Origin of the sequence: Crossiella sp. S99.2, from assembly GCF_023094165.1 — a bacterium.
GTDB lineage: Bacteria > Actinomycetota > Actinomycetes > Mycobacteriales > Pseudonocardiaceae > Crossiella.
In genome coordinates this window covers 57,672-515,059 of record NZ_JALMDK010000006.1, presented here as the reverse complement: position 1 = coordinate 515,059, position 457,388 = coordinate 57,672, and the positions used below count along the sequence as shown (strand labels likewise).

The following is a 457,388-nucleotide window of genomic DNA, read 5'->3' as shown; positions in this document are numbered from 1 at the left end:
CACCGACCCGCCCACCGACCCGCCCGCCGACCCCGCCCCGGCCTACTCCACTCCCGCCCGCTCCACGCCCGCCGACCCCACGCCCGCCTACTCCGCGCCCGCCGACTCCCCGACCGCCCCCGCGGTCCTGACCGCCCTGCCCACCCCGCGCCCGGCCCCGGCCCACCCACACACCCCCGCCGCCACCCCGGCCCGCGGTCCCAGCGAGGCCGTCCGCAACGCCGCGGTCGCCGGCCGGATCGCTCTCGGCCTCCCGCTGGACGGCCCCCTCGAAGACGTCCTCGCCGAGCTGACCGACCCCGAACGGGAGGCCGTCCCCGCCGCCTGACCAGCCAGGAGCCCGCTGTCCCCGAATTGCGTCATGCGGTCGAAAACACGCGCCAAGCGGTGCCGAGTCCACCGAGAAGACGATCGTGGGTGGAGCCGTTCACCGAGAAGTCCGGACGCTCTCTGAGCGGATCCGCCCGACCGCAGTACGTGGCCCCCTGGGCACCGCTCTACGATCGCGGCCATGGCCGAGTTCATTTACACCATGAGGAAGGTCCGCAAGGCGCACGGGGACAAGGTGATCCTCGATGACGTCTCGACGGCCTTCTATCCGGGCGCGAAGATCGGCGTCGTCGGTCCCAACGGGGCGGGCAAGTCGAGCGTGCTCAAGATCATGGCGGGCCTCGACCAGCCGAACAACGGTGACGCCCAGCTCGCTGAAGGCGCCACGGTCGGGATCCTGCTGCAGGAGCCGCCCCTCAACGAAGAGAAGACCGTCCTCGGCAACGTGGAGGAGGGTGTCGGCGAGATCATGGTGAAGCTGCACCGCTTCAACGCGATCGCCGAGCAGATGGCCACCGACTACTCCGACGAGCTGATGGAGGAGATGGGCAAGCTCCAGGAGGAGCTGGACCACGCCGACGCGTGGGACATCGGCTCCCAGCTGGAGCAGGCCATGGACGCGCTGCGCTGCCCGCCGGGTGACGCGGAGGTCACCCACCTCTCCGGTGGTGAGCGCCGCCGGGTCGCGCTGTGCAAGCTGCTGCTGTCCAAGCCCGATCTGCTGCTGCTCGACGAGCCCACCAACCACCTGGACGCGGAGAGCGTGCTGTGGCTGGAACAGCACCTGGCCAACTACCCGGGCGCCGTCCTGGCGGTCACCCACGATAGGTACTTCCTGGACAACGTGGCCCAGTGGATCATGGAGCTGGACCGCGGCCGCGCCATCGGTTACGAGGGCAACTACTCCTCCTACCTGGAGAAGAAGGCCGAGCGACTGGCCGTCCAGGGCAAGAAGGACGCGAAGCTGCACAAGCGGCTCAAGGACGAGCTGGACTGGGTCCGCTCCAACGCCAAGGCCCGGCAGACCAAGTCCCGGTCCCGGCTGAGCCGGTACGAGGAGATGGCCGCCGAGGCGGAGAAGACCAGGAAGCTGGACTTCGAGGAGATCCAGATCCCGCCGGGCCCGCGTCTGGGCAACGTGGTGGTCGAGGTCGAGAGCCTGAAGAAGGGCTTCGACGACCGCGTGCTCATCGACGGGCTGTCCTTCAGCCTGCCGAAGAACGGCATCGTCGGCGTGATCGGCCCGAACGGCGTCGGCAAGACCACGCTGTTCAAGACCATCGTCGGCCTTGAGCAGCCCGACGCCGGTGTGGTCAAGGTCGGCGAGACGGTGAAGCTGTCCTACGTCGACCAGAGCCGCGGGGGCATCGACCCGAACAAGAACGTCTGGGAGGTCGTCTCGGACGGCCTGGACTACATCAAGGTCGGCCACGTCGAGATGCCCTCGCGCGCCTACGTCGGCGCGTTCGGCTTCAAGGGCGCGGACCAGCAGAAGCCGGCGGGCGTGCTCTCCGGTGGTGAGCGCAACCGGCTGAACCTGGCGTTGACGCTCAAAGAGGGCGGCAACCTGATCCTGCTCGACGAGCCCACGAACGACCTGGACGTGGAGACCCTCAGCTCACTGGAGAACGCGCTTGAGCAGTTCCCCGGCTGCGCGGTGGTCATCTCGCACGATCGCTGGTTCCTGGACCGCGTGTGCACCCACATCCTGGCGTGGGAGGGCACCGACAAGGACGAGTCGAAGTGGTTCTGGTTCGAGGGCAACTTCGAGGGCTACGAGAAGAACAAGATCGACCGGCTCGGCCCGGACGCCGCGCGTCCGCACCGGGTCACACATCGCAAGCTCACACGAGGCTGAACGGGGAACTCCGTGGCGGCCTTGGGCGCAGAGCGGGCGAAGAACGGCAAGGCTGGGACACTCGTCGTCTCGGCCTGGCAACTTCGTTGGCGTGCGCCGGAGCTGAGCAGGCTGCTCAGCGAACGGGCCGCCGAACTGGCCGTCGCCGACGGTGACGAGCACACCCGCCTCCGGGCCGAGACGCTGACGCTGTTCGCGCTCAACCGTCTCGGCCAGGGGGTGGTCGTCGCCGAACGCGCGGTGGCCTCGCTCCGGGCCGCCGAGGCCATGGACGAGACCGAACTGGCCTGGCGGCTGCGGGTCGAGCTGGCCAACGCGGCCAGGGTGGTCGGCGCGCCACTGACCGGATTCGCCGTGCTCCGCCCCGTACTGGAGGCGGGCACGGCGCCCCGGAGCCTGCGCGCGGCGGCCATGGTCCAGCTGGTGGACTGCCTGGCCCACCTGGGCAGCGTGCCGGAGCTGGCCGAGGCACTGGCCGAGGCCGACCAGCTCTACGGCGAGGACCCGGACCTGGAGCCGGACGTCGTGCTGGTGCTGCGCGGCCTGCTGCACTCGGTGGCCTCGGCCCACCACCGCCGCTGGGGCGACCTGCCCGCCGCGGTGCACGCGGCCAGGGAAGGCCTGGCCCTGCTGGACCAGCTCGCCGACCCAGCCGCGGACAGCGGGCACGCCCGCGCCCGCCTGATCCTGCAACTGGTCTGCGCCCTGCTGGACTCCAACCGTCCCGGCGAGGCGCGCTCGGCCGCGCACGACCTGCTCGACCAGCCGGTCCGCGCCCCAGTGGCCTCCAGCGCCGGCTGGATCCGGCTGGCCCTGGCTACCCGGCACTACCTGCCCTCCGGTCAACCGGACACCGCGGCCGAACTCCTCGGCGCCACCGCCGACTCAGCCCAGCGGCACGGCCTGGAACCCCTGCTGGCCGAAAGCCTCACCGCGCTCTCGCACGTGCACGAGATGGGCGGCGACTACGCGGACGCGCTGTCCTGCCTGCGCACGGCCTACGCCGCCGAACGCCGTCGGCAGCGCGCCGTGCACCGGGTCCGGGTCGCCCTGATCGAACAGATCCCGGTGCCCCAGCTTCAGGGCGAGACAGCGGCGGGCCTGCGCGAACAGGTCACCGCGATGCTCCGCAGGGGCAGGGTCCGCCGCGACACGCCGCGCGGCGCGGTCCCCATGCTGCGCCGCACCGCCGCCGAGATCGACGACCTGACCGGCCTGCTCAACCAGAGCGGCTTCCGCCGCAGACTGGACGACGTGGTCAACGGCGGCGACCCGGGCCACGCCCTGGCCCTGGTCCTGTTCGACGTCGGCAAACTCGACGACACCGCCCCCCACCACGTCAGCGAACAGCTGCTGCGCACCGTGGCCGACCGCGTCCGCGACACCGCCCCCCAGCAGGCCGCGGTGGCCAGGGTCGGCGGCGAGGAACTCGCGGTCCTGCTCCCCGGCGCCACCCAGGACCAGGCCCAGCGCTGGGCCGAGCAGCTCCGCACCGAGGTGGCCGGCCTGTCCCCGGCCCTGCCCGTCACGGTCAACACCGGCGTCGCCCAGCACCGGCCGGGCACCCGCGCCGACGTCCTCATCACCGAGGCCGACCGCGCCCTGGCCAGGGCCAAACACGCCACCACCCCACCCCGCTTCCGCGCCACGGACCTCCCGCCCCCCACCGAATCCCGGGCCGCCCGCCGCGCGAACACCACCAACGCGGACACCCCGCACCCCACCTTCGCCACCCACCCCCCAACCCCCAGCGCCGGCTTCGCCCCGCCGAACCCCAGCCAGCACGCGACGCCACCCACCGAGTTCGACCCTCCGGCCCCCACTCCCCACCGTGCGACCGCGACCGGCGAGTTCACCGCGCCCCGGCCCCCCGACTTCGAGGCCCCGGCAACCCACGCCGCCGCCCAGCCCGCACCCAGCACCACCGCCAATCACCACTCAGCAGGCACCGGCGAGTTCGAGCTGCCCAGCACACCCCCCGGTAGCCGCACCACCGAGACTGGCGAGTTCGCAACACCAGGCGCGCCCCCCGGGAGCCGCACCACCGAAACCGGCGAGTTCGCAATGCCGAGCCCGCCCTCCGCTCGCCGCACCACGGAGACCGGCGAGTTCGCGACGCCGAACCCGAACCCCGGTCGCCGCCCCGGCGAGACCGGCGAACTCCCCGCGTCGAACCCGACCCCCAGCCGCCGCACCGCTGAGAACAGCGACTTCGCCGCGTCAAACGCAGCCCCCTCCCGCCGCGCCGCCGAGACCGGCGAGTTCGCGATGCCGAGTGCGACCCCCTCCCGTCGCGCCGCAGGGACTGGCGAGTTCGAGGTGCCAAGCGCGCCCTCCGGCCGTCGCACCACCGAAACCGGCGAGTTCGCCGCGCCGAACGCGACCCCCTCCCGCCGGGCCACCGAGACCGGCGAGTTCGAGGTGCCCACCCCCGCCACCCGACGCTCGGCCGAAGCCCCCGATTTCGAGCCCTCGAACGCGACCTCCGGCCACCACCCGGCCGGACCCGCCGAGTTCGACACTCCGAGCCCGGTCACCGGCTACCCGGCCCCCGGCCCCCGGCCGAGCGCGCCCACCGACTTCACCGCCACGAACCCCGCCACCGCCAACACCCCCCACACAACCGGCGCGTTCCCCGCCCCGCCCCACCCGGCAACCGAGCAGCCCTCCGCCGAGGCCACCAGCGGTCACACCCGCTCCGAAGCCACCGGCCGCCGCGCCGCGCCCGAGCACGAAGCCCGGTTCGCCGCCCTGCCGCCGTCCGAGCCGGCGCCGCTCGGGCAGTCCGAGCAGCCGTTGTTCTTCGAGGCGCCGACCGCGCCGCAGCCGATCATCACCGACCAGACGCCCCGGCCCCCGGAACTGGACGCGGCCTCGTTAACCGGGCTGCGGCCGGTTGTCGCGGAACCGGTCGCGCCGCCCGCGGACTTCGCGTCCGTGCGGGCGGCCACCGCTGACTACCAGGCCCAGCCCGCGGTCCCCGTCGAAGAGCCGGCGTCCGCACCCGAGCCCGAACCGGCGCCCGAGCCGGTGGCCGTCGAGCCCGAGCCGGTGGCCGTGGAGCCGCCGGTCGTCGAGGAACCGGCGCCCGCTCCGGGGCCGCGGGTCCGGCGCAGGTCCTCGCTGGCGGAGGCGTTGGACTTCGACTGGTCGCAGGCGTTGCGGGACACCGAATCCGACGGCGGTTACGAGCCCGCGCTGCCCCCGCCGCCCCGGCCCGCCGAAGCCCCGGACCCCCAGCCCGTCACGCACCACACCCCAGACCACGAGCCGGTCAAGCACCACGCCTCGGACCCTGGGCCGGTGGCGCACCACGCCCCGGAGCACGAGCCGGTTTCGCACCACGCCCCGGATCACGGGCCCGTCGCGCACGACGAGCCGGATCATCAGCCGTCGGCGCATCGGGATCTGGATCACCGGCCCGTCGTGCACCAGGAGCAGGATCACCGGCCAGTGGCGCACCACGAGTCGGACCACCGACCCGCGACCCACGACGAACTGGACCACCAGCCCGTCGTGCACCACGAGTTCGCGCAGCCGGAGGCCAGGCACCCGGATCTCGCGCCGCGCGAGTCCGCCCGGCCCGAGCCTGCTCAGCCCGAGGCCGCCCAGCCGCATCCGGACCTCGCCCCCCGGGACCTCGAACCCGCCCCGCAGCCCCCGGCCTGGACCGACCTCCAGCACGCCGACGCCCAGCACGCCGACGCCCAGCACACCGAGACTCACCCAAGCGACACCCACCACACCGACCAGCTCGAACGTCGCTCCCGCGGCGACGCCAAGCTCGCCGAACTGCTCGCCGAGGCCCTCGCCGCCTACGAGACCGGCCGCCGCGAGGACCCCGGGACCGACTACGCCGACCAGAGCCCCGCACCGGCGGACACCGAGCCCCCGGCAGCCGAGCACAGCCACGGCTTCACCGTCGACGGCGTACCGGCCCCCGGCTACCAGCCGGCCACCCCGGAGCCCGCGCATCCGGCGGAACCGGGCTACTCCGCGGACCCAGCCGGCTACCCCGCATACACCGAAAACTCCGCGGATCCCGTTGAATCCGGCTACGGCCACGACCCGGCGCCCCCGGCGGAACCCCGCTACGGCCACAGCTCGGCCGAGTCCGGCTACGACCAGGACACGGCGCACCCGGCCGAGCCCGGTTATGGCACCCCGCCCGGTCCGGCCGACTTCTCCTACGACCCGGTCGTGCCCGCTCGCCCCAGCAGCCCCGCCGACCCGGTCTACCCCCCTGCGGTCGTCGTCGAGCCGATGAACCCGGCCGATCTGCTCCGCAACGAGGTGACCTTCCACCGCGCCGAACCCCGGTCCGCCGAGGTCAGCGGCTTCCACCCACCCATCCAGCCCTCGGCGGGCGCGGAGGACGACGGCCCCTTCACTGGCCGTTGCGGCCCCCAGATCACCGGGGAACCCGATCCGTTCGCGGCGCCTGATCCGGATCCGTTCGGGTATGCCAGGGCCATGGACGCGACCGCGAACGCCTCGATGCTGCCCGAGCCGCCGCGGTATCCGGATGTCGAGGACCCGACCGAACCGCAGCCGCGGGTGGTCGATGTGCCGCGGGAGCAGGCCTGGACGCCGCCGAATCGGGATCCGTCCTTCGGGTGACCCGGACGGCACCAAAGTGACGCGATCTCAGTCACACCTCACCACCAGGTGGACGCTTGATCGTTTCGGTTACCGATTCCGTTGCTGGCCAGCGCCCTTTCCGAGACTCCCTGCCCCCACGGGAAGCGAACTGGAGTCGTAGGGTGAACCTGGTCCCGGCACACCGAGGTGCCGGGGAGCTGTGGAGCAAGCCGCACCTGAAACCGACCGGAGCACCGTTGGGCGCCGCACCGTCACGTACCGAGACCACTACCCCCGCTGACCCCACCCCCGAAGTGCAGGCCAGCCCCGAACAGGTCCGCGACGAGCTGCTGGCACGCGCAGCCGCGACCGCGCCGGAGATCGGCGACCTCATCCGGCTCTACTACCGCCACGCGCCCGCGGAGGAGGTCACCGACGACGAGCCCGCCGTGCTCGCCGGGACCGTCCGCTCGCACTACGAACTCGCCGCCGCCCGGGTGCCGGGCCGGCCCGCGATCCGGGTGCTCAACCCCAGCGCCGGGGCCGACGGCTGGAGCTGCCCGGCGACCGTGGTGCAGATCGTCACCGACGACATGCCCTACCTGGTCGACTCGGTGGCCGCCGAACTGTCCCGCGGTGGCGTGCAGGCCCAGCGGGTGGTGCACCCCATCGTCGTGGTGCGCCGGGACGTCGCCGGCGGGCTGCACGAGGTGCTCACCGACGCCGATCCGGCCAACCCGCCTGCCGAGGCGCTGGCCGAATCCTGGATGTACCTGGAAGTCGACCTCATCACCGACCCGGACCGGGCCCGTGAGCTGGAGCAGCGGCTGCTCTCGGTGCTCAACGACGTCCGCGAGGTCGTCGAGGACACCGACAAGATGAGCGGCACCGCCATCCAGCTCGCCGAGGAGCTGAGCAGCACCCCGCCGCCGCTGCCGGGCACCGAGGTCGCCGACGGCGCCGCGTTGCTGCGCTGGCTGGCCGACGGCCACTTCACCTTCCTCGGCTACCGGCACTACGAGCTGGTCCGGGACACCCCCGACGGCGACCCGGCCCTGCGCGCGGTGCTCGCCTCCGGTCTCGGTGTGCTGCGCCAGGACAGCCTGGCCGCGCGCAGCCTGACTGCGGGCCCCGACTCCGCGGCGCAGGCGCTGGCGCCCGAGCTGCTGGTGCTCACCCAGGCATCGGCGCCCTCCACCGTGCACCGCTCGGTCTACCCGTACTACGTGGGCGTGAAGACCTTCGGCGCGGACGGCCAGGTCACCGGTGAGCACCGCTTCCTCGGTGTGCTGACCACCATCGCGCTGCACGACAACGTGCTGGAGATCCCGGTCATCGAGAACCGGGTGCGCGAGGTCATCCGGCGCGCCGGGTTCCCGCTGGAGTCCTACTCCGGGCAGCGGATGCTGGAGGAGATCCAGAACTACCCGCGCACCGAGCTGTTCTCCATCGACACCGACGCGCTCTACGACACCGTCACCAAGGTGCTGGCGCTGGCCGAACGCCGCAAGCTGCGGCTGTTCCTGCGCCGGGATCCCTACCGCCGCTTCTACTCCTGCCTGGTCTACCTGCCGCGCGACCGCTACACCACGACCTCGCGGCTGGCCATGCAGGAGGTGCTGCTGGCCGAGCTGTCCGGCACCTCGCTGGAGTACAGCGCGCGGATCGGCGAGTCCCAGCTGGCCAGGGTGCACTTCATGGTGCACACCGACCCTGCGGTGGACTCGGTGCCGGACACCACCCGGATCCAGCAGCAGCTCACCGACGCGGTGCGCAGCTGGGACGACCTGATGGTGGACGCGGTGCTGGCCGAACGGCAGGCTCAGTTCGAGGCCACCGGAGCGGTGGTGCAGGCGGGCTCGGAGTCGGTCAACGAGCTGGGGCAGCGCTACTCGCTGGCCTTCCCGGAGGCCTACAAGGAGGACTTCTCCGCCGAGGAGGGCCTGGCCGACCTGCGCAGGCTGCAGGGCCTGCTGGATCAGGACGGGCAGTCCGCGCTCTCCTTCTACGTGCCCGAGCACGCCGAACCGGGCGAGCGCCGGTTCAAGCTGTACCTGTGCGGCCGCCGGGTCACCCTCTCCCAGGTGCTGCCGATGCTGCAGCGGATGGGCGTGGAGGTCGTCGACGAGCGGCCGTATGAGATCCGCCGCGAGGACGGCGCCCAGTGCTGGATCTTCGACTTCGGCCTGCGGCTGGAGCCCGCGGTGCTGGAGCGGATAGCCACCGAGGACCTGGACACCGTGCGCACCCGTTTCCAGGAGGCATTCGCCGCCGCCTGGCGCGGGCAGGCCGAGGTGGACGGCTTCAACCAGCTGGTGCTGCGCGCCGGGCTGACCTGGCGGCAGGCCGCGCTGCTGCGCGCCTACGCCAAGTTCCTGCGCCAGGCCCGCACCCCCTACAGCCAGGACTACATCGAGGACGCCGTCCTGGCGCACACCGAGGTGGCCACCGCGCTGGTCCGGCTGTTCGAGGCCCGGTTCGACCCGGCCGTCTCGGAGGAGACCAGGAAGGTGCAGACGGACAACCTGCGCACCGAACTGGCCGCCCGGATCGACGAGGTCACCAGCCTGGACGCGGACCGCATCCTGCGCAGCTACCTCACCCTGATCAACGCCACCCTGCGCACCAACTACTTCTGGCGGGACGCCGAGGGCCAGCCGCGCTCCTACGTGGCCTTCAAACTGGAGCCCAGGTCCATCCCGGACCTGCCCGAACCGCGGCCGCGGTTCGAGATCTTCGTGTACTCGCCCCGGGTCGAGGGCGTGCACCTGCGCTTCGGCCCGGTGGCCCGCGGCGGTCTGCGCTGGTCCGACCGGCGGGAGGACTTCCGCACCGAGATTCTGGGCCTGGTCAAGGCGCAGGCGGTGAAGAACGCGGTGATCGTGCCGGTCGGCGCCAAGGGCGGCTTCGTGGTCAAGCAGCCGCCCAAGCCCACCGGGGACGCCGGGCTGGACCGCGAGGCGTTCTGGGCCGAGGGCATCGCCTGCTACCGGATGTTCATCTCCGGCCTGCTCGACCTGACCGACAACCTGCAGGCGGGCCCGGACGGCAGCACCGTGATCCCGGCCGACCAGGTGGTGCGGCACGACGGCGACGACACCTACCTGGTGGTCGCCGCGGACAAGGGCACCGCGACCTTCTCCGACATCGCCAACGGCGTGGCCAAGGACTACGGCTTCTGGCTGGGCGACGCCTTCGCCTCCGGCGGTTCGGTCGGCTATGACCACAAGGCCATGGGCATCACCGCCCGCGGCGCCTGGGAGAGCGTGAAGCGGTACTTCCGCGAGCTGGGGCTGGACACCCAGACCGAGGAGTTCACCGTGGTCGGCGTCGGCGACATGTCCGGCGACGTCTTCGGCAACGGCATGCTGCTCTCCGAGCACATCCGGCTGGTGGCCGCCTTCGACCACCGGCACATCTTCCTGGACCCGGCCCCGGACGCGGCCAGTGGTTTCGCCGAGCGCAGCAGGCTGTTCGCGCTGCCCCGCTCCTCCTGGGACGACTACGACCGGGCCAAGATCAGCGAGGGCGGCGGGGTCTTCCCGCGCAGCGCCAAGTCGATCCCGGTCTCCCCACAGGTGGCCGCGGCGCTGGGCCTGCCGGAGGGCATCGCGAAGCTGTCCCCGGCCGAGCTGATGAAGGCCATCCTGCTCGCCCAGGTGGACCTGCTGTGGAACGGCGGCATCGGCACCTACGTCAAGGCCTCCACCGAATCGCACGCCGAGGTCGGCGACAAGGCCAACGACGCGCTGCGGGTGGACGGCAAGGCGTTGCGGGTCAAGGTGGTCGGCGAGGGCGGCAACCTGGGCCTGACCCAGCTCGGCCGGATCGAGTTCGCCCGCGCCGGCGGCAAGGTCAACACCGACGCGCTGGACAACTCCGCCGGGGTGGACTGCTCCGACCACGAGGTCAACATCAAGATCCTGCTGGACCGGCTGGTCGCCGACGGCAGGCTGGACGGCGCACAGCGGGACGAGCTGCTGGCCGAGATGACCGACGAGGTCGCCGAGCTGGTGCTGGCGGACAACTACCGGCAGAACGCGGTGCTCGGCATCAGCCGCGCGCACGCCGCGCCGATGTTGTCCGTGCACGCCCGCCTGGTCGCCGCCCTGGAGAAGCGCACCGGGCTGGACCGCACCCTGGAGGCGCTGCCCAGCCGCGAGCAGTTCAAGGCCCTGGAATCCAGCGGCCAGGGGCTGACCTCGCCGGAACTGGCCACGCTGCTGGCACACGTCAAGCTCGCGCTCAAGGACGAGGTGCTGGCCAGCGATCTGCCCGAGTCCGGCGCGTTCGCCCGGCGGCTGCCCGAGTACTTCCCGTCCGCGCTGCGGGAACGCTTCGGCGAGGCCATCCCGAGGCACCCGCTGCACCGGGAGATCACCACCACGCTGCTGGTCAACGAGGTCGTGGACGGCGGCGGCGTGTCCTTCGCCTTCCGGCTGACCGAGGAACTCAACGCCAGCGCCACCGACGCGGTGCGCGCCTTCGCCATCGTGACCAAGGTCTTCGACCTGCCCTCGCTGTGGCGGGCCATCGACGAGCTGGACAACGTGGTGCCCACCGCGGTGGCCGACGCGATGATCCTGGAGGCCAGGCGGCTGCTGGACCGGGCCTGCCGCTGGCTGCTGTCCAACCGGCCGCAGCCACTGGCGGTGGGCGCGGAGATCGCCCGCTTCCAGGACCTGATCGGCCAGGTCGGCCCGGACACCGTCGACCTGCTGCGCGGCCGGGAACGCGAACAGGTGGTCGAGCACGCGGAGAAGCTGGTCGCCGACGGCGTGCCGGTGGAGCTGGCCAGGCGGATCGCCTCGCTGCTGCACACCTACTGCCTGCTCGATGTCACCGAGGTGGCCGAGCTGGCCGAACGGGACAACGTGGTCGGCGAGCACAGCCAGCGGGAGGCCGCCGAGCTGTACTTCGCGATGTCCGAGCACCTGGACGTGGACCGGATGCTCACCTCGGTGAGCGCGCTGGAACGCGGCAACCGCTGGCACGCGCTGGCCCGGCTGGCCCTGCGGGACGACCTCTACGCCTCGCTGCGGGAGATCACCCTGGACGTGCTGCGCACCAGCGACGTGGACGACAGCGTCGAGGAGAAGATCGAGAAGTGGGAGCAGGCCAACGTCTCCAGGCTGACCCGCGCCCGCGCCGCGCTGCAGGAGATCAAGGAGGTCGGCAAGCTGGATCTGCCGACGCTGTCGGTGGTGGCTCGCCGGGTGCGCAGTATCGTCCGCTGATGCCCGTCTACATCACGCAGGTGCGGCCGCGCTGGGCCGACATGGACGTGTTCCACCATGTCAACCACGCCGCCGTGGTCACCCTGCTGGAGGAGGCCCGAGCCGGGCTGCTGTTCGTGCAGGCAGCGCGGCTCGGGTTCGCCGAGCTGTCCAACGGTCTGGTGCTCTCCCGGCTGGAGGTCGACTACAAGGGCCAGCTGCGCTACACCGGCGGCGAGGTCTACGCCGAGGTGAGCATCGAGAACCTGCGGCACGCCAGCTTCGTGGTGCGGCACACTCTGCACACGGGCGCGACGGTGCGGGACCCGGTCGCGGTGACGGCGCGGACCACGCTGGTCCCCTTCGACGTGTCCGCACAACGACCACGACGATTGAGTGGAGCCGAGCGGGAGTTCCTCGCCGGTTACCAGGTGGGGGAGAGTGTTGGCTGAGTTGCACGTGCCCGATCCGGTGGAGCGGGACGATCTCGGCGCGTTCGTGGCCAGGGCGGTACGACTGGACCAGCAGGTGGCGGTGCGGCTGAAGGAACGCGAGGGCGGGCTGCTGGACGCCTGGGCGGGCACCCCGTTCGACGTGCTGGCCACCCGGTCCATCCAGGGCTCGATCCAGCCCTCGGACGTCACGGTGACCGGCAGCGAGCTGCTCACCGCGCTGGCCGTGGTCGGCGGCGAACGGGTCGATCCCGGGCCGCCGAAGGACATGCTGTGGCGGTCCGCGCTGCCGCCTGCCATCGGCTGGCTGCACGTGGACCTGCTGCCGGTCGCGGTGATCAGCGAGCTGGCCGACCGGGGGGTGGAGCTGGCCAAGGAGAACACCGGCCCGACCGGCACCCCGCCCGCCTCGCTGCTGGACCAGACCGTGCTGACGGTCTCCGGCAGCGGGCTGGACGTGAAGGTGCCGCTGCGCGCGCTGTTCGCCTTGTCCGGCATGGGTTTCCTCACCGGCGGCCCGGCCGACGACGTGGTGAAGGTGACCGCGACGGACGCCTGGATGCGCATCGACGCCCGCTTCGGCGCGGTGGTCCGGCGCAGGCACGCCCTGCTGCCGCTGCTGGTCTGAGTGCTCAGGCGGCGGGGGCCACCGGCTCCCGCCGCTTCTCCTTGCCCGGCAACGCGAGCAGGCCCAGCCCGGCCAGCACCAGCAGCGCGCCCAGCACCCCGCCGCCGGTGAACGCCTCGCCCAGCACCAGCACGCCCAGCAGCGCGGCCACCACCGGCTCGGCCAGGTTGAGCGTGGCCACGTTCGCCGCGGGCAGCACCCGCAGTCCGGCGCCGAAGAGCAGGTAGGCCAGCACGGTCGGCACCAGCACCAGGTAGCCGATCACCCCCAGCCCGGACAGCCAGGCCGGATCGCCGCCGTCCAGCCCGCCAGGCCAGCGCCACAGCAGCACCGGCAGCAGCGCGAGTCCGCCCGCGGCGAAGAGCAGTCCCATCGTCCCGTCCGAGCGCTGCCCGGCGGAGATCATCTTGGCCGCGCACACGGTGTAGATCGCGTAGCCCAGCCCGGCGGCCAGCGCGAGCACCGCACCCAGCACCGCGTCCGAACCGCTGCCGCCGGTGCCGGGACTGGAGAGCACCAGCGTGCCCACCCCGGCCACCGCGAGCCCGGTCGCGGCCAGCCAGGTGCCGCCGGGCCGTTGCCCGGTGACCAGCCACTGCACCAGCCCGGTCCACACGGGGCAGGAGCCGAGCGCGGTGATGGTGCCGACCGCGACCCCGGCCAGGGACACCCCGGAGAAGAACCCGACCTGGTAGACCGCCACCCCCACCGCGCCGATGACCACCAGTGGCCAGGACGCCCTCGGCACGTTCCGGAACGCGCCGCGCAGGGCGGCCAGGCCGAGCAGGACCGCCCCGGCCAGCACCACCCTGGCCGAGCCGACAGTCAGCGGGTCCAGGCCGGTGGGTCCGAGGGCCTGGGCGGTGCCGGTGGTGCCGAACAGCACCGCGGCGGCCAGTACCAGCAGGGCGGCGCGTCCAGTGTTCATCGCCGCCGATCCTGCGGCACCCGGCCGACCCACGTCGACCGGGTTTCCCACAGTTCAGACCAGCCAGGCCGCGGTGTCCGGCGGCAGGTGCTCGCCTTCCAGCGGACCGCTGCTCAGCAGCACCTCGCCGGGCGGCAGCGGGACCAGCGCGCCGGAGGTGTTGAGCGCGCAGATCAGCCCGCCGGGCTTGCGGCGGAAGGCGAAGCAGCCCGCGGGCGCGCCGTACCACTCGACCTCGTCACCGCGCAGCGCTTCGTGGCTCTTGCGCAGCTCCAGGGCCTGCCGGTACAGCGAGAGCATCGAGCCGGGGTCCTCCAGCTGGGCCTCCACCGTCAGCGTGGCCCACTCCGGCGGCATCGGCAGCCAGGTGTTGTCGCCGGGGGAGAAGCCGAACGGTGGGTGCTCGCCCTCCCAGGGCATCGGCACCCGGCAGCCGTCCCGGCCCCGTTCGGTGTGCCCGGAGCGTTCCCAGGACGGGTCCTGCAGCGCCCAGTCCGGCAGCTCCACGTTGGGCAGGCCCAGTTCCTCGCCGTTGTAGAGGTAGACCACGCCGGGCAGCGCCAGTTCGACCAGGGTCATCGCCCGCGCCCGCTTGACGCCCAGCTCGCCGCCGCCGTAGCGGGTGACGTGCCGGACGACGTCGTGGTTGGACAGCGTCCAGGTGGGCAGCGCGCCCACCTCGCGCACCGCGGCTAGCGAGTGGTCGATGGCGCCGCGGATGGCATCGGCGTCGAAGTCGGTCTCCACCAGCCGGAAGTTGAAGCCCAGGTGCAGCTCGTCCGGGCGGACGTAGCGGGACATCCGCTCGTCGTCCTGCACCCAGATCTCGCCGACGGCCATCCGGCCCGGGTACTCGTCCATCACCTTGCGGATCATGCGGTGGATGTCGTGCACGCCGTCGTTGTCGAAACGCGGATCGCGGTTGTTGTCGAAGAGCAGGTGCGGGCCGGGCATGTCCTCGGGGTTCATGTCCGGCAGCCCGGCCGGCTTGGCCATGCCGTGCGCGACGTCGATGCGGAACCCGTCCACGCCGCGGTCCAGCCAGAACCGCAGGGTCTGCTCCAGATCGGCCCAGACCTCGGGGTGCTGCCAGTTCAGGTCGGGCTGTTCCGGGGCGAACAGGTGCAGGTACCACTGGCCGTCCTCGACCCTGGTCCAGGCCGGTCCGCCGAAGATGCTCGGCCAGTTGTTCGGCGGCTCCGCGCCGTCCGGGCCGCGGCCCTCGCGGAAGATGTAGCGCTCCCGCTCCGGGCTGCCAGGGCCGGCCACCAGCGCGGCCTGGAACCAGTCGTGCTGGTCGCTGCTGTGGTTGGGCACCAGGTCGACGGTGACCTTGATGTTCTGCGCGTGCGCGTCGGCGATGAGCCGGTCGAAGGCGGCGAGGTCGCCGAAGAGCGGGTCCACATCGCGCGCGTCGGCCACGTCGTAGCCGTGGTCGGCCATGGGGGAGCGGTAGAACGGGGTCAGCCAGAGCGCGTCGACGCCGAGCAGTTCGAGGTAGCCGAGCCGGGACCGGATGCCCTCCAGATCACCCACTCCGTCGCCGTCGGAGTCCGCGAAGGACCGGACGTAGACCTGGTAGAAGACGGAGTCCCGCCACCAGGGCGGCGCGGCGGCAGGATCAACACTGCCCCCGGCGATGTCGGGGTCCACCTCGGGCGATCGTCGCACGATGGTTCATCCTGCCATCCGGGTCCGACATTCAAGGCCCGGTTGGGTGATCCGTGAGTTTCCCGACTTTCGCGGTCTGGATCACACCCAGGAGTTGACCAAGCTGTTAGCGGCCATCTCCATATAGGCCCACAGCTGGTCACGGCGTTCCTGATCCAGTCCGGCCTCGTCAACCGCGATCCGCATGCAGCGCAGCCAGGCGTCCCGTTCGATCGGCCCGATGGTGAACGGCACGTGCCGCATCCGCAGCCGCGGGTGCCCGCGCTGATCGGAGTAGGTGTGCGGGCCGCCCCAGTACTGCATCAGGAACAGCCGCAGCCGCTCCTCGGCCGGGCCGAGGTCCTGCTCCGGGTACATCGGCCGCAGCACCTCGTCCTTGGCGACCTCGGCGTAGAAGCGACCCACGATGCGGTGGAAGGTGTCCTCGCCGCCGACGAGGTCGTAGAAGGTCTCCGGAGTGCCCATGGCAGCCATTCTCCCCGTTGCCTCAGCTCTTGGGTTTCTCCGGGGCAGGCGGCGCCTCGGGTCCGTTGGGCCGCCCGTTCGGGTAAGGCGGTTCGATGCCTGCCTCGTCGTAGGCGGCCATGATCTTGGCCCGCAACGCCCGCTGCACCGCCCACTGGCGGCCGGGGCGGACCTTGACCGTCATCCGCAGGGTCACCGTGTCCGCGGTGACCTTCTCCACGCCGAGCACCTCCGGCGGCTCCAGCACGTCCTCCAGCAGCGGGGTCCTGGTCGCCGCGTCGGTGACCACCTCGGCCATCAGCTCGGTGGCCCTGGCCGCGTCCACGTTGTGCGCCACCGGGAAGTCCACCACCGCGACCGCGAAGCCCTGGCTGGAGTTGCCCACCCGCAGCACCTCGCCGTTGCGCACGTACCAGACCGTGCCGTTGACATCCCGCAGCGTGGTGACCCGCAGCCCCACCGTCTCGATGGTGCCGGTGGCCGGCCCGAGGTCGACCACGTCACCCACGCCGTACTGGTCCTCCAGCATCATGAAGATGCCGGACAGGAAGTCCTTGATCAGGTTCTGCGCGCCGAAACCGATGGCCACGCCCAGCACACCGGCCGAGGCGATGATCGGCGTGATGTCGATGGTCAGCGTTTCCAGGATCATCAGGAACGCGATGCCGAAGACCAGGATCGAGGTGATCGACTTCAGTATCGAGCCGATGGTCTTGGCCCGCTGCGCCCGCCGTTCGGACAGCAACGGCCCGGCCGCCGCCTTGATCGCCTCCGGCGCCCGCTCCTTGAGCGGCCGCAGCAGCACCGGCACCCGCCCGGCGCTGGAGTTCGTCGTCAGCTTGTCGATCATCCGCCGGAGTAGGTAGCGCAGCAGGAACGCGCCCACCATGACCAAAATGATCTTGATGGGCTTGGTGATGATCCACTGGTTGTTCGCCAGCCACTCAGCCGAGCTGAACAGCCACTCCTGTGGTTCACGCGCGGACAACTGGGCGGTCATGTCACTAACTTGGGTGACAACGTTCGGCACGGTGCCATGTTACGGAGCGGTCTCAGCGGTTGGTGACCGAGGCGGCCATCTCGGTGAGTTTCTGGGCCAGTGTGCGCCGGTCCGCCGGGGCCACGATGACCCACTGACTACCGTCCGGACCTCGCATCTTCTGCCCGAGGTAGCGCCCGTCGACGTTGTCGATGAATGTGAGCGGACTCTCGGAGCGCTTGCGCGAGCCGAGCCGGTCCCTGGCGGCCACGAACAGCTGACCGCCACCGGTGCGCGGCTTGTCCATGATCTCCTTGAGCCGCTGCGGGCTGGCCCCGCCGCTGTTGCGCGAGGACATCATGAACCCGCCCTCGTCCTCCGCGGGCCGCGAATGCCGCCCACCGCCCCGGCCGCCGCCGTCCCCGCCACCGAAGGTCTCGGCCGGGAAGTTGAACGACTGCCCGCGCGCGGCCGGCTTGTCCGGCAGCGCCGAGACCAGCGCGTCGACCAGCCCGGTCGGCCGCACCGGGGACAGCACCAGCTTCTCCTCGAGGATCTCGGCCAGCACCGCCTCGTCCCCGGAGGCGGCGGCGAGCGCGGCCCGCTGCTCGCCGCCACCGGGCACGCTGTACCAGCCGTAGAACTCCCGCTGCGGCCGCTCGAGCATGTGGAAGGTGTCCACCAGGTCGGGGTGGGCCCGCCCGCCACGGGCCAGGCCCAGCCCCTCCAGCTCCTGCCAGGCTCGCCGTTGCACGTCAAGCCGGTCCTGGTAGGTCTCCCCGTAGGAGGGGATGCCCAGGGTCGGGTGCTTGTCCTGCAGGTTCTCGCTCTCCCACACCACGTCGTAGGCGGGCAGCGAAATGGTGACTCTGGCTCTCAGCACGGCTTCTTCCTAGTTCAGCGTCAGCGGTACCCGGGCGGCGTCTCACCGATGACCGGCGGTGCGACCAGCGTGTTGTCGCCCCAGATGTCATCGGACTCGACCAGGTAGCTGGGCCGCTTGTGTTCCTTGTCCTCATCGCCCTTGGCTCCGCCGCCGCCCATACCGCCACCGGCGCCCATGCCACCCCGGCCACCAGCCCCGCCGGCGGCGCCACCGCGCCCACCACCGGGCCCGTGCCCGTCAGCACCGACTCCACCGGACCCACCAGGCCCGAATCCGCCCCCGCTGGGACCGAACCCGCCACCTCGCGGCCCAAACCCACCGGCGCCGCCACCACCACGGCCACTACCGCCACCGGGCATCCCCGGCATCCGCGGCGGCGTACCGCCGCCACCCCCAGGCCCACGACCAGGCCCGGTGTTGGGCCCCTGCCCCGGCGGCCAGCCACCAATGGGCGGCGGCATCGGCGGGTTCGGCCCAGGCGGCGGGGTAAGCGGCGGCGGCGTGAACGGCGGCGGCTTCGGCGGCTCCACCGGCGGCTTGTTCCAACTCGGGTCGAGCTGGTCGTTGCCACCGGGCGGCCGCCCGTCCGAGCCGGGCGGCGGCAGATTCGGCATGTTCGGCGTGCCGCTGCCGTTGCGATCCCCACCACCGATGCGCCCGACGTTGCTGTTCGGGTCCCGCTTGCCGGGATCAACCTCGTTCGGGTTGCCCGTGCTCGTCTCCGGGGTCACCGGCGGCGGCGGGATGAACTGCGGCATGTTCGTGGTGTTGGTCTCGCTCTGCGCCTTGTACTCCAGCAGAGCCTGCTGGTTCGCGTTGGTCTTCTCGCCCTGAACCCGCTTGGCCTCGTCGTAGTCGGTCTCCCAGAACGCGGCGCCGTTGAGCCAGGGCTCCTCACCCGGGTCCGGCGGCAGCTCGACCTTGTCCTTGACCGACCGGAAGTCACCACTCTGCGAAGCGACCTTGTAAGCGGTGTCAGTGCAGACGGTCTTCGCGGCGCCGGCCCAGGCAGCCAGCGGCGAGGCCACGAGCTGCGCCTGGTCAGCAGCCTGGCCCTCCCAGGCCACCTTGCCAGCCTTCAGTGCGTTCTCGACCATGTCGCGAACGGTGAGGTAGCGGTCGCCCAGCTTCTGCCACGCCTCGTAGTTCGGGTCCGTGGTGGCCTCGGCGCCCTTGGCATCCTTGTGGAAGAACTCGTAGATCGTCTTCCCGTCGAAAGCGTTGGGACGGGGCATGCACGAGGGATCAGGAGCCATGACTAGCTACCCCCCTTGATAGTCGAGATCACCATTTCCGCGACCTTGTCCGCCAGGCCGCACGCGTTCTTGTACTCGGCGGCCGCCTTGTCGTTGACCGTCACACCGACGCTGATCGTGACGGTGTCGCTGACGCTGGTGTAGCCGAAGCAGTCACCTTCCCCGAACGGGGTGCCGGTGTTGGCGTGCACCGAGGGGTATCCGGAGACCGTGGCGGGCTCGAAGGCCTTGTAGGTGTCGCGCTTGGCGTAGAGGTTGTTGAGACCGGCGTCGGCCTTGGTGCTCAGTGCGACGCTGAAGGAGCCGCCCACGCTGGTGTTCGGGTTCTGGGCGGTTCGCCAGGTGCACTCCTGGCCCAGCACGCTCTCACCCACCTTGCCTGGCGCGCTGACCCGGACCGTGCCGTACTGCGCCGCGGTGAGCAGGTCGCAGGGCTTACTGGCGAACGTCGCCGCCTTATCCAGCTTGGGCTGGGTGATCGGCGGTGCGAGACCGGCCGCGCTGGTGCTGGTCGCGGCGCCGCTGGTCGGCGGCTGCGCACTGGTGCTCGGGGAGTTCGACCCTCCGGAGCACCCTGCGACAAGGGCCAGACCGACGATGGCGAGCGTGCTGAGCGCGACGCGGTTCACTGGGTCTTGCCTCCGAGTTGGCGGTTCATGTCCTCAGCGTCCGCGTAGCCCTTCATGACCGCCGTCAGGTTGGCGACCATTCCCACCAGGGCCTCGCGGTACTTCTTGTTGGCAGTGGCGTGGCAGCCATCGCCGGTGATGGCGCGGTCGTTGATCTTCTCGGCAGCGACCGCGCTGTACGGATCCCGGCCAGGTCCAGCGGTCAGCCGCAGACGCTCCGCTTCCTTCGCGATCTTGTCGAGTTCAAGGATCGCGTCATTGAGGCCGTCGATGGCCTTCTGCGCGTGCGCCTTGTCGACCTTGAACTTGCCGCCAGTCTTCGCGGCCGAGTAGTCGGTCGCGTAGTGCTGGTTCAGCCTCGCCTGCCCTGGCGAGATATCCGCATCCGGATCCCGTGGCGGCATGTCACACCCTCCCAGTTACTGCGCTCGATGCCGTCTCGCATCGTATCGTTTGACGCCGACATCGCAGGGCAGGTTCCCACAGGTTCCCGACCCTCGTTTGTGGACTGTGTCCCCGATTGAACACAGTCCGTCAACGGTGGTGACGCAGCGAGATGGCAATCATGACGCGGGAGTGGAGTGGGTCACGCTCCGGAGCGGATCGTCGAGATCACCATCTCCGCGACCCGGTCGGCCAGACCACACGCGGTCTTGTACTCGGCTGCCGCCTTGTCGCTGATCTGCACCCCGACGCTGATCGTCACGGAGTCGCTTACGGCCGTGTAACCGAAGCAGTCGCCCTGACCGAAGGGGACACCGCTGTTGGCGTGTGCCGACGGGTATCCGGCAACCGTGGCCGCTTCGAAGGCCGCGTAGGTGCTCTTCTTCTCGTAGAGAGCGTTGAGGCCCGCGTCGGCCTTGGTGCTCAGTGCAACGCTGAACAGGCCGTTCAGGCTGGTGTTCGGGTTCTGCGCGGTGGTCCAGGAGCATTCCTTGCCGAGCACGCTGTCGCCCTCTTTGCCCGGTTTGCTGACCCGGACCGTGCCGTACTGCGCCGCGGTGAGCAGTTCGCAGGGCCTGCTCGCGAACTTCGCCGCGTCCAGCTTCGGCTGGGTGATCGGCGGGGCCAGGCCCGCGCTCGTGGTCGGAGCTGCGCTCGTCGGCGGCGGCGTGGTCGGCGGTGTCGTCCCGCCCGCGCACCCGGTCAGCGCCAGTGCACACCCCGCCACCGCGACCGCCAGCCGCCTCACCGATCGCCGCCGAAGGTCAGGCCCGTGGCGTTGGCCAGGAAGGACAGGGTGTCGGCGGTGAGGGTGATGGTGCGGGAGATGGAGCGGGTGCTGTGGCCCACGTCGGTCTCGCGGCGGAACAGGATCGGGTGGGTGGCCGGGTCGCCGGCGGTGGCCGATTGCAGGGCGGCGCACATCTTGCGGGCGTGGCAGGGGTCGACGCGGGAGTCGGACTCGAAGACGGTGAACAGGACCGCCGGGTAGGCCACGCCCGGGTTGACGTGGTGGTACGGGGAGTAGGCGAGCAGCCAGGCCAGTTCGTCCGCCTCGGCCGCGGTGCCGTACTCGTCCTTCCAGATCCGGCCGATCAGGAATTCCTCGTAGCGGACCATGTCCAGCAGGGGGGCGGAGCAGACCACGGCGCGGTACAGCTCGGGGCGCTGGGTGATGGCCGCGCCCATCAGCAGGCCGCCGTTGGAGCCGCCCTGGATGGCGAGTTGCGGGCTGGTGGTCCAGCCCTGGTCGATGAGGTGTTCGGCGGCGGCGTGGAAGTCGTCGAAGGTGTTCTGCTTGTTCGCCCGCATGCCGCCCTGGTGCCAGGACTCGCCTTCCTCGCCGCCGCCGCGCAGGGAGGCCAGCGCGTACACGCCGCCGGCCTCCACCCAGGCCAGCGCGGAGGCGCTGTAGGACGGGGAGTAGCTGATCGAGAAGCCGCCGTAGCCGCCGAGCAGGGTGGGGCGGGGCTGGTCCGGTTCGGCGCTGGGGGAGAGCACGAACATGTGCACGGTGGTGCCGTCGGCGGAGGTGTAGGCGAGCTGCCGGGTGTGCACCGCGGGCACCTCGACCGCGCCGGGGGCCGCCTCCAGCAGCTCGGTGACGCCGGTGGACCGGATGTGCCGGTGCACGCTGGGCGGGGTGACGAAGTCGGTCCAGCCGATCCACAGCGTGTCCGCGTCCGCCGTGGTGAGACTGTCCACAGTGGACAGTCCGTTCACGGATCCGGTGCCGGGCAACGGGATCTGGGTCAGGTGGCTGCCGTCGGCCGGATCGTGCAGGTGGATCTCGGAGACCGCGTGCCGACTGCGCAGCACCGTGAGCGTGCCGTCCAGCCAGCGGACGGTCTCCAGCACCGAACCGGGGTCCTCGGCGATCAGTTCCCGCCAGTGCTGCCGCCCCGGCTCGGTCGGATCGGCCACGCACAGCCGCCAGCGCGGGGCGTCCACCGTGGTCAGCAGGTACAGCCTGCCGTCGCGTTCGACCCAGGCGGTGCAGTAGGCGCTGTCCACCTCGTCCACGATCTGCCGCAACTTGCCGTCACCGGCCAGGTCGGCGATCCACACCGATTCCTTGGGCGCGGTGCCGGGGGTGGCGTCGACCACCAGCCAGCGGCCGTCGGCGGACAGCCGCACGCCGTAGTAGTTGGTCTTGTCCAGGCCCTCGCCGTGCACCAGTTCGTCAGCGGCCGGGTCCGCGCCCAGCCGGTGCCGCCACACCCGCCGGTGGAACAGCTCCTCGCCCTCGGGCACCTCGCCGGGCGCCAGGCGGCGGACGTAGAACAGTTCCTGGCCGCCGGGCAGCCAGGCGATCGGGGAGTTGCGGGCGCGGTCGATCGGGCCGTCCAGCAGCGCGCCGGTGGCCACGTCGACCACGTGCAGCTGGGACTCCTCGTCGCCGCCGCTGGAGAGCAGGTAGGCGAGTTTGTCGCCCTCCAGGCTGGGCACCCAGTAGTCCAGGGTGGTCAGGCCGGAGGGGTCCAGCGTGGCCACGTCGATCAGCGCGCGCTCGCCGTCGGCGTCGCGGACGTGCAGCACCGAGTGCTCCTGGCCGGGCAGGCGGCGGGTGAAGAAGGCGCGGCCGTTGCGCCAGAACGGAGCGGACACCGAACCCGACTGCAGGAGGGTGCCGATCCGGCCGGCCACCGCTTCCCGGCCGGGCAGTTCGGAGAGCACCGGGGCGACGAGTGCGTCCTGGGCGGCCGACCACTCCCGGGTGCGCGGGTCGGCGGCGTCTTCCAGCCAGCGGTAGGGGTCCGGCACCCGATGTCCGTGCAGCTCGTCGACCAGGTCGAGGCGCTCGGCGGGCGGGTAGAAACGGGGGGCGGACGAGTGCTGGCTCACGATCGGAACCCTACCGATGCGCGGTTGTCACTCCACTGGTTAGCCGCTCGTTCACCGTAGATTCGGGCGAGCCTGCCCGACACGTTACAGATCACAGGTGCGCGAACAGCGCATTATGTGGTCGACTACGTGTGATCCGGTGGAGGTGGTCGCGTGCCCGACCGACAACCGACTCCCATCGGCATAGCCGGTGGGCAGACGCCGCGGGTCCGTTCGTCCTCGAACGGTATCCCGCCGGCCTTGGCCGCGTGCGTTCCTGTACCTGCGCAGGAACGGGCGGCCCCTAGCGAGACGACCCCTGGATGGGGCCGACGCCGTGTGTTGTTGCTGAATGCCACCTTCGAGCCGCTGACGGCTCTCCCAGTGCGCCGAGCGATCGTACTTCTTGTCTGCGGCAAAGCGGAAATCGTCCACGGAGACGCCGCTGGCCTGCAGGTTCACTCCGCCAGCGAGGTCGTGGCGGTCCCGTCGGTGATCCGGTTGAGCACGTTTGTCCGGGTTCCCTACCGTGGCCGGATCCCGCTGACCCGCGCCGCGCTGATGCACCGCGACCGGTTCCGCTGCGCGTACTGCGCCGGGCGGGCCGAGACCATCGACCACGTGGTGCCGCGCAGCAAGGGCGGCCAGCACACGTGGGAGAACACCGTCGCCTGCTGCGCCCGCTGCAACCACCGCAAGGCCGACAAGCTGCTCAGTGAGCTGGGCTGGCGGCTGCGGGTGGTGCCGCGCACCCCGCGTGGGCAGCACTGGCGGTTGCTGGCCGGTGTGCCCGACGCGGACCCGCAGTGGCTGCCCTACCTCGGGGAGCCCGCGGCCTGATCAGGCCGCCAGGGCTGCCTGGGCGCTGATCCGCACCCCATCGCGAGCGCTGATGCGGACTCCGGCGTGTCCGGAGATCCGCACTCCGTGCTGCCCGCTGATCCGCACGCCGTCGCGCGCCGAGATCCGCACGCCCCGGTCGGCCCCGCTGATCCGCACCCCGCGCTCGGCCGCGCTGATCCGGACCCCGGCCTCGCCACTGATCCGGACGCTGTCCCTGGCCGAGATGCGCACGCCGTCCCGCGCGGAGATGCGCACGCCGGCTTCGCCGCTGATCCGCACACCCGCCTCGCCGCTGATGCGGACTCCGGCCTGGCCGCTGATCCGGACCCCGGCCTCGTCGCTGATGCGCACGCCTGACTTGCCGCTGATCCGGACGCCGTCGTGGGCGGAGATCCGCACGCCGCGCTCGGCCGCGCTGATCCGGACCCCGGCCTCGCCGCTGATCCGGACGCCGTCGCGCGCCGAGATCCGCACGCCCCGGTCCGCCCCGCTGATCCGTACCCCGCGATCGGCGCCGCTGATGCGTACACCGTCACGCACCGTGTCCATCGAGCTGATCCGGACACCCTGGCGCGAGCTGATTCGCACCCCTGCGTGACCGGAGGCGCAAACGTCATCAACGGCGCTGATGCGTACCCCGGTGGCGCCGCTGATCCGGACGCCATCAAAGTTGCTGATGCGCACGCCTGCATTGCGGATGAGTGACCGCTTCCCCGAAAGGGTGTGGTCGTTGCTCTGTTCGAGAGTCTTGATATCCGACATGTTGGCGTCTCCCATCGGTGGGATGCTGCTCTGCGTGGAAGAGTCTGCGTGCACAAGACCCGGATAGGTGAAAAGTAGAAGCCTGGCTCGCCGCAGACAAGCCGCCAAAGCGGCCGCCATTTGCCGCTGTTCGGATCGGGGCCGATCGGCCCAGTGGGCTCGGCCGGTCGAGTGGCATCGGGGCATCGGGGAGGTGCCGGTCACACTTCCGGGTTACCTTCCGCGGCCTCCGGCCGAAACCTGGCGAATCCCCCCAAACGGCGGCACGGGGACCACTGCCAGCGGGGCCGGCACCCACCATCTACAGTTGCCGCCGTGACCGTCCTGGAGACCATCCTCGTCTTCGCGGGGATCCCGTTGGCGTTGTACCTCGGGATCACCCTGCTGACGATGTGGCCTGACTCCAGCCGGGGCCAGCGCTACCGGCCCGGCCAGGAGTGGCCCCACGAGCCAGTGTGGTGGAGTGCCAACCCCGCAGGCCTGACCACCTCCGCCGCTCCCGCGGCGCACGACAACGAGGCGGCCGCGGCCGCCGGTACCGCTCGGGGAGGTGCCCGTGGCAACTGGTGAACTCGCGCCCCGCGTCGACCCCAAGGATCTGGCCATCGGTGAGGTCCTGATGCCGCACGGCCGGGTGTCCTCGGCCCGGCACATCAGCGACACCGGACCGAAGCTGCCGTTCAGCCCGGTCCAGCTGGCCACCCTGGACGAGGCGCTGACCCTGTCCAGCCGCAGCTCCGGCCTGGACTTCAGCATCTACCTCGGCGACCTGGGCGAGGACATCCACGCCCGCGCCCAGGAGCTGCACGGCAGCCTCGGCGCCAAGGCCGCCAACGCGGTGCTGGTCGCGGTGTCGCCAGGACAGCGCGTGGTGGAGATCGTCACCGGCGTGGAGTCCGGCCGCCGGCTGGCCGACCGCGGCTGCAAGCTCGCGGTGATGAGCATGGTCGCCTCCTTCAAGGAGGGCGACCTGGCCGGTGGACTGGTCAGCGGCCTGCGCATGCTGGCCGACCAGGCCGGTCCCAAGCACTGACCGACTGAACTGACGACAGCGGCGGCGTCACCCTCGGACTGAGGGGGACGCCGCCGCTGTCGTTCGTCAGGTCAGGAGCGGTCGAACTCGCGGGCGGCCAGCGCCCGGACGATCCCGGCCCGGCCCTCGTTCACCAGGCGCAGCAGCGCCGGCGGGTGAGTGTCCGAGGCGATCCAGGCGTCGGCGGCCTTGACCGTGGCCTGCTCCACCGCCCAGGACGGGAACAGGCCGACCACCACCGGCATGGCCCGGTCGCTGCCGCGGCGCTGCCAGACCTCGGACACCTCGGCGAAGTAGCGGCCGGTGTACCCGGCGAGCAGCTCCTTCTGGCCGGGGTGGGAGAAGCCGTTGATCAGCGACTCGTTGGTGGAGTTGGACAGCTCGTCGTCGTGCACGGCCCGCCGCCAGGTCTCCGCCTTGTTCTCCTCGGTCGGGATCAGCGCGGTGGCCAGCTCGGCCTGCCGCTGACCGGTGGCGGTGGCGTCCCGCGCCAGCTCGGCCGCGACGTCGGTCTCGTCCGCGCGGGCGTGTGCCACCAGGGCCCGCAGCACCCGCCAGCGCAGGTCCGCGTCCACGACCAGGCCGTCGAGCACGTTGGTGCCGTCGTACCAGCCCTGCAGCACGGCCAGCTCGGTCTCGCCGAGCACCGAGGAGGTCAGCGCGTTGGCGAAGGCGAGCTGGTGGTCCGAACCCGGTTCCGCGGTGGTGGCCAGGTCCAGGATGCGGGTGGAGAAGCGGGACCAGCCCTCCGGCCGCCAGGACGGGTCGGCGTAGGAGGACAGCGCGGTCTGGGCCTGGGCCAGCAGTCGCTGCACCACGCCGACCTCGGTCTCGGCGTGCACGCCGCCGAGCACCAGGGTGACGAAGTCGCGGGCCTTCAGCTCGGCCTCGCGGGTCATCTCCCAGGCCGCCGACCAGCACAGCGTGCGCGGCAGCGGCTCGGTGATGTGCGCGATCCGGTCGATCAGGGTGACCAGCGAGTCCGGGTCCAGCCGCATCGTGCAGTAGGTCAGGTCGTCGTCGTTGACCAGCACCAGCTTGCCGCGGTGCACGCCGACCAGTTCGGGCACGTCGGTGCGCTCGCCGTCCACGTCGACCTCGACCCGGTGCACCCGGACCAGCCTGCCCTCGGCGTCGTCGGCGTAGACGCCGATGGCCAGCCGGTGCGTGCGCAGCTCACCGGCGCCGGGCCGGGCGCCGCCCTGCAGCACCGCGAACTCGGTGAACCTGCCCTCGGCGTCCACCGCGAAGCGGGCGCGCAGCGAGTTCAGGCCGGTGGTCTGCAGCCACTGCGCGCTCCACCAGGACAGGTCCCGGCCGGATGCCTGCTCCAGCGCGACCAGCAGGTCGGCCAGGGTGGCGTTGTCCCAGGCGTGCTTGTCGAAGTAGACCCGCAGCCCGGCCAGGAAGTTGTCCAGCCCCACGTAGGCCACCAGCTGCTTGAGCACGCTGGCGCCCTTGGCGTAGGTGATGCCGTCGAAGTTGACCTCGACGGCCTCCAGGTCGGGCATCTCGCAGGCGACCGGGTGGGTGGAGGGCAGCTGGTCCTGGCGGTAGGCCCAGGACTTCTCGATGTTGGCGAAGGAGGTCCAGGCGTGCTTGTACTCGGTGGCCGAGGCCTGCGCGAGCACCGAGGCCCAGGTGGCGAAGGACTCGTTCAGCCACAGGTCGTCCCACCAGCGCATGGTGACCAGGTCGCCGAACCACATGTGCGCCATCTCGTGCAGCAGCGTCTCGCAGCGGCGCTCGTAGTCGTAGCGGGTGACCCTGGAGCGGAAGATGTACTCCTCGCGGAAGGTCACGCAGCCCGCGTTCTCCATCGCGCCCGCGTTGAACTCCGGCACGAAGCACTGGTCGTACTTGCCGAAGGGGTAGCGCACCCCGAAGGCGTTGTTGAAGAACTCGAAGCCCTGCTTGGTCTCGGTGAACAGCCGCTCGCTGTCGGCGAACTCGGCCAGCGAGGCGCGCACGTACAGGCCCAGCGGGATCTCGCCCTCGCTGTCGGTGTACACATCGCGCCATTCCGCGTACGGACCGGCGACCAGCGCGACCAGGTAGGTCGACATCGGCTTGGTGGTCTCGAAGACGTGCTTCGCGGCGCCGCCCTCGGTCTTCTCGCCCGAAGACCCGCTTGCGGGGTCGAGCGTTGTCACAGCCTCGGTGGCGCTGTTGGAGAGCACCTTCCAGTCCGCCGGGGCCAGCACGGTGAGCTGGTAGACCGACTTCAGGTCCGGCTGGTCGAAGCAGGCGAACATGCGCTTGGCGTCCGCGGTCTCGAACTGGGTGTACAGGTACACCCCGTCGTCCACCGGGTCGACGAAGCGGTGCACGCCCTCGCCGGTGTTCATGAACCGGCAGTCCGCCTCGATGACCAGCTCGTTGCGCTCGGCCAGGCCGGGCAGGACGATCCCGTCCTCCTCGCGGAAGGCGGAGACGTCCAGCTCCACGCCGTTGAGCACGGCCCTGCGCACCCCGGCCGCGACCAGGTCGACGAAGGTCTGGGCGCCGGTCTCACGGCTGGCGAAACGGACCGTGCTGGTCGAGCGGAAAGTGTTCTCGCCCGGCCCGCCGGAGCCGTTGGTGAGGTCCAGCTCGATCGCGTAGGACTCCACCTCCAGCAGCGCGGCACGCTGCTGTGCCTGCTCGACCGTGAGGTTCGGTGCGGCCACGGGTCACCTCGTGTTCTTGCTCTTGGGGATGCACGACGTCAGGCATCAAACCACGAACGTCGAAACGGTTTCCCGACTCCGGGAAGAGTTCGCCCCCGCGCGGGGTTGGTAGCAGGCAGGACGTGCTGCCCGTGGCCCGTCAACAGTCATAAACCGAAAGAGGCGTCATGAGCGGTGAGACCCCCCGCGTCGACTTCTACTTCGACCCGATCTGCCCGTGGGCGTGGATCAGCTCGCGGTGGATCCTGGAGGTCGAGCAGGTCCGCGACATCGACTTGCACTTCCGGGTGATGAGCCTGTCCGTGCTGAACTCCGGCCGCGATGTGCCGGAGCAGTACCAGGAGCTGCTGGACAAGGGCTGGGGGCCGGTCCGGGTGGCCATCGCCGCGGCCAAGTCGCACGGCCCGGACATCCTCCGCCCGCTCTACACCGCGCTGGGCACCCGGATCCACAACGAGGGCCGCGGCGGCGACCTGGACGGCGTGATCAAGGAGTCGCTGGCCGAGCTGGGCCTGCCGGCCGAGCTGGCCGGGGCGGCGACCTCGACCGAGTACGACGAGGAGCTGACCGCCAGCCACCACGCCGGCATGGACCCGGTGGGCATGGATGTGGGCACGCCCACCATCCACGTGGACGGGGTGGCCTTCTTCGGCCCGGTGCTGTCCAAGATCCCGCGCGGCGAGGACGCGGGCAAGGTCTTCGACGGCGCCCGGCTGCTGGCCGGCTACCCGCACTTCTTCGAGCTGAAGCGGACCCGCACCGAGGACCCCGACTTCTCCTGAGTTCAGGCGCGGACCGCCCGCCGGTGTCGCCGGTGGGCGGTCTCGTGGTCCTTGTGGACACCACCCGGTTCGCTACGCGAACACCCAGCACAACCCATGACACCCTGATCCCATGGCGAACGAACTCATCGAGGTGGTCAACCCGGCCACCGAACAGGTCATCGGCTCGGTCAAGGCCAGCACCGCCGCCGAGGTGGACACCGCGGTCCGGGCGGCGCACGCGGCCTTCCCCGGCTGGGCGGCCACCCCGCTGGCCGAACGGGCCGCGATCGGCCGCCGGATCGCCGAGGGCGTCGCGGCCCGGCGGGACGAGCTGGCCGAGCTGATCACCGCCGAGATGGGGTCGCCGATCAGCTTCTCCACCAGGGTGCAGGCCAGCCTGCCGGTGGCGGTGGCAGGCGGGATCGTGGACCTGATCGACGGCGGCTACGACTTCAGCGAGGAGATCGGCAACTCGCTGGTGCTGCGCGAGCCGATCGGCGTGGTGGGCGCGATCACCCCGTGGAACTACCCGCTGCACCAGGTGGTGGCCAAGGTGGTGCCCGCGCTGGTGGCAGGCTGCACCGTGGTGCTCAAGCCGAGTGAGGTGACCCCGCTCACCGCGGAGGTCTTCGCCGGGATCGTGCGCGAGGCCGGGGTGCCGGAGGGTGTTTTCCACCTGGTGCACGGGTTCGGGCCGACCGTGGGCGAGGCGATCGTGTCGCACCCGCTGGTGGACATGATCTCCTTCACCGGCTCCACCGCCGCCGGGCGCCGGATCTCCGCGGTGGGCGCGGAGACGGTGAAGCGGGTCTCGCTGGAGCTGGGCGGCAAGTCCGCCAACATCATCCTCGACGACGCCGACCTGGCCGCCGCGGCCAAGCAGGCCATCGCGCACTGCTTCATCAACAGCGGCCAGACCTGCACCGCGCGCACCAGGGTGCTGATCCCGGCTCAGCTGCACGACGAATTCGTGAGCCTGCTCACCGACGTCGCGGCCAAGTACACCCCCGGCGACCCCACGGACCCGGCCACCAGGGTCGGCCCGATGGTCACCAAGGCGCAGCAGGAGCGGGTCAAGGGCTACATCCAGCAGGGCATCGACGAGGGCGCCACGCTGGCCATCGGCGGCGCGGACACCCCGGCGGAGACCCCGGTCGGCTACTACGTCCGGCCGACCGTATTCGCCAACGTGCGCAACGACATGGTCATCGCCCAGGAGGAGATCTTCGGGCCGGTGCTGGCCGTGCTGCCCTACGCCGATGAGGACGAGGCGGTGGCCATCGCCAACGACTCCATCTACGGCCTGGCCGGCTCGGTCTACTCCGCCGACGCCGACCGCGCGCTGGCCATCGCCCGGCGGATGCGCACCGGCCAGGTGGACGTCAACGGCGGCGCGTTCAACCCGGTGGCGCCCTTCGGCGGCTACAAGCAGTCCGGCAACGGGCGGGAGATGGGCCTGCACGGGCTGGAGGAGTTCACCGAACTGAAAGCCATTCAGCGTTAACCAGGCCACTCAGCCCGCCATGTCACACTCGTAGGTGACCGGATGGGGCCGCCGCCCCATCCCCACTCAACGGAGCGTGGCGAGTTGGCAATCAGCGTCTTTGAGCTGTTCAAGATCGGTATCGGACCGTCCAGTTCCCACACGGTGGGGCCGATGCGGGCCGCATGCACGTTCGCCAACGGCCTGAAGGCGGACGGGCTGCTGGCCGACACGGTGACGGTGCGCTCGGAGCTGTTCGGCTCGCTTGGCGCCACCGGCCACGGGCACGGCAGCGACAAGGCGGTGCTGCTCGGCCTGGAGGGCGAGGATCCGGAGACGGTGGACACCGCCTCGGTGGAGCCGCGGGTGGCCGGCATCCGCGAACGGCGCAGGCTGCGGTTGCTGGGCAGCCACGAGATCGCCTTCGAGGAGCGGACCGACCTGGTCATGCACCGGCGCAAGTCGTTGCCGTACCACCCCAACGGCATGACCTTCGCCGCGCTGGACGCCAGTGGGCAGGTGCTGCGCTCGCGGACCTACTACTCGGTGGGCGGCGGTTTCGTGGTGGACGAGACCGCCGCCGGCGCCGACCGGATCAAGGTCGACGACACCCCGGTCCGGCACCCCTTCCGCAACGGCGTGGAACTGCTGGAACGCACCATCGAGACCGGCCTGCCGATCAGCGGCGTGATGCTGGCCAACGAGCTGTCCTGGCGCCCGGAGGCCGAGGTGCGCGGCGGCCTGCTGCACATCTGGCAGGTCATCCAGGACTGCGTGCGCAGCGGCTGCGCCCGGGAGGGCACCCTGCCCGGCGGCCTCAAGGTGCAGCGGCGGGCGGCCGGGCTGTTCCAGACCCTGTCCAATGAGCACTACACCACCGACCCGCTGCGGGTGATGGACTGGGTGACCCTGTTCGCGCTGGCGGTCAACGAGGAGAACGCCGCGGGCGGCCGGGTGGTCACCGCGCCCACCAACGGCGCGGCCGGGATCGTGCCCGCGGTGCTGCACTACTACGCCCGGTTCGTGCCCGGCGCCACCGAGGACGGCGTGGTCCGCTTCCTGCTCACCGCGGGCGCCATCGGCCAGCTGTTCAAGGAGAACGCCTCCATCTCCGGCGCCGAGGTCGGCTGCCAGGGCGAGGTGGGCTCGGCCTGCTCGATGGCCGCGGCCGGTCTCACCGAGGTGCTGGGCGGCACCCCGGAGCAGGTGGAGAACGCCGCGGAGATCGCCCTGGAGCACAACCTGGGCCTGACCTGCGACCCGATCGGCGGCCTGGTGCAGATCCCGTGCATCGAGCGCAACGCGGTCGCCTCGATCAAGGCCATCACCGCCTCCCGGATGGCGCTGCGCGGGGACGGCACGCACTTCGTCTCGCTGGACAAGGCGATCAAGACCATGCGCGAGACCGGCGCCGACATGAAGGTCAAGTACAAGGAAACCGCGCGGGGCGGCCTGGCCGTCAACGTGATTGAGTGCTGAACCCCGTCGCCGGTGACACCCGCCCCGGGTCCTGACGGCCCGCAGAAACGCTGTCAGGGCCCGGAAACCGGCCTGCCGGGCTGGACCGGGACTGCCCGTTGGCCCGGCCGAGCAGGCAGCCCGGCGCGGCCCTTCGGGTGATCGAGAAATCGTGGCCGCGCCCGGCAACTGGCTGTGCCGGGCCGGCTACGTCGGCTCTGATCACTCAACGGCCTGGTCACGCGCCCGTCGACCTGGTTCGTGGACCCCGAACGGGTGATCGGCGTCCGGTGGAACCCGCCCAGGTCATCAGGGTTCTCTTCGTGCCCACCTGTTTCCCGTCGGTGTCACCCTGTAGCGTCATGGCCGCTCGCATAGTCCACGAGGCCTGCTCGTGGGCGGCGCGGGGGTGAGACGGGTCCACTGCCATTGGTGGCCCCGCTCGCATTGACGAGGAGTTTTATGGCAACCGGCAAGGTCAAGTGGTTCAACGCGGAAAAGGGCTTCGGCTTCATTGCCCAGGACGGCGGCGGACCTGATGTGTTCGTGCACTTCTCGGCGATCCAGGGCTCGGGCTACCGCTCCCTTGAGGAGAACCAGGCAGTGGAGTTCGAGGTCGTCCAGGGTCCCAAGGGTCCCCAGGCGGACCGGGTCAGCGCTATCTGATCCCGTCTCGACGCACCGCGGGCCCGCATCCGTTGCTGGATGCGGGCCCGCGGTTTGTCCGGAGCTGGGCGGCTAGTCCCAGTCCCAGCGCACGCCGTAGATGCCGGGCGAGACGTCCAGCGAGACGAAGTGCGCGGTGTTGGAGGCGCCCACCCACAGCTCCTGCACGTCCTGTTCGGGCGCGTTGGCGAGCTGGCGGTGGTAGCGGAAGCAGCGCGCCGGGACCATGGCCGGGTCGAAGTGCACCTGGAGCACGTAGTCCCGGGCCGGGGTCCGGAAACGCCGGTCGTAGAAGTGCGCGGGAGTGGTCGACTGGCACTCCAGCTCGAACTCCATGATCGTGGTGTCCCCGGCGGAGAGCACCCGGTCGAGCACCAGCTCGGCCACCATGAAGTTGCTCTCCGGGTCGAAGCGCACCCGGCCGAGCCTGCAGTAGCGGGTCGAGGTGATCAGCGGCGCCGGCCGGTCCGGATCGTCGCCGCGGTAGTAGAGGAAGTGCCGGGAGACCTTGTCGACCTCGGCGCGCACCACCTCGCGCACCCGCAGGCTCTTCTCCGAGCGGTCCGCGCCCAGCAGGTACGTGTCGTGCACGCTGAGCCGGGTCAGCTGTGCGGTGGAGGGGACCTCCAGCCGCTCCAGCAGCTTGGTCAGGCCGTCCGGGGATTCCCAGAGGCGTTCGGTGTCCAGGCTGCCCGGGGTGTGCGAGAGCCACCGGCCGCGCGGACGGCGCGGACCGAGCAGGCTCATCAGTGAATTGGCCGGCAGGCGCAGCACTTCTTCCAGGATGTGCACGCCGCGCAGTGAGTCCGGCCGCTCCGGGCGGCTACGCCCATGCCGCCAGTAGCTCAGCGTGGTCAAGCTGACCTTCACGCCACGCTGGGCGAGCCGGTACTGAATCCGGTCCAGGCTGAGCCCGCTTGCCTCGATCGCGAGGTGCAGGGCTCTGGAGAACGGGCCCTTCTGCAACACTTCGGCCAGCTCACGGCTGGGTTCGGGCAAAGTGGGCGAGCCGTTGGCGTACACCGGCCTTTGCGCAGTCGTGGTCGGCTGCGGCTCTTGGTGCACGAGCACCTCCTCGCCACGTGGCAGGCAATCACAGGGTGTCACCTACGACGCTGACTTGACACTTGTCACACGGAGCATAGTTCAGCTCACCGAGCCAGGCGAGGTGAAGCCCGATTGAGTAGGTACTGTCGGACTTTACGCAACAGACCGCTGGCTCAGCGTCACAAGTATCCGGCGCCGTTAGGCGTAGCCAGGGTTAGACCTCACACTTTCGAGTGCATCTGCGGTGAAGTCTTCAGGGTAAGGCGATTTACGTAGCGCCGCAGCCCGGTCCAGCCGCCCCGCGCTGACCTCGGCGCACAGCTCGGCCACCCGGCTCAGCTCGGCCAGCTGCTCCCGCACGAAGGCCCGGTCCACCGGCTCGCCGTGCCCCGGCACCACCACCGCCGGTTTCAGTTCCAGAACCTGTTGCACCGCCGCGGGCCAGGCCAGCGGCCAGGATCCCTTGAAGGCGGGCGGCGCGCCCTGCTCGACGAGGTCGCCGGTGAAGACCACCTCGACCTCGGGCAACCACACCAGCAGGTCGTGGTCGGTGTGCCCGAACTCGGCGGGCAGCAGGTGCGCGACGCGTCCGCCCAGGTCCAGTTCGGCCGGCCCGCTCACCGGGTGCGTCGGCGGCACGATCCGGGCGGCCAGGATGGCCTCGGCGATCGCGGGCCGGCCCTGCTCGCGGTAGTACTCGCTCCAGGCCTTCCGATCGGCCTCGGCACCCGCGGCCAGCGCCGGTCCGCAGCGCTCGTGCGCCCAGATCTCGCACGGCTCGAACGCCTGGGCGCCGAAGCTGTGGTCGAAGTGCGCGTGCGTGAGCACCACCCGCCAGGGCAGCGGGGTAACCTCGCGGACCGCGGCGGCCAGCTCCGCGCCCTGCACCCCGTCCCCGCGGGTGTCGATCACCAGGCAGCCCGTCTCGCCGAGCACCAGCCCGGTGTTGAGATCCAGTTCGGTGTGCCTGCGCACCAGCACGCCCTCGGCGACCTCGACCCAGCGACCGTCCACCGCACGTCCTCTCCTAGGCGCCGAAGATCCCGTCCACGAGTACCGGGGCGACCGTGCTGCTGTCTACCGCACCGGCCAGTTCGACATCCGCCGACAGCCCGGCCTCGGTCAGTTCCCGCCCGGAAACGCAGTCCGCCAGCAGTTCCGGCACCCGGTGCGCCACCGCGGCGAAGGCGGTCGCGGCCAGCTCGGCCTCACCGGATCGCCCGTGCCGCAACCCGTGCGCGATCGCCCCGGCGCCCAGGTAGTCCTCCAGCGAGGGGCGCAACGGCCGCTGCGGGCTGATCCGCCAGCGCTCACCGCCCGCGATGATCCCGATCGGCCGGTCCCCGGCCAGTTCCAGTGCCTTGGCCGCCACCGCGCTCGCGTTGCGCAGACAGCCGGCCAGCACGGTCGCCCCGGCCGCGGCCGCCCGTGCGCACAGCGTGCCGCCGTTGGGGGAGGACAGCCCGAGCAGCGTGCCGGCGGGCACCCCGGTCAGCGAGGACGGCCGCAGCGACCACTTCTCCTTGGTCGCCACCGACCCGGTCGGACTGGTGTAGAGCCCCAGCCCGGCCATGATCGCGCCCCGGGCCTCCGCCGCGGCCTTGGCGGCCTCGTCGTCAACAGCGAAGGGCAGCACCCGCGCGCCCCGGCCGACCACCACGTCCACCGTGGTGGTGAACACCAGCACGTCCACCACGACCAGCACCGCGCAGTGCGGCGCCAGCGCCGCCACGCCCTCGCCGCCCCATTCCAGCCGCACCCGGTAGCCGTCCTGCTCGAAAACCGTCATGTGACCAGCCTCGCAAAGGCGACCGCCCAGGTCAGGCGAATATCGGGGCTGGCAGACTGCGTGCCCGTGCGCGTTTACCTTGGTTCCGACCACGCGGGCTTCGAGCTGAAAAATCACCTCGCCGCCCACCTGTCCGAGCACGGCCACGAGGTCGTCGACGTCGGCCCCCACACCTACGACGCCGAGGACGACTACCCGCCCTTCTGCGTGGAGGCCGCCCGCCGGGTGGTCGCCGACGAGGGCAGCCTGGGCGTGGTGATCGGCGGCTCCGGCAACGGCGAGCAGATCGCCGCGAACAAGGTCCCCGGCTGCCGCGCCGCGCTGACCTGGAGCGTGCAGACCGCCCAGCTCGCCCGCCAGCACAACAACGCGCTGGTGGCCGGGGTTGGCGCGCGGATGCACAGCACCGAGGAGGCCACCGCGATCGTCGAGGCGTTCCTGGCCGGGGAGTTCTCCACCGAGCCGCGGCACGCCCGCCGGATCGGCCTGCTCACCGAGTACGAGCGCACCGGCGAGCCGCCTGCTTTGCCGAGCGCCTGACCGGGTAAGCCAGCCGGGTGAGTCGATCTCGAACCACCTGGCTGGCCACCCCGCTGGTCGCGGTCCTGGGCACGCTCGCGGGCGTGCTGGCGCTCTACTTCGGCGAGGCGGCCCTGGTGCCCTGGCTGTCCGGGCCGGGGGATCCACCCTGCGGGCAGCCGGACTGCGTGCTCGGCGTCGGGTTGCAGATGATGGCCGCCGCCGTGCTCCTGGTGCTGGTCGCGGCGGTGGCCGGGAGCTGGCTGGGGCGTCGGCACCGGGACACCGCGGACCGGGCTTCGGCCGTGCTGCGCGGGTTCGTAGTGTGTGGCTACTGCCTGCTGGCCTACGCGATCCAGTCCGTGATCGCCTGGTGGCCGAAGTAGCCGACGAGGAGCGCCGACGTTGCCCGAGGGCCACACCCTGCACCGCTTCGCCCTGCTGCACCACCGGGAGTTCGCCGGGCACCGGGTGGCGGTCTCCAGCCCGCAGGGCCGCTTCGCCGCCGAGGCTGCCGTGCTGGACGGGCGGGTCTTCGAGTCCGCCGAGGCGCACGGCAAGCACCTGTTCCACCACTACGGCGATGTCACCGTGCACGTGCATCTGGGGCTGTACGGCACTTTCAGCGAGCGCGAGCTGCCGGTGGAGCCGCCGCAGGGCCAGGTCCGGATGCGCCTGGTCGGCCCAGGACACTGGACTGACCTGCGCGGCCCGACCGCCTGCCGCCTGCTCGGGGACACCGAACTGGACATCCTGCGCGCCCGGCTGGGCCCCGATCCGCTGCGCGCGGACGCCGAACCGGACCGGGCCTGGGCGAAGATCGGCAAGTCCCGGACCTCGATCGCCGCACTGCTGATGGATCAGTCGGTGCTGGCCGGGGTGGGCAACGTCTACCGGGCCGAAGTGCTGTTCCGGCACCACATCCCGCCGCTGCGCGCTGGGCGCGATCTCACCCGCGCCGAGTGGGAGCTGATCTGGGCGGACCTGGCGGTGCTGATGGCCGACGGCGTGCGGGTGGGCCAGATCGACACCGTGCGCCCCGAGCACCTGCCCGAGGCGACCGGCCGGGCGCCGCGGGTGGACCGGCACGGCGGCGAGGTCTACGTCTACCGCCGCGCCGGACTGCCCTGCCTGATCTGCGGCACCCCGGTGGCCATGGCCGAGCTGGTCAGCCGGAACCTCTACTGGTGTCCCGGCTGCCAGCCGGACTGATCACCAGTCGTCGCCACCGCCGCCGCCACCCCAGTCCCCGCCGAAGTCACCGAAACCGTCGGCCAGGCTGTCGCCCATATCGCTGAGGCCGTCGCCGATGCCGCCGATGACGTCCCCGGCCATGCTCGCGATCGCCACACCCGCCATGCCGGCGAACATCGCGCCGAAGAGCAGGCCCGCGCCCGAACCCCAGGAACCGGTGGCCCTGGCGGGCTTCCAGATCGGCTCGCTGTACCAGCCCTGCGGCAGCGGCCTGCCTGCCACCATGCCGCCGGGGAAGTAGTGCGGGGTGTGCGAGCTGGGCGTGCGGGACACCGCGTACTGGTGGCCCTCCACGCTGACCTCGCGGTCCTCCGACACCGTGCCCGCGCTGCGCTGGCCGTTGAGGTCGGGCAGCTCCGGTCCGGGGTCCATGTCCATCGCGATGCGCGCGGCCCGCACGTAGTACAGGCCCTCCATCGCGGTCTGCTTGGCCAGCTGGGCCTGGGCGGCCGAGGTGGCCTGCTCGATCTGCGAGCCGGCCGCGGTGTAGCTGCCGGAGGCGTCGGAGAGGGCCTGCCGGGCCGCCTCGTTGGTGCCGACCAGGTTCAGCACCTGGCCGCCCAGCCGTTCGTTCCAGCGGCGGGCCTCGGCCTTCTCGTCAGCGAGCTGCTGCTGGGCGCGCGCGGCCTTCTGCCGGGATGCGTAGAGCACCCCGCCGACCACCACCACCGCGATCAACAGCAGCACGATTGCGGTACCCAAGGGTGCCTCCCGTTCGCAGGGCGCCGCGGGTGGCCCCCGCGGTCACCCTGTCCAACGGCACCCCCGGCGCTGGGGTTCCCCACAGTGGGGTGAACCAGCGCACTCAGAAGATCTCCATCGTGTGCGGGGCGGGGTCGACCAGGAAAGCCCTGCTCAGCGCCGCCGCCGCGCCGGGCCGGTGCTCGTGGGCCTGACCGGCGGCGGCCAGGGTGCTCAGCCGGACCCCGCCGAGGAAGGCCGAGCCCAGCGCGGTGCTGCTCAGCGTCAGCTCGGGCGTGTCCTCGGTGCGGGTCAGCTCGGCCCGCCCGTCGGTGCCGATGACCAGCCGCCAGCGGCCCGCGTTCCACGGGCAGAACTCGTCGGTCAGCTCCAGCACGGTGTCCAGCGGTCCGGTGTAGGTGCGCATCGGCAGCGCGCGGTCCACGTCTACCAGGCGCACCCACAGCGAGTCATTGCGTTCGATCTTGACCGCGCGCGGATCGGCCAGCAGGTGCCGCAGCGGCTCATCCGGCGCGCAGCCCCAGTAGTTGATCGAGCTGACCAGGTCGGAGTCGAGCAGGTGCCGCCAGATCGCGGCGTGCCCGGCCGGGGTGGCGGTGACGATCTCCTGCACGTCCAGGCCGAGCCCGTCGTGCGCGGCGTTGACCCGGAACAACGCGTAGCCCTCGGGATGCACCGCGAACCGCCATGCCTGCTTGCCGCCGCGCTGCGGGGGACCGTCGAGCAGCCGGTAGTGCCAGGTGTCCTGGTCCCGTTCCAGCCAGCCGATCCGCTCCGCGGCCACCTTGGCGTGCAGCTCGCGGATCAGCGGTTCGGCCACCGTCCTGGACACCTCGCGCACCCGGTCCGCGCCGGTGTCCACGGTGGGCAGGAACCGGGCGCCCTTGGCGATCTCGACCTGGCTGGCCTCCACCGCGATCCCGTAGCCGAAACGGCCGTAGATGCCGCCCTCGGAGGCCCACAGCGCGGCGAGCGGGTCGGCGCCCTCGGCGTGCAGGTCGTGCAGCAGCGAGCGCATCAGCCCGGTGAGCGCGCCCCGGCGGCGGTGTCCCGGCGCGACCGCGACCATGGTGACCCCGGCGAAGGGCTGCGGGCCGGTGCCGGGCAGGGTGATCCGGCGCGGCCAGACACCACCGCCGCCGATCAGCTCGTCCCCGTCGAAGACGCCGCGGAAGCGGGCCGGTTCCCACAGCCGCAGTTGGGTGGCGCGAGTGGGCTCGTCGGCCTCGGCGTAGAAGGCGGTGCGGCAGATGTCGAGATGGCCGGACAGGGTCTCGGCGGTGAGCGGGCGGACCGTCAGCGGTGAGGTCATGCCGTGTTGCTACCGCAGGTCCTGGACGGGCGCGAACGGATTTGGGCAGGGTGGGGGCATGCGCCCCGAATCCCTGGCTCTCGCGTTGCGGGTGGCGGTCGGCGAGTTCCGGGCCGCCGTCACCACCGCCCCGCCGGACGCGCCGGTCCCCACCTGCCCAGGCTGGACGGTGGACCAGTTGACCGCGCACGTGGGCCAGGTGTTCACCCTGGTCGCGGACTGGATCCGGACCGGCCGCCGACGGGCGCCGACGCCGGTCCCGGCCGCCTCGCTGGACCACTTCACAGTCTCCGCCGAGACCCTGCTCGATCTGCTGGACCCGCGTCAGGCGGCCCGGCCCTGCGCGACCTGGTGCCCGTGGGACCACACGCTGGGCTTCTGGATCCGGCGGATGGCGCATGAGGCGGTGATCCACCGCGCCGATGCCGAGTCCGCGCTCGGCGCGATCAGTCCGGTCCCGGCCGAGCTGGCCGCGGACGGCGTGCACGAGCTGCTGACGCTGTGGCTGGGCACCCGCCAGCCGCCCAGAGTCACTGGCGAACACGTTGTGCGCCTTGAGGTTCCGGGCCGAACCTGGACCATCGGCCTGAACCCGTGGGTGATCGACTACCACGAGGGCGCCGAACCGGACGTGGTGTTGCGCGGCCCGGCCTCCGCGCTGGACCTGTGGCTCTGGGGACGCGGGGACGCCGCCGAGCTGACCGTCGAAGGCGATCGGTCGGCTGTGGCCGCACTCCGCGCCGCCGTCGCCGCGGTCACCTGAACCCCTGGGCCATCCAGGTGAGATTCACCCGACGGCGGCCGGAAACTGTGCCCGACTGGGGATCCGTGTGACCACCCATTCAGACGAGAAAGTCGTCACTCTCAGCTATCACCCGAGAAGGGTGTTGCGGCCAGATGGCGGCAAGATCGATGTCACTGCTTGTCACCGTTGCGGTCGGTGTTTGCCGACTACGAGGAGTACTCATGTTCTCACTCGTTCGAGAAGCGACAGCCGCGCCAATTCCCGGTTAACTATTGCCCGTGCGGCCCGCGACCCGCACAGGAAACAACGAAGAAATTTCCCCCGAGAACAGCTAGCTCGAAGGAGTGGACGTCACCGTAGGTGGCTGGGTAGCAAGGCGCCGTGCTGGTGTTCCTCCCCGTAAACGGGACACCAGCGCGGCATTCACCATTTCTGCTATTCGAACTGGCGAGCCGCGGAAACACCGCTCCGGCGGAAATCCGTGAGATCCGGGTCCTCGTTCTCGAATGCCTTCTCCAGCTGCGCCCAGCCGATACGCAGCGCTAACTCCGCCTCGCCGGTGGTGACCGGGATCAGCCAGGTCAACTGCACCGGCCGGTCCGTCACCAGCACCGTCCGGAACTCATCCGGCAGATAGACCGGTAACGCCGCGTAGAAGGCGGTCAGCCCGCCGACCGGGAAGATCTGCCCCCTTGGCCCGATCACCTGACCCCTGGCCAGCCCGCGTCCGGTGCCCAGCAGTTCGGCCCCGACCTGGTCCAGCAGCGCGGGCACGAACTCCTGCAGCTGCTCGTCCCTGGTGTGCATGACCAGCTCCTGGCACACCCACCCGCCGCCGGGCAGTTCCAGCCGGGCCGCGGACAGGCCGACGGTCGCGTGCGTGCGCACCCCGCCGAAGGGCCGGTCCGGCCCGAACTGGGCGATCCGGAACGGCATCGGCGCCCCGGTGTCGTCGGTGTCCCACTCGTGTTCGGGCGGCCCGAGGTAGTGCTCCAGGTGTCGGTTCAGCTGCACCCGGCGGAGTCTGGTCGACGCGGGGCCGGTTGTCTGTGGGTCAGTGGCGTGAACCCGGGTGAGAGGATCCCGGCATGACCAAGGCCGATCTGCTGGCCCGGCCGGACCGGCCCGAGCTGCTGCTGTTCTGGGGCCACCGGCCCGAATCCGACGGGAGCGCGGGCAAAGGCTGCCTGAGCCAGTGGTGGCCGGCGGAACTCGACGACGACGGCCTGCGCTTCCGCAGCGCCGAGCACTACATGATGTTCCACAAGGCCCTGCTGTTCGAGGACCAGGACACCGCGGCCCGCATCCTGGCCGCCGACGACCCCGGCGAAGCCAAAACCCTGGGCCGCCAGGTGAAATCCTTCGACTCGGCGACCTGGGCCGCCCGCCGCGTCGCCATCGTCACCACCGGCAACGAACTCAAGTTCACCCAGCACCCCGACCTGGCCGCCTACCTGCTCGGCACCGGCGACCGCATCCTGGTCGAGGCCAGCCCCCTGGACGCGGTCTGGGGCATCGGCCTGACCGCCGACGACCCCAGGGCCACCGACCCGGCGCGGTGGCCGGGGGAGAACCTGCTCGGCTTCGCCCTGATGACCGTGCGCGCCCGCCTCCGCGCCGCGATGTGAGTGCGCACACCACGACCCGGGAAATTGTCCGGTTGCGACCTCGGTCGTAACGACACTGTCCATCGCCGGTCATCTGAGGTCGTAGGCTCAACGAAGCGAGCGTGTCGAGGAGGTTCGGTGCTGTACAGGTTGCTCAAGCGGCTACTGGGTCGGCTGGTCCGGTTGGTGTGGCGCCCGACGGTGCTCGGACTGGAGAACCTGCCCAAGGACGGCCCGTTCATCCTGGCCGCCAACCACCTCTCCTTCGCCGACAGCCTGATGCTCCCCCTGGTCGTCCCCCGCCAGGTCGCCTTCCTGGCCAAGGCCGAGTACTTCACCGGCAAGGGCCTCAAGGGCGCCGTCCTGCGCTGGGTCTTCACCGCCCTCGGCCAGATCCCGGTCGAACGCGGCAAGGGCCGAGCCGCAGGCCAGGCCCTGGACACCGCCCTGGAAGTCCTCCAGGCAGGCGGCGCCTTCGGCATCTACCCCGAAGGCACCCGCTCCCGCGACGGTCAGCTCCACCGCGGCCACGTCGGCGTCGCCCGCCTCGCCCTCACCTCCGGCGCCCCGGTCATCCCCGTCGGCCTGATCGGCACCGACCGCCTGCAACCACTGGGCAAAAAGATCCCGCGCATCCGCCCGGTGACCATCCACTTCGGCACCCCGCTGGACTTCACCCGCTACGACGGCATGAACGAGTCGCTGCCGATCCTGCGCTCGGTGACGGACGAGATCATGTACCAGATCATGGAGCTGTCCGGGCAGGAGTACGTGGACCGCTACGAGAAGCCCCCGGCCGCCGCCTGACCCTCACCCCCGGTCGGGCGTGGCCAGCGGCACCAGCCGCCGGTCCCCGACCTTGGTCAACAGCGCCAACGGCTTCCCGGCCAAAGTCAGCAAAGCCACCACCCACCAAGGCTTCCCCAGCTCCCGCGCGATCGGCCCGCCAAACGCCGCCATCAACGCGGTAAGCCCCGGCAACGGCCGCACCGACAAGGTGATCGAGGAAATCAGCCCCGCAGAGTTCACCTCAACCCGGGCAGTCTCCTCCACCTCCTGCCCCCCAACGGTCGCCGTATGCACCAAAACCCGCACCCGCTCATCCCCAACATCCGACCGATACCGCAACCCCGTCAGCTCCCGCAGCGCCACGGTCAGCACCGCCCGAACCTCCCGCTTCCCCACAAACCGCACCCGCATCGTCAACGGCGAGTGCAAAACCACATCCTCAGCCAACGTGGCCAACACCCCCGCCAGGTCCCCAGCCTCACCAGCGGCCCGATAGCGCTCAGTCGTCGTGCTCATCGCCGTTCCCCTCAGTAGATGCGCTCAGCCCAGAAAGCCCCCGCCAAACCAAATCCGCAGTCAGCCCCTCAACCTGCTCCCGACCAACCCCCGGATTCCGCAACCACCAAGCGACCATGGCGTTCAACGTCCACTTGGTCCCCTCTGCCAACGCCTCCTCCGCCTGCTGGCGAGACATCCCAGCCGGGAGGCTCAGGTGCGGGATGCGCTGCAGCAACCCGGTCAGCGCGGTAGAGGCATCCTGCTGTCCGCGCTGATGAGCGGGGGAGAGCGCGGGATCGGTGGGCGGCTCAGCGAAGAGCAGCCGCCACCCCACCGGATTTCCTTCAATCCACCCAAAGATCAACGACAACGTATGCCGCACCAACCCCTCGGCCGACAACCCCGAGGGCGGCACCGCCCAAGCTCGATTGAGCCCAGCCGCATGCTCCTCGATCACGGCTTGGTACAACGCATCCTTGGCCGAGAAGTGGTCATACAAAACGGGAGTAGTGATCCCGGCAGCTCCCGCGACTTCCCGCATAGACGCCCCGCCGTACCCACGCAAGGCGAACACCTCCCCAGCAGCCCGCAAGATCACCTCCCGCCGCTCCCCAGGACTAAGACGCTTACGACCCGATTTACCTGACATCAGTCAGGTACGCTACAGCAAAACCTGACACCCGTCAGGTACGAAGCGAAGCGAGCCAAAGCGACGGCAAAGCCGAGCCCGAACAGGGGGTCCGGGGGCAAAGCCCGCCGGCGTGGGGGCGCGGGGGCTCGGCCCCCGCTGAAAATGCGGAACGCCCCGGGGAAGCGCCAAGGCGCGACCACGGGGCGAGCAGCGTGGAGCGGGCGACGGGAATCGAACCCGCGTAGCTAGTTTGGAAGACTAGGGCTCTACCATTGAGCTACGCCCGCGTGGGCCCGGTTGGCCGGGCTCCGGTGTGAGCTTACCGGGTCGCGCGGTATGGTCTGCACGAGACCCCGGGATGTGGCGCAGCTTGGTAGCGCATCCGCTTTGGGAGCGGAGGGTCGCAGGTTCAAATCCTGTCATCCCGATTTCCGCTCGGAGCCGAGGTGTGCCTGCTGGGAAGCGCAGGCCCCTCGGCTCCAAGTGTCTACCCGGGGGCCCGAGCCCCCGGACCCCCACGGTGCGGTTGGTGCTGAACCAGCGTGGTCTCTTGGCTGGTCCCTCACTCGTCCCACCCTCGCCGGACGCCGTAGCGGATCAGCGCTGCCCTGTCTGGGACTCCCAGTTTGGTTTGCAGTTTGGTGATGGTGTTGCGGACTGTTTTGGGGCTTACCAGTAGGTGTTCGGCGATGGTGATGGTGTCGAGGCGCCTGGCCAGCAGTCGGAGTAACTCGTGTTCTCGGTCGGTCAGGTTGTGGGTGGTTGCCGGGGCCGTGAGGGGTTCGCCGGTGCAGGCCTGGGCTATGGCGGCGCGGAGTTCTGGGGGGCCTGCTCCTTTGAGGAGGTAGCCGGCGGCTCCTGCCTTGATGGACTTGAGGATGGCTTCCTGGTCTTCCGCGACGGTGAGGACCACCACTCGGATCGAGGGGTTTCTGGCCAGGATCCGGGTGGTGGCCTCGAAGCCGTCCATGACGGGCATGGTCAGGTCCATCAGGACCAGGTGCGGTGACGTTTCGGCGGCCAGGCGGACTGCTTCCATGCCGTCGGCGGCCAGGCCGACGATGTCGTGGCCGTCGGCGGTGAGCAGGTCGCGCAGGCCGATGCGGAACAGCGGATGGTCGTCGGCGATCAGGATGCGCAGCGGCGGCGGCGACATGGGTGGGCTGCGGTCAGTGGTGGCCGGGGAGGGCGGCGAAGACGCAGCCTTCCGCGTCCGCCGGGAAGGTGTCCGCCTGCACGCCCTTGACCGGCTTGCACCACAGGTGGCGCAGGCCGAGTTTCTCCGTGCCGAACTCGGCCGAGGTGACCGCGAAGCCGTTGCCGAAGCCGAAGTCCGGGTTCTCCGTGAGCGCGCCCTCGCCGAGGCCGCGCAGCCAGAACTGCTGCAATTCCTTGATCTTGTCCGGGGTGAACAGCACCAGGCCGATCTTGGCGTGCTCGGGCACCGCGCAGGTGGCCCATTCGGCGATGAACGGCTCGTACCGCTTCGCCCGCAGCTCACCCAGGTAACCGGGTAATTCGGACTTGCTCACAGTTTTGGCGTCCGCGCAGGCCCCGGTCTTCTGCTTGACCCAGTCGATCACCTGGTTCATCGAGGTCAGCTGGGTGCCGAGGGAGGCCGAACCGGCGCGTGGACCGGTGGCCGTGGGACTGGGCGGTCCGCCGTGTCCGCCATGCGTGCCAGCGGGCTCGGTCGGTTGGCCCCCGCCGCACGCCGCCACCAGGACCAGACTGGCCAGCAAGGCCAGAAGTCCTTGCCCGCAACGATTTTTCGTCATCAACACGCCCTCTCCCACGAACGGACCGGCGGCGGGATGATCCATTGACGAGGGTAGGCAAGCGGGGAGTCGGACACAACGGCCGTGGCGACGCGGGGTCATCCGGCGATCACGCAGCGCGGCCCTTCGCGGGGGCCTTGCCGCACCCGCGACCGGTGGACTCCGCGGGTGCGCTTAGACTCGCCGGAGGACCCGGCGTCATTAGCGCTCGGGTGTCTGCACGCGCCTGTTTTTGTTCGCACGAGGAGAATACGTGAAGAGCACCGTCGAGCAGCTGAGCCCGACGCGCGTCCGGATCAACGTCGAGGTGCCGTTCGACGAGCTCAAGGCGAGCTTCGACCGGGCATACCGCAAGCTGGCCAAGCAGGTCCGGATCCCGGGCTTCCGTCCGGGCAAGGCGCCCGCGCGGGTGCTGGAGACCCGACTTGGCCGCGGCGTTGTCCTGGACGAGGTCGTCAACGAGGCCATCCCCGCGAAGTACCTCGAAGCCGTCAACGCCGGCGAGGTGAAGACGCTGGGCCGCCCGGACATCGAGGTCACCAAGATCGAGGACGGGCAGAGCCTGGAGTTCACCGCCGAGGTCGACATCCGTCCGGAGATCACCGTGCCCGCCTTCGGCGAGCTGGCTGTCTCCGTCGACGATGTCGAGGTCACCGACGAGGACGTGGTGAGCCAGCTCGATGAGCTGCGCGCCCGCTTCGGCAGCCTGGTCGGCGTCGAGCGCCCGGCCGCCACCGGTGACTTCGTCTCGGTCGACCTGTCCGCCACGGTGGACGGCAACGAGGTCGAGGACGCCCGCACCAACGGCCTGTCCTACGAGATCGGCTCCGGCCAGCTCGTGGACGGTATCGACGAGGCACTGGTCGGCGCTTCCGCCGGGGAGACCAAGTCGTTCACCACCACCCTGGTGGCCGGTGAGCACGCCGGCCGCGAGGCCGCGGTCAACGTCACCGTGCAGACCGTCAAGGAACGGCAGCTGCCCGAGCTGGACGACGAGTTCGCCCAGCTGGCCAGCGAGTTCGACACCCTGGACGAGCTGAAGGCCGACCTGCAGACCCGGCTCGGCCGGGTCAAGGCCATGCAGCAGGGCATGGAGGCGCGGGACAAGGTCCTGGAGGCGCTGCTGGAGGCCACCGAGGTCCCGATGCCGGAGACCGCGGTGGACGCCGAGATCGAGGTCCGCAAGCACGACGCGGTGCACCGCTTCGAGCACGACGAGGCCCGGTTCGCCGAGTGGCTGGCCACCCAGGACAAGACCGTCGAGGAGTTCGACGCGGAGACCCGCGCCGAGTCCGAGCGCACGGTCAAGACCCAGCTGGTGCTGGACGCGATCGCGGACGCCGAGCAGACCACCGTCTCGGACAACGAGCTGACCGAGCGCATCGTCTACCAGGCGCAGAGCTTCGGCATCAGCCCGGACGAGTACGTGCAGCGGGCCCAGCAGTCCGGCCAGCTCGGCGCGATCTACGCCGACGTGCGCCGCGGCAAGGCCCTGGCCGGGGTGGTGGCCCAGGCCACCGTCACCGACGCCTCGGGCAACAAGGTCGACCTGGATGAGCTGTTCGGCAACGTGAACAAGAAGGACGAGGCCGAGAAGGCCGAAGCCACCGCGGAGTGATCAACACCGCGCGTTGCCGAAAAGATTCCGGAACACGCTGATAGCGAACGCGGGCGGTGTCGGGAGTACGACACCGCCCGCGTTCGTTAGGGTCGTTTGTAGAGATCCTCCAGAACCGAAGGCAGGCACACGTGACGCAGTACCCGACCGTCCCGGCGCCCCAGATGCGGGCAGGCAGCGCAGGGCTGACGCTCAACGACTCGGTGTACGAGCGGCTGCTCCGTGAGCGCATCATCGTCCTGGGCTCCCAGGTCGAGGAGAACATCGCGAACCAGATCTGCGCTCAGCTGCTGCTGCTCGCGGCCGAGGACGACGAGCGCGACATCTACCTCTACATCAACTCCCCCGGTGGCTCGGTCACCGCGGGCATGGCGATCTACGACACCATGGAGCTGATCAAGCCCGACGTGGCCACCGTGGCCATGGGCCTGGCCGCCTCGATGGGTCAGTTCCTGCTCTCCGCGGGCGCCCGGGGCAAGCGGTCCGCCCTGCCGCACGCGCGGATCATGATGCACCAGCCCTCGGCCGGGCTGGGCGGCACCGCCGCGGACATCGCGATCCAGGCGGAGATGCTGATCAAGCACAAGCAGGAGATGGCCGAGCTGATCGCGACGCAGACCGGGCAGCCGGTGGAGAAGATCGTCACCGACTCCGACCGCGACCGCTGGTTCACCGCGGAGGAGGCCAAGGAGTACGGCTTCATCGATCACGTGGCCACCTCCGCCAGCCAGCTGCCGCGCGGCTGAGCGCCAGCACGAGTACGAGGAGTAAGAAGATGAGCGAGCTTTACCGCCCTCAGTCCCGTTACGTGCTGCCGTCGTTCGTGGAACGCACCAGCTACGGGGTCAAGGAGTCCAATCCGTACAACAAGCTCTTCGAGGAGCGGATCATCTTCCTCGGGGTGCAGATCGACGACGCCTCGGCGAACGACGTCATGGCGCAGTTGCTGTTCCTGGAGTCCGACGACCCGGACCGCGACATCACGATGTACATCAACTCGCCGGGTGGCTCCTTCACCTCGCTGATGGCCATCTACGACACCATGCAGTACATCCGCCCGGACATCGCGACCTTCTGCCTCGGCCAGGCCGCCTCCGCGGCCGCCGTGCTGCTGGCCGCGGGCACTCCAGGTAAGCGGGGCGCGCTGCCGAACGCGCGGATCATGATCCACCAGCCCTCCACCGAGGGCGTGTACGGTCAGGTGTCGGACCTGGAGATCCAGGCCCGGGAGATCGACCGGATCCGCCGTCAGCTCGAGACCACGCTGGCCCGGCACACCGAGCGGACCCCGGAGCAGGTCCGCCAGGACATCGACCGCGACAAGATCCTGACTGCGGCCGAAGCCAAGGACTACGGCATCGTGGACACCGTGCTGCCGTACCGGAAGCTGTCCGCCCAGTCCTGACCAACGCCGGTACCCCGTGATCCGCGACACGCCGAGCGCCGCCCAGGACTGGCGGTGCTCGGCGGGTACGGGGGAGGCTGGGGCCCTCGGAAGTATTCAGTGACAGGTCTGGATGCTTCAGAGAGCTTGTCGACCTCCCGCTGCCCGGGGTAGTGCGGGTACCGTCAACAGCGAACACGGCCAGGCGCGTCGTCAGGGCGCGCCAGAGGGGACAGAGGTCAGCGGCCATGGCACGTATCGGTGACGGCGGAGACCTGCTCAAGTGCTCTTTCTGCGGCAAGAGCCAAAAGCAGGTCAAGAAGCTCATCGCCGGCCCCGGCGTGTACATCTGCGATGAGTGCATCGACCTCTGCAACGAGATCATCGAGGAAGAACTCGCCGAGGCCGGGGACGTCAAGCTCGACGAACTCCCCAAGCCCCTGGAGATCCACGAGTTCCTCGACCAGTACGTCATTGGCCAGGACGATGCCAAGCGGACGCTCTCGGTGGCGGTCTACAACCACTACAAGCGGATTCAGGCCGGCGACCGGGGCAGGGACGGCCGGGACGACGGCATCGAGATCGCCAAGTCGAACATCCTGATGCTCGGGCCCACCGGCTGCGGCAAGACCTATCTCGCGCAGACCCTGGCGAAGCTGCTGAACGTGCCGTTCGCCATCGCGGACGCCACCGCGCTGACCGAGGCCGGGTATGTCGGCGAGGACGTCGAGAATATTCTTCTGAAGCTGATCCAGGCCGCGGACTACGACGTCAAGCGGGCCGAGACCGGCATCATCTACATCGACGAGGTGGACAAGATCGCTCGCAAGAGCGAGAACCCCTCGATCACCAGGGACGTCTCCGGCGAAGGCGTGCAGCAGGCGCTGCTGAAGATCCTGGAGGGCACCACCGCGAGCGTGCCGCCGCAGGGCGGTCGCAAGCACCCGCACCAGGAGTTCATCCAGATCGACACCACGAACGTGCTGTTCATCGTGGCCGGGGCCTTCGCGGGCCTGGAGAAGATCGTGCACGAGCGCACCGGCAAGCGCGGGGTCGGCTTCGGCGCGGAGATCCGCTCCAAGGCCGAGGTCGACGCCACCGACGTCTTCGGGCAGGTCATGCCGGAGGACCTGATCAAGTTCGGCCTGATCCCGGAGTTCATCGGCCGCCTGCCGATCGTGGCCAGCGTGATGAACCTGGACAAGGTCAGCCTGGTCAAGATCCTCTCGGAGCCGAAGAACGCGCTGGTCAAGCAGTACCAGAAGCTGTTCGAGATGGACGGCGTGGAGCTGGAGTTCACCAAGACCGCGCTGGAGGCCATCGCCGACCAGTCGGTACTGCGTGGCACCGGCGCCCGTGGGCTGCGCGCGATCATGGAGGAGGTGCTGCTGCCGGTGATGTACGACATCCCCAGCCGCACCGACGTCGCCAAGGTGGTCATCACCGAGCAGACCGTCCGCGAGAACGTGAACCCCACGATCGTCTCCCGCCAGCCGAGCCGCCGCGAACGCCGCGACAAGTCCGCCTAGCCCCACAACGGCCAACGCCCCGTACGACAACGGCCAACACGCCGGCAGGGTTTTCAACCTCCGGGAGTGTTGGCCGTTGTTGTACGTCGGGTTGGCTGTTGTGGGACGCCTGATCCGGTTGTTTTCGCCGGGTGGGGGCCGGTGGTGGGTGGCTGGGCGGTATGTCTGGATCATGCGAGCGCTGCATGTGGTTCTGCTGCACGGGTGGCGGGGTGCCGGGGCTGGGCACTGGCTGAGCTGGCTGGCCGGGCAGTTGCGTGGGCTGGGGGTGGTGGTGGACGCGCCCGTGTTGCCCGCGCCTGAGCTGAGTGGCTGGTTGCCGGTGTTGCGGGCCAGTCTGGCCGCGGCGGCGCCCTCGGCCGATCTGGTGGTGCTCGGGCATGGGCTGGGCGCGACGCTGTGGCTGCATCACGCGGCAGGGGTGGACGGGCGGGATCGGCGGGCGCACCGGGTGTTGCTGGTGGCTCCGCCGGGGCCGGGCTGGCGGCATCCCGAGGTGCGGGGGCTGAATCCGCCGCCGGTGGATCCGCGGGCGTTGCGCCGGGCGGCCAGCATCACCCGCCTGGTGGCCGGGCAGGGCGATCCGTACTGCGCCCGGCTGGACGCGTATGGGCTGGCCACGGGGCTGGGTGTGGAGCTGGACCTGGTGCCCGGCGGGGAGCATCTGGACGAGGACACCGGGTTCGGGCCGTGGCCGGAGGTGCTGGCCTGGACCCTGGGCCGGGCGCCGAGTCTGCTCAGTGGCGGCCCGGCGCGGGCGCGCACGTAGTAGAACGATCGGGTGATCCTTCGTTCCGTGTCCGGTCTGCTCGCGCTGGCGCTGCTCGCGCCGGTGACGCCGGCCGTCGCCGCCGCCGCGGACTGCGCGCCCGCGGCCTTCACCTACACCGTGCTGTTCGGCCCGCACACTCCGCGGGCCACCGTCGAACGGCAGCTGACCGCGCACTGCGGCACGCCAGTGCACTACTACCCGGAGATCGGCGTGGCCGTGGCCAGTGCCGATGCCGACTTCGACCGCCGGATCGGGGTGGACCGGGCCTTCAGCGCGGCCAAGGCCCGCGGGCCGGTCGCCGAGGCCAGCGCACTGGCCGTGGCCGAGCAGCCGGACCGCACCGGCGAGCAGTGGGACATGCGGATGCTGCGCACCGCGCAGGCGCACACCGTGACCACCGGCAGCCGGGACGTCGTGGTCGGCGTGCTGGACACCGGGGTGGACGGCAAGCACCCGGAACTGGCCGGGGCGCTCGACCCGGCGCTGTCCGCGGGCTGCGAGACCGGCAAGCCGGACACCGATCCGGCGGCCTGGGGACCCAAGCACGGGCACGGCACCGGCGTCGCGGGCGTGCTCGCCGCGGCCGCGGACGGCAAGGGCATCACCGGGGTGGCGCCCGGGGTGCGGATCGCCTCGGTGCAGCTCATGCGACCGGACGGCTATATGGACCCTGAGGGCGTCGTGTGCGGGTTCATGTGGGCCGCCCGGCACAAGTTCACCCTGACCAACGGCAGCTGGTCCAGCGGCCCGTGGGCCTTCCTGTGCTCGGACCGGCCGGGGGAGCAGGTGGCCATTGAGGCGATCACCAGGGCGGTCCGGCACGCCACCGGGCGCGGGGTGCTGCATGTGGCCTCGGCCGGGAACTTCGCCGCCGACCTGACCGACCCGAAGACCGATCCGCTGCGGCCGCCGGGCAACACCATCGACAAGAACTGCCGGCTGCTGCCCAACCAGCTGCCCGAGGTGGTCACCGTGTCCGCGGTCGGCTACGGCCGCACGCTGTCCAGCTACAGCGACTACGGCGCCGGGACCGTGCACGTGACCGCTCCCGGCGGCGACCGCGCCCAGGTGCCGCCGGCGGGGGAGGGCCCGGCCATGCCGCTGTCCACCACCCCGGACGGCGGCTACGGCTCCTTCGGCGGCACCTCGGCCGCCGCGCCCAAGGTCGCCGGCGTGCTGGCGCTGCTGGCGAGCAAGTACGGCAAGCTGCCGCCCAAGGCGCTCAAGGAACTGTTGCTGCGCACTGGGGTCCAGCCGCTGGCCTGCCCGGCCGGAGACGCTCGCTGCACCACGGACAAGCAGGGACGGACCAGCTTCTACGGCTACGGGCTCCTCGACGCGGCCAAGGCGGTGCGGGCCGGATGAGGTCCTCGCTGGCGGGCGCGGTGCTGGTGCTGCTGGCGGTGCCCGCCAGCGTGGCCGTCGCGGACGGCGACGGCGGCTACCCGCCCAGGCCGCCGAAGCCGCCGGTCGCGGTGGCCTTCGACGGGCGCCCGGCGGTGGGCGCGCTGTTCGCCCACGGCGGGGCCGGACCGCATTTCTGCACCGCGACCGTGATCACCAGTCCCGGGCGCAACCTGCTGATCACCGCCGCGCACTGCATGTTCGAGAACGAGACCGGGCCACCGCGGCGGGACACCGCCTTTGTGCCCGGCTACCGGGACGGCCGGCGGCCGCACGGCACCTGGCCGGTGCGCGAGGTGGTGGTGAGCCCGGAGTGGCGGGAGCGGGCCGATCCGGACCACGACGTGGCCATCCTGGTGCTGGACCCGGGCATCGAGGACCGGACCGGGGCGCACCGGCCGCTCCTGGACACCCGGCGGGACCAGGTGGTCGAGGTGCCCGGCTACCCGGTCCGGGACGAACGCCCGGTGACCTGCCGGAACTGGACCACCGAGTTCAGCCGGACCCAGCGCGGGTTCGACTGCCGCGGCTACCTGACCGGCACCAGCGGCGGGCCCTGGCTCACCGCGCGCGGCGAGCTGCTCGGCGTGGTCGGCGGCCACCAGTTCGGCGGCGACGAGATCCTGCACAACCACAGCCCGTACTTCGGCGCCCAGGTCCGCACGCTCTACGAGCGGGCCCAGCAGGTCAGACCGACGGCAGGTGGCGGCCGATGAAGCGGACCATGTCCGGGCTGACCCGGTCGAAGTAGGTGCTGTCGTGCCGGCCCGGTCCGGTGGAGCCCACCAGCGGCCGGGCCTGCCGGATGAACTGGCGGCTGCCGTCGATGAAGCTGTCCTCGGTGCCGCACCACAGGCCGACCCGGGCCGAGCCGAGCTTGTCGATGTGCCGCAACGGGTTCATCGACTCCCACTCGGCGTTGTCCCGGAACGCCTTGCGCTTGTGCATCTCCGGCCAGGAGGTGATCAGCGCCGGCGAGATGGCCGCGACCGCGCGCACCGGGCGGCCGCGTTCCTGACGGCGCCGGGTGTAGAGCAGCGAGCCGAACCCGCCCATGGAGATGCCGGCCACCGCGAACGGCAGGCCGTCACCGCCGCCGAGACCGCGTTCGGCCAGCCAGCCCGGCAGGTCGTCCAGCAGCATGCCCATCGGGTTGTCCCCCGGCTGGGCGTGCCAGTAGTTGTTGCCGCCGCCGTCGACCGCGACGAAGGCGAACGGCGGCACCTGGCCACGCGCGACCGCCGCGGCCAGCGCGGAGGGCAGCGCGCCCGGCGCCGCGTTGCGCGCGGTGCCGAAACGGCCGTGCAGCAGCAGGCAGACCGGCAGGCCGCTGCGGTCGGCCTGCGGTGACATGGTCACCAGGTCGACCTCGCGGTTGCGGTGCGCGGAGAAGACCCGCTCCACCCGCACCGTGCCGCCGCTGCCCGGCTTGGTGGTCGCGCCGGTTCCAGCGGCCCCCAGCGTGCGCAGCACACTCGGATCGACCTGCCCCAGTTCGTCCTGGTGACTCAGCGTGGCGCCGAATCCGGCGACCGCGGCTGCCCCGGCCAGTGCTCCCCACAGCACCGTGCGCCGGGAGACGAGCCCCCTGGCTTTGTGTTCGTGCATCCCCTGCACACCCCCTCACAGAGAGAAACCGTCCACTGCTCCGTTTGTGTTACATGACGGAGGCCTGCTTGTCAGGGCCGACCATGATGCAGACGCCATTTTCGGTCGGTTGGTTCGCCACAGGTGGGGGTGATTCAGGACACACTGTCACTGAAGGTGACTAGATAACCGCGTTCCGCCGGAGGTTGTTGATCTCTTCTGGGTGATAGCCGAGCCAGTCAAGTACCAGATCGTTGTGTTGACCCAGGTCCGGCACGGGTGCTGGGGCCCAGGCGGAGCCCGAATCGTCCACCGGCGGGCGCAGCATCCGGACCGCCGTGCCGCCGGGCACCGGCACCTGTGCCCAGCGATCCCGGACCGCCAGCTGGGGGTGTTCGGCGAGGTCGAGCACGGTGCGGGTGCGCGCGGCGGGCACGTCGGCGGCGTCCAGGGCGGCGAGCAGGTCGGCCGCGGTGGTCCGGTCGAAGGCGGGCTGTAGCTCCGCGTGCAGCTCGGCCCGGCGTGCGACCCGGTCGGCGACGGTGCCGAACCGCGGGTCCGCGGCCAGTCCGGGTTGCCCGGTGACCGCGCACAGCCGTCGCCACTGGCCCTCGTTCTGCACCGCCAGGTGCACGCTGTCCCCGTCCCCGCAGCGGAACGGCCCGTACGGCGCGATGCTCGCGTGGTGCGCGCCGGTGCGTGGCGGGACCACACCGGTGCCGGTGGCGTAGAGCATCGGCTGGTGCATCCACTCCGCGAGCGCCTCCAGGAGGGTCAGCCGCAGGGTGGCGCCCTCGCCGGTGCGGGCCTGGCGCAGTAGCGCGGCCAGCACCGCGGCGTGCAGCTGGACCCCGGCGGCGATATCGGCCACCGAGATCCCGGCCCGGCCGGTGACCTCGCCCTCGCCGGTCAACTCGATCAGCCCGGCCTCGGACTGGATCAGCGCGTCGTAGGCCTTGCGGGTCGCGTACGGGCCTTCCTCGCCGTAGCCGGAGAGTTCGCCGGCGATCAGGCCGGGGCGGTGCGCGCGCAGGGTGTCCGCGTCCAGGTCCAGGCGGCGGGCGGCGGCGGGGGAGAGGTTGCACAGCACCACGTCGACGCGGTCGAGCAGCCGGTCCAGCACGGCCCGGCCGTCGGGGTGTTTGAGGTCGAGGGTGAGTGACTCCTTGCCCAGGTTGACCCAGGCGAAGTAGCTGGACACCGGGCCGCAGGCGGTGTCGTAGCCGCGGGCGAAGTCCCCGGTGCCCGGCCGCTCGATCTTGATCACCCTGGCGCCGAGGTCGGCCAGCAGGCGGGTGGCATACGGCACGGCGACGGCCTGCTCGATGGCGAGCACGGTGGTTCCCTCAAGTGGCTGCACCGGCCCAGTCTCGCCGGTGCTACTCCGGCAGGACGATGCGCTCCGCGCCGGTGTAGACGTTCATCGACTCCCCGCGCAGGAAGCCGATCAGGGTGATGCCCTGCTCGGCGGCCAGTTCCGCCGCCAGTGAGGACGGCGCGGACACCGCGGCCAGCATCGGCAGCCCGGCCATCGCGGCCTTCTGCACCAGCTCGAAGGAGGCCCGGCCGGAGACCATCAGCACGTGCCCGCCCAGCGGCACCCGGCCTTCCAGCAGTGCCCAGCCGAGCACCTTGTCCACCGCGTTGTGCCGCCCGACGTCCTCCCGCACCGCGAGCAGCTCACCGTCCATTGTGGCCAGTCCGGCCGCGTGCAGGCCGCCGGTGGCCTCGAAGACCCGCTGCGCGGCACGCAGGGACCCGGGCAGGCCGGTGAGCACGGCCGGGGTGATCCGGGAATCGTCCGCGGCGGGGGAGAAGCGGGTCTTGAGCTTGACCGCGTCCAGCGCGGCCTTGCCGCACACCCCGCAGGAGGAGGTGGTGTAGAAGTTGCGCTCCACGCCGACATCCGGCGGGGCCACGCCCTCGGCCAGAGCCACGTCCAGCACGTTGTAGGTGTTGCGGCCCTCGTCGTCGGTGCCGTCGCAGTAGCGCGCGGTGCGCACGTCCGCCGCCTCGCCGATGACCCCTTCGGTGAGCAGGAAGCCGTGCGCCAGCTCGACATCGTGCCCTGGAGTGCGCATGGTGACCGCCAGTGCGCGGCCGTTGACCCGCAGTTCGAGCGGCTCCTCCACGGCGAGCGCGTCCGGCCTGCGCACCACTCCCTTCGGCGAGATCCGGAGCACTGGACGACGTGCTGTCACCCGTCCCATCCGAGGACCTCCAAACCCTGTACAACCTGGGACCCAGAGCCTAGGTTGCGCACTTAGGTTGTCACTTCAACTATATGCCTGGAGGTGCGCTGTGGCGCTCGGCTTCCTGGACCGCTCCCGGGTGGTCGCGCCGCCCGGCTGGAGCCGCTGGCTGATCCCCCCGGCCGCGCTGTCGGTGCACCTGGCGATCGGACAGGCCTACGCCTGGAGCGTGTTCAAGTCGCCGCTGGAAGGCGCGTTGTCGTTGTCGGGCACCGCGAGCGCGCTGCCGTTCCAGCTCGGCATCGTGATGCTCGGGCTCTCCGCGGCCTTCGGCGGCACCCTGGTGGAGCGTAACGGTCCGCGCTGGGCCATGTTCGTCTCCACCGTCTGCTTCTCCTCCGGCTTCCTCATCGCCGCGCTCGGCGTGGCCACCCGGCAGTACTGGCTGGTGGTGCTCGGCTACGGCGGCATCGGCGGGATCGGGCTCGGCATCGGCTACATCTCCCCGGTGTCCACCCTGATCAAGTGGTTCCCGGACCGGCCGGGCATGGCCACCGGGATCGCCATCATGGGCTTCGGCGGCGGCGCGCTGATCGCCTCGCCCTGGTCGGCGGCCATGCTGGACGGCTTCGGCAAGGACATCACCGGCATCGCGCAGACCTTCATCACGCACGGCCTGGTCTACGCGGTGTTCATGTCCGTGGGCGTGCTGCTGGTGCGGGTGCCCGCGCCGGACTGGAAACCCAAGGGCTGGAGCCCCAAACCGGCCGCGGCCGGCGGCATGATCACCACCGCCCAGGTCTCGGCGAACAACGCCATCCGCACCCCGCAGTTCTGGCTGCTGTGGGTGGTGCTGTGCTTCAACGTGACCGCGGGCATCGGCATCCTGGAGAAGGCCGCGCCGATGATCAGGGACTTCTTCGCCAACTCCACGCTGCCGGTCAGCGCCGCCTCGGCCGCCGGGTTCGTCGCGCTGCTCTCGCTGACCAACATGGTCGGCCGGTTCGTCTGGTCCTCCACCTCGGACCTGGTGGGGCGCAAGAACATCTACCGGCTCTACCTCGGCGTCGGCGGGCTGCTCTACCTGGCCATCGCACTGGCCGGGGACGTCTCCACACCGCTGTTCGTGGGCTGCGCCATGGTCATCCTGTCCTTCTACGGCGGTGGGTTCGCCACCATCCCGGCCTACCTGAAGGACCTCTTCGGCACCTACCAGGTAGGCGCCATCCACGGCCGCCTGCTCACCGCCTGGTCGCTGGCCGGGGTGCTCGGCCCGCTGATCATCAACGCCATCGCGGACGCGCAGAAGGCCGCGGGCAAGTCCGGCCCGGCGCTCTACACCACCTCGCTCTACATCGTGATCGGCCTGCTGGTGGTCGGCTTCATCGCCAATGAGCTGGTCCGGCCGGTGCATCCGCGATTCCACGAACCCCAGCGGCCGCAGGCCGCGCCGAGCAAGGCGGAGGCGGTCTGATGAATCCCCGGTACAAGCCGGTCATGGCCTTCGCCTGGCTGTGGGTCGGACTGCCCTTCGCCTACGGGCTCTTCGAGCTGGTGCGCAAGGTGACCCAGCTGTTCACCGGCTGAGAGCGCGATTGTCGGTGGGGCGGGACAGACTGGGCGTCCACCTCACGGAAGGAACCGACCATGCCGGAGCGGGACGGCTACACCGCGGGCACGCCGAGCTGGGTTGACGTGTCCACACCGGATCTGGACGCGGCCAAGGAGTTCTACGCCGCGCTCTTCGGCTGGACCTACACCCCTGGCGAGGAGAAGTACGGCTACTACGTCAACGCGCTGCTGCGGGACCGGATCGTGGCCGGGCTGGGCCCGGCGCAGCCCGACGCGCCGCCGATGTGGGGCAGCTACCTGCACACCGAGGACGCCGAGGGCGCGGTGGCGCGAGCGCGTTCGGCAGGCGGCACGATCGTGGTGGAGCCGATGACGGTCGGCTCGTTCGGCACCATGGCCATCGCGCTGGACCCGGCCGGCGCGCTGATCGGTTTCTGGCAGCCGGATGAGCATCACGGCGCCGGACTGGTCAACGAGCACGGCACGCTGGTCTGGAACGAGCTGCGCACCACCGCGGTGGACGCGGCGAAGTCCTTCTACGGCAGCATTTTCGACTACGACTACAGCGAGGTGCGGGGCGCGCCGGAGTACCCGGTGTTCGAGCTGGCCGGTCAGCAGGTGGCCAGCGCCGAGCCGGTGCACCGGGCGGAGGAGCGGCCGCACTGGCTGGTCTACTTCGGAACGTCCGATGTGGACGCCACCGTGGCTGCCGCGCGCGAGCTGGGCGGTGCGGTGGTCGAGGAGATCACCGAGACCGCCTACGGCCGGATGGCGGTGCTCGCCGACCCGTGGGGCGCCGTGTTCGCCGTGCTGCACCTGGGGGAATGAGACTGCTCGGGCACCGGGAGCGATCGAGTTGTCGCTCCCGGCACCCAGGGGTGTCCGCGACCCGATAGCCTGCTGCCCGGGAGGGGGCGGACATGAACGGATTCGGGCTCAACCAGGACGAGCTGCGCGCGCTGGCCCAGCGGTTGTCCTTGGCCACCAAGGACATCGAGGCCACCCGCAAGAGCTGGGACGCCGGCACCAGGGACGGCGCGACCTTCGCGACCACCGACGCGGGCAAGACCCACCTGGCCTTCCAGCAGCACCTCTTCGACACCCTGCGGGCCAGGGTGCGCGCCTTCGACACGCTGACCGGCCAGGCCAGGGACAGCCTGCAGGGCTATGCCACCGCCGATGACAAGCAGGGCCTGCGATGAGCCGCGGCGACAGCCAGGACCTGGCCCTGCGCGCCACCCGGTTGACCAACCTGGCCGAGACGCTCACCGTCGGCACCCTGGAGGACGGCATCCGGATGGGCATGACCCAGCTCGGCCCGCTCACCGGCGACGCGGACCGGCTGGCCGATCTGGCCGGGGCCTACCGGGCGGCGGCCACCGAGTTGCGGGACACCGGCGTGGAACTGCTCGCCGAGTACGCCGACACCGTGCCCTGGCAAGGAAAAGCGGCGGCCGCGGCGGCCGAGGTGATCTCGGCCGAAGGCAGGCGCCTCGGCGAGGACGCGGAGATCCTGGCCGCGGCGGCGACCTTGCTGGCCGGGCACGCGGAGCGGTTCGCCCAGGCCCGGCGGGAGCACCAGGAGCTGCACCAGCGGTTCGTGGAGCTGGGGCACAAGGTCAGCCTGCTGCTGCCGGTGCTGGCGCTCGACCCGGGCAGCGCGCTGGCCTTCACCGGGCTGGTCGCGGACGCGCTGACCGACTCGGCGGCGCTGCTGGACGCGGTGCGCTCGGATGTGGACGGGATCGCGGATGGCTTGCGGCGCATGCAGGACGGCGGCGTGACCGCGGCCAGGGAACTGACCGCGGCCACCGCCTCGGCGCGGTGAGCGCGGGCGCTCAGGCCCGGCGCGGCTCCAGCCGGATCACGATCGACTTGGACATCGGGGTGTTGGAGATCCGCGCCGTGGCATCCAGCGGCACCAGGGCGTTGGCCTCCGGGAAGTAGGCCGCCGCGCAGCCGCGGGCGGTCGGGTAGGCGATCACCCGGAACCGCTCGGCCCGGCGTTCCTTGATCTTCTGCGGATCCTGCGCCCACTCGCTGACCAGGTCGACGATGGCGCCGTCCGGGATCTCCAGCTCGGCCAGGTCCTCCGGGTTCACCAGCACCACCCGGCGGCCGTTCTGCACGCCGCGGTAGCGGTCGTCCAGGCCGTAGATGGTGGTGTTGTACTGGTCGTGGCTGCGCATGGTCTGCAACAGCAGCCTGCCCGCCGGGATCTCCGGGGCCTCGAAGGCGTTCACGGTCAGGTTGGCTCGGCCGGTGCTGGTCTCGAACCGGCGGGAGTCCCGCGGCGGGTGCGGCAGCACGAACCCGTCCGGCTGGCGGACCCGGCGGTTGAAGTCGGCGAAACCCGGTACCACGTGCGCGATCCGGTTCCGGATCTTGTCGTAGTCGCGCTCGAACTCCGCCCACGGCACCGGATGCCCGTCGCCCAGGGTCGCCCTGGCCGCCCGGCAGATGATCGCGATCTCGGACAGCAGCGCGGGCGAGGAGGGCTTGAGCCTGCCGCGGGAGCGGTGCACCACCGACATCGAGTCCTCGACCGTGACGAACTGGTCCTTGCCCGCCTGCTGGTCCCGGTCGGTGCGGCCCAGGGTGGGGAAGATCAGCGCGGCGCGGCCGGGCACCACGTGCGAGCGGTTCAGCTTGGTGGAGACCTGCACGGTCAGCGCGCAGTTGCGCAGCGCGGCCTCGCTGACCTCGGTGTCCGGGGTGGCCGCGGCGAAGTTGCCGCCCATGGCCAGGAACACCCTGGCCTGCCCGTCCCGCATGGCGCGCAACGATTCCACCGTGTCAAAGCCGTGCCTGCGCGGCACGGTGATGTGGAACTCGTGCTCCAGCGCGGCCAGAAACTCCTCCGGCATCTTCTCCCACACCCCCATGGTGCGGTCGCCTTGCACGTTGGAGTGGCCGCGAACCGGGCACACGCCAGCACCCGGCTTGCCGATCATGCCGCGGGTCAGCAGGACGTTCATGACCTCCTGGATGGTGGGCACCGAGTGCCGGTGCTGGGTGAGCCCCATGGCCCAGCAGATCACCGTGCGCTCGGAGTCCATCAGCATCCGGCTGAACCGGGCGATCTCCTTGCGGGACAACCCGGTCGCCCGGTCCACCTCGGACCAGTCCAGCTTCTGCAGGTGCTCGGCGTAAGCCTCGAAACCGTGTGTGTGCGCCTGCACGAAGTCCCAGTCGACCACGGTGCCCGGCGCGGCCCGCTCGGCCAGCAGCAGCAGGTGCCCGACCGCTTGGAACAGCGCCAGGTCGCCGCCCAGCTTGATCTGCAGGAACAGATCCGCCAGCGGGGTGCCCCGGCCGATCAGGCCCCGCACGTTCTGCGGGTTCTTGAACCGCATCAGCCCGGCCTCGGGCAGCGGGTTCACCGCGACCACCTTCGCGCCGCGTGACTTGGCCTGCTCCAGCGAGGACAGCATGCGCGGGTGGTTGGTGCCCGGGTTCTGGCCCACCACCACGATCAGGTCCGCCGACTCCAGATCGGCCAGGCTCACCGAGCCCTTGCCGATGCCGATGGTCTCCTTCAACGCCGCGCCGGAGGACTCGTGGCACATGTTGGAGCAGTCCGGCAGGTTGTTCGTGCCCAGGCTGCGGGCGAACAGCTGCCACAGGAAGGCGGCCTCGTTGCTGGTGCGGCCGGAGGTGTAGAAGACCGCGTCATCCGGCGAGGGCAGCCCGCGCAGTTCCTCGGCCAGCAGCTCGAAGGCGTTGTCCCAGGAGATCGGCTCGTAGTGGCTGCCGCCGGGCCGCAGCACCATCGGCTCGGTCAGCCTGCCCTGCTGCCCCAGCCAGTAGTCGGTTTTGCCCGCGAGTTCGGCCACCGGGTGCGCGGCGAAGAACTCCCGCCCCACGGTGCGCTTGGTCGCCTCCTCGGCCACCGCCTTGGCGCCGTTCTCGCAGAACTCGGCCAGCTTGCGGTGTCCCTGTGCCTCCGGCCAGGCGCAGCCGGGGCAGTCGTAGCCCTCGCGCTGGTTCAGCAGCCGCAAGGTGCGGGCCGTGCGGAAGGCCCCCATCTGTTCGACGCCGTGCTGCAACGACACCAGGACACCGGGGATCCCGGCGGCCCAGGTCTTCGGCCGGGAGACCGTCAGGCCGGTCTCGTCGACATCGTGTTCGGGTGCCTCACGCGCCATGTCCACATCCTGCGCCGGGGTGCCCGCAAACCACCAATCGGGTGCCCCCCAAATGTCACCCGAGCGGGTGGGTCAACCAGTCACGCAGGGTGGCCGCATCCCGGAGGAAGATCGCCGGCGAGTCCTCGGGCACGAACTCCACCAGCGCGAACCGGTCCCGGCCGTCCGCGGCGAGTTCGGCCAGCACCGGCTGCCAGAGGTCTGCCCGTTCGGCCAGCGGCAGCCGATCCTTCCCACCACCTGGACCCCAGCTGAACACGTGCGTGGTCACCAGCTCCGGCAGCAACGCCCGCACCTCGGTCAGCGCCACCGCCCCCGGCTGGCCCCCGGCGGGTTGCCAGTAGGGCACCACCTCTGCCCGGTCCACCTCGGCGAACAGCGCGGTGGCCGAGGCGAGGGTGTCGGTGAGGGTGTTCCGGTGATATTCCAGCGCGATCCGCATGCCGTGCCCCGCCGCCGCCTCGCCCGCCCGCCGCAACGCCTGCACGGTGCAGGCCCGCTGCGCCGGAGTCGCCTCGGCCGAGCCGAGCATGCCAGCCCAGACCCGGATCAACGGCGCGCCCAGCGCGGCCGCGGTGCGCACCACCGGGTCCAGGTCGGCCGGATCGCTGTGCCCCGCGCGGTAGTAGGAGCCGTAGGCGGCCACGGTCAGCCCGGCCGCGGCGGTCAGCTCCCGGGCGGTCTCGGCGGCGGCGAGATCCCCGGCCGGGACATGCACATCGCCACCCCACTCGATCGCTTCCAGGCCCGCCGCGGCGGTCAACCGCACCACCTCGGGCACACCGAGTTGCCGGAAGGTCACCGAAACCAGACCAGGAACGATCAACGGATCTCCTTGCGGCCACGGACGGAATGCGCTTTCCCGGCATCGTACGTGCCCAAACCCACCACGAGAAGGCCGCTGGCCAGGACCGGAGAAGACAAGGCGCGCAGCAGGACCACGCGCTCACTTGCTGCGAAACAGGCGTGGCGCGTAGCGACACGGCGGGCTCTTCCCCAGCGGCGGGGTACCGATTTTTCGCGTTGCCTTGTCGTGCGTCCGACGCATCCGAAGCTTGCTTCGCGTGCGGCGGATGCACGACGAGGCGACTCAGAGCGAAAAATCCAGCGTGCGGAGCACGCCAATCAGATACAGCCGCTACTTCTTGCAGCCGTCCTCATCGCCCACCGGCGAGTTCGGGTCGAAGTAGTGCTTGCGGTCGTGCTTGGCCGTGGGCTCCGGACCGTTCGTGCGCCGCTGCTGGTTCTCCCGGAAGGTCGGGGCGAGCAGTTCCTTCTCCGAGGCCGAGCAGCTCATCAGGTAGTCATAGCCGTTGAACTTCTCGCCCCACCACAGGCCGTGCTGGCTCTTGCGGATCTGTTTGTTGTCCTCCAGGAACCACTCCGCCTCGCGGCGCTGGATGGCGATCAGCTCGTGCGGGTCGGTGATCTTCTCCGGCTGGTCCGGCTTGAAGGCGTAGGCCATCACGTAGTTGGTGGTCGCGGTCAGCTTGCCCTTGGCGTCCAGGAACACCTTCAGCTCGCCCTTGACCTTGGGTTCGACCTCCAGCAGCGGGTAGCCGGGGGCGATCCGGGTGTAGAGGAACGAGCCGCCGTCCACCGGCAGCTTCTCCTTCTCCCGGTGCTCGTCGTACTGCTCCCGCGCCTCGGGCGCCATCAGCGCGAAGACGTGCTCGGTCTTGCCCTCCACGATCACCCTGCGGTCCAGCCGGGCGGTGATCAGCACCTTGCGCACCTGTTCGGCGAAGGCCCGGACCTGCTCCGCGCTGTACTTGCCGAGCTTGCCGGTCTCCGGCAGCGTGATCCCGGCCGCGCCGTCGGCCCACAGCCCGGCCTCGGTGCCCAGGAACGGGGTGGTCAGGTTGACCTTGGGGGTGCTGCTGGTGGGGTTCGCGCCGCCGATGCCCTCGGGCGCCAGGCCGTTGAGCAGGCCGGTCCGGTAGAGCACGGCCCCGGTCACGCCGAGGGCGATGACCAGGCCGATTCCGAGGAAGCGGCCGCCGTTGCGGCGCCAGAACGCACGGCGCTTGATCTCGCGCACCTGTGGGTCCTCGGTCATGCCAACCCCCCGAATGAGTGAAAACGTGCCGAGGTTAGCAGCGGCCGCCGCGGGGCCGGGAGTCTTGTCGCTGGTCGGGGTCGGTGCGACCAGCGGGAATTCCGGTTTCGAGGCCCCCGTAGAATCGACTGCTGTGACCGAGACCCTTCCGCAGCAGGCCCGCACCGAACTCCCCGCCCAGTTCGCTCCGGCGGAGGTAGAGGGCGAGCTGTACCAGCGGTGGGTCGAGCGCGGTTACTTCACCCCTGACGCGGGCAGCGACAAGCCGCCGTTCACCATCGTCATCCCACCGCCGAACGTCACCGGCAGCCTGCACATCGGGCACGCCTTCGAGCACACGCTGATCGACCTGATCATCCGGCGCAAGCGGATGCAGGGCTTCGAGACGCTGTGGCTGCCGGGCATGGACCACGCCTCCATCGCGGTGCACGCGCTGGTGGAGAAACAGCTCGCGGCCGAGGGCACCAGCCGCCGGGAGCTGGGCCGGGAGGCGTTCATCGAGCGCACCTGGGAGTGGAAGGCCGAGTACGGCGGCAAGATCCTGGCCCAGATGCGCCGCCTCGGCGAGAGCGTGGACTGGACCCGCGAGCGGTTCACCATGGACGAGAAGTCCAACCGCGCGGTGCTGACCATCTTCAAGAAGCTCTACGACGAGGGCCTGATCTACCGGGCCGAGCGGCTGGTCAACTGGTCGCCCACGCTGCGCTCGGTGCTGTCGGACGCCGAGGTCGACCACGAGGAGGTCGAGGGCGAACTCGTCTCCATGCGCTACGGCGACGGGGACGCCTCGATCGTGGTGGCCACCACCCGGGTCGAGACCATGCTCGGCGACACCGCGGTCGCGGTGCACCCGGATGACGAGCGGTACAAGCACCTGGTCGGCACGCTGATCGAGCTGCCGCTGACCGGGCGCAAGATCCCGGTCGTGGCCGACGCGCACGTCGACCCGGAGTTCGGCACCGGCGCGGTCAAGGTGACCCCGGCGCACGACCCGAACGACTTCGAGATCGGCAAGCGGCACGAGCTGCCGATGCCGACGATCATGGACGAGCAGGGCCGGATCGCGCACACCGGCACCGAATTCGACGGCCTGGACCGGTTCGAGGCGCGGGTCGCGGTCCGCGAGGCGCTGCGCGCGCAGGGCCGGATCGTCGCGGAGAAGCGGCCGTACCTGCACAGCGTCGGGCACAGCTCGCGCTCCAAGGAGCCGATCGAGCCGCGGCTCTCGCTCCAGTGGTTCGTCAAGGTCGCCCCGCTGGCCAAGGCCGCCGGGGACGCGGTCCGCGAGGGCAAGGTCGCGGTCAACCCGCCGGAGATGACCAAGCGCTACTTCGACTGGGTCGACAACTTGCACGACTGGTGCATCTCGCGCCAGCTGTGGTGGGGCCACCGGATCCCGGTCTGGTACGGCCCCAACGGCGAGCAGGTCTGCCTGGGCCCGGACGAGCAGCCGCCGGCGGGCGAGGGCTGGCGCCAGGACGAGGACGTGCTGGACACCTGGTTCTCCTCCGGCCTGTGGCCCTTCTCCACCCTGGGCTGGCCGGAGAAGACCGACGACCTGGCCAAGTTCTATCCGACCAGCGTGCTGGTCACCGGCTACGACATCCTGTTCTTCTGGGTCGTCCGGATGATGATGTTCGGCATCTACGCGATGGACGGCGTGCCGCCGTTCCACACCATCGCGCTGCACGGCATGGTCCGGGACCAGTACGGCAAGAAGATGTCCAAGACCGTCGGCAACGTGGTCGACCCGCTGGACTGGATGGACCGCTTCGGCACCGACGCGCTGCGCTTCACCATGGCCCGCGGCGCCAACCCCGGCACCGACGTGCCGATCAGCGAGGAGTGGGTGGCCGGCTCCCGCAACTTCGGCACGAAGCTGTGGAACGCCACCAGGTTCGCCATGATGAACGGCGCCACCGTCGCCGAGCCGGTGCCCGCGCGGGACTCGCTCACCGACGCCGACCGGTGGATCCTGGACGGCCTGGACGCGCTGGTGTCCGAAGTGGACGGTCTGCTGGACGACTACCAGTTCGCCAAGTCCACCGAGGCGCTCTACCACTTCGTCTGGGACGAGTTCTGCGACTGGTACCTGGAACTGGCCAAGGTCCAGCTCAACGACGAGAACCGGGCTGGCGCCACCCGCGCGGTGCTCGGCCACGTCCTCGACGTGGTGCTGCGCCTGCTGCACCCGGTTTCCCCCTACCTCACCGAAACGCTGTGGACCGCGCTCACCGGCGAGGAGTCGCTGGTCATCGCGGCCTGGCCGACGGTCTCCGGTGCGACGGCCGATCCCGTTGCGGCGGACCGGATCGCGGCGGTCCAGCAGCTGGTCACCGAGATCCGCCGGTTCCGCTCGGACCAGGGCATCAAGCCCGGTCAGCGGGTGGCCACCCGGCTCTCCGGGATGGACGCCGCCGGGCTGACCGCGCTGACCGCCTCGGTGCGCGCGCTGGTGAAGCTGGACGAACCGGGCGCGGAGTTCGCCGCCACGGCCGATTTCGAGCTGAACCTGCCCACCGGCGCGGTCACCATCGAGCTGGACACCTCCGGCACCATCGACGTGGCGGCCGAGCGCAAGCGGCTGGCCAAGGACCTGGCGGTCAACGAGAAGGAACTCGCCGGCTGCGTGGCCAAGCTGGGCAACCCGGCGTTCACCGACAAGGCGCCCGCCGCGGTGGTGGAGAAGATCACCGAGCGCAAGGCGGCGGCCGAGGCGGAGATCGAACGCATCACAGCGAGGTTGGCTTCGCTGCCCGAAGCCTGATTAGCTGGCCACCCGCGCCAGGAACCGGTGAGGGGGTGAGTGCGTGACCGAAGTACCCGCCAGGGTCGAACGCGTCCTGGACCAGGTGCTCTCCTCGGTGGCGCCACCCCAGCCGTTCCAGGTCGGCGAGTTCTGCCGCAGGCTGGGCGAGCAGCGCGGGCATCCGATCGAGCTGATGCCGCTGAGCCAGGTGCTGGGCGGGCGGGTCGCGCCGTTCGACGGGCTGCTGGTCTCGGCCTACGACGCCGACTACGTCTTCTACGACGACACCACCTCGGCGCTGCACCAGCAGAACACGGTCCTGCACGAGATCGGCCACCTGGTCCTGGAGCACCGCAGCATCGGTGACAGTGGACAGCCCCGGCTGCCGATGCTGCGGCTGCTGTTCCCGCATTTCGACGAGGCGCGGCGGACAGAGCTGCTGGGCAAGGCGCTGTGCCGGGCCGGGTTCCAGGACCTGCAGGAGCGGGAGGCGGAGAGCTTCGCCACCCAGTTCTCCGCCCGGCTGCTCGACGCCGCCGGCGGCCGGGTGCTGGGTCGCAAGGCCAAACGATTGCCCCCGCACGAGGCCCAGGTGATCGACCGGCTCGCGCACGGACTGGGCCCCACCCAGCAGTGAGCGCCGCAGGCCTACTCGTGTTGGCCGTGGTGCTGGCCACCCTCGCCACCGTGCTGACCCGGCTGCGCCAGCTGATCGGCCGGGCGGGCAACCCGGCGGTGCGCTCGCTGCTGCTGGGCTGCCTCGCGCTGGCCCTGGCGCTGTCGGTGCAGCTCCCGGTGGTCTACCCGGTGATCAACCAGGTCGGCTTCAACCTGGCCTGGCCGGTGCAGCACGTGCTGGTGCTGGGCACCGCGTACCTGATCCAGGTCTTCTTCCTGTACTCCATCGAGGACCCGCCCCAGGCCGCCAGCCGGGCCGCCCGGCAGGCGCTGGTGTTGTTCGCGGTGACCGCGGTGATGCTGCTGCTCTTCGCCGCCGCGCCGCGGGCCAGGGACTTCCTGCACGGTCCAGCCGGGCGCAACGAGGCAGGCGGGCCGGGTGATCCGGTGGCCGCGCTGGCCTTCGCCACCTTCAGCCTGTACCTGGGCTGGGCGGCGCTGAACCTGATGCGGCTGGCCTGGCAGTGGTCCACCAAGGCCAGGGACGTGTGGTGGCTGTTCATCGGGCTGCGGCTGCAGGTGCTGGCGCACGTGTTCACGCTGGCCTTCTGCGCGCACAAACTGGGCTTCCAGCTCGCGGTGCTGTTCCGGGTGACCCCTGGCTGGACCGCGGACTCGGTGGAGGGCTGGCTGATGCCCGCGGCCTGCGCCCTGGCCACGCTGGGCGTGACCGCGTGCGCGCTGGGCGAGACCGTGGCCAGGTGGGTGCGGCGGCACTGCGCGCCGCTGGTCCGGCTGGCCGGGGCGACCGCGGCCTGGTGGCGGTTCCTGCGCGCGCACCACGCGCTCTACCCGCTGTGGGCCCGCTTCGCCGAGGTGCTGCCGGAGATCACCCTGGACCCGCCGAAGTCCCGCCGCGCCGACCTGTTCGACCTGAGTGCGGGCCGGCGCAGGCTCTACCGCAGGCTGATCGAGCTGGAGGACGGCGGCAAGCAGCTCCGCCCGGCCATCCCGCCCGAGGTGCAAGCCAGGGTCCAGGAGCTGACCAGCGGCCGGCCGCCCGAGCTGGTGGCCGCGGTGAGCGCCGCCGCCGGGTACGCGGTCGCGCTGCGCCGCCGCGAACTGGGCATCCCCGACGTGACGAACAACCCCCTCGGCAGCGCCGCCGGCGCGGAGGACCTGGCCGAACTGGTGCACCGGTGGCGCGCGATCACTCGCGCGTTCCGCCGGGACCCGGTGGTCAGACAGGTGCTCGCCGAGACCACCAGCACGGGCGCGGCCGCCATCGCCACGCCGGAGGAAGCCGGACGATGAAACGACGACTCGTGCACCTGGCGCGCATCCAGGAGCTGGACCCCGAACGCGACTACGCGGAGATCTACCGCCTGACCGCGCTGTACGAGTTCAGCTTCGACGTCAGCATCGCCCTGCAACTGGCCTTCTACCGCACCTACGCGGTGCCCTCGATCTCCGGCCTGCTCGCGCACACCGGCCACATCGAGCACGACCCGGTCAAACGCGCCGAGGACACCGGCCTGCTGATCTTCGAGATGGTCGAGCACGGCTTCGACCATCCGAGGGCCCGCGGCGCGCTGCGGATCACCAACGGCGCGCACCGCCCGTGGACGATCAGCAACGACGATTACCTGTACGTGCTGGGCACCTTCATGTTCGTGCCCTTCCGCTGGCTGGACCGCTACGGCTGGCGCCGCCCGGTGGAGGCCGAGCGGATCGCCGCCTACCACTTCTATCGCGAGCTGGGCTCCCGGATGGGCATCACGGACATCCCGGCGAGCTGGGAGAAGTACGAGCACTGGTTCGACACCTATGAACGCGAGCACTTCGCGCACACCCCGGCCAACACCCGCCTGCTGCGCGCCTCCCAGCAACTCATCGCCGACCGCTTCCCACCCCGCGCCCGTCCCCTGGGCAGACTGCTGGGCCTGGCCCTGCTGGACGTGATCGACGACGAGCCGCTGCGCCGGGCGCTGGGCGTGCCGCGCACCCCGTGGGCACTGCGCACCACGGTGAAGCTGGGCTTCCGGCTGCGGGCCCGGATCCAGCGCCTGCTCAAGCCGAGGACCAGCAGCGCCTTTACCCCGGGCGGACAGATGAAGGCTTATCCCGATGGATATCAGCTCTCGGATCTGGGGCCGGCCACGCCGCGCGCGCCCAGCCAGTAGTAGGTGCGCCGGGGGCTCTTGGTCGCTCCGTGCACCTCCACCTGGCCTGCCGCGATCAGCGCGTTGAGCCGGTCGGCGACGGTGGGCCGGGACAGGCCGGTCGCCTGGACGATGTCACTGCTGCGCGCGGAGCCGAGTGCGCGGAGGGCGGCGGCGACCGCGTCCAGTGCCTTGCCGCCACCAGCTGTCGCGCGTCGCCGTGTCGCGCGGCGGAACTCGACCTCGAACCTGTTGGGGAAGTTGCGGAACACCGGTGCGGCCAGGCCCGATCGTTGGAGGTCGCGGATCATCGCCGGAATCCCCGAGGCGCGGTTCTCCGCGACCAGTCGATCACTGCCTGGCAGGAAGACATCGGTCAGCAGCGAGGCGAGGAAGCCGTTGCGGGAGGAGGACACGCCCTCCTTGCCCAGGTCGCCGCGTCTGGTTGTGCCGTAGAGGCTGCCAGGGCTGCGTATCTCAAGGCGGTCGGCGTACAGGTCGAGTTGCACCTGGGTGCCGCGAGTGATCGGGCTGTAGTCCCGATGCAGCAGCGCATTGACCACAGCTTCACAGACTGCCGCCAGCACCGAACCTAGCCGATCCGAGCGTCTGTCGGTGTTGCCGGAGCCCCAGCTGGTCATGTGATGACGCAAGATCGCGATGGTGTCCGCAACCAGATCCGGGATGGCGCCGCGGATGCCGCGACTATCGATGAACCGAGAAGCTGGTTCAGTTGGCTCGGTCGCTGGGTGCACCGCGACGGAGATCATCAATTGTGGGAAGAACTGTTGCGGGCACACGCCAAAGGTCAGCAGGCCGCCCAGCGAGGGGACGAGGGCGTCCCGGTCGTCGCGGACCAGCACCCGCAGGCGCTCCAGCGTGGTCAGTTCGTCGATGTCCAGGAAGGCCCTGGAAGTCTGTCTGACCCGCTGGATGGTGCGCAGCAGGGCGGTCCGGTCCAGGTCCTCGAGCGTGGCCTGGCCGACTGGTTCGCGGTCGAAGGCGGGCTGTTCCCGGTTGGCGAAGGCGAGGCCGATCTCCGCCTGGGTCATCCGGCGGTCGCCGTCGCCGACCCGCACGTAGGAGCCGGTACTGATGCCCTTGGCGCTGACGTAGCAGGGACGGACGCTGGACGGGAGCGGGCTGATCTCGGCGGTGACGAGTAGGTGGTCCTCGAACTCGACAATGTCGGTGGCGACGGGCAACCGTGGTTCCAGGTCGGCACATGCCTGGGAGGCGAGGTCGTCGCGCAGCTTGACGGGCTCGGCCAGCTTGACCGGGGCGAAGCCGTGCTGCTCGTCGAGACCGAGGATGACCAGGCCGCCGTTGGTGTTGGCGAAGGCGGACAGGGTGGGCAGGATGCTCTTGGGCAGGCCACCCGCGGCCGACTTGACCTCGACCTCGCTCGGCTCACCGCCGAGGCGGCGCAGGCGGTCGATGACCGAGGTCAGGACCTTCGCGTCCACTACTCGAAACCTACTCTCTACTGTTAACTTACAAGTTAACAGTAGAGCTTACAGTAGCTAGCAGTGGTGGCACGAATCCGCTCAGTGGTCAGTTCGAGGTGGGTTCAGCGGCAGGCGGAGCAGGAACGTGGTGCGGCCAGGGGTGCTGGCGAGTTCGACCGTGCCGCCGTGCGCGGTGACCAGCGAGCGGACCACGGCCAGGCCCAGGCCGCTGCCGCCCTTGTTCCGGGAGCGGGAGTCGTCGACGCGGTAGAAGCGGTCGAAGATGCGTTCCTGGTCGGCGGCCGGGATGCCGGGGCCGTTGTCGTTGATCCGGATCAGGGCGTGCTCGTCGGCGGCCCAGATGGCGAGTTCGACCTCGGTGCCGGGCGGGGTGTGCACGGCGGCGTTGGTCAGCAGGTTGTCCAGGACCTGGCGCAGCCGCATCGGGTCGGCGCGCAGGGCCAGCTGGTCCTGGGCCAGCACCACGGTGAGCGGGTGGCCGGGGCGGGCGGCGCGGAAGGCGTCGGCGGCGGCGTTGGCCAGTGCGACCAGGTCGATGTCCTCCGGGCGAAGTGGTTCCTCGACCTCGGCGGCATCCAGGCGGGCCAGCAGCAGCAGGTCGTCCAGCAGCACCGTCATCCGGGCCGCCTCCTCGCGGATGCGGGCCAGGTGCCGGTCGCGTTCGGCCGGTTCGTTGGCGGCGGCGTACTTGAACAGGTCGGCGTAGCCGCGGATGGAGGTCAGCGGGGTGCGCAGCTCATGCGAGGCGTCCGCGACGAACCGGCGCAGCCGCTGCTCGGCGGCGGTGCGCGCGGCCAGTGAGGAGTCGATGTGCTCCAGCATCAGGTTGAACGCGCTGCGCAGCTCCTCCACCTCGACCCCGCCGCCGCCGTCGCCGGTGGCACGCACCGGGAGCTGGGCGGAGTCGGTGAGGTCGTGCGAGCGGATATCGTGCGCGGTCCCGGCCATCTGGGCCAGCGGGCGCAGGCCGCGGCGCAGCACCAGCCTGCCGGAGACCACCAGGACCAGCAGCGCCACCAGGAACATGGCCACGCAGACGGTGATGAACCAGTTGACCGTGCCGTCCAGGTCGTCCCTGGGCGCTGCGCTGACCAGCACCTCGTTACCGCTGATGGTGCAGGCCCGGACCCGGAAGGTGCCGTCCTTCCCGTACAGGTTCAGCGTGGTGTAGATGTCCTCGTCCTGGCCGTGCACCTCCTGGGCGACCTTGGCCAGCTTGTCGATGTTCTGCTGGATGGCGCCGCTGGTGGCCTTGACCATCTTCGGCTTGCCCTCGCGCATGTCGAAGAGCACCGACTGCCAGGACCAGGGCGGCTGCGGGGCGCCCTTCTCCCGCCAGGCCGCGGTCTGCTCGATCTGGCTCTTCTTCATCTGCTCGTCCAGCCGGGCGGCCAGGTAGTCCTCCATGCTGGTCACCATCACGGTGCCCACCACGGCGAAGACCACCAGCGACAACGCGCCCAGCGCCAGGGACAGCCTGGTGCCCAGCCGGGTCCGCCGCCAGGCCGCCCGCCAGCGGCCGCCTCGGCTCACTGGACGGCCTGGCGCAGCGCGTAGCCGACTCCGCGCATGGTGTGGATCAGCGGTTCATGGCCGTTGTCGACCTTGCGGCGCAAATGCGAGATGACCAGTTCGACCACGTTGGAGCGACCGCCGAAGTCGTACTCCCACACGTGGTCCAGGATCTGCGCCTTGGTCAGCACCGCGGGGGAGCGGCGCATCAGGTAGCGCAGCAGCTCGTACTCGGTGGGGGTGAGCGTGGCCAGCTTCCCGGCCCGGCGGACCTCCCTGGTGTCCTCGTCCAGGGTCAGGTCGGCCACCTGGAGCACCGAGCGCGCCTGCGGGGTCCAGGCCTGGGCGGTGCTGCGCCGGAGCACCGCGCGCAGCCGGGCCATCAGCTCCTCCACCGAGAAGGGTTTGACCAGGTAGTCATCGCCGCCGCGGGTCAGGCCGACGATCCGGTCGGCGGTGCCGTCCTTGGCGGTGAGGAAGACCACCGGGACCAGTGAGCCGCTCTCCCGCAGCCGGTCCAGCACGCTGAACCCGTCCAGGTCCGGCAGCATCAGGTCGAGCACCACGATGTCCGGGTTGAACGCGGCGGCCTGCCGCAGCGCCTCCGCGCCGGTGCCGGCCGTCGCCGCCCGCCAGCCCTCGTAGCGAGCCACGGTGGCGACGAGGTCGGCGATGTGCGGTTCGTCGTCCACCACCAGCAGACGGACCTGGCTGTCGTTGCTCACCTGCACATGGTGCGTCAGTCCGGGCCCCGCGGCGAGGCCGTAGGCGGCCATGCGGGCACGAGACAGCAAGTCGACAGCTTCGGGACAGCGTGCACACAGCTTCGTTGGCGAGGCTCACAACCGAAGCCCCCAGCGCTGCCGCAGACCCGAGCAGGAGCAGACCAGTGACCACGCTTGAAGCCCCCGCACCGCCGACGCCGCCCACCCCGACCCCGTCCCTGCGCCCGAAGGCGGTGGCCCGCACCGGGCTGTACGCGCTGCTGGCGGCGAACGCGGCCGTGGTGGCCGGACTGTTCGCCGCGGCCGGGTTCGACGCCAACGCGCTGATCCTGCTGGGCAGGCTGACCGGCCTGTACGGCGCGCTGATCATGGCCTTCCAGCTGGTGCTGGTGGCCCGGCTGCCCTGGCTGGACCGCCGGATCGGGATGGACCGGCTGACCTCCTGGCACCGCTGGACCGGCTTCGGTCTGCTGTGGACACTGCTGGCGCACGCGGTGTTCATCACCTACGGCTACGCGCAGGCGGAGAACCTGCCGGTGCTGACCCAGTTCGCCGAGCTGGCGACCACTGTGGACGGTGTGCTGCGGGCCATCGTGGCGCTGCTGCTGATCATGATGGTCGGCGCGGTGTCGGTGCGCGCGGCCCGGCGCAGGCTCGCCTACGAGACCTGGCACTTCATCCACCTCTACACCTATCTCGCGGTGCTGCTGGCCTTCGGTCACCAGCTCGCGGCCGGGCGCACCTTCGCAGGGTCGCCCTTCGCCCGCGCCTACTGGTGGACGCTGTGGGGCCTGGCGCTGGGATCGGTGGTGCTGGGCCGATTCCTGCTGCCGCTGTGGCGCAACCTGCGGCACCGGTTCCGGGTGACCGCGGTGGTGCCGGAGTCCGACACCGTGGTCTCGGTCTACATCACCGGCCGCCACCTGGACCGCCTGCCCGCCCGCGCCGGCCAGTTCTTCCTGTGGCGCTTCCTGGCCAAGGACCGCTGGTGGCAGGCCAATCCGTTCTCGCTCTCGGCGGCTCCGGACGGCCGCTCGCTGCGGCTGACCGCCAAGGCCCTCGGCCCCGGCAGCGCGGGTCTGCGCCACATCCAGCCGGGCACCAGGGTCTTCGCCGAGGGGCCGTATGGCGCGTTCACCACCATGCACCAGCGCACCCCGAACGCGGTGCTGGTCGCCGGTGGCGTGGGCGTCACGCCGGTGCGGGCGCTGCTGGAGGACATGGCCGGGCACGTGGTGGTGCTCTACCGGGTGCGCGCGCACGGCGACGCGGTGCTCTTCGGCGAACTGGCCCAGCTGGCCCACGCCAGGGGCGCGGTGCTGCACCTGCTGACCGGCCCGAACGACGCGCTGAGCGAGCACGGCCCGCTGCTGGGCGCGGCCAACCTGGCGGCCCTGGTGCCCGACATCCGGTCCAGGGACGTCTTCGTCTGCGGCCCGCCCCCGATGACCGACGCGGTGCTGCGCGGCCTGCGCGAACTGGACGTGCCCCGCGACCAGATCCACGCCGAACGCTTCAGCCTGGCGAGCTGACCCCCCACTCCCGAGTCCGGAAAGGACCCTCCCATGCGCCGGGTCATCCCCGTCCTGCTGCTCACCGTCGCCGGGCTCATCCCGTTGTGGCGCTTCGAGGCCACCCCGCACGAGAGCACCGCCGTGCTCGCCGAGCCCGCTCCCGCCGAGACCAGTCCCGCCGTCCCCGGCACCAGCGGCGCGGCGCCGCCCGCCGGCGGTTCCGGCCAGCCGGCCAGCACCAGCACCACCGGGTCCAGCGAGTCCACCAACTACGGCTCGGTGCAGGTCCAGGTCACCTTCACCGGGGACCGGATCACCGAGGTCCGCGCGCTGCGGGCGCCCACCCGCACCCGCACCCAGGGCGCGTTGCCGCGGCTTCGGCAGTCCGCGCTGACCGCGCAGAGCGCCGACATCGACACCGTCTCCGGCGCCACCCAGACCAGCCAGGCCTACGCGAAGTCGCTGCAGGCCGCGATCGACGCGAAGGGACGCTGATGTCCGCGGTGGGCACGGTGCGCAGGGTCGAGCAGGTGATGGGCCTGCCGGTGTCGGTGGACCTGCGGGACGAGCGGATCGGTGAGCAGCCGGTGCGGCGGGTTTTCGACTGGCTGCACGAGGTCGACGCCCGGTTCAGCCCGTTCCGGCTGGACAGCGAGGTCAGCCTGTTCAGCCGGGGTGAGCTGGCCGAGTCCGAGCTGAGCACCGACCTGCGGTACGTGCTGCAGGTCTGCGTGGACTACCAGCAGCGCACCGGTGGCGCGTTCCGCGCCTGGCTGCCGGGCCGGGCGCTGGACCCGTGCGCGGTGGTCAAGGGCTGGGCGGTGCAGCGCGCCGCCGGGTTGCTGCGCCGGGCCGGGGCACGCAACTTCTGCCTCAACGCCGGTGGCGACGTCCTCACCCAGGGCGTGCCGGAGCCGGGCAAGCGGTGGCGGGTCGGCATCCGGCACCCGGACCAGGCCGATCAGCTCTGCGGCGTGCTGGAGGTCGGCTCGGCGGCGGTGGCCACCTCGGCCGCCTACGAGCGCGGCGCGCACATCGTGGACGGCCGCACCGGCCTGCCGCCGCGTCGCGCGCTGCTCAGCATGACGGTGCTCGCCGCCGACCTGACCGTCGCGGACACCACCGCCACCGCCGCCTTCGCCCTCGGCGAGGACGGCATCGCCTGGGCCGCCGCCGAGCCGGGCTGCTCGGTGTTCGCGGTGCGCGCGGACCGGACGGTGTTCAGCTCACCGGGCCTGCCGCTGGTCTGATCGGCGGGTACGTAGACTCGGACGACGTGACAGACAGTCAGACCGAGGCGGTGCAGTCGCTGGCCGCACTGCGCGCGGTCGAGGCGGAGCTGGACACCCGCTGGCCGGAAACGAAGATCGAGCCCTCGCTGGACCGGATCCGCCTGCTGACCGAGCTGCTCGGCGACCCCCAGCACTCTTACCCGGTCGTGCACATCGCGGGCACCAACGCCAAGACCTCGACCTCCCGCATGATCGATGCCCTGTTCACCAGGATCGGTCTGCGCACCGGCCGCTACACCAGCCCGCACCTGCAGCTCGTGACCGAGCGGATCAGCGTCGACGGCGCCCCGATCAGCCCCGAGCGCTACATCGAGGTCTACCGGGACGTCGAGCCGTACATCTCCCTCGTGGACGGCCGCCAGCCGGTGCCGATGAGCAAGTTCGAGGTGCTCACCGGCATGGCCTTCGCCGCCTTCGCCGACGCCCCGGTGGATGTGGCCGTGGTCGAGGTCGGCCTCGGCGGCAGCTGGGACGCCACCAACGTGGCCGACGGCCGGGTCGCGGTGATCTGCCCGATCGCCATCGACCACGTCGACTTCCTCGGCGGCGACCTGGCGGGCATCGCCAAGGAGAAGGCCGGGATCATCAAGCCCGGCTGCACCGTGGTCATGGCCGAGCAGCCCGCCGAGGCCGCCACCGAGGTGCTGCGCCGGATCGCCGAGACCGACGCCGTGGTGGCCCGGCAGGGCGCCGAGTTCGGCGTGCTGGAGCGCGAGGTCGCCGTCGGCGGCCAGCTGCTGCGGCTGCAGGGACTCGGCGGGGTGTACGAGGACGTGTTCCTGCCCCTGCACGGCGCGCACCAGGCCGACAACGCCGCGCTCGCGCTGGCCGCGGTCGAGGCGTTCTTCGGCGCCGGACCGGACCGCCAGCTCGACATCGAGGCCATCCGCGAGGCCTTCGCCACGGTCAGCTCGCCGGGCAGGCTGGAGCGCCTGCGCACCGCGCCGACGGTGCTCATCGACGCCGCGCACAACCCGCACGGGGCCAAGGCGCTGGCCGCCGCGCTGGAGGCCGAGTTCGGCTTCCGCAAGCTGGTCGCCGTGGTCGGGGTGATGGGCGACAAGGACGCCACCGGCATCCTCACCGAGCTGGAGTCCGTGGCGCACGAGATCGTGCTGACCCAGAACTCCTCGCCCCGCGCCATGGACGTGGACGACCTGGTCGTGCTGGCCCTGCCGATCTTCGGCGAGGACCGGGTCCTGGTCGAACCCCACCTCCCGGACGCCCTGGAAGCCGCGATCCGGCTGGCCGAGGAGACCGACAACCCGGACGAGCCCGTCTACGGCGGCGGCGTCGTGGTCACCGGCTCCGTGGTCACCGCGGGCGAGACCCGCGCCCTGCTGGGGAAGGCACCCGCATGAGCCACGGCGCACCCAAGCCGATGAAGAACCCGGCCAAGGCCCTCCGCGGCATCATGATGGGCACCCTGATCATGGAAGCGATCGTGGTGGCCCTGGCGCTACCGGTGGTCGCCAAGCTCGGCGGCGGCATCGGCACCACCGGCGGCGTCCTGGTCGCCGTGCTGGCCGTGGCGATGCTGCTGAGTTCCGGGCTGATCCGCTTCCCGTGGGGCGTGTGGGTCGCGGTGGCACTTCAGGTGGCGATGATCGCGGCGGGTTTCGTCGTGTTCACCCTGGGCGTGCTCGGCGTCATCTTCGCGTTGATCTGGGCGTACCTCCTCTGGCTCCGACGGGAACTGGCCCGCAGCCTGGCTGCCGCGGCAGCGGCCGAACAGGGCTGATGCGCCGCGCCTGTCCGACTGCGACAATCGGTTCATGCTGACCACACCTGTGAGGCATGGCTCGTAGATCGCCGAGCCAGGTCCGGACGGACCCGCCACGGCGGGCACACCGCGCGGTCCGACCCGAGTACGCCACCCCGCCCGCCCTCGCGCGGCTGTCACCACGAGGCCGGGTGAGCCTGGCCAGGCTGGAGCGCACCAAGCTCTGGCCGGTCACGGCCAATGAGGTCCTGCTGTCCTGGCAGCGGTTCCTCCGTGACCCGATCCATCGCCTGTGGGACACCAGCACCTCGTGCGGCGTGCTGATGTGCTGCCCCGACCCGGACGAGCTACGTCGCATGCTGAGCCTGATCGCGGCGCAGTTGCCCACCAAGGACGCCAGGATGTTCCGCCAACACCTGGCGCGCCTCGACGAACTCTGGTGAGTTCTGGAGCCGGGGGTCCCACTCCAGGACCATGACACGGTCGACTGGAGTGGGACCAGGGGGAGCGTGGCTGGCTGTGGATAACTCCCCGGTTGTGGACAAATGCCCGGTTCCGGGGAGCCCCGGCTTGCACAGTCAGCCGGCGACTAGTAGATGCGGCAGCTCCAGGACCGCGTCGACGACCTCGGCGACCGAACCGCTGATGTGCCAGGTCACCCGGCCGTCGATCATCCGTTTCGCCTCGGCCTCCTCGGGCCCGAGCACGAGGACCGCGTCCGCGATGGCGCCGAGTCTGCGCACGTAGAGCAGGGCGTCCGGATCGCGGGCGTCGCCGAGTGGGGTGCCGGACCAGCCGGCGGCCACCAGGAAACGGAGGGCGGTCATGTGTTTCTCCATGCGCTACCCCTTCTCGCCGGGCCCCCGACAAGCCCGTCACATACCTAGACGACAAAGCGCCCAATCGGGTTGCGTGGCTTCATTCGGTCGGAGGACAGGTTCACCTTCTGTCTGCCTCCGCGTTGGACTGTGGTCGCCCCTGGCGACTACAACCCGGGGGTGCCCGAAACCCCAGCCCTGAACCGACGCTCCCTGCTGCGTTACGGCGCAGCGGGTGCCGGGGCGATCGCCACCGGCCTGCTCCTGCCCACCACCGCCGCCGCGTCCACCACCGCCTCGGCCGCCCCGCTTCTGCCCAGCACCCGCCCGAAACTGAGCCACGGCATCCAGTTCGGCGAGGTCGACGCGGACAGCGCCGTCGTCTGGGCCCGCGCCGACCGGCCGTCCCGGCTGCTGGTCGAGGTGGCCAGGGACGAGAGCTTCCGGCATGCCCGCAAGTTCTGGGGCCCGGTGCTCACCCCGGAGACCGACGGCACCGGCGAACTCCGGGTCGCCGGGCTCACCGCCGGCCGGGATTACCACGTCCGGGTGACCGCGCATGAACTACACGGCCGCACCGGCAGTGAACCCGTGCTCGGCTCCTTCCACACCGCCCCGCGCGGCCGCCAGGACGTCAACTTCCTGTGGTCCGGCGACATCGTCGGCCAGGGCTGGGGCATCAATCCCGATCTCGGCGGCATGTCCATCTACTCCCGGATGGCCGCGCTGCGCCCGGACTTCTTCCTGTGCAGCGGCGACACCATCTACGCCGACGGCCCGCTCAGCGAGACCGTGGTCCTGCCGGACGGCCGCACCTGGCGCAACCTGGTCACCCCGGCCAAGACCAAGGTCGCCGAGACCCTGGACGAGTACCGCGGCCAGTTCGCCTACAACCTGCTCGACGAGCACGTGCGCCGGTTCAACGCCAGCGTGCCGCAGCTCAACCAGTGGGACGACCACGAGGTCACCAACAACTGGTACCCCGGCGAGATCCTGGACGACGCCCGCTACACCGAGAAGCGGGTGGATGTGCTGGCCCAGCGGGCCTTCCAGGCATTCCACGAGTGGCTGCCGGTGCGCAAGGCCGACGCGGTGGACGGCCGGGTGTACCGCAAGGTCTCCTACGGTCCGCACCTGGACGTCTTCGTGCTGGACATGCGCACCTACAAGGGCCCCAACACTCCGGGCACCGCGCCATTCGAGCCGATCCTGGGCGCTGCCCAGACCCGCTGGCTGACCAGGGAACTGGACCGCTCGCGGGCCACCTGGAAGATCATCGCCGCGGACCTGCCGATCGGCCTGATCGTGCCGGACGGGGCCAACATCGAGGGCGTGGCCAATGGTCGGCCGGGCGCCCCGGCGGGCCGGGAGGCCGAACTCGCCATCGTGCTGCGGGAAATCCACCGCCGCCGGGTCCGCAACGTGGTGTGGCTGACCGCGGACGTGCACTACACCGCCGCGCACCACTACTCGCCGGAGCGGGCCGCCTTCACCGAGTTCAGCCCGTTCTGGGAGTTCGTCTCCGGCCCGCTGCACGCCGGCGCGTTCGGCCCGAACAAGCTGGACCCGACCTTCGGGCCGCAGGCGGTGTTCGTCAACGCCCCGCCCGCGCCGAACACCTCGCCGATGGCCGGGTTCCAGCACTTCGGCCAGGTCCAGATCGACGGGCCCAGCGGACGCCTGACCGTGCATCTGCGCGATCAGGATGCCCGCTCGCTCTGGTCCACCACCCTGGAACCCGAGCGCCGCTGAATCAGGTCAACGGCAGGGTGATCCGGAAGGTCGTCCCGCCTGATGGTCCACTATGGACGGTCGCCGTGCCGCCGTGCCCGGCGACCACCGAGTCCACAATGGACAGTCCGAGGCCCGCGCCGTCCTGTTCGGCGCGGGCGGTCTCGCCACGGTAGAACCGCTCGAACACCTTGGCCTGGGCCGCTTTACTCAGGCCCGGCCCGGTGTCGGCGACGGTCAGCACCGCCTGCCCGGCCTCGGTCGCGACCCGTACGGTCGCGGTCGTGCCGGGCGGGGTGTGCCTGCGCACGTTGTCCAGCAGGTTGCCCAGCACCTGCCGCAGCCGGGTCGCGTCACCGGTGACCACCACCGGACTCGCCGCGTCCAGCCGGAAGTCGTGGCCGGACACCGTGTTCGCGTCGGCGACCGCGTCCGCGGCGAGTGCGGTCAGGTCCACCGGCTCCCGTTCCAGTGGACGCCCTTGGTCCAGCCGCGCCAGCAACAGCAACTCATCCACCAGCACGCCCATCCGCTCGGCCTCGGACTCGATCCGCCGCATGGCCAGGGCCAGATCATCCGGCCGGCTCGCCGCGCCGCGCCGGAACAGCTCGGCATAGCCCCGGATCGTCGCGATCGGCGTGCGCAGCTCATGCGAGGCGTCCCCGACGAAGCGCCGCAACCGTTCCGTCGCGGCGCCGCGCTGGGCGAAGGCCGTCTCCAGCTGGGCGAGCATCGCGTTCAGCGCGGTCCCGAGCCTGCCGACCTCGGTGCGCGCGCCCGCGCCCGCCACCCGCCGGCTCAGATCGCCGGACCCGATCGCCGCCGCGGTCGCCGAGATCGCGGTCAGCGGCCGCAACCCGCGCCGCACCGCGTGCGCGGACAGCAGCGCCACCAGCGCCAGCGCGACCAGACTGGAGATCACGGCCACGTTGCGCACCCGGTCGAGCAGCTCCTCGGTCGCCGCGGTGCGCATGGCCACCAGCAGAATCGGCCCGCCCTCGGTCAGCCGCGAGGAGTGCACCAGCCAGCCCGGCACGGTCGCCAGCCGCTCGCCGTCGCCGGGCCACAAGGTGGTCGGCAGCGGATCGGGCAGCTCCGGCGCGCCGCCGTAGGCGATGGTGTCGATGACCGCGCCGTCCGGGCCGCGGATCTGGAAGAACGAGGGCAGCTCGCCGCGTTGCGCCCCGGCCCGCCACAACCCGGTCACCGTGCCCGGATCGCCACCGGGCCGCAGCCGGGGCGCCCCGCCGCGCGCCAGCAGCTCGGCCCGGAAGTCCTTGCCCACCGCGGACAGCACGTCGTCGTTGGCGTCCCCGGACCAGTCCTGCAAGGCGCCGAAGATCGCGCCGACCGAGCTGCCCAGCCCGATCACCAGCAGCCCGAGCACGGTCAGCACCAGGCGTGTGCGCAGTGACATCAGGCGTTCCCGGCTTCCCTGGGCAGCCGCAGCACGTAGCCGACCCGCGGCACGGTGTGGATGAGCTGCGGCTGCCGCTGATCGATTTTTCGCCGCAGGTAGGAGATGTAGGTCTGCACCACCGCGGCGTCGCCGTTGAAGTCGTACTGCCACACGTGATCGAGGATCTGTTGTTTGGACAGCACCCGGCCCGCGTTGGCCAGCAGGTAGCGCAGCAGCTTGAACTCGGTCGGGGTCAGGTCGACCTCCGCGCCGTGCCTGCGCACCAGATAGGCGTCCTCGTCCAGCTCCAGATCGGCCAGCGAGAGCACCTCCGCCGCCCTGCTGCGTCCGCGGCGCAGCACCGTGCGGACGCGTACGGTCAGCTCCTCCAGGCTGAACGGCTTGGTCAGGTAGTCGTCGCCGCCCGCGGTCAACCCGGTGATCTTGTCCTCGGTGGCGTCCTTCGCGGTCAGGAACACCACCGGCACGTCCCGCCCGTCCCGGCGCAGCGCGCGGCAGAAGTCCACGCCGGAGGTGTCCGGCAGCATGACGTCCAGGACGATCAGGTCCGGGGCGAAGCTCGTGGTCAGTTCGCGCGCCTGCTGCCCGGTGCCGGCTACGGCGGTCTCGAACCCGTCGTAGCGCAACGCCATGGCCACCAGGTCGGCCAGATATCGCTCGTCGTCGACGACGAGCACGCGGATCGGCGGTCGGCTCACCGGCCCAGTGTCGGACAGCCGGACTGCGCGGACACCCGGTTTGCCCGATTGACAGAGAACTCTCAGAACGGGCGCAGAACGGCCGAAGATCTGCCTGTTGACCTGGAAACATGGAAGCTCTCTCCCGCTGGGTGCTGGCCAGGCGACGGCTCGTCGGCCTGCTCACCCTGACCCTGCTGCTGGCCGGTGGCGCGGCGATCGCGCTGTTGCTGCCCCAGGTCTCCGAGCGCAACGCCTACCCCGGACTGCCCGGTTTCGAGGCGAACCAGCGCATCACCGCCACCTATGGCACCGGCGGCTACGAACGCCCGGTCGTGCCGGTGGTGACCCTGCCCGAAGGCAGTACCGTCGACTCCGCCCGCGCGGCCCTGCGCAGCGCGTTCGCCGCGGTGACCAGCGCGACCGGCGCCAGGGTCGCCGGCTACGCCGACACCGGAGACCGCGGTTTTGTCGGCGCGGACGGGCGAACCACCTTCGGTCTGGTCTTCGGCGGCCCGGTCGAACAGGGCGGCCTGCCGGGCAGCGCGCTGGGCGAGGGCGCCGGACTGGAACCCGCCATCGCCGCCGCGATGCGCCCGCACCTGCCTGCCGGGGCCGAGCTGCGGATCACCGGGCTGGACGCGCTGGCCACCGCCGCGGACACCGGCGGACTGAACGTGGGAGTCAAACTGCTGATCACGATCGGGGCCGCGATCCTGGTGCTGGCCTGGGTGTTCCGCTCCGCGCTGGCCCTGGTGCCGCTGCTGACCGCGGTGATCGCGATCCCGGTGTCCTTCCTCGGTCTGCTCGCGGCGAGCCTGGTGATCGAGGTGCACGAGACCACGCTGATCATGTTGCCGCTGTTCGGCATCGGGATCGGCATCGACTACGCGCTGATCCTGGTCAGTCGCTGGCGCGAGGAACGCGGCAACGGGTTGTCCGGGGACGAGGCAGTGCACCGGGCGATGGCCACCGCCGGGCATGCGGTGCTGTTCAGCGCGGGCGCGGTGGCGATCGGGCTGCTGACCATGGTGGTGCTGCCGATCCCGTTGCTGCGCAGCCTCGGGGTCGGCGGCATGCTGGTCACCCTGACCAGCGCGGCGGTGTCGCTGACCGTGCTGCCCCTGCTGCTCGCCCGCGCCAGGCCTGGCACCCCGCGGCCGGTGGGCCGGACCTGGTTCTCCTGGGCCCGACTGGTCGTCCGCTACCGCGCGGTGGCGGCGGTGCTGGCCGCCGGGGTGCTGCTCGCGCTGTCCGCGGCCGCGCTGGATCTCAACCTGCGGGTGCCCACCACCGACCACCTTGCCACCGAAGGGCCGGGCCGCGAAGGGCTCACCGCGTTGCAGCGCAACGGAATCCCGTCCGGCGTGCTCACCGCCTTCGACGTGTACCTGCCGCCGGGGCAGGCGCCGGAACCTCTCCGCGCCACCCTCGCCGGACTGCCCGGCGTGCACGCGGTCACCGCACCCGTGCACCGCGACGGGGCCGCGCTGCTCACCGTGCTGCCGGTCGCCGAGGGCGGTTCGGCGGTGGGGGAGGACACGATCAACCGGGTGATCGGGGCCGCACCCGGTGCGCTGGTCGGCGGCAACGTGCGACAGCAGATGGACTATGTGACCGCCACCTACACCGCGTTCCCGTGGATGCTGGCCGTGCTCGCCCTGCTCAGTTACGTGTTGCTGGCCAGGGCCTTCCGCTCGCTGCTGCTGCCGCTCAAGGCGATCCTGCTCAACCTGCTGTCCCTGGGCGCGGTGCTCGGCGCGATGGTGCTGCTGTGGCAGTGGGGCTGGGGCACCGAGGAACTGCTCGGACTGCGGCCGGACGGGGCCATCGGCACCTTCGTGCCGGTCACCATCTTCGCCTTCCTGTACGGGCTGACCATGGACTACGAGGTGTTCCTGATCGCCCGCATGCGCGAGGAACACGACCGCACCGGGGACACCGAACACGCGGTGGTCGAGGGCATCGGGCGGACCGGCCGACTGATCACCAGCGCGGCGCTGATCCTGTTCTGCTCCTTCGCCGCGATGGCCACCGGCGGCGAGCTGGACGTGGCGATCTTCGCCTCCGGGGTCGCGCTGGGCATCCTGCTCGACGCCACGCTCATCCGGTCGGTGCTGGTGCCCGCGACCGTGGCCATGCTGGGCCGCTGGAACTGGTGGCTGCCGGCCTGGGCGGCCCGGCTGCTCCGGCTACCCGCTGAAAATTCTTGCAGGTAAATGGAGTATTGCCATTGCGTGAGCCGCGTGGTTTTCTGCCGACCCGCCCGTATGGGTTTGCAAAAACTTGCGACAAGGAGGTCGCCGTGCGGCAGCGCAGGTGGATCCGGCGAACCGGTGGAGCCCTGCTGGGCGCGGCGCTGGTGGTGACCGCACTGCCCGCGCTGGCCGCGACCGCGACCGCGCTGCCACCCGCGGCGCCACTGGCCGTCGGTGCGGTCACGGACCTGCCCGCGGGTGTGCGCGACGGCGATCGGCGACTCGGCCGGGACGCGCTGCGCGAGGACCTCGCCGGGCAACGGTTCTACTTCCTGCTGCCGGACCGGTTCGCCAACGGCGACCCGCGCAACGACACCGCGGGCAGTCCCGGTGACCGGTCCCGGCACGGCTTCGACCCGGCGGACAAGGGCTACTACCACGGCGGCGACCTGGCCGGACTGCGGTCCAAACTGGACTACCTGCGCGGCATGGGCACCACCGCGGTGTGGCTGACGCCGATGTTCCGCAACCGCTGGGTACAGGGCTCGGGCAGCACCGCCTCGGCCGGGTACCACGGTTACTGGACCACCGACTACACCTCGCTCGACCCGCATTTCGGGACGGTGCCGGAAATGCGTGCGCTGATCAAGGACGCGCACGGCCGCGGGATGAAGGTCTTCTTCGACATCGTGGCCAACCACACCGCCGACGTCATCGACTACGCCGGTGGCAAGCACGACTACCGCGGCATCGGCGCGCAGCCCTACCTGGACGCCGACGGACGGCCGATCGACCTGGCCGCGCTGGCCGGTGGCAAGGACTTCCCGAAGCTGGACGCCCGCCGCTCCTTCGCCTATGAGCCGGTGCTGCGCGCCGGGGACGCCGAGGCGAAGAAACCGAAGTGGCTCAACGATGTCACGCTCTACCACAACCGCGGCAACTCGACCTTTGCCGGGGAATCCTCCACGCACGGCGACTTCGACGGGCTCGACGACCTGATGACCGAGCATCCCAGGGTGGTCGACGGGATGACCGGCATCTTCACCAGCTGGATCGACGAGCTGGACATCGACGGCTACCGGGTGGACACGGTCAAGCACGTCAACCTGGAGTTCTGGCGGGCGCTGGCGCCCAGGGTCCGGGAACACGCTCGGCGAAAGGGAAAGAAGGACTTCTTCGTCTTCGGCGAGGTCTACGACGGCGATCCGGCGATCACCTCGAAGTACACCACCGGCGGCCGGTTGCAGTCGGTGCTGGACTTTCCGTTCCAGGGCGGGGCGCGCGGGTTCGCCGCCGGTCAGGGTGCGGACCGGCTGGCCCAGGTGCTGCTCGCGGACGACCGCTACACCGACGCCGACTCCAACGCCAACGCGCTGCCCACCTTCCTGGGCAACCACGACATGGGCCGCATCGCCACCATGCTGCGCCAGGACCGCCCGGGGATGTCCGATGCGGAGACCCTGGAACGGCTGCGGCTGGCGCACAGCCTGATGTACTTCTGGCGCGGCAACCCGGTCGTCTACTCCGGCGACGAACAGGGCTTCGCCGGCACCGGCGGGGACAAGGACGCGCGGCAGGACATGTTCCCCAGCAAGGTGCCGGAATGGCTGGCACAGGACCAGATCGGCACCGACGCCACCCCCGCCGCGGACAACTTCGATCCGAAGCACCCGCTGTACCGGCACCTCGGCCAACTGTCGTCCTTTGTGGACGGTGACCCGGTGTGGCGGCGCGGCAACCAGGTGCTGCGGCTGGCCGAGCGGGATGTGCTGGCCTTCAGCCGGATCGACCGGGACACCCAGGTCGAGCACGTGGTGGTGGCCAACGGCGGGACCGCCCCTGCCGGGGCCCGGGTGCCGGTTTCCGCGCCAGGACTGGGTTTCCGCACGGTCTGGGGCGGTGACGCGGCGCTCACCAGCGGCGTGGACGGCGCGGTGCGGGTGAGCGTGCCGCCGCTGTCCGCGGTGGTGCTGCGCTCGACCGGCCGGATTCCATTGCAGGCTGGCGGTTCCGGGCAACCCGCGCTGGTCGCGCCGCCCGCGGGCACCGGACTGGGTGACCGGGTGGAACTGCGCGCGGACAACGTGACCGCGCCGTTCGCCCAGGCCACCTTCGCCGCCAGGGTGGCGGGGGAACGGGACTGGACCGTGCTCGGCACCGACGACGCCGCGCCGTACCGGGTGTACGCCGACCTCGCCGCGCTGCCCGGGGCCAAGGCGGGCGCGCGGATCGAGCTGCGGACCGTGGTCAAGGACGCCGCCGGACGGCTCACCGCGGACGGCGCCGAGGTCGCGCTGGTGGCCGCGCCCGGCGGCGGCACCGGCGCGCAGCCGAGCCCGGACTGGCTGGTGGTGCATTACAACCGGCCTGCCGGGGACTATGACGGCTGGGGCCTGCACGTGTGGGGCGAGGTCGCCGAACCCACCGCGTGGGAACGGCCGCTGCCCTTCGCCGGGGAGACCGGGTACGGGCGGTTCGCCTGGGTGAAACTCAAGCCGGGCACGAAACAGGTCGGCTTCCTCGTGCACAAGGGCGAGGAGAAAGACGTTGCCGGAGACCGGTTCGTCGATCCCTCGATCACGCCGCAGGTGTGGCTGAAACAAGGTCAGGCGCCGGTGTTCCCGAGTCAGAGCGCGGCCACCGGGGCGGTCGAGATCCGGTACCACCGGCCCGGCGGCGACTACGGCGGCCTGCGCTTGCGGGTGGGCGGCGGCATCGCGGCCGACCAGCCCACCGAACTGCCCCTGGAAGCCAGGGACGACTACGGCGTCCGGGCGAGCGTGCGGGTCAACGGCAGTGGCGCGCCGGTCGAACTGACCGTGCTCAAGGACGGCACGGCCGACGTCACCGGGCGGATCGAACCCATCCGCGGGGCCGAAGCCTGGCTGCGTCAAGGAGATCAGGCCATGCACGCCAGCCGGGCCGCGGCCGAGCGACGGATCGTGCTGCACTACCACCGGCCCGCCGGTGACTACGCCGACTGGACGCTCTACCACTGGGGCGGATCGGCCACGCCGAGCCCGTCCTGGAACGAATCCCAGCGACCCGACCGGCCGGACGGGTTCGGGCTGACCTGGTCGGTGCCCCTGGCCGAGGGCGCGACCGGACTGAGCTACCTGCTGCATCGCGGCGATACCAAGGATCCGGGGCCGGACCAGCGGATCCAGCTCGGCGCGACCGGCTACGAAGTCTGGTATGCCAGCGGATCCACCCGGCCGGACGGCTCGGTGTCCTACGTGCTGCCGCCCTCGGCCGCGGCCCCGGCGGACGCGGATCTGAGCAAGGCCAAGGCGATCTGGGTCAGCAAGGACCGGGTCGTGTGGGATGTGCCCGCGGCCGAGTCCGACGGCTACGAACTGCGGCACGACCCGGACGGCCGGATCGCTGTGGTGGCCGGGCAGGTCCAGGGCGGCCGGGTGCTGCGACTCGCGCCCGACCCCGGCGGGCTGCCCGCGGAACTGGCGGCGAAATTCCTGCACCTGCGCGGAAAACCGGTCTACCGGCTGCGATCGTCCGATGTGGACAGTGGTCGGGACGCGGTGCGCGGCCAGGTTGTCGCCGTGCACCGGGACGCCGGCGGCGCGCTCCGGCACGCCACCGGGGTGCAGCTCGCCGGGGTGCTCGACGCGCACTACGCCCCGGCCGCGGCGAGCCTGGTCCTCGGTCCGCTGGCGCAACCGGCCGGCGTCCGGCTGTGGGCGCCCACCGCGAAGTTGGTGCGACTCAGGCTGTTCGAGCGCACCCCGCCGGAGGCGACCACGGCGCCCAGCCAAACCCTGTCCCTGCAACGTGATCCGGCCTCCGGGGCATGGAGCGGGTTCGGCGACTGGCTGGGCCGCTACTACCAGTTCGAGGTCACCGCCTGGCAGCCGCGCACCGGCAAGGTCGAGACCGCTGTGGTCACCGACCCGTACTCGCTCGCGCTGACCGTCGACTCCACCCACTCCCAGCTCACCGACCTGCGCGAGGCCCCGCCCGGCTGGGATCGCGAGGTCGCCAAGGGCCTCGGCCCGAACCCGGCCCGGCACGCCATCACCGAACTGCACGTCCGCGACTTCTCCATCGGCGACACCAGCGTGCCGGCAGCCGACCGCGGCACCTACAAGGCGTTCACCCACCGTGACTCCACCGGCATGCGACACCTGCGCGCGCTGGCCGAAGCGGGCATGGACACCGTGCACCTGCTGCCCACCTTCGACATCGCCACCATCCCCGAACGCCGGGCCGACCAGCAGAAACCCGCCTGCGACCTGCCCGCGCTGCCCGCGGACTCCGAACAGCAGCAGGAGTGCGTGACCCGCGCCGCGGCCAAGGACGGATTCAACTGGGGCTACGACCCGTGGCACTACGACGTGCCCGAGGGCTCCTACGCCACCCCGGACGCCCAGTCCGGCCAGGCCCGCGCCCGCCAGTACCGCGAGATGGTGCAAGCCTTGCACGCCAACGGGAACCGGGTGGTCGTCGACGTCGTCTACAACCACACCGCCGCCGCGGGCAACGACCCCAAGTCGGTGCTGGACCGGGTCGTGCCCGGCTACTACCAGCGGCTCACCGAGGACGGCTCGGTGGCCAACTCCACCTGCTGCGCCAACACCGCCACCGAGAACGCCATGATGGGCAAGCTGGTGGTCGACTCGGTGCTGCGCTGGGCCCGGCTGTACAAGGTGGACGGCTTCCGGTTCGACCTGATGGGCCACCACCCCAAGGCCAACATCCTGGCCGTGCGCGCCGCGCTGGACGGGCTGACCGTGGCCAGGGACGGGGTGGACGGCCGCAACATCCGGCTCTACGGCGAGGGCTGGGACTTCGGCGAGGTCGGCGGCAACGCCCGGTTCGAGCAGGCCACCCAGGCGAACATGGCGGGCACCGGCATCGGCACCTTCAACGACCGGCTACGCGACGGCGTCCGCGGCGGCGGCCCCTTCGACGCCGACCCGCGCGTCCAGGGCCTGGGCTCCGGCCTGGCGGGCGCGCCCAACGGCAGCCCCGCCAACGGCACTCCCGCCGAACAACTGGCCCGCCTGACCAACTACACCGACCTGGTCAAACTCGGCCTGGCGGGAAATGCGGCGGACTTCCGCTTCCGCGCCACCAACGGCGCCGAGACCACCGGCCGTGAGGTCCGCTACAACGGCGCCCGCGCCGGGTACACCGCGGGCCCAGCCGAGTCGATCACCTACGTCGACGCCCACGACAACGAGTCCCTCTACGACGCCCTGGCCTACAAACTCCCGCCAGGCACCCCCATGTCCGACCGCATCCGGATGCAGACCCTCGCCCTGGCCCCGGCGTTGCTCGGCCAAGGCCAGCCGCTGGTGCACGCGGGCACCGAGTTCCTGCGCTCCAAGTCCCTGGACCGCAACAGCTTTGACTCCGGCGACTGGTTCAACCGCTACGACCCGTCCCTGCGCACCTCGGCCTTCGGCGCCGGCCTGCCCCCCGCCCCCGACAACCGCGACAAGTGGCCCTACGCCAAACCCCTGCTCGCCAACCCAGCCCTCAAACCCGTCCCGGCCGACCTCCGCACCGCCCTGGACCGCACCCTGGACCTGTTGCGGCTGCGGCAGTCCTCCCCGCTGTTCACGCTGTCCGACCAGGCCCTGGTCCAGCAGAAACTCACCTTCCCCGACCCCGGTCCCCAAGCCGCTCCCGGCACGGTGCTCGCGCACCTGGACGACACGGCCGGACCGGAGGTGGACCCGGCGCGGCGGGGCGTGCTGGTGGTGATCAACCCGGATCCGGGGGCGCGCGAGGTGGCGCTGCCCGCGGGCGGCGGGTGGCGGTTGCACGAGCTGCAGGCCGGTGGCGGTGATCCGGTGGTGCGGGAGACGAGCGTGGCGGGGGATCGGGCGCGGGTGCCGGGGCGGACGGTGGCCGTGCTGGTGCGGTGAACGCCCGCCGGGACCACGGCCCGGCCTGGCTGGGCCGCTCGGCCGTGCACCGGCTCGGCGGGGTGGCGGCCTGACCAGCCTGGTGATTGCCGCGAGGCGGCCGAGATTGCCGCAGCGGGGCAGCGGCTTGGCCGAGCGGGGGCGCGCGGTGGATCCATGGCGCAGCCGGGCTGAATCCCGCCCTGGGGACAGCGGCTCGGCTGCTTGGGTGGCGCGCCGGGCCGCCGTAGGCTCGACTGGTGGTGCGCGCGGCGCGCGTCCCGGTCTCGGTCGGGCGGTGTTTCGCCCAACCGGTGAATCGAGTGGTCGCTGCGGGTAGCCGAAATACCTGGGGAGAACCCGCGCTGGAAGGCAGGCACCACGATGAGCGAAGCCCAGACCCCCGACGGCTCCGGCCAGCACACCGGCGAGCACCAGCGCCCCGACCCCGGCTCCGGCCAGCGCACTGATCCGCGCGCCGCCCGCCGCCGCGCGAACGAACGCGCCGCCCAGCCCGGCGCCGCGCAACCGGGGCGCAACCGCCTCGGCGGCCTGTGGAGTGTGTTCGTGGTGGCGGCCGTGGTGCTGCTGCTGTTGCTGGTGTTCATCCTGGAGAACAGCCAGGACGTGCAGATCTCCTACTTCGGCATCGCCGGCACGTTGCCGCTGGGCGTGGCGCTGCTGCTGTCGGCGATCCTGGGTGTGCTGCTGGTGGCGGTGCCCGGGTACGCGCGCATCATCCAGCTCCGCCGGAGCGCGAGGCGGGGGAGCGGACGGGGCTGAGCGGCCCGCCAGGTAACCTGCGCGCGAGCATCCCGAGCCGGTACCCCGAACAAGGAGAACGTACGTCGTGAGCGAGCGCACCCTGGTCCTGGTCAAGCCCGACGGCGTTGCCCGCGGCCTGGTCGGTGAGGTCATCTCCCGCATCGAGCGCAAGGGCCTGAAGCTGGTCGCGCTGGAGCTGCGCAACGTCGAGCGCGGCGTTGCCGAGCAGCACTACGCCGAGCACGACGGCAAGCCCTTCTTCGGCAGCCTGCTGGACTTCATCACCTCCGGCCCGCTGGTGGCCGTCGTGGTCGAGGGCACCCGCGCCATCCCGGCGTTCCGCCAGCTGGCCGGTGGCACCGACCCGGTCGAGAAGGCCACCCCCGGCACCATCCGCGGCGACTTCGCCCTGGAGACCCAGTTCAACCTCGTGCACGGCTCCGACTCGCCCGAGTCCGCCGCCCGCGAGATCAAGCTCTGGTTCCCCAACCTCGCCGGCTGAGCCGGATACAACAGCAGTTCCGAAGGCGTCTCCGCAGGTCAGCGGGGACGCCTTCGGTGTGTGTCCTGGAAAAACACGTTCAGTTCTGTCGGTGCCCTCGGCTACGGTCGCCTGCGTGAACGGCGACGATTGGCTGGTCGAGGCGAACGGGCTCTCCAAACGTTTCGGCGACTTCGAGGCGGTCCGCGGCATCGATGTGAAGGTCCGCGCCGGTGAGGCGTACGGCTTCCTCGGGCCCAACGGCGCGGGCAAGTCCTCCACCATGCGGATGATCGCCTGCGTGTCCCCGCGCAGCGGCGGCGAGCTGTCCGTGCTCGGCCTGGACCCGGACGTGCAGGGCCCGCGGATCCGCGCCCGCATCGGCGTGGTCCCGCAGCAGGACAACCTGGACACCGAGCTGACCGTCCGGCAGAACCTCCAGCTCTACGGCCGCTACTTCGGCCTCTCCCGCGCGCACGTCAAGGCCAAGGCCACCGAGCTGATGGACTTCGCCCAGCTCGCCGACCGCGCCGACGCCGAGGTCGACTCGCTCTCCGGCGGTATGAAGCGCAGACTGACCATCGCCCGCTCGCTGGTCAACGACCCCGAGCTGCTGCTGCTCGACGAGCCGACCACCGGCCTGGACCCGCAGGCCCGCCACCTGCTGTGGGACCGGCTGTTCCGGCTCAAGCAGGCAGGCGTCACCCTGATCATCACCACCCACTACATGGACGAGGCCGAACAGCTCTGCGACCGCCTGGTGGTGATGGACAACGGCCGCATCGTCGCCGAGGGCTCACCCGCCGACCTGATCGCCGCCCACTCCACCCGCGAGGTCCTCGAACTCCGCTTCGCCCCCGGCCACCAGACCGAGGCCGCGCCCACAGTCGCCGACCTGGCCGAACGCGTCGAGATCCTGCCCGACCGCCTGCTGCTCTACACCGCCGACGGCGAGTCCGCGCTGGCCGCCGCCCTCGAGCGCGGCATCCGCCCGATCACCAGCCTGGTCCGCCGCAGCTCGCTGGAGGACGTCTTCCTCCGGCTCACCGGCCGAACCCTGGTGGACTGATGACCAGCGACCAGACCGAAGACCGCGCCGAGCCTGGGCACCGGCGCGCCACCGGCAGCCCGGTAGGCGCGTTGCGGGCCGCTTTCCTTGTGGTGGAAGGAAAGTGGACCTGGTACCGGCGTAACTGGCGAGCCACCTTCTTCTCCAGCGTCGGCCAGCCCCTGCTGTTCCTGCTCGCCCTCGGACTGGGCATCGGCTCCCAGGTCAAACCAGGGGCCGTGCCCGGCGGCGTGTCCTATCTGGAGTACCTGGCGCCGGCGTTGCTGGTCGTCTCGGCCGTGCAGAACGCGACCGGGGAGTCGACCTTCCCGGTGCTGTCCTCGTTCAAGTGGCAACGGGTCTACTGGGGCATCAACGCCTCACCCATCACCCCCCATCAGATCGTCGGTGGACAACTGCTGTGGACGGCGGCCCGGCTGCTGCTCTCCGGCGCCATCTACCTGGTGGTGGCCGCGTTCTTCGGCGGAGTCCGCAGCCCGCTGGTGCTCATCTCACTGCTGTTCGCCACGCTGGCCGGGATGGCCTTCGCCGCCCCGCTGACCGCCTACGTCGCCACCGTCGACGACGAGGGCCAGACCCTCGGCAACATTTTCCGCTTCGTGCTGATGCCGATGACCCTGTTCGCGGGCACCTTCTTCCCACTGGACCGCCTGCCCGACTTCGTCCAGCCGATCGCCTGGCTCACCCCGCTCTGGCACGGCACCGAACTGGCCCGCGGCACGGTGCTCGGCGGCCTGCAGCTGTGGCCGGCCCTGGGCCACGTCGCCTACCTGCTCGCCCTGCTGGCCGGTGGCGCCGCGCTGGCTGCCCGTAACTTCCGGCGAAGGCTGGCGAACTGACATGACCAACGACGACCGGATGACCAGTGACCGGATGACCAGTGACCGCGTGCTCGGCGGTGACGTGGCCGGTGGCCGGGTGGCTCAGGCCGGGCGCCGGTCCGGTGGGCCGCTGCTGCGCATCCTGCCCGCCGGGCTGTACGCCGGCCGGGGCCGGATGCTGGTGGAGCGCGCGTTCCTGGTGAACCGCAGGTCCTGGCTGAACCTGGTGTCGGGCATCCTCGAACCGCTGTTCTTCCTCCTCTCCCTCGGGATCGGCTTCGGCAGCATGGTCGGCCAGGTCGCCGGGCCCGACGGTCAGCCGATGGACTACGCGATGTTCCTCGCGCCCGCGCTGCTGGCCTCCTCCGCGATGAACGGCGCCATCAACGACGCCACCTACAACGTCTTCTTCAAACTCAAGTACGCCAAGCTCTACGACGCGATCCTGGCCACCTCCCTCGGCCCACTGGACGTCGCCGTCGGCGAGATCACCTGGGCGGTGATCCGCGGCGGCCTGTACTCCAGCGGCTTCCTGCTGGTGATGTTCGGCATGGACCTCATCGCCTCACCCTGGGCGTTGCTGGTGCTGCCCGCCGCGCTGTTCGTGGCCTTCGCCTTCGCCGCCGCCGGCATGGCCTGCACCACGTTCATGCGCTCCTGGCAGGACTTCGACCTGATCCAGCTCGCGATCCTGCCGATGTTCCTGTTCTGCAGCACCTTCTATCCGCTGTCGGTGTACCCGCGACCGCTCCAGTGGATCGTGGAGTGGCTGCCGCTGTACCGGGCGGTCGAGCTGATGCGGGGACTCACCACAGGGCACGTCGGGGTCGGGATGCTGGGGCATCTCGCGTACTTCGTGGTGATCGCGGCAGTCGGGATGTGGGTGACCACCCGACGACTGGACAAGCTGCTGCTGCGGTGAGCCGGGCTCGCGCGGGATTTGTTGGCCGGCTTGGGAAAGGTGCTGCACGGACGGGTGAAGGTGGGCGGGTTTTGCCTGGGGGCGTGGCTAAGATCGGGACGGGCCTGCGCGCCTGACGTCCCCTCCCCCCTGGACTTGTCGCGCAGGCCCTCTTTTCTGGGCTCTGTCGGCTCGGTCAGGCGTTCGCGGATCCCGGCGGTGAAGCGGGGCGGGGTGCTGGTGGGCATGAGGCGAGCTTGGACCGGTGATGGCTGACGGCGCCAGCGGGTGCAGGCCGGGGCTGTGGATAACTCGCTATTGTGGATAACTCGCGATCTTGGAGTTGGCCGGGCAGAGGTATCGGCCAAGGGGCGTTACCCTGGTCGCGTGAGTGTGCAGTCTGTCTTCCCCCAGCTTGAACCGCTGCTTCCGCAGGTGTCCAAGCCCGTCCAGTACGTCGGCGGGGAGCTGAACGCCACCGTCAAGCCCTGGGAAGAGGCCGTTGTCCGGTGGTGCCTGATGTACCCGGACGCCTATGAGGTCGGCCTGCCCAACCAGGGCGTCATGATCCTGTACGAGATCCTCAACGAGCTGCCCGACGTGCTCGCCGAGCGCACCTACGCCATCTGGCCTGACCTGGCCAAACTGATGCGCGAGAACGGCGTCCCGCAGTTCACCGTGGACGGGCACCGCCCGGTGGGCGCCTTCGACGTGCTCGGCGTCAGCTTCGCCACCGAGCTGGGCTACACCAACCTGCTCAACGCGCTGGACCTGGCCGGGATCCCGATCCACGCCAAGGACCGCACCGAGGATCACCCGATCGTGCTGGCCGGTGGCCACGCGGCGTTCAACCCGGAGCCGATCTCGGACTTCCTGGACGCCGCAGTGCTCGGCGACGGCGAAGAGGCCGTCCTTGAGGTCACCGACATCATCCGGACCTGGAAGGCCGAGGGCTGCCCCGGCGGCCGGGACGAGGTGCTGACCAGGCTCGCCGAGACCGGCGGGGTGTACATCCCGCGGTTCTACGACGTGGAGTACCTGCCCGACGGCCGCATCCAGCGGGTCGTGCCCAACCGCGACCGGGTGCCCTACCGGGTGTTCAAGCGGACCACCATGGAACTCGACGACTGGCCGTACCCGAAGCAGCCGCTGGTCCCGCTGGCCGAGAGCGTGCACGAGCGGATGAGCGTGGAGATCTTCCGCGGCTGCACCCGCGGCTGCCGGTTCTGCCAGGCGGGCATGATCACCCGGCCGGTGCGGGAACGCTCGATCGAGGGCGTCGGCGCGATGGTGCAGCGCGGGCTGGCCAACACCGGCTTCGAGGAGGTCGGCCTGCTCTCGCTCTCCAGCGCCGACCACTCCGAGATCGCCGAGATCACCAAGGGCCTGGCCGACCGCTACGAGGGCACCAAGACCGGGCTGAGCCTGCCCAGCACCCGGGTGGACGCCTTCAACGTGGACCTGGCCAACGAGCTGTCCCGCAACGGCCGCCGCTCCGGGCTCACCTTCGCCCCCGAGGGCGGCAGCGAACGGCTGCGCAAGGTGATCAACAAGATGGTGTCGGAGGAGGACCTGATCCGCACCGTCAGCACCGCCTACGCCAACGGCTGGCGGCAGGTGAAGCTGTACTTCATGTGCGGTCTGCCCACCGAGACCGACGAGGACGTGCTGCAGATCGCCCGGATGGCCAAGGAGGTCATCAAGGCCGGGCGGGCCGCCTCCGGGCGCAAGGACATCCGCTGCACCATCTCCATCGGCGGGTTCGTGCCCAAGCCGCACACCCCGTTCCAGTGGGCAGCCCAGTGCGATCCGGACACCGTGGACGACCGGCTGCGCAAGCTCCGCGACGAGATCAACACCGACCGGTCCATCGGCCGCAACATCGGCATGCGCTACCACGACGGCAAGCCCGCGCTGATCGAGGGACTGCTCTCCCGAGGAGACCGCAGGCTCGGCCGGGTGATCGAGCGGGTGTGGCGTGAGGGCGGTCAGTTCGACGGCTGGGGCGAGCACTTCTCCTACGACCGCTGGGTGCAGTGCGCCGAGATCGAGCTGGCGCAGGTCGGCGTCGACCTCGCCTGGTACACCACCAGGGAACGCGAGGAGCTGGAGGTCCTGCCCTGGGACCACCTGGACTCGGGCCTGGACAAGGAATGGCTGTGGTCGGACTGGCAGGACGCGCTGGACGAGCGTGAACTGGACGACTGCCGCTGGACCCCGTGCTTCGACTGCGGTGTGTGCCCGGCGATGAACACCGACATCCAGGTCGGCCCGACCGGCCGCGTGCTGCTGCCGATCACCCCGGTCGGCACCGGCAGCCCGGTCAGCAACCCGGCGTTCAGCCAGGGCTGAGCCCAACGCGAAGGCCCCCGGTTTCCCTTGACGCACAAGGAAAACCGGGGGCCTTTGGCGTATTTAGCTGACCGCCTTGAGCGCGTTCACCAGACCCTTGCCGAAGAAGGCGTTGTCCCTGGCCGGGCCGGTGCACCGGGCGTCACCGGCCGGGCAGGGCAGCTCGTCCGCCTGATGCCCCAGCAGCCAGGCCAGCGCCTGCGGCGGCGCGCCCCGGTACTTCGAGGCCAGCAGCGCGGCCACCCCGGCCGCGTGCGGCGAGGCCATCGAGGTGCCGCAGGCGGTGCCGTAGCGGCCGCCCGGCAGCGTGGACAGCGGGCAGCCCGAGCCCTCACCGGCAGGCGGCGGCTGCGCGCCGTCGCCACCGGGCGCGGTCACGTCCACCACGCCCTTGCCGTAGCTGGAGTAACCCGACAGCTTCTTCGCGTACCCGGTGGCCGACACCCCGACCACACCGGCGAACTCGGCTGGCGCCTCATCGCAGTTCTCGTTCACCGGGTGCGGCTTGGCCGGGTCCTTGGTGGTGTTGGCCAGGTCGATCGCGCTGTTGCCGACCGCGGCCACGTTCAGCGCGCCGTTGCGCACCGAGTAGGAGATCGCCCGCCGGACCGCCTCGTGCCCGACCTTCTCACCCGGCTTGTCCTTGCACCAGAACATCCACGGGTCCATGAACCAGCTGCTGTTGGTGACCTGGAAACCCTTGGCGCCGGACCACATGAACCCGCACACCGCGGACTCCGGGTAGATCATGCCCTCGTCGTTGACCACCTTCACCGAGGCCAGCCGCACGCCCGGCGCGACGCCGGTGATGCCCTGACCGTCCTTGGCCGCGGCGATGGTGCCGGCCACATGCGTGCCGTGCGAGGAGTTGCTCGGCATCCAGGCCGGCTTGTCCTGGACCGGGTGCCCGGTGGTGCAGCCCGCGGACAGCGCCGGGTCCACCGCGGCCTTCAGGTCCGGGTGATCGGCGTCCACGCCGGAGTCGAGCACCCCGACCACCACCCGCCGGGAGCCGACGTTGATCTTGTTGGCCTCATCGGCCTTGATCTGGCGCATGTCCCAGGACCGCGGCGAGAGGTCCTCGGTCACGCCCCGCGCGCTGACCTCGGCGGTCGGCGCGACCAGCCGGGAGGTCGCGGCCAGGGCCTTGGCGGCCTTCTCCGCGCTGTAGGCGCGTTCCAGGGTGAACCGGGACTCGAAGGTGGGATCGGCCGAGGTGGCCACCGCCACGCCGATCTCCCGGTAATAGCTGTCGGTCTTGCCGCACTTGCGGCTGACCTCCCTGGTCGCCGCCCATTCCGGCGTGCCTGGGGTGAACAGCACGACGTGCCGGTAGGCGGTCCCGCTGGGGTCACAGGGCGCCGCGGCCGGTTCGGCGGCGGCCGGGGCTGCCCCCAGCGCGCCGCCGATCAAGGCCGTCGCCGCCAGCGCGGTGCTCCATCGACGTGTTGCCGACACACTGCCTCCCCAACTAGGTGACACTTCCGGTGAAGGAACCTAGAAGGGCGAGGCGGTGCGGCACAGCGGCCGGATGGCTTAGCGCACCGCGCGCAGCGCGTTGACCTGCCCGGATCCGAAGAACGAGTTGTTCAGCTTCGAGCCGGTGCAGCGCTCGTCGCCACCGGGGCACGCTTTCGGATCGGCCTGCGCCGCCAGCAGGAACCGCAGGTGGGCGGCCGAGCGGTAGGGCAGCCCGGAGGCGATCAGCGCGGCCACCCCGGCGGCGTGCGGGGAGGCCATCGAGGTCCCGCACATCGACCCGTACTGGCCGTCCGGGATGGTGGACAGCGGGCAGCCGGGGCCCTGGCCGGGCGGCGGCTCGGTGAAGTCACCGCCGGGCGCGCTCACCGTGATCGCGCCGCGGCCGTAGTCGCTGAAGCTGGACAGCGAGCCGTCGAAGCCGGTCGAGGACACCGACACCACGCCGGGCAGGCCGCCGGGCAGCAGCTTGCACTTCTTGTCCACCGGGTGCTCGGCGGCCGGGTCGTGGGTCGGATCGGTCAGGTCCAGCGCGAAGTTGCCCGCGGCGGCCACCGTCAGCACCTCGGCGCGGTGGGCGTAGGCGAGGGCGCGGCGGATGGCCTCGAAACCGACCCGCTCACCCGGCTTGTCCTGGCACCAGAAGAAGAACGGGTCGGCGAACCAGCTGTTGTTGGTCAGGGTGAACTTCTTCGCCGCCGACCACATGAACCCGCACACCGCGGACTCCGGGTAGATCATGCCCTCGTCGTTGATCACCCGGACCGAGGCGATCCGCACGCCGGGCGCGATGCCGGTGATGCCCTTGCCGTCCTTGGCCGCGGCGATGGTGCCCGCCACGTGCGTGCCGTGCGCGGAGCCCAGCGGGGACCAGGCCGCGACCTCGTTGACCGGCTTGCCGGTCTCACAGCCCGCGGACAGCTTCGGGTCCAGTGCCTTGACCAGGTCCGGGTGTTTGGGGTCCACGCCGGAGTCGAGCACGCCGACCACCACGTCCCGCGAACCCGGGTTGATCTTGTTCGCTTTGTCCGCGCCGATCGCGCGCATGTCCCAGGACTGCCCGGACAGGTCCTCATCACCCGCGACGACGGCCTGCACCGACTCCAGTTTCGCGGTGTGGTTGCGGCCCAGGCCGGTCACCGCGTCCTTGGCCTTCTTCGCGCTGTAGGCCTTGTCCAGCCCGACCCGCCGGTCGAAGGAGGGGTCCACCGAGGTGGCCACCGCGACGCCGATCTCCGGGTAGTAGTGGTCGAACTTCCCGCAGTTGCCGGTGATCTCCTGGCGCACCTCGCGTTCCCGCGTGTGCGGCCGGACCACCACCACGTACTGGTAGGACGTGCCCTCGGTGGCGCACGGCGTGCCGGCCGGCGCCGCTCCCGCGGCCGGTGCGCCGCTCAGCAGCACCACCCCGGTCGTCATGGCCAGCGTCGCCGCCCCCAGGCGGCCGAGCTTCGACATCCGATCCTCCTCGCCAGCGTGGAAAACGGGCACAGTCGATCACGGAAGCACCCGGTTTTCCCAGAGCCACGGGGAAATTCGAACCGTTCGGGGGTCAGTCCCGGACCGCGGCGAGCGCGTCCACCATGCCGTGGCCGTAGAAGCCGTTGTAGCCGGCGTAGCCGTTGCAGGTGGCGTCCTGCGCGCCGTCGGAGTTCAGGTCGTAGTCGGCCGGGCAGTCCAGCGACACGGCCTGCTGGCCGAGCAGCCGGGTGAGCTGGGCCGGGCTCGCCGAGCGGTAGCGGGAGGCCAGCAGCGCGGCCACCCCGGTCACGTGCGGGGTCGCCATCGAGGTGCCGCACAGGTAGCCGTAGCCGCCGTGCGGGACGGTGGAGAGCACGCAGCCGTTGTCCAGCCCCGGCGGGGTCTGCCGGTGGTCGCCACCGGGCGCGGTGAGTTGCGCCACACCCAGACCGTAGGAGCTGTAGCTGGCCTTGACCCCCTCGGCACCGACCGAGGACACCGCGACCACCCCGCGTAACTCGGCGGGCAGCGCCTCGCACCGGTTGTCCACCCGGCCGCCGGGCAGCCCGAGTTTGGCCGCGGTCGCACCGGGATTGGCCAGGTCGACCGCGTCATTGCCGACCGCGGCCACCGCGAGCACGCCGCGGCCGACCGCGTAGCGCACCGCGCGGCTGACCGCCTCGTGCACCACCCGCTGGCCGGCCCGGTCCCGGCAGGTCAGCACCCACGGGTCGACCAGGAAGCTGTTGTTGACCACCCGCATGCCCTTGGCCGCGGCCCACATGAACCCGCAGACCACCGACTCGGGGTAGACGTAGCCGTCGTCGTCGACCACCTTCACCGAGGCCAGCCGCACCCCGGGCGCCACGCCGGTGATCCCGCGACCGTCCTTGGCCGCGGCGATGGTGCCTGCCACGTGCGTGCCGTGCGGGGACTCGGTGGGCAGCCAGGCGCTCCGCCGCTGGTCGGCGCGGCCGGTGACACAGCCCGCCGAGGCGGCCGGGTCGACCGCGGCGGCCAGGTCCGGGTGCCCGGCGTCCACCCCGGAGTCGAGCACGCCGACCAGCACGTCCCTGCTGCCCACGGTGACCTGGTTGGCCTGGTCGGCGCGGATCGCGGCCATGTCCCACTGCTCGTCGGTGCGGTCCGTGCCCGCCGGGCGCCGGTCCGGAGCGAGTCGGGGACCCGCGGGTCCACGGCCTGCCGACTTCTTGCGCGCGGCCCTGATCTGGGCCTCCGCGCTGACCACCCGGTCCGCGCCGAGCCTGCTGACGAAGTCGGGATCGGCCGCACCGGCCACCGCGACGCCGATCTCCGGGTAGTACGCGGTGGTGGCGCCGCAGTTGGCCTTGACCTGCGACTCCGCCTCGGCCGCCGTCGTGCCGGCCGGGAAGAGCACCAGGTAGCGCAGGGGCAGCCCAGTCCGGCAGGGCGCGACCGACTCGCCGGTCCGCTCGGGCGCCTCGGGGTTGGCGCCAGCGGGCACGGCGAGCAGCCCTGCCCCGGTCAGCGCGGCCAGCAGGGTCGCGCCGATCCGGACACGGAAGGGCAGAGGCACGGGGGGACCTCCGTCATCGTGTACATCGGCTCGGTAATACGGACGTCTCGGGGTTGTCCGCGTACCGATTCCGCCCGGACGGTAGCCATGGTGGCCCGGCCAGACAAGCGTGTCGACCGGGTCATGCCGGTAGCCTCTTCGACCAGTCAGACCGGAACAGCCCGCCCGAGGAGCAGACCTGTCGACTCAGCACCAGCCCAACCCCTCCGCGTCCGCGGTGCAGAAACTGCGCCTGCGTTACGCCAAACGGGGCAGGCTGCGTTTCACCTCACACCGTGACGTCGCTCGCGCCTTCGAGCGCGCGTTGCGGCGGGCCGGCGTGCCGATGGCCTACTCGCAGGGCTTCAGCCCGCACCCGAAGGTCTCCTGGATCGGCGCCGCGCCGACCGGGGTGGCCAGCGAGGCGGAGTACGTGGAGATCCAGCTCGTGCACCGGGTCGACCCGGAGATCCTGCGGGTCGAGCTGGACACGGCGCTGCCGCCGGGGCTGGACGTCCTGGAAGCGGTCGAGGCTGGTCCGGGCACGTTGCCGGAGCGGATCGAGGCCAGCCGGTGGCGGATCGAACTGCCGGGGGTGGACCCGGCCGAGCTGGCCAAGGCGGTCGAGGAGCTGCTGGCCAGGGAGGTCGTCGAGGTCGAACGACTGCTCAAGGACGGCCGCCGGATGATCGACGCCAGGGCGGCCGTGGTCGATCTCCGGGTGGATTCGGAAGTTGAGACGACAACCACCCATGTGGGTGATGGGCCGCAACCCGGCCTCCGGTGTGGGATACTCACAGCGGTCGTACGGCAGACAACACCTACCGTCCGGCCGGATGACGTGCTGAGCGCGCTCCGCGTCGTCGCCGATCTCGTGCCACCGGTACCCGCGAAAGCGAGCCGACTGGCTCAAGGACGGCTTGACGACAGTGGTGACCTCACTGATCCGCTCGCCCCTGACCGGGAGGCAACCCCGCCGGTGCTCGACGCACCGCGGTAGGTCGGTGGTAGACGGCGCAGAACGTCGTCAAATGACCTGACCGTCTGGCGCCCGGACCCATGTCCGGGGACACAGGGGGTTGTGGAGGATTCCTGCCGGGCTGCTCAAGCGGTGCGGCGGTGACTGGAACAGAAAGGCCCCTGCGCGGCCGCGTCCGAGTTGGACGCGCCCGGGGGCGGAGGAGCTGCATGTCGAACATGGAAAGCCCTGCCGGCAACACCGGCGGGGATAGCACCGCATCCGGGGAGCTGGCGAGCCTGCCCCCCAAGCTGCGGGTACACGCGCTGGCCAAGCTGCTCGGCGCCAGCTCTCGGGACGTCATGACGACGCTCGAGCAGCTCGGTGAGACCGTGCGCAGTGCGCAGTCCAGCATCAGCCGGGATGTGGCCGAACGGGTCGCCGAGGCGTTGCTGCCTGCCGAGGACCAGGTGGATCTCGACGACACGACGCTGGACGCGCCGGTCGCCGAGGCCGAGCCGGAGCCGGTAGCGGCCCCGTTCGCACCGGTCTTCGCCGCACCGCAGCCGCTGTTCATGGCGCCTTCCCAGCCTGCCCCGGCCCCGGCCCGCAAGCGCGCGCCGGAGCCGGTCGCCGCGCCGGTGGAGGAGCCGGAGGCCGAGGACGAGGACCAGCACGACGAGCACGCCGAGGGCGGTCTGGACGACGACGAGGACGCGGGCAACCGCCGCCGTCGCCGCCGGGGCCGTCGCGGGCGTGGCCGTGGTCGCGGCGCGGCCGAGGACGGCGAAGAGGGTGAGGACGGGCTCGACGAGACCGAGCAGTCCGCGCCCGCCGCCGCCGAGGAGCCGGTCGCCGAGGACGATGACGAGGACGACGAGGCCGGGGGCACCCGCCGCCGTCGCCGCCGTCGCCGGCGCAAGGGCGGTGCGGACGACGAGTCCTCGCCGCGCGCCGACGACCCGCCGAACACCGTGGTGCACGTCCGCGAGGTGCGGGAGAACCGCCAGGACGCCCCGCCCGGACCGCTGTCCTCCGACGACGAGGTCCGCAGCGTCAAGGGCTCGACCCGCCTTGAGGCCAAGCGGCAGCGCCGCCGGGACGGCCGCGAGGCCGGTCGCCGCCGCGCGCCGATCCTGTCCGAGGCCGAGTTCCTCGCCCGCCGCGAGGCGGTGGACCGCAAGATGGTGGTCCGCGAGCGCGAGGACCGGATCCAGATCGCGGTGCTGGAGGACGGGGTGCTCGTGGAGCACTTCGTGACCTCCTCCGGCAGCGGCTCGCTGGTCGGCAACGTCTACCTCGGCCGGGTGCAGAACGTGCTGCCCAGCATGGAGGCCGCCTTCGTCGACATCGGCAAGGGCCGCAACGCGGTGCTCTACGCCGGTGAGGTCGACTGGGACGCCGCCGGGCTGGAGGGCAAGGCCCGCAAGATCGAGCAGGCACTGTCCACAGGCGACAGCGTGCTGGTCCAGGTCACCAAGGACCCGGTGGGGCACAAGGGCGCCCGGCTGACCACCCAGATCAGCCTGCCGGGCCGCTTCCTGGTCTACGTGCCCGGTGGCGGCGCCACCGGCATCAGCCGCAAGCTCCCGGACACCGAGCGCAAGCGCCTCAAGGACATCCTCAAGCGGATCGTGCCCGAGGACGCCGGCGTGATCATCCGGACTGCCTCCGAGGGCATCAGCGAGGACGCCCTCGGCCGCGACGTCAGCAGGCTGCGCGCGCAGTGGGAGATCATCAAGGAGAAGGCGGACGTGCCCAAGGCACAGGCTCCGCAGCTGCTCTACGAGGAGCCGGACCTGCTGATCAAGGTCATCCGCGACCTGTTCACCGAGGACTTCTCCGGGTTGATCGTGCAGGGCGCCCAGGCCGGCGAGGTGATCGAGAACTACGTGCAGCACGTGGCTCCCGACCTGGCTTCCCGGATGCGCAAGCACGTCGGCGCCAACGACGTCTTCACCGAGCACCGGATCACCGAGCAGATCACCAAGGCGCTGGACCGCAAGGTCTGGCTGCCCTCCGGTGGTTACCTGGTCATCGACCGCACCGAGGCGATGACCGTGATCGACGTGAACACCGGCAAGTTCACCGGGTCGGGCGGCAATCTCGAGGAGACGGTCACCCGGAACAACCTGGAGGCGGCCGAGGAGATCGTCCGCCAGCTCCGGCTGCGGGACGTGGGCGGCATCATCGTGGTCGACTTCATCGACATGGTGCTGGAGTCCAACCGCGACCTGGTGCTGCGCAGGCTCACCGAGTGCCTCGGGCGCGACCGCACCCGGCACCAGGTGGCCGAGGTGACCTCGCTGGGCCTGGTGCAGATGACCCGCAAGCGGGTCGGCACCGGTCTGCTGGAGGCGTTCAGCGCCACCTGTGAGCACTGCCGCGGACGTGGCCTGGTGGTCTCCACCGAGCCGATGCACTCCCACGGCGGCGGCAACGGCGGGGCCAAGAACGGCAACGGCAAGAGCGGCAACGGCCAGAACGGCAATGGCAACGGGAACGGTTCCTCGGCGGGTGCTCCCGCCGCGGCCGGTGCGGGCTCGGGTGCGGGCTCGGCTGGCAAGGAGGGGCGCCGGTCCCGTCAGCGCAACCGCGGTGGCGGCCAGGAGCAGCCCGCTGCCGAGGCGGCGACCGAGGTCGCGCAGGCCGAGCCGGTCGAGGTCGCTCAGCCCGAGCAGGCCCCGGTCGAGACCGCGCCGGTGACCGTCCAGGCCGAGGTGGTCACGCCCGAGCAGCCCGCCACTGGGCGGACCCGGGTGCGGCGCTCGCGGGCCCAGGCCGCGCCGGAGCCCGTCGAGCAGCCCGTGGCGGCCGAACAGCCCGCCGCGGTCACGCCCGAGCCCGTGGCGGCCGAGCCGGCCGGTGCGGCGCTCAACGGCCACGGTGGCCAGCACGAGGAGGAGCGGGAGCCGGCGACGGTCCCCGCGGCCGCCCGCAGGCGTCAGCCGCGCCGGGCCGTCCGTCGGGCCGCAGGCCCGCCGGTGGCCGGTATCAAAGAAGGCTGACAAGCGAGAACGTGCTGGGCGCCACCCCGGTTTGACCCAGTTGACGGCGGGGCCGTAACCTGATGTACGGCCCGCCGTCAGGCGGGCTGAATCATGGCCTTCGGTCATGAAGCGCAGCCCGCCCAGGTGCAATACCCAGGGCGTAAGGCGCGCCCGATCAGTCAGGATCAGGACCTACGGGTCCGGTGCTGACTGCGAGGAAATACCGACACCGAGTAGCAGGAGACTTCCGGACCTATGTACGCGATTGTCAAGACCGGCGGCAAGCAGTACAAGGTGGCTGTCGGCGACGTCGTCGAGGTCGAGAAGCTGACCGGCGAGCCGGGCGCTGAGGTCTCGTTCCCCGCGCTGCTCGTCGTGGACGGCAACGACGTCATCACCGACGCGAACGCCCTGGGCAAGATCGCCGTGACCGGCAAGGTCGTGGAGCACTCCAAGGGCCCCAAGATCCGCATTCACAAGTTCAAGAACAAGACCGGCTACCACAAGCGCCAGGGTCACCGCCAGCGGCTGACCAAGGTCGAGGTCACCGGCATCGCGAAGTAAGGGATCTGACTAGCCATGGCACATAAAAAGGGCGCATCCAGCTCCCGTAACGGCCGCGATTCCAACCCCCAGTACCTGGGTGTGAAGCGTTTCGGTGGCCAGGTCGTCAAGGCCGGGGAGATCCTGATCCGTCAGCGCGGCACGAAGTTCCACCCGGGTGTGGACGTCGGCCGCGGCAAGGACGACACGCTGTTCGCGCTGTCCGCCGGTGCGGTGAAGTTCGGCATCAAGCGTGGTCGCAAGACCGTGAACATCGTCCCGGTCGAGGCCTGAGGCTTCGTTCCGAGACACTGCACGACCTTGGCGAGGGGCGCGGCCGGAGGAATATCCGGCCCGCCCCTCGCGTCGTGTATTCGCAGAGTGAAAATGTTGGAGGAGCAGTGTCTCGGTTCGTCGACCGCGTTGTGATCAACGCGGCGGCCGGCAACGGCGGCAACGGGTGTGCCTCGGTGCACCGGGAGAAGTTCAAGCCGCTCGGCGGACCGGACGGTGGCAACGGCGGCCGTGGTGGCGACGTCGTGCTGGTGGTGGACGGCAACGTGCACACGCTGCTGGACTTCCACTTCCGCCCCAACGCCCGCGCGGGCAACGGCAAGTTCGGCAAGGGCTCGCACCAGGACGGCGCGGTCGGCGAGGACCTGGAACTGCGCGTCCCGGACGGCACCGTGGTGCTGGGCGAGGACGGCGAGGTGATCGCGGACCTGGTCGGCGAGGGCACCCGGCTGATCGCGGCCCAGGGCGGCCGCGGCGGACTGGGCAACGCCTCCCTGGCCAGCCGGGCCCGCAAGGCGCCCGGATTCGCGCTGCTGGGTGAGCCCGGTGAGACGCGCAGCCTGGTGCTGGAACTCAAGTCGGTGGCCGACGCCGGTCTGGTGGGCTTCCCCTCGGCGGGCAAGTCCTCGCTGATCGCGGTGATGTCCGCGGCCCGGCCCAAGATCGCCGACTACCCGTTCACCACGCTGGTGCCCAACCTGGGCGTGGTCACCGCGGGCGAGATCGTCTACACCGTGGCCGACGTGCCCGGCCTGATCCCCGGCGCCAGTGAGGGCCGCGGCCTCGGCCTGGACTTCCTGCGGCACATCGAGCGCTGCGCGGTGCTGGTGCACGTGGTGGACTGCGCCACCTTCGAGCCCGGCCGCGATCCGGTGTCCGATGTGGACGCGCTGGAGCTGGAGCTGGCCCGCTACACCCCGTCGCTGGGCACCAAGCTCGAGGACCGGCCGCGGATCGTGGTGCTGAACAAGATCGACGTGCCGGACGCCCGCGAGCTGGCCGAGATGGTCACCGCGGAGTTCGAGTCCCGTGGGCTCAAGGTGTTCCCGGTCTCCACCGCCACCCGCGAGGGCCTGCGTGAGCTGAGCTACGCGCTGGCCGCCGAGGTCGAGGCGTACCGGGCCGCTCAGCCCAAGCAGGAGGCCACCCGGATCGTGCTGCGGCCCAGGGCGGTCGACGAGCAGGACTTCACCGTGGTGGCGGACCCGGAGCGGGAGGGCGGGTTCATCGTGCGCGGTGAGCGGCCCGAGCGCTGGGTGCGCCAGACCAACTTCGACAACAACGAGGCCATCGGCTACCTCGCGGACCGGCTGAACCGGCTGGGTGTCGAGGTGACCATCGCCAGGATGGGCGCGGTGCCGGGCTGCCCGGTCACCATCGGCGACATGACCTTCGACTGGGAGCCCTCCACCCCGGCGGGCGTGGCCGCGATGGGTCCGACCAGCGGCCGGGGCACGGACACCCGGCTGGAGCCCAACGACCGGATCGGCGCGTCCGAGCGCAAGCACGCCAAGCGGGTGCGGCGCGGGCTGGTCGAGGTCGAGGACTTCGGCGACGAGGAAACCAAGAACGACAAGGAGTGACCACCCCGGTGGCAACGCTGTCGCAGGCGCGGAGCCGGATCGCCGCCGCCCGGCGGATCGTGGTGAAGGTGGGCTCGTCCTCGCTGACCACGGCCGCGGGCGGGCTGGACCCGGCGCGGCTGGACGCCCTGGTGGACGCGCTGGCCGCGCGCAGGCACGCGGGCAGTCAGGTCGTGCTGGTCTCCTCCGGCGCGATCGCCGCGGGCCTGGCGCCGCTGAACCTGCGGCGGCGGCCCCGGGACCTGGCCAGCCAGCAGGCCGCGGCCAGCGTCGGCCAGCTTCAGCTCGCGCACGCCTACACCGCTTCCTTCGCCCGCTTCGGCCTGGTGGTCGGGCAGGTGCTGCTGACCGCGGACGATGTGGTGCGGCGGGCGCACTACCGCAACGCGCAGCGCACCTTCGACCGGCTGCTCGCCCTGGGCGCGGTGCCGGTGGTGAACGAGAACGACACGGTGGCCACCGACGAGATCCGCTTCGGCGACAACGACCGGCTGGCCGCCCTGGTGGCGCACCTGGTCGGCGCCGACGCGCTGGTTTTACTGTCCGATGTGGACGGTGTGTACGACCGGAATCCCCAGGAACCGGGCGCGACACTCATCGCCGAGGTCGGTGACTCCGCCGATGTGGACGATGTGGATGTGACCGCGGCGGGTTCGGGGCTGGGCACCGGGGGCATGGCCTCCAAGCTGGCCGCCGCCCGGCTGGCCTCGGCCGCGGGCATCCCGGTGCTGCTGACCGCGGCCGCCGACGCGGCAGCCGCGCTTGGCCCGGCCGAGGTGGGCACCGCGTTCGCGGTCACCGGTCCCCGGTTGTCCGCACGCCGGTTCTGGCTCGGGCACGCGGCGGGCGCGGCCGGCCGGTTGCACCTGGACGACGGCGCGGTGGCCGCGGTGGTCGGCAGGCGCCGGTCCTTGCTGGCCGCCGGGATCACCGGCGTGGACGGCGATTTCGAGGCCGGGGACGTGGTGGAGCTGCTCGACCTGCGTGGTCAGGTGGTGGCCAGGGGCGTGGCCGGGTTCGACGCGGTCGAGCTGCCGGGGCTGATCGGCCGGTCCAGCCACGAACTGCCGGCTGAACAGCGTCGCGAGGTCGTGCACGCGGATGATCTGGTGCCGTTTTAGGCCGTGCTTGGTGGGTATTGGTCGCGGCCAAGGTCCACCAAACACGGCCTAGCCTTGGATGTGCCGCACGATCCGGGTCAGCTGCTCGGCGTAGCGCGTGGTGAACTCCGGGGAGGACGGGTCCTCGCCGCTGATCATCTGGGCCACCCTGGGCAGGGTGAGGCTGGCGCTGGCGGCCGCCATCAGGGCCAGTAGCAGGCAGTCCGGATCCAGATCGGCCGGAATCTCGCCCTCCTCCTGGCGGCGGCGCATCTCGGCGACCCGGGCCTGGAAGAACTCACGCTGGTTCGGATCGTCCGGGAAATCCTCGGACAGGTTCTCCCACACCATGATCCGGCCGTAGTCGCGGTTGCGCGCGCTGTGCCGGACGAACCCGGCGGCGACCTCGGCCAGTGGCAGACCCGGGGCGGCCAGCGGCCTGCTCTCGGTGTCCCAGCTCCGGTTGACCTCCAGGTAGAGGCCCTCCTTGCCGCCGAAGTAGTAGGAAATCAGCTGCTTGTTCACCCCGGCGCGGTCGGCGATCTCACTGACCCTGGCGGCGGCGTAGCCCTTCGCGGCGAACTCGGTGATGGCCGCGGCCACGATTTTCGCCTTGGTGCGCTCGGCGTCGCGTTGCCGCTCACCCGCCGCCGGGGAGCGGCGTGACCTGCGCTGGGGCTGTTGCGGATCTGCCACCGGGCCACGGTATCCGATCGACTCGGCGAACTTAGTCACCCGCTTGGTTGACTTAATCATCCAACTGGTTGATTATCGGACGCACTGGAGTCGACGAGCGGGGAGTGGTCATGGCGTTTCGAGTGGCGGTGGTCGGTGGCGGAACCGGCGGGTTGGCTCTGGCCCAGAGCCTGCACCAGGCCGGGGTGGAGGTGGCGGTGTACGAGCGGTCGCCCTCGCGCACCGAACGGTTGCAGGGCTACCGGGTGCACATCCACCCGGAGGGCGCGCGGGCGCTGCACGGCTGCCTGCCGCCGGAGATCTGGCAGACGTTCCTGGACACCGCGGGCCGTGACGGCGGCGGCTTCGGTTTCCTCACCCAGGGGCTGGAACCGTTGCTGTTGCTGGACGGTCCGGCCGAACCGCCGGCGCCGAGGGACGCGCACCACTCGGTCAGCCGGATCACCCTGCACCAGGTGCTCTCCGCCGGACTGGACGGGATCATCCGGCACGGCAAGGTGTTCGAGCGCTACGAGCGCGCGCCGGACGGGGAGATCACCTGCCACTTCGCCGACGGCAGCACCGCCACCGCCGATCTGCTGGTGGGCGCGGACGGCGGGAACTCCCGGGTGCGCCGCCAGTTCCTGCCGCACGCCCAGCGAGTGGACACCGGCGTGCGCGGGGTCGTGGGCAAACTGCCGCTGACCCCGGAGAACCGGGCCTGGCTGCCTGATCTCCTGCTCGCCGGGCCCAAACTGGTGACCGCGGCCAAGGATCACGGCATGTTCCTCGCGCCGCACGAACTCGACGGCGACCAGGCCATCGGCATCGGCGGCAACGACGAGACCTACGCGGTGGACACGGCGCTGTTCGACAACACCAGCAGCTACCTGATGTGGGCCTTGGCCACCAAGGAATCCGGGCTGGCCGCACTGGATCCCGCCGGGCTGCGCGCGCGGGCGGGCGAGCTGATCGGCGACTGGCATCCGCTGCTGCGGCGGCTGGTCGCCGAGACCGACCCGGCGGTGGTGTCCCTGATGACGATCCGCACCTCGGTGCCGGTGGATCCCTGGCCCAGCACCAACATCACCCTGCTCGGCGACGCCATCCACAGCATGACGCCGTTCCGCGGCATCGGCGCCAACATCGCGCTGCGGGACGCGCATGTGCTGGGCCACAACCTGATCGCCGCGCACCGGGGTGAGCGCGGGCTGCTGGACGCGGTCGGCGACTACGAGCGGCAGATGCGCGACTACGGCTTCCAGGCCGTGCGCGACTCACTGCGCGCGGCTGGGCAGTTCGTCTCCGGCAACCGGTTCGGCCGCCTGGTGTTCCGCACCGCGCTGCGCACCGCGGCCGCCGTGCCGCCGCTCAAACGCCTGCTCGCACGCTGATCAGCTGGTGCTGGCCAGCACGAACGGCAGCACTCCCTTCGCACCGGCCCGGCGCACCAGCCGGGCGGCCACCGTCATGGTCCAGCCGGAATCGGTGAAATCGTCGATCAGCAGCACCGGACCGTCCACAGTGGACAGGTTGGCGGCCAGGTCCTCGGGCAGCCGCAGCGCGGCGGTGAGTCCGGCCACCCGGTGCGCGCTGTTCGCGCCGGAGCGGCGCACCCCGGCGTCCACCGCGACCCGGCCCAGCAACGGCAGTCTGCCGATGGCGGCCAGGCGTTTGGTCAGGCTGGCCACCAGCTGCGGGCGGCTGCGGGACTCGATCGCGACCACCCCGACCGGGCGGGCCGACCAGTGGTTCTTCCAGTCGGCCAGCACCGTGACGCAGGCGTTGAACACCTCGTCGCTGATCGGCTCGTCCGGCGCGCCCGCGGCGAACATGCCGCGCAGCCGGTTGCCCCAGCCGATGTCGGTGAGCCTGCCCAGCGCCCGCCCGGTCTCCGCGGACTCCTCGCCGGGGATCCGCCCGCTCAGCTCGATGCCCATGGTCGACATGCCGGTCGGCCACTGCTTGCGCGGGGCCAGTTCGACCCCGGGCCGCCGCAGCCGGGCACCCGCCTCGGCCACGGCTTCCGCGGGCACCTCGGCGGACCAGTTCTGCCCGGTGCAGTTGTCGCACCGGCCGCAGGGCGCGGCGCCCGGGTCGTCGAGCTGGCGGAGCAGGAACTCCATCCGGCAGCCGGTGGTCGACTGGTAGTCCAGCATCGCCTGCTGCTCGGCGTCCCTGGCCTTGGCCACCCTGGCGTACCGGTCGGCCTCGTAGGTCCAGTCCTCGCCGGTGGCCTCCCAGCCACCGCGCACCCGGCGCACCGCGCCGTCCACGTCGAGCACCTTGAGCACGACTTCGAGCCGGCCGCGGCTCAGCTCCACCCGTGGCTCCAGGGCCGCGGTGGACATCGCGCCGCTGGCGCCGCGCAGCGTGTCCAGGAGCTGGCGCACCACGGTCTCCGGCGGGAAGGCCAGCGAGGCGAAGTAGTTCCAGATATCGCGATCCTCGGCGCCCGGCAACAGGATCACCTCGGCCCGCCGCACGCCACGGCCGGCCCGGCCGATCTGCTGGTAGTAGGCGATCGGCGACTGCGGCGCGCCCAGGTGCACCACGAAACCGAGGTCCGGCTTGTCGAAACCCATGCCCAGCGCGGAGGTGGCCACCAGGGCCTTGACCTTGTTGCCCAGCAGGTCCTCCTCGGCCTGCTGCCGCTCGGCCGGATCGGTCTGGCCGGAGTAGGCGGCCACGGTGTGCCCGTGCTCGCGCAGGAAGGCGGACACCTCGGTCGCGGCGGCCACGGTGAGGGTGTAGACGATGCCCGAACCGGGCAGCTCGTGCAGGGTCTTGGCCAGCCAGGCCAGTCGCTGCGCCGCGTTGGGCTGGCGGACCACGGCCAGCCGCAGGCTCTCCCGGTCCAGTGGGCCGCGCAGCACCAGGGCCTGCTGGTCGCCGAGGCCGAGCTGTTCGGCGACGTCGTGCACCACCCGGTCGTTGGCGGTGGCGGTGGTGGCCAGCACCGGGATGTCCGCGGGCAGCTCGCCGATGAGCGTGCGCAGCCTGCGGTAGTCCGGACGGAAGTCGTGGCCCCAGTCGGAGATGCAGTGCGCCTCGTCGACCACCAGCAAACCGGTGTCCTGCACCAGTTCCGGCAGCACCGAGTCGCGGAAGTCCGGGTTGTTCAGCCGTTCGGGGCTCACCAGCAGCACGTCGACCTCGCCCATGGCGACGGCCTCCTGCACGGTCTCCCACTCCTGCGCGTTGGCCGAGTTGATGGTGGCCGCCTGCACCCCGGCCCTGGCCGCCGCGGCGACCTGGTTGCGCATCAGCGCCAGCAGCGGCGAGACGATCACCGTGGGGCCCTCGCCGAGTTCCCGCAGCAACGCGGTGGCCACGAAGTACACCGCCGACTTGCCCCACCCGGTGCGCTGCACCACCAGCGTGCGCCTGCGGTCGACCACGAGCGCGCGGATCGCCGCCCACTGGTCCTCGCGCAGCCGGGCCTCCGGGCCCGCCAGTGCTCGAAGGCGTTCCTCGGCCAGTTCGCGCAAGACCTGTTCGTCCACGGCCCCCACCATGCCGCATCGCCCTGACAGTCCTCCGGCGGCCCCGTGAACTCGGTTGATACCGCCCCGTAGGCTTGACCGGGTGAGCAGCAGCACCGAGCAGGAAGTCGTGCCCGCCACCGACGAGCTGCGCGAGCAGGTGCTAGGCGCCGCCCGCCGGGCCAGGGCCGCCGCGGGCGCGCTCGCCGTGGCCACCCGCGCGGTCAAGGACGCCACCCTGCACGCCATGGCCGAGGCCCTGACCATCCGCGCCGAGGAGGTGCTCGCCGCCAACGCCGCCGATCTCGACGCGGGCCGGACGGCGGGACTCACCCAGTCGCTGCTGGACCGCCTCGCCCTCACCCCGGCCCGGATCGAGGACATCGCGGACGGCCTGCGCACCGTGGCCGGGCTGCCGGACCCGATCGGCGAGGTGCTGCGCGGCGGCATCCTGGCCAACGGCCTGGAAACCCGCCAGGTCCGGGTGCCACTGGGCGTGCTCGGCATGGTCTACGAGGCCCGCCCGAACGTCACCGTGGACGCCGCCGGACTCGCGCTGAAATCCGGCAACGCCGTGCTGCTGCGCGGATCCTCCACCGCCGAACGCTCCAACACCGCCCTGGTCGCCATCCTGCGCGACGCGCTGACCGGGCAGGATCTGCCCGCCGACGCGGTGCAGCTGCTGCCCTGCCAGGACCGCGCCTCGGTGCGGCACCTGATCACCGCGCGCGGCCTGGTCGACGTGGTCATCCCGCGCGGGGGCGCCGGCCTGATCTCCGCGGTGGTCACCGAGGCCACCGTGCCCACCCTGGAGACCGGGGTCGGCAACTGCCACGTCTACGTCGACGCCGCCGCGGACGCGGACATGGCCACCCGGATCGTGCTCAACGCCAAGACCCGCCGGGTCAGCGTGTGCAACGCGGCGGAATCGCTGCTGGTGCACAGCGCGATCGCGGACACGCTGGTGCCGCAGCTGGCCAGGGAGCTGTCCAGCAACGGGGTCACCCTGCACGCCGACGAGCGCTTCGCCGTGCTGGCCGGGGTCCCGACGGTGCCCGCGACCGAGCAGGACTGGGACACCGAGTTCCTCAGCCTGGACCTCGCGGCCAAGGTGGTCGACTCCCTGGAGGAGGCCATCGCGCACATCAACGAACACGGCTCCGGACACACCGAGGCCATCGTCACCGGCGACGTGCGCGCCGCCAGGGAGTTCACCGCCAGGGTGGACGCGGCCGCGGTGATGGTCAACGCCTCCACCGCCTTCACCGACGGCGCCGAGCTGGGCATGGGCGCGGAGATCGGCATCTCCACCCAGAAGCTGCACGCCCGCGGCCCGATGGGGCTGGCCGAGCTGACCTCCTCGAAGTGGGTGGTCTGGGGCGACGGGCACGTGCGCGGGGTGTCCTGACCCTGCCGAGCAGGAAAGATTGCACCTTTTTTGCAGCTCGGTCACTCAGAATGTCGGGGTGACCGAGCCCGCGAAGCCACGCCGCCGTGATGCCGCCGCGACCCGCGCCGCGCTGTTGACCGCCGGCGCCGAGCTGTTCGCCGAACGCGGGTTCGAGCGCACCACGGTCCGCGATATCGCAGCCCTGGCCGGGGCGAACCAGGCGCTGTTGTTCCGCTACTTCGGTTCGAAGGAAGAGTTGTTCCGTGAAGTAGTCGCCGGAAGTTCGCGGGAACTGCTGGCCGGACCGGCCAAGGACATCCCGGTCCGGATGCTGCGCCAGCTCCTGGACAAGGAGGTCGACGCCGAGGCGCGGGCCTTCGCCGCGTTGCTCCGTTCGGCCGGTCACGACGAGGCGGCCGCGTTCCTGCGCCGGGAGGTCGGCGACCGGTACCTCTCCGCGCTGTCCGGGCTGACAGAGGGCCCGGACGCGGAGTTGCGGGCCGCCCTGGTGCTGTCCTGGCTGATGGGTATCGGCCTGGCCCGCTCGGTGCTCCAGTCGGACCAGTTCGCCGCCGCCGATCCGGAGGTGGTCGAGCGCTATGTCCGGCTCGGCGTGGCCGCGCTGCTGGAGAAAACCGCCGACTGAGCCGCGCGTATACCACCAGAACGAACCAGTGGGCAGGCATAACGGGAACTCCGAATCGGTCGGATGTCTGCATTGACCAGTCAGTCAGCAGATACCTAACTTCCAGCCATGGCACGGACTTACCCATTCGGGGAAACCGTTCGACTGGATCTTCATCCGATGTATGCCCGGCTCCAGGACGAGGAGCCGATGAGTCGCATCCGGTTGCCCTTCGGCGGCCGGGACGGTCAGCCCGCCGAGGCGTGGCTGGCCACCCGGCACGCCGACGTGCGGCAGGTGCTCGGCGACCACCGGTTCAGCATGGCGCGGGCCATGGATCCGGCGACCCCCCGGGTCGAGCCGCTGCCGCTGCGCCCCGGCCCGCTGCTGACCATGGATCCGCCCGAGCACACCAGGATCCGGCGGCTGGTGGCCAAGGAGTTCACCATGCGCCGGGTGGAGAAACTCCGCCCGCACACGGAAAAACACGTGGCGCAGTTCCTGGACGCGATGGCCGTGCACGGCCAGCCCGCCGACCTGGTGCAGCACCTGTCGCTGCCGCTGCCGATCACCATGATCTGCGAGCTGCTCGGGGTTCCGTACACCGAACGGCACCGCTTCCGCACCTTCTCCGACGTGCTCACCGCGACCACCGCGCACACCCCGGCGGAGATCAACCACGCCTGGGGCGAGCTGGAGGGCTACCTCGGCGAGCTGATCGCCCAGCGCCGGGCCGACCCCACCGACGACCTGCTGGGCGCGCTGGTGCTGGCCCGCGACGAGGGCGACCGGCTCACCGAGGACGAGCTGGTCCGGGTCGGGCTCAACCTGCTCATCGCCGGGCACGAGACCACCGCCAGCCAGATCGGCAACTTCAGCTACACCCTGCTGTCCCAGCGCGAGCTGTACGAACAGCTGGTCGCCGATCCGGCGCTGGTGCCCACCGCGGTGGAGGAGCTGCTGCGGATCATCCCGCTGCGCTCGGTGGGCAGCTTCCCTCGGGTGGCCAAGGCGGACATCGAGGTCGGCGGGGTGCTGGTGCGCGAGGGCGAGGCGGTGCTGATCAACGTGGGTCAGGCCAACCGCGATCCGAGCGTGTTCGAGCAGCCGGAGCTGCGCGACCTCTCCCGTGAGCACAACCCGCACCTGGCCTTCGGGCACGGGGTGCACCACTGCCTGGGCGCGCTGCTGGCCCGGATGGAACTTCAGCTCGTGCTCGCCGCCCTGGTCAGCCGGTTCCCCGGCCTGCGCCTGGCGGTGCCGGCCGCGGAGATCCCGTGGAAGCCCGGACTGCTGGCCCGGCAGCCGCTGTCGCTGCCGGTGGCCTGGTGAGGAGGGGGACATGACCGTGGAACCGCAGACCTGCCCCGCTTACCCGTTCGGGGAGGCGGTCAAGCTCGACCTGTACCCGGAATACGCTGTGCTGCAACGGGATGAGCCGGTGGCCAAGGTGCGCCTGCCCTACGGCGGGCGGGACGGCGAACCGGCCGAGGCCTGGCTGGTGACCGGGTACGCCGAGGTCAAACAAGTCTTGGTGGACCTGCGTTTCAGCGGGGACGCGGCCACCGCGCCGGACACCCCTCGGGTAACCCCGTGGCCGTTGCGGCGCGGCATGATGCTGACCATGGACCCGCCGGAGCACACCCGGCTGCGGCGGCTGGTGGCCAAGGAGTTCACCATGCGCCGGGTGGAGAAACTCCGCCCGGACACCGAGCGGATCGTCAGCGGCCTGCTCGACGACATGGTCGCGCACGGCTCGCCCGCGGACTTCGTGCAGCACGTGGCGTTGCCGTTGCCGATCACGGTGATCTCGCACCTGCTGGGCGTGCCGAAGGAAGACGAGCACCACTTCCGGGCCTTCACCGAGGTGATGGGCGCGACCACCAAGTACACCGCGGCGCAGGTCAACCAGGCTCGGGACCAGCTGGAGGACTACCTGCGGGCGCTGATCGAACGGCGGCGCGCCGAACCCAGCGACGACCTGCTCGGCGCGCTGGTGCAGGCCAGGGACGAGGAGGACCGGCTCAGTGAGGAGGAGCTGGTCCGGGTCGGGGTGAACCTGCTGATCGCCGGGTATGAGACCACCGCGAGCCAGATCGCCAACTTCGCCTACGTGCTGCTGCAGCGGCCGGAGCTGTTCGCCCAGCTGCGGGACGACCTGGACCTGGTGCCCAGCGCGGTGGAGGAGTTGCTGCGGGCCACCCCGTTGCGCACCTCGGGCAGCTTCCCCCGGGTGGCCACCGAGGACGTGCGGATCGGCGAGGTGCTGATCCGCGAGGGCGAGACCGTGCTCATCCAGCTCGCGGTGGCCAACCGGGACCCGAAGGTCTTCACCGACCCCGATGTGGTGAAACTGGACCGCGAGCACAACCCGCACCTGGGCTTCGGGCACGGCGTGCACCACTGCCTGGGCGCGCTGCTGGCCAAGATGGAGTTGCGCCTGGTGCTGCGGCACCTTGCCGAGCGCTTTCCGGACCTGCGGCTCGCCGTCCCCGTCGAAGCGATACCGTGGAAGGCCGGGCTGCTCGCACGCGGCCCGTTGTCCCTGCCGATCGCCTGGTGACGGGAGCACGTGGTGAGCACTGATCGTTGGCACGTCGAGGTTTCGCACGACTGCATCGGGTCCGGGATGTGCGCGGGCGCGGCGCCCGAGTTCTTCCGGCTGGTCGACGGTTACGCCGAACCGGTCCACACCGAGATCGACCCGGCCGAGGTCGTGACCGACGCGGCCGACCAGTGCCCGGCCGAGGCGATCTCGGTGGTCGACGTGGCCTCCGGCAAGACGCTGGCGCCGGTCGACTAGCTCGGGAAACCGGGTCAGACCCGGACCAGCACCTGGTCCATGGTCTTGCGCACCAGGTCGGGTACCTGCGCCTGCTTGGCCGGGTACCCGACCGGGATCACCGCGAACGCCTTCTCGTTGCGCGGCCGCCCGAGCACCTCGCCGAGGAAACGCATCGGGCTGGGGGTGTGGGTGAGCGCGGCGAGCCCGGACAGGTGCAGGGCGGTCAGCAGCATGCCGACCGCGATGCCCACCGACTCGTCGCCGTAGTAGTGCTTGTAGGAGCTGCCGTCCTCCCGCAGTCCGAAGCGCTGCTGGAACACCACGATCAGGTAAGGCGCGTCGGTCAGGTGCGGCTTGTGCGCGTCCGTGCCCAGCGGGCGCAACGCGGACAGCCACTCCTCGCCCAGCCTGCCGTCGTAGGAGACCTGTTCCTCGGCCTCCGCGGCCGCCCGGATGCGCGCCCGCACCTCGGGGTCCTCCACCAGCACGAAGGTCCACGGCTGCTGGTGCGCGCCCGAGGGCGCGGTGTTGGCCACCGCGATCGCGTTGAGCACCAGCTCCTCGGGCACCGGGTCGGGGGCGAAACTGCGCACCGTGCGCCGCTGGTCCATCCGGGCGCGCAGCTCCGCGGAGATCCGCAACGCCTCCTGGTCCGGGATCCGCGCGGGGGAGTACGGAACCGGTTGGTAGGGCTCGCCGTGCAACGGGGTCCATGTCCTCATGGCGGACAGTATTGTCCCGACTTTCGGACGTAAGCAGGGCCGAACGAGTGAACAGGAAACTTCGGCGAAATCTGCGTCACATGTCACCCGATCGAGCGTCCCTGTGTTGCGGGCTCCCGCGGGGGAGCAGCCCGCGAACCCGGCGGCCGGGACCCCCAGCCACCGTCGCCGGTTCGCGCGGAGGACCGCCGGTCGGGGAGAGCGACCGGCGGGCCTCCTGCGGGCGGCGTGTGGCCCGGCTCTCCCGATCTGCCTTTTGTCACCCGCGCCAACTACGCTGACCTGTTATGTCCGGGCGTCGACTTGGCGTGATGGGCGGCACCTTCGATCCCGTGCATCACGGGCACCTGGTGGCCGCCAGTGAGGTGCAGGCGCGGTTCGGCCTGGACGAAGTGATCTTCGTGCCGACCGGGCGGCCGTGGCAGAAGGAGCACCACGTGGTCTCCTCGCCGGAGGACCGCTACCTGATGACGGTGATCGCCACCGCGTCCAACCCCCGGTTCTCGGTGAGCCGGGTGGACGTGGACCGCACCGGTCCCACCTACACCATCGACACCCTGTCTGACCTGCACAGACAGCATCCAAACGATCAGCTGTTCTTCATCACCGGCGCGGACGCGCTGGAGCAGATCCTGGGCTGGTGGCGGGCGGACGAGCTGTTCGAGCTGGCCCACTTCGTCGGGGTCACCCGGCCGGGCTACCAGCTGGACGACGACCACCTGCCGCGCGGCGCGGTCAGCCTGGTGGACGTGCCCGCGATGGCGATCTCCTCCACCGACTGCCGGGAGCGCGTGGCCAAGGACATGCCGGTCTGGTACCTCGTGCCCGATGGTGTGGTGCAGTACATCTCCAAGCGGAACCTCTACCGCGACCCGGCGCCCTGACCGCCCGGTACCCTGAGTGACCTGTGCGGACCCCCGAAGGTCGCACGGGGAGGAGCAACGTGTCAGCGACCGAGGAGTCCCGCCGGCTGGCCCATGTCGCCGCACTCGCGGCGGCCGACAAGAAGGCCCACGACATCGTGGTGCTGGATGTGTCGACCCAGCTGGTGATCACCGACGTCTTCGTGATCGCCTCAGCGCCCAACGAGCGCCAGGTGCAGGCGATCGTGGACAGCGTCGAGGAGAAGATGCGCGAGGCCGGCAGCAAGCCGGTGCGCCGGGAAGGCGCCCGCGAGGGACGCTGGGTGCTGCTGGACTTCGTGGACCTCGTGGTGCACATCCAGCACACCGAGGAGCGCTCGTTCTACGGCCTGGAGCGGCTGTGGAAGGACTGCCCGCGGATCGAGTTCGAGGACGTCGTGGTGCACCAGCCCGAGGACGAGGACGTCCAGGCGTGACCCTGTCCGGGCTGATTCTGTGGCGGCACGGTCAGACCGGCCACAACGCCTCCGGCCGGCTGCAGGGCCAGCTCGACGTCGAGTTGAACGACATCGGACTGGACCAGGCCCGGCGGGCCGCCCCCCTGGTGGCGGCGCTGGAACCCGATCTGCTGGTCACCTCTGACTTACGCCGCGCGGCGGACACCGCGGCCACGTTCACCGCGGTCACCGGGATGGCGCCGCGGGTGGACAAGCGGCTGCGGGAGACCGACGTCGGCCAGTGGATGGGCATGTCCGGCGCGGAGGTCGAGGCAGGCTGGCCGGGCGCGCTGGCGAACTGGCGGGCCGATCCGGCCTTCGCCCCACCCGGCGGCGAGACCCGGCTGGAGGTGGCCGCGCGCGCGGTCGAGGTGGTCTCCGAACTGGACCTCGCCCAGGACGGCACCGCCCTGCTGTGCGCGCACGGAGGTCTCATCACCGGCCTGATCGGGCGGTTGCTGGGGCTGCCGGTGGAGCTGTGGCCGTCGCTGGGCGGTCTGAGCAACTGCCACTGGACCGTGCTGGCCAGGCGGGCCGACGACGTCAGGTGGCGGTTGCTCAGCCACAACGTGGGGGCGACTGGTTGAGCCGGGGACGCCTGCTGGTCCTCGGCGACTCGCTGGCCTTCCACGGTCCGGAGTACGCCCTGCCCGCCGACGATCCCCGGCTGTGGCCCAACATCGCCGCGGCCGGGCTGGACCGCGAGGCCGAACTGGTCGCCGGGTTCGGCTGGACCGCCCGGCACGGCTGGTGGGCCCTCACCGGGGACCCGAGGGTGTGGTCGCTGCTGCCACGCACCGACGCCCTGGTGCTGGCCCTGGGCAGCATGGACACCCTGCCCAGCCCGCTGCCGACCTACCTGCGCGAGGGCCTGCGCCACCTGCGCCCCACGCCGGTCCGGCGCTTCGCCCGCGCCCGCTACCAGGCCGCGCAACCACACCTGGCCCGCTTCCTGCGTGGCCGCCCGGTGGCGCTGCCACCCCACCTCACCGTGTCTTACCTGGACCGTTGCCTGCAGGCGGTGCGCACCATCCGGCCGGGTCTGCCGGTGATCGGCATGCTCCCGTCAGTGCACAACTCCCCCGAGTACGGCCACATCCACACCGGCCACACCCGCGCTGTGGCCGCCCTGCGCACCTGGTCGGCCCGCACCCGGGTGCCACTGCTGGACCTGCCCGCCCTGGTCCGCGCGCACATCTTCGACGGCGACGGCAATCCCGACGGCATGCACTGGGGATTTTCCGCACACGCCGAGGTCGGCACAGCGGTAGCCGACCTGCTCCGCCCGATGCTTCCGTAGGCTGCGTCCCCGTGTCCGTCGCCGTGTTCACCGACTCCACCGCGTACCTGCCGGAGGGTTTCGCGACCCGCCACGGCATCCACGAGGTGCCCCTGCACGTCACGGTGGACGGCGCCAGCGGCCTGGACGGCAAGGACATCGGCCCCAGCGAGCTGGCCGCGGCCCTGGCCGAACGCCGCACCGTCACCACCTCCCGCCCCACCCCAGCCGAGTTCGCCACCGCCTACCGCCAGGCCCTGTCCGCCGGCGCCACCGCGGTCGTCTCCATCCACCTGTCCCGCGAACTCTCCGGCACCTGGGACGCCGCCCGCCTGGCCGCCCTGGAGGTCGGCCCGGACCGGGTCCGCGTGGTCGACTCCCGCTCCACCGCCATGGGCCTGGGCTTCGCCGTCCTGGCCGCGGCCCAAGCCGCCACCCAGCACGCCACCCCCGCCGAAGTCGAAGCGGTGGCCACCCACACCGCCACCCACACCAGAACCTTCTTCTGCCTGGAAACCCTCGAACACCTCCGCCGAGGCGGCCGGATAACCCCCACCGCGGCGCTACTGGGCACCGCCCTGTCGGTAAAACCCTTGCTACACGTGGAAAACGGCCGAATCCTCCCGCTGGAGAAGGTGCGCACCACCAGCCGAGCCGTAGCCCGCCTGGTCGACCTGGCCACCGCAGCCGCGGGCCAAGGCCCGGTAGAGGTGGCGGTCCACCACCTGGGCTCCCCCCAGCGCGCGGCCGAACTGGCTGGCCGCCTGGACGAACGCCTACCCGGCTGCGACGGCTGCGTCATCTCCGAGGTCGGCGCGGTAGTAGGCGCCCACACCGGCCCCGGCGTCCTGGGCGTCGTCGTTCTCCCACACCGCCCCCGCTAACCCGCTCGCGCACACTCGCCCCGGCCCCCGGCCCCCGGCCCCCGGCCCCCGGCCCCCGGCCCCCGGCCCCCGGCCCCCGGCTGCACCGGCGCTGCGCCCTGCCCTGAGCCGCTCCGCACCCGCCCGTCTCGATCCCAGTCGCGCACCCCCGCGCGCCAAGTCTCGCCGTCGCTTGCCCCTGCACTCTCAGCAGCCCAGCCCTGCCGCCAGCCTCCCGGCTACCCCGTCGCCTTCGCCTTCGCCTTCGCCTTCGCCCTCGCCCTCGCCCTCGCCCTCGCCCTCGCCCTCGCCCTCGCCCTCGCCCCAACCGAGCGCGGCACCCTACACCACCCAGCCCCCACCACCCCACCCATCAACCCCCACAACCAGCACTTATCCACAACACCCCACCTATCCACAGCCGCCCCCGCCACAGCTACCCCACACCCCCGCCCGCCCCTAGCGTCGATCCCATGTGGCGCTTCCTCACCGCGGCAACCAACACCCGACGCGATCTCGCCCGGACCCGGTTGTCCGAACTGGCCGCCGCCGCACGCGCAAGACCCGGCCCTGACCCGCCCCCCGAACTGGATGGCCTCAAAGTCATCCAGCTCGACGAGTCAGGCCAGCAACTGCCGGCCCGGCCGTTGTCCCGCACCCCGAAGTGGCTCTCCCGGCTCCTGCCAAGGGGTCCGCGGGGAGTCAGGTGGGACCCCGGCCGGCTGGCGGCACTGGCAGTCGCGGTCGTCGCAGTCCTGGCTGTCGCGACGACCGCGCTGCTGGTGTGGCAGGACCGGCCGACCAGGGAGATGGCTCCGGAGCTTTCCCCGTCGGCCGGTCCCGCCGCCCCTCCGACCACCAAAACCCCAACCACCACCGGCGCCGGCGCCACCCTGGTGGTCAGCGTGGTCGGGAGGGTGACCAAACCCGGGCTGGTCACCCTCACCGAAGGGGCCCGCGTCGCCGACGCCGTCCAGGCGGCAGGCGGCGCACACCCGAACGTCGACCTCAACGGCCTGAACCTGGCCCGCCGGTTGGCCGACGGGGAGCAAGTGCACGTCGGTATACCGCCGCCACCGGAGCAGCCCCAGGACACCCTGGGAATGCCACCCGGCGGCACCACCAAGGTCAGCCTGAACAACGCGACCCCCGCCGCCCTGGACGCACTGCCAGGAGTGGGTCCGGTGACGGCGCAACGCATTGTCCAGTGGCGGACCAAGCACGGCCGTTTCACCTCGGTCGATCAGTTACGAGAGATCGAGGGCATCGGAGAGTCCCGCCTCGCCCGGCTCCGCGAGCTGGTGAGCCTCTGACCCAGCGCGCCCGGATCCGAGCGCGCTGGGACAGAGCCATCGAGGCAAGGGGCGCACATGCGGAGAACAAGTCGTCCGACGCGGCAGCTCGCCGTGGCCGACGCACGAGAAAGGGGAAAGCGTGCACCTGTATCCACGGCGACAAGGCGCGGAAAGGAGGGAAGCGACAACAGCGCACCGCGCGAACGACTTGTTCTCCGCGAGCCACCCGAACCACCGGACTCCGAGCCGACCACACCTTCCGGCCCGGATCTCCGCCTGGTCCCCGCCGCCCTGGCCACCTGGGCGGTAACCCTGCTCGGCCTCCACACAGGCTGGCTCCCCGCCACCCTGGCCGCCGCGTTGCTCACCGCAACCGCGGCCACTGCCGCATGCCTCCTGCTCCGCCCCCACCCCAAACCCAGCCACCCAACACCCACCCCACCCCGGCCGGCCCACTCATCGAAACCCCCTGCACCCCAACCACTTTCCTCCTTACCGCCGCAAACCTCCCCACCCGAAACGTGTCCACCGCAAGCCCCCGCTCCCGAAACCCCCGCTCCCCAACCGTCTCCACCGCAAACCTCCACACCTCGACTCTCCTCAACCGACACGCCCGCCCCACAGACCTCCACATCCCCAAAGCCCACACCGCAAACCTCCCCTCCCCAAACCCCACCCCCTCCTCACCAACGCCCCCGTCCCAGTCCCCATCCCCGCCAACGTCCCCGACACCACCGCCTCGCCGCAGCAGTCCTCACCGCCTGTGCCCTGTCCGGAGCCGCGGCCATCGGCATCGCCCTCAAAACCCACGCCGCCACAACACATCCCCTGCACACCCCCGCCGAACGAGGCGTCACCGCAACCCTCACCGGAGTGGTCACCGGCGACCCCCGCCCCATGCGCACCCCGGCCTACGGTGGCCGCCCCGCCAACAGCAACGGCACCGTCCTCACTATCGCCCTCGACACCGCCCACACCACCGGCGACACCCTCTCCGTCGGCGGAACGGTCCTCCTGCTCGCCATGCACGAGTCCTGGTCCGACATCTCACCCGGCCAACGCCTTCGCACCACTGGAAAGCTCGCCCCAGCCCACCCCGGCGACCTGACCGCCGCCGCCCTCCGCGTCCACAACGCACCCGAACTCCTTGGCACACCACCGTTCTGGCAACGTGCCGCCACCCACATCCGCGCCGGTCTCCGCCAAGCCAGCTCAGTCCTCCCCGCCGACCAAGCCGGGCTGTTGCCCTCCCTAGTGGTCGGTGACACCACCACCTTGGCTCCCCGCGTCATCGCCGACTTCCGCACCGCGGGCCTGGCACACCTACTGGCCGTCAGCGGCACCAACCTGGCGATCGTCTGCGGCGCGGTCCTCCTGCTGTGCCGGGCACTCCGCACCGGCCCGCGCACCGCGACCGCGGTGGCTGCCTTGGCGCTGCTGGGTTTCGTCATCCTGGCCCGGCCGCAACCGAGCGTCCTGCGTGCGGCGGTCATGGCCGCGATCGCCCTGTACGCCTTGACCACCGGCCGTGACCGAGCCGCGATCCCCGCCCTGGCCGGCACCGTGACGATCCTGCTGCTCGCCGATCCGGAACTGGCCGGAGACCTGGGTTTCCTCCTGTCCGTGCTGGCCACCGCGGCCCTGGTGCTTCTGGCCCCACGCTGGTCCGACGCCCTGCGCCGCCGTCACGTCCCCAGTGGCCTGGCCGAGGCCCTGGCCATCCCCGCCGCCGCGCACCTGTTCACCGCCCCCGTGGTGGTCGGCATGACCGGCGAACTCAGCCTCACCGCCATCCTGGCCAATCTGCTCGCCGCGCCGGTGGTCGCCCTGGCCACGGTGCTCGGCGTGCTGGCGGCCGCCCTGTCGGTGATCCACCCCGGTGCGGCCGAACTGCTGGTCCACCTCACCGGCCCGGCGATGTGGTGGCTGGTCACGGTCGCGCACCAGGCCGCCGCCATCCCGATGGCCACCCTGCCCTGGCCCAGCGGCCTCGGCGGAGCCTTCCTGCTCATCGGCGTCCTGATCGTCCTCGCCCTGGTCCTACGCCAACGCCGGTTCCGCGTCCTGCTCATCGCGGCGGCCCTGCTCGCGCTCCTGGTCCTGGTCCCCATCCGAGCGCTGCGGCCCGGCTGGCCACTACCCGACTGGGCCGTGGTCGCCTGCGATGTCGACCAAGGTGACGCCATCGTCCTGGCCACCGCCGAACCCGGTCGCGCGGTCCTCGTCGACACCGGCCCGGACCCGATCGCCATCACGAACTGCCTCCGCGACCTGGACATCGACCGGATCCCGCTACTCGTCCTCACCCACCTGCACGCCGATCACATCGGCGGCCTGTCCGAGGTCCTCGCCGGGCACCAGGTCGGCGCGGTGGCGATCAGCCCCGTCCAGCAACCACCCTGGGCCATCAAGGAAATCCGCCGTGCCACCGAGTCCGCGGGCGTCCCCCTGACCGAACTCCGACCAGGCACCAGCACCAGCTGGCCCGGCCTGACCATCGACATCCTCGGCCCCCGCAGCCCGGCAGCCCTGGGCGCCACTGGTGACCGCGTCGGCGGCACGGCCCTGAACGACGCCTCTGTCGTCCTCCGGGCCCACACCACCGCGGGCCGGGTCCTGCTCACCGGCGACATCGAACTGGCCGGCCAAGCAGACCTGTTGGCGGACAAGGGATCCGAGCTAGCCGCCGACATCCTCAAGGTCCCCCACCACGGATCCCGCTACAGCCTGCCCAGATTCCTGGCCACCGTCCGCCCCCGGATCGCCCTGATCAGCGTCGGCGCCGACAACGACTACGGCCACCCCAGCCCCCTGATCCTGGAAACCCTCCGCACCCAGGGAACCCACATCCTCCGCACCGACCAGGACGGCGACCTGGCCATCGCCCCCAGCCCCCAGGGCCCAGTGATCTCCCGCCACGGCAAACAAGAATCCCGAACACCACGATGACACCCAGAACCCCGCCCGCCCCAGGTCCCATCACCCGCCACAAACACGTCCGGCGTGCCCCCCGGTCGCACAAGACCAGGTGACACGCCGGACGGCGGAGCTTGGGGTCAGAGGCCGAGGGCCTCGCGGACCGCGGCGGCCGACGGGGGAACGGTGGCGCGCGGGCCGATCCGGTCCTGCACCGCGTCCAGGGTCTTGAGGCCGTCGCCGGTGATCAGCAGGACGGTTTCGGCGTCCGGGTCGAGCTGGCCGGTCTCGATGAGCTTCTTTGCCGTCGCGACGGTCACGCCGCCCGCGGTCTCGGCGAAGATGCCCTCGGTGCGGGCGAGCAGCCGGATGCCCTCGACCACCTCTTCATCGGAGACGTTCTCGATGGCGCCGTTGGTGCGGCGGACGGTGTCGAGCACGTACGGGCCGTCGGCGGGGGCGCCGATGGCCAGGGAACGGGCGATGGTGTCCGGCTTGACCGGGGTCACCACATCGTGGCCTGCCTTGAAGGCGGCGGCGACGGGGGAGCAGCCGGTGGCCTGGGCGCCGAAGACGCGGTACGGGGTCTGCTCGACCAGGCCCAGTTCGCCCAGTTCGCGGAAGCCCTTGTCGACCTTGGTGAGCTGGGAGCCGGAGGCGATTGGCACCACGATCTGGTCGGGCAGTCGCCAGCCGAGCTGTTCGGCGACCTCGTAGCCCAGGGTCTTGGAGCCCTCGGCGTAGTAGGGCCGGACGTTGACGTTGACGAACGCCCAGTCCTCGTGGTCCGCGGCCAGTTCGGTGGCCAGGCGGTTCACGTCGTCGTAGTTGCCGTCGACGGCGATCAGGGCGCCGTCGTACACGGCGGTGGTGAGGATCTTGGCCCGTTCCAGCGAGGACGGGATCAGCACGACCGACTCCCAGCCGGCGCGGGCCGCGGCCGCGGCGACGGCGTTGGCCAGGTTGCCAGTGGAGGGGCAGGCCAGGACCTTGAAGCCCAGTTCACGGGCGGCGGCCAGGGCGACCGCGACCACGCGGTCCTTGAACGAGTGGGTGGGGTTGCCGGTGTCGTCTTTCACCCAGATCCGGCGGACGCCCAGTGCCTTGGCGAGGCGGTCCGCGCGGACCAGCCTGGTACAGCCGGGGTCGGTGTTCGGGTGGGCGTCCACAGTGGACGGCACGGGGAGCAGGTTGCGGTAGCGCCAGATCGACTGCGGGCCGGCCTCGATGTCCTCCCGGCGGACGGTCCCGAAGTCGTAACCGACCTCAAGGGGACCGAAACACTCGGAACAGGCGAACTCGGCGGCGAGTGGGACCTGGTGGCCGCACTCCCGGCAGACCAGGCTGCGCGCCGGGCCGAGGTCAAGGGTCTGCTGGGCGCTGTTGGGCGCCTCGATGGTCGTCATCGCGAGGTCTCTCCTCATCTTTCCCGCTGTCGCGGGGCGGATTTGGCACCGTGTTCACCTGCTCCCTCGCGGAATACGCGTCGAGCCTGTGCCGGTTGCCGGGGTGTCGTAGGGCCGATCCCTCTACCCCTCTGGATGAGCTGTATTCAGTTATCTGGCACTCACCGTACGGCACGGTCGCCACTGAGAGCTACCGCCAGCCCAGCATGCGGGAGCCCGCAGGGCTGTCAGACCCCCGTGAAAGGATTGCCGGTGTGAGCGCCCCAGCCGTCACCCCGGAGCCGCTGCATCTGGTGATCGGGGAAGAGGAACTGCTGGTCGAGCGGGCCGTCAAGGCGTCTCTGGACGCGGCGCGGCTGGCCGATCCGCAGACCGAGCTGAGCAAGGTCCGGGTGACCGACCTCACCCCGCCGGAGCTGATCGAACTGGTCAGTCCGTCCCTGTTCGCCGAGGGCCGGGTCATCGTGCTGGAGGCCGCCCAGGAGGCGGGCAAGGAGATCGCGGAGGCGATCGGCGCCTACTGCAAGGCGCCCAGCGAGGGTGTCGTGCTGGTGGTCGTGCACAGCGGCGGCGGCCGGGGCAAGCTCGCCAAGGAACTGCCGGACGCGCTGCGCAAGGCCGGCGCCAAGGTCACCACCTGCGGGAAGCTGAGCAAAGGCGGCGAGCGCGAGGCCTTCGTCAAGGAGGAGTTCCGCCGGGCCGGCGGCCGGGTCGACCCGGCAGGTTTGGCCGCGCTGATCGAGACCGTGGGCTCGGACCTGCGAGAACTGGCCGCCGCCGCCTCGCAGCTGGTGGCTGACACCGGCGGCCAGGTCGACGAGCAGGCAGTGCGCCGCTACCACCGCGGCCGGGCCGAGGTGACCGGGTTCGTGGTCGCGGAGAAGGCGGTGACCGGCGACCGGGCCGGAGCACTGGAGGCATTGCGGTGGGCCCTGCAGACCGGGGTGCCGCATGTGTTGATCGCGGACGCCCTGGCCGACGCGGTCCGCACCATCGCCAGGGTGACCGCAGGCGGCCGGGCCGACCCGTTCGCACTGGCCGGTCAGCTGGGCATGCCACCGTGGAAGGTCAAGAAGGCCCTGGCCCAGTCCCGCGGCTGGGAACCCGAGGGACTCGCCGAGGCCATGAACCTGGTGGCCGGGCTGAACGCGGATGTGAAGGGCGTCGCCGCCGACGGCGGTTACGCACTGGAACGAGCGGTGCTGAGGTTGATCCTGGTTCGGCGAGGTCGCTGAGCCGGAGATGAGGCCAAGACCCGGACCCGGCCCGGATCCGGCGCTGGTGTGGTCGCGGTCTTGAGGCCGACTCGACTGCCGGGTCTGGACCCGGACCCGGTTGAGCCGCTCGGGCGGCCGCGACGGCCCACGGGCCTGACCGGTTGAGCCGATCCGCGCGGATCGTGCTGATCGCGCGGTCCGGCCGGAGGTGGTGCTGGCGAGGTTCCTCGGCCAGCGGCGTGCCGAGGAACCTCGCCGGGGCCTGCCGACTGGCAGGCCGACCAGGGGTGGGGGCGGGCCGAGCCGGGATTTGGCCGGCCGCCGACCTGGAGATACCTAGGTAACTTGTGGGTGGGCTGGGTTGGGGTTGGGTTGTTGGGGTCGGTGGTGGGTGGGTGTTGATGCCGGAGGTATGGCACTTCGGTACCACGGGTTTTGTCTGTTGGGGGTCGTGGGGAAGTGTTTGTCACCGTGTGTACCGGCTTTGTTTGTCTTTGTTCTGCCGCTTGGGTGAGTGATGTGCGGAGAGTGGTGGCGCAAATTGCGAGCCGTAGATTGCCGGTGGTTGTGCCTGGCAATCGGTTGCTTGCGTCGAAAGGTCATCGGCTCGGTGTTGCGCTCGGTTTTCGTATTTCTGTCAATACGGCGACCGGGTGATACCCGGGGGCCTGATCAGAAACGGAAGAGTGGGCCCTTTTCCTGGTACAGCACGCAATCGTTGGGGAACGTTTCCTGATAGGTGACGGGGCGGCCGTTCCACATGCCGCGGGCGGTGACGGTGATGGGTGCGTAGATCAGGTAGCACGGTTCCTGGGGGCCGACATTCACCTGGTGGAAGTCGCCTCCCGCCTTCTTCAGCTCGTGGCAGGACCAGGCCGGCTGCGGGTGGGCGCCGGCGGCCGGTTCGCAGGTCAGCGTGCGTGAGCGGGCGTCCCTGGTCGGGGCCTCGCCGGGGTTGCTGGTCAGCACCAGCCAGCTGGCTGCTCGCGGAGTCGCCGTCGTGGCCGTCGCGGTGGGCGCGGTGACCACGGCAAGGGGCAGCAGGGTCGCTGCCAGCCCGAGTGCCAACGGCAGAAGTCGCTTGCGAGACATTGTTCGCCTTTCAAGGAATGAGTCTGTTTGCGGCAGCCTGTTCCGGCCGCCATGATGAATACGAATACAGTGATTGCGGCGCACGGTGACTGTGGTCACATGACTCCCGGGTAACACCCTTTCCTGTCCCACGAACGGCGGTACGCAACAGTGCCGAAACATACGAAGCTTGTCCTCGAAAGCAACCATGCTTGCCAACGCGCCGGTTCTGCGGTGTCATCAGGACGTAACGCACTTCCGGATGACCGCCCTCGGACGGGACGCGCCTCGAAAGGAATTACCGGTGATTACCCCAGGATCTACCGGGTTGATTTCTCACGGGGCGAAGGGGCAGTTGGTGAAGAACAAAGGTGGTCTGGATGGTGAGACGTCTGCCGTGGGCACGCGGCAGAACTTCTGGCGGGAGTGCCTGCGGCTGCGACCGGCGCTGATCCGGGTGGCCCGGCGGCAGGGTGTGAGCCCGGCCGAAGCGGAGGATGTCGTGCACGATGCGTTCCTCCGCGCCGCACAGTACGCGCAGCTCGACCACGGACGGCTGATGCCGTTCCTGGTCGCGGTGGTGAAACGGCTGGGTGTGGACGAGTTGCGGCGGCGGGCATCAGCACAGCAAGTGTGCACCCACCCCAGACTGTTGCCCATGCAGGTGATCGATCCCGCCGATGTGGTGACGGATCGGCATGAGGCTCGCTGGTTGCTGGCCAGGTGTGGGAAATTGAGTCAGCGCGAATGGCTCGTCCTGCTGTGGCTTGACCAGGGACTTCCTCATGAGGAGATCTCGCGTCTGCTCGGCACCACGCGCAGGGCGACCGAGTGCATCGCGAGCAGGGCGCGATGCCGGGTTCGCCGGTGGATGGCTCGTCGGCTCCGCTCAGCAGGGGAGCGAGCCGGCTACTAAATAGGGACCCCGGTGCGGTGTGCAGGGCACCGCACCGGGGACCCGATACGACGAAGGCGCCGCCTCACCTTCCGGTGGGGCGGCGCCTTCGTCGTTCAGCGTTCCGTGCCCTGCGCGCTCCGTGCGGAGCGGCGGACTCAGATCTTGTTGGCGCGCAGCGCGAGGGCCGACTTCTTGTTCGCGGCCTGGTTGGCGTGGATCACGCCCTTGCTGGCCGCCTTGTCCAACTTGCGGTTGGCCACGCGGAGCAGCTCAAGAGCCTTGTCCTTGTCCCCGGCCTCGGCGGCCTCGCGGAACTTGCGGACGGCGGTCTTGACCTCCGACTTGACGGACTTGTTGCGCAGGCGCGCCTTCTCGTTGGTCAGGATGCGCTTCATCTGCGACTTGATGTTGGCCATGGTGCTACCTCGGTCTCATCTGATCGGAAGTCGTGCCGCGCTGTAGTGGCGCTACGCGGAACGCGCAGCCTTCCTCCAGGGCGGAAATGCCGCACGGCACGGCTGGAGATGCTATCAGCCGTGCCGTGCGGGATCCCAATCGAGGCTGGTCAGCGAGTAGCGGACGGCTTGATCAGCGCAGGGTCAGCGGGGCCGTCTTGCCGCCGGCCTCCACCAGGTAGGCGCCCCTGGCGACCTCGCGGCGACCCGCGCCGTCCACATCGCCCACGGTCAGCGCGAGCTGGTCGGTGTCGAAGGTCACCTCCAGCGTCTTCTGCTCACCGGGGTTCAGCGTGGCCCTGGCGAATCCGACCAGTCGCCGCTCCGGCACCTGCACCGCGCTCACCGGCTGCTGGATGTAGACCGGCACGATCTCGGTGCCCGCCCGCGAGCCGGTGTTGCGCACGGTGAAGGACACCTTCACCTCCTCCCGTGCCTTGGCCACGCTCGGCGTGGTCGGCGCCCCCACCTCGAAGCTGGTGTAGGACAGCCCGTATCCGAACGGGTAGGCCGGGTCGTACTTGGAACTCGGGCCGCTGTTGGCGCCAGGCAGCTGGTCGTAGGACATCGGCTGGTCGCCCACGGTCTTGGGCCAGGACACCGACAGCTTGCCGCTGGGGTTGGCCTTGCCGAAGAGCACGTCCGCCACCGCGTGCCCGCCCTCGGTGCCGGGCAGCCAGCCCGAGAGCAGCGCGTCCGCGTCGGCGACCGAACCCAGCACCCGGCCGCGGCCGGTCAGCAGCACCACCACGACCGGCTTGCCGGTGGCCTGCACCGCGTCCACCAGCTGTTGCTGCGCCGGGCTCAGCGACGGGTCCTCGGTGTCGCCGGGGCCCTCCGCGCCCTCCTTCTCACCCAGCACCACCACGACCGCGTCCGCCGATTTGGCTTCGGCGACCGCGCTGGCCTGGTCCTTGGCGTGGCTGATCTCGGTCTGCGGCGCGGCGGCCTTCAGTCCCTCCAGCACCGTGGTGGTCTCCGGGAACGGGCCCTCCGCTGGCACGCCCTGCCATTCCACGGTCCAGCCGCCGAGCTGCCGCCGCGCGTCGTCCGCGGTGTCCCCGGCGACCACCAGTTTCTTGACCGAAGTGGACAGTGGCAGCGTGGACTTCTCGTTGCGCAGCAACACCATTGACTCGGTCGCGGCCTTGCGTGCGATGTCTGCGCCGTTGCCGATCACGGCCCGCTCGGCCGCGGCCGGGTCCACGAACGGCCGCTCGAAGAGCCCCAGCTCGAACTTGAGCTTGAGGATCCGGCGCACCGCCTCGTCGATCCGGCGCTGGCTGACCCGCCCGTCGCGGACCACGGTGAGCAGGCCCTGGGTGAACTCCGCGGCGTTGGACGGCTCCATCGCCATGTCCACGCCCGCGTTCACCGAGATCGCGATCGCGGCCGGGTAGTCCGCGGCGACCTTGTGGTGGGTCACCAGTTTCCGCAGGTCCTCCCAGTCGCTGACGGCCACGCCCTGGAAGCCCATCCGCTCCCGGAGCTGCTCGACCAGCATGTACCGCGAGGCGTGCACCGGGATGCCGTTGATCGCCCCCGAGTTGATCATCACGGTCTGCACGCCCGCGTCGAACTGCGCCTGGAACGGCGGCAGCACGGTGTCCTGCAACTGCCGCACCGGGATGAACGCGGTGCTGCGGTCGTGACCGTTCTTCGGTTCGGAGTACCCGGCGAAGTGCTTGGCCGTCGCGGTGAGCTGCGCGGTGTCCTTGGCCGGGGTCTGCATGCCCTTGACCGCGGCCGCGGCCAGCGAACCGGCCAGGAACGGGTCCTCGCTGTAGGCCTCGTAGTAGCGGCCCCACCGGGTGTCCCGCGCGATGTCGGAGACCGGGGCGAAGTTCCAGAACACCCCGGTGGCCCGCATGGCCTCGCCGGTGGCCTTGCCCGCCTGCTGGATCAGCTCCGGGTTCCAGGTTGCGCCGAGGCCGATCTGGTGCGGGAACATCACCGCGGCCGGCAGGTTGCTGTGCCCGTGCACGCCGTCCGCGCCGTAGATCACCGGGATCTTGAGCCGATTGTTGTCCAGCGCGTACTTCTGGATCTGGTTGGTCATCTCGGCCCAGGCTTTCGGGCCGGGGTCCGGGGCCGGGTTGTCACCGCCGCCGGAGAGGATCGAGCCGACCTTGGCATCGCCCAGCACGGTCTTCATACAGGACTCGACCAGTGGTCCCGGCACGTTGTTGCAGTCCCCGCGCAGCTTGCCCACGCGGATCTGGGCCATCTGCCCGACCTTCTCCTCCAGCGTCATCCGCCGGAGCAGGTCGCTGACCCGTCGCTCCACCGGCGCGGCGGCGTCCTGGTAGGCCGCCGGCCCCTGCTCCGCACCGGGTTCCTGGGCGGTACTGGCATGGGCGGATGCCAGCATCAAGGCCGCGGCGGCCGTCAACGCGAGTGTGGGACGTGTCCGCAGCACAATGCCTCCAGTGGCGTGAGAGCGGTGTCAGGGACCGACCCTGCTGCCCGGCGCCGGCCACGTCCATCGGCTGAACGGCGGAATGTGAGAGCGCTTTCAGGTAGATGAAGTACGCCCATTATTTTTGGCTTGAATTAAGGTGCTTTGTGCTCAACCGCAAGGGCGGAACCGCGGGTCGGCCAGGCCGCCGCGACCCAGTGCGTTCAGCACCCACTTGATGGTGGCCGAGGAGTGCGGGATGTAGAGGTGCTCGCTCAGGTTGGCCGGGCATGCCTCCTGCAGCACCACGTTGGTCACCCGGTTCGCCGGACCGGAAAGGTGTTGGCTGGCAAAGGGAGTGACCACCTCGTCGTAGCGGGTGGTGATCGTCGTGTACTTCACCGCGCCCGCCAGGTCGCCGCCCTCGTTGAGTCGCCGGATGAAGGCCGAGTTCGACGCCTGGTCCCCGCAGGCCGGGCAGAATGTGGCGCCCAGCAGCTTGGCCAGCGGCTGGCTGGTGCCATGGTTGGACGGGGCGATGCCGATCAGCGCGTTGACCTTGGCCGCGCCGCCGAGGAACTTCAGGTAGTGCCGCGGCATCATCCCGCCCTGGCTGTACCCGACGATGTCCACAGTGGACCACCCGCTGCTCGCCCTGACCTGGTCCACGTACCTGGCCAGCTCGGCGGCGGAGTCGGCGACCGGGTTCAGTCCGCCGTTGCCGTAGTCCAGCGTGTAGCTGCAATAACCGTTGCGGGACAGCTCGGGCGCGAGTCCGCCCCAGCTCCAGCCGGACTTCTTGAACGTCCCGTGCAGCAGCACCACCGGCCGCTTGGCCGACTGGCAGCCCGCGACGTCGGCCAACGATTGCGCGGGCGCGGCCACGGCCGGGAGCTGGCAGGCGAGCAGGGCGAAGATCGCGGTGCCCAGCAGGGCGAGCGTCCGGCGCATGGCGTCCTCCGTTATTACCTGGCGGTAACCTGGGAGACACCAATGTAAGGTGCGTCACAGTGGAGGTCACTCCGCTGAACGGTCGCCCTGCTGATCTTCCGTTTGGTCCTCTGCGGCGGGCTTGCGTGGGCGGCCCCGCTTGGCCGGTCGCCCGGCCTCGCTGGGCATTCGCCCCTGCTCGCTCAATGCCCGGCGCAACAGGAACTCGATCTGCGCGTTGACGCTGCGCAGTTCGTCCCCGGCCCACCTGGTCAGCGCGTCGTGCACGGCCGGGTCCAGGCGGAGCAGGAAGCTTTTGCGGTCAGCCACGGTGGCCCGCTAGTGGTACAGCGAACCCGCGTTGACGACCGGCTGGGTCGCACGATCCCCGCACAGCACCACCAGGAGGTTGCTCACCATGGCCGCCTTCCGCTCCTCGTCCAGTTCCACCACGTCGTGCTCGGCCAGCCGGGCCAGTGCCAGTTCGACCATGCCGACCGCACCCTCCACGATCCGCTGCCGGGCCGCGACCATCGCGCCTGCCTGCTGCCGCTGCAACATGGCGTGCGCGATCTCCTGGGCGTAAGCCAGGTGGGTGATCCTGGATTCGATCACGTGCACCCCGGCCAAGGTGATCCGGGCCGAGATCTCCGCGCTGAGCTTCTCGGTGATCTCATCGGCGTTCTCGCGCAGGGACAGCCCGGTCTCGCCGTGGTTGTCATAGGCGTAGCTGGTGGCGATGTGCCGGACCGCGGTCTCGGTCTGGATGCCGACGAAGCCGACGAAGTTGTCCACGTCGAAGACGGCCTTGGCGGTGTCGGCGACCTGCCAGACCACCACCGCGGCGATCTCGATCGGGTTGCCGTCGGCGTCGTTGACCTTGAGCACCGCGGACTCGTGGTTGCGGATCCTGGTGGACACGGTGGTGCGCTCGGTGAACGGGTTCACCCAGCTCAGGCCGTCCTGGCGGAGCGTGCCGCTGTACCGGCCGAGGAACTGCAGCACCCGCGCCTCGCCGGGGGAGACCATGATCAGTCCGCGAGCCAGGGTCAGCACGGTCACCAGCACCACCGCGCTCACCACGATGACGGCGGGCCCGGCGGAGAACACGCCCAGCGCGATCCCGCCCAGGCTGGCCAGCCCGAAGAAGAGCAGGGCCGCCGCCGAGGCAATCCCCGGCAAGGTGAAGGCCACCCGTTCTTGCACGCCCGCCACGGGCGCTTTGACAAGCGTCGATGCAGTCATCTCTGGTCCACTCTCCCCATGCGCCGCTGGTCGCGGTGCCTAGCAAAGTGATATCACTTTATGTCGGAACCGGCAACGCGCCGGGGGAAGGGGAAGCCGGTGGAGATCGAGACCGACGGACCGGCACTGCGGTTGTCCGGCCTGTGCAAGCGCTTCGGCGAGACGATCGCGGTGGACCGGGTGGACCTCGCCGTGCCGCGCGGGTCCTTCTTCGGGCTGGTCGGGCCGAACGGCGCGGGCAAGACGACCGCGCTGTCCATGGCGGTCGGCCTGCTGCGGCCGGACGCGGGCACCGCGCGGATCTTCGGGGTGGAGGTGTGGGAGGACCCGGTGCGGGCCAAGGCATTGGTCGGCGTGCTGCCGGACGGATTGTCCCTGCCGGAGCGGCTCACCGGGCGGGAACTGCTGACCTACATGGGTTTGCTGCGCGGCATCGATGAGGTCACGGTCGCCGCGCGGGTGGCCGAACTGCTCGGCGTGCTGGAGCTGACCGGGGCCGAGCGCACCCTGGTGGTGGACTACTCGGCCGGGATGCGCAAGAAGATCGCGCTGGCCACCGCGTTGCTGCACGGGCCGCGGCTGCTGGTGCTGGACGAGCCGTTCGAGGCGGTGGATCCGGTCTCGGCCAGCACTATCCGGGTGATCCTGCAGCGCTTCGTCGCGGGCGGTGGCGCGGTGGTGCTCTCCAGCCACGTGATGGACCTGGTGGAGCGGCTCTGCGACCACGTCGCGGTGATCGCCGGCGGCCGGGTGGTCGTGGCCGGTCCGCTGGCGCAGGTGCGCGGTGAGGGCAGCCTGGAGGAGCGGTTCGTGCACCTGGTCGGCGGTCGCACCGGCGGTGGGGAGGGACTGTCGTGGTTGGCGTCCTGATCCGGATGAAGCTGCGCCTGCTCAGCCATGGGCTGCATGGCACGGCGCGGGCCCTGACGCTGATCTTCGGCGTGCTGGGCGGGCTGGCCGCGGCCGGGTTCTCGGTGTTCCTGATGAACATCGACACCCTGGGCGCGCCGGTGCCTGGCTACGACCTGACCGCGGGGATTTTCGCCGGGTGGACCCTCGGCTGGGTGCTCGGGCCGATTTTCGTGGCGGGCAGTGATGAAACCCTGCAACCCGAGCATTTCCGGCTGTTGCCGGTGAGTCCGCGCAAGCTGGCCGCCGGACTGCTGGCCGCCGCGGTGGTCGGCGTGCCCGCGGTGGTCAGCCTGCTCGCCTTCGGTGGGCTGGTGCTGCGGGCCTCGGCGGACGGCCTGGCGCCGGCGCTGGTCGCGATCGTCGGCGTGCTCGCGCAGTTGGCGTTCGTGCTGACGCTGTCCAGGGTGGTGGTCGGGGCGCTCGGCGATGTGCTGCGTTCGCGGCGCGGGCAGGACCTGGGGGTGCTGCTCGCGGCGGGTGTCGGGTTGCTGGTGCTGCCGTTCCAGTACGTGCTGAACACGGTCTCCGCCGGGCTGCTGCTGGGTTTTCCGCCGGAGCTGGGCGAGGTGCTGCGGTGGCTGCCCCCTGGCTGGGCGCCTGCCGCGGTCGCCGCCTCGGTGCGGGGTGACTGGCTGACGGTGGTGGCGGGGCTGGGCGGGCTGGTGGCGCTGACCCTGGTGCTCGCGCAGGTGTGGGCGATCCTGTTGCGGCGCAGGCTGACCAGGCCCAGTGTCGGGTTGCGCGGCGCGGACGTGCGGGCCGGGAACGGCCTGCTGCAACGGTTCCTGCCCGCCGGGCCGGTCGGTGCGGTGGCCGCCAAGGAGGTGCGCACCTGGTGGCGTGATCCGCGGCGGCGGGCGGTGTTGTTGCCCGCCTTGGTGATCGGGCTGGTGCTGCCGTTGGTGCTCTCTGGCGTCAACCCGATGGCGGGTGGGGTCGCACCGGTCGGCGGACTGCTCGTGGTCGGCTTCGCCGCGCTCAACGCGGGCAACCTGTACGGCTTCGACGGCACCGCGCTGTGGCACATCCTGGTGCAGCCCGACGCCGCCCGGGCCGACATCCGCGGCAGACAGCTCGGCTGGCTGGTCTACGTGGCGCCGGTGGCCCTGCTCGCGGTGCTGGTGCTGCCCGCGGTGACCGGGCGGCCGCAGACCTATCCCTACGTGCTCGCGCTGCTGCCCGCGCTGCTCGGCGGCGGGGCCGGGCTGCTGGTGATCCTCTCGGTGTTCGCGCCGTTCCCGGTGGCCGCCCAGCGCGGCAATCCCTTCGCCGGTTCCGGGAACCCGGGCTGCGCGAAAGCGTTGCTGCAACTGGTGATGGGGCTGCTGCTCCTGGTCGCCGCGGCGCCGCCGGGACTGCTGCTGCTCGGTGGCGCGCTGTCCGGCAACGCGGTGCTGACCTGGCTGGCGCTGCCGGCCGGAATCGGCTCGGGGGTGTTGTTCGGCTGGTGGTGGGGCGCGCTCGCGGTCCGGCGGCTGGCCGAACGCGGCCCCGAACTGCTGGCCGCCGTCCGAACTTGACGCGTAGGAGATTTCCTACCTATTCTCCTCCGCATGGATGTGTTCGCCGCGTTGGCCAATCCGACCCGTCGGGAGTTGCTGGGGTTGCTCCTGCGCGGGCCGCGGCCGGTGCAGTCCCTCGCGGAGCATTTCGACATGAGCCGCCCGAGCGTGTCCGAGCACCTGCGGGTGCTCAAGGACGCGGGGCTGGTCGCGGAAGCCAGGCGCGGCCGGGAACGGCACTACCAGCTCGAACCCGAGCCCCTGCAGGAGCTTCGGGACTGGCTCACACCGTATGAGCGGTTCTGGCGGGAGCGGTTGTCCGCGCTGTCCGACCTGCTCGACGAGGAGGAAGAAGAGGAATGACCAACGCCGCCGACATCAGGGTGGACCAGTTCCTGGCCCACCCGCCCGCCAAGGTCTGGCGGGCGCTCACCGACCCGGCCCGGCTGGCCCGTTGGCTGATGCCCAACGATTTCCAGCCCGTCCTGGGCCACCGCTTCACCTTCAATCGCGGCGAACCGCTGCCCGCGGTCCGCACCGACGGCATCGCGCACTGCGAGGTGCTGGCGATCGAGCCGGAACGCCTGCTGCGCATCAGTTTCGACGACAGCGGTCCGGACAACGGCATGCGGACCACCATCACCTGGACCCTGGAACCCGAGGGTCGCGGCACCCGATTGTTCCTGGCGCACACCGGATTCGACCCGGACAACGAGTTCCAGCAGCTCTCCCGCAAGTTCATGGGCAGTGGCTGGAGTTCGGGTGTGGCCGCGGCACTGGCGCGGTTACTGGACGAGGAGACCGAATGACGGTGTCCGCCGCGCTCTCCTGCGCGAGCTGAACGACCCGCGGTCCGGCCGCGCTGGCCATGAGCCACTACTCGGTGATACGTTGTACCGGTACTCGGTGCCACTGAGTACTTCGAGATCGAAGAGGGCTCACGATGGACGACCTGACGGAGATGCTGAAAGGCACGCTTGAGGGTTGCGTGCTGGAAATCATCGGCAGTGAGGAGACCTACGGGTATGCCATCACGCGTCGGCTGAACGAACTCGGCTTCACCGATGTCGTCGAGGGCACGGTGTACACCATTCTGCTGCGGCTGGAGAAGAACGGGCTCGTCCTGGTGACGAAACGACCGTCCGGGCAGGGTCCACCGCGGAAGTTCTACGCGCTCAATGACGTAGGGCGCGCGGAACTCGCGAAGTTCTGGGCGAAATGGGAGTACATGACATCGCGGATCGACAAGCTCAAGGAGGGTGGGAGATGAATTTCTGGGAGACGATCACGGGCAGCGATCTCACCAGGGATTTCAAGGCGTTCGAGGCTCGGGCCGCGGCATTGCCGACGGACTACCGGGCGGTGTGGGAAGAGATCAAAGGGCAGCTGATGCCCTACTCGGACTTCACCGGCCGGAACCTGATGCCGATTCTTGACGGCGCCCTGGGGTTGCTCGAAGAAACGGCGGCCGATGGGCAGAGCATTCAAGAGGTGCTGGGCGAGGACATCAAGGGCTTCTGCGCGGCGCTGGCCGGCGAGGAAAGAGGCCGGAGCTATCGCGACCGGTGGCGTGAGCAGTTGAACCGGAATGTCGCCAGGAAATTGGGCCGGCTGGGAGGCTGATGTGGGCATCCAGGACATCATCGAGGGCAAGAAGCAGTGGCGGGCCCATATGGCGCGGGTCAAGGCGCTCCCGCCGGACTATCGGATCGTCTACAAGGAGATGCAGCGGTACTTCTTCAAGGTCGGGCCGGTCGACCTGCTGGAGGGGACGCTGCTCTCCGGGATCGTCGACTTCTTCGAGGAGGGCGTCGCGAGCGGCAAGGGAGTGCTGGAACTCATCGGCGAGGACGTCGCCGCCTTCTGCGACGACCTGATCAAGGACTCGCGCACCAACGCGGACGTCTATCAGGAGTCCATCAGCGGGAAGTCCGGCGCGGCCGAGAAGTAACTCCCGCTGAACCAAGGCACCGCAGGGTGCCTTGGCCCGTGCTCGGGAACGACGTGGCTAGCGTGGGTCGCTGTCGATCTTCAGGCCGCCGCCGGAGCGGATCACCCGGATCGTGCGCTGCTCGGACCGGTTGGGGTAGACCACGGTGAGGGTGACGTCCACGGCGTTGTCCGAGGTCTTCTTGCCGGTCGCCTTCTGGCTGTACACCAGCTTGTACTGCGACCAGTACTGGGTGAACCCGGATTCGCCGCCGATGAGGCCCTTGGCGTTGTCGGTGAGCATGTCGAAGGCCTGGCCGCGGTCGGCCGCCCGGCCGGCGGCGCCGTAGTAGTCGACCACGTACTGGCCTGCCTCGCGGAAACCGATCGGCGCGGAGTCATCCGGCGGGGTCGGCTTGTCCGCGGCGGAGGTCGGCGGCGGGGGCGTGCTGGAGTTGCTGGTCTGGCCGCCCGCGGAGTTCTGGGGCGTGCCGCGGAGTCCGTAGTAGGCGCCGCCAATGCCTGCCACCAGGGCGATCGCCGCCGCGATCGCGATCACCAGGCCGCGCCGGGACTTCTTGCGCGGTGGCGAGGCGGGGTCGCGGACGTAAGCCGCCGGGCGCGGGCGCGGCGTGGACATGGTCGGGTTCGGCGTCGGCCGGTTCAGCTGCGGCTGGGTCGGCGGCCGGTAGGGCGGCGGCGGGGTGTTCCCGCCGAGTACCCGGGTGCTCGGCGCGGGGCGCAGCGGCGTGGGCTGGGCGTTGGCCAGGTTCGGGTCGTTGGCCAGGGAGCTGAGCGTGGCGGCGGCCTGGGACATGCTGGGCCGGTCGGCGGGCTCCTCGCGGAGCAGGCTCATCAGCACCGCGGTCATCGGGCCCGCCTGCCGGGGCGGCTCGACCTTGCCCGCGGCGACCAGGTGCAGCAGGGCCAGCGGGTTGGGGTTGTTGCCGAAGGGCGGCTTGCCCTCGATCGCGGTGTAGAGCGTCGCGCCGAGGGAGAAGACGTCCGAGGGCGGGGCCGGGTCGTGGCCCTTGGCGATCTCCGGCGAGAGGTAGGCCGGGGTGCCGGCCATCATGCCGGTCTGGGTGACGGTGACGTCGCCCGCGGCCCGGGAGATGCCGAAGTCGGTGATCTTGGCCAGGCCGGACTCGCTGACCAGGATGTTGGCCGGCTTGATGTCCCGGTGCACGATCCCGGCCTGATGCGCGGCGGCCAGCGCGCCCGCGACCTGGCCGCCGATCGCGGCGACCTCGCGGATGGGCAGCGTGCCGCGTTCGTCGAGCAGGTCGGCCAGGCTGCGCGAGCGCAGGAACTCCATGACCAGGCAGGGGTCCCCGTTGTGCTGCACCACGTCGAAGATGGTGATCGCGTTGGGGTGGGACAGCCGGGCGGCGATCCGGGCCTCCCGCATCGCCCTGCGCCGCGCGTCCAAGGTCTGATCCTCGGACTGGCCCGGCTGCAGCAGGAGCTGCTTGATGGCGACGGGGCGCTGGAGGCGCTCGTCGTATGCCTGCCACACCGCGCCCATGCCGCCGCTGCCGATGTGTTCGACCAGCCGGTAGTTCCCGGCGATCACCTGGCCCCTGTCGATGGCCGATCGCTCCTCGTCCTGATGAGTGGTGACGGCCCAACGCCGTCTGCCAGACGCGTCCACCCTAATTGACGCGCTGGAGGGGGTTGGTGAGCGTTAGGTCGGCGAAAATAGTGCCTAGGGCCTCATCGGTACTGCGCCGAATGGAGTAATTCCGGCAACTTTCAGGCGCAAGTAGTCCGGCCTTGACCACGTTCGGTGTCGGGGCGCTGCCGGAGGGGCAGGTCCTGGCCCCGGGCTCCTGCCCAGCCCAGGGCCGGGGACGGCCGGTGCGCCGTCGTCGCCCGCGGTGTGGTTGTGGTGGCTGGCGGTGTTGGATGCCTGGTCAGCGGATCGCGGCGGGGCGGGGCAGGCGGGCGCGGGATAACGATCCGGTAGGCGTGGCGTTGGTCACGCTGTCGGCGATCCGGCGGCGCGCGGGCCCCGCGCACGGCGGGAGGCGCCGTGCGCGGGGACGCGAGGGTGCGGGGACGGTGGCGCCCAAGGCCCAAGGCCCAAGGCCCAAGGCCGGAGTCCCGAGGCCGAGGCCCGAGGCCCAAGGCCCGAGGCCCGAGGCCCAAGGCCCAAGGCCCAAGGCCGGAGTCCCGAGGCCGAGGCCCGAGACCGGAGTCCCGAGACCGGAGCCCGAGGCCCGGAGTCCCGAGGCGCCGGATGTCAGGCGCGGAGTAGCTGTTCCAGCGCGGCGCGGAGCTGGTCGTGTGGGTCGGCGTCGGACTCGGTGCGCCAGGCGAGGTAGCCGTCCGGGCGGAGCAGCACCGCGCCCTCGGGCAGGGCGTAGCGGGCAGGCCACTGGTGTTCCGGGTCGAGCAGGTCGGCGCCGATCCGGTGGGCGGTCAGTGGGACGCCGAACTGTTCGGCCAGTTCGGTCGCGGCCTGGCGCCAGCCATCGCCCTGGGGGCCGGTGAGCAGGAGCAGGCCGGTGCAGACCAGGTCGTGCAGGGCCAGGCGGTCGCCGTTGTGGTCCAGCCACAGGTGGGGGGCGCGGTGGCCGGGTTCGGGGACGGGGAGGTGGTCGGGGGTGAAGGCCGACTCGTAGGACCGGCCCAGGATGGCGGGGGAGGTGTAGCGCTGGCCGAACATCCAGCGGATATCGGAGTTGGCCTCCTCCTCCGGGTTGCTGCCGGCGCGGCTTTCCTGGCGGTTGATGGTGATGTCCACGAACTCCTGAGCCAGTGGGCGGCGTTCGGGTTCGTAGCTGTCCAGCAGGGCGGGGGTGGCCCAGCCCTTGAGCACCGCGGCCAGTTTCCAGGCCAGGTTGTGCGCGTCCTGGACGCCGGTGTTCGCGCCGTAGCCACCCGCCGGCGGCCACACGTGCGCGCTGTCCCCGGCCAGGAACACCCGGCCCTGGCGGAACCGCTCGGCCACCGCGGCCACCTGTTGCCACGGGGTCACGTCGACCACCTCGACCGGGATGTCGTCCCGCCCCAGCAGCTCGTGCAGCATCGGGGTCAGGCGTTGCGCGGTGAAGTCCGCCGGGGTGTCCACCGCGGCGTCGTAGCTGAACGCGGCGGCCCAGCGGCCGGGGTGCGCGGTGGTGGTCAGGAAGCCGGGCGGGCTGCCGGGCTTGACCACGAACCACATCACCGCGCGTTCCGGGATCAGCTCGGACAGGTCCGCCTCGAAGAGCACGCCGAGGAAGTCGCCCAGGATGCCGGGGCCGTCGCGGCGGATGCCCAGCTGCTCGCGGATGGTGCCGCGGTTGCCGTCGGCGGCGATCAGGTAGTCCGCGTGGATCCGGTACTCCTCGCCGGTGGCGCGGTCCTTGGTCACCGCGTGCACGCCGTCGGCGGTCTCGGTGAAGGACACCAGCTCGGTGTTGAACCGCTGTTCCGCGCCGCGGGCCTGGGCCGCCGCGCTCAGCACCGGCTCCACCGTGCTCTGGTCGGCCAGGCACAACCGGCCCGCGCTGTACTCGTCGTAGCCCGCGGTGGCGCCCAGGCGGAACAGCCAGCGCCATTCGCCGGCCAGCGAGGCGCAGTGCACGCCGCCCTTGTCGTTCTCGAACGGCTTGCCCGCCTCGTACACCTGTTCGGCGATGCCGAAGGCGCGATAGATCTCCATGGTCCGCACGTTGATCCCGCGGGCCCGGCCCTGCGGGGACGGGCCGGGATGCTTGTCCACCAGGATCGACTCGACCCCATGGGAGGACAGGAAAAGCGAGGCGGTCAGGCCGGCCAGGCCGCCGCCGGTGATGAGCACCGGCACTCGTTCCTCGTTGCCGTTCATGACGATTCCCCCTCGTCGGTTGGTGTGCTGAGGCTGTCCCCGACCGCGCGCAGCCACTCCTGGTCCCAGGTGATCCGGCCGTCGCCGAGTTCGGCCACCGTCGCGCGCACCCAGTCGAGCTGGGCGATCAGCGTGGCCCGCTGGTACTCCTCCTCCAGCAGGAACAGCCGGGGCACGCCCGCGGCCAGCGCCTCGGCCGTCACGGTGTCGGTCTCGGCGACCAGTTCGGCGAGTTTGGTCGCGCGCACCTCCAGTAGCGCGCGGATCTCGCCCGGTTCGAGCAGCGGCATGAACGCCACCGCGGCCGGGAACTCCGGGAACTCGGTGCCGGTCGCGGTGAACATCTCGCGCAGCCAGGCGCGCGCCGTGGCCAGCCCTTCCTGGCCGATCTCGTAGATGGTCCGCTCCGGCCGGTTGTCGGCCCGTTCGGTCTCCTTGACCTTGATCAGTCCGGCCTTCAGCAGACGCTCGATGGTCTGGTAGACGCTGGCCCGCTGCCGGACGTTGACCACCCGGTCCTTGCCGCGTTCCTTGATCAGCTGCTGAATCCGGTACGCGTGCACCGGGGCCTCGATCATCAGGCACAACACGGTCAGTGCCAGCGGTGAACGACGGATCGGGGTTGCCATAGTCATAAACCTACTAGTGAGGATATGACTATGACAACCCCGAGGTGAACTCAGGGGAAGCGGTCAGCGGTTCTCCGGGCGGCTGGCGCGCAGTTCGTAGCTGGGACCGAGCAGGCCGCGGCGGTCGTTGAGCCGCAGCAGCACCCGGGTGAACCCGGCGCACTCCACATCCAGCCGCAGCGTGGCCGGACTGCCTTCCAGCAGCATCCGGTGCGCCGACAGGATCAGCCGCCCGCCCGGCCGCAGCACCCGGTACAGCTCGGACAGGGCCCTGGTCCGGTCCGGCCACAGGTGCAGCGTGTTCACCGTGAGCAGCACGTCGACGCTGCCGTCGGGCTGCCCGGTGTCCTCCGCGTCGCCCCGGTGCAGCCGCACGTGTCCGGTTCTGGCCTGGTCGGCGCAGCGTTCCCGGGACCGGCGCAGCATCTCCTCGGCCGGATCCACCCCGATCACCCGTCCGGCGGAAGCCGCCGCGGCCGCCGCGGCCAGCCCGACTCCGGGGCCGGCACCGAGCACCAGCACCGTGTCGGTGTGCCGTAATCCCGCCTCAGCCACCAGTTCCCGCTCGGTGGCGGCGTTGGCGCGCGCCATGATCGCCCCGCCGATCCGGCCGGTGAGGCCGCGGGGATGACCGAACGCGGAGTCCACGATCCGCGGGAGGGAAGTAGCCATGCCTCCAGCACAGCTCGCATCCGCGCTGCTCGCATCGGGGACTTCCCTGAAATTCCTTCACTCGGAGGTAGTGCGCAAAGATCGTCCCTCGGGTGAGGATGACTGAATGAGCCCCGCCGTGACCCGCGCGCGCCGCACCCGCACCCCGCGCAGCCCGCTGTTCGAGGGCTACCAGGATCCGGACAGCCCGTACGCGGGCGTGCACGACGAGATGTTCGCCGAGGACGGCCAGGTCCGGCAGGCCTACCGCAGGCTGTACGAGTCGATCGCGCCCTCGGAGGTCGCCGATCTGGCCGCGCGGGCCGAGGCGCTCGGCCGCGCCTTCGTCGACCAGGGCATCACCTTCTCCCTCTCCGGTCAGGAGCGGCCGTTCCCGCTGGACCTGATCCCCCGGGTGATCGGCGCCACCGAGTGGACCCGGCTGGAACGCGGCATCGTGCAACGGGTCCGCGCGCTGGAGGCGTTCCTGGCCGACATCTACGGCGACGCGCAGATCCTGCGGGACCGGGTGCTGCCCCGGCGGCTGATCACCTCCTGCGCGCACTTCCACCGCGAGGCCGCCGGCATCTCCCCGGCCAACGGGGTGCGCATCCACGTCGCCGGGATCGACCTGGTCCGCGACGGCGAGGGCGTCTTCCGGGTGCTGGAGGACAACCTGCGCTGCCCGTCCGGGGTGTCCTACGTGATGGAGAACCGGCGCACCATGGCCAGGGTCTTCCCCGATCTGTTCGCCCGGCACCGGGTGCGCGCGGTCGGCGACTACGCGGGCCACCTGCTGCGCGCGCTGCGTGCCTCGGCCGCGCCCAACGCCGCCGATCCCACCGTGGTGGTGCTCACCCCCGGCGTGCACAACTCCGCCTACTTCGAGCATTCGCTGCTGGCCAGGCAGATGGGCGTGGAGCTGGTCGAGGGCCGGGACCTGTTCTGCCGGGACAACGCGGTCTACATCCGCACCACCGAGGGCGAACGCCGGGTCGATGTCATCTACCGGCGCATCGACGACGAGTTCCTGGACCCGCTGCACTTCCGCCCCAGCTCGGTGCTGGGCGTGGCCGGCATGGTCAACGCGGCCCGCGCGGGCAACGTGGTGATCGCCAACGCGGTGGGCAACGGGGTGGGCGATGACAAGCTCGTCTACACCTACGTGCCCGAGATGGTCCAGTACTACCTCGGCGAGAAACCGTTGCTGCCCAACGTGGACACCTTCCGCTGCTGGCTGGACGAGGAGCGCGAGCAGGTGCTGGACCGGCTGGACGAGCTGGTGATCAAACCGGTGGAGGGCTCCGGCGGCTACGGCATCGTCTTCGGTCCGGACGCCAGCGCGCGCGAGCTGGCCTCGGTGCGCAAACGGGTCCGCAGCGATCCGCGCGGCTGGATCGCCCAGCCCGTGGTGCAGCTCTCCACCGTGCCCACCAAGATCGGCAACCGGCTGGCGCCGCGGCACGTGGACCTGCGGCCGTTCGCGGTCAACGACGGCGAGAACGTCTTCGTGCTGCCCGGCGGGCTGACCAGGGTGGCGCTGCGCGAGGGCAGCCTGCTGGTCAACTCCTCCCAGGGCGGCGGCTCCAAGGACACCTGGGTGCTGGCCCCTCGATCGTCCACAGTGGAGAGTGAACTGGCCGAGCCGGGACTGGCCGGGGCGGTGACCGACGGACAGGCCGCCGAGCACGGCCCCGAGCTGACCACGAGTCAGCAGCAACAGCAGCAACAGCAGTGACATGTCACGGAAACACGGACGGCAGAGGGTGGTGTCATGCTGGCCCGCAACGCAGAGTCGCTGTACTGGATCGGCCGCTACGTGGAACGGGCCGACGACACGGCGCGCATCCTCGACGTCTCCGTCCACCAGCTGCTGGAGGACGCCACCGTCGACCCGGACTCGGCGAGCCGGGCGCTGCTGCACGTGCTGGGCATCGAAGCGCCCGACGGCCGTGAGCTGGACGCCTGGTCGCTGACCGAGCTGGTCGCCTACGCCCCGGCCAACTCCGGCTCCATCGTGGCCTCGCTGACCAGCGCGCGGGAGAACACCAGGGGCGCCCGCGAGGTGGTCTCCACCGAGATGTGGGAATGCCTCAACGCCACCTGGAATGCGCTTCCCGAACGCCAGCGCTATGCCCGGCAGATGGGCCCGCACGCCTTCTTCTCCTTCGTGGAGGAGCGCGCGGCCATGTTCGCCGGACTGGCCGACTCGACCATGAGCCGCGACGACGGCTGGCGGTTCCTGCTGCTGGGCCGTTCGGTGGAACGGGTGGACATGGTGGTGCGGCTGCTGCTGTCCCGGGTCGGGGACAAGGCGTCCTCGCCGGGCTGGGTCACCGTGCTGCGCTCGGCAGGCGCGCACGACACCTACCTGCGCACCTACCGCGGCGCCATGGACGCCGGGCGGGTGGTGCAGTTCCTGTTGCTGGACCGGCTGTTCCCGCGGTCGGTCTTCCACGCCCTGCGCAACGCCGAGGCCTGCCTGGAACAGCTGGACCACCGGCCCAGCGTGCGCATCGGCGCCAAGGCCGAGGCGCTGCGGCTGCTCGGCAGGGCCCGCAGCGAGCTGGAGTTCCTGCGCCCGGCCGACCTGCTGGAGGACCTGCCCAGGCGGCTCAGTTCGCTGCAGGGCACCATTCGGGAGGTCGGCGAGGCGGTGTCGTTGCAGTACTTCCACGCCGCGCCCTGGGTGGCCTGGACCAACGCGGAGGTGACCTCGTGAGCTGGCGGGTACGCATCGTGCACACCACCGGCTACCGCTACGACGAGCCGGTGATCCAGTCCTACAACGAGGCCAGGCTCACCCCGCGCGGCGACGGCAGGCAGAACCTGGTGGTCAACCGGGTGGAGACCACCCCGGCCACCCGCGCCTACAAGTACACCGACTACTGGGGCACCGCGGTCACCTCCTTCGACCTGCACGCCCCGCACACCGAGATGAAGGTGGTCGCCTCCTCGGTGGTGGAGACCGCGGACGAGGACAAGCCGGTCCGGGTCACCGAGTGGTCCGGGCTGGCCTCCGCGGACGTGCTGGACCGCTTCGGCGAACTGCTGGAGCCCAGCTCCTATGTGCCGACCAACCGCGAGCTGGCCGCGGTGGCCCGCAAGCTGCAGCGCGGCCTGGAACCGGCGGACGCGGTGCTCGCGGTGTGCGCCTGGGTGCACGAGCAGCTCACCTACCGGCCCGGCACCACCGGCGTGCACAGTTCGGCCATCGACGCCTGGCGGGCCCGCGAGGGCGTCTGCCAGGACTACGCGCACCTGACCCTGCTGTTGCTGCGCGCGATCGGCGTCCCGGCCCGCTACGTCTCCGGCTACCTGCACACCCAGCCCGATGCCCGCCTCGGCCAGACCGTGCGCGGGGAGAGTCACGCCTGGATCGAGGCCTGGACCGGCGGCTGGTGGGGCTACGACCCGACCAACGACGTGCCGATCGGCTCCCGGCACGTGCGGGTGGCGCTGGGCCGGGACTACGCCGACGTCGCCCCGCTCAAGGGCATCTACTCCGGTGGCGGGTCCTCCGCGCTGGAGGTGACGGTGGACATCACCCGGCTGGCCTGAACGCGACGGCCGTTTCCCGCCGGAGTCCGGCCACGGCGGTTGGTTGGCTGGGCCGGTGAGTGAGACGTTGACAATCCTGGACCGCTTCTACGCCGCCGAGCTGGCCTACCTCTCCGGCGAAACCGGGTTCGAGCCGGTGGCGGAGTTCCTGGACCCGGAGATCGTGCTGCACCAGGCCGAGGGCCTGCCCTACGGCGGGCAATGGCGCGGGCCGGACGGGCTGGCAAGGTTCCTGGCGGTGATGGCGCGGACCTGGGCCTCCTTCGAGATCCTGGCCCAGGAGACCCTGGTCGACGGTGACCGGGTGAGCGTGCTGAGCCAGGTCAGGGCGCGCGGGCGGGCCACCGGGACCGAGCTGGAGTTCCCGATCCTGCAACTGATCCGGCTCCGGGACGGGCGGCTGGCCGAGGTGCGGCCGTTCTACTGGGACACCGCGGCGGTGGCGGCGGTCTGCACCGGCGCGGGCCGGTAGCGGAAGCCGGTCGAGACGCAGATCACCGGGACTTGTGCGGGGCACTCCCTCCGGCATGGGACGATAGGTCGTCACCCGTCCGTTTCAGCGAGGGAATCAGTGGCCACGTTCGCCGACAAGACCTTCACGCCGCCGGAGCGCATCCGGAACTTCTGCATCATCGCCCACATCGACCACGGCAAGTCCACGCTGGCCGACCGGGTGTTGCAGCTCACCGGCGTCGTCGACGACCGTTCCATGCGCGCGCAGTACCTCGACCGGATGGACATCGAGCGCGAACGCGGCATCACCATCAAGGCGCAGAACGTGCGCCTGCCGTGGGTGCACGAGGGCACCGAGTACGTGCTGCACCTGATCGACACCCCGGGGCACGTCGACTTCACCTATGAGGTCTCCCGGGCGCTGGAGGCGTGCGAGGGCGCGATCCTGCTGGTCGACGCGGCGCAGGGGATCGAGGCCCAGACGCTGGCCAACCTGTACCTGGCCATGGAGAACAACCTCACGGTCATCCCGGTGCTGAACAAGATCGACCTGCCAGCCGCGGACCCGGACCGCTACGCCGCGGAGATCGCGCACATCATCGGCTGCGAGGCCGACGAGGTGCTGCGGGTCTCGGCCAAGACCGGTGTGGGCATCAAGGAGCTGCTGGACAAGGTCGTGCGGACCATCCCGGCCCCGGTCGGCGATTCCGACGCCCCCGCCCGCGCGATGATCTTCGACTCGGTCTATGACATCTACCGCGGCGTGGTCACCTACATCCGCGTGGTGGACGGCAAGATCACCCCGCGCGAGCGGATCCGGATGATGTCCACCGGCGCCACCCACGAGCTGCTCGAGGTGGGCATCATCTCGCCAGAGCCCAAGGTCTCGGTCGGGCTGGGCGTCGGCGAGGTGGGCTACCTGATCACCGGCGTGAAGGACGTCCGCCAGTCCAAGGTCGGCGACACCATCACCTCCGAGCGCAAGGGCGCCACCGAGGCGCTCTCCGGCTACCGCGAACCGCAGCCCATGGTCTACGCCGGGCTGTACCCGCTGGACGGCTCGGACTACCCGGCGCTGCGCGAGGCGCTGGACAAGCTGCAGCTCAACGACGCCGCGCTGACCTACGAGCCAGAGACCTCCGCGGCGCTGGGCTTCGGCTTCCGCTGCGGCTTCCTCGGCCTGCTGCACCTGGAGATCACCCGGGACCGGCTGGAGCGCGAGTTCGGCCTCGAACTCATCTCCACCGCGCCCAACGTGGTCAACCGGGTGGTCATGGAGGACGGTGTCGAGCACATCGTCACCAACCCCTCGGACTGGCCGGGCGGCAAGATCCGCGACATCTACGAGCCGATCACCAAGTGCACGGTCATCGCGCCCGCGGAGTTCGTCGGCACGATCATGGAGCTGTGCCAGGCCCGGCGCGGTCAGCTCGGCGGCATGGACTACATCTCCGAGACCCGGGTCGAGCTGCGCTACACCATGCCGCTGGCCGAGATCATCTACGACTTCTTCGACTCGCTGAAGTCGCGCACCCGCGGTTACGCCTCCCTGGACTACGAGGAGGCGGGCGAGCAGGCATCCGACCTGGTCAAGGTGGACATCCTGCTGCAGGGCGAGCCGGTGGACGCCTTCAGCGCGATCGTGCACAAGGACGCCGCCTACGCCTACGGCACCCGGATGGCCAGCAAGCTGCGCGAGCTGATCCCGCGGCAGCAGTTCGAGGTGCCGATCCAGGCCGCGGTCGGGTCCAGGGTGATCGCCCGGGAGACCATTCGCGCCATCCGCAAGGACGTGCTGGCCAAGTGCTACGGCGGTGACATCACCCGTAAGCGCAAGCTGCTGGAGAAGCAGAAGGAAGGCAAGAAGCGGATGAAGATGGTCGGCCGCGTCGAGGTGCCGCAGGAGGCATTCGTGGCCGCGCTGTCCACCGACGAGGCCGGGGACAAGAAGAAGAAGTAGCCGTGCGGTGACCGGGTCTGCCGGCCCGGTCACCGGAATCGGCGTGCTGGTGACCGACTGGCCGGTCCCTGTGGAAACGGGGGTGCGGGTGGTGGGTGGTGGGGGTACGCTGGGGGTATGGGGAAGCGCAAGGAGTATGGGCTGCTGGTGAGTGGGCCTCCTGCCGCGGTGACCATCCAGGTCCCGGTGGGCACCTTGCTGCACGACTGGCCCAGCGTGCTCGGCCGGATCACCGACGGCGAGCGGGTTCAGGTCACCCGCAACGGCAAGGTTGTCGCCGTGCTCACCGCGCCCGACCCGAACGAGGTCGCGCTGGACGAGTTGGCCGCCTCGGGTCAGGTCGCCGCCGACTGGCGGGAACGCCAGAGCACCCTGCGCGGTCTGCTCCGCACCCTGCCCGCCCGCACCGCCAAGCCCGGCGACGACCGCGGTAGCGCCGCGGTGCTCGCCGACCGCGAGGACAGCGATCGGTGATCTACCTCGACAGCTGCGCGCTGATCAAACTGATCGTGCCGGAACCCCTGTCCGAGGACCTGTTCGGCTACCTGGACTCCCGTACTGAGCCGCTGGTCAGCTCCGAGCTGATCGTGGTCGAGGTGCACCGCGCGCTCACCCGCATCGAGGCGGACAAGGCCGCCCGCACCCAGGCCGACCAGCTGCTGGACAACATCACCCAGCTCCCGCTGGCCCCGGTGGTCCGCGCCGCGGCCGCCCTGCCCGACCGCTACCTGCGCAGCCTGGACGCCCTGCACCTGGCCACCGCGCTGCGGGTGCCGACGACCCGGTTCGTGAGTTATGACCGGCGGCTCAACGAGGCGGCGGCCAAGGCGGGGCTGACCGTGCGCGCGCCGGGCGCGGCCCGCACCTGAGCGCTCAGCCGGAGCCGCCCGCCGATCGCGTCCGCCCGGCTTCCTTGCACAGCTCCGCCCGGCGATAGCCGACCACGTACGCCGCGATGCGACGACGAGCGTCGGCGCGGGCGGCGTCGACATCCCGGCCGGCGGCGCGATCGAGCTTCTCCTTGTCCGCCTTGACGTCTTTCCAGGATCGGCTCACTTCGGGTCCTTCCCTGCCAGGTGCTCGTCGTACCATCTCGCCCCGGCCGAACCGGGACGCAGCTCCTTCAGGTTGTGGTGACGCGAACCCGTGACACGGTCGACCAAGGGTAACTGTCTGTCGTCAGTCACTGCTTGTGCGTAGCGGCGAGCAGATCAGCCAGAGCGCGGCCAGTACCGCTCCCGCCGTGGCCACCCACAGCGCGCCGCGCAACCCGATCACCTCGCCCAACACCCCGCCGAACAGGCTGCCCAGCGGGATCGCGCCCCAGATCAGGAACAGCATGGTGGCGTTCATCCGGCCCAGCAGGGTGGGTGGGCAGAGTGCCTGTTGGCGGCTGGCCATGGACACGGTGAGCACGATCAGGCTGAAGGCGGTGCCGAAGGCGGCCACCGCCCACCAGATCAGGCCGTAGCCGGGGGTGGTCAGCGGGAAGCCGAGGAAGAGCAGGCCGGCGGCGGTGCCGGAGAGCAGGATGGCGCGGTCCTGGCCCAGGTGGTCGGCGAGGCGGCGGGCCAGCAGGGCGGCGGCCAGGGCGCCGGTCAGGCCGAGGCTGCTGAGCAGGCCGATGGCGCCGGGGGAGAGGGTGATCTCGCGGAGCAGGAACAGCACGCCCAGGGCGACCTGGATGGACTGGAAGAAGGCGAGGGTGGCGCCGTGCAGGCCGAAGGCGCGCAGCAGTGGGTGGCCGAAGACCAGGCGCAGGCCCTCGATGATCTCCCGGCCCAGATGGCGCCGGTCGGGGGCCGGGGGCCGGGGCTCGCGGTGGCGGATGCCGCGTAGCCACAGCGCGGACCACAGGTAGCCGGCGGCGTTGACCAGCACCGTGGCCGGGGCGCCGAACCACTGGAAGAACAGGCCCGCGATGGTGGGGGCGGCGGTGGCGGCGACGGCGAGGTTGCCGCGGAGTTTGGCGTTGGCCTCGATCAGGTCCTCGGCGGGGACCAGGCGGGGCAGGTAGGTCTGGTAGGCGACCTCGAAGAAGACCGTGAAGACCCCGACGACCAGCACCACCACGTACACCTGGGTCAGGGTCAGCGCGCCGAAGGCCGCGGCCACCGGGATCGAGCAGAACGCCACCGCGCGGGCCAGGTCGGCCAGCACCAGCACCGGCCGCGAGCGCAGGCGGTCGCACCAGGCGCCGACCAGCAGGCCGAGCACCAGGAAGGCCGCGGTCTGCAGGGTGCGGATCGCGGAGACCTCGAAAGCGCTGGCGTGCAGGGTCTCGGCGGCGAGCAACGGCAGGGCCAGGTGGCTGACCCGGGTGCCGAGCTGGCTGAGCACATCGGCCGCCCACAGGTGCCGGAAGTCCCGATGCCGGAGCAGCCCACCGGGCCGCCGGGCGGTGTCCTTGGTCACCCGGGCACTGTGGCAGCTTGAGCGTGACCGGCGCAAGTAGATTGAGTCGATAAGGCTCAGGGTTTGGATTTGTCCTGGTCAGTGCGGTACTCGGCGAGCAGGGACAGGGCTTTGGCGTACTTGGCGCGCAGCCGGTCCTGGGTCGCGGGGTCCAGCCTGCCCATCCGGTCCGGGCCGCTGTTGTCGGCGATGTCGGCGTGTTTGACCACGATCGCGATCTCGTCCGCGGCGGCCCGGCGCAGGTAGCTTTCCATCGGCTCGCCGGGCTGTTTGCTCAGTGCCAGCACCGCCGTCACCACCCGCTCCGGGCAACCCGCCGCGCGCAGGTCGGCCGCGGTGACCTCGGTGTCCTCGATGACGTCGTGCAGCACCGCGGCCATCTTGGGCCACTCGCCACGCACGCTGTCCATCACCCGCATCGGGTGCCGGATGTAGGGCAGTCCGGCCTTGTCCACCTGGCCCTCGTGCGCCCGCGTGGCGATCTCCACCGCACGCGCGAGCGAGAAGCTGTCAGAGCTGCTCGGCATGGCTAGATTCGAGCACATGATCGCTACCTCGCGCGTGCCGCTGATCGTCGCGCCCATGGCGGGCGGACCGTCCACCCCGGAACTGCTCGCCGCGGCCGGTTCGGCCGGGGCGTTCGGGTTCCTCGGCGCCGGTTATCTCAGCGTCGAGGCCCTGGACGGCCAGATCGAGCGGACCAGGGCGCTGGGTGTGGACGCCTTCGGGGTCAACCTGTTCGTGCCCGGCGCCGACACGGGAGCGCCGGTCGAGGAGTACGCCGGGCGGCTGGCGGCGGAGGCGCGGCGGTACGGGGTCACTCTGGGGCAGCCACGCTGGGAGGACGACGACTACCCGGCCAAGGCCGAACTGCTGCTGCGCAGGCGGGTGCCGGTGGTGTCCTTCACCTTTGGTCACCCCACGCCGGAACTGGTCACCAGATTCAAGGCGGTGGGCACCGAGGTGTGGGTCACGGTCACCACGCCGGAAGAGGCCCGGATCGCCGCCGAGGTCGGCGCGGATGTGCTGGTGGTGCAAGGGATGGAGGCCGGTGGGCACCGGGGAACCTTCGCCAACGACCCCGGCCGGCCTGGCGCCGCGCCGCTGTACGGGCTGCTGGCCGCGCTGCGGCTGATCGGCGCGGTCACCGAGCTGCCCCTGGTCGCCACCGGCGGGCTGGTGCACGGCGCGGACATCGCCGCGGTGCTCACCGCGGGCGCGGTGGCCGCGCAGCTGGGCACCGCGTTCCTGCGCTGCCCGGAGGCGGGCACCCAGCCCGCGCAACGGGCCGCGCTGGCCGCCGCGGACCGGGAGACCGCGCTGACCCGCGCCTTCACCGGCCGCCCGGCACGCGGGCTGGTCAACCGGGTGCTCACCGAGCACAGCGCGGACGCTCCCGCCGCCTATCCGCAGCTGCACCACCTGACCAGGCCGGTGCGCGCGGCCGCGGCCAAGGCGGGCGATCCCGAGGCGATGTCGCTGTGGGCAGGGCAGACCTACCCACTGGCCCCCGCACTGCCCGCCGCCGAACTGGTGGAGCTGCTCATGACACAGGCCCGGGACGCGTGGTCCCGGGCCTGTGGTCGCTGGCTCGATCAGTCCTGAGCGGACTGCTCGGCAGGCTGGTTGAGCTTGGACTTGCGGTAGGAGTAGGTGAAGTAGACGACCAGGCCGATCGCGAACCAGATCGCGAAGCGCAGCCAGGTCTCCGGCTGCAGGAAGGTGATCAGCCAGATCGAGAACACCACGCCGATGATCGGCACCACCGGCATGCCGGGGGTGCGGAAGGTGCGCGGCAGGTCCGGCTGCTTGTAGCGCAGCACGATCACCGCGATGCACACCACCACGAAGGCCAGCAGGATGCCGATGTTGGTCAGCTCGGCCGCCTCGTTGATGTTGAGGAACCCGGCGATGAAGGCCGAGCAGACACCGACGATCCAGGTGATCCGGCTGGGCACCTTGCGCTTGGCGCTGGTCTTGGCCAGGAACTGGGGCAGCAGGCCGTCCCGGCTCATCGCGTAGCCGACCCGGGTCACGCCCATCATGAAGGTGAACATCACGGTGAGGATGCCCAGGATCGCGCCCACCGAGATGATCATGCCGAGCACCGGCAGGCCGACGTCGGCGAAGGCGCTGGCGAAGGCCGCCTCACCGTTGATCTTGGTGTAGTGCACCATGCCGGTCAGCACCAGGCAGGCCAGCACGTAGAGCACCATCGAGATGGCCAGCGAGTAGATGATCGCCTTGGGCATGTGCCGCTGGGAGTCCTTGGACTCCTCGGCCGCGGTGCTCATCGCGTCGTAGCCGAACACCGCGAAGAACACGGTGGCCGCGCCGGTGACCGCGCCGCCGAAGCCGAACGGGAAGAAGTTGCTGTAGTTGCCGGTGTTGATGTGGAAGACGCCGACCACGATGACCAGCACCACCACGCCGACCTTGAGCCAGACCAGCGCGCTCTCGAACCGGGCCGCGCTCTTCATGCCCAGGTTGAGCACATAGGCGATGAGCAGGCAGAGCAGCGCGGCGAACAGGTTCACGCTGTAGCTGCCCGCGGCCACGCCCTCGGGTTCGGTGCCCGGTGCGCCGAGCATCCAGGCCGGGAGTTGCAGGTCCAGCAGCCCGAGCAGGTTGTTGAAGTAGCCCGAGATGCCGATGGCGACCACCGCCACGATCGCGGTGTACTCCAGCAACAGGTCCCAGCCGATCAACCAGCCCGCGAGTTCCCCGAGCACCACGTAGCCGTAGGTGTAGGCCGACCCGGCCTTGGGGATCAGCCCGGCGAACTCGGCGTAGGAGAAGGCCGCCGCCGCGCTGGCGATGCCGGCGATCAGGAAGGAGATCAGCACCGCCGGACCGGCGGTCTTGTTGGCCACCGCGCCGGCCAGCGAGAAGATGCCGGCGCCGATGATGCCGCCGACGCCGATCGCGGTCAGTTGCCACAGCCCGAGCGACTTGACCAGCCCACTCTCGGACTCCGCGCTCACCTGCTCGATCGGTTTGCGCCGGAACACACTCCGGCCGCCGGACGGACTCTGCGCCCTTGTCATCTGCTGCTCCCTCCACCCGGGCACCCCGCTGTGCCGCGCACACCGTAGACGACCGGCCATACTCACGGCAGCGTCAGTACCTCGTCCAAGACCAGAAAATCGCCAGGCTGTGTCCATCCGCGCCAACTAGATTGGGGGCATGGGTGCAGGGAGTGTCGTTTCAGTGAACGTCGGCGCCATCCAGGCCGCGGACTGGGCCGGGCGCAAGGGCAAGAGCGGTATCGACAAGCGACCGGTCGAGTCGGCCCGGATCGAGCCGCTCGGCCTAGCCGGGGACGAGATCAGCGATCTGGAGCACCACGGCGGCGAGTTCCAGGCCGTCTACGCCTACGCGGTGGAGGACCTCGCGTTCTGGTCCGCCGAACTGGGCCGCACGCTGGCGCCCGGCAACGCGGGGGAGAACCTGTCGCTGTCCGGAGTGGACACCCAGGCCCTGGTGATCGGCCAGCGGCTGCGGATCGGCACGGCGGTGCTGCGGGTGACCGCGCCGCGCATCCCCTGCCAGGTCTTCGCCGGCTTCTGGGACGTGCGTGGGCTGGTGAAGCGATTCACCGTGGCCGGGCGCACCGGCGCCTACTTCGCGGTGGAGACCCCCGGCGAGGTGCGGGCGGGCGACGTAGTCGAGACGCTGTCCACGCCGGAGCACGGGGTGGACATCGCGACCGTGTTCGACTTCGTGGGCCGCAACAACCGGGACCGGGTGCCGGAACTGCTGCCCGCGGTGGCCGACTTCCCACCGAAGGTGCGCGGCTGGGTGCGGGACCACGCGGCGGTCTGAAGCGGCGCGGGGACCGCCTGGGCAGTCCCCGCGCATCCGGCTCAGTGGGTGAAGACGATCTTCCCTGCGGTCTCGCCGCCGAGCATGGCCCGGAAGCCCTCCTCGGCCTTCTCCATCGGCAGCTCCAGGCCCACCTGCGGGCGCAGGCCGGTCAGGTCCAGGAAGGTGACCAGGTCGGCCAGTTCGTCCCTGGTGCCCATCATCGAGCCGACCACGTGCAGCTGGAAGAAGAACAGGCGCTGCAACTCGGCCGGCGGGTTGCCGCCGGTGGTGGCGCCGGAGCAGACGATCACGCCGCCGGGCTTGAGCGCGCGCATGGAATGCGACCAGCTGGCCTCGCCGACGGTCTCGAACACCGCGTCGACCTTCCCGGGCAGCCGGGCGCCGGGCTCGAAGACCCCGTGCGCGCCCAGCCGTTCGGCCAGCGCGCGCTTGTCCTCAGACCGGCCGGTGGCCCACACCCGCAGGCCGGCCGCCTTGCCCAGCTGCACCAGCGCGGTGGCCACGCCACCGGAGGCGCCCTGCACCAGGATGGTCTGCCCCGGCCGGGCGGCGGCCTTGGTGAACAGCATCCGGTAGGCGGTCAGCCAGGCGGTGCCCAGGCAGGCGGCGTCGGTGAAGGACAGGCCGGCCGGCTTGGCCAGCACATTGCGCTTGGGCAGCACGATGGTGTCGGCGAAGGAGCCCTGCAGCTTTTCGGTGAGCAGCGTGCGCTTGGGGTCCATGGTCTCGTCCCCGCGCCAGTCCTCGTCGTTGATCACCCCGTGGATGACCACCTCGGACCCGTCGGCCAGGGTGCCGGCGCCGTCGCAGCCCAGCACCATCGGGAACTGCTCGGCCTTGATGCCGACCCCGCGCAGCGTCCACAGGTCGTGCATGTTGAGGCTGGCGGCCTTGACGTTGACCGCGACCCAGCCTGCCGGGACCTCCGGCTCGGGGCGCTCGCCGACCACCAGGCCGGCCAGGGGATCCTCGGGATTCGGCTTGTCGGCGTATACGGCGAACATGGCTGAAAACCTATCGCCTGACCCGGACACCCGCCCGTGATGCCGGTCACTGCGACGGTCCCGCGTAGGCTCAGGGCCGTGCAGTGGTTGGCGGACTCCTGGGACGCGGTCGGGCTGTGGCTTGCCCAGCAGTGGTTCCCGTTCCAGTTCCTGCTGGTGATGGCCGTGCTGCTGCCGTTGTGCTGGGCGGTTGCCTGGGGGATCGACCGTGCGGTCGACCAGGTCTCCGCGGGACTGTCGAGGATCCGGGGCCGCAACAGTGACCTCTCGTAAGCGCATCACCCTGGCCCTGGCCGGACTGATCGGGCTGGTGCTCGTCGGCTGGTTCGCCCGCGGCCTGCTCGGCGGGGACACCGGCGCGCCGCCGTCGAAGACCACCGTGGTCAGCTCCGCGCAGGCCGGTGGCGCGACCAGCTCCGGCAAGGCGACCCGCTCCGGCGGGGAGGTCACCGAGGCGCTGTCCAAGCTGCCAGCCGAGGCGGCCAAGACCTGGAAACTGATCCAGAGCAACGGGCCCTTCCCGCACCCGGACCGGGACGGGGTGGAGTTCGGCAACCGGGAGAAGCGGCTGCCCAGTCAGGGCAAGGGCTACTACCGCGAGTACACCGTGCCCACGCCGGGGGAACGCACCCGCGGCGCGCGGCGGCTGGTCACCGGCGGCGCCAACAAGGAGCTGTACTACACCGCCGACCACTACGAGAGCTTCGTGAAGGTGGATCCGAACCGATGACGCCGGTGGAGCACGTGGTCGACGGCAGCACGCTGCGCACCAGGCGGGCCGCGCTGGCCGCCTTCGCCGAGGCGCTGTCCTTCCCGGACTACTTCGGCGGCAACCTGGACGCGCTCTATGACTGCCTGACCGACCTGTCCTGGCTGCCCGCGGTCGAGCACCACGTGCACTGGCTCCACGCCGAGGTGTTGCGGCGCAACGATCCGGACGGCTTCGCCGGGATCAGCGAGGTGCTCGCCGACGCGGTCGCGGCCAATCCGCTGCTGACCGTGCGGGTCACCGCCTAGGGTCTGTCCGCGGAGCCGCGTGGGCGAGAGTCGTGATCGAGGTGGTTCCTGGCGGTGCGGACGGGCCGCCCTCATACCGGGCGTATTCGGGTGGTCCGGCCGTGCCGCCAGGGGCCGCCTCGGCGCGGCTATCGCGGGCGCGGCTTTGCGGACAGACCCTAGACCAGGCCGGAACGCTGCCTGGCGCGTAAGTAGGCGCGCAGGAAGTCCGCGCGCAGGTAGGACCAGGGATACCGGTCGGCGTGCCCGCGGGTGGCCTCGAAATGCGGCCGGGCCAGCTCCGGCTCACCGCACAGCGAGTGCCAGAACGCGACCAGGTTGTGCCCGCTGATCCGGGCCCTGGGGTCCACGCCGTGCGGGTGCAGCCAGCGGTCCACCGCCTGCTGGGCGTGCGCGCGCACCTCGGGGCGCTCCAGTAACCGGCGTTGCGCGCCGGGGGAGCACTCCACCCATTCCTCGACGTATCCGCGCAGCACCACCAGGTTCAGCGCGGAGCCGACCGGCGCGGTGGCCGCCGCGGCGGTGACGAACTCGGTCATCACCCGCGGCGGATGCCCCCATTTCGGGGACAGCGAGATGAGCATCTGCTCGTGCCCGCGCAGGTGCTGCGGGGCCAGCGCCCGCAGCCGCGCCCAGCGTTCGCGCAGGTCCGCCGGGTCGCCGCGCTGGCCGCGGGACAGGTGCACCAGCCACACCCACGGCGTCGGATCGGCCGGGTCGAGTTGGGCGGCGCGGGCGCACATCACCTCGGCCGCGTCCAGCATCCGCGGGAAGCCGGGCCCCGGTTCGCGGACCCGGTGGTAGCCGCGGATCTCCCAGGCGCGCAACACCTCCACCGCTCCGCGCAGAGTCCACCCGATCGGGTCACCGGGTTCGCCGGTGACCCAGTCCAGCAGCCAGCGCGGCACGGTGCCGCCGTGCCCGGCCACCACCGTGGTCGCCGCGACCAGCACGGTGTCGGAGCGGTCGTCGGAATCCTGTGCGCAGGCGATCAGCGCGGCCACCGCGATCCGGTCCCCGGCGCGGGCGGCCGCCCGGACCGCCTCCAGCTCGGGGCTGCCGTAGGTCAGGCCCTCGCGGGCCTCGGGCAGGGTGCTGGACCGCAGCCACGGGAAGATCTTCGGCACGGAGATCGAGCCTATGGTGTGTGGCGTGGATCTGCTCCGCCAGATGGAGGCCAATCTGGCCCGGCACGCGAGCCTGCTGCACGATCCGGCGCGGGTCACCCAGGCGCCGGATGTGTTCCACGCGGACAGCGGACTGGCCGACGACACCTTCAACATCGTGGCCGGGGCCCGCTTCACCGAGGCCACCGCGGATCGCCGGATCGCCGAGACGGTGACCGCCCTGCGCGGCACCGGCCGCCCGTTCTCCTGGTGGGTCGGCCCGGCCGCCACCCCGGCTGACCTGTCCGCGCGGCTGAGCGCGGCCGGACTGCCCGCCACCGAGTCCGAGACCGCGATGTGGGCGAGCCTGGACGAGCTGCCCGCACCACGCCGGGCCGAGGGCCTGGACCTGGTGGTGGCCGGCACCGAGGCGCAGCTGGCCGACTACGCCGCGGTGCTCGCCGCGCTCTGGGACCCGCCCTCGCCCACCGTGCCCGCCTACTACGACCGGCCGGGCGCCCTGGACTGCCCGGCGCGGTTCCTGGTGGGCTACGCCGAGGGCGAACCGGTGTGCACCGCCGAGGTGACCCTGCACGCCGGGGTGGCCGGGCTCTACAACATCTGCACCGCGAACACCCACCGCCGCCGTGGTTTCGGCGGCGCGGTCACCGACGCGGCACTGCGGGTGGCCAGGGAAGCCGGGTACCGGACCGCGGTGTTGCAGGCGTCGGCGGAAGGCGAACCGGTCTACCTGCGGCTGGGGTTCCAGGCCTGCGGAACCTTCACCGAGCACGCACTGCCCGCGGCGGCACCCGGGATGTACGAAGGTGCACCCGGTCTGGTGGTGACTCCGCCGCCCTAGCAGGATGAGTCGGCATGCGAGGAATGACACCGGCTGTGCTGGCCGCGGTGGCGATGCTCGGCCTCACGGCCTGCTCGTCCGGCGGAACCGGGTCCACCGGCACCCAGACCCCCACCAGCAGCAGCGCTCCGGCCCCGTTAGCCGCGGCGACCTTCGCCCCGCCCGCCGCCTCCGGCGCCCAGCCGCCTGGCGTGGTGCACAACACCGAACTGGTGCCCGCGGGCGCCGCGGCCACGGTCACGGCCGGCGCCGCGGGCGGCGGCACCACGGTGACCCTGGCCGTCACCGGGTTGCGCCCCAACCGCAAGTACGGCTCGCACGTGCACACCAAGGTGTGCGGGCCGAAGCCGCTGGACTCCGGCCCGCACTACCAGGACAAGCTGGACCCGGTGCAGCCCTCGGTCGACCCGGCCTTCGCCAACCCCAAGAACGAGGTCTGGCTGGACCTGGAGACCGACGCCAGTGGCGCGGGCAAGGCCAGTGCCACCGTGGCCTGGAAGTGGCGGCCGAACGAGGCCAACTCGGTGGTGCTGCACATCGACCACACCAACCACCACGACCCGGGCAAGGCCGGCACCGCAGGCGAACGCCTGGCCTGCCTGACCACCCCGTTCAAGTAGCCTGACCGCCGCCTGCCGGGCTCACCCGGCGGGCGGCACCCAGGAGGCCGGGCGCTTCTCGGCGAAGGCGCGGATGCCCTCCTGGCCCTCGGCGCCGGCGAAGTGCTCGGCGGAGAGTTCCAGCATGTCCGCGAAGTCCTCGCCCAGGCTGGACGCGGGGGAGCGGCGCAGCATGGCCTTGGTGGCCGCCAGCGCGGTCGGACCGCCCAGGGCGAGCATGTCGGTGTAGCGGCGGACCTCGGCGTCCAGGGCGTCCGCGGCGACCGCGGCGTTGATCAGGCCGATGGCCGCGGCGCGGGCGGCGTCGAACTTCTCGCCGGTGAGGAACAACTCGTGCGCGGCGCGCGGCAGCAGCCGGGGCAGCACGGTGACCGAGATGACCGCCGGGACCACGCCGATGCGGACCTCGGTGAAGGCGAAGCTGGACTCGTGGGTGGCCACCGCGATGTCACAGGCGGCGATGATGCCCACCCCACCGGCCCGCGCGGGCCCGGCGACCTTGGCCACCACCGGCTTGGGGCTGGTCCAGATCTCCTCCAGGATCGCCGGGAACTCGTTGACGCCCTGGGCGTCCGCACCCGCGCCGCGGGACTCCTTGAGGTCCATGCCGGAGCAGAACACGGTGCCGGTGTGGCCCAGCACGATCACCCGGACCGCCTGGTCGGCGATGGCGCTGCTCAGGTGGGCGCGCAGTTCGCGGCGGAGCTGGGCGGAGAGGGCGTTGCGGTTGTGCGGGGAGTCGAGGGTGATCTCGGCGATCCCGCGGTCGACCGCGTAGTGGACGAGTTCGTCAGCCATGGGAAGACCATAAACATAAAAGTGACCGCATCGGGGAGACGGGCGGTTCTCCCCGATGCGGTCGGGAACGGCTGAAAGGAGGCAGTTCAGCCGATCGTCGTGGTGGTCAACGCCGGGTTGGGATTGGGGTAGCACTTGGTGGGGGCGTCGACCGGGAACCCGAGCGCGACCGCGGTGGCGATGAAGGTCAGGCCGGGGTCGGCGAAACTGGAGCCGCCGAGTTTGGTCTCGATGGTGCCGCTGGCACCGGCGGTCAGCTTCACCGTGATGGTCGGGATCTCGAAGTCCGCGCCGCCCTTGAGCGCCGCGCTCAGCTTGACCTCAAGGTTGTTGCCGACCTTGGTGATCGTCGGTGTGCCCACTCCGGACCCGCCGGAGAGGGTGGCCGAGACGTAGGTGGAGTTGGCCGGAACGGGGACGGTGAGCACGAAGTTCTTGATCTCGCGCAGCGTGTAGTTGCCGACCTTGTCCGGCACCTTGTTCGGTGCAGGGTCGAACACCGCGCTGACCTCGCCGCCGGGCGCGACGGTGGCCGGCGCGGTGGCGGTCAGGTCCTGGCTGAAGGTGGCGTCAACGGGACCGAGCGGACTGCTTGCCTGGCAGGCGAAGTTCACCGCGGCCGCAGGGGAGGCCACGGCCGGACCGGCCAGGACGAGCAGGGGAGCGACAACAGCGGTCGCGGCTAACAACAGTCGAGCGGTGGAGCGTCGTGCAGGGGACATATCCCACCTCGCTGTAGAAAATTCCTCCCGACACGGCGGCGGTTGAGGTGAGTCTCACACGACGATCATTCTGTTGTTAACCCACTAAAGTCGTGATGTTGCGCCGTTCGGCGGCACACGCCTCGGCATAGCGATGCAGCACCAGCTCGGCCACCTCGGGGTCGTCACCGAGCGGTTGGGCCACTACGGTGTCCAGCCCACTGGCCAGCGCCGCGGTGGTCACCCGGTCCGGCAGCAGGCCGGGGGCCAGGAACCAGGAGGCCAGCGCGATCCGTTGCGCGCCACGGGCTTTGAGCCGTTCGACGGCGGTGGGCACGTCCGGTTGCGCGCTGGCCGCGAAGGCCGCTTCCACGCCGGCCCAGCCCGCGCCGAAGGACCAGCGGTGGGCGAGCTGGTGCACGGCGGCGTTGGCCGGGGCGTGCGAGGAGCCCGCACCGGCCAGCACCACACCGAGTTTTCCGTCCCCTGGCAGGGCTCCGGCCGCGGCCAGCCTGCGCAGCGCGGCCGATTCCAGCCGGGGGTCGGGGCCGAGCACGTCGGCGATGCGCACCGACAGCCGGGGCAGCCGGGTCACCGTCTCGGCCACCGCGCCGGGCACGTCCACCTTGGCGTGGTAGGCCCGGCCGAGCAGCAGCGGCGCCACCACGACCTCGCGGTGGCCCTCGTTGTGCAGCCCGGTCAGCACATCGCCCAGCCGCGGCGCGGACAGGTCCAGGAAGGCCACCCGCACGTCCAGGCCGGGCCGCAGCGCGCGGACCACGGTGACCAGCTCGTGCACGGTGGCCGCCGAACGCGGGTCGCGACTGCCGTGCGCGAGGGCCACCAACGGGATCCGGGTGTTCATCACACCGCCGCCGCCAGGCCGCGGGCACGCAGCACGGCGCGCTCCAGTGGACGGAAGAACAGCAGTTCCACCCCGATGCCGACGGCCAGGATGAGCAGGATCGCCGCGATGACCAGGGACATGTCGGTGAGCTGGCGGCCCTCCTCCAGCATCTGTCCGAGGCCGATGCCCAGGTCGGGGGAGCGGGCGATGATCTCCGCGGCCATCAGCGACCGCCAGGAGAACGCCCAGCCCTGCTTGAGCCCGGCCAGGTAACCGGGCAGCGCGGCGGGCAGCAGCACGTGCCGGGCGGACTGCAACCGGCCGGCGCCGAGCACCGTGCCCACCCGCAGCAACAGCGGTGGCACCTGGTCGATCCCGGCGACCAGGCCGTTGGCGATGGAGGGCACCGCGCCCAGCAGCACCACGGCGTAGATCATCGAGTCGTTCAGGCCCAGCCACAGCAGCGCGGCGGGCACCCAGGCCACCGAGGGCAGGCTCTGCAATCCGCTCAGCAGTGGCCCGATCGCCGCGCGCACCAAGGGAATCCGGGCCACCAGCAGACCCAGCGGGGTGCCGATGGCGACCGCGGCGAGGAAACCGAGCACCGCGCGGTGGGTGGAGACCCACAGCGTTTCCCAGGCCCGGCCGTCCAGCAGCCGTTCCCACAGCACGCCGGCCACGGTGAGCGGGGAGGGCAGCTTGTACTCGGGCTCGATCGCCGAGGCCCACAACACCTGCCACACCAGGATGATCAGCGCGAGCGCGACCAGCGGGGGCAGTGCGGTGCTCGCGAACCGCCGCCACCCCCCGGTCGAGCGCGGTGGTGGCGGCGCGTCCAGCGCGTCCAGGCCCGCTTCGAGCGCGGCCAGGTCCGCACCGGACTTCGCTTCAGGCACGGCCATGGCTGGAGATCACCTCCCGCAGGTGGCCGGTGATCTCCTCGGTGAGCTTCTCGTTGTCCTGCCCGGTGATCTGCCACTCGCGCACCACCCGGCCGGGCCGGGAGGACAGCAGCACCACCCGCTGACCCAGCCGCACCGCCTCGCGCACGTCGTGGGTGACGAACAGCACCGCGGTGCCGGTCTGCGACCAGATCCGGCGCAGCTCGCCCTGCAGGGCGTCCCTGGTGATCGCGTCCAGCGCGGCGAAGGGCTCGTCCATGAGCAGCAACGGATTGCCGCCCTCGGCCTCGTCCAGGGTGGTGGCCAGCGCGCGGGCCAGCGCGACCCGCTGGCGCATGCCGCCGGAGAGTTCGTGCGGGCGCTTGCGGCCGACCTCGGCCAGCCGCACCAGGTCCAGCAGCCTGGTCGCGGCGGCGGCGCGTTCGGTGCGGCCCAGTCCGCGCAGCCGCAGCGGCAGTTCCACGTTGCGGGCGGCGGTGAGCCACGGCATCAGCGCGGGCTCCTGGAACACCACCGCGGGTCGTCCACTGTGCACGGACACGGTGCCGGTGCTCGGCTTGTCCAGGCCGGCCACCAGGTTGAGCAGGGTGGACTTGCCGCAGCCGGAGGCGCCGAGCAGGCAGACGAACTCGCCGGGGCGCACGGTCAGGTCGACCCCGTCCAGCGCGGTCACCGCGTTCGCGCCGCGGCCGAAGGATTTGCTGACGTTGTCCAGGTGCACCACCGCGTCCCCGACGTGGCCGGACGGGCGGGTGTGTTCCAGAGTCGCGGTCATGGCCGTGCCCTCACTTTCCGTCGAGTCCGGACGCGTCCACCCCGGGCAGCCCCGCGGCCTTGAGCGCCTCGTTGAGCGCGGCCAGGTCCACCAGGCCCTTGAGGTCGAACTCCTGCTTGGCGACACCGGCGGCGACGGCGTCCTTGGACAGCTTCGGGAAGGTGGCCGCGGCCGGGTCGGTGGTGAAGGAGATCTGGCTGAACGCCCGCTCCAGCACCGGTTCCGGCAGCGGCTTGCCCGCGTACTTGCCCAGTGCGGCGTTGACCGTCTTCTTGGCCTGCGCCGGGCTGTCGTTGAGGTACTTGGTCGCGGCGACGTGTCCACGCAGCAACGCCTGCACGGTGGCCGGGTGCTTCTGCGCGAACTCGGTGCGCACGATCAGCACCGTGGTCGGGAACTTTCCGCCCGGCCACAGGTCCCGCTCGTCCACCAGCACCTTGCCGCCGGCCTCCAGCACCAGGCGGGAGGACCAGGGCTCGGGCAGCCAGCCGCCGTCGAGCTGTCCGGTGCGGAAGGCGTCGAAGGTCTGCGGGTTCTCCGTGTTGGCGATCTTGACGTCCTTGCCGCCGGTGGTCTCCACCTTCAGCCCGTGCCCGGCCAGCCAGGCCCGCAGCGCCACGTCCTGGGTGCCGCCCAGCTGCGGGGTGGCGATGCTCTTGTCCTTGAGGTCCTGTGGACCGTTGATCTCCTTGCGCACCACCAGTTGCGCGCCGCCGGTGGCCGCGCCCGCGATCAGCTTGACCGCCTTGCCGTTGGACTTGGTGAAGGCGTTGATGGTCGGGTTGGGCCCGATGAAGGCCGCGTCCAGCGACCCGGCCAGCAGCGCCTCCACCGCGGAGGGGCCGGCGTTGAACGCCTGGGTGCTCAGCTTGGTGCCGCCGAGTTCCTTGGCGATGAACTTCTTGTCCTCGTCGATGCCGACCAGGGCCGGGGCGTGCGTGACGTTCGGGAAGAACCCGAGCCGCAGTTCCGCCGCCGGGCCGGAATCACTGGCCGCGGCGGTGGATTCGGCTGCCCTGGAGCAGCCGCTGACCGCGGCGATCAGCGCGGTGACGGCGAGCACGGCGGGCAGGACGCGATGGCGGCGTCGCGGGGTGCGCACGGGGATCCTCCTGGAAGCAAAGGGAAAAGGACTAGGGGCCGGGCGAGACGAGGGCTCGGTCGTCGGCGGTCGCGCCGCCGAGTCCGCTGTCCTCGTTGACATCCGGGATGGGCAGTGGAGCGCCGATGAGACCGGCGGCCAGGGTGCCGCCGTCGTTCGGGTCGATCACGAGGAAGGACCCGGTGCGCCGGCTGCTGGTGTACTCATCAACCGGCAGCGGCTCTGCTGTCCGGATGAGTACTCGGCCAATCTCGTTGAGCTGCAACGAATCCGGAGTATCCACAGTGGACAGGCGCTGTTCGTCGAAGCGGTCGGCCAACTCGGTGACGATGGCCGGGACGGTGCGGGTGCCGTGTTTGATCAGGACACGGGCGTTGGGTAGCAACGGTTTCTCGGCCAGCCAGCAGACGGTGGCGTTGAGTTCGTCACTCACTGCTGGATATTGTTCCGCGCCCGCGATCAGATCGCCACGGGAGATGTCCAAATCGTTGTCCAGCAACAGGGTCACCGATTGACCGGCGCCCGCTTCGGACAGTTCGCCGTCCGCGGTGTCGATCCGGACCACGGTGCTGCGCAGGCCGGCGGGCAGCACGATGATCTCATCGCCCGGCCGCACCACCCCGGCCGCCACCTGGCCGGCGTAGCCGCGGTAGTCGGGGTACTCCGGGGTGCGCGGCCGGATCACGTACTGCACCGGGAACCGGAACGGCACGTCGTGTGGATCTGGTTGCACCGGAACGGTTTCCAGGTGTTCCAGCAGGGTCGGACCGGTGTACCAGGGGGTGCGTTCGGAGCGGTCCACCACGTTGTCGCCGACCAGCGCGGACACCGGCACGGACACTACCGACTGCTCGGGATATCCCAGGGCGTTGGCGTGCGCCAGGAACTCCTTGGCGATGAGCCCGAACCGGTTCTCGTCGTAGTCGATCAGGTCGATCTTGTTGACCGCGAGGACGAGTTGCGGCACGCCGAGCATGGCCAGCACGGCGGCATGCCGTCTGGTCTGCTCGATCACGCCTTTCCTGGCGTCCACCAACAGGATGGCCAGCTGCGCGGTGGAGGCGCCGGTGACCGTGTTGCGGGTGTACTGGACGTGCCCTGGGGTGTCGGCGAGCACGTAACTGCGTCGCGGGGTGGCGAAGTAGCGGTAGGCCACGTCGATGGTGATGCCCTGCTCGCGTTCCGAGCGCAGGCCGTCGACCAGCAGGGACAGGTCCGGTGTGGACAGTCCCCGGTCGACGCTGGCCCGCTGCACGGCTTCGAGCTGGTCGGCCAGCACGGATTTGGTGTCGTACAACAGGCGGCCGACCAGGGTCGACTTCCCGTCGTCGACGGATCCGGCGGTGGCCAGCCTCAGCAGGTCGGTCATCAGAAGTAGCCCTCTCGCTTCCGGTCTTCCATGGCCGCTTCGCTGAGCCGGTCGTCGGCGCGGGTGGCGCCGCGTTCGGTGAGCCGGGAGGCGGAGACCTCGGCGATCACCGCGGCCAGATCGCGTGCGTCGGACTCGACGGCGCCGGTGCAAGACCCGTCGCCGACCGTGCGGTAGCGGATCACCTTGCGCTGCACCGTTTCCCCGGGCTTCGGACCACCCCACGGACCCTCGGTGAGCCACATGCCGTCCCGCAGGTAGACATCGCGTTCGTGGGAGTAGTAGATCGAGGGCAGCTCGATGTTCTCCCGGTCGATGTAGCGCCAGATGTCCAGTTCGGTCCAGTTGGACAGCGGGAAGACCCGGACGTGCTCGCCGGGGCGGTGCCGTCCGTTGTAGAGGTTCCACAGTTCGGGCCGCTGCCGTTTGGGTTCCCACTGGCCGAAGGCGTTGCGCAGGCTGAAGATGCGCTCCTTGGCCCTGGCCCGTTCCTCGTCCCGCCGCCCGCCGCCGAAGACCGCGTCGAACTTGTGCGCGGTGATCGAGTCGAGCAACGGCACGGTCTGCAACGGGTTTCGGGTGCCGTCGGGTCGTTCGGTGAGCCGTCCGTCGTCGATCCAGTCCTGCACGTGCGCGACCTCCAGCCGCAGCCCGTGCCGGGCGATGAGGTCGTCCCGGAAGGAGATGACCTCCTCGAAGTTGTGCCCGGTGTCCACGTGCAGCAGGGTGAAGGGCACCGGCGCGGGCCAGAAGGCCTTGAGCGCCAGGTGCACCAGCACTGTGGAGTCCTTGCCGCCGGAGAACAGGATCACCGGCCGGTCGAACTCCCCGGCCACCTCGCGGAAGATGTGGATGGCTTCGGATTCCAGCGCGGTCAGGTTGTCCTGGGCCGGCCGCAGTGTGCTCGTCATTCCCCCGCCTTCATCCGTGCAGTCCGCACTCGGTCTTGTTCTGGCCTGCCCAGCGGCCGCTGCGCGGGTCGGCGCCCGGCAACGGTTTCGCCGTGCAGGGCGCACAGCCGATGGACGGATATCCCGCGCCTACTAGGGGGTTCTCCAGGATGGAGTGCTCGGTGATGTAGGCGTTGAACTCCTCGTCGGTCCAGGCGGCGATCGGGTTGACCTTGATCAGCCCGTTGCGCTCGTCCCAGCCGACGATCGGCGTGTTCGCCCTGGTCGGCGCGTCCACCCGGCGCACGCCGGTGACCCACGCGTCGTAGCGGGACAGCGTGCGCTGCAACGGGATCACCTTGCGCAGCGCGCAGCAGCGATCCGGCGCCCGCTCGAACAGGTTCGGCCCGTGCTCGGCGTCCTGCTCGGGCACGGTCTTCTCGGGCAGCGCGTTGACGATGCTCAACGGGTACACCGACTCCACCGCGTCCCTGGTGCCGATGGTCTCGGCGAAGTGGTACCCGGTCTCCAGGAACAGCACGTCGAACCCGCTGACCACCTTGGCCGCCAGGTCGATCAGCACCGCGTCCTGCATGTTCGAGGCCAGGATCCACCGGTTGAGCGGAAAGGTCTCGGCCACCCAGGTCAGCGATTCGAGCGCGGTGGCCTCGGCGAGTTCGTCCGCGGCCTGCTCGGCCAGTGACTTCAGGTCGGTCACGGCGCTCACCGGATCACCTCCACCGGGCGTTGCAGGCCGACGAACTTCAGCGAGAACACCCGCTGGCAGCCGGTGCAGCCCCACGCCCCGTGCGGTTCCTCCTGCGGGCGCAGGTCCTCGTCCCCGCAGTAGGGGCAGTAGAACGGCGTCGCTCGTTCGCTCATCGCAGATCCGCCTCCTCCGCGCGGGCCGCCCACTGGGCGAACCGCTCGCCGTCGGTGCGCTGGGCCACGAAGTTGCGCGCCACCCGCTCCACGTAGTCGCCGAGTTCGGCGCTGGTCACCTTGTGCCCACGCAGTTTCCGGCCGAACCCGGCGTCCAGGCCGAGTCCGCCGCCGAGGTGCACCTGGTAGCCCTCGACCTGCTGCCCCTCGCTGTTGGTGACGATCTGGCCCTTGAGCCCGATGTCCGCGGTCTGGATCCGCGCGCAGGAGTTGGGGCAGCCGTTGATGTGCACGCTGATCGCGGCCTCGGCCAGGGTGTGCTGGACGTCGGCGAGCTGCTTCTCCAGCTCCTCCACCAGTCGCGCGGCCCTGGCCTTGGTCTCCACGATGGCGAGCTTGCAGAACTCGATCCCGGTGCAGGCCATGGTGCTGCGCCGCCACGGCGAGGGCCGGGCGTGCAGGCCGAGGCCGGCCAGCTCGTCCACCAGAGTGTCCACTTCGGACTCTTCGACGTCGAGGACGACCAGTTTCTGTTGCGCGGTCAGGCGAACCCGGCGGGACCCGGCCCGTTCCACCGCCTTGGCCACCTCGACCAGGATCGAGCCGGAGACCCGCCCGGCGATCGGCGCGACCCCGATGTAGAACTTGCCGTCCTTCTGCGGGTGCACGCCCACGTGGTCGATCGGCCCGGAGGCCGGCGGCGCGACCCCGTCGAGCAGCTTGCGCTGGAGGAACTCGGTTTCCAGCACCTCGCGGAACTTCTCCACACCCCAGTCGGCGATGAGGAACTTGATCCGGGCCCGGTGCCGCAGCCGCCGGTAGCCGTAGTCGCGGAAGAGGCTGATCACGCCCTCCCACACGTCCGGCACCTCATCCCGGGGCACCCACACGCCGAGTCGCTTGGCGATCATCGGGTTGGTGGACAGCCCGCCGCCGACCCACAGGTCGAAGCCGGGCCCGTGCTCGGGGTGGTCCACGCCGACGAAGGAGATGTCGTTGACCTCGTGCGCCACGTCCTGCACACCGGAGATGGCGCTCTTGAACTTGCGGGGCAGGTTCGAGTAGGCCGGGTCGCCGATGTAACGCTTGACGATCTCGTGGATGGCCGGGGTGCCGTCGATGATCTCGTCCGCGGAGATCCCGGCCACCGGCGAGCCCAGCACCACTCGCGGGCTGTCCCCGCAGGCCTCGGTGGTAGACAGGCCGACGCCCTCGATCTTCTCCCAGATCGTGGGCACGTCCTCGATCTGGATCCAGTGGTACTGGATGTTCTGGCGGTCGGTGATGTCGGCGGTGTCCCGGCCGTAGGTCTGGGAGATCTCGCCCAGCACCCGCAACTGCTCGGTGCTCAGCGCGCCGCCGTCGACCCGGACGCGCAGCATGAAGTACTCGTCGTCCAGCTCCTCCGGTTCCAGCACGGCGGTCCGCCCGCCGTCGATGCCGGGTTTGCGCTGGGTGTAGAGGCCATACCAGCGAAAGCGCCCACGCAGATCAGCCGGGTCGATCGAGGCGAAGCCACCGTGGGCGTAGATGTTCTCGATCCGGGCCCGCACGTTCAGCGGGTTGTCGTCCTTCTTCGAGCGCTCGTTCGGGTTCAGCGGCTCGCGGTAACCCAGCGCCCACTGCCCTTCGCCGCGGCGCGCTTTCACGGCCCGCGCCGGGGTAGAGGTTGGGGGGACCATGGTCCGACCTCCGGGATTCGAGGCGGCCGTGCGCACCGTCGAAGCCCCAGGGTTCACATGGTGGGAAGGGGATCTTCAGCCGGGACGCCCGTCGCCGGCTGGCAAAGAGAAATGCAGCGGCCGACTAGACGTACCGTCGGCAGAGCGCGCTGGAGACGCGCAGGTAGTCCACGTGGCGGCGAGCCACGAGGACAACACGGCGTCCAGGCGAGGTCATGTGGACCAGCGTGCCACGCGTCCCCCGATGGGTCTACCGCCATCCGCATAGTGGGATAGCGAGACGGATTGAGACACTGCTGTTATGCCCTCTGCACTTCCCGACGGCGATCCGGCGCCGCAGGACGGCGCGCTGCCCGCCGCCGCCCTGACCGGTCTGGGCGCGCGCCCGTTCGGGCTGTACGTCCACGTGCCGTTCTGCGCCACCCGCTGCGGCTACTGCGACTTCAACACCTACACCCCCGGTGAGCTGGGCAGTTCCGCCTCCCCGCAGTCCTGGCTGGCCGGGGTGCGGCGGGAGCTGGAGCTGGGCGCGCGGGTGCTGGGCAGCCCGCCCGCCGCGGACACCGTGTTCATCGGCGGCGGCACCCCGTCCCTGCTCGGCGCGGACGGCCTGGCCGCGGTGCTGGGCGCGATCCGGGACACCTTCGGCCTGGCCCCCGGCGCCGAGGTGACCACCGAGTCCAACCCGGAGTCCACCTCCCCGGAGTTCTTCGCCGGCATCCTGGCCGCCGGCTACACCCGGGTCTCCCTGGGCATGCAGTCCGCCGCCCCGCACGTGCTCCAGATCCTGGACCGCACGCACACGCCAGGGCGGGCGCGCGCGGCGGCCAAGGAAGCACGTGCCGCCGGGTTCGAGCACGTGAACCTCGACCTCATCTACGGCACCCCCGGCGAACGCCCCCAGGACCTGGCCGAATCCCTGGACGTGGTCCTGGACGGCGGCGTGGACCACGTCTCGGCGTATGCGTTGATCGTCGAGGAGGGCACCGCCCTGGCCCGCCGGATCACCCGCGGCGAGCTGGCCAGCCCGGATGACGACGTGCTCGCCGAACGCTACGAACAGGTCGACCAGACCCTCCAGCGCGCGGGTCTGACCTGGTACGAGGTCTCCAACTGGGCCACCGGCGATGCCGCCCGCTGCCGGCACAACCTGGGCTACTGGCTCGGCGGCGACTGGTGGGGCGCGGGCCCTGGCGCGCACAGCCACGTGGGCGGGGTGCGCTGGTGGAACGTCAAACACCCGAGCCGCTACGCCGCGCTGCTCGCCGAGGGTCATTCACCCGCGGCCGGCCGGGAGACGCTGACCGCCGCGGACCGGGACGTCGAACGCATCCTGCTGGAGTTGCGCCTGGTCGAGGGGCTTCCGGTGACGGTGCTGGACGAGTCCGGCCGGCGCGAGGCCAGGGTCGCCGCGGCGGACGGCCTGCTCGATCCGGCCAGTCTGGACGGCGGGCGGTGCGTGCTCACCGACCAGGGCAGGCTGCTGGCCGACGCGGTGGTCCGGCGGCTGGTGCCGTGAGTTGGCGGTCAGGCGAGTTTTAAAGTAGTTTGCAGGTATGGCCATCAGTGCTCCGCAGGTCAACTTCTCGGACCTCTCGAACAAGCCCGTCGACACCGTGCGCAAGCTGCAGGAGTCGCCGAGCCGGTCGGTGCGCGTGCACCGCAGGGGCGATGACGAGGACCTGGTGCTGGTCACGGCCAGCCGGGCCGCCGAGGTGCGCGAGGTCGTCTCCACCACCACGGCGCTGTTCGTCGCGCTCATGCAGCACAGCGCCGAGGTCAGGGACCTGGTCACCGACGTGATGCCGACCGCGTTCCCCTGGGTGCGGTTCCTGCCCAGGGAGGACGTGCGGGCGTTCGTGGTCGAGCTGGTGGAGATCCTGGAAGCGGCGAACTCGCTCGGCAATCCCGCCCCGGTCGTCCAGCTGATCACCGAGTGGCGGCACACCGCCGAGATCCACGCCGATCCCGAACTGCTGGCCATCCTGCGCAAGGACGGCGAGGACCTGGGCGAGGTCCCCGCACCGGAGGCGTCCCAGGCGTGAGTCCGAAGAAGGGCGATCCGGTCGCACCCCCGGCGATCGGCGCGGAGTGGCAGGTCCGGTTCAGCACCACCGAGGCGGTCAAGGGCTGGCAGGAACTGGAGAACCTCGCCCCGGGCAACCTGCGCCGGGCCTGGGAGACGATGCGCGCCGACCCCGGTCCCGGACCGGGCAAGCCCACCCCCCGGCACCACCAGCTCCGGCGCCTGCTGGCCACCGGAACCCACCGCGGCCGGACCCTGCCGCAATGGCAGATCGAGGTCACCGGTGGTGGCCGGATCTGGTACCTGCTGGACGAGGACCGGCACACGGTCTGGGTCCAGGCCGCCTGCGTCGGGCACCCGAAGGGCACCGAGCCCTGATGCGGCGACCTACCCCAGCGCCAGCACCCGGACGTGGATGAAGTTGCGTTGCTGCAGCGCCGCCCGCACCGCCCGGTGCAGCCCGTCCTCCAGGAACATCTCCCCGCGCCACTGCACCGCGTGGGCGAACAGGTCGCCGAAGAAAGTGGAGTCGGAACTGAGCAGGCGGTCCAGCTCCAGGACCTTCTTCGTGGTCACCAATTCGTCCAGCCGGACCGGGCGGGGCGGGATCTTCGCCCACTCCCTGGTACTCAGCCCGTGGTCCGGGTACGGCCGCCCGTCCCGGACGTCCTTGAAGATCACCCCGGCCTCCCTGCCAGCACTCGCGCCGTGCACCCCACCCCAGACCCTAGACTTGGTGCCGACAGGGAGGTGACGCGCGGTGAACACAGGGTCGCCGGAGGACCGGCGCTTCGAGGTGTTGCGGGCGATCGTCGCCGACTACGTCAACACCCAGGAGCCGGTCGGGTCCAAGGCGCTGGTCGATCGGCACAACCTCGGGGTGTCCAGCGCGACCGTGCGCAACGACATGGCCGTGCTGGAAGAGGACGGCTACATCACCCAGCCGCACACCAGCGCGGGCCGGGTGCCCACCGACAAGGGCTACCGGGTCTTCGTGGACCGGCTCTCCGAGGTCAAACCGCTGTCCACGGCCGAGCGCCGGGCCATCCAGGCCTTCCTGGACGGGGCGATGGACCTGGACGACGTGCTCCGGCGCAGCGTCCGGTTGCTCGCCCAGCTGACCCGGCAGGTCGCGGTGGTGCAGTACCCGACCCTGACCAGGTCCTCGGTCCGGCACATCGAGGTGGTGCCGATCACCGCGGCCCGGCTGATGCTGGTCACCATCACCGACACCGGCCGGGTCGAGCAGCGCATGGTCGACCTCGGCGATGTGATCAGCCCGGACGATGTGGCCCGGGTGCGGTCGGTGCTCAACTCGACCCTGGTCGGGCGCAGGCTCAGCGACGCCTCCGCGCGGGTCGCCGAGCTGCCCGAGGCCGCCCCGACCGAACTGCGCGACATCATGATCCGGGTGTGCACCGCGCTGATCGAATCGCTGGTGGAGCACCCGGAGGAGCGGTTGCTGCTGGGCGGCACCGCCAACCTGACCCGCAACGTGGCCGACTTCCCCAACTCCCTGCGTAATGTGCTGGAGGCGCTGGAGGAACAGGTCGTCGTGCTGAAGCTGCTGCAGGCGGCGCACGACCAGTCGACGATCACGGTGCGGATCGGTGAGGAGAACGAGGCCGAGGGGATGCGCAGCACCTCCGTGGTCTCCATCGGTTACGGCTCCTCCGCCGGCACCGTGCTGGGCGGCATGGGTGTGGTCGGGCCGACAAGAATGGACTATCCGGGAACGATGGCGGCCGTCCGCGCCGTTGCCGCATACGTGGGAGACATCCTGGCCGGTCGCTGAGCGGCGCCGGCTGTGGGGAAGTAGGGACTGGGAGACGGTGGCAAGGGACTACTACGGCACTCTGGGCGTGCGTTCGGACGCATCGCAGGAGGAGATCAAGCGGGCTTATCGCAAGCTCGCCCGCGAGCTGCACCCGGATGTGAACCCGGAGGAGAGTGCCCAGCAGCGTTTCCGTGAGGTCACCGCGGTCTACGAGGTGCTCTCCGACCCGGAGAAGCGCAAGATCGTCGACCTCGGCGGTGACCCGCTCTCGCCCGGCGGCGGTGGCGGCGGACGCGGTGGCGGCGGCATGGGCGACCCGTTCGCCGGGTTCGGCCTCGGCGACATCATGGACGCCTTCTTCGGCGGCGGACCGGCCAGCCGGGGACCGCGCAGCCGGACCCAGCCCGGTTCGGACGCGCTGATCCGCCTGGAAGCCAGCCTGGAGGAGTGCGCCACCGGCATCACCCGCGAGCTGACCGTGGACACCGCGGTCCTGTGCACCCTGTGCGAGGGCTCCGGCTGCGCCGAGGGCAGCTCCCCGACCCGCTGCGACACCTGCGGCGGGCGCGGCGAGGTCCAGTCCGTGCAGCGCTCCTTCCTCGGCCAGGTCGTCACCGCGCGGCCCTGCCCGGTCTGCCGCGGCTTCGGCGAGGTCATCCCCGACCCGTGCCAGCAGTGCGCAGGCGAGGGCCGGGTGCGCTCGCGGCGCACCATCAACGTCAAGATCCCGCCGGGCGTGGCCGACGGCATGCGGGTCCGGCTGGCCAGCCAGGGCGAGGTCGGCCCCGGCGGCGGACCGGCAGGCGACCTCTACGTCGAGGTCGAGGAACTGCCGCACGACACCTTCACCAGGGACGGCACCGAGCTGCACTGCACGATCCGGGTGCCGATGACCGCGGCCGCGCTGGGCGCGACCATCCCGATGCAGACCCTGGACGGCGTGCAGGAACTGCCGCTGGACCCGGGCACCCAGCCGGAGACCGAGCTGGTGCTGCCCGGCAAGGGCATGCCCCGGCTGCGCTCCTCCGGCCGGGTCGACGGCCGCGGCGACCTGCACGTGCACGTCGAGGTCGTGGTGCCGACCAAGCTGGACGAGGAACAGACCGCGCTGCTGCGCCAGCTCGCCGAACTCCGCGGCGAGGAGGCCTCCGAACTGGCCACCAACGCCAACGGGCGCAACGGCGGCGGGCTGTTCTCCCGGCTGCGGCACTCCTTCGGACAGCGTTGATCCACGGCATCCCGGTCTTCCACACCGAGAGCCTGCCGCCTGGCGAGCAGGCCCGGCTGGACGGACCGGAGGGCAGGCACGCGGCCACCGTGCTGCGCACGCGCGTCGGGGAGCAGCTGGTGCTCTCCGACGGCGCGGGCGGCCTGGCCCGGTGCGCGGTGACCGCGGTCGGCAAGGACTTCCTCGACCTGGACGTGCTGGCGCGCTGGGCCGAGCCGGCGCCCAGCCCCCGGGTGGTGCTGGTGCAGGCGCTGATCAAAGGCGACCGCGGCGAGCTGGCGGTCGAACTGGCCACCGAGGCCGGGGTGGACGCCGTGCACCCGTGGCGTGCGGCCCGCTGTGTGGCCCGCTGGGAGGACGGACCACGCGGGGCCAAGGCGCTGGGCCGGTGGCGCGCTACCGCGCTCCAGGCGGCCAAACAGGCCCGCCGCGCCTGGGTGCCCGAGGTCGGTGAGCCACTGGGCACCGGTCAGCTCGCCCAGCTCGTCCAGGCCAGTGCCGTCACCCTGGTGCTGCACGAGGCGGCCGAGGTGGTGCTGGGCGAGGTCGAGCTGCCCGCCGAGGGCGATCTGCTCATCGTGGTCGGTCCGGAGGGCGGTATCACGGAGAGCGAGGTCTCGCGACTCGTCGAAGCCGGGGCCACCCCCGTCCGGCTCGGCCCGACCGTGCTGCGCGCCTCCACCGCCGCGGCCGTCGCGCTGGGCGCCATCGGGGTGCTGACCAGGCGTTGGCAACCCACCGGAGGCACTGGCGAAGTTGCTCGTTAGCAACGACTTCCGCGCAGTTCTGCTAGTGCGTCCACGGGAAATGGCGACCGGCCCAGCGATCGATCGCCAAACGGCAGCTTTGGCGCGCCAAGCGGCGTGATCCATTCGGTCCAGGTGTAGCGCGAGGGGCCGGAAAGGAGCTACGCTCTGTCGCCGACGGGCAAGAAAGTTCTGGGGCAGCCTTCGTCGGCCCACCTCAGAGCACTTGCCAAACGCTGGCCTCGGGTGACGGGCACCCGAAGGATCGCCGGACACCTCCCCCCTCGGTCCGGCGCGGTTGCGTCGCGACGGAGTGACCCCCAGGCTCCGTCGCGACGCAACCACCCCCATCACCCACCCTGTGGCAAGTCCGGGGTTCGAACGATCTGTGTCGAGATTTGTGTCCACTCTGCCGGTGGAATCGCGGGTGGATTTTTTATAACACGGCTGTGCTAGAAAAGTACAGTGCCCAAACTCGTCGACCACGAGGCCCGTCGCCGGGAACTCGCCCAGGCCGTGTGGCGGGTGGTCCAGCGCGACGGCGTCGAACGCGCCTCGGTGCGCGCGGTGGCCGCCGAGTCCGGCTGGTCGGCAGGCGCGCTCCGGCACTACTTCCCCACCCAGGACGCGTTGCTGCACTTCGCGATGGACCTGGCCGCGGAGAAGTTCACCGAACGGGCCCGCGCCCTCGACGAACACGGCGTGCCGCCGCAGGAACACTCCGCGCCCTGGCGGGTCCGCCGCCTGCTGACCACGCTGCTGCCGCTGGACGCCGACAGCAAGGTCTCCGCCGAGGTGTGGATGGCCTTCGTCACCAGGGCCAGGGTCGACCCGGTGCTGCGCGCCGCCGGCCGCAAGGGCGACGAGGTGATCGCCGACTGGCTCCTCGAACGCCTGCGCGACGCCGCCGACGAAGGCATCCTGCGGGCAGGCGCGGACCCGGTGCGCGAGGCGCTGCGGCTGCTCGCGCTCACCGACGGCCTGGTCCTGCACGGCCTGATCACCCCGGAGGCGATGCCGCCGGAACTGATGGTCCAACTGCTGGAGGACCACATCCGCGAGGTGTTCCCGGGAAGCGACCTGAGCACGTGAACGGTTGTGTGTTCTGTCGGATCGTGGCTGGTGAGCTGCCCGCCAGGGTGCGCGCCGGCAGCGAACACGCGCTGGCCTTCGACGACCTCGCGCCACAGGCCCCGGTGCACGTGCTGATCGTGCCCAAGGCGCACCACCGCGACGTGCCCGGCATGACCGCCGCCGACCCCGGACTGGCCGCCGAGCTGATCGGCCTGGCCGCCGAGGTGGCCGCGGCCACCGGCATCGCCGAACCCGGCTACCGGCTCATCGCCAACACCGGCCCCGGCGGCGGCCAGACCGTCTTCCACGCCCACCTGCACCTGCTCGGCGGCACCCGCCTGGGCTGGCCCGGTTAGGGTGTGTCCGCCGGGTGGCACACGCGATCGCCGGGCCCAGCCCGCCCCTGGTGGCACCGCCGGAACAGCCACGTACAACCCGGTACGAGGCTGCTCCTGCGACACCACCAGGAACGACCTGGACTCCGGCGCTCACGCACGCCACCCGGCGGACACACCCTGGGCACGAGCGCTATTGCGGTGGGGACGCGTCAGGGCCTGGCGTTAGCATCTGAGGCGACAGTCCACATCCGTCGTCCAGTCCAGTCGTCCGCAGAAAGCAGGCCCGAGGCCACGTGGCCGGTACCGCACCTGGTGAAGCGACCCAGCCCGGGTCGAAGATCTCCCTGCCCGACACCGCAGTCCTGGCGTTGCTGGGTTCCAGCGATGAGAACCTGCGCCTGCTTGAGGAGTTGCTCACCGCCGACGTGCACGTCCGCGGCAACGAGCTGACCCTGACCGGTGAGCCTGCCGACGTCGCCTTCGCCGAACGAGTCTTCGCCGAACTCATCACCCTGGCCGGCAAGGGCCAGCCGGTGGGCCAGGACGCGGTGCGCCGCACGGTGGCCATGCTCAGCGCGGGCACCGAGGAATCCCCGGCCGAGGTGCTCAGCCTCAACATCATCTCCCGGCGCGGGCGCACCATCCGGCCCAAGACGCTGAACCAGAAGCACTACGTGGACGCCATCGACGCGAACACCGTGGTCTTCGGCATCGGCCCGGCCGGCACCGGCAAGACCTACCTGGCCATGGCCAAGGCCGTGCAGGCGTTGCAGGCCAAGCAGGTCAGCCGGATCATCCTGACCAGGCCCGCGGTCGAGGCGGGGGAGCGGCTGGGCTACCTGCCCGGCACCCTCTACGACAAGATCGACCCGTACCTGCGGCCGCTCTACGACGCGCTGCACGACATGGTCGACCCGGAGTCGATCCCCCGGCTCACCCAGGCCGGGACCATCGAGGTCGCCCCGCTGGCCTACATGCGCGGCCGCACCCTCAACGACGCCTTCATCATCCTGGACGAGGCGCAGAACACCACGCCCGAGCAGATGAAGATGTTCCTCACCCGGCTCGGCTTCGGCTCCAAGATCGTGGTCACCGGTGACATCACCCAGATCGACCTGCCCGGCGGGCAGCGCAGCGGTCTCAAGGTGGTCCGGGACATCCTCGAAGGCGTGGACGATGTGCATTTCTCCATCCTGACCAGCCAGGACGTTGTGCGGCACCGCCTGGTCGGGGAGATCGTGGACGCCTACGACCGCTGGCAGGTCGTGCAGGACAACGCAGAGAACGGCGCTGCCGGGCAGCGCGCCCACACCCGAAAGGCAAGGCGTTGAGCATCGAGATCGCCAACGAGTCCGGGGTCGGGGTCGAGGAGACCTCGATCGTCGACGCGGCGAGGTTCGCGCTGGACCGCATGGGTGTCAGCCCTCTAGCAGAGCTGTCCGTGCTGCTGGTCGAGCTGGACGTGATGTCCGACCTGCACGAGCGGTGGATGGACCTGCCCGGTCCCACCGACGTGATGGCCTTCCCGATGGACGAGCTGGATTCCGCGCGCCGCCCCGACGCGGCCGGGGTCGGGCCCGCGCTGCTCGGCGACATCGTGCTCTGCCCGGCCTTCGCCAAGGACCAGGCCCGCAAGGCCGGACACAGCCTCACCGACGAACTGCACCTGCTCACCGTGCACGGCGTGCTGCACCTGCTCGGCTACGACCACGCCGAGCCGGAGGAGGAGCGGGAGATGTTCTCCCTGCAGAACCGCATCCTCGCCGACTTCCGCGGCGCGCGGGCGCAGGAACAGCAGCGCGCCGCCGACGACAAGGTGCTCGGCGCGGTCGGCCTGCACGAGGGGGAGACCGGGGAACCCGTCGAACCCGCGGCCGGATCCGAGGCCGAGGCGCCCGCCGTGGCGGCGGAGCCGGAGCGGCGCGCGGACTCCGACTCCGCGAACTGAGGCGGCCGCGGCGATGTCCGACCCCGTCTCGCTCGTGGTCATCGCGGTCCTGCTGGTGCTCGCCGCCGGATTGTTCGGCGCCGCCGACGCCGCGCTCGGCACGGTCTCCAGGGCCAGGGTGGACGCCCTGGTCCGGCAGGGCCGGGCCGGGGCCCGCCAGCTCGCGCTGGTGGTCGCCGACCGGCCCCGGCACATCAACCTGCTGCTGTTGCTGCGACTGGGCTGCGAACTCGCCGCGACCGTGCTGGTCACCCTGGCCTGCCTGTTCTGGTTCCAGCCGGAATGGCTGGCCGCGCTGGTGGCCATGCTGAGCATGCTGGTGGCCAGCTACGTGCTGGTCGGCGTCGGCCCGCGCACCATCGGCCGCCAGCACCCCTACAGCGTGGGCATCCTGGTCGCCGGACCGGTGCGCGCCCTGGTCTCGGTGCTCGGCCCGCTGGCCCGGCTGCTGATCCTGATCGGCAACGCGATCACCCCCGGCCGCGGCTTCCGGGAAGGCCCGTTCTCCTCCGAGGTCGAACTGCGCGAACTGGTCGACCTGGCCCAGGAACGCGGCGTGGTCGCCGCCGGCGAGCGCGAGATGATCCACTCGGTGTTCGAGCTGCGCGCCACCATCGCCCGCGAGGTCATGGTGCCGCGCACCGAGATCGTCTGGATCGAACAGGACAAGTCGGTCCGCCAAGCCCTCGCACTCTGTCTGCGCACCGGGTTCTCCCGGATCCCGGTGATCGGGGAGAGCGTGGACGACGTGGTCGGCGTGGTGAACCTCAAGGACCTGGTGCGCTCCTCGGTGGAGGGCGTGGCCGAGGCCGACCGCACGGTCGGGGTGCGCGAGCTGATGCGCCCGGCCAGCTTCGTGCCCGACTCCAAACGGCTGGCCGAACTGCTCAAGGAAATGCAGCTCTCCCGCAACCACCTGGCCATCGCGGTGGACGAGTACGGCGGCACCGCCGGGCTGCTCAGCATCGAGGACATCATCGAGGAGATCGTCGGCGAGATCACCGACGAGCACGACGCCGACGAACGCCCGCCGATCGAAGTGCTCGGCGATGGCACCCCCGCGATCCGGGTCTCCTCCCGGCTGCCGGTGGAGGACCTGGGCGCCTACTTCGGCGTGGAACTGGACGCCTCCGAGGTGGAGACGGTCGGCGGCCTGCTCGCCCAGCGGCTGGGCCGGGTCCCGCTGCCCGGCGCGGAGGCGGAGATCGAGGGCCTGCGGCTGCGTGCCGAGGGCGGCAAGGACAACCGCGGCCGGATGCGGATCACCACTGTGCTGGTGACCCCGGCCGGGGCGCTGACCCCGGCCGCCGTGGCCGAGACCGACGGAAAGGACAGCCGTGCCTGAGCTGGATCCCGAAGACACCAAACTCGTCGTGCTGGCCCGCGCCTCGCGTGCCCGCACCGGCGCGGCCGAGGGCGCCGCGGTCCGCGACACCGACGGCCGGACCTACGCCGCCACCACGGTCGCGCTGCCCTCGCTGAAACTGACCGCGTTGCAGGCCGCGGTGGCCGCCGCGGTGGCCAGCGGGGTGGACGGGCTGGAAGCCGCGGCCGTGGTCACCGCCGCCGCGACCGCGGACGAGGACTCGCTGGCCGCGGTGCGCGACCTGGCCCCGAAGGCCCCGGTGCACGTGGCCGACAGCAACGGCAACGCCCACACCACCCACTGACCAAGCGCCCGGTTTGCCCAACTCGTACAGCCAGTTGGGCAAACCGGGCGTACGAGTTGGGCCAAGTCGGCGCGGGGGTCAGCCGGTCTGGCGGAAGGTGCGGCGGTAGCTGCTGGGCGCGGTGCCGAGCTGGCTGCGCAGGTGCGCGCGCAGGGAGGCCGAGGTGCCGAAGCCGGCCTGGCGGGCGATCCGGTCCACCGGGAGGTCGGTTTCCTCCAGCAGCCGGCGGGCCAGTTCCACCCGCTGCCGCACCAGCCACTGGCCGGGGCTGAGACCGGTCTCCTCGCGGAAACGGCGGGTGAAGGTGCGCACGCTCATCCGCGCCCGCCCGGCCAGTTCCCGCAGTTCGAGGGGCTGTTCCAGGTTGCCCAGCATCCACTCGCGGACCTCGGTGGTGCCCGAATCCGGCTCCACCGGCAGCGGGCGCTCGATGAACTGGGCCTGCCCGCCGTCCCGCCACGGCGCCACCACGCACCGCCGGGCACTGCGGTTGGCCACCGAACTGCCGTGGTCCAGGCGCACCACGTGCAGGCACAGATCCAGGCCCGCGGCCACCCCGGCCGAGGTCAGCACCTGGCCGTCGTCCACGAAGAGCACCTCCTGGTTCAGCCGCACCTCGGGGAACAGCCGGCGGAACCGGTTCACCCACCACCAGTGCGTGGTCGCCGGCCGCCCGTCCAGCAAACCCGCCGCGGCCAGCGCGAACGCCCCGGTGCAGATCGACATCACCCGCTTCCCGGCCGCCACCGCCGCCCGGAACGCCTCGCCGACCCCCTCGGGCAGCACGCCCTCGCTGACAATCGGCCCGTCGTGCACCCCGCAGGCCACCACCGTGTCCGCCCACTCGAACGCCTCCAGCCCGTGCTGGGGATGCACCTGGTACCCGGCCGTGGCCCAGACCGGGCCGCCGTCCGGGGTGCACACCCGCACCTCGTAGAGCCGCCTGCCGTCCTCGTCCCGCGCGGTGCCGAAGACCTGCGGCGGCACCCCGAGATCCACCCCGGCGGCGTGGTCGAAGGTCAGCACGGCGACACGATGCGGACGGGCCATGGCCCGATCCTTGCACAGGATGGCCTTCGGGCCACTCGTGTCCGGCCCGGCGCTGACCGAGGCTGACTCGGTGACCCAGACCCAGCTCACCCGTCCCCGGCTGCACCGGGCCTGGGTGGTGGCCGCCGTCGCCTTCGTCGCGCTGGTCGGCGCCGCCGGGTTCCGCGCCACCCCCGGCGTGCTGATCAACCCGCTGCAACAGGAGTTCGGCTGGCCGCTGGGCACCATCTCCCTCGCCGTCTCGATCAACCTGCTGCTGTTCGGGCTGACCTCGCCGTTCGCCGCCGCGCTGATGGAACGCTTCGGCATCCGCAAGGTGGTGGCCTGCGCGCTGGCGCTGGTCGCCGCGGGCAGCGGGCTGACCGTGTTCATGACCGCCTCCTGGCAGCTGGTGCTGCTGTGGGGCGTGTTCGTCGGACTGGGCACCGGGTCGATGGCGCTGGCCTTCGTCGCCACCGTCACCACCCGCTGGTTCGTCAAGCACCGCGGCATCGTCACCGGCGTGCTCACCGCGGGCAGCGCCGCCGGTCAGCTGGTGTTCCTGCCGGTGCAGGCCCTGCTGGTGGAGTCCTACGGCTGGCGCTGGGCCTCGCTCGTGGTCGCCCTCGGCGCGCTCGCGGTGGCCCCGCTGGTGCTGTGGCTGCTGCGCGACCACCCGGCTGAGGTCGGCCTGACCGCCTACGGCGCCACCGGCGAACCGCAGGCCCCGGCCCGGCCTGCCGGCGGCGCGGCCCGGCGGGCGCTCACCGCGCTGGCCGCCGCCGCCCGGGTCAAGACGTTCTGGTTTCTGGTCATCGGTTTCGCCATCTGCGGGATGAGCACCAACGGCCTGGTCGGCACGCACTTCATCCCGGCCGCGCACGACCACGGCATGCCGACCACCACCGCCGCCGGACTGCTCGCCCTGGTCGGCATCTTCGACATCGTCGGCACCGTCTTCTCCGGCTGGCTCACCGACCGGGTCGACTCCCGGCTGCTGCTGGGCGCCTACTACCTGCTGCGCGGGGTGTCCCTGTTCGTGCTGCCCAGCCTGTTCGACGCCAGGACCGGGCCCAGCATGCTGGTCTTCATCATCTTCTACGGCCTGGACTGGGTGGCCACCGTGCCGCCCACGGTCGCGCTCTGCCGGGAGCACTTCGGCGCCGACGGACCGGTCGTCTTCGGCTGGGTCTTCGCCTCGCACCAGATCGGCGCGGCCATCGCGGCCACCGGCGCCGGCCTGCTGCGCGAGCACCTGGGCACCTACACCGTCTCCTGGTACCTGGCGGCCGGACTCTGCATGATCGCCGCGGTCTGCTCCATGATGATCGCCACCTCACGCTCCCGGCGCTCGGTTTCGGTACCGGTGGCCCCGTAGCGTGGACGCCTGTGCGTCTGACCGTGTGCCGTGACTGCTGCTGCGGGACCATCCGCAAGCACCCCGAGATCGACCACGACGAGCAGCTGCGCCAGTTGCGCGAGATCGCCGCGGCGCACGGCGCCAAGGTGACCGTGTCGGACTGCCTGGACGTGTGCGCCCAGTCCAACGTGGTCGTGGTGCAGCGGCCCGGCGGCGGCAAACCGGTGTGGCTGGGCCTGATCCTGGGCGAGGCGGTGCTCGGCGACCTGGACCGCTGGCTGGCCGCGGGCGGACCCGGCCGGGCGCCGCTGCCGGACACCCTGGAACTGCACCGGATCAGCCCGCCGGTCCGGGAAGGATCCCGGTAGACCAGGGCTACAACACGGCCTATGCCGAAGTTTCTGCGGATCACCCAGGTCGTGGTGATCATCCAGGTCCTGCTCAACCTCGGGCTCAACGGCTTCGTGCTGGTCCTGCTCAGCCAGGAGAGCGACCGCGCCTGGGCCAGGAACAATCTGGCCCTGCAGGCCCTGATCCTGGTGGCCTCGATGCTGATCATGGTGCTGCTGCTGGTGAGCGCCCTCCGGTTCGGCCGCGGCGAGCCGTGGGCGCGCACCACCGCGCTGGCGGTGGAGTGGATCGTGGTCGGCGGGGCGCTGCTCAACCTGGCCGGCGGAGCGCTGCTCGGCCAGTTCACCCCACAGGCGCTGGTCCCGTTGGTCTTCGCGGTGCTGGTGCTGCAGGCCCTGCTCAAGCCGGAGGCCAGGGAGTCCTTCGCCAGGGAGCTGCGAGAATGGACGGGTGACCAGCGTCAGTGACACCCACCGCTCCGGCTTCGCCTGCTTCGTCGGCAGGCCCAACGCCGGCAAGTCCACCCTCACCAACGCACTGGTCGGCACCAAGGTCGCCATCACCTCCAGCCGCCCGCAGACCACCCGGCACACCATCCGCGGTGTGGTGCACCGGCCGGACGCGCAGCTGGTCATCGTGGACACCCCCGGCCTGCACCGCCCGCGCACCCTGCTCGGCCAGCGGCTCAACGACCTGGTCCGGGAGACCTGGTCGGAGGTCGACGTGGTCGGGCTGTGCGTGCCTGCCGACCAGCCGGTCGGGCCGGGTGACAAGTTCATCGCCGCCGAGCTGAAGAAGATCTCCAAGAACACCCCGGTGATCGGCATCGTCACCAAGACCGACCTGGTCAGCCAGGACATGGTGGGCCAGCAGCTGCTCGCGCTGCAGGAGATCATGGAGTTCACCGACCTGATCCCGGTCTCCGCGGTGGACGGCTTCCAGGTCGAGACGCTGACCCAGCTGCTGGTGGACCGCCTGCCGCGCGGCCCGCAGCTCTACCCCGACGGCGAGCTGACCGACGAGCCGGAGGCCACCCTGGTCGCCGAGCTGATCCGGGAGGCCGCCCTGGAAGGCGTGCGGGACGAGCTGCCGCACTCGATCGCGGTCACCGTCGAGGAGATGGTGCCGCACCCGGGCCGCACCGACATGATCGACGTGCACGCCGTGGTCTACCTGGAGCGGGACAGCCAGAAGGGGATCATGATCGGGCACAAGGGGGCCCGGTTGAAGCAGGTCGGCTCGACCGCGCGCAAGCACATCGAGAGCCTGCTCGGCACCAAGGTCTACCTGGACCTGCACGTCAAGATCGCCAAGGACTGGCAGCGGGACCCCAAGCAGCTCCGCCGCCTGGGATTCTGAGCTTGACACCCGGGCATGGGACGATGACCGGGTGAGCCTCTACCGCGACACCGGCGTGGTGCTGCGGGTGCAGAAGCTGGGCGAGGCGGACCGCATCGTCACGCTGCTGTCCCGCAGGCACGGCAAGGTGCGCGCGGTGGCCAAGGGCGTGCGCCGGATGACCTCCCGCTTCGGCGCCAGGGTGGAACCGTTCTGCCACATCGACGTGCAGCTCTACACCGGCCGCACGCTGGATGTGATCACCCAGGTGCAGACCCTGGACGCCTTCGGCGCCCCCATCGTCGGCGACTACCCGCGCTACACCGCGGGCTGCGCGGTGCTGGAGACCGCCGACCGGCTCACCGCCGAGGAGAACGCGCCGGCGCTGCGGCTGTATATGCTGGTGGTCGGCGCGTTGCGGGCACTGGCCGACAACAGCCGGGACGCGCCGCTGGTGCTGGATGCCTTCCTGTTGCGGGCCATGGGGTACGCCGGGTGGGCGCCCGCGCTCAGCGAGTGCGCGCGCTGCGGGGTGCCGGGTCCGCATCAGTCCTTCAGCGTGCAGGCCGGGGGCGCGGTGTGCCACCGCTGCCGCCCACCGGGGTCGACCAAACCGACCCAGGAGACCATCGGCCTGCTGGAGGCACTGCTGCACGGCGACTGGCCGGTCGCCGAGCAGGCCAGTCACTCCGCGCGGCGGGAGGGCAGCGGCCTGGTGGCCGCGCACCTCCAGTGGCATCTGGAGCGCCAGCTGCGTTCGCTACCGTTGGTGGAACGGAAGCGCTCGGCCGTGGTGCCCGAGCCACAGATCTAGTTGTTCTCACGATGAGGAGGAAGCCGACGATGCTGCGACGGCGGGTTGGACGCGCCGACACGAGCGTCCGGCCACCGGATCCGCATCCCTCCGGCGCGCGCCCGCCGGCGATCCCCGCCGACCTGGTGCCCAAGCACATCGCCGTGGTGATGGACGGCAACGGCCGCTGGGCCAAGGAGCGCGGGCTGCCGCGCACCGAGGGGCACAAGCGCGGCGAAGCGGTCGTGGTCGAGGTGGTCAAGGGCGCGATCGAGCTGGGTGTGAAATGGATCTCGCTGTACACCTTCTCCACCGAGAACTGGAAGCGCACCCCGGATGAGGTGCGGTTCCTGATGGGCTTCAGCCGGGACGTGATCCGCGACCGCACCGATGAGCTGGACGAGCTGGGTGTGCGCATCCGCTGGGCAGGCCGCCGCCCCAAGCTGTGGCGCAGCGTGATCAAGGAGCTGGAGGTCGCGCAGGAGCGCACCAAGGACAACTCCGTGATCAACCTGGCCATGTGCCTGAACTACGGCGGCCGCGCCGAGGTCGGCGACGCCGCCCGCGAGATCGCCCGCCTGGTCGCCGCCGGGAAGATCAACCCGGACAAGGTCGACGAGAAGATGCTGGCCCGGCACATGTACCAGCCGGAGATGCCGGACGTGGACCTGTTCATCCGCCCCAGCGGCGAGCAACGCACCAGCAACTTCCTGCTCTGGCAGTCCGCCTACGCCGAACTGGTCTTCCAGGACATCCTGTGGCCGGACTTCGACCGCCGCGACCTGTGGCGGGCCTGCGAGCAGTTCGCCATGCGCGACCGCCGGTACGGAGGGGCGCTGCCCAACCCCGTCACGGCAAAACCCGAGGAGTTCTCCCTGGAACACATCGACCCCATCCAGGCCGTGGGCATCGAACCCGTGACCGGAGGCACCCGGTGACCGAAGCGCTGACCACCGCGACCCTGCTGACCGCGGCCAGGGAAGCCCTGGAGATGTTCCACGACGTGCACGTCGACGACGACGGCGCGCTGACCTTCCGGCACGGCGAGGTCCCCTGCGCGGTGCAGGCCATGCAACTCTCCGAGGGCCTGACCGTGCTGAGCCTGACCTGCGTGGTCGCCTGGGACCTGCCCGACGACGAGAAACTGGCCGCCTCAGCCGCCGAACGCGCAGGCCAGGGCCTCTTCGGCACTCTGGGCGTGATCCGCACCGGCACCGGCATGGACGTCACCCTGCGCTACGCCTTCCCCGCCGAAGGCATGGGCGCCGCCCCCCTGAGCACCCTGCTCATGCTGGTCGTCTCCACCGCGTCCCAACTCCGCACCGAGTTGCTCGACGCCGCAGCCCAAACCAACCCCTAACCCCCGTCCCACAACGGCCAACACCCGGTACAAGAACGGCCAACACTCCGAACAGGTCTAACCCCTCCGCGAGTGTTGGCCGTTATGGACGGTGTGTTGGCCGTTGTTGTACGCCGCGTTGGCTGTTGTGGTCAGGGCAAGGTGAGTTCGCCGAACTCGGTGATCCATCGATGGTCGCCGTCCGGGCCATGTGCCTCGCCGGGACGCCGGACGCCGACCGCCTGCCAGCCCGCCTCGACCGCCGCGTCCAGTTCCGCGGTCACGTCGGAGAGGAACAGCGTGGCCGCCGCCGGCACGCCCAGTGCCTCGGTGATCCGCCGGTAGGAGGCGGCCTCGCGTTTGGGGCCCGCGGTGGTCAGGTCGAAGTGGCCGCTGAGGTGGCCGGACAGGTCGCCGTGGTCGCTGTGCCGGAACCAGTCCTGTTGCGCGGCCACCGAACCGGAGGAGTAGATGTGCAGGCCCAGCCCGGCTGCCTGCCAGCTCTTCAACGCCACCGGCACATCCGGGTAGACCTGTCCGCGCAGGTCACCGGCCTGGAAGCCGCTGTGCCAGATCAGGCCCTGGAGTTGTTTGAGCGGGCGGGCCTTCACGTCCTCGTCGATCCAGCCCACCAGGGTCGCGACCACCTCGGCTTCGGTCGCCTGGGGCCTGCCGAGTTCCGCGCGCACGCCCTCGACGACCTCGATCGCCTCGGGCGTGTCCCGGTGCCCGGCCAGCCAGTCGGCCACCCGGGCCCGCGCGTACGGGAAGAGCTGGTCGTGCACGGCGGCCAGTGGACTCGTGGTGCCCTCGATATCCAGGACCACCGCCTGCGCTGTGCTCACGCGGGTTCCGCCACCAGTTCGTCCAGGCGGGGGAACCTGGCCGCGATGGGGTCGCCGGTGAAGTCGCCCACCCAGCCGTCCTCCTCCTCGAAGAAGCGGATGGCCACGAAGTCGGGGGTGGGGCCCATGTCGAACCAGTGCGTGGTCCCGGCGGGCACCGACAACAGGTCGCCCGCCTCGCACACCACGGCGTACACCCGCTCGTTCAGGTGCAGGTAGAAGCAGCCCTGGCCGGCGACGAAGAAGCGGACCTCGTTCTCGGCGTGCCGGTGCTCGTCCAGGAAGGTGCCGCGGGCCTTGGCCGCGCGGGCCGGATAGGTTTCGTCCGCGGGATCGGGGCGCAGCGCGGCCACGTCGACCAGCCGGAACCCGCCCTTGGCCTTGAGGTCCTCGACCTCGGTGGCGTAGGCGGCCAGCACGGTGTCCTGATCGGCCTTGGCCGGCAGGTCCCTGGTCGCCCAGTTCTCGTACTCCACCCCCAGCTCGGCCAGCGTGGCCGCGATCTTCTCGCTGTCCCTGGTGCGCAACTCGACGGTGGTGGGCTCGGTTTCCGGCATGACCTGCAAGAGCGTCATGAGAACGCACGTCCTTTCAACAACAGCGACAACTGGCAGAGGGACTCCACGCATTCCATCCGGTTGCGGGCCTGCGCGTAGTCCGCACCCCAGGTGGTGAGCCCATGATGTTCGATCAGCAGCACCGGCGGCGCGTCCGGGTGCCCGATCAGGTACCGCTCCACCTCGGCGGCGATCCGCGGCACGTCGGCGTGGTTGGGGAACACCGGGATCGAGGTCGCGCTGGGATCGCGCAATCCCAGGCCCTTCAACAGTTCGAAGTCCCGGAAGTCCACTGTGGACAGTTCGGTGCGGTGACCGGCCAGGGTGGCCACCGCGGTGGCGTAGGGGGAGTGGGTGTGCACCACGGCCTCGGCCTTGGTGGCCCGGTAGATCGCGGTGTGGATGGTCGTCTCGGCCGAGGGCTTGGGCGCGTCGGCACGCACCGCGGCGGAGGTGTCCACCGCGACCAGCACCGTGTCGGACTCGGTCAGCGCGCCCTTGTCCCGTCCGCTGGCGGTGATCAGCGCGGTCTCCGCGGTCAGCCGCACCGAGATGTTGCCCGAGGTGCCGGGCAGCCAGCCCCGCTGGTACAGCTCGCGGGCGGCCGCGGCCAGCACCGCCCCGGGGCTCATCCGGACACCTCGGCGAGCGCGACCACCTTGTGCGGGGCCAGTTTCTCCGCATCGCCGGACCCGGACTCCACCAGCAGCACGCCGAACCCGGCCACCGTGCCGCCGCTGCCCCACACCAGTTCGGCGGCATCGCCGAGCCGGTCGCCGAGCACCTCGTCCACCACCAGCACCCTGGTGCCCGGCGCGACCGGGTTGCCCGGCAGCACCAGCGGCACCTCGGCGTGCCGGGCCAGCGCCGCACCCAGCAGCAACCCGCCGGAGGCCAGGCCGAGCACCGCGTCGAAGGAGCCGCGGAACTCCTCGGCCAGCGCGCCCGCGGTCGCCCCGAACAGCGCCGGGTCGGTGTACACGCCGGAGAGGTCCAAGCCCTCGCCGAGGGCCTCGGTGATCCGCCCGGCCAGCGCCGCGCCGTGATTGGGCCGCCACACCCGCCGCTCGGTGACCACCGCGCTGACCAGCTCGGCCGGGGTCACGTCGAAGGCCGGGTTGAACACGGCCACCCCGGCCGGGGCCACCGGCGTGCCACCGAAGGCGGTGACCTCCGCGGCGGCGCGCTCCTCGACCACGATCTCCGAGCCGTGCGCCAGCGTGTTGTCCACGGTGGACTCCGGCGCGACCACGATGAACGGGATCCGGTGCCGGGCCGCGGAGACCGCCAGCCCGTAGGTGCCGATCTTGTTGGCCACATCGCCGCGGGCGGTGATCCGGTCCGCGCCGACCAGCACCACATCGACCTGGCCCAGCGACATCGCCGCGGCGGCGGCCGAGTCGACCAGCAACCGGTGCGGGATGCCCTGTTCGGCCAGCTCCCACGCGGTCAGCCGGGCGCCCTGCAACAGCGGGCGGGTCTCGTCAACTAGGACCTCCTCGATCAGGCCGCGCCCGGCCAGATCGCTGATCGCGCCCAGCGCGGTGCCCCAGGCCGCGGTGGCCAGCCTGCCGGTGTTGCAGTGCGTGAGCACCCGCAGCGGCCGGTCCGGGGTCAGCGAGAGCACCAGGTCGGCGGCCAGCCGGGCGGCGGTGCGGTTGGCCGCCTCGTCCTCGGCCAGCATCATCGACGCCTCGGCCAGCACCGCCGGCGCGCCCTGCTCCAGCTTGGCCAGCGCCCGTCGCACGCCCCAGGCCAGGTTCACCGCGGTCGGCCGGGCCTTGGCCAGCCGCTCCGCGTCGGCGCGCACCACCGCCGGGTCGGTGTGCAGGTGCGCGGACAGCGCCACCCCGAACGCCCCGGCCAGGCCGATCGCGGGCGCCCCGCGCACGGCCAGCGTGGTGATCGCCTCGATCACCTCCTCGACCGTGGCCAGCCGCAACCACCGCAGCTCGTGCGGCAGCACCCGCTGGTCGATGGCCACGACCACGCCGTCGTCCCAGCCGAGTGTGTAGGTCATCCGCCACCCCAATCGATTCGCCGTGGTCCGGCTCGATCCCCCACGGTATTCACCCGCGCCAGACCCCAGGGAGACCGTCCCAGCACCTGGGCCCCGATGGGCGCAACGCGGTAGCCCGGATGGCTGCCTCTCGGCAACGGTTATCAATTCGCCCAATCGCATGGCAGCATGACTCCCGTGAGCACCGTTGCGACTGAGACGGCCGAGCCCACCGGGCACAAGCCACGGGGCCGGGGCATCACCTCGCTGGAAATCCTCTGCGGGGTCCTGCTGCTGGCCATCGTGTTCCAGGGGCAGATCGCCGCCCTGCTGACCGACGAGCGGATCCGCACCGCCTCCACGGTGTTCATCTCCGTCTGCATCCAGGCCATGCCGTTCCTGGTGCTGGGGGTGCTGATCAGCGGCGCGATCGCGGCCTTCGTCTCCCCGGAGCGGCTGCGCAGGCTGCTGCCCGGCAACCAGGCGCTCGCGGTGCCGGTGGCCGGACTGGCCGGGGTGGCGCTGCCCGGCTGCGAGTGCAGTGCGGTGCCGGTCTCCGGCAGGCTGATGCAGCAGGGCGTGCGGCCCGCGGTCGCGCTGACCTTCCTGCTGGCCGCGCCCGCGGTGAACCCGATCGTGCTCGGCTCCACCGCCGTCGCCTTCCAGGGCGAACCGCTGATGGTGGTGGCCCGCTTCGTCGGCTCGCTGGCCACCGCGCTGGTCATGGGCTGGCTGTGGGTGCGCATCGGCAAGACCGAGTGGATCGCCGAACGCGCGCTGCGCCGCTACGAACGCCCGGCCGGGACCTCCCGCTGGGGCGTCTTCGCCGAGACCGCCCGGCACGACCTGGTCGAAGCCGGTGGCTTCCTGGTCATCGGCGGCATCATCGCCGCGGTGCTCAAGGTCACCGCGGCCGACTTCTTCAACTCGCTCTCCGGCCAGATCGTGCTCGGCGTGCTGGTGATGGCGGTGGCCGCGGTGGTCATGGCGCTGTGCAGCGAGGCCGACGCGCTGGTCGCGGCCAGCATGTCCGCGCTGCCGCTGCTGCCCAGGCTGGTGTTCCTGGTGGTCGGGCCCGCGGTCGACGTCAAGCTGATCGCGCTGCAGGCCGGTACCTTCGGTCGCAAGTTCGTCGTGCGGTTCGCGCCGCTGACCTTCCTGGTGGCGATCCTGTGCGGGGTCGGCGCCTTCCTGCTCGTCTTCGGTGAGGTGCGCTGATGCGACGCGAGACGCAGAACGTCCTGCTGGTGCTGCTCGGCGGCGCCCTGCTGAAGATCGCGCTCAACGGCCAGTACCTGCGCTACGTCAAACCCTCGTTCCTGCCGTTCCTGATCGCCGCCGCGGTGGTCATGCTGGGCCTGGCCTTCGTGGCCATCGCCCAGGACATCATCCGCATGCGGCACAAGGACAAGCCGGTGCCGGTGCCGGTCCCGGTCTGTGCCGAGGGCGCTGAACCCGCGGCGGCCGACCACGATCACGGGCACGATCACGGCAAATCACGCAGTCCCTGGTTCCTGCTGCTGCCGGTGCTGACCATCTTCCTGATCGCCCCGCCCGCCCTCGGCGCGGCCTCGGTCAATCCGAACGACACCCGCACCGTCACCGAACCCGCCAAACGCAACGGCAGCGCCAACTTCGAGCCGCTGCCCGCGGGCCCGGTGATCCCGATGAAGATGACCGACTTCCTCACCAGGGTGGTGTGGGACGACTCGGGCACGCTCAACGGGCGCGAGGTCCGGCTCACCGGGTTCATGTACCGGGACAAGGGCGTCAGCTACCTGACCCGGATGGTGATCGGCTGCTGCGCGGCCGACGCCCAGCCGATGAAGGTCCGCCTGGACGGCCCGCGCGCGGGCGAGGTCAAGGAGATCCCGATGGACTCCTGGCTGGAGCTGACCGGCAAGGTGCAACCCGGCACGGCCACCGAGGCCAACGCCTACACCCCCGCTTTCGACGTGAGCGAGATCAAGCCGATCCCCGCCCCCGCCGAACAGTACGAATCCTGACCTGAAAGGACCCCGCATGCGGGTGACCCTGCGCCGTTCGGCGGCCATCGCCGCTGTGCTGGCCCTCGTTGTCGTGGCCAGCCCGGCCGCGACCGCCGCGCCCGCCCCCGAGACCCCCGGCGGCGTCGCCGGGGTGACCGTGCCCAGCCTGAGCTGGCAGGACTGCGGCACCGGCGACGGTTTCCAGTGCGCCACCGCCCAGGTGCCACTGGACTACCGCAACCTCTCCGCCGGCACCCTGTCCCTCGCCCTGGCGCGCCGCCCGGCGAGCAAGCCGGACCAGCGGATCGGTTCGCTGCTGGTCAACCCCGGCGGCCCCGGCGGCTCGGGGGTCGACTTCGCCCGCGGCGTGGTCGGGGAGCTGCCCGCGGCGGTGGCCGAACGCTTCGACGTGGTCGGCTTCGACCCGCGCGGTGTCGGCCGCAGCTCCGCGCTGGCCTGCCTGGACCCCGAGCAGACCCGCGCGGCCTTCGCCCGGATGACCGCCACCCGCCGCCCAGGCGACTTCGAGCGCGGTCAGGCCTTCGCCGCCGAGTTCCACGCCGGCTGCCAGGCCCGCAGTGGGGCGCTGCTGCCGTACGTGGGCACCGAGTACGTGGCCCGCGACATCGACGTGCTGCGTGCCGCCCTGGGCGATGCCAAGCTCAACTACTACGGCGTCTCCTTCGGCACCTACATCGGCACCGTCTACGCCAACCTGTTCCCGAAGAACTTCCGGGTGCTGGCCCTGGACGGCGGCTACGACCCGGAGTCCTACGCCAACGACCCGTACCGCTACGACCTGGGTCAGTACCGCGCCACCGAGGCCGCCTTCAACCGCTTCCTGGACTGGTGCGCGAACACCCCGGACAAGTGCAAGTTCGGCAACGGAAATCCCGGCCAGGCCTTCGACAAACTGGTCGCCGACCTGGACCGTGAACCGGTCAAGGACGCCGACGGCAAGGTGACCGCCAACGGCGCCAGCCTGGCCTACCGGATCATCTTCGCGGTCAACGGCGGCAGCCCCAGCTGGCCCGCACTGGGCGCCCAGCTCGCCGAGGCGCAGACCCGCACCGGCAGACTGGTGCGCCCCATCGCCGCCAACGCCGCGTTCTTCGCCGCCAACACCGCGGTGGAATGCGCCGACCGCGTCTACCCCAAGAGCACCCACCAGCTGCGCGCCCGCCTGGCCATCGCCGCCGCGGTCGCTCCGCGGCTGGGCCCGGTCGCCGCCTACGGCACCCCCGGTTACGACCATTCACACGCCGCGGTCTGCCAGCAGTGGCCGGCCAAGCAGGCCAGCCGCTACGCCGGTCCGTGGTCGGCGAAGGGTTCGGACCCGATCCTGGTCATCGGCACCACCGGCGACCCGGACACCCCGTACCAGGACTCGGTGGCGCTGTCCCGGACGCTGCGCAACGCGCGCCTGCTCACCTTCGTCGGCGAGGGCCACAGCGGCCTGAGCAACAGCGCCTGCGCCCGGCAGGCCACCGCGGACTACCTGGTGAGCAAGACCCTCCCGGCCCGCGGCGCCCGCTGCGAGGACGACCCGAAGCCCGCCTAGTCAGCAGATCGGGCCGTGCCCGGGACAGCACAGTCCCGGGCACGGCCCGCCTGGTCAGCACGCTCGGCCTGGCACAACGCCCGGCCCGTCGATCCCCTGGCCCGGGGTGGGCGAGTCAGCCCCTGGTGCAGTCGGCGCAGGTGCCGAAGATCTCCACGGTGTGGCTGACCTCGCCGAACCCGTGTTCGGCCGCCACCCGCTCGGTCCACTTCTCCACATCCGGCCCCTCCACCTCCACTGTGCGGCCGCAGCGGCGGCACACCAGGTGGTGATGGTGGTGCTGGGAACAACGCCGGTAGATCGCCTCGCCCGAGTCGGTGCGCAGCACGTCCAGCTCGCCGACCTCGGCCAGGCTCTGCAACGTGCGGTAGACCGTGGTCAGCCCGATGCCCTCACCGCGCCGCCGCAGCTCCTCGTGGATCTCCTGGGCCGACCGGAACTCATCCACCTGGTCCAGCAGCTTCGACACCGCGGCCCGCTGCCGGGTCGAGCGCAGTCCGGGCACCGCGGCCGGTCGTTCGCTCACTGTCACTGCCCCTCCTCGACGTGCGCGACCGCGTCCACCACGATGTGCGAGAGATGCTCGTCCACCAGGCGGTACACCACTTCCCGGCCGTGCCGCTCGCCACGTACGACCCCGGCGGACTTGAGCACCCGCAGGTGCTGACTGATCAACGGCTGGGCCACGCCCAGAGCGTCGACCAGCTCGTGCACACACCGTTCCGAGGCCCGCAGCTGCAACACGATGGCGATCCGGACCGGCGCGGCCAGCGCGCGCAGCAGGTCACCGGCCATGGCCAGCACGTCACCCGAACGTTGCGGGGCGGGCGGCACCGGCGCACGGTCGGGGGAGTGCACATGGTCATCGGCCAGCGGCGCGATCTCCCTGTTCACGATGTGCGCTCCTCTCACCGCCCGGCGCCGGGGCACGCAGCTACGTGCCCGTGAACGACCGAGGCTACCCGTCATCCTAGGCAACCCGGTTACCGATCAGTTCGCCACACCTAGCGGAAAAGCGAAACGATCACCCCAACCAGGATGGCCAGCACCACGATCCGCAACACCCGATCCGGCGTCCGCAACCGGGGCCAGGTGCTGACCACCATGGCCAGCACGAACAACCCCAGCGCGGCCAGCAACACCGCCCCGAGCACCCCGCCGACGATGACTCCCGCCGCGAACACCGCCGCCGCCACCAGGAACACCACTGGCGGCGGCACGGACCTACGCGGCCGGGATTCGCCCGGCGCCGACCTGTGCGGCCCGGCGCCGGAGGACCGGCCAGGCTGAGACTGCGACCCGCTCACAGTTCTTTCCTACACCCAGCCCGCCGGCGGCTCACCGGCGGCGTCTACGGTCCCTGGTGTGCTGCTCGTCTGCCGGTTCGCCGTGCCCGAGGCCGAGGTCGAGGACTTCCTGGCCAGGGCCAGACATGCCCTGGAACTGCTCACCGCGGGCCCGCACTGCCGCCGCGGCAGGCTGAGCCGGGCCACCGACGAAGCGGACCGCTGGGTGCTGATCGCCGAATTCGACTCGGTCCCCGCCTACCGCAAGGCACTGTCCCCGTTCGAGGTCCGCGAACACGTCATCCCCCTGCTCTCCCAGGCGTTGGCGGACGAACCAGCGGCCTACGAGGAGCTGTGGGACGTCACCGGCGGCATCGCGCAACGCCGCGACAGCCTGGTCGCCAAGGACGCCGGCACAGTCCGCCTGGGCGAGGCAGGCGGCCCGGCAACCCCCCGCCACTAACCCCGCCTCGCCCTGGCCCGCCGCTGGACCCCGCCCACCCCCTCTGCGCGGCCGCGGCTCAGGCCGCGTGGTCGCAGGTCGCGCAGGAGCAGTCCGCGCACGTGCAGTTGGCGCAGGCGTCCGAACAACCCGCGCAGTCGCACCGGGCGTGGTTGCAGGTCGCGCAGCTGCAGTCGGCGCACTGGCACAGCGCGCAGGAGTCCGTGCAGTTCGCGCACTGGCACCGCGCGCACTCGTCGTAGTGCACCCCGTCCTCGGTCCGGTGCTCCCGGTGCACGTGCCCGTCGTGCAGGTAGTCGACGTGGTCGCCGTGCACCACCGCGTCGTGCCCGCAACCGGGACCGTGGGTGTGCCGGTGCGTTTCGGCGGGCCGGTGCTCAAGGGTGCTGGTCATGGTGTGTCGCCTTTCTGGACTCGATGACCAACCGATACTCATATGCGCACCTGTGCATTGCTCGCTCAGTGGTCGGCTCTGCCCTGAAAGGGTGAACTTGCCCCTTTTTTCACAAGCCCTTCCTTAGTGCTGAGCACCTCTGGCACAGTGCTCAACACACCTCTGATGGGTGATTCTCATGGGGGAGCGCGCATGCCCGTCCGACCGCCCTGCCCAGGGACCCGCCCGGTCATCAGCCACGCCGCCACCGGCGTCGCCATGCTCGTGACCGCCACCGCGCTGCTGCTGGCCACTCCCGGCGCCGCCCTCGCGGACCCGGTTGACGAACACACCGGCCCCCTCGCGCACGCCCTGGTCCTGGCCGGACAGGGCGCGGCCCTCACCCCGTCCCCGTCGCTGAGCAAGCTGCTGCGCTCCCCGCTCAACCCCGGCGACACCGTCGAGGCCGGCGACCGCCTCAGCCTGCCGGACCCCCAGACCGAGGGCCGCTTCCGCCTGGGCGCGGGCACCGCCGCCGCGCACAAGGACACCCCGCCACCAGGCGTGCCAGCGGGCCAGGCCCGCTACCGCGCCGAAGCCACCCTCCGCGCCAACCACGCCCCCACCGCCAAGATCACCGGCGACCTGGGCGTCACCGCCACCGACCACGGCCAGCTGGTCTACCTGCAGAACGCCGTCACCGAGGCGAGCTGCGCCACCCCGACCACCCTGACCAGCACCACCACCGCCGACGGCCTGTGGCTGCGCTACGCCGACGGCCAGCTCCGCAAAGTCAACCTCCCCACCGGCGCCGAGCCTCTCACCAGCCCCAACGTGCCCACCGGCCGCAGCACCGACGGGGGCGAGATCGTCTCCGACATCACCATCCGCCGCGTCACCAAGCTCAGCGACCTGGTCACCCAGACCGCCCTCGCCAGCCGGGGCGTGGAGGCCGTCGCGGGCTGGCGGGTCGACGTCCTCGACTACCGCGCCCCAGACGGCAAACTCCCCACTGACGGCACTGACGGCACCGGCGGTGGCAGCGTGCCCAGCGGCAACGCCTCCTCCGGCAACGCCTCCTCCGGTGGCAACACCCCCGGCGACGGCAAGGGCGCCCCCGGCAGCACCCCCGGCGACGGCAAGGGCGCCCATGGCGGCGACCCCGCGGACGGCAAGGGCCCCGTCCTGGCCGACCACACCTTCGTTCTGGGCGCCGCCCTGTGCACCACCGCCAAGGACTTCACCCCCAAGCCCGACCCCACCGCGACCACCACCAGCACCCCCACCGTCCCGGTCAAGATCCCGGCAGGCCCCCAGGCCAACCCCGCCGACCACCCCGGCCAGCACCCCCAGGCCAGCCCCGGCGCCACCACCAGCACCGGCCCGGACACCCTCCCCCTGGCTCTACTCGGCCTGGCTCTGCTCACCACCACCGGCGCCGCCGTGATCCTGCGCCGCCGCGCCACCCCCGCTCTCGCCCGCCGCCAACACGCCACCAGCGTCCGCCGCGGCCACGAGGACTGACCCAGATGTGGTCGGGATCGGACCCCGAGCCGGGCCTCCCCCCGACCCACCCGCCAGGCGAGGAGAAGCCCACCCCGCCAACTCAAGCCGCCACTTCGCCCTCGACGACCAGCGCATCAGCGACCACCAGCACGTCGGCGACCGGCACATCAGCGACGACCAACACGTCGGCGGCCGGCACGTCAGCGACCACCAGCCAGCCAGCGACGACCGGCGCGTCAGCGACCAGCAACACGTCGTTGAACGTCGCCCCGGCAGACGCCGCACCGGCCACCCCGGTGGCGCCCGCCACGAACCTCGAGCCCGCCAACGGGGAGAAGTCGCGGCCTCCTCGCAGGCGACTCGTGATCGGTGCGGTCGTGCTCACGGCACTCGCCGTGGGCGCGACCGTCGCCTTCGCCGCCGCCTTCAGGGGGCCCACCCCCCACCCCCTCCCCACCGCCCCCGCTCCGGATCTTGTGCTGCCGCTGGCGACGTCGCGGAGCAGCACACCGCCGGGGACCGCCAGCAGCGCGCCGATGACGGTCACCACGCCGCCGCCGGGGCAACGGCCGGGCACCATCCGGCTCGCCGCCGGCGGCAGCGCGCGGCTGGTGCGCCGGGAGATCACTCCCGACGGCACCCTGCCCATCCCGGACAGCCTCGACGAGGCCGCCTGGTGGGGCGTCGGCCTGGGCGCGCCGAACGGGGCCGCGGTGCTGTCCGGCCACGTCAACTGGCGTGGCCGCACCGGACCATTCGACGAGCTGTGGCGCGCCGAGCGCGGTCAGCCGGTGACGATCGCCGACGCCGCGGGCCTGCGCTGGACCTACCGCGTCACCGAGATCCTCACCCTGCACAAGGACGAACTGCCCCGGCACGCCGAACGGCTGTTCAACGCGCGCGGACCGCACCGGGTCGTGCTCGTCACCTGTGGCGGGGACTTCGTCGGCGGCACCGACGGCTACCGCGACAATCGCATCGTGGTGGCCGAACCCGTGTCGCCACAGGCACACCTCAACTGAGCCGGCAGCCACCGGCCGGAAAGCCGAGACGTCCATGAGCGTGGCCCAACCCGCGACGGCGACCCAGCCCGACCAGGCCGCTGCTCCGCCCCCGGCCTGGCTGGCCGAGCTGGAACAACGCGCCACCCACTGGTCCGGTGACCTCACCGTCGACCCGGCCGCCCGCGAGGCCGCGGCCACCGACGCGGGCAACCTCGACCACCGGCGCCCCGCCGCGGTGTTCCGCGCCGGAACCGCCGAGGCCGTGGCGGAACTGTTGCGGCACACCGGTGCGCGTGGCATCCCGGTCGCGGTCCGTGGCGCGGGCCACTGCCTGTCCGGGCACGCCCTCACCGACGGCGTGGTGCTCACCCTCGTCGGCGGCCTCGGCCGGATCGGCGAGGTCGACGCCGAGGGCGTCATCCAGGTCGGCGCCGCGGCCATGCTCGCCGACCTCGACGCCGCGGCCTTCGCCGCGGGCCACCGCCCGGCCGCCGGCCTGCCCGACTACCACGGGCTGACCGTCGGCGGCGTGCTCGCGGTCGGCGGCATCTCCGCGTGGTGGCGCGAAGGCACCCTGGCCGACCGGGTCCGCCGCCTCCGGGTGGTCACCGGCCGCGGCGAGATCCTGCTCGCCTCGGCCACCGAACACCGCGACCTGTTCGAGGCCGCGCTGGCCGGACTCGGCGCCGTCGGCGTGATCACCGACGCCTGGCTCGAACTGACCCCGGCCCAGCCGCGCGTGCAACTGGACCTGCTGGACTACGCCGACGCCGCGACCGCCTTCGCCGCCATGGACTGCCTCATGGACAACGAGGCCGCCGACGAGGTCTACCTGTGGGTCCAACGACCCGGCACCGGCGGCAGGCCCGGCGCGACCTTCCAGGTGCACGCCTACCAGCACACCGACCGCCACGAGACACAGCCGCTGCCGGTGGAACCGGAACCGGAACATCGCCTGACGCAGTTGGTGACCTACCCCGAACGCAGCCGGATGATCACCGAGATGTTCGACAGTTTCCGCACCTCACTTTCCTGGGACGACACCACAAAACTCTGGGACGACGTGCTGCTGTCCGGCCAGCACGCCGAGCACTACCTGACCCGCCGGGTCGCCGCGTTCACCCCGGCGGACTGGGCCACCGAGATCCCGCAGTTCGTGCTCGCCTTCCCACACCGCAGGTCCGCCTTCACCCGCCCGGCATTCGCCGTGCCCGCCGGGGACAGCGACCGGATCGTGCTGGTCGACACCCTCCGCGACCGCGGCCTGCCCGGCGCCGACCCGTCCTGGACCGCCACCGTGCGCGGCAGCAGGCGGGGCGCGCATGAACAAGCGCGCGCCGACGGGGGCGTGGCCTACCCGATCTGGGGTTGCTGGGACGGGGTGTGGCCGCATGCGGCGCGGCTCGGCGAGCACTGGCGGGACTTTGCGGAGACGGTCGCGCGGTACAACCCGCACCTGCAGCTCAACCAGGGGACTGGGCTGCCCGCGGCGATCCGAGCCGAACTGGGGCGTTGAGGCGGACCGCGGCTGTCGCGGCGGCGGACGAGCGGGAGGAGACAGGGGGCCGCGGACGTAGAAGTACGGCTGGCGTGTGGGAGCGAAGGAAGAGCCGGGTCTGGGGATGGACTTGGCGAGCGGGAGCAGGCCGAGAGCGGGGCCTTGCCGGGTGAGTTGGGCGGGCGAGTTGGGTCGGTGCGGTCAGGGGTCGTCGGGGTGAGGCGGCCAGGCGGACCTGGCCGGTTGGTGGGCGGATGGGTGTCGGGGGTGGGGGTTAGCGTGCGCGCCAGTCGGAACTGGCGTGGGGAGTGGTTATGGGGCATGGGTTTCGGGTTGGGATCGGGGTCCGGGCTTATGAGCTGGACTCGTTGGGGCACGTGAACGGGGCGGTGTACTTGCAGTACGCCGAGCACGTGCGGTGGGAATGTTTGCGGGCGGCGGGGATCGGCCTGGAAGCGTTGCGGGAGTTGGGGGTCGCGCCGGTGCGGATCGAGGAGACCATTCGGTATCACCGGGAACTGCGGGCGGGCGACCAGGTTGAGTTGGACTGCGTGTTCGAGTGGGGCCAGGGGAAGGTTTTCCGGGTGCGGCAGGAGGTTCGGCGCGGAGAGGAACTCGTTGCCGAGGTGCTGAATGTGGGTGGGGTGCTGGATCTGGGGACCCGGCGACTGGTGGCGGATCCGGAGGCGGTGTTCCGAGGGCTGGCTGCGCGGCCGGAGTTGGTTGGGCTGTAAGGGATTCGGGGGTGTTCGGGGGCTGGCCTTCGTGGAGGGGTGGAGGCTGGGGGCGTTCGCTGGGGTTGGGCTCTGGTGACGTGGTTGGTTGAAGGGCTGGCTGGGGTGGTCGGCCTTCGGCTGAGGCAGGGCTGACGCGGGCGCTCGGCTTGGGGCTTTTGTGGCTGTGCGGGGGCCTTGGTGCCGGGTGGTCCCGGTGTGGCGGGGAGCGGGTGGGCGGGAGCGGTCTTGGGTTTGGGGTGGTTTGGGGGAGGGGGAGGTTGGCCCGGGAGGAACAGGCGCGGTCGCGGGGTTGGGGGCTGGGGATTTTGTGAGCCGGAGCCGGGACCGGGCTGGCCGGGGGAGTTGGTGGCCCGCGCCAGAGACCGGGGCTGTGGGCAAGCCAGGGCCAGGGAGCTGAGCTGGGTGAGGGCTCTTGGCGTGGCGGGGTGGAACGGGCCGAAGGTATGGCGGGGCTGGGGCGGAGGGCTTGGCGGGATTGGGGCGGAGGGCGTGGCGGGGGGAGAGGCTGGGGATGACCGTGGGTTTGCGGGCTGTGTTGTGGGGGTGAGGACTGGGCTTGGTGGGTGTGCCGTGGTGGTGCGGGGCCGGCGGGGTGGGGCTGAAGTTGTGAGGGTGGGGGGTTTGGTGGAAGAGGGTGGCCTTGAGTTGGGGGCGTGGCGGGTTGGGGGATGGCGTGGGGTGGCGGGGGTGGGTTTGGTGGGGTGAGGGGGGCTGGGGTGGGGTGGAAATGGGGGGTGGTGGAACGCGGTTGTCGGGGGCGAAAAGGCGGTCGCTACCCTTGCAGCCTCCCGCTGAATGCCTATGACCTGCTCTGGAGTGTCCGTGTCGGCCGATCGGATTGATACCGTCGTCAACCTCTGCAAGCGCCGAGGGTTCGTCTACCCCTGCGGGGAGATCTACGGCGGTACCAGGTCGGCCTGGGACTACGGGCCGCTCGGCGTGGAGTTGAAGGACAACATCAAGCGCCAGTGGTGGAAGTTCATGGTGCAGGGGCGGGAGGATGTCGTCGGGCTTGACTCCTCGGTGATCCTTCCCCGTGAGGTGTGGAAGGCATCCGGGCACGTCAACGCCTTCCACGACCCGTTGGTGGAGTGCACCTCCTGCCACAAGCGGTTCCGGGCGGACCAGCTTGCCGAGGAGTACGCCGAGCGCACCGGCAAGCCCACCACCGAGGACGACATCACCGACGTCCCGTGCCCGAACTGCGGCACCCGCGGCCAGTACACCGCGCCCCGCGAGTTCAACATGATGCTCAAGACCCACCTCGGCCCCGTGGAGACCGAGGAAGGCCTGCACTACCTGCGCCCGGAGACCGCGCAGGGCATCTTCATCAACTTCCTCAACGTGCAGACCACCTCGCGCAAGAAGCCGCCGTTCGGCATCGGCCAGATCGGCAAGTCCTTCCGCAACGAGATCACGCCCGGCAACTTCATCTTCCGGACCCGTGAGTTCGAGCAGATGGAGATGGAGTTCTTCGTCGAGCCCGGCACCGACGAGGAATGGCACCAGTACTGGATCGACGAGCGCACCCGCTGGTACACCGAGCTGGGCATCGCCAAGGACAACCTGCGGATCTACGACCACCCGCAGGAGAAGCTGTCCCACTACTCCAAGCGCACCGCCGACATCGAGTACCGGTTCCAGTTCGCCGGTCAGGAGTGGGGCGAGCTGGAGGGCATCGCCAACCGCACCGACTTCGACCTGGGCACCCACAGCAACCACTCGGGCGTGGACCTGTCCTACTTCGACCAGGCCACCAACTCCCGCTACCGGCCGTTCGTGATCGAGCCCGCCGCCGGTGTCGGCCGCCCGATGATGGCCTTCCTGCTGGAGGCCTACCACGAGGACGAGGCCCCCAACGCCAAGGGCGGCGTGGACAAGCGGGTCGTGCTCAAGCTGGACCGCAGGCTCGCGCCGGTCAAGGCCGCCGTGCTGCCGCTGTCCCGCAACGCCGACCTCTCGCCCAAGGCCCGTGACCTGGCCACCGCGCTGCGCCGGAACTGGAACATCGACTTCGACGACGCGGGCGCCATCGGCCGCCGCTACCGCCGCCAGGACGAGATCGGCACCCCGTTCTGCGTCACCGTCGACTTCGACACCCTCACCGACCACGCGGTGACCGTGCGCGAGCGCGACACCATGAGCCAGGAGCGGATCTCGATCGACCAGATCGAGTCCTACCTGGCCGCGCGGCTCATCGGCTGCTGAGGTCACGACTCCCACTCCTTCCCGGCTCAGCTCGCGATCACACCCGGTCGCGGGCTGAGCCGCGCCAGGGAATACGCCATCCGCAGTTCCTCGGCCACCGTGTCAGGCGCCTCGGCCAACTGCTCCACCGGCGTGCGCACCACGTGCACACCCGCGTTCGCCAACGGATCAGGGCCGTCCGGGCGCCGGTTCTTCAGCCAGAGCCAGGCCAAGCCCACCTCGTTCCACCAGGCATTGGCCGTGCCGAGCAGCTGACGGCCGTCTGAAGTGATCCGTCTGTCCCAGGTCGGCCGCGGCAACTCGGCTAGCGCCAGGATCCGCTGTGCCCGTGCCTGCTGGATGTCCACCACGTTGAGCGGCAGCTTGTTCAGCGCCTCGCGCACCGCCGGGCGGCCCCGCTGTGGCGACTCGTCCAGCTCCGTCAACAGCTCGGCAGTGGACACCCCGCCCTGGGCGCAGGCCAGGCGCAGCAGCGTGGCCAACTCGGTCGGGCCCCGGGTTCGGCGGGCCGCGTCCAAGGTCGCCCTGGCCACCGAGGCCACCGGGAAACCCCGGGACATCGTCCATTTCGGCAGCACCCGCAGCCGGTCCACGTGCAACGACCGGACAGGGGTGAGCCGGGGGTTCGCGAACGGGACCAGCAGGTGGACCGTGCCATCCAGCCCCGGTATCGGAATGCCGTGCAGCTGCAAGGCGTCATAGCCGGTGATCACGGCGTTCGGTTCGGCATAGCGCAAGGCCGCGCGCAGGAAACCGGCCCTGGTGGGGCGATTGCCGGTGAGCAGCACGACACCCGGCAACGCCTCCCGCCAGGAACTCACCAGCTTGCCGGGCACGCCCAGCCGGTACAGCTCGGAGGTGCGGGCCACCTGGTGCGGGAACATCGCGGCCAGGCGGTCAAGGCGGACCGGGACGAGGGTTGTGGTCATGGGGCCAGCCTGCTCCGGCGGCTGGGCGGGGGCCAGCGGCGCCGGAGCGGGCTGTGGACAAGTGGTCGATTGTGGATAGGTCGCGATCTTGAAGGGGCGGTGCGGCCGGAGATGTGGTAGTGGGGGTCAGAGGCGGCGGACGTCCAGGGCGTGCTCCACCGCCGTGCCCTCGTCCTCGCGTCGCACCAGGTAGACACCGGCGTTCTTGCGTTCGGCGAGCGCCTCGACCGGTTCGGTGCCGTGGTAGAGCAATCCGGTCCCGTCATCGGTGCAATAGGTGTCCGGGATGACCCCGTTGGCCACCGCACCCAGCACCGCGGGCCGCCGCGCCGCCTCGGAGTCGAAGTGCACCCCGTTGCCATAGGGCAGGAAACCCAGCCCGTCGGTGACGATCCGCAGCTCCGGCCCGAAGGAATCGGTCGGCCCGCCCACATGCCAGCACAGCGAGCCCGCGCTCACCCCGGTCAGCACCACCCCGCGCAGCCACGCCTCCCGCAGCACCGAATCCAACCCGTGCACCCGCCACACCGCGAGCAGGTTCGCCACCGAACCCCCGCCCACCCACACCACATCGCAGGACAGCACGTAGTCGAGCAGATCCGCCGTCGGCGGCATCGGGAACAGGTTCAGGTGCACCACCTCGACCCCGGCGATCTCCCCGGCCTCGGCGAAGGTCGCGTTGAACCCCCGCTGATCACCCAGCGCCGTGCCGATATGACACAACTTCGGGCGCCTGCCCTCAACCCCGGCCAGCTCCACCGCGTAGGTCAACAGCGGCGCGAACTCCAGATCGGTGCGGTGGCCACGGCGCAGACCACCCGAGGTGGCCAGGATCGTCGGTTGCTCAGCAGGCATGGTTCGATCGTGCCATCCCCGCTGACGGTTAGGGTCCGGACATGAACGAGCCCCGCTGGCTGTCCGAGGCCGAGCTGCGGATGTGGATCACGTTTGTCGAGGCCACCCATCTCCTGGAACGCAGGCTGGAACACCAGCTCCAGACCGACGGCGGGCTCTCCCACGCCCAGTACGACGTGCTCTCCACCTTGTCCGCGGCCCCCGGCCGGCGCATGCGGATGACCGAACTGGCCGGCCGCACCGTGGTCTCCAAAAGCGGTCTCACCTACCAGGTCAGCCGCCTGGAGAAGACCGGGCTGGTGCGCCGGGAATCCTGTGCCACCGACGAACGCGGCGTCGTCGCCGTGCTCACCGACGCCGGGCAACGCCTGCTCGACAAGATCGCCCCCGGCCACGTCGACACCGTCCGGGACTACCTCATCGACCTCATGACCCCCGAACAACGGGCCGTGGTCGATCAGGTCATGACCGCTGTGCGCGAACGCGTCCGCAAGGACGAGCACCCCTGACAGATGTCATGGCCGGGCCGTGACGAGCGGCCTGCGTCCCGGACCCGCGCGGACGGCACCGTAGTGGCATGTCCACACCGACCCTGCCCGGCGCCGACCGAGAGATCGCCGCCGGCGCCGCGATCAGCCTCCGCGGCCTGCGCAAACACTTCGGACCGGTCCGCGCCGTGGACGGCGTCGACCTGACCGTGGCCCCCGGCGAGGTGCTCGCCCTGCTCGGCCCCAACGGTGCCGGCAAGTCCACCACCGTCGACCTGGTCCTCGGCCTGACCCGCCCCGACGCCGGCCAGGTGCACGTCTTCGGCAAGCGCCCCGACCAGGCCGTCCGCGACGGCGTCATCGGCGCCATGCTCCAGGGCGGCGCGCTGATCGAGGACGCCACCGTCGGCGAACTCGTCCGCATGGTCGCCGCCCTGCACCGCCGCCCTCAGGCCGCCGCCATCGCACTCGCCAAAGCCGGTGTCGCCGACCTGGTCAAACGCCGCTGCAAGAAGCTCTCCGGCGGCCAGCGGCAACGCGTCCGCTTCGCCATCGCCCTGGTCAGCGACCCCGACCTGCTGATCCTGGACGAACCCACCGCGGCCATGGACGTGGAGACCCGGCGGCACTTCTGGCACAACATCCGCGAACTCACCGCCACCGGCAAAACCGTCCTGTTCGCCACCCACTACCTCGAAGAGGCCGAGAGCTACGCCGACCGGGTCGTGCTGATGCGCGCCGGAGCGGTCGTCGCCGACGGCACCGTCGCCCAGATCCGGGCCACCGCCGCCGGGCGGACCCTGCGCGCCGTGCTCCCTGGGAGTGATCACGGCTCGCTCGTGCTGCTGCCCGGCGTCACCCACGCCGACCTGCGTGGCGAGCACGCCACCCTCGCGTCCAGGGACTCCGACGCCACCCTGCGGGCCGTGCTCGACCGCTACCCCGGTGCCCGCGACATCGAGATCACCACCGTCGGCCTGGAAGATGCCTTCCTCGCGCTGACCAGCCAGGAGGACAAGTGAACCCGACCTACCTCTTCATCGAGGTCAAGCTCATCGTCCGGCAGTTCGCCTTCCTCTTCTTCACCATCGTGGTGCCCACCGCGATGTTCCTGATCTTCTCCGGCATCTACGGCGGCGGCACCGCCACCTTCCGCAACGGCACCCCGGTCACCGCCGCCACCATGGTCAGCATGGCCAGCTTCGCCGCCATGTCCGCCGCCCTGGTCACCGGCGGCCGGATCGCGCTGGAACGCCAGATCGCCTGGCACCGGCAACTCCGGCTCACCCCGCTCAGCGGCGGCGGCTACCTGCTGGCCAAGGGACTCATCGCGGTCCTGGTCGCCATCCCGGCGATGCTCGGCGTGCTCGCGGTCGGGGTCATCGTGCGCCAGATCGACCTCAGCCTGGCGCAGTGGGCCATGCTGATCGCCGGACTCGTCCTCGGCTCGGTGCCGTTCGCGCTGCTGGGCATGGCCATCGGCCAGCTCGCCAGCGCCGAATCCGCCCAGGCCGTCACGCCCGCGGTGATGATGGCGCTGGCCATGGTCGGCGGACTCATGGTGCCGGTGGAGATCATGCCCGACTGGGTCGGCGACATCGCCCGTGCGCTGCCCAGCTTCTGGTTCCGGGAGAACGGGATCCGGGTGATCGCCGAAGGCACGGTCAGCCTGCCCGCGATCGCCGTGCTCAGCGGCGTGACCCTGGTCCTCGGCCTGTTCGTGGCCAGGCGATACCGGCTCAGCGCCGGCCGCTGACCTTGCCTACGGTGAACGCCATGACCACCAGAGCCGGACCCAGGATGCGTTCCTGGGAGCTGTTCGCCGGCTTCTTCCTGCTGTTCCTGCTCTTCCCGGTCTACTACCTGCTCGCCGCCGGTCACCCGGTGCTGTGGAAGATCGCCGGACTGGCCGGGATCGGGATCATCGGCGTCACCTACCTGGTGGTGCCGCCCCGGTTGTTCGAGGCGCCGATGTGGCAGCGAATCGCGCTCGTGATCGGCCAGGCCGCGCTGATCACGCTGATCACGCTGGCCTTCGGGGTGGAGTTCCTCAGCCTGTTCGTCTACCTCGCCGCCACCGCGGCGATCCTGCTGCCGGTCTGGCTGGCCGTGCTGGTGCCGGTCGTGCCCAGCATCGTCGCAGTGCGTGCCGTGCTCGACGGCGGGCCGTTCTGGCTGGCCTGGATCATCCTGGCCATGCTGCTGAGCACCTTCAGCGTGCTCGGCGTGGCCGAGCTGATCCGCGGCAACATCAAGCTGTACCGCGAACAGGAACAGGCCGCACTGCTCGCCGTCGCCGAGGAACGCGCCCGGCTCGCCCGCGATCTGCACGACGTGCTCGGGCACAGCCTGACCACCATCACCCTCAAGGCGGGGCTGGCCAGACGACTGCTGGAAGCCGGACAGCGGGAGGCGGCGATCACCGAGGTCAGCGATGTCGAAGCGCTGTCCAGGGCCGCGCTCACCGACGTCCGCGCCACCGTCTCCGGCTACCGGGAAACCTCACTGGCCGCGGAACTGGCCGGGGCGCGGGTGGCGTTGCAGGCCGCCGGGATCACCGCCGACCTGCCGCACGCCGTGGACAACGTCGCGCCGCGGCACCAGCCGGTCTTCGCCTACGTGCTGCGCGAGGCGGTCACCAACGTGCTCCGGCACAGCGGCGCGACCCGCTGCGAGGTGCGATTCGGGTTGTCCTGGCTGGAGGTCGCCGACGACGGCGCGCCCCAGGACAACACCGGCCGCACCGGCACCGGACTCACCGGCCTGACCGAACGACTCGCCGCCGTCGGCGGCACCCTGACGGCCGGGCCACTGCCCGCCGGCGGATTCCGGCTGCGCGCGGAGATCGGGGACGACGAGTGATCCGGGTACTGCTCGCCGACGACCAGGCCCTGGTCCGCGGGGCACTGGCCGCGCTGCTCGGGCTGGAGGCCGACATCCAGGTCGTCGCGCAGGTCGGCTCGGGCGAGGAGGTGCTCGCCGCGGCCCTCGAACACCGGCCGGACGTGGCGTTGCTGGACGTGCAGATGCCAGGCAAGGACGGACTGGCCGCGGCGGCCGAACTGCGCGACGCCCTGCCGGGATGCCGGGTGCTGATCCTGACCACCTTCGGCAGGCCGGGATATCTGGCCAGGGCGATGAGCGCGGGCGCGGCCGGGTTCGTGGTCAAGGACGCCCCGCCGGAACAGCTCGTCGACGCGGTGCGGCGGGTGCACGCGGGATTGCGTGTGGTCGATCCGGGGCTGGCCGCGGAATCGCTGTCCAGCGGGGCCAGTCCGTTGAGCGGGCGGGAACGGGAGGTGCTGGCGGCCGCGCGGGACGGCGGCACCGTGGCCGACCTGGCCAGGGCGGTGCACCTGTCGGAGGGGACCGTGCGCAATCACCTGTCGGCGGCGATGGGCAAGACCGGCGCGCGCACCAGGGCTGAGGCCGTGCGCATCGCCGACGACCGCGGCTGGCTGTGACCTGCGCGGTGGCCGGGATCAGGTGACCGGTCGCCGCGAGGGCTGATCAGCGGTGGTGAGCGGTGCCGGTCGAGGCGGTCTTGCCCGATGTTCGGGGCTCCGGCTCGGTTTGATCGGTGCCGACCGCGAGTCGTTGATCATGCTCATGCCGGTACCGCCGGCACGAACCCAATCCCAGGTCCCCTCGACCGGGTATTCCACGCCCCCGCCACACCCGGCCAACCGGCCCGGCACACAACGCGCGCGCGGGGAAACCCCCCGATTTCTATTTTACCGGTGGGGGCCGACAAAACGGGAATTCGGCGGTGACCGGAACTCGATCTTGGCCGAGTTCGTGACAGCATTGCGGCATGACTGGACACGCACCCACCACCGGCCGGCGGGCTACGGCACGGCTGTTGCGGCGCGTGCTGGCCGGGATTGTGCTGCTGCCCTTGCTGATCGTCGGTGGCACTGCCTTCCGGGTGTGGCAGGTCGCCCGGCTGGACGACCGGTCCACCGCGGACATCGCCGTGGTGCTGGGCGCCGCGCAGTACGGCGGGCGGCCCTCCGATGTGCTGGAGGCGCGGCTGGCGCACGCCCAGCAGCTCTTCGAGCGCGGGGTGGCCAAGACCGTGGTGACCGTGGGCGGGCGCGGGCTTGGCGACACCTACACCGAGGCCGAGGCGGGGCAGCGGTGGCTGGTGGGCGATGAGACCAAGTCCGGCACGGCGAAGAAGGCCATTCCCAAGGACAAGGTGGTCGCGGTCAACGAGGGCGCCGACACCCTCGGCAGCCTGCAGGCCGTGGCCAGGGAGGCGGAGAAACGCGGCTGGCACAGCGCGGTCATCGTCAGCGATCCCTGGCACTCGCTGCGGGCCCGCACCATGGCCGGGGACACCGGGCTCGCCGCCTGGGCCTCGCCGACCCGGCGTGGACCCATCGTGCAGACCAGGGAAACCCAGCTGCGCTACATCCTGCGGGAGACCGCGGGCGTGCTCTACTACCGGCTCACCCACACCTCCACCCACATGGCTGACAATGGTCTCGGCTGAACCGCACGGCTACTCCGCGCACGACACCGCGCGGCTGCTGCCCGAACCCGCCAAGCACGGCGCACTGGCCGAAGCCGAGACCGAAGCCCGCACGCCCTTCGCCCGGGACCGGGCCCGGGTGCTGCACTCGGCCGCACTGCGCCGCCTGGCCGGCAAGACCCAGGTGGTCGGGCCAGGGGAGGGGGATGTGCCGCGCACCCGGCTCACCCACTCCCTGGAGGTCGCCCAGATCGGGCGGGGCATCGGCGGGGAACTGGGCTGTGATCCCGACATCGTCGACCTGGCCGGGTTGGCCCACGACATCGGCCACCCGCCGTTCGGGCACAACGGCGAACGCGCCCTCAACGCGCTGGCCGGGCCCTGCGGCGGGTTCGAGGGCAACGCGCAGACCCTGCGCATCCTCACCCGGCTCGAACCCAAGGCGCTCGGACCGGACGGGCGCCAGTACGGGCTCAACCTGACCAGGGCCGCGCTGGACGCCGCGACCAAATACCCGTGGCCGCGGCGGGCAGGCACCGTCAAGTTCGGGGTCTACGCCGACGACCTCCCGGTCTTCGGCTGGCTCCGGCAGGGCGCCCCAGCCGACGCGCGATGCCTGGAAGCCCAGGTGATGGACTGGTCCGACGACGTCGCCTACTCGGTGCACGACGTGGAGGACGGGGTGCTCGCCGGACGCATCTCGCTGCGCGCGCTGGGCAGCCCGGCCGAACGGCACGTCATCGCCGCGCTGGCCGCCGCGCACTTCAGCCACGAACCGGTGGAGGCGATCGAGGCCGCCGCCGACGGACTGCTGCGGCTCCCCGCGGTGGCCCTGCTCGCCCGGCACGACTACGACGGCACCCTGGCCGACCAGGTCGCGCTGAAACAGCTCACCAGCGAACTGGTCGGGCGCTTCGCCTCCGCCGCGGTCACCGGCACCCGCAAGGCCCACGGCGCCGGGCCACTGCGCCGCTACGAGGCCGACCTGGTCGTGCTGCCGCCGGTCGCCGCCGAGGTCGCCCTGCTCAAGGCGGTCGCGCTGCGGTACGTGATGAGCGACCAGGAACGGCTGGCCGTGCAGATCCGGCAACGGGAGCTGATCACCCAGCTCACTGAGGCGTTGTGCCTGCGCGCGCCGGAGGCACTCGACCCCGCGTTCCGGCCCGCGTGGTCGGCCGCCGGGGACGATGCGGAGCGGCTGCGGGTGGTCATCGACCAGGTCGCGCTGCTCACCGACGCGCAGGCGGTGAGCTGGCACCGGCGGCTGACCACCTGAACGGCGTCAACCTACGTTGACGATTTCTGGTTTACTCGAGGTCATGGGACTTCGAGAGGTAGTGCGTGCGGTGTTCCGGCCATTACGGCGCAAGGTGCCCGCCGGCGCCCCGCCCCGGCGGCGGGACGATCCGGGTGGCGCCGGGGTGCGCGAGCCCCGGCGGCCGCATCCGCCCGGCCCGCTCAGCGGGGCCGCCGCGGCTGAGCCGCCCGCGCCCGCGCAGCACGTGACGCTGCCCGATCCGCGGCGCTGACCAGTGGCGGGCCGCCGCTGACTAGCGGCTTGTCACAGTCGGCGCGGGGTGCTCGTCCACCGTGGGTCAGCGTCACCGACCCACGGGGAGATCGCCGTGCCACGCATTCCCGCCCGCACCGTCGACCAGGCCGGCTGGCTCATCCGGCGCATGTACGGCTACGCGAAGAGGCGCTTCGGCGCGGTGCCCGAGCCGTTCGCGGTCCTGGCCCACCACCGGGGCCTGATGATCGCGGCCGCGCTCGCCGAGACCGCGGTGGAACGCGCCGCCAAGCACCTGCCGGACCACCTGGCCGACCTGGTGGTCTACCGGGTCGCCACCGAACTCGGCTGCTCCTGGTGCGTGGACTTCGGCACCATGCTGCAGCGGCACAAGGGCCTGGACATCGAGCGGCTCCAGGAGATCCACGCCTACGCCGACTCGCCGCGGTTCACCGAGACCGAGAAACTCGCCATCGGCTACGCCGACGCGATCACCGCCACGCCGGTGCGGGTCACCGACGAGCAGGTTGCCGAACTCCGGGAACGCCTGGGGGACAAGGGATTGGTCGAACTCACCTACCTGATCACGGTGGAGAACCAGCGAGCCCGGTTCAACGACGCGCTCGGGATCGTCGACCAGGGCTTCACCTCCGGCGACGCCTGCCGGGTGCCGCTGCCGGTCGCCCCGGCCGAGGTCGCCGCGACCGAGATCACCAGGGAACGTTCGTGAGCTTCTCCGGGTTCACCACGTCGTAGATCGCCACGATCCGCCCGTCCCGGACCGCCAGCGTGACCACGCGGCGGTCCACCGGGCGGTGCTCGTCGTCGCCGTCGGTCTGGGCCAGGAAGCCCAGATCGCCGTTGACCAGCATCGGGGTCATGCCGGTGAACACCGAGTCCGCCCCGTACTTGTTCAGCAGGCCGATGGCGAAGCGGGCGACCTTGTGCACACCGAACACCGGCCGCCGCGCGGTGCTCGCCTTGCCGCCGGAATCGCCGATGACCACCACGTCCGGGTGCAGCACCTTCAGCAACTCGTCCATATCGCCGCTGGCCAGCGCCGCGGTGAACCGTTCGAGCACCGCCCGCTGCTCGGCCAGTTCGATCCGCGGCGGCGCGTCCGCCTCACTCACCGCACGCCGTGCCCGGGACGCCAGCTGCCGGGCCGCCGCCGGGGTCGTGCCCAGCACGGTGGCGATCTCCGGGAACGGCACCCCGCACGCGTCGTGCAGCACGAACGCCACCCGCTGCTCCGGGCTCAGCTCGTGTAGCACCACCATGGCCGCCATCCGCACGCCGTCCTCGCGCACCGCGACGTCGAGGGGATCCTCACTCGGCTGGGTGGTCAGCGGCCGCACCACCGGCTCCGGCAGCCAGGAGCCGACGTAGCGCTCCCGCTGGGCGCTGGCCGACTTGAGCCGGTCCAGGCAGATCCGCCCCACCACCGTGGTCAGCCAGCCCCGCAGATCGCGGATCTCCGCGCGGGCCGCGGTGCTCTGCCCGGCCAGTCGCAGCCAGGCGTCCTGCACCGCGTCCTCGGCGTCGGCCCTGGTCCCGGTGATGCGGTAGGCGACCCCGATGAGGTGCCCGCGGTGCTCGCTGAACACCGTGGCCAGGGTCTCGTCGCTGACGGTCACACGTCCATCCTGACGTACTCCTAGACTTGCCCTCGTGGCAGGACGAATCCGGGACAGCGACATAGCCGAGGTCCGTGATCGCTGCCGGATCGACATCGTGGTCGGCGAGTACGTCAACCTGGGCCGAGCCGGTGGTGGCACGCTGAAAGGGCTGTGCCCATTTCACGATGAGAAGACCGCGTCATTCAACGTGCGGCCCAGCAAGGGCACCTTCCACTGCTTCGGCTGCGGCGTCGGCGGCGACGTCATCCAGTTCATCCAGCAGTACGAGCACATCGGCTTCGTCGAGGCGGTGGAGCGGCTGGCCGACGGCATCGGCTACCGGCTCACCTACACCGGCGGCGGCGCGACCGTGCAGCGCGACCGGGGCACCAAGACCCGGATGCTGGAGGCGCACAAGGCCGCCGCCCAGTTCTACATGGAACAGCTGCACACCCCGGATGCGGTCAAGGCGCGCGAGTTCCTCGCCGAACGCGGCTTCGACCAGGCCGCCGCGGACCGCTTCGGCTGCGGCTTCGCCCCCGCGGGCTGGGACCGGCTGACCAAACACCTCATCGGCCGCGGCTTCGAGATGGACGAGCTGTACAAGTCCGGACTGGCCAAGGAAGGCCGGCAGGGCCCGATCGACCGGTTCCACCGCAGGCTGCTGTGGCCGCTGAAGGACCTGGGCGGCGAGGTCGTCGGCTTCGGCGCGCGCCGGATCTTCCCGGACGACCCGATCGAGGCCAAGTACGTCAACACCAGTGAGACCCCGATCTTCAAGAAGTCGCACGTGCTCTTCGGCATCGACCTGGCCAAACGGGAGATCGCCCGCCGCCGCCAGGTGGTGGTGGTCGAGGGCTACACCGACGTGATGGCCATGCACCTGTCCGAGGTGCCCACCGCGGTCGCCTCCTGCGGCACCGCCTTCGGCGCCGACCACATCTCGGTGCTGCGCAGGCTGCTGATGGACGACGACGCCTTCCGCGGCGAGGTGATCTTCACCTTCGACGGCGACGCGGCCGGGCAGAAGGCCGCGCTCAAGGCCTTCGACGACGAGCAGAAGTTCGCCGCGCAGACCTTCATCGCGATCGCCCCGGACGGCACGGACCCCTGCGAACTCCGCCAGGACAAGGGCGATGTGGCCGTGCGGGACCTGGTCGCCCGGCGGCAGCCGCTGTTCGCCTTCGCCATCCGCACCCTGCTCGCCGAACACGACCTGGACACCGCCGAGGGCCGGGTGGAGGCCTTGCGCCGCACGGTGCCGCTGGTCGCCCAGATCAAGGAGGAATCCCTCCGGGACGAGTACGGGCGGCAACTGGCCGGCTGGGTCGGCTGGGACGACACCCCCGGGGTGCTGCGCCGGATCCGGGAGATCTCGGGCGGCAAGGTCGCCCCGGAGAAGCCGCTGCGCCGCCGCCCGGTGGACCCGAACCAGAGCGCGCTGGCGGTGGAGGTGGACGGGCCGAGCAGGCCGTCCCCGAAGGACCCGCAGTTGCACTCGCAGCGCGAGGTGCTCAAGGCGGCGATCCAACTGCCCGGCATCGCGGGCCCGGCCTACGACTCGATCTCCGAGGACGCCTTCACCCACCCCGCCTACCTGGAGCTGCACCAGTCCATCCTGGCCGCCGGTGGGACCTCCTGCGGACTCTCCGGCGCGACGTTCGTGGACGCGGTCGGGCAGCGGTGCAAGCACTCGGTGGTGCGCTCGCTGGTGACCGAACTGGCGGTGGAGCCGCTGCGCACCAGGTCGGCCGAGGACCGCTACGTGCTCGGCCTGATCGCCAACATGCAGGCCAGTCTGGTGGCCAGGCAGATCGCCGACATCAAGTCCAGGCTGCAACGGATCTCCCCGGTCACCGAGGGGGACGAGTACCGCGCGCTCTTCGGCGACCTGGTGGCCATGGAGCAGTACCACAAGGGACTTCGGGAACAGGCGGGTGGCGTGTAGATGAGCTGGTGGCGGCGCTTCACCGAGAAGATCACCGGCGGCGTCCGGCTGCCCGAGGGCGTGCAGGTGCCGCTCACCGGGGAGGAACGGATCATGGCCGTGGCCGAACTGGCCGGCGGCGGGCACCTGGTGGCGACCTCCTACGCGCTGGTCGTGGCCGAGGACGAGGAGCAGCGGCGGATCTCCTGGCACCTGGTCAGCAAGGCGGTGTGGGGCAACGACGTGCTGGTGGTCACCGAGGCCGCCGAGCAGGGCGAGGCGGGCGAGGCGGTGCTGCTGGCCGACCTGCCGCCGCGGCGCTACCCGCTGGCCCAGCCGGCCAAGCTGCCCGATGTGGTGCACGCCAGGGTCACCGGCTCGATCCGGTCCACGCACCGGCACGAGCTGCCCGGCGGCGGCGCCTGGTTCGTCCAGCGCAAGATCCCCGGCCGCGACGGCGTGCTGCTCCAGGTGCGCGCCGACCCCGGCACGGACGAGGCGGCGGTGCGCGCACTGGCCGCGGACGTGGCCCGCAAACTCCGCGAGGCCCAGGCCAACGCCTTCTAGAACAACGCCTGCCGGAACACGCCCACACCCTCTTCCGACCACGCCACTCGCGCTATAAAGTACGTACGTACGGTTTGCTAAGCGTGCTGGAGGTTGCCGCATGTGGGATCCGACCACCTACCTGGCCTTCGCCGGCCACCGCGAACGCCCGTTCCACGACCTGCTCGCCCGGGTCGGCGCCACCGACCCCCGCCAGGTCGTCGACCTGGGCTGCGGCCCCGGCCAGCTGACCCCGGTGCTGTCCCACCGCTGGCCCGCGGCCAAGATCACCGCGCTGGACTCCTCCGCCGAGATGGTCGAGGCCGCCAGGGTCGCCGGGATCGACGCCGCGCTCACCGACGTGCGGGACTGGCAACCCGATCCGGACACCGACGTGGTGATCTGCAACGCCGTGCTGCAGTGGGTCAACGGCCACCTCGACCTGCTGCCCGCCTGGCTGGACCGCCTACCCGCCGGCGCCTGGTTCGCCTTCCAGGTGCCGGGCAACTTCGCCGAGCCCAGCCACACCATCCCGCGCGGCATCGCCGAAAGCCCGGCTTGGCGGGACACCCTGGGCGGCACGTTCCGCCCGGTGGACGCGGTGCCCCGGCCCGAGGTGTACGCGGGTGTGCTCGCCGCGGCCGGCTTCGCCGCCGACGTGTGGGAGACCACCTACCTGCACGAGTTGCGCGGCGCAGACCCGGTGCTGAACTGGATCAGCGGCACTGCCCTGCGCCCGGTCCGCGCCGCCCTGGACGAGACCCGCTGGCCGGAGTTCACCGCCGAACTGGCACCCCGGCTGCGCGCCGCCTACCCCGCGCACGGCGAGGACGTCACCTGGTTCCCGATGCGCCGGATCTTCGCCGTGGGCCACAAGAAATGACCCTCGGACGGGTGGTCGCGCTGGCCCGCTACCCGGTCAAGTCGCTGCGCGGCGAACAACTCGACCGGCTGGAGTTTGACGACCGCGGCGTGACCGGGGACCGCTGGTGGGCGGTGCGCACCGCGGCAGGCAAGTTCGGTTCCGGCAAGAACACCCGCCGGTTCACCCGGCTGCCTCACCTGCTCGAGCTGTCCGCCCGGCTGCACGGCCTGGCCGAACCGATCGTCACCCTGCCCGACGGCGCCGAACACAAGGCAGGCGACCCCGCCCTGGACGCGGCCATGTCCAGGCTGGTCGGCGAGCCGGTCACGGTGACCCCGGAGGCGGACATCCCCCACCTGGACGCCGGCGCCGTGCACCTGGTGACCACCGCGAGCCTGCGCTGGCTGGCCACCCGCCTGGACCGCCCCGACCTGGCCTGGACCCGAACCCGGGCGAACATCGTGCTCGACACCCCCGGCGACGGACGTCCCGAGGACGACTGGTCCGGTCGCCGGCTCCGCATCGGCGGCACCACCCTGGAGGTGCTGGGCGGCGCCGTCCGGTGCGTCATGGTCGGTCAGGCACAAGGGAATCTGCCCGAGATCCCCCGGCTGCTGCCCACCCTCGCCGGGCACGACCTGACCTTCGGCGTCTACGCCCGCGTCGTCGAGGCCGGCGTCGTAACCGAGGGAGACCCGGTGCTGGCCCGCTGACGATCCACCTCAGTCACGAGCTTGTCACCCTGCCCTGCCTGCACGGTCCCCTCATCCCGCACTCCGGCCCGCGGACTCGTCCGCCCCAGCCGCTCGTCGATCTTGGCCCGAACCGCCCCCGCCGCGCCTTGCACAGCCGGGTGACCCACCAACCGGTGGTACATCCGGACCAGATCGTCGTACCGCTCCCGTCCCGCCCGAGCCCCCAGCACGTACCCCACAGCAACCCCAAGTGCGAACCGGATCATGGCTCCTCCTTGTCTGACCTGCGCGAACACCCAGGTTCGCGGGGCGAAGATCCCTGGGATGGGGGGTGGTGAAAACCGCTCCGCGGGGTGCGCTAAGGTATTACCCGTCAGGCACCGCCGGACACATGCCAGTCCTCCGTAGCTCAACTGGCAGAGCATGCGACTGTTAATCGCAGGGTTGTTGGTTCGAGTCCAACCGGAGGAGCTGGGGCCCAGGTCAGAGACCTGGGCCCTCAGTCGTTCAAGATCGCGTTCAGGTTTTATTCCGGTTTTTCCTCTTCGACTGGTTCTGGAGTCGCGACGGCTTCCATGACCTCGGCCGCTCCGGTGTTGACCTGCTTACGGCCGAAGTAGTTGTCTTGGGTCATGGACACCTTGGCGTGTCCGAGCTGATCCGCCGCCTGTCGGGCTGTGCACCCTGCCTCATCCATCAGTGTCGCCACCGTTTTCCGGTATACGTGACTGGTCACCCACTCGAACCCAGCCGCCTTGAAGATCACCCGAAGGTCGGCCTGGGTGTTGCTCGGATCGCGCAGTCCGCCCTTGGGCGAGGTGAACACCACACCCCACTCGTTAGGCTCGGCGACCGCCTTGCGTGCCTTGAGCATGATCACCGCCCAGCGGGACAACTCGAGCGTGCGGTACCCGCTCTTGGTCTTGAGCTTGGGTTTGATGATCAGACCACCACCCTTGATCCGCACCACTGTGGCCTGTACCTCCACGGTTCCCGCGTTGAGGTCGAGGGCGGTCCACCTGATCGCGGCGGTTTCCCCGATGCGCAGGCCGGTGGCCAACATCGTGTCGGTGAAGTCCACCAAATCCCAGTCCTGGGCCTTTTCACTGGCGTGAATCTTGCCGCGCAGTTCTCGGGCTTCGTCCAGCTCTAGCGACCGAGCGGAGCCCTTCTCAGTCTCGATCGTGCTGACGTCCCGGACGGGGTTGCTGCCGATGGCGTCATGTCGGACAGCCAAGCCCATCATGCCGCTCAGGATGGTGCGGGTCGTCTTGGCCGCTGCGGCGCCATGATGTTCTTCCACGTCAGTGATGAAGCGATCAAGCCTGCCGGTACTGGCTTCCCGGATCGAGAGCTCACCGACGCCAGGCTTAATGTGTCGTTCGAACCGAAAGCGGTATTGATCAAGCGTGGTCGGTGATCGCCTGCCTTTCTTGACCTCCTTCGCGAACTTGGCGAGGAACAACTCGCCGAGCTGAGTCAGCTTGGTATCTGGGGTGATCTCACCATCACGGGCGGCCTTACCTCGGTCCCGAAGGGCCACTTTGAGCCGCCGTATCGCGTCAGTCTTGCTGGCTCCTGCGCGGAGTACTTCGCGATTGACACCGTCGTAGTCTCGAACTTCGGCGACCGCGTAGTAGACACCCTTCCGTGCCTGTCTAACCCGGATCTTGCCGTGTGTTCCGATATCCAGCCGAGGCCGTGCCATTACGCTGTTCCTTCCGGGGGTTGATTGTCGACCCAGGCGTGGACGTCTTCCGGGTGGTAGCGGACATACTTGCCGATCCGTCGACCAGTAGGCCCGTATCCCTTGGCGCGCCACTGATAGAGGGTGTTGACCGGGATGCCCAGGAACTCGGAGAGGTCCTCAACACTCCACAGCTTGTCCATGGCCCTGCCCCTTCCTGTCCGGTCGTGGCTGTCTGTCGTGGTTGACGTATTCGGCGATGCTCGCGACGAATTCGCGCTCGGCTTCGGTGCGAGAGAACTTGGCCAGGACATCCCAGCGGTTGACCGTGGTGACCTCATCGGCGGTCACGGTGTGTGTCCACTGTGGATCCATCACACGGCGTGTGGTCATGGCGGTACTCCCAGGCTGTCCAAGGCCGAGCGTCAAACCGAGGTCGATGTGACCCCGGCGCCACCATAGGAAGGTGTGCCCAGCCGGTTGGTTGTGTGGTCGCCCTGGGAGGTAACGCGGCATGTGGGCTGTGGTTGTTTCTGGGCTGCGGACGGACTCGATTGAGCTCGTCAGTCATGGCATGGTCGAGCACGATCTCGGGCAGCTTCCAGCCTGGTCGCGATCGTCCCTACTGGATTCTGTTCAACACCAATCGCCCCGCCCCGCCGTGGTCACTGTCGTCACCCCGCTTGGCCGGTCTCCGTCGGCAGGAACGCTTGCGCGGTGGGATCCCAGTACAGCTTGTGCGCGGACTCCCACAGCGGCGGGAGGGACATGACTTCCCGGATCTCCGGCCGGGCGAACACGTCGCTCGGGTCGCAGTACTGGCCGTCGCTTTGGTCGATGTAGTAGCCGGTTTCTCTCTGGGTGAGCCGTTGTGAGGGGGCCCAGCCAGGTGTGCCGACCACGATTGTGGTGATCGAACCGACAGGGAGCAGGAGCCCGGGGGCACCCTGCGGGAGCGGGATGCGCCACTCCCGTTCGTGTAGCCAGTCCGACCGGTTGCCGGGTGTGGTGTCGAAGCGGGTGGCCCAGCGGATCTGGTCGGGCCGGAGCATGCCGTACTGCTCTTGCCGGGCGTGCCAGACCGGGCCGCCGCCGAGGTTGTAGACAGTCTGCCGAGGGAAGATCAGTCCCCAGGGCGGCCAGGCACGGGTCTTGATCAGCCAGTGCAGGTGGTCCGGCGGGCTCTCCGACAGGCAGATCATGCGCTGGTCTTCCGCGGCGCCGAACGGAGCGAACCCGTGAAGCATCTGCCCCCAGAGGATGCTGTCCAGCCGCTGCTCAGGCGACATGGCAGCTACAGCGTCATCAACGAATGGGGTCAGCGAGGTGCCCGCCGGCCGGCCGGTGAAGTGGATGAGCAGATCGAAATGGGCGGACTCAGCCTGCTGCAATGGGAACGACGGTGTCATCGCCTGCCCCGATTCACTCGCTGGTGCCAGGGCCGAACCGTAGGAGGGGAACGTTGTAGAGGTCGGGCTGGCGTTCGCGGCGCATGACCGGGTTGGTGACCTCGATGACCAGCATCTCGGTGAGGAACAGGACCTCTGCCCGCAGGAGGTGGCTGGTGTAGCCGGTGGCGGCTTGTTCCTTCAGACCGACGGCGACGTGGATGTGCGGGAGGACCTGGTCGGTGTCGGGGTTATAGGCGAGTGTGCCGCCGCCGAAGGCCTCCACGTTGTTCAGGTGGACCTTGGTCCAGACAGGCGCGGCCGGGTCGTCGAGTTTGTCGCATGTGCCGACGATGTCGACCTCGGCGAACCCGGCGATGAACGAGGGGATGTAGCCGTGGCGGACGTTGTTGGTGCGGCAGAATTCGGCCAGTGCGGTGAAGAAGTCCTCGCCGTGGTCGAAGGTGACGCCAAAGGTGCGTCCCAATGTGAGGTCATGGCTGCGCACGGGTCAGGGCTCCTGGCGGGGTTCGGGGGTGGTCCAAGGCCAGGTGCTGGGGTGGGCGTGGCCGCCTGCGGCGTCGAATGCGGCCTCGATGGTGGCGCGGTCGGCATCGGCGGTGAGCAGGGCGTGCAGGAGGATGCGGGCCTTGAACGGGTCGAGGAACCCGGCGCCGATGAGGCCGTGGTCGAGTAGGTCGTGCTCACTGCCAGGAAACGCGTACGTCGAGCGGAGCGTGGACCCGGATCCGGTGCGGGAGGCGAGCACCACGGGGATTCGGTCGGCGACCTTCGCGAGCAGCGGCACGAGTTCTGCGGGGACGTGGCCGACGCCGAACGCGGCCACAACGAGTCCATCGAGCCGGTCGGCGGCGGCGTCGATGAGGGTGCCGTCGTCGCCGAGGGAGATGGTGGCCAGCGCGACACGGCGGCCTGGCCGTCGTTGTCCGGTGGAGAGGGTGGTCCGGTCAGTGAGTCGGTTGTGTAGCCGGGGCTTGCCTTCCAGGACCGCGCCGAGCGGGCCGCCGTTGGGTGATTGGAAGGTGGCGCCGCTGGTGGCGTGGGTCTTGCGGACACGGCGAGCGGCGTGGATCTCGTCGGCGAGCACGACCAGGCAGCCCTGCCCGCACAGCTCGGGACTGGCGGCGGCCTGGATGGCAGCGAGGATGTTCGCCGGGCCGTCCGCCCCGGCCAGCGTCGGGTTGCGCATCGCGCCGGTCACCACCAGCGGCTGCTCGCCTTGGTAGAGCAGGTCGAGAAGGTAGCCGGTTTCCTCGATCGTGTCCGTCCCCTGGGTGACCACCGCGCCGTCCAGATCGCCCTCGGCGAACCGGATGGTGATCGCCTCGGCCAACTCGGCCAGGTCGTCGAAGGTCAGCGACGCGCCCGGCTTGCGGCGGAAGTCGACGACATCAACGACGATGCCGGTGTCGGCGAGACCGGGAACGGCAGCGACGAGTTGTTCGGCAGACAGGGCGGGGACGACTCCGCCGGTATCGTTGCTGGTCATGGCGATGGTGCCGCCAAGGCCGAACACGACGACACGGCGGCTGGCTTGCTGGGCATCAGGCACCCGGGCTCCCTCGGACCACGTACGGACAGTGATCGGCAGCCTACTGTGCCGTGTGCCGTGTGCCGAGACCGCCGAGGAACCTGCAGGCGCTGTCCAGCCCGGTGGTGGAGAGCAGCCGGCTGCGTGGTTGGGCCAGGCCCGCGGTGCCGTAGTCGCCGAGGTCGGCGCAGCGGCGGGTGAGCCAGGCCCAGTCCAGGTCGAGGTAGTCGGCCAGCGCACGCAGCCGGGCTGACGGGGTCGGGCCGGCGATCACGGAGTGAGCCTCTGCGTAGCCGCAGGCGTCGGCGAACTCGCGCAGCGTCGGGCGGTCATCGGTGACGTCGACCTGCCAGATGCCGTCGTGGCCGACCCAGTTCGCCACGATCGCGCGGCGGCCCTGCTCGAGTGCGAACCCGGTGACGGAGCTGTACTCGGGTTCAGCGCACACCTGCACGGCGATGTCGAAGGACTCCATCAGCGCGACCGCGAGCACCAGCAGGATCCGCTCATGCCGCGGGGAGTCGGTTACGGTCTCGGGTGGAACGCAGAAGGTGCGAGTGGGCTTCGCGCCGGTGGTGGCGAAGATGGCCGCAGTGCGGGCCAGGTAGTTGTGCTTGTGGGCGAACAACATCCACGTGCTGGACTCCTCGCCGCGCTGCTCGCGGGTCCAGAACGCCGGCACCTCGTGGAGGGCATCGGCGTGGCGCAGGATGTGGCGGGCGCAGAAGTCCGAACCCAACCACATCCGTGACACGGCGGTGAGATCGGCGGCGAGGTCGCGGCCACCGGTGGAACGGGCGGTGCTGTCGAACCCGCGCAGGTGCTCCTCGGCGGCGGCCAGGGCGCTGTCATCGTCGAGCAAGGCGTCGTCGAGGTTGGCCACCGACCACAACACGCCCAGGGTGAGGTCGTCGAGCTCATAGGCGCCCGGTATCAGCAGCGGAGCACCGTCCACGGCCTTGGCCAGCCGGGTGCGGGCTACGCGGTTGTCCAGCCCGAACAGTCGCGGCCCGGCCGGTCCGTCGGCAGCCCCGATGACCAAGCTGCGGCCGGGGCGGCGCAGCGTCAGGTCGTCGGCGAGGCCAGTGGGCACGCGCACGACGACCCGGCCGTCCTCGACTGCCGGGTAGCTGGTCGCGGGGATCGTCGATCCAGCGAAGAACCGGCCCGCCGGTGTCGAGATCCCGAATTGGCTCCCATCTACCCGGTCCACGGGTGGAAAGGCAAGGGGGAACGGGGAGGCAAATTCCGGCAGTTGCGCCGAAGCTGTGGCGGCTGGCAGGGAGTGCCGTAGCGCCCGTTGGTCGGCTCGCGCCTGCTCGCGCAGGGCGAGCAGGCCCCCGCCCGCGTCGAGCCGGGTGTCCAGGGCCAAGGTCAGCTCCAACGAGGGGAGGTTGCCTCCGACGCGTTCGGCCAGCGAGACGTACTGGCGGGTGTAGCCGACCTGCGCGGCCAGCTGCTTCTGGCTGAGCCCGGCGTGGTTGCGTAGCCGCCGGATCTCGGCAGCCAGCGCGACGGCAGCGCCGTCGGGGAGATCTCTGTCGGTGGGGTAGTGCTCGGTCACGGTGGCTCCCGCTCACCTCGTGGCTGCAGAACGGGCAGGGTGGCAAATACGGGGTGTAGCCGACTTGCCTCGTTCCGCGATCGTAGCTGGTCCTGGTCCTCTGATCACGGGAAACACCGTCCCGCTCACGATCGGGAGGCTCCGTGACAACAACGGCGGACGAACTGGCCGCGACACTGTCCTCGTTTGGCCCGACCAGGCGGCAGCTGCCGCTGTTGCCTCTGGCCCAGAGGGGCAAGGTCCGGCCGGAGCTGCTGGATGTGATCGAGTACCGCAAGTCTGGGCTGAGTATGAACTGGATCATCGGCTGCCCGCTGGACTGCGGCTACTGCGTGCGACACCTGTTCGACAACTTCGAGATGAAGATCCCCCGGGCGCTGCTGCGCGAGGACCAGGCGGCGCAACTGCTGACCGGGCACCAGTACTTCGTGCCGCACGTGACCCCGATCCAGCTGCTGAATCGGGCCACCGACCCCATGCTGCCCCAGGTCAAGCCACACACCTTCGCGATGCTGCGCGAACTCGACGACCGTGGCCTGACCAACCACGTCCTAGTGATCACCCGCTGGCGGATCGAGCCCGAGGACTGCGCGGTCCTGAACTCCTTCACCAACATCAAACTCACGATCCTCATCACGCACTCCGGCATCGACGATGCCCGGATCGAGCCGGTCGACTCTACGATCGCCGCCGCCTCACTGCGCACCGCCCACGAACTCGCCGAGAATTACCGGGTGGTCCTGTACTGGCGGCCGATCGTTCCCGGCCTCAACGACACCGACGAGCACATCGCCCGCGCGATCGAGCTTAGCCACCATGCCCACGCCACCGTGTTCACCGGCCTGTTCTTCAAAGATCAGATCCGCGACTACTACCAGGCCCACGGCCTGCCCGAACCTTATGAGGACAGCGCCCGCCGCAAGTTCTTCCCCCGGGACCTAGAGCAGCGGATCCTCGCCGCAGCCGGTGCGCGCGCGGCGGGGTCGCCGCTGTTTCGCAAGACTTCCTGCGGGGTCGCCTACGCCCACCGGGTCCCCGACTACAACGGCCACGTCGGCATCCGCGAGCTGTGCGACATCTGCCCAGCCCGTCAGGTGCTGCGCTGTCAGCAGGCGTGGACCCGGCCAGATGAGCGGCGGGTCGCCGAGATGACTGAACGTCTGGGCGGCACTCTGGTCGAGGTTAACGACCGCGCCGTCGTGGTCGCCGGCCTGGACGAGCAGCCCCGCTACCTCATCCAGCACGGCCTGGGCTACCAGGTCCACGACGTCGACAAGCCGCACCACTGCAACCAGCATGGCCGCGCCGAGATCGGTTGGCCCGCCGCCACCATGAACCCGGAGGAGGCCCGATGACCCCGGCCCCGACCACCGCTGCACTGCCCGGCGCCCTGCACGGCCAGCGCCTGATCGTGGCGGACGTCGAAGGCAACGGCCAGCAGCCGCCGGAGATCATCGAATTTGCAGCGCTGCCCATCGACACCGACCATCGCGGCGCCGAGGCGGACATGCGGACCTGGCTGATCCGGCCGCAGAAGCCGATCACCGCGATGGTCACCCGCAAGGTCCACGGTATCCGCGACGCCGACGTAGCCGACAGCCCTGCCTGGCCGGAGGTCGCCGAGGAGATCGGCGCACTGCTGGACGGCCGGATCCTGGTGGCGCACAACGCCTCCGTCGAACACCGGGTGATCGGCGCGCATCTGCCGGACTGGAAGCCGCCGATGGTGCTCGACACCCTGCGCCTGGCCAAGTACGTGTGGCTGGACTTGCCCGGCTACGGCCTAGACAAGCTCGTCGCACACGCCGGGATCGACCCGGCAGGCTTTGCCGAGACTGGCCATCACCGAGCCGACTACGACACCTGGTGCGCATGGAAACTGTTGCTGCGCTTGGTCGAGGACGGCGAACTGGACTGGATGGGGTTGGTCAAAGTCGCCGCACTGCCTGGCCTGGCCGCCCCGGAGGAACCGGAGGGCGGGCTGTGGTGACCGCCCCAGCACACCCGGTCGAGCAGCCGGTCACCGTGGCCGTGCTCGGCACTCACTCCACCGGCAAGAGCACTTTCCTCGCCCGCCTCGCTCACGACCTGCGCCGCCGGCACATCTCCGTGGGCACCGTCGCTGACCTCGGTGAGCAGGCTAAACGGATCGGACTGCCGATCCTGTTCAACCACACCTGGGCCTCCACCCTATGGATCATGACCCGCGGCATTAGCGACGAGTTGGAAGCCTGGCTGCACTCCGATGTCGTGCTCATCGACCGCCCCGTTCCGGACGCTCTCGGCTACTACAGGGCCGCCCTGGAATACCGCCGTGAGATGGCCGATCCGGTCCAGATCGCCAAGCTCGAAGAGATCGCCCGTGGCCACAGTAACCGCTACGACCTGACCTTCCGTACCACGCTGGATCCCACGATCCCGTTGGGTGACAACAAGATCCGCGACAGCGACACCGAGTTCCGCATGCTCGCCGACAGACACGTCGACGAAGTCCTACGAGATCTCGAACTGCCCCACGAACTGCTGCCTGCCGACGGCCACGACGCCGCTCTCGACCAGGCGATCACCTTCGTCACCAACCGGCTCACCAGATAGCCGACCTTCATCAACAGGCGGCAGGCCGCGCATGTCGGCACCCGACCACCGTGGCACCGCCGCCCTTGAACTTCACATCCGTATCTATTTGCTATCGCAATAAGGAGTGATGGTTGATGGCCGCCGCACTGCTCCCCGCCCACCCGACAGCATCACCCAGCGCACTGATCATTTCGCCAGGTGACTCGGTCACACTGACCATGGAGGGCCTGCTCTCTTTCGTGAACGCGGCGGCCGAACACGTCCTGACGACGCGGCCAGCCCCCAAGCCTCGGGCTGGTGCCCGATGACCTGGCCGATCAAGCAGGCCGTCCGGGGGGAATTGGCCACCTTGCTGGCGATCTTCCAGGACGGCGACGACGAGACCGTGCGCGTCGCGGCGCGGTTCGAGGGACGTTTGGCAACCGTGGCCCTGCTGCAACTGCTGGACCGACACCAACCGGACGAGGACGGGAAGTGTGACGACTGCTTCGCCGCCCGCCCGCTCCTCACACGCCTGATCACCAGGCCTGGCCTCTGCACGGTATACCGGCAGGTCCGGGCTGCGCAGCAGGACGAGGACGCGGCGGACCGACGCCATCGGCTCGTTCAGCGGTCCACCAGCACCCCTGTCCCGGCCCGGTGAGGTCACCCCGCGACTGACCAACCGGGTCGACTGGGTGGTGCCGCTCGCGCCAGTACCCCGACCCTGCCGGGGGCGGCACCGCCCAGGTCCAACGTGCACCGAATTCGTTGCGGCACAACGAAACAAGTCAGATCCGGCGCAAGGGGGACGGTATGACCGGCTGGCTCAACCCGGGCTCCGAGTACAGCGCCGCAGCGTCGAAAGAGATTGTGCTCGGCGGCGTGTTCCTACTGCTCGGCCTGGTCATCGTGCTCGTGGCAGCCACGGTGTTTTTCGAGAGGACCGAGGTGAGCGAGAACCAGGGTGCCGACCCCGAGGTGTTCTGGTGGAAATCGTTGAAGGACCGGCAAGTGCACGCCTTCCCGACCAGTCACCTGGACCCGGACCACTGGCCGGACAACCTCACCGCGTTGTGCGGCCACAGCACCGACCAGGTGCAGAACTTCAGCGCGGGCATGCCCTGCGTGCTCTGCATCGCCAAAGCCCCGATTGATGAGTCCGCCTAGCCACACCACGTTGCCGCACAACCGAATGGAGTCACCATGTCTCGCGAGGGTGCCTGCCCGAACAACCCCAACGGGCACAACTTCACCTGGAATACCGGGCGCACCGAGCGGGTCTGCTCGTGCGGCCGGACCATGCCCACCTAGCCCCCAGCGGCATCGACGGAACGACTCCCCGGTCTACGGCGCTCGACCTCCCACGCCTGTGGAGCAGCCGGACCGGGACATGGGGCGCAGGCAATGGTGCGCGGTTGCCTGCGCCCCCGACGACGGGAAGGACGACGACATGCAGTCCACCAGCGGGCACCTCGCAAAGGGCCGGGTGATCGAACAGGTTCTGCGCCTGGTGCCGGACCTGTTCGCCCGAGAGCAGATGGGCACCTCGGATGCGGACAGGCTGCTCCGCAGCAACGAGCATCTCGTGAACGCGCTGCTCGCCCACCCGATCAGCATCGACCGGCTCGCCGAGCAGCCCGCCGCCCGGCGGCGGCTCTACCGAACCCGGTTCGTCCTCACCTGCCTGCGATGGTGGGAGCTGGCCCGGGTGGGCATCCCGGTACAGCGCATCGCGCAGCGCGACGCCTACAAGGTTTCCGTGGTGGAGGAGCGGCTGTGCTACGCGGCTCGCTATCCCACCGAGGTCATGCAGCTCGACCCCATCAGCCCCCGGCCGACCCTCGCCCTGCTGGCCGGCCGAGCCGCCTCCACCGCCCCGCCGCCGTCGGCCACCCCCGACTACCAGGACTTGAGCCGCATCCTTGCCGCGCTCAAGCGCTGAAGGTTCACCGCCACCACCTCACCCCGGAGCACATGATGAGCACGCCCGACCTACCCGGCCTCCCGCTGGACCACCTCGACGACGTTGCCCGCCAGGCAGTGTCCTACCTGCCGCTGGACCGGCTGGGCGAGCTGCACAGTGGGCTGGCACTGGCCTACGCCCACCTCGACCACCTCGCAGATGAATTCCCCGGGGAACACATCCTGGACGTCCGGGCCACCCTCAACGATCTCCGCGAGAACGCCGACTCCCTCACGACCGCGGTAAACAAGCTGGTGCTGACGATCCCGCGCGCGCTGGAGAAGGACCGTATGGCCGCAGCCGGGGAGACCCGCCCAGCCGAGAGTGAGCAATGAGCAGCGCGCTGAAGAGCTACCGGTTAGGGGGCCGCAGCTCCTACCAAAAGCCCCACGAAGGGCCTGCCGCCGGGCGGCAGCATGTCAGGTTCGCCTGTCCCGCAGGGCATGAGATCGAGGTGCGGTTCAGCGACGATCCGGACGTCGAGGTGCCGACCGGGTGGGAGTGCTCCGCCCACAGCCTCATCGCCGCGCACGTTGGCCAGGAACAGCCGCAGAAGAAGGTCAAGCCGCCGCGCACGCACTGGGACATGTTGCTGGAGCGGCGCACCATCTCCGAACTGGAGGAGATCCTGGAGTGGGCGCTGGAACGGCACAGGACGGGGACGACCTCGTGACCGGCGACCCGTCGGCGACCTGTGGCGCGCCGTCATGAGTCGCCAGCCCACCGCGGGGAGCCTCTCGGCGATCAGGAAGGCCACCCGGCAGGCCCCGAACACCGTGGAGCAGCTCGGCAAGATCGTGGGCAACGTCCTGGCCATCTGGAACAACCTTGACGTGTTCCTGGCCGCCGACGCCGAGGTTGAAGAAGTGTTCGACCTGTGGGCGAGCGGCCAGGAACTGCTCGGCCACCTCCAACGCGCCTACCCCGAAGCGGTGGAAGTGACGATCCGGGCGCGGCGGCTGCTGGATGAGTTGGAGGGCCGCGAGCTGACCGGACTCCGCGCCGGGGGTGAGCACCCGGTGGAGTCGGCGGAGTTCCAGCGGCGGCGCGACCAGGTCGCCGACGCCCTCGAACAGATGGTGACGTTCCTGCGCGACCCGAAGTCGGCAGGGAAGGGCTGCACGGCCGCCTGGCCGACCGGTGCCACGGCTCCGGCCGAGCGCGCCGCCTTCACCGAGGCGCTGCTCTGCGCCGACCGCTCGTTGTGGAACAGCGAGGAGGCCAAGAGGTTGTCCGCGGCCGAAGCCGAGTTTGTCCACGCCATGGCCGAGGTGAAGTGTCTGCGGGCCAAGCTGGTGCCGACGGTCACGACGACCGGGGACGAGTTCGCCGCCGCGCACGAGCGCTACGCCAAGGCAGTCGAGGAGTTGGCCGCCGACCAGCGGGCGCACCGGCAGGTCCTCACCCGCAACGCCCGGCTCGGGATGGTCGAGCCCAGTGCGGCGTCACCGAGCGGGGCCAGGCTCCGCCTGGTCTCTGCCGGACCCGACCACTAGCAGGGAAGTCCGATCCACCCCGTGAACCGCCAGCCCTGCACCAGCGGTTCCGGCCTGCACGCGGAGCGTACTGCCGCAGCCCCGAACCTCGACAGGAAGGAAAACAGCGACGAGTAGCCGATGATCGGACCGGAGGGACCGGGCCGCGTCCTCGTTCGCCGGAAGGACCGGTCCGGTCCCACCCGATGGCGGCTGTCGGTCCGCAGCCGACCCGTGGCACGGGAGGCACACCCCGAGCCACGGGGCACCACCGTCGCCGAGCTCCTGCACGAGGTGCAGCAGGAGAACGAACCCACTGGGCCGATCGAGCTTGTGGCGGACTACGAAGGCCACGACGGAGCCGACTGACGACCGGCGCTGCCTCTCGCCGAGGCTCCCGGTGAGTTGATCACCCTCCGAAGGAGACATCCTTGCCATGTCAGAAACCACGCACACCCACACCGCTGACGTCGTGACGCTGTGGGTCAACGGACGAGACGCCCGCGACGGCTCTGCGACCCTGACTCAGATCGTGGATGCGACCGGTGGCCACGCCGTCCACATCGTCACGATCGACGAGCGTGCCGCCGAGTGCTACGGCATTCGCCAGCCCGTCAGCGTCGTCGGTGGCCTCGTCCGAATTCGCGGCCGGTGGTCAACCACTGCTTACCGCGACCGCGCTCACCTCCTCGATGGCGGGGGCCTCGTCTACTTCCTGCCCAACGCCGCGAGCCGAGTCCGCGCGGTCCGGGCGTTGCTGCGCTGGTGGTGGGAGGTCACCTGGCGTGCCTGTGAGGGTGCCGATCCACGCCACCTCGACCCGTGCCAGGAGTCGCCTACGTTTCGCCGCCGGCTGCTGGCCTAACCACATCACCCTGCCTCGTGCCGCCGCCGCGACGGTCGACCATGCTGTGATTCGGTCTGGCGTGTACGTCGGCCCTACTGGGCGACTCGACCGTTCGGCCTCTGCTGCAACACCTTCGGCTAGAAAAGGCCGACATCGCCGTGGCTACCTTCTCGACCGCCTCGATGGCGGCCACACCGCCACCCCGAACCCCAGCGACATCGGAACTGGCCACACGATCGCCCCAGACACCGGTGCTACGAGCTGCACCCGTACTCGAACGAACAAGAACAGGTCGCGCTGACCTTCGCGAACACGTTCGTCGTCTACGTCTGCACCGACGGCGACGCGCTGACCACCTGGCCCGGTGTGCACCTCGCCACGATCGACCCGGCCGATACCTGCCAGTCCGGCCAGCGTACCTACACCCTGTCTGGCGGGGTGTGGACCCGCTACCTCTGGCACGTCACCGACCTCGACAGACAGGAATTGCGCGCGTGGGCACAGGATCGCGGCCATGGTCGACAGCGCTTGTTACCTGGTCCCACGTTCACGGCCGTGGTCGTGAACGTGCACTCGGACAGCTCCATAGCGTGCCCAGCGATCCAGCCGGCCTGCGCGTGACCGCAGCTCCTCGCCAGGGAGCCCCACGATGTTGATGAAGGTGGTGGAGTCCCTGGCGGCCGTGCGGATGCGGCCTCATGGCCGCCACCGATGTGGCCCTGGCGCGCCAGGGTGATGATGAACAGTGCTGACAATGACGCGGAACTGCACCAGGCGGCAGAGCAGGGACTTGGCCTGTCGTACCTGTGCCGATGGCTTAGCGGCGAGCAAAGGCAGGAACTGAGACAGCAGATGACGGTCGAGAGTTTTGGCCCGGACCAACGGATCTTCGCCGAAGGCGACCATGAGTACCGGCTCCATGTTCTTGGTGCGGGCAAGGTGAAGATCGGCCGAGCGCTCGATAGTCGTCCTTGCCGCCTGCTTGATGTTCTCGGGCCCGGCGACCTGGTCGACGGGTTTCCCACGCTCACTCCGCGGCCGAAAAGGGTGACCGCTGTCGCGATGACCGAGGTGATCACGCTCAGCCTGCACTACTTGACGTTGCAAAACCTGGCCAGGCGATGGCCGGAGATCGGATTCGGATTCGCCGATGAACTCGACATCCGGTTGCGTGTTGCCGAACAGCGACGGATCGACCAGACGAGACTGGATATCCCAGGTCGGCTGGCAGTGCTGTTTGTCAGGTTGGCGCGGCGGTACGGCGTGAGACAGGGGGAGTCGGTCACGTTCCAGCACCACATGGACCAGATCGAGTTGGCGGACCTGATCGGCGCCAGCCGGGAAGGTGTCAACAAGGCGATAGCCGAGTTCGTCGCGCGTGGCTGGATCCAGTCGATCCCGAAGGGCGTCTGCCTGCTCAGGCCGGCGGCACTGGCACGCAGAGCGCGTTGAGTGCTTGGGGCACCGGGTCGCATACCGCGGCTCCGGTGTCCCTCCCCACGCCGGGCTTTCTCGTGGCGAGGGGGTGTTGCCGAGTGCGAGGCCGCGACTCGGCAACACCCGTGGTGGCATTGCTGTTCCACACGTTTCCCGATCACCGTGACAAGGTCACAGACCGCACCTCCTCCTCGATGAGACGGCTGAGCAGTAGGGGCAGCTGCCGAGTCTGATCCGCCGGCAGCACGATGGCGGACGGAGTCAACCTGCGCAGATTTGTGGCATCGACGTCACCGAGTCCGATGAGGACAGTGAGGATGTCGGCTGGCGCCTGGGCGAGCCTGCGCACCGTGTTGTCGCGGTCGTGCTCGCGCAGGTCGTCGTCGGTGAGCACGATCAGCACTCGGCGGTGGGACTCTCCGAGTTCGGTGTTGCCCAGTTGCGCAAGACCCCAGGCGACGGCTGGTTCCAGGATGGTGCCGCCGCTGAGCGCTTGTGCCTGAGCCAGGAGTTGCTCGGCCTCATCGTGGCTGATCGAGTCGGCGAAGCCGCGGATCGTTCGTACCTCCCCGGTGAACCCGGCCAGCGCGAGATCCGTGCGCCCGCCGAGATCGCTGATGGCCGCGAGCAGGCTCGCGGCCGCGACGTGGCAGGCCGAGGCCGGCGCGGGCTTGCCGTAGAGCATGGAGCCCGAACAGTCCACGACCAGGGCGACTGAGAGCCGGGTTTCCCCGCGCTGCCGGTGGTGGTCGTCGATCCAGATCGGAGGATCCTGCTCACACCCGTGGGTTGCCTGCAGGTGAATGCGACCGGCCTGGCGGCGCAGGTCCAGTCGCGATCCTCGACGTTGAGCCTTCGGCCGGCGAATGGGGCCCTCCAACAACGGCCGGAGCACCGTGCTGAGGTGGGCGGCCAGCGGTGCGATGAGGTGCACTTCCGACCGCACCCGCTCCAGATTGGTGTCGTCAGCTGGGGAATCCGACCATTCATCGGGGAGCAGTTCCTTCCTAGCCAACGAATCATCGGTGAGTGCGGCTGCGGGATGAGCGCGACGAGCCCGCTCGGCGGCCTCCTTCTGGTCGGCGTCCTCGCGCTCTCTGTGTTCTTCCCACGCCGTGACTGCCTGTTCATGCAAGGGCGAGGCCGTGATCTCCTGGATGGCATCCTGCGTCGTCCAGGAGGTCGGCTCCGCCGGTTGTGTTCCGTCCCTGGAATCGGGTCGGGCACACCCGTGTTCGCCGTGGGCCTCGGTGAACGCCTCGTGCAACTGACGCTCGAACTCGGCCTGTCCGTCGACGTCCTCATCGCCGACGGGTGGCTCGTCCTGCCAGAAGAAGGGATTCTGCGATCCAGAAGCCATTGACGGCTCGACGGCGTCGTTGTCGACGATCGCCGCTTCCGCCGGATCGGCATCCGCGGTGTGTTCTCCACGCCGGTGTTGTTCAGAACGGGTCCAGGCCCGGATGAGTTTGAGGAGCTCCTCAACCAGGGCGGGTTCGGCGTGACGGTCTCGGCGCAGGGCCTCGTACATGATGTCGAGTACGCGTGGCCACAACTGCGCATAGACCGGATGGGTGGGCCCCTGCACCACGGTGCCGTCAGTGAGACGGAGATGGCCGCAGCGCAGGACCGCCAGCCCCCAGGTGAGGACTCGGAGGGCGTCGGCGTGCGGAGAGTCCTCGGGGTCGAGGTCGGCTGCTGGGATGAGCGGTTCCACGAGGACGCGGTAGGCGATGTCCCGGTTGGTTGGCCAGTGCGCCAGCGTGCGCAGGATCGGCAGGTGGTCACCGCGGATGTCGGCCAGGATGTTGGCCACGGCGCCCCGCAGCGTGTTGCCGGGGTGCACCTGGTAGCCGCGAACGATCTCCCAAGCATGCATGGCTTCGTGACCGGATAGGTAGGAGACCAGCTGATACCGCAGGGCAGCGTCCAAAGTGGACCACGATGGGCCGAAGAACTCCTCGGCCAGCGCGTCCGTCACGGGAAAGCGCACGTGCAGTCCGACTGGGCTGTGGCCGGTCGCTGGTTGCGGCGATGGGGTGATCAGGACCGTGTGGCCAGGGACGATGGCACGGAACACACGGCGGACGATGTCGTCGTAGCGACTCATTCGTAGTCTCCATGGTGTTCGGGGAAGGACTGCGCGAGTTGTTCGGCGGTCAGGCATTCTCGGAAGGGCAAGTCGGAGATTCTGGGTTGTCCCCACCCTTCGTGGGCGTGGACGGTCGCCAGCGCGCGCAGGGCCAGGGTCGGGTCGCGGAGCAGCTTGCCCGCGAATACCGCCGCGGCGATCTCGTTGGGTTTGTGCCCGAGTACCCTGCGCGCGACGGCTTCTCTGGCGGAGCGGGTGCCCCACGTGTGGCGTGCGGCCAGGAGCGGATCACTGTTGAGCACGGCGATCGCTTGGGTCACCAGGTGGGCGAAGTTGCTGATCTCGCCCAGCGCCCTGGCTCGGTCGGCCTGGGCAACGGCGCCGCTGTCGATCAACTTGTCCAGGGTGGCGGTCCCAGCCTGGATGATGTCCTGAAGCTGTTTGGTCGAGTCGAACTGACCGAAGGGAATGGTGCTCCAGCGATCGATCCACTTCTCACCGAAGTCGATGCTGGGCCGGTTCGTGGTCACCGCGATCAACGCGGAGGGGTGGATGGGCACGTCGATGGTGCCGTGTTCGATCGGGTAGTACGCCTGCAACCGGGTAGTTCTGGGGTTGAGCAGTGGTTCGATCGCATCGAGGGCGTCCATGTGATCCTGCCACCGGTGCAGGTCGACAAGTTCGACCACACACGGCTGTTGGATGGCCTGGACGAGCAGGCTGTGTTCGAGCTTGGTTTTGCCCTTGGCGAGGCCGACCCGGAACAGTTCGAGTTGATCAGGACTGTAGAGGGGCAGGTAGGGCACTTTGTGCTCGCCGGCGATCCGGGCCAGGCTGGCCGATTTCCCGGTGCCGGGTGGCCCGGCGAGCAGGAACACCGCACGGCCCAACCGGGTGAGGTCGTCGATCTGCTGGCAGGCCCGGTCACTGGTCACCGCTCCCGCGAGATCTGCCAGGTCAGGGATCAACGCGGCCAGTTCCGGCGCCCAGGTCGTGTGTGCGGCGGTGATGACACGACGTGTGAGCGGTTTGAGCACCGGTCGCGCTTGGTGCCAGGACTCCTTTTCAACCGAGAAGTAGTAGGTCTTCCCGACTCCTGGTGTGGCCGGGAGTTCGTCTGCGGCGACGATGTCCTCATCGGACATGGCGACCGTTTTGCGCAGCAGGCCACCCGCCTCGTTGGGCAGCATTGTTCCAGCCTCGATGAGCGAGCGATGGTGCCCACAAGGCACCTTGCCGCACACCGCGCAGGGGGTACTTCTGCCGTCTGCCTGCGTCATGTGGATGGCCTTGGCAGTGTGGAAGCCGCCCGAAGTGCACGACACTTCGAGGCAGACCTTCGTGGGGGTGGGGGCGATGCCGTCCTGGCAGAAGTCGGCGGTCAAAGTGACCACCAGACTGTCCTTGCCGTTCAGCACCTGTGCGGACGCCTCGTCCAGGTTGGCCCAGAACGTGTGCGCGAGTTGTCGGCGTTTCTGCGATGTGTGTCCAGCCACGTTGTTCCCTGACACGCCAGATACCCGAAGGGGCCGCCAGGGAGTTGCCACCACCTTCGGTGTGCGGGTGGGCGCCCCCTGGCGAGGGGCGTGATGATCGGGTTGCGCTGTGGAACTCTCAAGGAGCGTGCCCGCGGCTGGGCCGCGGGCACCCAGGGAGGTAACGCGCTTTGCCCGCCATGGCCGCGGTGGAGGCTGGGATGCCGACTATCAATAAATATGAGGTACAGGAGAACCGCTGCCCACGATCCCCACCACCAACTGCTCGACTACATCAGCCAGCTCGACGCCGGCTGGAGGCAGCGGGTCAGCGCGGTGATGCGCTCGACGCTGCCAGGTTCCCGAGCGACGGGCTATTGGCTGCGCACCGCCACAGTCGAACACGAAAAGGCCGGTACCGCGGGCACACTGGATCTGGTCGTGGCCACCGAGAACGGACTGACACACTTCCAGTTCCTGGCGCTGCCGGACGGTGAGCGGTGGCGACTGGTCACCCGGACCCAGACCTGGGCGTTGGCTCTTCTCGCGTCGGTGGCCACCGAGACCTTGCCCGCCGGTGCCGGCGGACAGGACGGACTGCTGGTGCAGATCGCGCCGTTGGGCGCCACACAGGAGATCGAGCTGACGCCAACCGGAGAACCGCGACCGGGAGAGAGCGCGGCGTTACTGGGGGCGGCCCGTTCAGAGGTGTTGCGGATCGTGGTGGAGCCAGTAGACGCCGGGGCAGACGAGGACGAGCTGGACCGCCAGCGTGCCGAACGCAGACTACTAATCACCCTGGCCGAGGCCGTCCATCGTGGATTGGCGGCGGGCTAAGCCGCGATCCGCCGATGGTGTTGGTTCCGGTCATTTCGGTGGTCGGTACCTCACCGGTGTGATCGTGGGCGTCGTATAGCCGCTGGTCTGACCAGCCTTTCCACTGTTGTTTCCCGGCGTAGGGACAGGGACGGCATCCAGCTAGGGCTGCTGGGGGCGAGGATGGGGTTGATGGCCTGCCAGAGGCGTTTCCAGGCCGTTGGCCGTGGCCCAGGGCCAGCAAGAGAGCGGGCGCTGCATGTTTCTGCCGGTTGATCTCGGCCCCGGCTGTCCGTGTTCATCGGGCCCCAGCGCGGGAATGGCGATGATCTTTCTGCGCAGGGGCGCCCCGCGAGCTTTGCCCAGTCGCGGGTCAGCGAGCCTGCCGGCGGTCCGCAGCAGGTTGTGGGCGATCGCCGCGCACAGCACCCAGGAGGAGTTCGCGCTGAACTGGCCCTGATGGCATGTGCGCGAGCGGTCCGTCGATCAGACCGGCGAACTCCGTCTCGATGACAGCGTGGCCGCGGTGGGCGATATTGGCCGCGGCCGCTGGTTCGGTGGAGTCGGTGAAGAACGGATGACACCGCCACACCGGGCACAGGTCGTCCTGTGCATCAGCCGCCCGTCAAGGGCACGATCAGGTCGCCGAGCTTCTTGGTGACCTGCTGCTGCCCGTAGAACTGGACCAATGAGGCTCGTAGTTGATCTGCCGCATTGAACTCGACGAGAGTCAACTCGTTGCTGAGCAACGCGAGGTTGAGGCCGAATCGTTCGGCTTCACCGGACTCGTTGGCTGCGGTCGGAACAAGATCAGGTAGAAGATGATCGATCCGTGTCAACTCGAATGCGCTCCACAGCGATCGAACATCCACGCCCCCGTCCTGGCTGGACGGGTCGTACTGCCTCATCCTGGCTGCGACATCTTGTCGAGCGATCTCGCAACGCGGATCTTCCAGCGGAGTCTTCAGCAGCCGTCCGAGAGCCGCGTGTGAGTCCAACCGGTACGTCGCTGATGGCGCCTTTTCGAAGCGCCTGAGCGATGGATGTGGGAACTGCCGAGCGACGTGGACCAAAGCGTCCTTCTTGTCATCTTCGACAGCGCGGAACAAGTCTCTAAGGTAGTTGCGTGCGACTGTCTGAACAGGACTGACCTTGTCTGCGAACTCGGCAAGGATGATTGCGCCTGCCAGCAGTGACCAATCCCCTCCATGTACCGCTCGCCGCAGCGTAGGCATGATCATTTCCCCAAGTTCAGGGTCGCGAGCGAGCATGGGATGAAGCGTGGTGGCCAGCTTCTCCGTGTACTGGTTGGGAGGCTGATTGATCAGTGCCAGGGCCCGTTTGACGACCGTGCGTTGGATGCCTCGTGCACGAGCAGAGGTGTCGTCATCGAGCATGTCGAGAGCGAGACGGCTGCCTGGAGCGATGATCATCGCTAGCGGCGATTCGGTGTCGATCTCGTCCAGAATGGCGACCAGACCAAGGCGCAGATGTTCGCTGTGCCTAAAGATTCGCCCTCCAGCTAGCAACCATGTGTTGCGCCAGTGAGCGGACGGGGCAAGCGCCTTCATGCGGCGGAGCACCTCGTCGTCTGGTCCGGTGGCGATGGCTTGAGCCGCCATAAATTCCTGCAGACTCCGAACATCGAAGCCCACGTGATCTTGCGCGATCGGTGCGAGTAGTACGAGGCGGCGTGTCGCAGCGGCGACCAGTTGCGCCGCCAGGCGTTGAGATTCCTCGTCTCCGATTCCCTCTCCGTGCAGCCGAATGCGGGTCAGGGCGTCGAGTTCTGCCAGCGAAACAAGCGAGTCGCGATCCGGGTGCTGCTCGGCTCGAGAGTGTAGGAGCAGTGCCACCTGTTGATGGACAGCGTTGATGTCGTTGCGGTGCTGCTCCAGGAGACTCGCGGTGGGGCCTCCTTTGGACACTTCGCGGGTGTAGATCGTGTGGTAGTAGGACTCAAACAGGCTGTAGCGACTGTCGGGGACACGTGCTTGTCGTTCGAGCAGGAGGGTCATGATCGTCACCTGCAGCGGCGTTCGCATCAGCCGCGCGGTGAAGTGCTCCTGTGCAGCCTGGCCTAGGCGCGATGCCACCTGCTCCGCCAGGTCGGGGTCGTCCCGATGCCGTACTTCTGACAGATGGAGGCCATAGTCGATAGCCTCCGCGACCTCCAAGGGCCGGAGTGTCACATGCTCGAACTGATCCACCGGGAACTCATCGTTGTAGCCCTGTGGTCTGGTTGTCCCGACGGCAAACAGGTCAGCATCAACGTCCGCGGCGGTGATGAGGAACTCGTTGATGCGCTGCTCGACGGCCTCTCGGGCGGATGGCGCAGCGACCTCATCAAGTCCGTCCAGGATCAACAGCCAGGGCCATGATCCGAGCCATGAGCGCATGTGATGCGGACCGACATAGTGATCCAGTCGCTTGCTGACTTGCTGAGCAATAAAACCGAGAAGGCTCAACTCGCGATCACGTGATACAGCTTCGCCGTAGTCGTTGAGGTTCACGGCAATCGGCCAGCGGCGGCTACGGGGTTCTGGCAGTCCTAGTTCGCGGAGCCTGTCGCGGACAGCGGCTAGCACGGAGGCTGATGGACCAAGGCGATGCGCTGGACGGTCCGCCAGCAAGGCTGCGCGATACGCTTGGGCTAGTAGCTGGGTTAGCGTTGACTTCCCTTGTCCAGGGCCTCCGACCCACACTAGATGCGACGTATCACCTCGGCGGGCAGTCGGGCGCATTATCGAGTCGCCTCGGCTGATCGCGTCACGAACGACCAGCACATCGCGGCCGGCGGCCACTCCGGGCAGGTCTGCGCCAATTTCAGATAGTTTGAGCTTTTCATTTTCTGGGCTGCCAGCTTGATTAAGGCGAATCCACTGGCTTGCAAAGAGCTCGGAGCACGCGTGGCGGCCGGCCGCCACACTAACCTCAACGATCTCCTCGGGCAAGAGGTGATGGAGACGTTCCAGTACATCACCGGGTGTAGTGAAACCTCCAAACGCCTGGCGAATCTCTGCAAAATTATCCAGATATCGGCAGATCTGATCACCACCCCAAATCGCCCAGTCTTGCAGTCCGAGTGCGTCGGCGAACGACTCGATCAGAGCGTTGGCGGCGTCGATTCCTCCAGACTCGGGTACGCTGGAGATCCAGACGTTGGTTGTGAACATGACATAACTTGGAACACGATTCTTTGACCTGTTAGATGACGGGGCCTTCCACTTTTCGAGCTCTTTCTTGATTTGCCTCACTATCCATTTGTTGTCCTCGGTAGTGTCGGTCAGCCGCTCCTTGAACTTGGCCTGTACGACACCGAACCCATTCCAAGTGCCTGTCGTAGAGGGGCTGGGGTAGTCGACAGGGCCGTCAAACGTGGCCTCGCGACCTCCGTCCGGGCCGCTGCCGAACACCGTCACGCCAGGGCCGAGCACGCGGATCGCAAGCGCTTGCGATAGATGCTCGAACTCTCGGTTGCCCAGGCGTGACAAGTCGTAGTCCACGAACCTATGGTGCCGTACCACTTCGGGCGGCTCGCGCAGCGACGGTGGCCAGCCATGCTCCCGTGTCGGCCTTGTGGCTTCAGCTGGCCTTGCGGCTCCGACTAGCTCACCATTCCGGTGATCAGCCGCCTGATCGATCTGACGGGTATCAAACTCGCCATGGCGCCCGGATCGAACGGCCCTCGGCAGACGGGAACAGGCGCCCACGCTCGTGCTGGCCCAGGCCCGTGAGGTCCAGCGACACGTACTTGGTCCGAGCGCTTGTCACGTATCTAGGGATGTGTTCTTGATGGGGAGCTGAAATACTGTGCCAGTGACATCTCTGGTTGGCCCGCCGGCCCCACGGCCCTGCGAGAGCTGCCCGTACCGGTGCGATGTCGCTCCTGGCATCTGGGCCCAGGAGGAATACGACAAGCTCCGCCGCTACGACGCTCCCACGGCTGAGCAGCCCAGACGGCTGTTCTTGTGCCACCAGAACGACGCGGGGAGCGATACCCGACGGCCGTGCGCCGGGTGGGTCGGGTGCCACAGCAGCGACAACCTCTTGGCACCGCGCATCGCCCTGCTCGAAGGCCGCATCACGCCGGAGACCTTCCAGGCGATCATCGACTACGAGTCACCGGTCCCGCTTGCGGCATCGGGTGCTGAAGCCGCCGAACACGGCGAGTCCGGTATCGCACGACCAGGGACCGAGACCCAGCGGCTCATCGACAAGATCGCACGAGTCCGCAGTGACCTGATCAGCTGAGCACCCACAGGATGGCGATCCGCCGAGACCTACGCGAGTCCCAAGGGCGCCGGCGCGTTGCTACCTCACTTCGAGGCTCGACTTGAGCGTGGCCACTGCCTCGGCGTACCGGTTGTTGACGATGTCAGTGGCGCGGATCAGGGTGCCTTCCTCCCTGCGGTAGGCGCGGTCTGGCCCACCGCAGTAGGCCAACCAGTCGAAGCTGCTGTTGATCCAGGTGTCATCGAAGATCAAGCAGCCGGGCACGGCCTCACGGAGCCGGACCAGAGTGAGGTTGGGGTAGCGCTCGGCGAGCTTGCGGAGGCGGTTGATCGCCTCGCTGTCGTGCTCGCGGGCGGGGTGGCCGAGGCCGTAGGCGATGTGCGCGAGGAATCCTCGGCGGCGGAGAAGGACTTCCAGATCGGCGATCAGGTCCTGGTCTACGACCGCGTCTCGGACAAACGGGGTGATCAGCAGGAATCGGCGACGGGCATCGCGCAGCGCGTGGGCGAGTAGTTCGCGGTGCTCGAAGGTGGGCACGCTGCGCACGGTGAGCGCGGCCAGTTCCGCGCGCGCCGTCACGCTGTCGTCGGCCGCGGCGTCCCCGGGTGCCGTGCAGGAGGCTCCGGGGCGGGTGTTGTCGGCTCGCTTCTGCAGGCCCCGCACGGTCTCATAGGACACGCGCAGCTCCCGCAGGTGCGCGGGCAGTTCAGGCTCGCCCACGGGCTCGGCCACCGTGATGCCCAACTTGTCGGCGCCGCCGGCCTGCAGCAGGAGGTCGCTGTGCCGGTCGCTGGCCAGGTCGTCGACTACGACGCTGAGCCGTACCTCGTCGAACTCCAGGGCGGAGAACACCAGCAGCACGACCGGCAGGTAGCGGCGTGGCTGGCGGGTGACCGCCTCCACCGCCAAGACGTCCAGCTGGACCGAGGCACTCAGGCGGCGGGATGGTGCGGGGTCAACGTCCTTGTCGGTGTTGGCGAACAGCGTGTTGAGGGTGCGGGGTGTCACGTCCTGGGCGGTCACCTCGTGGGTGCGACTGGAGGGCAGGAACACCATGCCGCTGGCCTTGGCCTGATCGCGGGTGATCAGCTCGGACTTGCTGTACTCGGCAGGGACCCACTGCAGGCGGTCAAAGGCGTTGGTCTGCTCGACCCGCTGCGGTGTGGTGGTCTCCAGCTCCGTCACCGCCTTGACACCGGCGGGAGTCAGGCGGAGCGTGCGCACGCCTGGCCCTTCCGGTTGGCGGACCATTCGGTAGTCGAGGGTCTCAGCGGAGAGCTGTCCTGCCACAGCGGTCTGGACTACGTCGTTGTCCACACCGAGCACCGCGGCGATGTCGGGGATGGTGTTCACGCCCTGCTGGCACAGCCGCAGGGTGAACTCCTCCACCACCGGCAAGGGCTTGCGTTGCAGGGCCACCAGGTCGAGGGTGAGCCAGGAGACGGGGAGCGCGGCCTCGACCGCGGCCACGAGCTGGAAGCCGGAGTGCAGGTCGCTGTAGAGCCGCGCGGCGGCTGCGGTGGGGTCGGTCATGCCTGGGCCGTCCTGATCCGGCAGGTGTCGGGGTGTTTGCGCATGTGGGTCACCACGTCGCGCAAGGGGCCGGGATGGATTTCGCAGAACGGCACGTCGCCCACGATGACCAGGCCGTGGCGGGCCCTGGACAGGGCCACGTTGATCCGCCGCCAGTGCGCGGGGCCGAGGAAGCCGAGCCTGTTCTGGGTGTTGCTGCGCACGACGGAGTAGAACGTGACGTCACTTTCTCGGCCCTGGACGGCGTCGATGGTGTTGACCTCGATCTCCAGCAGCGGTGAGGCCGGCCCGGCCACGGCACGGCGCAGCTCCTCCATCTGCTTGCGGTAACCGGTCAGCACGAGCACCTGCAGGGGGCCGCCGTTCGCGGTGCGCACGGTACCCTCGGTCAGGGCCGTGCGCAGCTCGGCCAGCGCCTTCTTGATCACCTTGACCTCGTGGTGGTTGAACACGCTGGTGCCGCTGAGGGTTTCCCGGCGCCGCTCCGACCGGGCGGTGTCCAGCCAGGTGACCGGCTTGTACAGGCGTTCCCAGCCGGGCAGCTCGGGGTTGGCCACCGACTGCAGAACCCCTTGGTAGAAGCAGGCCGAGACCAGGTCTCCGATGCCGGGGTGCATCCGATACTGGTGGGTGAGCTGGTGGCGGGCAAGTTCGGGGGCCAGATCCAGCAGTTCCCGGAACAGGCTGCGCTCCACCTCGGCGTGTTGGAGGTTGTGGCGCTGCATGAGGGCCGGGCTGTCCAGGACCTCCTCCTGCATCGGGGGAAGCTGGTTCGGATCCCCCACGAGCACCCAGCGGCGGGAACGGGACAGCGGCACGAGGGTCTCGGTGGCGGTGGCCTTGGAGGCCTCGTCCAGGATGCACAGGTCGAATTCCAGCTCCCGCACCGCCGGGTGGGAGAGGAAGCCGAGGCAGGTCCCGGCCACGACCCGGGCCCGCTGCAGCAGAACTGCTTCCAGATCCTGGCTGGACTCCAGCCGCTGGAGCCATTCCGCCTGCAACCGCAAGATGCCGACCAGCTTCTCCAGCCCAGAGTCTTCGCCGATGACGGCCTCGAAGGCCGCCCGTGCCGCCTCGACCGAAAGCTTCTGTCCCGCGGGCATCAGCGTGTCCAGCCTGGCCGCGCCGAGCAGGTCGGTGGCGTGTGCTCGCCGATTCTGGACCCGTTCGGCGGTCTGCTCCACCAGCTTGGTCAGTGCCACGATCTCGGAGAGGATCGCCTCCTCATCGGGGGAGACCACCTCCGCTTCTGGTGCCGGGCGTGTGGAGGCTCGCTTCTTCCCTCGCGCGGGTGTCCCGCCGAGAGCCCGCAGTCTGGCCTCCGCCGTGGCCTGGTCCTCCAGCGCGGCGATGCACTCCAGCAGGGCGGCCGCACCTTGGAGGTGGGTAAGCTCCACCTGCTTCTCGGCGGCCTGTTTCCGCAGATGGCTGTCCGCGCGGGCACGGATCTCCTGCACCCAGGCCGGCATCCGCTCCTCCAGCAGATGCCGCCGTGCCTGAGCCGCGATCCGCTCGTCGCCGGAGCGGCCGAGCCGGACCAGGTTCTCCAGGCCCTCCTCGGCGAGCCGTACCAGGGCGTTGTCGACCGCGACGTGAGTCTGGCTGACCAGCAGGATCCGGGCAGCGGGATTGCGGTGCAGTTCCTGGCGGACCAGCTCGGTGATGAAGCGGGTCTTGCCGGTGCCGGGCGGGCCTTCCAACAGGAAGAAGTCCTTGCTGCCCAGTGCCCTGCCGAGTGCGGTCTGCTTGTCGGAGTCCAAGCGCGTGTCGAACCACTCGGTAGTGACGGGGATGGCCTGCTCGCCGATACGAGTGGGGTCCAGCAGCAACTCGCGCAGCAACGGACGGACCGCGATCCCGGAACGCACGCTGACCACGGCATCGCGCTGCCGCGCCAGCGCTGCTCGCGCCGGCCCGATGTCGAGAACGAGTTCACCCGCAGTGGGCAGGTTCCGCGGTTCCCGCTGGTAGCCGAGGGTGAGCACGTCCTCGTCCTGGGCGATGACCACACCGGCGCCCCCGACGATGCGGTCCCGGCCGGAGCCGTCAGTGGTCGCCACGCGGCAGACCCGTTCCTCGCCCAGCACGTCGACATCCGGCGCCGTGGCCAGCTGGAAACGCACCCGCTTGCCCCTGACCTCGGTCGAGGTGTAGCGCAGGGCACCGGTGCGGGTGCGTTCCAGCTCCTCCTTGGCATCGAGCAGGCTCATCCACTTGTCGAACATGCGGTTCTCATCGCGCTGCCGCTGTTCGTCGTTGAGACGCAGGTAGTGCTCATCGAGGGCGGCCAGCACCATGTCCCTGGTCTGCCGGGCTTCCGCGGGGGGCTGGCGCTTGCTGGTCCAGGTGATCTCATCGGCGACCCGCCAGCCGCGGTTCCGCATGGCGTCCAAGGCGGCCTCGCTGTCGTCGTTTACCCGGTTGACGACAAACGTCGGCTGCTCCGGCAGGCTGACCAGGCGCAGGCGCGCTCGCTCGCCCACCAGATCGAGCGTGTCTGGCATCGGCATCCCGGTAGCGCGGTCGGTGACCCTGAGTAGGTGGGTGCCCCGGGCGATCTCGGCTTGCAGTGCCCGCTCGACGACCTCGGGGTCACGGTCGTGGGGCGGGGCGACCAGCCTCCGCACGGCGTGGTCCTTGAAGTCCAGCTGGGCCAGACGGGGCTGGAGCCATTTGCGGTTGCGGCGGGTCTGGATCTCCTGGAGCCGGTTGCGTAGTGCCATGGCATCGCGCGGGCGGGCTGCTGGGTCGCGACTGGTGCACTGCCGCAGCAGCGCCTCGACCTCCCGGGGCACGTCGAGCTCGTCGAAGGCGGCATCCAGGTGCGGATAGTCGGTGAGGGTCAGGCCGGTCAGGCATCCCACCGCCGTGGCGGCGAAGCCCCACAGGTCCCGGCTGGCACTGCCCATCCCGTCCAACTCGGGCGGGGAGTAGGGGCGGGAGACGAACTCCGCGACGGTCGCCTCGGTGAGGTGGCTGCGGATCTTGCTGATGCCGAAGTCGGCCAGCAACGGCGTCTGATCCTCGCTGATGAGGATGTTGCCGGGCTTGACGTCGCGGTGCACGACGTCACGTTCGTGGGCGTAGGCCAGCGCGTTGAGCAGCGGCAGGCCGAAGGTGTTGGCGAAATCGTCCCACCCGAAGTCCTGCTCTGGTGGCGGGAGGACCTCCCTCAGCCGCTTTTCTACCCAAGGGAACACCAAGTAGAAGGTGTCCTCGGCCTCGTCCTCCCCGTGGTCGAGCAGCGAGACGATGTTCGGATGGGTCAACCTGCCCAACGCCGCGACCTCACGCTGGAAGAACACGCGGTGCGTGTCATCGGTGTCGGCCCGCGGGATCAGCTTGACCGCCACCACGTGACCGTTCTGCGTGTCGATGGCCTTGACGACTGTGGAAGCGCCACCTTCGCGATGCTCTCCGGCGATGGTGGGCACGCTGGCACCAGGCTGCTGCTCCTTCGGCATGACCACGTACCGGTGTGCCACCGCACGCATCACGATCTCCCCTTCGTAGACGCGAGTACAGAACCCTACAGTGTTCGGCTCGGCCGCAGCCGCCAACAACACGCTCCCTGTGTAGGTGGCTCACATCCGCGTGACGATCGGCAGGCCGAAGGCCGAACTTTCCCACGAATCAGCAGGTCCGGAGCAGGATTCACCGACGGGCCGTTCTGCTCCGGTTACAGCTACTGCTGGTGAGTTCCGCCCACCTGGTCGGTGGTCTGAGCAGCGGCGATGATCTCGGCGAGGTCGGCGGCAGACGGCTCTCCCCGCCTATCACGTAGCGAGCTACCTTGTCCTGCCACGATGGTCGCGATGGCGCTGATGCCCATCATCGCCACCACTGCCAGGGCTACGACTGCGAGGTTGGGATCCATCATCGCGGCGCTCAATGGTCAAACCGGTCGTAGGGTGCGGTGTAGGTGCTGATCGTCAGTGTGGATTCGCCGAGGCGGACCTGGACTGCCTGCTCGCCGAGCCAGGTGGCCGTGGCGTCGGCGACGCCGATGGCCGGCTAAGTAAGTGCCAGGGCGACATCCTGAGCCGGGATGGGACCGTTGAAGTGCAAGATCCACTCGTTGTGGCGGCAACACCGTGCGGCTCAAGGAGATCCTCGCCCGCTGCCCCGAACTCGACGCGGTAGCGGGGCACGTGCGCGAGTTCGCCGTCATGATGCGCCACCTGCGCGGCCACCGGCTCGAGGACTAGATGAGCCGAGTCCAAGACGACGATCTGCCTGCTCTGCATTCCCTGGTCACCGGCCTTAAGCGCGACCAAGCCGCCGTCGTCGCCGGGCTCACCCTGCCCTGGAACAGCGGCGCCGTCGAAGGCCAAGTCTGCAAGATCAAATTAGCCAAGCGGGTTGGCACGGCCGCGCGAAGCTTGCCCTCCTCCGCCGACGCGTCATCCACGCGATCTAAGGAAGTCGCTCTCCGCGAACGGTTCACGCTTCCAGGGCCAGAGCCGATTTTCGTGAGCGCCTACAGTGGTGGGGCTACTCGCCCCACTGCGGGTTACGCCAGGGTGGTGCGCCGATCAGTGGCACCCAGCCTGGCCAGTCGGACGTGGCGACGCTGTGGCCGTCCAGGTTGGCCTCTTCCCAGGCGTGGAGCTCGGCCCGTTGCTGATCGGTCAGACGTTGCTCGTATGCCTGGCGCATTGCCTCGAACCAGTCCATGAACGTTTGCCGTTGCGCAGCTCGACGTGCGATGTGGCCGGAGCAGGGACCGGACGTGCTGCACTCGATCAGTGCGGTGGGGTCCAGCGTGCGGGCCTGTTCCTCGATGTCGGCGAGCACTGTGGGTAGTTGCGCCAGACCTTCCTTCGTGGCCGGCACCTCATGGTGGACGACGCGATGCGCTTCGCAGCCCTTCCAGTTCCCGGCCGTGTCGACCACGATCAACTCGCCTCTGTCGTCGTTCTGCTCAAAGGAGAACCGACATAGGGGAACGTGGGGTGCGGCGTCCTCGTCGTCACTGTCGAGGTCCTGACCTTGGTCGACGTTCTGGTCGAGTTGCCAAGCGGTGTAGGCCGCTGGGTATTCCCACGTAGCTTCCGGACTGATCACACATCCCTGCTCATCGAGCATGTCCTCGTCGTCGGTGCTCAGCACCCAGCCGCGGGCTTCCAACAGCCGCTGGAGCTCGTGGAGTTGCTCCTCGAAAATCCAGACCTCGGCCGGATCGGCAACCGCAGCCTGCATCGGTGCGGTTCGATCATGGGAGGCGAGCTGCCGTCGGGCGCGGGTATAGCGCTGCCCGGATCGGGTGGCGAAGTTCCGGTTCGCCTTCTTGCGTCCGTTGTTCTTGGTCACCACGGGTCCTCACCGGCCAAGCCCCACGCACCCGCCGTGCACTCGTGACGACAGAAGCCTGCGCGATCCCGGTGGACCTTGTCCCAATTCGAGGGCCGCGTCCGGCGTGGGCGTGCGCGGCAGGGAGTCAGGCGTCGCAGTGACGCCAAGGCACTATCTTACAGCCCGGTCGCGCGGCAGTGGCGGACCGGCACGCGGTGTATCAGCAACGGCGGCAGGACGCGCGGCCCGTGTGCTCGGCCACCGGGCTTCCACCATGGACGGGACCCATCAATCAGCGAGAACCTGTCGGCGGTCGTGACCTGGTTCCTGCGCGAGCCGCGATCGACGTCCGGCGGGTCAAGGGCGGGCCGATTTCATCATCGGCCCCTCCCCCGGAGGGTGGGGGTCGGGGCGGGTCGAGGTTGACGGTGATCCCGTCTGGCTACTTGCCAACGCGGTCATGACCTTGAGCGGCACTATCTCGCGCGTCACGGCCACCGGCGCGCCCTCCACCGTTAGCAATGCCTCGACCACCAGGCCCGCGTCGGGTTCAGTGCCGCCGTGGACACCGATGCGGAGGGTGTGCCGCCGTACGCGTCGGGGCCTGAGCACAATGCCGAGCGCGGCCCCCTCACCTAGTTGCTGCTCCTCGTCGGGGGACAGTCGAGACAGCGCCACCGTGGCCGTGACCCGGGCGAGCATGTGTCGACCACTCGGGTCGTCGGGCGAGTGCTCCCGGAGTTCGCCGGTCCGTATCTGGAGGCGCTCGGCGCCCCTCAAGTGCAGAAGTTCCGCCGTGGCCGTAGTGACCTCGGTCGCTGGCCGGTTCAACGCTGAGAATCCGACGTAGACCACCTGCGACTCAGCCATGTGCTCCATGACCGCCATGAACGAGTCGCGGTTGTACAACTGGGTGATCCACGTCCACATCGCCTGTTCAACCGAATACCGCTCCGATGCCATGGCCATCACGCCCGCATGAAGAAGCGTGGCGAACCCAAGGCCATCGAGAAGCTCTCCGACGCCGACAGGCTCGTGGTCGTGCAGGGAGAGGCAAGCAGTACGTGGATCCGTCCGTCCGAAAGGGACGAGAGTCGCCCCTCCCTCAGTGTGTTGGCCCGCTCGGGGGCCTTGTCGGTCTGCTCGTAGACCGACTTGTAGGGTGCCGCAGTCGCCGGATCCCGCTGTCGGACCGAGGTGTTCCGCATGACTGTCCGACAAGGCCCCTCGCCCTCGGCTGCCCAGCTTTCCCCATCGTGGAGTCCGGCCATCGCTCTCATGTGCGCTGAGGTAACGCACAGAACCAGGACTGGCTCTCCGGTCGAGCAGACGTGCCGAACTGCAAGCAGTAGTTCCGGGTGACGTTTCTACGTCGGCAAGACTGCTGTCGCACGGTGTGGAGACGCGCAACCAGGGTCAGCCCGAGGAAGAACCCCACAGCGAGGGCGCGGTCATCTGGTCGGACTGGTGGTGCGCCGCCCGGCCGTGGCCATCCGTGCACAAGCCAAGTTCGGACAACGCTGCGTCGACCCTTGCCGCCAGGGCTGCCGCTCTGCCGTCGGGCAAGGCGTAGGTGAGGCTGATAAGGCGGCTAATCTGGTCGGTCCAGTCCGACCGGGTGGCGGCGATGGTGCCAGGCGTGCTCTGTGTCCGGCCACGGGCGTGCAGGTCGTCCAGGGCACGCTGGCTGCGCCGAGAGCGGGCTTCCTCGACGACCGAGGCGGGGAGCGGTCGGCGTTCGGTGCCGCGCAGGTGAGCGACCAGCGCAATGAGCTGGATCTCGATCCGTTCGATCTCGGCGGCGGTCAGGTCGAAGCCGGTCGCCAGGTGGTGAACCAGGATCGTGACCAGCGCCTCGTGCACCGGGTAGTCCCCCGCCGCGGGTGCGGGGTGGCGGTCATCGAACATGGTCGCCAGCGTAGCCAGGTGGGAGGGGCTCGCCACCTGCCTGCCATTGGCGGCGGGTGGCGAGCCCAGGGAAGGGCTGGTCACAGCAGTGACGTCTGCCCCGAGGGCGGACATCCGGGTGGAGACCATCCCTTCTGTGTGGGATCCGCTGGTACGTACCGGTCCTGGCTGGGTACCAGGGAGCCATCCGGCCCAGTGTTCGCCGGCGGTGCCAGTACGTAGGCAGGTATTGCCCACACCCGCTCGTGCAACGTTGGCTCCGGCTCGGCGGCCACCGTCGGTTTCGGCACCGGGCGGCGCTCGTCTGACTGACGTGCCGACTCTGACTGACGTGCCGACGACGGTGCGTCACCGAGCACCTCGAAGACCCCTCCGCCGAAACGCAGCGGGATTTCACAACTGGCCACCGATCGGCCCGAGACCCGTAGAACCGCCTGTTCCGGCGGGTGCACCCGACCGTCTGGGTCACGCGCCAGCATGAGGTACACCGTGGCCGTCTCGAAGGTCGAGCGGGCACCGTTGATCTCCGTCGGGGACGGCGGATCCAGCGGCGGCCGGTGCGTCTTGCCGGTGCGCGGATCTACCGTGACTCGCGCTGGCGGTTCCCGGCGGGCGTTGACCTGTTCACACACCAGGACCGTGCAGTGCAGTCCGGCCAGGTCCGCGAATCGTGCGGAGTCCAGGCCGAGCCAGCCGGGGTCGAATACCCGCAACGAGGTATCCACGCCGCGGACGAACTCTTCGCACGTGGCGAAGTCGTTGCCAGAGGACAGCATCGAGGTCAGGTAGTCGATGATGATCCCGGCGAACCAGCAGTCGGCCGCCACCAGGTCATGGCGCTGCGCCCACCGCAGGTTGGCCGCGGCGAAGCGCCGCAGTTCGGTCTTCACCGCACGCAACCGCGCCTGTGGATCACCGCCGATACGGGCGAAGAACTCCTTACCGAACAACAGCATCCGCGGACGCCCACCAGGTGTCGGATCGAACAGCAGATGCCCGTCCGGACAGTAGCCCTGCACCAGCGCCACCAGCTCCGCGCGGGTCAGCTCCGTGCAGAAGAACATCACCTGGGCCTCGGGGCAGGTCCGCTCCGCGGAGTCGGCGATCCGGCTTGCCCACCAACCGGCCAGCCTGGTCTTGCCGACCTTGGTCTTGGCGCCCAACAGCACCAGTTCACCGAGCCAGTCGGTGCGGTGATGCAGCAGGGCGTCCAGTCGCGGATGCACTGCCAGACCCCGACCGGTGGCCTGGTGGGCCAGGTCGGCGATCAGGGCGTCCCCCGTGTGCTCGGCGTAGGGATCGACCTCCTCCCACGCCTCTCCGCTGGTGCGCACCATCTCCCGCAGTTCCGCGGCCAGCTCACCGGCGCCGTCATGGTCACCAGAGGCATAGCGGTGCTGCACCTCGGCGGCGACGGAGGCGATCTGGCGCTTCCGCCAACGCCGGTTGACCGCCGAGGCCGCCATCTCCACCTCATCGGCGACCGCGGGCAACCGCGGGTGCGTCTGGTTGGCTTCCTGGTCCCACCACGCCAGAGCCCGATCCAGCACGGCATGCAGGTCCGGTTCCAGGTTGTATCGGATGCCGACACCGGTCAGCTGTGGGTGTGTCTCCCGAATGGCACGCAGCCGATCGAACAGCTGCCCGAGCTCGGCGTCGGTGAACTCCTCAGCGGCGCACGCCACTGGGGCCGTGCGACCGGCGGCCAGGCCAGGCTCACGTACCAAGCAGGCGACCAGGGTCGTCTCGTCGTGAAGTGCGTTGGGATCGTCCACGTCCTACCTCCAGGGTCGCTGCGCAACCGGACACTCGCGAGTCTCAGCACTCGCCCCCGATGAGGTAACGCGGCCAGGGGCCTGTTGGCAGCCACAAGGGGCGGTAGTGCGTTACCTACACCGCCGTCCCGATATCTCCTGATGAGAGAGGAGCCATGGTGATGGTGCGTGGCATTCCATCCTGGGCACATCCAGGAATCATCATCGGCGCCGATTCCCGGCCCGATAACCGATCTCACGGCCACTTCTGGCTGGACAAGACCCCGTCTGGGAGCTGGTGCTGGATCGGTTGCAACCCGGTGCACGGCACCTACCACTTCGAGGCCCACTGGGCCGTCCCGGTCGGCGAACTTCCACCCACCCAGCAGGTGATCAGTCGGCTGCATGCCTTCGTGCTGCTGTGGGGACTACCGCACCTCCGCGCCGGCGAACCCGTCTCCCGCGAGGACAGCATTACCGTAGAGACCGCGCTGGCCGCGCTGGCCCAGCATCCGCAGGCACAGTTGGATCCGAACGACCGACGCCGGGTACCGGTCATGGACGTCTACTTCCGGGCCCAGTCCGGCGGAATGCACTCCTGGGTGTCGGCGCGTCACGGCGACTTGCTGCATACCGGTATCCGTCAATCCCGCGAGCTGGACCGATTGCGCGATCGGCTCGCATCAGCGCAGATGTTGGCAACCTGGGCACACCCGGACGGTGTCGCCTGGGGGCGTCCCGCAACCCATCTTCCTATGCCACAACAGATCACACTGCCGGAGAACACGCCATGACCACACCATCCACAATGGACCTGTTTGGCAACGCGGTGGAACAGGCTCACGAGCTGTCCGTCCACCTGGACGGGGTGTCGAACGTGATCCGCGTTCGTCGGAGCGAGCTGTTGTGCTGCCTAGAGAAAGACATGATGCAGCTGAATCAGCTCACCACCTCGCTCCACGAAGCCATTCGCCAGCATCGGCTGGCCGAGGAACCTGCCGATGACCTCCTGCGGGGAAGGGATCTGGCTGCCCGGCGACTACACATCGAGATGAGCACGACGATGGCCGTGCTCAATCAACTGCACACTGTGGTCAGACACGACCCGTGCATGCAAGAGGTCCTCGGCTCAGCCGCAGCAGCCCACCTGGTCCTGCACGGCAGACTCGGTTCCGCCACGACCAAAACGGATACCTTCATAGGCTCTCGGCTCGGCCTGCCGGAGGAGGTGTCGGTCTGCTTCGCCACGCTGGTCATTCAGCGCGAAGCGGTGGCCAACCTGCTTGCCGGGTACCGACGAGGCCCGGATCGGCGCACGGCCTTCACCACGGACGTCGAGCGACTCAGACAGTGGACACGCCATACATCGCAGTTGCGCGCGCCGGATCAACTGGACGCCGATCCGACCGGACCTGGCGGCCTTCGCCAGGTCCGGCGGGTGGCCAGGCCGGCCACACCGCGGCTGACCGAGCATGTCGCATCACCATGTGACTACGAGACTCTCAGCGCCGAGCAGCTTTCGGTGATGCACTCAGTGCTCCGAGCGGGAGAGGGCCCGGAGACGGCTGCACAGCGGATCAGCGGGCCCGCCCGGGAACTAGGGCCGGCGGACATGGTGCAATCCGCCGCGCGATTTGGTATCTGGGCGCAGCAGTCGCTGCTGTCTGGCGATCTGCGGCAGAGGACCGCCGCGACTCTGGGACTGCGGCCGGAACAGCACCTGAGTCCTGCGCAACTACGAAAGCTCGTCCGCAACCAGGTCAACACCGGCGCCGAATACGGGGACCTACCCGGTGCGGATCACTCGGGGCTGATTCGGATCGCCTCCGGTTGGCTCAACCCGGCCTGGGGTGATCTCGCCGACCCGGTATGCGTGTTCGCCGTCCTCTACACCCCGGCGGTGGGAGCGTGGTACCAGATCGTGCGTGGCGACATACACGATCTGCTCGGCTACACCCCGATGCGGCAGGTGCACTACACCGCGCTGATCAGCCATGTCGCCGCTGGTGGCACATTGTCGGAGTACGCCGCATTGCAAGGCCGACGCTACCTGGATGTACTCACCGCCTGGGAGGACATGCTCGCCCACGCCGAGCGCACGCACGCCGGGGCCGCCCACGCGATCACGGCGACCACGCTGCTCCCCGAACGACCCGAATCCACCAACACGTCACAGATCCTCGAGACGATGCGTGCACTGCTGCGGGAGCTGGAGGAACTTGGTGACCCCGAGCCTGCTCTGGCCACGGCGGTTAACGCCTTCGCGGACGCGGCGGCAGACCCGGCCGCCACACAGGTGGACCGTACGCACCGCCACATGCGTACCCGTCTGGATTGGGTGCGAGGACGGCTACTGAGTAGCCGGCTGCCACGCGATCCCGCACAGTGGAAACCGGCGGACATCAGCGATTTCTACGCCCACCGGCCCGCTCTCACCATGACCGACCAGGAGGGACCAACACCACGCGCACAGGGCATCGCAGTCATTCGCGCCGAGACAACTCGCCTGCTCGACCAGGCGCCCGAAGGCGCGCCGTGCACCGAGTTGGAACTGCTGACCGAACTCCACCACGAGTTGGGCCGAGCCCTCCGGAACCAGGCCAGCCCACGCTTGCCTGAGTACTGGCGGCTCGACCTGGAACCCGGCGGGGCACACCACCATGTCTGGCGAACATTCCAAGACTGGCCAGACATCGTCACCGTGATGGCCACCGCCAAGGAGTTGGCCGACTGAACCAACCACAGCTGAACCACATCAGAGAACAGCCTTGAGGGGAGCCGCGGCCACCGCGGCTCCCCTCCCTCCATGGCCGGGGACAGCCGCAGGGGCGCAGGGATTTCCTGCAACCGGTCGCGGTCGACCTCGGTCAGGTCGGCCTTGGTGTGGCCGCAGTGTGCGGTGACTGTGGTGATGATCAGGTGCGGGGGGACAGGTGCCATGCCACCTGTCCGGTGAAGCGCACCGACCAGCGGCGGTCGAGAGGTGTGGTCGGCGGCGTCTCGGCCAAGGCGGCCTTGCCGCGTTACCTCCACGGTCGCCCCGCACCGTATGGACAGGAGCTGACCACCATGAACCCCACTCGTCTGGCGCCGACCGCCGAGGATCCCTTCTCGATTGACTTCCAGTTCGCTGTCCCGACCTGGCGCGTCGTGCGCGCCAGCGCCCGCATCCAGGACGCAGTGGCGCACATGGACTTGGACGAAGCCATCCTGACCCTGCACGTGGGCCTGGACGTGCTGATCACGGTCACCCTGCCCTGCGGGACCATCGGCGAGGCACTACGCGGAGGACCGAAGATGGAGGAAGTCTTGCGGGCCGCGAGCAGATTCGTGGAGGCGACCTACGACCTAGAACCGGTGTTCGTAGTCGGCCCACCAGATCGTGGCACGTTGGTCGACGCTCGGTTGCTTACCGTCGGACGTACCCAGATCCTGCGAGTGGTCTACCACGACACCGCCGAAGTGAACCGGCACTGCGGATGAGCACCATGCAGCAACCGTGGTGGGAGATCGCTCCGCTTGGACCAACCGGCTGCCGTGCTCTGTCCCAGCTGCCCGCCGCCGCACTCCAGCGACTCATCGACGACAGCCAGGCCCTTGCCCGGCATGCGATTCGCAAGCAGCTCCGCGCTTTACAAGGCCTGCTCGGCGATGCAGAGGACCTCGACCAGCAAATCACCATCTGGATCCTGGAAGCCGCGACCAACTACGATCCGGCGCTCGGTCGGTGGGAAGTCCACCTGGTACATCGGGTGCGTCAGCTGGCGGTCAATCAGTGGCGAACCAGCGTCGGGCGGACCGCGATCCAGACCCTCAAACGTCTGCGCGAGAACGGGTTCACCGCCCTGGCCCCTACAGAACAGTTGCACGCCAACCGGATCAGGTCACTGTTGCCCGGCGGTCAGCAGTGCCTCGATCCGCACGCCGACCTCCCGCACGATCCTGATGAGGATCTGGTCGGGATCGAGGAACGCTCAGTACACACCCAGGTCACCGCAGCCTTGGTGAACGCCGGTTCCGCGGATGATGCTGGGCACCCGCGTCGGCGACGAGCACTGGCCGCCTACCTTCTGTGCCATCTGCATGGGCACCCACGGCGGCGCGTCGCCGCCTGCGGTATCCACCACCGGACAATCACCGCACTGGAGAACGAGCTGCTCGGTCATGTTCGCCAACTCCTCCAACCGGCACCGTGACCAGGTGAGGGAGTTGGGACCGGCACGATGGCCGGCCCCAACCAGGTCAGGACTCAGTGACCGAACGCTTGCTGGCCACAGCCCAGTTCCGCCCGTGGCCCACGGCCAGTGGCCAGGACACTTGGCTCGCGCCGAGTACCTTGGTGACCGCGGTGCGCACAATGTGGGGCAGCGCTTCCACAATCTCCCGGACCTCCTCGCGAGCTGCCTCGACCAGGAACTCGTCATGGCAGAACAGGACCAGGTCCGCATCCCGGGAGTGCAGCGTCCGTCTCAACTCCGCCAGGACCGCCGCCGCCAGCTCCGCGGCGGCACCCTGGATGACGAAGTTGCGGCTCTGTCTGCCTCGCCGGGCCAGTGCCTTGCGGTGCTCCATCGTGCGATGGCGCTGCGGTGTGTTCAGCGCCTCCAGGACCAGTTCGTCTCGTAGCGGACTCGTCCGGCCCAGGCCAGTGCGGACCACGCCACCACGGCGGCCATGGTCCGTCGCGCGATCGAGGTAGCGCACAGCCGCAGGGAACCGTGCACGCAGCAACGCAGCGGCCGGGCGGCTGCGAGCCGCGCCGTCGTCGTAGAGTGCGGCCAGGAACGCCTGCTTGGCCTCTGCCCGTGCCATCCTCAGCTGGTCGCCGGCGGCCTGGTAAAGATCACCTTGAGTGCATGCCGCCACCAGGTCGGGATCGCCGGACAGGTGCGCCCACATTCGCGGTTCGACCTGTGAGAGATCCGCCGAAATGAGCATCCGCCCCGCCCGGACTGCCACACACGGCCGCAGTAGCCGAGGTAGCTGTAACGCGCCCCCTGCACCGGACCAGCGGCCGGACACAGTCCCGGCCGGATGGAACAACGGCCACCACCGGCCGTCGTGTACCCACCGCTCCGCCCATTCGTAGCCGTGTCGGGTAGCCAACGTATCCAGCTCCCGCCACCGAAGCACCGACGGAACTACCGGGTGATCGATGACCTCCAGCTCGGATCGCTGAGAACTGGTCAGCTCGATCCCTTCGCCGTCGAACGCATCCGACAGCTCACGCCACCAGTCGAACCTGGCGCCACCGAACATCGTGCTGATGTGCCGATCCAACTTCGTCCGCCGCGGGTAGAGGTCATCCGCCTGCGGTTTGAGCATGATCCGTGTCATCAGCCGGCGGTATGTTGCTTCGTCCCACGGCACCCCGTGCACGTTGATCCCGCTGGCGACCAAAGCACCAGCGGAGTCAAGCTCGATGAGTGTGCCGATCGGACAGACGGCTTCGGCAGAGCTGATCCGTTGGCGCACACGGTCATACCGCTCTGCGAATGTCCCGTTTGCCGCCGCATCGGTCGGGGCAACGTCGTCGAAGGCGTCCAGAGCTTGTTCCGCCAGGTGCAGACACAGACCTTCCCGAAGTTCGATCTTGGCTTCGGTCAGGTGGGCGCTGGTGGCCAGCAGGTCGTAGGCCACCCAGCGAACGTTGGGTGTTTGGTCGATCACTGCCGGGATTCCCCGACCTTGGACCAGTTCGGTCACCGGCTGTGCCGGAGTCAGTTCGGGGCTCAACGGCGTGATCGTGAGGCGCAGCTCTCCGTTCGTCCGGACCGTCTCCAGCCCCAGCGCGGCGCCGGACCGGTTCGCCGCGTTCACAAGCTCGAACAGTCGGTGAGTCCACTCAGGACTGTTCGTAGTCAGGTGATCCGTCATGGCGATGCACATCCCCTTTCGTCACGGACAGGCCAGCACTGCGAGCACGCACTCGCCGTGCTGTCGCGCGAGGTGAGGTAACGCGGCCTGGAGCAGTTGCATGGAGAAAGAGCCACGACGGTCAGCGCGCGTTACCTCCCCTACCGGCCTGCCCGTAGCCGCGGGCAGCAGGCTCGTGTCTCAGCCAGGGAGCACGCAGTCGGCATTGGGGAAGGTGGTGACACCTCTGGCGGCCCGTGCGCGGGACCTGGAACGCCAGATGACGATGAGACAGCAACCCAACCAGAGCACACTCATGACCGAGACGGGGGCGCTGGACCATGTTTGACGACGAACGAGAGATCAACGAACTCGGTATCAGCGAGCTTGTCGTGAGCGTTCCCTACATGCTCGGGTTCTTCCCACAGGACGTGGTGATCGTGATCCCGTGCCGCGAGTCCTATCCGCTGCATCTCAACCTGGCTGTCCGCATGGATCTCAGCGACTTGCTCAGCGCAGCGGTGCGGCCCGAGCAACTGCTGTCGGCAGTCACCGGCCGTGGGTGGGACCTGGTGGTGCTGCTGGTCGTTGGCGGCGGATGCCGTCCGGACCGCGACGGTCTGCCGCATCGTTCGCTGGTGGCACGATTCTCCGAGCTGCTGGTACAGCGTGGCATCGCGGTCGCGTGTTCGCTGTGGGTACCCGAGATCCGGGAGGGCATCGAGTGGATCCGATACTGCGACATCCCGGTGGCAACGGGGCGGCTGGGCGATCCTCGTGTGTGCCAGATGGCGGCGCTGGCCGTGACTGAGGGGAGAGTGACCTACGACCGCGTCCAGGACTTCCTGGATGCGTTCAAGCCGGACGACGAGGTAGCGCTTGACCGCCGCCTCGCACTCCTGGCACACCTCGACATGCCCCGCCAGGCCAGCACTGACCCAAGCACCGAGGCGTTCTACGCCAGCATGGACCTGGTCGACAACGCGGTGCAGGCCGCAGGGCAGGGAACCTTGCCCAACGACGACCCGGACATCGTAGGACTGGCCACCGCGCTGGCCGATCCCTTGGTGTGGACCACCAGCGTCCGCTTCGCCTACACCAAGGACTGGCTCGCAGCCGTACAGCTATGGCTGCACCTGACCCGGTCCCTGCCGGATCGGCACCGTGTCGAATCCGCGGCACTGCTCGCGATCACAGCGGGCTTGAACGGCGAGACCGAACTGGCCAGACTCGCTGCCAGGCACGCGACCGAAGCCGACTCTGACCGCGAAATCGTCACCTGCTTCGTCGACCCCCTGCAGTACGGGGTGTTTCCGTCCTGGATGAGTGGCGTCCTGCGATATTTGGCAAAGAAGGCCATCAAACATGTCCTCGAGTCAGTCGGCGAACTGACGGACTGATCGAGAAACATCGGGGTGTTGCCGAACCAGTCGGCAACACCCCGTCTCCGTTCTGAAAGGGGAGGGTGGAGCGCGCCGGGGGGCGTGGCGCGCCCCACCCTCTAGGGTGGCCAGATCCGTTGTCTCAGGGGAACGGATCTGGCAGGGCCACCGGTGTGGGCAACCGCCCGGACGGGATCGTGCGACTGTGCGGCGCGCAAGTAGTCGCACACATCCACATCCGGAGGCAGCGGTAGGCGTTGCGGCACGACCCGGAACGGCCGCAGACGCTCGCGCCAGAGCTGCGCACCCAGGTCACCGGCGCCGTCGCCGTCGTGGGCGAGCACGACGCGCCGGCCGGTGAGCAGACGAAGCCACATGTTGGCGATCGCCTGCGCCCCTGGCACCCCGATCGTGGTCCAGCCGCGGCTGGCCAACGCCAGCCAGTCGGTCGAACCCTCAGCTACCAGTACCATCTCGTCCAGCCCGGCCTGCCCCAGCTGATCCAAGCCGAGTGGCCACGGGCGGATCCCGCTCAACGACCGCCAACGCCCTTCCTTGGCGACCCCGTGGCGAGTCGACCTGCCTTGCAACCAGACGGTGTGGCCGTCTCGCCGGGCAGGGAAGAGCAGCCGATGACAGCGCAGGGTGAACAGGCCTCGGGCATCTACCAGCCCGGCATCCACCGCTGCTCCTTTCGGGAGCGTCTCCATCAGTGCCTGGACGCGACCGAGCGCGGCGTTGGAAAGCCACCGCACACCCAGCCGGTGCGCGGCCGCGGGGTCGATGCCGCGCGAGGTGAGGTAGGTCGCACCAGCAGTGCCAGGCAATGACGGGCAGCAGGCCAGCACCTCGTCGTAGAGCGGCACGAAGTCCAGCCCGTTACGCATGGGCCGCCGTAGCTTGACGGACTCGACCACGCCGACATAGGCGCCGCCCCGCTGCGCCTCGAAGAACAAGGCATCCCAGGCGGTCCGGAAGTCACAACCGCGTACCTGCTGCCACACCGCGAAGGCATCACCGTGAAAGCCGCACGCGAAGCAGTGCACGCTATCGGGATAGACCACGCATGACGGCCGGCTGTCCCCTCGACGATGCGCCTGCCAGTTCAGACATCGTATTGCCCGTCCAAGGGTCGGGATTCCCAGATGTGTCAACACGACTGGCAGCGGCATTGCTGCTCGGAGCGCCTGACGCTCCCACGACGTCCAACGCTCGGCCTCGGCAATCAGCAAGGACCGCGCCTGGGCGAAGGACAGTCCAGTTTCGCGAAGGTAGTCCACGACATCACCGCCACGGCCGCAGCCATCGCATCGCCAGTGCCGTCCCCAACCCGCAGACAACCCCTGGGGGCATCCTGGGCATCGGGCGTGCATGGGCGGCGAGAACCGCCCGCTGTGGTGAGCCGCCGGAGCGATGGTCAGGCGATAGAGCGCGTGCTTCAGTTCCGAGTCGGTCATGCCCGTCGCCTCCTCTCTTCGGACGTAGGCGGGGCCATAGGTAACGCGGTTGCGGCCTGCTGGTCGGCCGATGCGAGATCTGTCGCTGAAACCAACTACGTTGTTGTCCCTCGTGAGTCGGGTCCGGCGCAGCGGTCCTCGGGCACTGTGCCCGTACGCCTGTGGAGCGAATCGTGGCGAGCTGCGGCGCGATCTGCTGCTGGAGGTAACGCGGCCACCGCGATCTGGTCGCGTCGCGGTCGTGCGTGGTTCCGATGTCTACACAGGACTGGTGCCGCTGGTGATCACGGCAATCTGGCTCTGGGGACGGGGCGGCAGCCGAGATCAACTACTATAGTTACTTCAGTGTGGAGTGAATTTATGCGGTTCGCCGATGTAACTCAGTCGACATCAGCACTCATCCCGGCTTTGTCGAAGAGCGCCTAAACAGAACGCCCACTCCGGTTGTTGATCTTCAGTGATGTCGCCTGGGTCCGTGTCGTCCGAGGTCAGCCATCGTGATCCGGAAGGTCGGCGCGAACCGTGGTGAAGGGCCGACGAGGCCGTCCAGGGCCACGAAGAGCTGGCCCCTGCCGACTGTTGTAGGTATGGCCACAAACTCCGACCTGGTCGTCACGGGACCGCTCGTGCTCGCCGCCCCACTCGTTGTCTCCTTGCGCAGCGTCGTGCTGGGGAAAGCGGAGCATGAGCCTGGCTTTGGGGCACGGCATCACGGCGGTACAGGAGCAGTCATGAATCAAGGGCACCAGCCATGACCGCGGAGCCGGGTCAGGAACCCCGTGGCCAACATGGGCACGGGAACACGGCATCGTGTTGGTTGCCGGTGCCCACACTCGACGAGCTATACCGGTACTGCGCCACACGGTCGTCGTCACCGACCACCGTGCATCCGGAATGGGGCGGCCTCTGGACACAGATCAACCTCGCCTGGACGCAGAGCCGGCGAGATGCGGCTGCCGGTGCCAGTCAAGCTGAGGCTGAGTTGCGGCTCACCGACGCTCAGCTAACGCTTCTGCACACACTGCAAGGAGTGCTGCCCGATCTGCGCGGGATCCGGATCGTGGACAGCTGATCAGAGCGGGCGCAGATCCGCCGGTCCTCCGGCGGCGCGGTGACACCGCTAGGGAGCTGTTCGGAAGCCGGTGCCCCGACTCTGGTGTCCGTGTCCAGCCAATCGAACGAGATCCAGATGGGCTTGGCCCGTCGAGGCGGTCACGGGGTACCAGGGGGCCGGTAGGTGCGGTTTGCCTCGGCGATGCGCAGGGCGTGGTAGCGGACGCTGACGTTGACCGTGCGCGCGTCGGGTGGGAGGACGGCGGCCTGCCGGTTCACCCGTTCCCGGGTGGTGTCGCGGAAGTCCTCGCGCACCAGGCCGAGTAGTTCGTTGGTGGTGTGGGCGGCGCCGAGCACCCGTAGCCCGCCCGAGCGGTCCTGTAGCCCGTTGATCTCCCTGGCGGGTCCGGTGATCGGGTCGAGTGCGAACTCGCCGAGCAGGTCGCGGGCGGCCCCGGGATAGTCGATGGCCTTGCCGATGGAGTACACGATCTTGTCGAAGACCTCGGTGCTGTTGTCCGGATAGGTGACCTGCAGGCGGTTGTCAGCGGTGTAGGCGATATCGGTCGGCAGCTGGTTGGACCGGCGGGTGCGCGGCCAGACCTCGGGGGAGTACGCGCCGAGTCCGGGGATGGTGTTTCGCCGGTAGTAGCCCGCGGCGAAACTGAGGTCGGTGGCCAGTTCGGCCCGGCGCGCGGGCTGGGTCGCGGGGGAGTGGTACTCGGCGCACCAGGAGCGCGGGTCCACGGTGGGCAGTCCGCGCGGGTATTCCGCGCACTCCGCCGCGACCGCGCGGCCGCGGGCGGTCCAGCTGATCGGCTGGCGGCTGGCGCGGGCGATCTGCTCCACGTCCCAGGCCCCGGCGGAGGCGGCGCCGACCACCAGTACCCGGTCGTCGGGGCCGTAGTCGCGGCTGAACCGGGAGGCGTTGAAGTACACCACCGCGCTGCCCTTGATCCGCTGGTTGGTGGGACGCCCACTGGTGTCGACCAGGAACGGCGGTGTGCGCACGATCACCGCTCCCCGCTGGTCCACCTCCACCCCGAGCAGCCAGCTCACCGACGAGGGCAGCGGGCCCGCGGTGACCTGGGCACCCGCGGCGTTGTGGACCTCGGCGGTGGTCGCGCTGGTGAACCGGACGCGGTGGCCGGTGGCCGGATCGGTGAACTCACGACCGGCCAGCTGCCGGGGTTCGGCCTGTGGCAGCCGTTGCGGTCCCAGCCCGGTCGCGAGGTCCAGCGCGGCGGCGTACACCTGGCGCTGGGAGCCCAGGACGACGCGGTAGCGGGCACCACCCGGCCAGCTGTTGCCGTCCGCGGCCGCGGCGCGCTCCTCGATCCTGGCCACCGTGGCGTGCACGGTGGGCATCGCGGCCCAGGCCCTGGCCACCCCGACCGCGCGGCCGAAGTCGTCGCTGCGCTGGAAGTCGGTGACGTCCCTGGCGAAGTCCCGTGGCTGGAACGGCGCACCGGGTAGTTGCAGGTCCATCGCGGACTGGCTGAGGTAGGTCTCGTCCAGGTTGTTGACCGTGCCGCTGTCGGGCGCCAGGGCCATGATCTGCGGCAGCTGCCCCGGCGCGTGGGCGGGCGCGTTGAGGGTGAGGTAGTCCTCGGTGGCCGCCCAGCCGGAGCCCACGATCAGCAGCGGGAAGACCGGCAGCTGGGCGGTGTCGTTGAACTTCCCGGTCAGTTCCGCATCGGACTGTCGCCGCTGGGCGATCAGAGCTTCGGCGCCGCGGCGCAGCAGGTCCCGGTTCCGCTCGCGCAGCAGGTGCACCCAGTCGAACCAGGCGCTGTCCACCGGGGGACGTTGCCGGTAGCCGTCCAGGAAGCCGCCCAGTTCGGGGAAGTGCTGCTTGATCGAGTCCAGTCTGATCCGCACCGCGTCAGCGCCCGCCCGCGGCGTGTTGTCCGGGATCTGCCAAGGGTTCCGGTACCAGCGGTCGTCGTAGAGACCGAGGGCGATCATCTCGCCGACCGCGTGGGCCTGGAGTTCGGGGTCGGGCCTGGCCCACAACTCGTGCCAGTAGGCCCGCAGCAGCATGAGCCTGCCGATGTCCTGCGGGCTGAGCGGCATCCGCCCCGGCGCCGTTCCGGCGTGTCCTTCGGTGGTGAGGATGCCTTCGGTGAGCCCGTTGGCGAGGTCCGGCCGCCGGTTGGCGGCGCGGTCGGAGCGGATCTGGTCCACCTCGTACGCCCTGGCGATCAGCGCCGCGCGGATGTGCCGGGCACTGGCCCGGTTGGACACGCGGACCACGACCAGATCCGGGCCGTGGAACCGGTAGGTCGCCACCGGCGCGAACGGCAGCGGGTCCTCGGCCGGCTGGGGCTGGAAGATCATCCGGAACCGTCCGAAGACCAGCTCTCGCCCGGCCACCGACCAGCTGGAAGGCCGCGGCCCTCGGCGCAGGTAGTCGTCGATGGCCGCCCAGACCCGGTCGGGGTCCGGAGTGGCGAGCTTGCCCCCGAAGTCGATACCGGCCGCGGCAGGTTCCTCGAACGCGGCAGGCCCGGCCGACGCGCCACCCACGCTGATACCGCCCAGCAGCACCGCGGTGATCGTCCCGACCGCCACCACCCGGCGCGCGAATCCGGCAGCCCTGCCCATGGCGGTTCCCTCCCCGTAACGGAACAAGCCAGATCAACGTATGGCGCAGGACCGGGGCGGGCGCCGCGCTGACCGGACAATCGCTCAATGCAGTGAACGCCGCTGTCCTGCGGTGACGGTTGGGGTTGTGCAGATCCAGTCGCCGGTCCTGCGGCGGACTCCGGCCGTGCGCGCGTCCTCGCCCGGCTGGCCGTCCCGATCGCAGCCTCGGTACTCGTTGGCCCCAAGGCTCGGTTCGAGCGCGGAGCACAGCGCGAGCGGCCGGTGACGAGCATCGGGCTGGGGCGAATGAGGCGGATCTGGCCAACCTGCGACGGCTGGCCGCCGAGCACGGCGTGGCGCCCTCCACTGGGTCCGCGGTTACGAGCGTGACATCGCGGCGGCGCTGAAGATGATCTACAGGTGCCCACTTGACGGCCGCGGTTTGTTCGGGTGATCGGATCATTCACGGTGTATCGCGGGGCGCCAATGCGCGGTGTCGGAGGGCGGCATACGCCGCTGCCGTGCCAGCAGGGGTGAGGGCGTGCGGGTCGCCGAGGCGCCGTTGCTCGGTGAGACGCAGGAGGTCGAGGCGGCGGGCCAGTTCGCCGAGTAACCAGCCGATCTGGTCGGGCTCGATCGGGCCGCCTGTGCTCTGGCTGCGCCAACCCTCGCCGGCCAGAGCATCGGCGACCTGCCGGTTGCGCTGGTCGTAGCCGTGCCGGTTGCCGGTGAGCGTCAGCAGCAGGGCGATCTCGGCGGCAGCGGCTTCGGCCGGAGGTTTCGGCAGCAACGTGGGCATGACCGCCTGCCATAGCGCGGGAGTGCCGTCAGTCAGCAGCCGGCGCCCGGCAGGTGTCAGGAGGAGGCGACGTCCGCGGCGGCGCACCGCACCGATCTCCACCGCGAGCGTGCGCAGGGTCCAGGCTTCGGGCAGGTCGGACTCGGAGCGAGGTTGTTTACCGAAGGTCAGCCAGTCGAACCGACGGGCCCCCTCGCCGACCACGGCACGGGCAAGGGTGCCGGTCGCGGTCAACGGAACGCCCTCGGCGGCGGCGAGTTCCAGCAGCCAGCGCACTGGGGCCAGGTGGTGGTCGGCGTCGGCGGGCACCTCGATGGGGGTGATTAGCCGGTTGGTGATCTTGCTCGTGAGCGTGGCGCGCACCGTGGAGCGGGAATCGGCCCAGCGGCCGAGCCGTTCGGTCTGGATGCGGTCCAGCCACGCCCCACCCGCGAAATCCACCGGGTCGGCGGTGAGGAACTCGGCGGTGATCCGCTGCGCCGTGCTCCGCCACCCTCGGGCACCGGGTGTGAACTCCCCCGCAGTGAGGGCGAGTTCCAGCCGCTCGGTCACCGCCCAATAGGCCGCCGCCTCCTCAGTGCCCAGCATCGTGCCCCACACCAGCAGGCCGGGAATCTCCGGCGGTTGCACGCCGCTGGCCGCCAACGCCCGCTGATAGGCGGCCAGGCCCGCCGACTCGCCCTGCTGGTCGTAGGTGTCCAGGATCGTGGCTGTCAGAGGTGCGGCACAGATCGTGGCATAGCGGGGCAGGCCGACCTGCTCGAACACCTGGCCCAGTGCGGCGGCGACCCTCCGTTTCTCCTCGGCTTCGCTCATCCACTTGACGGGCAACCGGTACCAGAGGAAATCGGCCACGCCGTGCAGGCTGAGTACCTCCAAGCCCTGTCCCCAGGTCAGCGATTCCAGCGCGGCCCGCGCATCCTCGGCCGCGGTGGGGTCGGTGGCGGCGAGTTCGGCCAGCGCGGCGTCGATTGCCGTGTCCCCGGTGGGGCCATCCGCGTCCATGGCTCAGCCCCGCGCGGTGATGGGACGGGCGCAGCAGGCCTTGTACTTGCGGCCGGAACCGCACCAGCAGGACTGGTTACGTTCCGGCGGCCACGCGATCAGGTCCGGGTCGCCGCGGCGAGCCAGATCGGCGGCGTAGGCGGAGCGGGCTGACGCACTGGCCGGATCCTCACCACGCTCATTCGCCCATGCCACCAGTGCGGTGATCTGGATCGGGGCGATCCAGATGTTGGTCAGGCCGCTGCGAGCCGCCTCTTCGAGTTTGGCCTGCATCATCCGGCAGTAGGCAGCGTGGTCGTGCCCGGTCGGCAGGCCCCACAGATCGACCAGCTCCGGCCACTGCCGCAGTGCCTGCTCGTACTCCCCGGCCGGGAACCACGACCACGCGACCGCCACCGGTGCCCCGGAGCCGACGATGGGCGCACGCGATTCTGGCCCCGTCTCACGCATCTCGGGCCGCCCAGCGGCCCGGTCCCAGAACGCCACACCGGCCACCGTAGCCGCCCCGGGATAGGCGCCCGGCGCGGGTCCTGGGCACTACGTTGAATGTGGGCAAGGCGAGCCAGACACAGGTGGCACCGCGCTGCTGGCTACCGCACAGGGTCTGGGTGCAGGCTGCTGCTCGATGTGGTCGGGATTGTTCTCGCTGATCCATCGGGCGAAGGAGAACAACATCGTCTCAACACTGCTGATCATGTAGTCGCGTAGCGCATCCAGGTCGGTGTGGGTGTTGCCGAGCACGGAGTCGGCGCGCAGGAGTCGCCATTACCGCTGTACTTCGGTCCCAACGCCGATGCGGCGCAGCGCTCACGTCCAGCGAACGATTCCGTCCTCGGCCCCGCCTACCGCGAAGGCAACTCGTGTCTGGCTGTGTCACCACCACCTGTGAACGTGAGGTCCATGCCTTGTCGCCGTGCCTGTTGAGGCCCACGAGTCCCTCGTCTCGGCCAACCCGACCGCAGTAGCCGGCACAGACACTCACAGCCGGGGGATCGGCCCAGTGTCATCGAACGGAGCGAGCCGAATCGGCGACTTCCGGAGAATCACCAACACCGTACGGATGTCGCCGGCCTGGAACTCCGAGACCGGTCCGCCGTTCTCGGTCGCGGAAGTGATGCCCAGAAGCCATTCTTGTTGGCCACCAACAGGATCTGCGTGCAGACGTATCCGGGCGTGTCGGCGAAAGACCGCCAGAGCAGCGGCCAATCGCTTATGATCCAGCACCATCCTGCGGTTGAGCGGTGCCGACATGACCACCGGGAACTCCCCGGAGTAGATCTCCGCGGCGGCGGTCTCCGTAGTGGATTCGTCGGTGAGGTGCACCAGCAGCATCTGTTGTCCGCCGCGGTCGTAGAAGTCGAGCACAGCGCGCGGATGCCGCAGGGCACCGGTGGATTCGTGACAGACCTGGCTGATCAGCCCGTCTTCGCCGTCGACCTCGACGCTAACCGTCGTGTTGCTGGCCAGGCAGTGCCGCAGATGGTGGATCTTGAGGGGTACGCCCTCGTCAATATCCTCGGCCAACGGCAGGACGAACTCGTAGGGATCAGCCCGCAGGAGCAAACACTGTCGTTCGACTGTGTTGGACAGCATCGTGCGGATCTCCATGACACCCGAGACCTTATCGATCACTTTCCCGATGCGCGCGACAGCACGTCCCAGCAGGACACCGAGGCACTCGCTGACTTGCTCGGTCGCAACAGGTGCCACGGTCAGCGGGAAGTCCACAGCGGTCGCTTCGCCATCGCTGATCCATGCCTCCAGCCGGACCTGGGTATCCTCCAGCGTTAGCCAGACTGTGCGCGGCCGGTCACCGATAAACGTATCGTGCTGGCGTACCTGCCCGGCGAGACTGGTGACCAGATCTGGTGTCAACGGGGTGGAGAACACCGCGTCGCGGGGTGCCGGTGTGATTGACCGCAAGGCGTTGTCCTCGGTCACCGCCATCGCCGACGCCTGCCGGACACGGATCGTCTGGCCGCCCGCGGCACGAAAGATTACCTGCACGCGGCCTCTGGTCGGGTCGGCGGTTACCTCCAGCTCCGCGGCAGCCGCCGGTCGTTTGGTCAGCAGGTCAGCCAGTGGGAGCGTGGCGATCCACACCTGCCCCGGCGTATCCACATCTGCGGCGACCGCAACATGGGCCAGGAGATAGGGCTCGTTCTCCGCGGCTCGCAGGATGAATCGGCCGTCGGCGGCTGACACACAGACAAAGCCGCCGCGTGCCGGACAGGCCGGATCCTGCACCGTTCGTCCCGCCATTGTTTCCACGTCCCCAATGCAACTGGCCACCAGACTGGCCTGCACCGAGGTCAACGTCACCTTCATCGCCTCTCCTTGACGGTCTAGCCGTCCGCGCCGATCCGCTGCCAGGCCACCGACGGCGGCCTGGCGCCGTCGGTGGACACGGACAGATGGAGGAATGGATCTCGAGAAATGGAGTTCTCAGTAGGAGTGCCTTCACTGTCCAGTTGTGTGCCGGGTGAGTGATGAACGACCTCACCGAGGCAAGCAGGTAGGTAACACCGAATGGGCAGTGTGGCTGCCGCCAACCGGCCTTCCGCCGCGTTACCTCTGCACGAGTTGCAGCTCCCGGGAAGTTCGGCGCCCGCCGCCGACGGGGGAGCGGACCGGGACGGTTCGGAATGGACAGTCCTGAACCGACGATCCCCGTCACAGTCGAGGAAGGGAACATCCAGCATGGCCACGTCTGCTTCGCGCTCGCGGCGCTACCTCACGCGATCGCGGGTCTCGTTGCCTCCCCTTGGTCACTGGATCGAGGAGGCCGCCTGCGCACCCTGGCGACGTCCGCGTGATCTGGAACCGGGGGACTGGCAGCCGGACGAGGTCGGGTCCCGGACCCGTCGGGCTCGCGAGGTCTGCCGCGGCTGCCCGGTGCGGCCTAGCTGTCTGCGCCACGCCGAACTGAGCGGCGAACCAGCGGGGATCTGGGGCGGCCTCGATCCCGAACAACGTCAGCGGCACCACCGCCGCGTTACCTAGCCGCCGCCGGCTTCCGCCGTTCCGGATCAGCGAGGGAGTGCGCATGCCTACCACGAGCCCAACCCGCCAGCTCGCCCGGTCACCCCGGCGAGCACTGCTCATCGACCTCGACACCCTCTCCCGCGACAGAGGGCACCACCTCGACACCGCGCAACTCCGCCAACGCCTGGAGACCGTGCTGGCCTGTGCTGGCGAAATCGACCACATCCTGGCCGCTGCAGCTCCACACACCGTGGCGCGATACCTGGCCGAGTTGGTCTCCCTCCGCCTGCCGGTGGCCACAGCCGTGGCGAGACACCGTACGGCGCCCCGGGTGCTGTTCGAGCGGGCGGAGCACTTGATCAGCGTCGGCTACACCGAGATCGTGCTGGCTGCCGGCCACCGCAGTCTCGGTGTCCTGTGCAGACACCCCAAGGTGGCCACCATCGTCTGCGCGCCCGCCAAGTCGCTGTCTCACCATCTGAGGTCCTGCGCCACACAGGTCATCACCTTGTGCTGACCGCCCAGCAACGGCAACCCGACCACACCGGGCTGAGCGCGTTACCTAACCCCGCTCGCTACATGGAGGACAGAACATGCGCGGCGATATCGTGATCACCGTGGCTGGCGACGCCACCGCCGACCACCAACCCCGTGCCCCGTATGACTGGCACACCAGCCCGCAACGTCACCAGCTCCGAGCCGCGCCGCCGACGCGGCGCCGGCCCACCATCCTGATCCGCCTGCGTTGCACGCTGTTGCGAGCCCAGACTGAGGACTTCTGCGTAGCCTTCCCCGCAGACCGCCGGGGTCCGTGCCTGATCTGCCGCGGTGCCATCACTGCCAGGGACCTCCTGCACGCCGATCGCGTCGCCCACATCGACGGGCAGCACGGACGCCGGGACGGCCTCTGCTTCCTATGTGCAGTAACCCTGTTCGGCACGGCTGCGGGGTGACGTTCCGATGGGCTTTCGACCGGTGACCGTGTGGATGGTCCAGTGCGATGGGGAACTGCCGCATGGGCTGTGTCGCGAGCGGTATCACTGCTACGACGAGCAGGGACAGCGAATCCGTGTGCTGCTGGATGATCCTCACCTGTCCGTCACGGAGATTCGGTGCCTCAACGCAGCGGGGTGGATGCACCTGCCCGACGGTCGGTTCCTATGCCCCGGACATGTCGCCGCAGCCGAGTACATCATGCGCACAGCCATCGACGGACTGCCGTTGGAGGACGAATCGTCGTGAGCTGAGCACGGCAGAACCGCAACCAGGCTTCACACTCGCGCTCCAGCGGACCTGTGCTCGGTGCCGCCCGTCCCACCCTGTTGGGGAACGACAGCAGACGAGCCGTGGTTGCGGAACTGGAGGCACTGGCCCCGAACGGTGAATGCCAACCGAGCGGGGCCAGTGCCACGGTGAGCAACGTCCTGGAAGACCGTGCCCGCGCTGAACTGACACCCCACCACGATCCTGGCACAGACGTGTACCAGCACACGAACCCTCCGCACCCGCCAGCCGTGGGTAGGTAGCAGCCACACCGCCAGCAACGGGCCGGCCCGAGAACGCCAACGTTGTCCACAAGATCCAATCAACTGGAACAACATGGTGATGGTTCTGGTCAACTGCCCGGCCACTGCGCCCGAACCGCGTTACCTCTCCAGCCGGTCCGCTGACAGCACCGAATCGGACCCAGGTCTCAACCAGGTAGACCGCGACCGGCATCCCGGAAGGTGGTGACACCTCTGGCGCCCCACCGGCCACGAACCGGGAGCGATCCCGCCGGTGGGACCTGGTGCGCCAGGACAAGATGCGACAACGACATGACACAAACGGCAACGGCGTGAAGGTGGCTCAACAGCATGCTTGACCAAGAGCACACCCTAGGCGACGACGCCCTGACCGAACTCATCGTCAGCGTTCCCTACGTACTGAGGTTCTTCCCACAGGACTCGTTGATCCTGCTGCCCGTCCCCTCGACGAAGCCAGGCTGTTTCGGGGCGATCCGAGTGAACCTCACCGACCCGGTCGGTGGGGTACTTCCGTTTTATGGGCTCGGCTCCAGTCTGACCTGCCAAGGCTGGGACCGGGTTGTCGTCCTCGTGGTCGGAGGCGAAAGCCCCGTGGCGGTGGACGTGCCGCCCTACCAGCGACTTGTCGATCAGATCGAAACCACGCTGCACCACAACAACGTGAAGGTCGAATCCTCGGCCTGGGTGCCCGAAATCCGACAGGGTGCCCGGTGGATGCGATACACCGAACAGCAGGCGAACACGGGAACACTGAGCGATCCGCATTCCTGCGACGCAGCGGCGCAAGCTGCTTCAGCTAGGGAGGTGACCTACGGCAGTCTCCAGGACCTGGTGAACTCAGTGACATCGGAAGACGCCGACGTGCTTGTGCGCCGTCGCTGGCAACTGTCGCTCCTGGAGTGTCACGGCGCTGCGGCACCCTACGAGAGTGTCACGAGCCTGGCCCGGAAGGTGCGGCGTATCGATGAGGCGGTGCTGGCCGCGGACAAGGGCACACTTCCCCATGACGACAGGCAGATCGTGCTTCTCGGGCGGGCGCTGAGCCACGCGCTCGTGTGGGAAAGTTGTCTCGGCTACAACTTCACCGACCATGCGCATGCTGCCCACCGGCTGTGGTGGCACTTGACCCGTTGCCTGCCTGACCGGCATGCGGTGGAGCCGGCGGCGTTGCTGTCCTTGTCCTCGTCCATGATGGGGCATACCGAACTGGCCAAGGTCGCTGCGCGCACCGCGGCAGCCGCCGATCCGGGCCGCCACAACATGGCCGAGTTCGCCAAGCTCAATCTGTACGGAGTCCTGCCGCCCGTGGCGATCGATTTCCTAGCCGCCACGGCGGCCACCGCTTGTCAGCAGATCAACAACATCCTCGGCATTACGTCGGGCTGACTGGCGGACCGCGGGGTGTTGCCGACCTGCTCGGCAACACCCCATCCCTCCAAGTGCGCCGTGCCTTGACCGCAGGACAACGCCGTGCGTCGTGCGCTGGTGAATGCGTTCCGGCGTCGAGCCTGCCGGACGCTGCAGCCACGACCGTCGCTGGACGCTGGATCTGAGCTCGGTGTCGCCGTACGTTCGCCGCCCGCCGACTGCGACCTCGTTCACGCCGCATGGGCCGCGTGGCCTGATCCTCTGACGCCTCGGGGCCAACCTGGTAGACGTGCAGGCTGAGACTGCACCGATCCTCGCCTGCGCGACCCCTGCAGCTGACCGCCATGCGTGTTGGCAACCAGAGGCGAGCAGAACTCAGGCCGCGGGGCGGCAGCGTCGCGTCACCACCGGGCACCTGCTGCTGGCACGGGCGTGGTGTAAAGAGTGCCGTCTGCGGTGTCCAGCTCGGCGAGCTGTTGCCCGGTGAGTACCGAGATCACCAGCTCGCGCACCGCCTCGGCGTAGTTCGGCGCCTCTCGCCCTACGCCGGTCAGCACGGCGTTGATGCGGCGGCCGTTAGTGGGTTGCGCCGTACCGTCCACGTCATCACCTTGCGCCGAACAGGGAGCACAGGGGAGCGGCACGACCACGAGCACCACGCAGGCTGTTCTTGGCCGAGCCAGACACTGCGAAAGGACCAGTGCGACATGACCACTGTCCACATCCGTGCCGCACGCCCGCAGCGACCCGTGCCGTTGCTGCCCACCCGCATCGCCCGTTCGGCCTGGCTGGACGAACGGCGGCGCGGCATCGGCGGCTCCGACGCCCTGGCCGTGATGGGCCTGCACCACTCCGTGAGCGCTTACGAGGTCTGGGCCGACAAGCTGAACCTGTTGCCGCCCAAAGCCGAAACCGCGCCGATGGTCTGGGGACGACTGCTTGAGCCGGTCATCGCCAGCTACTTTGCCGCCGCCCGGAACATCCGTATCCGCCGCGCCGGCCTGTTCGCCCACCCCGAACACAACTGGATGCGTTACACCCCCGACCGGCTCACCGGCGATGGTGGCATCCTGGAAGTCAAGACCACCTCGGTCTTCAACACCGAGGACTGGGCACACGGGGCCATCCCCGAGGCCGCCGAAGCCCAGGCCCGCCACGGCATGGCGGTACTGGACCGCGACCACGCCTGGATCATCGCCCTGATCGGCGGCCAGCGTCCCGTCATCCGCCGCATCACTCGCGACAGGGACCTCGAAGCCAACCTGATCGCCATCGAGCACTCCTTCTGGCACCAGCACGTCCTGACCCGACACCCACCCCACCCGGACGGTTCATCCTCCTGCGCCCACACGCTCTACGAGCTCTACCGCGACGTCCAGACCGGTCTCAACGTTGAGCTGAACGACCACGACCTGGGAGTGCTCGATGAGCTTTCCGCCCTCAAGGAACAGGCCAAGGGGCTGCGGATGTCCATCGCCGAGTTGGAGAACTGGATCAAGCACCGGCTTGAGCATGCCGAGACCGGCACCCATCGCGGTCGCCCTGTCGTGACATGGCGGGAGTGTCACCGCGCCGAATACACCGTGGCGGCCACCCGCTACCGGCAGCTACGCGTCCTGCAACGGGAGAAGTGAGATGAGCAAACCAACCCAGGCACTCGGCGACAAAATTGCCCAGGTCGCCGCCGAGTTGCCCGCCGCACCCGCAACACAGGAGGCCAAGGCGCGGACACGCCATGTAGCGCAATGGCTGGAGGACAAGGCCGAGCTGTTCGCCTTGGCCTCCAGCGAAGACTTCGCCCGCCACCTCATCCGTGACGCCATCACCAGCCTGCGCGCCACCCGCAATCTGGCCAAGGCCGAGCCGTACTCAGTACTCGGCGCGGTGATGACCTGCGCCCAGCTACGCCTGCGGCCGCTCAACGGCCGCGCCTGGATCCTGCCATTCTGGGACTCCACCGCCGGAGTGCACCGCGCCACCGTCATCGTCGGCTACCGCGGCCTCATCGACCTGGCCTTCCGCTCCGGGTTCGTCCGCACCATCTGCGCCCGCGCCGTGCACGAGGGCGAGACCTTCGACATCGACTACGGCACCGGCGCCGTCGTGCACAAGCCGGTCCATCGCGGCCGCCCCGGCCCCGCCTACGGCTACTACGCCACAGTTGAGTACGTCACCGGCGGCCGCTACCCGCTGTTCATGACCAGGGAACAGGTCGAGGACCACCGCGACCGGCATGCCCGCGCCCGCGACGAGAACAACCAGCCGATCGGACCGTGGCGCACAGACTTCGACGCCATGGCCCGCAAGACCCCGCTGCGCCTGCTACTCGGGGACGTTCCGGCTGAACCCACCAGCCAGCCGCTGGCTACCGCCTTGGCCGTCGACGGCCGACTTCGCGTCGACCTCACCCCGGAAGCCGACCCCGCCGCCGTCTCCCACCGCGCAGACGGCATCACTATCGAGGACGCTGGCTGACACAGGTCCAACCAGATTGGTCCGAGCGCGTTACCTACCGCCGCTCCAGCACACGCGGAGGTCCAACATGCTCGGCGACACCATGATCACCCTGATCGGCGAACTCGTAGCCGACCCCGAACTCCGAAAAACCAGCACAGGAACCCCGGTCTGCAACTTCACCGTCACCTCGCCCCGCCGCAGGTACGACCGAGACGCTGGCTGTTGGCAAGCTGCCCTCCCGCTCATCCTGCGCTGCACGATCTGGCGCGGACAGGCGGAGAACTTCGTCGCCTCCCTGCGGGAGGGTGACCGCCTGATCGTGCACGGACGTCTCCGTCCCCGCACCTTCACTACCAGCGATGGCGCCAGCCGAACCGCCCTGGAACTCGAGATCGCCGAGTGCGGGCCCTCGTTGCTGCACTCCACGGCGGTCCCCGCACCCAGCCACGTCCACGACGAGCAGGACATCGACGTTGACGACGACACACAGGGACACCGGTGAGAGCTGATGCGACACCGCGCTGACGATCTTCGACCTCTCCACCAGGACGGCGGCATCCCACGCTCCACACTGGACGAATCTGCGGGTTCTTGCCTGCCGGCTGAATGGTGGCGCGCGTTCGCTCAGATCGAACTGGACGAGGACCAAGTGCGCCACCTCGTACTTGCTCTCGCTGACCGCTACGGGATAGCCCTGTCCCACTGGACCCGCCACGACATCCAGACCCGGCTCCGCACCGAGCGCGTCCTCACCACGGAGGAATGGGATCGTGTGATCCACACCGACGCGTGGGGGATGCTGCCGGTGCTCGCCGAGGACGCCGTCGCGGATAGCGGCCAGCTTCACCTGGCAATCCGCCAGGCTGGCCTCGAATGCCACAACTGTGGCCTCGCCCTGCCTGCAACCAGTTCCGTTGCGGACACGTGGTCTCTGTGCCACACCTGCCGTGCGGGCACCACCGCACAAGACATCCTGCACACGAGCTGCGTAGGCCACATCGACGGTGAACACCAGCGCCGTGACGGCCACTGCCACCGATGCGGTGTCCCCATGCCCTTACCGAACGTTGAAGAGGGGTCCGAATGAGCTTCCGACCAGAGACCAAATGGTGGGTGCAGTGCGACGGCCTCCAGCACCATGGTTCGTGCACCGAACGTCTCGGCTGGCACAACGAGGACGACTTCGAGATCCGCATCGTGTTGAACGAGCCGGGGCTGACCCCGCTCCAGCTCCACTGGCTCAACGCCGCAGGCTGGATGGTCCTGCCCGATGGTCGGCACCAGTGCCCCAATCATGTGGCCCTGGCAGAGCAAATGGTGCGTGCGGCTCTGGCCAGCCCGCCCTCCGCTGACGAGCCACCGCACTGACCGCACAGGGGAGCGGACGCGACCTCTCCTCACTCCAGAGTTCTTGGCGGACAACGAAGCCCGTCTGTCCGTTGTGGACTCCAAGGAGTAGCAATGATCACCGACGTCACCATCGTCCAGCTGCAACCCACCGAGCTGCTGCAACACCCTGCCAACCGCGCCGTCACCGATGAGCGCCTGGCCGAACTCCAGGCCAGCATGAGCACCGATCTCAAGCTCCTACAACCGCCCGTGGTCGTGCCCACCGAGGACGGCGGCCACCGCATCATCGTCGGGCAGAGCAGGGTGAAGGCCGCCGAGGCGCTGGGCTGGCCAACCCTGCCCTGCATCCTCCGCGAGGACCTCACCGACGCCAAGGCGCTGCTCGCGCTGTGGGAGGACAACGAGACCCACGCGCACTTCACCACCGCCGAACGCGCCGCCATCGACGCCGAACTCGCCCTGTTCCCCGAGTTCGACACCCCCACCAAACTGGCAAGAGCCACCAGGCGCAAGACCCACCACGTTGAAGGCTCCCTGGCGGTGCACCGGCTCGGCCCCGCCGCGGCCCACGCCATCGACACACAGCAACTCACCCTTGATGACGCCGTAGAACTCAGCGAACTCAACGAATCCGACCCGGACACTGCGCAAGTCATCCTCGCCAGTGGCAGAAGCCAGCAGATCCGCTACATGCTGGCCAAGGTCCACCGCAAGAGAAACCGGGCACGGTTGCTTGAGGAGGCCCACCGGAAGCTCAGCGCCGAGGGCGTCGCTGTCGTTCCCGCGCCCCGCGGATTCCCTCACAGCAGCGAGGCGGCGCCGCTGGACAACCTGCGCACCGCCGACGGCGAGGAGATCGACGCCGAGTTGGTCCGGACCCAGGAAGGTTTCGGTGCCGTGGTCGACTTCGTCCATCCGATCACCTCCGCGCGCATAACCTACGTATGTCTGCACCCCGAGGCCATGGGGTTCACCCGAGCCACCGGCTCGTACCGCACACCGGAACAACTCCAGGCCATTGAGGAGGAACGCGCTTACCTAAACGAGCAACGCGAACAGCTGGAGACCGCCGCCGAGGTCCGCGCCAAATGGCTGGTCCGCAACCTCTCTACCCAGACCAAAGCCGCAGCCTGGCTCGACGACACCCTGCGCATCCTCGCAACCCACCTGGTTGACCTAGAGGGCTCTGACCTGGCCGACCGCCTATGCGGGGCCCCTCCCGCTGTCGGCACCGCCTCAGCCCGCAAAGCCGCACACCGAGTGATCGCTCTGACCGTGGCCGCCCTGCACCAGACCGCCAGCCAGCCGGAGTCCAGGGACGATGCCGCGATCATCGACACCTTCTACCGGCTGCTCTGGTCTCACGGTTACGTCCTTACCGAGGCCGAGGACGAACACCACCAACGCTGCCACCATCTGCTCAGCCCTCGCCCAGCCAGCGGACCCGGAGCAAACCCAGCGGACGGAACCGAACCCGCCGAAGAACACCTCGCCTGACTATCACCGGGCCCGCCCAGGCCGCCACGTTGTCACCAGGACGGGCGGGCCCGGCCTCGGCGACGTCCCCGTCGGTCAAACCATTACGCAGCCATGGCCATGGCTGCATTCGTAGCCGCAGCGGGTTGGCCGGGGTGAAGGCGAACGTGGACCCGATCTTCGACATCGAAGGCCCGCCACGCCGGCCGAGAAGGTCTGCTGCAACAGGCCAACCGTCGCTCTGACCGAGCGTGACTGTCCTGCCGCTGCGCCCTGACCATCAACCTCGGCACGTGGCGAATGGCAGGCTCTGCCTACCGCTCAGGGGAAGCTGGCTCGTCCTTACCGGACCCACCTCTGGGAACGACCTTCGCGGCAACGTGCTGGTGGCAGAGGTCGACGTACAACTGTACGGCAGCTAGCAGTTCTCCAGCCCGGTCCACATCGGCGCCGGTGATGGTGGTTGTCACAGCGGGACGAAAGCGGCACTGCGCGACTGCGGTGGAGATCACCAGTGTCGGAACCTCATTGACCACCTCGACGTCGACGGCTGTATCCGCCGTCAGCGGGAAGGTGAAGATGCCAGCGGGTTCAAAGTCGTGAGGCATGGCGGTTCAGTCTCCTTGGAAGCGGCGGCAGGTGGATCGGGTGAGGTCGCGGACACGGAAGCTCCGGCTGCCCTTGGTTCGAGGTAGGGAGGTCGGGGCGGTCCAGTGTGCTGAACTCACCGCGGTGGCTACCGGCCCCGGACCAGCGCGGTACGTCCGACCCTCTACCTGGACACACTGTGGGTGAAACTGACCGAGGCCGTCTCGGAGGCCACCGCCACCGCGACGGAGCACTGTGCTTGTGAGAGTCCTTCCAGCATTACGCCGCCACCGCTGGCCACGTAGATGGGCGAAATGGGCTTTGTTGATCACGTGATCTCCCTGGTAGGCAAGGGCGCGGCGCGGATGGAGTCGGAGCGGGAGCTGGTGTCCTGTGGACGGGCGGTGATGGTCTCGGCCGGCTAGGAAGTGGCCTGGCGCGGCCGAGTCGGGGTCTGCCAGCAGTCGCTCTCTGCGGACAGAGCCGGTGCCTGGGCGGCCCGTTCCGCAACGGCCTGCTGGCTCCGGCCGCGGCCATACGCCGGGGTATCCGGGGACGTGGCGTGTTCAATACCAGCGACTGCGGCCCAGGCCGACAGTTCCTCGGGGGATGCCCAGAGTGGGGGGAACGGATCGGGGTGGTGGCGGAGTGCCTCGGCGCGTTGAGCTTCGCTGTACTGGGAGAGATCCAGGCGGAGGAGGTCGCGGATTGTCCACCGCGCCCGGCCGGTCTGCGCGGCGATCTTCGTGATACTCATGCCGTACCGGTCGCGCTGGTTCTGCGCCTCGATGGCTGCGGCGATCCTCTCGAGGTCAGTGAAGCGGGACGCGAACCGGCGGCGGTGCGGCACTCCCGCTTGCTTGAGCAGCCTGTACAACTCGTTGCAGGCGATGCCGCATTCGTCGAAGATTTTTCGTACTGGCGCGCCTGCGACGTAAAGCCTGATGGCGGCCGCGGCGTTGGGACTATCAGGTTGATCGCCTTGAAGAGACCGTGACACGCTAGGCGCCGAGCGTGCGGGGTCGGGCGCAGGAGTGCACATCGGCGCGGCTGTCGAGGCGCCACGCGAAGTGTCGCCGCTGGGCACATTGTTAGAGGTGGATGACACGATCACTTCGCCTTCCGTGGTGCGTTCATGTTCGCTAGCAACGACAATCAGGATTACGAGTCCTCTGTGGACCGTTGTGGGATCAACTCTCTGGCCGGGCCGGACGCGCTGGCCTGGTTGGCGGAGGTTGCGGGCCGACACAGGGAACTTCCTGCGTGGCCCGCCCGACAGGATGAGCAGGCCACAGAACCGGGCACCGGCCACATCCACTAGGGAGATCCCGTGGGGGCGATCACCGAGTCGCCGGTCTGCCGATGCCGACTCCACCGTGGACTGCGCGGAGGATGCGGGTGGCGGTGCACATGCGGGAGTACACGCGGTCGGCGGCGAGGCACAGGCCGGCACTGTCCAGACCGAGAACACGGTGTGGCGCACCGTGGCGCTGCCCCACCGCGGGCGGCTCAACCACCGGCCTGCTGCCGCTGGCAGGCAGTTCGTGGCCGAGGTCCAGGCGCTCACGGTGATGCGTCCGGTGTGGACGGAGCGCCGCCAGTGCTGCCGGTTGCATAGCTGGCCTGGAGGTCGGCCAGTGTTGCCCGGATCGGATCGGTTTCGGCTGGGACGCTGCGTTCACAGACGTGCAGAGCGTGCACCAGGTGGCTGTGGGCGGCTTGGACATCCCCGGCTTCCAGGGCCAGGTTGGCGAGCCACCAGTAGGCCATGGTCAGCTCTCGCGAGGGGCCGGCGGCCTGCAACGCGATGACCGCCGCCGCCAGGTACGCGCGGGCCTGCTCGGGCTGGCCCAGGAGCTGACAGGCGCGGCCGCGGGTCAACTCGGCCCGTCCTCGGTTGTGCAGATCCAGGGGGCGTGCAGCCAGCATCAGGTCACGGGCCCGGCCAGCTCGCACAGCGGCGTCGCCGAACTGCTCGGTGGCAAGGTCGATTTCAGCCAAGTCGAGCAGGACCAGTGCCAGGGTCCAGCCGTCCTCACCGTTGACCAGGTGCGGCATTTGCTGCGCCTGGACTAGTCGCTGGCGGGCGCGGGCGAGGTCGCCGGAATCCCTGTCGATGCGGGCGAGCAGCCGGATCGCGGAGACGAGCTTGGGAACATCCCCCCTCTCCTGCGCCAATGTCTCCGCCGCGGCGGCGCACTCGATTGCCTCGGTGTGCTGACCGTGGCGTTGGAGGCTGTATCCGAGGCGGACCAGCGCGCTGATCTCCCCGGCGGGTTCGTGTAGTTCCCGGGCCGCGCGCAGTTCGGCCTCGCTGATCTCCACCCCGGCAGAGCCGTCCTTGAGACGCAACCCGAAGGAGCGCAACGCCCTGGACATCACCCAGACCGTGCTCCACATCCCGGCGGCCTGGGCCTGGCGCAGTACGGCCAACAGGATCTCGCGGTGCTCGTGCAACCACTCCAGGGCGCATCTGGGGCCGAGCAGAAGGGCGGGAAGCACGGGCTCGGGGGCAGGCCCATCCGGCCACGGTGGAAGTTCGCTCGCCCGGTACAGCGTGGCGCAGCTACGGCGGGCAGCGGCGGCAAACCAGGTCACCTCCGCCGTTGTCGCCTCGGCGATTCGGGTCTCCTCCAGCTCGGCGCCGGCGCGCTCCGCCGCGTCGGCGTGCACCTGGGGCGAGGTGAAGGCATAGGCCGGGCTGTCAGCTCCGGCTGGGTGTTCCGCGAGCAGCATCGCGGTGAGCAGCGGCTCCAGACGCCCGGCGACCTCATCGGCCGGGCAGCACAGGAGCGCGGCCACCAGCCCGGTGTGCAGTGGCACCGGGGAGGCCAGGCCGAGGGTGGCGTAGTCCGCGTGGGCGAGCGCGGGCAGGCTGGTGACGCTCTGGTGCAGGGTCTCGGCTACGGGAAGTCCTTGTCTGGCACGGTTTTCGCCGGTGACGGCTGGAGAGGTGACCGCCGTGGTGGGTGTGGCGCCCAGGTGAGCGCGGGCGGCGGAGAGGATCAGCGCGAGCGGGTTGCCGCGGCAGCTGGTGAGGGCGTGGAGATCGGCGGCGCTCGGCGTTGTGGGCGCGGGGGAACCCGCGCGGCAGCTGACCGCGATGTAGAGCGCCTGGCTGGCCTCGAGGTCCAGGGGTGGAAGGCCCACATGGCCTGTGCAGGTCGCGAACCACTGCGGGGTGATGGTTCGGGTGGTGACCAGCACGACGCTGCCAGGGCCGACCGGGATCAGCGGGGTGAGACAGCGAGGATCGGGTGCGTGGTCGAGCAGGACGGCGATTCCTCCGGCGGCGGTCATCGTCCGGTATAGCCCGATCACCTCGGCCGGGTTGGTGGGTATCGCGGTGGCGGCTACGCCCAGCGCCCGGGTGAAGGCAGCTGCCTTGGCCACCGGGTCGGTTCCGCACCCGTGGATCGGGGCCAGGTCGGCGTAGAGCAGGCCGCGCGGGAACCGGTCCGCGCGGGTGTGCAGGAAGTACCGGGCCAGGGAACTGGTGCCGATCCCGGGCTCCCCGGAGAGCACGATCACCGGGGTTCCGGTTCCGGGCGCGTCCAGCACCGCGTTGAGGTGGGCCAGTTCGCGGCGGCGGTTGACGAACTCCGTGGTGGGCGGGATCTGGCGCGGGACGGGCCAGGGCGCAACGGGCTGGCCGTACAGGTGCACGTCGCCGAGGATGGTCCCGGCCTGCACGCACGGACCCGTGGTGGCGCCCAGGTTGTTGGCCACGGCCGCGGCGCCAGAGGGCGGCGGCTCCGGAGGGTGGGCGGCGGTCATGCCGGCCTCCGGGTGGCCATCAGTTCCCGCCCCGTTGCGCGATCAGGTTGCCCATGACCATCTCAGCCACCGTCACCGCGCGCTGGCACAGCTCGACCGGGGTCAGCAAAACCGGGTGGGTGTCATGGGAGTACTGGATTCCCAGCCGTTGCCCGTCGGCCACACTGACGTCGATGAAGCAGCCACGACCGTCGGCTCGCCGCCGGTTCTGCACCGCGGGGAATCTGGCCACGATGATCTGCTTTACCTCGAGGTTGGTCTCGCCTGGCCGCAGCCAGACATCGGCGCCTTCCTGCGGTACCGGGGTTACCTGGTACGCGTAGCGCGGCAGTTTCAGCGACCGGGAGAACCCGCAGCCCCGGTTCTTGTAGCGGTCACCCGCCTCGGCGGGTCTGATGTAGTCCAGGCCGAGTGCATCTTGCTGCGCGGCGGTGAGCAGCGCACACACCTGTTCCCTGGTGACCCCGTCCACGCGGATCTCCCGCGGCCGGTGGGCGAGCAGTGCGCGGGCTTGGCTGCGGCCGGTGTCCTCATCGACCCCGGCCGCGGACCCGGATACCGAGACCGTGCATCCGGCCACCAGCACCAGCGCCGCGACCAGACTCAGGGCACGGAGGGGCGCTCGGGGCGAGCCGGTGCGCACGGGGACACCGCTACGGCGGCAGGAGCGAACCCTGGCGGGGCACCCGCCGGTGTTGGAGTCCCTACGCCGCAACGCAATCACCGAGGAGAACACGTGTGGCCGGAGTGGACGTGGCTGGTTGTCGGGGGCGGTCATGGCGTTGCCGTGTTCTCGGCGCAGCCCGAAGTGCCGGGGAGCGCGTAGAGGATGGGGCCGTCGGGGGTGTGGTGCACCAGCATTCCGGCGGCGGCCGGGTTGTCGGAGACAGCGCCGAGCATCACCGGCCGGGTGGCGGCGCTGACGATCTGGTCATCGCGCGCGATGTGGGGCCCGGTGGCGGCTGTCGGCACGGCGTCGGGGATGGGCCACCATCGCCGCAGGCTGCGGATCCACAGTCGGCGTTCCCACCGGATCAGCAAGCCCGAGCGGGGGCCGCCGGAGGCCAGGTAGTCCTTCAATTCGATCTCGCGTTGGGCGATGGCGGTGGCGTGGTCGCAGTCGGCGTGGCGCAGGGCCCCCGCCGCGCGCAGAGTGGCGGCCAGGCTCACGGCGGTGCAGATCAACCCGGTCGCCTGAGCCGCCTTGCGGATGCGCGAGCCGGGTCCGGATGGGGCTCGGCCTGTCGGCGCGGTCCATGGCCGGAGCAGGGCGGTGCCGATCAGGGTGAGGGTCAGGATTGCCTGGTGGCGGCGCAGGCGTACCCGTGTGCGGGTCACCTGCAGCACGGTCGTGTACGGGTTCATCCAGGGCACGGGCCGCGCTGTGGGTGGGGCGTCGGCGGCGGGGCGGATGGTGGGTGGTTCCGGCAGGGGAATCCGGGCGGTACGGGTGTGGGTCATGGTGATCCTTCTCGGCGGTGACGGGCTGGTCCGCGGAGCGGGCGGCGATGAGCAGCGGGTGGGCGCCACCGCCACAGGACGGCGATATCGCGGGTGGCCTGCACAGCTGCAGGCCAGGTGAAGCACAGCGCGGCGACCGTGGCTGTCACGGCCAGCAGCGCGGTGGGCCAGAACCAGCCCCGCACCAGCAGCCCGCCCCAGGCCAGGGCCGAGGGCGCGGCCACGACCAGGGCCAGCCAGCCGGGTCGCCGCCTGAACCGGCGCAGAGCCAGAGCACACACGACGGCTCCGATCAGCACGGCTTCCCCGGTCAGTACCCAGGCCCGGACGGGAAGCTGGTGCAGCAGAAGCCAGACATTCCACACCAGCCCGACACCGGCGGTGGCGGTCAGCGCGAACGGCAGAAACGCGCACCAGGTCTTGGCTATCAGGACGTGGTAGGCGCGGCGCACGTGACCCCGGGCGATGGTCTCGGCGTGGCGCTGCCACCGTGCTCCCGATGCCGGTTCCGGGTGGGGGGTCACCGTGCGCACCCTGACGAGGCGGATCCCAGGGTGAGGTGGAGGCTGCGGACGAAATCGTCGTACTGGAGCAGACACCGCCGCGCTGATTCCTTGGCCACGGCCACAGGTCTTCCGCCGCGGGTCAGCATCGCCGCGGAGTTCAACACCGGGTGGTGCCAGAGCACCGCCGCGATGTCCGGGTCACGGCGGTGCAGGGGGTAGGTGAAGTGCAGGGTGTGGCGGCGCATCGTGGCGCCGTGGGTGAGCGCTTGCCCCAGCGGAACGCCCTCCCTCAACGACTGCTGCACGTCTGGGGGCAGGGCGGAGGTCAGCACCCAGGAGGACAGCTCGGCCAGCACCACACGCTGCCCGAACACCTCGGTCACCAGGACACCCGTCCGACACTGGAGCACGGTCCCCTTGCGGACTTCCAGGCTCGCGGCCAGGGCGGTCTTGGCTTTGACCGGTCTGCTGGTCTCCAGCTCGAACCGCACGCCCAGAGCGAATCGGAGCCAGGCGCGAACGAACGCGATGAACTGATCATGGTCGCGCAGGCGCTGGGCGAACTGCTCGACCAGGGCGTCTAGATCCTCGATGGTCACGGGCGCTCCTGCTGGTGAGCCGCCTCGCCGACCTCGACGCACTGGCGCAGGTGCTGCGCCAGTGCGGGATCGCCTGCGGTCTCACATGCCTGGATCGCCTCCGGCAGCAGCTCGCGGGCGATGTCGGGGGCATGCGCGGAGTAGGCGGTGAGGAGTTCGGCGTAGGCATCGGCGAGTTGGCGGGGCGAGCCGCTGTGGCGCAGCGTGTCCACCGCCGACTGGGCGGTGTCGGCTGCGGTCTCGCGACCGAGCAGGCGCTGGCAGCGTGCGGACTGGACCTGTGCCAGGGCGACGCCGAGGGTGTCGCCCTGTTCTTCCCGCAGGTGAATCACCAGGCGCAGTTCCTGGGCGGCGGGATCGTGCTGGCCGAGGGCGGCCAGGACGTCTGCGCGCGCGGCACGGCAAGCCGTGATGGTTTGGATGCACCAGGATCGCTCGGCCAGCCCGAAGGCCTGGGTGCAGCTCATGAGGGCGGCGGCCAGATCGCCGGTGGCCTGCTGGACTCGGGCCAGAGCCAGATGCGCTCGTGCCTGGGCCGCCCGCTGGGGGAGGCGGTCGAAGGGGGCGGGCCTCTCGGCGAGCAACTCGACCGCGTGGCTCGCCTGCTGCTGGGCTTGTTCAGTCCGGCCCAAGGCCAGGTGCGCGTGCGCCGCGCCGCCGGCGAACTCCGCGCACCGCTGGCGGTGCCCGCGTTCCAGGGCCCGCACGCCCTGGGCACAGACGTCGGCCTGAACCTGGTGGTGGCCCAGGTGAGCGGCCAGATGCCAGGTGGCCTCGGCCAGCTCGGCAGCTAGGTCGTGCATGCCGTGCAGCAGCGCGACCTCGATCAGGTAAGTCAGGCGGTCCTCGTTGGCGGTGTACCAGGCCGAGGCCCCCGCGGGAGTGTCGTACCCGACGCAGGTCTGGGCGTAGCGGGCCGACTGCCGGGGGTGGGAGGGGTGGAGGGTCTGGTCGGCCCAGATCGCGTGATCCAGGTAGTCGGTGACGGCCCAGTCCAGCTCCTGCACCGGTTGCGATGACCATGTGGAGCGTGCCGTGCGGTACACCTCGAAGCGGACGAGCCTGATCTGCGCGGCCTCTTCTGCGCCGATGTGGTGAGCGTGGGGGCGGAATCGTGCCGGGCCGGGGTGCCGGGCGAACTCGGCGGCCTCCAGCTCGGTCAGCACCAGCAGCGCGGTTTCCACCGAGCGGTCCGGAAGGTTGTCGGCCAGTTCTCCAAGACTGATCTCCACCGGTTGTCCCGGCGGCGGATCTGCGGTGACGGTGATGATGGCCAAGGTCTGACTGGCCAGGCAGGTGAGGTGGTCATCGCTCATCGGCAGTCCCGTTCAGCGTGGTGGTGGTGGTGGTGGGCTGGGAGGTACTGGCGCGACAGCTCGTGCTGGGCAGCCGGCGCGCCCCGTCGGGGTGCTGGTGTGCCGCTGCGGTATCCGCCCCACTGCGCCCGGCCAGGCCGGGGGCTCTGGCCTGCGATCCGCCTCCAGCCGGTGCGGCCCCTCGGCTCCGCCCGGACACCGGTCCCTGTCGGTCCGGTCCAGGACCCGGGTACGGGCGGCCAGGGGCGAATCCGGGCGTCATGCTCGCCTCCAGGACTCGGGGACCGAGACGAGGACCGGGCGCGCCAGGTGTTCCTCGGCGGGGGTGCCGATGGCGGCCAGCACCGCGGCCAGCTCCCCGCCCGGACGAGGCAGGATGTGGCCCCGGCGCAGGCGCCGCCCTGGGGTGGGCGGACGCACTCCGGCACCACGGAGGCGTTCCCGGCCCGGCCGGCCCAGGTTGGTCCTGCTGCGGGGGCCGGGGTGCTCCAGGATCGTGAGGACCTCGACCCGGTCCAGGCTGCCTCGGCGGGTCAGCTCCACGGCCTGTGCGGCCCGATGGTGGGCCTTCTCGGCCTGGTACGCGTTCACGCTGGACCAGGCCAGCGCGTGCGCGGTGCCGTGCGGGGAACCGAGTTGCCGAAGCCACGCCACCGCGGCCTCAGTCCGGTGCAGCGACCCGAGAGAAGACGCCTCCTCCGGTGGCAGGCAGGCCGCGGCCGCGCTCAGGGCGAGGCCGGCGTGGGCCCCGGCCTCGAGGTCATCCAGCGCTCCGAAAATCAACTCCGGCAGGTACAGCAGGAGCGCGGCACCCACGGCGTTTCCGGCGAGGCGGGAGAAGGTCCCGGCCAGCATGGTGTGCCGGGCCAGTCCGTGCAGGTCGCCGAGACGCTGGTCCAGGACCAGGGCTTGGTTGAGGCGCTGCCAGGCCATCCGGTGGTGACCGGCGCGCCAGGCTGTGCGGGCCAGCATGTCCAGCGCGGCTGTGCGGGCCCGCTCGTCCCCGGCGCGGCGGGCCGCGGTCAGGGCAGCGCGGGCGTGGGTGTGCGCGGCGCGGGTGTACCGCGCCTGAGTGCTCTGCCGCAGGACGGCGGCGGCCTGCTCCGCGAGCAGGTGCGCCTGGGCCGTGTGGTGGCCGCAGGCCAGGGCTGCCCGCGCACCCAGTTCAGCGACCCGAGCCCAGTCATCCACGCGACCGCGGCGGGCGCAGACCCCGACGGTGGTCTCGGCCAGTTGCCAGACCAGCTCGTGCTCACCGGCCCGCGCCGCCTCGGTCATGGCGCGCAGCAGCGGGCCGCACAGGGTGTCCATGGTGGTCAGCGCGAGGGCCCGCTCGGCCGGTTCCGGGATCGCTGTAGTGGCCCAGCGGGTCTGGCCGAGGGTGAACACGCGGGCCAGCGCAGCGGTGAAGGCCGGGACCTGCCAGCCGAAACTGCCGGCGGCACCGGCGAGCATCCTGATCCGGGTCAGGATCGTGCGGTGCGAGGCCGACGGTGACGTGTGTGAGGCCGCGAGCGGGGACAGCCTGCGGCGGAAAGGATCCAGCACCACATCGACCCGCACGGCGGCCTCCAGCAGGGCGGCCCGCGCGGTGCTGGCGGTACGGCTGTCCCGGGCCATCGCCGGCGGCGCTACCCTGCTGGAGGCCGGGCCGGCGGGGCTCATCGGGCCTCCTCCGCACTGGTGCGTGCCCGGCGCCGCCGCAGGGCGCGCACCGACAGGGGCGGCAGCGGGCGCCGGACACGCAGGTGCTCGCTGAAGGTCGCCGCGTCAACCCCGCCCTCGAGCAGGCGCTGCCACAGTTCTCCGGTCGGGCGCGGTACCCGCATTGCCACGCCCTCCCTGATGCCGGGAGTGACCGGGCGCCCGGCACCGCGCAGGCGCGCACGGTCGTCCCGGTCCTGGTCGCGGTTGGCCGCTCGCGGGCGGGGACCGCGCTGGGCCAGGATGCCCAGGACCTCCCGATGGTCCGGGGTGCCCTCGGGTGCCAGGTCCAGGGCTTCCTGACGCCACTGGCGTTCCTGGATGGGCAAGCCGTGCTGGCGGGCGCTGACCGCGGACCACGCCAGCGCCTGCGCGGTGCCGTGCGGAGAACCCAGCGGCCGGAGCTTGCCCACGGCATCCTGCGCCCAGCGATGCCCGGTGTCGAAGGTGCTGGTGTGGGGATGGCGGATGGCGCCGATGGCCAGCTCCAGGTAGGCGCTGGCCACCGCTTCGTCATCACCGAGCGCGGCACCCAGCACCCGCGCTTCGTTGAGGTTGAGCGCCGCCGCGACCGGGTTGGCGGCCACGGCGAATCCCGCCAGGCGCACGGTGCGGCTGGCCAGACCATGCAGGTCGGGCAGGCGCCGGTCCAGCGCGGCCGCGGTGTGCAGATGCCGCCAGGCGACGCGGCGGTGCCCCAGGTTCCAGGACGCGGTGGCCATCAGCTCCCTCGCGGCGGCCACTGCGTGGCCATCACCCACCGCGCGGGCGGCACGCGCCGCGGCCCGGCCGTGGCCGCGGGCGGCGCGGGCATGCCGCGCCTGGGGACCGTGGCGCAGCAGCGCGGTGCCCAGACTGATCCGCATCCACGCCTGCGCGCCGAAATCTCCGCACGCCCACGCCGCCCGCACGCCACCTTCAGCGGCCCGCTGCCACTGGGTAAGCAACCCGCGCCGGGCACACACCCCCTGGATGACCTCGGCGATCCACCAGACACGGTCGTGCTCGCCGCGCTTCTCCGCGCTGGCCTGCTCGGCGAGCAGGGGGCCGAGAAGGGATTCCAGCTGTTCCAGGGCATCCGCGCGGGCTGCCGGGGACTGCGGGGTGATCACCCAATCGCAGTTCCCTGCGGCGAACACCGCGCTGAGCGCGGCCACCAGTCCGGGATGGTGATGGCCCAGGAACCAGGTGTAGTCGACCAGTTCCGTGACGACCTTGACGACCTGGGCGGGAGAAGCACTGGCACCGGAGGCCACCCCGATGGCCAGGGGGGACACGCGGCGGCGAAACGGATCCAGGACGAAGTCCAGTTCGATCGCCTCGCGCACCAGCGCGGAACCGGCAGGGACTGCTCTCATGGCTACTCCAAGACGACAGCGGGCAGGTGGGCGGGGTGAGCTGGTCAGGTGGTGGGTCTGGCCGCGGTCAGCGAGCCGGGCCGGTGTCCTCAGTCCCGCCAGCCACCAGGCGTGGCACGGACCCGGGTGGCGGGCGCTCATCCGGGACTCCGCTCTGCCACGGACAACTCCACGTCCCGGGCCAGGCCGGGCCGACCGGCCTCGTGACAGAGCCGGAGCGCCCGGGGCAGCAACTCGCGGGCCAACTCGGGGGCAGGACCGACCGCCGCACAGACGAACTCGGCCAGGGCAGCGGCGTGGTGGCCGGTGTCGCCCTGGTCCTGCAGCGTCCCCAGGGCGGTGCCCGCGGCGGCCAGCGCAGCGGTGGTGCACCCGCGCAGGCGATGCAGGCGGGCAAGCTGGATCCGCGCCAGCGCAGCACCGACCGCGTCGCCGGTCATCTCCACCGGCGCCCTGCCCGGACTGGGTTCCTCGCCGCTGGCCAGCAGGGGCACCGCGTACTCCAGCTCAGCAGTGGCTTCGGCCAGGCGGCCGTGATCGGCGAGGGTGAGCGCGCGAGCGGCGCGGCACGTGGCCAGGGTGGCCGGCTGCCCGGCACGCTCCGCGAGCGCGACGGCGCGGGTGTGGGCAGCCAGGGCGGCGGCCAGGTCACCGGCGGCGCGCTGAGCGTGGCCGTGAGCAGCCAGGGCGCGCGCACCAGCAGCCTGCCTGTCACCGCCGCGAAGCCCGGCAGGCTCGTCTGGGTCCAGCGGGCCGGTGTCGAGGAGCGCGGTGAATTCCGCGGCGGTGACTGAGCCCAGGGCCAGCAGCGCCGCCGTGGTGAACTCGGTGAATTCGGTGTCGTCGCGCCAACGCCGGTCCGGCAGGGGGCTGGTGAGGCAGGCCGCTTCCAGCAGCCGATGGTGCCGCCCGAACAGGGCAGCCAATCCCTCGGCCGCCGCGCCGATCGCACTGGCCGGGCCGTACATGCCCACGTTCCAGGCGACCGTGGCCAGGTGGTGCAGTCGGTCCTCGTTCGCGGCGAACCACGTGGCTGCGTCGGTGGCGGCGGTGGGCTGCTGCTGGTGGTGGAGGGCCGTCTCCAGTTGCCCCACGACCTTCTGGTAGCCGGTGAGCTTGTCCCGTAGCGCTGGTCCCGGCAGCACCAGCGGGTCAGGAGATGACATCGGCACGGTGGACAGGCGGTGGCGGATCATCGGCTGCTCGGTGCCCCCGTCTGGATCTCCCGGGAGATCCGGGTAGACCGGTGCGGCGAATCCAGTGGCCTCCAGTTCGGCCAGGACCAGTTCGGCCGTGGTCTCGGAGCGGTCGGGGACATAGGGGGCGAACCGCGCGTAGGTCAGTTCCACCGTCTCGCCCGGCCGGGCGGATGAGGCGGTGGCGGTGGTGGCCGAGATCAGGCTGTGGTGGGCCAGCGCGGTGATGCTGCTGCTGTGCATGGAGCGGGATCCGTTTCCAAGGTGGCGATGGCCGCCGCGGATGGCAGGCATGCTGGGCGGGGCCGGGGTGCGGGTCATCGCGGACTCCCGGCGAACCGATAGTCGTGGCGGTCGGCACCGGAATCTGGTGCAGGGCACCAGGTGTGTCCCGCGAGGTCGTGGTGGTCCGGCTCTGGGGGGAGCAGAGCCGGACAACCGGCGAACACCGGCCTGCCGGGGCGCTCGGGTTCGCCACGCCGGTGTGCTGGAAGTGCGGACCGGTCCGCACGGCGGCAGCCCGAACGGCACTGCACCACAGGGTTCTGTCCACTATGGACACTGTGGTTTCGTGGTCGGCGCTGAGGCTCGGGTGAGGTGTTCCCCGGCCGCTCGTGGGGGTCCGTGCCGGCAACAGCAGGCCCCTGCGCGGCGGCCCGCCCCGGCCCGAGGGTGTGCGGTGGTGGGGTCGGTTGCTGGGAACCGGGCACGCGGCGACCGGCCGGCGGTGTCATCGGGCACCTGCCGGGGCGAGCACAGCGACGGTGACCTGTGTTCTCCTCACCGTGTCCAGCAACCCCGGCCGAGCCAGGACCTCGTGGGGGTGGCGCAGAGCCGGGCTGGACCAGGTGTCGGCGTCAAGCGGGGTCCAGCGTGACCCCGCGATCGCGGCATGCTCGGCCGGGGTCAGCACAGTGCAGGGAAGGTCGTGCTGGCGGTAGGCCTCGACAAGAGGCGGTTCCAGGCGATGGGCCGCAAGGACAAACACGCTGCCGATGGGTAGCAGGGACGCGGCCTCGGCCGTGACGTCGCGCAGTTCTCGTGCGTGCAGGCCCGGCAGGGTCAGCACCAGCGCGGCCGGTCCAGTTCGGTCGAGAAGCCCGATGGCTGAGATCAGGTTGTTCAGCACCTCGTCGGTGGCAGCGCCGAGGGGCTGCACCAAGGTCGTCACGGCGGGCCGGTCGCCGGGGTCGGCGTCGTGGTCCTCGGGCCGCAGCAACGCGCCAGTGGATTCGTCGTCGCACAACACGATCCGCCTCCGCCACAGAGGTTGGCTCCCCGGGGCGCTGTGCCAGCTCAGCGCGACGTGCGGGCCGACCTCCACCAGTTGCCGCAACGCGCAGTGGCGGTGGGCGTAGCGGAGAGCGAACGACGCGCACAAGGTCATCGCGGTCACCCGGCGAGGCAGGGACGGGCGTGCCAGGGCGATCGAGTCGGCCGCGTCGCGGTCGATGGGGGTGCTGTGCTCGCCGCCGAGCAGCCAGTCGTGGACCCGCGCCACATCAGCTGGCCCGGTACCGGGGGTGCTGGTCGTCATGACCTGCGCTCCCGTCCACCAGCGGCCTTCAGCCGTCCCCGCGGTGAGGCGGGGACGAGTTCGGCGAGGGTGACCTGACGCAGGGCCTCATCGCGCACCACCGGCTCCAGCCCGCGCCGCAACCACGCAGTCCACTCCGCGTGGGGGATGGGCTGCCACCGCTCGCCCAGGACCTGCGCATGGTCTTCGGGTGCCATGGCGACGTAGTCCAGGCCGCGTTCGGCGTAGGCGGCCGCGGCAGCGGGGTCCGGGATGTGCGTAGCCAGGATCAGCAGGCTGCCCGCCGGAGCGAGCCCGGCGATCGAGGCGCACACGCTCCCCAATTCGGCCACGGGCACGGTCGGCAGGACCAGAGTGAGCACCGTCGGCGCCTGGCTGCACAGACCGCTGGCGGCGCTGGCCAGGTTCGCCAGCAGCGCCTCGACGTCCTCGCCACGATCCAGGACGCGGGCACGGTTCGGCCGGGTCTTGCGCCCGTTGGCCAGCAATGCCCTGTTGAAAAGGTTGTCGGCACAGCAGGTTCTCTCCAGTAGTGCCAGCGGCGCGGTAGTGGCGGTGACCGGCAGGTCCAGCAGGAGGTGGGGTCCGATCTCCAGCCACCGGAGCACACCGCGGGTGCCGGCGTGCAGCAGCGCGACCTGCACCCACCAGTGCAGCCCGCTGATCCTCCAGCCGAGAGCCGGGCTCGCCCTGCCGATCGTGCGCGCCGCAAAGCGATCGACCTCCCAGTGGAGCCCACCGCCGCGCAGCGCATCGTGCACGCGGGCAGGATCGGCCTGGGCCACGCCCAGTCCCACGGTCTGCAAGATCCGGCTCATGCCGCCTCGCCGGGAGCCCAGATCAGATCCTCGTAACGCAAGGAGGACAAGGCGTTCAAGACCGCGGCGTCGGGAGCCAGCAGTGCAGCTACGGCGAGCTGGATCTCCGGCAGGGACGGCGCGCGATCGGTGGCGGACGGGGCTTGGCAGCGCACGCGGTAGCCGCCGCAGCCCCGGTCGTAACAGACCGCTACCTCCACGCCGACAGTCGGCCGGAATCGGGCGGCCAGCACGCTGGCTAGCCGCCGGGCGGCCCGAGCCCGCGCGCTCACCGTTGCTCTCCCGGCGATCTACTGGCCAGTCCTGTCTGCGTGCACGCGGCGTTGAAGGGCACCCGGCAGGCGGGCAGGCTGCACACGCGGTCCGGGGTGAGTCTGGTGAAGACCTCGGCTTCGGTCAGAGCGAGGGCGCGCGGGCGCAGGATCGCGCTGACGCGACAGGCGGCCTCGCGGTCCGCGGTGATCGCGTGCATCGAGGGCGGCGAGCAACGGCTGAGGCGGCGGATGATCCAGAAAAACCCGGCCAGGCGCCCGTTGCTGCCGATGCGCAACGGAGCGAAGTGCCTGCCGTAGAACGTGTTTGGTGTGATGCATGTACACATTGGACAGTCCACTGGTCGGTACCTGGCTCATCTTTCAGCGGTGCGGGCGAAGGTAAGCCGGTGAGCGGTCCCGATCCGGGCCGCCTTTCGGATGGTTTCAGTGACACAGCGGCAGTCCTCGCGCGTCAGGCTCGGCCACCGGAGCCGCGCCCGGAGAGCTTCGGGGCTACGCGCACGGACTACTGGACTAGTTGTCGACTGCCACGATGTGAAGGCGGCAGCCAGGTCATCCTGAGCACTGCGGCGGAATCGGCGGCACTTGTGACACCGCGGAGCGCGACTGGCCTCTGAAGCTGCTTGACAGGGATCATGATTGATTCTCCAGATCGTCTGGTACTCAACGGAATGCGACGTTCACAGGTTCCTGATCAAGCAAGACGAGAGCACCGTGAGCACCACGGCGAACTGGCCGACGACGGCGGCGGCGATACGCGGTTGAACAATCGGCGGACGACTGGGCACAGGACCAGAGTTGGCGAATGCCGCAGCGGTGGCCGCAGTGGTTACGGCGCCTCCGATACCAGCCGCTGCCAGCAGGGTCATGGCGTCCCAGGGGCCGGGGTGCAACACCAGGGTGGGAACAAGCGCGGCGACGGCACCCAGCCCAGAGACCACGAACCCGGTCTTGGTGCCGTACCGCGTGGCCTCACGGCGGTGATAGCTTTCATGATCCGGCACAGGGATCTCCTTGGTAGTACGCCACATCGAGGGCTGATCCCACTTCAGATCGGGAGGCGTGGAAGCGGGGCCGTGTAGCGGGGGATACCGCCGAGCGGTGACCGGTGGGTTGGCCGCCATCTGCAGAGTCATCGAGGGTTCTCCGGGGTCCGGCCCATTCGGCCAGCAGCGCGTCGTCGTGGAGGTGGCCGGACAGCGCCCACTCCAGCGCAAGCCGCTGTGGCACCCGGTACCGCCAGAGGACCTGTTCACCTGTTGACAGGCCGGTCCACAGAGTGTTGAACCTGACGACAGTGCTGTCACCGAATGGCGGCAAGGTGATCATGACTAGACCCGTGCCGTCGATAGCACTGCTGATTGAGCGTTCCTCCGCGCCGGGCACCTGAACCTGCATGGCCCGATTCCACTTGCGATTGCAGGTCAGCAGCACCAGTAGCCACTGCTCGACCGTGACCGGCGGCCCCTCGGGGGCGATCGAGATCCTCATACAGTCGGCACAGGGGCGCGGGCCGAGGCCTGGGCAGATATCGATCTCACGCCGCCACATCGGGCCCAGCCCGCACAAGGTGCGGAGGTCTCGGTCGGGAAGATCGGGCAACGAGTTGTCGGGTTGCTCGACGAAATGCACCCGTGGATCCGTCCGGTTCAGGCCAGGCAGGATCCGGACGTAGGTGAAGAGCAGATCTTCCGGCCGGAGCGAGGACGCGATCATGCGCTCACCGCCGTTGCGTCCAACTGCTGGCGCCGCGCTTGGGCGATACCCGATCGCAGGGCCCTGCGGAGTCGGCCGACGCACAGCGGCTCCAGAACCAGCACAGTGTCATCGGGACGACTCGTGGTGGGCGCGATCAGGGCTACCTGCAGGCGCTCGGCCTGCACTGTCAGATGGCGGATGCTTCCTGTGCGATCGGCGTACCGGAGGTCCACGGACACCCCGGTGGGGCCACATAGCGCGCGCTGGGCAATGTCACGGAGCACCTCACGCAACAGGACGGCCGCTGGCACGGGCAGAACTACGGAGTCCGAGCCCGGGAGCAGCAGAGCGATGTCGTTGTACGGCGTGACGCCTACGGCAGCGGCTCTCCGGCGGCCGCGGCCATCCCGGCACGGAATCTCAGCGGATGTCGCAGCGATCTTGGCGAGAACGCTCATCACCACTCCCGGTCGCTGGCCTGGAGGTGACGAAGCTGCCCCGGAGGGAAGCAGGTCAGCTTCGCCACTCGCGTCGAGCCGGCAGGGGCTGATGAACGTTGGGGGTGGTATCGCCCCGCTACCAGGTCGACTACGGTTCTCCCGCGAACCGCAGTCCTATAGTAGCTTTTGTAGTAGCTAATACAGTAGCCCTACTGGGTGGTGTGTGGTGCCTGCACACCCAGTGACCGTGCACACTGATGTCACGCTGAGTACAGGCGCGACGGAAGGTGGCTCGGTGACGGTTCGCGACGACGTCCTCGCCCGCAAGTGGCTGGTTGGGGTCGAGCTGACCAACTACCGCGCGGTGACCAAGGTGACGCAGGCAGCGGTAGCCAAGGCTCTGGGCATCTCACAAAGCATGGTCAGCCAGTACGAGAAGGGCCTGCATTTCCCGGAAGACGAGCAGATCGCCACCATGCTCGACTTCTACGGACAGCCCTCCGACGTCGCGCGTCGCCTCATCGATCTGGCGAGCTGGCCACCACCGGAAACCGACTGGCTGGCCAAGTGGAGCAGGCTCATCCCGGAACGGAACAGGATCTTCATCGGCTGCGAAGGCTTCGCGAGTGCGGTGTTCAGATACCAGCCGCTACTCATCCCGGCGATGCTGCAGACGGAGGACTACTCCCACGGCATGACCGCAGGGTCTGCGCGGGTACGCCCAGCAGATGCGAAACGACTTGTCGAACTCCGCATGGCCCGCCGAGAGCGCGTACTCGACGGCGACCTCCACTTCACCACGGTGATCGAGGAGCACGTCCTTGATCGTCCCGCAGGCCCACCGGCGGTCATGGCCGAGCAGTTGCGGTTCCTGATCACCATGGCCGAACGCCCCAACGTCGATGTTCTGATCCTGCCGACATCTGTCGGAGGACACGACGCGCTCGATGGCCGGTTCGCCACGCTGTCGTTCAACACCAGCAACGGCCAGCGCTCGGCCGGGCCGGTGGTCTTCATCGAGATGCTCGGCGACGCCAAGTACGTCACGGATCATGCTCGAGTCCAGCCTTACACTGACGTAGAACAGCAGATCAGAGCCATCGCACTGTCCCAGAAAGCCTCCATTGAGGCGATTGCCGCACGCCTGGCTGCATGAGATCGAATCGGAGGAACCCCCCTCATGGTCCCCGCGACAAGTGGTGGTTGGCGAACGTCAAGCTTCAGCAAGGATGGTGACGAGTGCTTCGCCGTGGCGCCGGCACCCCTAGGCATTCAGTTCCGCCACAGCCGCCAGCCTGACGGGCCGATCTTCCAGTTCACAACCGAGCAGTGGCTGATGTTTCTCGCGGAGGTGATTTCGGATCAGATCACCAACACCAACGGTGCCGTGCACGTCTCCGCTGATGCCGACGGCTGGACGCTGTGCGAGTTGACGACTGGCAAGCTGCTGAGCTTCACTCGCGGCGAGGTCCGGGCATTCCAACAGGGGGCTCAGGCGGGGGAGTTCGCCTCGGCGAACCTGGTCAACGTGGTGCAACAAGCTGACTGAGGGGGCAGGCCCAGCGCCAGAGCGGGACATGGACCGAACTCACCTTCGCTCCGATCGGCTGAGGCGGCTCCTGCCTCCGTCACCGCGCCCGACGGGGTGGCGGTGCGCGGAGTTCTTCGCTGCGCACCCCTGGCGACGGCAAGATCGCCGAACTCGACTAGGCCTACGCCCTGATCGCCGAAAGGCTCCGCGACACCTACGTCTCGATTCGGGCCGCTCGGTAGCATCGGGGCTTCGCGGCCTGGCGCTGGCGTGCCATAGCCGCAGGCCGGAGGCCGGTGCCACCGCGGACACGTTCACCAGCGCCCAGCAACGGCTGCGGGGCAGCGGCCGGAGGTCGCCCCGGTGGACTGGTACACCCTGGAGGAACTGGCCGCGCTAGTCCAGGATCGGATCAAGCCACTGCTGGTGGCGCGGCTGCATGCGGCGGGGTGGGCCGCCGAGCACGGCCAGGTGGCTCAGTGCAAGAGGGCCACCGGATCGGTCCGGTATGAGCGCCCTCGGCGACTACGCCACTTTCGCAGGCGCGCTGGTAGCGGCGGTGGCGGTGGGTGTCGCCAGTTGGGCGGCGTACTCGGCGAAGAATCAGGCCAAGTACGCCCAGCGGCATGCTGAGGCTGCGGAGGCGCAGATCGCGCTGATGCGGCAAGACCGTCAGGACCGGCGGACCCTGCAGTTCGCCCTGACTGCGGTCCACGCTGCCGGCGAGATCGGGTCATGGGCCGCCCGGCTAGCCTTGACCATGGTCAGCGGACCACCACTGGAAACGGTGGTTCTGACGGCGTCCGGCCCCTGATCACCGGCATCCACGATCCGCAGCGCTGGCAGCGCGGCGAGGCCGACAGCCGGGCTGATGTGCTCACCGGGCTCCGGTCCGGCCACACCGCCACGATCTACCTCGCCTGCGAGGACGGATACGCCGACAGCTCCAGCATGCTGGAGCTGGTGTGCCGGGAGCAGGGTGGCGACGGCGACTCCTGGACGCCGAGCCTCGGGTTCGTCATCGCCCCCGCCCCGCCGCCGGTCAGTCCACCGTGGGTGTGGCGCGGCTGAGCCGTCCGGGTCACCGCCGCACACCGGCCTGACCGAGGTGATGGCGGCCTAGACGGCGATGCAGCTCGTCGCCGTGGCCGTCGGCGCGCAGCAGCCAGGCGATGTCCCGCTGTGCCTTGGCTACGGGATGGCCGGCCTGATAGACCTCTGCGCCGCAGAGGAGCCCGGACTGCTCGGCGACCTGGTGGGCCAGGGCAACGGCGTGGGCCTTGATACCGCAGCTGAATACCTCGGCGTCCGAGTGCCCGGTCTCGGCGTACACGGCGGCGGTCGCCGCGCCAAGCAGCGCGGTGTGGAGTTGGGCGCGGGCGGTGCCGAGCGTGCACAGCGCAGTGCCACCATGCTGGAGAGAATGCCACCCCGGCCCGGCGGCGGAGCGGGACCGGATACGGGTCTGGCCCCGGAGTTGCCCCATGTAGGCGGTTTCCGGGGCCAGAACCGATAAGCGCAGCCTCACTGGCGCGAGGACGGTCGGCCAGCTAGCCGTCTGCCGGGTGCACCGGTACCGGACCAACCCTGCAAGATGCAGGGACAACGTTCCGAGGGGACGCAGGTCAGCCGGTTGCCCGGTAGTTGTTCTCCACGAGGTGTGGAGGGGACAATCCTGTCGCGGTCGTGCGCATGTCGCCACACGGTCGCCGGAACACCTCCGCTGGCGCGGAGCAAGGATTGCCATAGGTAGTGTAGCGCGGCTGGCTGGCAGTAGCCTGCGACGACCTCCGACGGCGGAGGAGTTCTCCGCGGATGACGGAGAAGCAGCATTCGAGGCGGCTGACTGTGCTAGCTGTGGCCACTCGGTTGGCGGGCTCAGCTCGAGCGAGGTCCGTGCTGAGCTTCGCGGCAGTCCGGGCATCGGCACTGGCCGTGCCGCCAGGCTCCGGCGGTGCCGTGGATCAGCCCGGGGTCACGCCCGGCCCTCAGCGCCTCATCCAGGTCGTCTCGCCACTGCTCATCGACTCGTCCCTGGCCGTGGAGGGCTTGCTGGGTCAGGCCGTATTCAGCGGCGACAGAGGTGATGCGGCCGCCAGCGGCGATGTCAGCCAGTATCGCCTCCCGCATCTCCTCCGGGATCCGGGCGCGGTCCCGCCGCCAGATCCGCGTGTCGTCGGTGTGGGCCTGGGTGCAGTCCGGGCAGTCGCATCCGGCACGCCAGCCTGACGGTGTGCCGCAGGCGGCCACCGGCGCGGGCCGCGGACTGCGCTTACGCAGCCAGTCCCGGATCGTGGAAGCCTTCCACCGTGGACTCCCTCCCACGATGCGATCCGGCACCGGGATCCGGGACTGGGTGATATAGCGGACGACGGTCTTTTCGGCCAGACCGGAGCGCTCGGCGGCCTCGGCGACGGTGAGGTAGCGGGTCATCGTGGGCCGGCCAAGGCAGGCCAGGCGCGCTGGCAGCGGTGGGGCATAGTCGTCCTCCGGGACGCGCGAGGGTGGCGGTGCCACCCCGCGAGTGCGGGGACAACTCGGTCACGGCCGAGGCCGTTCCGGATCTGGTCGGGAAACATCCCCACTGGCGTGGGGCGAGCCCACTGTGGTGGGCGCTGCAGACCAGTACGGCCGCGCACCATAGGCGACCGCACTAGGCACTCTACCGGTGTGGTGGGGCCAGGGCTCGTACTTCATCTTCAACGTTCTGCAGCTGAGGAAGGCCCTCTCGGGTCGGCGTAGCGGTGGGGCATCGCACGGGCATGGTGTTGCACGCCACCGAGGTGTGTCCGTCAAACCCAACCTGTCCCGCACTGGTGCCTGTCCCGGGTTTCCTCGGTCGCCGCGTGGCTGCCCGGCCCGAGTGCGCGCTGCCGCGCTGGCTGGTCCCAGTCTATGTCGGCAGGCGGATCGAGCAGGTCTGTGTCATGGGTCCTTGTTTCGTGGTCGGGTTCGTCCTGGTCGCTGCGCCCGTTGGGCGCCGTTGCCGCGGCGTTGAGGTTCGGAAATCCGAGTCAGGATCCGGCCCGAGCCCGCGCGGGACCAGGGTCAGGTCCGTGTTTGCGACCCGCGCTCTTCTGGTGCTCGCGGGCGGAGTACTCGCTGGGGCACCAGGTTCCGGATCTCTAGCGGTGGTATCGCGCTGCCCTGGCCCGATTCGACGAGGTAGGACACCAGGCCGGCCCAGTATCCGTCGCTGGTACGGAGCCAAGCGTGCAGGTGAGCGGGAACGCGCCTGGTGAGCACAAGGCCGTGTCGTCGGACAAGCATTACGTGCGAAGGCGAGTCGTTGAGGAAACCGTGCCAGTACAGTTCTGCCAGGTCAGCCCACACCGGTACCGCGGGGCCACGAATCCGGGCCAGTTCGGGGTTCACCTGCACCTTGAAATCGAATATGTGTTCGATTTTGGGTGGTGTGAAGATCGTTCGCAAGTCCGGCGGCGTGCTGTTCGAGCCAGCCGGCCCCGGCTCGGCCGCGATCTCACCGAGCAACTGGGCTCAGCGGGCGCTCCGGTGCGCAGGACAATGCTGCCGACCGCGGCCGAAGTCAGGGAAACGTCTACTGATCAGGTCCTATCGGACCATGCTTGAAAGTCTCCGAGTCACCGGGCAAACCTCACGTCGAGCGGAGGTCGCCTGGGTGGTGCCGTTGTTGCGGCCCCTTGGGGCACGATACTCAAGTCAGCCGGATGCGGGGTTCCAACTACTCGAGTTCGGGTAGGCGGGCTCCTGCCTGACAACAACCCGGCGTCCCGAGGTCGGCGTGTCGCGCACTCTCGCCCGGCTGGGGCGAGGCAGATCACGTTGACCAGCGATCTCCAGCAGCGTTGCTCGCCTCGCCCGGCGTACCGCGGGCGGGTGCGGCATTAGGCCGCACCCGAGGGAAAGGCGGCCCAACAGGCCGCCCAAAGTATGGGCCTTACCGGCCCATACAAGCATGACAGCCTTCATGCTTTTCGCCCTCCTTTGTGCAGGTCAGGGCCGCGTTCGCCCGATTGGTCGCCGGGAATTTCCCACACTATTTCTGGACGCTTAGCAGACCCCGCGCGGCCTGGTTCGGTGTCTCAATCCGGCGGTGCGAACACCGTGGACTCCGGTTGCACGCCCTGGTTCGCTAGCCGGTTAGGCAGCGCAGCCACAGTCGTGGCCACCGTGGTCAACAGGATTCCCGGGTAGCTGGAGACCGCGGTCTCGAGTGCCTCAGCTAGCACTGCCTGCCGTCCGGCCGTCACTCTGGCCGTCACCACGGCCACGAAGATCCGGCACCACGGCCACTGGTGCGCGAGCTGGCCGTAGTTGGCGATGTGACGGGTGAGGTTCGGGTAACGACTACGACGTTCGATCTCTAGGGCCACTACCAGCAGGCCGGCTTCGGTACCGAAGCCGACCAGGCCGTCCGGCAGGATCCAAGGTGACTCCGCACCGGCCAGTTGAGTACGACGGGCGAGCCGGATCACGCCAACGACGTTCGGGCAGAGATCGGCGATCTGTAGCACCGAGCGGAGCAGCATGTGGTCGTGGTCCTGATCCGCACGTTTTGGGTAGCGGGGGAGGTGCTCACCGGCCGCCCTGGCCACTGATCGAAGGGCGCGGTGGCCCAACTCGGTGCACAGCCACCGACCTGACGCTGGGCGAACAAACCGGACCAGGCGGTCGCGACGCCATTGGAGAAGCACCATGCGGACATCGCGCTCGTGCACCACTCGGCCCCACCGCGCGCCGGTAGCGAGAACCTCCTCTACCGCCTCCACGGCGATCACCGGACCTGCTGCCTGGCGGAAGACCGCGGCCAACGCTCGGCGCGCGACCTCCCGTGCCGACGTGGTCCAGTTTGGCGAGTGGGGTGGAAAGCACTCCATTACCTCCCGCCCGCGCGCTGTGAGCGCAAGCGGGCGCCGTGGACGCCCGCGTCCCTGCTCGCTGGTCAGCCAGCCCACCTCGTACAGCCTGCGAAGCTGCCGACGGACCTCTTCTGCGTCCTGCACCGGCTGGCTGCGGCCAAGTCGGCCAACGAGATCGTCATCAACCCAGCCGACCTCGGAGATCGCCCACCACAGCGGCCGCCAGTCTGCGGCGATGACCGGCCGAGATCGTGGCAGAAGCAGGCCGACCGCGCGGGCGGTCTGCAGAGCCTGACCGGGGTACAGATCGGCGTCCATGACAAAGACAGTCGGCAGGGCCACGCTCAGCGCGGCCCTGCCGACTGTCACAGATGAGAGGTAGTCCAACCGCGAAGCGAGTGCTCATGCTCATCCTGGTCACCAAGTTCAAGGGCGGCGTCGGCGCCACCCACGTCGCCGCACTGCTCACCCACGGCCTGGCCCAGCACGCGCCGACCCTGCTCGCCGACTACGAACCACAGGGTGACGGCGCCCAGATCCTGGCCGTGCCCATCCAACCCGGCCACGGCACCGTGCGGCACTTCCTTGACGGCACCCGGCCACCGAGCCAGACCCTCCACGAGATCACCACCGCTCCGCACGGCTACTACCTCGCCCCAGACCGCCTGCTGACCCGGCCGACCGGGCAGCCGCTGTGCGACCCGGACCGGGTCCGCGCCGCCGCTGAGGAAGCCGGCCTGGCCTGGATCGTCATCGACACCGTGAAGTTGCCCGCGCCCTGCGCGTTGGCCTTCGTCGAAAGCGCCGACCTCGTCCTGCACGTGGTAGCCAACGCCTTCGGCCTGCGCACCCTGACCCACGCCCACCGGCAGCTGACCCGCCACGCCCGCGGCCAGGTGCACACCGTGCTCAACCGGATCCGCAAGGACCCCAGCGAATCGGCACTCCTGGACGAGCTCACCGCGACCGCCGACCCACGCGAGCTCCGGCTGTGCCCAGTACAGGTCAGCCACGACGGCTGGGTCACCAACGCCCTGCGCCACGGCCGATCCCCCTTCAGCGTGGGCAACGCCCGAACCACCCACCAGACCTCCGCCGCCCTGGCCACCTGGGTCCACGAGCAACTCCCCCCATCGAAGCGGGAGCACGAGAACCGGTGAACAAGCCCGTCGAGGATGTCGTCGACTCCGACCGCACGTCGGTGCTCGGCGACCTCGGCGACGGCACCGGCGACCGCACCGCTATCCCCATCCCGATCACCGCCATAACCCGATGCATCCAGGTCTGTGGCGTCGATGCCGACGAGGAGACCATCGCCGGCCTAGCCGACAACATCGACACCTTCGGCCTGACCCACCCCGTGGAAGTAGTGCCCAACAGCGACGACACCTGGACCCTGGTCAAGGGCAATGGCCGACTGCTGGCCCACCGCAGGCTCGGGTTGCCCACCATCCTCGCCTTCGTCGATCCCCGGCCGCTCACCGAAACCATCCTCGCCGAGGTCATCCAGACCCAGGCGTCGGAGAATGCCCACCGCAAACACCTGAGCATCTTGGAAACCCTCAACACCATCGACCGGCTGGCTACTCCGCCCTGCAACCGCGGCCGCAACGCCATCGGCCGGATCATGCACCTGCCCGAAACCACCCTCAAGCGGTACTGGCGGATCTACCGCGCCGTCCGCGACCGCCGGCCGCATTGGCACCCCGCAGTAGCTGCCTGGCTCAACACCGCCGACGCAACCTGGGCACAGGCGACTGCCTTCGCCGCCGACCCCGACAGCCAGAACACCTTCGCTGCCACCGGAACCCTGCCGGACACCACAACGACCACCACCGCCGAACCCGCCGTCGCTCCGCTGGCATCCCCATCTGCCGACCAACACGCACCCGCGCGCCCTTCGCCCGGATCGCCACCACGCCCCATGCCGCAGGGCTCCGCCCCGAAGGACGCGCTTGCCGTGGGAGGGGGGCCAATTGGCCCCCCTCCCACGCAGACCCCCTCGCGCGTGAGGGAGTTCGACCGGCTGTGGGATCAGCTCGTCACTGTGCTCAGCGACCTTGAGCGGCTCCGCAATCAGCTGCCCGCGTCCTCGGGTTCCCGGCTTTACGCCCTGTTGACCGCGGAGGCGCAGCGCTGGCGGGATGAGCAGAGGGAGCACACCACATGAGCCTGCGCACCGTCCTCTTCGGACTTCTGCTCGGCCTGCTCATCCCTGGCGGAGCCCAGTGGCACGCACAGAGGTTCCTCGCTGGGGCGCACTTCCTCGCGTGCGCCCTGTGTCTTGGCGTCTTCGCCTATCCACGCTTCGGCTGGATCACACTCATGATCATCCCCGTGCTGGCCCTGATCGAACAGGTTTTGTGGTGGCACACCGCACGGGCCCAGCCAAGAGCTTGACGGCGCGTTACCAACCTCCGCGTTCGCCTGTGGGCGGACTCGCACGTTGACTCGTTCACAGCGCACAACCGTCCATAACAGACGCTCCAAGCCAGGGAGCCGCGCTCCACATCGAAGGTGGTGGTCATCCCTGGCGGCCCATCCGGGTTCTGGCGCGCCAGGAAAACTATGCACGCAACATACGGAACATCAGGACTGTCCACTTCAGACCAGCTTGCCGGCCTGCAGGCCTGGGCGGTGAGTCGGTGGAAGAGTTGATTGTGTGCGCCCGCTGCAAAGCTGGCTGGGACATCGCCTATCTCCGCAATCAATCTGTCTCCCATCTCAAAATCAACGCGGACAGCGTGATCCGGCAGCTCGACATCATCGAGGACAGTCGGCCGAACAGCTCGGACCGGACCGTCAGCCAGGCCGGACGGGTGTACCCGTGGTCCACCAGCCTGACGCCTATCACCGATGCGTTCAGGTACTGGTGGCTTTGCGACTACGCCAACGAGGACGAAGTGGCCCAGGCAGCGGCACGCCTGGTGCAGGACGCCGCGTACCAGGCGACCTGTGAGGGCAAGGGCTGCCTGGACTGCGGCTTCACACCGTAGAAGCACGCGGTGCTCCTCTTGCCGTAGTTGATGAATCCGCTTTAGGCACGGTCATGCTCCCCACGCCAGGGGAACCACCCTCGACATCTCGAAAGGCGGTGCGACCCCTGGCGGCTCTCGCTCGGTGCCGTGGCCGTCGAGGCCACGGCACCGAGCGGAAGTCCTGGTGTGCCAGGGCATGCCATGCAATCAGATGCATTTCAACGGATGCTCACGCGGTGTCCGATCTTCGCCGACGCGCCCGCGCCTGCGGCGAGGACTCTCGCGGTCAACCTGGAACGCAGGAACTACGGTCGCGGCAAGCTCGTGTACGCCGAGGGAAAACGTTCCGACCGCATGTACATCATCATTTCGGGTCAGGTGATGCTCACCAGGGCCGCTTGCGACGTCAACGGTCACCGCCTTCTTGCCATTCGGCGCCCGACCGAGACCTTCGGCGAGATCGACTTCCTGGGGCACACAGTTCGGGCGACTTCAGCGGTGGCTCGGACTGACCTGTTCGTCCTTGCCATTGGTCGTCGCAGACTGCATGGCTGGATCCGTAGGCATCCGGAGGTCGGTTACGCGATGCTGCGGGAGTTATCCCGGGAACAACGCCGATCCTACCGCGAACTATGTCACCTGCGATGTGCTGACCTGCCCGGCCGCCTGGCGAAGCTGCTCTTGCAGTGCTGGAAAGACTACGGTGAAGTCCAAGATGACGTGTGCACCGTAAAGCTGGGAATGACTCACCGCGAACTCGCCGATCAGGTCGGTGCGTGTAGAGACCAGGTGCGAAGCGTGCTGGCGCGGTTTCGCCAACAGGGCTGGATCCGCGTGGACAACGGTGTCCTGTACATCCAGGAACCGGAGAAGCTGACCCGATACGTCACTGAACGTTAGGGCTCGCATCGGCACGTGGTGATCCATGTGCGCCGGGCGATCGTCCGCAACAGGCGCTCCACACCAGGGAGCCTCGATCCACACCGAAGGTGGTGGTCATCCCTGGCGGCCCATCCGGGTACTGGTGCGCCAGGAACACCATGAACGAACGTTACGAACTGGCGGTGCGGCAAACGTGACCGCGTTAACATGTTACCGATGCGGCAAGGTCTGGGACAGCAACTATCTCCGCACTCGCGGGATTCGCCATGTCTCGCCTGAGAATGTTCACATTATCCAATCGCTCAACGACATCGCCAAGGCGCTGTTGATTACCGAGCCTGTCATGCATACCAACGACTCGGTCTATCCGTGGGCTACTCATAATGCGCCGATCACGGTTGCGTTCAACTTTTGGTGGCAGAACGAAGCTGGGACTGGGGCTGAACTGCGCGCCGCCGCTGAACGGCTGGTCAGCAGCGCGATGCACTCCGGGCTCTGCGGCGGGCTTGGTTGTCCGAAGTGCGGATTCCAGTAACAGCAGTGTGATCCAGAGCTGTGCTGTTTCGCGACGGGCACCGGGTCCGGACCCCAGACGGTGAGATGCGCTGCGAACAGATCAGCTGCCGGGTGTTGCCGGACCCGTGATGGTCCGGCAACACCCAACCCCCAACTTCCGCGTTACCTACCCCACGGTGACAAGCCACGACCTTCCACGGCCCGCACCCGCCGGCCCGCCACCCGAGAGCGACCGCACCGGGACCGCAACAGACCGTCGGCCGCGCCGACGGCACACCTTCGCACGCGCCTGCCTGTTCGCGGCGGCACTGGCCGCGGCGATCGGGTCCGTCGTTACCCGCGATCTCCAGGGTGTCCCGCTCCGACTCGACGCACCGCAAGCCCAAGCACTGGACTACGTCACCAGAATCGACGCCTTGACCGGCCAGATCATGGACAACGACGTAGCGATGCGGGCAGTGCTCACTCACAACGCCCGCAACCTCAACACCGAACCGGTCCACCGCTCCCTGGGCACGCTGCGACAACTCCTACAGGCCGGAGTCACCGAACTGCGCACCGTAGGGGAAAACAAGAAGATCCCCGCCCAGTTCGGCGACAGCCACACCCGGTTGCTAGCCATGGCCACCCTGCTCGCTCAGCACTACGAGGCATTGCAGAAGGCGATTACCGCCAAGAACACGCAGGACCAGCACCAGGCACTGCTGGCGGCACAAACCCTGGACACCCAGTACGCCCAATCCCTGGTGGCCTACCTCAAGTCCTATCAGGACGGACTACGCCGGGCCGGCTTCACCCTCACCGAGGAACACCGATGAACCGACCCGCCGAACCAGGTCGCCATCACTGGCGACTTGACCCTGCCTTCGGCAGGCCAAACGCCGACAGGGCCTCACCTACCCCATCCGGCATCGAGCCGTTGGGCGACCCAGCCGCCAGCGCAGTCCAGGCCGGTGCCGACACGGGATTCAGCACAGGGACAGGCCAGAGGCCGGCAACCCGGCGACATAACCAGCACTGCCAGGGTTGCCGTGACTACGCCCTGATACTGGCCAGAGAACAGCAAGCACGCATCGCCTACTACGAAACAGGTCTCACCGACTCTGACAACCTGCAAGACCTCCGACGGCGAGTAGTGGACCACCTCAAGGCGAGGCATCCGTTACGCACCGAGAAGCTCAAACAGCTCGGGCATCCGCTGAACGCGTACACCGACAACGCCACCCTGCTCAACGCGTTGTCGCAGTGGGAGGCCATGAAAGACGCCGAGATCCGCACCACCGTCGCGAGTTCGGTGGAGACGGAACTGGCCACCCTCCGCCAGCGCAACGCCGAGTTGGAAACGCAGGCAGCTCAGCACGCCGAACGCCACCAGCGTGACGACCAAAGCAACCTCGACCGAGTCCGTGCACTGCGGGAGCAGGTCGAGAAGGAAACCGAAGCCCGTACTCAGGCCGAGCACGATCGCCGTGAACTGTCCCGTGGAGTAGATCGGCTCTGCGACCACATCACCACCCGCAGCCAGGCACTACCCACGCTGTCACGCCCCTACGAGTGGTACCGCCAATGGGCCGAGCACGACCGGACATCCCCTCCGCCAGCAACCCAGAACCGTTGGCAGGCGGTAGCCAAGCACTACCAACCCCAATGGGGACAACAACTCCTGCAACGACTGTGGTCCGGTGCAGCCTGGACACGTCCGCAACTGCTCGGCGCGGCACCGACGCCGCGCGCCCGGTCGTTGCTCCAGGAGTTCATCGAGCACGGCCTGGTGGCTCTGCACGACCCAGAGGGCGCCGCCCTGCTAACCGTGGAGGACAGCCTCCGCGACTTCGCCGACCATGTCGGCGCCGCACTGGGTCCACGCAAACCATCACCCGTGACCGCGGCCCTGTCCGCCGTTGAGCACGTACCTGTCACCACCGGGCGGCAGCTGCTTCGTATCCTCGCCACTGCGGCACGAGACCATCAGGTCACCGTTGCCAACCGCAAAGCCGGAGCGCTGCCACTGTTCCGCCTGCGCAACAGGAACGGACCGACCATGCCGGCCCGTTGGCTCCTGCCGTGGCTACCCGAGCAGGAACCCCTCCTGCGTGAACTCCTCACGCGGGCCCGTAACCGGGATGCCGCCACGGGACTCGCTGTCGCCGGACTCCGCCCGCATGAGGGCGCCGATGACCGTGACTGGGGCCCGCTGGTTCAGGCAGCCGGCTATGAACCACAACTGGTCAAGCGGATCTGGATGGACGAGCCCAGTACGCCGCCACCGGAGCACCCGCGCGTTACCTGACCTCTCTCCACCCACCCGATGAGGAGAGACGACCATGCGCCTGCTCGCCCTGACCGCCGTACTCATGGCCAACGGGTTGCACACCCTGGCCCTCGCGCTGCTGAACGGCATACACCTGCTCGCCCTCGTGCTCGCCTGCGCCATCCTGGCCGGCCAGGAACTGCGCGCGGCCCGCCGCTCCGCGGCGAAGGTCCGCACCTTCCGGGTATAGCCATGTCCACCACCTCAACGGACCTCACCCCACGACACACCGACCACCGGCCCGAACACGAACCCACCGTCGACACCCCGGCCGTGCTCGGCAAACACGCCGTCCTCGCCGTAACAGTGTGGGCAGTCTCGGCCTACACACACTCCCCGGCGATCCTCTACGTCGCGCTGTACCTGCTCATCACCGGCATCGCCGCGTCAGCGTTGCTGCCCAACGTCGCCGCCGAGATCCGGCACGAGACCCGCTGCTGGATCGCCGTGCTCTGCGCCGGCACCCTCGCCGTCCGCCTCACCCTGACCCTGTTCTCCGGGGCGGGGAAACGCGGCGTCAGCGATGCCTTCGGCGCGGAATTCTCCGCCACCGCGCAAAGCCTCCTCGGCGGCCACCTGCCCAGCCTGTTCGTCTACGCGATCATCTCCGTCCCCTTCGCCTGGACGCTCTGGCTCACCCAGCGGTGGCGGCTGCACGGTCGGACCCAGCGCTACGACCACATCGTCCGCCACGCCCGCAGACAGGATCGATTCCAGCCATGAACTTCATCAACCGCCTCATCGGCCCCGGCACCAGCCGCGGCCTGCGCGCCATCACCGGCACCCCGCTGGCCGAATACCAGGACCTGCTCGTCGATTCGGTCGGCATCACCCCGGATCCGACCAACCGCAGCGAGATCCGGCACCTCGCCTACCGCTTGCGCGTACGTGACCACGGCCAGACCGAGTGGATGACCCGCATCAAGGTCGTGCGCTTCCTGCGGATCGTGCGGATGCCGGTGGATGTCAGTATTCGCAAGCGCTCCAGCGAATACGACGACCAGCGTGACCTGGTGCGAGCGCTCTGGATGCAGAAGATCCACTATGTGTGCGTGCTCGGCGACACCGGTGCCGCAGGTCACGGCGTGCTGCACCTCATGGGCGTGCAAGGCGTAGGGGAGACTCTGGCCGAAGCCCAGACACAAGCCGACCGGCACTACGCATCCCTGTCGAGTCAGCTCACCGGCACCTATCCACAAATCCGCTTCCGCGCTCTGCGCCCACCAGAGGCAGACTGGCTTCTGCACACCCAGCAGCAGTGGTCCCACGTACTTCCCATCCGCGGCATCCCGATGCCGCGCCGCGACGCCGGACAGGACCTGCGCACCTCGGTCACCAGCACCACCCCGGCTACCCCCGACATCGAAGAGGGCGTGGAGGAACTGATCCGCGGCATGCTCGGCGGCCCCGGCTACCTCCTGGTGCTCATGGCCAGCCCGGTCACTCTCAGCCAGATCACCGACCGGCTCTCCGCCGCGGCCGAGCAACTGTCCACAGTGGCCTCTCAGGTGCACGGGCAGCGCTCGATCAGCGCGGGTGTGGGTCTGCCGATGATGTTCTCCACCGCCACCGGTGATGCCCACGGGACTGGACACAGCTTCGGTGTCAACGACGGTGCCAGCGACAGCCAGTCCGCCACCCAGGGCACCTCCCGCACCGCCACCGACGGCGTCTCCGAAGCCACCACCCACACCACCGGGCGAACACGCACAGACGGTGTCGGCATCACTGATACCCAAGGCGCACAACAGGGCTGGAGTCACAGCGAAGGCCTTACCGGCGGCCGCAACACCACCGATGGGGCCTCCCGCCAAGACACCCAAGGCATCAGCCAGGGCACCAGCAGCGGCACCAACGACGCGATCAACCAAAGCGTCAACCAGAGCACTGGCCACAACCAGAATGTCACGGTCGGCAAATCCGGCGGGATATCAGGCGGCACCACTGACACCGTTTCCCACGGGACCAGCGACACACGTGGAGAGAACTCCTCCCGCGGCATCAGCGGCGGCGAGACCCGCGGTGAGAACTGGTCGGAAGGAACGAGCCGCTCGGCCGGTTCCAGCATGTCGGCCGTCCACGGCGAGAACTCCGGCCGCAATCTCGGCGGATCCCTGGGCGTCAGCCTCAACACCAGTTCGGGCACCAGCGACCAGATCGGCTACACCGCCCAGCACGGCGCCAGCTCCAGCACCAGCGTGGGCGGTAACCATGGGATCACCGCCTCGCAATCCCAGACCGAGGGCACATCCAACTCGCACGGCGTCAACTCCAGCTACGCCAACGGCGTCTCCCGCTCGGCAAATCAAGGGTGGAGCACAACCGGCTCGGAGGGGACCAGCCAGCAGAGCGGCTCGAGTATCGGCCGCACCCAGGGAGTGACCAGCGGCACCAGCCTCACTGGCACCGAGTCCACCAGCCTGGGCACCACCAACTCCGTCGGCAACAACCGCGGCTGGACCGAAGGCGTCGGAGAGAACAACGGAATCCAGCAGTCCACCGCGAACTCCCGCACCCACAGCGTGGCCCAGCAGGAGTCGGTATCCCAGCAGAACGGCCGCTCCCGCAGCATGGCCGACGGTGTCACCAACAGCCTCGGACACAGCCTCGGCGACACCTACGGCCGCTCCGATGCCCTGTCTCAGTCCTTCGCCCGCAACTCCCAAACCGCGGGGTCGCTGTCGTTCGTCCCCACCCTCGGCATGGGCGCTTCCCGACAGACTCTGGACGCCATGGCCGACCAGGTCACCAAGATCCTCACCGCCCAAGTCAACCGCCTGGCGCTGGGTCATGAGGAAGGCATGTGGCTCTCCCAGGGCTACATGCTCGTCCCCGATGCCGACACCGCGGCCTCCGCCGCCGGCCTGCTCACATCGTCATTCTGGGCACCAGGACAGAAAACCCCAGTCCCGCAACCGTTCTGCGTCGCCGACAACCTCACCCACACCCAGTCCGAACACCTCGTCGAGCACGCCCGCGTCTTTAGTCCCTGCGCCCACGCCGACCTCCGCCCCGAGGTCATGGAACCGCACTACTACGCCACCGCCCTGCTCTCCCACGAAGTCGCCGTCCTGACCACCCCACCCCGCATCGACGTCCCCGGTATCGCCGCCGCAGCCGCCATGCGCGTCCCAGTGCTGGTCTTCCCCCAAACCGGGAACACAGAGATCCACCTCGGCCACGTCGTGGACACCCAGCGCGCCGTGGTCTCCACCGAACGCTTCGGCCTCACCGTCACCGACCACCACAACGGCCTTCTCCACCCCCTGATCACCGGCTCCACCGGCCGAGGCAAAACCGAAACCGGCATCCGACTGGCCCACGAATGGCTGCACACCACCCAAACCCTCACCACCATCAACCCCGACACCGGCCTCCCCACTCCACACCAGGTCTCCCGCGGCGTGCTCGCCCTGGACCGCAAGTCGGACTGGCGCCGCCTGTACCACTCACTGCCCGCCGATCAGCGTCATCGATTCCGCTTCTACGATCTCTCCCGCGAGCACCCGGCTGGCTACCAGCCGACCACCGGCATCCCCAACCCGTACCTGCGCTACAACCTCTTGCGCATCCCACCAGGGGTCGCACCGAATGTGTTCCGGGACGCCATCTGCGACACCATGGCCAAGGTCGGCCAGCTCGGCCACCGCGGCCGCGGCATTCTCTGGCAAGCCCTCAACGCCCTCTGGTCCCAATCACGCCCGGACCCGGATCGCGGCGACACGGCCACTGTCTACGAACGCCCCACACTGTCCCGCTTCGTCGGCATGGCGGACATGGCCGAGTGGATCGACAAGCACCTGGAGAGCATCAGCCGCCGCGCTACTACCAGCAAAGACCTGGTCACCGGCTACAACGTCATCCAGAACCGCTTGCAATTCTTCCAACGTGGGGTATTCGGCGCGGGGATCTTCCTGCCTGATCCACCAGGGACACCCGCCAGCGAAACCCTGGAGATCGCCGAGCTGGTCGGCCGCGGCGACTGCGTCATCTTCGAGGCCGCGCACCTGGACGCCCAGATGGGCGCCTTCGTCCTGGCCGCGATCTTCACCGCCGTCTTCGCCTTCGCCCGCGACAACCCCGGCCGCCTATCAGAAACGATGGTGGTGCTGGAGGAGGCCAACGACTACCTCCCACACGAACGCGACCCCGACGTCAGCGGCGTTCAGCAGACAGTGTTCGACCAGTGCCTGTCGATGGGGCGCAGCCTCGGCCTGGCCTTGATGCTGGTGGTGCAAAGCCCTGAAAACCTGTCCCAGCAAGCCATCAACTGTGCCGGCCTGGTCGCCGTGCACTCCGCCGACAGCTACGAGTCAAAACAACGTGTCATGGCCAAGCTGGGCAAAGACGGCCGCTACGACCACCGCGATCTCCAGCAGTTCCTTTCCGAGATCCCCACTGGCTGGGCCGTGATCAAACGCCGCCCCACGAGGGACTGGATCGAGGGAGCGCCGGTGCTGGTGGCCATCGACGCCGTCGACTTCCCTCGCCCCACCGACGCCGATCTTGGACTTGTCGGCTGATCTCGTGGTCGATGACCAACGGCGCTTCGTCGCTTGCCTGTAGTGGTCTGCATGGGACCAACGCCGCATCCCTGCCGGGCAACTGAAGCCAGACGTCGAGCGGAAGACCCGCTGCTGCACGTGGAATCCACTGTCGAGTAACGACGCGTGTTCGGCACTAGGTCGGTCCAGCAGGACGGCAAGCCGGCCGCCGAGTTCCAGGCCGCTGACATCTGATGTCTGCTGGCGCCGATACGGACAACCACCAGGTGGCTGCCAGTCCATGACCAGAGCGAGTCATCTCGCTCCTGTAGGTGCTTCTGGTTCGGGGCCGAAAGTTTTCTTGTACAGCCTCGGATTCACCCGACCAGATCGAGTGCTCCGCGTTACCTCGCCGGTTGAGCCGCAATCACACCGCGGCTCCCGGGAAGCCAATCGATCTGTGGTGACGGCTTGCGGGTCCTCCGCCCGTCGCCGCCTGAGACACCTAGGAATGTCAAGTGCCACAACGTCTTTCTCTTCGTACATTGATCACCCCGTTCGTCATCGCCGCGGTCATGCTGGCTGGCGCCGTTACTGCTGGCGCCGCGACCGCGAAGGGGCCGGACCAGCTCCTCGTCTGCGAGTACGTGGTCCAGGAGCCCGGCACCGGCGGATGGGACCATTCACAGTTCTACGGCGGAGTGTCGAACACCTACTACTGGCCGCACGTCCGAGTGTGGGGCTTGCCAGGGACCACCTGGAACAAGAATGCTGGTGTCAACGTCAAGCAGCTCTGGGAACGCGGCAACTACTGGGTCTATGCCGACAAGCTGCGTCGGACCTCGGCGAGGTGCCTTCCGCTGTAATCGCCAAGTGATAGTCGTCAGCTGAGACCGTGCCGCCCAGCAGCGTGACCCGTTGCTGGGCGGCGCGGTGCGCGGCCGTTCATGATGTGTAGGGCAGTCGCGGCGGCGAGTAGGTTCCGCCGCATTCTCGCGGATCAGTCGCGATCTGCCGCTGGCCGGCGGCCAGGTACATCGGGTCCCTCGGCCGTCATATCGCCGACACCGAGGCTCACATAGTGACCCGACCAAGATGTGCGTTGACAGCATTGGCCACGGCGAGCCAACTGGTGTCGAAGCCGAGCCAGGTCGCGTCTGCGGATATCGGCCTGCCGAGCGCGTACTCCGCGCCAGGGTGTGTAACGGACCCCGGTGTCGACGCAGACGTCGGCGATGGCGACCCCGCGGATTCGCAGTGCAAAGGATCCCGAGCAGGTCGACGACATCAGCCGCCTGTTCGCGGATGCCGCTTCCTGCCCGGAGCAAACTGGCCTCGAACCCGGCCATACATCCTCCAGTGTCTGCCTCAGCCTCGGCGCGAGGAACAAGAGGAAAGGGGGACCGCGGTGAAGATCAGCGTCCGGCCGAGCACCGTCTGATGGCGGCCGGATCGGGTACCAAGTCGAGCTGACAGCAGCCGAACTCGGCGACGGCACGGCGGAGCCGACACCTATCAACAGAGACAGAAAAGTAGTCGGTGGTGGCCAGTTCGGCTGTGCCGCCCGAGAAGTAAACGGCCGAGCTCACGGCTGGTCTACGTAGTCAGGAACATAGGGGTCATGCGGTAGACCTGCGGAGCGCAAGGCGAAGAAGTACCGCCCAGTGAGGAACAGCAAGGCATTCGGCGGAAGCTCATAGGCATGCCTGGTGAGGGTCAGCAGCACATCGACCCAGGCGACTATGTTCGCCGTCGCGGACGTGTCCGCCGTGGGCTGGTTGGCAGCGACCAGGTCGTCGAGCTCGGCCTCCATCCTGTCGGTCGTAGCCTCAGCCACAACGTCCGGTGGAAGCTGTGTGCGCACATAGTCGGAAAGTGGGACCAGCGCGGCGTAGAACCGCGCCTCCAGCGGATCAATCTTGTGGGGGCGCAGGTCCAGCCCCGTGGTTACGCGGTGGGTGAGCATGGTGGCCAGGACCTGCGCCACGTCATCGGGATTCACGGAACGCCTCACCTTCATACTCGGCGCCGCTGAGTACCAACGGCTTCATGGTCGGTTGGTGGTGATGCAGGAGAACCATTGCGAGGCGCGCGGACTCCAGATGATGGCCGAGTGCCCTGTTCGAGTACGGCCCGGCAGCGGCCGGACTTTCGCAAGGGCTCCAGCTGGAAAAGATCGATCATCAGCACACCTCCTCAGCTCGCTCTCCCTAGGACGTAGGTAACGCACCTCTCACGTACGTGGCTGTGCGGAAGCCGCGCACGATGAGTCGGAATGGTCACTTGGCCACGACGACCAGCCCGCCAGTCGTGCGTTACCTGCGGTGTGTCGGACCACTCCGCCAGCCATGCCGCGAACACGAGGACGAACTCATGAACCCCATGTACCCACCGCAGTCACTGGATTCGGTGTTCCACAGCATGATCACGTTGACTCTCGGCCTGGGAATGCTGATCCTCCTGGCCCTGTGCATTCGTAAGATCATCCCCCCCAAAGTTGTGCGCAAGTTGTGGGAAGGGCTCGACCTGCACGCCGCTCGCACCGGCTACACCCGCGGCCTGCACGATGCCGACGTCCACGTTGAGCATCAGGACGCGCTCAACAAACTGGGCAACGTCATCACCGAGTTCACCACCCAACTGGACACCCTGCGTGCGCAGTTGGCCGACAAAGCGAGTCCTCTCCAGGCAAAGCCCGAAGCTCCGCGCAGGACGCCGCGGACACCAGCGATGCCACGCCGGTCCCCACGACCCATAGTTCCCGACCTGTACGCGATTCCCTTCGTCAGTACCCGAAAGCTGGGCCTGGCTAGCGTCGCGCCACGGAGTTGAGACCGCAGAGGGGTGCTCCGGCTGCAGCAGCCGGAGCACCCCTCCACCCAGGCAGGCGACCAACGGCTCGTCCGCGCGTTACCTACCAGGCATGACCACATCGCCCTCGCGGACTCGGTACCGACCGCGGCTCGTCTTGTCGCTCCTAGCGCTCCTGCTGTTGGCCGTTGGCTGCACCAGCGCACAACCCCCACACACCAGCAGCATCCGGCCGACCGCAACGGCCGCTCCGAACAGGACGAGCACGACCGTCAACAACCAGATCGAGCAACTGGAACCGGAGATCCTGCAGGAATACCCGCATGACCGGCAGGCCCACACCCAGGGCGTGGAGATGCTCAACGGCGTCATGCTGGAAAGCACTGGCCTGGTCGGCCAGTCCTCCCTACGCGCTGTCGAGATGACTACTGGGCGTGTGCTGCGTCAGATTTCAGTGCAGGAACCGCTGTATGCGATGGGAATCGCCACGGTGCCCGGAGTGGGGATCTGGCAGCTCACCTGGAAAGACGGCGTCGCCATCCTGCGCAACCCAGACAGCTTTGCCGAGATTCGCCGAGTGCGCTTCGCCGGACAGGGCTGGGGCGCCTGCTACGACGGGACCAGGCTGATCACCTCCGATGGCATGGACCGACTCATCTTCCGCAACCCCAACACCTTCGAACGTACCGGCGAGGCACACATCACCCGATCCGACGGCCGGTCCATCGGCGAACTCAACGAGCTGGAGTGCGTCGACGGTGCTGTGTGGGCCAACGAATGGCACCGAGACCACCTCCTGCGCATCAACCCCGCCACCGGAAAGGTCACCGGCATGGCCGACCTCAAACGAGTACGCCTCATCGAGCGGCCAGTCGGCGCCGAGGACGTTCTCAACGGCATCGCCGCGATTCCTGGCACGAACGAGTTCCTGGTTACCGGCAAGCACTTCGGCCAGACCTACCACGTCCGCTGGAAGACCAAGGAGAGCTGATGTCAAGCCATCGCCGAACCAACAGATCCTCGATCATCTGTATCACCCTGGCAGCAGCGACACTGGCCGCCGGATGCGGTGGGACGCAATGGGGAAGCAGACCGCCTACACCGCCAATGGCGCACGCGCGAGAACTCTCCGACGGTGTTGTCGCCCTGACCTCCATCGAAGCACAGCTGGTGGCCGCGGCAGCCAACGAACCCCGCCGCCCCGGCGGCAACCCCGACGGATCCAACTACTTCACCACCCTCGCCACACTGGCCGGACACGGCCGCGCCCGAGCCGCCCAGCTGAGCCAGGCGACCGCCGTCGGCGCCACCACCTACGACGCGACGAAGACCGCCGCGATCGTGGGGAAGCTGAACGACCTCGCCCGCCACTACGCCGCACTCGAAGGCGCCTGCCACCAACAGAATGTCACCGCGGTCCGCCAGGCCCGCCAAGCCATCACAACCGTGATGGTCGCCCTGCACACCATGACTCCACACCTGTCCGGAGGTTGACCATGCTCGCCCGCAACCCCATCCGCCATGCGCTGCTAGTCCTCACGATCCTGGGGATCGCTATGGCAGGCACCGCATCCAGCTCGGCGGCACCACCTCCGCCGCCAGCCACGCCGCTGCCCGGTGACCTCCCGATCCCGCCGCAGCAACACGCCCCACTCACCTCGTTGCCCACCCGCCCGGCAGGACCCACACCCGCCTCACCAGGGTTCACCATCGCCGGGCCATTCCAGGCTGCCGGTACCTTCAGCACCCGACAACAGGCCTACCTCGACATGCTCACCGCCCGCGCGGACCTGACCAGTATCGGCGGGAACAGCGCCCCATTGGGCAGATCCCTTGCCGGCTTCCAAGCGCAGCGCGACGCCATGGAACGGGCGAACCTGGTCGGCATGACCGACAGCCTGCCCGCCCTGCAACAACGCCTTCGCGCTTTGGCCGGTCCAGCTCGGGACACGTGGGCGGACCTGTCCCGCGGCGTCCCGGGTGTCGGGCTACTCACCAACTCTCCGCTGGCCCCGCCGCTCGATGCAGGTTCGCGGACAGCTCCACGAACTCCGCTGGCCGCGAACCTACTGGCGATGCCCAGCCTCGACGAAGTCTCCGGCGGTAAGGCCGTGGACCCCACGGCCTTCGTCGCCGGCCGCGCCGGGAACGTCGACTCCTGCCGGACCGTGATCACCAACCGGATCCAGGACACCGCCACAACCGGTGGCCGACCTGGCGAGCCCGGCCGCTGCATGGACACCCCGGTCGGCTTGGCCTACCGGGAAGGCCCGGCCTTCGACCCTGACCGCTTTCGCCGTGCACTCGGGGAGTTGCCGGCTCGACCGCCGGAAGTGCTGACCCAGAAGCACAAGGACAACCAGACCCGTGCGCAGTCACCGCCGCCGCCTCCTCAGCTACCCGAGGAACTGACCCGATCGAACTCCGGCTGCCGTCGGTTCGACAACACGCTCGACGAGGGTGCCAGCTGGTTTCCACCGCTCGGACCTGTCTCGAACGCGCTGGAGCACCTCTGCCTGCTCGCGTTCAAGTAGGCATGCGAACGTGCGGATGTCATGCCGAGGTGTCGACAAGGAACCCGAGCCTTGCCGTGCTGGATTTCAGCGTGCTGTCGTGAACTTCAGGCACCTGGCGTGCGCTGTTCCGTGGCCGCAGCGCCGAATCTGAGGCTATCCCGCCGAGGGGTTGTTGAGGTTCCCAGAGGGGAGGGCCCGGGTGAGCGTCCATAGTGGACGCTCACCCGGACTGGTCACTGCTCGTGCAGTGGGTTCGAGTGGCAGGGGGACGGCTGGCGATCTTCCCACAATTGCCGTACCCGGGGGATGACGACTGTGTGAGCGATGTTCAGAGCGACGAGAATCTCGAACAGGTACGGCGAAGGAAGTGAGTAGGGGTGGCTTTCGGGAAGGGCCGCCACTGACAGGCGCGCATCACGCTCGTCAACGGGTGATCCCGTCTGGTCGAAGACCACTCCGCGATGCCGGATCGACCACCGGTGCCCGTCAATCTCGTCGTAGCCTTCCCACCGCACCACAACGCTGTAGGCCGTTTGCTCCTCGATCGACCGTTCTGGCGGCAGCGGCGGCAGCCAGAACTCACGACTACAGTCGATCAGGTGCAGTGCCACGTTGTGCCGCACATCGGTGCATTCGGGTGATGCAGTTTGTCGTGCCCAGCGAGTGATCACGAGAAACAGCACGATACTGATCACGGCCAGTGTGCACAGGATCGCTTGCGCCTCTACGGACATGCGAGGTCCTTTCCGTTGCCATTCCGGGTGACGCGGGCAGACTCCTGCCGCGCGGCATGCCAGCAATGCCAGGGAGGTAACGCGCTCGGCGCGGTTTGGCTGTGCGGGCCGGTGGCCGCCGGAGCCGCTGACAGGGGGAGGTTGGGACCGGCGAACGAGCCGGTCCCAACCGGCAACCGAAACGAGCCGGCTGCTACTTCTTGCCTGCCTCAGCCCAAGCTCGGCCGTGTCCGACGGTGATCGGCCAGCAGACCCCGCTGTCCCCGAGCACCCGCACCGCGGCATTGTTCACTAGCTTGCGCAGCGAGTACTCGACAGCCGTGACGTTGTCCGGAGTCGTCTCGATCACAAACTCCGCCTGATCGAACAGGATCAGCCGCGTGTCCTTGTCCGAAGTTGTCAGCTCGTCCCTGACCTCCGCTGCCAGGGCACAGGTCAGCTCGGCGATCGCTGCCTGGATCGGGAAGGCACGGGCAAGTTTGCCGCGCTCCTCCATCACCTTGTGTGCCTCAAGACTGCGTTCGTTCCACGGCCGGTCCAACGCGGCAGTGAACGACACATCCGGTGCCGGGCAGGTTCTGCCCAACCCGCTACGGACCAGCTCACCGCGGAGCCCTTGCGCTGTTAGGGCGGACAGGTACCGCATCGCCTCGGGGAACCATGTACGCGACATCACCAAGGCACGTTTCCCGATGGATGATCGGTCATCGTTGATGGCCGCCAGCAGGCACTCCTTGACGATCTGGCGTTCCAGGCCCAGCTGACGCCCTAGCTGTGCGTACAGGTCGTCGGCACCACAGGCGGCAATCAACTGGCTGTCGCGAGAGAGGTGTGCCCACATCCTCGGCCCGGGTTGGGACAGCCTGGCCCACACCAGAACACGGTCGGGCGCAGCGGTCACACAGGGCCGCAGCAGACTCGGAAGTCCCATGGCGCCGCCATCGCTGGACCAACGGCCCGACGGAGTGCCATAGGGCTGAAACACGGGCCACCACCGGTCCTCGCGTACCCACTGTTCGGCCCACTCGTACCCATAGCGCGACACGAGCAGCTTGAGCTTCCGCCACCTCGCGACCAATCCATGAGCGGGATGCTCGCCGTCGAACAGCGTTGCCGCGTAAGAGGTGAACGCCTCCACACCCTCGCCGTCGAAAATCCCTTTCAACTTCCGCCACTGGCTGACTTGACGGGTGTTGAGCGCCTTCACGATGTCGCGGTCAACCCTGGCCAGCCGTGGGTACGGATCGCCCTTTCTCGGCTTGAGTGCCTGCCGCACCAGCAGTTGCCGGTGCACGGCCGTGTTCCAGCCAATACCGCCGGCATTCATCTCCGCCGCCAGCAGGGCGTTGGCCGAGTCCAGACGCGTCAGCAGCATCACGCCTTCCGCTTCCTCGATCTCCCTGAGCCGTTGGTACGCCAAGGTGTACCGCTGGGGAAGAAGAGTGGTCTGCGAGGTGTCTGGGACCATGCCGTGGTAAGCATCCAACATGCGCTCGGTCAGTAGCAGACACATCGCCTGACGGAGTTGGACTCCATCCGCGGCCAACGCGGTGGCCGAGGTGACGAGGTCGGCCGCAACCCACCGAATCCTGCGTGATCGCGCGAGTAGATCGAGAGCCGCTGTTGATGCGCCCGCGACTGTGATGGTCTTCGGTTCGGGCATGCTGGGGTCCAGCGCTGTGATCGTGATTGCCAGGCGACTGTGCTGCCTGGCGGCGTGAATTCCTAGTGGAACAACGAGATCTCTGGCCGTGGCCCACCTGTCCGCAGCAGTCAGAAAGCTGAACAGTCCATTGTGGTCAGTCAAGGTCGGATTCTTCGACAGTGGTGTGGCCGTCATGACGGCGTACCCCTCCTTGTAATCGGATCAGGACGGGGTGGGAGGTAACGCGGGGATCGCCGAGTGGCTGGCGGCCACCGCGGCCGCAGCGCGTTACCTCCCAGCGAGCCTGCCGTCGGTACCGGCGCAGGCGCAGGTCTTGACCAGGGAGACCTCGACCGTGGTTCGGAAGGTGGTGACACCACTGGTGACCGCCGATCACGGGAGACCGGGACTGGCCAAGCAGACCTGGAACGCCAGAGGAAAGAGACGACCCCATGTGTGATCACAGACTCGACATTGACTGCGCGGGCCTCCATGAACTCATCAGCGGAGTGCCTTACATGCTGGGCTTCTACCCCCAGGACTGCCTGCTGGTGTTGCCCTTCTACCAAGAGGAAAGGACGTATTTCCCGTGCGTCATTCGAGAGGATCTGGTCAACCTGACCAGCGAAACGGTTCAACCCGAACGGCTGCTGGCCACGATGGCCGGCCGAGGGTGGCAAGCAGCGAGCCTGATGGTCATCGCCGGCGGCACGCGCGCCGGTAGCGATCACCCACCCCATGCCGACCTGGTTGGTGAGCTCGACGGGGCGTTTCGGCGGAACGGAATCCATGTCCCGTTCTCGCTCTGGGTGCCCCGGATCGAGCAGGGAGCTCTCTGGCTCCGGTACTGCGAGCACTCACCCCAAAGCGGCAGGCAGAAGGACCCACGGGACTGCCCTACCGCCGCGACAGCAACGGCCATGGGCAAGGTGATCTATGAGCGTGTCGAGGATTTCACGGACTCACTCACACCGGACAAGGAGGCCGCACGTCGTGAACGCCGGATGCTCTACACCCTCCTGGAACGTAGCCAGGACACGGAAATCAGCCAGAACGGCAAGATCCTATCCAGGAAGGTGCACCGCGTACTTGAGGCTGTGGAGGCGGCCGAGCACGAGAAGTTCCCCACTACGGACAGGGAACTCGTATCTCTGGCCTGGGCGCTGGAGGACCCGCTGATCCGCGACAGCTCCTACAGATTTGCCTTCATCGAACCTGCACACGCAGCCATTCGACTGTGGCAACACCTGACCCGTGCACTGCCCGGCAAACACCGGGCCGATGCCGCGACCCTCCTCGCAGTGACTGCCGCGCTCCGCGGCAACACCGAACTGGCCAGGCTCGCAGCGCAAACGGCAGTGACGGCCGATCCCGACCGCGCCTCGGAGCCCGAACTGGCCGAGATCCTGCCGTATGGCGTGATCTCGTCGACACGCATGGCCACTGTGGGCTTCGCGACCACCATGGCAGTTGCGAAGATCGGGTTGAGCGTGGCAGACACGAGACGCTGAGTAGAAACACAAGGGGTGTTGCCGACCAGGTCGGCAACACCCCTTCCCCAGAGACTCCAACGATACTGCCTCTCACTGTGCTTGGGCTGCCCTGTGCAAGACTCGATGTTCCGGTCGACGGCAAGGGCAAGCTGGCTGCGAATGCCAGGAGCGGTGGGGCCCAAGGGCATCTGGGACCGCGCTTCCACCATCGGCCGCAAGCCATGCCGGATCTATCGGGACCACCTGGAGGGGTTGCCCTGGGTGCCATGCCCACGTGATCGTTGAAGCAAGCGCTCCACCCCGCCGACGCCTCCCACTGACCGTGGAGGCAGTCCGTGCTTACGGCTCGTTCGGGTAGATCGCTGCCATTCGCACCTACGCATCACGAGACCAGGTAGGGACTCTGGAGAAGGTTCTCGACCGTCGTAATGGATTCCCCTTGGCAGCGAAGGACAATCGCCGCACAGATGCCCCTGGCGATTGTGGGCAGTGGCCGCTGGTGCCCGCGCCGCTGCCAGCGGTCGTGATCTGCCCGGCACCCTCGGCCTCGATCACCCAGCTTGCCGAGGTCGGCCACGGCGTCGATGGACGCCCCATCGGCCTACTGCTGAGTCGCCAAGTCGATCTGGTCGGGCGACAGGTTCAGGTCAGAGGATCGGCGGGCCGCAGACTGCGGCTAACGTCGTCAAGGGTGCGCTTACAGCCTCGGCACGCTCTCGGGTCTAGACAGGCCAGAGGCTCGCTGACCTGGTCGCATGATCGCCGGGCCATCTCCCTTGCATTACGCACCAGCGGGTGGTTGAGCGCGCCAGCAAGCGCGCACAGTGACCGTGCTTCAGCATCCAGGTCGACGCTGCCGCGCTCGCGTTCTGCTGAGCCGGTGCGCACCGGGAGCGCCGGCGTGTCCTGAGCGGACTCGGGCTTGTGGCCGACCCGCGCGGCATCCATGGCCACGGCGACTTCGGCCGCCTCGGACAAACACGCCGCGGTCTGCTTCGACAGCCCGCGGGCGAGTGCCTGCTCTGCCACGTAGTCGGCCACCACCGCCGGAGCGAAGTGCCGTAGGGCCAGCTGAGCGTCGCGAATCTGGATGATGATCGCGTAGAGCTGGTCGACTGGATCGTTGGTGCAGGCGGGGAAGCGGACTTGTGGGGCGGCATCGGTCAGGGTCTGCCACAGAGGGGTCAAGCGCCATACGGCGCGGCGCACACGCAGAAGGATCCACCGTCGTGCCGCCTTCGCTGCCCACAGCGAGGCGGCCGCGCCTAGGGCGATGGAGATGAGGGACAGTGCGGCCAGCAGCGCGGTCAGCTCGTGCACGGCGAGCTTGTGAGCCAGGTCGAGGGCGGTGACCGCGACCGTGAAGCTGCCGCATAGCACCCAGGTCAGCCCGAGCCCAGCTGAGAGCAAGTCCAGACGGACCGCTAATCGCAGCGGGGCGCCCAGGGCACGGCGGCCGGCGCGGCGCACCAGCAGGCCGAAGCGCGCGAACGCCGCGGCCATCACCACGGTGAACAGGGCCTGGTATGCCTGCATGGTCAGCGGATGGGCATAGCCGACGGTGAACTCGTCGGTGGTGGGCAGCGTGGTGGACACCAGCAGTGTGCACATCGCGGCGATCACCACCAGGAGCACTGCGGCCTGGCCAACCAGGCGACGCCTGGAGGGGTGCCGGGGATGCTGGTAGTGGTCGAGCATGACGTGCACGCTGCTGGCCCCGGCCACGGCAAGGCAGTCTGAGAGCAGGCGTGCCAGGTTGCTCGGGGCCGTGGAGTGGGCAACCAGGAGCTGGTGCAGGCCGGGGTCGGCCAGCACCATCGACGCCGCCCACAGCAGCAGCGCCGTGCCCCACCACCACCGGCCGCGTGCCGAGTGGGCGGTGGTGAGGGTGGCGATCCCGGTGATCGTGGCCAGAACGATGGCCAGCCAGGACAGTACGGAGGTCACCGGAGCTCATGCGTCGGGGCCGGGTGTAGCGCGCCGAGCAAGCCGGTCATGGTGTCTGGGCAGGCACGGGGCGCGGCCGGGCCGGGGGCCGGCGCGATTCTGCTGGAGAGCGAGTAGGCGAAGTACTCGGCTTCGGCTTCGGCGATCGTGTCGAAGCCGGATTCACTCGGGCCGCTGGCCGGATGGATGGTGCGGCCGAGGATCCGGGTCAGCAGAATGGGAGAAACGTTGGGCAGCAGTTGTCGGACCACGGGCTGGTGCGAGAGCGGGGTCGGCGTGAGGCCCGCGGCGTTGTCCCAGCCGTCGCCCCCGCTCGTGCGGCCGTGACCCAGCAGCAGGTGCCCGATTTCGTGGAAAATTATGTGCCGGGCGTGTAGGGCCGTGGTGCCGGCAGCATGGACGATGAGGTGCATCGTGCGGGTGCACACCAGCAGTCCGCAGGGCAGGATCGAGCCGTCCAGCTCCGCAGCCTGCACCACGATGCGCCGCTGCAGCCGTGCTTCCAGGTTGTCCAGGAAGCCCCGCAGGGTGAACGGGACGGGCAGCAGGAGGCTGTCCACGATCTCGGCGATCCGCCTCGTACGGTTGCTGTGCAGGGTGCTCATTTTTCCCCCTTGCGGTTGCCCACGCCGGGTCGGCGCGGCCGCGCCGGAACCGGATCGGCGTGGGGGTGTGCTTCAGCGGTGCGGATTGTTCCGGACCGTGCTGCTGTCAGCACACGGTGGAACACCGCGTGCTGATTTCCCCGACGTCTGTAGCGCCTGTGGCCACGGCGTGCGACGGACACTAGGTGATCGATCATTCGCTCGCCAGCAGCATAACAAGTTGTACACATTCGGAGTATGGCAGGCGGGCAGATTTTGCGCAGAAAGACTGTGCTGAACGTTGAACGGATCACATTATGCGACCAGGTTGTTGGCTATCCTGAGCAGGGTCACGGGCGACCGGTAGGCCATGTTTGTGCAGTTCAGTGCGCCAGGGAGGGTCAGGGTCGGCGGGACATCCCAGATCACGCCTGATGTACGGAAAGTGATATCGATAGCTGGTCTGGTGTGACTACTGAGAATCGCTCCCATTCGCCTTCGTAGTGCCACGTACTTCGACTGAACCCGTAGTAAGTACTGTACTTACGGTCCCCCTTGCGGTGTCAGTACTGTACTGATGCGCTAATCCACCGGTTTCCCTTACGGTTCACCTGGTGCGTTATGGCGAAGCGGGGAATGCCGTCACGGTCCAGGGAATGGAACAACGAGGAACGAAACGGGAGTTTGAGATGAGCCTGCGCGGAACGACGAGCAAAGGCATGGCGGAGGTTGCCGGACCACATTGGTTGCCGGAGCTGAGGGAGGTGGCGACGAGGGAGGGGTGGGACGGACGGGTCAGCGTGGTGGAGTCGATGCTGCGGCGCATGTCGCGAGGAGCGAGCAACCTGCAGGAGTGGGTGCCTGGCGCGGTGTACGTGCCACGAACCGCCGAGGGCGTTCGTCAACTGATTGCCTGGGCCGGCCCGCGTGGTGTCGAAGTGGCTGTGCGGGGAGCTGGGCACTCCATGTCTTCCCACGCCCTGACCAAAGGCGGGGTGGTGATCGCGATGGCAGACGGAGACGGTGAGCTGACCGAGGTCGGGCCAGTCAGGGTGATCGAGCCTGGCCAGCGCGCGGTGGTCACTGTCGGTGCCGGGGCCACGCTCGTGGCGCTGGAGGAGACGGCCATGCGAGAGGGCTACCGCCCGGCGGCGGGCCTGCCGGATTACCACGGCCTCACTCTCGGAGGGGTGCTGTCTGTGGGCGGCCTCTCCGCGTTCCCGCGGAAGGGTGCGGTGATCGATGAGATCAGCGCGCTGACCCTGGTCACAGGGGACGGCACGGTGATGCGTGCGACTCCACAGCACCACGCCGAAGTCTTCCACGCCGCGCTCGGCGGGCTCGGGGTGATCGGGGTGATCACCTCGGCAGACGTCGAACTGGTGCCGGTGGCCGGGCGAGTGCAGATGGAGCGGCTGCGCTACGCCGGACTCGGCACCGCCCTCGCCGCGATGGAAACCCTGCTCGCCGACGACGCCTGTCACGAGCTCTACCTGTGGGTGCAGCGACCGGACAAGCCGGGCGAAGATCCAGTGTGTGAGGTACACGCCTACGTCCACACCCACGAGGCCGACCCGGAACCGGTGAAACTCCCGGAGCACCTGCGTCCCCGGCAGTCGAACAGGGAGGTGGTGTCCTACGCCGACCGCTCCCGGATGATCACCGATCTCTTCACGCACCTGCAGGAGCGGGCCAACTGGAACTTCACCCTCAAGATGTGGGATGACGTGCTGCTGGACTGGCCCAGTGCCGAGCCCTACCTCGCCAGCCGGATCGCCGACCTGACTGAACAGGACTGGGACACCACCATCCCGCAGTTCGTGCTTGCCTTCCCACACCGCAGGTCCGCCTTCACCCGCCCGGCATTCGCCCTGCCGACAGGCAGCCACGAGTACGTGGTGAGTACAGGTGTGCTCCGAGACCTCGATCAGGTCAGCACCGGTGCTGACGTGGCTGACCGTGTGGCCAGCATCGGCAGTGCCCGGGAGAGGGCGCTGGCCACGGTCTGGGAGGAGGGGGGTGTGGCCTATCCGTACTGGGACTTCTGGAAGACCGGCCGACCCTGGCCGGAGCAATTCGGGCCGCGGTGGGAGTGGTTCTCCCGGACGGTGGAGGAGCACTCCCCGTATCTCAACCTCAACGCTGGCACCGGGCTGCCCTCGGCGATCCGGGCTACGCGAAAACGGTGAACGCGCGGTGCACAGGCAGCGGGCCCGGCCGTGCACCGCTCCGCTGGCCGGGCTCGGGGAGTCAGCTGGGTTGACGGAAACGCCTGTGGCGCCGCGTGGCGTCGCCGCTGGTGCCGCAGCCGCCCGGAACACAACTCGTGGATCTGACCAGGCAGTTTGCGAAATGTATTACCGTTCCTGAGCACTGGGGATTGTCGGGGAGGGGACACGATGGAGGATGCAGAACCGACGGGACCGCCGGGCCGCGACCAGCTACGGTCGGTGACCGAGCAGCCGCGTCAGCCGCGACGGTCGCCTCGGCTGTTCGGTCGCGGTGACGAGCTGGAGGCTGTCGAGCAAGGCTTGACGACCGACCGGCTGGTGGTGCTGGTCGGGGTAGGGGGCATAGGCAAGACACGCCTCGCTGACGAGGTGGTCAAACAGATGACCGCGGCTCAGTGCTATCCGCCCCAAGGGATCAGGTACGCCGCACTGGACCAGGTGAATGAGGCTGTTGGCCTTGCAGTGGCCGTGGCTCATGCCGTCGGCGTGCATAGCCAGGCTGTGACCCCGGTGGCCCAGCTGCTGCGGGAGCGCCTGGCGAACCAGCGAATGTTGATCGTGCTCGACAACGCCGAGCACCTCATCAACCCAGCGACTGGCCGAAACGCGGTCGGAGAGCTGGCTGCCGACTTGCTGGCCCACTGTCCGAGGCTGCACTTCCTGGTCACCAGCCGTACCCGTTTGGACGTAGTCGACGAACTGGTGATTGAACTCAGCCCGCTCAAGACTCCACATCCCCAGGCGAGCCACGAGCAGATGCTGGCCAGTCAAGCGATGGCGATGCTGGCCGAGTACACCCGGCGACAGCGGGCCGGCCTTGTGCTCGCCGAACTCGGCACGGGGGAGATCGCTGCCGCAGCCTCGTTGTGCCGCAAGGGTGGGGGCATCCCGCTGTACCTGGTGCACCTGGCGGTCAACCGTGCCAGCCGGACGTTCCAGCAGATCCTTGCGGACCTTCTCAACCAGGAGGAGGCCGGAGATCTGGGGATCGCCACGCTGGATATCCCGACCGTGCGCTCGGTGTCCCAGGATCGGCACCGCAGCATGGTGTCGATCCTGGACTACACCTACTCCTTGCTCCCGGAAGCCCAGCAGGTGTTGTGGGCGCGGCTGTCGATCTTCGCTGGCCCATTCGATCTGGACGCCGCGCGCGGCGTTTGCGCCGGGGGAGTCGCTCAAGCGAGACAGGAGCTGACAACACAGGGCACCTGGCCGCGGCGCAGCGTGCTCACCGGGATCGACCTGCCGGCGCAGGAAATCCTGCCGCACCTCACGGACCTGGTCGACCAGTTCTTGTTGCAGATGGACCACCGCACCGGCCGCTACCGGATGATGGTGCCGCTGCGCGAGTACGGCCTGCTGCGCCTGCGCGAGGCGGGGCAGGAGGAACTGCTGCGGGATCGGCACTGGGCCTTCTACTACAGCGTTGTGGCACACAACGCCGACTCGTGGGCCTGTCCCGACGAGGTCGAGATCGTCGTCGGCACCGACGTGATGATGCCGCAGATCCGCGCCGCGCTGAGCTGGTGCGCGAGTGCGCCTGAACGTGCTCTGCAAGGCCTGTGGACGGTGGTGCAGCTGGCCCGGACGCGCTGGCCCTTCCGCTGCGCCGGGCTCCCCGAAACGATCGACTGGATCCGCCGGTTTGTCGACGCCGCGCACGACGCCGACATCGAGATGAGACTGGCAGCGATGGCGGTCACGATCTGGATGATGCAGTGCCAGGGACGTGACGAAGAAGCGGTGGAGTGGCTCAACCGGGCCGGCGACATAGCCGAGGAGGCCTACCGCAGTCGAAACCACCCGAAGCTGCGGTTTGTCACCGCCACCAGCTGGACTCACACGGCCCCGGAGCCGGCGCAGGTCGAGACGATGCTGAAGTGGCTGAGGGAGTCCTACCTCGAATTCGCCGCTGCGGACAACCCCACCGATGCGACCATGGCCTGGTTGATGCTCGCCATCAGCGCGGCACTGCACGCCCCCTACGAGACCGCCAAGGTGATCTGCGCCGAGCACCTGGCCGGTGTCGAGCGCATGGGAGCTCCCTGGTCGCTGTCCTGGGCACAGTGGGCCACCGCCATCGCCGAGATGGGAGCGGGCCACCACACGGAGGCCGATCTGTTGCTGCGCAAGGCAATCGTCACCGCGCAGACCGGGGAGAAACTTGGTGAGGACTGGTGGGGTTTGCCCTGGCTGCTGGAGGCCAAGGCCTGGGTGGAGGCTCTGAACGGCAGATACCTGCGAGCAGCGGAGCTACTGGCCGGGTCCTTGCGGCTACTGGAGTACACCGGTGTCGACATCCACGGTCTCCCGCCGTACAGCGCACGGCGCCGCCGCGCCGAGGAACTGTGCACCGCGAACCTGCCTGCGAAGGTCCACGCCGATGCATGGGCTCGCGGCGAGTCGATGTCCAGGGCAGAGATCCTGGCCCTTGCCGCGCAACCGCCGGCCGGCGATGCCGCAGAGGGGAAGGGCCTGACTCCCAGGGAAATTGAGGTCCTGGATCTGCTGGAGCAGGGGCTCTCCTATGGCCAGATCGCCGAGAAGCTGAGTGTGGGCCGCCGCACGGTCGAAACCCACGTGTACAGACTGACGGGCAAGCTCGGCGTGAGTAGCAGGGAGGACGCCGCGCAATGGCGACGGGAGCACCCGACGCATTAGGCATCCCGGCTCCTCCGGGAGCACCACGAGGCAACGAAAGCGAATGCTTCAGCGAGTGGACATTGGCAGGCAGCACCACACCGAGCCTGCCGATGTCCGGATCCTGAGGGAGAGGAGCTGCTGATGGGGTGGATCGAGACCACCGACGAAGGCCGGGAAGTCGAGCATGACTGGCTGCTCGTTGCCGGCTCCCGCGTCGTTCCCGGCGAAGCTCTGGACTCGTGGCTGCTGTCCAGCAAGGGCGGTGCTGCGATACGCAGCGGCTGCACCTGTGGGTGGCGTTCCACTGCGACGGGGCCGTTGTTGCCGCAGTTTTCCCGGGTGCGCCCTCGCCGAGTCTTACCGTGGCTGGTGAACGCGCTGCGTACCGTCCTCTACACACTGGCCGCGGTGTCGAAGCCCACGGTGCGCGTCGTCCCTCCGAACCTGCCCGCGCCGGTGCGGGCCTGGAGCGACTACCACTTCCGCGTCTGGCAAACCCACCTGGCTGCGGTGGTGCCCAACACCACCGCCGATGAGCCGTACGTTGTCGCGGAGCGTGCCACCTTCGCCCTTCTCCACCACGTTGAACAGTTCAACCAGGCACTGCCCACGCTGAGTTATCTGCGCCGGGTCGAAGAGGCCGTCGAGGCCGCCCGCCTTCTGGCCGTGTCCGCAGCCGAGCGCGAAGGGCACGACCGCGTGACCATCAACTTCGTCTCGGGCGTCCACCGGCGACCGCAACCGCCTGCTCTGGCAACGCAGCCGAGAAGGAGAAGCGGGTCGGCAGGACAGTCTCGCTAGCCCGACTCGCATCACCTCGTCGAGCGTTCTCAGGCCCTCGCCCTGGACGGTGTGGTCAGCCCACCGAGCCGGGCACGGCAACCCGTAGCGGACGCGGGTAGCCGGCGGACATCCCCCCGTCGACGGCCACAGTGCTACCGGTGATGTAGGAGGCCTTGTCAGAACACAGAAAGGCTGCGACTGCGGCGATCTCCTGGGGAGTGCCCAGGCGCCGCATAGGGATCATGTCCCTCGCCGCCTCCTCGGACCCGGCCCCCTGCTGTTGGGTGTGCTCCACCAGCGGTGTCGCTACTCCACCGGGGCAGAGCGCGTTGACGCGGATTCCACGGGCCGCGAACTCCAGGGCTGCGGCCTTGGTCAAGCCCACCACAGCATGTTTGGAAGCCACGTAGGGCGCGATGCCGACGTCCACCCCCATCAGACCCACTGCGGACGAGGTGTTCACGATGGCTCCACCGCCGCCCTGGCTGCGCATCTGCCTGACCTCGTACCGCATGCAGCGCGCCACACCGTGGAGATTGACATCGATGACCTGGCCCCAGTCCTGCTCAGTGTGTTGGTCAAGATCGCAGGCAACACCATCGATGCCGGCGTTGTTGAACGCCAAGTCCAGCCGCCCCCACTCGGCGACCGCAGCCTGCACCGCGGCCTCGACGTCGGAATCCCGGGTCACGTCGGTCCGCAGGAACAGAGCCTGGCCGCCGTGCCCCCGCACCGACTGTGCGACGGCCTCACCGGCGTCAACATCGATGTCGGCCAAGAGCACGAAAGCCCCTTCCGCAGCGAACTCCCGGGCCGCGGCCGCGCCAATCCCAGACGCCGCACCGGTGATGATCGCGACCTTGCCGTCGAGCAGCCCCATGATTGTTCCTCCTGAAGTGGATCTCCGAGCCGCGACGATAGGACACTGATCGACATTCTCACTTCACTAGGTGACTCAGGCTGAAGTTGGCCAGCCCCCTGGCCTGGTGGGCGGCAACCTAGGCGCGCCGCATCCCGGCGAGTCGCACCCCGTCGAGAGAATGATCATCGTGTCGCTGATGCGTTGGTGGTGCGGGCGGCTCGGGCCAATAAACGCGGAGAAAGACGGCGGAGCAGTAGGTGCACCGTCGCCCGACGGCAGGTTGGCGGCTCACTCGGCCGCATTCCGCTGCGACTCGGCGGATTTCGGTGCCGCTCTCCCCGCCGCAGGGCCGGTGTTACGACACTCCGCCTGGGGGAACAACTCGCCGGTCTCCCCTTCGGTCGGAAGCGTCCGGAGTGGACTGTTGGGCCACAGCACCTTGGGGCAGTCGTGGCAGGACCCGCCCTGGTCGGACGTGGTCGGCAGTCGCGGTGGTATCAGTCCGCATACAGATCCTCGTAGCACAGCGGTCTGGCATTGCTGGAGAGCACGATGGTGAGGGCGCCCCACAGGGACTGGTTGCCGGCCGCTGCGGGCACCCTGAACCCAGGATCGGTGGGCACCGCCACGACCGGATCAGGTCGCAGGAGCGTCACCGGATGAATGCCGTGCCCGCCACATCGCGCCAGCCTCGTGCCGGGTCGCCACATCCAGCGTTTTCAAGATCGCGGCGACATGGTTGTTGATCGTGCTAGGGGCACTGTTCAGCCTCTCGGCGATCTCAGGGGTCGTAAGCCCGTCGGCCACCAACGCCAGCACCTTGCCCTGCGCCCCACTCAGCCGGTTCACGGGGTGTACGTAGGCGCCAGATACCTCGCCGGTGACCTCCTCGATAGCGGCGAGCACCTTCGCCCGTCCACGCTCGGTGAGATTGCCCAGGCCCCGGGCTTGAATGTCGGTCACTCCGGCCGCCCGCAGCGACTGGGCAAACTCCAGATCGCGCTGGATCTCGGCGGAGACCGCGTCATCGAAGAAGTAACCCACGGGGACGCCAAAAGCGTGCGCGAGTCCGTGGATGACCTTGAACGTGGGGTTGTCGCGTTCGCCGGAGCGAAGGTGACGGATGTAGCCCGCGCTCACGGGTTCGCCGCAGTGCTGGGCGGCACGCTCGGCGAGGTCTTCGTAGCGCACCATGTTGCCACCTCTGTCCTTGGTCAGCTCAAACAGCCTGTCGAGCTTCTGGGCCAAAGTGGAACCTTCCGCCACGGTGCGGTCCCCCTCATCGTCTCCTGCCCCAGCCGGATGCGCCGCACATGAGGCAGTCATGATCAAGTGTACTGAAGCTTGACAAATAACTAGTTATGCCTATGCTTTCCTCTTGGGAGCGTAACTGGATGCTACGGTCAAGGGAAGTGGTCTCGCGATCGGAAGGTCGTCCGGCGAGGGCTCTCGTGCTGTTCGCGCTGCCTGCTGTCAGGCGCGGCCTTGCCTGTTCGCACATGCCATCAGGGGGTGGGATAGACATCGAGTACCGCACCGCGACGGCGGGTACCCATCCGCATCACGGTCCGCCCTGTCGCCTGGCCTCATCCGGCAACCGGGAGGGGCGATGGCTCAGTATCGCCACTCCGTGCCCGCGGGTGGTCTTGGCGCCGCTCGAGGTCAGGGTCGAGTCGAATTGTGCTCAGGCCTGCGTTCGGTCTTGCCTCTGGTTCTAATCGGGATCTCGCGGTAGTGCTGTGCCGTTCCGATGGGGAGGGATCGTGGCGGACAACGATGACGGCTGGCCACATATGGCAGAAATCAGCCGGAAGCTGGCCGGTGAATGGGTGGTGCCCGTTCTGGCGGTGCTATCTAAAGGTCCCCTGCGGTACACCAGGCTTGCGTCTCGCATTCGTCATGCGGGTCCGGAATCGGGCCGGCCCGAAGGAGAACGCGTTCTTCATGATCGAACACTGACCAATACGCTCAGGTCGATGGAGGCTCGTGGCCTGGTCAGGAGGCATGAGATCGACAGTTCAGTGCCCCCAGTGGTCGTCTACGAGTTGACCGATGCGGCGCGGAGCCTTATCGCGACGATGAGATCCATCGGCAAGTAGAACAGAAGTTACGGGCGCTCCGCCGAATGGCCGGCGGAGCGCCCGTTGCTGCGTTTGATGAGCGAACTCATGGGTTGCTGACGAATTCTTTCGGAGAAAATGCTCGTACGTACCTTGAGGTGCGTGGGGGTCTTCGGTGTAGAACCGGACAACACCGAACTGGCCGGACAAGATCTCAAGGACGAGTGACATGAACTCCAATCGCGGCTTATCACTTCAGCCCCCCGGCGTCTCGACAACCTGGACCCACCCTCGCGTCCCCGGTCCTCCACACCGGTCCCGAGGGTCTCAACCATCGGAGACCGCAGCAGGTCGCCAGCGGTGCCACGCCTGCGGACGTCTGCCGGCTGAACCGCGGGTCGATCGGCTGACTGGATTGCTTGACCGGGACGGATGGGAGGAGATGGTGGTGGAGGTACACGGTCAGGTGCGGCGACGAGCAGCCACGTTGGCACTGCTCATCATCGATCTCGACTGGTTCAAGAGGATCAACGACCAGTTCGGACATCCCGCGGGCGATACCGTCCTCCAGTCCGTAGCCGCAGTGCTCCAGGAGTGCACCCGCTCGGTCGACGTGGTCGGCAGGTACGGCGGACACGGAGGCGACGAGTTCCTGATCCTGGCCCCCGACACCGATCTGGCTGGGGCCCGTACGTTGGCTCGTCGGATCTGCGCCGGTATCACCACCGTCGTCGCCAACGCCCGCAGCGTTCATGGCGCGCCGGTCACCATCACCGGATTGACCGCCTCGGTGGGCATCGCGGTGCCATGCCCGGATGACAACCACGGGCCGGGGGAGTTGATCCGCTTCGCCGATGCCGCGCTGTTGCATGCCAAGCAGTCTGGACGCGGCCTCATCCGCATCGCCACCGTGCCCGCAGCCTCCGCACGAGAGTCCTGAAACAGGTCGTCGAGATCGAAGGGGATGGCCAGATGGAGCACGACCCCAGCCAGGTGCACCTCATTGTGTGCGGCCTGCCCAGCGAGCTGGTCGTCACGGCGGCCCGAGGCGCCGGCCTCGGGTGGTACCTCGAACCGGTCGCTGAGGACCTCCACCAGTTGGCGTGGTTCCTGAGTACGGACCCGCCGCTCATCCGGGGCGGCAGGCACAACGTGGTCGTCTTCACCGAGCACGCGGGCCCGCCAGCGGATCTGGCCCACTGGCTGGCGGCACTGGCCGGAGCGCCGGCCCACGAGCTCACCCTCGTCCTTCTCCGCAACGAACCTCAGCCGAATGAGCCGCCACTCCCGGCCGCGGTGTTGGCCGCACACCCCGAACTGCATCCGGCGACAACCACCTTGCCACCCGGTCGGATCCTGGTCGCCGTCCCTGTGTCGCACGGCCATGCCGCGAGCACCTGGATCACAGCGCTCGTCGCGGCACTGCCCGCTGGACTCGCCGTCGGCCGAGCCACACCGATCGACGAGGCCCAGGCCCAGGTCTGGCGCTATCCGCTGACACTCACCCGGGCACCAGACCCCGTCGATTCGGACAGCGGTCTCGGAGCGCACGTGGTGGTGGTGCTCTCGGCCAGGGACGGCGTCGGAACGACGAGCATCGCCCTGGCCGTGGCGACCTATGTCGCTGCCCAGCACCGCGCCGAGCCGCCACCGCGGGTCTGTGTCGCCGATTTCGACCTCCGGGAGCCGACACTGTCCACTCTCACCATGGCGGCGGAAAGCTCCACACAGGATAGTGGCGCGTTAGCAGGCCGAGTTCAGCGCCTTGCCGCGGTTCCGTTGGACGTGTTCACCCCCGCGAACCCACCAGCTCCCGCCCGCACATCGGCCACCGTGGACATCGGCTCGATCCTGCGAGTCCTGTGCCACAGCTACGACATCGTCCTCATCGATACCCATGCCGTCGACGAGGACAGCCATGAACGGCTGCGCCCACTGATCGAAGCCGCCAGTCAGATCCTGCTCGTCACCGATCCAACGCGGACCTCGGTGCGCGCTCTGGACTCGCTACTCACCACACTGGGCGCCCCGGAGGGACACGCCCTGCCCCTGCGGTACTTGGGGCTGGTGTGGAACCGTATCTATCCCGGTCTCGTCCCGCCTGTCGAGGACCTCCGGCACCACAAGGACCTCCGGCATCTCCAGTACCTGCCCGACACCGGCGTACACCACACCCGCGCAGTCAATCGCGGCACCTACCTCCGGCTCCTGTGGGACTGCCCGGAATGGGCGGCCAGGGTCCATCTGCTTACCGAGGCCCTCTTCGGACCCGACCGCGTCACCCCCATCACCAAGGCAGTCGCCCGGTTGCTGCCGCATCTGCACCGAGACGGTCGCCCGCGTACGGCCTATCGCCTGCGGCGCACCCTAGTCGGCCGGTACCGCCTCCAGCGCGACGCCTGACCCGCCGAACGAGACGAGACGGAGAGACCATTGCGGGCCCAGCAACCGCCGACGACCACACCGCCCTCGGTGTACGCGGTCCGGGCCCTGTGTCGCAGCCACCCAAACCTGGACTCGCTGGCGCTGGCCAAACTCGCCCCGATCGCCGCCGCCGGTCACACCGCGCACCTGGTCCTGTTCATCGCCGACAACACGGACAGGTGGATCGCCGGACAGGAAGAGCCGCCACAGTTCGTGATCCGGTCACGGCTGGCCACGACAATGAGCTGGACCCAGATCCAGGAGCACGTCGCCGACCCGGCCGTGCGGCGGCTGCTGGCGGGACACCACCGCGCCGGACAGATCGTCACCGCACACCTGGTCGGCCTGGCCGAGGGCATGATCCGGCGCATCGTCCGGCAGGTGCGCACACGCGAGTTCGCCAGAACCGTCGTGGCGGACCTCAGCGACATGCTCAACACCGGCCGGGCCGCGGTCGCCCAAGGCATCTGGGCCTACGACCCCGCCCGGCCCAGCGGGGCGCACTACCTGCGCGCCTGGATTGAGGAACACGTCAAACGTGACCTGACTGGCCTGACCTACCAGGTCTCAGTACCCGCTCGCACCCACGCCCGGTTCCTCCGCATGGCGGGGATGCGGGCCACACTCGCCGAGCAGTTGGGGCGCGAGCCAACGGACACGGAGTTGCTGGCTCAACCCGATGCGGTTTTCACCCAGGCCGACATCGACGACGAGCGTCGAACCCGCATGCGGCGGCGTCACACCGGCCTGGGAATGCCATCCCTGATGCGCGGCGTGCGTTCCTCCGAAGTCGGTGCCAGTGAAGTACTGCTGCTCCGGCCCGCGTTCCACGACCGCTCGGACACCCGGAGCGAGGACTGGGAGGAAGAAGCGCTCCAGCGGGTCGACGACCGCGGTGGTGTTGCCACCTCCGGCTGGCGTGTCCTCCTGGACAGCCTCCAACTGGGACCAGCCCAGCGGGACATCATCGCCCGCTCGCTGGGTCTGCCACCGCACGAACACCTGCCCGAGAGCGAGCGAACCGAACGCGCGATCGGCGCGCAGTTCGGGCTCGGGCGCGGTGTCGTGCACAACATCCTCACCACACTGCGCAACGAGATGAGTCAACCCGGCGGGCGGATACACCACCTTGTGGCCGGGCTCAATGACGAGGACCTAGAAGGACTAGGTCTTCAACCTTTCGCCCGGCTCCTCGGGCCGCTGCAGGAGGCAGAGTCCCCACCACGACCGATCCCCGTCATGCTGACCAAGCCCTTGCGACACAACAGATCCGTCACCCCGACTCGCCGGCGTGGACTTCTCGTGCGTTACGAGTGTCACGGCCCTTGCGGTTGGGCGGGCTACGAACGTGCGTCAGGTCCACGCTTCGTCCTCCCGAAAGTGCCTTGTCCAGACTGCGGCAACGGCGCCGTGGCGGTGCAGCACAGAAAAGTAGGCCAATCCATCGGAAGAGAAGCCGGATGACTGTCCACAATAGACAAAAATCTCCATTTTCCGCCCACAGCAACCGTCGGACACCACATCCGATTCGCAGCCTCGGCGCCGCCCTGGACCGAAGAATTCCCTATCACCTGCGAGCCCTGGCCCGGCAGGCATACACACAGAGCCACACCCTCCACGATCTGCCCGATGAAGTATTGGCCGAGCGCTACCAAGAGATCCGCCGCCACCGCCCACGTTCACGGTCCTGGCGCCGGCACATCGGCACGCAGCGCGCGGTCTTCGCAATGACAGCACAGACAATCCGACGGAGTCTTGGCGTCCAGCTCCATCCCGAGCAGTTCCTCGGCGCAGCAGCCCTGGCCTACGGCTACGCCGCGGAGATGCGCACCGGGGAGGGCAAGACCCTCACCGTCGCACTCGCAGCGGCCTATCACGCCCTACCCGGCGCCGGCGTCCACGTAATGACGGCCAACGACTACCTCGCCAACCGCGACGCTGGCCAGCTCGCTCCCCTCTTCGCCACGCTGGGATTGACCACCGCGGCCATCACCGCCACCACCGCAGCACACCATCGGCGAACCGCTTACCGAGCCGACATCACCTACGGCACCGTCAGCGAGTTCGGCTTCGACCACCTTCGCGACAACATGGTCACCGCGGCCCGCGACCGCCTGCAGCGCCGCCCGCACGTCGCACTCCTCGATGAAGCGGACGCGGTGCTCATCGACGACGCCGACACCCCCTTGATCATCACCGGCGACCCCGAACCGGCCTCGCACAACTGGCCGACCCTCATCGCACCGCTCATCCCCACGCTCCAGCCAGTGCGTCACTACGACGGCCTGCTCGCCGACCGGCAACTCGACTTCACCGACGACGGCTGGGCGACCCTCCACCGCGCGCTTGACCTCGACGACCGGAGCTGGCGCGACCCTGAGTTCCTGGCCGCCGCCCAGAACGCGCTACGCGCCGAACTCCTCCACCAGAACGAACGCGACTACCTCGTCGTCGACGACCGCGTCGTGCTCCTGGACCCCCACACCGGACGGGCACTCCCAGATCGGCGCCTCAGCGACGGTCTGCACCAAGCGCTGGAAGCCAAGGAGGGACTACCCGTCCGAGCCGAGCCCCGCACCCTCGCGGCAATCAGCATCCAACGCTACCTACGCCGCTACACTCTCATCGGCGGCCTCAGCGGAACACTTCGCAGGGAAGCGGCCGAACTCCACCGCATCTACCGCCTCCCAGTGCTGTGCATCCCCACCCACACACCCTCAGCACGTACCGACCTGCCCGACCAGCTCTACGCCAGCCACACCGGCCGCACGACCGCGCTGGTCGAGCGCATCGCCGACGCACATCGCGTTGGCCGCCCGGTCCTCGTCGGCATCGCGACCATCCAGGACTGCGAAGCCCTCTCTCGAAACCTGGACCAACTCGGCATCCCCCATGCCGTGCTCACCGCCCGCGACAACGCCCATGAAGCCGCCGTCATCGCCGGAGCTGGTCGACTCGGTGCGGTCACCATCGCCACCGCGGTCGCCGGGCGAGGGACCGACATCCGCCTGGGCGGCGACCCACCCGAAGACCTGGACAAAGTCCGTGCCCTCGGTGGATTACTCGTCCTGAGCGGAGGGCGCGGCAGCACCCGCCGCACCGATGACCAACTCGCTGGCCGCGCAGCCAGGCAAGGCGACCCGGGCACCACCCAGTTCCTCCTCTCCGCCGAGGACGACCTGCTACTGGACAACGCCACCGAGGCTATGCGAGCCCTGGAACCTGAACTGGCCACCACTGGCGGTGAGCCGATCACTGGCCCACATGTGCAGCGCCTCGTCGAGAAGGCGCAAGCCCTGGCAGACACCCGCCGGTACCTGAGTCGCAAGCACCTACTTCGCTACGACGAGATCATCGGCCACCAGCAGGACGCCCTGCACCACCAGCGCAACGAGATCCTGGCGACCCCATTACCTGTGCTCCTGCACCACTTCGCGAACGCCGCCGCCACGACCCTGTGGCTCGACGACGAGAACGCCCTCGCGGCCAGGCTCGTGGCCATCCTCCCGGACAAGTGGCCCAGCAGCAGTCGCTTGAACCCAGATGGCCTCGCAGTTGCTGTGCACGATCTTCTGCTCGCCGCCACGAGCGACCAACCTCCCGAGCACGCCTGTAAGCGCATTCTCACCGCGCTTGACCACGCCTCGGCCCAGCTTCTCGACACCCTGTTGACGTTGCGGGAGGCCAGCCACACCGCGACCTGGACCCGCACCGACCCGGTCGAGGAATTCCGCCACCTCGCCGTCCGCGCCTATCGCGCCGCTCGGCATACCTTCCAACTCGGTCTGCTCCGAGAACTTCTTTTCGACTCACCACAGTGGGCGCTGCCGACCAAACCGGCCAGCCCGCGTTACCTCCCTTGACCCATCCTTCACATCGACCAGCACTCGTCAAGGAGATCGACATGGCAGCCGCACCCGCTGACCCCTGGCACGGCCTCAACGCCTCCGAGGCAGCCTCCGAAACCGCCGCAACAACCGAACACCTCAGTACCACGATCCCCCTGGCCGCACGCCTGCGCGAGCTCCGCCGCACCCCCAACCGGCGCACGGCCGGATACGCCGCGGGCGGGCTCGCCGCCGTGGCCGCGGTCGTGATCACCGGAACCCAGTTCGGCACCCCACCCATAGACGCCACCCTGCGCACTGACGCAGGACCAAGTCAGCTGGAGGGCCCCAGCTCCGTTCCGCCAGCACCCGATGCAAACCCACAACCCCCGACACCACCCGCACCACCGCCGGCCTCTCCACCTGAACCGTCCCCGAAGCCGACCACGACCACACCCAAACCCACGCAGCAACCGCCAGCGGATCCGGAACAAGCCGTCCGGCAAACCCAGACCGAAGCCACCACCAAGCAAGACCGCGGCCAGGCAAGCGCGGCTGAGCACACCCAGTCCGCAGGTGGTGCCACCACCGACATTCGACCTGCAGCAGGCCAAGTCTCCCCGGGGCAAACCAGCACAGCCGGGGCCGCCCCGGATCGCCTGCGTCGGCTGCTCAGCGCAGCAGCCTCCGCCACGCGGCAGACACCGACGCCCAGCACCCCAACGCCCACAACATCGCCACCTCCGACCACACACCCCGCGAGCACAGCCACCAGCCAGCCCGCCCAAACGCAAGCCCCGCAACAACGTGACGTCCAGCCACACCCGCCCGCCTCCCCTCCCACAACCCCCGCAGCCAAGCAGGAGAAGGAGGTGGCACCGCCACCTGCCCACCGACGACCGGACTACCACACGGTGCGCACAGGTCAGACGCTGAGCCAGATCGCCACAACCGCCCGAACCGACGTCGGCGAACTGAAGACCCTCAACCGGCTGACCAACGACCGCATCCACCCCGGCGACAAGCTCCGGCTACACGGCGCCGTTCCCGTCGAACTCCACCGGCCTACCGCACCCTCGATCCGGACACCACGACCGACCCCGGCCAGGCCAGCACAACTCCAGCCGAAGCCGACCCCGCCGGTGCGACCCGCCGCCAAGCTTCCGTCCCTGCTCAACGACCTACTTGGCGCCCAGTCGGGGGATCGCTGTCTCGTACCGCTTCCCGGCACTGCCGCATGCAATCCCGAACAGCGCGGAACCCGTTGACCCAGCAGCGACTCCACCCTGCACCCACAACACGAGGAGAACGGCAGTGCGCCGCGACTTCTACCACCTCAGCCCCGACATGGCTGGCAGCGAACAGCAGTCCACTGACGCCGCAAACGGTGGAAACCTCGCTACGTCAGCGCTGCGAGTACTGCGCGGCCATCCCGCCGCCCGCCCCGCCGCGATCGGCGTCGCGCTGGCCGGCAGCATCGCCGCCCTGGCAGCGGCCTCACCGATCAGCGCGATGCTCGATCCAACCGCCGAGGCAACACCGCCACAGCAGACATCCAGCGCGCCAACGACGTCGGTCACCACACCCAGCCGCCCGACCTCACCGTCGGAGCAACCCTCGTTGCTGATGGCAGAACTCGACCGGGCAAAAACCGCGTTGGCCTGGGCTGGCCGCATCATCCAGACCGCCGAGCAGTCGATGACCACGATCCGCCACAAGTCCGAACCGACTGCGGCGCTCAACCAGCTCCGGCCGCACGGGGCGACTATCACCAAGGCCAAGGCCGACCTGGTTCGCACCACGGAAACCCTGCAAAGCCTCCGAGCCTCCGCGGACCGCGCCGCACCCGCTGTCCAAGCACTGATACCGGAGGCTGTCGCCGAAGCCGGAAACCTGCTCCGCCGAGCCGATAGCCTGCACCAGACCCACTCCAGGATGCTTGCCGAAACTCAGCAGGCAGCCGCTGATCTCACCGCCGAGCGTGCACTGCGTCAAGCCAACGGCCCGGTCCACGAAGCCGAAGCAGTCGCCCAGCGAATCGTCACTGCGGCGACCTCGGTGGACAAGTTCCTCACCGACAATCAGAGCGGCGCCGCGACATCCCGCGCCCTGGAGGAACTGACCAGCACCCTGGGAGCCGCAGCCGGACCGGTGGCCGGTGGAACCGCCGCGGCCAAGTCCGCAGTCGAAGCAAGCAAGTCCGCCTCGCAACAACTGCGCAGCACTGGCCAGGGCCTGCTTGAACGAGCGACCAGGGCCCGCGTGACCATTGACAGGGCGCGCGAGCGACTACCCGATCTCCAGATCAAGTTGGTCAGGCTCCAGAACAACGAGGCCGCCCTGTCCACAATGGAGAGTGCCTTCGCCGCGCACACCGCTACAGGAAGTGCGGAACAGGCTCTGGCCGCGGCTCGCCAGACCCATGAGGACGTCGCCCGCCTGCTCGCGGCAGGAGAGGCAGTCCTAGCCCTCCACCGCGCGCAAGACACCAAGAACGCTCTGGCCACGACAACCGACCGGCTGCGAATCACGGCCGAGGCCATCCAGGATGTCCAACGTCAGCTTGCCGCAGCGCCGACCCCTGACGATCCAGTCAGACACGCCGCCCTGGCCTTGTTGTCCACCACTCAGGAGTCCAACCGCCGGCACACCGAAGAACTCGACAAGCTGACGACGAGCACCCGCGCTCAAGTCGAGCAGGCGACAGCGAAACGAAACGGCCCCGAGCCAACAGAGGCTCCGCAGGGCCAAGCCAGCTCCACCCCCACTGTCTCCACCCGCCCAAGCCACGCCGCAGCCAGCAGAACACCGGTGTCACCCGCCGTCTCAGGCCGCGGATCCGTCGCCGCCCGCGCCGCCCTGACCCAGCTCGGAGTTTCGTACCGCTGGGGCGGCACCAGCCCAGGCAAGGGCTTCGATTGTTCCGGCCTGACCCAATGGGCCTACCGCCAGGCAGGCGTCCACATCCCACGCACCTCCGGTGCCCAGGCCACTGGCACACGCCTTGCCCGAGAGCAGCTCCGCCCCGGTGACTTGATCGTCTGGCAGGGGCACGTGGCGATGTTCATCGGGGAGGGCCGGATGGTGGAGGCGGGCGATCCGGTACAGGTAAGGAAATTGCGCACTACCAACCTGAATATGAAGTTCCTCGGATTTTACCGGCCGAGCGGGTGACTCCGGATGTGGACAGCGCAGGCTCAACAGCACGCCGATGCATCAACCGCACCGACAGTAGTCGACACCAGTCCCAGCGACAGCTGGATGATCGAGGCCTGCCAACACGGGACCGGAACGCGCTACCCACCCGTCCTGGTTGCCACCACGCCTTCGGAAGTAACGATACCCGGCGATCCTGTCACCACCCTGGCCACCGACCTCATGACCGACTCACGCACGGCCGTCTCCGGCCGCGGATCATCCGCAACGGCGCCAGTTCCATACGCACCACACTGGAGCGGAAGATCCCGGAATGCGGGGCCGTCCCTGCTTCCTGCGACGGCGGTCCCACACCGATCGACACTGCCGACCAGTCCGAAGTAGACGTCAAGCTGACTCGAATCACCGATATGGAGCCACATCATGACCATTCCACCGCCCAATGAGATCGGTCTGTTCAAGCCTTCGGCGTGGCCGCCGGCGTGGCGTTTCGTCCTGAGTAACGTCGAGCTGACCGAGAATCAGGCTGCGGACCTCATTGAGGAGTTGGCTTGTAGGTTCGGTTTCGGGCTGGCGCTCTGGACCCGGCGGCACCTCCAAGCGATGCTCGTCCCTGCCACCGATCCACATCCCCGTGCAGTCACCGACGCCGAATGGCATCGGGTGACGGAAACCCTGGCGTGGGCTGAGCTTGGTTCCCTTGCCGAGGACCCCGACGTGTGCGGAGCTGACCTGCTGCTGGCGATCAGGCAGGCCGGTCTGTTGTGCTACAGCTGTGGTCTGGCCCTGCCTGCTGACAGCGCGATCGCCGAGACCTGGGGGCTCTGCCTGGCCTGCCGTGCGGCCACCACCAGTGAGGACATCCTGCGCGCCGGTTGCGTCAGCGACCGCGCAGGGATCCATGAACATGACGACGGTCACTGCGTCCGATGCGGGGTCCCCATGCCCGACCCGACGACGAGATGAGGTTCCGGTGGCAGTCTGTCGCCGGCCAGCCAGGAGTTCCCCTCGTGCGCCCAACTCGACCCCAGAGGGGTCACACTCAGTAACCTCAGTGCCGATACCAACCCCGAAGAAGCAATCGCCTCAATACTTGCTGCACTCGGCGCAGGAACCGTACACAGCCAGCGAGTCGCTCGGCACAGCCCCGCTGGAATCACTGCGGAACTCGACGCCGACAGCCCCGCATGTGCGCGATCATAAGTCAGGTGAGCTCTGCGATCGCCGCGGCCACGTTCGGGAGCCGTAGGTAGGCCGCTGCTCGGTGGAAGTCCAGGCGGTGGATCGATGCTTCAATGTCGGCGTTCACTCCGTCGAACTTCCGGGCCAACCACCGGGGGATCGCGACAATGTCACCGGGGTCCGCGATGTTGACCCAGCGCCGGACTCCGGGCGGTCGGTGTGCGCGGCCGAGGCGAGGCGCGGGGAGCAACCGTTCGAAGATGATGTTGGGCAGGCCGAGTGGCGACCCGAGGGTGATCAGTAAGTCGACGTCGATGTCGGGCATGGCCCAAAGGGCTTCGTAGGCGATCACCGAGCCGAGCGAATGCGCGATGACTACGTCCGGTTGATGCTCGACGAGCGCATCAATCACCGTGGCGCGGGTGGCGGCTCGGCCGGGGCTGTTCGGCCGCTGGAGGTAGGCATGGACTTCGCGACAGAAGACTGCGACGAAGGCGGACATCATGGACTCGGCTACGCCGCGACGGGCAGCGAGCAGGGCGATGGCCTGCCTCAGCGGCAGCGTTAGCCGACCCTGACTCACGTGGACAGTGTCGATGTCAGCGACCAGAGCGGCCAGCACGTCCAATTCGCCCATGGAAAGGGTCGTCGGATCGGTGTCGGGTCCTTGTCGATGGCGTCGGTGCAGGTTAGGGGCCCAGTACGCCACGCGCACTGCTGCGGGCTCGGCAAGTACGCCGCCGCCGGCGAGCTGTGTTCGCCAAGTGCTCGTGAGACGCTCGGCGGCCAGCTCGGCGGGTCGGTGCCGGTCGAGGTTGCCGATGCCGTGCACGCCGAGGATGCGGGTCACAAGTCACCACCGATTTCCAATGCGCCCATGTCCAGTACGGCGACCTCTCTTCCGTATCCGATGGCCACGAGTCCGTCGTCGTCAACGGCGAGACAGTGGATCCATCCGCCGGGAACCACGGTGTCCATGATGCGCTCGCCGGTGCGCAGGTCGTGCACGCCAAGATGCCCGGTCTGCGTGCCGACCACGGCTACGGCGCGACCGCCGACGGTTGTGCACGCGAGCGCGGTCTGATATCGCTGGTCGTCGGTGTTGACGACGCGGCTGACGAGTGCGCCGGTTCGGGCCTCCCACACCGCGAGGGTGCCCTCGAAGTCGGCGAACACCAGGAGTGGAGTCTCGTCCTGGTCATGCACGGCCAGCGACTGCCGAGCGTTGTATCCCTCGAAGGCGTCGATCGTGACGTCACGCCGGGTCAGAGTCGAAAGGTCGTACTGAAGGACGTGACCGATGGTGACGTCCGATGCGTAAGGCGCGCGCAAGCCGACGAGCACGGGGGCTCCGTCCAGCAGTATGGCGCGCCATACTGCTCTGTGATCGTCATCGGGAACGATCCAGCGCAGCAGCAGTTCCCCGGTGCGTACATCCCACATCCAGACCCGGCCTTCATCACCCGCTCCGACAATGACCGGCCCGCGTTCTGGCCACAGCAGGTCAACGCTGTGTACCCATGCCTTCTCCGCGCCCGGCTCGGGGTAGTCCGTGAGGGGCAGACCTGAGGCGAGGTCGTGTAACCGAACGCCAGCTTGAGGACTGCCGGTCACCGCGACCGTGCGGCCGCCGAGGGTGCCGACCGCGATGTCGGTGATCCGCAGGTCACCATGACGCAGCAGAGACACCCGGCCTCCGGCACGGGCGTCACGGCGGTACAGGTCACCTGTCAGACCACCGCTGAGGACGACCGGGTGGCCGTCCACTCGGGCCAGGGCGACCGACTCCACTCCTATCTCGTGACCCGGTGACACGTCGGTAGGCCCCGATTTCGACTGCACCATGTCGGCCACTCGGACGACGCCGTCGTCACATGCGGCAACGATTAGGGTGCGCCCGGCCGTCCTCACGGTCTTGAGGTCTGTCGCGTAACCACGCGCGACAGGAAGCCGCATCAGCTCACGCGGGTCGTGGGCACCGCCCAACTCCCGGACAGTTACGGCGCCGTCCCCGCTGGCGATCACCAGTGCGGCGCGACCGTCCAGCACCGTCGCGGCGAGCGCGGTCACCCCCTCGTATTGTGACCAGGCCGGAAACCGATCTTCGCCGGTAAACACGTCGCGAATCTGCACCATCGGCTGCTCCCGGGTGCCATGCTTTGTGGTGTGCACGTGCCGGGGGCCTGTCACAATGACGGGGCGGCCGTCGAGCTGGGCCAGGCGAGCCGTGAGCGATCCGGAGCGCGGTGGGCACTGGTGCACGGGTCCGATCCGGGTGCCACGCTGGAGGTCGACGACCCAGCAGGTGCCGCCGGGGTCGTTGTCCCCATACATCATGGTGCTGGCGACAGCGCCGACGAGTATGGGATGGTCACCGATCTCGGCGATCTCGAGGGAGCAGATCTCGCCGGCAGGCGCATCGATCACGGGAATGATCGCGACCCCGGAGTGAAGGTCACGCACTAGCACTCCCGGGTCTTCGTCGACTGCGACTACGGCGCGCCCAGCCAGCACCCCTGTGGCGAGGCAGCCTCCGTTGCTCACCGGATGCACGCGAACCACCTCTCCGGTGGCTGCGGACCGCACCACAAGGCTGTCGCGGCTGCGCATCACAACGACCGCCGCGCCGTCGACCTCGGCCGCCGCGAGCAGGTCCTGGTGCCACGGTCGCGCGCCGACCTCACGGTGCTCGTCCACCAACCTGATAGACGGCACCGTGAGCTCGCCCGAGTGCAGGTCGCGAAACCGGATGATCGTGTCGTACCCGTCTCGGTCGGTGCAAGTGCTCACCACGACATGCCGATCGGCCACCCGCGTCACGACCACGGCATGCACGCGGAAGTCCCCGTCGTCGAACACCGCGCGTACGGCCGGCATGATCTGGGAGCCGGTCGAGAACAGCGGCGCCAGCGGAAGCGGCGTCCCGGCCGGTCGGCTGAGCCGGTGCGCCAACACCGTGGCACCGAGCCGAGCACTGTTCATGGCTAGGTATTGGCGGCGCCGCTCGGGAGTCGCGGACAGCACGTCCTCAATGGCTATGCGGTAGACGGTGGCCGCAGTGACCGCTGCGGGCTGTGAGGCGCCGGGCAGCGCGGGAACTAGCGTTGCGGGGTCGGCGTAGACGAGGAACTCTGCATCGGTGAGCAACTCGTCGATCCGCCCGCCGTCGACCGCGTGCTGCACGGCGTGGCGCAGCAGGTATGGGTCAGCTTCCGCCCAGCGGCGCGACCCATCAGGCGCGCGGCCGATCTGACTGAGCAGGATGTCGGCGAGCTTGGCGAGGTTATCCGGGCCCATGCCGCTCATCGTGGATGTTCCCGGAGGTACTCAGCGAGGCCTTGGTGAAACAGCCGGAAGATACTCGTGCCGGTGATGTCGGCCGACTGGCGGAGGTAGAACCGGCCGTCCGCGAGAGCCTGGCGCACATCACTTGCCGAAGGCGACCGCGCGTCCGCCGGCGCGAATAGAGGCGCGATCGCCTGGATGACCGCGGGGGGCATGCCGTCGCCCCGCGCGTGCGCCAACGCGGCGAGGACCGGTCGCATCCAGGGCGAGACTCCGCTCTGGCGAAGGGCGGTCTCGAGCACCTCGGGCAAGGTCGACGGGACATGCGCGATAAGGCGTTCGACCCCGGCCCTGTCGGCGACCGGCGGCAAAGTGTGCGCGACGTACTCGGCAAACAGTCGCGCGATGAGGAACCCACCCCATCGCGGGCGGTCGCCGTCCGGCTCGCTGGTCAGGGCCGTGGCGATCCCGTCGGCGATCGGGCCCACGAACCGGTGTCCCTCGACCGAGCCGTACCCAGGGCTGGCCTGCAGGACACGCTCGACGTACACACGCAGGCTGTCAGCCAGCTCCGCCGCCGGGACCGCGTCGAGGTCGAGGATCTCGCCTCCACCGTCGAGCACGGCCTGGCGCAGCGGAGCGAACTCCTCCCAGGGACGCATACCGATGATCAGGCGACACACCGGGGAACCGTCCGCACGTCGTGTGCGCGCCAACGGAACGACCACCCGCGTGCTCAAGTCGGCCGCCTCGGCCGCCTCGTCCAAGGAGTCGATCACGATGACCGGAGCGTCGGCACGCTCGGCGAGCACTTCGATCAGGTCCGCGACTGAGGACGCCGCCGTCTCCGGCACGAGTTGGCTCAGCAGCGACGCAGTGACGGCTTCGGCGGTCTGCTGACGGGCGTGCACGGCGGCGAGGTGCGGCGTCGCGGCGGGCGCGGGCAGATGTCCCCAAACCTCCTCGGTTGGGCCGCGCAAGGTCGGGTGCGCGGCGCACACCACGACACCCAGCAGCGCTGACTTCCCCACACCAGGGCTGCCGGTGACGATGCGCGGCGACCCGTCGCCGTCCCCGGTCACCCAGGCCGACAATGCGCGCAACTCACGCTCTCGTCCCTGGAAGAGCCCAGGTCGGCGACCGGCGTCCCAGCGCGCCGCCGCGCGGTCGCGGAAGTGGCGCGGATCGGCCAGGTGGTCGATCTCGCGAGCGAACTCGGCCAGCCGGTCCGGCACGTCGGCCAGGTCGCTATTGGCGATAGCGCGCCGGTAGTCCGGATTCGGAAAAAATGGTAGGTCCAACCGCGCGGCGACCATCGTGTCGATCGGCGTCCCTGTGGGTTCTTGGATCGGCAGCACCCGGTCCTCTCCGTGAGCGGCCACGAGGTCGCGGATTCGCGCCGACACCGCGAGGTACCCGACGGCGGGCCGGGCCGGGTGGGCGAAGAAGTTCCCCGCGCGAACTTCCTCGAGCGCGGCGACCACCGCACGGCTGAAACCGCAGTCGAAGGCATCCGTGTCGGGCGCGCACGCCGCAAGAACCCAGGCTCGGTTGGACATCTGGAAGGGTCGGCGGTGCCACCTGGGTACGGCGACCACACCAGAACGGCAGAAGTCGAGCAGGAACAGGGTTTGCGGACGGGCAGTTCCGCCCGCAACCACCGCTCTGACCCACGAATCGACATCGCACGCCTCGTCGCGGCACCCGTCAGCCCCGATCGCGTAGGCGATGTCGAGATCGAGCGGCTGGTACCCATGAGTGATCACGTGAACGATCACGACATCGTCCGGATCGGACTCCGTGATGATCCGGATCACTGCGGCACCCAGGTCGGCTGCGTTTGGGGCCGCCGTACCCACGAGCAGGGTCACGTGGTAACCGAGGTCGTCAAGCACTGCGGCCAACCGACCGGCCCAGTCATCTGCTCCCGGCAAGGGTGGCCAGCTCGCCGACCACCCCGGCTCTTGCTCGTCGTATGACAACTCATCGCCGCGGCCGTTGGCGAACGCCGCGATCCCCACCACGAGAGCCCGGCGCACGGCCAACCGCTCACCACCCAATTCGGCCCAGTCTCGGTGCAGACTTTACCGAACGAACCGGCACAGCCGGTGATGAGGAACACCCCCGCTACGGCTCCCGCGAGCGCGACACGATGGTGGCGTAAGGACGTCTCACGCCTCTGCGCGAGAGTTGTTCTCATCGCTATTGTTGTCCACACCATGACTCCTACCCCAAAGCGAGGGTAGAGGTCAGGCTCGCCGGCATCGGCTGAGGCTGCGGTCAGCCGGTTCGACCAACTTAAGCTCGACAACGACAAACTGCGGCGGGACAACCGCGAACTCACCGAGCACCTTGAACTGGCCGTCGCGAACATCCAGCGGCTCACCTTGGAAAACCACCGGCTACGTCAGCAAGTGGAGACCGCCACCAAGATCACTCGGATCGCCCCGAAGCACCAGCCATACTGACCAGAAGCCAGACTTGCCGGAACTCTAGTTTCCACCCCACGGCCGCGTCCTCGATCATCCTGACGCGACGGTCAACGAGCAGGAACAAACCCTCCCTACAACACGTCGAGATCAAGGTCGTCGCGACCATGATCGCCACCGGGCGGAGGGAGGTCGAGCTGGCGATCAACAACGTGCCGTGCGGCATCGAGGTGCAGAAGTACTGGAACGACGTCTGCGACAAGGTCCTGGCCCGTTTCCTCCCCGAGGGGTTCGCGTTGACCGTCTACGGCACCACCCGGGACAATCAGCCCTGGACGAAGACCTACACCGGCAGGAGACGTACGTGAACGGCACGGCCCTGCTCGCCCTGGTGGACGACGGCGGTGCCGACGTCCACGGCCTCGACCCCGCGGCGGTCATCGAGATCCTGTCCTCGACCGCGCAGGCCGGACCCAACCAGGCCTGGGCGCTGTTCGCCGATCCGGTCGATTACGCCGAAGCGCGACGGCTGACCGTTGGTTTGAGCGAGGACGGGCAACACGGCTGGCTGTCCTGGTGGGACGGATACCGACGCTGGGAACCCATCTCAGTCCAGCCGACGGGACGCTGGGTGGACTACTGGAATGCCGATCAGCACCTCCAGGTCGATGAAGGCCAGCACATGGCCGCCGCGACCATCGTGGCGGTAGTCCGAGAGTACCTGCAGACGCTGGACCGCCCGGCCTCGCTGGAGTGGCGCCCGACCGCCTGAACTGCGGGCCACACGCCGCCTGCTCGAACTCGTGGCGTGGTGATCGTGGCACTCACCGTCAACGGGTTGGTCCAGGGCGGTTGCCGCCGTCCCCGCCTGGTGATCAGGACGCTGTGCAGGTGTCGAGTATCGAGACCAGCGCGAGCCGTTCCGGCGAGGTGACGGTCGGCGCGTAGCGGTGCTTGACGTGAGTCCAGGCCCTGACATGGAGGCACCAGCTTCCCTCGCGAGGGGTTTCCACCGCGACGGGCATGATCATCCTTGGTTGGAGGCTGCGGAGACCGCGATCAGCTGTGGGTTGGCCAGGTCGTTGGCGAACTGGCGGCGGCTGCCGTCCCACGCCCAGACGCCGGAACGCGACCCTGCGGCCAACGGAACCATGTGATCAACGTCCATCTGGGACGTCGAGAACAAGATCCTTTTCTGGACTAAAGACCGTCCGACCTGGCCATTCACTACAAGTCTCATCGGCGCAACGAACCCTCGCGTTTCTGCCCAGCGCCCAGTAGTCATCAGGAAACGGATCGGCCCAGTGCGGTCACTCTGTGTCAAGGACAAGGTCGCCACGGCACTGCTACCCGCCGTGTGGTGAGGATCAGAGCTGCGGGAGGTAATGCGCTCAGAGTTGAACGGTCGTGAACCACATGGGCCGCCCCGCGTTACCTCCCTACGCGCCCCCCGGTGATTGCGGTACGGGCGCGGATCTCAACCAGGGAGATCTCGGCCACGGTTCGGAAGGTGGTGACACCACTGACGCCGGCCGATTCCTCAACGACTCGGCGGACCTGGTGCGTCAGGCGAGATGAGACGACCCCATGTGTGATCACGAACAGAACTTCGACGAGTCAACATTCAATGAGCTCATCGGTGGCGTTCCCTATATGCTCGGCTTCTACCCGCAGGACTGCCTGCTGGTACTCCCGTACATCCAGCTCGAACAGGCGCTCTTTTGCTGTGCGATCCGTGAGGAGATCTCCAATCTGATCAGCGGCGCTATCCAGCCCGACCAGCTCGCAGATGTCCTGCGTAGCAGGAACTGGGATTCAGCTGTACTGATGGTCATTGGCGGTGGAACCCATGCTGACGGTGGAGTGCCACCGCACTCCGGCCGACTTGCCGAGCTCGACAAGGCGTTGTGGTACGAAGGAATTCAAATACAATTCTCGTTCTGGGTTCCGCGGATCAAACAAGGAGAACGCTGGATCAGGTACTGTGAGGAAACGCCCCAATTCGGCGTGCAGAAGGACCCGCGAGTCTGTAGCACTGCTGTGAGAGCAGTGAGCAGGGGCAAGGTGATCTACGACTGCTTCGAGGAATTTGCAGACACGCTCAAACCGGGTAAAGATGCCAACCGTCGTAGCCGCCGATTGCACTCCGCGCTCCTGCAACCCAACAGTGACAACGAAAAAATTCGCGGAGGAATGGAGCTGTCCCGGAGTCTACGCGATGTGAACCAAGCGGTGCATGCAGCCGAGAACGACGAGTACCCAAGGAAGGATAAGGATCTGGTGTTGCTGGCCCACGCGCTGGGTGACTCATTGATCTGGAGCAGCTCGCTGAGATTCGCTTTCACGGAACACCGCCAGGCTGCCATTCGGCTGTGGCGGCACCTGACCCGAGAGCTGTCCGGCGGATATCGGGCCAACGCCGCGGTTCTGCTCGCTGTGACTGCCGGGGTCGACTGCAACACCGAACTGGTCAAGCTCGCTTTGAACATCGCTGCAGAGGAGGATCCCGTCCGAGCGGCGGAAGTGGAACTGATCGAGGGCATGCCCTACGGCGTGCTGCCAGCCGTAGGGCTCACCTCTTTGAGCTGCCAAGCCGCGATGGCGGCGGCGGAGATCGCCTTGATCATGGCCGACACGACCAACTGAACAAGGATCACCGGGTGTTGCCGGCCATGTCGGCAACACCCCCCGGTCAAACTGTCGCGGGCTGGCTACACGCCACCCCACAGCGGTGCTGCACGCTCGAGTTGTCTCGAAGGCGTTTCGTGGGCCGACGGCACTCCGGTGAGCAAGATCAGTTCCCGCTTTATTCCGGGAGATCAACGGCAAGTATCCACTGTGAACGGTCTGCAATGCATAGGTCGGCTCGGTTGTATGCGCTGGTCGTGGCAGGTAACGGCAGCGGTTGGTGACTGACGGCAGTTGTGGATCTTGTTTCGCAGGGTTGTTGGTTCGAGTCCAACCGGAGGAGCTTCACCCCAGGTCATCGGCCTGGGGTTGTTTGCTTTCTAGATCAAACCCGCACTTTACCCACACACTATTTTTGGTCCGCCCCAGCCGTGACCACGCCTTCCAGCACCGCCTTTGCCCCGGTTGAGGCCCGCCGCCGCCCGAAGTAGTTGTCCTGGGTCATGGACACCTTGGCGTGCCCGAGCTGATCCGCCGCCTGCCGCGCGGACAGCCCCGCCTCATCCATCAGCGTCGCCACCGTCTTCCAGTAGACGTGACTGGTCACCCACTCGAACCCAGCCGCCGTACAGTCATTCTTGTTCACTTCCTGAGGTTGTGGACGGCACGAGAGCGGTGAGGTTCCTAGGCCGGTAACCGCTCTTGTGTCCTTCTCTTCCTTGCGCCGCAACAAGACATGCGGCATCGCCACGGTACCCGAAGGTCCGAATCAGTCCTTTGTGGATAGTCCTAAGTAGACGATTCGGTCGCTACTCGCTCCGCTTGGGCTGCTGTAGCTCGTGGCGGTTCAGCGCCGCCTCCCGCTGCTGCTGTTGCTGGGTTTGCGCGAGGTGTGCCGAGGCGACGTGCCGGGCGTAGCGTTCTGTCAGCGCCGCGAACTCCCCGGCCATGCGCACCAGTTCCCGCGCGACCAGCACGGCCTGTGCCGCCCCGTCCGGGGTCTCGCGCACGGTGAAGGTCACGCCGCAGTGGCTGTCCGCGATCGCCAACATGGGCTGACCGGCCGAAAGCGTCAGCAGGGACACCGTGGTGCCCTCATCCGGCACCACCGACACGTGGACGCTCATCCGCACTCACCCGCCACTGCCGCCGGAGCGACCTCGCCGCTGGCCACGGGCGTCATCTGCTCGTACAGCCGCTGGAAGTCGTCGCGGTCGAGCACGATGACGATCTTCTGCACCGGCCCGCCGAAGACGAGCAACAGGTTCTCGTCGTCCCACGGCGCGACCCGAATCGAGGTGTCGTCGTAGATGGAGATGGTCATGTCCATCCCCAGTTCATCCCGCGTGATGGGCATCGTCAGGCCGCCTTACCGCCGTCGGTGCCCTTGGCCGCGCTCGGCCGGGACGCCGAGGTCACCGCGGACTTGAACCCGGTCGCCCGGAACAGCCAGCCCTGGTACTTGAACTCCCCGTTGCCGGACACGCGCGGCTCCACGGTCAGGCCGTCCAACTCGATCGGCCGCATGCCGGGCAGTACCTCCGGTGCGGGCGGCACCGGCTGCACGTCAGCGAGAAAGGTGATCTGGAACGAAGCCCGCTTGGCCTTCGTCTCGTCCGGGTCAGTCACGGTGCCGACCCACTGCCGCTTACCGGTCACCGGGTCGACCTTCTGCCGGGGCGGCTTGCTCTTGTTCTCCTGGTACTCGAAGTCGGGCGCGATCTCGCCCACCAGGACGAGGCCCTTGCCGAACGCCTCATCAAACTCGATGAGGAACCGGTGCCCCCGCTGGATCGCCATGTCCGAGACCTCCCTGTTCGTTGGCCGTCTTGTCGGCCCTGTACCGCCAGGTCAGCGGCACATATCCAGGTTCGGCCCGGGTTCGTCCCGTCAAGATCGCGTCGTGCTCTCGTCTGCGACTTCTGCCTCTCGCTTTGTCTCGTCTATGTCTCATGCCGGTGGTAGCCTCGTCGCGTCTCGTCTGCTCAGGAGGCTGACATGACGCCACATCCGACGTTGCTGAAGTACCTGCTCCGCCAGCGCCACTTGCAGGGCTACCGCGCCTTCTGCAAGGAGTACGACCGGGTGGCCAAGAAGGTCGACCCGGACCTGCGCGGCAAGTACCCGAGCAAGGCGCAGTTCTACCGCTGGCTCTCGGGCGAGCTGATCGGCCTTCCGTACCCGGACCACTGCCGCATCCTGGAAGCGATGCTGCCCGGCCACGGCATCGAGGCCCTGCTGTCACCCCACGCCCCGGACGCCGCCTCACCCGTCCCGCAGGCCCCGCCGGCCGTTCTCCCCGCCGCTGGCGCGGGCACCTCCCCGGTGATCCGCCCCGCAACGACCGAGGTCGGCGAGATTATCTCCACCTACCCGCACCGCAACGCCATCCCGCCCGAGCTGTGGGACCGGCTGACCGCGAACGCGACCGAGCACGTGGAGGTGCTGGTCCACGCCGCGCTGTTCCTCACCGAGCGCCCCACCTTCGTACGCAGCCTGGCAACCAAGGCCGCCGAGGGTGCCAAGATCCGCCTGTTGTTCGGCGACCCGGCCAGCCCGGAAGTCGCCCTGCGCAGCGAGCAAGAGCGCTTGGGCGCGGAGACTCTAGGTGGCCGCATCCGCAACGCGCTGGCCTTCTACCGGCCGCTGCAAGGAGTAGACGGTGTGGAGATCCGATTCCATCGGACCACCCTCTACAACTCGATCTTCCGTTTCGACAACGAGATGATCGTCAACACCCATGTGTATGGGTTCCAAGGAGCACACGCGCCAGCGCTGCACCTGCGGAGCCAACCCACGCAGGGCCTGTTCGACATCTACACCGAAAGCTTCGAGACCGTCTGGAACCTGTCCACGCCCGCAGACTTCTGAAGGGGACACCAGTGGCACGCGTCGACTACTTCCACGACCCCAACGCCCCGAAAGCCAACAGCATTGCTGTCGCCGTCAGCGCCTTCGTTCAAGACGAAGCCGGGCGGTTGCTCATGATCCGCCGCGCCGACAACGACCTCTACTCGATCCCCGGAGGACAACTTGAACTAGGAGAGACTCTGACCGAGGCCGTGGTCCGGGAGCTGGTCGAGGAAACCGGGATCACCGTCGAGGTCACCGACGTGATCGGCATCTACTCGAACCCCAACCACGTGATCGCCTACGACGACGGCGAAGTTCGGCAGGAATTCTCTATCTGCTTCCGTGCCCGCCCCATGGGCGGCGAACTGCGGACGAGCAGTGAATCGAAGGAAGTCCAATGGGTCGAGCAGACGAGTCTGGACCAACTCAACATCCACCCATCCACCATGCTTCGAATTGGTCACGGCTTCGAGTATCGAGCTAACCCGTACTACACATAGCCGAGCCGTCGCCGCCTACGGCCCACCTTGGTTAAGGGTTCCACATGGGATCGTCTAGCCGACAGGTCGAAGATAGCTGTCCGGACGTCACAGAAACGTGACCGCACAGCAACCCGAATGACGAAACGTTCCGCCCTCTCCTTGCGACATAGATTCCACCAGTCCGGAACTTTCTAGCGGCAACGGGAGCCCCACCATGCTAGGTGACATAACAAGACAAGCTGCGTACAGTAGTTCGGAAGAAATTCCCGACGGTCAGGTTGATGAATATGATCTGACCTCTGCTCCTAACGACTTTAATGTCCTGACAATCATAAACTTCATCGACTCTGGTGTAGTTAAGATACCGGGATTCCAGCGAAACTATGTTTGGGACATAAAGCGAGCCTCGAAGCTGATTGAGTCTCTGATCATCGGGCTGCCGGTTCCGCAGATTTTCCACTACGAACGAGCTCGAAACAACTTCTTGGTCATTGATGGTCAGCAGCGTTTGATGACCATCTACTATTTCGTAAAGGGTCGCTTCCCTAATAAAGATAAACGTGCAGAGATTCGACAGATCTTCGATCGACATGGAGCTATGCCAGAAGACGTACTCCAGGATGATCGATACTTCAAGCCCTTTGCGCTGCAACTTTCCAGTACTCCGGAAGGAAAGCCTAACAAATTCACTGGGCGGAAGTATGCAACGCTAGGAGAGTATCAAACTCAATTCGATTTGCGGACGATTCGAAATGTTATCATCAAGCAGGTGAAGCCTAAGGATGACGACTCATCGATCTATGAGATCTTCAACCGGCTGAATTCAAGTGGGATGTCGTTGACACCCCAAGAGATTCGTCTTAGTCTCTACCATTCGAAGTTTTTCGACATGCTGTATCGGGTCAATTTGGAGCCTAGTTGGAGGCAGCTTATTAGCGCTCCTGAACCCGATATTCACATGCGAGATATCGAGATCCTGCTGCGGGCCGTTGCTGTCTGGATGGAACACGACAGCTACTCGGGATCAATGGTTCGATTTCTCAACAAGTTCTCAAGAATGGCTCAAGATTTCGACGAAGATAGGGTATTGAAGATTGAAGAATCAATTCATTGGTTCATTAAAGAGGCTACAAAATCAGTAAATCCTTCATCGCTTAGAAGTAGTCACTCTAGGTTGGGGATCACGCTCTTTGAAGGTTTGTTCACTGCAACTCTGCGGCTGCTTGATGCAGGATATTCGCCGATTCTCACAACGGATGTAGTTCGAAAGATTGGAGGCGACAAAGATTTCCAATCATATTCTCAGCAAAATACGACCGATACAGCTAATGTGCTAGGTAGGATCGCGCGAGCAGAGCAAATTCTCCGAGCTTCCCTGGTCTCGCCATGAGTGCATTCGAGGTCATTCAGAAGGTTTATGAGGAGCAGGCGGACCTTGCGTCTTATCTTAGAGAAAAGAACGAGATTTCATTCCTGAGTGCTCTTGAGTCATACTTTCCAAAGGTCACTCTTCTCGGAGCTGCAAGTGACCTTGAAGCGCGCACTGTTGAGTTGATAGTTAGTTACTTCTCTACGTGTACCAACTCTAATAAGCTGGCGGTAAACTTTGTGAAAAATAAAGCAGTGAACCGCCAGTACCACACATACTTCGATTGGGACAAGAAGTTGGCGGCCAACAAGTTCTTTAGCCTCTTTGGTCCAGAGTGCAAGCGTCACGTGCAGAATAGATGCAAAAGCGATGAAACCTTAAGGTTGTCGATTGACTCCTTCTGTGAAATTGGAGCTCTCAGAAATCAGCTCGTGCATAACAATTACGCCACCTTCTCCGTTAATCTAACTACGGAGGAGATATTCTCGAAGTATCAATCGGCTTTGCATTTTCTGGAAGTTTTCCCCGGTATACTCGACGAAATCCTCGCTATTCCAGAGGAGTTGTTTGTCGATTCCTCGGCGGAGCAGCTCTAAGTGAAGCAGTTGTTGATTCGTGCGCTTGCCGAATTTGGCTCTATGGGATCAAGGCGCGCCGCCGAGCGGCGCGCGGCGGGTGGTCGCGCTGGGTGCGCCGGGCGCACCCATGCGGGCACGGCCGCCATCCGCTCCGCTGCGGCGACCGGCCCGCCGCTGCGCCCGGCGAACCGCGGACTGCCCCCGGTGCCGGTAGCCGCGCGCCGCCCCACGAGCTGATCTGCGAGGGCCACCAGGCCGTGACGATCGCCTGCCTGGTCGCTCTGCTTGACTGCTTCCGGCGATCGCTGCCGCACCGACGCAAGCGCCGGCTTGCCATCGGGCCACGTGGTCACCCTGACTCGCAGGGCAAGATCATCACCATGCTTTACCCACACAAAACGACGAAAAACGTCCACAGTCAACCGTCGACTGTGGACGTTCCCATTCGCTATCTCCCCTGGTGGTGCGTGGTGCTGCGTGACAACGCGAGGCACCCAGCAGAGTTGATCTCGAATCGCAGGGTTGTTGGTTCGAGTCCAACCGGAGGAGCTTCACCCCAGGCCAGTGGCCTGGGGTTGTTTGCTTTCTTGGGGCGGGTCGGTTGGGGATGGCCGACAGGAGCCCTCTTGGTCGACCTCGACGGTCCGGGGTCCGTCTGTGTCACCTCGCCGTTCGTGGCTCTGAGTGCGCCCGGGTTTCCCCTGTGGTGGTCCGGAAACTGGGATGCCGGGTTGCGGGCTGGGTTCGTAGGTTGCGGCCATGGCGACACAGGTGATTGTGCTCAATGGTGGGTCGAGTTCGGGGAAGTCCGGGATCGGGCGGTGTTTGCAGGCCGTGTTGCCGGAGCCCTGGTTGCTGGTGGGGGTGGATACGTTCATCGAGCTGTTGCCGGGGTCGTTGCGGGGGGCCTCGGGTGGGGTGGAGTTCGGGGCGGATGGCCGGGTTGTGGTGGGGGCGGAGTTCCGGGCGTTGGAGGAGGCCTGGGCGGTGGGGATCGCGGCCATGGTGCGGGCGGGGGCTCGGGTGATCATCGACGAGGTGTTGCTCGGGGGTGGGGACGGGCAGCGGCGCTGGGGGGCCGTGTTGGCGGGGCTTGAGGTGTTGTGGGTGGGGGTGCGGTGTTCGGCTGAGGTGGCCGCGGGGCGGGAGATGGCTCGGGGGGATCGGATCGCCGGGATGGCGGCGGCGCAGGCCGAGCTGGTGCACCGGGGAGTGGGGTACGACCTTGAGGTGGACACCGTGGGGGTGGAGTCGGTGGCGTGTGCGCGGGTTATCGCGGCTCGGGTTCGGCGTTGAGGGTGGGGTTGTTTTTTGAGGTGGGCGTGGGGGGAAATGGGGGTTGACACGGGGGTTGTCGGGGTGATTTTTGGGGGCAATCTTCGGGCGGGGAAGTTTGCAGAGGAAAATGGGGCTGGGGGGCGCTGAGGGGCCGGGATTGTCGGGGGGCGCCGATAGGGTTAGCAGTAGTTCGACAGGCACGGAAGATGCAGGTCAGAGCTACTGGAGGTGGTGGATGACGGCAGCGGAGACCGAGGTTCCCCAGGTGAAGCTTGGGGCGATCATCGACTTCGTGGTCAGTGGTCCGGGGTTGCAGACCAGGACGGTGGAGAATCTTCGGCGGATGTATCTCGACGAGGCTGCTCGGCCGTGGTTCTACTACGAGCCGATGGTCAACGGGATAAAGCGCGCGCTGGCCAGTGAAGAGCCGGGGGAAGTGCTGGATTCAGTGGTGCACCGGATTGACGATCCGGCTAAGTCGGCGCATTTCCAAGAACTACGAGGGGGATTTCTGACATGGTTAGCGAAGGCACGGCCCGCGCTGGTTCCGGTCGGCGGCTCGGTGTGGCGGGGCAGCGACGGCGAGGTTGGGATCAGTCCGCACCTCGGGCTCACGCTCGGGGCTGATCCGCGGCCGCACGCGGTCATGCTCTACCTGAAGAAGCCCGAGCTGACCCAGGCCGCGGCCAACATTCCACTGTGGATGGTCGAGCGGCAGCTCGCGGAGATCCTGCCCGGTGGGCGGGCGGCCATCCTGGACGTGCGCCGGGGCAAGCTGTTCCGGTTGCGCGCCAACGCCTCCCCGAAGCGACTGGACGCCTCGGTGGCGGGGGCGCTGGCCAACTTCAGCACCATCTGGCAGGCCATCGCCTAGCCGGTTCGCGGCGACGGGGTCCTCCGCCGAGTCCGCCCCAGGGGGCTCGGCGGACCCGCCGCACCCCGGGTGCCGCGGCAAAAATCGCGTACCCCTACGGATGTTCCCCCGGATTGTCCGGCGACCTCGCTCGCCCGGAAGGTGCTGGCAGCGGCCGATTTCCCTGCCGGCCGCCACCACCTCGCGGGAGGAACACCGTGAACATCACCCGGAGGGCGAGCTTGATCGCCCTGACGGTCACCGCGCTCGCCGTGCCCCTGCTACCCGGCCTCGCGCTGGCGGAGCAGGAGCCCGGCGGGCGCGCTGTGGCGCCGACCGATCTCGCCCAGCTACCCCCGGCCGGACCCGGCACGCTGTCCATCGGCGGGCAGCGGGCCTCGGTCAAGGACTACCCGTTCATCATCGGCGGACTGCGTGAAGGCGGGCCCCGGCCACAGGGGCAGACCTGCACCGGCTCGGTGATCGCCGCGCGCAAGATCCTCTCCGCGGCGCACTGCGCGGACGCCGCGGGCGAGAAGTCCTTCCTGTACGGGCTGGACGACCTCAACGCCAGTGGCGGGTTCCGTACCAAGGTGCTGGAGTACAAGAAGCACCCCAAATACGTGAACTTCGACCAGGGCTACGACGTCGCGGTGGTCACCGTCGCCGACGACATCCCGGTGCCCGGCGGCGCCTACGCCAAGGTCGCCACCTCCGCCGACACCGGCCTGCACGCCCCCGGCAAGACCGGGCTGGGCCTGGGCTACGGCAAGAAGGACCACAACGACAACACCCGCAACGTCGAGCTGCACAAGTTCGAGCTGCCCATCGTCGAGGGCAGCAACTGCAACGGAGTCGGCGCCGGGTTCCGCGAGGCCACCATGATCTGCTCCGGCTACCCGGACGGCAAGATCACCATCCTGCAGGGCGACAGCGGCGGACCGCTGACCGTGGACGGCAAGGTGGTCGGCGTCGCCTCCTGGAGCCGCAGCGACTTCCGCTGGTACTCCGTCTACGGCCGGCTCAACAACGACATGGGCGACTGGGTCAAGCTGCAGCTCGAAGGCGGCCAGGAACCTCCGCCAGGGGACATCAAGCTCGCGCTCTCCCCGGAGAGCGGCAGCGCCCGGCCCGGCGGCTTCCTGCAGACCAAGATCACCGTCACCGGTGGCGGCCAGACCACGCTGACCGCCAGTGGTGCGCCCGCCGGGACCAGCGTGTTCTTCTCCCCGGCCACGGTCAGCTCCGGCGGCAGCTCCACCGCCTTCATCTGGACCGGCTTCAACACCCCGGCCGGCAGCTACCCGCTCAAGATCACCGGCACCTCCAACGGCAAGACCGGCAGCGCCGAGTTCGCCCTCACGGTCACCCGGTAGTCGGCGTTCTGCCAGGTGGGACGGGGTTGCGGCCCCGTCCCACCACTTTTTATTCAACGCCTGTTGACTTACCGTCCGGCTCCGCGCTACCGTTGCGCCAGTGCATTAGTTGCGTGCACGCAAGGGTTTGGAGGATGTCATCAGCGCGACGGAGCGGGATCGGCTGGTCGAGGAGCTGGGGGTGGTCCGGCGGGAGCTGATCGGTGAGATGCTGATCAACCTGAGCCGGAGCACCGGCGGCGCCGACCTCCAGCTGGTGCAGATCGCCACGCTGTTCACGCTCGATCGGGGGAGCGAGCCGACAGTGCGCGAGCTGGCCGAACGCATCGGCCGCTCGGTCTCGGCGACCAGCAGGCTGCTCGACCAGCTCGACCAGCGCGGGCTGATCCACCGGCGCGAGGACGAGAGCGACCGGCGCGCCAAGCGGATCGGCCTGACCGAGGCGGGCGCGGAGTTCCTGCTCGGCGTCGCCCGGAGCCGGGCCGAGGGCCAGTTGCGGCTGATGACCTACCTCTCCGAAACAGAGCAGCGCACCGTCCGCGAGGCGATGACGCTGCTGGCCGATGCGGCGAGGAGGCACGGGGATGAACACAGGTGAGCCGGTTGTCCTTGACCTGAGCGAGGTCAGGGCCGGCGCGGGGGAACTGGTCGGCGGCAAGGCGGCCAACCTGGGGGAGATGATCGGCGCGGACCTGCCGGTGCCGCCGGGGTTCGTGCTCACCACGCACGCCTACCGGGCGGTGGCCGACCCGCTGGAACTGAGCACCGCGGCGCTGGACCCGGCCGCGGCGCGGGAACTGATCCGCACCGCGCCGGTGCCGGCCGGACTGGTCGGGCTGATCACCGACGCCTACGCCCGGCTCGGCCGGGACGAACCGGTCGCGGTCCGCTCCTCGGCCACCGCCGAGGACCTGCCCTTCGCCAGTTTCGCCGGGCAGCAGGACACCTACCTCAACGTGGTCGGCGCGGACGCGCTGCTGGACGCGGTCCGCCGCTGCTGGGCCTCGCTGTGGACCGACCGCGCGGTCAGCTACCGGGAGACCAACGAGATCGAGCACGCCACCGTGCGGCTGGCCGTGGTGGTGCAGCGGATGGTGGCCGCCGAGGTCGCCGGGGTCATGTTCACCGCCAACCCGGTCACCGGCCACCGCGAGGAGATCGTGGTCGACGCCAGTCCAGGGCTGGGCGAGGCCGTGGTGTCCGGTTCGGTCAACCCGGACCACTTCGTGCTCGACGGGCACACCGGCGCGATCAAGCAGAGCCGCCTCGGCGACAAGCTCCTGGTCATCCGCGGCAAGGCCGGTGGCGGCACCGAGCACAGCACCCGCGCCGCGGCCGACGGCGAACCCTGCCTGACCCCGGCCCAGCTCCGCGATCTGGCCATGCTGGGCCGCCGGGTGCAGCAGCACTACGGGGCACCGCAGGACACCGAGTGGGCCATCGACGGCCACGGCACGCTGTGGCTGACCCAGTCCCGGCCGATCACCACGCTGTTCCCGTTGCCGCACACCGACAAACCGGGCCTGCGGGTGTTCTTCAACGGCAGTGTCGCCCAGGGCGTGTACCGGCCGATCACCCCGGCCGGGGTGGCCGGGCTGCGGCTGGCCACCGGCGGGATCAGCGCCGCGGTCGGCCTGCGGGTGCCCGATCCGGTGGCCGGGCCGCCGCTGCTGGCCGTCTCCGCCGGGCGGTTGTTCTTCGACATCACCCCGATCGTGCGCAGCCGGGTCGGCCGCGCGATCGCGCCCAGAATGCTCGACCTGATGGAGGCGAGGTCAGCCCAGGTGCTCCGGGATCTGTTCCACGACGAGCGGCTCAGCATCACCCAGAAGTCGCCGTGGCCGTTCCTGCGCACCATCGCCAGGTTCGCCCGCCGCACGCACGCCCCGGTCACCGTGCTCGGCGCGTTGCGCGATCCGGCCCGAGCGCGGAACAAGGCAGACCGCATCACCGCCGAGATCGACCGCCTGCTCACCGTCTCCGACGGGCTCACCCACACCCAGCGGCTGGCCTTCGTCGAAGCGGCCATGCCGGAGGTCACCGGCCCCCGGGTCGCCCGGATCATGCCGCTGGTGCCCGCCGGGTTCCTGCTGCTCGCCCTGGCCGGGAAACTGCTCGGCAAGGACGGCGGCCCGGAGGAACTGCGGATGGTGCTCAGCGGCATCCCGTACAACCCGACCACCGAGATGGACCTGGAGTTATGGCGGCTGGCCACCGCCATCCGCGCCGACGAGGCGGCCGCCCGCGAACTGCTGGACACGCCCAAGGAAGACCTGCTCATCCGCTTCCGGGCCGGTCTGCTGCCCGCGACCATCCACAGTGGACTGACCGATTTCCTGGCCAGGTACGGACATCGGGCGGTGGCCGAGATCGACCTCGGGGTGCCGCGCTGGTCGGAGGATCCCACGCACGTGCTCGGCGTGCTGGCCAACTACCTGCGGGCCGAGCACCCCGACCTGGCCGCGGACGCCCAGTTCGCCCGCGCTGCCACCGAGGCGCAGGCCAAGGCCGCCGAACTCGTCGCCAAGGTGCGCAAGCGCAGCCGGTTGCGCGGGAGGCTGCTGCGGTTCGCGCTGGACCGGGTGCGCGGCATCGCCGGACTGCGCGAGCTGCCCAAGTACCTGCTGGTGCTGACCCTGGCCCGGATGCGTGCCCAGTTGCGGCTGCTCGGCGCGGAACTCGCCGCACGTGGCCTGCTCACCACGGCCGAGGACGTGTTCTTCCTGGACACCAAGGAGGTCAGGGCCGCACTCGAGGGCGCCGACCACCGTGAGCTGATCACGCACCGGCAGGCCGAGCACCAGCGGGAACTGCGGCGCAAGCACCTGCCGCGGATCCTGCTCTCCGACGGCGCCGAGCCCGAGGCCGAGGCACTGGCCGGCACCGAGCAGATCGAGGGCGCGCTCACCGGCACCGCAGCCTCCGCCGGGTCGGTCACCGGCATCGCCAGGGTGGTCATGGACCCCACCGGCGCGCACCTGGAACCCGGCGAGATCCTCATCGCCCCCTCCACCGACCCCGGCTGGACCCCGCTGTTCCTCACCGCGGGCGGCCTGGTGATGGAGATGGGCGGGCCCAACTCGCACGGCGCGGTGGTCGCCCGCGAGTACGGCATCCCGGCCGTGGTCGGGGTGTCCGGGGCGACCGAACGGATCAGCACCGGACAGCGGGTCACGGTCAACGGCTCCAGCGGCCAGGTCACCGTCGAGGAAGTGTGATCTGGACCTCACCGGAGAACCGATCGGTGCCTGGAGACGAACTCCCGGTACCCGATGACACCCCCGGTTCAGGTGAGGTCCGATGCCCCGAACTCCGCGCCTGCGGGAATGGCCAGTCCCGGCGCCCCGCGCGCTGGTGGTCCTGTTGCACGGCGGCCGTGAGCACAGCCACGGCCGCCCGCACCGGGGCCGCCTGACCTACCTGCGAATGCTGCCCTTCGCCAAGGAACTGCACCGCGCGGGCCGGCGGCACGGCCTGCTGGTCTGGCTGCTGCGCTACCGCTTCCGCGGCTGGAACGCCCCCGACCTCGACCCGGTCCAGGACGCCCGCTGGGCCCTGGACCAGGTCAAACGTCACCATCCCGGGGTGCCGGTGGTGCTGGTCGGCCACTCCATGGGCGGACGGGCCGCGCTCCGGGTGGCCGGGGATGAGACGGTCCGCGGGGTCGCCGCGCTCGCGCCCTGGCTGCCCGCCGGCGAGCCGGTCGGGCAGCTCGCCGGGACCACCGTGCTCATCGCGCACGGCGACCGGGAACGCTGGACCGACCCCGGGCTCTCCTACCGCTACGCCGTGCACGCCCGCCAGGTCGCCGACCGGGTCTGCCGCTTCGCCGTGCACGGCGACAACCACGCCATGCTGCGCCGGGCCGCCGAGTGGACCGCGCTGGTCCGCCGGTTCGTCTTCGGGGTGCTCGGCATCGGGCCCTGGGACAGCGAACTGGCCAGGGCCTTCGCCCTGCCCGCGCCCGACGGGCTGCGGGTGCCGCTGGCGGGGGTGCGGGCGTGAACCGGCCCAAGGTCGCCGTGATCGGCGCAGGCGTGGCCGGACTCACCGCCGCCTACCTGCTGCAACGCCGCTACGAGGTCACCCTGTTCGAGCAGGAGAACCGGCTCGGCGGGCACGCGCACACCCACGACGTGCTCACCCCGGACGGCAGGCTGGCCGCCATCGACAGCGGGTTCATCGTGCACAACGAGCACACCTACCCGTACCTGCTCAAGCTCTTCGGCGAACTCGAGGTGGCCACCCAGGCCGCGGAGATGTCGATGAGCGTGGCCTGCGAGGGCTGCGGGCTGGAGTACGCCGGCGCCCGGCGGCTGCCCGGTTTGTTCGCCCAGCCCGGCAACCTCGGCAACCCGCGTTACCTGCGGTTGCTCGGCGAGGTCACCCGCTTCCACCGGCACGCCCGGCGGCTGCTGGCCGATCCGGACACCTGGGACGTCACCCTGGGCGCGTTCCTGGCCATCGGCGGCTACTCGCGCTACTTCACCGACCACTTCATGCTGCCGGTGGTCTCCGCGGTGTGGTCGGCCGGACCGGAGCTGAGCCGCCAGTACCCGGCGCGCTACCTGTTCGAGTTCCTGCGCAACCACGGCCTGTTGTCGGTCGGCGGCAGTCACCAGTGGCGCACCGTCACCGGCGGCTCCCGGTCCTATGTGGAGCGTGCGGCGAAGAACCTGGCCGCCGTGCACACCGCCACCCCGGTGCGCGCGGTGCACCGCGGCGCGGACGGCGTGCTGGTCCGCGGCGAGGACGACGAGCTGCACGCGGTGGACAAGGTCGTGCTGGCCGCCCACGCCGATCAGGCCCTGGCGCTGCTGGCCGAGCCGACCCCGGCCGAACAGGCCGTGCTGGGCGCGTTCCGCTACTCCCGCAACGAGACCTGGCTGCACACCGACCCCGCGGTGCTGCCGCGCGCGGCCGGGGCCAGGGCCGCCTGGAACTACCGCAAACCCGCCTGCTCGCCCGAAGGCGGCCCGGTGCTGGTCAGCTATCACATGAACCGGCTGATGCGGCTGGCCGAACCACTGGACTACGTGGTCACCCTCAACGCCACCGACCGGATCCCGGCGCACGCGGTGCTGGCCAAGATGGTCTACGAACACCCGGTGTACACGCCGGAGTCCGTTGCCGCGCAACAACGTTTGCCCGAGCTGAACACCGAGGTCACCGCGTTCGCCGGGGCCTACCACGGCTGGGGCTTCCACGAGGACGGCTGCGCCGCGGGGGTGCGGGCCGCGCGGGCGCTGGGCGTGGCCTGGTGAACGCCGCGCTGTACGAGGCCGAGGTGACGCACGTGCGCCGGGAACGGGTGCGCCGGGTGTTGCGGCACAAGGTGTACCTGTGGCTGGTCGACCTGGACGAGCTGCCCCGGCTGCCCTGGTGGCTGCGGCCCTTCGCCCGGTTCGAGGCCCGCGACCACCTGGGCTCACCCGAGCGAACGATCCGGGCCAATGTGGCGCACTTCCTGGCCAGGCGCGGAATAGACCTGCGCGGAGGCCGGGTTGTGATGATGGCGAACGCTCGCCTGCTCGGGCACGTGTTCAACCCGATCAGCGTCTTCTGGTGCCACCGCCCGGACGGTGGACTGGAATGCGTGCTGGCCGAGGTGCACAACACCTACGGCGAACGACACTGCTACGTGCTGCACCCCGACGAGGACGGACGGGTCCAGGTGGACAAGGAGTTCTACGTGTCCCCGTTCCTGGCCATGGGCGGCCGCTACCAGATGCGGATCAGCCCGCCGGGGGAACGCGTGGCGGTGACGATCACGTTGCGCCAGCAGGACAAACCCCCGTTCGTGGCATCCCTGCGCGGTCGACGGCGACCGGTCACCCCCGGTGTGCTGGCGAGCCTGCTGCTGCGGCGCCCGTTGCTCACCTATCGGGTGAGCGCGCTGATCCGGTTGCACGGCATAGCGTTGTGGCTACGCCGGGTACCCGTGGTCCGCCGACTCGCGCACGTTCCTCAGGAGGGCATCCAGTGACGACACTATCCGCTGGTCCTGCCGCGACGGCCGGACGTGAACTACCGCGCCCGGCCGAGCAACGCTGGCCCGGCCTGGCCACCGCGCCCGACTCGCCGGTGCGCGCGTGGGTGGCCGAACGCCTGTTCCGGCACGCGGTGCGCGATCTGCCGGTGCGGGTGCTGCTGGCCGGCGGCGAACGCCTCGGCGCGGGCGGACCGGACACCCCGGTCATGCGCGTGCTGCGGCCGCGCGACTTCTTCCACCGGCTCGGCGCGGACGCCAAGATCGGCTTCGGCGAGTCCTACATGGTCGGCGACTGGACCGCCTCCGAGCTGGCCGACCTGCTCACCCCGTTCGCCGCCCGGATGTCCCGGCTGATCCCGAAACCACTGCAGGCGTTGCGACGCTGGGTGGAACGCACCCAGCCCGTGGCGGAGAAGAACACCGTGCCCGGCGCGCGGGAGAATATTCATCGGCACTACGACCTGTCGAACGAGCTGTTCGGCCTGTTCCTGGACCCCAGCCTGACCTACTCCGCGGCCTGGTTCGCCGCCGACGGCACGGACCTGGAACAGGCCCAGCTACGCAAGATCGACGGCATCCTGGATTATGCCGGAGTCGGTCCGGGCACCCGGTTGCTGGAGATCGGCACCGGCTGGGGCGCGCTGGCGATCCGGGCCGCCGAGCGCGGCGCGCAGGTCACCTCGCTGACCATCTCACCGGAGCAGAAGCGGCTCGCCGAGCAGCGGATCGCCGCGGCCGGGCTGAGCGAGCGGATCACCGTGCGGCTACAGGACTACCGGGAGGCCGAGGGCGGCTACGACGCGGTGGTCAGCGTGGAGATGATCGAGGCGGTCGGCCGGGAGTTCTGGCCGGTCTACTTCAGCACGCTGAACCGGCTGACCCGGCCCGGCGGGCGGGTGGCGATCCAGGCGATCACCATGCCGCACGACCGGATGCTGGCCACCGCGGACAGTTACAGCTGGATCCACAAGTACATCTTCCCCGGCGGCATCTGCCCGTCGCTGGAGTCGATCGGGCGCAACGTGCGCGAGGACACCGAGCTGACCGGCGCGGGCCGCAGGCCGCTGGGTCCGCACTACGCGCAGACCCTGCGGCTGTGGCGGGAACGGTTCCTGGCGAACTGGCCCCGCGTCGAACAGCTCGGCTTCGACCGCACGTTCCGCCGGATGTGGGAGTTCTACCTGGCCTACTCCGAGGCCGGGTTCCGCTCCGGCTACCTCAACGTGTGGCAGATCGCCTTGTCCCGCAAGGGATAGCTCAGGACTGGGCGTGCGCGCGGAGGGCGGCCAGAGCGTCGTCCGCGTGCACGCTCATCCGCAGCTCGCTCTTGATCACGGCGATGATCCGGCGGTCCTGGCCGATCACGAAGGTGTGCCGCTTGACCGCGAGCGGGCCGAATCGCCTTGCCACGTCGAACTTCTTGGCCACCGTCCGGTCCACATCGGACAGCAGCGGGTAGTCGAAGGAGTTGGTCTCGGCGAACTGGCGCTGCTTGTCCACCGGGTCCGCGCTGATGCCCACCCGCTGCGCGCCGACCGCGGCGAACTCCGCGGCCAGGTCCCGGAAGTGGCAGCTCTCCGCGGTGCAGCCGGAGGTCATCGCGGCCGGGTAGAAGAACAGCACCACCGGACCGTCGGCGAGCAGTCCGCTGAGCGTGCGGGGCTTGCCGTCCTGGTCGGGCAGCTCGAACTCGTCGACGAGGTCTCCGACGCGCATGACGTTCCTTCCTCAGATCTTCTTGGGCGGCAACGGGAAGAACCCGCTGGTCCGCCGCACGTACTCGCGGTATCCCGGCCGGGAGACCAGCAGGTGGCGCTCCAGCAGCGCCTTGCCCGTGCGCTGGGTGAGAACGTAGGTCATCAGCACCGGGGACAGCACGGTGGCCGCCCCGAGCCAGCTCTGGCAGGCCAGCAGGTACAGACCCCACCAGAGCGCGGCGTCGCCGAAGTAGTTGGGGTGCCGGGTGTAGCGCCACAGCCCCGAGTCCATGATCTGGCCCTGGTTGGCCGGATCGGCCTTGAACCGCTTGAGCTGGGCGTCCCCGACCGCCTCGAAGGCGAACCCGACCGCCCACACCAGGACGCCGAGCACGGTCAGCAGGGTGCTGACGGGCTCGGCGTACTGTCCGATCTGGACCGGCAGCGAGACGAACCACAGCACCGCGCCCTGCAGCAGGTAGACCCGCTTCACCAGGTGCGCCAACGGGTTCCCCTTGGCCGCCGCCATCAGTTCGACGTAGCGCTTGTCCTCGGGCTGACCGTGGTTGCGCCGCAGAATGTGCCAGGCCAGCCGCAACCCCCACAGCACGGTCAGCGCGGTGATCAGCGCCCGTTGCCACAGCATCCCGTGCCCGGCGGAGAGTCCGAAGCTGACCAGCGCCACCGCGGCGAACCCGGCGCCCCAGAAGCCGTCGATGATGTCGTAGCGCCGCCGGGTCACCGAGATCAGGAAGGTCGCGGCCAGCAGCACCAGCAGGGTGCCCAGGCAGACCAGCAGGTTGAGCAGCACCGGGTTCATCCGGGCATCCTCGCGCTCAGCAGGTGCTCCCGGGTATCGGGCATTCCGCTGACCCCCGAGGCGGTGGGCCGCACCGCGAGGATCTGGTCCACCCCCATCCGGTTCTCCGCGAAGGCCAGCGCCCCGCCGGCCAGGTAGAGCCGCCACACCCGCGCCTGCCCGACCCCGGCCAGTTGCGTGAACTCGTCCCAGTGTTGTGCCAGGGTGTCGGCCCAGGCGAGCACCGAACGGACGTAGTGCTCCCGCAACGCGTGCACGTCCCGCACCTCGAACCCGGCCTGCTCCAGCGCGTCCACGGTCTGCCCGACCGGCCGCATGGTCATGTCCGGCGCCACATAGCCCTCGATGAACGCGCCACCGCCCGGCGCCACCGCGCCGCGGGACATCTGTTGCAGCAACAACCGTCCTTCGGCCTTGGTCATCCGGAACAGGGTGGCGGTGTAGACCGGGTAGTTCGCCGCGCCCACGTGCTCCCCCATCTCGATCGAGGCCACCGCGTCGAACGGCTCCCCGGCCAGCTCCCGGTAGTCCTGCACCCGGACCTCGACCAGGTCGCCCAGCCCACGCTCGGCGATCCGCCGCCGCACGAACTCACCCTGCCGCGCCGACAGGGTGATCCCGGTGGCCCGCACCCCGTAGTGCTCGGCCGCGAACAGGATCAGCGACCCCCACCCGCACCCCACGTCCAGAAACCGCATTCCGGGCCGCAGCCCCAGTTTCCGGCAGACCAGGTCGAGCTTGTCCCGCTGCGCGTCGGTGTGCGTGTAGTCCGCCTCGCCCGAGGTCCAGTACCCGCAGGAGTAGGCCATGTGCGGTTCCAGCAACGCCTCGTAGAACTCGTTCCCCAGGTCGTAGTGATGCGCGATCGCCGCCCGATCCCGCCCCCGCGTGTGCACCCGCCCCCGCAACCGCGCCTCCTCCGCGGGCGCCGCCGGCCGCCACCCCAGCACCCCCAGCCGGGCCGCCACCCGCACCGCCCGAACCCGCTGCCGCCACCCCACCCGAGGCCGCCCCCGCTCCCGCGCGAACGCCCACACCCGCCGCAACGCCTCGTAGAGATCGCCCTCCACCTCGATCTCCCCGGCCACAAAAGCCCGCGCGAACCCCAACTCGCTCGGGTCCCACACCAACCGCCGCACCCCGACCGGCGACCGCAACACCACCACCGGCCCACCGGACGGCCCCACCTCACTCCCGTCCCACCCCCGGACCCGCACCGGCAACCCCGCTCCCAGCACGTCCTCCACCAGCCTGCCCAGCGTTGCGGCCACCTCCGGCATGCCGTTCCACCTCCGCTCATGGCCCCGCGGCGGGACCGGGGGGACTGCAGGGGGTTCGTGCGTGGCGGGGGTTCGGATCGGGGTGCGCGGTGTGGCGTGGGTCACTTGCCAGGGGTGGGCGGAGTGTGCCGGGTTCGCGACGGGGGGCGGGGGCGGCGTTGGTAGGGTGATCCGCATCCCATCCCGGGTGCGGCGGACGTCGCTGGGGGCAGTAGCTCAGCTGGTCAGAGCAGCAGACTCATAATCTGTCAGGTCGTGGGTTCGAGCCCCACCTGCCCCACAAAAAGGCAGGTAACGGGGTGGCGTGGTGGAGGGGCTAGGCCACCACCACGCTTTTCCCACGTTGATCTCATGGTTCTGGTGAACCCGTCGTGACTTCCGAGGGGGCAGTGGCCCTGCGGTTGAGTGTTCACCGGTCTGGGTGGAGGTCCGGTGCTGTGTTTGTCGAGTTCGCTCACGGTGTTCCCAAGCCGTTTCGCGTGGACGTACAACTTCCCCATCACTGACTAGGAGAGCACCGCCGTGCCCGACGCACTGCCCCAGGACATCCTTGAAGACGTCCGGATCTTGTGGGACTACAACCGGATCGACGACCAGCCTCGCCGCTGTGACGTCGGAATCGGCCTGGGCAGCCACGATCTCGGCGTCGCCGACCACGCGGCCGAGCTGTACCACGCTGGCTACCTCCCGCTGATCGTGTTCACCGGGGCCAATGCCCCCACCACCGTCGACCGCTTTCCGCGTGGCGAGGCCGTGCACTACCGGGAGCGCGCCATCGAACTCGGCGTGCCCGACGAGGCGATCCTGGTGGAGCCCAAGGCCCGGTACACCGGCGAGAACTTCGAGCTGTCCCGGGCGCTGCTGGAGTCACACGGGATCGAGGTGGCGTCCGTGATGATCGTCTGCCGCCCGTACCAGCAGCGCCGGGCGTACGCGCTCTGCCGGAAGATGTGGCCCGAAGTCGACGTGCTGTGTTCGGCGCAGCAGGTCGAGCTTGTCGACTACCTCCGCAGCATCGGCGACGACACCCGGGTGATCAACACCATTACGGCCGACACGCAGCGCATCGTGTTGCACGGCGAACAGGGTGTTGCCCTGCCGCAGGAGATGCCCACCGAGGTCTGGGCCGCCTACGAGCGCCTGGTGGCCGCTGGCTACGACAAGCGCGTCATTAAGGACCCTGCCTGAGCCCCCCTGCCGAGCAGGTGTTCAAAGTTTCTTCTCTTGTTCAAGGCGGCCCCTGCGAGGCTGCACGGGGCCGTGCTGTCACCCGAGGGCACGGCGGCCGGCACTCCGCAGGGTTGTGCGGAGCGCCCAAGCGGACCTGCCGCCCGTGGGCGCTCCGCCGAGGTAGGGGAGTGCCGGCCGCCGCACCCACGGGAACGACCCCGCGCAGCCCCACAGGAACCGCAGAACACGAGATCGGACGGGCAGGTCTCCAGGAGGACGGGGAGCCGTCGAACGCCGCGGTGAGGTGGGTGGTCCGGGGTTCGCGTCCTCCCGTCGACCTCCGCGAGGGCAACCACACGCATCAAGGGGGCGTTCCCAGCCTGGCGCCCATGTCAAGGGGAGATGCCCCCTTGACCCGCGTGGTCGGGGCGAGCCAGGTCGAGGGGAGGACGCGAGCTCCCTTCCTTGGGGGAGGGGAAGAACCCGGTGCCAAGGGCGGTACGCGGGTACGAGCGCCGGGCGGCTGGTTGACCGAGTGGGTGGGGCGCTCGGCTGCCGCGCCCATGGACAGCTAGACGCCTGACGGCATCGACCAGCCCACAGGCTTGCCAATGGGGTGATGTCGGCGGCATGTCTCAGAAGTGTGATGGCAGTAACAGGCCGCCGGAGGCGGCGATACAGGTACCACCGCCACTAAGGAGACGCGAATGCCCTTGGATAGCTGGTCGTGCGACGCCTGCGGCAAGCCCATCACAAGCGCCCCGAATGACGGGATCGTCGTTTGGCGGACGCGCGAGACTGACGGTCGATACCTGGACCACGACTTCAAGATCGTCCACAAGACGATCGAGCCAGATCCGGTGCCACATCGGTGCGACCCTGGCAATGCGGGTGGCTACGACGCGCACATCGATTTGACGGTGCTCCTAGGGGCTGATGGTCTTGCCTGGCTGCTTAGCTGGCTGAGCGCTGGGCCGTTCCTTGGCGGCGGTCACCTTCAGGTGGCCGACTTGGATGAGTACGTCAACCTCGTGCGACGCCTTCAGACCCCGTACTACGAACAGGCCCGACAGAACTTCAACGACGAAGCCGTCCGTGACATTCTGTGCGACGCCAGCGAGGTGGCTCCGTACTTGCCCGACACATTGCACCGGATCGCGGCCGGAACCCTGGGGAAGTAAACCGTCCACGGGTTCGTGCTGTTCACGTGCCGTTAGCACTGGTCAACAGCGGTTAACCAGGACCGCACCTCAGCGCAGGTCAGCGGTCTACCTGGTGTGCCGTAACGGGTTCCCAAGTTGTAGAGGCACGTGTTGGGGTTACGTCGCAGCCGCATTAGCGTACTGCGGTGCGTTCCGGACGATGTATGGATGGTCGGCGCAGTTCTAGTGCGGGCTCGTGCTACTGCCGTTTTCCGCGGTTGGGGAACGCCTTGAAGTGAGCTGCTCATCTCGTCTCACGAACGGCAAGACGCTGCAGAGGAGGAGAACAAGACGTTGAGCAGGGGCGTCTTGTTCGCTGAAGAGCACTCTGCTGATGATGGAGCCAACGACGACAAGGACAACAAGTACGACGCTGATGGTGGCGACGACAGCAAGTGCGATGACGGTGATAGTGGTCTGATTGGAAAGCGCGAAGATGGCCAAGCCGGCCGCAGGCGCAGCAAGAAAGACTTTGCTGACGAGCTGTCCCAGGGGGAGACGCGGTCGGGGTTCGACTTCGTTGGGCATGCTTGGAGTCCTCTGGTGGTATGCAGGGGGGATCCTGCTCCTAGAAGACTCCGGGGAGTATCTGGAGTGTCGGGGAGCACTGGCCAAGGGCGGTTGCTCCCAAACGTGCGCGAGCCAGGTTGGCCGACGCGGCGTGAACAGTAGTGCCTAGGATCTACTCCCGTCAACGCGGTCATCCAGCCTGTCCGTGCGACCGCTGCCCGCCCGCCGACAGTTCGTCGAGAGGGTCGCCAGGGGTGTCAGGATACGACCGTGGCCCACGTTTTACCCTCGGAGAACGATGACAGACGATCACGGATAGCCGTCCACAGCGGCCAGTTGTTCTCAGCGTCATCCGAGGTGGCGGCGGGCGACGCGAGTTGTCGACAAACGACGGCTGACACCATCTCTAATCTGTCAGGTCGTGGGTTCGAGCCCCACCTGCCCCACAAAAAGGCAGGTTGTCGAGCTGGAACAGGGTGCGCGCGGGCCAGGTTCCGCCGTACGTTCGGTCGCACAGCGTCCGGCATTCGTAGGCTTTCCGCCGTGGCAGCGGAGCGCGGAGCGTGGCAGACCTACGGTGAGCGGCTGGTCTATGACAACCGGTGGGTGCGGGTTGGCCTGGTCGAGGTGGAGGCGCCCAATGGTGCGCGCTGGGAGCACCACGTCGTTCACCTGGGGCGGATCGCGATCGCGCTGATCGTTGACGGCCAGGACCGGGTGTTGATGTTGTGGCGGTATCGGTTCGCCACTGGGCAGTGGGGTTATGAGCTGCTGGGCGGGCTGGTTGAGGAAGGGGAGGACGCCGCGGCGACGGCTGCGCGGGAAGCGGTCGAGGAAAGCGGCTGGCGGCCGGTTGGCGAAGCCGAGCACCTGATCAGCTTTGAGCCGTTGCCGGGGCAGGTCACGGCTCCCGTTGAGGTGTTCCTGTGGCGTGCGGCTGAGCGTGTCGGGGAGCCGACGGACACCGAGGAAGCGGGGCGGGTCGAGTGGGTGGAGCTGGGGCGGGTGGGGGATTTGGCTCAGCGCAACGAACTTCTTGGATCCGGGACGCTGGTTGCGTTGCTGTACTACCTCAGCTCGCGTGCAACTGGTCGATGATCGTGGCGAGCAGTTCGTAGGACCGGCGGCGGTCTGCGTGGCGATACACCGGAGTGGTCACCATGATTTCGGTGGCGCCGGTGGTGTCCAGGATCGCTTGCAGGTCTGCGGTCAGTTTTTCCGGGCTGCCGACCAGGAGTTTGGCGGAGTGGGTGGCCAGGTGGGTGTGGTCGGCTGCGGTGTAGGGATGGATGGCGGCTTCTTCCGGGGTGGGGAGTTGGATTCGGGTGCCGTGGTGGCGGCTGAGGACTTTCCGGCGGATGGAGCCGGCCAGGTATTCGGCTTGGGGGTCGGTTTCCGCGGCTATCGCGGCGAGGCTGACCAGGGTTGTCGGGGCTGGGGTTTGGGGGGTGGGGCGGAAGTGGGTTCGGTAGGTGTGCAGGGCTTCCGCTGCCGCGGTGGGGTTCAGGTGGTGGGCGTAGGCGTAGGGGAGGCCCAGGGTGGCGGCGAGTGTGGCGCTGGTGGGGGAGGAGCCGAGCAGCCAGAGGGGTGGTGGGGTGCCGTTGATGGCGGGGATTGCTTTGATGGGCGCGTTTTCCGGGGGGTTGAGGTAGGTCTGGAGTTCGGTTAGCTGGTGGGGGAAGGGTTTTGCGGTTCGGGTGGCGGCGGGGCGGATTTCGTTGATCACTTGTTGGCGGCCGCCGGGGGCTTTGCCGATGCCGAGGTCTATTCGGCCGGGGTGTAGGGCGGTCAGGGTGGCGAATTGTTCGGCGATCACCAGGGGGGCGTGGTTGGGGAGTAGGACGCCGCCTGCGCCCAGGCGGAGGGTTGTGGTGGTGTTGGCCAGGTGGGCGATGAGGACCGCGGGGGACGTGCTGGCCACGCCGCGCATGCCGTGGTGTTCGGGGACCCAGTAGCGGTGGTAGCCCAGGGAGTCGGCCAGGGTGGCCAGGTCGACTGTGTTGCGCAGGGCTTGTTGGGGAGTGGCGCCTTGGACGATGGGGGAGGTGTCCAGGACGGACAGGCGGATGGGGTCGCTCATGGGGGTCCTTTGTGGGGCTGCGGTTACCGGGATTCTCGCTGGTGGCTCAGTAGGGTGGGGTGGTGCGTGCGATTTCGGTGATTACCGCCGTGTACCAGCCTCGGGTTGAGCATTTGCTGGCCGCTTGGGAATCGTTGTGGGGGCAGGAGTTGCCCGCGGGGTGGCGGTGGGAATGGCTGGTTCAGGAGGATGGGCGGACCGGGGTCGCGGCGGAGGTGTTGCCCGCGGACGAGCGGATCCGGTTTGGCGACGGGCGGCCGGGTGGGGTGGCGATCACCCGGAATCTGGCGCTGGCGCGGGCCTCGGGCGAGCTGGTGAAGAACCTGGATCAGGATGATGTGCTGACGCCGGGGGTGCTGGCGCGGGACATCGCCGCGGTCACTGGGCAGGACGGGGTGGGGTGGAGCACCTCGCGGGCGTTGGATTTGTTGCCTGATGGGGAATTGGTGGGGTTCGAGGGGGATCCGGCGGCGGGGTGGCTGGAGCCGGGGTTGGTGCTGGATTTGTGGCGGGAGAACGGGTTTCGGTTGCCGGTGCATCCGACGACCTTGTGCATCCGGCGGGAGCTGGCGGTGTTGCTGGGTGGGTGGATGGCGGTTCCGGGGAGCGATGACACCGGGTTGTTGCTGGCGGCGAGTGTGGTGACGGGCGGGTTTTTCGAGTCCGCGGTGGGGTTGCACTACCGGAAGTGGCCGGGGCAGGGGTCGGCGGCGGGGAGCGCGCACTACGAGGCGGTGGAGTGGGCGGCGCGGATGAAGCTCATCGGGGAGCGGGCCGACGCGTTGCGGGAATTGGGGATGAGGTTGGGGGACTAGGTGGACTTTGTGAGGGTGGCCAGGAGTGTGGTGGCGGAGGCTTGCCAGTCCATGGTTGCGGTGGTGGCCTGAGCGGCGGTGGTCAGGTGGGTGCGCAGGGTTTCGTTGCGGAGTAGGCGGATGATGGCCTCTGCCATGGCGGTGGGGTCGCCTACGTTGACCAGCAGGGCGGTTTTGTTGTGGTGGCAGAAGTCCTCCACGCCGCCGTTGCGGGTGCTGACCACGGCGGCGCCGCAGGCCATCGCCTCGGCGGCGGGGAAACCCCAGCCTTCGGTGCTGGAGCTGCACAGGTAGATGGCGCTTTGGCGGTAGACGCGGTCGGCGAGGGCCTTGCCGGTCAGGCCCTGGGTGTAGTGGATCCAGGGTGGTAGGTGGTGGGGTTGGGGGATGACGCCGAAGGCCCTGACCTGGAGGCCGGGGTACTTGGCGTGCACCTGGCGCAGGGCGGCCAGGGCGGTGGGGGAGTCCTTGGCGGTGCTGTCGCTGAGCAGAACGGCGACGCCGGCGCGGGGCTGGGAGCGCGGGGGCGGGTGGTAGGTGGTGTGGTCCAGGCCGTTGGGGATGGTGGTTATCTGTCCACTGTGGACGCCCAGGTCGGTGAGCACGCGGGTGAGGTGGGTGGAGACGGTGATTTTGGGGATGGGGAGCAGCAGGGCTTCGTTGACGGGGGCGGGGTTGGGGACGTTCCAGGTTTCGTAGCCCTGGACGAGGTGGTGGGGGGCGCCGTGGGCGGGGGTGAGGCGGGGGAGCAGGGTGGCGGTTTTCCAGTGGGTGGCCACGACCACGTCGGCGGGTGGGATGTGCTCGGGGGTGAGGGTGGGCACGATCAGCAGGCGGACCTGGGGATCTACCTGGAACCAGGGGATCGCTCGGTGCGGGGCGCGGGTGTTGCGGTGGTCGCGGGCCTGTTCGCGCAGGTGGCGGAGGGGGTGTCGGCGGCCTTCGCGCCAGCGTTCGTGCACGACGGTGACCTGGCAGCCCAGGGCGGTGAGGCGGTTGGCGTACTCGTAGACCACCCGGAAGCCGCCGATGGGGGTCCGGGGGAACACCGGCAGGATGAAGGTCACGCGCAACGCCATGCCTCCAGTTCTACCCGGCGGTGCTGAGCCAGCTCACCCGGTGGGCCTCGGTGGGGTCGGGGGTTTCCCAGCGGTGCAGCAGGCGGTCGATCACCGCTGCCGGCACCGGCGCCGGCCGGGACCGGTTGCGGGCGCGCAGGATCGCGGGCGGGGCCTCCAGGGAGACCAGGTCGATGCGGGCGTGGTAGGCGGCGGCCAGGCCGATGCAGCGGTCGCGGAGCTGGCGGGAGATGTTGGTGGCGTTCCAGACGAAACTCCGGCCGGCCCGCAGGTGTTCGCGGGCGGCCTGGTGCGCGGCGGCGGCCACCGGGCGCTGGTCGCCGTCGGGGGCGATGCGGAGTTCCGCGCGCAGGGCGTCCAGGCTGACCACCGGGATTCCCGGGCGGTGCCGGGCGATCCAGTGGTCCTTGCCCACGCCGGGGAGTCCACTGAGGACGGTGGCGGTGAGGCGGGTGTCGTCGTGCGCGGCGTAGTCCGGATCGCGGCCGGGGGTGCGGAAGTAGGTGAAGCGGGCGTGCTCGGAGGGGAACTCGCGGGGGCGGTCCAGACAGCGGGCTTCGGCGCAGTACTGCTGGTACAGCGCGATGTTGTCCAGCACCTCGGCGGTGTCCGCGCAGCTCCGGCCGAGGATGTCGGCGGTGGCCAGCAGGACCAGGTCGGCGTTGCTCGCCAGCAGGCTGGCGCGGAAGGCGATGCGGTCCAGGTCCGGGCGTTCCAGGGCCCAGAACGGGACCTGGTGGTGCCGGATCAGGCAGCAGACGTGCTCGCGCCAGGCAATGGGCGCGTCCAGCTCCCACAGGATGCGGCGGGCCATGATCTCGCCGCGGCGGGAGTGGCCGCGGGCGGTGATCCGGCCCTCCTGATCCACCTGGGTGCACACCGGTTTGGCCACGTCGTGCAGCAGGACCGTGGCGAACAGGCGGACCCGCTCCGCGGCCGGGCGGGACCGCCATTCAGGCAGCGCGGCCAGGGCCTCGCAGGCCATCCGGGTGTGCGTCCAGACATCGCCCTCGGCGTGGTGCACCGGATCCTGGGCCACGCCGCGCAGCCTGCGCACCCAGTCGAACGCCTCGGTGATCTCCGTCCACGGCACCGTCCACTGTGGACCGGTCGGGCAGAGCCGCTCAAAGACCCGCATACAGCGCCTCCGGGTCGGCGAGCCGGTTGGGCGTGATCGGACGGTCCAGCCAGTGACCGCCGGAATCGAGCACCTCGGTCAGGAAGCTCGGGCGCACCCACTTGTACCGGCCGACGGTCTCCGCGCCCTGCTCGACCTTGATGTAGAGCCCTTCCATCTGCTCCGGTCCGCAGGTGGACGGGCCGAGCAGCGCGGTCAGTTCGGCCACAGTGGACAGTGGGCCGGTGTGCAGCACCGGCACCGGGCACACCGGCAGCCCGTCGAGCAGTGCGCGCCGGGCCGCGGTGGACAGGAAGACCCCGGTGTGCCGGTCCAGGGCGTCGAACTCGCAGAAGTAGTGCGGCAGCCGGTCGTAGCAGACGGTGTGCTTGGCGTAGAGCCATTCCCCGTACAGCACGTACCGGTCGGACAGCCGCGGCCACAGCAGGTGCGCGGCCGCGGCGGCCCAGGACTTGAACTGGTCGAACTGGCGTTCCCGCGGGCCGCCGGTGAGGTAGTGGCCGCGGCTCTGCAACCGCAGCTCGCCCTCGGCGGTGAAACTGATCGCGGCGTTCGCGCCGTCCAGCTTCTCCGCCACCACCAGGTAGCGTCCGGCGATCTCGGCGTACCCGACCGCGGCGAGGTCGTGGTCACCGGGTTGCCGCCGGGACCCCTCCAGATGCGGCGTGCGCGGGTACTTGCGAAGCATGGCTGTTGTTCTACCTGCCCGTTCAACCCCCCGGCGAACGGATTTCGCGCTGGCTCAGGCCTTCTGGCGGCGGTTGCGGAAGATGATCACACCGGCGGCCACGGCGGCCAGGCCACCCGCGGCGAAGCCACCCACGGACATCCAGTCCAGGCTCTCGCCGAGGCCCTGCTGGGCCAGCGCGCCGCCACCGGTCTCGGCCGCGCCCTTGGGCTTGACCTTGACCTGCTCGTTGGCCTTGGTCTCCACCGGCTTGCGCGGGGTGGCGCCGGGACGGCGCTTGCCGGGCAGCACCTCGAAGCTGCCGGTGATGGTCTTGCCGGCGCAGACGAAGGACAGGGTGTGCGTGCCGGGCTTGGTCTCCGGCTTGATCCGGCCGTCGGAGGTGTAGGACTGGCCGGGCTTGCCGGTCAGCGGCGGCGCGTCCAGCACCGCGGAGGTGATCTTCGAGCCGGTGAACTTCGGGTCCTTGCAGTAGGCCCGGACCAGGACCTCCTGGCCGGCCCTGATCGACTTGTCCTGGACCCCGATGGCGCCGATCACCTCGTCCGCGGCGAACGCGACCGGTGCGGCCAGAAATGCGGTGGCGATGGCAGCCGCGGTAATTCCGGTGAATGCGAGACGAGTACCCATTTCCTTTATCCCCCTTGGTGGATTGCCGCCCTCGGTAATTGGGGCGGTCTTGGTGGCTCCGTGAAGAAGACGCCTCCTGGGGTCCAGGGGTTGCCACCAGGTCCACCGGGTATATCGAGTCGTTATATTTGCTGGTGACGTAGGTCGTAGGCAACCTTTGGCCGGCTCGTGCGTCGGGCTACCCTCAGGCCACCATCGAATGAACGTGGCAACGATGATCTTGGTTCGCCGTGCGTGCCCCCAGGAGTCACCGACATACTTCCGGGTATGCGTATCGCTCGATCACTCACCGTTTTCGCTTTCGCGGTGACCGCATTCTCCGGCAGTGCGGTCGCCCTCGCGTCCCCGTCGGCTGAACAGGCGCCGTGTGGATTCTTCGTGGAGAACAACTACGCCAAGTACAACCACTGCGGCGCCGCGGACCGGATCACCATCCGGGTGCGCTGGTACGGCGGTCTCGGCGGCACCGCGGACCGGTGCGTCGGCAAGGGCGTGACGAACCTGGAACGCCAGGGCAGCACGGGTGACCGGTTCATCTCCAACGCCTATTACCTCCGCGACGGCTGCTGATCACCCAGCGGGACCGGGATGCGCTGAGAGCGAACCCGGTCCCGCGTCCCGGCCGCCCGGTCTACCGTCGAGCACAGACAACGACCAGGGAGGCGGAACGTGGCTCGGGACAACGGCACGGAATGGGGCGGGGAGTTGCGGATGCGCGCGGGGGCCGGGCTCAGCCTCAGCGACTCGGTGTTCGACCGGCTGCTGAGTGAACGCATCGTGTTCCTCGGGTCCGAAGTGGACGATGAGAGCGCGAACCGGATCAGCGCCCAGATGTTGCTGCTGGCCGCCGAGGACCCGGAACGGGACATCGTCTTCTACATCAACTCCCCCGGCGGCTCGGTCAACGCGGGCCTGGCCATCTACGACACCATGCAACTGATCGCCCCGGACGTCTCCACCTGGGCGATGGGCATGGCCGCCTCGATGGGCCAGTTCCTGCTCTCCTCCGGCACACCGGGCAAGCGGTACGTGCTGCCGCGCACCAGGGTGCTGATGCACCAGCCGCACGCCGGGCTCTCCGGCACCGCCTCGGACATCGCCATCCGCGCCGCGGAGTTCGCCAAGCTCAAGCTGCTGGTCGCGGAGATCACCGCGGCGCAGACCGGCAAAACGGTGGAGCAGATCACCGCCGACGCCGACCGCGACCGGTGGTTCAGCGCGCCGGAGGCGGTGGCGTACGGACTGGCGGATGAGGTGGTCAGCCGGCCGGGTGTGGTGGGCTGAGCCGGTCAGCGACGGCGGCGGTCGCCGAAGTGCACGCCGCCGTGGATCTCACCGGCCTGGACGCCGTTCATCTCGCCGTTGACCGTGTTGTTCACCGCGCTGCTGGCCGCGACCCGGCGGGTCGCCTCGCCGGGCTTGTCCTCGGGCTTGGTCACCGGTTCGGGTAGTGGCTGGGGTTCGGCGAAGGCGGTGAGGCGTTCGGCGGCGAAGCCGGGGACGCGGATCCAGGCGGTGTTCTCGGTTTCCTTGTGCTGGAAGGTGATCCGGCTGAAGTCGGATTGCTTGACCAGGTCGGTGTAGGGGCCACCGAAGACGTCCTCGTAAGCCTTGGCGGAGAGGATCAGGCCGGTGTTGAACTCCGCCGGGCCGGCCTGGGCGCACTGGCGGAGGACGGTGCGGAAGACCGGGGCGTCCAGCATCCGGGCGCAGTCGATGTTGGTGCGGTGCAGGCCCTCGTGGGTGGGCAGCGGGCCGATGCCGAGACAGATGCGCAGGCGGACGTCGGGCTTGTGCCAGCGGTTGTGCTCGGCGGCCAGTTCGTCGAGCAGCTGGGTGGCGTCGACCAGGTTGCCGAGCATTTCCTGGGGGAAGGCCGCCAGCAGGCCGTCGCCGGTGTGCTGCCAGTCCACGGCGTCGGCCTTGGCTATCTCGCGGCCGGCCAGGGCCGTCTCGGTGAATTCGCGCATTTTCTGGGCCGCCACGTCCAGGTGGTAGCCGGGGTTGCTGCCGGAGTCGATCAGGTCGATGCCGAGCACGGTCCGGTTTACAGGCATGAGGGCCACGCACTACCTCCACACGGGTGACAGACGGATAGGCCACGTCATGGGCGGGAGTGTGCTGCGAATGGCCGATGAGTTCTCCCGCGTCCCAGGGAGAACGGGCCGACTGGACTCAGACCTGTTCGGCCAGGCGGCGTGGGTCGGGCAGCAGGTAACGCAGGCGGCTGGTGCGCACCAGGCCCTGGGCGCGGAACCGCTTGAGCGCGGCGTCCACCGTCTTGGCCGAGGCGCCCACGGACTGGGCCAGTTCCTTCTGGCTCATGCCGCGGATGGCCACCCCGTGCTCGGTCTGCTCGCCGCGGTCATCGGCCCAGCTCAGCAGCTGTTTGGCCACCCTGGTCGGCACGTCCTGGAAGGCCACGGACAGGCCGCGGTGGTCGGCGTTGCGCAGGCGGCGCTGCAGGGTGGAGTTCACCAGCAGCAGCACGTCCTGGTTGGTGCGCATCAGGCTCAGGAACACCGCCCTGGGCACGTGCACGGCGCTGCCCGCGGTGTGCGCGATGACCGTGGCGCTGCGCGGCACCTCCTCGATCACGCCCAGTTCGCCGATCAGCTCGCCTGCCCCGTAGAAACCGGCGATCAGCTCGGTGCCGTTGCCGCCGGAGAGCAGCACCTTGACCAGGCCCTGCTCGATGAGCAGGACCTCGTCGCTCTCGGCGCCTTCGGACAGCAGGGTCTGTTGTCGGTGGAAGTCCCTGGACCTGCCGTAGCGGCGCAGCACTGCGCGGACCGCGTCCTCCCTCGCCATCACCGCATCATCTCCAACCGGCCAGCTCGCCAGGGAGGGACCGACCGGGTGAACGGTGGCTGCTCCGGTCACCCGATCGATGCAAGTCGGCGCTGGGTGTCCTCGGTGGCAAGAATGAAAGCCTCCATCGCCGCGTCCACCGCCGCCCGGTCGCCGGTGGCCAGCAGGTCCAGCAGCAGGCCGCGGGTGACCGCCAGGCCGAGGCGGGCCTGGGCCTGGGCGGCCGCGTCCGGGAAACCGTTGGCCCGCAGCCAGTCCGCCATCGGTTCGGTCCAGGAGGTGACGATGCCGTCCAGGAACCCGGTGGTGCCGGGGCGACCCTGCAGGGCCTGGCCGTACAGCTCGAAGAACAGCCGGATCAGCGGGGCCAGTTCCGGATCGGTGAGCCTGCGCCAGAACTCCCGCGGCGCGGTGGCGGGGGAGGCGCCGGTGCGGTCCAGTTCGGCGAAGGCGGCGCGCTGGCGGCGTTCGACCTCGCGGACCACCTCGACCAGCAGGCCCGCTTTGGACTCGAAGTGGTAGATCAGCATCCGGTGACTGGTGCCCAGCGCGGTCGCCAGCTGCCGCAGGCTCAGCTCGCCGACACCGTGCTCCGCGCACCAGGCCACCGCCGCGGCCAGCAGTTTCTCCTTCGCCGCCGACACCGGCACCGCCTTCCGTCTGAGTGAACCATATGGTACATGTACCAACTGGTACACGAAGGAGGGATCTCATGGCGGTGCAGCGGATCGAGGTTCGGGTGCGGTCCACAGCCGCGCCCGCGGCGGTCTACGCGCTGGTGCGCAGTGGGCCGAGCTGGCCGGGGTGGGCGCCGTTCACCGGGTTCGAGCTGGAGCGCGCCGGCGAGTCGGGCGGGGAGAGCGTGGGCGCGATCCGGCTGTTCCGCCGGGGTAAGCGGACCACCCGGGAGCAGGTGGTGGAGCTGGTGCCGGACCGCAGGCTGGGCTACACGCTGCTGGGCGGGCTGCCGCTGCGGGAGTACCGGGCCAACATCGACCTCGAACCCGCCGGGACCGGCACCGAGATCCACTGGCATTCCAGCTTCCGGCCGCGGGTGCCCGGCACCGGCTGGCTGTACCGGTGGGCGCTGACCACGTTCATCCGCCGCTGCGCGCTGGGCCTGGCCGAGCACGCCAACCACCGCTGAGCCCGGCGCGCACTGCGGTTTCCCGCATTCTTTTCCTGCGGTGCGCCCACCCGGATCCGATGGTCTGCCTCAGGGTGTTCTCAGGCCGGAATTCCTAGCGTTGACACCATGTTCGACGGAATCATCACCTGGGTCACCGACCTCATGACCACCCTCGGCGCGCCGGGCGCCGGTCTGGCCATCGCGCTGGAGAACCTGTTCCCGCCACTGCCCAGCGAGGTGTTCCTGCCACTGGCCGGGTTCACCGCCAGCCGCGGCGGGATGAGCCTGCTGGCCGCGATCATCTGGACCACCGCGGGCTCGGTGGTCGGCGCGGTCGCGCTGTACTACCTGGGCGCGCTGCTCGGCCGGGACCGCACCCGGGCCATCGCCGCCAAGCTGCCGCTGGTCAAGGTGTCCGACCTGGACCGTACCGAGGCCTGGTTCGCCAAGCACGGAGTCAAGGCGGTCTTCTTCGGCCGGATGATCCCGATCTTCCGCAGCCTGGTGTCGGTGCCCGCTGGCGTGGAGCGGATGCGGCTGGGAGTGTTCCTGCTGTTCACCGCGCTGGGCAGCCTGATCTGGAACACCGCGTTCGTGCTCGCCGGGTACTTCCTCGGCGAGAACTGGACGCTGGTGGAGACCTACGCCGGGTTCCTGTCCAAGGCGGTGCTGGCCGTGGTCGGCATCGCGGTGATCGCCTTCGTGGTGTCCCGGGTGCGCCGCCGGAGCAAGCAGCGCGTCTAACTGCCCAGGTAACGCAAAATTGCCAGCACCCGGCGGCTGTAGCCGGTGGTGTGCGACAGATCGAGTTTGTCGAAGATCGCGTTCACGTGCTTCTCCACCGCGCTCTGCGAGATGTGCAGCGCGGTGGAGATGCTCGCGTTGGTGTGGCCCTGGGCCATGTGCCGCAACACTTCCCGCTCCCGTTCGGTGAGCCGGGCGAGTGGATCGGTGTGCGTGGTGCGGGCCAGCAGCTGGCGCACCACCTCCGGGTCGAAGGCGGCCCGGCCGGAGCCGACCCGGTCCAGCGCGTCCAGGAACTCCCCGACCTGGGCCACCCGGTCCTTGAGCAGGTAGCCGACCCGGGCGCTCTCCCCGGTGAGCAACTCGGTGGCGTAGCGCTTCTCCACGTACTGGGACAGCATCAGCACGCCGACCTCGGGCCAGCGGGCCCGGATCTCCAGCGCGGCCTGCAAGCCCTCAGCCGTGTGCGTGGGCGGCATCCGGACATCGATCACGCACACGTCCGGCTGCTCCTGGGTCACCGCGGCCAGCAGGGCGGCGCCGTCGCCGACCGCGGCGAGCACTTGGTGGCCCTCCTCCACGAGCAGGCGCACCAGGCCTTCGCGCAGCAGGATGGAATCGTCGGCGAGGATCAGGCGCATGGCAGGCTGGCTCCGATGACTGTGCCGCCGCCCTGGGGTGAGCGCACCTGGAACTCGCCGTCCATGGCCGCCACCCGCTGGGCGAGGCCGGAGAGTCCGCCGCCGGCCGGATCGGCGCCGCCGACCCCGTCGTCGGCGATCTCCACCAGCAGCCGGGCCGGTGCGTCGAGGCAGGTGAGCCGTACGGCCAGGGTGGTGGCGTTGGCGTGTTTGGTGGCGTTGGTGACGGCTTCGCACACGATGAAGTACGCGGCGGCCTCGACCTGCGCGGGCGGCCGCTGGGGCGGCAGCTCGCAGGTGACCGTGGTGTGCAGCGGGGAACCCTCGACCACCCGGGCGATCGCCTCGGGCAGGCCCAGGTTGTCCAGCGCGGTGGGGTAGACCCGCCAGGCGACCTCGCGCAGATCGCTGAGGATCTCCTGGCATTCCTGGTGCGCCTGGGCCAGCAGTGCCTCGGACCTGGCCGGGTCGGCGCCGCGGCGGGCCCGGCCGATCAGCAGGCCGAGCGCGACCAGGCGCTGTTGCACGCCGTCGTGCAGATCGCGTTCGATCCGGCGGCGTTCGGCGTCCACCGCCTCGACCACGCCCGCGCGGGTGAGCGTGAGGTCCTCGATCCGCCGGCGCAGCTCGGCGGGGCTGCGGCCGAGGAACTCGCGGACCAGTCGACGCTCCACAGTGGACAGTGCGTACAGCCCTTGCAGGGCAAGGTAGAGCAGCACCAGGCCGGGCAGGCTGAGCGCGAGGATGGTCTCGGTGGTGATCCGGCCGGCCGGATTGCCGGTGAAGATGCTGCCGCCGGTGAACCAGGCGCCGAAGCTGGCCACCACCGTGAGCAGGCCGTAGCCCAGCAGGAACAGGATGACGCCGCCGCCGAGGCCGACCGGCGTGCGCAGCAGCAGGTACATCCAGGGGCGGCTCTGCGCTTCGGCCTCGCCGCCGCCGAAGTACCTGGCCACCCGGCGGGCGTCCCGGCGGGCCAGCCGGCGCGCGCCGCGGAGCAGCAGTTCGCCCAGCCGCTGCCGGGCCGACGGCCAGGGCAGCAGCAACCCCAGCAGCAGACCGGAGATGACCAGGTAGCCGAGTTCGGCCAGGGCGGCCAGCGCGCCCAGGGTCAGTCCGGCCCCGATACGCGCGGCGGCGGTGAGCAGGGGCAGCGGACGCACAGCGTGCAGGCTAGCGGGCAGGGCCGTTCGGGGGACTGTGGAAAACCGTACGAGTGGCGGGGGAAACCCGCAGCGTGGCTGACCTCATTGGACGATTGACCGGCGCGCGCGGGCGAACCTAGCGTCAGTCCGTCATGGTGTGGCCGGGCTCACAGCGAGGTGTGGCATGTCGGTAGGCATCGCAGGTCGGCTGACGACCATCGGGGCGGTGGCGGTCGCTGCGGCCGCGTTGTTCGCCTCCGGGGCGGAGGCGGCGGTCCGCCAGGTGCGGCACTACGTGGCGCTGGGCGACTCGTTCACCTCGGGCCCGCTGATCCCGCTGCCGCGGCTGAACCCGTTGGGCTGCGCGCGCTCCACCGAGAACTACCCGAGTCTGCTGAACCGGCGGATCCGGCCCGCCCGGTTCACCGACATCAGCTGCGGGGCCGCGGACACCACGAACATGACCCAGCCGCAGTCGGTGCCGCTGGGCCGCAACCCCGCCCAGTTCTCCGCGCTGACCAAGGACACCGACCTGGTGTCGGTGAGCATCGGCGGCAACGACTTCAGCGTGTTCGGCGAGACCATCTCCACCTGCGCGAGCCTGCGGGCCAGTGATCCGGGCGGCGCGCCGTGCGCGAAGAAGTTCGGCGACGAGCTGAGCAAGCGGATCGGCCAGACCGAGGGCCGGGTTGTGGCGGTGCTGCGCGGGATCCGGGAACGCGCGCCCAAGGCCAGGGTGCTGGTGGTGGGCTATCCGCGGATCGCCCCGCCCAGCGGCACCTGCCCGAACACGCTGCCCTTCGCCACCGGCGACTACCCGTTCCTGGACGGGGTGGAGCAGCAGCTCAACGCGGCGCTGCGGCGCGCGGCCGGGGCCACCGGCGACACCTATGTGGACACCTACGGCCCGTCGCTGGGTCACGACGCCTGCCAGCGGCGCGGGGTGGCCTGGGTGAACGGACAGCACACCGATCTGCTCGCGGCCGCCAGCTACCACCCGTTCCGCACCGGCATGGTCGGCATGGCCGACGCGGTGCAGCGGGCGCTGACCACCCGGATCCGGACCTAACCCACCCCCGGCGCGTCGAGTTGGCCAAACCGGTACGCCCGGTTGGGCCAACTTGGCGTACCAGTTGGCCCAACTCGGCGGGTCAGGGCTTGGTGAAGGCGAGGCCCATGCGGAGGGCGGCGGCGGCTTCCAGGACGGCGTCGCGGCCGGTGTGGCCGATGCCGAGCACGTTGGCGAAGCCGTGGATCAGGCCGCGGCGGCGGCGCAGGAACACCGGCACGCCTGCCTTGGTGAGCTTGTCCGCGTACTCCTCGCCCTCATCGCGCAGCGGGTCGAAGCCGGCGGTGACCAGGTAGGTCGGCGGCAGCCCGGAGAGGTCCTCGGTGAGCAGCGGCGAGGCGCGCGGGTCGAGCACCTCGTCGGTGGAGTTGAGGTACTGCTCCTGGTACCAGTCCATCTTGTCCGAGGTCAGCACGAAGCCCTCGCCGAAGAGACGGCGGGACTCCCGGCGCACGGAGAAGTCGACCGCCGGGTAGATCAGCAGCTGGAAGGCGGGCACCGGGTCCCCGGCGGCCTTGGCCAGCTGGGCGGTGACCGCGGCCAGGTTGCCGCCCGCGCTGTCCCCGCCAACCGCGATCTGGCCAGGGTGCAGGCCGAGGGAGTCGGCGTTCTCCAGGGCGTAGCGGTAGACCGCGGTGGCGTCCTCGGTGGCGGCCGGGAACTTGTGCTCGGGGGCCAGCCGGTAGTCCGCGGAGAGCACCACGACGCCGGCGTGCACGGCCAGGAACCGGCACAGGTTGTCGTGGGTCTCCAGGTCGCCGACCACCCAGCCGCCGCCGTGGTAGAAGACCAGCGCCGGGGCCGGGCTGGGCAGTCCGGCCGGGAGGTAGACCCGGGTGCGGATCGGGCCGCCGGGGCCGGGCACGCTCAGTTCGCGCACCTCGGCCACCTCCAGCGCGGTGCCGCCGATGATGGCCGCGGTCTTGCGCAGGCCGCGCCGCGCCTCCACGACCGAACCCGCGCTGAGCGGATTCTCCTTGGCCAGGCTCATCAGTTTGAGCATGGACTGCACCTCGGGGTGCAGTTCCTGACCGTCGATGACGGTGGTGCGGCCGCCGATCGCGCGCTGCGCCGGAGCGGGCAGCGCGCCGACCGCGGTGGCCAGCGAGCGTTCGACCAACTCACGCAGTGCCGGACGAGGAGGGGTCATGGCCCCGATGCTACCCACGGGTAGTGCGCTTGGCAGCCGCGCGGATCCGCTGGCTCAGGGCGCGGTCAGGCCGGTGCGGTAGGCGTAGCGGGTGGCATCGGCCCGGTTGCGCGCGCCGATCTTGGCGAAGGCGTTGTTGATGTGGGTCTTCACCGTGGCCTCGCTGATGAACAGGGCCGTGGCGATCTCCGGGTTGCTGCGCCCGCCCGCGATCAGGGTCAGCACCTCGGCCTCGCGGGCGGTCAGGCCGTCCGGCGGGCGGTGCGGTTTTGGCGGTTCCTGGCGGGTCAGCGCGGCGACCAGGCGCTGGGAGACCGCGGGGGCGAAGGTGGACTGGCCGGCCGCGGCGGCGCGCAGGGCGGCGGCGATCTCGGCCCGGCCGGCCTCCTTGGTCAGGTAGCCGCGGGCGCCGGCGCGCAGCGCGTCGGCGATGGACTCGTCGTCGGCGTAGGTGGTCAGCACCAGCACCCCGACCCCGGGGAAGCGTTCGGTGATCCGGCGGGTGGCCTCGACCCCGTCCAGCACCGGCATCCGCAGGTCCATCAGCACCAGGTCCACCTCGTGCTCGGCCAGCAGCGCCAGGGCCTGCTCGCCGTCCCCGGCGTCGGCGACCACCTCGATGTCCTCGACCAGGCCGAGCAGCGCGACCAGGCCCTCGCGCATGATCTGCTGGTCGTCGACGACCAGGACCCTGATGGTCATTCCGGCACCTCCGCGCGCACCAGCCAGCCGTCCCCGTCCGGGCCCGCGGTGAGTGTGCCACCCAGCAACGCCAGCCGCTCCCGCATCCCGGTCAACCCGAATCCGCCACCGGGCAACTCGGTGCGCGGGGTGCCCGCCGCGTTGCGCACCGACAGCCGGACCGCTCCGTCCACATAGGACAGATCGACCTCGATCGGCGCGCCCGCGGCGTGTTTGCCCGCGTTGGTCAGCGCCTCGCGGGCGGTGCGCAGCAGGGAGACCTCGGCGGCGGGGGAGAGCGTGCGGGTCTCGCCCTCGGTGCTCAGCCGGACCGGGGACTGGTGATCCCGTTGGTGCGCCTGGGTCAGCTCGGCCAGCGCGGTGGGCAGCGGCGGCACGTCCGAGCGCAGCGCGGCCACCGCGGCCCGCGCCTCGGTCAGCCCGTCCACGGCCAGCCGCCGGGACCGCCGCACCCTGGCCAGCGCGGCGTCCGGATCCCGGCCGTCGCTGAGCAGCGCCTCGGCCACCTCCAGCTGCACCGCCAGCGCGCCAAGGGAATGCGCCAGCACGTCGTGCAGTTCCCTGGCGATCCGGGTCCGCTCGGTCTCGGCGAGCAGCCGGGCGGCCTGCGCGGTCTGCTGCCGGTGCTGCCGCTGGACCAGGCCGAGCAGGGTGAGCAGCGCGAAGATGCCCAGGTTGCTCAGGATGACGCCGGTGCCGCGTTCCCAGAGCAGGCCGCTGACGGTGACCAGGGTGACGTCCGCGGCGGTCAGCGCGAAGCCGAGGCCCAGGCTGGGCACCGGGTGCGAGATGAACACCATCAGCCCGACCGCGGCCATGGTGGTGGCCGAGGCCTCCGGCGCGCCGACGATGGCCGAGGCCAGCAGCGAGCAGGCGGCCAGCGCGCTCAGCGCCACCCGCGGCGCGCGCCGGGTCAGGGCCAGGAACACCAGCCAGCCCAGGAAGGCCGGGCCGAGCACCAGCCAGGCCCACCGCGGCGTGCCCGGCGAGCTGAGCAGCGCGTACACCAGCAGCGCGGTGACCAGGACGTGCATGGCCCGGCGGTCGTTCACCGACGGCGTGGGGTGCATGGGGGCAGTCTGCGGGTGCCGGGGGTTCAGTGCCGCACCGGATGCCCTGCCCGGGTGGCCAGCACCAGCGACTGGACCAGCAGGCTGGCCCCCAGGGTCAGCATGATCGCGCCGCCGCCGCTGGTCAGGGTCGCGCCCATGGCGTGGCCGAGGAAGCCGAGCAGCACCCGCAGCCCGATGAAGCCGATCCACACGCCGATGGCCGGACCGCGCATCCGGGTGAAGATCCGGCCTTCCCGTAGTTGCACCTCGCTGGTCCGGCCCAGGCCGACCCCGGCGCCTGCCGCCAGCAGCAGGCCCAGCACCAGGAAGGTCAGGTCGACCGGCGGGATGTGGTAGTCCGCGCCCAGCTTGTTCTTGAGCTGGAACAGGCCGATCACCGCGATCACCGCCGGGCCCACCCACACGTCCTCGCCGCGTTTGGTCAGCTCGTGCCAGTTCATCCGGCGGATGATCACGAAGACCACCACGGCGATGGCGATGGCCCCGTTGAACAGCGTGCTCATGGTCATGGGAGCACGGTAGGAAGATCAGGGGGTGGAGTTCGTGGGCTCAGGGGTGGAGCCGGGGGTGGAGATCGAGCCGGGCGGGGGCCACTCGTCCTCGGGCACGCCGGGGAAGAGCCGCCGCAGGTAGTAGTCGGCGGTGGCCATCGCCTCCTCCGGGGTGCTGTTGTCGAGCAGGATGTCCGAGCCGAGGGAATCGGCGATGCACCACAGCATCATCGATTCCTTGTCCGGGTCGATGCCCGGCGCGGTCACCCCGCGCTCTCGTGCCGCGCGGATCATGTCGGCGAAGAAGTTGAACAGTTTCGGCTGGCCCTGCAGGTAGATCCGGCGCAGCGAGGGCTCGTTCAGCGCGCGGATGAAGTAGGCGATGCCGACCAGGCGGCCGGTACGGGTGTGCTCGTCGATGGGCAGCGTCTCGACCATGCAGGCGCGCAGCACCGCCCACGGCGGCGGGTCGCCGGCCAGATCGCGGGCCAGCCGGGCGCGCACCCGGTCGCCGGTCTTCACGCTGCTGAACTCCAGCGCGAACTCCAGCATGTGGTCCTTGGTCTTGAAGTAGTGCTGGACCGAGCCCATCGAGACGCCTGCCTCGGCGGCCACATCCCGCAGGCTCACCGCCTCCATGCCGTGCTTGGCGACGATCCGCCACAGCGCCTCGGCGATGTGCCGCCGACGTTCCTCGTGGTCAACCTGCTTCGGCACCGACAGCCACACTTTCTTCATGCGGACGCATTGCAACGGCTCCCATGTCATGGTTACCATGCACCTGCATTGTAACCGGTCGGGAGCTGGTTACCAGGGGATCAACTGGGGGAGTCGTGACGCAAGTCCAGGTCAGCGGGCAAGGAGTGCAGACGCGGGCGCTGCCGCCGTTCGCCAGTGTGCCGGTGCTGGCGGTCGCCGGGGTGATCGGCGTACTGCTGGTGGCCCTCGCCGATCGGTACGGGTGGTTCGGGGACGAGCTGTACTTCATCGCCGCCGGACAGCGGCTGGACTGGGGATATGCCGATCAGGGGCCGCTGGCGCCGTTGCTGGCGCTGGCGATGGAGTCGGTGTTCCCCGGCTCGCTGACCGCGCTGCGCCTGCCGTCGGTGCTGATGGTGCTGGCCACCGTGGCGGTGACCGCGCTGATCGCCCGCGAACTGGGCGGCGCCCGGCGGGCGCAGACCCTGGCCGCGCTGGTCACCGCGGGTTCGCCGTTCTTCCTCGGCAACGGGCACCTGCTCACCACCAACTCGCCGGACGTGCTGATGTGGGCGCTGGCCTGCTGGCTGCTGGTGCGCTGGGTGCGCACCCGGCGGGACGCGGTGCTGCCCTGGCTGGGCGTGGTCACCGCGATCGCGGTGCAGAGCAAGTTCCTCATCGCCGGGTTCTGGATGGTGCTCGCGCTGGCCGTGCTGGTGGCCGGGCCGAGGGAGCTGCTGCGCAGGCCGATGTTGTGGCTGGGCGCGGGAATCACCCTGCTGGCCACGCTGCCCAGCCTGCTGTGGCAGGCCGAGCACGGCTGGCCGCAGCTGGGCATGACCGGGCAGATCGCCACCGAGGGCCAGCTGATGCACGGCGGGCTGCTCGGGTTCGTGCCGATGATGCTGTTCCTGGCCGGGCTGATCAGCGGGCTGGTGGTGCTGCTCTACGGGACCTGGCGGCTGCTGCGCTCGGCCGAGCTGCGCCCGTACGCCTTCCTGGGCTGGACCTTCCTCGGCGTGGCCGCGCTGTTCCTGATCGCCGGCGGCAGGCCGTACTACGTGGCCGGGATGTTCCCGGTGGTGTGGGCGGCGGGCGCGGTGGAGCTGTCCCGCAACCGGGTGGCCGGCTGGTGGCGCTGGTCGGCCAGCCTGCCGGTGGCGGTGGTCTCCACGCTGGCCATGTCCTTCTTCGGGCTGCCGCTGGAACCGGTGGCGAGCCGGGCCGGGGCCGGGTCGGTGGACTTCATCAGCACGCACAGCGTGGGCTGGGCCGAGCTGGCCGACCAGGTGGCCGCCGAGTACCGCAAGCTCCCGCCGGAGCAGCGGGCCCGGACCGCGGTGCTGACCAACGGCTACTGGACGGCCAGCGCGCTGGCCTGGTTCGGGCCGGACCGCGGACTGCCCGCGCCGCAGAGCGGGTCCAGGGGCTACTGGTACTTCGGCGCGCCGCCGGAGTCCGCGGACGCGGTGCTCTTCGTCGGCCGCCCGCAGCCGGTGCTGGCCGAGTCCTTCCGCACGGTGACCCAGCTGCGGGTGCTGGAGACGAACTTGAAGGCCAACAAGGCCGTGGACGGCGCGCCGTTGCTGCTGGCGACGGGGCGCACGCAGAGCTGGGCCGAGCTGTGGCCCCGATTCCGGAAGCTGGGGTGACCCCATGACCACGCTGAACTCCGCCGCGCCCCGCCTGCGCCCGCCGCGCTACCGGGTGGATCCGAGCGCGCGCCGCTGGTGGACCGTGCAGGCGCTGCTCACCGTGACCGGGCCGGCGTTCCTGGTCGCGCTGACCATGACCACGCTGTCCCTGCTGTTCTTCCCCGGCGCGCTGCGCTGGCTCGGCCCGCTGCTGCTCGGCGTGCTGGTGCTGCCCGGCCTGGGCTACCTGCTGGTCATGCCGCCCTGGCGATACCGGGTGCACGCCTGGGAACTGGGCGAGCACGCGGTCTACTCGGCCAGCGGCTGGTTCTGGCAGCGGCGGCGGATCACCCCGCTGACCAAGGTGCAGACCGTGGACACCGTGATCGGCCCGATCCAGCGTGGTTTCGGCCTGGCCACGGTGATCGTGACCACCGCCTCCACCGCCGGGGACGTGCGGATCTCCGGACTGGCCCTGGACGAGGCGAACGAGCTGGCCCGGCGGATCGGCGAGGCCGCCGCGGTCGGGGAGGCGTGATGGACTGGCGCAGGCTCGACCCGCGCATGATCGCAGTGCACGTGAGCTGGCTGGCCCCGCCCGCGGCCTCCTTCCTGCTCGCTCTGCTGATCTCCGGCGGCCGGCTGGACCTGCGGTCCTGGCTCACCCTGGCCGGGGTGACGCTGGGCTTCCTGACCTTCACCACGATCGGGATCGCCACCTGGGCCAAGACCCGGTACCGGGTCACCGCCGACGCGGTGGAGGTGCGCACCGGGATGTTCATCAAGACCCTGCGCACGGTGCGGCTCAACCGGATCCGCAACGTCGACCTCACCGCCAGCCCGGTGCACCGGATCTTCGGGGTGACCACGCTGCGGATCGGCACCGCCGGGTCCAACGACACCGGCAGCGAGATCAAGCTGGACGCGCTGTCCAGGGTGGACGCCCAGGCCCTGCGCGCCGAACTGCTCGCGCACGTCACCCGCTCCGCCGCCCAGGATCCCGTGGTCTCGGCGATGAACCTGCGCTGGCTGCGGTACGCGCCGCTGACCTTCTGGGTCTTCGGCGGGGTGGTCCTGGTGCTCGGGCTCGGTTACCGGGCGCTGGAGGCGATCGGCATCGAGGCATGGCGGCTGCCGGTGGTGCAACAGCTGGCGGTGGAGTTCGGCTCCAGCGCGCTGTGGCTGACCATCCCGCTGGTGCTGCTCGCCTCCACCCTGCTCGGGGTGGTCGGCGCGCTCGGGCTGTACCTGGAGAACTGGTGGCGGTACCGGCTGGAATGGGTCAGCGACCACCTGCTGCGGGTGCGCCGCGGGCTGCTCACCACCCGCTCGGTCTCCATCGAGCGCAACCGCCTCTTCGGCGTGCTGCTGCGCGAACCCCTGCTGCTGCGGGCAGGCGGCGGCGCCACGGTGAAGGTGGTGGCCGGTGGGCTGGGCAACGAGGAGCAGGACAGCGCGCGCAGTGCCGTGCTGCCGCCGGCGCCGCTGACCGAGGCGCTGCGGGTGACCGCGGGCGTGTTGCGCGAACCCGTTGGCCCACTGGTGGATCCGGTGCTGGCCGGGCATCCGCGGGTGGCGCTGCGGCGGCGGATCGTGCGCGGACTGCTGTTCGTGACCGCGCCTTTGCTGCTGGTGCAGGGAATTCTGGGCTGGCTGCTCACGGATGTGTTGCTGCACCTGGCCTGGAGCACCGCGCTGGCCAGCCTGCCGTTCGTGCTGTTCTTCGCCAGGGACGCCTACCGCAACCTGGGCCACGGCCTGTCCGGCTCCTACCTGCTGGCGCGTTCGGGCACGTTCAGCCGGGACACCGCGGCGCTGCGCCGGAGTGACGTGCTGTCCTGGACCTTCACCGACAGCCCGTTCGCCCGCCGCGCCGGGGTGGTCACGCTGACCGCCGCGGTGGCCACCGCCGCAGGCGGCTACCGGGTGCCGGACATGGCCGCGGCGGACTCGGCCGGGTTCGCCGACCGGGCCGCGCCGGGGATCCTGACCGAATTCCTAGACCGCGGCGGCGAGAGGGAACAGCTCCTGGCGGAGTTCACGCACTGCGGTGCGGGCGGCCCGGTTGGCGCCGATGGTGCTCGCTGACGGCCCGTAACCCACCAGGTGCAGCCGCGGCTCGGCGGCGGGATGCCCACCGGCCATCACGATCCCGCCGCCGGGCGCGCGCAGCTTCAACGGGGCCAGATGGTTGAGCGCGGCCCGGAACCCGGTGGCCCAGATGATCGTGTCGACCCGTTCGTGGCTGCCGTCGGCCCAGGTCACGCCGTCCGGGGTGATCCGCTCGAACATCGGGCGGCGGCGCAGCACCCCGCGCGCGGTCAGGTCCTTGATCAGCGGGGTGAGCGCGAGCCCGGTGTTCCAGACCACGCTGCGCGGCGGTTTCCCGGCCCGCACCGACTCCTCCACCCTGGCGATGATCGCCCGGCCGCGTTCGGGGGTGAACTCGGCGTCGCTGAACTCCGGTTCCCGCCGGGTCACCCAGATCGTCTCCGCGATCGGGGACAGCTCGTCCAGGAACCGCAGCGCGGAGGCCCCACCGCCGACCACCACCACCCGCTGCCCGGCGAACCCGGCCGGTCCGCGGTAGTGCGCGGTGTGCAGCGCAGTGCCGAGGAACTCCCGCGCGCCCGGGTAGTGCGGCCACAGCGGATGGCTCCACGAGCCGGTCGCGTTGATCACGCCCCGGGCCCGCCAGCTGCCTTCTGCGGCCTCCACCAGGAAGTCCGGGCCGTCGTGCCGGACCGAACGCACCTGGACCGGGCGGATCACCGGCAGGTCGAAGCGCTGCTCGTACTCGGTGAAGTAGGCCGAGAGCACCTCGGCGGCGGGCCGCTGCGGATCGGGCACGATCAGCGGCAGGTCCTGCAGGGCGTGGAAACCGTGCACGTCGGCGTAGCGCAGCGAGGGCCAGTAGTGCTGCCAGGCGCCACCGGCGTGCGGGGCCGAGTCCAGCAGCACGTGCCCGATCCCGGCCCGGCGCAGGAAGTACGAGCTGGACAGACCGGCCTGGCCGGCCCCGATCACCACCACGTCCGTGTCCACGTCCGCTGAACGTCCGTGGGCGGCGGGGACATTCCCCGGTGGGGGAAGGTCACACCGGCACTCAGCTCATGCCGAAGCCGGGATGCCCGGCCAGCCAGTCGGTGTAGCGCGGGCTGCGGGCCAGCACGTCGGCGTAGGCGGACAGCGCGTGCCCGGCCAGCCTGGCCACCTCGTCCGGGCTCTGGCAGCCGCTGTGCCAGCCGATGAACTGCCGCCAGCGCAACGGGATCCCGGCGATCGGCACCGGGATGACACCCGGCATCTCGCGGAAGGTCGGCTGGCACAGTGCGATCGCGTCCCCGGAGCGGACCAGGTCCACGCAGCTGACCACATCGGTCTCGTACAGGTCCCGTGGCGCGAACCCGGCGCGGGCGCAGGCGGCGGCGAAGCAGTCCCCGAAACAGCCGTCGCCCGGGGTGGCCGACCAGCGGGCCTCGGCCAGATCGCTCAGCTCCACCTCGTCCTTGTCCGCCAGGGGGTGATCCTCGGGCAGCAGCACGAACACCGGGTCCACCGCGAGCAACCGCCACCGCACGCCCGCCGCGACCGGCGGCGCGGACTCCCCGCACACCCCGACCAGCGCGTAGTCCAGCCGGCCCGCGGCGACCAGCTCGGTCAGCTCATCGGCCGACCAGGAGCTTTGCGGGGAGATCCGGGCCTGCGGCCGGGCCGCGCCCAGGTGGTGCATCAGCCCGCCCAGCATCGGTCCGTTGGTCGCGCCGATCCGGTAGTGCGCGGTGCCCTCGCCCGCCGAGTTGGCCAGCCGCGCGGCCTCCTCGCGCAGTTCGCTCACCGCGGGCAACAACATCCGGGCCCTGGCCAGCACCAGCTCGCCGAGCGGGGTGGGCCGGGAACCGCGCCGGTCCCGCTCGAACAGGGTGCCGCCGAGCGCGCGTTCGATCCGGTTGAGCTGGGCGGTCAGCGCCGGTTGGGCGAGTCCGAGCCGGGCCGCCGCTTTGGTCACGCTGCCGGTGTCCGCGACAGTGCAGATGACCCGCAGATGCCGCAGCTCCAGTTCCATACCTCGACGCTAAATCCCTTGCGGCTCAGGCGGAAGGGTTTGCCTCCAGCGGCGGGAACCGGTGCTCGTTGCGGTCGATCTTGGCGTGCGCCTCGGCCGGGAGGTCCAGACCACACACATCGGCGAAACGCACCAGGTAGAGCAGCACGTCGGCGACCTCGTCCGCCACCCGGTCGCGCAACGCGCCGTCGGTCAGCTGCGCGCGGATCTCCTTGTCGCTCAACCATTGCAGTTCCGCGACGAGTTCGCCGACCTCGCCGGAGAGCGCCATGGCCAGGTTCCGCGGGGTGTGGAACGGCTCCCACTCCCGCGCCGCCGCGAACGCCCGCAACCGGGGGACAAGCTCGTCAAATCCAGACATGCCCGCAACCCTAGGACTTGCTCAGCTCCCGCTTGAGCAGGGTCAGCTCCCGCCGCCGCCGGATCGCCCTGGTCAGCACCACCGCCGCCAGCGCCACCAGCGACCCGCCCAGCGCGAGCGCCACCGGCAGCCCGCCGCGCTGCGCGGTGACCACGGTCAGCCCGGCCGCGGTGCCGGTGGCGAAGGTCAGCGCCAGCCAGCCCGCGACCACGCTGTCCCTGGCCAGCAACGGCCCGCGCCGGGTCAGCGCCCACACCGCGAAGGCGGCCCAGGTCGCCCCGACCAGCGTCAGCAACCCGAACGCCACCTGGGTGGCCGGCGGCAGGGCCGGTTCGGTCAGCCACAGCGCGCCGGTCAGCAGCGCCCCGGCCAGTCCGGCCAGCCCGACCAGCACGTGGCGCAGCCGCGAGGGCGCGAGCGTGGCCAGGATGTCCTCCGCGGAGCGCGCGGGAACGTCGAAACGGTCATCCGTCATGGCGGAACCCCTTCTCCAGCAGGCGTTCGCGGAGCAGCCCGCGAGCGCGGGACAACCGGGACTTGACCGTGCCCACCGGCACCCCGAGCACCTCGGCGCAGTCCCGCAGGGACAGATCGGCGAGGTGGAAGAGCACCAGCACCTCACGTTCGGGCAACGGCACCCCGGCCAGTCCCGCCCGCAGTTCGAGCACATCCAGCACGGCCTCGGCCGAGGACTCCGCCACTGGATCAGGTGGCGGCTCGGGCCGGTACCGCTCGCGCAGCCGGTCCAGCAGGGTCCGCCGCGCGATGGTGAACACCCAGGGCGCGAACCGCCCTGGCTCCCGCAACCGCGGCAAGGCGCCCAGCACCGCCAGCCAGGTCTCCTGCACGAGGTCCTCGGCGGTCTGCGGGGTGCTCATCCGGCGCAGGTAGGTCCACAGCGGCGGGTGCCAGGCCCGCACCAGCTCGGCCAGCGCCGCGGGCTCCCCGAGCTGGCACCGCACCACCAGCAACGCCGTGTCCCGGTCCTCGGTCACGCGCTCACCTCCCAGTCGGTCACCGGCTCAGTCGGCCCGGCCCCCGGAAAGGTTCGCGCCCCGCCACAACCCACCCTGGGTAACGACCCGATCAGCCCCCGTGACCCGGCTTGCTGTCGATCTACCTAGTCATCCAGACTCGCACACGTGTTCGACCGAACGGTGCAACTCGCTCCCTCCCTCGGCCGGGTCTACGACCGCAGCAAACCGGTCTGGGTGGACCTCAACGAGCTGTACCGGCACGGCTTCCTGGGCGACCGCACCGCCGCCAGCCTGCTCATCCGCCAACAGGGCCTGGTGCTCACCGGCCGGGTCCCCGGCACCCTGCACGCCTGGCTGCGGACCGAGGAGGGGTACTGGGCGGGGCTGGTGTCCTACTACGTGGCGGCGCGGCCGGGCGGGGCGGTGCCGCCGCTGGAGATCAAGAACCTGGTGCCGAGGGGGGCGTTGCGGCCGCGGGCGCCGGAGGACCGGGATCGGGAGTCGCGGTTCTAGCCCCGGTAGTGCCCCGGCCAGTCCTGGTGCCGGATCCGGGTCGTCTCCAGCACCTCGCCCACCGTCCCCCACTCGTCCCGCCCCAGCCGCGCCAGTGGCTTCAGCCGCTCGATGCCCGGCAGGTCGTCGGTGAACATCTCCTCGGCCACCGCCGCGTGCACCACCCGCCCGAACACCACCGTCGAATCGCCCAGCCGCACCGTGCTGTGCAGCACGCACTCCAGCGCCGCCGGACTGCTGGCCACCCGGAACGGTTTGACCTTGCTGCTGGGTTCCCTGGCCAGGCCGACCGCGTCGAACTCGCTGGTGGCCGGGGGGAAGTCGGTGCCGGTGGCGTTGATCTGGGCGAAGTTGTCCTGGTTGGCCAGGTTGACCACGAACTCGCCGGTGGCCTCGACGTTGGTCAGGGTGTCCTTGCGGCCGACCGAGGTGAACTGGACGATCGGCGGGGCGACGCAGGCCACGGTGAAGAAGGAGTGCGGGGCGAGGTTGTCCACGCCCTCGGCGGAGACCGTGGACACCCAGGCGATCGGGCGCGGCACCACCACGGCGGTGAGCAGCCGGTAGAACCGGCCGATGCCCGTGGTGTCCGGGTCGAAGTCCAGGCGCATGGCCTGATTCTCACTCAGCGGTGTCGGCGCAACAGCTCCGCCTCCCACTGGCCGCGGACCATCTCGGTCAGCGTGGACTGCTGCGGTGACCAGCCCAGACGTTGTCTGATCAGCGTGGTGTCGCCGACCGAGCGCTGGGTTTCGCCGGGGTTGGCGGGGCGGTGGGTGACCCGGATCTCCCGGCCGGTCACCGCGCGCACGGTGTCCACGATCTCGGTGACGCTGGCCGGGACGGCGCCCACGTTGTAGACGTCGAACCGGCCCGGCGTGGCGTCCTCCAGCGCGTGCACCATGGCCCTGGCCACGTCGTTGACGTGCACGAAGTCCCGGATCGCCGATCCGTCCCCGTTGATCTCCACCGAGGGCAGGTGGCCGGCGGCCACACCCACCGCCCTGGTGATGATCCGGGTGTCGTCGTAGTCGCCCAGCTCGCCGACCGCGCCGGCGATGTTGAAGATCCGCAGCACCGCCGCGCCCAGGCCGCCGGTGGCCACCTGCCAGCGGATGGCCTCCTCGGCGGCGACCTTGGAGGCGGCGTAGGGGTTCTCCGGGGCCACCGGGGTGGTCTCGTCGATGGGCTGCCGCGCCGGGGTGCCGTAGACGCTGGCGGTGGAGGCCATCACCAGCCGTGGTTTGACCCCGGTGACCTCGGCCTGCCTGGCCAGCGCCTCCAGCACGTGCAGGGTGCCGCCCAGGTTGACTCGGTAGTACAGCGTGGGGTGCGCGAAAGCCTCTCTGATCCTGGTCAGCGAGACCAGGTGCACCGCGGCATGCACCCCGTCCGCGGCCGCGAGCAGGCCCTCGCCGTCCAGCACGTCGCCCCTGCGCAGCTCCACCCCCTCGGGCACATTGACCACTGAGCGGTGGACCAATGCCACGACATCGTGGCCGGTCTGGGAAAGTTGGCGTACGACGGCCTGTCCGACATAGCCGCTCGCGCCGGTGACGAGGACTCGCATACCACCATCTCACCAGAAGGAAATGGGTGTACCGGCAAGTTTTGTGGCCTTCACACGGAGGTCGGGATTACCTTACTCCGGTAGGGAGAAACGCTGTGACAGGGAGTTGTTCGCATTGGGCCGTTCGGGGCATTATCTGCTGGCTATCGGGTGAGTAGTGGACCTTTCCCCTCCATATTCCCTGGCGTCAACGTCGACCCTTCAACTATGAGCGTGGAAGGGCTCGGGGCGGCCAGCCGGGTTTTACTGGCCGACGTCGGGCGTCGTCGCAGCGTGCGCCGGGGCACGGTGCTGTTCAGGCAGGACAACGAGTCCGACTCGGTCCTGCTGGTCGAGCACGGTCTGCTGCGCATCTCGGTGGTGAGCCAGGACGGCACCGACAGCGTGCTCGCGCTGCGCGGCAGCGGCGAGCTGGTCGGCGAGTTCGGCGCCATAACAGCACGTCGGCGCTCGGCCACCGTGGTCGCGCTGACCGACTCGACGGTCGTGGTGATCGCCTCGGCCCGGTTCCGCTCGCTGCTGCGCCAGTTCTCCGGACTCGCCTGCGACGTGCTGTCTTTACTCGTCACCCGGGTGGATGAATCTGACCGGCGGCGGCTGGAGGTCGGCACCTGCACGGTGTCCCAGCGACTGGCCCGCTTCCTCGGCGAGCTGGCCGCCACGCACGGCACCGAGCGGGCCGACGGCGGGGTGGAGATCGCCGCGCAGCTCACCCAGGAGGAGCTGGGCAGCGCGATCGGCGCCACCAGGGAGTCGGTCTCCCGCGCGCTGGCCGAACTGCGCGACGACGGTCTGCTCAGCACCGCACGCAGGCGGATCACGATTCTGGCTCCCACCCGACTGGACTCCTACCTTGGGACGTAAGACTGAATCACACCTCGAAAGTGCGTTGGATCACAGATTGACCTGCGGTTTTAGGGTAAACACACGCTGATGCAATACCACCCGGTGCATTTCTCGATCGTGGTCGTGGACATCGCGAAGTTCGGCACCCGAGATGACCGGTTCCAGCTGCTGCTGCGCAGCGGACTGGCGGCTGTCCTCAAGCAGGCGTTCGAGGAGTCCGGCATCGACTGGGACGAACTCGCGATCGAGGACCGAGGGGACGGCAAGTGCCTGCTCATCCCGGCCTCGGTGTCCAAGGTCCGGTTGCTGGACCCGCTCATCAGCAGGCTCGCGGTGGCGCTGCGCCAGCACAACCAGTTCACCAGCGAGCAGGGCCAGATCCGGCTGCGCATGTCGGTGCACGCCGGTGAGGTGCACCGGGACCGGGACGGCTGGTCCGGCACCGACCTGAACTTCGCCTTCCGCCTGGTCGGCAGCGAGGCGCTCTACGAGGTGCTGGCCGCGGTGCCCGAGGCCGAGCTGGTGGTGATCGTCTCCGAGGCCATCCACAACGCGGTGGTGCGGCACGGCTACGGCGCGGTCGACCCGGCCTCCTTCCACCAGATCGAGGTGCAGCGCAAGGAGGTCAGCGCCGAGGCGTGGGTGCACGTGCCGGGCATCCTGGCCCCGCTGGCCCGGCTGGAGCTGGACAGCGGCGGCAGCGGCCCGCCCGCGATCACCGTGCGCGGCAACGTCAACGGTGACGTGGTCGGCCGGGACAAGCATGTCGGCGGGCCATGGTGAGTGCCGACCGCGTCGGAGGACTGGCCGAGCCACTGCCGGATCGGGCACACCACGGGGTCGACCACACCGGCCGCGCGGGCAGCGGCGGGCCGGGCGCGGCCGAGGGCGAGGGCGGCCCGCACCGGGAGGCCGCCAGGGCGCTGACCATCGACAAGATCAAGGAACAGCTCAGCAATCCGGCCCGGCTGCTCGACTCGGTCTCGCTGGTGGAGGAGATCCACCGCCAGGTCAGCACGCTGCGCCCGGCCGGGGGCGGCGGGCAAGCGGCCGCGCCGATCGTGATCATGGGTGATGTCACCGGGGACGTGGTCGGCCGGGACTCCTTCGTCGGCCGCCGCGGCGGCGGGGTGGACACCGCCGAGCCGGTGGCCCGCCGGGTGGCCGCGCCGGTGCTGGCCGGTTTCCGCGGCGCCTTCGTCGAACCCGGCAGCGCAGGGGCGATCCGGGACCGGCTGGCCCGGCCGGGGCTGGTGCTGCTGGCCGGGCCCAGGGGCTGGGGCAAGACCGCGCTGGGCATGGTGCTGCTGGCCGAGCGCTGCCAGGGCGAGGTGTATGAGTTCGAGCCGATCGAGGACCTGCTGCGGCTGCCCACCGGCGCGCTCAAGGCCGGGCGCGGCTACCTGGTCACCGACCTGCCGCCGCATGTGCTGACCGCGGCCCGCGGCGCGGACCTGCACCGGCTGGACGAGGAGGTCACCGCCAGGGGCGCCCGGCTGGTGCTCACCGTGGCCGGGGCGGGCGCGGCGGCCAAGCCCTGCCAGCTCCCGGTCGCCGACCACCCCGAGCCCAAGGCGCTGCTGCTGGCCCACCTGGGCAGGCTGCTGGCCGCCGAGCGGGTGGCCGAGCTGACCGGGCAGCACGCGGTGGCCGAGCTGATCGAGGGCAGCTGCCAGGAGCCGTTCGAGGCCGCCGCGCTGGTCCGGCTGGCCGAGGAGCTGGCCCGGCTGGACCGCGGCGCCGAGGTCACCGAACTGGCCCAGCGGCTCACCGTGCGTTCCAAGGAGGAGCTGCGGGCCTGGCTGGACGAGGTGTCCTCGCCGGACCGGGCCTTCCTGCTGTGCGTGGCCATGTTCGACGGCCTGGCCTACGGCACCGTGGTGGACCTGGCCGAACGGCTGGACCGGCTGACCACCGGCCGGGCCGCGGCCAGGGTGGACGGGCCGCCGCACGGCCGCCAGGCGCGCTGCGAGCGCACCCGCACCGAGATCCTGCGGGCCTGGAGCCACACGCCGTACGGCCGGGTGCCCACCGAGATCGTCCGGCTGCGCCAGGCCGACCACCGGCCGTGGATCGTGGACCAGCTCTGGTGCGCCGGCTACTACGGCCGCCCGGCGCTGCTGCGCTGGCTGCGCGAGCTGGGCACGCACCACGCCCGGCCGGTGCGCGGCGGGGCCGGTGCGGCGGTGGGGCTGCTGATGTCCCGGGAGTTCGAGACCTTCCGCCGGGCGGTGCTGGAGCCCTGGGCCGCGGGCGAGGATCCGGCGGGCCGGGAGGCCGCGCTGGTGGCCCTGGGCGTGGCCGCCGGGGACTTCCAGCTCACCGGCGCGGTGGTGCGGCTGGCGCACAGCTGGTCCCGCTCCGGCGAGTGGCAGCTGCGGCGCACCGCGGCCCGCGCCTTCGGCGAGTCACTGGGGCACCTGGTGCCGGACACCGCCTTCGAGGTGCTCGGCGAGCTGGCCGGGCAGTCCGATCCGGGCGGGGTGTTCGCGATCTCGCAGAGCCTGGTGGAGCTGGCCCGCTCCGCCGACGACGCGCTGCTGGCCACCGTGGTGGCCACGGTGGAGAGCTGGGCGACCTCGCACCGGGCACACCGCAGGCACGTGGGGGTCTACGGTTTCCTGCAGCTCTGCGCGGACCTGTGCCGGCCCGGCGAGCACAGCGCGCCGCGCCTGTTGCAGTGGGCTGACCAGGGCGCGGAGCCGACCATGGCGCTGGCCGGGCTGTGGCGGCGGGCGCTGATCGACCCGCTGGTCAATCGCCCGGCCAGGTGGGTGCTGCGCTGGTGGGCCCAGTCCTGCGAAGGTGATACCGCCGCCACCACGGCCCTGGCCAGGCTGGCCCGCTCCGTCGCGCGACTGCCGAGGGAGGTTGAGATTCTGCGTCGCGCCGCGCTCACCTGGCCGGACGCCGACCCGCCAGCCACCGCGGCCGCGGCCGCGGTGCTCGACGCGCTGTCGTCACCAGTCCGAGGAGCACGGCCTTGACCGCACCCCATGACGAGCACCACACGGCGGAACCCCACCTCACCGCCGACCTCCGCAGCCCCATCCGCAGTGAGATCGAACTGCCTGCCCGCAGGCTGCTGGCCAATCGTCCGGCGCCCCGCCCGCACACCACGTTCGTGCTGTCCACGGTGGACGGCAACGCCTACGTGCCGACCCGGATGCCCAGTGCGCGGGAGTGGCGCTCCACCGGGGTGCGCTGGCTCTACGAGGTGGACCTAGCCGACCACTGGGCGCTGACCACCGTCCTGCTGCCCTGCCACGGCGACCTGTTCCAGTTCCACACCGAGCTGGAGTTCGGCTGGCGGGTGCACGATCCGGTGCAGGTGGTGCGCAACCGGCTCACCGACGCGGTGGAGCTGTGCCGCAGGCACCTGCTGGCCCAGCTCCGGCAGGAGTCCCGCCGGTTCGACCCGGCGGCCACCGCGCTGGCCGAGACCGCGCTCAACCAGCTGCCCGCGCTCTCCCCGGCGGCGCTGCCGGAGGGCGTGACGTTGTTCCGCTGCCACGTGCGGATCACCCAGGACCACCGGCTGCGCGAGCACCGGCTGGCCATGCTGGCCGACCAGCAGCAGGGCGAGCTGATCGTGACCAGGGCGCAGCGGCTGCGCAGGCTGGTCGAGGACGGGCACTACGCGGTGCTGGCCCTGCACCTGGCCGAGCATCCCGGCGACACCGCGAAGGTGGTGCAGCTGCTGGCCGAGCAGGAGAAGCTGAGCCTGGACACCAGCCGGGGCATCGTGCAGTCGCTGCTGGACTCCGGGTTCGCCCAGGACGTGGACATCGACCAGCTCGGTGGCGAGGCGCTGCGCCGGGTGCTGGCGCACCTGCAGGCCGGTCCGGGGCGGGCGTTGCGGGAGTTCGCGGCCAATCGCAACCAGCTGCCGGAGATGCCGGACTACCCGGCCGCCTCCCGGTTCCCGCCGGACCCGCGCAACGGCCAGGGGTCACTCTGACTCCCGACTGGTGGAGGATTGTCCTGAAGTAAGACATGTGCGAAAAAGTTTGACATGTTCGCGCGTGCGGTTCGACGGGCAGCGCTCGCCCTGGCAGTGACGACCCTGGCGCTGGTGAGCACGGCCGCTCCGGCCGTGGCCTTCCCCGGCGCGTTCCTCCCCGCGCTGGGCGCGGGCAACCGGGGCGCCGATGTGCTGGCGCTCCAGCAGTTGCTGCGTCAGCAGGCCCAGACCCCGCCCGCTGACGGCGTATTCGGCGCGAGCACCACCACCGCGGTCCGGGCCTTCCAACAGGCCAAGGGGCTGGCGGTGGACGGCATCGCGGGTCCGGCGACCTGGGGCGCGCTGCTGGTCACCCGCCGCCAAGGAGACAGTGGTCCCGCGGTCTCCGCGTTGCAGGCCCAGCTCAGCGCCAAACGCCGGATCACCCTGCCGGTCACCGGCAACTTCGACGCGGCCACCCGGTCCGCGGTGCTGGCTTTCCAGCAGCACGCCGGGATCGGCGCCGACGGCGTCGCCGGTCCGGACACCTGGCGAAACCTGTTGTGGCACTACGACTATCCCGACTTGACCGCCCTGTGTGACCAGGACCCGGACGGCAACGGCACCGCCAACTGGGGCACCGGGTCGGCCATCGGCCAGCTGGAAGCCGCGGCCCGGAGTTTCGCCGCCACCGGCCAGGGCAAGGTGCCACTGGGCGATGTCAGCAAGGAACACGGCGGCGACATCGGCGGCCACGCCAGCCACGAGGCCGGCCTGGACGCCGACCTGTGGCCGATCCGCACCGACAACGCCCAGTGCACCGCCGGCCGGATCACCTGGCAGTCCGCCACCTACGACCGGGCCGCCACCAAGGCTCTGGTGCAGGCCCTGCGCGCGGCCGCCCCCGGCCGGGTGAAACTGATCTTCTTCAACGACCCCGAGCTGATCAGGGCGGGCCTGACCACCCGATACGACAACCACGACAACCACCTGCACATCCGGTACTGCGCGCCGGTGCATCCGAACCCGCTCTACGCCTGTTGATCTCCGCCGGTCTGTGGTCTGCTTCCCAGGTGAGCGAACAGCTGAGCTGGCTGACCGGCCGGATCATCACCAGTGACATGCCGCGCTACGCCGAGGTGTGCACCGGGTGGAACAGCCGGATCCGGCATCGCCCGGAGGTCGTGGTCACCCCAGGTGACGCCGCCGACGTGCAGGCCGCCGTCCGCTTCGCCGCCGAACTGAGCCTGCCGGTCCGGGTCCAGTCCACCGGCCACGGCGCGCTGGCCGCCGCCGAGGGCGGGCTGCTGCTGGACACCAGCGCGCTCACCGGCATCCGCCTGGACCCGGTGGCCCGCACCGCCGAGGTGGGCGCGGGCATCCGCTGGCAGGAACTCCTGGAGGCCGCGCACCCCTACGGCCTGGCCGGGCTGTCCGGCTCCTCCGGCAACCTGGGCGTCACCGGCTACGCCCTCGGCGGCGGCTCCGGCTGGCTGGCCCGCAAGCACGGGCTCTGCTCGGACAGCATCCTGGCCGCGGAGATCGTCACCGCCAACGGCAGACTGCGCTGGGTCGACACCGACCGCGAACCCGAGCTGTGGCAGGCCGTCCGCGGCGGCGGCCCCAACGTCGGCGTGATCACCAAGCTCCGCCTCGGCCTGGTCACCGTCCCGCAGGTCTTCGCCGGGGCTGTCTACTGGCCGATCGAGGACGCCGCCGAGGTCTTCGCGCTGTACCGGGACTGGGTCGCGGGCACGCCCCTGGAACTGACCTCCGCGCTGACCTTCCTGCAGTACCCGGAGAGCCCCGCGCTGCCGGAACCCTTGCGCGGCCGCACCTTGGTCGCGCTGCGCGGGGTCTACGCCGGGCCCGAGTCGGCGGCGGCGGAAGTGTTGCACCCCTTGCGTTCCCGGCCGGGCGCGGTGCTGGACACCTTCCGCGAGATGGCCTACCGGGAGATCGACACGGTGACCAACGACCCGGTGAAACCCTTGCCGCGCACCGGATACTCCACCGCCGTGACCGAGCTGCCCGCCGGCCTGGTCGAGCTGGCCAAGCCGGGGGAGTCCTTCGTCTCGGTGGAGGCCCGGCACGTCGCGGGCGAGGGCGCGCGCCTGGGCGCGGCGGGCGCGGAGTTCCTGGTGTTCACCATGGCGGTGACGCCGGATGAGACCAGCGTGGCCGAGGCCGGGGAGTTCGGCCGGAAGGTGGCGCAGGTGTGCGCGCCGTACCGGACCGGGCACAACCTGATGAGCTTCCTGCTGGCGCCGCCGGAGGCCGGTGGACTGCCGGAGCAGGTGGCCGCGGCGTTCCCGGCGGAGTACCGGGAGCAGCTGGCCGCGGTCAAGGCGCACTACGACCCGGCCGGGCTGTTCGGCGGGGACCGCAAGCTGATCCAGCCCTAGCCGGGCGCGGGCAAGAAGACGACCACCCGGCTCAGCAGGTGGTCATCCCCCCAGAAAAGCCCTGATCAGGCGGCAGGCTGGCCGTCGGCGGCCTGCGGCTTGCGGTTGAGCATGAACGCGATGGTGATCAGCGCGCCGACGGCCGCGACGCCGATGCCGGCCCAGGGCTGGTAGTCCTCGATGAGGCTCATCAGGCTGAACTGGAAGCCGATCATGGGCAGGACGAAGGAACCGACGCCCAGGACGAGAAGCAGGATGCCGAACTGCACGGTGTACTCCTTGGAACGGTGAGACGAGCGGTGGACTTTAACCCGTTCGGGGTCGCTCCGGAGGAGGTTTTGGCCAACCTGTTGCCGGGGCCGCGCTCAGCTGTGCGCGGCGTGACTGGTTCGGTCCCAGCGGCGTTCGCGCAGCGTGGTGTGGTCGGCGATCATGCGGCGGGCCAGCCGGTCGACCGCGGCGGTCAGCTCGGCCTCGCGCCCGGGGTCCTCGCTGGTCAGCAGCTCGGTGAGCCATTCCCGCCACACCCCGGCCAGCCGCACCACCGCCGCTTCGCCCTCGGCGGTGAAGCTCAGCCAGTCACCGTCCCTGGCCAGCAGACCGCGCCGGATGAGGTCCTCGGCGGTGGGGGCCAGGATGCCCGGCGGCAGGTCCAGTGGGTCGGCGATCTCGGCCAGGGTGGTGCGGCCCTCCTGCTTGCTGTTGCGGTAGATCTGGGCCAGCAGCCAGGCGTCGGTCTCGTCCATGCAGTGCCGCAGGCGTTCCCGCAGCACCGGGCGCAGCTCCTTGCGGCGGCGCTGCCAGACCGCGGCCACCGACTTCTCCAGCTCCTGTTCGCTGGTGTGCGATTCGGGCATGCCGAAGGCGTCGCCCAGGTCGCCGGACTTGTCCCGGACCGAGTCGCGCAGCTTGACCTCGGGCAGCAGCCAGGCGATGGCGAAGGCCAGCAGCGCCACCGGCAGGGCCCAGAGGAAGACCGTCTGCAGGCTGTCCTGGTAGGCGGTGGACAGCGGGCCGAGCAGTTCGGCCGGCAGGTGCCGGATCATCTCCGGGTTGGCCGCCGCGCCAGGGTCGAAGCCCGGCGGCAGGTTGGCGCCGGCCAGGTTGGCGGTGAGCTGGGCGGAGAAGATCGCGCCGAAGACCGCCACGCCGAAGGAGCTGCCCAGGGTGCGCAGGAAGGTGACGCCGCTGGTGGCCGCGCCCAGATCGGCGTAGTCGCAGGTGTTCTGCACCGCGATCACCAGCACCTGCATGCCCAGCCCGATGCCCAGGCCGAGCACGATCATGTACAGCGAGGCGGTGACCAGGGTGGTCTCCCGGTCCAGGTGCGACATCAGCCACAGGCCGACCGCGGTGATGCCGGTGCCGATGATCGGGAAGTGCCGGTACCGGCCGGTGCGGCCGACCATGTTGCCGCTGAAGATCGAGGCCGCCATCAGCCCGGCCACCATCGGCAGCATCCGCAGCCCGGACTCGGTGGCCGAATGGCCCTGCACCACCTGCAGGAAGATCGGCAGGTAGGTGATGCCGCCGAACATGGCGAAGCCGATCACGAAGCTGAGCACGCCGGAGACGGAGAACACCCGGCCGCGGAACAACCGCATCGGCAGCACCGGTTCGGTCGCGCGCAGCTCCACCCAGACGAACAGCGCCACCGCCACCAGCGAGGCCGCGCCCAGCCAGAGGATCTCCGCGGAGTCCCAGGCGTAGGTGGTGCCGCCCCAGCTGGTCACCAGGGTCAGCCCGCCCGCGCCCAGGGCCAGCAGCAGGATGCCCAGGTAGTCGATCACCGGCCGGGAGCCGGTGGGCACCTTCGGCATCACCGCGCCCGCCACCAGCAGCACCAGCAGGCCCAGCGGCACGTTGATGTAGAAGGCCCACCGCCAGCTGAGCTGGTCCACGAACAGCCCGCCCAGCAGCGGCCCGGCCACCGTGACCACGCCGAAGACCGAGCCCATCAGGCCCTGGTACTTGCCGCGTTCGCGCAACGGGATCAGGTCGGCCACCAGCGCCATCGAGGTCACCATCAGCCCGCCCGCGCCGAAGCCCTGCAGGGCCCGCGCCGCGACCAGCCCGAACATGCCGGTGGCCATCCCGCAGAACAGCGAGCCCGCGGTGAACAGCGCCACCGAGATCTGGAAGACCACCTTGCGCCCGAACAGGTCGCCGAACTTGCCGAACAGCGGGGTGGCGATGGTCTCGGCCAGCATGTAGCCGGTGACCACCCAGGACAGGTGGTTCGCCCCGCCCAGCTCGCTGACGATGGTGGGCAGCGCGGTGGCCACGATGGTCTGGTCCAGGGCCGCCAGCAGCAGGCCGAGCACCATCGCGCCGAACACCAGGTTCGTCCTCGAACCGCTCTCGACCTCTACGGCAGCCGTCATACCTCGGAACCTAGGGCGCGGCCCCGGGGGTCTGCTGGGCGGCGGAGATCGCTCGTTCGGTGGAAAGCGGGGCGATCAATCCGTCGGCCACCCGATCGATGAGCGCGTCGTCCGGTGGCACCCCGCGCACCAGCAACTGGAACAGGTACAGCGCGCCCACCAGGTCGCGGAGTATCTCCGGGTCCACGCCAGGAGCCAGTTCGCCGCGGGCCTCGGCGCGGCGGACCACCAGGTCGGCCAGGTCCGGGCCGGACTGTTGCATGCGTTCCAGGTACAGCCGGGCCAGTTCCTCGTCCCGGCGGCTGCCCTCCAGCAGGCCGATCACCAGGCCGCGGGTGTCGGCGTTGCTCTGCGCGACGGCCAGCCGGCCCAGCACCCGGAAGTCCTCCACCAGCGAGCCGGTGTCCGGGCATTCCGGGCGGGCCCGGTAGGTGTGGATGGCGTCGATGATCAGCGCGGCCTTGGACGGCCAGCGCTGGTACAGGGTGGCCTTGCTGGCCTGCACGCGGCGGGCGACCAGGTCCATGTTGAAGCGTTCGTAGCCGACCTCGGCCAGTACCGAGCGGGCCGCGGACAGCACCTCCCGGTACCGGTCCGGATCGCTGAGCGGGACCTTCTTCCGCGAGCCTGTCACTGCTCCTCCTCGCCGCTCAGCACTCGCGGGTGGCGCGCGGGTGCCCGCCGGGGAACCGGTGTTGCTCCAGGTCCTGCGCGCCGGCCAGCTTGGTCAGCAGCTCGTGCAGCCGGGTCCGCTCGTCCTCGGTCAGCGGGGCGGTGACCTCCGCGTCGTGGGTGGCGGCCTCCGCCAGGGCGGTCTCCAGCAGTTCGCGGCCGCGGTCGGTCAGGTGCAGGGCGTAGGCGCGGCGGTCGGCCGGGTTGCGCCTGCGCTGCACCAGGCCGCGGTGTTCCAGGTCGTCGACGAAGGCGACCATCCGGCTGGGCGCGATCCGCATCCGCTCGCCGATGGCCTGCTGGGACTGGCCTTCGGCCCCGGCGACCATCCGCAGCAGCCCCACGTGCCGGGGTTCCAGGTCCAGCGGGGCCAGCCGCTCGGCGAAGCGCCGGGCCGCGGCGAACCCGAGCTGCGCCAGCAGGAACGCCGAGCTGCCGCCCTGGGGATAGCCGCCGTGGTGCATGGGGGCACTCTACTGCCGGGGCAACAATTCCCCGGTTGAACGATTTTCCACCGACCGCGCTCTGTCGTGGGTTGCTCACCGAACGCGAGCGCACCAGGATCGATCCGTGGCTGCTGTGGTGTGGTCGAGGTGGCGTGAACTCCCCGGTGCCTGGGCGGCGGCGGTCACCCGGCCGCGCTGGCAGCTGGTGCTGGCCTTCCCCATCTCGCTGTGGGTGCTGGTCTGGGTCGGCGCCCAGTTCACCACCACCGGCGCGGTGTTCACCCCCCTGGACGCGCCCCGGGCGGTGCTGGCCCGCTTCGGTCCGGGCGCCACCGACTGGCTGGACGTGGTCGGCGCCTGGCTGCGCGATCCGGCGCACACCGGCGTGCTCACCGCGGCGGCCTGGGTGGCCGGACTGCTCTGGGCGGCCACCACCGAACGCGCCCAGCTGCCCGCGCTGGCCGGCTGGCTGGTGGTGATGGCCGCGGCCGAAGGACTGGGCTACCAGCCGGCCATCTCCAGAGCGGTGGGCGTGCTCGCCGGATTCATCGCGCTGCTCGCGCTGTGCGCCCTGCCCAACCGCGGCAAGCTGGTCGACCGGCGGCCCCGGCTGCTGCCCCTGGACGTGCTGACCGCCGGCGCCGTCGCGGCTGCCCTTTCGGGCATGGTTCCGTTGCTGGCGCCCGGTTTGGCGCTCACCCGGCTGTTGCGGCCCTACCTGACCAAGCCCGCCCGGCCCGACCCGTCCCGGCCCACCATCCCGGCGGCCCGCCCGCCGACCGACTTGAGGCCGCAGCCGAGTGTCCCTCGGGCGGGTGAAATGAGGTCACCGAGTCGTAACGAGTCCGCTGTGGCCGATGTCTCCGAGTGATCTCAGAGGGGCCAAACGGAAGCTAGGTAAATAGGCCATTAGGCGTCATTCTCTAGACCAAATGGAGTAAAAGCTGACTACCGGTCAGTTGCGTCCCCCGTTCGGACGATTTTTGTCTGTTTTTGCCGTCGACTACCTTCCGTTCGGGACGGGGGAGTTTCACGCAGCGCGGAATCTACGGTGACAGAAGCTTCAGCCTGGGCGCGGCCAGGCGGCTTTCGGTAAGTCTCCGACAGGCAGGCGTTGACCGTTACCTGGTCACGGGGGATTAGGTAACAATCGTGGCTCTCCTATGCCCAAAAAACGGTGGCGTTACCGCGAGGTGAATAAGTGCGAGCCGCTTTGTGGCAAACGGGAGAGAAGAAATTATCGGCAACCGAGGCCCCCGCGTTACAGGCCCGGAAGGTTTTCGCAGGGTGGGAGCTGCGTTACCAACTGGCTGTCGTGGTGGGAGACCTGCTGACCATCGTTTGCGCGGTGGTGGCGGTCGGCGTGTTCAAGACAACCGAGGCGGCCGGCAGTGGCCGCCTGGCCCTGATGCTGGGACTGGCCACCGGGGCGACGGCGCTGCTGGCGCTGCCGCTGAGCCGGGCCTGGGATCCACGGGTGCTGGGACAGGGCCCCGAGGAGTTCCGCCGGGTCGGGCGCGCCGCGCTCACCGGTATGGTCGCCCTGGCGCTGGTCGCGCTGGCGACCGACATCCAGGGACTGCGTGGCTGGGTCTTCGCCGCGCTGCCCGCCTTCGCCGGGATCGCCATCCCGGTGCGTTACCTGCTGCGCCGGGTGCTGCACCGGCGCCGCCGGATCGGCAGCTGCCTGCTGCCGGTGCTGGCCGCCGGTAGTCCGGAGGCAGTGCGCGACCTGATCGAACGCACCCGCAAGGACTCACACCTGGGCTGGCGGGTGGAAGCCGTCTGCACCCCGCACGGGGCGGGCTACGGCCGCCGGGTGCCAGGGGAGATCGCCGGCGTGCCGGTGGTCGGCGACCTGGACGACCTGGTCGACCGGGTCCGGCTGGGCGGCTACCGGATGGTGGCCGTGGCCGGGTCCACCGACTGGACCCCGGCCCGGTTGCAGCGACTGGCCTGGGAACTGGAGGGCAGCACGGCCGAACTGGTCGTGGCGCCCTCGCTGGTGGAGATCGCCGGACCGCGGCTGCACGTGGCCCCGGTGTTCGGGCTGACCATGCTCTGGGTCAGCGCGCCCACCTTCAGCGGAGCGGGCTGGCTGGTCAAGGCGGTGGTGGACCGGTTGTCCGCGCTGCTGCTGGCCGTGCTGCTCAGCCCGGCGTTCCTGGTCATCGCGCTGGCGATCAAGACCACCAGCCGCGGCCCTGTCCTCTACCGGCAGTCGCGGGTGGGCCGGGACGGGCGGATGTTCACCATGCTCAAGTTCCGGTCCATGGTGCCGGACGCGCACCACCGCAAGGCCGAACTGGCCGGGGCCAACCAGGCCGCCGGACCGCTGTTCAAAATGCGCCGCGACCCCAGGGTGACCAGGGTCGGCGCGGTGCTGCGGCGTTACTCGATGGACGAGCTGCCGCAGATCTTCAACGTGCTCGCCGGCTCGATGTCCCTGGTCGGTCCGCGCCCGCCGCTGCCGGAGGAGGTCGCCCGCTACGGCCCCGACGCGCGCAGGCGCCTGCTCGTCAAACCGGGACTCACCGGGTTGTGGCAGGTCAGCGGGCGCAGCGACCTGTCATGGGAGGAGTCGGTGCGGCTTGACCTGCGTTATGTGGAGAGTTGGTCGTTGTTCATGGACCTGGTGATCCTGTGGAAGACCGCCTCGGCGGTCGTCGGTGGGCGGGGTGCTTACTGATGACCTGCCGACTGTGCGGCTCCGCCGCGCTGCACAGCGTGGTCGATCTGGGCGCGAGCCCGCCGTGTGAGCACTTCCTCACCGCCGCGGAACTCGATCTGCCCGAGCAGACCTATCCGCTGCACCTGCGGGTGTGCGCGGACTGCCTGCTCGCGCAGCTGCCGCCGCTGATCACGCCGGAGGAGACCTTCACCGAGTACGCCTACTTCTCCTCTTTCTCCACCTCCTGGGTGGCGCACGCGGAGAAGTTCGTGACCGAGGCGGCCCAGCGCCTCGGACTCGGCGGTGACTCCTTCGTGGTGGAGGTGGCCAGCAACGATGGCTACCTGCTGCAACACGTTGTGGCCCAAGGCATCCGTTGCCTGGGCGTGGAGCCCTCGGTGAACGTGGGCGAGGCGGCCAGGGCCAAGGGCGTGCCCACCGTGACCGAGTTCCTCTCCCCGGAGACCGGGGCGAAGGTGCGCGCCGAACACGGGCCGGCCGACCTGGTGGTGGCCAACAACGTCTACGCACACATCCCGGACGTGCTCGGCTTCAGCCAGGGCCTGCGGGCGCTGGTGGCCGAGGACGGCTGGGTCTCCATCGAGGTCCAGCACCTGCTCACGCTGGTCCAGCTCACCCAGTACGACACGATCTACCACGAGCACTTCCAGTACTACACCGTCGCCTCGGCCCAGCGCGCGCTGGCCGGCGGCGGGCTGACCCTGGTCGACGTCGAGCTGCTGCCCACCCACGGCGGGTCCATCCGGCTGTGGGCGCGGCCCAGCGAGATCGCCGGGGAACCCGGCCCCCGGGTCGCCGCGATCCTCGACGAAGAGGCCGCGGCGGGGCTGCACACCGTGGCCGGGTACGGCGAGTTCGCCAGGCAGGTCGGGCGGGTGCGCCGCGATCTGCTGCGCTTCCTGCTCGACGCGGCCGAGGCGGGCAAGACCGTGGTCGGCTACGGCGCGCCCGGCAAGGGCAACACCTTGCTCAACCACTGCGGCATCCGGCCCGATCTGCTCCGCTACACCGTGGACCGCAACCCGTACAAGCACGGGCGATTCACCCCCGGCACCCGGATCCCGGTGCTGCCGGTGGAGCGCATCGAGGCGGACCGGCCGGACTACGTGCTGGTGCTGCCGTGGAACCTGCGCGCCGAGTTGACCGAACAACTCCGCGGTGTGGCGGAATGGGGCGGTCGTCTCGTTTTTCCCATTCCGCGACTCTCGATAGTCGATCCCGCCGCAGGCACGACCGACGGACACAATGAGGTGAACCCATGAAGGTAGTGCTGTTCTGCGGTGGTTACGGCATGCGCATGCGCAACGGTTCTGCCGACGATCTGCCCAAGCCGATGCACCCGGTTGGCCCAAGGCCGTTGCTCTGGCATGTGATGCGGTACTACGCGCATTTCGGGCACAAGGACTTCATTCTGTGCCTGGGATACGGCGCGCAGTACATCAAGGATTTCTTCCTGAACTACGCCGAAACCACGTCCAACGATTTTGTGCTGCGCAACGGCAAGGTCGAGCTGCTCTCCACCGACATCAGCGACTGGACCATCACCTTCGCCCAGACCGGCCAGAACTCGCCGATTGGCGAGCGGCTCCGGCGGGTACACCACCTGGTCGAGGGCGAGGAGATGTTCCTGGCCAACTACGCCGACGTGCTCACCGACGCCCCGCTGGACGAGATGGTCCGCCGGTTCAGCGTCAGCGGCGCCTCGGCCTCGATGATGGTGGTGCCGCCGCAGTCCTCCTTCCACTGCGTGGACCTGGGCGAGAACGGCAAGGTCGCCGGGATCACCCCGGTGAGCAGCCTGCCGCTGTGGGAGAACGGCGGCTTCTTCGTGCTCCGCCCGGAGGTTTTCGAGCACATCCCGGAAAACGGGGACCTGGTCGAGGACGGCTGCGGCGCGCTGGCCAAACAGGGCAAGTTGCTGGCCTACCCGTACCGCGGTTTCTGGCAGCCCGCCGACACGGTCAAGGAACGGGTCGCACTCGAACAGGGGTACCAGGCCGGTGACCGGCCGTGGATGTTGTGGGAACAGGAGTCCGCGGCCGCCGTGGACTCCGCGCCCGTGGCCAAGGTGCTCCGGCTAAGCGGGGTGTGAGGTGCTCTCGTTGTCCCCGGCCGGATCCGCGCCCGTGGTGGTGCTCGGCGCGCACTGCGACGACATCGCCATCGGCTGCGGCGGCACGCTGCTGTCGCTGTGCGCGGCCCGGCCGGGGCAACGAGTGCGCGCGCTCGTGCTCACCGGCGCGGGCAGCAAACGCGAGGACGAGGAACGCGCCGCGCTGGCCGCGTTCTGCCCCGGCGCCGACCTAGAGGTGACCGTGCTCGACCTGCCGGACGGCCGGGTGCCCCAGCACTGGGGCCGGGCCAAGGACGAGCTGGCCGCCTTCCGGGACCGGGTCGAGGCCCAGCTGGTCTTCGCCCCGGCCCCGCACGATGTGCACCAGGACCACCGGGCCCTGGCCGAGCTGGTTCCCCAGGTCTTCCGGGACCAGCTCCGCCTGGGCTACGAGATCCTCAAGTGGGAGAGCGACCTCGCCCAGCCCACCGTCTTCCAGCCACTCGAACCCGACGTCGCGCAGGCGAAAGCCGCGCTGCTGGACGAGCACTACCCGTCGCAGCGGGCGAAGGACTGGTTCGACCGGGAGACCTTCCTCGGCCTCGCCCGGATCCGCGGCGTGCAGACCCGCGCCCGGTACGCGGAGGCCTTCCACACGGACAAGATCCAGCTCCGGCTGGACACAGAAGGGTGAGATCCATGCGGGTGCTGCTCACCGGGCATCAGGGCTACCTGGGCAGTGTCATGGCCCCGGCGCTGATCGCGGCCGGGCACCAGGTGCACGGCCTGGACTCCGGTCTGTTCGCCGACTGCGTGCTCGGCCCCGAGCCCGCCGATCCGGACGGCCACCTCGTCGACCTGCGCGATGTCACCGCCGACCACGTCGCAGGCTTCGACGCGGTGATCCACCTGGCCGCGTTGTCCAACGACCCGCTCGGCTCGCTGGACCCCGGCCTGACCTACGACATCAACCACGCCGCCTCGGTGCGACTGGCCCGGCTGGCCAAGGACGCCGGGGTCAGCCGGTTCCTCTACGCCTCCACCTGCTCGGTCTACGGCGCGGCCGGGGAGGAGCTGGTCGGGGAGAACGCGCCGCTGCGGCCGGTCACCCCGTACGCGGAGAGCAAGGTGCGGGTGGAGGACGACCTGGTCAACCTGGCCGGGTCCGGGTTCAGCCCGGTGTTCCTGCGCAACGCCACCGCCTTCGGCTTCTCGCCGCGGCTGCGCGCGGACATCGTGCTCAACAACCTGGTCGGGCACGCCATCCTCACCGGCCAGGTCCGGGTGCTTTCCGACGGCACGCCCTGGCGGCCGCTGGTGCACGCCGCCGACATCGCCGCGGCCTTCCTGGCCGCCCTGCACGCGCCCGCCGAGACCGTGCACTGCCAGGCGTTCAACGTGGGCATGGTGGAGAACAACCTCACCGTGGCCCAGATCGCCGAATCGGTGGTGGCCGCGGTGCCCGGCGCGGAACTGCTGATCACCGGCGAGGCCGGCAACGACCCGCGCTCCTACCGGGTCGACTTCGCCAAGATCACCGAGGCGCTGCCCGAGTACCGTCCACAGTGGACTGTGCTGGGCGGGGCGGCGGAACTGGCGGACGCCTACCGGAAATTCGGCCTCACCCAGGAGAGCTTCCAGCGCACCTTCACCCGCCTCCCCCGCCTCTCCGACCGGATGGCGGCAGGCACCCTGGCCGAGGACCTCCGCCCAGTCTGGGAGCCGGTCCCGTGACCGCCCCCATCCCCCCGCGCGTTGGCCGTTGTCGTACGCCACGTTGGCCGTTGTCGTACGCCGCCGGTGGCGAGTTGGGCCAACCGGTACGCCGGTTTTGCCCAAGCGGGCGTACCGGTTGGCCCAAGTGGTACGAGTCAGCGCAGGGTGTCGCGCAGCGCCGACCAGGGGCCGGCGGCGGCGTCGCGGGGGCTGATCAGGGTGACCGGGTGTGGCCACGGGATGGCCAGGTCCGGATCGTCGTAGCGCACCGCGACGTCCTCGGCCGGGTCGTGCGGGCGGTCGATCCGGTAGCACACGTCAGCCGTCTCGCTCAGTACCTGGAAGCCGTGCAGGAAGCCCGGCGGGACATAGAGGCAGGCGAAGGTCTCGTCGTCGAGCCGGAAGGCCTGGTGCCGGCCGAAGGTGGGCGAGCCGGGGCGGATGTCGACCAGCACGTCGTGCACGGCGCCGCGGGCGCAGCGGACCAGCTTGGCCTCGCCGCGGCCGATCCGGCCGTGCATGCCGCGCAGCACCCCAGCCCTGGAGCGGGACTGGGAGTCCTGCCGGAAGGAGTCGGGGTCCAGGCCGTGCGCGGCGGCGATGTCGGCGTCGAAGGTGCGGGTGAACAGGCCCCGGTCGTCGTGGTGCGGGGCGGGCACGAACAGCAGGACGTCGGCGAGGTCGGTGCGGCGAATCTCCACCCGGGCATCCTGCCCCAGCGAGGCACCGATGCACACTGACCAGAAGAGTGCCGTTGCGGCACAAGGAAAACCCGCCACCGGCCCGCGGCACGCCTGCCGGTTCTGCCGCGGTGGCCAGGGCCTGGTGGTGCTGGACCTGCACACCCAGCCCGCCTGCGACCACTTCCCGCCGGCCACCGACCCGGGACCAGATCCGGCCTACCCACTGCAACTGTGGCTGTGCGACAACTGCGGACTGGCCCAGCTGCTCGACGATCCGACCGTGCCCGAGGAGCCCAGGGCCACCGAACCGGCCGCGCTGGCCGAGCAGGCCGCCGACGCCGTGCACCGGGTGGCCGCCGCCGGACTGCTGCCGGAAGGGGCCACCGTCGCCGAGTACGGCAGCCCGCACGGCGGCTCCTGGCTGCCCCGGCTCACCGAACGCGGCCTGCACCCGGTCGCCGAGGGCGAGACCGCCCAGGTGGTGCTGGACTGCTTCGGGCTGATGCACCACGCCGACCAGGCCGCCGCGCTCAAGGAACGGGTGGACCGCCTCGAACCCGGTGGCGTGCTGCTGGTCCAGTTCCACTCGCTGGCCACCATCCTCCGATGTGGACAGTGGAACGCGCTGCGGCACGGCCACTACGCCTACTACTCCACCCCGGCACTGGCCCGGATGCTCACCGTGGCCGGGCTCAGCCCGCGCGCGGCCTGGGTGTTCGACCTCTACGGCGGCACCGTGCTGCTGGCCGCGGTCAAGGGACCGGCCGCGCCCGAACCCGGCCTGTCCGCGCTGCTGATCGGCGAGAACTCCCTAGGAGTGACCGATCCGGCGGTGCTGGCCACGTTGCAGCGCCAGGTCAGCGTGAGCGCCAAGGCCCTGCACGGCTACCTGACCCAGCGGCGGGCCGCCGGGAAACGGGTGCTCGGCTACGGGGCCGCGTCCAGGGCCGTCGCGCTGCTGTGCGCGGCCGGGATCGGACCTGAACTACTGCCCGCGGTGGCCGACGCCTCCCCTGGCAAGCACGGACGGCGGATGCCGGGCAGCGGGGTGCCCGTGGTCGCGCCGACCGAGCTGATCGCGGCCGCGCCGGATGAGGTGCTGCTGTTCCTGCCGGACCTGCTCACCGAGGTCCGGGCCGCCTACCCGGAGATCACCGGCTGGGTCATCGCCGAACCCGAGCCACGAGCCGCGCAGCCGCCGAGCCGAGAGGAACCCCCGATGAGCGCCCCGACCGACGACCGACCCGCCAGTGCCCCGCGCCCGGCGCCCGCGCTCATCGGCAAGGCCCCCGCGCCCATCGCGATCGGCTTCCCGGTGCGCAACGGCAAGCCGTACCTGCAGGGCGCGCTGGACTCGCTGCTGGCCCAGCGCGGGGTGGACTTCGAGCTGCACATCGCGGACAACTGCTCCGACGACGGCACCGAGGACATCTGCCGCGAACTGGCCGCCAAGGACGAACGCGTGCACTACCAGCGCCGGGCGGAGAACGTGGGCGTCACCGCCAACCACAACCTGCTGGTGCGCGAGGTCACCAGCCCCTACTTCCTGTGGGCGGCCTCCGACGACGCCTCGCACCCGGACCGGTTACGGCTGCTGCTGGAGGCACTGGAGCGGGACCCGTTCGCGGTGCTGTCCTTCAGCGCCGCCCGGCAGATCGACAGCAACGGCAACACCCTGGAGATCTGGCGCAACCCGTGCCGGACCAACCACCTGGACCCGGTGGCGCGGCTGCGCGACCTGATCGGGCTGGAACACGAGAACTACCACTGCTACGGCCTGATGAAGCGGGACGTGCTGCTGCGTACGCTGTTGTTGCCGCCGGTGAAGAACAACGACCGCATCCTGGTCGCCGAACTGGCGCTGCACGGACCCTTCGCCGAGGTGGAACAGGACCTGCTGTTCCACCGGCTGCACGAGCGCAGGCTGACCCAGAGCGTCTCCCAGCGGGACTGGTACCGGCAGCAGCGCACCGACGGGCGCAAGCTGGTGCTGCCCAACGTCGAGGAGGCCGGCTGGTACCTCAAGGCGGTGCGCAACTCACCACTGCGGGGCGCGGAACTCGGCCGGGCGCTGTGGGCGCTGCGACCCTGGTTCCAGGCCAACGCGGTGCCGATGGCGCGCAACCTGGCGCGGGCAGCGGTGGACGGAGCGAGAATGATCACCGGGCCGGGACGCCCGGACGATCGGTGATCGGGAGAGAGCACGTGGACGCACTGGATGTCTTTCGGGTGCTGCGGCGACGGTGGAAGCTCACCGCCCTGCTGCTCGCCGGCCTGGTCCTGCTACTGGGCGCGGTCGCCTTCGCGGTGCCGCAGCAGTACCGGGCGACCAGCCTCACCATGGTGCTGCGCCAGTACGGTGGCCAGGACCGCAACCCCTTCGCCGCGGTGGATCGCGCGCAGGGCCAGGCCGCGGTCGTGGTGATCGCGGTGCTCAACTCGCAGCAGACCCGCAGGGAGCTGGCCGCCCAGGGCGGCACCGCGGCCCTGGAGGTCTCCAACGAGGGCGGCGGAGTGTCCACAACGGACAGTCCGTTCATCACCGTGATCGCCACCGGGGTCAACGAGGCCGCGGTGCGCAAGACCGGGCAGCTGGCCATGCAGCGGATCAAGGACGAACTCAAGCGACGGCAGGACACCCTGCTGGTGCCGGTCGAGCAACAGCTCACCCTGAACGAGGTGCTCTCGCCGAACGAGGTCAGCACCACCAGGGCCGGGCAGCTGCGCGCGCTGGGCATCACCGGCGGCATCGGCCTGATCATCGTGGTGCTCACCGTGATCCTGGTCGACCGCCGCGGCAACCGGACCAAGCCACCCGCGCCGGAACCCGAGTCAAAACCCTCGCCGCGCAAGCGGTTGCAGGACTCCGACGCGGAGGTCACCGAGCACATCAAGCTCGCGGAGGTGGCCGAAGTCCGCCCCCAGGAACGCCAGTGAACGTGCGCGTGGCGGCCGTCCCGGTCGCCCCGGCACGGCGGCTGCCACCGCACCGGATGCTGGTGGCGGCCGCGCTGCTGTTCGCGCTGCCGCAGAACCTGGTGATCTCCGGGGTCGGCGGCTCGCTCACCCCCGGCAGGCTGCTGGGCGCGCTGTGCCTGCTGTGGTGGCTGGTGGCCCGCTTCGGCGGCGGCCTCGGGCTGAAACCCGCGCCCAACCCGGTGCGGGCCACGCTCTTCGGCGCGCTGCTGGTCTTCGCCGCGGCCAACGCGCTCGCGCTGTTCCTGGGCGTGCCGGACGACCGGCTCGGCTCGGCGGACCGGAACACCTTGCTGCTGGCGGTGTGCACCGGGGTCGCGCTGCTGGCCTGCGACGGCCTGAACCGGCCCGCCATGCTGCGCGCGGTCTTCGGCGCGGTGGTGCTCGGCGCCGCGGTGTCCGCCTTCGCCGCGGGCGTGCACTTCGCGCTCAAGATCGACCTGCGCGGTTATCTCAGCTTCCCCGGCCTGACCGCCCAGGGCCTGGGCACGGTGGACCTGGCCCGCGGCGGCCTGGAACGCGCGCTGGGCTTCGCCAACCACCCGATTGAACTGGCCGCGGTCTGCGCCACCGCGGTGCCACTGGCCCTGCACCTGGTGCGGCACGGCCGGTATCCGCTGCTGTGGTGGGCCTGCGTGGCCGTGCTCGGCGGCGGGATCGTGGTCAGCATCTCCCGCACCGGCCTGCTCGGTCTGGTGCTGGTGCTGCTGCTGAGCCTGCCCAGGATCGGCGGCCTGCGCTGGGTCACCGGCGTGCTGGCGCTGGGCAGCGTGGTCGCGGTGGCCGCGGTGGCGGTGCCCAGGCTGGCCGAGGTGCTGGGCAACTCGATCCTGGGCGCGCGCACCGACAACAGCCTCACCGGCCGGCTGGACGACTACAGCTATGTGGCCGAGAAACTGGCCGCCGCGCCGTTGAGCGGTCAGGGATTCGGCACCTACACCGCGCCACCGCAGCCTTACCTGGACAACCAGTACCTGCTCACCGCGGTCGAATCCGGCCTGCCCGGCGTGCTCGCCCTGGCCGCCCTGCTGCTGATCCCGGCCTGGCTGGCCTGGCGGATCTTCCGGCGGCCTGGCAGCATCGCGCCCGAGCTTCGCGACGCGGCGTGGGCGGTGGCCGTGGGACTCCTGGTGTGCGCGGTCTGCTTCGCCACCTTCGACGCGTTGTCCTTCCCCCAGTTCCAGGCGCTGACCTTCCTGATGATCGGGATGTCGGGCGCGATCGTGACCCAAGCCGGAGGAGAACGATGAGCCCGCGAGTGCCCGCTGTGGTGCTGGCCGTGGTGACCTACAACTCCGCGGCCGACCTGCCCGCCTTCCTGGACGCCCTGCCCGCCGCCCTGGACGGGGTGCCGGAATGGCGGCTGGTGGTGGCGGACAACGCCTCCAGCGACGGCAGCGCCGACCTCCTCGCCGAACTCGCGCCCAAGGCCACCGTGCTGCACACCGGCGGCAACCTGGGCTACGCGGCCGGGATCAACGCCTGCCTGGAACTGGCCGGGCCGGAGGAGGCCGTGCTGGTGCTCAACCCGGACGTGCGGCTGGAATCCGGCGCGGTGCGCGAACTCCTGGAGGTCTGCGCCGATCCCGCGGTGGGCATCGCGGTGCCGCTGGTGCGCCACCCGGACGGCCACCCCGAGTCCACCCTGCGCCGCCGCCCCACCCCGCTGCGGGTGCTGGCCGAGGCGCTGCTGGGCGGGCGCGCCGGGTCCTACGGCGAGCAGCTGCCGCCCGGCCCGGCCCGGGAGCGGATCGACTGGGCCAACGGGGCCGCGCTGATGCTCGCGCCCGGCGTCGCGCACCGGGTCGGCCGCTGGCGCGCCGAACTGTTCCTCTACTCCGAGGAGACCGACTACTGCCGCCGGGTCACCGACGCCGGCTGGCGGATCCGCCAGGCCCCGCGCGCGCACGCGCTGCACCGCGGCGGCGAGTTCGGCGTCTCGCCCGCGCTGTGGGCGCAACTGATCACCAACAAGGTCGTGCACCTGGCCACCTGGGAGTCCCGCCGCGCCGCCGTGGCCGGCTGGCTCGCCCTGGTGTTCAGCCAGGCACTGCGACTCCCGCTGCGCCGCGGCACGCACCGCCGCGCGCTGCGGGAACTGCTGACCGGACGTGCCCGGCTGCTCGCCGGGTTCCCGACCAACCCGGCCGCCACCGCCGAGGTCGCAGCGCTGCTCGCGGAAGGGTGAGGATGGGCAACCGGGACTACGGGCTGCTGCCCGACGGGGTGAAACAGGCGTTGCGCCGCACCGTCGGGCGTTATGTGGTGGCCGAGGGCTGGTGGCGGCTGAAGTTCGCCGCCGAGCGGCGCGCGGCGCGCCAGGCCGAGGACAGCGAGATCGCCCGCCTGGCACCGACATTGCCGGTGCGGCCGACCGCGCTGGTCACCGTGGCCGTGCCCACCTATCGGCGACCGGAGGCGCTGGGCCGGGCGGTGCGCAGCGCGCTCGCGCAGACCGTCACCGACCTGTCGGTGGTGGTCGTCGACGACGGCGGCGGCGAACTCGGCGAGCTGCCCGCCGACCCTCGGCTGACCGTGTTGTCCTTGGGGCGCAACCACCACAGCCCCGGACTGGCCCGCAACATCGCCATCCGGCTGACCCGCTCGCCGTTCGTGGCCTTCCTCGACGACGACAACACCTGGCGCCCGCAGCACCTGGCCACCGTGCTGCCCGCGCTGCGCCGCGGCGCCGGGCTGGTCTACACCGACCTGCACCGCGCCCGCGCCGACGGGTCCACAGTGGACGTTCTCGGCCGGGACTTCGACCGGCGGGCGCACGCCGACACCGCCTGGGTGGACGTCAACGCGCTGGCCGTGCGCCGTTTTCCCGGCCTGCGCTTCGATCCCTGGGCGCGGCCGGGCTGGGTACACCCCCGAGAGGACTGGGAACTGGTGCATCGGCTCTCCGCGCGACTCCGCGTCGAGCACCTGCCGGAGGTGACCGTGGACTACGCGGTGCACGCCGGCAGCTACTTCAGCGAGTGGACCACCGAGGCGCTCGGAGCGAGCCGGTGACCGCCGACGGAGCCGTGCAGCAGGCCGAACTCGGCGGCCGGTTCCGCCGCGGGCTGGGCCTGAGCCTGCTCAACACGCTGCTGTCCCGGCTGGGCACCTTCCTGCTCGGCGTGCTGCTGGCCCGGCTGCTAGCGCCGGAGGAGTTCGGCCTCTACGCCACCGCGCTGGTGGTGCAGATGCTGTTGCTGACCTTCAACGACCTCGGCGCGGCCGCCTCGGTGGTGCGGCATTCCGGCGATGTGCGGCCACTGCTGCCCACCGCGTGGACGGTCGCGGTCTGCGGCGGCACCGCGGCCTTCGGGCTGTGCCTGGTGCTCGCGCCCGCGCTGGCCACCGGACTGGGCAGCCCGGCGGCCACCGACATCGTGCGGTTGCTGGCCGCCAACGTGTTCCTGGACGGTTTCGCCGCCGTGCCGGGCGCGCTGCTGACCAGGGAACTGCGCCAGGCCAGCAGGATGGTGGCCGACCTGTCCGGGGTGGTGGTCAACCTGGCGCTGACCGGCGCGCTGGCGCTGGCCGGCTTCGGCGCCTGGGCGCTGGCCATCGGGCACGTCTCCGGCACCCTGGTGGTCGTGGTGGTGCTGCTGTGCGTGAGCAAGCAGTTGCCGCGCTTCGGTTTCGACCGCGAGCACTTCGGCGAGGTCGGCCGGTACGGGATCACCGTGGTGGCCTCCGGCATCGTGATCGTGCTGTCCAACGCGGTGCCCCAGGTGGTCACCGGCAGCGTGCTCGGCGCCACCGCTCTAGGTTTCCTGTACCTGGCCAACAACGTCGCCAACTGGCCGGTGTCGATCGTGTCCACCACCCTGGACCGCATCGCGCTGGCCACCTTTTCCCGCGCCAGGGACCGCGGTGTCGATCTCAACCTGGCCGCGGGCGAGGTGGTCGGCATGGTCGGCATCGCGGTGCTGCCGGGCGGACTGGCGCTGGCGATCCTGTCCGGGCCGATCGTCGAGGTGATCTACGGTTCGGCCTGGGCGCCTGCCGCGCACGTGCTCAGCGCGCTGGCCATCGCCGCGATCGCCAGGGTGCTCACCGATCTCGCCTTCCAGCTGCTGCTGGCCGTGGGCGCCCCGCTGTCCTCGGCCCTGGTGAACGTGTCCTGGCTGGTCGCGCTGGTACCGGCGACCATTGTCGCGGCGATGACGTGGGGGCTGGTCGGGGTCGGCTGGGCGCAGGCGGTGGTGGCCTTCGCCGTCGCCGTGCCGGTGCACGCCTGGCGGTTGCACCGCGCCGGGATCTCCCTCGGCGCGCTGGCCAAGGGACTGGGCTACCCCGCGCTGGCCGGGCTGCTCGCGGTCACCGGACTGCTGGCCATCCGCGCCTTCGCCGACTCACCGCTGCTGGACGTGGCGCTCGGCGGCGCCCTCACCGCCGCCATCGTCGGCGTGGGCTGGTACGCCCGACGGCACCACATCGAACGTGCGCTGAACGGCGCATCACCCCAACGACCAGTCGCGACCTTCAGGGAAGGGTCCTAGTCTCACAGGTTCTGGCACCCCCAGCAGGGGAAAACAAACCCACACGGGAGCAAAGCTGATGGGATCGAACACAGCGCGCCGACGGGGGTTGGCGGCGACCGGGATCACGCTGCTCTTAGCCGTGGCCGCGTGCTCAACTCCGGAGCCCGCGGCCGCCCCCGCCAGCTCGGCCGAACCCCCGGCCCTGGCCGAGTCGACCTCGGTGCCCGAGCTGCCGTCCGGCTCGATACCGGCCCCGGCGCCCTCGGGGAACCCGCCCACGAGCAAACCGGGCAACCAGCCCCGCCCGCCGGCCGGACCCGCCGCGCCCAGCCCCATCGCGGAGACCAGGGGGCTGTTCGTGGACTCGGAGAGCAACGCCGCCCGCTGGGTGCGCGCCAACAAGGGCGACGGCCGGGCACACCTGATCAACGAACGCATCGCCGCCCAGCCGATGGCCCGCTGGATCGGCGGTGAGGGCGACATCCGGAGCTGGCTGGGCTCCTACGTGCAGGCCGCCGCCCGCGAGGACCAGCTCCCCGTCGTGGTGCCGTACAACATCCCCAACCGCGACTGCGGCAACCATTCCGCGGGCGGCGCCGGTTCGGTGGACAAGTACCGCCAGTGGGTGGAGACGGTGGCCGACGCCATCGGCAAGACCCCCGCGCTGGTGGTGCTCGAACCCGACGCGCTGATCCACCTGTCCTGCCTGGACCCCACCGGCAAACAAGACCGGCTGCGGATGCTCGCCGAGGCGGTCGCGACGCTGAGTCAGCGCGCCCCGAACGCCTGGACCTACCTCGACGGCGGCGACGGCCGGTACAACCCGCCCGGCACACTCGCCCAGCGGCTCATCGACGCCGGGGTGAGCGGCGCCCGCGGCTTCGCGGTCAACGTGTCCAACTTCAACACCACCAACGAAGCCATCTCCTACGGCCGCCTGGTGCAGGCCGCGATCGCCGCCCGCGGCGGCGGCAAACACGGGTTCGTCATCGACGTGAGCCGCAACGGCAACGGCTCCAACGGCGAGTGGTGCAACCCGCCCGGCCGCAAGATCGGCCAGTCGCCCTCGGTGGACGGCTCCTCACCCCAGGTCCCCGACGCACTGCTCTGGATCAAGCAACCCGGCGCCTCCGACGGCGACTGCGGCACCGGCAAGGGCACCGACTCCGGCGCCTTCGTCCCCGAACTAGCCATGAGCCTGCTCAACGGCCTCTAACCCCACCCGAGTGTTGGCCGAACTCGTACGCCGAGTTGGCCAAAGTGGTACGGGTAGTTGGGCCAACTCGTACGCCGAGTTGGCCCAAGTCGGTCACCGCCGGTCCACAACGGCCAACACCCCGTACCAGTTCGGCCAACACTCGGCGGCAGCTTGAACGCACCCACTAGCCTGGCCCCCATGAACGACCTCCCCGAGATGCGGGTCAGCGACGCCGAACGCGACCTGATCGCCCAGCGCCTCAACCAGGCGGTCGGCGAGGGGCGAATCACCCTGACCGAGTACAACGAGCGGGTCGGGCTGGCCTACGCCGCGCTCACCCGCGGTGAGCTGGACCGGGTGGTCGCCGACCTGCCGGTGCTCGCCGCGCCCGCGCCGACCCCGGTGCCGATCCGGCACAGCCCGGTGGGGGAGAAGACCAAGTGGGTGGTCTCCTTCATGTCCGGCGCGGTGCGCAAGGGTCGCTGGCGGGTCACCCGCAAGACCGCGGCGATCGCGGTCATGGGCGGCACCGAGATCGACCTGCGCCGGGCCGAGTTCAGCGCGCCGGAGATCACCGTGGTCGCGGTGGCCTTCATGGGCGGGGTGGAGATCACCGTGCCGCCAGGGGTGCGGGTGGAGGTCGGCGGGTTCAGCTTCATGGGCGGCAAGGAGGTCAAGGTGGACGACGAGGACCTGCCGCCGAACGCGCCCGTGGTGCACGTCAAGGGCTTCGCCTTCATGGGCGGCATCGACATCCGGACCAAGCCCGCGCGCAAGGCGATCTCCCGCGGGGATGACGACTGAGGTGCCGTTATCCGGCGAGGTGCGCGACCGGTGCCGCGGGTTCCTGCCCGCGGGCGCCGAACTGCGCTACCTGTTCCCGGCGATCACCCTCAACCCGGGCATGGCCCCGGTGCTGGTCGCCGTCACCAGTCGCACGGTGACCATCCTGACCTGCAGTTTCCTCCGCCGGAACCGGCCGAACGGGGTGCTCGCGCACTACCCGAGGACCAGCAGGCTGGGCCCGGTGGACATCCGCACCACCGCGACCATCGAGATCGGCAGCACCATGCTGGAGATCGAGGACGAGTACATCCCGGTGGTGCGCTGCGCGGACGCGGAGATCGACGAGACCACCTTCCTGCCCCCGGACCCGCTGCCGGACCTGTAGCGCCGCCGACACGCCCGCCGGGCCGCTACAGCGCGGCCAGCAGCGCCTGCCCGGTCTCCGTCCCGTCGTGCGCGGTCGTCCAGCCCGGCACGTCCACCGTCGTCTCGCCCAGGTGCCAGCGCCGGATGGCCGCGGCGGTCTGTTCCGGGCCGTCGGCGATCAGCCAGGGACCGGCCGGGTCCACCGCCTCGGCCAGTTGCGGCGGCACCACCGAGGGCAGCCCGTACTCGGCGGCCTCCAGCATCTTCACGCTGATCCCGGTGCTCGCGCCGAAGCGCGGCACCACCACCAGGCCGACCTGCCGGTAGAACTCGGCCTCGGCGGCCACCCGGCCCAGCGCGGTGGTGCGCGGATGTCCTTGGTGCACCTCGGTTCCCGACCCCGCCAGCACGAACTTCACATCGGTGCCCAGCCGGGTCAGCTCCTCGTGCACCGGCCCGAGCAGGCTCTCCAGGGCGCGCTCGTTGGGCGGCCAGCTGGCCTTGCCGATGAAGCCGACCGCCTGCGCCGCAACGGGATCCGGCACCGGTCGCACGGTCAGCGGCAGTGGCACGGTCGGCGCGGCCCAGCGGGTGAGGAACTCCGCGTCGGTGCGGGAGAGCGCGAAGACGGTGCGCGGCAAGGAGAGCAGCCGTCGTTCCGCCTTCGGCAGCCGCCAGGTCTCGCCCAGCAGGCGCAGTGGCCGCGGCGCATGCTCCAGCGCGATGGTGCTCTCCACGTTGTGCGCGATGTGCGCGGCCACCGGCACCCCGGCCGCCTCGGCCAGCAGCAGGCCCGGCCAGCCGCTGGTGATCACCTTCCGGCCGGCCGCGCGCTCGTGCAGCAGCCTGGCCGCCGCCCGCCAGCCGGGGAAGGCGGTGAACTTGCGGGACAGGTAAGGCTGTTCGGTCACCGCCATGCCGGCCGCGACCCGCAGCAGCTTGGCCCGGTCGCCGCGGATCTCCAGTGGGACATCGCCCGCGGCGTGGCAGACCACCTCCTGCTCGGCCCACTGGCCGGGCGGGCCGGTGACGCACACCACCTCGACCTCGACGCCGGTCGAGCGCAGCACGGCGACCAGCCTGCGGTCCACCCAGCCGCTGCCGCCGAGTTCGGCCCGGCCCAGCGGGTAGGTGGTCACGAAGCACACCCGGGAAGTCGTCACGGCCTCGATTTGTACCCGCTCCCGGTCACCTTTTCGTGAAGACCCGCTCGGCCAGCACCCTGGCCAGGAACAGCGGGTTGCCCAGCACGTAGCGGGCGAACAGCCTGCGCGGCTCCAGTCCGAGCCGGTACACCCACTCGATCCCGGCCTTGCGCATCCATTCCGGCGCCCGGGAAACCTTGCCCGCGGCGAAGTCCAGGAAGGCGCCAACGGCCACCCCCAGCCGGGCGCCGGTATCGGCCAGATGGCGGTCCAGCCACAGCTCCTGTCGCGGATTTCCCATGGCCACCACCAGGATCCGCGCCCCGGACGCCTTGATCGCGGCGATCACCTCGGGCTGCTCGGCCTCGGTGAAGAAGCCGTTCCTGGTGCCCGCAACCCGCAACCCGGGGATCTTGGTGGTGAGGTTTCTCGCAGCGGTCTCCGCGATGCCCTCTTCGCCGCCGAGGAAGTACACCGGGGCGTCACGCTCCGCCGCCACCCGCAGGATCTCCGGGGTCAGATCGGTGCCGTTGAGGTTGTCCGGAAAGCTTTTTCCTTGCAGTCTCGCGGCGATCGCCAGGCCGGAACCGTCGTTGAGCACCAGCGCCGCGTCGTCCAGTACCCGCCGGTAGGCGGCGTTGCGGACGGCCAGGTTGAGCGAGTGCGCGTTGGCGTAGGCGAGCAGTTGCGGGGCGGCCGAGTCGAGCAGTTCGCCGACTACGGAGAGCACCTGCTTCCGGGGCAGGCAAACCACCCGAATGCCGAGCACGGTCACTGTCGGGACGTTCGAGCGCATGTCAGTATTCTGCCGTCGAATGGCTGTGAGGAGTGGAATTTCATGCGCAGCGGCGTATTTCTGGCCGCGGTGACCCGGCGGCTGCGGCCACACCACCCGGGCTGGCCCGCGGTGCTCGGCCCCCTGTCCGGACACGACCGCGCGGTCACCCTGCGTCCACCCAGACCAGCCGACGCACCCGATTGGTGCGAGGCGGTGCGTACGGACCGCAAGTGGCTGGAACCCTGGTGGCCGACCAGCGCCGCCTCCTGGGACAACCGGTCCTGCCAGCAGGTCTGGCGGGCCCGCTGCGACAACTTCCTGCGCGCGGCCCGGCGCGGCGGCATGATCCCGATGGTGGTCGAGGTGGACGGCCGCTTCGCCGGGGAGATGATGCTGGACCGGATCGACCGCGACCAGGGCCTGGCCGAACTCGGCGGCTGGGTCTACTCCGCCTTCCACGGCACCGCGGTGGCCGCCACCGCCATGCGCGAGCTGATCCGGCACGGCTTCGGCCCGGTCGGCCTGCGCAGGCTCACCGCGCCGGTCGGGGTGGGCAACCGGGCGGCGGGCATCCTGGTGGCGCGCAACGGCTTCCGCAAGGAGGGCGTGCTGCGCGCGCACATGCATGTCGGCGGCAAACTGCTCGACCATCAGCTCTGGGGCCTGTTGCCGGAGGACGCGGAATGGCTGCGGGGCCCGGCGAATATTGTGGGGTAATGAGCTTCCACCGGTCCGCCCAGCTGCAGGCACGGTTGCACGAGCTGGTGCCGGGAGGTGCGCACACCTACGCCAGGGGCGCCGACCAGTACCCCGAATTCATGACCCCGGTACTGGTGAAGGGCGCGGGCGCCCGGGTCACCGACGCCGACGGCAATGAGTTCGTCGAGTACGGCATGGGCCTGCGCGCGGTGACCCTGGGCCACGGCTTCACCCCGGTGGTCGACGCGGTGCGCGCGGTGCTGGCCGACGGCCTCAACTTCACCCGCCCGACCACCCTGGAACTGGCCGCCGCCGAGGACTTCCTGGCCGCGGTGCCCGGCGCGGACATGGTCAAGTTCGCCAAGAACGGCTCGGATGTGACCACCGCCGCGGTCCGGCTGGCCAGGGCCGCCACCGGCCGCGACCTGGTCGCCATCTGCGCCGACCAGCCGTTCTTCTCCACCGACGACTGGTTCATCGGCACCGTGCCGATGTCCGCGGGCATCCCGGCGGCGGTCCGCGCGCTGACCGTGGCCTTCCGCTACAACGACCTGGACTCGCTTCGGTCCGTTGTGGACGTCCACAGTGGACGGATCGCCTGCGTGGTCATGGAGGCGGCCACCGCGCTGGCCGAACCCGAGCCCGGTTTCCTGGCCGGTGTGCGGGAGATCTGCGACCGGCACGGCATCGTGCTCATCTTCGACGAGATGATCACGGGTTTCCGCTGGTCCGCCGGTGGCGCGCAGCAGGTGTACGGGGTGCGCCCCGATCTGTCCTGCTGGGGCAAGGCGATGGGCAACGGCTTCCCGATCGCCGCGCTGGCCGGCCGCCGGGAGCTGATGGAGCTGGGCGGACTGGCCACCGACGCGGACCGGGTGTTCCTGCTCTCCACCACGCACGGCGCGGAATCGGTGTCGCTGGCCGCGTTCCGCGCGGTGGCCGCGGTGTACCGGGAGTCCGATCCGGTGGCGGTGATGGAACGCCAGGGCACATCACTTGCGGGCGCGGTCAACCAGCTGGCCAGGGAGTACGGCGTGCAGGACGCGGTGGCCGCGCTGGGCCGCCCGTCCTGCCTGGTCTTCACCACCAGGGACGCCCAGGGCCGCCCGTCCCAGGCCTACCGCACGCTGTTCCTGCAGGAGCTGCTCAGCCGGGGCGTGCTCGGCCAGTCCTTCGTCATCTCCGCCGCGCACACCGACGCCGACCTGGCGCACACCGCCGAGGCGGTGCAGGGCGCGCTCGGGGTGTACCGCAAGGCCCTGGAGGCAGGCTCGGTCGAGGGCCTGCTCCAGGGCCGCCCGGTCGCCCCCGCGTTGCGGAGCCGGGCCGAACCGCGGCGACTATGACGCTGAGGAGGAGGGAGCCCGCTCGGCAGCGCGCAACAGCACCGCGCCCACCCCCAGTGCGAGCACCCCGCGCCATGACCCCGCGGCGTCCTGCGCGGCCAGGTCAAGGCCGTGCAGGAAGATCTCGTGCAACCCGAAGGCCGCGCACACCGTGCCGAGCACGATCAGCGGCGCGGACACCGGCCCGCTCCGCCGGTTCTCCCGTTCGCCGGTCTCGAAGTGCCGCAACCACTTCACCAGCGCGAACAGCACCAGCCCACAGGCCAGCAGCCACATCGGCCGGGAGGACCACCAGGCCGCGCCCGGCTGCGGCAGCAGCAGTTCCGGCGCGAGCAGGCAGACCCCGGCCACCAGCAGTGCGGCCGGGATGTGCCACAGGTACACCGTCATCAGGGTGGAGTTCCCGCGCTGCAACACCTTCCGGGTCCGCGCCCCGTCCAGCCTGCGCTCCAGCCACGGAGTGAACCGGGCCAGCAGCGCCACCTGCGCGATGCCCAGCAGCACCATCAGCACCGTGGGCGGGGCCAGGTTGGACACCGGCACGTCCGGCAGCCCGATCGGCGCCGGCGGGTACGGCCCGAACACGATCAGCGCCACGATCCCGGCCACCGCGACCCCGGCGACCCCCAGCAGCCCCCGGTCGCCGAAGCGGGCCAGGCCACCGCGGGCCAGCACGATGCCCAGCTGGTGCACGGTCACCCACACCAGCACCAGGCTGACATCGCCGAGCATCCCGGCCGACCCGGCCAGCCCCACGGTGGCGAACCGGTAGGTGTCCACCGCGGCCACGGCCAGGGTCAGCACCGCGGGCACGGCCAGGCCGAACCGGTCGTGCAGCCGCACCATCAGCGGGGCCAGCGCGACCACCACCAGGTAGACCGCCAGGAACCACAGCGGGTTCGCCGCCTGGTCGCCCACGATGGCGATCGCGGGCTGACCCAGCAGCGAACCCGCGGTGGCCAGCGCCGCGCAGATCCCGACCAGTGGCAGGGTCGGGGTCACCAGGCGGCGAGCCCGGCGGGCCAGGAAGGTCACCGCGGACTGGCCCTTGCGGACCGTCGCGTCCACCCCCGCGGTGTTGACGAACCCGCCCGCGATGAACACCAGCGGCATCACCTGCAGGAACCAGGTCGCCACCCAGGTCACCGGCCCCGAGAACGCGATCCCCGCCTTCACCGCGCCATTGGTCACGGTGATCACCGGACTGATCCAGTGCAGCAGCACGACCATGCCCACCGCGGTCAACCGGACCAGATCCACCACCGCGTTGCGATTGCCGGTGCCGACCGGCGTAGCCCCGCGGACCCCCATGCTGCTCATGGGAAAAAGCCTCGCGGGCCGGGCCCGCCGCGGCCATGGGGTGGACTCCCGAGTCGACTCAGGGGCAGCTCCCCCAAAGGTAGGGGGGCTGACACCACCTTTGGTCGGTCCGCCGCGCGCCGATACGGTGTCAGACGATGAGCCAGCCGCAGCCCGACCAGCCGGAAACCCAGTCCGCCGCACGCCCGGCCTGGCAGCTCGCGCTGCCCGCGATCGTCGTGGTGGCCGGGGTGCTGCTCGCCTACCTAGCCCTGGGCCGCACCGGCGGCGACACCCCGACGGCCGACGCGCCAGCGCCCACCGCCTCCGACACCGCCGCGCCGCAGACGCCCAACCAAAGTCAGATGGACGCAGCCGCCCGGCAACTTGACTCCCGGTTCACCCGCCGCCGCGAGGGCGACCCGTATGCCAAGGGCCGGGTGGACGCGCCGGTGGTCATGGTGGAGTACGCCGACTACCGCTGCCCGTACTGCGCCAAGTTCAGCACCGACACCCGCCCCGAACTCGTGCGCCGCTACGTAGACCAGGGCCTGCTCCGGATCGAGTGGCGGGACCTGCCGATGTTCGGCGCGGAGTCCGAGGCCGCCGCGGTGGCCGCCCGCGCCGCCGCCCGGCAGGGCAGGTTCTGGCCGTTCCACGAACTGGCCTTCGCCGAGGCCCCGCGCTCCGGGCACGCCGAGTTCGGCCCGGACCGGCTGCGTGACCTGGCCCGCCGCTCCGGCGTGGCCGATATGGCCAAGTTCGAGCGCGACCTGGCCGATCCGGTGCTGCGCCAGGAAATCCGCACCGACGCCGCGGAGAGCCAGGAGATGGGCCTGACCAGCACACCGGCCTTCCTGATCAACGGCCGCGCGGTGGTCGGCGCCCAGCCACTGGAGACCTTCGTCCGGCTGATCGAGCAGGCCGCCAAGAAGTGACCGGCCAGCTCGGCTACCTGGGCGCGCTGCTCGGCGGCGCGCTCGCGCTGGCCAGCCCCTGCTCGGCGTTGCTGCTGCCCGCCTTCTTCGCCTACGCCTTCGGCCGCCCGGCCCGGCTGCTGGCCCGCACCGGCGTGTTCTACCTCGGCCTGGCCACCACCCTGGTGCCCCTCGGTGCGGCCGCGGCCAGCCTCGGCGGCCTGCTCACCGCGCACCGGCAGACGGTGATCACGGTGGCCGCGGTGCTGCTGATCGGTTTCGGCCTGGCCCAGCTCGTCGGCCGCGGCTTCGGCTCCGGGCTGTCCCAGCGCTTCGCGGCCACCACCAGGATCTCCTCGGCCGCCTCGGTGTTCGTCCTCGGCGCGACCTACGGCCTGGCCGGGTTCTGCTCCGGCCCGATCCTCGGCGGCGTGCTCACCATGGCCGCAGCCGGTGGCGATCCCGGCTACGGCGCGGCCCTGCTCGCGGTCTACGGCCTGGGCATGGTGCTGCCGCTGTTCGCACTGGCCGCGCTGTGGGACCGGTTCAAACTGGGCGAGCGGACCTGGTTGCGTGGCCGGGAGATCAGCCTCGGCCGCCTCCGCCTGCACTCGCTGAACCTGGTGGCCGGACTGCTGTTCATCGGCATCGGCGTGCTGTTCCTGGTCACCGACGGCACCGCCGCGCTGCCCGGGATCGTCAGCGTGGACACCGAATCCGCGCTGGCCGAACGCGCTGGCGAGTTCGCCGCCGGGGTGCCGGACCTGCTGGTGCTGGCCCCGGTGCTGGCGGTGGCCTCCTTCGTGCTGATCCGCCGCCTGCGCCGCTGACCCGCGTCGTTAACCGGGCAGCGGCAGCCGCAGCGCGCGCTCGGCGATGCCCTGCAGCACCACATCGGTCTGCTTGGTCTCCTGGCCCACCCACACCGCGCGCACGATCCGCACCCTGGTGCCATCGCGCGAGGTGGAGGCCACCGCGGGCGCGAACGAACTCGGCCCGCCCGGCCAGCTCCGGCCCTCGCGCAGCAGCTCGTTCACCCCGCCGCTCTGCTCGTCATCGGCCAGTACCTGGAAGCGCTGCGCCTGCACCGCGTCGGCGAAACTGACCACCACCACCGACACCGCGGCCTTGCGCTCCTCGTTGACCTCGAACAGGCTGCGCACCAGCGCGGTGCACGGGTTCTCCCGCAGCCACTGCTGCAACTGGCCGTAGGCCCTCGGCCCGCAGTCGGCCTCCCGGGAGGAGCCGCGCGGCACGAAGTCCAGACCGTCCACAGTGGACTCCGGTGGCTCCGCGCTGCGCAACGAGGACACCGCGCCGCCGCCCTCGGGCCTGGCCGGTTCACCGCTACAGGACTGGGCCACGGTGGCGATCAGCAACACCAGCGCCAGCCCGGCCAGGGCTAGCCCCGCCAGCGGCAGCCACGGCTGGCGCTTCTTCGGGCGGGGCGTGGCGGGGCGCGGCGGCGCTGGGCGGCCGTCGGCGGTGAAGCGGGGGATGAGCATGGTGCTGGCACTGGCCAGATCCGGACTCACCGAATCGGCGAAACCCTCCGCGACCAGCTCACCGGCGGTCAGCGTGGCGGTGCGCCGGTCCACACTGGACAGCAGCCGCCGGGCGGCCTCGGCGGTGCACGGACGTTCGTAGGTGGACAACTCCTTGACCGCGGCCAGCATCGCGGTCGGCGCCGGGTGCAGCACCCGGACCCCGCGGTGCAGGTCCCCGGTGGGCTGCAACACCTGGGCGACATACGGTCCGACCGCCACGATGGTGGACACGGGTAACGGCTCGATCCGCTCCGCCTGCAGGCGCTGGGTCAGCGCGGAGGCCGCGGTCAGCGCCTCCACCGCCGGGTTGAGCAGCCCGTCGTCCCGGATCAGCGGCCAGCCGTCGACCTTCCACTGCCCCTGCAACGGGGCTTCCAGCTTCATCGCCGGACCGGGCAGGTCGACCCCGACCACCACGATCACCCCGCGGGGCAGCACGATCACCGCGTCCAGCGGCCGCAGACTGCCCGGCGGTGTGCAGTCCAGCAGCGCGATCCCGCCGGCCAGGTCGGTCCCGGCGCCCCAGGTCGACAGCGCGGCGCGCATATCGGCTTCCACGCCCTCCACCCGGGCGGAGGGATCGTCACCGAGCCGCACCAACCGCACGCCCAACACCTCCGCGCGTGACTCGTCCCGTCCCGGTTGCTCCGGTCGGCTCAAACCGTAGCGGGAGTCCCCCCGTGGGTTACGGGCAACCACCCAATTCGCGGTCAGTAGCCGAACACACTGGGTGAACGCCCCCGGCTGGGTGACACTGATCGGGGTGTCGGTTGGTTCTTCTGGCGCATTGGCGGTCGCGCAGGGCAGAATGACCGCACGGGTGATCGCCGGAAAGTCACGACGCACCGTCCGTTGCACAAGACGAGGAACGCGGGGAAGACGTCCCTCGTCGAGTAGCGGAGGTCAGCAGTGAGCGCACGGGGATGCACCGGTGGCGTTGTCTACGTCCACTCGTCGCCGTCTGCGGTCTGTCCGCACGTCGAGTGGGCGATCTCGGGCACCCTTGGTGGCCGGGCCGATCTGAAATGGACCGCCCAGCCGGCGGCGCCAGGACAGCTGCGCGCCGAATGCGCCTGGACCGGCGATGCCGGCACCGGCGCGTCGCTGGTGTCCGCGCTGCGGGCCTGGCCAATGCTGCGCTTCGAGGTCACCGAGGAACCCAGTGCGGGCGTGGACGGCGAGCGGTTCTGCCACGTCCCTGGCCTGGGCCTGTGGCGAGCCCGCACCAGCGCCAACGGCGACATCATGGTCACCGAGGACCAGCTGCGCACCCTGATGGCGGCCAACCGCGCCGCCGAGGCCATGACCCACCGCCTGGGCGAGCTGCTCGGCGCGGCCTGGGACGACGCGCTGGAGCCGTTCCGCCGGGCAGGCGACGGCGCGCCGGTGACCTGGCTGCACCGGGTGGGCTGAACAGCTCACTTGGTATGGCACCCTGGTGGGGTGAGTGGGCTGCGGCGGTTCTGGCCGCTGTTTCTCGTCGGGCTGGTGCTGCTCGGCGCGGTGTCGATCGGGCTGACCCTGCGTCAGGCCTACCCCACCGCGGGTGCCGACCCCGAGGTGCGCGCGGTCATCGACAGCACTTCGGCGCGGCCACGGGAGCAGGAACCCGGACCGTCCACAGTGGAGTTCACCCCGGACGCCAGCGCGCACCCGGACGCCCCGGCCATCAAGAGCCTGCTCACCGGCTACTTCGAGGCGATCAACAGCCGCAACTTCGACCAGTGGCGCGCACACGTCACCGCCAAGGTCTCCCAGGAGACCCAGCGCGCGGTCTGGAACGCCGACTACGCCACCACCAAGGACGGCAGCATCCTGGTCCGCCGGGTGATCAACTCACCCGGCGGCACCCTGCGGATCATGCTGACCTTCACCAGCACCCAGGACCCGGCCAAGTCCCCGCCGGACGCCCGCTCGGACTGCAACCGGTGGCGGGCCACCTACCAGCTCGCCGTCGAGGGCCGCACGCTGCGCATCGACAAGGGCTCGCCGCTGAGCACCATCGTCTCGGCCTGCTGAACACGCACTACAGCGGGATGTTGCCGTGCGCGCCGCGCCCGGCCACCGCCCTCGCCAGCGCCTCGGCCAGCCTCCGCCGGGTGTGCCGGGGCTCGATCACCTCGTCCACCACCCCCAGCTCCACCGCGCGCGCCACCCCGCCCGCGACCCGCTCGTGCTCCCGCGCCAGCTCCGCCCGCAGCTCCGCCCGCTCCGCCTCCGGGACGGCCGCCAGCCGACGCCGGTGCAGCACGTCCACCGCGGCCGTGGCGCCCATCACCGCGACCTCGGCCGTCGGCCAGGCGAAGACGGCGGTGGCGCCCAGGGCACGGGAGTTCATCGCGATGTAGGCGCCGCCGTAGGCCTTGCGGGTGATCAGGGTGACCCGGGGGATGACGGCCTCGGCGAAGGCGTGCAACAGTTTCGCGCCGCGGCGGACCACGCCCTCCCACTCCTGGCTCACCCCCGGCAGGTAGCCGGGCACGTCCACCAGCACCAGCAGCGGCACCCCGAAGGCGTCGCAGAGCCGGACGAAGCGGGCCGCCTTCTCCGCACCGGCCGAGTCCAGGCAGCCGCCCATCCGGATCGGGTTGTTCGCCAGCACGCCGACAGTGCGGCCGCCGAGCCTGCCCAGGCCGGTCACCACATTGGCCGCCCACCTGGGCTGGAGTTCCTCGACGCTGTCCAACAGCTCACGCACCAGCGGGCGCACGTCGTAGGCGCGTTGCGGCCGCTCGGGCAGCAGCGCGGCCAGGTCCTGCTCGGCGCGCACCGCGTGCGGGTCGAACAGGCCGGGCCGGGCGAACAAGGCGGTGATCCGCCGGGCGCGGGCGCAGGCGTCGGCTTCGTCGGTGGCCACGATGTGCGCCACGCCGGACTTCTCGCCGTGCGCTTCGGGACCGCCGAGCGCGGCCATCTCGATCCGCTCGCCGGTGACGCTGCGCACCACCTCCGGGCCGGTCACGAACACCCGGCCGGCCTCGGCCATGATCACCACGTCGGTGAGCGCGGGACCGTAGGCAGCGCCGCCGGCCGCCGGGCCGAGCACCACCGAGATCTGCGGGACCTTGCCGGAGGCGCGGACGATGGCCGCGAAGACCTGGCCGACCGCGTCCAGCGCGGCCACTCCCTCGGCCAGCCGCGCGCCGCCGGAGTGCCACAGGCCGATGATCGGGATCCGTTCGCGCAGCGCGGTGTCGATGGCCGTCACCAGGTGCGCGCAGCCCGCGGTGCCCATCGCGCCGCCCAGCCGCGCGGCGTCGGTGCAGAAGGCGATCACCGTGGCGCCCTCGACCCGGCCGCGCACGGTGTGCACGCCGCTGTCGTCGGGCGGGTGCAGCGCCGTCATGGCGCCGTCGTCGAGCAGGCGGCTCAGCCGTAGCTCGGGAGAACGGGGATCGAGCCCCGTGTGGTCGATGGGTTGGTCAGTCCTGGTCGCCAATGCCGTCATCAAACGCTCCTCGAGAGGTGCGGGACAGGCAGGAGGAGGCTGACGCCCCGGTCTGAGGGCGCCCCGGCACAACACCGGGGCGAAGACTCAGACCGAGGCGAAAGCCAGTGCGACGTTGTGCCCGCCGAAACCGAACGAGTCGTTCACGGCGGCCTGCAGCCGGACGTGCCGGGGTCCACCCGTCACCACGTCCAACCCGACCGCGGGGTCGAGGTTGTCCAGGTTCAGCGTCGGCGGGATCACGCCGTCGCGGACCGCGAGCACGGTGGCGATCGCCTCCACCGCACCGGAACCACCCAGCAGGTGACCCAGTGCGGACTTCGGCGCGGTGACCACGGCGTGGGTGCCGATGGCGGAGCGGATGGCCGCCGCCTCGGCCACGTCGCCGACCGGGGTCGACGTCGCGTGCGCGTTCACATGTCCCACATCCGCGGGGGTGAGCCCGCCGGTGCGCAGTGCGGCCGTGATGGCCCGGCTGGCGCCCTTGCCCTCCGGTTCCGGGGCGGTGATGTGGTAGGCGTCCGCGCTGGTGCCGATCCCGGCCAGCTGCCCGTACACCCTCGCCCCGCGCGCCGCGGCGTACTCGGCCCGTTCCAGCACCATGATCCCGGCGCCTTCCCCGAGCACGAACCCGTCGCGGGCGGTGTCGAACGGGCGGGAGGCCCGTTCGGGTTCGTCATTGCGCGTGCTCATCGCCCGCATCTGGGAGAACCCGGCCACCGGCAGCGCGCAGATGCTCGCCTCGGCGCCGCCGCAGACCACGATGTCGCACTCGCCCGCCTTGAGCATCCGCCACGCCCAGGCGATGGCCTCGGCGCCGGAAGCGCAGGCGGAGACGGGAGCGTGCACCCCGGCCCTGGACCCCAGCTCCAGCCCGACCACGGCCGCGGGGCCGTTGGGCATGAGCATCGGGACGGTCAGGGGCGAGACCTTGCGCTTCCCGTAGGTCTCCAGGATGTCGTCCTGACCGAGGATGGTCAGGGCGCCCCCGATGCCGGTGCCCACCACGACGGCCAGCCGCTCGGGCTCGACCTCGGGTGCGCCGGCATCGGCCCACGCTTGCCGCGCGGCGATCAGGGCGACCTGCTCCGACCGGTCGAGGCGGCGAGCCTCGACCCTGGTCAGCACCTCGGTGGGTTCGACAGCGAGCTGGGCGGCGATGCGCACGTCCAGATCGAACCTGTCCACCCAGTCGGCCTTCAGCTCGCCGACCCCGCTGCGCCCGGCGAGCATCGCGTCCCAGGTGGACGCGACGTCGCCGCCGAGCGGAGTCGTCGCACCGAGACCGGTGACGACAACGTCAGGAGATGTCATTGGTTCTTCGAGATGTAGTTCACCGCGTCGCCGACGGTCTTCAGGTTGACCAGCTCGTCGTCCGGGATCTTCACGCCGAACTTGTCCTCGGCCTGCACCGCGACCTCGACCATGGACAGCGAGTCGATGTCCAGGTCGTCCACGAAGGACTTGTCGGCGGAGACGTCGGCCTGGTCCACACCGGCGACCTCTTCGATGATCTCGGCGAGACCTTCGAGAATTTCTTCGTTCGAAGCCATTGAGCTTGTTCCTTTCGAGTTACCCACCGACCAGAGCGGCAACGGCCGCCCCGGAGTCTTGTTGAGTTGCCGCCCCCGTGCTCAGGGGCAGATGACCACCTGTCCGGCGGACACCAGGCCGGCGCCGAAACCAATGAGCAGCAACACATCGCCACTCTTGATCTCACCGGCCGCACGCATGTGGTCCAGGGCGATCGGGATCGAGGCCGAGGAGGTGTTGCCGCTGGTGACGATGTCCCTGGCGACCACCAGGTCCTCCCGGGCGCCGCGACCGCGCAGTTCCTTGGCGATGGACTCCACGATCCGCAGGTTCGCCTGGTGCGGCACCAGCGCGTCGATGTCGGAGAGCTTGAGCCCGGCCAGTTCCACCGCGCGCTCGGCCACCGGCCAGTTCTCCGTGGTGGCCCAGCGGAAGACCGACTGGCCCTCCTGGTAGAGGTAGCGCTGCGGGGTCACCCCGATCACCTCGGCCATGCCGCCCGCGCTCTCCCAGGCCACCGGCCCGATGGCGGGTTCGTCCGAGGGTCCGACCACCACGGCACCGGCGCCGTCGGCGAAGATGATGCAGGTGGAGCGGTCCGTCCAGTCCACCCAGTCGGTGAAGCGCTCGGCGCCGATCACCAGCACGTACCGGGAGGAGCCGCCGCGGACCAGGTCCGAGGCGGTGGCCATGGCGTAGCAGAAGCCGGCACAGGCCGCGTTCACGTCGAAGGCGCCCGCCTTGACGATCCCGATCCGCGCGGCCACCTGGGCCGCGGCGTTGGGGATGGTGGTGGGCATGGTGCAGGTGGCGATGATGACGGTGTCGATCTCGGTCGGGTCCAGCCCGGAGTCCGCGACGGCCTTCTTGCCCGCCTCGACCGCCATGTCGGTCAGCGACTGGTCCTCGCGGGCGAGCCTGCGGGTCTTGATGCCCACCCGGCTCTGGATCCACTCGTCGGAGGTGTCGACCAGCTTGGCGAGGTCGTGGTTGGTCACCACGCGGTCGCCCTGGTGACTGCCTAGTCCGATGATCTTCGTGCCGACCGGGCCGGGGGCCAGCTGCATGGTTGGTCGCTCCTCGTTGCTCACGCCGCACCACCGGCGAACAGGTCGACCGCCTTGTCCAGGTCGGCCGGGGACTTCAGGGGGAGCCGCGCAACGTCGGGCAGCTCGCGCTTGACCAGGCCACTCAGGGTCCCGGCCGGAGGCAGCTCGACGACCGCGGTCACACCCTGAGCAGCGAGGGTGGTCATGCAGGCGTCCCAACGCACCGGCGAGGTCACCTGGGTGACCAGCCGGCCAAGCACTTCGGCGCCGCCGGTGCCCACAGGGAGCACAGCGCCTTCGGCGTTGGACAACAAGGGGCGCGTGACGTTGTTCACCGTCACCTGGGCGGCGCGGGCACGCAGCGCCTCGGCCGCCGGGGCCATGTATCCGGTGTGGAAGGCGCCGGCCACCGGCAGCGCCTTGACCCGTGCGCGCTCGGGCGGGTTCGCCAGCAGCTTGTCCAGCCCGGCCAGGCTGCCCGCGGCCACGATCTGGCCCGCGCCGTTGCGGTTGGCGGGGATCAGGCCGAACTCCTCGATCCGGGCGAGGACCTCCTCCGGCACCCCGCCCATCACGGCGATCATGCCGGTCGGTTCGAGCGCGCAGGCGGCGGCCATCTCGGCGCCGCGCACCGCGGCCAGCGCGACGGCGTCGTCGGCGGTGAGCACGCCACCCAGAACAGCGGCGGCGAGCTCACCGACCGAGTGGCCGGCGACCGGGACGTCGGTGGGCAACTCGACCCGGCGGGCCAACTCTTCGTACGCCAGCAACGCCAGGGCCACCACCAGTGGCTGGGTCACCGACGTGTCCTTGATCTCCTCCGCGGTCGCCGTGGTGCCGAGGCGGACCAGGTCCAGCCCGGTCAGCTCGGACCAGTGGGACAGCCGCTGCGCAGTGCCGGGCAGCTCAAGCCAGGGCTCGAACATGCCGGGGGACTGCGAGCCCTGTCCGGGAGCGAGGAGAGCGATCACGTCGGTAACTGAACACGCTCAAGGGGGTCTGGAGGCATGCCGCCGGGGACTAAGTTCGGCGGCTGGTTTTGTGGAGTGTCTACAAGCAGTAATAGAAAACGGGGCCAGATATGTCAGTTTCATTGTGGCGACCGCTAGAAGTCCGGCTCACGCGTTAGGCCGAATGGGTGAGCATTGAGACGGAGGTCACCAGAGTCCGCGGGCCCTGGCCAGCCGACCCACCGCGAGGGCCACCCGGAGCACCAGCGCGTCCCGCGGATCGGTGGCGGTGTGCCCGGTGATCTCGGCCACCCGGCGCAGCCGGTACCGCACGGTGTTGGAGTGCACGAACAGGGTGCGCGCGCAGCTTTCCAGCACGCCGCCTGCCTCCAGATAGGCCTCCACGGTCTCCAGCAGGGATCCGCCGGCCTCCACCAGCGGCCGCACCACCCGCTCCACCAGCTGCCGTTCGGCCTCGGGGTCACCGGCCAGCGCGCGCTCGGGCAGCAGTTCGCCGGAGCGCACCGGGCGCGGCGCGGCGGGCCAGCCGACCACGGCACGCAGACCGGAGATGGCGTCGGCGGCGCTGTGGTGCGCCTCGGCCAGGCTGGGCACGGTCGGCCCGGCCACCACCGGCCCGTCGCCGAAGGCCTCGGACATCTTGGCCAGCACGTCGTGCCCGGTGGAGCCGGCGACCGGCCCGCCGAGCACCACCACCAGGCGGGAGCCCTGCACGCCGAGCAGCACCGCGCGGCCGGTGCGGGCGGCCCGGCTGCGCACGTCGAAGACCACCGCGGGCGGGTCGTCGCTGGCCGGGTTGCCGACCAGCACGGTGGCCTCGGCGGCCAGGTCCCAGCCCAGCGCGGCGGCCCGGGACAGCAGCGACTCCTCGGCGTCGCCACGCACGATGCCGTCCACCATCAGCGCTTCCAGCCGGGCGTCCCAGGCGCCGCGGGCCTCGGCCGCGGCGGCGTAGGAGGTGGCCGCGGCGAAGGCGATCTCCCGGCCGTAGCGCAGCACGGCCTCGGTGAGCCAGGCGCGTTCGGCGGTGTCCCTGCCCAGTATCGGCAGCTGCTGCTCCAGCATGTCGATCGCTATCCGGACCAATTCCACGGTCTGGCGCAGGCTGACCCAGCGGGAGATGTCCCTGGGCGCGGCGCGGAATGCCTCGGCGGTGAGCCGGATGGCCTGGCGTGGGTCGCGCAGCCATTCCACGAAGTTGGCCGCGCCGGTCTGGATCACCAGCAGCACGCTGGCCCGCTGGTCGGCGGGCATCCGGCGGAACCAGGGCAGCTGGGAGTCCATCGCGGAGATGCTGGCCGCGGCCAGGTCCCCGGAGGCGCGCTCCAGTCCCCGCAGGGTCGCCGCGGACAACTCCGGCGGCGGGTGGGGCTGTGGCACGACCTCGGCACTCATGTCTCCCAGAGTCCCACGCCGTGGCATCGCTGAAGCTCACCCAGGGCGTTACCTCTGTCGAGTGACCGCCTATACGGGGAAAATCCCAGAATAATGTGCCGCCAGTCTGCCCTGTTTTCGCTGTTCACCCGCAGGTAGGAACGTTCTGCTCGCCCGAAAGGGGCACAGGCGATGCAGGAGGTCTCACCGTGCGTAGAACAACCGCCGCCCGTGGCAGGTGGCCGAGAGCAGCCGCGCTGACACTCGGTCTGCTCGGACTGCTCGGCAGCCAGGTCGTGACCGCGACCCAGCCCGCCGAAGCAGCCGAAACGGCCAACCCGGCCGCGCTCAAGGAGTTCTACAGCCAGGTTCCGAACTGGCAGCCGTGCAAGTTCAACAGCGCGCTGGACTGCGCCACCCTGGTGGTGCCGATGGACTACGGCAAGCCCAAGCAGGAGCGGATCGCGCTCTCGGTCAGCAGGCTCAAGGCCAGCGACCCGGCCAAGCGCCGCGGCATCCTGCTGTCCAACCCGGGCGGTCCCGGCGGCAGCGGCCTGGCCCTGCCGACCTACTTCTACGGCACCCCGCTGACCGAGGTCTACGACCTGATCGGCTTCGACCCGCGCGGGGTCAACGAGTCCACCCTGCTCAGCTGCGAGGTCACCACCGACCTGCACAAGCTCAGCTCGCGGCCGGAGGACAAGGACTTCGCGGCCTGGACGGCCAGCGCCCGGCAGAGCGAGGAAGCCTGCCGCAAGGCCGGTGGCGCGCTGCGCAAGCACGTCAACACACCCAACACCGCCCGCGATATGGACGTCATCCGCGGTGTGCTGGGAGAGAAGAAGCTCAGCTACGTGGGCTACTCCTACGGCACCTACCTGGGCGCGGTCTACGGCAGCCTGTTCCCCAAGCAGCTCGACCGCAGCGTGCTGGACTCCTCGGTGCACCCGGAGTGGATCTGGCGGCACCAGTTCAAGCAGCAGTCGGTGGCCTTCCGGGAGAACGTGGACCTGTGGGCGGAATGGGCCGGGCAGCGCAACAACCGCTTCGGCATCGGCAAGACCAAGGCCGAGGTGCTGGCCACCGTCGAGCAGGTCGCGGCCAAGCTGCACGCCACCCCGGCTGACGGCTTCGACCGCACCCAGTTCGACGCCGGGGTCGGCGGCGGCGCGCGCTACCGGTTCAACTGGGAGTTCCTCGCCGAGGACGTGAAGTACTTCCGCGACTTCCAGCCCGGCTCGGCCGAGTTCGCCGAGGCGGCCAAGGCGGGCAAGGAACTCGCCGCGCTGGGCCTGGCCCAGCTGCGCGCGGGCGTGTTCGACACGGTGACCTGCGAGGCGGACTGGCCGCGCGATCTCAACAGCTACTACCAGGACATGCGCGAGTTCCGGGACCGCTACCCCTACGGCCTCGGCGTGACCAGGGCCGCGCCGCGCACCTGCACCTTCCGCTCGTTCACCCCGCCGGAGAAGCCGGTCAAGCTCAAGCGCAAGGGCTACCAGACCGGCGTGGTGATCCAGGCCGACGGCGACACCCAGACCCACTACGACGGCGGCCCGGCCATGGCCGAACGCCTGGAGGACCACCTGATCTCGGTGGCCGACGAGGGCAGGCACGGCCTGTACGCACTGGGCGGCAACACCTGCGTGGACGAGCACGTCAACCGGTACCTGGTCGACGGCGTGCTGCCGCCGAGCCGGGTGATCTGCGCGGGCACCCCGCGGCCGGACGTGCCCACCGACGCCGAGTCGGCCTCGTCCCGGTCCCGCAGGCTCGCGCCGACTCCGCCGAGCGGGCTCGCGGAGAAGGTGCGGCAGGCCGCGGCGGCCAACAAGGTGACCAACCTGCCGTTCTGATTTAGGCGCTGAGACAACGAAAACGGGAGAAGGCCCGGCGCGAGCGCCGGGCCTTCTCATCCCTCCGGTCCCCACCGGTGGTTCTACTGTGGACGGTCAAGGGCCGTTGGGGCTAGTGCATTACTCCTATCGGGTCTGTGTTGCGCCTTGCTGGTTTAGTCCATCCGGCCCACGATCAACTCCGTAGCGACAAGCTGTCGCGGATATGAGGAGGAAGTCGTGGGAGGCGAACTACGCCGGGGACTCGCGGACGCGTGGTCCATGGTGGCCACATTCGTGCCGAAGCTCTTCGGCTTCTTGCTGATCCTGTTGGTCGGCTGGCTGATCGCCAAGGCGCTGGCCAAGGTGGTCTCGTTGCTGCTGCGCAAGACCGGCTTCAACAAGCTGGCCGACAAGGCAGGCGTCGGCACCCTGCTGGCCAGCCAGCGGGTGGACGCCGCCGAGATCATCGTCAAACTCGTCTACTACTTCGTCCTGCTGATCGCGCTGCAACTGGCCTTCGGCGTCTTCGGCGCGGGCAACGCGGTGAGCCAGCTGCTCACCGACATCATCGGCTACCTGCCGCGGATCATCGTGGCCATCGTGCTGCTGCTGGTGGCCGCGGCCATCGCCCGGATTGCCAGGGACCTGGTCGGCACCGCCATCGGCGCCCGCCCGTTCACCGCGCTGCTGCGCGGCATCACCTACGCCTTCATCCTGGCCCTGGGCGTGATCGCCGCGCTGAACCAGCTCGGCATCGCCACCACGGTCACCACCCCGGTGCTGATCGCGGTGCTGGCCACCGTCGGCGGCATCCTGGTGGTCGGTGTCGGCGGCGGCCTGATCCGGCCCATGCAGGACCGCTGGGGCCGCTGGCTGAACCGGATCGAGAGCGAGGCCGCGGCCACCCGCAGCCCTGCTCCCGCACCCGGCACCTCCAACCCGCCCGGTCCGCCGCCGAACGAGACCCCGACCCCGCCCGCGGGGACGCCCATCCCACCGACGCAGTAACTCACCGCTCCAGGGAAGCGAGCACGTCCTTCCAGCTCAGGTAGGCGAAACCGGTGGTCTCCAGCTCCTTGCCAGAGGGGTCGGTGGCCGCCGGTTTCCGTTCTCCGTCGTGCACCGCGAGCAGTCCGGCCGGGTAGCCGGGCAGCGGGGTGGTCACCACCGCCGCGCCGTCGGAGTGCTCCACCGAGTCCCGGCCGTGTCCTTCGCGCACCCGGAAGGTGCCCAGCACCGTGCCCGGCTTTTCCCGGTCGTAGACCACGAACCGGGAATCGCCCTGGCTGGAGGCGACCAGCTGCCCGCGGCCGTGCCCGGCGTCGGCGATGGTCAGGCCCTCCGCGTCCGCGGTCAGCCACTTCCCGCCGAAGCCCGGGTCCGCGCCGGTCGGCACGCACTCCTCGGTCTGCTCGTCGTACTTGGCGGGCACGCCGAACTCGCGCACCCGGTCGATCAGCTCGGGCTGGCCAAAGCCCTTGGCGGACAACGGGATCCGCCAGATGCCGACATCCTCCTGGGCCGCGTAGAGCACCCCGTGCCGGGAGTCGATCACCATGCCCTCGACCTGCGGGCCCTCACCCGGCTCGCCGCAGGGCGCCCAGGTCTTGCCGTCGGGCAGCCGGAAACTGGCCGGGAGGTCCACAGTGGACAGTTGCCGGACGGTGACGCCCTCGGCGGTGCGCACCGGGGTCAGCAGGGCCAGCCGGGTCTCGTGGCGGCGGCTGGCCACCACCAGCGGGGTGCCCCGGTCGGCGCCCACGGCCAGGCCGTAGGCGGTGCGCTGCTCGTCCACCTCGGCCTCGCTCTGGCTGAACACCCGCGGGGTCGCCGCCGCGGTCACGTCCTTGAGCACGGCCTTCCCAGCCGCCGCGCCGCGCGGGTCGACCCGGTACACCCGCACCCGGTCCCGGCCCCGGTCGCTGACAAAAGCCAGGTCGCCCAGCAGGTCCACGTTGTTGAACCGCCCCGGCGCGGCCCCGGCTGCCGGCGGCGGCGGGGCGGCCACCAGTTGCAGCAGCCTGCCCGCGAGGTCGAAGGCGGCCAGCCCGCCCTCCTTGAGCGTGCCCAGCACGACGCTGTCACCGCGCCGGGACGGGTGCACCCAGATCGCCGGATCGTCCGCGTTGGCCTTGGGCGGCGTGCCCGAGGCGTCGTCGACGAAGGCCGGGGTCTGGGCGGTGGGGATGACGATGCCGGGCCGGGCGTCGGCGACACCGGGCAGGCCGAGCGCGAGCAGCGCGGTGCTCGACACAACGGCGACAAGGGGGACCAGCAGGTTGCGCATGGATCAACCTTGGCCGCCGCAGGTGAACGCGGACAGTCTTTCAGGTCACTATCCCCTGGGCGGAATAGCGGCGGGGGAGCAGAGTGTTGGCCAGAACAGAAGTGTCGTGCGCTCCGGGGTCGGTGAAAATCCGAACCGGCGGTGACAGCCCGCGACCCGCCGGCAGCCAGCCGGCGGTTGACACGGTGGAATTCCGTGGCCGACGGTGAAAGTCCGGATGGGAGGTTGCGCACGCGCGCCCGCGTGCGTCGACTCACGTCCGCACGCTGGTGTCGCGTCGCCATTCCCGAAAACAGCCCTGGTGCCTGGGCTGTGGGGAGAGGCAGATGCGGTTCCTGATGGAACACGGGTTCGAGTTCTTCGGCCAGCGGGTCGCCTATGCCGAGCTGATCGGCCAGCTAGGCGCGCTAGCCGTGGTGTTCCTGGCCCAGCGCCGCACCCTGTGGACCTGGCCGGTGCAGATCGTCACCGCCGTGCTGCTCTTCAGCGTCTACCTCTCCGCCCAGCTCGGCGGCCTGGCCACCCGGCAGGTCGCGGTGCTGGCCATCGCGGTCTACGGCTGGTGGGCCTGGACCCGCCGCCGCGACCCGGTCTTCGGCGTCGCCGTGCGCGCGGCCAGCACCACCGAACGCCTGGTGATCCTCGGCCTGATGCTCGTCGGCACCACCGGGTTCGCCCTGCTGCTGGAGGCCCTGGACGCCTCCTGGGCGCCCTGGCCGGACGCCTGGATCTTCGTCGGCACCCTGGTCGCCTACGGCGCGCAGGCGGCCGGTCTGGTCGAGTTCTGGCTGGTGTGGCTGGCCGTGGACGCGGTCGGCGTGCCCTTGCAGCTGATGTCCGGCCTGTGGTTCTCCGCGCTGGTCTACATCGTGTTCGCGGTGCTGGTGGTGCGCGGCTGGCTGGACTGGAACCGCACCGCGGCCGCCGCCCGCAACAGAATGACGGTTGACACGATCGGGTGAGGCTGATGGGTTCAGGCGGGGCTCACGGGGGGCCCTGCCCGAACTCATCGAGGAGTCACGTGCGTCGACTCATCGCCCTGTCCGCGCTGACCGCGGCCGCGCTGGGCCTGGTGGCCCCGGTCGCCACCGCCGCGCCCGCCCCGCCGCGCACCGGCTTCGAGCAGTCCAACGGGGCCCGCTGGACCGGCCTGGACGAAGAACAGCGCTTCCTGGCCGCGGTAGACAAGGCCAGCAGGCACACCACGGTCAGCCGCATCGGCAGCACCGTGCAGGGCCGCCCGCTGAACCTGGTCCGGATCGGCCCCGCGCACGCCACCAGCACGGTGCTGTTCATCTGCTCCCAGCACGGTGACGAGCCCTCCGGCCGGGACGCCTGCCTGACCAAGCTGCGCGATCTGGCCTTCCAGCGGGAGAACCCGCGGGTGAAGTACCTGTTCGTGCCCACGGCCAATCCGGACGGCCGGGCCGCGGACACCCGCACCAACGCCAACGGCGTGGACATCAACCGGGACCACCTGCTGCTGGTCTCACCCGAGGCCAAGGCCCTGGCCGCGGTCATCCGCGAGCACCGCCCCGCGGTCATCCACGACCTGCACGAGTACGGCGCCACGCCCAAGTTCTACGACAAGGACGTGCTGTACCTGTGGTCCCGCAACCTCAACGTGGCCGACCATCTGCACGACGAGTCGGTCACCTTGTCCAAGGACTACGCCAAACCGCACGTCGAACAGGCCGGGCACTCCAGCGGTGAATACGGCATCTGGACCGACCCGGTGACCGGCCAGCCGATCCGCCAGGTCGCCGGCGACGGCCAGGAACGGATCCTGCGCAACACCGCGGGCCTCAAGCACGCGGTCGGCATCCTGCTGGAGACCAAGGTCGACCCCAAGGACGCCGCCGAGGCCGCCGATCCCGCGCTCAACCAGCGCCGCCGGGTGCACTCCCAGCTCGCCGCGGTCGCGGGCACCGTCAAGCTGGTGGCCGACCGCTGGGCGCCGATCGCGCTGGCCACCGCCAAGAGCCGCCTCGGCGCGGTGCTCGGCCAGGGCCCGGTCTACTTCGGCGGTGCGGACAACGAGCCCGCCAAGCCCGAGGACACCGAGAAAAACCCGGCCTGCGGGTACAAGCTGACCGCCGAGCAGTTCGCCGCCCACCGCGAAGTCCTCGGCCTGCACGGCATCTTCTCGGTGCCGGTGCCCGGCGGCCGCCTGGTGCCGCGCAACCAGGAAGCGGGCCGCCTGATCCCGCTGCTGCTGGACGCCCGCGCCGACTACGGCCTGGTCAAGGCCACCGCCGCGCCGCACTGCTTCTGAACATGACGATGGGGCTCCCCAACTTTCAGGGGAGCCCCATCGCTGCGTGCCGCAACGATCAGGCGGAGCCGGAGTCCGAGGTCTGCGGACCGGCGGCCTGGACGTCGTCGATGCGGTACTTGCGGGCCGCCTCGGCGACCACCGACTGCTCGACCTCACCGCGCTTGGCCAGTGCGGCCAGCGTGGCCACCGTGATCGACTCGGCGTCGACCAGGAAGTGGCGGCGGGCGGCCGGGCGGGTGTCGGAGAAGCCGAACCCGTCCGTGCCCAGGGTGAGCATGTCGGTGGGCACCCACGGCCGGATCAGGTCCGGGACCGCGCGCATCCAGTCCGACACCGCCACCACCGGGCCCTGGCCCTGGGACAGCGCCTGGGTGATGTAGGGCACCCGCTGGCCCTGCTCGGGGTGCAGCAGGTTCTCCCGGTCGATCGCCACCGCCTCGCGGCGCAGCTGCGACCAGGAGGTGGCCGACCACACATCCGCGTGCACGCCCCAGTCCTGGGCGAGCAGTTCCTGCGCGCGCACCGCCCACGGCAGCGCCACACCGGAGGCCAGCACCTGGGCCCGCAGCGGGCCCTCGCCCGGCGCCGCCTTGACCCGGTGCAGACCGCGCAGCAGCCCGTCCACGTCCAGGTCAGCCGGTTCGGCTGGCTGGACGTACGGGTCGTTGTAGACGGTCAGGTAGTAGAAGATGTCCTCGGCGTTCTCGCCGTACATCCGGCGCAGACCGTCCTTGACGATGTGCGCGACCTCATACCCGTAGGCCGGGTCGTAGGCCACCACGGCCGGGTTGGTGTAGGCCAGCAGCTGCGAGTGCCCGTCGTTGTGCTGCAGGCCCTCACCGGTCAGCGTGGTGCGACCGGCGGTGGCGCCGATGACGAAGCCGCGGGCCATCTGGTCCGCCGCCGCCCACAGGCTGTCGCCGGTGCGCTGGAACCCGAACATCGAGTAGAAGATGTAGATCGGGATCATCGGCTCGCCGTGCGTGGAGTACGAGGTGCCCGCGGCGGTGAACGAGGCGGTCGACCCGGCCTCGTTGATGCCCTCGTGCAGGATCTGGCCCCGCTCGCTCTCCTTGTAGGCGAGCATCAGCTTGGCGTCCACCGAGGTGTACAGCTGACCGTGCGGGTTGTAGATCTTCTGCGTCGGGAACATGGAGTCCATGCCGAAGGTGCGCGCCTCGTCCGGGATGATCGGGACGAGCCGCGGGCCGATCTCCGGGTCCTTCGCCAGGTCCTTGACCAGCCGGACGAAGGCCATGGTGGTGGCCACCTCCTGCTTGCCGGACCCGCGCTGGATGACCTCGTAGACCTTGTCCGCGGGCAGTGCCAGCGGCTTGTGCTTCACCCGGCGGGCCGGCGCCGAGCCACCGAGCTGGCGGCGGCGGTCCTGCAGGTACTGGATCTCCGCGGAGTCCTGGCCGGGGTGGTAGTACGGCGGCAGGTACGGGTCGCGCTCCAGCTCGGCGTCGGTGATCGGGATCCGCTGGGTGTCCCGGAACCGCTTCAGGTCCTCGAGGGTGAGCTTCTTCATCTGGTGCGTGGCGTTGCGCGCCTCGAACTGCGGGCCCAGGCCGTAACCCTTGATCGTCTTGGCCAGGATGACCGTGGGCTGGCCGTGGTGCTCGGTGGCCGCCTTGTAGGCCGCGTAAACCTTGCGGTAGTCGTGCCCGCCGCGCTTGAGGTTCCAGATGTCCTGGTCGCTGTACGGCGTGACCAGCTCCTTCGTCCGCGGGTCGCGGCCGAAGAAGTGCTCCCGCACGTAGGCGCCGTCATTGGCCTTGTAGGTCTGGAAGTCGCCGTCCGGCGTGGTGTTCATCAGGTTGATCAGCGCGCCGTCGCGGTCGGCGTGCAGCAGGGAGTCCCACTCCCGGCCCCACACGACCTTGATCACGTTCCAGCCCGCGCCGCGGAAGAACGACTCCAGCTCCTGGATGATCTTGCCGTTGCCGCGCACCGGCCCGTCCAGGCGCTGCAGGTTGCAGTTGATCACGAAGGTCAGGTTGTCCAGGCCCTCGTGCGCCGCGACGTGAATCAGGCCACGCGACTCCGGCTCGTCCATCTCGCCGTCGCCGAGAAAGGCCCAGACCCGCTGCTGCGAGGTGTCGGCCATGCCGCGGTCGTGCAAGTACCGGTTGAATCGGGCCTGGTAGATGGCGTTCATCGGGCCGAGGCCCATGGACACCGTGGGGAACTCCCAGAAGTCCGGCATCAGCCGGGGGTGCGGGTAGGACGGCAGGCCGCCGCCCGCTCCGGCGTGCGACAACTCCTGCCGGAAGCCGTCGAGCTGCTCCGCGGAGAGGCGGCCTTCCAGGAAGGCGCGCGCGTAGATGCCGGGCGAGGCGTGACCCTGGATGAAGAGCTGGTCGCCGCCGCCGGGGTGATCCTTGCCGCGGAAGAACCAGTTGAAGCCGACCTCGTAGAGCGCGGCCGAGGAGGCGTAGGTGGAGATGTGCCCACCGACGCCGACGCCGGGACGCTGCGCGCGGTGCACCATGACCGCGGCGTTCCAGCGGATGAACGCCCGGTAGCGGCGCTCGGTCTCCTCATCGCCGGGGAACCAGGGCTCCCGCTCGGTGGGGATGGTGTTCACGTAGTCCGTGCTGGTCAGCGCGGGTACGCCAACGTGGCTCTCGCGAGCCCGCTCCAGCAGTCGGAGCATCAGGTACCGGGCGCGCTGCTGACCGGCTCCGGCGAGGACGGCGTCGAAGGACTCCAGCCACTCGGCGGTCTCCTCCGGATCGATGTCCGGCAGGTGGGCGGCCAGCCCGTCACGGATGACCCGCACCCGCTCAGGGGTGCCGGCGCCGGTGTTCTGCGGGGCCAAGGGTTCTCCTCGCCATGCTTCGTCGTCAGTTTCGGGGCAGCCTTTCTCGGCCACGCGGTGTCAGTGGAGCATCCCACGCGTTGGCGCTGCCGTGTCATCGTCCCCCATCCTTACGCGTGCGCGCACGCGCGTCACCGCTACCGGCCGGTAACTGTCAATAGTCCGATAGAGGGCAGCCGGATGCCGCCGGTTGGGAAGCGATTCCGGCGTGTCCCGGGGCGTGCAGTTGCGCAGGTGGGCACTCGCAGTGTTCGCTAGCCGGGATCGGTTGGACACACCAGTGCGGCGGCCGTACGGCCAGCCGCACTCGCGTAGTTGGAGGAGTGACACTCGTGGTCGCCGCGGAAGGCGCTGAAAAGGTCGGCGTCGCCGAGAGGCTCGGTATTGAGCCGGACATGGTGGTCCAGGAACTCGGCTGGGACGAGGATGTTGATGACGACATCCGCGCCGCCGTGGAGGAGCGCTGTGGAGGCGAACTCCTCGACGAGGACGCACAGGAAGTCATCGACGTCGTGCTGTATTGGTGGCGAGAGGGTGACGGTGATCTCACCGACGACCTTGTCGACGCCATCACACCACTCGCCGACGAGGGCGTGATCTGGCTGCTGACGCCAAAGACGGGCAAGCCGGGCTACGTGGAGCCGAGTGACATCGGCGACGCGTCAAGCACCGCCGGGCTGTCGGTCACCTCGACACTGTCGGTGTCGGAGGGCTGGACAGCGACTCGTCTGGTGGGAGCGCGGGCTGGCAAGCCCAAGCGCTGAGACCAAGTCTGTGGGTAGTCCCTGAGGGTCTAGGCTGGCTCGCTGGAAGCCAGCCAGACTCCCAGGAGAGTGCTCGATGACGATCGAGGTCGGTACGCAGGCCCCGGATTTCACGCTGCCGGACAGCAACAAGGAGAAGGTGACCCTCTCCTCGTTCCGCGGTGAGAAGCACGTCCTGCTCGTGTTCTACCCGTTCGCGTTCAGCGGCATCTGCACGGGCGAGCTGTGCCAGGTCCGCGACGAGATCGGGGACTACCAGAACGACGCGGTACAGGTGCTCGGCGTGTCCGTGGACACCCCGTTCAGCCTGAAGGCCTGGGCGGAGCAGGAGGGTTACACCTTCCCGCTGCTCTCGGACTTCTGGCCGCACGGCGAGGTCGCCAAGACCTACGGCGTCTTCAACGACACCGCGGGCTTCGCCCTGCGCGGCACCTTCCTGATCGACAAGGAAGGCACCGTCCGCTTCGCCGAGACCAACGCCCCCGGCGAGGCACGCGACCAGTCCGCGTGGAAGAAGGCGCTGGCCGAGGTCATCGGCTGAATCGCATGATCTTGCAGAGCCCCGGGCGGTAGGCTCGGGGCTGCTGCGAGGGCGCATAGCTCAGCGGGAGAGCACTCGCCTTACAAGCGAGGGGTCGTTGGTTCGAACCCAACTGTGCCCACAGGCAACACCACTCGGCAGCCGGACCGGCCCGGGTCAGGTGACTTCAGTCGTCACCTGACCCGGGCCGGTTTTGTTGTCTCCGGTCCATGGCCGGAATCCCGGTCGATTCATCCGCCAGTTCGCGTTGACCTATTGGTTATCGGTCGTCCAACTATCAACTAATGCGGCGATCGTCCTCTCGCCGGCCGATCTGCCGCTCGTCGTGCCACAGCGGCAACTCGGCGCAGCACAGCTGGTATCCCGGGTCCGGTGCTGAACATCCCTGCACGTTCGCCGTTGTTCATTCTGCTCGCGGGCTGCTTGACCTGCGAAAACACCCGATCCAGTGATGCTGGCGGGTGCTGGTGTGGCTACCGTGTTTGGTATCCGGCATTCGGGTGGTGTTCTTGCGTGAGCCGCAAGAAATGACCGGTATTGGCTGGCACAACCCCGGAATTCGGCCATGATGACGACAACTGCGAGACCCCGGAGCGCGAGGTGCCTGCTCCCGAGAGCGCGCCCCGGGGAAGCGGTTCCCGAGACACGCATTGCCGTCGGTAATGCGTACAGCGCATGTTGCATGCGCCGGAAAGGAGCAATTCGATCATGATCCCGTCACTGCCCGTCCCGTGGCACGCCCCGATGCCGCCGCTGGGCCTGCTGGCCTGGGTGATCGCCCTGGCCGGCACCTCGGTGTTGTCCGCGCTGGGCGCCACGCCGCTCACCGCGGCGACCATCGTGATCGCCCTCGGCGGGCTGTGCGCCGAGCTGGCGCAGCGGTTCGGTCCCGGTCCGGCCGCGCTGTCCGGCCGGCGCTGACCAGCACAGGAAGATCCGAACACGAATGACTGACAACGCCACCCCGAATGGCGGGCAGGCGCCACCCTTCGGCTCCCAGGAGCTGGGGTTGCTGCTGCAACGAGTGCGTCGCCGGGCCCAGGTCGGCACCGACGTGGTCGCCGATTTCGCGGACACCCCGGTCCAGCTCATCGACGAGATCGAGTTCGGCGTGTCCGCGCCGACCTGGCGGGTGCTGGAGGCCTACTTCGACCTGGTGCCGGATGAGGACGAACTCCGGCGGCAGGTCGGTGAACTGTTCCGCGGCGGCGCGGAGCGGACCACCGTGCGTGCAGCGGCCGAGATCGCCCTGCCGACGGCCGAGGCCGAGTTCGAGGCCCAGTACCTGCGCGACTACCGGAAGGACATCGAGCACCCGGACAACTTCAGCGCGCCGGCGCCCCGCCCAGACCCCGAGATCGAACAGGCCGAGGCGATCCGCTCCAGGGTCGCCGAGGTGCGCAGGCTCAGCGGCCGGATCGCACCGCCGATGGAACCCAGGGTCAACGTCGCCACCTGGCCGCGACCCGAATCCGTGCGCAGCATCGCCCAGTTCCGCGCGGCCATGATGGCGATCAAGAAGGCGGTCGGCGTGAGCTTCCGGGACCTGGAACTGCGGGCCGCGGTCGCCGGCTACCCCGTGGCCTTCACCACCATCCGCAGCCACTGCGTCCCGGCGAAATCCCCCAAGGAACTCCGGCTGCCCAAGGATCAGCACCCCATGGGCATGCTGACCGCCTTCGGCGCCCCACAACCACTGATCGACGACTGGATCACACTCCGCCAGACCCTGTCCCAGCTGCCACCCGCCGAGGTCGTGGCAGCGGAACCGGAGGAAACCGACCCGGCCCCGCCCTGCCTGCCGCCCGCACCCCGGCAACCACCGGAGGCCCTCGACCCGGCTGCCGGCAACCCACTGCCGCCGGTCGACCCGACCGCCACCGCCCCACCAACACCCACCGGTGCCTCCGCTCGGCTGCCCGTACTGCTGTCGGGCCTGCTCCCACTCCATCCCCGGCCCACCCGCGCCAACCTGTGCTGGGGCCTGCGCGGCCTGGTGGCCGGGATCCTGCTCGCCGTGGTGGTGCTGTCGATGGTGTGGTGACGGGTGGGGACCGGGTGGGGACCGGCTCCGTGCGGGCCGGTCCCCACCCGGCGACTCCGCGAAATCGACACCACCGCGCCCACCACTGCCCGTAGTCACGTTTTCGCTGGCTACGGGCTTTTTTTGAGTTCGGTCAGTGTTACTACTTAGGGGGCCAGCCGCCATTCGGGTGATGTGATCGCGAATACGTGTGGATTGGTCACGAACCGGTCGTGACGCCGTCGTGATCGCGTTACTGTCCGTTGGGGAGATTTTCCAGGGGATGGGGGGATTTGCCATGGCTCCACGGGAGACCAAGGTGTCGATCGACTTCGGCGGGGGTTCGAAGTTCACGGTCGACGTGGCACAACTGGACAACCTGATCGCCGGGCTGAAGTCGGTCCGGGCCAAGATCGATGAGATCAACACCCTGGCGATGGAGACCAACGCCATGGCGAATCCGCCCAGCGAGGAGGACTTCAGCCGGGGTGCCGTGCGCCAGATCATCGAGCGCACGATTCAGGAGAAGGACGGCACGCACACTCTGGCCAATCGTGCCTATGGCGAGGCCGTCGATACGCTGGTTCAGAAGCTGACGGCCGCCCGTGACCAGTACGCCGGGACCGAAGGCGCAAACCAGACCAACTTCAAGCCCAAGGGATGACTGTGACTCGCCTGGGAACAAGTGTGATGGCCGCGTTCGGACTGCTTGCCGGAGTTGCGC

Annotated in this window: 440 protein-coding genes, 5 tRNA genes, 4 pseudogenes and 2 riboswitches (2 of these 451 cut by a window edge); of the genes and pseudogenes, 262 read left to right on the top strand and 187 right to left on the bottom strand. The window is 69.8% G+C overall.

Annotation, left to right across the window (positions count from 1 at the left end; translation table 11 throughout):
• The 6 genes from MZC64_RS48010 to MZC64_RS25500 form a co-directional block, all read left to right on the top strand.
• Positions 1-328, top strand: the 3' portion of a protein-coding gene (locus MZC64_RS48010) for a single-stranded DNA-binding protein (RefSeq protein WP_282105814.1). The gene continues 434 nt to the left of window position 1, outside the view; only the last 328 of its 762 coding nucleotides appear in the window; its start codon lies off the left edge, out of view; the stop codon is at positions 326-328.
• 183 nt (positions 329-511) lie between these two features.
• Positions 512-2,188, top strand: coding sequence for an energy-dependent translational throttle protein EttA (gene ettA / locus MZC64_RS25520; RefSeq protein WP_247759157.1), 1,677 nt, complete (start codon positions 512-514; stop codon positions 2,186-2,188).
• A 12-nt stretch (positions 2,189-2,200) separates the two neighbouring features.
• Positions 2,201-6,808 (top strand): GGDEF domain-containing protein, encoded by a 4,608-nt coding sequence (locus MZC64_RS25515; RefSeq protein ID WP_247759158.1) that lies wholly within the window; start codon positions 2,201-2,203, stop codon positions 6,806-6,808.
• A 275-nt stretch (positions 6,809-7,083) separates the two neighbouring features.
• Entirely contained in the window at positions 7,084-12,006 is a 4,923-nt protein-coding gene (locus tag MZC64_RS25510; RefSeq protein WP_247759899.1) for an NAD-glutamate dehydrogenase, read from the top strand.
• On the top strand, positions 12,006-12,437 hold the full coding sequence (locus tag MZC64_RS25505; protein ID WP_247759159.1) for a thioesterase family protein: 432 nt from the start codon (positions 12,006-12,008) through the stop codon (positions 12,435-12,437). Before MZC64_RS25510 ends, MZC64_RS25505 begins: the two co-directional genes overlap by 1 nt.
• Entirely contained in the window at positions 12,430-13,065 is a 636-nt protein-coding gene (locus MZC64_RS25500) for a hypothetical protein (RefSeq protein ID WP_247759900.1), read from the top strand. Before MZC64_RS25505 ends, MZC64_RS25500 begins: the two co-directional genes overlap by 8 nt.
• Before the next feature lie 4 nt (positions 13,066-13,069).
• On the opposite strand, the gene MZC64_RS25495 is transcribed toward MZC64_RS25500, so the two are convergent.
• The 10 genes from MZC64_RS25495 to MZC64_RS25445 form a co-directional block, all read right to left on the bottom strand.
• Complete coding sequence (locus tag MZC64_RS25495; RefSeq protein WP_247759160.1) at positions 13,070-13,993, bottom strand: DMT family transporter; 924 nt, start codon at positions 13,991-13,993, stop codon at positions 13,070-13,072.
• 54 nt (positions 13,994-14,047) lie between these two features.
• Entirely contained in the window at positions 14,048-15,646 is a 1,599-nt protein-coding gene (locus MZC64_RS25490; protein WP_374205798.1) for a glycoside hydrolase family 13 protein, read from the bottom strand.
• 99 nt (positions 15,647-15,745) lie between these two features.
• Positions 15,746-16,129, bottom strand: a complete 384-nt coding sequence (locus MZC64_RS25485) for a globin (protein ID WP_247759161.1) — start codon at positions 16,127-16,129, stop codon at positions 15,746-15,748.
• Between the two features lie 22 nt (positions 16,130-16,151).
• The gene (locus MZC64_RS25480) at positions 16,152-17,129 is read right to left on the bottom strand and encodes a mechanosensitive ion channel family protein (protein WP_247759162.1); all 978 of its coding nucleotides are present in this window, start codon (positions 17,127-17,129) and stop codon (positions 16,152-16,154) included.
• A 52-nt stretch (positions 17,130-17,181) separates the two neighbouring features.
• The gene (locus MZC64_RS25475) at positions 17,182-17,991 is read right to left on the bottom strand and encodes an ESX secretion-associated protein EspG (RefSeq protein WP_247759163.1); all 810 of its coding nucleotides are present in this window, start codon (positions 17,989-17,991) and stop codon (positions 17,182-17,184) included.
• A 20-nt stretch (positions 17,992-18,011) separates the two neighbouring features.
• Positions 18,012-19,229, bottom strand: coding sequence for a hypothetical protein (locus MZC64_RS48005; protein WP_282105812.1), 1,218 nt, complete (start codon positions 19,227-19,229; stop codon positions 18,012-18,014).
• A 23-nt stretch (positions 19,230-19,252) separates the two neighbouring features.
• The gene (locus tag MZC64_RS25460) at positions 19,253-19,879 is read right to left on the bottom strand and encodes a DUF3558 domain-containing protein (protein ID WP_247759165.1); all 627 of its coding nucleotides are present in this window, start codon (positions 19,877-19,879) and stop codon (positions 19,253-19,255) included.
• Complete coding sequence (locus tag MZC64_RS25455; RefSeq protein WP_247759166.1) at positions 19,876-20,283, bottom strand: hypothetical protein; 408 nt, start codon at positions 20,281-20,283, stop codon at positions 19,876-19,878. Before MZC64_RS25455 ends, MZC64_RS25460 begins: the two co-directional genes overlap by 4 nt.
• 182 nt (positions 20,284-20,465) lie before the next feature.
• Positions 20,466-21,071 (bottom strand): DUF3558 family protein, encoded by a 606-nt coding sequence (locus tag MZC64_RS25450; RefSeq protein ID WP_247759167.1) that lies wholly within the window; start codon positions 21,069-21,071, stop codon positions 20,466-20,468.
• Positions 21,068-23,167: a prolyl oligopeptidase family serine peptidase gene (locus MZC64_RS25445; RefSeq protein WP_247759168.1), complete on the bottom strand. Its 2,100-nt coding sequence runs from the start codon at positions 23,165-23,167 to the stop codon at positions 21,068-21,070. The genes MZC64_RS25450 and MZC64_RS25445 overlap by 4 nt, the downstream gene beginning before the upstream one ends.
• A 153-nt stretch (positions 23,168-23,320) precedes the next feature.
• On the opposite strand from MZC64_RS25445, the gene MZC64_RS25440 reads away from it, so the two are divergent.
• Positions 23,321-23,986 carry an HNH endonuclease gene (locus MZC64_RS25440; protein WP_374205791.1) on the top strand — a complete coding sequence of 222 codons (666 nt, stop codon included), beginning with the start codon at positions 23,321-23,323 and terminating at the stop codon, positions 23,984-23,986.
• Here the strand turns inward: MZC64_RS25440 and MZC64_RS25435 are convergent, their stop codons facing one another.
• Positions 23,987-24,538 (bottom strand): autotransporter outer membrane beta-barrel domain-containing protein, encoded by a 552-nt coding sequence (locus tag MZC64_RS25435; RefSeq protein WP_247759170.1) that lies wholly within the window; start codon positions 24,536-24,538, stop codon positions 23,987-23,989. It abuts the gene before it with no gap.
• A gap of 528 nt (positions 24,539-25,066) precedes the next feature.
• Between MZC64_RS25435 and MZC64_RS25430 the strand changes: the two genes are divergently transcribed.
• Both MZC64_RS25430 and MZC64_RS25425 read left to right on the top strand, forming a co-directional pair.
• Positions 25,067-25,321 (top strand): hypothetical protein, encoded by a 255-nt coding sequence (locus tag MZC64_RS25430; protein WP_185002102.1) that lies wholly within the window; start codon positions 25,067-25,069, stop codon positions 25,319-25,321.
• Positions 25,308-25,784 carry a DUF5130 family protein gene (locus MZC64_RS25425; protein WP_247759171.1) on the top strand — a complete coding sequence of 159 codons (477 nt, stop codon included), beginning with the start codon at positions 25,308-25,310 and terminating at the stop codon, positions 25,782-25,784. The genes MZC64_RS25430 and MZC64_RS25425 overlap by 14 nt, the downstream gene beginning before the upstream one ends.
• Positions 25,785-25,855: 71 nt before the next feature.
• On the opposite strand, the gene pepN is transcribed toward MZC64_RS25425, so the two are convergent.
• Positions 25,856-28,453 (bottom strand): aminopeptidase N, encoded by a 2,598-nt coding sequence (gene pepN / locus MZC64_RS25420; RefSeq protein WP_247759172.1) that lies wholly within the window; start codon positions 28,451-28,453, stop codon positions 25,856-25,858.
• Between the two features lie 167 nt (positions 28,454-28,620).
• Here pepN and MZC64_RS25415 point away from each other — a divergent pair, with 167 nt between their 5' ends.
• The 4 genes from MZC64_RS25415 to MZC64_RS25400 all read left to right on the top strand — a co-directional run bounded on the left by MZC64_RS25415 (position 28,621) and on the right by MZC64_RS25400 (position 32,824).
• Complete coding sequence (locus tag MZC64_RS25415; RefSeq protein WP_247759173.1) at positions 28,621-29,235, top strand: DsbA family protein; 615 nt, start codon at positions 28,621-28,623, stop codon at positions 29,233-29,235.
• Positions 29,236-29,347: 112 nt separating this feature from the next.
• A complete protein-coding gene (locus MZC64_RS25410) occupies positions 29,348-30,721 on the top strand; it encodes an aldehyde dehydrogenase family protein (RefSeq protein WP_247759174.1) in 1,374 nt (457 codons plus the stop codon).
• 84 nt (positions 30,722-30,805) lie between these two features.
• Positions 30,806-32,179 carry an L-serine ammonia-lyase gene (locus MZC64_RS25405; RefSeq protein ID WP_247759176.1) on the top strand — a complete coding sequence of 458 codons (1,374 nt, stop codon included), beginning with the start codon at positions 30,806-30,808 and terminating at the stop codon, positions 32,177-32,179.
• Between the two features lie 441 nt (positions 32,180-32,620).
• The gene (locus MZC64_RS25400) at positions 32,621-32,824 is read left to right on the top strand and encodes a cold-shock protein (RefSeq protein ID WP_185002108.1); all 204 of its coding nucleotides are present in this window, start codon (positions 32,621-32,623) and stop codon (positions 32,822-32,824) included.
• Between the two features lie 72 nt (positions 32,825-32,896).
• On the opposite strand, the gene MZC64_RS25395 is transcribed toward MZC64_RS25400, so the two are convergent.
• The 3 genes from MZC64_RS25395 to MZC64_RS25385 all read right to left on the bottom strand — a co-directional run bounded on the left by MZC64_RS25395 (position 32,897) and on the right by MZC64_RS25385 (position 35,660).
• Entirely contained in the window at positions 32,897-33,889 is a 993-nt protein-coding gene (locus tag MZC64_RS25395; RefSeq protein WP_221489858.1) for a hypothetical protein, read from the bottom strand.
• Between the two features lie 180 nt (positions 33,890-34,069).
• On the bottom strand, positions 34,070-34,885 hold the full coding sequence (locus tag MZC64_RS25390) for an MBL fold metallo-hydrolase (RefSeq protein ID WP_247759180.1): 816 nt from the start codon (positions 34,883-34,885) through the stop codon (positions 34,070-34,072).
• A gap of 13 nt (positions 34,886-34,898) precedes the next feature.
• On the bottom strand, positions 34,899-35,660 hold the full coding sequence (locus MZC64_RS25385; RefSeq protein ID WP_247759184.1) for a 2-phosphosulfolactate phosphatase: 762 nt from the start codon (positions 35,658-35,660) through the stop codon (positions 34,899-34,901).
• A gap of 66 nt (positions 35,661-35,726) precedes the next feature.
• Between MZC64_RS25385 and MZC64_RS25380 the strand changes: the two genes are divergently transcribed.
• The 3 genes from MZC64_RS25380 to MZC64_RS25370 are packed head-to-tail and all read left to right on the top strand — an operon-like array spanning position 35,727 to position 37,391.
• Complete coding sequence (locus tag MZC64_RS25380) at positions 35,727-36,200, top strand: ribose-5-phosphate isomerase (protein ID WP_247759185.1); 474 nt, start codon at positions 35,727-35,729, stop codon at positions 36,198-36,200.
• A 17-nt stretch (positions 36,201-36,217) separates the two neighbouring features.
• A complete protein-coding gene (locus tag MZC64_RS25375) occupies positions 36,218-36,565 on the top strand; it encodes a hypothetical protein (protein ID WP_247759186.1) in 348 nt (115 codons plus the stop codon).
• 19 nt (positions 36,566-36,584) lie between these two features.
• Positions 36,585-37,391, top strand: coding sequence for an Fpg/Nei family DNA glycosylase (locus tag MZC64_RS25370; RefSeq protein WP_247759188.1), 807 nt, complete (start codon positions 36,585-36,587; stop codon positions 37,389-37,391).
• Here the strand turns inward: MZC64_RS25370 and MZC64_RS25365 are convergent, their stop codons facing one another.
• On the bottom strand, positions 37,392-38,135 hold the full coding sequence (locus MZC64_RS25365) for a hypothetical protein (RefSeq protein WP_247759191.1): 744 nt from the start codon (positions 38,133-38,135) through the stop codon (positions 37,392-37,394). It abuts the gene before it with no gap.
• Between the two features lie 103 nt (positions 38,136-38,238).
• Positions 38,239-39,447, bottom strand: a complete 1,209-nt coding sequence (locus tag MZC64_RS25360; RefSeq protein ID WP_247759192.1) for a GNAT family N-acetyltransferase — start codon at positions 39,445-39,447, stop codon at positions 38,239-38,241.
• 58 nt (positions 39,448-39,505) lie between these two features.
• On the opposite strand from MZC64_RS25360, the gene MZC64_RS25355 reads away from it, so the two are divergent.
• The gene (locus tag MZC64_RS25355) at positions 39,506-40,210 is read left to right on the top strand and encodes a maleylpyruvate isomerase family mycothiol-dependent enzyme (protein WP_247759194.1); all 705 of its coding nucleotides are present in this window, start codon (positions 39,506-39,508) and stop codon (positions 40,208-40,210) included.
• A gap of 417 nt (positions 40,211-40,627) precedes the next feature.
• Here MZC64_RS25355 and MZC64_RS25350 read toward each other — a convergent pair whose 3' ends face one another.
• Positions 40,628-41,206: a suppressor of fused domain protein gene (locus MZC64_RS25350; protein WP_247759196.1), complete on the bottom strand. Its 579-nt coding sequence runs from the start codon at positions 41,204-41,206 to the stop codon at positions 40,628-40,630.
• A 74-nt stretch (positions 41,207-41,280) separates the two neighbouring features.
• Here MZC64_RS25350 and MZC64_RS25345 point away from each other — a divergent pair, with 74 nt between their 5' ends.
• Positions 41,281-41,820: an NADAR family protein gene (locus MZC64_RS25345; protein WP_247759202.1), complete on the top strand. Its 540-nt coding sequence runs from the start codon at positions 41,281-41,283 to the stop codon at positions 41,818-41,820.
• A gap of 117 nt (positions 41,821-41,937) precedes the next feature.
• The gene (locus tag MZC64_RS25340; RefSeq protein ID WP_247759204.1) at positions 41,938-42,606 is read left to right on the top strand and encodes a lysophospholipid acyltransferase family protein; all 669 of its coding nucleotides are present in this window, start codon (positions 41,938-41,940) and stop codon (positions 42,604-42,606) included.
• 3 nt (positions 42,607-42,609) lie between these two features.
• Here the strand turns inward: MZC64_RS25340 and MZC64_RS25335 are convergent, their stop codons facing one another.
• From MZC64_RS25335 to MZC64_RS25325, 3 genes are all read right to left on the bottom strand, one after another.
• On the bottom strand, positions 42,610-43,104 hold the full coding sequence (locus MZC64_RS25335; RefSeq protein ID WP_247759215.1) for a nuclear transport factor 2 family protein: 495 nt from the start codon (positions 43,102-43,104) through the stop codon (positions 42,610-42,612).
• Positions 43,088-43,735 (bottom strand): TetR/AcrR family transcriptional regulator, encoded by a 648-nt coding sequence (locus tag MZC64_RS25330; RefSeq protein ID WP_282105811.1) that lies wholly within the window; start codon positions 43,733-43,735, stop codon positions 43,088-43,090. Before MZC64_RS25330 ends, MZC64_RS25335 begins: the two co-directional genes overlap by 17 nt.
• Before the next feature lie 195 nt (positions 43,736-43,930).
• Positions 43,931-44,004, bottom strand: a tRNA-Gly gene (locus tag MZC64_RS25325).
• A 67-nt stretch (positions 44,005-44,071) separates the two neighbouring features.
• Between MZC64_RS25325 and MZC64_RS25320 the strand changes: the two genes are divergently transcribed.
• A tRNA-Pro gene (locus MZC64_RS25320) sits at positions 44,072-44,145 on the top strand.
• A 134-nt stretch (positions 44,146-44,279) separates the two neighbouring features.
• Here the strand turns inward: MZC64_RS25320 and MZC64_RS25315 are convergent.
• Both MZC64_RS25315 and MZC64_RS25310 read right to left on the bottom strand, forming a co-directional pair.
• Positions 44,280-44,873 carry a response regulator transcription factor gene (locus MZC64_RS25315; protein ID WP_247759219.1) on the bottom strand — a complete coding sequence of 198 codons (594 nt, stop codon included), beginning with the start codon at positions 44,871-44,873 and terminating at the stop codon, positions 44,280-44,282.
• A gap of 13 nt (positions 44,874-44,886) precedes the next feature.
• Entirely contained in the window at positions 44,887-45,495 is a 609-nt protein-coding gene (locus tag MZC64_RS25310) for a hypothetical protein (RefSeq protein WP_247759220.1), read from the bottom strand.
• 253 nt (positions 45,496-45,748) lie between these two features.
• Between MZC64_RS25310 and tig the strand changes: the two genes are divergently transcribed.
• The 7 genes from tig to MZC64_RS25275 all read left to right on the top strand — a co-directional run bounded on the left by tig (position 45,749) and on the right by MZC64_RS25275 (position 52,918).
• On the top strand, positions 45,749-47,113 hold the full coding sequence (tig, locus tag MZC64_RS25305) for a trigger factor (protein ID WP_247759223.1): 1,365 nt from the start codon (positions 45,749-45,751) through the stop codon (positions 47,111-47,113).
• A gap of 164 nt (positions 47,114-47,277) precedes the next feature.
• Positions 47,278-47,859 (top strand): ATP-dependent Clp protease proteolytic subunit, encoded by a 582-nt coding sequence (locus MZC64_RS25300; protein ID WP_247759902.1) that lies wholly within the window; start codon positions 47,278-47,280, stop codon positions 47,857-47,859.
• A 29-nt stretch (positions 47,860-47,888) separates the two neighbouring features.
• The gene (locus MZC64_RS25295; protein ID WP_247759224.1) at positions 47,889-48,518 is read left to right on the top strand and encodes an ATP-dependent Clp protease proteolytic subunit; all 630 of its coding nucleotides are present in this window, start codon (positions 47,889-47,891) and stop codon (positions 48,516-48,518) included.
• Positions 48,519-48,745: 227 nt separating this feature from the next.
• Positions 48,746-50,026, top strand: coding sequence for an ATP-dependent Clp protease ATP-binding subunit ClpX (clpX, locus tag MZC64_RS25290; RefSeq protein WP_185002126.1), 1,281 nt, complete (start codon positions 48,746-48,748; stop codon positions 50,024-50,026).
• A gap of 172 nt (positions 50,027-50,198) precedes the next feature.
• Positions 50,199-50,795, top strand: a complete 597-nt coding sequence (locus MZC64_RS25285; protein ID WP_247759227.1) for an alpha/beta hydrolase — start codon at positions 50,199-50,201, stop codon at positions 50,793-50,795.
• 12 nt (positions 50,796-50,807) lie between these two features.
• Complete coding sequence (locus MZC64_RS25280) at positions 50,808-52,163, top strand: S8 family serine peptidase (protein WP_247759229.1); 1,356 nt, start codon at positions 50,808-50,810, stop codon at positions 52,161-52,163.
• Positions 52,160-52,918 (top strand): serine protease, encoded by a 759-nt coding sequence (locus MZC64_RS25275; protein ID WP_247759230.1) that lies wholly within the window; start codon positions 52,160-52,162, stop codon positions 52,916-52,918. Before MZC64_RS25280 ends, MZC64_RS25275 begins: the two co-directional genes overlap by 4 nt.
• Here MZC64_RS25275 and MZC64_RS25270 read toward each other — a convergent pair.
• The 3 genes from MZC64_RS25270 to fdhD all read right to left on the bottom strand — a co-directional run bounded on the left by MZC64_RS25270 (position 52,890) and on the right by fdhD (position 55,999).
• Positions 52,890-53,810 carry an alpha/beta hydrolase family protein gene (locus MZC64_RS25270; protein ID WP_247759231.1) on the bottom strand — a complete coding sequence of 307 codons (921 nt, stop codon included), beginning with the start codon at positions 53,808-53,810 and terminating at the stop codon, positions 52,890-52,892. The two genes, MZC64_RS25275 and MZC64_RS25270, sit on opposite strands and share 29 nt — an antisense overlap.
• 160 nt (positions 53,811-53,970) lie before the next feature.
• Positions 53,971-55,149, bottom strand: coding sequence for a CaiB/BaiF CoA-transferase family protein (locus tag MZC64_RS25265; RefSeq protein ID WP_247759232.1), 1,179 nt, complete (start codon positions 55,147-55,149; stop codon positions 53,971-53,973).
• Between the two features lie 19 nt (positions 55,150-55,168).
• Positions 55,169-55,999, bottom strand: coding sequence for a formate dehydrogenase accessory sulfurtransferase FdhD (fdhD, locus tag MZC64_RS25260; RefSeq protein WP_247759233.1), 831 nt, complete (start codon positions 55,997-55,999; stop codon positions 55,169-55,171).
• 91 nt (positions 56,000-56,090) lie between these two features.
• On the opposite strand from fdhD, the gene MZC64_RS25255 reads away from it, so the two are divergent.
• The 4 genes from MZC64_RS25255 to MZC64_RS25240 all read left to right on the top strand — a co-directional run bounded on the left by MZC64_RS25255 (position 56,091) and on the right by MZC64_RS25240 (position 59,381).
• A complete protein-coding gene (locus MZC64_RS25255; protein ID WP_247759234.1) occupies positions 56,091-57,455 on the top strand; it encodes an OFA family MFS transporter in 1,365 nt (454 codons plus the stop codon).
• 173 nt (positions 57,456-57,628) lie between these two features.
• On the top strand, positions 57,629-58,381 hold the full coding sequence (locus MZC64_RS25250; protein ID WP_247759236.1) for a VOC family protein: 753 nt from the start codon (positions 57,629-57,631) through the stop codon (positions 58,379-58,381).
• Between the two features lie 92 nt (positions 58,382-58,473).
• Positions 58,474-58,755: a hypothetical protein gene (locus tag MZC64_RS25245; protein WP_247759237.1), complete on the top strand. Its 282-nt coding sequence runs from the start codon at positions 58,474-58,476 to the stop codon at positions 58,753-58,755.
• The gene (locus MZC64_RS25240) at positions 58,752-59,381 is read left to right on the top strand and encodes a hypothetical protein (protein ID WP_247759239.1); all 630 of its coding nucleotides are present in this window, start codon (positions 58,752-58,754) and stop codon (positions 59,379-59,381) included. Before MZC64_RS25245 ends, MZC64_RS25240 begins: the two co-directional genes overlap by 4 nt.
• A gap of 10 nt (positions 59,382-59,391) precedes the next feature.
• Here the strand turns inward: MZC64_RS25240 and MZC64_RS25235 are convergent, their stop codons facing one another.
• The 3 genes from MZC64_RS25235 to MZC64_RS25225 all read right to left on the bottom strand — a co-directional run bounded on the left by MZC64_RS25235 (position 59,392) and on the right by MZC64_RS25225 (position 63,760).
• Positions 59,392-61,701 (bottom strand): FdhF/YdeP family oxidoreductase, encoded by a 2,310-nt coding sequence (locus MZC64_RS25235; protein ID WP_247759240.1) that lies wholly within the window; start codon positions 61,699-61,701, stop codon positions 59,392-59,394.
• 55 nt (positions 61,702-61,756) lie between these two features.
• Entirely contained in the window at positions 61,757-62,527 is a 771-nt protein-coding gene (locus MZC64_RS25230) for a sugar phosphate isomerase/epimerase (protein WP_247759241.1), read from the bottom strand.
• A gap of 312 nt (positions 62,528-62,839) precedes the next feature.
• Positions 62,840-63,760 carry a hypothetical protein gene (locus MZC64_RS25225; RefSeq protein ID WP_247759242.1) on the bottom strand — a complete coding sequence of 307 codons (921 nt, stop codon included), beginning with the start codon at positions 63,758-63,760 and terminating at the stop codon, positions 62,840-62,842.
• Positions 63,761-63,893: 133 nt separating this feature from the next.
• Between MZC64_RS25225 and MZC64_RS25220 the strand changes: the two genes are divergently transcribed.
• Genes MZC64_RS25220 through MZC64_RS25205 form a run of 4 tightly spaced genes read left to right on the top strand, consistent with a single transcriptional unit; the run spans position 63,894 to position 69,310 of the window.
• Positions 63,894-66,527, top strand: coding sequence for a valine--tRNA ligase (locus tag MZC64_RS25220; protein ID WP_247759243.1), 2,634 nt, complete (start codon positions 63,894-63,896; stop codon positions 66,525-66,527).
• Positions 66,528-66,570: 43 nt separating this feature from the next.
• Complete coding sequence (locus MZC64_RS25215) at positions 66,571-67,146, top strand: ImmA/IrrE family metallo-endopeptidase (protein ID WP_247759244.1); 576 nt, start codon at positions 66,571-66,573, stop codon at positions 67,144-67,146.
• A complete protein-coding gene (locus tag MZC64_RS25210) occupies positions 67,143-68,441 on the top strand; it encodes an MAB_1171c family putative transporter (RefSeq protein ID WP_247759245.1) in 1,299 nt (432 codons plus the stop codon). Before MZC64_RS25215 ends, MZC64_RS25210 begins: the two co-directional genes overlap by 4 nt.
• The gene (locus MZC64_RS25205) at positions 68,438-69,310 is read left to right on the top strand and encodes an oxygenase MpaB family protein (RefSeq protein WP_247759246.1); all 873 of its coding nucleotides are present in this window, start codon (positions 68,438-68,440) and stop codon (positions 69,308-69,310) included. Before MZC64_RS25210 ends, MZC64_RS25205 begins: the two co-directional genes overlap by 4 nt.
• Here MZC64_RS25205 and MZC64_RS25200 read toward each other — a convergent pair.
• The 3 genes from MZC64_RS25200 to MZC64_RS25190 form a co-directional block, all read right to left on the bottom strand.
• Positions 69,262-70,755, bottom strand: a complete 1,494-nt coding sequence (locus tag MZC64_RS25200) for an ATP-binding protein (protein WP_247759247.1) — start codon at positions 70,753-70,755, stop codon at positions 69,262-69,264. The two genes, MZC64_RS25205 and MZC64_RS25200, sit on opposite strands and share 49 nt — an antisense overlap.
• Before the next feature lie 81 nt (positions 70,756-70,836).
• Entirely contained in the window at positions 70,837-72,291 is a 1,455-nt protein-coding gene (locus MZC64_RS25195; RefSeq protein WP_247759248.1) for a HAMP domain-containing sensor histidine kinase, read from the bottom strand.
• Positions 72,288-72,995, bottom strand: a complete 708-nt coding sequence (locus MZC64_RS25190; protein WP_308301070.1) for a response regulator transcription factor — start codon at positions 72,993-72,995, stop codon at positions 72,288-72,290. Before MZC64_RS25190 ends, MZC64_RS25195 begins: the two co-directional genes overlap by 4 nt.
• 164 nt (positions 72,996-73,159) lie before the next feature.
• Here MZC64_RS25190 and MZC64_RS25185 point away from each other — a divergent pair, with 164 nt between their 5' ends.
• The 6 genes from MZC64_RS25185 to MZC64_RS25160 are packed head-to-tail and all read left to right on the top strand — an operon-like array spanning position 73,160 to position 77,967.
• Positions 73,160-74,527: a ferredoxin reductase family protein gene (locus MZC64_RS25185; protein ID WP_247759249.1), complete on the top strand. Its 1,368-nt coding sequence runs from the start codon at positions 73,160-73,162 to the stop codon at positions 74,525-74,527.
• Between the two features lie 33 nt (positions 74,528-74,560).
• Positions 74,561-75,004 carry an FMN-binding protein gene (locus tag MZC64_RS25180; RefSeq protein ID WP_247759251.1) on the top strand — a complete coding sequence of 148 codons (444 nt, stop codon included), beginning with the start codon at positions 74,561-74,563 and terminating at the stop codon, positions 75,002-75,004.
• The gene (locus MZC64_RS25175) at positions 75,004-75,759 is read left to right on the top strand and encodes an FAD:protein FMN transferase (protein ID WP_247759252.1); all 756 of its coding nucleotides are present in this window, start codon (positions 75,004-75,006) and stop codon (positions 75,757-75,759) included. The genes MZC64_RS25180 and MZC64_RS25175 overlap by 1 nt, the downstream gene beginning before the upstream one ends.
• A 50-nt stretch (positions 75,760-75,809) precedes the next feature.
• Positions 75,810-77,162: a folylpolyglutamate synthase/dihydrofolate synthase family protein gene (locus MZC64_RS25170; RefSeq protein ID WP_374205797.1), complete on the top strand. Its 1,353-nt coding sequence runs from the start codon at positions 75,810-75,812 to the stop codon at positions 77,160-77,162.
• The gene (locus MZC64_RS25165) at positions 77,159-77,542 is read left to right on the top strand and encodes a DUF4233 domain-containing protein (protein ID WP_247759255.1); all 384 of its coding nucleotides are present in this window, start codon (positions 77,159-77,161) and stop codon (positions 77,540-77,542) included. Before MZC64_RS25170 ends, MZC64_RS25165 begins: the two co-directional genes overlap by 4 nt.
• A gap of 56 nt (positions 77,543-77,598) precedes the next feature.
• Positions 77,599-77,967 (top strand): hypothetical protein, encoded by a 369-nt coding sequence (locus MZC64_RS25160; RefSeq protein ID WP_247759256.1) that lies wholly within the window; start codon positions 77,599-77,601, stop codon positions 77,965-77,967.
• Positions 77,968-78,102: 135 nt separating this feature from the next.
• Here the strand turns inward: MZC64_RS25160 and MZC64_RS25155 are convergent, their stop codons facing one another.
• Positions 78,103-78,351, bottom strand: coding sequence for a hypothetical protein (locus MZC64_RS25155; protein ID WP_247759258.1), 249 nt, complete (start codon positions 78,349-78,351; stop codon positions 78,103-78,105).
• Between the two features lie 171 nt (positions 78,352-78,522).
• Between MZC64_RS25155 and MZC64_RS25150 the strand changes: the two genes are divergently transcribed.
• Positions 78,523-80,094: an alkaline phosphatase gene (locus MZC64_RS25150; protein WP_247759260.1), complete on the top strand. Its 1,572-nt coding sequence runs from the start codon at positions 78,523-78,525 to the stop codon at positions 80,092-80,094.
• Position 80,095: 1 nt separating this feature from the next.
• On the opposite strand, the gene MZC64_RS25145 is transcribed toward MZC64_RS25150, so the two are convergent.
• Both MZC64_RS25145 and MZC64_RS25140 read right to left on the bottom strand, forming a co-directional pair.
• A complete protein-coding gene (locus MZC64_RS25145) occupies positions 80,096-81,490 on the bottom strand; it encodes a cell wall metabolism sensor histidine kinase WalK (protein ID WP_247759262.1) in 1,395 nt (464 codons plus the stop codon).
• A complete protein-coding gene (locus tag MZC64_RS25140) occupies positions 81,490-82,191 on the bottom strand; it encodes a response regulator transcription factor (protein WP_308301069.1) in 702 nt (233 codons plus the stop codon). The genes MZC64_RS25145 and MZC64_RS25140 overlap by 1 nt, the downstream gene beginning before the upstream one ends.
• 110 nt (positions 82,192-82,301) lie before the next feature.
• Between MZC64_RS25140 and MZC64_RS25135 the strand changes: the two genes are divergently transcribed.
• The 8 genes from MZC64_RS25135 (at position 82,302) to MZC64_RS25100 (ending at position 96,627) form a co-directional block, all read left to right on the top strand.
• Complete coding sequence (locus MZC64_RS25135; RefSeq protein WP_247759264.1) at positions 82,302-84,389, top strand: MMPL family transporter; 2,088 nt, start codon at positions 82,302-82,304, stop codon at positions 84,387-84,389.
• A gap of 86 nt (positions 84,390-84,475) precedes the next feature.
• Positions 84,476-90,259, top strand: coding sequence for a pullulanase-type alpha-1,6-glucosidase (pulA, locus tag MZC64_RS25130; RefSeq protein WP_308301068.1), 5,784 nt, complete (start codon positions 84,476-84,478; stop codon positions 90,257-90,259).
• Positions 90,260-90,622: 363 nt separating this feature from the next.
• Positions 90,623-91,021: a lipopolysaccharide assembly protein LapA domain-containing protein gene (locus tag MZC64_RS25125; RefSeq protein ID WP_247759266.1), complete on the top strand. Its 399-nt coding sequence runs from the start codon at positions 90,623-90,625 to the stop codon at positions 91,019-91,021.
• A gap of 67 nt (positions 91,022-91,088) precedes the next feature.
• The gene (gene ndk / locus MZC64_RS25120) at positions 91,089-91,505 is read left to right on the top strand and encodes a nucleoside-diphosphate kinase (protein ID WP_247759268.1); all 417 of its coding nucleotides are present in this window, start codon (positions 91,089-91,091) and stop codon (positions 91,503-91,505) included.
• A gap of 115 nt (positions 91,506-91,620) precedes the next feature.
• Complete coding sequence (locus MZC64_RS25115) at positions 91,621-92,553, top strand: ABC transporter ATP-binding protein (RefSeq protein WP_247759269.1); 933 nt, start codon at positions 91,621-91,623, stop codon at positions 92,551-92,553.
• Positions 92,553-93,392, top strand: a complete 840-nt coding sequence (locus MZC64_RS25110; RefSeq protein ID WP_247759270.1) for an ABC transporter permease — start codon at positions 92,553-92,555, stop codon at positions 93,390-93,392. Before MZC64_RS25115 ends, MZC64_RS25110 begins: the two co-directional genes overlap by 1 nt.
• A gap of 1 nt (position 93,393) precedes the next feature.
• On the top strand, positions 93,394-94,296 hold the full coding sequence (locus MZC64_RS25105) for an ABC transporter permease (protein WP_247759271.1): 903 nt from the start codon (positions 93,394-93,396) through the stop codon (positions 94,294-94,296).
• Positions 94,297-94,662: 366 nt separating this feature from the next.
• On the top strand, positions 94,663-96,627 hold the full coding sequence (locus MZC64_RS25100) for a TIGR03960 family B12-binding radical SAM protein (protein ID WP_247759279.1): 1,965 nt from the start codon (positions 94,663-94,665) through the stop codon (positions 96,625-96,627).
• A gap of 63 nt (positions 96,628-96,690) precedes the next feature.
• Here MZC64_RS25100 and MZC64_RS25095 read toward each other — a convergent pair whose 3' ends face one another.
• The 3 genes from MZC64_RS25095 to MZC64_RS25085 form a co-directional block, all read right to left on the bottom strand.
• Positions 96,691-98,085 (bottom strand): S8 family serine peptidase, encoded by a 1,395-nt coding sequence (locus MZC64_RS25095; RefSeq protein WP_247759281.1) that lies wholly within the window; start codon positions 98,083-98,085, stop codon positions 96,691-96,693.
• A gap of 78 nt (positions 98,086-98,163) precedes the next feature.
• Positions 98,164-99,564 (bottom strand): S8 family serine peptidase, encoded by a 1,401-nt coding sequence (locus MZC64_RS25090; protein ID WP_247759283.1) that lies wholly within the window; start codon positions 99,562-99,564, stop codon positions 98,164-98,166.
• Positions 99,565-99,658: 94 nt separating this feature from the next.
• Complete coding sequence (locus tag MZC64_RS25085) at positions 99,659-101,125, bottom strand: S8 family serine peptidase (protein ID WP_247759285.1); 1,467 nt, start codon at positions 101,123-101,125, stop codon at positions 99,659-99,661.
• Between the two features lie 217 nt (positions 101,126-101,342).
• Between MZC64_RS25085 and MZC64_RS25080 the strand changes: the two genes are divergently transcribed.
• The 6 genes from MZC64_RS25080 (at position 101,343) to proB (ending at position 108,593) form a co-directional block, all read left to right on the top strand.
• Positions 101,343-102,104, top strand: coding sequence for a TIGR03936 family radical SAM-associated protein (locus tag MZC64_RS25080; RefSeq protein WP_247759286.1), 762 nt, complete (start codon positions 101,343-101,345; stop codon positions 102,102-102,104).
• A 188-nt stretch (positions 102,105-102,292) separates the two neighbouring features.
• On the top strand, positions 102,293-105,070 hold the full coding sequence (locus MZC64_RS25075) for a translation initiation factor IF-2 N-terminal domain-containing protein (protein WP_247759288.1): 2,778 nt from the start codon (positions 102,293-102,295) through the stop codon (positions 105,068-105,070).
• Between the two features lie 237 nt (positions 105,071-105,307).
• Positions 105,308-105,616 carry a 50S ribosomal protein L21 gene (rplU, locus tag MZC64_RS25070; protein ID WP_185002164.1) on the top strand — a complete coding sequence of 103 codons (309 nt, stop codon included), beginning with the start codon at positions 105,308-105,310 and terminating at the stop codon, positions 105,614-105,616.
• 15 nt (positions 105,617-105,631) lie between these two features.
• Positions 105,632-105,889, top strand: a complete 258-nt coding sequence (gene rpmA, locus MZC64_RS25065) for a 50S ribosomal protein L27 (protein ID WP_185002165.1) — start codon at positions 105,632-105,634, stop codon at positions 105,887-105,889.
• 107 nt (positions 105,890-105,996) lie between these two features.
• Positions 105,997-107,472 (top strand): GTPase ObgE, encoded by a 1,476-nt coding sequence (obgE, locus tag MZC64_RS25060; RefSeq protein WP_247759292.1) that lies wholly within the window; start codon positions 105,997-105,999, stop codon positions 107,470-107,472.
• A 17-nt stretch (positions 107,473-107,489) separates the two neighbouring features.
• Complete coding sequence (gene proB, locus MZC64_RS25055; RefSeq protein WP_247759904.1) at positions 107,490-108,593, top strand: glutamate 5-kinase; 1,104 nt, start codon at positions 107,490-107,492, stop codon at positions 108,591-108,593.
• Positions 108,594-108,641: 48 nt separating this feature from the next.
• On the opposite strand, the gene MZC64_RS25050 is transcribed toward proB, so the two are convergent.
• Positions 108,642-109,268 carry a TetR/AcrR family transcriptional regulator gene (locus MZC64_RS25050; protein ID WP_247759295.1) on the bottom strand — a complete coding sequence of 209 codons (627 nt, stop codon included), beginning with the start codon at positions 109,266-109,268 and terminating at the stop codon, positions 108,642-108,644.
• Between the two features lie 110 nt (positions 109,269-109,378).
• On the opposite strand from MZC64_RS25050, the gene MZC64_RS25045 reads away from it, so the two are divergent.
• Complete coding sequence (locus tag MZC64_RS25045) at positions 109,379-110,641, top strand: NAD(P)/FAD-dependent oxidoreductase (RefSeq protein ID WP_247759301.1); 1,263 nt, start codon at positions 109,379-109,381, stop codon at positions 110,639-110,641.
• On the opposite strand, the gene MZC64_RS25040 is transcribed toward MZC64_RS25045, so the two are convergent.
• Complete coding sequence (locus MZC64_RS25040) at positions 110,642-112,765, bottom strand: RecQ family ATP-dependent DNA helicase (RefSeq protein ID WP_282105807.1); 2,124 nt, start codon at positions 112,763-112,765, stop codon at positions 110,642-110,644. It lies immediately after the preceding gene.
• A 70-nt stretch (positions 112,766-112,835) separates the two neighbouring features.
• On the opposite strand from MZC64_RS25040, the gene MZC64_RS25035 reads away from it, so the two are divergent.
• From MZC64_RS25035 to MZC64_RS25015, 5 genes are all read left to right on the top strand, one after another.
• The gene (locus MZC64_RS25035) at positions 112,836-114,140 is read left to right on the top strand and encodes a glutamate-5-semialdehyde dehydrogenase (protein WP_247759309.1); all 1,305 of its coding nucleotides are present in this window, start codon (positions 112,836-112,838) and stop codon (positions 114,138-114,140) included.
• A 58-nt stretch (positions 114,141-114,198) separates the two neighbouring features.
• On the top strand, positions 114,199-114,768 hold the full coding sequence (locus MZC64_RS25030) for a TetR family transcriptional regulator (RefSeq protein ID WP_247759318.1): 570 nt from the start codon (positions 114,199-114,201) through the stop codon (positions 114,766-114,768).
• A 108-nt stretch (positions 114,769-114,876) separates the two neighbouring features.
• Positions 114,877-116,079: a cytochrome P450 gene (locus MZC64_RS25025; protein WP_247759322.1), complete on the top strand. Its 1,203-nt coding sequence runs from the start codon at positions 114,877-114,879 to the stop codon at positions 116,077-116,079.
• Between the two features lie 10 nt (positions 116,080-116,089).
• Positions 116,090-117,310: a cytochrome P450 gene (locus tag MZC64_RS25020; protein ID WP_247759323.1), complete on the top strand. Its 1,221-nt coding sequence runs from the start codon at positions 116,090-116,092 to the stop codon at positions 117,308-117,310.
• A gap of 12 nt (positions 117,311-117,322) precedes the next feature.
• On the top strand, positions 117,323-117,550 hold the full coding sequence (locus MZC64_RS25015) for a ferredoxin (protein ID WP_247759332.1): 228 nt from the start codon (positions 117,323-117,325) through the stop codon (positions 117,548-117,550).
• Positions 117,551-117,564: 14 nt separating this feature from the next.
• Here MZC64_RS25015 and MZC64_RS25010 read toward each other — a convergent pair whose 3' ends face one another.
• A complete protein-coding gene (locus MZC64_RS25010; RefSeq protein WP_247759335.1) occupies positions 117,565-118,254 on the bottom strand; it encodes a nitroreductase family protein in 690 nt (229 codons plus the stop codon).
• A gap of 287 nt (positions 118,255-118,541) precedes the next feature.
• On the opposite strand from MZC64_RS25010, the gene nadD reads away from it, so the two are divergent.
• The 7 genes from nadD (at position 118,542) to MZC64_RS24970 (ending at position 126,000) form a co-directional block, all read left to right on the top strand.
• Positions 118,542-119,138, top strand: a complete 597-nt coding sequence (gene nadD, locus MZC64_RS25005; RefSeq protein WP_247759338.1) for a nicotinate-nucleotide adenylyltransferase — start codon at positions 118,542-118,544, stop codon at positions 119,136-119,138.
• Positions 119,139-119,197: 59 nt separating this feature from the next.
• Positions 119,198-119,593: a ribosome silencing factor gene (rsfS, locus tag MZC64_RS25000; protein WP_247759344.1), complete on the top strand. Its 396-nt coding sequence runs from the start codon at positions 119,198-119,200 to the stop codon at positions 119,591-119,593.
• Entirely contained in the window at positions 119,590-120,201 is a 612-nt protein-coding gene (locus tag MZC64_RS24995; protein WP_247759346.1) for a histidine phosphatase family protein, read from the top strand. Before rsfS ends, MZC64_RS24995 begins: the two co-directional genes overlap by 4 nt.
• A complete protein-coding gene (gene octT, locus MZC64_RS24990; protein WP_247759348.1) occupies positions 120,198-120,914 on the top strand; it encodes a diglucosylglycerate octanoyltransferase in 717 nt (238 codons plus the stop codon). Before MZC64_RS24995 ends, octT begins: the two co-directional genes overlap by 4 nt.
• An 11-nt stretch (positions 120,915-120,925) precedes the next feature.
• Positions 120,926-121,777 carry a DegV family protein gene (locus MZC64_RS24985; protein WP_247759350.1) on the top strand — a complete coding sequence of 284 codons (852 nt, stop codon included), beginning with the start codon at positions 120,926-120,928 and terminating at the stop codon, positions 121,775-121,777.
• Between the two features lie 452 nt (positions 121,778-122,229).
• On the top strand, positions 122,230-123,069 hold the full coding sequence (locus MZC64_RS24980) for a ComEA family DNA-binding protein (protein WP_247759351.1): 840 nt from the start codon (positions 122,230-122,232) through the stop codon (positions 123,067-123,069).
• Positions 123,070-123,924: 855 nt separating this feature from the next.
• Positions 123,925-126,000 carry a DNA internalization-related competence protein ComEC/Rec2 gene (locus MZC64_RS24970; RefSeq protein ID WP_308301066.1) on the top strand — a complete coding sequence of 692 codons (2,076 nt, stop codon included), beginning with the start codon at positions 123,925-123,927 and terminating at the stop codon, positions 125,998-126,000.
• A gap of 107 nt (positions 126,001-126,107) precedes the next feature.
• Here MZC64_RS24970 and thrC read toward each other — a convergent pair whose 3' ends face one another.
• Entirely contained in the window at positions 126,108-127,373 is a 1,266-nt protein-coding gene (gene thrC / locus MZC64_RS24965) for a threonine synthase (RefSeq protein WP_247759353.1), read from the bottom strand.
• Positions 127,374-127,384: 11 nt separating this feature from the next.
• Positions 127,385-127,515, bottom strand: a riboswitch (SAM riboswitch).
• A gap of 112 nt (positions 127,516-127,627) precedes the next feature.
• Between thrC and holA the strand changes: the two genes are divergently transcribed.
• Entirely contained in the window at positions 127,628-128,608 is a 981-nt protein-coding gene (gene holA, locus MZC64_RS24960) for a DNA polymerase III subunit delta (protein ID WP_247759367.1), read from the top strand.
• Between the two features lie 654 nt (positions 128,609-129,262).
• On the opposite strand, the gene MZC64_RS24955 is transcribed toward holA, so the two are convergent.
• Positions 129,263-129,781: an SSI family serine proteinase inhibitor gene (locus MZC64_RS24955; RefSeq protein ID WP_247759409.1), complete on the bottom strand. Its 519-nt coding sequence runs from the start codon at positions 129,779-129,781 to the stop codon at positions 129,263-129,265.
• A gap of 238 nt (positions 129,782-130,019) precedes the next feature.
• Here MZC64_RS24955 and MZC64_RS24950 point away from each other — a divergent pair, with 238 nt between their 5' ends.
• The gene (locus tag MZC64_RS24950; protein WP_247759411.1) at positions 130,020-130,577 is read left to right on the top strand and encodes a sigma-70 family RNA polymerase sigma factor; all 558 of its coding nucleotides are present in this window, start codon (positions 130,020-130,022) and stop codon (positions 130,575-130,577) included.
• A 137-nt stretch (positions 130,578-130,714) separates the two neighbouring features.
• Here MZC64_RS24950 and rpsT read toward each other — a convergent pair whose 3' ends face one another.
• From rpsT to MZC64_RS24925, 5 genes are all read right to left on the bottom strand, one after another.
• Positions 130,715-130,975 carry a 30S ribosomal protein S20 gene (gene rpsT / locus MZC64_RS24945; protein WP_185002186.1) on the bottom strand — a complete coding sequence of 87 codons (261 nt, stop codon included), beginning with the start codon at positions 130,973-130,975 and terminating at the stop codon, positions 130,715-130,717.
• 172 nt (positions 130,976-131,147) lie between these two features.
• Positions 131,148-133,433 carry a glycoside hydrolase family 3 N-terminal domain-containing protein gene (locus MZC64_RS24940; RefSeq protein WP_247759418.1) on the bottom strand — a complete coding sequence of 762 codons (2,286 nt, stop codon included), beginning with the start codon at positions 133,431-133,433 and terminating at the stop codon, positions 131,148-131,150.
• A gap of 150 nt (positions 133,434-133,583) precedes the next feature.
• Complete coding sequence (locus MZC64_RS24935) at positions 133,584-134,363, bottom strand: triacylglycerol lipase (protein WP_247759420.1); 780 nt, start codon at positions 134,361-134,363, stop codon at positions 133,584-133,586.
• 66 nt (positions 134,364-134,429) lie between these two features.
• A complete protein-coding gene (locus tag MZC64_RS24930) occupies positions 134,430-134,672 on the bottom strand; it encodes a hypothetical protein (protein WP_247759422.1) in 243 nt (80 codons plus the stop codon).
• Between the two features lie 9 nt (positions 134,673-134,681).
• Complete coding sequence (locus tag MZC64_RS24925; protein WP_247759424.1) at positions 134,682-135,587, bottom strand: SPFH domain-containing protein; 906 nt, start codon at positions 135,585-135,587, stop codon at positions 134,682-134,684.
• Between the two features lie 99 nt (positions 135,588-135,686).
• On the opposite strand from MZC64_RS24925, the gene MZC64_RS24920 reads away from it, so the two are divergent.
• The 7 genes from MZC64_RS24920 to MZC64_RS24890 all read left to right on the top strand — a co-directional run bounded on the left by MZC64_RS24920 (position 135,687) and on the right by MZC64_RS24890 (position 139,952).
• Positions 135,687-136,457 (top strand): ABC transporter ATP-binding protein, encoded by a 771-nt coding sequence (locus MZC64_RS24920; protein ID WP_374205790.1) that lies wholly within the window; start codon positions 135,687-135,689, stop codon positions 136,455-136,457.
• Complete coding sequence (locus MZC64_RS24915; RefSeq protein WP_247759425.1) at positions 136,442-138,019, top strand: hypothetical protein; 1,578 nt, start codon at positions 136,442-136,444, stop codon at positions 138,017-138,019. The genes MZC64_RS24920 and MZC64_RS24915 overlap by 16 nt, the downstream gene beginning before the upstream one ends.
• A 33-nt stretch (positions 138,020-138,052) precedes the next feature.
• A complete protein-coding gene (locus MZC64_RS24910; protein ID WP_185002191.1) occupies positions 138,053-138,364 on the top strand; it encodes a helix-turn-helix transcriptional regulator in 312 nt (103 codons plus the stop codon).
• The gene (locus tag MZC64_RS24905; RefSeq protein WP_247759432.1) at positions 138,361-138,810 is read left to right on the top strand and encodes an SRPBCC domain-containing protein; all 450 of its coding nucleotides are present in this window, start codon (positions 138,361-138,363) and stop codon (positions 138,808-138,810) included. Before MZC64_RS24910 ends, MZC64_RS24905 begins: the two co-directional genes overlap by 4 nt.
• Before the next feature lie 134 nt (positions 138,811-138,944).
• A complete protein-coding gene (locus tag MZC64_RS24900; RefSeq protein ID WP_247759434.1) occupies positions 138,945-139,271 on the top strand; it encodes a PadR family transcriptional regulator in 327 nt (108 codons plus the stop codon).
• On the top strand, positions 139,268-139,624 hold the full coding sequence (locus MZC64_RS24895) for a DUF1048 domain-containing protein (protein WP_247759436.1): 357 nt from the start codon (positions 139,268-139,270) through the stop codon (positions 139,622-139,624). Before MZC64_RS24900 ends, MZC64_RS24895 begins: the two co-directional genes overlap by 4 nt.
• Position 139,625: 1 nt before the next feature.
• Entirely contained in the window at positions 139,626-139,952 is a 327-nt protein-coding gene (locus MZC64_RS24890) for a DUF1048 domain-containing protein (protein WP_247759438.1), read from the top strand.
• Between the two features lie 57 nt (positions 139,953-140,009).
• Here MZC64_RS24890 and MZC64_RS24885 read toward each other — a convergent pair whose 3' ends face one another.
• The 4 genes from MZC64_RS24885 to MZC64_RS24870 form a co-directional block, all read right to left on the bottom strand.
• Positions 140,010-141,506: a serine/threonine-protein kinase gene (locus tag MZC64_RS24885; protein WP_247759440.1), complete on the bottom strand. Its 1,497-nt coding sequence runs from the start codon at positions 141,504-141,506 to the stop codon at positions 140,010-140,012.
• A gap of 669 nt (positions 141,507-142,175) precedes the next feature.
• A complete protein-coding gene (locus MZC64_RS24880; protein WP_247759447.1) occupies positions 142,176-143,747 on the bottom strand; it encodes an FAD-dependent monooxygenase in 1,572 nt (523 codons plus the stop codon).
• Positions 143,744-144,376, bottom strand: coding sequence for a PadR family transcriptional regulator (locus MZC64_RS24875; protein WP_247759453.1), 633 nt, complete (start codon positions 144,374-144,376; stop codon positions 143,744-143,746). Before MZC64_RS24875 ends, MZC64_RS24880 begins: the two co-directional genes overlap by 4 nt.
• A 63-nt stretch (positions 144,377-144,439) precedes the next feature.
• Positions 144,440-145,048, bottom strand: coding sequence for a class I SAM-dependent methyltransferase (locus tag MZC64_RS24870; RefSeq protein WP_247759454.1), 609 nt, complete (start codon positions 145,046-145,048; stop codon positions 144,440-144,442).
• 106 nt (positions 145,049-145,154) lie between these two features.
• Between MZC64_RS24870 and MZC64_RS24865 the strand changes: the two genes are divergently transcribed.
• The 7 genes from MZC64_RS24865 to MZC64_RS24835 all read left to right on the top strand — a co-directional run bounded on the left by MZC64_RS24865 (position 145,155) and on the right by MZC64_RS24835 (position 151,870).
• Positions 145,155-146,765: a circularly permuted type 2 ATP-grasp protein gene (locus MZC64_RS24865; RefSeq protein ID WP_247759455.1), complete on the top strand. Its 1,611-nt coding sequence runs from the start codon at positions 145,155-145,157 to the stop codon at positions 146,763-146,765.
• A 36-nt stretch (positions 146,766-146,801) separates the two neighbouring features.
• Positions 146,802-147,749, top strand: a complete 948-nt coding sequence (locus MZC64_RS24860) for an alpha-E domain-containing protein (protein ID WP_247759456.1) — start codon at positions 146,802-146,804, stop codon at positions 147,747-147,749.
• Positions 147,746-148,588 carry a transglutaminase family protein gene (locus tag MZC64_RS24855; protein WP_247759457.1) on the top strand — a complete coding sequence of 281 codons (843 nt, stop codon included), beginning with the start codon at positions 147,746-147,748 and terminating at the stop codon, positions 148,586-148,588. Before MZC64_RS24860 ends, MZC64_RS24855 begins: the two co-directional genes overlap by 4 nt.
• Positions 148,589-148,643: 55 nt before the next feature.
• Entirely contained in the window at positions 148,644-149,060 is a 417-nt protein-coding gene (locus tag MZC64_RS24850; protein ID WP_247759458.1) for a nuclear transport factor 2 family protein, read from the top strand.
• Positions 149,061-149,159: 99 nt separating this feature from the next.
• Positions 149,160-151,001, top strand: a complete 1,842-nt coding sequence (gene lepA, locus MZC64_RS24845) for a translation elongation factor 4 (protein WP_247759459.1) — start codon at positions 149,160-149,162, stop codon at positions 150,999-151,001.
• A gap of 117 nt (positions 151,002-151,118) precedes the next feature.
• On the top strand, positions 151,119-151,475 hold the full coding sequence (locus MZC64_RS24840) for a type II toxin-antitoxin system Phd/YefM family antitoxin (RefSeq protein WP_247759460.1): 357 nt from the start codon (positions 151,119-151,121) through the stop codon (positions 151,473-151,475).
• Entirely contained in the window at positions 151,472-151,870 is a 399-nt protein-coding gene (locus MZC64_RS24835) for a type II toxin-antitoxin system VapC family toxin (protein ID WP_247759461.1), read from the top strand. Before MZC64_RS24840 ends, MZC64_RS24835 begins: the two co-directional genes overlap by 4 nt.
• A gap of 4 nt (positions 151,871-151,874) precedes the next feature.
• On the opposite strand, the gene MZC64_RS24830 is transcribed toward MZC64_RS24835, so the two are convergent.
• The 3 genes from MZC64_RS24830 to MZC64_RS24820 form a co-directional block, all read right to left on the bottom strand.
• Positions 151,875-152,057, bottom strand: a complete 183-nt coding sequence (locus MZC64_RS24830) for a hypothetical protein (protein ID WP_247759462.1) — start codon at positions 152,055-152,057, stop codon at positions 151,875-151,877.
• A 123-nt stretch (positions 152,058-152,180) separates the two neighbouring features.
• The gene (locus tag MZC64_RS24825; RefSeq protein WP_247759463.1) at positions 152,181-153,416 is read right to left on the bottom strand and encodes an MFS transporter; all 1,236 of its coding nucleotides are present in this window, start codon (positions 153,414-153,416) and stop codon (positions 152,181-152,183) included.
• 56 nt (positions 153,417-153,472) lie between these two features.
• A complete protein-coding gene (locus MZC64_RS24820) occupies positions 153,473-153,943 on the bottom strand; it encodes a phosphohydrolase (protein ID WP_247759464.1) in 471 nt (156 codons plus the stop codon).
• 16 nt (positions 153,944-153,959) lie between these two features.
• Here MZC64_RS24820 and MZC64_RS24815 point away from each other — a divergent pair, with 16 nt between their 5' ends.
• On the top strand, positions 153,960-155,021 hold the full coding sequence (locus MZC64_RS24815) for a nitronate monooxygenase (protein ID WP_247759465.1): 1,062 nt from the start codon (positions 153,960-153,962) through the stop codon (positions 155,019-155,021).
• On the opposite strand, the gene MZC64_RS24810 is transcribed toward MZC64_RS24815, so the two are convergent.
• Positions 155,012-156,463 (bottom strand): amino acid permease, encoded by a 1,452-nt coding sequence (locus MZC64_RS24810; RefSeq protein ID WP_247759466.1) that lies wholly within the window; start codon positions 156,461-156,463, stop codon positions 155,012-155,014. The two genes, MZC64_RS24815 and MZC64_RS24810, sit on opposite strands and share 10 nt — an antisense overlap.
• A 163-nt stretch (positions 156,464-156,626) precedes the next feature.
• On the opposite strand from MZC64_RS24810, the gene MZC64_RS24805 reads away from it, so the two are divergent.
• On the top strand, positions 156,627-157,241 hold the full coding sequence (locus MZC64_RS24805; protein WP_247759467.1) for an MOSC domain-containing protein: 615 nt from the start codon (positions 156,627-156,629) through the stop codon (positions 157,239-157,241).
• Between the two features lie 41 nt (positions 157,242-157,282).
• On the opposite strand, the gene MZC64_RS24800 is transcribed toward MZC64_RS24805, so the two are convergent.
• Positions 157,283-158,248 carry a zinc-binding dehydrogenase gene (locus MZC64_RS24800; RefSeq protein ID WP_247759468.1) on the bottom strand — a complete coding sequence of 322 codons (966 nt, stop codon included), beginning with the start codon at positions 158,246-158,248 and terminating at the stop codon, positions 157,283-157,285.
• Between the two features lie 78 nt (positions 158,249-158,326).
• Here MZC64_RS24800 and MZC64_RS24795 point away from each other — a divergent pair, with 78 nt between their 5' ends.
• From MZC64_RS24795 to MZC64_RS24785, 3 genes are read left to right on the top strand one after another with little or no spacing between them, the layout of a single operon-like run.
• Complete coding sequence (locus MZC64_RS24795; RefSeq protein WP_247759469.1) at positions 158,327-158,521, top strand: hypothetical protein; 195 nt, start codon at positions 158,327-158,329, stop codon at positions 158,519-158,521.
• Positions 158,508-158,978: a ribonuclease domain-containing protein gene (locus MZC64_RS24790; RefSeq protein WP_247759470.1), complete on the top strand. Its 471-nt coding sequence runs from the start codon at positions 158,508-158,510 to the stop codon at positions 158,976-158,978. The genes MZC64_RS24795 and MZC64_RS24790 overlap by 14 nt, the downstream gene beginning before the upstream one ends.
• Positions 158,975-159,265 carry a barstar family protein gene (locus MZC64_RS24785; protein WP_247759471.1) on the top strand — a complete coding sequence of 97 codons (291 nt, stop codon included), beginning with the start codon at positions 158,975-158,977 and terminating at the stop codon, positions 159,263-159,265. The genes MZC64_RS24790 and MZC64_RS24785 overlap by 4 nt, the downstream gene beginning before the upstream one ends.
• A 158-nt stretch (positions 159,266-159,423) precedes the next feature.
• Here the strand turns inward: MZC64_RS24785 and MZC64_RS24780 are convergent, their stop codons facing one another.
• Positions 159,424-160,392: a hypothetical protein gene (locus MZC64_RS24780; protein ID WP_247759472.1), complete on the bottom strand. Its 969-nt coding sequence runs from the start codon at positions 160,390-160,392 to the stop codon at positions 159,424-159,426.
• A 25-nt stretch (positions 160,393-160,417) separates the two neighbouring features.
• Between MZC64_RS24780 and MZC64_RS24775 the strand changes: the two genes are divergently transcribed.
• Both MZC64_RS24775 and MZC64_RS24770 read left to right on the top strand, forming a co-directional pair.
• Positions 160,418-161,233, top strand: a complete 816-nt coding sequence (locus MZC64_RS24775) for a GNAT family N-acetyltransferase (RefSeq protein WP_247759473.1) — start codon at positions 160,418-160,420, stop codon at positions 161,231-161,233.
• A gap of 14 nt (positions 161,234-161,247) precedes the next feature.
• Complete coding sequence (locus tag MZC64_RS24770; protein ID WP_247759474.1) at positions 161,248-161,853, top strand: superoxide dismutase family protein; 606 nt, start codon at positions 161,248-161,250, stop codon at positions 161,851-161,853.
• 21 nt (positions 161,854-161,874) lie between these two features.
• On the opposite strand, the gene MZC64_RS24765 is transcribed toward MZC64_RS24770, so the two are convergent.
• From MZC64_RS24765 to MZC64_RS49165, 12 genes are all read right to left on the bottom strand, one after another.
• Complete coding sequence (locus tag MZC64_RS24765) at positions 161,875-162,651, bottom strand: enoyl-CoA hydratase-related protein (protein ID WP_247759475.1); 777 nt, start codon at positions 162,649-162,651, stop codon at positions 161,875-161,877.
• 86 nt (positions 162,652-162,737) lie between these two features.
• Positions 162,738-163,373, bottom strand: coding sequence for a cyclase (locus MZC64_RS24760; RefSeq protein WP_247759476.1), 636 nt, complete (start codon positions 163,371-163,373; stop codon positions 162,738-162,740).
• Between the two features lie 76 nt (positions 163,374-163,449).
• On the bottom strand, positions 163,450-164,217 hold the full coding sequence (locus tag MZC64_RS24755; protein ID WP_247759477.1) for a sirohydrochlorin chelatase: 768 nt from the start codon (positions 164,215-164,217) through the stop codon (positions 163,450-163,452).
• On the bottom strand, positions 164,217-165,101 hold the full coding sequence (locus MZC64_RS24750; RefSeq protein ID WP_247759478.1) for an ABC transporter permease: 885 nt from the start codon (positions 165,099-165,101) through the stop codon (positions 164,217-164,219). Before MZC64_RS24750 ends, MZC64_RS24755 begins: the two co-directional genes overlap by 1 nt.
• Positions 165,088-165,876, bottom strand: coding sequence for an ABC transporter ATP-binding protein (locus MZC64_RS24745; RefSeq protein WP_247759479.1), 789 nt, complete (start codon positions 165,874-165,876; stop codon positions 165,088-165,090). Before MZC64_RS24745 ends, MZC64_RS24750 begins: the two co-directional genes overlap by 14 nt.
• Positions 165,877-165,886: 10 nt before the next feature.
• Positions 165,887-166,978, bottom strand: a complete 1,092-nt coding sequence (locus tag MZC64_RS24740) for an ABC transporter substrate-binding protein (RefSeq protein WP_247759480.1) — start codon at positions 166,976-166,978, stop codon at positions 165,887-165,889.
• Positions 166,979-167,009: 31 nt separating this feature from the next.
• Complete coding sequence (locus tag MZC64_RS24735) at positions 167,010-168,347, bottom strand: sulfate adenylyltransferase subunit 1 (RefSeq protein WP_247759481.1); 1,338 nt, start codon at positions 168,345-168,347, stop codon at positions 167,010-167,012.
• A complete protein-coding gene (gene cysD / locus MZC64_RS24730; RefSeq protein WP_247759482.1) occupies positions 168,347-169,258 on the bottom strand; it encodes a sulfate adenylyltransferase subunit CysD in 912 nt (303 codons plus the stop codon). The genes MZC64_RS24735 and cysD overlap by 1 nt, the downstream gene beginning before the upstream one ends.
• Positions 169,259-169,268: 10 nt before the next feature.
• On the bottom strand, positions 169,269-169,964 hold the full coding sequence (locus MZC64_RS24725) for a phosphoadenylyl-sulfate reductase (protein ID WP_247759483.1): 696 nt from the start codon (positions 169,962-169,964) through the stop codon (positions 169,269-169,271).
• A complete protein-coding gene (locus MZC64_RS24720) occupies positions 169,961-170,119 on the bottom strand; it encodes an Insertion element protein (RefSeq protein WP_247759484.1) in 159 nt (52 codons plus the stop codon). Before MZC64_RS24720 ends, MZC64_RS24725 begins: the two co-directional genes overlap by 4 nt.
• Positions 170,116-171,801, bottom strand: coding sequence for a nitrite/sulfite reductase (locus tag MZC64_RS24715; protein ID WP_247759485.1), 1,686 nt, complete (start codon positions 171,799-171,801; stop codon positions 170,116-170,118). Before MZC64_RS24715 ends, MZC64_RS24720 begins: the two co-directional genes overlap by 4 nt.
• A gap of 124 nt (positions 171,802-171,925) precedes the next feature.
• Positions 171,926-172,018 carry a putative leader peptide gene (locus MZC64_RS49165; protein WP_374205789.1) on the bottom strand — a complete coding sequence of 31 codons (93 nt, stop codon included), beginning with the start codon at positions 172,016-172,018 and terminating at the stop codon, positions 171,926-171,928.
• 84 nt (positions 172,019-172,102) lie between these two features.
• Between MZC64_RS49165 and hemW the strand changes: the two genes are divergently transcribed.
• The 3 genes from hemW to MZC64_RS24700 are packed head-to-tail and all read left to right on the top strand — an operon-like array spanning position 172,103 to position 174,205.
• Positions 172,103-173,320, top strand: coding sequence for a radical SAM family heme chaperone HemW (gene hemW / locus MZC64_RS24710; protein ID WP_247759486.1), 1,218 nt, complete (start codon positions 172,103-172,105; stop codon positions 173,318-173,320).
• A gap of 37 nt (positions 173,321-173,357) precedes the next feature.
• Positions 173,358-173,846: a hypothetical protein gene (locus MZC64_RS24705; RefSeq protein WP_247759487.1), complete on the top strand. Its 489-nt coding sequence runs from the start codon at positions 173,358-173,360 to the stop codon at positions 173,844-173,846.
• Positions 173,843-174,205, top strand: a complete 363-nt coding sequence (locus tag MZC64_RS24700; protein ID WP_247759488.1) for a hypothetical protein — start codon at positions 173,843-173,845, stop codon at positions 174,203-174,205. The genes MZC64_RS24705 and MZC64_RS24700 overlap by 4 nt, the downstream gene beginning before the upstream one ends.
• A gap of 9 nt (positions 174,206-174,214) precedes the next feature.
• Here the strand turns inward: MZC64_RS24700 and MZC64_RS24695 are convergent, their stop codons facing one another.
• Complete coding sequence (locus MZC64_RS24695) at positions 174,215-174,508, bottom strand: type II toxin-antitoxin system VapB family antitoxin (protein ID WP_247759489.1); 294 nt, start codon at positions 174,506-174,508, stop codon at positions 174,215-174,217.
• Positions 174,509-174,587: 79 nt separating this feature from the next.
• Between MZC64_RS24695 and hrcA the strand changes: the two genes are divergently transcribed.
• From hrcA to MZC64_RS24650, 9 genes and pseudogenes are all read left to right on the top strand, one after another.
• Entirely contained in the window at positions 174,588-175,622 is a 1,035-nt protein-coding gene (gene hrcA / locus MZC64_RS24690; RefSeq protein WP_247759490.1) for a heat-inducible transcriptional repressor HrcA, read from the top strand.
• Positions 175,623-175,659: 37 nt separating this feature from the next.
• A complete protein-coding gene (gene dnaJ / locus MZC64_RS24685) occupies positions 175,660-176,832 on the top strand; it encodes a molecular chaperone DnaJ (RefSeq protein ID WP_247759491.1) in 1,173 nt (390 codons plus the stop codon).
• On the top strand, positions 176,832-177,599 hold the full coding sequence (locus MZC64_RS24680; RefSeq protein ID WP_247759906.1) for a 16S rRNA (uracil(1498)-N(3))-methyltransferase: 768 nt from the start codon (positions 176,832-176,834) through the stop codon (positions 177,597-177,599). The genes dnaJ and MZC64_RS24680 overlap by 1 nt, the downstream gene beginning before the upstream one ends.
• Positions 177,600-178,043: 444 nt before the next feature.
• Positions 178,044-178,670 (top strand): TetR/AcrR family transcriptional regulator, encoded by a 627-nt coding sequence (locus MZC64_RS24675; protein ID WP_247759492.1) that lies wholly within the window; start codon positions 178,044-178,046, stop codon positions 178,668-178,670.
• On the top strand, positions 178,667-179,008 hold the full coding sequence (locus tag MZC64_RS24670; RefSeq protein ID WP_308301065.1) for a histidine triad nucleotide-binding protein: 342 nt from the start codon (positions 178,667-178,669) through the stop codon (positions 179,006-179,008). The genes MZC64_RS24675 and MZC64_RS24670 overlap by 4 nt, the downstream gene beginning before the upstream one ends.
• Positions 179,009-179,283: 275 nt before the next feature.
• A complete protein-coding gene (locus tag MZC64_RS24665; RefSeq protein WP_247759494.1) occupies positions 179,284-180,321 on the top strand; it encodes a PhoH family protein in 1,038 nt (345 codons plus the stop codon).
• Positions 180,318-180,833 (top strand): annotated as a pseudogene (gene ybeY, locus MZC64_RS24660) (rRNA maturation RNase YbeY); the annotation flags it as partial. The gene MZC64_RS24665 and the pseudogene ybeY, both read left to right, overlap by 4 nt.
• A gap of 118 nt (positions 180,834-180,951) precedes the next feature.
• Positions 180,952-182,283 carry a hemolysin family protein gene (locus MZC64_RS24655; RefSeq protein WP_247759495.1) on the top strand — a complete coding sequence of 444 codons (1,332 nt, stop codon included), beginning with the start codon at positions 180,952-180,954 and terminating at the stop codon, positions 182,281-182,283.
• Positions 182,276-182,608, top strand: coding sequence for a cytidine deaminase (locus MZC64_RS24650; RefSeq protein WP_247759496.1), 333 nt, complete (start codon positions 182,276-182,278; stop codon positions 182,606-182,608). The genes MZC64_RS24655 and MZC64_RS24650 overlap by 8 nt, the downstream gene beginning before the upstream one ends.
• 78 nt (positions 182,609-182,686) lie before the next feature.
• On the opposite strand, the gene MZC64_RS24645 is transcribed toward MZC64_RS24650, so the two are convergent.
• Entirely contained in the window at positions 182,687-183,658 is a 972-nt protein-coding gene (locus MZC64_RS24645) for a GlxA family transcriptional regulator (protein WP_247759497.1), read from the bottom strand.
• 19 nt (positions 183,659-183,677) lie between these two features.
• Between MZC64_RS24645 and MZC64_RS24640 the strand changes: the two genes are divergently transcribed.
• Genes MZC64_RS24640 through MZC64_RS24610 form a run of 7 tightly spaced genes read left to right on the top strand, consistent with a single transcriptional unit; the run spans position 183,678 to position 188,839 of the window.
• Positions 183,678-185,015: an MFS transporter gene (locus tag MZC64_RS24640; protein ID WP_247759498.1), complete on the top strand. Its 1,338-nt coding sequence runs from the start codon at positions 183,678-183,680 to the stop codon at positions 185,013-185,015.
• Positions 185,016-185,026: 11 nt separating this feature from the next.
• Positions 185,027-185,365, top strand: a complete 339-nt coding sequence (locus tag MZC64_RS24635; protein ID WP_247759499.1) for a (2Fe-2S) ferredoxin domain-containing protein — start codon at positions 185,027-185,029, stop codon at positions 185,363-185,365.
• A gap of 21 nt (positions 185,366-185,386) precedes the next feature.
• Positions 185,387-185,815 (top strand): hypothetical protein, encoded by a 429-nt coding sequence (locus MZC64_RS24630; protein ID WP_247759500.1) that lies wholly within the window; start codon positions 185,387-185,389, stop codon positions 185,813-185,815.
• Positions 185,799-186,707 carry a GTPase Era gene (gene era / locus MZC64_RS24625; protein WP_247759501.1) on the top strand — a complete coding sequence of 303 codons (909 nt, stop codon included), beginning with the start codon at positions 185,799-185,801 and terminating at the stop codon, positions 186,705-186,707. The genes MZC64_RS24630 and era overlap by 17 nt, the downstream gene beginning before the upstream one ends.
• Before the next feature lie 31 nt (positions 186,708-186,738).
• Positions 186,739-187,500 (top strand): DNA repair protein RecO, encoded by a 762-nt coding sequence (gene recO, locus MZC64_RS24620; RefSeq protein ID WP_247759502.1) that lies wholly within the window; start codon positions 186,739-186,741, stop codon positions 187,498-187,500.
• A gap of 29 nt (positions 187,501-187,529) precedes the next feature.
• The gene (locus MZC64_RS24615; RefSeq protein WP_247759503.1) at positions 187,530-188,417 is read left to right on the top strand and encodes an isoprenyl transferase; all 888 of its coding nucleotides are present in this window, start codon (positions 187,530-187,532) and stop codon (positions 188,415-188,417) included.
• The gene (locus MZC64_RS24610; protein ID WP_312987121.1) at positions 188,414-188,839 is read left to right on the top strand and encodes a YbjN domain-containing protein; all 426 of its coding nucleotides are present in this window, start codon (positions 188,414-188,416) and stop codon (positions 188,837-188,839) included. Before MZC64_RS24615 ends, MZC64_RS24610 begins: the two co-directional genes overlap by 4 nt.
• A gap of 131 nt (positions 188,840-188,970) precedes the next feature.
• Here the strand turns inward: MZC64_RS24610 and mtnC are convergent, their stop codons facing one another.
• From mtnC to mtnA, 4 genes and pseudogenes are all read right to left on the bottom strand, one after another.
• Positions 188,971-189,663, bottom strand: a complete 693-nt coding sequence (gene mtnC, locus MZC64_RS24605; protein ID WP_247759504.1) for an acireductone synthase — start codon at positions 189,661-189,663, stop codon at positions 188,971-188,973.
• The gene (locus tag MZC64_RS24600) at positions 189,660-190,238 is read right to left on the bottom strand and encodes an acireductone dioxygenase (protein ID WP_247759505.1); all 579 of its coding nucleotides are present in this window, start codon (positions 190,236-190,238) and stop codon (positions 189,660-189,662) included. Before MZC64_RS24600 ends, mtnC begins: the two co-directional genes overlap by 4 nt.
• Positions 190,235-190,852, bottom strand: a complete 618-nt coding sequence (gene mtnB, locus MZC64_RS24595; protein WP_247759506.1) for a methylthioribulose 1-phosphate dehydratase — start codon at positions 190,850-190,852, stop codon at positions 190,235-190,237. The genes MZC64_RS24600 and mtnB overlap by 4 nt, the downstream gene beginning before the upstream one ends.
• A gap of 404 nt (positions 190,853-191,256) precedes the next feature.
• Positions 191,257-192,240: pseudogene (gene mtnA, locus MZC64_RS24590) on the bottom strand (S-methyl-5-thioribose-1-phosphate isomerase); the annotation flags it as partial.
• A 168-nt stretch (positions 192,241-192,408) separates the two neighbouring features.
• Between mtnA and MZC64_RS24585 the strand changes: the two are divergent.
• The 3 genes from MZC64_RS24585 to MZC64_RS24575 are packed head-to-tail and all read left to right on the top strand — an operon-like array spanning position 192,409 to position 195,768.
• Positions 192,409-193,437: a permease gene (locus MZC64_RS24585; RefSeq protein WP_374205788.1), complete on the top strand. Its 1,029-nt coding sequence runs from the start codon at positions 192,409-192,411 to the stop codon at positions 193,435-193,437.
• A complete protein-coding gene (locus tag MZC64_RS24580) occupies positions 193,437-194,225 on the top strand; it encodes a TIGR03943 family protein (RefSeq protein ID WP_247759508.1) in 789 nt (262 codons plus the stop codon). Before MZC64_RS24585 ends, MZC64_RS24580 begins: the two co-directional genes overlap by 1 nt.
• Positions 194,226-194,241: 16 nt before the next feature.
• Positions 194,242-195,768, top strand: a complete 1,527-nt coding sequence (locus tag MZC64_RS24575; RefSeq protein WP_247759509.1) for an alpha/beta hydrolase — start codon at positions 194,242-194,244, stop codon at positions 195,766-195,768.
• Between the two features lie 115 nt (positions 195,769-195,883).
• Here MZC64_RS24575 and MZC64_RS24570 read toward each other — a convergent pair whose 3' ends face one another.
• The 3 genes from MZC64_RS24570 to MZC64_RS24560 form a co-directional block, all read right to left on the bottom strand.
• Entirely contained in the window at positions 195,884-196,300 is a 417-nt protein-coding gene (locus MZC64_RS24570; RefSeq protein ID WP_185002249.1) for a Fur family transcriptional regulator, read from the bottom strand.
• The gene (locus MZC64_RS24565; RefSeq protein ID WP_246493137.1) at positions 196,297-196,641 is read right to left on the bottom strand and encodes a metalloregulator ArsR/SmtB family transcription factor; all 345 of its coding nucleotides are present in this window, start codon (positions 196,639-196,641) and stop codon (positions 196,297-196,299) included. The genes MZC64_RS24570 and MZC64_RS24565 overlap by 4 nt, the downstream gene beginning before the upstream one ends.
• 131 nt (positions 196,642-196,772) lie before the next feature.
• Positions 196,773-196,988 carry a DUF6703 family protein gene (locus tag MZC64_RS24560; protein WP_247759510.1) on the bottom strand — a complete coding sequence of 72 codons (216 nt, stop codon included), beginning with the start codon at positions 196,986-196,988 and terminating at the stop codon, positions 196,773-196,775.
• 145 nt (positions 196,989-197,133) lie between these two features.
• Here MZC64_RS24560 and MZC64_RS24555 point away from each other — a divergent pair, with 145 nt between their 5' ends.
• On the top strand, positions 197,134-197,517 hold the full coding sequence (locus tag MZC64_RS24555) for an antibiotic biosynthesis monooxygenase family protein (RefSeq protein WP_247759511.1): 384 nt from the start codon (positions 197,134-197,136) through the stop codon (positions 197,515-197,517).
• Positions 197,518-197,575: 58 nt separating this feature from the next.
• Here MZC64_RS24555 and MZC64_RS24550 read toward each other — a convergent pair whose 3' ends face one another.
• Complete coding sequence (locus MZC64_RS24550) at positions 197,576-197,911, bottom strand: hypothetical protein (protein WP_247759512.1); 336 nt, start codon at positions 197,909-197,911, stop codon at positions 197,576-197,578.
• 192 nt (positions 197,912-198,103) lie between these two features.
• Here MZC64_RS24550 and MZC64_RS24545 point away from each other — a divergent pair, with 192 nt between their 5' ends.
• The gene (locus MZC64_RS24545) at positions 198,104-199,414 is read left to right on the top strand and encodes a hypothetical protein (protein ID WP_247759513.1); all 1,311 of its coding nucleotides are present in this window, start codon (positions 198,104-198,106) and stop codon (positions 199,412-199,414) included.
• 82 nt (positions 199,415-199,496) lie between these two features.
• On the opposite strand, the gene MZC64_RS49160 is transcribed toward MZC64_RS24545, so the two are convergent.
• Positions 199,497-199,943 (bottom strand): hypothetical protein, encoded by a 447-nt coding sequence (locus tag MZC64_RS49160; RefSeq protein WP_282105798.1) that lies wholly within the window; start codon positions 199,941-199,943, stop codon positions 199,497-199,499.
• On the opposite strand from MZC64_RS49160, the gene MZC64_RS24535 reads away from it, so the two are divergent.
• The 4 genes from MZC64_RS24535 (at position 199,933) to MZC64_RS24520 (ending at position 204,843) form a co-directional block, all read left to right on the top strand.
• Positions 199,933-200,418, top strand: coding sequence for a class F sortase (locus MZC64_RS24535; protein WP_374205787.1), 486 nt, complete (start codon positions 199,933-199,935; stop codon positions 200,416-200,418). The genes MZC64_RS49160 and MZC64_RS24535 overlap by 11 nt on opposite strands.
• 34 nt (positions 200,419-200,452) lie before the next feature.
• Positions 200,453-201,916, top strand: coding sequence for an FAD-binding protein (locus tag MZC64_RS24530; RefSeq protein ID WP_247759516.1), 1,464 nt, complete (start codon positions 200,453-200,455; stop codon positions 201,914-201,916).
• 296 nt (positions 201,917-202,212) lie between these two features.
• Positions 202,213-202,632 carry a thioesterase family protein gene (locus tag MZC64_RS24525; protein WP_247759517.1) on the top strand — a complete coding sequence of 140 codons (420 nt, stop codon included), beginning with the start codon at positions 202,213-202,215 and terminating at the stop codon, positions 202,630-202,632.
• An 825-nt stretch (positions 202,633-203,457) separates the two neighbouring features.
• The gene (locus MZC64_RS24520) at positions 203,458-204,843 is read left to right on the top strand and encodes a glycine--tRNA ligase (protein ID WP_247797745.1); all 1,386 of its coding nucleotides are present in this window, start codon (positions 203,458-203,460) and stop codon (positions 204,841-204,843) included.
• A 26-nt stretch (positions 204,844-204,869) separates the two neighbouring features.
• Here the strand turns inward: MZC64_RS24520 and MZC64_RS24515 are convergent, their stop codons facing one another.
• On the bottom strand, positions 204,870-205,772 hold the full coding sequence (locus MZC64_RS24515; RefSeq protein ID WP_247759518.1) for a hypothetical protein: 903 nt from the start codon (positions 205,770-205,772) through the stop codon (positions 204,870-204,872).
• Positions 205,773-205,898: 126 nt separating this feature from the next.
• Positions 205,899-206,627, bottom strand: coding sequence for a peptidase E (locus MZC64_RS24510; protein WP_247759519.1), 729 nt, complete (start codon positions 206,625-206,627; stop codon positions 205,899-205,901).
• 41 nt (positions 206,628-206,668) lie between these two features.
• Here MZC64_RS24510 and MZC64_RS24505 point away from each other — a divergent pair, with 41 nt between their 5' ends.
• The 9 genes from MZC64_RS24505 (at position 206,669) to MZC64_RS24465 (ending at position 213,832) form a co-directional block, all read left to right on the top strand.
• Positions 206,669-207,136, top strand: a complete 468-nt coding sequence (locus tag MZC64_RS24505) for a MarR family winged helix-turn-helix transcriptional regulator (RefSeq protein ID WP_247759520.1) — start codon at positions 206,669-206,671, stop codon at positions 207,134-207,136.
• Positions 207,137-207,204: 68 nt separating this feature from the next.
• Positions 207,205-208,137, top strand: coding sequence for an ABC transporter ATP-binding protein (locus MZC64_RS24500; protein WP_247759521.1), 933 nt, complete (start codon positions 207,205-207,207; stop codon positions 208,135-208,137).
• The gene (locus MZC64_RS24495) at positions 208,134-208,871 is read left to right on the top strand and encodes an ABC transporter permease (RefSeq protein ID WP_247759522.1); all 738 of its coding nucleotides are present in this window, start codon (positions 208,134-208,136) and stop codon (positions 208,869-208,871) included. Before MZC64_RS24500 ends, MZC64_RS24495 begins: the two co-directional genes overlap by 4 nt.
• Before the next feature lie 20 nt (positions 208,872-208,891).
• The gene (locus MZC64_RS24490) at positions 208,892-209,977 is read left to right on the top strand and encodes a sensor histidine kinase (protein ID WP_247759523.1); all 1,086 of its coding nucleotides are present in this window, start codon (positions 208,892-208,894) and stop codon (positions 209,975-209,977) included.
• On the top strand, positions 209,974-210,579 hold the full coding sequence (locus MZC64_RS24485) for a response regulator transcription factor (protein WP_247759524.1): 606 nt from the start codon (positions 209,974-209,976) through the stop codon (positions 210,577-210,579). Before MZC64_RS24490 ends, MZC64_RS24485 begins: the two co-directional genes overlap by 4 nt.
• A gap of 350 nt (positions 210,580-210,929) precedes the next feature.
• Positions 210,930-211,613, top strand: coding sequence for a YdcF family protein (locus MZC64_RS24480; protein ID WP_247759525.1), 684 nt, complete (start codon positions 210,930-210,932; stop codon positions 211,611-211,613).
• The gene (locus MZC64_RS24475; protein ID WP_247759526.1) at positions 211,600-212,868 is read left to right on the top strand and encodes a deoxyguanosinetriphosphate triphosphohydrolase; all 1,269 of its coding nucleotides are present in this window, start codon (positions 211,600-211,602) and stop codon (positions 212,866-212,868) included. Before MZC64_RS24480 ends, MZC64_RS24475 begins: the two co-directional genes overlap by 14 nt.
• Positions 212,869-212,911: 43 nt before the next feature.
• Entirely contained in the window at positions 212,912-213,121 is a 210-nt protein-coding gene (locus MZC64_RS24470) for a hypothetical protein (protein WP_247759527.1), read from the top strand.
• A gap of 96 nt (positions 213,122-213,217) precedes the next feature.
• Complete coding sequence (locus MZC64_RS24465; protein WP_247759528.1) at positions 213,218-213,832, top strand: carboxymuconolactone decarboxylase family protein; 615 nt, start codon at positions 213,218-213,220, stop codon at positions 213,830-213,832.
• Here the strand turns inward: MZC64_RS24465 and MZC64_RS24460 are convergent.
• Entirely contained in the window at positions 213,813-214,739 is a 927-nt protein-coding gene (locus MZC64_RS24460; RefSeq protein WP_247759529.1) for a sigma-70 family RNA polymerase sigma factor, read from the bottom strand. The genes MZC64_RS24465 and MZC64_RS24460 overlap by 20 nt on opposite strands.
• Positions 214,740-214,773: 34 nt before the next feature.
• Between MZC64_RS24460 and dnaG the strand changes: the two genes are divergently transcribed.
• The 5 genes from dnaG (at position 214,774) to MZC64_RS24435 (ending at position 219,225) form a co-directional block, all read left to right on the top strand.
• Positions 214,774-216,669: a DNA primase gene (gene dnaG, locus MZC64_RS24455; RefSeq protein WP_247759530.1), complete on the top strand. Its 1,896-nt coding sequence runs from the start codon at positions 214,774-214,776 to the stop codon at positions 216,667-216,669.
• Positions 216,670-217,215 (top strand): hypothetical protein, encoded by a 546-nt coding sequence (locus MZC64_RS24450; protein WP_247759531.1) that lies wholly within the window; start codon positions 216,670-216,672, stop codon positions 217,213-217,215. It abuts the gene before it with no gap.
• Positions 217,216-217,315: 100 nt separating this feature from the next.
• Positions 217,316-218,077 (top strand): trans-aconitate 2-methyltransferase, encoded by a 762-nt coding sequence (locus MZC64_RS24445; protein WP_247759532.1) that lies wholly within the window; start codon positions 217,316-217,318, stop codon positions 218,075-218,077.
• Complete coding sequence (locus MZC64_RS24440; protein ID WP_247759533.1) at positions 218,074-218,772, top strand: MOSC domain-containing protein; 699 nt, start codon at positions 218,074-218,076, stop codon at positions 218,770-218,772. The genes MZC64_RS24445 and MZC64_RS24440 overlap by 4 nt, the downstream gene beginning before the upstream one ends.
• Before the next feature lie 380 nt (positions 218,773-219,152).
• Positions 219,153-219,225, top strand: a tRNA-Asn gene (locus MZC64_RS24435).
• 55 nt (positions 219,226-219,280) lie between these two features.
• Here the strand turns inward: MZC64_RS24435 and xerC are convergent.
• From xerC to MZC64_RS24400, 7 genes are all read right to left on the bottom strand, one after another.
• Positions 219,281-220,462 (bottom strand): tyrosine recombinase XerC, encoded by a 1,182-nt coding sequence (gene xerC / locus MZC64_RS24430; RefSeq protein WP_247759534.1) that lies wholly within the window; start codon positions 220,460-220,462, stop codon positions 219,281-219,283.
• The gene (locus MZC64_RS24425; protein ID WP_247759535.1) at positions 220,462-220,644 is read right to left on the bottom strand and encodes an AlpA family transcriptional regulator; all 183 of its coding nucleotides are present in this window, start codon (positions 220,642-220,644) and stop codon (positions 220,462-220,464) included. The genes xerC and MZC64_RS24425 overlap by 1 nt, the downstream gene beginning before the upstream one ends.
• Positions 220,622-220,792: a hypothetical protein gene (locus tag MZC64_RS24420; protein ID WP_247759536.1), complete on the bottom strand. Its 171-nt coding sequence runs from the start codon at positions 220,790-220,792 to the stop codon at positions 220,622-220,624. The genes MZC64_RS24425 and MZC64_RS24420 overlap by 23 nt, the downstream gene beginning before the upstream one ends.
• Positions 220,793-221,115: 323 nt before the next feature.
• Positions 221,116-221,832, bottom strand: coding sequence for a hypothetical protein (locus MZC64_RS24415; protein ID WP_247797744.1), 717 nt, complete (start codon positions 221,830-221,832; stop codon positions 221,116-221,118).
• A gap of 31 nt (positions 221,833-221,863) precedes the next feature.
• The gene (locus tag MZC64_RS24410) at positions 221,864-222,337 is read right to left on the bottom strand and encodes a PPC domain-containing DNA-binding protein (protein WP_247759538.1); all 474 of its coding nucleotides are present in this window, start codon (positions 222,335-222,337) and stop codon (positions 221,864-221,866) included.
• A 3-nt stretch (positions 222,338-222,340) separates the two neighbouring features.
• A complete protein-coding gene (locus tag MZC64_RS24405) occupies positions 222,341-223,402 on the bottom strand; it encodes an asparaginase (protein ID WP_247759539.1) in 1,062 nt (353 codons plus the stop codon).
• A gap of 40 nt (positions 223,403-223,442) precedes the next feature.
• Positions 223,443-224,945 carry a helix-turn-helix transcriptional regulator gene (locus MZC64_RS24400; RefSeq protein ID WP_247759540.1) on the bottom strand — a complete coding sequence of 501 codons (1,503 nt, stop codon included), beginning with the start codon at positions 224,943-224,945 and terminating at the stop codon, positions 223,443-223,445.
• 143 nt (positions 224,946-225,088) lie between these two features.
• Here MZC64_RS24400 and MZC64_RS24395 point away from each other — a divergent pair, with 143 nt between their 5' ends.
• From MZC64_RS24395 to MZC64_RS24345, 11 genes are all read left to right on the top strand, one after another.
• Positions 225,089-226,300: a radical SAM protein gene (locus tag MZC64_RS24395; RefSeq protein ID WP_247759541.1), complete on the top strand. Its 1,212-nt coding sequence runs from the start codon at positions 225,089-225,091 to the stop codon at positions 226,298-226,300.
• Entirely contained in the window at positions 226,297-226,935 is a 639-nt protein-coding gene (locus tag MZC64_RS24390) for a 3'-5' exonuclease (protein ID WP_247759542.1), read from the top strand. Before MZC64_RS24395 ends, MZC64_RS24390 begins: the two co-directional genes overlap by 4 nt.
• Positions 226,932-227,540: an AAA family ATPase gene (locus MZC64_RS24385; RefSeq protein WP_247759543.1), complete on the top strand. Its 609-nt coding sequence runs from the start codon at positions 226,932-226,934 to the stop codon at positions 227,538-227,540. Before MZC64_RS24390 ends, MZC64_RS24385 begins: the two co-directional genes overlap by 4 nt.
• Positions 227,541-227,826: 286 nt before the next feature.
• Positions 227,827-228,165, top strand: coding sequence for a hypothetical protein (locus tag MZC64_RS24380; RefSeq protein ID WP_247759544.1), 339 nt, complete (start codon positions 227,827-227,829; stop codon positions 228,163-228,165).
• Positions 228,166-228,317: 152 nt separating this feature from the next.
• On the top strand, positions 228,318-228,671 hold the full coding sequence (locus tag MZC64_RS24375; protein ID WP_247759545.1) for a hypothetical protein: 354 nt from the start codon (positions 228,318-228,320) through the stop codon (positions 228,669-228,671).
• Between the two features lie 283 nt (positions 228,672-228,954).
• The gene (locus tag MZC64_RS24370; RefSeq protein ID WP_247759546.1) at positions 228,955-229,446 is read left to right on the top strand and encodes a hypothetical protein; all 492 of its coding nucleotides are present in this window, start codon (positions 228,955-228,957) and stop codon (positions 229,444-229,446) included.
• Positions 229,447-229,481: 35 nt separating this feature from the next.
• Positions 229,482-229,802, top strand: a complete 321-nt coding sequence (locus MZC64_RS24365; RefSeq protein WP_247759547.1) for a hypothetical protein — start codon at positions 229,482-229,484, stop codon at positions 229,800-229,802.
• Entirely contained in the window at positions 229,799-230,140 is a 342-nt protein-coding gene (locus MZC64_RS24360) for an RNA polymerase-binding protein RbpA (RefSeq protein ID WP_247759548.1), read from the top strand. The genes MZC64_RS24365 and MZC64_RS24360 overlap by 4 nt, the downstream gene beginning before the upstream one ends.
• A 34-nt stretch (positions 230,141-230,174) precedes the next feature.
• Entirely contained in the window at positions 230,175-230,963 is a 789-nt protein-coding gene (locus tag MZC64_RS24355) for a hypothetical protein (protein WP_247759549.1), read from the top strand.
• Positions 230,964-231,378: 415 nt separating this feature from the next.
• A complete protein-coding gene (locus tag MZC64_RS24350; protein ID WP_247759550.1) occupies positions 231,379-231,807 on the top strand; it encodes a hypothetical protein in 429 nt (142 codons plus the stop codon).
• 720 nt (positions 231,808-232,527) lie between these two features.
• On the top strand, positions 232,528-233,241 hold the full coding sequence (locus tag MZC64_RS24345; RefSeq protein WP_247759551.1) for a Crp/Fnr family transcriptional regulator: 714 nt from the start codon (positions 232,528-232,530) through the stop codon (positions 233,239-233,241).
• A gap of 142 nt (positions 233,242-233,383) precedes the next feature.
• Here MZC64_RS24345 and MZC64_RS24340 read toward each other — a convergent pair whose 3' ends face one another.
• Both MZC64_RS24340 and MZC64_RS24335 read right to left on the bottom strand, forming a co-directional pair.
• The gene (locus tag MZC64_RS24340) at positions 233,384-235,336 is read right to left on the bottom strand and encodes a vWA domain-containing protein (RefSeq protein WP_247759552.1); all 1,953 of its coding nucleotides are present in this window, start codon (positions 235,334-235,336) and stop codon (positions 233,384-233,386) included.
• Positions 235,333-236,814, bottom strand: a complete 1,482-nt coding sequence (locus tag MZC64_RS24335; protein ID WP_247759553.1) for an ATP-binding protein — start codon at positions 236,812-236,814, stop codon at positions 235,333-235,335. The genes MZC64_RS24340 and MZC64_RS24335 overlap by 4 nt, the downstream gene beginning before the upstream one ends.
• A gap of 219 nt (positions 236,815-237,033) precedes the next feature.
• On the opposite strand from MZC64_RS24335, the gene MZC64_RS24330 reads away from it, so the two are divergent.
• The gene (locus MZC64_RS24330; protein WP_247759554.1) at positions 237,034-237,630 is read left to right on the top strand and encodes a hypothetical protein; all 597 of its coding nucleotides are present in this window, start codon (positions 237,034-237,036) and stop codon (positions 237,628-237,630) included.
• A 141-nt stretch (positions 237,631-237,771) separates the two neighbouring features.
• Here the strand turns inward: MZC64_RS24330 and MZC64_RS24325 are convergent.
• Both MZC64_RS24325 and MZC64_RS24320 read right to left on the bottom strand, forming a co-directional pair.
• A pseudogene (locus MZC64_RS24325) lies at positions 237,772-238,234 on the bottom strand (IS1380 family transposase); the annotation flags it as partial.
• Positions 238,224-241,115 (bottom strand): NACHT domain-containing NTPase, encoded by a 2,892-nt coding sequence (locus MZC64_RS24320; RefSeq protein ID WP_247759555.1) that lies wholly within the window; start codon positions 241,113-241,115, stop codon positions 238,224-238,226. The pseudogene MZC64_RS24325 and the gene MZC64_RS24320, both read right to left, overlap by 11 nt.
• A 307-nt stretch (positions 241,116-241,422) precedes the next feature.
• On the opposite strand from MZC64_RS24320, the gene MZC64_RS24315 reads away from it, so the two are divergent.
• Positions 241,423-241,863, top strand: a complete 441-nt coding sequence (locus MZC64_RS24315; protein ID WP_308301064.1) for a DUF6283 family protein — start codon at positions 241,423-241,425, stop codon at positions 241,861-241,863.
• A 60-nt stretch (positions 241,864-241,923) separates the two neighbouring features.
• Here MZC64_RS24315 and MZC64_RS24310 read toward each other — a convergent pair whose 3' ends face one another.
• From MZC64_RS24310 to MZC64_RS24280, 7 genes are all read right to left on the bottom strand, one after another.
• Positions 241,924-243,378: a hypothetical protein gene (locus MZC64_RS24310; RefSeq protein WP_247759557.1), complete on the bottom strand. Its 1,455-nt coding sequence runs from the start codon at positions 243,376-243,378 to the stop codon at positions 241,924-241,926.
• A complete protein-coding gene (locus tag MZC64_RS24305; RefSeq protein ID WP_247759558.1) occupies positions 243,375-246,872 on the bottom strand; it encodes a bifunctional serine/threonine-protein kinase/DEAD/DEAH box helicase in 3,498 nt (1,165 codons plus the stop codon). The genes MZC64_RS24310 and MZC64_RS24305 overlap by 4 nt, the downstream gene beginning before the upstream one ends.
• Positions 246,873-247,063: 191 nt before the next feature.
• Positions 247,064-247,270 (bottom strand): hypothetical protein, encoded by a 207-nt coding sequence (locus MZC64_RS24300; protein ID WP_247759559.1) that lies wholly within the window; start codon positions 247,268-247,270, stop codon positions 247,064-247,066.
• 602 nt (positions 247,271-247,872) lie between these two features.
• Positions 247,873-248,691 carry a hypothetical protein gene (locus tag MZC64_RS24295; RefSeq protein WP_247759560.1) on the bottom strand — a complete coding sequence of 273 codons (819 nt, stop codon included), beginning with the start codon at positions 248,689-248,691 and terminating at the stop codon, positions 247,873-247,875.
• 339 nt (positions 248,692-249,030) lie between these two features.
• Complete coding sequence (locus MZC64_RS24290; protein WP_247759561.1) at positions 249,031-249,636, bottom strand: hypothetical protein; 606 nt, start codon at positions 249,634-249,636, stop codon at positions 249,031-249,033.
• Between the two features lie 453 nt (positions 249,637-250,089).
• Positions 250,090-250,581, bottom strand: a complete 492-nt coding sequence (locus MZC64_RS24285) for a hypothetical protein (RefSeq protein WP_247759562.1) — start codon at positions 250,579-250,581, stop codon at positions 250,090-250,092.
• An 80-nt stretch (positions 250,582-250,661) separates the two neighbouring features.
• Positions 250,662-252,356 carry a hypothetical protein gene (locus tag MZC64_RS24280; protein WP_247759563.1) on the bottom strand — a complete coding sequence of 565 codons (1,695 nt, stop codon included), beginning with the start codon at positions 252,354-252,356 and terminating at the stop codon, positions 250,662-250,664.
• A gap of 155 nt (positions 252,357-252,511) precedes the next feature.
• Between MZC64_RS24280 and MZC64_RS24275 the strand changes: the two genes are divergently transcribed.
• The 4 genes from MZC64_RS24275 (at position 252,512) to MZC64_RS24260 (ending at position 256,531) form a co-directional block, all read left to right on the top strand.
• Positions 252,512-253,129: a hypothetical protein gene (locus MZC64_RS24275; protein WP_247759564.1), complete on the top strand. Its 618-nt coding sequence runs from the start codon at positions 252,512-252,514 to the stop codon at positions 253,127-253,129.
• On the top strand, positions 253,126-255,069 hold the full coding sequence (locus MZC64_RS24270; RefSeq protein WP_247759565.1) for a hypothetical protein: 1,944 nt from the start codon (positions 253,126-253,128) through the stop codon (positions 255,067-255,069). Before MZC64_RS24275 ends, MZC64_RS24270 begins: the two co-directional genes overlap by 4 nt.
• A gap of 335 nt (positions 255,070-255,404) precedes the next feature.
• Positions 255,405-255,818 carry a hypothetical protein gene (locus tag MZC64_RS24265; RefSeq protein ID WP_247759566.1) on the top strand — a complete coding sequence of 138 codons (414 nt, stop codon included), beginning with the start codon at positions 255,405-255,407 and terminating at the stop codon, positions 255,816-255,818.
• Positions 255,815-256,531 carry a hypothetical protein gene (locus tag MZC64_RS24260; RefSeq protein ID WP_247759567.1) on the top strand — a complete coding sequence of 239 codons (717 nt, stop codon included), beginning with the start codon at positions 255,815-255,817 and terminating at the stop codon, positions 256,529-256,531. The genes MZC64_RS24265 and MZC64_RS24260 overlap by 4 nt, the downstream gene beginning before the upstream one ends.
• A 46-nt stretch (positions 256,532-256,577) precedes the next feature.
• On the opposite strand, the gene MZC64_RS24255 is transcribed toward MZC64_RS24260, so the two are convergent.
• Positions 256,578-258,212, bottom strand: coding sequence for a DNA polymerase (locus MZC64_RS24255; RefSeq protein ID WP_247759568.1), 1,635 nt, complete (start codon positions 258,210-258,212; stop codon positions 256,578-256,580).
• A gap of 320 nt (positions 258,213-258,532) precedes the next feature.
• Between MZC64_RS24255 and MZC64_RS24250 the strand changes: the two genes are divergently transcribed.
• The gene (locus MZC64_RS24250) at positions 258,533-259,591 is read left to right on the top strand and encodes a DUF4192 domain-containing protein (protein ID WP_247759569.1); all 1,059 of its coding nucleotides are present in this window, start codon (positions 258,533-258,535) and stop codon (positions 259,589-259,591) included.
• Positions 259,592-259,692: 101 nt separating this feature from the next.
• Here the strand turns inward: MZC64_RS24250 and MZC64_RS24245 are convergent, their stop codons facing one another.
• The 5 genes from MZC64_RS24245 to MZC64_RS24225 form a co-directional block, all read right to left on the bottom strand.
• A complete protein-coding gene (locus MZC64_RS24245) occupies positions 259,693-260,853 on the bottom strand; it encodes a hypothetical protein (protein ID WP_247759570.1) in 1,161 nt (386 codons plus the stop codon).
• Between the two features lie 1,389 nt (positions 260,854-262,242).
• A complete protein-coding gene (locus MZC64_RS24240; protein WP_247759571.1) occupies positions 262,243-264,690 on the bottom strand; it encodes a hypothetical protein in 2,448 nt (815 codons plus the stop codon).
• A gap of 445 nt (positions 264,691-265,135) precedes the next feature.
• Positions 265,136-266,476 carry a hypothetical protein gene (locus MZC64_RS24235; RefSeq protein ID WP_247759572.1) on the bottom strand — a complete coding sequence of 447 codons (1,341 nt, stop codon included), beginning with the start codon at positions 266,474-266,476 and terminating at the stop codon, positions 265,136-265,138.
• Between the two features lie 3 nt (positions 266,477-266,479).
• On the bottom strand, positions 266,480-266,962 hold the full coding sequence (locus tag MZC64_RS48795) for an SEC-C domain-containing protein (protein ID WP_247759573.1): 483 nt from the start codon (positions 266,960-266,962) through the stop codon (positions 266,480-266,482).
• Between the two features lie 492 nt (positions 266,963-267,454).
• Complete coding sequence (locus tag MZC64_RS24225) at positions 267,455-268,804, bottom strand: hypothetical protein (protein ID WP_247759574.1); 1,350 nt, start codon at positions 268,802-268,804, stop codon at positions 267,455-267,457.
• Between the two features lie 201 nt (positions 268,805-269,005).
• On the opposite strand from MZC64_RS24225, the gene MZC64_RS48790 reads away from it, so the two are divergent.
• The 3 genes from MZC64_RS48790 (at position 269,006) to MZC64_RS24210 (ending at position 272,373) form a co-directional block, all read left to right on the top strand.
• The gene (locus MZC64_RS48790) at positions 269,006-269,479 is read left to right on the top strand and encodes a WhiB family transcriptional regulator (RefSeq protein WP_308301063.1); all 474 of its coding nucleotides are present in this window, start codon (positions 269,006-269,008) and stop codon (positions 269,477-269,479) included.
• A 43-nt stretch (positions 269,480-269,522) separates the two neighbouring features.
• Complete coding sequence (locus MZC64_RS24215) at positions 269,523-269,978, top strand: hypothetical protein (RefSeq protein ID WP_247759576.1); 456 nt, start codon at positions 269,523-269,525, stop codon at positions 269,976-269,978.
• A 1,339-nt stretch (positions 269,979-271,317) separates the two neighbouring features.
• On the top strand, positions 271,318-272,373 hold the full coding sequence (locus MZC64_RS24210; RefSeq protein WP_247759577.1) for a DUF4192 domain-containing protein: 1,056 nt from the start codon (positions 271,318-271,320) through the stop codon (positions 272,371-272,373).
• 383 nt (positions 272,374-272,756) lie between these two features.
• Here the strand turns inward: MZC64_RS24210 and MZC64_RS24205 are convergent, their stop codons facing one another.
• On the bottom strand, positions 272,757-272,957 hold the full coding sequence (locus MZC64_RS24205; RefSeq protein ID WP_247759578.1) for a hypothetical protein: 201 nt from the start codon (positions 272,955-272,957) through the stop codon (positions 272,757-272,759).
• Positions 272,958-273,104: 147 nt separating this feature from the next.
• On the opposite strand from MZC64_RS24205, the gene MZC64_RS24200 reads away from it, so the two are divergent.
• The 6 genes from MZC64_RS24200 to MZC64_RS24175 all read left to right on the top strand — a co-directional run bounded on the left by MZC64_RS24200 (position 273,105) and on the right by MZC64_RS24175 (position 277,659).
• Positions 273,105-273,989 carry a lambda-exonuclease family protein gene (locus tag MZC64_RS24200; protein WP_247759579.1) on the top strand — a complete coding sequence of 295 codons (885 nt, stop codon included), beginning with the start codon at positions 273,105-273,107 and terminating at the stop codon, positions 273,987-273,989.
• Position 273,990: 1 nt separating this feature from the next.
• The gene (locus MZC64_RS24195) at positions 273,991-274,830 is read left to right on the top strand and encodes a recombinase RecT (RefSeq protein ID WP_247759580.1); all 840 of its coding nucleotides are present in this window, start codon (positions 273,991-273,993) and stop codon (positions 274,828-274,830) included.
• Positions 274,831-274,897: 67 nt separating this feature from the next.
• Positions 274,898-275,314, top strand: a complete 417-nt coding sequence (ssb, locus tag MZC64_RS24190) for a single-stranded DNA-binding protein (protein WP_247759581.1) — start codon at positions 274,898-274,900, stop codon at positions 275,312-275,314.
• A 6-nt stretch (positions 275,315-275,320) separates the two neighbouring features.
• The gene (locus MZC64_RS24185) at positions 275,321-275,899 is read left to right on the top strand and encodes a hypothetical protein (protein ID WP_247759582.1); all 579 of its coding nucleotides are present in this window, start codon (positions 275,321-275,323) and stop codon (positions 275,897-275,899) included.
• Positions 275,896-276,180 (top strand): hypothetical protein, encoded by a 285-nt coding sequence (locus tag MZC64_RS24180; RefSeq protein WP_247759583.1) that lies wholly within the window; start codon positions 275,896-275,898, stop codon positions 276,178-276,180. Before MZC64_RS24185 ends, MZC64_RS24180 begins: the two co-directional genes overlap by 4 nt.
• Before the next feature lie 93 nt (positions 276,181-276,273).
• Complete coding sequence (locus MZC64_RS24175) at positions 276,274-277,659, top strand: ParB N-terminal domain-containing protein (RefSeq protein WP_247759584.1); 1,386 nt, start codon at positions 276,274-276,276, stop codon at positions 277,657-277,659.
• Positions 277,660-277,952: 293 nt separating this feature from the next.
• On the opposite strand, the gene MZC64_RS24170 is transcribed toward MZC64_RS24175, so the two are convergent.
• The gene (locus MZC64_RS24170; RefSeq protein WP_247759585.1) at positions 277,953-278,246 is read right to left on the bottom strand and encodes a hypothetical protein; all 294 of its coding nucleotides are present in this window, start codon (positions 278,244-278,246) and stop codon (positions 277,953-277,955) included.
• 620 nt (positions 278,247-278,866) lie between these two features.
• Between MZC64_RS24170 and MZC64_RS24165 the strand changes: the two genes are divergently transcribed.
• Positions 278,867-279,223 (top strand): hypothetical protein, encoded by a 357-nt coding sequence (locus MZC64_RS24165; protein ID WP_247797743.1) that lies wholly within the window; start codon positions 278,867-278,869, stop codon positions 279,221-279,223.
• 566 nt (positions 279,224-279,789) lie between these two features.
• Here the strand turns inward: MZC64_RS24165 and MZC64_RS24160 are convergent.
• The 16 genes from MZC64_RS24160 to MZC64_RS24085 form a co-directional block, all read right to left on the bottom strand.
• Positions 279,790-282,003 (bottom strand): ATP-binding protein, encoded by a 2,214-nt coding sequence (locus MZC64_RS24160; RefSeq protein ID WP_247759587.1) that lies wholly within the window; start codon positions 282,001-282,003, stop codon positions 279,790-279,792.
• Positions 282,004-282,022: 19 nt separating this feature from the next.
• Positions 282,023-282,646 carry a DUF3558 domain-containing protein gene (locus MZC64_RS24155; RefSeq protein ID WP_247759588.1) on the bottom strand — a complete coding sequence of 208 codons (624 nt, stop codon included), beginning with the start codon at positions 282,644-282,646 and terminating at the stop codon, positions 282,023-282,025.
• A gap of 131 nt (positions 282,647-282,777) precedes the next feature.
• Complete coding sequence (locus MZC64_RS24150) at positions 282,778-283,464, bottom strand: hypothetical protein (protein WP_247759589.1); 687 nt, start codon at positions 283,462-283,464, stop codon at positions 282,778-282,780.
• Positions 283,461-283,988 carry a hypothetical protein gene (locus tag MZC64_RS24145; RefSeq protein ID WP_247759590.1) on the bottom strand — a complete coding sequence of 176 codons (528 nt, stop codon included), beginning with the start codon at positions 283,986-283,988 and terminating at the stop codon, positions 283,461-283,463. The genes MZC64_RS24150 and MZC64_RS24145 overlap by 4 nt, the downstream gene beginning before the upstream one ends.
• The gene (locus tag MZC64_RS24140) at positions 283,985-284,569 is read right to left on the bottom strand and encodes a hypothetical protein (protein ID WP_247759591.1); all 585 of its coding nucleotides are present in this window, start codon (positions 284,567-284,569) and stop codon (positions 283,985-283,987) included. Before MZC64_RS24140 ends, MZC64_RS24145 begins: the two co-directional genes overlap by 4 nt.
• Positions 284,566-285,885, bottom strand: a complete 1,320-nt coding sequence (locus MZC64_RS24135) for a hypothetical protein (RefSeq protein WP_247759592.1) — start codon at positions 285,883-285,885, stop codon at positions 284,566-284,568. Before MZC64_RS24135 ends, MZC64_RS24140 begins: the two co-directional genes overlap by 4 nt.
• A 258-nt stretch (positions 285,886-286,143) precedes the next feature.
• Positions 286,144-287,550: a hypothetical protein gene (locus tag MZC64_RS24130; protein WP_247759593.1), complete on the bottom strand. Its 1,407-nt coding sequence runs from the start codon at positions 287,548-287,550 to the stop codon at positions 286,144-286,146.
• A complete protein-coding gene (locus MZC64_RS24125) occupies positions 287,547-288,947 on the bottom strand; it encodes a hypothetical protein (RefSeq protein WP_247759594.1) in 1,401 nt (466 codons plus the stop codon). Before MZC64_RS24125 ends, MZC64_RS24130 begins: the two co-directional genes overlap by 4 nt.
• Before the next feature lie 137 nt (positions 288,948-289,084).
• Complete coding sequence (locus tag MZC64_RS24120) at positions 289,085-290,386, bottom strand: hypothetical protein (RefSeq protein ID WP_247759595.1); 1,302 nt, start codon at positions 290,384-290,386, stop codon at positions 289,085-289,087.
• Positions 290,387-290,873: 487 nt separating this feature from the next.
• Positions 290,874-291,680, bottom strand: coding sequence for an SAM-dependent methyltransferase (locus MZC64_RS24115; RefSeq protein WP_247759596.1), 807 nt, complete (start codon positions 291,678-291,680; stop codon positions 290,874-290,876).
• Positions 291,677-292,498 carry a hypothetical protein gene (locus MZC64_RS24110; protein ID WP_247759597.1) on the bottom strand — a complete coding sequence of 274 codons (822 nt, stop codon included), beginning with the start codon at positions 292,496-292,498 and terminating at the stop codon, positions 291,677-291,679. Before MZC64_RS24110 ends, MZC64_RS24115 begins: the two co-directional genes overlap by 4 nt.
• Positions 292,495-292,770, bottom strand: coding sequence for a hypothetical protein (locus MZC64_RS24105; RefSeq protein ID WP_247759598.1), 276 nt, complete (start codon positions 292,768-292,770; stop codon positions 292,495-292,497). The genes MZC64_RS24110 and MZC64_RS24105 overlap by 4 nt, the downstream gene beginning before the upstream one ends.
• Positions 292,767-293,099, bottom strand: a complete 333-nt coding sequence (locus MZC64_RS24100; protein ID WP_247759599.1) for a hypothetical protein — start codon at positions 293,097-293,099, stop codon at positions 292,767-292,769. The genes MZC64_RS24105 and MZC64_RS24100 overlap by 4 nt, the downstream gene beginning before the upstream one ends.
• 354 nt (positions 293,100-293,453) lie before the next feature.
• Entirely contained in the window at positions 293,454-293,777 is a 324-nt protein-coding gene (locus MZC64_RS24095) for a hypothetical protein (protein ID WP_247759600.1), read from the bottom strand.
• Positions 293,764-294,489, bottom strand: a complete 726-nt coding sequence (locus tag MZC64_RS24090; protein ID WP_247759601.1) for a hypothetical protein — start codon at positions 294,487-294,489, stop codon at positions 293,764-293,766. Before MZC64_RS24090 ends, MZC64_RS24095 begins: the two co-directional genes overlap by 14 nt.
• Complete coding sequence (locus MZC64_RS24085; RefSeq protein WP_247759602.1) at positions 294,486-294,929, bottom strand: hypothetical protein; 444 nt, start codon at positions 294,927-294,929, stop codon at positions 294,486-294,488. Before MZC64_RS24085 ends, MZC64_RS24090 begins: the two co-directional genes overlap by 4 nt.
• 277 nt (positions 294,930-295,206) lie before the next feature.
• Between MZC64_RS24085 and MZC64_RS24080 the strand changes: the two genes are divergently transcribed.
• The 4 genes from MZC64_RS24080 to MZC64_RS24065 all read left to right on the top strand — a co-directional run bounded on the left by MZC64_RS24080 (position 295,207) and on the right by MZC64_RS24065 (position 297,513).
• On the top strand, positions 295,207-296,067 hold the full coding sequence (locus MZC64_RS24080; protein WP_247759603.1) for a helix-turn-helix transcriptional regulator: 861 nt from the start codon (positions 295,207-295,209) through the stop codon (positions 296,065-296,067).
• A 24-nt stretch (positions 296,068-296,091) separates the two neighbouring features.
• Positions 296,092-296,460 carry a DUF397 domain-containing protein gene (locus MZC64_RS24075; RefSeq protein WP_247759604.1) on the top strand — a complete coding sequence of 123 codons (369 nt, stop codon included), beginning with the start codon at positions 296,092-296,094 and terminating at the stop codon, positions 296,458-296,460.
• A 490-nt stretch (positions 296,461-296,950) separates the two neighbouring features.
• Positions 296,951-297,256, top strand: coding sequence for a hypothetical protein (locus MZC64_RS24070; RefSeq protein ID WP_247759605.1), 306 nt, complete (start codon positions 296,951-296,953; stop codon positions 297,254-297,256).
• 59 nt (positions 297,257-297,315) lie between these two features.
• On the top strand, positions 297,316-297,513 hold the full coding sequence (locus MZC64_RS24065) for a hypothetical protein (protein WP_247759606.1): 198 nt from the start codon (positions 297,316-297,318) through the stop codon (positions 297,511-297,513).
• Between the two features lie 10 nt (positions 297,514-297,523).
• Here the strand turns inward: MZC64_RS24065 and MZC64_RS24060 are convergent, their stop codons facing one another.
• From MZC64_RS24060 to MZC64_RS24050, 3 genes are all read right to left on the bottom strand, one after another.
• Positions 297,524-297,928 carry a hypothetical protein gene (locus tag MZC64_RS24060; protein ID WP_247797742.1) on the bottom strand — a complete coding sequence of 135 codons (405 nt, stop codon included), beginning with the start codon at positions 297,926-297,928 and terminating at the stop codon, positions 297,524-297,526.
• Positions 297,929-298,320: 392 nt separating this feature from the next.
• On the bottom strand, positions 298,321-298,875 hold the full coding sequence (locus MZC64_RS24055) for an AlpA family transcriptional regulator (protein ID WP_247759608.1): 555 nt from the start codon (positions 298,873-298,875) through the stop codon (positions 298,321-298,323).
• 1,631 nt (positions 298,876-300,506) lie between these two features.
• On the bottom strand, positions 300,507-301,601 hold the full coding sequence (locus MZC64_RS24050) for a hypothetical protein (RefSeq protein ID WP_247759609.1): 1,095 nt from the start codon (positions 301,599-301,601) through the stop codon (positions 300,507-300,509).
• A gap of 53 nt (positions 301,602-301,654) precedes the next feature.
• Between MZC64_RS24050 and MZC64_RS24045 the strand changes: the two genes are divergently transcribed.
• The 12 genes from MZC64_RS24045 (at position 301,655) to MZC64_RS23990 (ending at position 313,320) form a co-directional block, all read left to right on the top strand.
• Complete coding sequence (locus MZC64_RS24045; RefSeq protein WP_247759610.1) at positions 301,655-302,443, top strand: cellulose synthase operon protein YhjQ/BcsQ; 789 nt, start codon at positions 301,655-301,657, stop codon at positions 302,441-302,443.
• Complete coding sequence (locus tag MZC64_RS24040; protein ID WP_247759611.1) at positions 302,440-303,453, top strand: ParB N-terminal domain-containing protein; 1,014 nt, start codon at positions 302,440-302,442, stop codon at positions 303,451-303,453. Before MZC64_RS24045 ends, MZC64_RS24040 begins: the two co-directional genes overlap by 4 nt.
• On the top strand, positions 303,450-303,683 hold the full coding sequence (locus MZC64_RS24035) for a hypothetical protein (RefSeq protein ID WP_247759612.1): 234 nt from the start codon (positions 303,450-303,452) through the stop codon (positions 303,681-303,683). Before MZC64_RS24040 ends, MZC64_RS24035 begins: the two co-directional genes overlap by 4 nt.
• Before the next feature lie 245 nt (positions 303,684-303,928).
• Positions 303,929-304,279, top strand: a complete 351-nt coding sequence (locus tag MZC64_RS24030; protein WP_247759613.1) for a hypothetical protein — start codon at positions 303,929-303,931, stop codon at positions 304,277-304,279.
• Between the two features lie 129 nt (positions 304,280-304,408).
• The gene (locus tag MZC64_RS24025) at positions 304,409-305,161 is read left to right on the top strand and encodes a Crp/Fnr family transcriptional regulator (protein ID WP_247759614.1); all 753 of its coding nucleotides are present in this window, start codon (positions 304,409-304,411) and stop codon (positions 305,159-305,161) included.
• A gap of 175 nt (positions 305,162-305,336) precedes the next feature.
• Positions 305,337-305,678, top strand: a complete 342-nt coding sequence (locus MZC64_RS24020) for a hypothetical protein (RefSeq protein ID WP_247759615.1) — start codon at positions 305,337-305,339, stop codon at positions 305,676-305,678.
• Positions 305,679-306,075: 397 nt separating this feature from the next.
• On the top strand, positions 306,076-306,477 hold the full coding sequence (locus tag MZC64_RS24015; protein WP_247797741.1) for a hypothetical protein: 402 nt from the start codon (positions 306,076-306,078) through the stop codon (positions 306,475-306,477).
• Between the two features lie 317 nt (positions 306,478-306,794).
• Complete coding sequence (locus MZC64_RS24010; protein ID WP_247759617.1) at positions 306,795-307,949, top strand: hypothetical protein; 1,155 nt, start codon at positions 306,795-306,797, stop codon at positions 307,947-307,949.
• Positions 307,950-307,983: 34 nt separating this feature from the next.
• Positions 307,984-308,160: a hypothetical protein gene (locus tag MZC64_RS24005; RefSeq protein WP_247759618.1), complete on the top strand. Its 177-nt coding sequence runs from the start codon at positions 307,984-307,986 to the stop codon at positions 308,158-308,160.
• Positions 308,161-308,162: 2 nt separating this feature from the next.
• Positions 308,163-308,693, top strand: a complete 531-nt coding sequence (locus MZC64_RS24000) for a hypothetical protein (protein WP_247759619.1) — start codon at positions 308,163-308,165, stop codon at positions 308,691-308,693.
• Positions 308,690-312,493 (top strand): serine-rich protein, encoded by a 3,804-nt coding sequence (locus MZC64_RS23995; protein WP_247759620.1) that lies wholly within the window; start codon positions 308,690-308,692, stop codon positions 312,491-312,493. Before MZC64_RS24000 ends, MZC64_RS23995 begins: the two co-directional genes overlap by 4 nt.
• 506 nt (positions 312,494-312,999) lie before the next feature.
• Positions 313,000-313,320: a hypothetical protein gene (locus tag MZC64_RS23990; protein WP_247759621.1), complete on the top strand. Its 321-nt coding sequence runs from the start codon at positions 313,000-313,002 to the stop codon at positions 313,318-313,320.
• Between the two features lie 719 nt (positions 313,321-314,039).
• On the opposite strand, the gene MZC64_RS23985 is transcribed toward MZC64_RS23990, so the two are convergent.
• On the bottom strand, positions 314,040-314,456 hold the full coding sequence (locus tag MZC64_RS23985) for a hypothetical protein (protein WP_247759622.1): 417 nt from the start codon (positions 314,454-314,456) through the stop codon (positions 314,040-314,042).
• Between the two features lie 371 nt (positions 314,457-314,827).
• On the opposite strand from MZC64_RS23985, the gene MZC64_RS23980 reads away from it, so the two are divergent.
• From MZC64_RS23980 to MZC64_RS23965, 4 genes are all read left to right on the top strand, one after another.
• Positions 314,828-315,286 (top strand): hypothetical protein, encoded by a 459-nt coding sequence (locus MZC64_RS23980; RefSeq protein WP_247759623.1) that lies wholly within the window; start codon positions 314,828-314,830, stop codon positions 315,284-315,286.
• Positions 315,287-315,377: 91 nt separating this feature from the next.
• Positions 315,378-316,256: a glutaminyl-peptide cyclotransferase gene (locus MZC64_RS23975; protein ID WP_247759624.1), complete on the top strand. Its 879-nt coding sequence runs from the start codon at positions 315,378-315,380 to the stop codon at positions 316,254-316,256.
• Between the two features lie 116 nt (positions 316,257-316,372).
• Positions 316,373-316,759, top strand: coding sequence for a hypothetical protein (locus MZC64_RS23970; RefSeq protein ID WP_247759625.1), 387 nt, complete (start codon positions 316,373-316,375; stop codon positions 316,757-316,759).
• A gap of 2 nt (positions 316,760-316,761) precedes the next feature.
• Positions 316,762-317,799 carry a hypothetical protein gene (locus MZC64_RS23965; RefSeq protein ID WP_247759626.1) on the top strand — a complete coding sequence of 346 codons (1,038 nt, stop codon included), beginning with the start codon at positions 316,762-316,764 and terminating at the stop codon, positions 317,797-317,799.
• Between the two features lie 215 nt (positions 317,800-318,014).
• On the opposite strand, the gene MZC64_RS23960 is transcribed toward MZC64_RS23965, so the two are convergent.
• On the bottom strand, positions 318,015-318,515 hold the full coding sequence (locus tag MZC64_RS23960) for a hypothetical protein (RefSeq protein ID WP_247759627.1): 501 nt from the start codon (positions 318,513-318,515) through the stop codon (positions 318,015-318,017).
• 193 nt (positions 318,516-318,708) lie between these two features.
• A complete protein-coding gene (locus MZC64_RS23955) occupies positions 318,709-320,355 on the bottom strand; it encodes a hypothetical protein (RefSeq protein ID WP_247759628.1) in 1,647 nt (548 codons plus the stop codon).
• 257 nt (positions 320,356-320,612) lie between these two features.
• Between MZC64_RS23955 and MZC64_RS23950 the strand changes: the two genes are divergently transcribed.
• Positions 320,613-321,671, top strand: a complete 1,059-nt coding sequence (locus MZC64_RS23950; protein WP_282105796.1) for a DUF4192 domain-containing protein — start codon at positions 320,613-320,615, stop codon at positions 321,669-321,671.
• A 624-nt stretch (positions 321,672-322,295) separates the two neighbouring features.
• Here MZC64_RS23950 and MZC64_RS23945 read toward each other — a convergent pair.
• Positions 322,296-323,600: an MAB_1171c family putative transporter gene (locus tag MZC64_RS23945; RefSeq protein WP_247759630.1), complete on the bottom strand. Its 1,305-nt coding sequence runs from the start codon at positions 323,598-323,600 to the stop codon at positions 322,296-322,298.
• Positions 323,597-324,205, bottom strand: a complete 609-nt coding sequence (locus tag MZC64_RS23940; RefSeq protein WP_247759631.1) for a hypothetical protein — start codon at positions 324,203-324,205, stop codon at positions 323,597-323,599. The genes MZC64_RS23945 and MZC64_RS23940 overlap by 4 nt, the downstream gene beginning before the upstream one ends.
• 593 nt (positions 324,206-324,798) lie before the next feature.
• Between MZC64_RS23940 and MZC64_RS23935 the strand changes: the two genes are divergently transcribed.
• From MZC64_RS23935 to MZC64_RS23925, 3 genes are all read left to right on the top strand, one after another.
• Positions 324,799-326,373, top strand: coding sequence for an FAD-binding protein (locus MZC64_RS23935; protein WP_247759632.1), 1,575 nt, complete (start codon positions 324,799-324,801; stop codon positions 326,371-326,373).
• A 261-nt stretch (positions 326,374-326,634) separates the two neighbouring features.
• Positions 326,635-329,076, top strand: a complete 2,442-nt coding sequence (locus tag MZC64_RS23930; RefSeq protein WP_247759633.1) for a LuxR C-terminal-related transcriptional regulator — start codon at positions 326,635-326,637, stop codon at positions 329,074-329,076.
• A gap of 123 nt (positions 329,077-329,199) precedes the next feature.
• Positions 329,200-329,859 (top strand): hypothetical protein, encoded by a 660-nt coding sequence (locus MZC64_RS23925; protein ID WP_247759634.1) that lies wholly within the window; start codon positions 329,200-329,202, stop codon positions 329,857-329,859.
• A gap of 55 nt (positions 329,860-329,914) precedes the next feature.
• Here MZC64_RS23925 and MZC64_RS23920 read toward each other — a convergent pair whose 3' ends face one another.
• The gene (locus tag MZC64_RS23920) at positions 329,915-330,721 is read right to left on the bottom strand and encodes an SDR family NAD(P)-dependent oxidoreductase (protein WP_247759635.1); all 807 of its coding nucleotides are present in this window, start codon (positions 330,719-330,721) and stop codon (positions 329,915-329,917) included.
• 618 nt (positions 330,722-331,339) lie between these two features.
• Complete coding sequence (locus MZC64_RS23915; RefSeq protein ID WP_247759636.1) at positions 331,340-331,951, bottom strand: LuxR C-terminal-related transcriptional regulator; 612 nt, start codon at positions 331,949-331,951, stop codon at positions 331,340-331,342.
• Positions 331,952-332,466: 515 nt separating this feature from the next.
• Here MZC64_RS23915 and MZC64_RS23910 point away from each other — a divergent pair.
• From MZC64_RS23910 to MZC64_RS23880, 8 genes are all read left to right on the top strand, one after another.
• Positions 332,467-332,802 carry a winged helix-turn-helix transcriptional regulator gene (locus MZC64_RS23910; RefSeq protein ID WP_247759637.1) on the top strand — a complete coding sequence of 112 codons (336 nt, stop codon included), beginning with the start codon at positions 332,467-332,469 and terminating at the stop codon, positions 332,800-332,802.
• Between the two features lie 190 nt (positions 332,803-332,992).
• The gene (locus MZC64_RS23905; protein WP_282105794.1) at positions 332,993-333,703 is read left to right on the top strand and encodes a GGDEF domain-containing protein; all 711 of its coding nucleotides are present in this window, start codon (positions 332,993-332,995) and stop codon (positions 333,701-333,703) included.
• Between the two features lie 32 nt (positions 333,704-333,735).
• The gene (locus tag MZC64_RS23900) at positions 333,736-335,166 is read left to right on the top strand and encodes a hypothetical protein (RefSeq protein ID WP_247759638.1); all 1,431 of its coding nucleotides are present in this window, start codon (positions 333,736-333,738) and stop codon (positions 335,164-335,166) included.
• 69 nt (positions 335,167-335,235) lie between these two features.
• Positions 335,236-336,651, top strand: a complete 1,416-nt coding sequence (locus MZC64_RS23895; protein WP_247759639.1) for a hypothetical protein — start codon at positions 335,236-335,238, stop codon at positions 336,649-336,651.
• Positions 336,648-339,050 (top strand): hypothetical protein, encoded by a 2,403-nt coding sequence (locus MZC64_RS23890; protein ID WP_247759642.1) that lies wholly within the window; start codon positions 336,648-336,650, stop codon positions 339,048-339,050. Before MZC64_RS23895 ends, MZC64_RS23890 begins: the two co-directional genes overlap by 4 nt.
• A gap of 41 nt (positions 339,051-339,091) precedes the next feature.
• Positions 339,092-340,282, top strand: a complete 1,191-nt coding sequence (locus MZC64_RS49155; RefSeq protein WP_374205786.1) for a LysM peptidoglycan-binding domain-containing protein — start codon at positions 339,092-339,094, stop codon at positions 340,280-340,282.
• Positions 340,283-340,328: 46 nt separating this feature from the next.
• Positions 340,329-342,188: an NlpC/P60 family protein gene (locus tag MZC64_RS48785; RefSeq protein ID WP_247759643.1), complete on the top strand. Its 1,860-nt coding sequence runs from the start codon at positions 340,329-340,331 to the stop codon at positions 342,186-342,188.
• Between the two features lie 405 nt (positions 342,189-342,593).
• Complete coding sequence (locus tag MZC64_RS23880; protein WP_247759644.1) at positions 342,594-343,136, top strand: hypothetical protein; 543 nt, start codon at positions 342,594-342,596, stop codon at positions 343,134-343,136.
• A 238-nt stretch (positions 343,137-343,374) separates the two neighbouring features.
• Here the strand turns inward: MZC64_RS23880 and MZC64_RS23875 are convergent, their stop codons facing one another.
• The 3 genes from MZC64_RS23875 to MZC64_RS23865 are packed head-to-tail and all read right to left on the bottom strand — an operon-like array spanning position 343,375 to position 348,661.
• Positions 343,375-344,202: a serine peptidase gene (locus MZC64_RS23875; RefSeq protein WP_247759645.1), complete on the bottom strand. Its 828-nt coding sequence runs from the start codon at positions 344,200-344,202 to the stop codon at positions 343,375-343,377.
• On the bottom strand, positions 344,199-346,658 hold the full coding sequence (locus MZC64_RS23870; protein WP_247759648.1) for a WD40 repeat domain-containing protein: 2,460 nt from the start codon (positions 346,656-346,658) through the stop codon (positions 344,199-344,201). Before MZC64_RS23870 ends, MZC64_RS23875 begins: the two co-directional genes overlap by 4 nt.
• Positions 346,655-348,661 carry an AAA family ATPase gene (locus MZC64_RS23865; RefSeq protein WP_374205796.1) on the bottom strand — a complete coding sequence of 669 codons (2,007 nt, stop codon included), beginning with the start codon at positions 348,659-348,661 and terminating at the stop codon, positions 346,655-346,657. Before MZC64_RS23865 ends, MZC64_RS23870 begins: the two co-directional genes overlap by 4 nt.
• 422 nt (positions 348,662-349,083) lie before the next feature.
• Here MZC64_RS23865 and MZC64_RS23860 point away from each other — a divergent pair.
• Positions 349,084-349,434 (top strand): annotated as a pseudogene (locus MZC64_RS23860) (DddA-like double-stranded DNA deaminase toxin); the annotation flags it as partial.
• Positions 349,431-349,838, top strand: a complete 408-nt coding sequence (locus MZC64_RS23855; protein ID WP_247759654.1) for a hypothetical protein — start codon at positions 349,431-349,433, stop codon at positions 349,836-349,838. The pseudogene MZC64_RS23860 and the gene MZC64_RS23855, both read left to right, overlap by 4 nt.
• A gap of 255 nt (positions 349,839-350,093) precedes the next feature.
• Here the strand turns inward: MZC64_RS23855 and MZC64_RS47980 are convergent, their stop codons facing one another.
• Positions 350,094-350,219, bottom strand: coding sequence for a hypothetical protein (locus tag MZC64_RS47980; RefSeq protein WP_282105793.1), 126 nt, complete (start codon positions 350,217-350,219; stop codon positions 350,094-350,096).
• Between the two features lie 434 nt (positions 350,220-350,653).
• Here MZC64_RS47980 and MZC64_RS23850 point away from each other — a divergent pair, with 434 nt between their 5' ends.
• Positions 350,654-351,712: a DUF4192 domain-containing protein gene (locus tag MZC64_RS23850; protein WP_247759657.1), complete on the top strand. Its 1,059-nt coding sequence runs from the start codon at positions 350,654-350,656 to the stop codon at positions 351,710-351,712.
• Between the two features lie 391 nt (positions 351,713-352,103).
• Here MZC64_RS23850 and MZC64_RS23845 read toward each other — a convergent pair whose 3' ends face one another.
• The 4 genes from MZC64_RS23845 to MZC64_RS23830 form a co-directional block, all read right to left on the bottom strand.
• Complete coding sequence (locus MZC64_RS23845; RefSeq protein WP_308301062.1) at positions 352,104-352,301, bottom strand: hypothetical protein; 198 nt, start codon at positions 352,299-352,301, stop codon at positions 352,104-352,106.
• A gap of 202 nt (positions 352,302-352,503) precedes the next feature.
• Positions 352,504-352,821: a hypothetical protein gene (locus MZC64_RS23840; RefSeq protein WP_247759658.1), complete on the bottom strand. Its 318-nt coding sequence runs from the start codon at positions 352,819-352,821 to the stop codon at positions 352,504-352,506.
• Positions 352,818-353,051 carry a hypothetical protein gene (locus tag MZC64_RS23835; RefSeq protein WP_247797739.1) on the bottom strand — a complete coding sequence of 78 codons (234 nt, stop codon included), beginning with the start codon at positions 353,049-353,051 and terminating at the stop codon, positions 352,818-352,820. Before MZC64_RS23835 ends, MZC64_RS23840 begins: the two co-directional genes overlap by 4 nt.
• Positions 353,052-353,053: 2 nt before the next feature.
• Complete coding sequence (locus MZC64_RS23830; RefSeq protein WP_247759661.1) at positions 353,054-353,494, bottom strand: hypothetical protein; 441 nt, start codon at positions 353,492-353,494, stop codon at positions 353,054-353,056.
• Between the two features lie 198 nt (positions 353,495-353,692).
• Between MZC64_RS23830 and MZC64_RS23825 the strand changes: the two genes are divergently transcribed.
• From MZC64_RS23825 to MZC64_RS23765, 13 genes are all read left to right on the top strand, one after another.
• A complete protein-coding gene (locus MZC64_RS23825) occupies positions 353,693-354,565 on the top strand; it encodes a DUF5919 domain-containing protein (protein WP_247759663.1) in 873 nt (290 codons plus the stop codon).
• A gap of 11 nt (positions 354,566-354,576) precedes the next feature.
• A complete protein-coding gene (locus tag MZC64_RS23820; RefSeq protein WP_247759664.1) occupies positions 354,577-355,047 on the top strand; it encodes an NUDIX domain-containing protein in 471 nt (156 codons plus the stop codon).
• 196 nt (positions 355,048-355,243) lie between these two features.
• A complete protein-coding gene (locus tag MZC64_RS23815) occupies positions 355,244-356,419 on the top strand; it encodes a DUF262 domain-containing protein (protein WP_247759669.1) in 1,176 nt (391 codons plus the stop codon).
• The gene (locus tag MZC64_RS23810; RefSeq protein WP_247759670.1) at positions 356,416-356,994 is read left to right on the top strand and encodes a HEPN domain-containing protein; all 579 of its coding nucleotides are present in this window, start codon (positions 356,416-356,418) and stop codon (positions 356,992-356,994) included. The genes MZC64_RS23815 and MZC64_RS23810 overlap by 4 nt, the downstream gene beginning before the upstream one ends.
• A gap of 741 nt (positions 356,995-357,735) precedes the next feature.
• On the top strand, positions 357,736-358,272 hold the full coding sequence (cpt, locus tag MZC64_RS23805; RefSeq protein WP_247759671.1) for a chloramphenicol phosphotransferase CPT: 537 nt from the start codon (positions 357,736-357,738) through the stop codon (positions 358,270-358,272).
• 217 nt (positions 358,273-358,489) lie between these two features.
• A complete protein-coding gene (locus tag MZC64_RS23800) occupies positions 358,490-359,128 on the top strand; it encodes a hypothetical protein (protein ID WP_247759674.1) in 639 nt (212 codons plus the stop codon).
• 197 nt (positions 359,129-359,325) lie between these two features.
• Positions 359,326-360,483: a trypsin-like serine protease gene (locus tag MZC64_RS23795; RefSeq protein WP_247759677.1), complete on the top strand. Its 1,158-nt coding sequence runs from the start codon at positions 359,326-359,328 to the stop codon at positions 360,481-360,483.
• Positions 360,484-360,592: 109 nt separating this feature from the next.
• The gene (locus MZC64_RS23790; protein ID WP_247759679.1) at positions 360,593-361,081 is read left to right on the top strand and encodes a MarR family winged helix-turn-helix transcriptional regulator; all 489 of its coding nucleotides are present in this window, start codon (positions 360,593-360,595) and stop codon (positions 361,079-361,081) included.
• Positions 361,068-363,701 carry a PEP/pyruvate-binding domain-containing protein gene (locus tag MZC64_RS23785; protein ID WP_247759683.1) on the top strand — a complete coding sequence of 878 codons (2,634 nt, stop codon included), beginning with the start codon at positions 361,068-361,070 and terminating at the stop codon, positions 363,699-363,701. Before MZC64_RS23790 ends, MZC64_RS23785 begins: the two co-directional genes overlap by 14 nt.
• Before the next feature lie 82 nt (positions 363,702-363,783).
• Positions 363,784-364,488, top strand: a complete 705-nt coding sequence (locus MZC64_RS23780; protein WP_247759688.1) for an alpha/beta hydrolase — start codon at positions 363,784-363,786, stop codon at positions 364,486-364,488.
• Positions 364,485-365,747: an FAD-dependent oxidoreductase gene (locus tag MZC64_RS23775; RefSeq protein ID WP_247759690.1), complete on the top strand. Its 1,263-nt coding sequence runs from the start codon at positions 364,485-364,487 to the stop codon at positions 365,745-365,747. Before MZC64_RS23780 ends, MZC64_RS23775 begins: the two co-directional genes overlap by 4 nt.
• Positions 365,741-366,469 (top strand): DUF1365 domain-containing protein, encoded by a 729-nt coding sequence (locus MZC64_RS23770; protein ID WP_247759911.1) that lies wholly within the window; start codon positions 365,741-365,743, stop codon positions 366,467-366,469. Before MZC64_RS23775 ends, MZC64_RS23770 begins: the two co-directional genes overlap by 7 nt.
• Positions 366,466-367,731 (top strand): cyclopropane-fatty-acyl-phospholipid synthase family protein, encoded by a 1,266-nt coding sequence (locus MZC64_RS23765; RefSeq protein ID WP_247759693.1) that lies wholly within the window; start codon positions 366,466-366,468, stop codon positions 367,729-367,731. Before MZC64_RS23770 ends, MZC64_RS23765 begins: the two co-directional genes overlap by 4 nt.
• A 1-nt stretch (position 367,732) precedes the next feature.
• On the opposite strand, the gene MZC64_RS23760 is transcribed toward MZC64_RS23765, so the two are convergent.
• Genes MZC64_RS23760 through MZC64_RS23750 form a run of 3 tightly spaced genes read right to left on the bottom strand, consistent with a single transcriptional unit; the run spans position 367,733 to position 370,272 of the window.
• The gene (locus MZC64_RS23760; RefSeq protein ID WP_185002279.1) at positions 367,733-368,191 is read right to left on the bottom strand and encodes a peroxiredoxin; all 459 of its coding nucleotides are present in this window, start codon (positions 368,189-368,191) and stop codon (positions 367,733-367,735) included.
• A gap of 12 nt (positions 368,192-368,203) precedes the next feature.
• Positions 368,204-368,992, bottom strand: coding sequence for a DUF1295 domain-containing protein (locus tag MZC64_RS23755; protein ID WP_247759696.1), 789 nt, complete (start codon positions 368,990-368,992; stop codon positions 368,204-368,206).
• Positions 368,989-370,272: a cyclopropane-fatty-acyl-phospholipid synthase family protein gene (locus MZC64_RS23750; RefSeq protein WP_247759699.1), complete on the bottom strand. Its 1,284-nt coding sequence runs from the start codon at positions 370,270-370,272 to the stop codon at positions 368,989-368,991. Before MZC64_RS23750 ends, MZC64_RS23755 begins: the two co-directional genes overlap by 4 nt.
• Before the next feature lie 205 nt (positions 370,273-370,477).
• Between MZC64_RS23750 and MZC64_RS23745 the strand changes: the two genes are divergently transcribed.
• The 3 genes from MZC64_RS23745 to MZC64_RS23735 all read left to right on the top strand — a co-directional run bounded on the left by MZC64_RS23745 (position 370,478) and on the right by MZC64_RS23735 (position 372,623).
• Positions 370,478-370,552 (top strand) — tRNA-Ile (locus MZC64_RS23745).
• A gap of 242 nt (positions 370,553-370,794) precedes the next feature.
• A complete protein-coding gene (locus tag MZC64_RS23740) occupies positions 370,795-371,460 on the top strand; it encodes a YdcF family protein (RefSeq protein WP_247759704.1) in 666 nt (221 codons plus the stop codon).
• Between the two features lie 689 nt (positions 371,461-372,149).
• Positions 372,150-372,623, top strand: a complete 474-nt coding sequence (locus MZC64_RS23735; protein ID WP_247759706.1) for a hypothetical protein — start codon at positions 372,150-372,152, stop codon at positions 372,621-372,623.
• A gap of 204 nt (positions 372,624-372,827) precedes the next feature.
• On the opposite strand, the gene MZC64_RS23730 is transcribed toward MZC64_RS23735, so the two are convergent.
• Positions 372,828-373,172, bottom strand: coding sequence for a hypothetical protein (locus tag MZC64_RS23730; RefSeq protein WP_247759711.1), 345 nt, complete (start codon positions 373,170-373,172; stop codon positions 372,828-372,830).
• Between the two features lie 525 nt (positions 373,173-373,697).
• Here MZC64_RS23730 and MZC64_RS23725 point away from each other — a divergent pair.
• Positions 373,698-374,252: an NUDIX domain-containing protein gene (locus tag MZC64_RS23725; RefSeq protein ID WP_247759712.1), complete on the top strand. Its 555-nt coding sequence runs from the start codon at positions 373,698-373,700 to the stop codon at positions 374,250-374,252.
• Here MZC64_RS23725 and MZC64_RS23720 read toward each other — a convergent pair.
• Positions 374,227-375,234, bottom strand: a complete 1,008-nt coding sequence (locus tag MZC64_RS23720) for an LLM class flavin-dependent oxidoreductase (RefSeq protein WP_247759713.1) — start codon at positions 375,232-375,234, stop codon at positions 374,227-374,229. The genes MZC64_RS23725 and MZC64_RS23720 overlap by 26 nt on opposite strands.
• A 62-nt stretch (positions 375,235-375,296) precedes the next feature.
• Between MZC64_RS23720 and MZC64_RS23715 the strand changes: the two genes are divergently transcribed.
• Positions 375,297-376,049 carry a glycosyltransferase family 2 protein gene (locus MZC64_RS23715; RefSeq protein ID WP_247759715.1) on the top strand — a complete coding sequence of 251 codons (753 nt, stop codon included), beginning with the start codon at positions 375,297-375,299 and terminating at the stop codon, positions 376,047-376,049.
• Here MZC64_RS23715 and MZC64_RS47975 read toward each other — a convergent pair.
• From MZC64_RS47975 to MZC64_RS23690, 4 genes are read right to left on the bottom strand one after another with little or no spacing between them, the layout of a single operon-like run.
• Positions 376,046-377,128: a glycosyltransferase family 4 protein gene (locus MZC64_RS47975; protein WP_282105792.1), complete on the bottom strand. Its 1,083-nt coding sequence runs from the start codon at positions 377,126-377,128 to the stop codon at positions 376,046-376,048. The genes MZC64_RS23715 and MZC64_RS47975 overlap by 4 nt on opposite strands.
• 10 nt (positions 377,129-377,138) lie before the next feature.
• The gene (locus MZC64_RS23700) at positions 377,139-378,266 is read right to left on the bottom strand and encodes an AAA family ATPase (RefSeq protein WP_247759734.1); all 1,128 of its coding nucleotides are present in this window, start codon (positions 378,264-378,266) and stop codon (positions 377,139-377,141) included.
• Entirely contained in the window at positions 378,253-378,954 is a 702-nt protein-coding gene (locus MZC64_RS23695; protein WP_247759737.1) for an RNA ligase family protein, read from the bottom strand. Before MZC64_RS23695 ends, MZC64_RS23700 begins: the two co-directional genes overlap by 14 nt.
• Positions 378,955-379,008: 54 nt before the next feature.
• Positions 379,009-379,584, bottom strand: a complete 576-nt coding sequence (locus tag MZC64_RS23690; RefSeq protein WP_247759743.1) for a hypothetical protein — start codon at positions 379,582-379,584, stop codon at positions 379,009-379,011.
• A 267-nt stretch (positions 379,585-379,851) separates the two neighbouring features.
• Here MZC64_RS23690 and MZC64_RS23685 point away from each other — a divergent pair, with 267 nt between their 5' ends.
• Both MZC64_RS23685 and MZC64_RS23680 read left to right on the top strand, forming a co-directional pair.
• Positions 379,852-380,154 carry a DUF6355 family natural product biosynthesis protein gene (locus MZC64_RS23685; protein WP_247759745.1) on the top strand — a complete coding sequence of 101 codons (303 nt, stop codon included), beginning with the start codon at positions 379,852-379,854 and terminating at the stop codon, positions 380,152-380,154.
• A 141-nt stretch (positions 380,155-380,295) separates the two neighbouring features.
• Positions 380,296-380,868: an ATP-dependent Clp protease proteolytic subunit gene (locus MZC64_RS23680; RefSeq protein WP_247797751.1), complete on the top strand. Its 573-nt coding sequence runs from the start codon at positions 380,296-380,298 to the stop codon at positions 380,866-380,868.
• A 5-nt stretch (positions 380,869-380,873) separates the two neighbouring features.
• On the opposite strand, the gene MZC64_RS23675 is transcribed toward MZC64_RS23680, so the two are convergent.
• From MZC64_RS23675 to MZC64_RS23665, 3 genes are all read right to left on the bottom strand, one after another.
• The gene (locus tag MZC64_RS23675) at positions 380,874-381,641 is read right to left on the bottom strand and encodes a hypothetical protein (RefSeq protein WP_247759747.1); all 768 of its coding nucleotides are present in this window, start codon (positions 381,639-381,641) and stop codon (positions 380,874-380,876) included.
• Positions 381,642-381,759: 118 nt separating this feature from the next.
• Complete coding sequence (locus MZC64_RS23670; RefSeq protein ID WP_185002297.1) at positions 381,760-382,395, bottom strand: Crp/Fnr family transcriptional regulator; 636 nt, start codon at positions 382,393-382,395, stop codon at positions 381,760-381,762.
• A 68-nt stretch (positions 382,396-382,463) separates the two neighbouring features.
• The gene (locus tag MZC64_RS23665) at positions 382,464-383,039 is read right to left on the bottom strand and encodes a TetR/AcrR family transcriptional regulator (RefSeq protein ID WP_247759748.1); all 576 of its coding nucleotides are present in this window, start codon (positions 383,037-383,039) and stop codon (positions 382,464-382,466) included.
• A gap of 68 nt (positions 383,040-383,107) precedes the next feature.
• Between MZC64_RS23665 and MZC64_RS23660 the strand changes: the two genes are divergently transcribed.
• Positions 383,108-383,542, top strand: a complete 435-nt coding sequence (locus MZC64_RS23660) for an SRPBCC family protein (RefSeq protein ID WP_247759749.1) — start codon at positions 383,108-383,110, stop codon at positions 383,540-383,542.
• A gap of 108 nt (positions 383,543-383,650) precedes the next feature.
• Complete coding sequence (locus tag MZC64_RS23655; protein WP_247759750.1) at positions 383,651-384,268, top strand: DedA family protein; 618 nt, start codon at positions 383,651-383,653, stop codon at positions 384,266-384,268.
• Here MZC64_RS23655 and MZC64_RS23650 read toward each other — a convergent pair.
• Both MZC64_RS23650 and MZC64_RS23645 read right to left on the bottom strand, forming a co-directional pair.
• Positions 384,265-384,909 (bottom strand): response regulator transcription factor, encoded by a 645-nt coding sequence (locus tag MZC64_RS23650; protein WP_247759751.1) that lies wholly within the window; start codon positions 384,907-384,909, stop codon positions 384,265-384,267. The genes MZC64_RS23655 and MZC64_RS23650 overlap by 4 nt on opposite strands.
• Positions 384,900-386,072, bottom strand: a complete 1,173-nt coding sequence (locus MZC64_RS23645) for a sensor histidine kinase (protein WP_247759754.1) — start codon at positions 386,070-386,072, stop codon at positions 384,900-384,902. The genes MZC64_RS23650 and MZC64_RS23645 overlap by 10 nt, the downstream gene beginning before the upstream one ends.
• 166 nt (positions 386,073-386,238) lie before the next feature.
• Between MZC64_RS23645 and MZC64_RS23640 the strand changes: the two genes are divergently transcribed.
• The gene (locus tag MZC64_RS23640) at positions 386,239-387,123 is read left to right on the top strand and encodes an SGNH/GDSL hydrolase family protein (RefSeq protein WP_247759756.1); all 885 of its coding nucleotides are present in this window, start codon (positions 386,239-386,241) and stop codon (positions 387,121-387,123) included.
• An 82-nt stretch (positions 387,124-387,205) separates the two neighbouring features.
• Here MZC64_RS23640 and MZC64_RS23635 read toward each other — a convergent pair whose 3' ends face one another.
• Genes MZC64_RS23635 through MZC64_RS23615 form a run of 5 tightly spaced genes read right to left on the bottom strand, consistent with a single transcriptional unit; the run spans position 387,206 to position 391,277 of the window.
• Positions 387,206-388,273, bottom strand: coding sequence for an alpha/beta hydrolase (locus MZC64_RS23635; protein WP_247759758.1), 1,068 nt, complete (start codon positions 388,271-388,273; stop codon positions 387,206-387,208).
• Between the two features lie 54 nt (positions 388,274-388,327).
• Positions 388,328-388,975 carry a response regulator transcription factor gene (locus tag MZC64_RS23630; RefSeq protein WP_247759760.1) on the bottom strand — a complete coding sequence of 216 codons (648 nt, stop codon included), beginning with the start codon at positions 388,973-388,975 and terminating at the stop codon, positions 388,328-388,330.
• A complete protein-coding gene (locus MZC64_RS23625; protein ID WP_247759762.1) occupies positions 388,972-390,045 on the bottom strand; it encodes a sensor histidine kinase in 1,074 nt (357 codons plus the stop codon). The genes MZC64_RS23630 and MZC64_RS23625 overlap by 4 nt, the downstream gene beginning before the upstream one ends.
• Positions 390,046-390,071: 26 nt before the next feature.
• A complete protein-coding gene (locus tag MZC64_RS23620; protein ID WP_247759763.1) occupies positions 390,072-390,557 on the bottom strand; it encodes a hypothetical protein in 486 nt (161 codons plus the stop codon).
• Between the two features lie 18 nt (positions 390,558-390,575).
• The gene (locus MZC64_RS23615) at positions 390,576-391,277 is read right to left on the bottom strand and encodes a TetR/AcrR family transcriptional regulator (protein ID WP_247759765.1); all 702 of its coding nucleotides are present in this window, start codon (positions 391,275-391,277) and stop codon (positions 390,576-390,578) included.
• Positions 391,278-391,372: 95 nt separating this feature from the next.
• Between MZC64_RS23615 and MZC64_RS23610 the strand changes: the two genes are divergently transcribed.
• From MZC64_RS23610 to MZC64_RS23600, 3 genes are read left to right on the top strand one after another with little or no spacing between them, the layout of a single operon-like run.
• Positions 391,373-392,890: a glycosyltransferase family 39 protein gene (locus MZC64_RS23610; RefSeq protein WP_247759766.1), complete on the top strand. Its 1,518-nt coding sequence runs from the start codon at positions 391,373-391,375 to the stop codon at positions 392,888-392,890.
• Positions 392,891-392,894: 4 nt separating this feature from the next.
• Positions 392,895-393,410 (top strand): PH domain-containing protein, encoded by a 516-nt coding sequence (locus MZC64_RS23605; RefSeq protein WP_247759772.1) that lies wholly within the window; start codon positions 392,895-392,897, stop codon positions 393,408-393,410.
• Positions 393,410-394,960 carry a PH domain-containing protein gene (locus MZC64_RS23600; RefSeq protein ID WP_247759774.1) on the top strand — a complete coding sequence of 517 codons (1,551 nt, stop codon included), beginning with the start codon at positions 393,410-393,412 and terminating at the stop codon, positions 394,958-394,960. The genes MZC64_RS23605 and MZC64_RS23600 overlap by 1 nt, the downstream gene beginning before the upstream one ends.
• Here the strand turns inward: MZC64_RS23600 and MZC64_RS23595 are convergent.
• The 5 genes from MZC64_RS23595 to MZC64_RS23575 all read right to left on the bottom strand — a co-directional run bounded on the left by MZC64_RS23595 (position 394,871) and on the right by MZC64_RS23575 (position 398,294).
• The gene (locus MZC64_RS23595) at positions 394,871-395,917 is read right to left on the bottom strand and encodes an NAD(P)-binding domain-containing protein (protein WP_247759775.1); all 1,047 of its coding nucleotides are present in this window, start codon (positions 395,915-395,917) and stop codon (positions 394,871-394,873) included. The two genes, MZC64_RS23600 and MZC64_RS23595, sit on opposite strands and share 90 nt — an antisense overlap.
• A 61-nt stretch (positions 395,918-395,978) precedes the next feature.
• Positions 395,979-396,938, bottom strand: a complete 960-nt coding sequence (locus tag MZC64_RS23590) for a LysR family transcriptional regulator (RefSeq protein ID WP_247759777.1) — start codon at positions 396,936-396,938, stop codon at positions 395,979-395,981.
• Between the two features lie 25 nt (positions 396,939-396,963).
• The gene (locus tag MZC64_RS23585) at positions 396,964-397,299 is read right to left on the bottom strand and encodes a nucleotide pyrophosphohydrolase (protein ID WP_247759779.1); all 336 of its coding nucleotides are present in this window, start codon (positions 397,297-397,299) and stop codon (positions 396,964-396,966) included.
• Positions 397,300-397,309: 10 nt separating this feature from the next.
• Positions 397,310-397,774 carry a hypothetical protein gene (locus MZC64_RS23580; protein WP_247759780.1) on the bottom strand — a complete coding sequence of 155 codons (465 nt, stop codon included), beginning with the start codon at positions 397,772-397,774 and terminating at the stop codon, positions 397,310-397,312.
• Positions 397,764-398,294 (bottom strand): sigma-70 family RNA polymerase sigma factor, encoded by a 531-nt coding sequence (locus MZC64_RS23575; protein ID WP_247759782.1) that lies wholly within the window; start codon positions 398,292-398,294, stop codon positions 397,764-397,766. The genes MZC64_RS23580 and MZC64_RS23575 overlap by 11 nt, the downstream gene beginning before the upstream one ends.
• Positions 398,295-398,441: 147 nt before the next feature.
• Between MZC64_RS23575 and MZC64_RS23570 the strand changes: the two genes are divergently transcribed.
• Complete coding sequence (locus MZC64_RS23570; protein WP_247759783.1) at positions 398,442-398,789, top strand: hypothetical protein; 348 nt, start codon at positions 398,442-398,444, stop codon at positions 398,787-398,789.
• Here the strand turns inward: MZC64_RS23570 and MZC64_RS23565 are convergent.
• The gene (locus MZC64_RS23565; RefSeq protein ID WP_247759785.1) at positions 398,786-399,400 is read right to left on the bottom strand and encodes a flavin reductase family protein; all 615 of its coding nucleotides are present in this window, start codon (positions 399,398-399,400) and stop codon (positions 398,786-398,788) included. The two genes, MZC64_RS23570 and MZC64_RS23565, sit on opposite strands and share 4 nt — an antisense overlap.
• Positions 399,401-399,414: 14 nt before the next feature.
• Positions 399,415-400,359 carry an NAD-dependent epimerase/dehydratase family protein gene (locus tag MZC64_RS23560; protein ID WP_247759786.1) on the bottom strand — a complete coding sequence of 315 codons (945 nt, stop codon included), beginning with the start codon at positions 400,357-400,359 and terminating at the stop codon, positions 399,415-399,417.
• Between the two features lie 207 nt (positions 400,360-400,566).
• On the opposite strand from MZC64_RS23560, the gene MZC64_RS23555 reads away from it, so the two are divergent.
• The 6 genes from MZC64_RS23555 to MZC64_RS23530 all read left to right on the top strand — a co-directional run bounded on the left by MZC64_RS23555 (position 400,567) and on the right by MZC64_RS23530 (position 407,553).
• On the top strand, positions 400,567-401,223 hold the full coding sequence (locus MZC64_RS23555; RefSeq protein ID WP_185002317.1) for a Crp/Fnr family transcriptional regulator: 657 nt from the start codon (positions 400,567-400,569) through the stop codon (positions 401,221-401,223).
• 69 nt (positions 401,224-401,292) lie between these two features.
• Positions 401,293-401,988, top strand: a complete 696-nt coding sequence (locus MZC64_RS23550) for a hypothetical protein (RefSeq protein ID WP_247759787.1) — start codon at positions 401,293-401,295, stop codon at positions 401,986-401,988.
• A complete protein-coding gene (locus MZC64_RS23545; protein ID WP_247759788.1) occupies positions 401,982-404,192 on the top strand; it encodes a hypothetical protein in 2,211 nt (736 codons plus the stop codon). The genes MZC64_RS23550 and MZC64_RS23545 overlap by 7 nt, the downstream gene beginning before the upstream one ends.
• A complete protein-coding gene (locus MZC64_RS23540; protein ID WP_247759790.1) occupies positions 404,189-405,166 on the top strand; it encodes a hypothetical protein in 978 nt (325 codons plus the stop codon). The genes MZC64_RS23545 and MZC64_RS23540 overlap by 4 nt, the downstream gene beginning before the upstream one ends.
• Before the next feature lie 114 nt (positions 405,167-405,280).
• Positions 405,281-406,192: a penicillin-insensitive murein endopeptidase gene (locus tag MZC64_RS23535; RefSeq protein ID WP_247759794.1), complete on the top strand. Its 912-nt coding sequence runs from the start codon at positions 405,281-405,283 to the stop codon at positions 406,190-406,192.
• Between the two features lie 29 nt (positions 406,193-406,221).
• Positions 406,222-407,553: an FAD-binding oxidoreductase gene (locus tag MZC64_RS23530; protein WP_247759797.1), complete on the top strand. Its 1,332-nt coding sequence runs from the start codon at positions 406,222-406,224 to the stop codon at positions 407,551-407,553.
• Positions 407,554-407,618: 65 nt separating this feature from the next.
• Here MZC64_RS23530 and MZC64_RS23525 read toward each other — a convergent pair whose 3' ends face one another.
• The 4 genes from MZC64_RS23525 to MZC64_RS23510 form a co-directional block, all read right to left on the bottom strand.
• Positions 407,619-407,822 carry a hypothetical protein gene (locus tag MZC64_RS23525; RefSeq protein WP_247759799.1) on the bottom strand — a complete coding sequence of 68 codons (204 nt, stop codon included), beginning with the start codon at positions 407,820-407,822 and terminating at the stop codon, positions 407,619-407,621.
• Positions 407,823-407,918: 96 nt separating this feature from the next.
• The gene (locus MZC64_RS23520) at positions 407,919-409,937 is read right to left on the bottom strand and encodes an MFS transporter (protein ID WP_247759800.1); all 2,019 of its coding nucleotides are present in this window, start codon (positions 409,935-409,937) and stop codon (positions 407,919-407,921) included.
• A 10-nt stretch (positions 409,938-409,947) separates the two neighbouring features.
• Complete coding sequence (locus tag MZC64_RS23515) at positions 409,948-410,571, bottom strand: TetR/AcrR family transcriptional regulator (protein ID WP_247759801.1); 624 nt, start codon at positions 410,569-410,571, stop codon at positions 409,948-409,950.
• Positions 410,572-410,587: 16 nt separating this feature from the next.
• A complete protein-coding gene (locus MZC64_RS23510) occupies positions 410,588-411,073 on the bottom strand; it encodes a MarR family winged helix-turn-helix transcriptional regulator (RefSeq protein ID WP_247759802.1) in 486 nt (161 codons plus the stop codon).
• A 106-nt stretch (positions 411,074-411,179) separates the two neighbouring features.
• On the opposite strand from MZC64_RS23510, the gene MZC64_RS23505 reads away from it, so the two are divergent.
• The 6 genes from MZC64_RS23505 (at position 411,180) to MZC64_RS23480 (ending at position 417,534) form a co-directional block, all read left to right on the top strand.
• Positions 411,180-411,926 carry a hypothetical protein gene (locus tag MZC64_RS23505; protein ID WP_247759803.1) on the top strand — a complete coding sequence of 249 codons (747 nt, stop codon included), beginning with the start codon at positions 411,180-411,182 and terminating at the stop codon, positions 411,924-411,926.
• Between the two features lie 447 nt (positions 411,927-412,373).
• Positions 412,374-413,744, top strand: coding sequence for a sugar transferase (locus MZC64_RS23500; protein WP_308301061.1), 1,371 nt, complete (start codon positions 412,374-412,376; stop codon positions 413,742-413,744).
• On the top strand, positions 413,741-415,009 hold the full coding sequence (locus tag MZC64_RS23495) for a class I SAM-dependent methyltransferase (protein ID WP_247759913.1): 1,269 nt from the start codon (positions 413,741-413,743) through the stop codon (positions 415,007-415,009). Before MZC64_RS23500 ends, MZC64_RS23495 begins: the two co-directional genes overlap by 4 nt.
• On the top strand, positions 415,006-415,839 hold the full coding sequence (locus tag MZC64_RS23490; protein WP_247759804.1) for a glucose-1-phosphate cytidylyltransferase: 834 nt from the start codon (positions 415,006-415,008) through the stop codon (positions 415,837-415,839). The genes MZC64_RS23495 and MZC64_RS23490 overlap by 4 nt, the downstream gene beginning before the upstream one ends.
• Before the next feature lies 1 nt (position 415,840).
• The gene (locus MZC64_RS23485) at positions 415,841-416,494 is read left to right on the top strand and encodes a PIG-L deacetylase family protein (protein ID WP_247759809.1); all 654 of its coding nucleotides are present in this window, start codon (positions 415,841-415,843) and stop codon (positions 416,492-416,494) included.
• Between the two features lie 5 nt (positions 416,495-416,499).
• Complete coding sequence (locus tag MZC64_RS23480) at positions 416,500-417,534, top strand: NAD(P)-dependent oxidoreductase (RefSeq protein WP_247759810.1); 1,035 nt, start codon at positions 416,500-416,502, stop codon at positions 417,532-417,534.
• Between the two features lie 137 nt (positions 417,535-417,671).
• Here the strand turns inward: MZC64_RS23480 and MZC64_RS23475 are convergent, their stop codons facing one another.
• Entirely contained in the window at positions 417,672-418,217 is a 546-nt protein-coding gene (locus tag MZC64_RS23475) for a dTDP-4-dehydrorhamnose 3,5-epimerase (protein ID WP_247759811.1), read from the bottom strand.
• 28 nt (positions 418,218-418,245) lie between these two features.
• Between MZC64_RS23475 and MZC64_RS23470 the strand changes: the two genes are divergently transcribed.
• From MZC64_RS23470 to MZC64_RS23430, 9 genes are all read left to right on the top strand, one after another.
• Positions 418,246-420,390: a glycosyltransferase gene (locus MZC64_RS23470; protein ID WP_247759815.1), complete on the top strand. Its 2,145-nt coding sequence runs from the start codon at positions 418,246-418,248 to the stop codon at positions 420,388-420,390.
• 14 nt (positions 420,391-420,404) lie between these two features.
• Positions 420,405-421,136 carry a Wzz/FepE/Etk N-terminal domain-containing protein gene (locus MZC64_RS23465; protein WP_247759817.1) on the top strand — a complete coding sequence of 244 codons (732 nt, stop codon included), beginning with the start codon at positions 420,405-420,407 and terminating at the stop codon, positions 421,134-421,136.
• The gene (locus MZC64_RS23460) at positions 421,133-422,425 is read left to right on the top strand and encodes an O-antigen ligase family protein (protein WP_247759819.1); all 1,293 of its coding nucleotides are present in this window, start codon (positions 421,133-421,135) and stop codon (positions 422,423-422,425) included. The genes MZC64_RS23465 and MZC64_RS23460 overlap by 4 nt, the downstream gene beginning before the upstream one ends.
• A complete protein-coding gene (locus MZC64_RS23455) occupies positions 422,422-423,363 on the top strand; it encodes a glycosyltransferase family 2 protein (RefSeq protein ID WP_247759820.1) in 942 nt (313 codons plus the stop codon). The genes MZC64_RS23460 and MZC64_RS23455 overlap by 4 nt, the downstream gene beginning before the upstream one ends.
• A gap of 2 nt (positions 423,364-423,365) precedes the next feature.
• Positions 423,366-424,190 carry a glycosyltransferase family 2 protein gene (locus tag MZC64_RS23450; protein ID WP_247759822.1) on the top strand — a complete coding sequence of 275 codons (825 nt, stop codon included), beginning with the start codon at positions 423,366-423,368 and terminating at the stop codon, positions 424,188-424,190.
• Positions 424,187-425,671 carry an oligosaccharide flippase family protein gene (locus MZC64_RS23445; RefSeq protein WP_247759823.1) on the top strand — a complete coding sequence of 495 codons (1,485 nt, stop codon included), beginning with the start codon at positions 424,187-424,189 and terminating at the stop codon, positions 425,669-425,671. The genes MZC64_RS23450 and MZC64_RS23445 overlap by 4 nt, the downstream gene beginning before the upstream one ends.
• 58 nt (positions 425,672-425,729) lie before the next feature.
• Positions 425,730-426,869: a glycoside hydrolase family 6 protein gene (locus MZC64_RS23440; protein WP_247759826.1), complete on the top strand. Its 1,140-nt coding sequence runs from the start codon at positions 425,730-425,732 to the stop codon at positions 426,867-426,869.
• 180 nt (positions 426,870-427,049) lie between these two features.
• Positions 427,050-427,655 (top strand): DUF1707 domain-containing protein, encoded by a 606-nt coding sequence (locus tag MZC64_RS23435; RefSeq protein ID WP_247759827.1) that lies wholly within the window; start codon positions 427,050-427,052, stop codon positions 427,653-427,655.
• On the top strand, positions 427,645-428,022 hold the full coding sequence (locus tag MZC64_RS23430) for a hypothetical protein (protein ID WP_247759828.1): 378 nt from the start codon (positions 427,645-427,647) through the stop codon (positions 428,020-428,022). The genes MZC64_RS23435 and MZC64_RS23430 overlap by 11 nt, the downstream gene beginning before the upstream one ends.
• A gap of 25 nt (positions 428,023-428,047) precedes the next feature.
• Here MZC64_RS23430 and MZC64_RS23425 read toward each other — a convergent pair whose 3' ends face one another.
• Positions 428,048-429,166, bottom strand: coding sequence for a glycosyltransferase (locus tag MZC64_RS23425; RefSeq protein ID WP_247797737.1), 1,119 nt, complete (start codon positions 429,164-429,166; stop codon positions 428,048-428,050).
• A 25-nt stretch (positions 429,167-429,191) separates the two neighbouring features.
• A complete protein-coding gene (locus tag MZC64_RS23420) occupies positions 429,192-429,944 on the bottom strand; it encodes a WecB/TagA/CpsF family glycosyltransferase (RefSeq protein WP_247759830.1) in 753 nt (250 codons plus the stop codon).
• Between the two features lie 42 nt (positions 429,945-429,986).
• On the opposite strand from MZC64_RS23420, the gene MZC64_RS23415 reads away from it, so the two are divergent.
• Positions 429,987-430,643: a GNAT family N-acetyltransferase gene (locus MZC64_RS23415; protein WP_247759831.1), complete on the top strand. Its 657-nt coding sequence runs from the start codon at positions 429,987-429,989 to the stop codon at positions 430,641-430,643.
• Positions 430,643-431,971 carry a glutamate-1-semialdehyde 2,1-aminomutase gene (locus tag MZC64_RS23410; protein ID WP_247759832.1) on the top strand — a complete coding sequence of 443 codons (1,329 nt, stop codon included), beginning with the start codon at positions 430,643-430,645 and terminating at the stop codon, positions 431,969-431,971. The genes MZC64_RS23415 and MZC64_RS23410 overlap by 1 nt, the downstream gene beginning before the upstream one ends.
• On the opposite strand, the gene MZC64_RS23405 is transcribed toward MZC64_RS23410, so the two are convergent.
• A complete protein-coding gene (locus MZC64_RS23405) occupies positions 431,966-433,291 on the bottom strand; it encodes an acyltransferase (protein ID WP_247759833.1) in 1,326 nt (441 codons plus the stop codon). The genes MZC64_RS23410 and MZC64_RS23405 overlap by 6 nt on opposite strands.
• 137 nt (positions 433,292-433,428) lie before the next feature.
• Between MZC64_RS23405 and MZC64_RS23400 the strand changes: the two genes are divergently transcribed.
• Both MZC64_RS23400 and MZC64_RS23395 read left to right on the top strand, forming a co-directional pair.
• The gene (locus MZC64_RS23400; protein ID WP_247759834.1) at positions 433,429-434,208 is read left to right on the top strand and encodes a thioredoxin domain-containing protein; all 780 of its coding nucleotides are present in this window, start codon (positions 433,429-433,431) and stop codon (positions 434,206-434,208) included.
• Positions 434,205-435,017 (top strand): cytochrome c biogenesis CcdA family protein, encoded by an 813-nt coding sequence (locus MZC64_RS23395; RefSeq protein ID WP_247759835.1) that lies wholly within the window; start codon positions 434,205-434,207, stop codon positions 435,015-435,017. Before MZC64_RS23400 ends, MZC64_RS23395 begins: the two co-directional genes overlap by 4 nt.
• A 9-nt stretch (positions 435,018-435,026) precedes the next feature.
• Here MZC64_RS23395 and MZC64_RS23390 read toward each other — a convergent pair whose 3' ends face one another.
• The gene (locus MZC64_RS23390; RefSeq protein ID WP_247759836.1) at positions 435,027-436,340 is read right to left on the bottom strand and encodes a hypothetical protein; all 1,314 of its coding nucleotides are present in this window, start codon (positions 436,338-436,340) and stop codon (positions 435,027-435,029) included.
• Positions 436,341-436,643: 303 nt separating this feature from the next.
• Between MZC64_RS23390 and MZC64_RS23385 the strand changes: the two genes are divergently transcribed.
• Complete coding sequence (locus tag MZC64_RS23385; protein WP_247759837.1) at positions 436,644-437,147, top strand: DUF3145 domain-containing protein; 504 nt, start codon at positions 436,644-436,646, stop codon at positions 437,145-437,147.
• Positions 437,148-437,177: 30 nt separating this feature from the next.
• The gene (locus MZC64_RS23380; RefSeq protein ID WP_247759838.1) at positions 437,178-437,753 is read left to right on the top strand and encodes a hypothetical protein; all 576 of its coding nucleotides are present in this window, start codon (positions 437,178-437,180) and stop codon (positions 437,751-437,753) included.
• 7 nt (positions 437,754-437,760) lie between these two features.
• Here MZC64_RS23380 and MZC64_RS23375 read toward each other — a convergent pair whose 3' ends face one another.
• From MZC64_RS23375 to MZC64_RS23350, 6 genes are all read right to left on the bottom strand, one after another.
• Positions 437,761-439,182, bottom strand: coding sequence for an acyl-CoA carboxylase subunit beta (locus MZC64_RS23375; RefSeq protein WP_247759839.1), 1,422 nt, complete (start codon positions 439,180-439,182; stop codon positions 437,761-437,763).
• An 87-nt stretch (positions 439,183-439,269) separates the two neighbouring features.
• Positions 439,270-440,496: a beta-ketoacyl synthase gene (locus MZC64_RS23370; RefSeq protein WP_247759840.1), complete on the bottom strand. Its 1,227-nt coding sequence runs from the start codon at positions 440,494-440,496 to the stop codon at positions 439,270-439,272.
• Positions 440,493-440,735 (bottom strand): acyl carrier protein, encoded by a 243-nt coding sequence (locus MZC64_RS23365; RefSeq protein WP_185002353.1) that lies wholly within the window; start codon positions 440,733-440,735, stop codon positions 440,493-440,495. Before MZC64_RS23365 ends, MZC64_RS23370 begins: the two co-directional genes overlap by 4 nt.
• Before the next feature lie 81 nt (positions 440,736-440,816).
• Positions 440,817-441,782: a beta-ketoacyl-ACP synthase III gene (locus MZC64_RS23360; RefSeq protein WP_247759914.1), complete on the bottom strand. Its 966-nt coding sequence runs from the start codon at positions 441,780-441,782 to the stop codon at positions 440,817-440,819.
• A 20-nt stretch (positions 441,783-441,802) separates the two neighbouring features.
• Positions 441,803-442,735, bottom strand: a complete 933-nt coding sequence (locus MZC64_RS23355) for an ACP S-malonyltransferase (protein ID WP_247759841.1) — start codon at positions 442,733-442,735, stop codon at positions 441,803-441,805.
• Between the two features lie 186 nt (positions 442,736-442,921).
• The gene (locus MZC64_RS23350; protein ID WP_247759842.1) at positions 442,922-444,130 is read right to left on the bottom strand and encodes a CdaR family transcriptional regulator; all 1,209 of its coding nucleotides are present in this window, start codon (positions 444,128-444,130) and stop codon (positions 442,922-442,924) included.
• A 188-nt stretch (positions 444,131-444,318) separates the two neighbouring features.
• Between MZC64_RS23350 and MZC64_RS23345 the strand changes: the two genes are divergently transcribed.
• Together MZC64_RS23345 and MZC64_RS23340 are read left to right on the top strand one after the other, a co-directional pair.
• The gene (locus MZC64_RS23345; RefSeq protein WP_247759843.1) at positions 444,319-445,965 is read left to right on the top strand and encodes an alpha/beta fold hydrolase; all 1,647 of its coding nucleotides are present in this window, start codon (positions 444,319-444,321) and stop codon (positions 445,963-445,965) included.
• A 219-nt stretch (positions 445,966-446,184) separates the two neighbouring features.
• Positions 446,185-446,955, top strand: coding sequence for a hypothetical protein (locus MZC64_RS23340; protein WP_247759844.1), 771 nt, complete (start codon positions 446,185-446,187; stop codon positions 446,953-446,955).
• Between the two features lies 1 nt (position 446,956).
• Here the strand turns inward: MZC64_RS23340 and MZC64_RS23335 are convergent, their stop codons facing one another.
• Positions 446,957-448,234 carry a phytase gene (locus MZC64_RS23335; protein WP_247759845.1) on the bottom strand — a complete coding sequence of 426 codons (1,278 nt, stop codon included), beginning with the start codon at positions 448,232-448,234 and terminating at the stop codon, positions 446,957-446,959.
• Between the two features lie 104 nt (positions 448,235-448,338).
• Positions 448,339-448,467: riboswitch (FMN riboswitch) on the top strand.
• A gap of 93 nt (positions 448,468-448,560) precedes the next feature.
• On the opposite strand from MZC64_RS23335, the gene MZC64_RS23330 reads away from it, so the two are divergent.
• Together MZC64_RS23330 and MZC64_RS23325 are read left to right on the top strand one after the other, a co-directional pair.
• The gene (locus MZC64_RS23330) at positions 448,561-449,196 is read left to right on the top strand and encodes a nicotinamide mononucleotide transporter family protein (protein ID WP_247759846.1); all 636 of its coding nucleotides are present in this window, start codon (positions 448,561-448,563) and stop codon (positions 449,194-449,196) included.
• Between the two features lie 59 nt (positions 449,197-449,255).
• Positions 449,256-450,509: a M14 family metallocarboxypeptidase gene (locus MZC64_RS23325; RefSeq protein WP_247759847.1), complete on the top strand. Its 1,254-nt coding sequence runs from the start codon at positions 449,256-449,258 to the stop codon at positions 450,507-450,509.
• A gap of 58 nt (positions 450,510-450,567) precedes the next feature.
• Here the strand turns inward: MZC64_RS23325 and aceE are convergent, their stop codons facing one another.
• Positions 450,568-453,336, bottom strand: a complete 2,769-nt coding sequence (gene aceE, locus MZC64_RS23320) for a pyruvate dehydrogenase (acetyl-transferring), homodimeric type (RefSeq protein WP_247759848.1) — start codon at positions 453,334-453,336, stop codon at positions 450,568-450,570.
• A gap of 332 nt (positions 453,337-453,668) precedes the next feature.
• Here aceE and MZC64_RS23315 point away from each other — a divergent pair, with 332 nt between their 5' ends.
• The 7 genes from MZC64_RS23315 to MZC64_RS23285 form a co-directional block, all read left to right on the top strand.
• A complete protein-coding gene (locus tag MZC64_RS23315; protein WP_247759849.1) occupies positions 453,669-454,100 on the top strand; it encodes a DUF3052 domain-containing protein in 432 nt (143 codons plus the stop codon).
• 76 nt (positions 454,101-454,176) lie between these two features.
• Positions 454,177-454,641, top strand: coding sequence for a peroxiredoxin (locus MZC64_RS23310; RefSeq protein ID WP_247759850.1), 465 nt, complete (start codon positions 454,177-454,179; stop codon positions 454,639-454,641).
• 49 nt (positions 454,642-454,690) lie between these two features.
• Positions 454,691-454,762, top strand: a tRNA-Val gene (locus MZC64_RS23305).
• 587 nt (positions 454,763-455,349) lie between these two features.
• Positions 455,350-455,562: a hypothetical protein gene (locus MZC64_RS23300; RefSeq protein ID WP_247759851.1), complete on the top strand. Its 213-nt coding sequence runs from the start codon at positions 455,350-455,352 to the stop codon at positions 455,560-455,562.
• Positions 455,563-455,587: 25 nt separating this feature from the next.
• Positions 455,588-456,685 (top strand): hypothetical protein, encoded by a 1,098-nt coding sequence (locus MZC64_RS23295; RefSeq protein WP_247759852.1) that lies wholly within the window; start codon positions 455,588-455,590, stop codon positions 456,683-456,685.
• Positions 456,686-456,983: 298 nt separating this feature from the next.
• Complete coding sequence (locus MZC64_RS23290; RefSeq protein WP_247759853.1) at positions 456,984-457,328, top strand: hypothetical protein; 345 nt, start codon at positions 456,984-456,986, stop codon at positions 457,326-457,328.
• A gap of 26 nt (positions 457,329-457,354) precedes the next feature.
• Positions 457,355-457,388 carry the 5' end (the start) of a DUF3558 domain-containing protein gene (locus MZC64_RS23285; protein WP_247759854.1) on the top strand. Its footprint extends 554 nt past the window's final position, so the window shows 34 of its 588 coding nt (coding positions 1-34); its start codon is at positions 457,355-457,357; the stop codon falls past the right edge of the window.

Bases quoted from the DNA above. Each gene is read 5' to 3' on its own strand.
- MZC64_RS24545 (WP_247759513.1), top strand. From the start codon at position 198,104: ATGCCCGTCCGACCGCCCTGCCCAGGGACCCGCCCGGTCATCAGCCAC.
- MZC64_RS23330 (WP_247759846.1), top strand. From the start codon at position 448,561: ATGCGGTTCCTGATGGAACACGGGTTCGAGTTCTTCGGCCAGCGGGTC.
- MZC64_RS24235 (WP_247759572.1), bottom strand. From the start codon at position 266,476: ATGGACGCGGATGGCCCCACCGGGGACACGGCAATCGACGCCGCGCTG.
- MZC64_RS23550 (WP_247759787.1), top strand. From the start codon at position 401,293: ATGCAATACCACCCGGTGCATTTCTCGATCGTGGTCGTGGACATCGCG.
- MZC64_RS23520 (WP_247759800.1), bottom strand. From the start codon at position 409,937: ATGACGGCTGCCGTAGAGGTCGAGAGCGGTTCGAGGACGAACCTGGTG.
- MZC64_RS25180 (WP_247759251.1), top strand. From the start codon at position 74,561: ATGCGCCGGGTCATCCCCGTCCTGCTGCTCACCGTCGCCGGGCTCATC.
- MZC64_RS24150 (WP_247759589.1), bottom strand. From the start codon at position 283,464: ATGACCCACACCCGTACCGCCCGGATTCCCCTGCCGGAACCACCCACC.
- MZC64_RS25455 (WP_247759166.1), bottom strand. From the start codon at position 20,283: ATGCCGCCACGGGATCCGGATGCGGATATCTCGCCAGGGCAGGCGAGG.
- MZC64_RS23480 (WP_247759810.1), top strand. From the start codon at position 416,500: ATGCGGGTGCTGCTCACCGGGCATCAGGGCTACCTGGGCAGTGTCATG.
- MZC64_RS25385 (WP_247759184.1), bottom strand. From the start codon at position 35,660: ATGACGGTTTTCGAGCAGGACGGCTACCGGGTGCGGCTGGAATGGGGC.
- MZC64_RS24800 (WP_247759468.1), bottom strand. From the start codon at position 158,248: ATGTTCGCCGTATACGCCGACAAGCCGAATCCCGAGGATCCCCTGGCC.
- MZC64_RS24530 (WP_247759516.1), top strand. From the start codon at position 200,453: ATGAGCGTGGCCCAACCCGCGACGGCGACCCAGCCCGACCAGGCCGCT.
- MZC64_RS25025 (WP_247759322.1), top strand. From the start codon at position 114,877: ATGGCACGGACTTACCCATTCGGGGAAACCGTTCGACTGGATCTTCAT.
- MZC64_RS23840 (WP_247759658.1), bottom strand. From the start codon at position 352,821: ATGAGCGTCCACGTGTCGGTGGTGCCGGATGAGGGCACCACGGTGTCC.
- MZC64_RS23780 (WP_247759688.1), top strand. From the start codon at position 363,784: ATGCCCCGAACTCCGCGCCTGCGGGAATGGCCAGTCCCGGCGCCCCGC.
- MZC64_RS23995 (WP_247759620.1), top strand. From the start codon at position 308,690: ATGAACTTCATCAACCGCCTCATCGGCCCCGGCACCAGCCGCGGCCTG.
- MZC64_RS24070 (WP_247759605.1), top strand. From the start codon at position 296,951: ATGAGCGCCCTCGGCGACTACGCCACTTTCGCAGGCGCGCTGGTAGCG.
- MZC64_RS47980 (WP_282105793.1), bottom strand. From the start codon at position 350,219: ATGGTTCCGTTGGCCGCAGGGTCGCGTTCCGGCGTCTGGGCGTGGGAC.
- MZC64_RS24900 (WP_247759434.1), top strand. From the start codon at position 138,945: ATGGACGACCTGACGGAGATGCTGAAAGGCACGCTTGAGGGTTGCGTG.
- MZC64_RS24810 (WP_247759466.1), bottom strand. From the start codon at position 156,463: ATGACAAGGGCGCAGAGTCCGTCCGGCGGCCGGAGTGTGTTCCGGCGC.
- MZC64_RS25400 (WP_185002108.1), top strand. From the start codon at position 32,621: ATGGCAACCGGCAAGGTCAAGTGGTTCAACGCGGAAAAGGGCTTCGGC.
- MZC64_RS25145 (WP_247759262.1), bottom strand. From the start codon at position 81,490: ATGTCACTGCGCACACGCCTGGTGCTGACCGTGCTCGGGCTGCTGGTG.
- MZC64_RS25110 (WP_247759270.1), top strand. From the start codon at position 92,553: ATGACCAGCGACCAGACCGAAGACCGCGCCGAGCCTGGGCACCGGCGC.
- MZC64_RS23630 (WP_247759760.1), bottom strand. From the start codon at position 388,975: ATGACCATCAGGGTCCTGGTCGTCGACGACCAGCAGATCATGCGCGAG.
- MZC64_RS23800 (WP_247759674.1), top strand. From the start codon at position 358,490: ATGACGGCAGCGGAGACCGAGGTTCCCCAGGTGAAGCTTGGGGCGATC.
- MZC64_RS24600 (WP_247759505.1), bottom strand. From the start codon at position 190,238: ATGACGCTCTTGCAGGTCATGCCGGAAACCGAGCCCACCACCGTCGAG.
- MZC64_RS49165 (WP_374205789.1), bottom strand. From the start codon at position 172,018: ATGACCTCGCCTGGACGCCGTGTTGTCCTCGTGGCTCGCCGCCACGTG.
- MZC64_RS24705 (WP_247759487.1), top strand. From the start codon at position 173,358: ATGGCCATCAGTGCTCCGCAGGTCAACTTCTCGGACCTCTCGAACAAG.
- MZC64_RS24500 (WP_247759521.1), top strand. From the start codon at position 207,205: ATGTCCACACCGACCCTGCCCGGCGCCGACCGAGAGATCGCCGCCGGC.
- MZC64_RS25310 (WP_247759220.1), bottom strand. From the start codon at position 45,495: ATGACGAAAAATCGTTGCGGGCAAGGACTTCTGGCCTTGCTGGCCAGT.
- MZC64_RS24250 (WP_247759569.1), top strand. From the start codon at position 258,533: ATGTTTGACGACGAACGAGAGATCAACGAACTCGGTATCAGCGAGCTT.
- MZC64_RS24785 (WP_247759471.1), top strand. From the start codon at position 158,975: ATGACGCCGGTGGAGCACGTGGTCGACGGCAGCACGCTGCGCACCAGG.
- MZC64_RS23420 (WP_247759830.1), bottom strand. From the start codon at position 429,944: ATGCGCTCGAACGTCCCGACAGTGACCGTGCTCGGCATTCGGGTGGTT.
- MZC64_RS23975 (WP_247759624.1), top strand. From the start codon at position 315,378: ATGACCACATCGCCCTCGCGGACTCGGTACCGACCGCGGCTCGTCTTG.
- MZC64_RS23825 (WP_247759663.1), top strand. From the start codon at position 353,693: ATGACGCCACATCCGACGTTGCTGAAGTACCTGCTCCGCCAGCGCCAC.
- MZC64_RS25410 (WP_247759174.1), top strand. From the start codon at position 29,348: ATGGCGAACGAACTCATCGAGGTGGTCAACCCGGCCACCGAACAGGTC.
- MZC64_RS24380 (WP_247759544.1), top strand. From the start codon at position 227,827: ATGACCTGGCCGATCAAGCAGGCCGTCCGGGGGGAATTGGCCACCTTG.
- MZC64_RS24735 (WP_247759481.1), bottom strand. From the start codon at position 168,347: ATGACCGACCTGCTGAGGCTGGCCACCGCCGGATCCGTCGACGACGGG.
- MZC64_RS24175 (WP_247759584.1), top strand. From the start codon at position 276,274: ATGATCACCGACGTCACCATCGTCCAGCTGCAACCCACCGAGCTGCTG.
- MZC64_RS24450 (WP_247759531.1), top strand. From the start codon at position 216,670: ATGAGCTGGTGGCGGCGCTTCACCGAGAAGATCACCGGCGGCGTCCGG.
- MZC64_RS24160 (WP_247759587.1), bottom strand. From the start codon at position 282,003: ATGACCGCCGCCCACCCTCCGGAGCCGCCGCCCTCTGGCGCCGCGGCC.
- MZC64_RS23750 (WP_247759699.1), bottom strand. From the start codon at position 370,272: ATGCCGGAGGTGGCCGCAACGCTGGGCAGGCTGGTGGAGGACGTGCTG.
- MZC64_RS23920 (WP_247759635.1), bottom strand. From the start codon at position 330,721: ATGGGGCTGCTCGACGGCAAGGTCGCGATCATCACCGGTGCGGCGTCT.
- MZC64_RS23870 (WP_247759648.1), bottom strand. From the start codon at position 346,658: ATGAGCGGCATGGGCCCGGATAACCTCGCCAAGCTCGCCGACATCCTG.
- rpsT (WP_185002186.1), bottom strand. From the start codon at position 130,975: ATGGCCAACATCAAGTCGCAGATGAAGCGCATCCTGACCAACGAGAAG.
- MZC64_RS23635 (WP_247759758.1), bottom strand. From the start codon at position 388,273: ATGACCCCTCCTCGTCCGGCACTGCGTGAGTTGGTCGAACGCTCGCTG.
- MZC64_RS24470 (WP_247759527.1), top strand. From the start codon at position 212,912: ATGGGACTTCGAGAGGTAGTGCGTGCGGTGTTCCGGCCATTACGGCGC.
- hemW (WP_247759486.1), top strand. From the start codon at position 172,103: ATGCCCTCTGCACTTCCCGACGGCGATCCGGCGCCGCAGGACGGCGCG.
- MZC64_RS24215 (WP_247759576.1), top strand. From the start codon at position 269,523: ATGCCTACCACGAGCCCAACCCGCCAGCTCGCCCGGTCACCCCGGCGA.
- MZC64_RS23490 (WP_247759804.1), top strand. From the start codon at position 415,006: ATGAAGGTAGTGCTGTTCTGCGGTGGTTACGGCATGCGCATGCGCAAC.
- MZC64_RS25205 (WP_247759246.1), top strand. From the start codon at position 68,438: ATGAAACGACGACTCGTGCACCTGGCGCGCATCCAGGAGCTGGACCCC.
- MZC64_RS24770 (WP_247759474.1), top strand. From the start codon at position 161,248: ATGCGAGGAATGACACCGGCTGTGCTGGCCGCGGTGGCGATGCTCGGC.
- MZC64_RS23880 (WP_247759644.1), top strand. From the start codon at position 342,594: ATGACCATTCCACCGCCCAATGAGATCGGTCTGTTCAAGCCTTCGGCG.
- MZC64_RS23335 (WP_247759845.1), bottom strand. From the start codon at position 448,234: ATGCGCAACCTGCTGGTCCCCCTTGTCGCCGTTGTGTCGAGCACCGCG.
- MZC64_RS23940 (WP_247759631.1), bottom strand. From the start codon at position 324,205: ATGAGCACCCTGCACAGCAACCGTACGAGGCGGATCGCCGAGATCGTG.
- MZC64_RS24980 (WP_247759351.1), top strand. From the start codon at position 122,230: ATGTGGCGCTTCCTCACCGCGGCAACCAACACCCGACGCGATCTCGCC.
- MZC64_RS23760 (WP_185002279.1), bottom strand. From the start codon at position 368,191: ATGCGCGTCGGAGACCTCGTCGACGAGTTCGAGCTGCCCGACCAGGAC.
- MZC64_RS24630 (WP_247759500.1), top strand. From the start codon at position 185,387: ATGCCGAAGTTTCTGCGGATCACCCAGGTCGTGGTGATCATCCAGGTC.
- MZC64_RS24340 (WP_247759552.1), bottom strand. From the start codon at position 235,336: ATGAGTCGCTACGACGACATCGTCCGCCGTGTGTTCCGTGCCATCGTC.
- MZC64_RS23625 (WP_247759762.1), bottom strand. From the start codon at position 390,045: ATGCACCCCACGCCGTCGGTGAACGACCGCCGGGCCATGCACGTCCTG.
- MZC64_RS25345 (WP_247759202.1), top strand. From the start codon at position 41,281: ATGACCAAGGCCGATCTGCTGGCCCGGCCGGACCGGCCCGAGCTGCTG.
- MZC64_RS23310 (WP_247759850.1), top strand. From the start codon at position 454,177: ATGACGATCGAGGTCGGTACGCAGGCCCCGGATTTCACGCTGCCGGAC.
- MZC64_RS24115 (WP_247759596.1), bottom strand. From the start codon at position 291,680: ATGACGACCAGCACCCCCGGTACCGGGCCAGCTGATGTGGCGCGGGTC.
- MZC64_RS23695 (WP_247759737.1), bottom strand. From the start codon at position 378,954: ATGCTTCGCAAGTACCCGCGCACGCCGCATCTGGAGGGGTCCCGGCGG.
- MZC64_RS23685 (WP_247759745.1), top strand. From the start codon at position 379,852: ATGCGTATCGCTCGATCACTCACCGTTTTCGCTTTCGCGGTGACCGCA.
- MZC64_RS24375 (WP_247759545.1), top strand. From the start codon at position 228,318: ATGACCGGCTGGCTCAACCCGGGCTCCGAGTACAGCGCCGCAGCGTCG.
- MZC64_RS24350 (WP_247759550.1), top strand. From the start codon at position 231,379: ATGTCAGAAACCACGCACACCCACACCGCTGACGTCGTGACGCTGTGG.
- MZC64_RS24535 (WP_374205787.1), top strand. From the start codon at position 199,933: ATGACGGTCACCACGCCGCCGCCGGGGCAACGGCCGGGCACCATCCGG.
- MZC64_RS23455 (WP_247759820.1), top strand. From the start codon at position 422,422: ATGAGCCCGCGAGTGCCCGCTGTGGTGCTGGCCGTGGTGACCTACAAC.
- MZC64_RS24085 (WP_247759602.1), bottom strand. From the start codon at position 294,929: ATGAGCGTTCTCGCCAAGATCGCTGCGACATCCGCTGAGATTCCGTGC.
- MZC64_RS24330 (WP_247759554.1), top strand. From the start codon at position 237,034: ATGAGGTACAGGAGAACCGCTGCCCACGATCCCCACCACCAACTGCTC.
- MZC64_RS23545 (WP_247759788.1), top strand. From the start codon at position 401,982: ATGGTGAGTGCCGACCGCGTCGGAGGACTGGCCGAGCCACTGCCGGAT.
- MZC64_RS23365 (WP_185002353.1), bottom strand. From the start codon at position 440,735: ATGGCTTCGAACGAAGAAATTCTCGAAGGTCTCGCCGAGATCATCGAA.
- MZC64_RS25415 (WP_247759173.1), top strand. From the start codon at position 28,621: ATGAGCGGTGAGACCCCCCGCGTCGACTTCTACTTCGACCCGATCTGC.
- MZC64_RS24035 (WP_247759612.1), top strand. From the start codon at position 303,450: ATGAGCCTGCGCACCGTCCTCTTCGGACTTCTGCTCGGCCTGCTCATC.
- MZC64_RS23755 (WP_247759696.1), bottom strand. From the start codon at position 368,992: ATGAACCCGGTGCTGCTCAACCTGCTGGTCTGCCTGGGCACCCTGCTG.
- MZC64_RS24225 (WP_247759574.1), bottom strand. From the start codon at position 268,804: ATGAAGGTGACGTTGACCTCGGTGCAGGCCAGTCTGGTGGCCAGTTGC.
- MZC64_RS25040 (WP_282105807.1), bottom strand. From the start codon at position 112,765: ATGGTGGGGGCCGTGGACGAACAGGTCTTGCGCGAACTGGCCGAGGAA.
- MZC64_RS23400 (WP_247759834.1), top strand. From the start codon at position 433,429: ATGAGCCAGCCGCAGCCCGACCAGCCGGAAACCCAGTCCGCCGCACGC.
- MZC64_RS24490 (WP_247759523.1), top strand. From the start codon at position 208,892: ATGACCACCAGAGCCGGACCCAGGATGCGTTCCTGGGAGCTGTTCGCC.
- MZC64_RS25240 (WP_247759239.1), top strand. From the start codon at position 58,752: ATGAGCCGCGGCGACAGCCAGGACCTGGCCCTGCGCGCCACCCGGTTG.
- MZC64_RS24270 (WP_247759565.1), top strand. From the start codon at position 253,126: ATGACCACACCATCCACAATGGACCTGTTTGGCAACGCGGTGGAACAG.
- MZC64_RS23830 (WP_247759661.1), bottom strand. From the start codon at position 353,494: ATGGCGATCCAGCGGGGGCACCGGTTCCTCATCGAGTTTGATGAGGCG.
- MZC64_RS23600 (WP_247759774.1), top strand. From the start codon at position 393,410: ATGGACTGGCGCAGGCTCGACCCGCGCATGATCGCAGTGCACGTGAGC.
- MZC64_RS24875 (WP_247759453.1), bottom strand. From the start codon at position 144,376: ATGGCAACCCCGATCCGTCGTTCACCGCTGGCACTGACCGTGTTGTGC.
- MZC64_RS23735 (WP_247759706.1), top strand. From the start codon at position 372,150: ATGCCCTTGGATAGCTGGTCGTGCGACGCCTGCGGCAAGCCCATCACA.
- fdhD (WP_247759233.1), bottom strand. From the start codon at position 55,999: ATGGGACGGGTGACAGCACGTCGTCCAGTGCTCCGGATCTCGCCGAAG.
- MZC64_RS24870 (WP_247759454.1), bottom strand. From the start codon at position 145,048: ATGGCTACTTCCCTCCCGCGGATCGTGGACTCCGCGTTCGGTCATCCC.
- MZC64_RS24475 (WP_247759526.1), top strand. From the start codon at position 211,600: ATGGTCTCGGCTGAACCGCACGGCTACTCCGCGCACGACACCGCGCGG.
- MZC64_RS23405 (WP_247759833.1), bottom strand. From the start codon at position 433,291: ATGAGCAGCATGGGGGTCCGCGGGGCTACGCCGGTCGGCACCGGCAAT.
- MZC64_RS23585 (WP_247759779.1), bottom strand. From the start codon at position 397,299: ATGTCTGGATTTGACGAGCTTGTCCCCCGGTTGCGGGCGTTCGCGGCG.
- MZC64_RS25155 (WP_247759258.1), bottom strand. From the start codon at position 78,351: ATGACCGCCCTCCGTTTCCTGGTGGCCGCCGGCTGGTCCGGCACCCCA.
- MZC64_RS23555 (WP_185002317.1), top strand. From the start codon at position 400,567: ATGAGCGTGGAAGGGCTCGGGGCGGCCAGCCGGGTTTTACTGGCCGAC.
- MZC64_RS23955 (WP_247759628.1), bottom strand. From the start codon at position 320,355: ATGACGGCCACACCACTGTCGAAGAATCCGACCTTGACTGACCACAAT.
- MZC64_RS24005 (WP_247759618.1), top strand. From the start codon at position 307,984: ATGCGCCTGCTCGCCCTGACCGCCGTACTCATGGCCAACGGGTTGCAC.
- MZC64_RS24125 (WP_247759594.1), bottom strand. From the start codon at position 288,947: ATGAGAGCAGTCCCTGCCGGTTCCGCGCTGGTGCGCGAGGCGATCGAA.
- MZC64_RS24275 (WP_247759564.1), top strand. From the start codon at position 252,512: ATGGTGATGGTGCGTGGCATTCCATCCTGGGCACATCCAGGAATCATC.
- MZC64_RS24050 (WP_247759609.1), bottom strand. From the start codon at position 301,601: ATGGACGCCGATCTGTACCCCGGTCAGGCTCTGCAGACCGCCCGCGCG.
- MZC64_RS23450 (WP_247759822.1), top strand. From the start codon at position 423,366: ATGGGCAACCGGGACTACGGGCTGCTGCCCGACGGGGTGAAACAGGCG.
- MZC64_RS24895 (WP_247759436.1), top strand. From the start codon at position 139,268: ATGAATTTCTGGGAGACGATCACGGGCAGCGATCTCACCAGGGATTTC.
- MZC64_RS25295 (WP_247759224.1), top strand. From the start codon at position 47,889: ATGAGCGAGCTTTACCGCCCTCAGTCCCGTTACGTGCTGCCGTCGTTC.
- MZC64_RS25250 (WP_247759236.1), top strand. From the start codon at position 57,629: ATGCCGGAGCGGGACGGCTACACCGCGGGCACGCCGAGCTGGGTTGAC.
- MZC64_RS25330 (WP_282105811.1), bottom strand. From the start codon at position 43,735: ATGTCAGGTAAATCGGGTCGTAAGCGTCTTAGTCCTGGGGAGCGGCGG.
- MZC64_RS25235 (WP_247759240.1), bottom strand. From the start codon at position 61,701: ATGGCGCGTGAGGCACCCGAACACGATGTCGACGAGACCGGCCTGACG.
- MZC64_RS24640 (WP_247759498.1), top strand. From the start codon at position 183,678: ATGGCCTTCGGGCCACTCGTGTCCGGCCCGGCGCTGACCGAGGCTGAC.
- MZC64_RS23980 (WP_247759623.1), top strand. From the start codon at position 314,828: ATGAACCCCATGTACCCACCGCAGTCACTGGATTCGGTGTTCCACAGC.
- MZC64_RS23655 (WP_247759750.1), top strand. From the start codon at position 383,651: ATGTTCGACGGAATCATCACCTGGGTCACCGACCTCATGACCACCCTC.
- MZC64_RS47975 (WP_282105792.1), bottom strand. From the start codon at position 377,128: ATGGCGTTGCGCGTGACCTTCATCCTGCCGGTGTTCCCCCGGACCCCC.
- MZC64_RS24355 (WP_247759549.1), top strand. From the start codon at position 230,175: ATGAGTCGCCAGCCCACCGCGGGGAGCCTCTCGGCGATCAGGAAGGCC.
- MZC64_RS24290 (WP_247759561.1), bottom strand. From the start codon at position 249,636: ATGGCATCGGAGCGGTATTCGGTTGAACAGGCGATGTGGACGTGGATC.
- MZC64_RS23590 (WP_247759777.1), bottom strand. From the start codon at position 396,938: ATGGAACTGGAGCTGCGGCATCTGCGGGTCATCTGCACTGTCGCGGAC.
- MZC64_RS23690 (WP_247759743.1), bottom strand. From the start codon at position 379,584: ATGGGTACTCGTCTCGCATTCACCGGAATTACCGCGGCTGCCATCGCC.
- MZC64_RS23440 (WP_247759826.1), top strand. From the start codon at position 425,730: ATGGGATCGAACACAGCGCGCCGACGGGGGTTGGCGGCGACCGGGATC.
- MZC64_RS25020 (WP_247759323.1), top strand. From the start codon at position 116,090: ATGACCGTGGAACCGCAGACCTGCCCCGCTTACCCGTTCGGGGAGGCG.
- nadD (WP_247759338.1), top strand. From the start codon at position 118,542: ATGTCCGGGCGTCGACTTGGCGTGATGGGCGGCACCTTCGATCCCGTG.
- MZC64_RS24055 (WP_247759608.1), bottom strand. From the start codon at position 298,875: ATGACCCGCTACCTCACCGTCGCCGAGGCCGCCGAGCGCTCCGGTCTG.
- MZC64_RS23375 (WP_247759839.1), bottom strand. From the start codon at position 439,182: ATGACGGCATTGGCGACCAGGACTGACCAACCCATCGACCACACGGGG.
- MZC64_RS25315 (WP_247759219.1), bottom strand. From the start codon at position 44,873: ATGTCGCCGCCGCCGCTGCGCATCCTGATCGCCGACGACCATCCGCTG.
- MZC64_RS24100 (WP_247759599.1), bottom strand. From the start codon at position 293,099: ATGTGTACATGCATCACACCAAACACGTTCTACGGCAGGCACTTCGCT.
- MZC64_RS25225 (WP_247759242.1), bottom strand. From the start codon at position 63,760: ATGACCGAGGACCCACAGGTGCGCGAGATCAAGCGCCGTGCGTTCTGG.
- clpX (WP_185002126.1), top strand. From the start codon at position 48,746: ATGGCACGTATCGGTGACGGCGGAGACCTGCTCAAGTGCTCTTTCTGC.
- MZC64_RS23295 (WP_247759852.1), top strand. From the start codon at position 455,588: ATGACTGACAACGCCACCCCGAATGGCGGGCAGGCGCCACCCTTCGGC.
- MZC64_RS23925 (WP_247759634.1), top strand. From the start codon at position 329,200: ATGGGGTGGATCGAGACCACCGACGAAGGCCGGGAAGTCGAGCATGAC.
- MZC64_RS24515 (WP_247759518.1), bottom strand. From the start codon at position 205,772: ATGACCACAACCCTCGTCCCGGTCCGCCTTGACCGCCTGGCCGCGATG.
- MZC64_RS24910 (WP_185002191.1), top strand. From the start codon at position 138,053: ATGGATGTGTTCGCCGCGTTGGCCAATCCGACCCGTCGGGAGTTGCTG.
- MZC64_RS24820 (WP_247759464.1), bottom strand. From the start codon at position 153,943: ATGCCGAGCAGCTCTGACAGCTTCTCGCTCGCGCGTGCGGTGGAGATC.
- MZC64_RS24510 (WP_247759519.1), bottom strand. From the start codon at position 206,627: ATGCCTGCTGAGCAACCGACGATCCTGGCCACCTCGGGTGGTCTGCGC.
- MZC64_RS24575 (WP_247759509.1), top strand. From the start codon at position 194,242: ATGCGGGTGACCCTGCGCCGTTCGGCGGCCATCGCCGCTGTGCTGGCC.
- MZC64_RS24480 (WP_247759525.1), top strand. From the start codon at position 210,930: ATGACTGGACACGCACCCACCACCGGCCGGCGGGCTACGGCACGGCTG.
- MZC64_RS24840 (WP_247759460.1), top strand. From the start codon at position 151,119: ATGGGGAAGCGCAAGGAGTATGGGCTGCTGGTGAGTGGGCCTCCTGCC.
- xerC (WP_247759534.1), bottom strand. From the start codon at position 220,462: ATGGCACGGCCTCGGCTGGATATCGGAACACACGGCAAGATCCGGGTT.
- MZC64_RS24860 (WP_247759456.1), top strand. From the start codon at position 146,802: ATGCTGGCCCGCAACGCAGAGTCGCTGTACTGGATCGGCCGCTACGTG.
- MZC64_RS24445 (WP_247759532.1), top strand. From the start codon at position 217,316: ATGTGGGATCCGACCACCTACCTGGCCTTCGCCGGCCACCGCGAACGC.
- MZC64_RS23620 (WP_247759763.1), bottom strand. From the start codon at position 390,557: ATGACCATGAGCACGCTGTTCAACGGGGCCATCGCCATCGCCGTGGTG.
- MZC64_RS24815 (WP_247759465.1), top strand. From the start codon at position 153,960: ATGATCGCTACCTCGCGCGTGCCGCTGATCGTCGCGCCCATGGCGGGC.
- MZC64_RS25360 (WP_247759192.1), bottom strand. From the start codon at position 39,447: ATGACCTCACCGCTGACGGTCCGCCCGCTCACCGCCGAGACCCTGTCC.
- MZC64_RS25480 (WP_247759162.1), bottom strand. From the start codon at position 17,129: ATGACCGCCCAGTTGTCCGCGCGTGAACCACAGGAGTGGCTGTTCAGC.
- mtnB (WP_247759506.1), bottom strand. From the start codon at position 190,852: ATGAGCCCCGGGGCGGTGCTGGCCGCGGCCGCCCGCGAGCTGTACCAG.
- cysD (WP_247759482.1), bottom strand. From the start codon at position 169,258: ATGACGAGCACACTGCGGCCGGCCCAGGACAACCTGACCGCGCTGGAA.
- MZC64_RS23565 (WP_247759785.1), bottom strand. From the start codon at position 399,400: ATGCGCCTGGACTTCGACCCGGACACCACGGGCATCGGCCGGTTCTAC.
- MZC64_RS25160 (WP_247759256.1), top strand. From the start codon at position 77,599: ATGGCTCGTAGATCGCCGAGCCAGGTCCGGACGGACCCGCCACGGCGG.
- MZC64_RS24075 (WP_247759604.1), top strand. From the start codon at position 296,092: ATGGTCCCCGCGACAAGTGGTGGTTGGCGAACGTCAAGCTTCAGCAAG.
- MZC64_RS24310 (WP_247759557.1), bottom strand. From the start codon at position 243,378: ATGACCGACCCCACCGCAGCCGCCGCGCGGCTCTACAGCGACCTGCAC.
- MZC64_RS24045 (WP_247759610.1), top strand. From the start codon at position 301,655: ATGAGAGGTAGTCCAACCGCGAAGCGAGTGCTCATGCTCATCCTGGTC.
- ettA (WP_247759157.1), top strand. From the start codon at position 512: ATGGCCGAGTTCATTTACACCATGAGGAAGGTCCGCAAGGCGCACGGG.
- MZC64_RS24580 (WP_247759508.1), top strand. From the start codon at position 193,437: ATGCGACGCGAGACGCAGAACGTCCTGCTGGTGCTGCTCGGCGGCGCC.
- MZC64_RS24440 (WP_247759533.1), top strand. From the start codon at position 218,074: ATGACCCTCGGACGGGTGGTCGCGCTGGCCCGCTACCCGGTCAAGTCG.
- MZC64_RS25275 (WP_247759230.1), top strand. From the start codon at position 52,160: ATGAGGTCCTCGCTGGCGGGCGCGGTGCTGGTGCTGCTGGCGGTGCCC.
- MZC64_RS25335 (WP_247759215.1), bottom strand. From the start codon at position 43,104: ATGAGCACGACGACTGAGCGCTATCGGGCCGCTGGTGAGGCTGGGGAC.
- MZC64_RS23960 (WP_247759627.1), bottom strand. From the start codon at position 318,515: ATGTCCGTAGAGGCGCAAGCGATCCTGTGCACACTGGCCGTGATCAGT.
- MZC64_RS23950 (WP_282105796.1), top strand. From the start codon at position 320,613: ATGTGTGATCACAGACTCGACATTGACTGCGCGGGCCTCCATGAACTC.
- MZC64_RS24745 (WP_247759479.1), bottom strand. From the start codon at position 165,876: ATGACCGCGACTCTGGAACACACCCGCCCGTCCGGCCACGTCGGGGAC.
- MZC64_RS24905 (WP_247759432.1), top strand. From the start codon at position 138,361: ATGACCAACGCCGCCGACATCAGGGTGGACCAGTTCCTGGCCCACCCG.
- MZC64_RS23435 (WP_247759827.1), top strand. From the start codon at position 427,050: ATGAACGACCTCCCCGAGATGCGGGTCAGCGACGCCGAACGCGACCTG.
- MZC64_RS24090 (WP_247759601.1), bottom strand. From the start codon at position 294,489: ATGATCGCGTCCTCGCTCCGGCCGGAAGATCTGCTCTTCACCTACGTC.
- MZC64_RS23850 (WP_247759657.1), top strand. From the start codon at position 350,654: ATGTGTGATCACGAACAGAACTTCGACGAGTCAACATTCAATGAGCTC.
- MZC64_RS23675 (WP_247759747.1), bottom strand. From the start codon at position 381,641: ATGCCTGTAAACCGGACCGTGCTCGGCATCGACCTGATCGACTCCGGC.
- MZC64_RS23730 (WP_247759711.1), bottom strand. From the start codon at position 373,172: ATGCCCAACGAAGTCGAACCCCGACCGCGTCTCCCCCTGGGACAGCTC.
- MZC64_RS23510 (WP_247759802.1), bottom strand. From the start codon at position 411,073: ATGCACCACGGCGGCTATCCCCAGGGCGGCAGCTCGGCGTTCCTGCTG.
- MZC64_RS23300 (WP_247759851.1), top strand. From the start codon at position 455,350: ATGATCCCGTCACTGCCCGTCCCGTGGCACGCCCCGATGCCGCCGCTG.
- MZC64_RS24370 (WP_247759546.1), top strand. From the start codon at position 228,955: ATGCAGTCCACCAGCGGGCACCTCGCAAAGGGCCGGGTGATCGAACAG.
- MZC64_RS25300 (WP_247759902.1), top strand. From the start codon at position 47,278: ATGCGGGCAGGCAGCGCAGGGCTGACGCTCAACGACTCGGTGTACGAG.
- MZC64_RS25125 (WP_247759266.1), top strand. From the start codon at position 90,623: ATGAGCGAAGCCCAGACCCCCGACGGCTCCGGCCAGCACACCGGCGAG.
- MZC64_RS23890 (WP_247759642.1), top strand. From the start codon at position 336,648: ATGACTGTCCACAATAGACAAAAATCTCCATTTTCCGCCCACAGCAAC.
- MZC64_RS24120 (WP_247759595.1), bottom strand. From the start codon at position 290,386: ATGCACAGCAGCAGCATCACCGCGCTGGCCCACCACAGCCTGATCTCG.
- MZC64_RS23900 (WP_247759638.1), top strand. From the start codon at position 333,736: ATGGAGCACGACCCCAGCCAGGTGCACCTCATTGTGTGCGGCCTGCCC.
- MZC64_RS24755 (WP_247759477.1), bottom strand. From the start codon at position 164,217: ATGAACACCCGGATCCCGTTGGTGGCCCTCGCGCACGGCAGTCGCGAC.
- MZC64_RS25105 (WP_247759271.1), top strand. From the start codon at position 93,394: ATGACCAACGACGACCGGATGACCAGTGACCGGATGACCAGTGACCGC.
- MZC64_RS24345 (WP_247759551.1), top strand. From the start codon at position 232,528: ATGAACAGTGCTGACAATGACGCGGAACTGCACCAGGCGGCAGAGCAG.
- MZC64_RS25435 (WP_247759170.1), bottom strand. From the start codon at position 24,538: ATGGACACGGTGCGTGACGGTGTACGCATCAGCGGCGCCGATCGCGGG.
- MZC64_RS24240 (WP_247759571.1), bottom strand. From the start codon at position 264,690: ATGGGCAGGGCTGCCGGATTCGCGCGCCGGGTGGTGGCGGTCGGGACG.
- rpmA (WP_185002165.1), top strand. From the start codon at position 105,632: ATGGCACATAAAAAGGGCGCATCCAGCTCCCGTAACGGCCGCGATTCC.
- MZC64_RS24390 (WP_247759542.1), top strand. From the start codon at position 226,297: ATGACCCCGGCCCCGACCACCGCTGCACTGCCCGGCGCCCTGCACGGC.
- MZC64_RS25355 (WP_247759194.1), top strand. From the start codon at position 39,506: ATGCGCCCCGAATCCCTGGCTCTCGCGTTGCGGGTGGCGGTCGGCGAG.
- MZC64_RS24180 (WP_247759583.1), top strand. From the start codon at position 275,896: ATGAGCTTCCGACCAGAGACCAAATGGTGGGTGCAGTGCGACGGCCTC.
- MZC64_RS24135 (WP_247759592.1), bottom strand. From the start codon at position 285,885: ATGAGCGATGACCACCTCACCTGCCTGGCCAGTCAGACCTTGGCCATC.
- MZC64_RS24285 (WP_247759562.1), bottom strand. From the start codon at position 250,581: ATGTTCGATGACCGCCACCCCGCACCCGCGGCGGGGGACTACCCGGTG.
- MZC64_RS25485 (WP_247759161.1), bottom strand. From the start codon at position 16,129: ATGGGCACTCCGGAGACCTTCTACGACCTCGTCGGCGGCGAGGACACC.
- MZC64_RS24765 (WP_247759475.1), bottom strand. From the start codon at position 162,651: ATGGCTGACGAACTCGTCCACTACGCGGTCGACCGCGGGATCGCCGAG.
- MZC64_RS24425 (WP_247759535.1), bottom strand. From the start codon at position 220,644: ATGGACAAGCTGTGGAGTGTTGAGGACCTCTCCGAGTTCCTGGGCATC.
- thrC (WP_247759353.1), bottom strand. From the start codon at position 127,373: ATGACGACCATCGAGGCGCCCAACAGCGCCCAGCAGACCCTTGACCTC.
- ssb (WP_247759581.1), top strand. From the start codon at position 274,898: ATGCTCGGCGACACCATGATCACCCTGATCGGCGAACTCGTAGCCGAC.
- MZC64_RS23785 (WP_247759683.1), top strand. From the start codon at position 361,068: ATGAACACAGGTGAGCCGGTTGTCCTTGACCTGAGCGAGGTCAGGGCC.
- MZC64_RS24550 (WP_247759512.1), bottom strand. From the start codon at position 197,911: ATGACCAGCACCCTTGAGCACCGGCCCGCCGAAACGCACCGGCACACC.
- MZC64_RS25270 (WP_247759231.1), bottom strand. From the start codon at position 53,810: ATGCACGAACACAAAGCCAGGGGGCTCGTCTCCCGGCGCACGGTGCTG.
- MZC64_RS24000 (WP_247759619.1), top strand. From the start codon at position 308,163: ATGTCCACCACCTCAACGGACCTCACCCCACGACACACCGACCACCGG.
- MZC64_RS23970 (WP_247759625.1), top strand. From the start codon at position 316,373: ATGGCGCACGCGCGAGAACTCTCCGACGGTGTTGTCGCCCTGACCTCC.
- MZC64_RS24865 (WP_247759455.1), top strand. From the start codon at position 145,155: ATGAGCCCCGCCGTGACCCGCGCGCGCCGCACCCGCACCCCGCGCAGC.
- MZC64_RS25495 (WP_247759160.1), bottom strand. From the start codon at position 13,993: ATGAACACTGGACGCGCCGCCCTGCTGGTACTGGCCGCCGCGGTGCTG.
- MZC64_RS24255 (WP_247759568.1), bottom strand. From the start codon at position 258,212: ATGACGGATCACCTGACTACGAACAGTCCTGAGTGGACTCACCGACTG.
- MZC64_RS24110 (WP_247759597.1), bottom strand. From the start codon at position 292,498: ATGAGCCGGATCTTGCAGACCGTGGGACTGGGCGTGGCCCAGGCCGAT.
- MZC64_RS24615 (WP_247759503.1), top strand. From the start codon at position 187,530: ATGCTGCGACGGCGGGTTGGACGCGCCGACACGAGCGTCCGGCCACCG.
- MZC64_RS24360 (WP_247759548.1), top strand. From the start codon at position 229,799: ATGAGCAGCGCGCTGAAGAGCTACCGGTTAGGGGGCCGCAGCTCCTAC.
- MZC64_RS25245 (WP_247759237.1), top strand. From the start codon at position 58,474: ATGAACGGATTCGGGCTCAACCAGGACGAGCTGCGCGCGCTGGCCCAG.
- MZC64_RS23700 (WP_247759734.1), bottom strand. From the start codon at position 378,266: ATGCGGGTCTTTGAGCGGCTCTGCCCGACCGGTCCACAGTGGACGGTG.
- MZC64_RS24925 (WP_247759424.1), bottom strand. From the start codon at position 135,587: ATGACTGCATCGACGCTTGTCAAAGCGCCCGTGGCGGGCGTGCAAGAA.
- MZC64_RS24585 (WP_374205788.1), top strand. From the start codon at position 192,409: ATGACTCCCGTGAGCACCGTTGCGACTGAGACGGCCGAGCCCACCGGG.
- MZC64_RS24260 (WP_247759567.1), top strand. From the start codon at position 255,815: ATGAGCACCATGCAGCAACCGTGGTGGGAGATCGCTCCGCTTGGACCA.
- MZC64_RS24060 (WP_247797742.1), bottom strand. From the start codon at position 297,928: ATGGGGCAACTCCGGGGCCAGACCCGTATCCGGTCCCGCTCCGCCGCC.
- MZC64_RS23660 (WP_247759749.1), top strand. From the start codon at position 383,108: ATGGCGGTGCAGCGGATCGAGGTTCGGGTGCGGTCCACAGCCGCGCCC.
- cpt (WP_247759671.1), top strand. From the start codon at position 357,736: ATGGCGACACAGGTGATTGTGCTCAATGGTGGGTCGAGTTCGGGGAAG.
- MZC64_RS24305 (WP_247759558.1), bottom strand. From the start codon at position 246,872: ATGCGTGCGGTGGCACACCGGTACGTGGTCATGCCGAAGGAGCAGCAG.
- MZC64_RS23580 (WP_247759780.1), bottom strand. From the start codon at position 397,774: ATGACGGATGACCGTTTCGACGTTCCCGCGCGCTCCGCGGAGGACATC.
- MZC64_RS24715 (WP_247759485.1), bottom strand. From the start codon at position 171,801: ATGGTCCCCCCAACCTCTACCCCGGCGCGGGCCGTGAAAGCGCGCCGC.
- MZC64_RS48005 (WP_282105812.1), bottom strand. From the start codon at position 19,229: ATGCCCCGTCCCAACGCTTTCGACGGGAAGACGATCTACGAGTTCTTC.
- MZC64_RS23905 (WP_282105794.1), top strand. From the start codon at position 332,993: ATGAACTCCAATCGCGGCTTATCACTTCAGCCCCCCGGCGTCTCGACA.
- MZC64_RS25505 (WP_247759159.1), top strand. From the start codon at position 12,006: ATGCCCGTCTACATCACGCAGGTGCGGCCGCGCTGGGCCGACATGGAC.
- MZC64_RS24130 (WP_247759593.1), bottom strand. From the start codon at position 287,550: ATGAGCCCCGCCGGCCCGGCCTCCAGCAGGGTAGCGCCGCCGGCGATG.
- MZC64_RS24265 (WP_247759566.1), top strand. From the start codon at position 255,405: ATGAACCCCACTCGTCTGGCGCCGACCGCCGAGGATCCCTTCTCGATT.
- MZC64_RS24760 (WP_247759476.1), bottom strand. From the start codon at position 163,373: ATGTCCCCTGCACGACGCTCCACCGCTCGACTGTTGTTAGCCGCGACC.
- MZC64_RS24935 (WP_247759420.1), bottom strand. From the start codon at position 134,363: ATGCGCCGGACGCTCGCCCTGCTGGGCACCGCGATCTTCGCCCTGCTC.
- MZC64_RS24170 (WP_247759585.1), bottom strand. From the start codon at position 278,246: ATGCCTCACGACTTTGAACCCGCTGGCATCTTCACCTTCCCGCTGACG.
- MZC64_RS23650 (WP_247759751.1), bottom strand. From the start codon at position 384,909: ATGCGCCTGATCCTCGCCGACGATTCCATCCTGCTGCGCGAAGGCCTG.
- MZC64_RS24210 (WP_247759577.1), top strand. From the start codon at position 271,318: ATGCTTGACCAAGAGCACACCCTAGGCGACGACGCCCTGACCGAACTC.
- rplU (WP_185002164.1), top strand. From the start codon at position 105,308: ATGTACGCGATTGTCAAGACCGGCGGCAAGCAGTACAAGGTGGCTGTC.
- MZC64_RS25075 (WP_247759288.1), top strand. From the start codon at position 102,293: ATGTCGAACATGGAAAGCCCTGCCGGCAACACCGGCGGGGATAGCACC.
- MZC64_RS23810 (WP_247759670.1), top strand. From the start codon at position 356,416: ATGAGTGCATTCGAGGTCATTCAGAAGGTTTATGAGGAGCAGGCGGAC.
- MZC64_RS48790 (WP_308301063.1), top strand. From the start codon at position 269,006: ATGGGCAGTGTGGCTGCCGCCAACCGGCCTTCCGCCGCGTTACCTCTG.
- MZC64_RS23965 (WP_247759626.1), top strand. From the start codon at position 316,762: ATGCTCGCCCGCAACCCCATCCGCCATGCGCTGCTAGTCCTCACGATC.
- MZC64_RS23360 (WP_247759914.1), bottom strand. From the start codon at position 441,782: ATGCAGCTGGCCCCCGGCCCGGTCGGCACGAAGATCATCGGACTAGGC.
- MZC64_RS23350 (WP_247759842.1), bottom strand. From the start codon at position 444,130: ATGAGTGCCGAGGTCGTGCCACAGCCCCACCCGCCGCCGGAGTTGTCC.
- MZC64_RS25135 (WP_247759264.1), top strand. From the start codon at position 82,302: ATGGAAGCTCTCTCCCGCTGGGTGCTGGCCAGGCGACGGCTCGTCGGC.
- MZC64_RS23680 (WP_247797751.1), top strand. From the start codon at position 380,296: ATGCGCGCGGGGGCCGGGCTCAGCCTCAGCGACTCGGTGTTCGACCGG.
- MZC64_RS24525 (WP_247759517.1), top strand. From the start codon at position 202,213: ATGGGGCATGGGTTTCGGGTTGGGATCGGGGTCCGGGCTTATGAGCTG.
- MZC64_RS23670 (WP_185002297.1), bottom strand. From the start codon at position 382,395: ATGGCGAGGGAGGACGCGGTCCGCGCAGTGCTGCGCCGCTACGGCAGG.
- MZC64_RS24880 (WP_247759447.1), bottom strand. From the start codon at position 143,747: ATGAACGGCAACGAGGAACGAGTGCCGGTGCTCATCACCGGCGGCGGC.
- MZC64_RS23640 (WP_247759756.1), top strand. From the start codon at position 386,239: ATGTCGGTAGGCATCGCAGGTCGGCTGACGACCATCGGGGCGGTGGCG.
- MZC64_RS23430 (WP_247759828.1), top strand. From the start codon at position 427,645: ATGACGACTGAGGTGCCGTTATCCGGCGAGGTGCGCGACCGGTGCCGC.
- MZC64_RS23370 (WP_247759840.1), bottom strand. From the start codon at position 440,496: ATGACATCTCCTGACGTTGTCGTCACCGGTCTCGGTGCGACGACTCCG.
- MZC64_RS23720 (WP_247759713.1), bottom strand. From the start codon at position 375,234: ATGAGCGACCCCATCCGCCTGTCCGTCCTGGACACCTCCCCCATCGTC.
- MZC64_RS23815 (WP_247759669.1), top strand. From the start codon at position 355,244: ATGCTAGGTGACATAACAAGACAAGCTGCGTACAGTAGTTCGGAAGAA.
- MZC64_RS24505 (WP_247759520.1), top strand. From the start codon at position 206,669: ATGAACGAGCCCCGCTGGCTGTCCGAGGCCGAGCTGCGGATGTGGATC.
- MZC64_RS25285 (WP_247759227.1), top strand. From the start codon at position 50,199: ATGCGAGCGCTGCATGTGGTTCTGCTGCACGGGTGGCGGGGTGCCGGG.
- MZC64_RS24655 (WP_247759495.1), top strand. From the start codon at position 180,952: ATGTCCGACCCCGTCTCGCTCGTGGTCATCGCGGTCCTGCTGGTGCTC.
- MZC64_RS25175 (WP_247759252.1), top strand. From the start codon at position 75,004: ATGTCCGCGGTGGGCACGGTGCGCAGGGTCGAGCAGGTGATGGGCCTG.
- MZC64_RS24750 (WP_247759478.1), bottom strand. From the start codon at position 165,101: ATGGCCGTGCCTGAAGCGAAGTCCGGTGCGGACCTGGCCGCGCTCGAA.
- MZC64_RS49155 (WP_374205786.1), top strand. From the start codon at position 339,092: ATGGCAGCCGCACCCGCTGACCCCTGGCACGGCCTCAACGCCTCCGAG.
- MZC64_RS23615 (WP_247759765.1), bottom strand. From the start codon at position 391,277: ATGAAGAAAGTGTGGCTGTCGGTGCCGAAGCAGGTTGACCACGAGGAA.
- MZC64_RS25165 (WP_247759255.1), top strand. From the start codon at position 77,159: ATGAGCCACGGCGCACCCAAGCCGATGAAGAACCCGGCCAAGGCCCTC.
- MZC64_RS23415 (WP_247759831.1), top strand. From the start codon at position 429,987: ATGCGCAGCGGCGTATTTCTGGCCGCGGTGACCCGGCGGCTGCGGCCA.
- MZC64_RS24720 (WP_247759484.1), bottom strand. From the start codon at position 170,119: ATGAGCGAACGAGCGACGCCGTTCTACTGCCCCTACTGCGGGGACGAG.
- MZC64_RS25045 (WP_247759301.1), top strand. From the start codon at position 109,379: ATGGCGTTTCGAGTGGCGGTGGTCGGTGGCGGAACCGGCGGGTTGGCT.
- MZC64_RS23835 (WP_247797739.1), bottom strand. From the start codon at position 353,051: ATGCCCATCACGCGGGATGAACTGGGGATGGACATGACCATCTCCATC.
- MZC64_RS23605 (WP_247759772.1), top strand. From the start codon at position 392,895: ATGACCACGCTGAACTCCGCCGCGCCCCGCCTGCGCCCGCCGCGCTAC.
- MZC64_RS23560 (WP_247759786.1), bottom strand. From the start codon at position 400,359: ATGCGAGTCCTCGTCACCGGCGCGAGCGGCTATGTCGGACAGGCCGTC.
- MZC64_RS24365 (WP_247759547.1), top strand. From the start codon at position 229,482: ATGAGCACGCCCGACCTACCCGGCCTCCCGCTGGACCACCTCGACGAC.
- MZC64_RS24645 (WP_247759497.1), bottom strand. From the start codon at position 183,658: ATGGCCCGTCCGCATCGTGTCGCCGTGCTGACCTTCGACCACGCCGCC.
- MZC64_RS24185 (WP_247759582.1), top strand. From the start codon at position 275,321: ATGCGACACCGCGCTGACGATCTTCGACCTCTCCACCAGGACGGCGGC.
- MZC64_RS25010 (WP_247759335.1), bottom strand. From the start codon at position 118,254: ATGAGGACATGGACCCCGTTGCACGGCGAGCCCTACCAACCGGTTCCG.
- MZC64_RS25090 (WP_247759283.1), bottom strand. From the start codon at position 99,564: ATGTCGAAGCTCGGCCGCCTGGGGGCGGCGACGCTGGCCATGACGACC.
- MZC64_RS24195 (WP_247759580.1), top strand. From the start codon at position 273,991: ATGAGCAAACCAACCCAGGCACTCGGCGACAAAATTGCCCAGGTCGCC.
- MZC64_RS23470 (WP_247759815.1), top strand. From the start codon at position 418,246: ATGCACACTGACCAGAAGAGTGCCGTTGCGGCACAAGGAAAACCCGCC.
- MZC64_RS23410 (WP_247759832.1), top strand. From the start codon at position 430,643: ATGAGCTTCCACCGGTCCGCCCAGCTGCAGGCACGGTTGCACGAGCTG.